This window comes from Alphaproteobacteria bacterium US3C007, from assembly GCA_034423775.1.
In the GTDB taxonomy this organism is placed as follows: domain Bacteria; phylum Pseudomonadota; class Alphaproteobacteria; order Rhodobacterales; family Rhodobacteraceae; genus Thalassovivens; species Thalassovivens spotae.
This window is the reverse complement of sequence record CP139918.1, coordinates 173015-634387: the sequence shown is the minus strand read 5'-3', so window position 1 is coordinate 634387 and position 461373 is coordinate 173015. Positions and strand designations below refer to the sequence as shown.

At 49.9% G+C, this 461373-nt stretch carries 469 protein-coding genes, 4 tRNA genes, 5 pseudogenes and 1 riboswitch (2 of these 479 only partly in view); of the genes and pseudogenes, 275 read left to right on the top strand and 203 right to left on the bottom strand.

Going from position 1 to position 461373, the window contains the following annotated elements; genetic code table 11:
• A protein-coding gene (locus UM181_03260; protein WQC63644.1) for a pitrilysin family protein crosses the window boundary here: on the top strand, positions 1-450 show its final stretch. The gene continues 852 nt to the left of window position 1, outside the view; 450 of the gene's 1302 nt are visible here — the last part of the coding sequence; its start codon lies beyond the left edge, outside the window; the stop codon is at positions 448-450.
• Positions 451-687: 237 nt separating this feature from the next.
• The gene (locus UM181_03255) at positions 688-1509 is read left to right on the top strand and encodes a bifunctional allantoicase/(S)-ureidoglycine aminohydrolase (GenBank protein ID WQC63643.1); all 822 of its coding nucleotides are present in this window, start codon (positions 688-690) and stop codon (positions 1507-1509) included.
• Between the two features lie 128 nt (positions 1510-1637).
• Here UM181_03255 and UM181_03250 read toward each other — a convergent pair whose 3' ends face one another.
• Entirely contained in the window at positions 1638-3299 is a 1662-nt protein-coding gene (locus UM181_03250; GenBank protein WQC63642.1) for a DNA polymerase Y family protein, read from the bottom strand.
• 167 nt (positions 3300-3466) lie between these two features.
• Here UM181_03250 and UM181_03245 point away from each other — a divergent pair, with 167 nt between their 5' ends.
• The 8 genes from UM181_03245 to UM181_03210 all read left to right on the top strand — a co-directional run bounded on the left by UM181_03245 (position 3467) and on the right by UM181_03210 (position 10394).
• Positions 3467-3910: a cytochrome c gene (locus UM181_03245; protein ID WQC63641.1), complete on the top strand. Its 444-nt coding sequence runs from the start codon at positions 3467-3469 to the stop codon at positions 3908-3910.
• Between the two features lie 105 nt (positions 3911-4015).
• Positions 4016-5128 (top strand): S-(hydroxymethyl)glutathione dehydrogenase/class III alcohol dehydrogenase, encoded by a 1113-nt coding sequence (locus UM181_03240; protein ID WQC63640.1) that lies wholly within the window; start codon positions 4016-4018, stop codon positions 5126-5128.
• A gap of 144 nt (positions 5129-5272) precedes the next feature.
• Positions 5273-5767, top strand: a complete 495-nt coding sequence (locus UM181_03235; protein ID WQC63639.1) for a GNAT family N-acetyltransferase — start codon at positions 5273-5275, stop codon at positions 5765-5767.
• Positions 5768-5893: 126 nt separating this feature from the next.
• On the top strand, positions 5894-6868 hold the full coding sequence (locus tag UM181_03230) for a ferritin family protein (protein WQC63638.1): 975 nt from the start codon (positions 5894-5896) through the stop codon (positions 6866-6868).
• Between the two features lie 85 nt (positions 6869-6953).
• A complete protein-coding gene (locus UM181_03225; GenBank protein ID WQC63637.1) occupies positions 6954-7880 on the top strand; it encodes an AEC family transporter in 927 nt (308 codons plus the stop codon).
• Positions 7881-7950: 70 nt separating this feature from the next.
• On the top strand, positions 7951-8406 hold the full coding sequence (locus UM181_03220; protein WQC63636.1) for a YaiI/YqxD family protein: 456 nt from the start codon (positions 7951-7953) through the stop codon (positions 8404-8406).
• A gap of 138 nt (positions 8407-8544) precedes the next feature.
• A complete protein-coding gene (locus UM181_03215) occupies positions 8545-9462 on the top strand; it encodes an NAD(P)-binding domain-containing protein (protein ID WQC63635.1) in 918 nt (305 codons plus the stop codon).
• A complete protein-coding gene (locus UM181_03210; GenBank protein ID WQC63634.1) occupies positions 9444-10394 on the top strand; it encodes an alpha/beta hydrolase in 951 nt (316 codons plus the stop codon). Before UM181_03215 ends, UM181_03210 begins: the two co-directional genes overlap by 19 nt.
• Positions 10395-10417: 23 nt before the next feature.
• Here the strand turns inward: UM181_03210 and UM181_03205 are convergent, their stop codons facing one another.
• Positions 10418-11659 carry an MFS transporter gene (locus UM181_03205; protein ID WQC63633.1) on the bottom strand — a complete coding sequence of 414 codons (1242 nt, stop codon included), beginning with the start codon at positions 11657-11659 and terminating at the stop codon, positions 10418-10420.
• 146 nt (positions 11660-11805) lie between these two features.
• On the opposite strand from UM181_03205, the gene zapE reads away from it, so the two are divergent.
• Entirely contained in the window at positions 11806-12873 is a 1068-nt protein-coding gene (zapE, locus tag UM181_03200) for a cell division protein ZapE (GenBank protein ID WQC63632.1), read from the top strand.
• 23 nt (positions 12874-12896) lie between these two features.
• Here zapE and UM181_03195 read toward each other — a convergent pair whose 3' ends face one another.
• The 3 genes from UM181_03195 to UM181_03185 form a co-directional block, all read right to left on the bottom strand.
• Positions 12897-14171, bottom strand: coding sequence for a folylpolyglutamate synthase/dihydrofolate synthase family protein (locus UM181_03195; GenBank protein WQC63631.1), 1275 nt, complete (start codon positions 14169-14171; stop codon positions 12897-12899).
• Positions 14168-15100: an acetyl-CoA carboxylase, carboxyltransferase subunit beta gene (gene accD / locus UM181_03190; protein ID WQC63630.1), complete on the bottom strand. Its 933-nt coding sequence runs from the start codon at positions 15098-15100 to the stop codon at positions 14168-14170. The genes UM181_03195 and accD overlap by 4 nt, the downstream gene beginning before the upstream one ends.
• A 191-nt stretch (positions 15101-15291) precedes the next feature.
• Positions 15292-16146 (bottom strand): type II CAAX endopeptidase family protein, encoded by an 855-nt coding sequence (locus tag UM181_03185; GenBank protein WQC63629.1) that lies wholly within the window; start codon positions 16144-16146, stop codon positions 15292-15294.
• Between the two features lie 350 nt (positions 16147-16496).
• Between UM181_03185 and ilvD the strand changes: the two genes are divergently transcribed.
• The 5 genes from ilvD (at position 16497) to UM181_03160 (ending at position 22222) form a co-directional block, all read left to right on the top strand.
• Entirely contained in the window at positions 16497-18224 is a 1728-nt protein-coding gene (ilvD, locus tag UM181_03180; protein ID WQC63628.1) for a dihydroxy-acid dehydratase, read from the top strand.
• A complete protein-coding gene (locus UM181_03175; protein ID WQC63627.1) occupies positions 18221-18871 on the top strand; it encodes a hypothetical protein in 651 nt (216 codons plus the stop codon). Before ilvD ends, UM181_03175 begins: the two co-directional genes overlap by 4 nt.
• 109 nt (positions 18872-18980) lie before the next feature.
• Complete coding sequence (locus tag UM181_03170; GenBank protein ID WQC64689.1) at positions 18981-19751, top strand: DUF6478 family protein; 771 nt, start codon at positions 18981-18983, stop codon at positions 19749-19751.
• Positions 19735-20112: a hypothetical protein gene (locus UM181_03165; GenBank protein WQC63626.1), complete on the top strand. Its 378-nt coding sequence runs from the start codon at positions 19735-19737 to the stop codon at positions 20110-20112. Before UM181_03170 ends, UM181_03165 begins: the two co-directional genes overlap by 17 nt.
• Positions 20113-20188: 76 nt before the next feature.
• A complete protein-coding gene (locus UM181_03160; GenBank protein ID WQC63625.1) occupies positions 20189-22222 on the top strand; it encodes an NADPH-dependent 2,4-dienoyl-CoA reductase in 2034 nt (677 codons plus the stop codon).
• Positions 22223-22268: 46 nt separating this feature from the next.
• Here UM181_03160 and UM181_03155 read toward each other — a convergent pair whose 3' ends face one another.
• The 5 genes from UM181_03155 to UM181_03135 all read right to left on the bottom strand — a co-directional run bounded on the left by UM181_03155 (position 22269) and on the right by UM181_03135 (position 26483).
• Positions 22269-23207, bottom strand: a complete 939-nt coding sequence (locus tag UM181_03155) for an OmpA family protein (GenBank protein WQC63624.1) — start codon at positions 23205-23207, stop codon at positions 22269-22271.
• Positions 23179-23751, bottom strand: a complete 573-nt coding sequence (locus UM181_03150) for a peroxidase-related enzyme (protein ID WQC63623.1) — start codon at positions 23749-23751, stop codon at positions 23179-23181. The genes UM181_03155 and UM181_03150 overlap by 29 nt, the downstream gene beginning before the upstream one ends.
• The gene (locus UM181_03145; GenBank protein ID WQC63622.1) at positions 23748-24485 is read right to left on the bottom strand and encodes a GNAT family N-acetyltransferase; all 738 of its coding nucleotides are present in this window, start codon (positions 24483-24485) and stop codon (positions 23748-23750) included. The genes UM181_03150 and UM181_03145 overlap by 4 nt, the downstream gene beginning before the upstream one ends.
• Positions 24482-25204, bottom strand: coding sequence for a molybdopterin-binding protein (locus UM181_03140; GenBank protein ID WQC63621.1), 723 nt, complete (start codon positions 25202-25204; stop codon positions 24482-24484). Before UM181_03140 ends, UM181_03145 begins: the two co-directional genes overlap by 4 nt.
• Before the next feature lie 100 nt (positions 25205-25304).
• Positions 25305-26483 carry a sigma-54 dependent transcriptional regulator gene (locus UM181_03135; protein ID WQC63620.1) on the bottom strand — a complete coding sequence of 393 codons (1179 nt, stop codon included), beginning with the start codon at positions 26481-26483 and terminating at the stop codon, positions 25305-25307.
• Positions 26484-26635: 152 nt separating this feature from the next.
• Here UM181_03135 and UM181_03130 point away from each other — a divergent pair, with 152 nt between their 5' ends.
• The 19 genes from UM181_03130 (at position 26636) to UM181_03040 (ending at position 43689) form a co-directional block, all read left to right on the top strand.
• A complete protein-coding gene (locus UM181_03130) occupies positions 26636-27790 on the top strand; it encodes a sigma-54 dependent transcriptional regulator (protein WQC63619.1) in 1155 nt (384 codons plus the stop codon).
• Positions 27791-27803: 13 nt separating this feature from the next.
• The gene (fliE, locus tag UM181_03125; GenBank protein ID WQC63618.1) at positions 27804-28145 is read left to right on the top strand and encodes a flagellar hook-basal body complex protein FliE; all 342 of its coding nucleotides are present in this window, start codon (positions 27804-27806) and stop codon (positions 28143-28145) included.
• A 19-nt stretch (positions 28146-28164) separates the two neighbouring features.
• On the top strand, positions 28165-30033 hold the full coding sequence (gene fliF / locus UM181_03120; protein ID WQC63617.1) for a flagellar basal-body MS-ring/collar protein FliF: 1869 nt from the start codon (positions 28165-28167) through the stop codon (positions 30031-30033).
• A 15-nt stretch (positions 30034-30048) separates the two neighbouring features.
• Complete coding sequence (gene fliG, locus UM181_03115; protein WQC63616.1) at positions 30049-31077, top strand: flagellar motor switch protein FliG; 1029 nt, start codon at positions 30049-30051, stop codon at positions 31075-31077.
• A 2-nt stretch (positions 31078-31079) separates the two neighbouring features.
• Positions 31080-32012 carry a FliH/SctL family protein gene (locus UM181_03110; protein ID WQC63615.1) on the top strand — a complete coding sequence of 311 codons (933 nt, stop codon included), beginning with the start codon at positions 31080-31082 and terminating at the stop codon, positions 32010-32012.
• The gene (locus tag UM181_03105; protein ID WQC63614.1) at positions 32005-33339 is read left to right on the top strand and encodes a FliI/YscN family ATPase; all 1335 of its coding nucleotides are present in this window, start codon (positions 32005-32007) and stop codon (positions 33337-33339) included. The genes UM181_03110 and UM181_03105 overlap by 8 nt, the downstream gene beginning before the upstream one ends.
• 102 nt (positions 33340-33441) lie before the next feature.
• Positions 33442-33762, top strand: a complete 321-nt coding sequence (locus tag UM181_03100; protein WQC63613.1) for a hypothetical protein — start codon at positions 33442-33444, stop codon at positions 33760-33762.
• 116 nt (positions 33763-33878) lie between these two features.
• Positions 33879-36305 (top strand): flagellar hook-length control protein FliK, encoded by a 2427-nt coding sequence (locus UM181_03095; protein WQC63612.1) that lies wholly within the window; start codon positions 33879-33881, stop codon positions 36303-36305.
• A gap of 14 nt (positions 36306-36319) precedes the next feature.
• Positions 36320-36949 carry a flagellar basal body-associated FliL family protein gene (locus UM181_03090; GenBank protein ID WQC63611.1) on the top strand — a complete coding sequence of 210 codons (630 nt, stop codon included), beginning with the start codon at positions 36320-36322 and terminating at the stop codon, positions 36947-36949.
• A gap of 6 nt (positions 36950-36955) precedes the next feature.
• The gene (fliM, locus tag UM181_03085; GenBank protein WQC63610.1) at positions 36956-37945 is read left to right on the top strand and encodes a flagellar motor switch protein FliM; all 990 of its coding nucleotides are present in this window, start codon (positions 36956-36958) and stop codon (positions 37943-37945) included.
• Positions 37946-37954: 9 nt separating this feature from the next.
• Positions 37955-38275, top strand: a complete 321-nt coding sequence (fliN, locus tag UM181_03080) for a flagellar motor switch protein FliN (protein WQC63609.1) — start codon at positions 37955-37957, stop codon at positions 38273-38275.
• Between the two features lie 42 nt (positions 38276-38317).
• Positions 38318-38608 (top strand): hypothetical protein, encoded by a 291-nt coding sequence (locus UM181_03075; protein ID WQC63608.1) that lies wholly within the window; start codon positions 38318-38320, stop codon positions 38606-38608.
• Between the two features lie 97 nt (positions 38609-38705).
• Positions 38706-39392 carry a flagellar type III secretion system pore protein FliP gene (fliP, locus tag UM181_03070; protein WQC64688.1) on the top strand — a complete coding sequence of 229 codons (687 nt, stop codon included), beginning with the start codon at positions 38706-38708 and terminating at the stop codon, positions 39390-39392.
• A gap of 6 nt (positions 39393-39398) precedes the next feature.
• Positions 39399-39665 (top strand): flagellar biosynthesis protein FliQ, encoded by a 267-nt coding sequence (gene fliQ / locus UM181_03065; GenBank protein WQC63607.1) that lies wholly within the window; start codon positions 39399-39401, stop codon positions 39663-39665.
• A 1-nt stretch (position 39666) separates the two neighbouring features.
• The gene (gene fliR / locus UM181_03060) at positions 39667-40488 is read left to right on the top strand and encodes a flagellar biosynthetic protein FliR (protein ID WQC64687.1); all 822 of its coding nucleotides are present in this window, start codon (positions 39667-39669) and stop codon (positions 40486-40488) included.
• The gene (gene flhB, locus UM181_03055; protein ID WQC63606.1) at positions 40481-41626 is read left to right on the top strand and encodes a flagellar biosynthesis protein FlhB; all 1146 of its coding nucleotides are present in this window, start codon (positions 40481-40483) and stop codon (positions 41624-41626) included. The genes fliR and flhB overlap by 8 nt, the downstream gene beginning before the upstream one ends.
• Positions 41619-41855, top strand: a complete 237-nt coding sequence (locus UM181_03050; GenBank protein ID WQC63605.1) for a hypothetical protein — start codon at positions 41619-41621, stop codon at positions 41853-41855. The genes flhB and UM181_03050 overlap by 8 nt, the downstream gene beginning before the upstream one ends.
• A gap of 195 nt (positions 41856-42050) precedes the next feature.
• Positions 42051-42884 (top strand): hypothetical protein, encoded by an 834-nt coding sequence (locus UM181_03045; GenBank protein ID WQC63604.1) that lies wholly within the window; start codon positions 42051-42053, stop codon positions 42882-42884.
• A gap of 37 nt (positions 42885-42921) precedes the next feature.
• Entirely contained in the window at positions 42922-43689 is a 768-nt protein-coding gene (locus tag UM181_03040) for a hypothetical protein (GenBank protein ID WQC63603.1), read from the top strand.
• A 240-nt stretch (positions 43690-43929) separates the two neighbouring features.
• Here UM181_03040 and rpoN read toward each other — a convergent pair whose 3' ends face one another.
• Positions 43930-45300 carry an RNA polymerase factor sigma-54 gene (gene rpoN / locus UM181_03035; GenBank protein ID WQC63602.1) on the bottom strand — a complete coding sequence of 457 codons (1371 nt, stop codon included), beginning with the start codon at positions 45298-45300 and terminating at the stop codon, positions 43930-43932.
• A 128-nt stretch (positions 45301-45428) separates the two neighbouring features.
• Here rpoN and UM181_03030 point away from each other — a divergent pair, with 128 nt between their 5' ends.
• Positions 45429-45656: a disulfide bond formation protein B gene (locus UM181_03030; GenBank protein ID WQC63601.1), complete on the top strand. Its 228-nt coding sequence runs from the start codon at positions 45429-45431 to the stop codon at positions 45654-45656.
• Positions 45657-45757: 101 nt separating this feature from the next.
• Here UM181_03030 and UM181_03025 read toward each other — a convergent pair whose 3' ends face one another.
• On the bottom strand, positions 45758-46987 hold the full coding sequence (locus UM181_03025; GenBank protein ID WQC63600.1) for an OmpA family protein: 1230 nt from the start codon (positions 46985-46987) through the stop codon (positions 45758-45760).
• A gap of 3 nt (positions 46988-46990) precedes the next feature.
• On the bottom strand, positions 46991-47755 hold the full coding sequence (locus UM181_03020) for a MotA/TolQ/ExbB proton channel family protein (GenBank protein WQC63599.1): 765 nt from the start codon (positions 47753-47755) through the stop codon (positions 46991-46993).
• Positions 47756-47848: 93 nt separating this feature from the next.
• Here UM181_03020 and UM181_03015 point away from each other — a divergent pair, with 93 nt between their 5' ends.
• A complete protein-coding gene (locus UM181_03015; protein ID WQC63598.1) occupies positions 47849-48337 on the top strand; it encodes a DUF1566 domain-containing protein in 489 nt (162 codons plus the stop codon).
• A gap of 106 nt (positions 48338-48443) precedes the next feature.
• On the opposite strand, the gene UM181_03010 is transcribed toward UM181_03015, so the two are convergent.
• Positions 48444-49628 (bottom strand): flagellin, encoded by a 1185-nt coding sequence (locus UM181_03010; GenBank protein WQC63597.1) that lies wholly within the window; start codon positions 49626-49628, stop codon positions 48444-48446.
• Positions 49629-49897: 269 nt separating this feature from the next.
• Here UM181_03010 and UM181_03005 point away from each other — a divergent pair, with 269 nt between their 5' ends.
• Positions 49898-50524 carry a hypothetical protein gene (locus UM181_03005; GenBank protein WQC63596.1) on the top strand — a complete coding sequence of 209 codons (627 nt, stop codon included), beginning with the start codon at positions 49898-49900 and terminating at the stop codon, positions 50522-50524.
• Between the two features lie 21 nt (positions 50525-50545).
• On the opposite strand, the gene UM181_03000 is transcribed toward UM181_03005, so the two are convergent.
• From UM181_03000 to UM181_02970, 7 genes are all read right to left on the bottom strand, one after another.
• Positions 50546-50959: a hypothetical protein gene (locus tag UM181_03000; GenBank protein ID WQC63595.1), complete on the bottom strand. Its 414-nt coding sequence runs from the start codon at positions 50957-50959 to the stop codon at positions 50546-50548.
• Positions 50956-51237, bottom strand: coding sequence for a hypothetical protein (locus UM181_02995; protein WQC63594.1), 282 nt, complete (start codon positions 51235-51237; stop codon positions 50956-50958). Before UM181_02995 ends, UM181_03000 begins: the two co-directional genes overlap by 4 nt.
• Before the next feature lie 11 nt (positions 51238-51248).
• Positions 51249-51593, bottom strand: a complete 345-nt coding sequence (locus UM181_02990) for a flagellar biosynthesis anti-sigma factor FlgM (protein WQC63593.1) — start codon at positions 51591-51593, stop codon at positions 51249-51251.
• Positions 51594-51660: 67 nt separating this feature from the next.
• Complete coding sequence (gene flgA, locus UM181_02985; GenBank protein WQC63592.1) at positions 51661-52443, bottom strand: flagellar basal body P-ring formation chaperone FlgA; 783 nt, start codon at positions 52441-52443, stop codon at positions 51661-51663.
• Positions 52424-52762 (bottom strand): hypothetical protein, encoded by a 339-nt coding sequence (locus UM181_02980; GenBank protein ID WQC63591.1) that lies wholly within the window; start codon positions 52760-52762, stop codon positions 52424-52426. Before UM181_02980 ends, flgA begins: the two co-directional genes overlap by 20 nt.
• Complete coding sequence (locus UM181_02975; GenBank protein ID WQC63590.1) at positions 52762-53856, bottom strand: flagellar assembly protein T N-terminal domain-containing protein; 1095 nt, start codon at positions 53854-53856, stop codon at positions 52762-52764. The genes UM181_02980 and UM181_02975 overlap by 1 nt, the downstream gene beginning before the upstream one ends.
• A 22-nt stretch (positions 53857-53878) precedes the next feature.
• Complete coding sequence (locus tag UM181_02970) at positions 53879-54355, bottom strand: LPP20 family lipoprotein (protein ID WQC63589.1); 477 nt, start codon at positions 54353-54355, stop codon at positions 53879-53881.
• A gap of 271 nt (positions 54356-54626) precedes the next feature.
• Between UM181_02970 and flhA the strand changes: the two genes are divergently transcribed.
• Complete coding sequence (gene flhA, locus UM181_02965; GenBank protein WQC63588.1) at positions 54627-56663, top strand: flagellar biosynthesis protein FlhA; 2037 nt, start codon at positions 54627-54629, stop codon at positions 56661-56663.
• Between the two features lie 27 nt (positions 56664-56690).
• Positions 56691-58004, top strand: coding sequence for a hypothetical protein (locus UM181_02960; protein WQC63587.1), 1314 nt, complete (start codon positions 56691-56693; stop codon positions 58002-58004).
• Between the two features lie 33 nt (positions 58005-58037).
• Here UM181_02960 and UM181_02955 read toward each other — a convergent pair whose 3' ends face one another.
• The 4 genes from UM181_02955 to UM181_02940 all read right to left on the bottom strand — a co-directional run bounded on the left by UM181_02955 (position 58038) and on the right by UM181_02940 (position 59817).
• A complete protein-coding gene (locus tag UM181_02955) occupies positions 58038-58358 on the bottom strand; it encodes a hypothetical protein (protein ID WQC63586.1) in 321 nt (106 codons plus the stop codon).
• Positions 58340-58708: a flagellar export chaperone FliS gene (locus UM181_02950; GenBank protein WQC63585.1), complete on the bottom strand. Its 369-nt coding sequence runs from the start codon at positions 58706-58708 to the stop codon at positions 58340-58342. The genes UM181_02955 and UM181_02950 overlap by 19 nt, the downstream gene beginning before the upstream one ends.
• Before the next feature lie 98 nt (positions 58709-58806).
• Positions 58807-59256: a DUF6641 family protein gene (locus UM181_02945; GenBank protein ID WQC63584.1), complete on the bottom strand. Its 450-nt coding sequence runs from the start codon at positions 59254-59256 to the stop codon at positions 58807-58809.
• A gap of 102 nt (positions 59257-59358) precedes the next feature.
• Positions 59359-59817: a hypothetical protein gene (locus tag UM181_02940; GenBank protein WQC63583.1), complete on the bottom strand. Its 459-nt coding sequence runs from the start codon at positions 59815-59817 to the stop codon at positions 59359-59361.
• Positions 59818-60027: 210 nt separating this feature from the next.
• Between UM181_02940 and UM181_02935 the strand changes: the two genes are divergently transcribed.
• The 4 genes from UM181_02935 to UM181_02920 all read left to right on the top strand — a co-directional run bounded on the left by UM181_02935 (position 60028) and on the right by UM181_02920 (position 63588).
• The gene (locus UM181_02935; GenBank protein WQC63582.1) at positions 60028-60267 is read left to right on the top strand and encodes a hypothetical protein; all 240 of its coding nucleotides are present in this window, start codon (positions 60028-60030) and stop codon (positions 60265-60267) included.
• Between the two features lie 125 nt (positions 60268-60392).
• The gene (locus tag UM181_02930; GenBank protein ID WQC63581.1) at positions 60393-60887 is read left to right on the top strand and encodes a hypothetical protein; all 495 of its coding nucleotides are present in this window, start codon (positions 60393-60395) and stop codon (positions 60885-60887) included.
• Between the two features lie 16 nt (positions 60888-60903).
• On the top strand, positions 60904-61728 hold the full coding sequence (locus UM181_02925; protein ID WQC63580.1) for a hypothetical protein: 825 nt from the start codon (positions 60904-60906) through the stop codon (positions 61726-61728).
• A gap of 153 nt (positions 61729-61881) precedes the next feature.
• Positions 61882-63588 (top strand): chloride channel protein, encoded by a 1707-nt coding sequence (locus tag UM181_02920; protein ID WQC63579.1) that lies wholly within the window; start codon positions 61882-61884, stop codon positions 63586-63588.
• A gap of 744 nt (positions 63589-64332) precedes the next feature.
• Here the strand turns inward: UM181_02920 and UM181_02915 are convergent.
• Positions 64333-65556 (bottom strand): site-specific integrase, encoded by a 1224-nt coding sequence (locus UM181_02915; protein ID WQC63578.1) that lies wholly within the window; start codon positions 65554-65556, stop codon positions 64333-64335.
• Positions 65557-65934: 378 nt separating this feature from the next.
• Between UM181_02915 and UM181_02910 the strand changes: the two genes are divergently transcribed.
• The 5 genes and pseudogenes from UM181_02910 (at position 65935) to UM181_02890 (ending at position 70100) form a co-directional block, all read left to right on the top strand.
• Positions 65935-66186 carry a helix-turn-helix transcriptional regulator gene (locus tag UM181_02910; GenBank protein WQC63577.1) on the top strand — a complete coding sequence of 84 codons (252 nt, stop codon included), beginning with the start codon at positions 65935-65937 and terminating at the stop codon, positions 66184-66186.
• Between the two features lie 212 nt (positions 66187-66398).
• A pseudogene (locus tag UM181_02905) lies at positions 66399-66785 on the top strand (flagellin FliC).
• 663 nt (positions 66786-67448) lie between these two features.
• Entirely contained in the window at positions 67449-67883 is a 435-nt protein-coding gene (locus UM181_02900) for a flagellin (GenBank protein WQC64686.1), read from the top strand.
• A 278-nt stretch (positions 67884-68161) separates the two neighbouring features.
• Entirely contained in the window at positions 68162-69763 is a 1602-nt protein-coding gene (locus UM181_02895; protein WQC63576.1) for a sulfotransferase, read from the top strand.
• A 73-nt stretch (positions 69764-69836) separates the two neighbouring features.
• Positions 69837-70100 (top strand): flagellin, encoded by a 264-nt coding sequence (locus UM181_02890; protein ID WQC64685.1) that lies wholly within the window; start codon positions 69837-69839, stop codon positions 70098-70100.
• Positions 70101-70257: 157 nt separating this feature from the next.
• On the opposite strand, the gene UM181_02885 is transcribed toward UM181_02890, so the two are convergent.
• The 4 genes from UM181_02885 to UM181_02870 form a co-directional block, all read right to left on the bottom strand.
• Entirely contained in the window at positions 70258-70725 is a 468-nt protein-coding gene (locus UM181_02885; GenBank protein ID WQC63575.1) for a hypothetical protein, read from the bottom strand.
• Between the two features lie 401 nt (positions 70726-71126).
• A complete protein-coding gene (locus UM181_02880) occupies positions 71127-71468 on the bottom strand; it encodes a hypothetical protein (protein ID WQC63574.1) in 342 nt (113 codons plus the stop codon).
• Positions 71437-71664 carry a hypothetical protein gene (locus UM181_02875; GenBank protein WQC63573.1) on the bottom strand — a complete coding sequence of 76 codons (228 nt, stop codon included), beginning with the start codon at positions 71662-71664 and terminating at the stop codon, positions 71437-71439. Before UM181_02875 ends, UM181_02880 begins: the two co-directional genes overlap by 32 nt.
• Positions 71642-72169, bottom strand: coding sequence for a hypothetical protein (locus tag UM181_02870; GenBank protein WQC63572.1), 528 nt, complete (start codon positions 72167-72169; stop codon positions 71642-71644). Before UM181_02870 ends, UM181_02875 begins: the two co-directional genes overlap by 23 nt.
• Before the next feature lie 124 nt (positions 72170-72293).
• On the opposite strand from UM181_02870, the gene UM181_02865 reads away from it, so the two are divergent.
• Positions 72294-73283 carry a WYL domain-containing transcriptional regulator gene (locus UM181_02865; protein WQC63571.1) on the top strand — a complete coding sequence of 330 codons (990 nt, stop codon included), beginning with the start codon at positions 72294-72296 and terminating at the stop codon, positions 73281-73283.
• Positions 73284-73336: 53 nt separating this feature from the next.
• Here UM181_02865 and UM181_02860 read toward each other — a convergent pair whose 3' ends face one another.
• Positions 73337-74512 carry a site-specific integrase gene (locus tag UM181_02860; GenBank protein WQC63570.1) on the bottom strand — a complete coding sequence of 392 codons (1176 nt, stop codon included), beginning with the start codon at positions 74510-74512 and terminating at the stop codon, positions 73337-73339.
• A gap of 119 nt (positions 74513-74631) precedes the next feature.
• Between UM181_02860 and UM181_02855 the strand changes: the two genes are divergently transcribed.
• Positions 74632-74880 carry a helix-turn-helix transcriptional regulator gene (locus UM181_02855; GenBank protein WQC63569.1) on the top strand — a complete coding sequence of 83 codons (249 nt, stop codon included), beginning with the start codon at positions 74632-74634 and terminating at the stop codon, positions 74878-74880.
• A 123-nt stretch (positions 74881-75003) separates the two neighbouring features.
• Complete coding sequence (locus UM181_02850) at positions 75004-76125, top strand: flagellin (GenBank protein ID WQC63568.1); 1122 nt, start codon at positions 75004-75006, stop codon at positions 76123-76125.
• Positions 76126-76400: 275 nt separating this feature from the next.
• On the opposite strand, the gene UM181_02845 is transcribed toward UM181_02850, so the two are convergent.
• Positions 76401-76475, bottom strand: a tRNA-Thr gene (locus UM181_02845).
• An 85-nt stretch (positions 76476-76560) separates the two neighbouring features.
• Between UM181_02845 and UM181_02840 the strand changes: the two genes are divergently transcribed.
• The 6 genes from UM181_02840 to UM181_02815 all read left to right on the top strand — a co-directional run bounded on the left by UM181_02840 (position 76561) and on the right by UM181_02815 (position 80918).
• Positions 76561-76725 carry a hypothetical protein gene (locus tag UM181_02840; GenBank protein ID WQC63567.1) on the top strand — a complete coding sequence of 55 codons (165 nt, stop codon included), beginning with the start codon at positions 76561-76563 and terminating at the stop codon, positions 76723-76725.
• Between the two features lie 3 nt (positions 76726-76728).
• Positions 76729-77997 carry a UDP-N-acetylglucosamine 1-carboxyvinyltransferase gene (gene murA, locus UM181_02835; protein ID WQC63566.1) on the top strand — a complete coding sequence of 423 codons (1269 nt, stop codon included), beginning with the start codon at positions 76729-76731 and terminating at the stop codon, positions 77995-77997.
• A complete protein-coding gene (locus UM181_02830) occupies positions 77997-78476 on the top strand; it encodes a DUF2948 family protein (GenBank protein WQC63565.1) in 480 nt (159 codons plus the stop codon). Before murA ends, UM181_02830 begins: the two co-directional genes overlap by 1 nt.
• A gap of 65 nt (positions 78477-78541) precedes the next feature.
• On the top strand, positions 78542-79852 hold the full coding sequence (gene hisD, locus UM181_02825) for a histidinol dehydrogenase (protein ID WQC63564.1): 1311 nt from the start codon (positions 78542-78544) through the stop codon (positions 79850-79852).
• A gap of 135 nt (positions 79853-79987) precedes the next feature.
• Positions 79988-80470 (top strand): UPF0262 family protein, encoded by a 483-nt coding sequence (locus tag UM181_02820; protein WQC63563.1) that lies wholly within the window; start codon positions 79988-79990, stop codon positions 80468-80470.
• 1 nt (position 80471) lies between these two features.
• Positions 80472-80918 carry a low molecular weight phosphatase family protein gene (locus UM181_02815; GenBank protein ID WQC63562.1) on the top strand — a complete coding sequence of 149 codons (447 nt, stop codon included), beginning with the start codon at positions 80472-80474 and terminating at the stop codon, positions 80916-80918.
• A 53-nt stretch (positions 80919-80971) separates the two neighbouring features.
• On the opposite strand, the gene UM181_02810 is transcribed toward UM181_02815, so the two are convergent.
• Positions 80972-82234: an aminotransferase class V-fold PLP-dependent enzyme gene (locus UM181_02810; GenBank protein ID WQC63561.1), complete on the bottom strand. Its 1263-nt coding sequence runs from the start codon at positions 82232-82234 to the stop codon at positions 80972-80974.
• Between the two features lie 173 nt (positions 82235-82407).
• Between UM181_02810 and UM181_02805 the strand changes: the two genes are divergently transcribed.
• Both UM181_02805 and UM181_02800 read left to right on the top strand, forming a co-directional pair.
• On the top strand, positions 82408-83268 hold the full coding sequence (locus tag UM181_02805) for a hydroxymethylglutaryl-CoA lyase (GenBank protein WQC63560.1): 861 nt from the start codon (positions 82408-82410) through the stop codon (positions 83266-83268).
• Complete coding sequence (locus UM181_02800; GenBank protein ID WQC63559.1) at positions 83255-84046, top strand: crotonase/enoyl-CoA hydratase family protein; 792 nt, start codon at positions 83255-83257, stop codon at positions 84044-84046. Before UM181_02805 ends, UM181_02800 begins: the two co-directional genes overlap by 14 nt.
• A gap of 229 nt (positions 84047-84275) precedes the next feature.
• On the opposite strand, the gene UM181_02795 is transcribed toward UM181_02800, so the two are convergent.
• The 3 genes from UM181_02795 to UM181_02785 are packed head-to-tail and all read right to left on the bottom strand — an operon-like array spanning position 84276 to position 86826.
• Entirely contained in the window at positions 84276-84782 is a 507-nt protein-coding gene (locus tag UM181_02795) for a flavin reductase family protein (protein ID WQC63558.1), read from the bottom strand.
• Positions 84782-85672, bottom strand: a complete 891-nt coding sequence (locus UM181_02790; protein WQC63557.1) for an aldo/keto reductase — start codon at positions 85670-85672, stop codon at positions 84782-84784. Before UM181_02790 ends, UM181_02795 begins: the two co-directional genes overlap by 1 nt.
• Positions 85672-86826 (bottom strand): LLM class flavin-dependent oxidoreductase, encoded by a 1155-nt coding sequence (locus UM181_02785; protein ID WQC63556.1) that lies wholly within the window; start codon positions 86824-86826, stop codon positions 85672-85674. Before UM181_02785 ends, UM181_02790 begins: the two co-directional genes overlap by 1 nt.
• A gap of 98 nt (positions 86827-86924) precedes the next feature.
• Here UM181_02785 and UM181_02780 point away from each other — a divergent pair, with 98 nt between their 5' ends.
• The 8 genes from UM181_02780 (at position 86925) to UM181_02745 (ending at position 96882) form a co-directional block, all read left to right on the top strand.
• Complete coding sequence (locus tag UM181_02780) at positions 86925-87620, top strand: GntR family transcriptional regulator (GenBank protein WQC63555.1); 696 nt, start codon at positions 86925-86927, stop codon at positions 87618-87620.
• A 9-nt stretch (positions 87621-87629) separates the two neighbouring features.
• Entirely contained in the window at positions 87630-88721 is a 1092-nt protein-coding gene (locus UM181_02775) for a Gfo/Idh/MocA family oxidoreductase (protein ID WQC63554.1), read from the top strand.
• 379 nt (positions 88722-89100) lie between these two features.
• Positions 89101-89922 (top strand): 3'(2'),5'-bisphosphate nucleotidase CysQ, encoded by an 822-nt coding sequence (gene cysQ / locus UM181_02770; GenBank protein WQC63553.1) that lies wholly within the window; start codon positions 89101-89103, stop codon positions 89920-89922.
• Positions 89923-90646: 724 nt separating this feature from the next.
• Positions 90647-91726: a glycosyltransferase gene (locus UM181_02765; protein ID WQC63552.1), complete on the top strand. Its 1080-nt coding sequence runs from the start codon at positions 90647-90649 to the stop codon at positions 91724-91726.
• A 124-nt stretch (positions 91727-91850) separates the two neighbouring features.
• Positions 91851-92747: a sulfate adenylyltransferase subunit CysD gene (gene cysD, locus UM181_02760; GenBank protein WQC63551.1), complete on the top strand. Its 897-nt coding sequence runs from the start codon at positions 91851-91853 to the stop codon at positions 92745-92747.
• A gap of 12 nt (positions 92748-92759) precedes the next feature.
• Positions 92760-94661 carry a sulfate adenylyltransferase subunit CysN gene (gene cysN, locus UM181_02755; GenBank protein ID WQC63550.1) on the top strand — a complete coding sequence of 634 codons (1902 nt, stop codon included), beginning with the start codon at positions 92760-92762 and terminating at the stop codon, positions 94659-94661.
• A gap of 209 nt (positions 94662-94870) precedes the next feature.
• Entirely contained in the window at positions 94871-95683 is an 813-nt protein-coding gene (gene map, locus UM181_02750; GenBank protein ID WQC63549.1) for a type I methionyl aminopeptidase, read from the top strand.
• Positions 95684-96075: 392 nt separating this feature from the next.
• Positions 96076-96882, top strand: a complete 807-nt coding sequence (locus UM181_02745) for a hypothetical protein (protein WQC63548.1) — start codon at positions 96076-96078, stop codon at positions 96880-96882.
• 371 nt (positions 96883-97253) lie between these two features.
• Here the strand turns inward: UM181_02745 and rsmD are convergent, their stop codons facing one another.
• On the bottom strand, positions 97254-97814 hold the full coding sequence (gene rsmD, locus UM181_02740; protein ID WQC63547.1) for a 16S rRNA (guanine(966)-N(2))-methyltransferase RsmD: 561 nt from the start codon (positions 97812-97814) through the stop codon (positions 97254-97256).
• A complete protein-coding gene (locus tag UM181_02735) occupies positions 97811-99025 on the bottom strand; it encodes an FAD/NAD(P)-binding oxidoreductase (protein WQC63546.1) in 1215 nt (404 codons plus the stop codon). The genes rsmD and UM181_02735 overlap by 4 nt, the downstream gene beginning before the upstream one ends.
• A gap of 80 nt (positions 99026-99105) precedes the next feature.
• On the opposite strand from UM181_02735, the gene UM181_02730 reads away from it, so the two are divergent.
• Positions 99106-99597, top strand: a complete 492-nt coding sequence (locus tag UM181_02730) for a peroxiredoxin (protein ID WQC63545.1) — start codon at positions 99106-99108, stop codon at positions 99595-99597.
• Positions 99598-99601: 4 nt separating this feature from the next.
• On the opposite strand, the gene UM181_02725 is transcribed toward UM181_02730, so the two are convergent.
• Genes UM181_02725 through UM181_02710 form a run of 4 tightly spaced genes read right to left on the bottom strand, consistent with a single transcriptional unit; the run spans position 99602 to position 102378 of the window.
• A complete protein-coding gene (locus UM181_02725; protein ID WQC63544.1) occupies positions 99602-99895 on the bottom strand; it encodes a 4a-hydroxytetrahydrobiopterin dehydratase in 294 nt (97 codons plus the stop codon).
• Between the two features lie 11 nt (positions 99896-99906).
• The gene (locus UM181_02720; GenBank protein ID WQC63543.1) at positions 99907-101100 is read right to left on the bottom strand and encodes a GNAT family N-acetyltransferase; all 1194 of its coding nucleotides are present in this window, start codon (positions 101098-101100) and stop codon (positions 99907-99909) included.
• Positions 101101-101146: 46 nt separating this feature from the next.
• Positions 101147-101917: a glycerophosphodiester phosphodiesterase family protein gene (locus UM181_02715; protein ID WQC63542.1), complete on the bottom strand. Its 771-nt coding sequence runs from the start codon at positions 101915-101917 to the stop codon at positions 101147-101149.
• A complete protein-coding gene (locus UM181_02710; GenBank protein ID WQC63541.1) occupies positions 101914-102378 on the bottom strand; it encodes a RidA family protein in 465 nt (154 codons plus the stop codon). Before UM181_02710 ends, UM181_02715 begins: the two co-directional genes overlap by 4 nt.
• A 236-nt stretch (positions 102379-102614) precedes the next feature.
• Here UM181_02710 and UM181_02705 point away from each other — a divergent pair, with 236 nt between their 5' ends.
• Positions 102615-103358, top strand: a complete 744-nt coding sequence (locus UM181_02705; protein WQC63540.1) for a VacJ family lipoprotein — start codon at positions 102615-102617, stop codon at positions 103356-103358.
• A complete protein-coding gene (locus tag UM181_02700; GenBank protein WQC63539.1) occupies positions 103345-103947 on the top strand; it encodes an ABC transporter substrate-binding protein in 603 nt (200 codons plus the stop codon). The genes UM181_02705 and UM181_02700 overlap by 14 nt, the downstream gene beginning before the upstream one ends.
• A 1-nt stretch (position 103948) precedes the next feature.
• Here the strand turns inward: UM181_02700 and UM181_02695 are convergent, their stop codons facing one another.
• Positions 103949-106072, bottom strand: a complete 2124-nt coding sequence (locus tag UM181_02695; GenBank protein WQC63538.1) for a transglycosylase domain-containing protein — start codon at positions 106070-106072, stop codon at positions 103949-103951.
• Positions 106073-106337: 265 nt separating this feature from the next.
• Here UM181_02695 and UM181_02690 point away from each other — a divergent pair, with 265 nt between their 5' ends.
• Both UM181_02690 and UM181_02685 read left to right on the top strand, forming a co-directional pair.
• A complete protein-coding gene (locus tag UM181_02690) occupies positions 106338-106676 on the top strand; it encodes a P-II family nitrogen regulator (GenBank protein WQC63537.1) in 339 nt (112 codons plus the stop codon).
• A gap of 16 nt (positions 106677-106692) precedes the next feature.
• Complete coding sequence (locus UM181_02685) at positions 106693-108027, top strand: ammonium transporter (protein ID WQC63536.1); 1335 nt, start codon at positions 106693-106695, stop codon at positions 108025-108027.
• Between the two features lie 96 nt (positions 108028-108123).
• Here UM181_02685 and UM181_02680 read toward each other — a convergent pair whose 3' ends face one another.
• Positions 108124-109134 carry a ribose-phosphate pyrophosphokinase gene (locus UM181_02680; protein WQC63535.1) on the bottom strand — a complete coding sequence of 337 codons (1011 nt, stop codon included), beginning with the start codon at positions 109132-109134 and terminating at the stop codon, positions 108124-108126.
• Between the two features lie 252 nt (positions 109135-109386).
• Here UM181_02680 and UM181_02675 point away from each other — a divergent pair, with 252 nt between their 5' ends.
• Positions 109387-110202: an alpha/beta hydrolase gene (locus UM181_02675; GenBank protein WQC63534.1), complete on the top strand. Its 816-nt coding sequence runs from the start codon at positions 109387-109389 to the stop codon at positions 110200-110202.
• Here UM181_02675 and plsY read toward each other — a convergent pair.
• From plsY to UM181_02660, 3 genes are all read right to left on the bottom strand, one after another.
• Complete coding sequence (plsY, locus tag UM181_02670) at positions 110199-110807, bottom strand: glycerol-3-phosphate 1-O-acyltransferase PlsY (protein ID WQC64684.1); 609 nt, start codon at positions 110805-110807, stop codon at positions 110199-110201. The genes UM181_02675 and plsY overlap by 4 nt on opposite strands.
• A gap of 2 nt (positions 110808-110809) precedes the next feature.
• The gene (gene pyrC / locus UM181_02665) at positions 110810-112072 is read right to left on the bottom strand and encodes a dihydroorotase (protein WQC63533.1); all 1263 of its coding nucleotides are present in this window, start codon (positions 112070-112072) and stop codon (positions 110810-110812) included.
• A gap of 78 nt (positions 112073-112150) precedes the next feature.
• A complete protein-coding gene (locus UM181_02660) occupies positions 112151-113098 on the bottom strand; it encodes an aspartate carbamoyltransferase catalytic subunit (protein ID WQC63532.1) in 948 nt (315 codons plus the stop codon).
• A 149-nt stretch (positions 113099-113247) separates the two neighbouring features.
• Between UM181_02660 and UM181_02655 the strand changes: the two genes are divergently transcribed.
• The 4 genes from UM181_02655 to UM181_02640 all read left to right on the top strand — a co-directional run bounded on the left by UM181_02655 (position 113248) and on the right by UM181_02640 (position 119639).
• Positions 113248-114036 carry a uracil-DNA glycosylase gene (locus UM181_02655; protein WQC63531.1) on the top strand — a complete coding sequence of 263 codons (789 nt, stop codon included), beginning with the start codon at positions 113248-113250 and terminating at the stop codon, positions 114034-114036.
• On the top strand, positions 114033-114575 hold the full coding sequence (moaB, locus tag UM181_02650) for a molybdenum cofactor biosynthesis protein B (protein WQC63530.1): 543 nt from the start codon (positions 114033-114035) through the stop codon (positions 114573-114575). The genes UM181_02655 and moaB overlap by 4 nt, the downstream gene beginning before the upstream one ends.
• Before the next feature lie 211 nt (positions 114576-114786).
• Complete coding sequence (locus UM181_02645; GenBank protein ID WQC63529.1) at positions 114787-116244, top strand: efflux transporter periplasmic adaptor subunit; 1458 nt, start codon at positions 114787-114789, stop codon at positions 116242-116244.
• A 2-nt stretch (positions 116245-116246) separates the two neighbouring features.
• Positions 116247-119639 (top strand): efflux RND transporter permease subunit, encoded by a 3393-nt coding sequence (locus tag UM181_02640; protein WQC63528.1) that lies wholly within the window; start codon positions 116247-116249, stop codon positions 119637-119639.
• A 4-nt stretch (positions 119640-119643) separates the two neighbouring features.
• Here UM181_02640 and UM181_02635 read toward each other — a convergent pair whose 3' ends face one another.
• The gene (locus UM181_02635) at positions 119644-120453 is read right to left on the bottom strand and encodes a protein-disulfide reductase DsbD family protein (protein ID WQC63527.1); all 810 of its coding nucleotides are present in this window, start codon (positions 120451-120453) and stop codon (positions 119644-119646) included.
• 145 nt (positions 120454-120598) lie between these two features.
• On the opposite strand from UM181_02635, the gene UM181_02630 reads away from it, so the two are divergent.
• On the top strand, positions 120599-121171 hold the full coding sequence (locus tag UM181_02630; protein ID WQC63526.1) for a YqgE/AlgH family protein: 573 nt from the start codon (positions 120599-120601) through the stop codon (positions 121169-121171).
• Between the two features lie 9 nt (positions 121172-121180).
• On the opposite strand, the gene UM181_02625 is transcribed toward UM181_02630, so the two are convergent.
• Positions 121181-122137 (bottom strand): L-threonylcarbamoyladenylate synthase, encoded by a 957-nt coding sequence (locus UM181_02625; protein ID WQC63525.1) that lies wholly within the window; start codon positions 122135-122137, stop codon positions 121181-121183.
• 113 nt (positions 122138-122250) lie between these two features.
• On the opposite strand from UM181_02625, the gene UM181_02620 reads away from it, so the two are divergent.
• The 3 genes from UM181_02620 to UM181_02610 all read left to right on the top strand — a co-directional run bounded on the left by UM181_02620 (position 122251) and on the right by UM181_02610 (position 125258).
• On the top strand, positions 122251-123969 hold the full coding sequence (locus UM181_02620) for an acyl-CoA dehydrogenase (protein WQC63524.1): 1719 nt from the start codon (positions 122251-122253) through the stop codon (positions 123967-123969).
• 59 nt (positions 123970-124028) lie between these two features.
• Positions 124029-125021 (top strand): MBL fold metallo-hydrolase, encoded by a 993-nt coding sequence (locus UM181_02615; GenBank protein WQC64683.1) that lies wholly within the window; start codon positions 124029-124031, stop codon positions 125019-125021.
• Positions 125022-125123: 102 nt separating this feature from the next.
• Positions 125124-125258, top strand: coding sequence for an aa3-type cytochrome c oxidase subunit IV (locus UM181_02610; protein ID WQC63523.1), 135 nt, complete (start codon positions 125124-125126; stop codon positions 125256-125258).
• Between the two features lie 77 nt (positions 125259-125335).
• Here the strand turns inward: UM181_02610 and UM181_02605 are convergent, their stop codons facing one another.
• Positions 125336-125662 carry an AzlD domain-containing protein gene (locus UM181_02605; GenBank protein ID WQC63522.1) on the bottom strand — a complete coding sequence of 109 codons (327 nt, stop codon included), beginning with the start codon at positions 125660-125662 and terminating at the stop codon, positions 125336-125338.
• Entirely contained in the window at positions 125659-126369 is a 711-nt protein-coding gene (locus UM181_02600; GenBank protein WQC63521.1) for an AzlC family ABC transporter permease, read from the bottom strand. Before UM181_02600 ends, UM181_02605 begins: the two co-directional genes overlap by 4 nt.
• A 59-nt stretch (positions 126370-126428) precedes the next feature.
• Here UM181_02600 and UM181_02595 point away from each other — a divergent pair, with 59 nt between their 5' ends.
• Genes UM181_02595 through glp form a run of 5 tightly spaced genes read left to right on the top strand, consistent with a single transcriptional unit; the run spans position 126429 to position 130582 of the window.
• Positions 126429-127319: a formate dehydrogenase accessory sulfurtransferase FdhD gene (locus UM181_02595; GenBank protein ID WQC63520.1), complete on the top strand. Its 891-nt coding sequence runs from the start codon at positions 126429-126431 to the stop codon at positions 127317-127319.
• Positions 127316-127933, top strand: a complete 618-nt coding sequence (gene mobA, locus UM181_02590; protein ID WQC63519.1) for a molybdenum cofactor guanylyltransferase MobA — start codon at positions 127316-127318, stop codon at positions 127931-127933. Before UM181_02595 ends, mobA begins: the two co-directional genes overlap by 4 nt.
• Positions 127933-128424, top strand: a complete 492-nt coding sequence (mobB, locus tag UM181_02585) for a molybdopterin-guanine dinucleotide biosynthesis protein B (GenBank protein WQC63518.1) — start codon at positions 127933-127935, stop codon at positions 128422-128424. Before mobA ends, mobB begins: the two co-directional genes overlap by 1 nt.
• Positions 128421-129329, top strand: a complete 909-nt coding sequence (locus UM181_02580; GenBank protein WQC63517.1) for a molybdopterin guanine dinucleotide synthesis — start codon at positions 128421-128423, stop codon at positions 129327-129329. Before mobB ends, UM181_02580 begins: the two co-directional genes overlap by 4 nt.
• A complete protein-coding gene (gene glp, locus UM181_02575) occupies positions 129323-130582 on the top strand; it encodes a gephyrin-like molybdotransferase Glp (protein WQC63516.1) in 1260 nt (419 codons plus the stop codon). The genes UM181_02580 and glp overlap by 7 nt, the downstream gene beginning before the upstream one ends.
• 44 nt (positions 130583-130626) lie before the next feature.
• On the opposite strand, the gene UM181_02570 is transcribed toward glp, so the two are convergent.
• Positions 130627-131643, bottom strand: a complete 1017-nt coding sequence (locus tag UM181_02570; protein WQC63515.1) for a hypothetical protein — start codon at positions 131641-131643, stop codon at positions 130627-130629.
• Positions 131644-131685: 42 nt separating this feature from the next.
• On the bottom strand, positions 131686-132156 hold the full coding sequence (gene greA / locus UM181_02565) for a transcription elongation factor GreA (GenBank protein ID WQC63514.1): 471 nt from the start codon (positions 132154-132156) through the stop codon (positions 131686-131688).
• Between the two features lie 269 nt (positions 132157-132425).
• Between greA and UM181_02560 the strand changes: the two genes are divergently transcribed.
• The 3 genes from UM181_02560 to UM181_02550 all read left to right on the top strand — a co-directional run bounded on the left by UM181_02560 (position 132426) and on the right by UM181_02550 (position 136743).
• Complete coding sequence (locus UM181_02560) at positions 132426-134078, top strand: electron transfer flavoprotein-ubiquinone oxidoreductase (GenBank protein ID WQC63513.1); 1653 nt, start codon at positions 132426-132428, stop codon at positions 134076-134078.
• Between the two features lie 132 nt (positions 134079-134210).
• The gene (locus tag UM181_02555) at positions 134211-135902 is read left to right on the top strand and encodes a tetratricopeptide repeat protein (protein WQC63512.1); all 1692 of its coding nucleotides are present in this window, start codon (positions 134211-134213) and stop codon (positions 135900-135902) included.
• Positions 135895-136743: a 4-(cytidine 5'-diphospho)-2-C-methyl-D-erythritol kinase gene (locus UM181_02550; GenBank protein WQC63511.1), complete on the top strand. Its 849-nt coding sequence runs from the start codon at positions 135895-135897 to the stop codon at positions 136741-136743. Before UM181_02555 ends, UM181_02550 begins: the two co-directional genes overlap by 8 nt.
• On the opposite strand, the gene UM181_02545 is transcribed toward UM181_02550, so the two are convergent.
• On the bottom strand, positions 136736-137740 hold the full coding sequence (locus UM181_02545; GenBank protein WQC63510.1) for a polyprenyl synthetase family protein: 1005 nt from the start codon (positions 137738-137740) through the stop codon (positions 136736-136738). The two genes, UM181_02550 and UM181_02545, sit on opposite strands and share 8 nt — an antisense overlap.
• Positions 137741-137793: 53 nt before the next feature.
• On the opposite strand from UM181_02545, the gene UM181_02540 reads away from it, so the two are divergent.
• The 3 genes from UM181_02540 to UM181_02530 all read left to right on the top strand — a co-directional run bounded on the left by UM181_02540 (position 137794) and on the right by UM181_02530 (position 139049).
• Positions 137794-138006, top strand: a complete 213-nt coding sequence (locus UM181_02540) for a DUF2007 domain-containing protein (protein ID WQC63509.1) — start codon at positions 137794-137796, stop codon at positions 138004-138006.
• Positions 138003-138770 carry a methyltransferase gene (locus UM181_02535; GenBank protein ID WQC63508.1) on the top strand — a complete coding sequence of 256 codons (768 nt, stop codon included), beginning with the start codon at positions 138003-138005 and terminating at the stop codon, positions 138768-138770. Before UM181_02540 ends, UM181_02535 begins: the two co-directional genes overlap by 4 nt.
• A 114-nt stretch (positions 138771-138884) precedes the next feature.
• Complete coding sequence (locus UM181_02530; GenBank protein ID WQC63507.1) at positions 138885-139049, top strand: DUF465 domain-containing protein; 165 nt, start codon at positions 138885-138887, stop codon at positions 139047-139049.
• A 36-nt stretch (positions 139050-139085) separates the two neighbouring features.
• Here UM181_02530 and UM181_02525 read toward each other — a convergent pair whose 3' ends face one another.
• The 3 genes from UM181_02525 to UM181_02515 form a co-directional block, all read right to left on the bottom strand.
• Positions 139086-139784 (bottom strand): DUF1045 domain-containing protein, encoded by a 699-nt coding sequence (locus UM181_02525; GenBank protein ID WQC63506.1) that lies wholly within the window; start codon positions 139782-139784, stop codon positions 139086-139088.
• Positions 139785-139839: 55 nt separating this feature from the next.
• Positions 139840-140865, bottom strand: coding sequence for a LacI family DNA-binding transcriptional regulator (locus tag UM181_02520; protein ID WQC63505.1), 1026 nt, complete (start codon positions 140863-140865; stop codon positions 139840-139842).
• Positions 140866-141088: 223 nt separating this feature from the next.
• Positions 141089-141475: a carboxymuconolactone decarboxylase family protein gene (locus tag UM181_02515; protein WQC63504.1), complete on the bottom strand. Its 387-nt coding sequence runs from the start codon at positions 141473-141475 to the stop codon at positions 141089-141091.
• A gap of 655 nt (positions 141476-142130) precedes the next feature.
• On the opposite strand from UM181_02515, the gene UM181_02510 reads away from it, so the two are divergent.
• The 7 genes from UM181_02510 (at position 142131) to UM181_02480 (ending at position 147665) form a co-directional block, all read left to right on the top strand.
• Positions 142131-142724: a dimethylsulfonioproprionate lyase family protein gene (locus UM181_02510; GenBank protein ID WQC63503.1), complete on the top strand. Its 594-nt coding sequence runs from the start codon at positions 142131-142133 to the stop codon at positions 142722-142724.
• 174 nt (positions 142725-142898) lie between these two features.
• Positions 142899-142975: transfer RNA gene (locus UM181_02505), tRNA-Arg, on the top strand.
• Between the two features lie 162 nt (positions 142976-143137).
• Positions 143138-144352 (top strand): site-specific integrase, encoded by a 1215-nt coding sequence (locus UM181_02500; protein ID WQC63502.1) that lies wholly within the window; start codon positions 143138-143140, stop codon positions 144350-144352.
• A gap of 125 nt (positions 144353-144477) precedes the next feature.
• Positions 144478-145638 carry a hypothetical protein gene (locus tag UM181_02495; protein WQC63501.1) on the top strand — a complete coding sequence of 387 codons (1161 nt, stop codon included), beginning with the start codon at positions 144478-144480 and terminating at the stop codon, positions 145636-145638.
• Positions 145639-146198: 560 nt separating this feature from the next.
• On the top strand, positions 146199-146399 hold the full coding sequence (locus UM181_02490) for a hypothetical protein (protein ID WQC63500.1): 201 nt from the start codon (positions 146199-146201) through the stop codon (positions 146397-146399).
• A 174-nt stretch (positions 146400-146573) separates the two neighbouring features.
• A complete protein-coding gene (locus UM181_02485) occupies positions 146574-146864 on the top strand; it encodes a hypothetical protein (GenBank protein ID WQC63499.1) in 291 nt (96 codons plus the stop codon).
• 201 nt (positions 146865-147065) lie between these two features.
• Positions 147066-147665, top strand: a complete 600-nt coding sequence (locus tag UM181_02480; GenBank protein WQC63498.1) for a site-specific integrase — start codon at positions 147066-147068, stop codon at positions 147663-147665.
• 31 nt (positions 147666-147696) lie between these two features.
• Here the strand turns inward: UM181_02480 and UM181_02475 are convergent, their stop codons facing one another.
• The 3 genes from UM181_02475 to UM181_02465 all read right to left on the bottom strand — a co-directional run bounded on the left by UM181_02475 (position 147697) and on the right by UM181_02465 (position 152570).
• Positions 147697-150390, bottom strand: coding sequence for a DNA polymerase (locus tag UM181_02475; protein ID WQC63497.1), 2694 nt, complete (start codon positions 150388-150390; stop codon positions 147697-147699).
• A gap of 194 nt (positions 150391-150584) precedes the next feature.
• Positions 150585-151826 carry a hypothetical protein gene (locus UM181_02470; protein WQC63496.1) on the bottom strand — a complete coding sequence of 414 codons (1242 nt, stop codon included), beginning with the start codon at positions 151824-151826 and terminating at the stop codon, positions 150585-150587.
• 342 nt (positions 151827-152168) lie between these two features.
• Positions 152169-152570 carry a VanZ family protein gene (locus tag UM181_02465; GenBank protein WQC63495.1) on the bottom strand — a complete coding sequence of 134 codons (402 nt, stop codon included), beginning with the start codon at positions 152568-152570 and terminating at the stop codon, positions 152169-152171.
• Between the two features lie 189 nt (positions 152571-152759).
• Positions 152760-152858, top strand: a riboswitch (TPP riboswitch).
• A 34-nt stretch (positions 152859-152892) separates the two neighbouring features.
• Between UM181_02465 and UM181_02460 the strand changes: the two genes are divergently transcribed.
• The 6 genes from UM181_02460 to UM181_02435 all read left to right on the top strand — a co-directional run bounded on the left by UM181_02460 (position 152893) and on the right by UM181_02435 (position 159171).
• Entirely contained in the window at positions 152893-153873 is a 981-nt protein-coding gene (locus UM181_02460; GenBank protein ID WQC63494.1) for a thiamine ABC transporter substrate binding subunit, read from the top strand.
• On the top strand, positions 153849-155357 hold the full coding sequence (locus UM181_02455) for a thiamine/thiamine pyrophosphate ABC transporter permease ThiP (GenBank protein ID WQC63493.1): 1509 nt from the start codon (positions 153849-153851) through the stop codon (positions 155355-155357). The genes UM181_02460 and UM181_02455 overlap by 25 nt, the downstream gene beginning before the upstream one ends.
• Entirely contained in the window at positions 155350-156048 is a 699-nt protein-coding gene (locus tag UM181_02450; GenBank protein ID WQC63492.1) for an ATP-binding cassette domain-containing protein, read from the top strand. The genes UM181_02455 and UM181_02450 overlap by 8 nt, the downstream gene beginning before the upstream one ends.
• A gap of 245 nt (positions 156049-156293) precedes the next feature.
• On the top strand, positions 156294-157358 hold the full coding sequence (locus tag UM181_02445; protein ID WQC63491.1) for an Ldh family oxidoreductase: 1065 nt from the start codon (positions 156294-156296) through the stop codon (positions 157356-157358).
• Positions 157359-157734: 376 nt separating this feature from the next.
• Positions 157735-158061 (top strand): hypothetical protein, encoded by a 327-nt coding sequence (locus UM181_02440; protein ID WQC63490.1) that lies wholly within the window; start codon positions 157735-157737, stop codon positions 158059-158061.
• Positions 158062-158274: 213 nt separating this feature from the next.
• On the top strand, positions 158275-159171 hold the full coding sequence (locus UM181_02435) for a DMT family transporter (protein WQC63489.1): 897 nt from the start codon (positions 158275-158277) through the stop codon (positions 159169-159171).
• A 19-nt stretch (positions 159172-159190) separates the two neighbouring features.
• Here UM181_02435 and htpG read toward each other — a convergent pair whose 3' ends face one another.
• The 3 genes from htpG to UM181_02420 form a co-directional block, all read right to left on the bottom strand.
• Positions 159191-161050 carry a molecular chaperone HtpG gene (gene htpG, locus UM181_02430; GenBank protein WQC63488.1) on the bottom strand — a complete coding sequence of 620 codons (1860 nt, stop codon included), beginning with the start codon at positions 161048-161050 and terminating at the stop codon, positions 159191-159193.
• Between the two features lie 195 nt (positions 161051-161245).
• The gene (locus UM181_02425; protein WQC63487.1) at positions 161246-162295 is read right to left on the bottom strand and encodes a sigma-54 dependent transcriptional regulator; all 1050 of its coding nucleotides are present in this window, start codon (positions 162293-162295) and stop codon (positions 161246-161248) included.
• Between the two features lie 415 nt (positions 162296-162710).
• Entirely contained in the window at positions 162711-162980 is a 270-nt protein-coding gene (locus tag UM181_02420; protein WQC63486.1) for an MJ0042-type zinc finger domain-containing protein, read from the bottom strand.
• Between the two features lie 350 nt (positions 162981-163330).
• Here UM181_02420 and UM181_02415 point away from each other — a divergent pair, with 350 nt between their 5' ends.
• The gene (locus tag UM181_02415) at positions 163331-163954 is read left to right on the top strand and encodes a ribonuclease HII (GenBank protein ID WQC63485.1); all 624 of its coding nucleotides are present in this window, start codon (positions 163331-163333) and stop codon (positions 163952-163954) included.
• A gap of 98 nt (positions 163955-164052) precedes the next feature.
• Entirely contained in the window at positions 164053-165165 is a 1113-nt protein-coding gene (locus UM181_02410; protein WQC63484.1) for a site-specific DNA-methyltransferase, read from the top strand.
• Positions 165166-165261: 96 nt separating this feature from the next.
• Here UM181_02410 and UM181_02405 read toward each other — a convergent pair whose 3' ends face one another.
• Both UM181_02405 and mutY read right to left on the bottom strand, forming a co-directional pair.
• On the bottom strand, positions 165262-166377 hold the full coding sequence (locus UM181_02405) for an alkane 1-monooxygenase (protein WQC63483.1): 1116 nt from the start codon (positions 166375-166377) through the stop codon (positions 165262-165264).
• A gap of 62 nt (positions 166378-166439) precedes the next feature.
• On the bottom strand, positions 166440-167483 hold the full coding sequence (gene mutY, locus UM181_02400) for an A/G-specific adenine glycosylase (protein ID WQC63482.1): 1044 nt from the start codon (positions 167481-167483) through the stop codon (positions 166440-166442).
• A 63-nt stretch (positions 167484-167546) separates the two neighbouring features.
• Between mutY and UM181_02395 the strand changes: the two genes are divergently transcribed.
• The 3 genes from UM181_02395 to UM181_02385 are packed head-to-tail and all read left to right on the top strand — an operon-like array spanning position 167547 to position 169891.
• Positions 167547-168077, top strand: a complete 531-nt coding sequence (locus UM181_02395) for a DciA family protein (protein WQC63481.1) — start codon at positions 167547-167549, stop codon at positions 168075-168077.
• A 21-nt stretch (positions 168078-168098) separates the two neighbouring features.
• Entirely contained in the window at positions 168099-168773 is a 675-nt protein-coding gene (locus UM181_02390; protein ID WQC63480.1) for a DsbA family protein, read from the top strand.
• 5 nt (positions 168774-168778) lie between these two features.
• Positions 168779-169891, top strand: a complete 1113-nt coding sequence (locus tag UM181_02385) for a CaiB/BaiF CoA-transferase family protein (GenBank protein WQC63479.1) — start codon at positions 168779-168781, stop codon at positions 169889-169891.
• Positions 169892-169894: 3 nt separating this feature from the next.
• Here UM181_02385 and lpxK read toward each other — a convergent pair whose 3' ends face one another.
• The 13 genes from lpxK to UM181_02320 all read right to left on the bottom strand — a co-directional run bounded on the left by lpxK (position 169895) and on the right by UM181_02320 (position 179511).
• Positions 169895-170893, bottom strand: a complete 999-nt coding sequence (gene lpxK / locus UM181_02380) for a tetraacyldisaccharide 4'-kinase (protein ID WQC63478.1) — start codon at positions 170891-170893, stop codon at positions 169895-169897.
• 9 nt (positions 170894-170902) lie between these two features.
• A complete protein-coding gene (locus UM181_02375) occupies positions 170903-172057 on the bottom strand; it encodes a glycosyltransferase N-terminal domain-containing protein (GenBank protein WQC63477.1) in 1155 nt (384 codons plus the stop codon).
• Between the two features lie 218 nt (positions 172058-172275).
• Positions 172276-172497: a 50S ribosomal protein L31 gene (gene rpmE / locus UM181_02370; GenBank protein WQC63476.1), complete on the bottom strand. Its 222-nt coding sequence runs from the start codon at positions 172495-172497 to the stop codon at positions 172276-172278.
• Between the two features lie 11 nt (positions 172498-172508).
• Positions 172509-172895 (bottom strand): 50S ribosomal protein L19, encoded by a 387-nt coding sequence (gene rplS / locus UM181_02365; GenBank protein ID WQC63475.1) that lies wholly within the window; start codon positions 172893-172895, stop codon positions 172509-172511.
• A 78-nt stretch (positions 172896-172973) separates the two neighbouring features.
• Positions 172974-173141, bottom strand: coding sequence for a hypothetical protein (locus UM181_02360; protein ID WQC63474.1), 168 nt, complete (start codon positions 173139-173141; stop codon positions 172974-172976).
• A 19-nt stretch (positions 173142-173160) separates the two neighbouring features.
• Positions 173161-174132, bottom strand: a complete 972-nt coding sequence (locus tag UM181_02355; GenBank protein WQC63473.1) for a cysteine synthase family protein — start codon at positions 174130-174132, stop codon at positions 173161-173163.
• 83 nt (positions 174133-174215) lie between these two features.
• Entirely contained in the window at positions 174216-175028 is an 813-nt protein-coding gene (gene trmD / locus UM181_02350) for a tRNA (guanosine(37)-N1)-methyltransferase TrmD (GenBank protein WQC63472.1), read from the bottom strand.
• On the bottom strand, positions 175025-175543 hold the full coding sequence (gene rimM / locus UM181_02345; GenBank protein ID WQC63471.1) for a ribosome maturation factor RimM: 519 nt from the start codon (positions 175541-175543) through the stop codon (positions 175025-175027). Before rimM ends, trmD begins: the two co-directional genes overlap by 4 nt.
• A gap of 323 nt (positions 175544-175866) precedes the next feature.
• On the bottom strand, positions 175867-176307 hold the full coding sequence (gene rpsP / locus UM181_02340; protein ID WQC63470.1) for a 30S ribosomal protein S16: 441 nt from the start codon (positions 176305-176307) through the stop codon (positions 175867-175869).
• Between the two features lie 39 nt (positions 176308-176346).
• Complete coding sequence (locus tag UM181_02335; GenBank protein WQC63469.1) at positions 176347-176643, bottom strand: chorismate mutase; 297 nt, start codon at positions 176641-176643, stop codon at positions 176347-176349.
• Positions 176644-176716: 73 nt separating this feature from the next.
• A complete protein-coding gene (locus UM181_02330; protein WQC63468.1) occupies positions 176717-177241 on the bottom strand; it encodes a GNAT family N-acetyltransferase in 525 nt (174 codons plus the stop codon).
• 148 nt (positions 177242-177389) lie between these two features.
• The gene (gene ffh / locus UM181_02325) at positions 177390-178907 is read right to left on the bottom strand and encodes a signal recognition particle protein (protein WQC63467.1); all 1518 of its coding nucleotides are present in this window, start codon (positions 178905-178907) and stop codon (positions 177390-177392) included.
• A gap of 271 nt (positions 178908-179178) precedes the next feature.
• On the bottom strand, positions 179179-179511 hold the full coding sequence (locus UM181_02320) for a metalloregulator ArsR/SmtB family transcription factor (GenBank protein WQC63466.1): 333 nt from the start codon (positions 179509-179511) through the stop codon (positions 179179-179181).
• A gap of 226 nt (positions 179512-179737) precedes the next feature.
• On the opposite strand from UM181_02320, the gene UM181_02315 reads away from it, so the two are divergent.
• The 5 genes from UM181_02315 to UM181_02295 all read left to right on the top strand — a co-directional run bounded on the left by UM181_02315 (position 179738) and on the right by UM181_02295 (position 182284).
• Positions 179738-180067, top strand: coding sequence for an AtpZ/AtpI family protein (locus tag UM181_02315; protein WQC63465.1), 330 nt, complete (start codon positions 179738-179740; stop codon positions 180065-180067).
• A 2-nt stretch (positions 180068-180069) separates the two neighbouring features.
• On the top strand, positions 180070-180825 hold the full coding sequence (locus UM181_02310) for a F0F1 ATP synthase subunit A (protein WQC64812.1): 756 nt from the start codon (positions 180070-180072) through the stop codon (positions 180823-180825).
• 40 nt (positions 180826-180865) lie between these two features.
• Positions 180866-181102 (top strand): F0F1 ATP synthase subunit C, encoded by a 237-nt coding sequence (locus UM181_02305; protein ID WQC63464.1) that lies wholly within the window; start codon positions 180866-180868, stop codon positions 181100-181102.
• 80 nt (positions 181103-181182) lie between these two features.
• Positions 181183-181722 (top strand): F0F1 ATP synthase subunit B', encoded by a 540-nt coding sequence (locus UM181_02300; GenBank protein ID WQC63463.1) that lies wholly within the window; start codon positions 181183-181185, stop codon positions 181720-181722.
• A gap of 4 nt (positions 181723-181726) precedes the next feature.
• Positions 181727-182284, top strand: a complete 558-nt coding sequence (locus UM181_02295) for a F0F1 ATP synthase subunit B (protein WQC63462.1) — start codon at positions 181727-181729, stop codon at positions 182282-182284.
• A 506-nt stretch (positions 182285-182790) separates the two neighbouring features.
• Here UM181_02295 and UM181_02290 read toward each other — a convergent pair.
• From UM181_02290 to UM181_02270, 5 genes are all read right to left on the bottom strand, one after another.
• Entirely contained in the window at positions 182791-183663 is an 873-nt protein-coding gene (locus UM181_02290) for a DmsC/YnfH family molybdoenzyme membrane anchor subunit (protein WQC63461.1), read from the bottom strand.
• Positions 183663-184412 carry a 4Fe-4S dicluster domain-containing protein gene (locus UM181_02285; GenBank protein ID WQC63460.1) on the bottom strand — a complete coding sequence of 250 codons (750 nt, stop codon included), beginning with the start codon at positions 184410-184412 and terminating at the stop codon, positions 183663-183665. Before UM181_02285 ends, UM181_02290 begins: the two co-directional genes overlap by 1 nt.
• Positions 184409-187213, bottom strand: a complete 2805-nt coding sequence (locus UM181_02280) for a molybdopterin oxidoreductase family protein (GenBank protein WQC63459.1) — start codon at positions 187211-187213, stop codon at positions 184409-184411. Before UM181_02280 ends, UM181_02285 begins: the two co-directional genes overlap by 4 nt.
• A 17-nt stretch (positions 187214-187230) precedes the next feature.
• Positions 187231-187956 carry a TSUP family transporter gene (locus UM181_02275; GenBank protein ID WQC63458.1) on the bottom strand — a complete coding sequence of 242 codons (726 nt, stop codon included), beginning with the start codon at positions 187954-187956 and terminating at the stop codon, positions 187231-187233.
• Positions 187957-188050: 94 nt separating this feature from the next.
• Positions 188051-189184: a citrate/2-methylcitrate synthase gene (locus UM181_02270; GenBank protein WQC63457.1), complete on the bottom strand. Its 1134-nt coding sequence runs from the start codon at positions 189182-189184 to the stop codon at positions 188051-188053.
• 33 nt (positions 189185-189217) lie between these two features.
• Here UM181_02270 and UM181_02265 point away from each other — a divergent pair, with 33 nt between their 5' ends.
• On the top strand, positions 189218-190069 hold the full coding sequence (locus tag UM181_02265) for a phosphate acyltransferase (GenBank protein WQC63456.1): 852 nt from the start codon (positions 189218-189220) through the stop codon (positions 190067-190069).
• Positions 190070-190074: 5 nt separating this feature from the next.
• Here UM181_02265 and UM181_02260 read toward each other — a convergent pair whose 3' ends face one another.
• The 4 genes from UM181_02260 to UM181_02245 all read right to left on the bottom strand — a co-directional run bounded on the left by UM181_02260 (position 190075) and on the right by UM181_02245 (position 196269).
• On the bottom strand, positions 190075-191235 hold the full coding sequence (locus UM181_02260) for an acetate/propionate family kinase (protein ID WQC63455.1): 1161 nt from the start codon (positions 191233-191235) through the stop codon (positions 190075-190077).
• A gap of 125 nt (positions 191236-191360) precedes the next feature.
• The gene (xsc, locus tag UM181_02255) at positions 191361-193136 is read right to left on the bottom strand and encodes a sulfoacetaldehyde acetyltransferase (GenBank protein ID WQC63454.1); all 1776 of its coding nucleotides are present in this window, start codon (positions 193134-193136) and stop codon (positions 191361-191363) included.
• A 122-nt stretch (positions 193137-193258) separates the two neighbouring features.
• Positions 193259-194713, bottom strand: coding sequence for a PLP-dependent aminotransferase family protein (locus UM181_02250; protein WQC63453.1), 1455 nt, complete (start codon positions 194711-194713; stop codon positions 193259-193261).
• A 167-nt stretch (positions 194714-194880) separates the two neighbouring features.
• Positions 194881-196269 carry an aminotransferase class III-fold pyridoxal phosphate-dependent enzyme gene (locus UM181_02245; protein WQC63452.1) on the bottom strand — a complete coding sequence of 463 codons (1389 nt, stop codon included), beginning with the start codon at positions 196267-196269 and terminating at the stop codon, positions 194881-194883.
• A 338-nt stretch (positions 196270-196607) separates the two neighbouring features.
• Here UM181_02245 and UM181_02240 point away from each other — a divergent pair, with 338 nt between their 5' ends.
• Positions 196608-197864 carry a glycerate kinase gene (locus UM181_02240; protein ID WQC63451.1) on the top strand — a complete coding sequence of 419 codons (1257 nt, stop codon included), beginning with the start codon at positions 196608-196610 and terminating at the stop codon, positions 197862-197864.
• Here the strand turns inward: UM181_02240 and UM181_02235 are convergent.
• Complete coding sequence (locus UM181_02235; protein ID WQC63450.1) at positions 197853-200177, bottom strand: DNA topoisomerase IV subunit A; 2325 nt, start codon at positions 200175-200177, stop codon at positions 197853-197855. The genes UM181_02240 and UM181_02235 overlap by 12 nt on opposite strands.
• A 173-nt stretch (positions 200178-200350) precedes the next feature.
• Between UM181_02235 and UM181_02230 the strand changes: the two genes are divergently transcribed.
• The 6 genes from UM181_02230 (at position 200351) to UM181_02205 (ending at position 205155) form a co-directional block, all read left to right on the top strand.
• Entirely contained in the window at positions 200351-201181 is an 831-nt protein-coding gene (locus UM181_02230) for an SDR family NAD(P)-dependent oxidoreductase (protein ID WQC64811.1), read from the top strand.
• Positions 201182-201271: 90 nt separating this feature from the next.
• Positions 201272-201469, top strand: a complete 198-nt coding sequence (locus UM181_02225; GenBank protein ID WQC64810.1) for a twin transmembrane helix small protein — start codon at positions 201272-201274, stop codon at positions 201467-201469.
• Between the two features lie 10 nt (positions 201470-201479).
• The gene (locus UM181_02220) at positions 201480-202052 is read left to right on the top strand and encodes a cob(I)yrinic acid a,c-diamide adenosyltransferase (protein WQC63449.1); all 573 of its coding nucleotides are present in this window, start codon (positions 201480-201482) and stop codon (positions 202050-202052) included.
• A 151-nt stretch (positions 202053-202203) separates the two neighbouring features.
• Positions 202204-202962 carry an electron transfer flavoprotein subunit beta/FixA family protein gene (locus UM181_02215; protein WQC63448.1) on the top strand — a complete coding sequence of 253 codons (759 nt, stop codon included), beginning with the start codon at positions 202204-202206 and terminating at the stop codon, positions 202960-202962.
• On the top strand, positions 202962-203891 hold the full coding sequence (locus tag UM181_02210) for an electron transfer flavoprotein subunit alpha (protein WQC63447.1): 930 nt from the start codon (positions 202962-202964) through the stop codon (positions 203889-203891). Before UM181_02215 ends, UM181_02210 begins: the two co-directional genes overlap by 1 nt.
• Positions 203892-204279: 388 nt before the next feature.
• Positions 204280-205155, top strand: a complete 876-nt coding sequence (locus UM181_02205; protein ID WQC63446.1) for a 3-hydroxybutyryl-CoA dehydrogenase — start codon at positions 204280-204282, stop codon at positions 205153-205155.
• Between the two features lie 27 nt (positions 205156-205182).
• Here UM181_02205 and UM181_02200 read toward each other — a convergent pair whose 3' ends face one another.
• The 8 genes from UM181_02200 to UM181_02165 form a co-directional block, all read right to left on the bottom strand.
• Positions 205183-206022 carry a lysophospholipid acyltransferase family protein gene (locus UM181_02200; GenBank protein ID WQC64809.1) on the bottom strand — a complete coding sequence of 280 codons (840 nt, stop codon included), beginning with the start codon at positions 206020-206022 and terminating at the stop codon, positions 205183-205185.
• Positions 206023-206101: 79 nt separating this feature from the next.
• Entirely contained in the window at positions 206102-206380 is a 279-nt protein-coding gene (locus tag UM181_02195) for an HPr family phosphocarrier protein (protein ID WQC63445.1), read from the bottom strand.
• The gene (locus UM181_02190) at positions 206380-206772 is read right to left on the bottom strand and encodes a PTS fructose transporter subunit IIA (protein WQC63444.1); all 393 of its coding nucleotides are present in this window, start codon (positions 206770-206772) and stop codon (positions 206380-206382) included. The genes UM181_02195 and UM181_02190 overlap by 1 nt, the downstream gene beginning before the upstream one ends.
• A gap of 48 nt (positions 206773-206820) precedes the next feature.
• Positions 206821-207684, bottom strand: a complete 864-nt coding sequence (gene rapZ, locus UM181_02185) for an RNase adapter RapZ (GenBank protein WQC63443.1) — start codon at positions 207682-207684, stop codon at positions 206821-206823.
• Positions 207671-208108, bottom strand: coding sequence for an HPr kinase/phosphatase C-terminal domain-containing protein (locus tag UM181_02180; protein WQC63442.1), 438 nt, complete (start codon positions 208106-208108; stop codon positions 207671-207673). Before UM181_02180 ends, rapZ begins: the two co-directional genes overlap by 14 nt.
• Positions 208109-208137: 29 nt before the next feature.
• Positions 208138-209865 (bottom strand): HAMP domain-containing sensor histidine kinase, encoded by a 1728-nt coding sequence (locus UM181_02175; GenBank protein ID WQC63441.1) that lies wholly within the window; start codon positions 209863-209865, stop codon positions 208138-208140.
• Positions 209866-209868: 3 nt separating this feature from the next.
• On the bottom strand, positions 209869-210573 hold the full coding sequence (locus UM181_02170) for a response regulator transcription factor (GenBank protein WQC63440.1): 705 nt from the start codon (positions 210571-210573) through the stop codon (positions 209869-209871).
• 622 nt (positions 210574-211195) lie between these two features.
• Positions 211196-212581 (bottom strand): cytochrome P450, encoded by a 1386-nt coding sequence (locus UM181_02165; protein WQC63439.1) that lies wholly within the window; start codon positions 212579-212581, stop codon positions 211196-211198.
• A gap of 241 nt (positions 212582-212822) precedes the next feature.
• Between UM181_02165 and tuf (UM181_02160) the strand changes: the two genes are divergently transcribed.
• Both tuf (UM181_02160) and UM181_02155 read left to right on the top strand, forming a co-directional pair.
• On the top strand, positions 212823-213998 hold the full coding sequence (gene tuf / locus UM181_02160) for an elongation factor Tu (protein ID WQC63438.1): 1176 nt from the start codon (positions 212823-212825) through the stop codon (positions 213996-213998).
• A gap of 242 nt (positions 213999-214240) precedes the next feature.
• Positions 214241-214316: transfer RNA gene (locus UM181_02155), tRNA-Trp, on the top strand.
• A 611-nt stretch (positions 214317-214927) separates the two neighbouring features.
• Here the strand turns inward: UM181_02155 and UM181_02150 are convergent.
• Positions 214928-215089 carry a hypothetical protein gene (locus UM181_02150; protein ID WQC63437.1) on the bottom strand — a complete coding sequence of 54 codons (162 nt, stop codon included), beginning with the start codon at positions 215087-215089 and terminating at the stop codon, positions 214928-214930.
• Positions 215090-215243: 154 nt separating this feature from the next.
• Between UM181_02150 and UM181_02145 the strand changes: the two genes are divergently transcribed.
• The 4 genes from UM181_02145 (at position 215244) to UM181_02130 (ending at position 217262) form a co-directional block, all read left to right on the top strand.
• Positions 215244-215549 carry a hypothetical protein gene (locus tag UM181_02145; GenBank protein ID WQC63436.1) on the top strand — a complete coding sequence of 102 codons (306 nt, stop codon included), beginning with the start codon at positions 215244-215246 and terminating at the stop codon, positions 215547-215549.
• Positions 215550-215591: 42 nt separating this feature from the next.
• Entirely contained in the window at positions 215592-215936 is a 345-nt protein-coding gene (locus UM181_02140) for a hypothetical protein (GenBank protein ID WQC63435.1), read from the top strand.
• A gap of 72 nt (positions 215937-216008) precedes the next feature.
• Positions 216009-216314 (top strand): hypothetical protein, encoded by a 306-nt coding sequence (locus tag UM181_02135; GenBank protein WQC63434.1) that lies wholly within the window; start codon positions 216009-216011, stop codon positions 216312-216314.
• A gap of 342 nt (positions 216315-216656) precedes the next feature.
• The gene (locus UM181_02130) at positions 216657-217262 is read left to right on the top strand and encodes a histidine phosphatase family protein (protein WQC63433.1); all 606 of its coding nucleotides are present in this window, start codon (positions 216657-216659) and stop codon (positions 217260-217262) included.
• A 193-nt stretch (positions 217263-217455) separates the two neighbouring features.
• Here the strand turns inward: UM181_02130 and UM181_02125 are convergent, their stop codons facing one another.
• On the bottom strand, positions 217456-218283 hold the full coding sequence (locus UM181_02125) for an isoprenylcysteine carboxylmethyltransferase family protein (protein ID WQC63432.1): 828 nt from the start codon (positions 218281-218283) through the stop codon (positions 217456-217458).
• Between the two features lie 143 nt (positions 218284-218426).
• Entirely contained in the window at positions 218427-219761 is a 1335-nt protein-coding gene (locus UM181_02120; protein WQC63431.1) for an MFS transporter, read from the bottom strand.
• Positions 219762-220159: 398 nt separating this feature from the next.
• On the opposite strand from UM181_02120, the gene UM181_02115 reads away from it, so the two are divergent.
• Complete coding sequence (locus UM181_02115) at positions 220160-222124, top strand: FAD-dependent oxidoreductase (protein WQC63430.1); 1965 nt, start codon at positions 220160-220162, stop codon at positions 222122-222124.
• An 85-nt stretch (positions 222125-222209) separates the two neighbouring features.
• On the opposite strand, the gene UM181_02110 is transcribed toward UM181_02115, so the two are convergent.
• Positions 222210-222572, bottom strand: coding sequence for a cupin domain-containing protein (locus UM181_02110; protein WQC63429.1), 363 nt, complete (start codon positions 222570-222572; stop codon positions 222210-222212).
• Between the two features lie 651 nt (positions 222573-223223).
• Here UM181_02110 and UM181_02105 point away from each other — a divergent pair.
• The 50 genes from UM181_02105 to UM181_01860 all read left to right on the top strand — a co-directional run bounded on the left by UM181_02105 (position 223224) and on the right by UM181_01860 (position 266414).
• Complete coding sequence (locus UM181_02105; protein ID WQC63428.1) at positions 223224-223397, top strand: hypothetical protein; 174 nt, start codon at positions 223224-223226, stop codon at positions 223395-223397.
• 851 nt (positions 223398-224248) lie between these two features.
• Positions 224249-224446 carry a preprotein translocase subunit SecE gene (secE, locus tag UM181_02100; GenBank protein WQC63427.1) on the top strand — a complete coding sequence of 66 codons (198 nt, stop codon included), beginning with the start codon at positions 224249-224251 and terminating at the stop codon, positions 224444-224446.
• Positions 224447-224639: 193 nt separating this feature from the next.
• Positions 224640-225173 carry a transcription termination/antitermination protein NusG gene (gene nusG / locus UM181_02095; protein WQC63426.1) on the top strand — a complete coding sequence of 178 codons (534 nt, stop codon included), beginning with the start codon at positions 224640-224642 and terminating at the stop codon, positions 225171-225173.
• A gap of 105 nt (positions 225174-225278) precedes the next feature.
• Entirely contained in the window at positions 225279-225704 is a 426-nt protein-coding gene (gene rplK, locus UM181_02090) for a 50S ribosomal protein L11 (protein WQC63425.1), read from the top strand.
• A 1-nt stretch (position 225705) separates the two neighbouring features.
• Positions 225706-226404 (top strand): 50S ribosomal protein L1, encoded by a 699-nt coding sequence (gene rplA, locus UM181_02085; GenBank protein WQC63424.1) that lies wholly within the window; start codon positions 225706-225708, stop codon positions 226402-226404.
• A gap of 255 nt (positions 226405-226659) precedes the next feature.
• Positions 226660-227175 carry a 50S ribosomal protein L10 gene (gene rplJ, locus UM181_02080; GenBank protein ID WQC63423.1) on the top strand — a complete coding sequence of 172 codons (516 nt, stop codon included), beginning with the start codon at positions 226660-226662 and terminating at the stop codon, positions 227173-227175.
• Positions 227176-227245: 70 nt separating this feature from the next.
• Positions 227246-227629, top strand: a complete 384-nt coding sequence (gene rplL / locus UM181_02075; GenBank protein WQC63422.1) for a 50S ribosomal protein L7/L12 — start codon at positions 227246-227248, stop codon at positions 227627-227629.
• A 235-nt stretch (positions 227630-227864) separates the two neighbouring features.
• Entirely contained in the window at positions 227865-232001 is a 4137-nt protein-coding gene (gene rpoB / locus UM181_02070; protein ID WQC63421.1) for a DNA-directed RNA polymerase subunit beta, read from the top strand.
• A 49-nt stretch (positions 232002-232050) separates the two neighbouring features.
• Positions 232051-236268: a DNA-directed RNA polymerase subunit beta' gene (gene rpoC / locus UM181_02065; protein ID WQC63420.1), complete on the top strand. Its 4218-nt coding sequence runs from the start codon at positions 232051-232053 to the stop codon at positions 236266-236268.
• Positions 236269-236972: 704 nt separating this feature from the next.
• On the top strand, positions 236973-237344 hold the full coding sequence (gene rpsL / locus UM181_02060) for a 30S ribosomal protein S12 (GenBank protein ID WQC63419.1): 372 nt from the start codon (positions 236973-236975) through the stop codon (positions 237342-237344).
• Between the two features lie 12 nt (positions 237345-237356).
• Positions 237357-237827 carry a 30S ribosomal protein S7 gene (gene rpsG / locus UM181_02055; protein ID WQC63418.1) on the top strand — a complete coding sequence of 157 codons (471 nt, stop codon included), beginning with the start codon at positions 237357-237359 and terminating at the stop codon, positions 237825-237827.
• Positions 237828-237847: 20 nt separating this feature from the next.
• Positions 237848-239965 carry an elongation factor G gene (gene fusA, locus UM181_02050; protein WQC63417.1) on the top strand — a complete coding sequence of 706 codons (2118 nt, stop codon included), beginning with the start codon at positions 237848-237850 and terminating at the stop codon, positions 239963-239965.
• An 85-nt stretch (positions 239966-240050) separates the two neighbouring features.
• Positions 240051-241226, top strand: coding sequence for an elongation factor Tu (tuf, locus tag UM181_02045; GenBank protein WQC63416.1), 1176 nt, complete (start codon positions 240051-240053; stop codon positions 241224-241226).
• A 151-nt stretch (positions 241227-241377) separates the two neighbouring features.
• Positions 241378-241686, top strand: coding sequence for a 30S ribosomal protein S10 (gene rpsJ / locus UM181_02040; protein ID WQC63415.1), 309 nt, complete (start codon positions 241378-241380; stop codon positions 241684-241686).
• A 13-nt stretch (positions 241687-241699) separates the two neighbouring features.
• Complete coding sequence (gene rplC / locus UM181_02035; protein ID WQC63414.1) at positions 241700-242422, top strand: 50S ribosomal protein L3; 723 nt, start codon at positions 241700-241702, stop codon at positions 242420-242422.
• Positions 242419-243036: a 50S ribosomal protein L4 gene (rplD, locus tag UM181_02030; GenBank protein WQC63413.1), complete on the top strand. Its 618-nt coding sequence runs from the start codon at positions 242419-242421 to the stop codon at positions 243034-243036. The genes rplC and rplD overlap by 4 nt, the downstream gene beginning before the upstream one ends.
• Positions 243033-243329 carry a 50S ribosomal protein L23 gene (locus tag UM181_02025; protein ID WQC63412.1) on the top strand — a complete coding sequence of 99 codons (297 nt, stop codon included), beginning with the start codon at positions 243033-243035 and terminating at the stop codon, positions 243327-243329. The genes rplD and UM181_02025 overlap by 4 nt, the downstream gene beginning before the upstream one ends.
• A 150-nt stretch (positions 243330-243479) precedes the next feature.
• A complete protein-coding gene (gene rplB / locus UM181_02020; GenBank protein ID WQC63411.1) occupies positions 243480-244322 on the top strand; it encodes a 50S ribosomal protein L2 in 843 nt (280 codons plus the stop codon).
• A 3-nt stretch (positions 244323-244325) separates the two neighbouring features.
• Positions 244326-244604, top strand: a complete 279-nt coding sequence (rpsS, locus tag UM181_02015; GenBank protein ID WQC63410.1) for a 30S ribosomal protein S19 — start codon at positions 244326-244328, stop codon at positions 244602-244604.
• Between the two features lie 3 nt (positions 244605-244607).
• Positions 244608-244988 (top strand): 50S ribosomal protein L22, encoded by a 381-nt coding sequence (gene rplV / locus UM181_02010; protein WQC63409.1) that lies wholly within the window; start codon positions 244608-244610, stop codon positions 244986-244988.
• Positions 244988-245695 (top strand): 30S ribosomal protein S3, encoded by a 708-nt coding sequence (rpsC, locus tag UM181_02005; protein WQC63408.1) that lies wholly within the window; start codon positions 244988-244990, stop codon positions 245693-245695. Before rplV ends, rpsC begins: the two co-directional genes overlap by 1 nt.
• 13 nt (positions 245696-245708) lie before the next feature.
• Positions 245709-246122 (top strand): 50S ribosomal protein L16, encoded by a 414-nt coding sequence (gene rplP / locus UM181_02000; protein WQC63407.1) that lies wholly within the window; start codon positions 245709-245711, stop codon positions 246120-246122.
• A 100-nt stretch (positions 246123-246222) separates the two neighbouring features.
• Complete coding sequence (rpmC, locus tag UM181_01995; protein WQC63406.1) at positions 246223-246435, top strand: 50S ribosomal protein L29; 213 nt, start codon at positions 246223-246225, stop codon at positions 246433-246435.
• Positions 246436-246438: 3 nt separating this feature from the next.
• Positions 246439-246669 (top strand): 30S ribosomal protein S17, encoded by a 231-nt coding sequence (gene rpsQ, locus UM181_01990; GenBank protein WQC63405.1) that lies wholly within the window; start codon positions 246439-246441, stop codon positions 246667-246669.
• 73 nt (positions 246670-246742) lie between these two features.
• Positions 246743-247111, top strand: a complete 369-nt coding sequence (gene rplN, locus UM181_01985; protein ID WQC63404.1) for a 50S ribosomal protein L14 — start codon at positions 246743-246745, stop codon at positions 247109-247111.
• The gene (gene rplX, locus UM181_01980) at positions 247111-247422 is read left to right on the top strand and encodes a 50S ribosomal protein L24 (GenBank protein ID WQC63403.1); all 312 of its coding nucleotides are present in this window, start codon (positions 247111-247113) and stop codon (positions 247420-247422) included. Before rplN ends, rplX begins: the two co-directional genes overlap by 1 nt.
• Positions 247415-247978: a 50S ribosomal protein L5 gene (gene rplE / locus UM181_01975; protein WQC63402.1), complete on the top strand. Its 564-nt coding sequence runs from the start codon at positions 247415-247417 to the stop codon at positions 247976-247978. Before rplX ends, rplE begins: the two co-directional genes overlap by 8 nt.
• A gap of 21 nt (positions 247979-247999) precedes the next feature.
• Positions 248000-248305: a 30S ribosomal protein S14 gene (gene rpsN / locus UM181_01970; GenBank protein WQC63401.1), complete on the top strand. Its 306-nt coding sequence runs from the start codon at positions 248000-248002 to the stop codon at positions 248303-248305.
• A gap of 12 nt (positions 248306-248317) precedes the next feature.
• Complete coding sequence (gene rpsH / locus UM181_01965; protein WQC63400.1) at positions 248318-248710, top strand: 30S ribosomal protein S8; 393 nt, start codon at positions 248318-248320, stop codon at positions 248708-248710.
• Positions 248711-248721: 11 nt separating this feature from the next.
• On the top strand, positions 248722-249255 hold the full coding sequence (gene rplF, locus UM181_01960; protein ID WQC63399.1) for a 50S ribosomal protein L6: 534 nt from the start codon (positions 248722-248724) through the stop codon (positions 249253-249255).
• 12 nt (positions 249256-249267) lie between these two features.
• Positions 249268-249627, top strand: a complete 360-nt coding sequence (gene rplR, locus UM181_01955) for a 50S ribosomal protein L18 (protein WQC63398.1) — start codon at positions 249268-249270, stop codon at positions 249625-249627.
• 12 nt (positions 249628-249639) lie between these two features.
• A complete protein-coding gene (gene rpsE, locus UM181_01950) occupies positions 249640-250215 on the top strand; it encodes a 30S ribosomal protein S5 (protein WQC63397.1) in 576 nt (191 codons plus the stop codon).
• A gap of 11 nt (positions 250216-250226) precedes the next feature.
• Positions 250227-250418, top strand: coding sequence for a 50S ribosomal protein L30 (rpmD, locus tag UM181_01945; GenBank protein ID WQC63396.1), 192 nt, complete (start codon positions 250227-250229; stop codon positions 250416-250418).
• A 499-nt stretch (positions 250419-250917) separates the two neighbouring features.
• Positions 250918-251397, top strand: a complete 480-nt coding sequence (gene rplO / locus UM181_01940; protein WQC63395.1) for a 50S ribosomal protein L15 — start codon at positions 250918-250920, stop codon at positions 251395-251397.
• Between the two features lie 110 nt (positions 251398-251507).
• Complete coding sequence (gene secY / locus UM181_01935; protein WQC63394.1) at positions 251508-252869, top strand: preprotein translocase subunit SecY; 1362 nt, start codon at positions 251508-251510, stop codon at positions 252867-252869.
• Complete coding sequence (locus UM181_01930) at positions 252866-253507, top strand: adenylate kinase (GenBank protein WQC63393.1); 642 nt, start codon at positions 252866-252868, stop codon at positions 253505-253507. Before secY ends, UM181_01930 begins: the two co-directional genes overlap by 4 nt.
• 193 nt (positions 253508-253700) lie before the next feature.
• A complete protein-coding gene (rpsM, locus tag UM181_01925) occupies positions 253701-254069 on the top strand; it encodes a 30S ribosomal protein S13 (GenBank protein ID WQC63392.1) in 369 nt (122 codons plus the stop codon).
• Positions 254070-254084: 15 nt separating this feature from the next.
• A complete protein-coding gene (rpsK, locus tag UM181_01920; GenBank protein WQC63391.1) occupies positions 254085-254477 on the top strand; it encodes a 30S ribosomal protein S11 in 393 nt (130 codons plus the stop codon).
• Positions 254478-254590: 113 nt separating this feature from the next.
• Positions 254591-255607: a DNA-directed RNA polymerase subunit alpha gene (locus UM181_01915; protein ID WQC63390.1), complete on the top strand. Its 1017-nt coding sequence runs from the start codon at positions 254591-254593 to the stop codon at positions 255605-255607.
• A gap of 129 nt (positions 255608-255736) precedes the next feature.
• The gene (gene rplQ / locus UM181_01910; GenBank protein ID WQC63389.1) at positions 255737-256156 is read left to right on the top strand and encodes a 50S ribosomal protein L17; all 420 of its coding nucleotides are present in this window, start codon (positions 255737-255739) and stop codon (positions 256154-256156) included.
• Between the two features lie 129 nt (positions 256157-256285).
• Positions 256286-257674 (top strand): trypsin-like peptidase domain-containing protein, encoded by a 1389-nt coding sequence (locus UM181_01905; protein WQC63388.1) that lies wholly within the window; start codon positions 256286-256288, stop codon positions 257672-257674.
• The gene (locus UM181_01900; GenBank protein ID WQC63387.1) at positions 257671-258981 is read left to right on the top strand and encodes a replication-associated recombination protein A; all 1311 of its coding nucleotides are present in this window, start codon (positions 257671-257673) and stop codon (positions 258979-258981) included. Before UM181_01905 ends, UM181_01900 begins: the two co-directional genes overlap by 4 nt.
• 36 nt (positions 258982-259017) lie before the next feature.
• Positions 259018-259383 (top strand): fluoride efflux transporter CrcB, encoded by a 366-nt coding sequence (crcB, locus tag UM181_01895; protein ID WQC63386.1) that lies wholly within the window; start codon positions 259018-259020, stop codon positions 259381-259383.
• Entirely contained in the window at positions 259380-260429 is a 1050-nt protein-coding gene (locus UM181_01890; protein WQC63385.1) for an RluA family pseudouridine synthase, read from the top strand. The genes crcB and UM181_01890 overlap by 4 nt, the downstream gene beginning before the upstream one ends.
• Positions 260430-260432: 3 nt before the next feature.
• Positions 260433-261095 carry an HAD-IA family hydrolase gene (locus UM181_01885; protein WQC63384.1) on the top strand — a complete coding sequence of 221 codons (663 nt, stop codon included), beginning with the start codon at positions 260433-260435 and terminating at the stop codon, positions 261093-261095.
• 3 nt (positions 261096-261098) lie between these two features.
• Complete coding sequence (locus UM181_01880; GenBank protein ID WQC63383.1) at positions 261099-261806, top strand: ATP12 family protein; 708 nt, start codon at positions 261099-261101, stop codon at positions 261804-261806.
• A 200-nt stretch (positions 261807-262006) separates the two neighbouring features.
• A complete protein-coding gene (locus tag UM181_01875; protein ID WQC63382.1) occupies positions 262007-263023 on the top strand; it encodes an amino acid ABC transporter substrate-binding protein in 1017 nt (338 codons plus the stop codon).
• 108 nt (positions 263024-263131) lie between these two features.
• Positions 263132-264346, top strand: a complete 1215-nt coding sequence (locus UM181_01870) for an ABC transporter permease subunit (protein ID WQC63381.1) — start codon at positions 263132-263134, stop codon at positions 264344-264346.
• Between the two features lies 1 nt (position 264347).
• Complete coding sequence (locus tag UM181_01865; GenBank protein ID WQC63380.1) at positions 264348-265634, top strand: amino acid ABC transporter permease; 1287 nt, start codon at positions 264348-264350, stop codon at positions 265632-265634.
• A 12-nt stretch (positions 265635-265646) separates the two neighbouring features.
• The gene (locus tag UM181_01860; protein ID WQC63379.1) at positions 265647-266414 is read left to right on the top strand and encodes an amino acid ABC transporter ATP-binding protein; all 768 of its coding nucleotides are present in this window, start codon (positions 265647-265649) and stop codon (positions 266412-266414) included.
• Between the two features lie 6 nt (positions 266415-266420).
• Here UM181_01860 and UM181_01855 read toward each other — a convergent pair whose 3' ends face one another.
• From UM181_01855 to rpmH, 10 genes are all read right to left on the bottom strand, one after another.
• On the bottom strand, positions 266421-266939 hold the full coding sequence (locus tag UM181_01855; GenBank protein WQC63378.1) for a histidine phosphatase family protein: 519 nt from the start codon (positions 266937-266939) through the stop codon (positions 266421-266423).
• Positions 266936-267604 carry a ferredoxin gene (locus tag UM181_01850; GenBank protein WQC63377.1) on the bottom strand — a complete coding sequence of 223 codons (669 nt, stop codon included), beginning with the start codon at positions 267602-267604 and terminating at the stop codon, positions 266936-266938. The genes UM181_01855 and UM181_01850 overlap by 4 nt, the downstream gene beginning before the upstream one ends.
• A gap of 73 nt (positions 267605-267677) precedes the next feature.
• Entirely contained in the window at positions 267678-268547 is an 870-nt protein-coding gene (gene argB / locus UM181_01845) for an acetylglutamate kinase (GenBank protein WQC63376.1), read from the bottom strand.
• A 70-nt stretch (positions 268548-268617) separates the two neighbouring features.
• Positions 268618-269268, bottom strand: coding sequence for a ribosome biogenesis GTP-binding protein YihA/YsxC (yihA, locus tag UM181_01840; GenBank protein ID WQC63375.1), 651 nt, complete (start codon positions 269266-269268; stop codon positions 268618-268620).
• A complete protein-coding gene (locus UM181_01835; protein WQC64808.1) occupies positions 269265-270020 on the bottom strand; it encodes an MOSC N-terminal beta barrel domain-containing protein in 756 nt (251 codons plus the stop codon). Before UM181_01835 ends, yihA begins: the two co-directional genes overlap by 4 nt.
• On the bottom strand, positions 270017-271822 hold the full coding sequence (gene yidC / locus UM181_01830; GenBank protein ID WQC64807.1) for a membrane protein insertase YidC: 1806 nt from the start codon (positions 271820-271822) through the stop codon (positions 270017-270019). The genes UM181_01835 and yidC overlap by 4 nt, the downstream gene beginning before the upstream one ends.
• A 247-nt stretch (positions 271823-272069) precedes the next feature.
• Positions 272070-272894 carry a tRNA 2-thiocytidine(32) synthetase TtcA gene (ttcA, locus tag UM181_01825; GenBank protein ID WQC63374.1) on the bottom strand — a complete coding sequence of 275 codons (825 nt, stop codon included), beginning with the start codon at positions 272892-272894 and terminating at the stop codon, positions 272070-272072.
• Between the two features lie 88 nt (positions 272895-272982).
• Entirely contained in the window at positions 272983-273210 is a 228-nt protein-coding gene (yidD, locus tag UM181_01820) for a membrane protein insertion efficiency factor YidD (protein ID WQC63373.1), read from the bottom strand.
• Complete coding sequence (gene rnpA, locus UM181_01815) at positions 273207-273626, bottom strand: ribonuclease P protein component (protein WQC63372.1); 420 nt, start codon at positions 273624-273626, stop codon at positions 273207-273209. The genes yidD and rnpA overlap by 4 nt, the downstream gene beginning before the upstream one ends.
• 42 nt (positions 273627-273668) lie before the next feature.
• Complete coding sequence (gene rpmH / locus UM181_01810) at positions 273669-273803, bottom strand: 50S ribosomal protein L34 (protein WQC63371.1); 135 nt, start codon at positions 273801-273803, stop codon at positions 273669-273671.
• Positions 273804-274198: 395 nt separating this feature from the next.
• Between rpmH and UM181_01805 the strand changes: the two genes are divergently transcribed.
• The 7 genes and pseudogenes from UM181_01805 to UM181_01775 all read left to right on the top strand — a co-directional run bounded on the left by UM181_01805 (position 274199) and on the right by UM181_01775 (position 282328).
• On the top strand, positions 274199-275548 hold the full coding sequence (locus UM181_01805; GenBank protein WQC63370.1) for a HAMP domain-containing sensor histidine kinase: 1350 nt from the start codon (positions 274199-274201) through the stop codon (positions 275546-275548).
• Between the two features lie 72 nt (positions 275549-275620).
• Positions 275621-275697: transfer RNA gene (locus UM181_01800), tRNA-Arg, on the top strand.
• A gap of 88 nt (positions 275698-275785) precedes the next feature.
• Positions 275786-276976 (top strand): DUF6538 domain-containing protein, encoded by a 1191-nt coding sequence (locus tag UM181_01795; protein ID WQC63369.1) that lies wholly within the window; start codon positions 275786-275788, stop codon positions 276974-276976.
• Between the two features lie 85 nt (positions 276977-277061).
• The gene (locus UM181_01790) at positions 277062-278156 is read left to right on the top strand and encodes a serine hydrolase (GenBank protein WQC63368.1); all 1095 of its coding nucleotides are present in this window, start codon (positions 277062-277064) and stop codon (positions 278154-278156) included.
• A gap of 352 nt (positions 278157-278508) precedes the next feature.
• Positions 278509-279641 (top strand): annotated as a pseudogene (locus UM181_01785) (IS3 family transposase).
• Positions 279642-279942: 301 nt separating this feature from the next.
• Positions 279943-280638: a SprT family zinc-dependent metalloprotease gene (locus tag UM181_01780; GenBank protein ID WQC63367.1), complete on the top strand. Its 696-nt coding sequence runs from the start codon at positions 279943-279945 to the stop codon at positions 280636-280638.
• An 88-nt stretch (positions 280639-280726) separates the two neighbouring features.
• Positions 280727-282328: a hypothetical protein gene (locus tag UM181_01775; protein ID WQC63366.1), complete on the top strand. Its 1602-nt coding sequence runs from the start codon at positions 280727-280729 to the stop codon at positions 282326-282328.
• Positions 282329-282877: 549 nt separating this feature from the next.
• Here the strand turns inward: UM181_01775 and UM181_01770 are convergent.
• Both UM181_01770 and UM181_01765 read right to left on the bottom strand, forming a co-directional pair.
• Entirely contained in the window at positions 282878-283681 is an 804-nt protein-coding gene (locus tag UM181_01770) for a carbohydrate ABC transporter permease (protein WQC63365.1), read from the bottom strand.
• Positions 283678-284553 carry a sugar ABC transporter permease gene (locus UM181_01765; GenBank protein ID WQC63364.1) on the bottom strand — a complete coding sequence of 292 codons (876 nt, stop codon included), beginning with the start codon at positions 284551-284553 and terminating at the stop codon, positions 283678-283680. Before UM181_01765 ends, UM181_01770 begins: the two co-directional genes overlap by 4 nt.
• A gap of 259 nt (positions 284554-284812) precedes the next feature.
• Here UM181_01765 and UM181_01760 point away from each other — a divergent pair, with 259 nt between their 5' ends.
• The gene (locus tag UM181_01760; protein WQC63363.1) at positions 284813-285163 is read left to right on the top strand and encodes a hypothetical protein; all 351 of its coding nucleotides are present in this window, start codon (positions 284813-284815) and stop codon (positions 285161-285163) included.
• Positions 285164-285208: 45 nt separating this feature from the next.
• A complete protein-coding gene (locus tag UM181_01755; GenBank protein WQC63362.1) occupies positions 285209-286093 on the top strand; it encodes a tyrosine-type recombinase/integrase in 885 nt (294 codons plus the stop codon).
• A 7-nt stretch (positions 286094-286100) separates the two neighbouring features.
• On the opposite strand, the gene UM181_01750 is transcribed toward UM181_01755, so the two are convergent.
• On the bottom strand, positions 286101-286430 hold the full coding sequence (locus UM181_01750; protein ID WQC63361.1) for a hypothetical protein: 330 nt from the start codon (positions 286428-286430) through the stop codon (positions 286101-286103).
• A 46-nt stretch (positions 286431-286476) separates the two neighbouring features.
• Positions 286477-286719: a hypothetical protein gene (locus UM181_01745; GenBank protein ID WQC63360.1), complete on the bottom strand. Its 243-nt coding sequence runs from the start codon at positions 286717-286719 to the stop codon at positions 286477-286479.
• 569 nt (positions 286720-287288) lie between these two features.
• Here UM181_01745 and UM181_01740 point away from each other — a divergent pair.
• The 3 genes and pseudogenes from UM181_01740 to UM181_01730 all read left to right on the top strand — a co-directional run bounded on the left by UM181_01740 (position 287289) and on the right by UM181_01730 (position 289868).
• Positions 287289-288421 (top strand): annotated as a pseudogene (locus UM181_01740) (IS3 family transposase).
• Between the two features lie 11 nt (positions 288422-288432).
• Positions 288433-288921 (top strand): annotated as a pseudogene (locus UM181_01735) (TRAP transporter large permease subunit).
• A 5-nt stretch (positions 288922-288926) separates the two neighbouring features.
• Entirely contained in the window at positions 288927-289868 is a 942-nt protein-coding gene (locus UM181_01730) for a hypothetical protein (GenBank protein ID WQC63359.1), read from the top strand.
• Between the two features lie 38 nt (positions 289869-289906).
• Here the strand turns inward: UM181_01730 and UM181_01725 are convergent, their stop codons facing one another.
• Both UM181_01725 and UM181_01720 read right to left on the bottom strand, forming a co-directional pair.
• A complete protein-coding gene (locus UM181_01725; protein WQC63358.1) occupies positions 289907-290140 on the bottom strand; it encodes a hypothetical protein in 234 nt (77 codons plus the stop codon).
• Between the two features lie 288 nt (positions 290141-290428).
• Positions 290429-291115, bottom strand: coding sequence for a fumarylacetoacetate hydrolase family protein (locus UM181_01720; protein WQC63357.1), 687 nt, complete (start codon positions 291113-291115; stop codon positions 290429-290431).
• Positions 291116-291254: 139 nt separating this feature from the next.
• Between UM181_01720 and UM181_01715 the strand changes: the two genes are divergently transcribed.
• The 5 genes from UM181_01715 to UM181_01695 all read left to right on the top strand — a co-directional run bounded on the left by UM181_01715 (position 291255) and on the right by UM181_01695 (position 295394).
• On the top strand, positions 291255-291968 hold the full coding sequence (locus UM181_01715) for an FCD domain-containing protein (protein WQC63356.1): 714 nt from the start codon (positions 291255-291257) through the stop codon (positions 291966-291968).
• 72 nt (positions 291969-292040) lie between these two features.
• Positions 292041-293018 carry an ABC transporter substrate-binding protein gene (locus tag UM181_01710; GenBank protein WQC63355.1) on the top strand — a complete coding sequence of 326 codons (978 nt, stop codon included), beginning with the start codon at positions 292041-292043 and terminating at the stop codon, positions 293016-293018.
• Between the two features lie 90 nt (positions 293019-293108).
• Entirely contained in the window at positions 293109-293843 is a 735-nt protein-coding gene (locus UM181_01705) for an ABC transporter permease subunit (GenBank protein WQC63354.1), read from the top strand.
• Positions 293830-294630, top strand: coding sequence for an ABC transporter ATP-binding protein (locus UM181_01700; GenBank protein ID WQC63353.1), 801 nt, complete (start codon positions 293830-293832; stop codon positions 294628-294630). The genes UM181_01705 and UM181_01700 overlap by 14 nt, the downstream gene beginning before the upstream one ends.
• Before the next feature lie 11 nt (positions 294631-294641).
• Entirely contained in the window at positions 294642-295394 is a 753-nt protein-coding gene (locus UM181_01695; GenBank protein WQC63352.1) for an ABC transporter permease subunit, read from the top strand.
• Between the two features lie 433 nt (positions 295395-295827).
• Here UM181_01695 and UM181_01690 read toward each other — a convergent pair whose 3' ends face one another.
• The 7 genes from UM181_01690 to UM181_01660 all read right to left on the bottom strand — a co-directional run bounded on the left by UM181_01690 (position 295828) and on the right by UM181_01660 (position 304381).
• Positions 295828-296670 (bottom strand): ABC transporter permease, encoded by an 843-nt coding sequence (locus UM181_01690; protein ID WQC63351.1) that lies wholly within the window; start codon positions 296668-296670, stop codon positions 295828-295830.
• Positions 296671-296674: 4 nt separating this feature from the next.
• The gene (locus tag UM181_01685) at positions 296675-297559 is read right to left on the bottom strand and encodes an ABC transporter permease (protein WQC63350.1); all 885 of its coding nucleotides are present in this window, start codon (positions 297557-297559) and stop codon (positions 296675-296677) included.
• Positions 297560-297563: 4 nt separating this feature from the next.
• Positions 297564-298640: an ABC transporter ATP-binding protein gene (locus UM181_01680; GenBank protein ID WQC63349.1), complete on the bottom strand. Its 1077-nt coding sequence runs from the start codon at positions 298638-298640 to the stop codon at positions 297564-297566.
• Between the two features lie 80 nt (positions 298641-298720).
• Positions 298721-299776 carry an ABC transporter substrate-binding protein gene (locus UM181_01675; GenBank protein WQC63348.1) on the bottom strand — a complete coding sequence of 352 codons (1056 nt, stop codon included), beginning with the start codon at positions 299774-299776 and terminating at the stop codon, positions 298721-298723.
• Positions 299777-299886: 110 nt separating this feature from the next.
• Positions 299887-301182 (bottom strand): FAD-binding oxidoreductase, encoded by a 1296-nt coding sequence (locus tag UM181_01670; protein ID WQC63347.1) that lies wholly within the window; start codon positions 301180-301182, stop codon positions 299887-299889.
• 586 nt (positions 301183-301768) lie between these two features.
• Positions 301769-303064 (bottom strand): hydroxymethylglutaryl-CoA reductase, degradative, encoded by a 1296-nt coding sequence (locus tag UM181_01665; protein WQC63346.1) that lies wholly within the window; start codon positions 303062-303064, stop codon positions 301769-301771.
• A gap of 657 nt (positions 303065-303721) precedes the next feature.
• Positions 303722-304381 (bottom strand): hypothetical protein, encoded by a 660-nt coding sequence (locus UM181_01660; protein WQC63345.1) that lies wholly within the window; start codon positions 304379-304381, stop codon positions 303722-303724.
• Positions 304382-304790: 409 nt separating this feature from the next.
• Here UM181_01660 and UM181_01655 point away from each other — a divergent pair, with 409 nt between their 5' ends.
• Positions 304791-305552 (top strand): rhomboid family intramembrane serine protease, encoded by a 762-nt coding sequence (locus UM181_01655; GenBank protein ID WQC63344.1) that lies wholly within the window; start codon positions 304791-304793, stop codon positions 305550-305552.
• Positions 305553-305607: 55 nt separating this feature from the next.
• Here UM181_01655 and UM181_01650 read toward each other — a convergent pair whose 3' ends face one another.
• The 6 genes from UM181_01650 to meaB all read right to left on the bottom strand — a co-directional run bounded on the left by UM181_01650 (position 305608) and on the right by meaB (position 309503).
• Complete coding sequence (locus tag UM181_01650; protein ID WQC63343.1) at positions 305608-306396, bottom strand: inositol monophosphatase family protein; 789 nt, start codon at positions 306394-306396, stop codon at positions 305608-305610.
• Positions 306397-306480: 84 nt separating this feature from the next.
• Positions 306481-306879, bottom strand: a complete 399-nt coding sequence (locus UM181_01645) for a DUF2177 family protein (protein WQC63342.1) — start codon at positions 306877-306879, stop codon at positions 306481-306483.
• 166 nt (positions 306880-307045) lie between these two features.
• The gene (locus UM181_01640; GenBank protein ID WQC63341.1) at positions 307046-307504 is read right to left on the bottom strand and encodes a copper chaperone PCu(A)C; all 459 of its coding nucleotides are present in this window, start codon (positions 307502-307504) and stop codon (positions 307046-307048) included.
• A gap of 28 nt (positions 307505-307532) precedes the next feature.
• Positions 307533-307811 carry a hypothetical protein gene (locus tag UM181_01635; GenBank protein ID WQC63340.1) on the bottom strand — a complete coding sequence of 93 codons (279 nt, stop codon included), beginning with the start codon at positions 307809-307811 and terminating at the stop codon, positions 307533-307535.
• 184 nt (positions 307812-307995) lie between these two features.
• On the bottom strand, positions 307996-308286 hold the full coding sequence (rpmB, locus tag UM181_01630; GenBank protein WQC63339.1) for a 50S ribosomal protein L28: 291 nt from the start codon (positions 308284-308286) through the stop codon (positions 307996-307998).
• Between the two features lie 233 nt (positions 308287-308519).
• Positions 308520-309503 (bottom strand): methylmalonyl Co-A mutase-associated GTPase MeaB, encoded by a 984-nt coding sequence (meaB, locus tag UM181_01625; GenBank protein ID WQC63338.1) that lies wholly within the window; start codon positions 309501-309503, stop codon positions 308520-308522.
• Between the two features lie 103 nt (positions 309504-309606).
• Here meaB and UM181_01620 point away from each other — a divergent pair, with 103 nt between their 5' ends.
• The 3 genes from UM181_01620 to UM181_01610 all read left to right on the top strand — a co-directional run bounded on the left by UM181_01620 (position 309607) and on the right by UM181_01610 (position 313387).
• Entirely contained in the window at positions 309607-310338 is a 732-nt protein-coding gene (locus UM181_01620; protein ID WQC63337.1) for a DUF3108 domain-containing protein, read from the top strand.
• On the top strand, positions 310325-312787 hold the full coding sequence (gene hrpB / locus UM181_01615; GenBank protein WQC63336.1) for an ATP-dependent helicase HrpB: 2463 nt from the start codon (positions 310325-310327) through the stop codon (positions 312785-312787). Before UM181_01620 ends, hrpB begins: the two co-directional genes overlap by 14 nt.
• A 144-nt stretch (positions 312788-312931) precedes the next feature.
• Positions 312932-313387, top strand: coding sequence for an NUDIX hydrolase (locus UM181_01610; GenBank protein WQC63335.1), 456 nt, complete (start codon positions 312932-312934; stop codon positions 313385-313387).
• Here UM181_01610 and truA read toward each other — a convergent pair.
• Both truA and UM181_01600 read right to left on the bottom strand, forming a co-directional pair.
• On the bottom strand, positions 313384-314148 hold the full coding sequence (truA, locus tag UM181_01605; GenBank protein ID WQC63334.1) for a tRNA pseudouridine(38-40) synthase TruA: 765 nt from the start codon (positions 314146-314148) through the stop codon (positions 313384-313386). The genes UM181_01610 and truA overlap by 4 nt on opposite strands.
• 108 nt (positions 314149-314256) lie before the next feature.
• On the bottom strand, positions 314257-314751 hold the full coding sequence (locus tag UM181_01600; GenBank protein WQC63333.1) for an N-acetyltransferase: 495 nt from the start codon (positions 314749-314751) through the stop codon (positions 314257-314259).
• Between the two features lie 73 nt (positions 314752-314824).
• Between UM181_01600 and UM181_01595 the strand changes: the two genes are divergently transcribed.
• From UM181_01595 to argF, 3 genes are all read left to right on the top strand, one after another.
• Positions 314825-315460, top strand: coding sequence for a flavin reductase family protein (locus UM181_01595; protein WQC64806.1), 636 nt, complete (start codon positions 314825-314827; stop codon positions 315458-315460).
• Between the two features lie 179 nt (positions 315461-315639).
• Positions 315640-316815: an aspartate aminotransferase family protein gene (locus UM181_01590; protein ID WQC63332.1), complete on the top strand. Its 1176-nt coding sequence runs from the start codon at positions 315640-315642 to the stop codon at positions 316813-316815.
• Positions 316816-316906: 91 nt separating this feature from the next.
• On the top strand, positions 316907-317833 hold the full coding sequence (argF, locus tag UM181_01585) for an ornithine carbamoyltransferase (protein ID WQC63331.1): 927 nt from the start codon (positions 316907-316909) through the stop codon (positions 317831-317833).
• On the opposite strand, the gene UM181_01580 is transcribed toward argF, so the two are convergent.
• Positions 317830-318234 carry a DUF393 domain-containing protein gene (locus UM181_01580; protein ID WQC63330.1) on the bottom strand — a complete coding sequence of 135 codons (405 nt, stop codon included), beginning with the start codon at positions 318232-318234 and terminating at the stop codon, positions 317830-317832. The two genes, argF and UM181_01580, sit on opposite strands and share 4 nt — an antisense overlap.
• A gap of 53 nt (positions 318235-318287) precedes the next feature.
• Complete coding sequence (locus UM181_01575) at positions 318288-318818, bottom strand: adenine phosphoribosyltransferase (GenBank protein WQC63329.1); 531 nt, start codon at positions 318816-318818, stop codon at positions 318288-318290.
• A 208-nt stretch (positions 318819-319026) separates the two neighbouring features.
• On the opposite strand from UM181_01575, the gene UM181_01570 reads away from it, so the two are divergent.
• Together UM181_01570 and UM181_01565 are read left to right on the top strand one after the other, a co-directional pair.
• The gene (locus UM181_01570) at positions 319027-320655 is read left to right on the top strand and encodes a SulP family inorganic anion transporter (protein ID WQC63328.1); all 1629 of its coding nucleotides are present in this window, start codon (positions 319027-319029) and stop codon (positions 320653-320655) included.
• A 124-nt stretch (positions 320656-320779) separates the two neighbouring features.
• Positions 320780-321358 carry a thymidine kinase gene (locus UM181_01565; protein ID WQC63327.1) on the top strand — a complete coding sequence of 193 codons (579 nt, stop codon included), beginning with the start codon at positions 320780-320782 and terminating at the stop codon, positions 321356-321358.
• A 159-nt stretch (positions 321359-321517) separates the two neighbouring features.
• Here UM181_01565 and UM181_01560 read toward each other — a convergent pair whose 3' ends face one another.
• The 6 genes from UM181_01560 to UM181_01535 form a co-directional block, all read right to left on the bottom strand.
• Entirely contained in the window at positions 321518-321847 is a 330-nt protein-coding gene (locus UM181_01560; GenBank protein ID WQC63326.1) for a hypothetical protein, read from the bottom strand.
• A 245-nt stretch (positions 321848-322092) separates the two neighbouring features.
• Complete coding sequence (gene hisD, locus UM181_01555; GenBank protein ID WQC63325.1) at positions 322093-323406, bottom strand: histidinol dehydrogenase; 1314 nt, start codon at positions 323404-323406, stop codon at positions 322093-322095.
• Positions 323406-324476 (bottom strand): DUF475 domain-containing protein, encoded by a 1071-nt coding sequence (locus UM181_01550; GenBank protein ID WQC63324.1) that lies wholly within the window; start codon positions 324474-324476, stop codon positions 323406-323408. The genes hisD (UM181_01555) and UM181_01550 overlap by 1 nt, the downstream gene beginning before the upstream one ends.
• A gap of 8 nt (positions 324477-324484) precedes the next feature.
• The gene (locus tag UM181_01545; protein WQC63323.1) at positions 324485-326947 is read right to left on the bottom strand and encodes a TRAP transporter large permease subunit; all 2463 of its coding nucleotides are present in this window, start codon (positions 326945-326947) and stop codon (positions 324485-324487) included.
• 123 nt (positions 326948-327070) lie between these two features.
• Positions 327071-328165 carry a TRAP transporter substrate-binding protein gene (locus UM181_01540; GenBank protein ID WQC63322.1) on the bottom strand — a complete coding sequence of 365 codons (1095 nt, stop codon included), beginning with the start codon at positions 328163-328165 and terminating at the stop codon, positions 327071-327073.
• A gap of 141 nt (positions 328166-328306) precedes the next feature.
• The gene (locus UM181_01535) at positions 328307-329905 is read right to left on the bottom strand and encodes a GMC family oxidoreductase N-terminal domain-containing protein (GenBank protein WQC63321.1); all 1599 of its coding nucleotides are present in this window, start codon (positions 329903-329905) and stop codon (positions 328307-328309) included.
• 117 nt (positions 329906-330022) lie between these two features.
• Here UM181_01535 and UM181_01530 point away from each other — a divergent pair, with 117 nt between their 5' ends.
• Complete coding sequence (locus tag UM181_01530; protein ID WQC63320.1) at positions 330023-330784, top strand: IclR family transcriptional regulator; 762 nt, start codon at positions 330023-330025, stop codon at positions 330782-330784.
• 169 nt (positions 330785-330953) lie between these two features.
• Here UM181_01530 and UM181_01525 read toward each other — a convergent pair whose 3' ends face one another.
• A complete protein-coding gene (locus UM181_01525; protein WQC63319.1) occupies positions 330954-331349 on the bottom strand; it encodes a cytochrome c maturation protein CcmE in 396 nt (131 codons plus the stop codon).
• A 539-nt stretch (positions 331350-331888) separates the two neighbouring features.
• Here UM181_01525 and UM181_01520 point away from each other — a divergent pair.
• The 6 genes from UM181_01520 (at position 331889) to UM181_01495 (ending at position 337535) form a co-directional block, all read left to right on the top strand.
• Positions 331889-332722 carry a TIGR01459 family HAD-type hydrolase gene (locus tag UM181_01520; protein WQC63318.1) on the top strand — a complete coding sequence of 278 codons (834 nt, stop codon included), beginning with the start codon at positions 331889-331891 and terminating at the stop codon, positions 332720-332722.
• Positions 332723-332873: 151 nt separating this feature from the next.
• The gene (locus tag UM181_01515; GenBank protein ID WQC63317.1) at positions 332874-333749 is read left to right on the top strand and encodes a lysophospholipid acyltransferase family protein; all 876 of its coding nucleotides are present in this window, start codon (positions 332874-332876) and stop codon (positions 333747-333749) included.
• 171 nt (positions 333750-333920) lie between these two features.
• Complete coding sequence (locus UM181_01510; protein WQC63316.1) at positions 333921-334820, top strand: metal ABC transporter substrate-binding protein; 900 nt, start codon at positions 333921-333923, stop codon at positions 334818-334820.
• Positions 334821-334912: 92 nt separating this feature from the next.
• Positions 334913-335806, top strand: a complete 894-nt coding sequence (locus UM181_01505; GenBank protein WQC63315.1) for a manganese/iron ABC transporter ATP-binding protein — start codon at positions 334913-334915, stop codon at positions 335804-335806.
• On the top strand, positions 335806-336687 hold the full coding sequence (locus UM181_01500) for a metal ABC transporter permease (protein ID WQC63314.1): 882 nt from the start codon (positions 335806-335808) through the stop codon (positions 336685-336687). Before UM181_01505 ends, UM181_01500 begins: the two co-directional genes overlap by 1 nt.
• On the top strand, positions 336687-337535 hold the full coding sequence (locus UM181_01495) for a metal ABC transporter permease (GenBank protein WQC63313.1): 849 nt from the start codon (positions 336687-336689) through the stop codon (positions 337533-337535). The genes UM181_01500 and UM181_01495 overlap by 1 nt, the downstream gene beginning before the upstream one ends.
• A 159-nt stretch (positions 337536-337694) precedes the next feature.
• Here the strand turns inward: UM181_01495 and UM181_01490 are convergent, their stop codons facing one another.
• The 5 genes from UM181_01490 to UM181_01470 all read right to left on the bottom strand — a co-directional run bounded on the left by UM181_01490 (position 337695) and on the right by UM181_01470 (position 342478).
• Entirely contained in the window at positions 337695-338372 is a 678-nt protein-coding gene (locus UM181_01490; GenBank protein WQC63312.1) for an aspartate/glutamate racemase family protein, read from the bottom strand.
• Complete coding sequence (locus UM181_01485) at positions 338350-339189, bottom strand: ABC transporter permease (protein WQC63311.1); 840 nt, start codon at positions 339187-339189, stop codon at positions 338350-338352. Before UM181_01485 ends, UM181_01490 begins: the two co-directional genes overlap by 23 nt.
• A 1-nt stretch (position 339190) precedes the next feature.
• Positions 339191-340045, bottom strand: coding sequence for an ABC transporter permease (locus UM181_01480; protein WQC63310.1), 855 nt, complete (start codon positions 340043-340045; stop codon positions 339191-339193).
• Between the two features lie 139 nt (positions 340046-340184).
• Positions 340185-341459, bottom strand: a complete 1275-nt coding sequence (locus tag UM181_01475; GenBank protein WQC64805.1) for an extracellular solute-binding protein — start codon at positions 341457-341459, stop codon at positions 340185-340187.
• A gap of 41 nt (positions 341460-341500) precedes the next feature.
• Complete coding sequence (locus UM181_01470) at positions 341501-342478, bottom strand: ABC transporter ATP-binding protein (GenBank protein WQC63309.1); 978 nt, start codon at positions 342476-342478, stop codon at positions 341501-341503.
• A 256-nt stretch (positions 342479-342734) separates the two neighbouring features.
• Between UM181_01470 and UM181_01465 the strand changes: the two genes are divergently transcribed.
• The 10 genes from UM181_01465 to UM181_01420 all read left to right on the top strand — a co-directional run bounded on the left by UM181_01465 (position 342735) and on the right by UM181_01420 (position 353482).
• Positions 342735-343427 carry a GntR family transcriptional regulator gene (locus UM181_01465; GenBank protein ID WQC63308.1) on the top strand — a complete coding sequence of 231 codons (693 nt, stop codon included), beginning with the start codon at positions 342735-342737 and terminating at the stop codon, positions 343425-343427.
• Positions 343428-343675: 248 nt separating this feature from the next.
• Entirely contained in the window at positions 343676-344812 is a 1137-nt protein-coding gene (locus UM181_01460; GenBank protein WQC63307.1) for a hypothetical protein, read from the top strand.
• A 355-nt stretch (positions 344813-345167) separates the two neighbouring features.
• Positions 345168-346133: a tripartite tricarboxylate transporter substrate binding protein gene (locus UM181_01455; GenBank protein ID WQC63306.1), complete on the top strand. Its 966-nt coding sequence runs from the start codon at positions 345168-345170 to the stop codon at positions 346131-346133.
• A gap of 59 nt (positions 346134-346192) precedes the next feature.
• Positions 346193-346663 carry a tripartite tricarboxylate transporter TctB family protein gene (locus UM181_01450; protein ID WQC63305.1) on the top strand — a complete coding sequence of 157 codons (471 nt, stop codon included), beginning with the start codon at positions 346193-346195 and terminating at the stop codon, positions 346661-346663.
• Position 346664: 1 nt separating this feature from the next.
• Positions 346665-348161: a tripartite tricarboxylate transporter permease gene (locus tag UM181_01445; protein WQC64804.1), complete on the top strand. Its 1497-nt coding sequence runs from the start codon at positions 346665-346667 to the stop codon at positions 348159-348161.
• Position 348162: 1 nt separating this feature from the next.
• Positions 348163-349338, top strand: a complete 1176-nt coding sequence (locus UM181_01440) for an L-rhamnonate dehydratase (protein ID WQC63304.1) — start codon at positions 348163-348165, stop codon at positions 349336-349338.
• Positions 349335-350246: a dihydrodipicolinate synthase family protein gene (locus UM181_01435; GenBank protein ID WQC63303.1), complete on the top strand. Its 912-nt coding sequence runs from the start codon at positions 349335-349337 to the stop codon at positions 350244-350246. The genes UM181_01440 and UM181_01435 overlap by 4 nt, the downstream gene beginning before the upstream one ends.
• Before the next feature lies 1 nt (position 350247).
• A complete protein-coding gene (locus UM181_01430) occupies positions 350248-350967 on the top strand; it encodes a GntR family transcriptional regulator (GenBank protein ID WQC63302.1) in 720 nt (239 codons plus the stop codon).
• The gene (locus UM181_01425) at positions 350964-351977 is read left to right on the top strand and encodes a 4-hydroxythreonine-4-phosphate dehydrogenase PdxA (protein WQC63301.1); all 1014 of its coding nucleotides are present in this window, start codon (positions 350964-350966) and stop codon (positions 351975-351977) included. The genes UM181_01430 and UM181_01425 overlap by 4 nt, the downstream gene beginning before the upstream one ends.
• Positions 351974-353482 (top strand): aldehyde dehydrogenase (NADP(+)), encoded by a 1509-nt coding sequence (locus UM181_01420; protein ID WQC63300.1) that lies wholly within the window; start codon positions 351974-351976, stop codon positions 353480-353482. Before UM181_01425 ends, UM181_01420 begins: the two co-directional genes overlap by 4 nt.
• A 92-nt stretch (positions 353483-353574) precedes the next feature.
• Here UM181_01420 and UM181_01415 read toward each other — a convergent pair whose 3' ends face one another.
• The 8 genes from UM181_01415 to UM181_01380 form a co-directional block, all read right to left on the bottom strand.
• Positions 353575-354492 carry an SDR family NAD(P)-dependent oxidoreductase gene (locus UM181_01415; protein WQC63299.1) on the bottom strand — a complete coding sequence of 306 codons (918 nt, stop codon included), beginning with the start codon at positions 354490-354492 and terminating at the stop codon, positions 353575-353577.
• A gap of 43 nt (positions 354493-354535) precedes the next feature.
• Complete coding sequence (locus UM181_01410; GenBank protein ID WQC63298.1) at positions 354536-354841, bottom strand: hypothetical protein; 306 nt, start codon at positions 354839-354841, stop codon at positions 354536-354538.
• A gap of 342 nt (positions 354842-355183) precedes the next feature.
• A complete protein-coding gene (locus tag UM181_01405; protein ID WQC63297.1) occupies positions 355184-355396 on the bottom strand; it encodes a hypothetical protein in 213 nt (70 codons plus the stop codon).
• A gap of 481 nt (positions 355397-355877) precedes the next feature.
• A complete protein-coding gene (locus UM181_01400) occupies positions 355878-357032 on the bottom strand; it encodes an N-acetylglucosamine-6-phosphate deacetylase (GenBank protein WQC63296.1) in 1155 nt (384 codons plus the stop codon).
• Positions 357025-357279 carry a hypothetical protein gene (locus UM181_01395; GenBank protein ID WQC63295.1) on the bottom strand — a complete coding sequence of 85 codons (255 nt, stop codon included), beginning with the start codon at positions 357277-357279 and terminating at the stop codon, positions 357025-357027. Before UM181_01395 ends, UM181_01400 begins: the two co-directional genes overlap by 8 nt.
• On the bottom strand, positions 357272-358183 hold the full coding sequence (locus UM181_01390; protein WQC63294.1) for an ROK family protein: 912 nt from the start codon (positions 358181-358183) through the stop codon (positions 357272-357274). Before UM181_01390 ends, UM181_01395 begins: the two co-directional genes overlap by 8 nt.
• On the bottom strand, positions 358180-358347 hold the full coding sequence (locus UM181_01385) for a hypothetical protein (GenBank protein WQC63293.1): 168 nt from the start codon (positions 358345-358347) through the stop codon (positions 358180-358182). The genes UM181_01390 and UM181_01385 overlap by 4 nt, the downstream gene beginning before the upstream one ends.
• A 147-nt stretch (positions 358348-358494) precedes the next feature.
• Positions 358495-359265 (bottom strand): methyltransferase domain-containing protein, encoded by a 771-nt coding sequence (locus UM181_01380; GenBank protein WQC63292.1) that lies wholly within the window; start codon positions 359263-359265, stop codon positions 358495-358497.
• Between the two features lie 342 nt (positions 359266-359607).
• Here UM181_01380 and UM181_01375 point away from each other — a divergent pair, with 342 nt between their 5' ends.
• The 5 genes from UM181_01375 (at position 359608) to UM181_01355 (ending at position 364984) form a co-directional block, all read left to right on the top strand.
• Positions 359608-360063, top strand: a complete 456-nt coding sequence (locus UM181_01375) for a PaaI family thioesterase (protein WQC63291.1) — start codon at positions 359608-359610, stop codon at positions 360061-360063.
• A gap of 153 nt (positions 360064-360216) precedes the next feature.
• Positions 360217-362439: an NADP-dependent isocitrate dehydrogenase gene (locus tag UM181_01370; protein ID WQC63290.1), complete on the top strand. Its 2223-nt coding sequence runs from the start codon at positions 360217-360219 to the stop codon at positions 362437-362439.
• Between the two features lie 177 nt (positions 362440-362616).
• Positions 362617-363444, top strand: coding sequence for an Arm DNA-binding domain-containing protein (locus UM181_01365; protein WQC63289.1), 828 nt, complete (start codon positions 362617-362619; stop codon positions 363442-363444).
• 221 nt (positions 363445-363665) lie between these two features.
• Entirely contained in the window at positions 363666-364094 is a 429-nt protein-coding gene (locus UM181_01360; protein ID WQC63288.1) for a DUF6641 family protein, read from the top strand.
• Between the two features lie 143 nt (positions 364095-364237).
• Positions 364238-364984: a YdcF family protein gene (locus tag UM181_01355; protein WQC63287.1), complete on the top strand. Its 747-nt coding sequence runs from the start codon at positions 364238-364240 to the stop codon at positions 364982-364984.
• Here UM181_01355 and metG read toward each other — a convergent pair.
• From metG to UM181_01340, 3 genes are all read right to left on the bottom strand, one after another.
• Positions 364968-366704 carry a methionine--tRNA ligase gene (gene metG / locus UM181_01350; protein ID WQC63286.1) on the bottom strand — a complete coding sequence of 579 codons (1737 nt, stop codon included), beginning with the start codon at positions 366702-366704 and terminating at the stop codon, positions 364968-364970. The two genes, UM181_01355 and metG, sit on opposite strands and share 17 nt — an antisense overlap.
• 106 nt (positions 366705-366810) lie before the next feature.
• Positions 366811-368064 (bottom strand): MFS transporter, encoded by a 1254-nt coding sequence (locus UM181_01345; GenBank protein WQC63285.1) that lies wholly within the window; start codon positions 368062-368064, stop codon positions 366811-366813.
• Between the two features lie 82 nt (positions 368065-368146).
• Positions 368147-368779, bottom strand: a complete 633-nt coding sequence (locus UM181_01340; protein ID WQC63284.1) for a hypothetical protein — start codon at positions 368777-368779, stop codon at positions 368147-368149.
• A gap of 180 nt (positions 368780-368959) precedes the next feature.
• Between UM181_01340 and UM181_01335 the strand changes: the two genes are divergently transcribed.
• Together UM181_01335 and UM181_01330 are read left to right on the top strand one after the other, a co-directional pair.
• On the top strand, positions 368960-370006 hold the full coding sequence (locus UM181_01335; GenBank protein ID WQC63283.1) for an aldo/keto reductase: 1047 nt from the start codon (positions 368960-368962) through the stop codon (positions 370004-370006).
• Between the two features lie 69 nt (positions 370007-370075).
• Positions 370076-370978 (top strand): DMT family transporter, encoded by a 903-nt coding sequence (locus UM181_01330; protein WQC63282.1) that lies wholly within the window; start codon positions 370076-370078, stop codon positions 370976-370978.
• Position 370979: 1 nt separating this feature from the next.
• Here UM181_01330 and UM181_01325 read toward each other — a convergent pair whose 3' ends face one another.
• A complete protein-coding gene (locus tag UM181_01325; GenBank protein WQC63281.1) occupies positions 370980-371681 on the bottom strand; it encodes an NUDIX hydrolase in 702 nt (233 codons plus the stop codon).
• A complete protein-coding gene (locus UM181_01320; protein WQC63280.1) occupies positions 371678-372091 on the bottom strand; it encodes a DUF983 domain-containing protein in 414 nt (137 codons plus the stop codon). The genes UM181_01325 and UM181_01320 overlap by 4 nt, the downstream gene beginning before the upstream one ends.
• A 186-nt stretch (positions 372092-372277) precedes the next feature.
• On the opposite strand from UM181_01320, the gene UM181_01315 reads away from it, so the two are divergent.
• Genes UM181_01315 through UM181_01300 form a run of 4 tightly spaced genes read left to right on the top strand, consistent with a single transcriptional unit; the run spans position 372278 to position 374236 of the window.
• Positions 372278-372766, top strand: a complete 489-nt coding sequence (locus tag UM181_01315; GenBank protein WQC63279.1) for a hypothetical protein — start codon at positions 372278-372280, stop codon at positions 372764-372766.
• Positions 372767-372792: 26 nt separating this feature from the next.
• A complete protein-coding gene (locus UM181_01310) occupies positions 372793-373377 on the top strand; it encodes a sigma-70 family RNA polymerase sigma factor (protein ID WQC63278.1) in 585 nt (194 codons plus the stop codon).
• Complete coding sequence (locus tag UM181_01305) at positions 373364-373762, top strand: hypothetical protein (GenBank protein ID WQC63277.1); 399 nt, start codon at positions 373364-373366, stop codon at positions 373760-373762. The genes UM181_01310 and UM181_01305 overlap by 14 nt, the downstream gene beginning before the upstream one ends.
• A gap of 3 nt (positions 373763-373765) precedes the next feature.
• Positions 373766-374236, top strand: a complete 471-nt coding sequence (locus tag UM181_01300; protein ID WQC63276.1) for a periplasmic heavy metal sensor — start codon at positions 373766-373768, stop codon at positions 374234-374236.
• 9 nt (positions 374237-374245) lie between these two features.
• Here the strand turns inward: UM181_01300 and UM181_01295 are convergent, their stop codons facing one another.
• On the bottom strand, positions 374246-376525 hold the full coding sequence (locus UM181_01295; protein WQC63275.1) for an NADP-dependent malic enzyme: 2280 nt from the start codon (positions 376523-376525) through the stop codon (positions 374246-374248).
• 135 nt (positions 376526-376660) lie between these two features.
• On the opposite strand from UM181_01295, the gene UM181_01290 reads away from it, so the two are divergent.
• Genes UM181_01290 through upp form a run of 6 tightly spaced genes read left to right on the top strand, consistent with a single transcriptional unit; the run spans position 376661 to position 382289 of the window.
• Positions 376661-377746 carry a cupin domain-containing protein gene (locus UM181_01290; protein ID WQC63274.1) on the top strand — a complete coding sequence of 362 codons (1086 nt, stop codon included), beginning with the start codon at positions 376661-376663 and terminating at the stop codon, positions 377744-377746.
• A 19-nt stretch (positions 377747-377765) separates the two neighbouring features.
• A complete protein-coding gene (locus tag UM181_01285; protein WQC63273.1) occupies positions 377766-378161 on the top strand; it encodes a cytidine deaminase in 396 nt (131 codons plus the stop codon).
• Complete coding sequence (locus tag UM181_01280; GenBank protein WQC63272.1) at positions 378158-379468, top strand: thymidine phosphorylase; 1311 nt, start codon at positions 378158-378160, stop codon at positions 379466-379468. Before UM181_01285 ends, UM181_01280 begins: the two co-directional genes overlap by 4 nt.
• Positions 379469-380677, top strand: coding sequence for a phosphopentomutase (locus tag UM181_01275; protein ID WQC63271.1), 1209 nt, complete (start codon positions 379469-379471; stop codon positions 380675-380677).
• On the top strand, positions 380674-381660 hold the full coding sequence (locus tag UM181_01270) for an adenosine deaminase (protein ID WQC63270.1): 987 nt from the start codon (positions 380674-380676) through the stop codon (positions 381658-381660). Before UM181_01275 ends, UM181_01270 begins: the two co-directional genes overlap by 4 nt.
• Positions 381657-382289, top strand: a complete 633-nt coding sequence (gene upp, locus UM181_01265) for a uracil phosphoribosyltransferase (protein WQC63269.1) — start codon at positions 381657-381659, stop codon at positions 382287-382289. Before UM181_01270 ends, upp begins: the two co-directional genes overlap by 4 nt.
• Before the next feature lie 24 nt (positions 382290-382313).
• Here the strand turns inward: upp and UM181_01260 are convergent, their stop codons facing one another.
• Positions 382314-383327 carry a hypothetical protein gene (locus UM181_01260; GenBank protein ID WQC63268.1) on the bottom strand — a complete coding sequence of 338 codons (1014 nt, stop codon included), beginning with the start codon at positions 383325-383327 and terminating at the stop codon, positions 382314-382316.
• Between the two features lie 68 nt (positions 383328-383395).
• The gene (locus UM181_01255; protein WQC63267.1) at positions 383396-385027 is read right to left on the bottom strand and encodes an AMP-binding protein; all 1632 of its coding nucleotides are present in this window, start codon (positions 385025-385027) and stop codon (positions 383396-383398) included.
• A gap of 78 nt (positions 385028-385105) precedes the next feature.
• On the opposite strand from UM181_01255, the gene UM181_01250 reads away from it, so the two are divergent.
• Complete coding sequence (locus UM181_01250; protein WQC63266.1) at positions 385106-386014, top strand: DMT family transporter; 909 nt, start codon at positions 385106-385108, stop codon at positions 386012-386014.
• Positions 386015-386091: 77 nt separating this feature from the next.
• Here the strand turns inward: UM181_01250 and UM181_01245 are convergent, their stop codons facing one another.
• The 8 genes from UM181_01245 to UM181_01210 all read right to left on the bottom strand — a co-directional run bounded on the left by UM181_01245 (position 386092) and on the right by UM181_01210 (position 394675).
• Positions 386092-388290 carry a 3-hydroxyacyl-CoA dehydrogenase NAD-binding domain-containing protein gene (locus UM181_01245; protein ID WQC63265.1) on the bottom strand — a complete coding sequence of 733 codons (2199 nt, stop codon included), beginning with the start codon at positions 388288-388290 and terminating at the stop codon, positions 386092-386094.
• Entirely contained in the window at positions 388287-388775 is a 489-nt protein-coding gene (locus UM181_01240; GenBank protein WQC63264.1) for a cupin domain-containing protein, read from the bottom strand. Before UM181_01240 ends, UM181_01245 begins: the two co-directional genes overlap by 4 nt.
• Entirely contained in the window at positions 388775-389986 is a 1212-nt protein-coding gene (locus UM181_01235) for an acetyl-CoA C-acetyltransferase (GenBank protein WQC63263.1), read from the bottom strand. Before UM181_01235 ends, UM181_01240 begins: the two co-directional genes overlap by 1 nt.
• 13 nt (positions 389987-389999) lie before the next feature.
• Complete coding sequence (locus tag UM181_01230; GenBank protein ID WQC63262.1) at positions 390000-390632, bottom strand: glutathione S-transferase; 633 nt, start codon at positions 390630-390632, stop codon at positions 390000-390002.
• 197 nt (positions 390633-390829) lie between these two features.
• A complete protein-coding gene (locus UM181_01225) occupies positions 390830-391978 on the bottom strand; it encodes an acyl-CoA dehydrogenase family protein (GenBank protein ID WQC63261.1) in 1149 nt (382 codons plus the stop codon).
• A 21-nt stretch (positions 391979-391999) separates the two neighbouring features.
• Positions 392000-393781, bottom strand: a complete 1782-nt coding sequence (locus UM181_01220) for an acyl-CoA dehydrogenase C-terminal domain-containing protein (GenBank protein WQC63260.1) — start codon at positions 393779-393781, stop codon at positions 392000-392002.
• 11 nt (positions 393782-393792) lie between these two features.
• Complete coding sequence (locus UM181_01215; protein WQC63259.1) at positions 393793-394206, bottom strand: MerR family DNA-binding transcriptional regulator; 414 nt, start codon at positions 394204-394206, stop codon at positions 393793-393795.
• 88 nt (positions 394207-394294) lie between these two features.
• The gene (locus tag UM181_01210) at positions 394295-394675 is read right to left on the bottom strand and encodes a MerR family transcriptional regulator (GenBank protein WQC63258.1); all 381 of its coding nucleotides are present in this window, start codon (positions 394673-394675) and stop codon (positions 394295-394297) included.
• A 132-nt stretch (positions 394676-394807) separates the two neighbouring features.
• Between UM181_01210 and UM181_01205 the strand changes: the two genes are divergently transcribed.
• The 3 genes from UM181_01205 to UM181_01195 are packed head-to-tail and all read left to right on the top strand — an operon-like array spanning position 394808 to position 397058.
• Positions 394808-395221: a PaaI family thioesterase gene (locus UM181_01205; protein ID WQC64803.1), complete on the top strand. Its 414-nt coding sequence runs from the start codon at positions 394808-394810 to the stop codon at positions 395219-395221.
• 5 nt (positions 395222-395226) lie between these two features.
• Entirely contained in the window at positions 395227-395757 is a 531-nt protein-coding gene (locus tag UM181_01200) for a PaaI family thioesterase (GenBank protein ID WQC63257.1), read from the top strand.
• Complete coding sequence (locus UM181_01195; protein WQC63256.1) at positions 395757-397058, top strand: MATE family efflux transporter; 1302 nt, start codon at positions 395757-395759, stop codon at positions 397056-397058. Before UM181_01200 ends, UM181_01195 begins: the two co-directional genes overlap by 1 nt.
• A gap of 6 nt (positions 397059-397064) precedes the next feature.
• Here the strand turns inward: UM181_01195 and UM181_01190 are convergent, their stop codons facing one another.
• Positions 397065-398123 (bottom strand): quinone-dependent dihydroorotate dehydrogenase, encoded by a 1059-nt coding sequence (locus UM181_01190; GenBank protein ID WQC63255.1) that lies wholly within the window; start codon positions 398121-398123, stop codon positions 397065-397067.
• Complete coding sequence (locus UM181_01185) at positions 398120-398458, bottom strand: DUF952 domain-containing protein (protein ID WQC63254.1); 339 nt, start codon at positions 398456-398458, stop codon at positions 398120-398122. The genes UM181_01190 and UM181_01185 overlap by 4 nt, the downstream gene beginning before the upstream one ends.
• A gap of 133 nt (positions 398459-398591) precedes the next feature.
• Here UM181_01185 and UM181_01180 point away from each other — a divergent pair, with 133 nt between their 5' ends.
• The gene (locus tag UM181_01180; protein ID WQC63253.1) at positions 398592-400151 is read left to right on the top strand and encodes a bifunctional metallophosphatase/5'-nucleotidase; all 1560 of its coding nucleotides are present in this window, start codon (positions 398592-398594) and stop codon (positions 400149-400151) included.
• Between the two features lie 79 nt (positions 400152-400230).
• On the opposite strand, the gene glyA is transcribed toward UM181_01180, so the two are convergent.
• Positions 400231-401526 carry a serine hydroxymethyltransferase gene (gene glyA / locus UM181_01175; GenBank protein WQC63252.1) on the bottom strand — a complete coding sequence of 432 codons (1296 nt, stop codon included), beginning with the start codon at positions 401524-401526 and terminating at the stop codon, positions 400231-400233.
• A gap of 169 nt (positions 401527-401695) precedes the next feature.
• Between glyA and UM181_01170 the strand changes: the two genes are divergently transcribed.
• The gene (locus UM181_01170; protein ID WQC63251.1) at positions 401696-402457 is read left to right on the top strand and encodes an NAD kinase; all 762 of its coding nucleotides are present in this window, start codon (positions 401696-401698) and stop codon (positions 402455-402457) included.
• Here UM181_01170 and UM181_01165 read toward each other — a convergent pair.
• The 3 genes from UM181_01165 to UM181_01155 all read right to left on the bottom strand — a co-directional run bounded on the left by UM181_01165 (position 402454) and on the right by UM181_01155 (position 407393).
• The gene (locus tag UM181_01165; GenBank protein ID WQC63250.1) at positions 402454-403890 is read right to left on the bottom strand and encodes an amidase family protein; all 1437 of its coding nucleotides are present in this window, start codon (positions 403888-403890) and stop codon (positions 402454-402456) included. The genes UM181_01170 and UM181_01165 overlap by 4 nt on opposite strands.
• 122 nt (positions 403891-404012) lie before the next feature.
• Positions 404013-405902 (bottom strand): propionyl-CoA synthetase, encoded by a 1890-nt coding sequence (locus tag UM181_01160; protein ID WQC63249.1) that lies wholly within the window; start codon positions 405900-405902, stop codon positions 404013-404015.
• 123 nt (positions 405903-406025) lie between these two features.
• Positions 406026-407393, bottom strand: a complete 1368-nt coding sequence (locus UM181_01155; protein WQC63248.1) for a diguanylate cyclase — start codon at positions 407391-407393, stop codon at positions 406026-406028.
• A 91-nt stretch (positions 407394-407484) separates the two neighbouring features.
• Between UM181_01155 and UM181_01150 the strand changes: the two genes are divergently transcribed.
• From UM181_01150 to ade, 7 genes are all read left to right on the top strand, one after another.
• Complete coding sequence (locus UM181_01150; protein ID WQC63247.1) at positions 407485-407763, top strand: DUF3572 domain-containing protein; 279 nt, start codon at positions 407485-407487, stop codon at positions 407761-407763.
• A gap of 56 nt (positions 407764-407819) precedes the next feature.
• Positions 407820-408512, top strand: a complete 693-nt coding sequence (locus UM181_01145; GenBank protein WQC63246.1) for an HAD family hydrolase — start codon at positions 407820-407822, stop codon at positions 408510-408512.
• 111 nt (positions 408513-408623) lie between these two features.
• Positions 408624-410183: a trimethylamine methyltransferase family protein gene (locus tag UM181_01140; GenBank protein ID WQC64802.1), complete on the top strand. Its 1560-nt coding sequence runs from the start codon at positions 408624-408626 to the stop codon at positions 410181-410183.
• Positions 410184-410281: 98 nt separating this feature from the next.
• Entirely contained in the window at positions 410282-410899 is a 618-nt protein-coding gene (locus UM181_01135; protein WQC63245.1) for a heme NO-binding domain-containing protein, read from the top strand.
• Positions 410892-411845, top strand: a complete 954-nt coding sequence (locus UM181_01130; GenBank protein WQC63244.1) for a GGDEF domain-containing protein — start codon at positions 410892-410894, stop codon at positions 411843-411845. Before UM181_01135 ends, UM181_01130 begins: the two co-directional genes overlap by 8 nt.
• Positions 411846-412005: 160 nt before the next feature.
• A complete protein-coding gene (locus UM181_01125; GenBank protein WQC63243.1) occupies positions 412006-412215 on the top strand; it encodes a hypothetical protein in 210 nt (69 codons plus the stop codon).
• 237 nt (positions 412216-412452) lie between these two features.
• Positions 412453-414252 (top strand): adenine deaminase, encoded by a 1800-nt coding sequence (gene ade, locus UM181_01120; GenBank protein WQC63242.1) that lies wholly within the window; start codon positions 412453-412455, stop codon positions 414250-414252.
• Here the strand turns inward: ade and UM181_01115 are convergent, their stop codons facing one another.
• Complete coding sequence (locus UM181_01115) at positions 414253-415140, bottom strand: LysR family transcriptional regulator (protein ID WQC63241.1); 888 nt, start codon at positions 415138-415140, stop codon at positions 414253-414255.
• 369 nt (positions 415141-415509) lie between these two features.
• On the opposite strand from UM181_01115, the gene UM181_01110 reads away from it, so the two are divergent.
• Positions 415510-415926, top strand: a complete 417-nt coding sequence (locus tag UM181_01110; GenBank protein WQC63240.1) for a VOC family protein — start codon at positions 415510-415512, stop codon at positions 415924-415926.
• Positions 415927-415990: 64 nt separating this feature from the next.
• On the opposite strand, the gene UM181_01105 is transcribed toward UM181_01110, so the two are convergent.
• A complete protein-coding gene (locus tag UM181_01105; protein ID WQC63239.1) occupies positions 415991-416128 on the bottom strand; it encodes a hypothetical protein in 138 nt (45 codons plus the stop codon).
• Positions 416129-416353: 225 nt separating this feature from the next.
• Here UM181_01105 and fghA point away from each other — a divergent pair, with 225 nt between their 5' ends.
• Positions 416354-417181 (top strand): S-formylglutathione hydrolase, encoded by an 828-nt coding sequence (gene fghA, locus UM181_01100; GenBank protein ID WQC64801.1) that lies wholly within the window; start codon positions 416354-416356, stop codon positions 417179-417181.
• A 69-nt stretch (positions 417182-417250) separates the two neighbouring features.
• Here the strand turns inward: fghA and UM181_01095 are convergent, their stop codons facing one another.
• Positions 417251-418147 carry a hydrogen peroxide-inducible genes activator gene (locus UM181_01095; protein WQC63238.1) on the bottom strand — a complete coding sequence of 299 codons (897 nt, stop codon included), beginning with the start codon at positions 418145-418147 and terminating at the stop codon, positions 417251-417253.
• A 183-nt stretch (positions 418148-418330) separates the two neighbouring features.
• Between UM181_01095 and katG the strand changes: the two genes are divergently transcribed.
• Positions 418331-420463, top strand: a complete 2133-nt coding sequence (gene katG, locus UM181_01090) for a catalase/peroxidase HPI (protein ID WQC63237.1) — start codon at positions 418331-418333, stop codon at positions 420461-420463.
• Between the two features lie 245 nt (positions 420464-420708).
• On the opposite strand, the gene UM181_01085 is transcribed toward katG, so the two are convergent.
• The 4 genes from UM181_01085 to UM181_01070 all read right to left on the bottom strand — a co-directional run bounded on the left by UM181_01085 (position 420709) and on the right by UM181_01070 (position 425115).
• Positions 420709-420849, bottom strand: a complete 141-nt coding sequence (locus tag UM181_01085; GenBank protein ID WQC63236.1) for a hypothetical protein — start codon at positions 420847-420849, stop codon at positions 420709-420711.
• A 432-nt stretch (positions 420850-421281) separates the two neighbouring features.
• A complete protein-coding gene (locus UM181_01080) occupies positions 421282-422439 on the bottom strand; it encodes an acyl-CoA dehydrogenase family protein (GenBank protein WQC63235.1) in 1158 nt (385 codons plus the stop codon).
• Positions 422436-423587, bottom strand: coding sequence for a CaiB/BaiF CoA-transferase family protein (locus UM181_01075; protein WQC63234.1), 1152 nt, complete (start codon positions 423585-423587; stop codon positions 422436-422438). Before UM181_01075 ends, UM181_01080 begins: the two co-directional genes overlap by 4 nt.
• 490 nt (positions 423588-424077) lie before the next feature.
• Entirely contained in the window at positions 424078-425115 is a 1038-nt protein-coding gene (locus UM181_01070) for a nuclear transport factor 2 family protein (GenBank protein ID WQC63233.1), read from the bottom strand.
• Between the two features lie 87 nt (positions 425116-425202).
• On the opposite strand from UM181_01070, the gene UM181_01065 reads away from it, so the two are divergent.
• From UM181_01065 to UM181_01010, 12 genes are all read left to right on the top strand, one after another.
• The gene (locus UM181_01065) at positions 425203-426252 is read left to right on the top strand and encodes an ABC transporter ATP-binding protein (protein ID WQC63232.1); all 1050 of its coding nucleotides are present in this window, start codon (positions 425203-425205) and stop codon (positions 426250-426252) included.
• A 79-nt stretch (positions 426253-426331) separates the two neighbouring features.
• Entirely contained in the window at positions 426332-427558 is a 1227-nt protein-coding gene (locus tag UM181_01060; protein ID WQC63231.1) for an extracellular solute-binding protein, read from the top strand.
• A gap of 59 nt (positions 427559-427617) precedes the next feature.
• Positions 427618-428643, top strand: coding sequence for a sugar ABC transporter permease (locus UM181_01055; protein ID WQC63230.1), 1026 nt, complete (start codon positions 427618-427620; stop codon positions 428641-428643).
• Position 428644: 1 nt separating this feature from the next.
• Positions 428645-429526, top strand: coding sequence for a carbohydrate ABC transporter permease (locus UM181_01050; protein ID WQC63229.1), 882 nt, complete (start codon positions 428645-428647; stop codon positions 429524-429526).
• Positions 429527-429611: 85 nt separating this feature from the next.
• Positions 429612-430151, top strand: a complete 540-nt coding sequence (locus tag UM181_01045) for an ester cyclase (GenBank protein ID WQC63228.1) — start codon at positions 429612-429614, stop codon at positions 430149-430151.
• A gap of 1 nt (position 430152) precedes the next feature.
• Positions 430153-431463 (top strand): histidinol dehydrogenase, encoded by a 1311-nt coding sequence (gene hisD, locus UM181_01040; GenBank protein WQC63227.1) that lies wholly within the window; start codon positions 430153-430155, stop codon positions 431461-431463.
• Positions 431464-431519: 56 nt separating this feature from the next.
• Positions 431520-432539 (top strand): ester cyclase, encoded by a 1020-nt coding sequence (locus UM181_01035; GenBank protein ID WQC63226.1) that lies wholly within the window; start codon positions 431520-431522, stop codon positions 432537-432539.
• Positions 432536-433300 (top strand): SDR family oxidoreductase, encoded by a 765-nt coding sequence (locus tag UM181_01030; GenBank protein ID WQC63225.1) that lies wholly within the window; start codon positions 432536-432538, stop codon positions 433298-433300. The genes UM181_01035 and UM181_01030 overlap by 4 nt, the downstream gene beginning before the upstream one ends.
• Positions 433297-434313 (top strand): LacI family DNA-binding transcriptional regulator, encoded by a 1017-nt coding sequence (locus UM181_01025; protein WQC63224.1) that lies wholly within the window; start codon positions 433297-433299, stop codon positions 434311-434313. The genes UM181_01030 and UM181_01025 overlap by 4 nt, the downstream gene beginning before the upstream one ends.
• Positions 434310-435284, top strand: a complete 975-nt coding sequence (locus UM181_01020; protein ID WQC63223.1) for an ester cyclase — start codon at positions 434310-434312, stop codon at positions 435282-435284. The genes UM181_01025 and UM181_01020 overlap by 4 nt, the downstream gene beginning before the upstream one ends.
• Before the next feature lie 150 nt (positions 435285-435434).
• Positions 435435-436403, top strand: coding sequence for a cupin domain-containing protein (locus UM181_01015; protein ID WQC64800.1), 969 nt, complete (start codon positions 435435-435437; stop codon positions 436401-436403).
• Positions 436404-437540 (top strand): cobalamin-independent methionine synthase II family protein, encoded by a 1137-nt coding sequence (locus tag UM181_01010; GenBank protein WQC63222.1) that lies wholly within the window; start codon positions 436404-436406, stop codon positions 437538-437540.
• 268 nt (positions 437541-437808) lie between these two features.
• Here UM181_01010 and UM181_01005 read toward each other — a convergent pair whose 3' ends face one another.
• Both UM181_01005 and UM181_01000 read right to left on the bottom strand, forming a co-directional pair.
• A complete protein-coding gene (locus tag UM181_01005) occupies positions 437809-438627 on the bottom strand; it encodes an SDR family oxidoreductase (protein WQC63221.1) in 819 nt (272 codons plus the stop codon).
• Between the two features lie 315 nt (positions 438628-438942).
• A complete protein-coding gene (locus UM181_01000) occupies positions 438943-440355 on the bottom strand; it encodes a mannose-1-phosphate guanylyltransferase/mannose-6-phosphate isomerase (GenBank protein ID WQC63220.1) in 1413 nt (470 codons plus the stop codon).
• A 466-nt stretch (positions 440356-440821) separates the two neighbouring features.
• Here UM181_01000 and UM181_00995 point away from each other — a divergent pair, with 466 nt between their 5' ends.
• Positions 440822-441019, top strand: a complete 198-nt coding sequence (locus UM181_00995) for an HAD hydrolase-like protein (protein WQC63219.1) — start codon at positions 440822-440824, stop codon at positions 441017-441019.
• Complete coding sequence (locus UM181_00990; GenBank protein WQC63218.1) at positions 441016-441480, top strand: HAD family hydrolase; 465 nt, start codon at positions 441016-441018, stop codon at positions 441478-441480. Before UM181_00995 ends, UM181_00990 begins: the two co-directional genes overlap by 4 nt.
• 666 nt (positions 441481-442146) lie before the next feature.
• Here the strand turns inward: UM181_00990 and UM181_00985 are convergent.
• From UM181_00985 to UM181_00960, 6 genes are all read right to left on the bottom strand, one after another.
• The gene (locus UM181_00985) at positions 442147-442545 is read right to left on the bottom strand and encodes a type II toxin-antitoxin system death-on-curing family toxin (protein WQC63217.1); all 399 of its coding nucleotides are present in this window, start codon (positions 442543-442545) and stop codon (positions 442147-442149) included.
• Positions 442542-442766 (bottom strand): AbrB/MazE/SpoVT family DNA-binding domain-containing protein, encoded by a 225-nt coding sequence (locus tag UM181_00980; GenBank protein WQC63216.1) that lies wholly within the window; start codon positions 442764-442766, stop codon positions 442542-442544. Before UM181_00980 ends, UM181_00985 begins: the two co-directional genes overlap by 4 nt.
• A 264-nt stretch (positions 442767-443030) precedes the next feature.
• Positions 443031-443318: a hypothetical protein gene (locus UM181_00975; protein ID WQC63215.1), complete on the bottom strand. Its 288-nt coding sequence runs from the start codon at positions 443316-443318 to the stop codon at positions 443031-443033.
• Between the two features lie 71 nt (positions 443319-443389).
• A complete protein-coding gene (locus UM181_00970) occupies positions 443390-443944 on the bottom strand; it encodes a hypothetical protein (GenBank protein ID WQC63214.1) in 555 nt (184 codons plus the stop codon).
• Positions 443941-444594, bottom strand: coding sequence for a hypothetical protein (locus UM181_00965; GenBank protein WQC63213.1), 654 nt, complete (start codon positions 444592-444594; stop codon positions 443941-443943). Before UM181_00965 ends, UM181_00970 begins: the two co-directional genes overlap by 4 nt.
• A gap of 121 nt (positions 444595-444715) precedes the next feature.
• Positions 444716-444955 carry a helix-turn-helix transcriptional regulator gene (locus UM181_00960; protein WQC63212.1) on the bottom strand — a complete coding sequence of 80 codons (240 nt, stop codon included), beginning with the start codon at positions 444953-444955 and terminating at the stop codon, positions 444716-444718.
• A gap of 35 nt (positions 444956-444990) precedes the next feature.
• Between UM181_00960 and UM181_00955 the strand changes: the two genes are divergently transcribed.
• The 4 genes and pseudogenes from UM181_00955 to rfbB all read left to right on the top strand — a co-directional run bounded on the left by UM181_00955 (position 444991) and on the right by rfbB (position 449116).
• The gene (locus UM181_00955; protein WQC63211.1) at positions 444991-445896 is read left to right on the top strand and encodes a tyrosine-type recombinase/integrase; all 906 of its coding nucleotides are present in this window, start codon (positions 444991-444993) and stop codon (positions 445894-445896) included.
• 287 nt (positions 445897-446183) lie between these two features.
• Positions 446184-447142: pseudogene (locus UM181_00950) on the top strand (IS630 family transposase).
• Positions 447143-447523: 381 nt separating this feature from the next.
• Positions 447524-447841 (top strand): hypothetical protein, encoded by a 318-nt coding sequence (locus UM181_00945; GenBank protein WQC63210.1) that lies wholly within the window; start codon positions 447524-447526, stop codon positions 447839-447841.
• A gap of 234 nt (positions 447842-448075) precedes the next feature.
• Positions 448076-449116, top strand: a complete 1041-nt coding sequence (gene rfbB, locus UM181_00940; protein ID WQC63209.1) for a dTDP-glucose 4,6-dehydratase — start codon at positions 448076-448078, stop codon at positions 449114-449116.
• Between the two features lie 21 nt (positions 449117-449137).
• Here the strand turns inward: rfbB and UM181_00935 are convergent, their stop codons facing one another.
• The 13 genes from UM181_00935 to UM181_00875 form a co-directional block, all read right to left on the bottom strand.
• Positions 449138-450247, bottom strand: coding sequence for a glycosyltransferase (locus UM181_00935; protein WQC63208.1), 1110 nt, complete (start codon positions 450245-450247; stop codon positions 449138-449140).
• Position 450248: 1 nt separating this feature from the next.
• Positions 450249-451553: a hypothetical protein gene (locus tag UM181_00930; GenBank protein WQC63207.1), complete on the bottom strand. Its 1305-nt coding sequence runs from the start codon at positions 451551-451553 to the stop codon at positions 450249-450251.
• Positions 451547-452671, bottom strand: a complete 1125-nt coding sequence (locus UM181_00925) for a DegT/DnrJ/EryC1/StrS family aminotransferase (protein ID WQC63206.1) — start codon at positions 452669-452671, stop codon at positions 451547-451549. The genes UM181_00930 and UM181_00925 overlap by 7 nt, the downstream gene beginning before the upstream one ends.
• Positions 452665-453834, bottom strand: a complete 1170-nt coding sequence (locus UM181_00920) for an NAD-dependent epimerase/dehydratase family protein (GenBank protein WQC63205.1) — start codon at positions 453832-453834, stop codon at positions 452665-452667. Before UM181_00920 ends, UM181_00925 begins: the two co-directional genes overlap by 7 nt.
• Positions 453807-454595, bottom strand: coding sequence for a hypothetical protein (locus UM181_00915; protein WQC63204.1), 789 nt, complete (start codon positions 454593-454595; stop codon positions 453807-453809). The genes UM181_00920 and UM181_00915 overlap by 28 nt, the downstream gene beginning before the upstream one ends.
• Positions 454576-455001 (bottom strand): acyltransferase, encoded by a 426-nt coding sequence (locus UM181_00910; GenBank protein ID WQC63203.1) that lies wholly within the window; start codon positions 454999-455001, stop codon positions 454576-454578. The genes UM181_00915 and UM181_00910 overlap by 20 nt, the downstream gene beginning before the upstream one ends.
• A complete protein-coding gene (locus UM181_00905) occupies positions 454991-455674 on the bottom strand; it encodes a methyltransferase domain-containing protein (GenBank protein WQC63202.1) in 684 nt (227 codons plus the stop codon). The genes UM181_00910 and UM181_00905 overlap by 11 nt, the downstream gene beginning before the upstream one ends.
• Entirely contained in the window at positions 455667-456587 is a 921-nt protein-coding gene (locus tag UM181_00900) for a glycosyltransferase (protein WQC63201.1), read from the bottom strand. The genes UM181_00905 and UM181_00900 overlap by 8 nt, the downstream gene beginning before the upstream one ends.
• Positions 456580-457683, bottom strand: a complete 1104-nt coding sequence (locus UM181_00895) for a DegT/DnrJ/EryC1/StrS family aminotransferase (protein WQC63200.1) — start codon at positions 457681-457683, stop codon at positions 456580-456582. Before UM181_00895 ends, UM181_00900 begins: the two co-directional genes overlap by 8 nt.
• On the bottom strand, positions 457670-458074 hold the full coding sequence (locus UM181_00890) for an FdtA/QdtA family cupin domain-containing protein (protein WQC63199.1): 405 nt from the start codon (positions 458072-458074) through the stop codon (positions 457670-457672). The genes UM181_00895 and UM181_00890 overlap by 14 nt, the downstream gene beginning before the upstream one ends.
• Positions 458075-458216: 142 nt before the next feature.
• Positions 458217-459086, bottom strand: coding sequence for a sugar phosphate nucleotidyltransferase (locus tag UM181_00885; GenBank protein WQC63198.1), 870 nt, complete (start codon positions 459084-459086; stop codon positions 458217-458219).
• A 1-nt stretch (position 459087) separates the two neighbouring features.
• Positions 459088-459906, bottom strand: coding sequence for a hypothetical protein (locus tag UM181_00880; protein WQC63197.1), 819 nt, complete (start codon positions 459904-459906; stop codon positions 459088-459090).
• Positions 459903-461373, bottom strand: the 3' portion of a protein-coding gene (locus UM181_00875) for an ABC transporter ATP-binding protein/permease (GenBank protein WQC63196.1). The gene runs 77 nt beyond the window's last position; 1471 of the gene's 1548 nt are visible here — the last part of the coding sequence; its start codon lies off the right edge, out of view; its stop codon occupies positions 459903-459905. Before UM181_00875 ends, UM181_00880 begins: the two co-directional genes overlap by 4 nt.

Here is a 461373-nt window from a genome sequence, read left to right as displayed (position 1 = left end):
TTTGGCGGCAGCGGGTTTGAAAGCCGTTTGATGCAGGCGTTGCGCGAAGAGCGCGGATTAACCTATGGGGTGTCCACGTATTTGGCATCTCGGAACTATGCAGATTTATTGCTGGGCCAGTTTGCGTCTGCGAATGACCGCATGGCTGAAGCAGTGGATATCTTGCGCGAAGAATGGGATGAAATCGCCCGTGATGGTATTACTGAAACAGAGTTACAATTGGCGCAGACTTACCTCACTGGCGCCTATCCGTTGCGCTTTGATGGCAATGCGCAGATCGCTCAAATTTTGGTTGGCATGCAGCAACAGGGGTTGCAACCAAGCTATTTGAAAAACCGAAATAAAAAGGTGATGGCGGTGACGTTAAAGCAGGCAAACCGTGTTGCCAAAGAGTTGTTTCGCCCCGAATTATTGCGCATGTTCATTGTCGGTGAACCGGAAGATCTTTAACCGATACAGGGCTCAAATGCACGCTATATAAGCGGTGGTCTGCGATTGCCGCGCGTGATTATGTGATTGAAATTTGCCGTCTTGCGTCAGAATACGTTGTGATTTCGAAGCATATCACCATAAAAAGCCGTGGATCACTGCGTGAAACAGGCTGGATATTGCGGTAGGCTCTGGGTTAAACAGGTGATGATTTACAATGGTTTTCAGGCCTAATTGCAGCGCGTATAAGGAATAAAAATGGCATCTCCCTCATATTATAAACCTTTAGGTGGGCTTGCGCCTCAAAGCCAGTTGATCACTGGACGCGCCGTTTTTAACGAGGCTTATGCCGTGATCCCTGGCGGAACCAACAGCGATATTGTCACCAGTTTTCTACCCTTTTGGACGGGTATGCGGATGTGGGTTTTGGCGCGGCCTCTTTCTGGGTTTGCCGAAACATTCAGCCAATCGATTGTTGAGTTAATCCCCGGGGGTGGCAGCGAGCGGCCGGAAACGGATGCCAGTGCTCAGGCGGTGCTTTTCATTGTATCGGGCAGCATCACCTTGAACCTATCTGGCGATACGCATGTTTTGTCTCCGGGCGGTTACGCTTATATTCCAGCAGGCTCTGAATGGTCGTTGGTAAATGCGGAAGCAGAGGCGGCGGTTTTTCACTGGATCAGAAAAACCTATCAAGCTGTCGAGGGGGTAGAGGCGCCAGAGGCGTTTGTCTGTAATGAGGCAGATTTTGCGCCGATAGAAATGCCCGGGACGGATGGCGCTTGGGCCACCACGCGGTTTGTTGACCCGGCGGATATGCGTCATGATATGCATGTCAATATTGTCACGTTGCAGGCAGGCGCGGTGATCCCGTTTGCCGAAACCCATGTCATGGAGCATGGGCTATACGTTTTAGAAGGCAAAGGCGTATACCGCTTGAATCAGGATTGGGTTGAAGTAGAGGCAGGTGATTTTCTGTGGCTGCGCGCGTTTTGCCCACAGGCCTGTTATGCTGGGGGGCCAGGTCCGTTTCGGTATTTGCTTTATAAGGATGTGAATCGGCAAATGCCTTTATCATAAGAAGGGCGAGCCGGGTGTGAGCTGGTGTGTTTTGCGCTTTTTTCTTCGTAAAATATAGAAACTTTAAGGTATAGCCACCTATCTGGTGCCACTACGTTCATATTTTCATCCCTGAGATTTAACGCGATTTACGTAAAGCTGCCTTGGCAATACCACCCTGCATTGCGGGCGCCACCATGGGCAAAAAATACCCAGAGCTGATCGCCCTCTGCGCAGTTGATACGCCAGTAATCTCGCACGCCACTGCGCCAATTTGGATCATCCAGCCACCATTCTGGCGCAATCCGTTCCGGTCCCTGTTGCGTCGCTGTGGTTAAAACCCGGTTTCGCCAGCGAAAGCGTGGTGGCACATCGGGTATTTGTTTGGCGCTTATCGGTTCTGGTGGCCATAACAGTTTTGGCCTTGGGCGATCCGGCCTCGGCCAATCCGGCGCTGGTTTTGACCAAGCTGCGGCAAAGACCACAGCTGTTTTCTCGGCAATATGGCTTTCTGCAGGATGCAGGCGGGTTACGTGATCTAAGCCGATCCGCGTTCCCAGTCGCCCAATCAGATCGTTGAGATCGGTGTCAGCTCCCGTGGGCGTGGCGCTGTGATGCGTCTGTTGTAGGGGCGCTGGGGTGGTGCGGAGCGTGATGGGTTCGGTTTGGCTGGCCTCAAGCCGTAACATATCAATGCCAAACCCCATATCAATCGTCTCAAGTTTAAGCAGAAGAAGCGGGCGGATACGCTCGATTGTATGGCCCGCTTGTGCCAATTGAACCCGAATATAAGAAAGAGTTTGATCGGTTTGAAATACTTGTAAGTCAATTTGCCGTGCGCCTTGTCCAGCGGCGCGTAGTTTGTCGCAAAGCCGCGGTAAAAGGCGATCTAAGGCGGCGCGTAAATCTTCAGCCAGGCCAATCGGCTCTGGCAAGCTCATGCGCACGCCAAAATGGGGTGGTTTGCGCTGGGCGGATAAGGGTTCAGGAACGCGCCCTAAAGCTTGATCCAATCGCAGCATAAGTTCTTTGCCAAAGCGGCGCGCCAAAGCGGCGCGGGGTTGCCCGCTTAGATCACCGATTTGGCGCAAACCCACGCGGTGCAGATTATGGATTGTAGAGCTTTCTAGGCGCAGCGCGGCCACAGGTAAGGCCGCTAAGGCGCTATGGCTGCCCCCAAGAGGGGCGATTTGCGCTTTTGGTTGTGGATTGCCTGTTGGCACCAGCGCTTGCGCCTGCGTTCGTGGCTGTGAAAAGCGCTGCTTGGATAATTTTACGCGCGTGGCTCTGGCCTCTTGAGTGAGGGCATCCACATTACGATCTGATTGATTATGGCTTGGGTGATAATGCGCCAAAGCCCAAGCCGCGCCGATTGTATCAGCCAAACCAAGGCGGGTACTCAGCTGAAAATCTTCGCACTCGCTTGCAATTTGGTTTATAAAACCAACCTCGCCGCCAAAAAGATGCGCGCAGCCTGTGATATCCATGCAGAGGCCATCATCGGCAGCGGTGGTGACCCAAGGGCTAAATTTTTCCGCCCAGCGGCATAAAGCCAATAAAAATTGGCGTTCGCCGGGTAGGTTGCGCATGCGGGTGATCAGTTTGGGGCAGAGTGCTTGGGCATCGCGCAAAGATTGACCAGGGTGTAATCCAGCGAGGCTTGCACTGCGTGAAAGCGAAGAGAGCCGCTGTGCCTGCCCGCTCTCTTGCAGGATCGCAAAGGGTAAATCAGCCAGATCATTTTCTAAGCGTAAGAAACGCTCGGCCCCCAATCTGGGAAACCAAAGGGATAAGAAACGGCGCTGTGTCATAGGACGGGTACATTAACTTTGTTCACTTTTTGTTCTATATCGGAGATCTGTGGGATGAGTCGAGTCTGTCTTCGTGGCATTTTTATAAAATCATACTGAGGGTTTATTTTTTCCAGTTTGGTTCTATCTAAAAAGTAACAAGATTTTCTATTTATAAGGAATTCATCATGAAATCACGTATCCGTTTGTTTTCTTTCCTAGCGGCCATCGGCGTGGGCCTCACCCCTGCATTTGCGCATGAGGGGGTTAAAAACCCTGCGGTGAAAGCTCGGATGATTTTGATGCAAGAGGTCAAAACATCCTTTGGCCAAATTGGGCAGATGGCAAAAGGCGCTGTGGCGTTTGATGCGCAGGATGCGCAAGCGGCCAAGGCACGTTTGTTAAAAGCCTCTCAGGCTGTTGTAGATAAGTTTCAGGCGAATGAAACAGATCCATTGTCACAAGCCGCGCCAGCTATTTGGAAGAATTGGGATGATTTTGTTGTCAAATCTACCGCTTTTGAGGCGGCTATTGAGGTGCTTGACGTGTCAGATTTGGCAGCCTTAAGGGGCGGTATGCGGGCTATAGGCGGTGGATGTATGGCGTGCCATAAATCTTATAAAACTGATTAAAAGCAGGCCTTTCACAGGTTTGAAAACGGTATCAATACGCCTGAATAATGCGTTGCAGTTTGCTTGAAAATACGGCATCGTTTTCAAAAAATTGGGAGGATGATCATGCGTACACGGGCAGCAGTTGCAGTTGCAGCGGGACAACCACTGGAAGTAATGGAGGTAAACCTTGACGGTCCGAAGGCGGGCGAGGTTTTGGTTGAGATAAAAGCAACCGGTATTTGCCATACGGATGAGTTTACGCTGTCAGGCGCAGATCCAGAGGGAATGTTTCCTGCGATTTTAGGCCATGAAGGGGCCGGCGTGGTTTTGGAATGCGGCCCGGGTGTGACAAGTTTGAAGCCGGGGGATCATGTGATCCCGCTTTACACGCCGGAATGTCGAACCTGTGAATATTGTCTGAACCCAAAAACCAACCTGTGTCAGGCCATTCGCGAAACCCAAGGTCGTGGAGTGATGCCCGATGGCACCAGCCGGTTCTCTATGCTCGATGGCACGCCGATACTGCATTATATGGGGTGCTCTACTTTTGCCAACCACACGGTCTTGCCGGAAATTGCGCTGGCCAAAATTAATCCGGACGCGCCATTTGATAAAGTTTGTTACATTGGCTGCGGGGTCACCACGGGCCTTGGCGCGGTGATGAACACTGCCAAGGTTGAAATTGGCAGCAGGGCGATTGTGTTTGGTTTGGGGGGCATTGGCCTGAACGTGATCCAAGGGTTGCGCATGGCCGGTGCAGATCAGATTGTCGGCGTTGATTTGAACGCGGATAAGCGCGATATGGCAGCGCGGTTTGGCATGACCGATTTCGTCAACCCTTCAGAGGTTGAGGGTGATTTGGTGGCGCATCTTGTGGCCCTGACCAAAGGCGGCGCAGATTATACGTTTGATGCCACTGGCAATGTGCAAGTGATGCGCACAGCCTTAGAGGCCGCGCATAAGGGTTGGGGAGAAAGCATCATCATTGGCGTTGCGCCAGCGGGGGCTGAAATTTCAACGCGGCCGTTCCAATTGGTCACGGGGCGTGTCTGGCGTGGCACTGCCTTTGGCGGTGCACGCGGGCGTACCGATGTACCTAAGATTGTTGATTGGTATATGGATGGCAAAGTGGAAATTGATCCGATGATCACGCATGTTTTAGATCTTGAGGATATCAACAAAGCCTTTGATTTGATGCATTCAGGCGAAAGTATAAGATCTGTCGTGGTGTTTTAAGCTTTCGCTAAGGGCGGCGAGTGTTGCCCCGATGCCAGAGTTCTGACAGCCTTGGAATGCTTTGTTGCAAATGACGCTGTTTTGGCTGTGTTTGGTATTGGGGGTGACGCGAAAATCAAACTAATCAAGAGATAATGCATTAGAATGATGGATTTAATGACGGTTCACCCTGCAACGCGCGCTGATTGCGATCAAATTTGGGCGCTGTTACAGCCGGTGTTCAGCGCGGGCGACACCTATGCGGTTGATCCATTGATCGATCGCGATGCTGCGATCACCTATTGGATGGACGCGGAGAAAACCGCCTTTATACTTCGCGTTGATGGGCAAGCCGTTGGAACCTATTATATACGCCCAAACCAGCCGGGGGGCGGCGCGCATATCTGCAATTGCGGCTTTATTACGGCGCCCTCGGCGCGCGGAAAAGGGGTTGCGCGGCGCATGCTTGAACATGCGCTGATTGAGGCCAAGCAGCAGGGGTATCGGGCGATGCAGTTCAATTTTGTGTTGGCCAGCAATCAGCGTGCGTTGGCCATTTGGCAGCGCTATGGGTTTGCAACGATCGGTCGGATTCCGCAGGCGTTTTTGCATCCAAAGCAGGGCTATGTGGATGCGCTGATCCTGCACAGATCTTTGTAAGAAAACCGCAACTGCGATACATTATCTTATACTTTTCTTGTACTTTGCGGCGCCTTTTTGGATGTATAACAGCCGTTGACAGCGCGCCGTTTACGGGATCAAGATGGCCGTAAGGGTAAAAATTATATGCGGTTTTTCGTTCATAGGCGTCGGTTCGCGGATTTATCAGAGCAGGAAATATTGGCGCTTGCAATTTCCTCTGAAGAAGATGATGCGCGAATTTACAGTGGTTTTGCGCAGCAATTGCGGGCTGAGTATCCGGATAGCGCAGCTTTGTTTTCTGATATGGCCAAAGAAGAAGATGCCCATCGCCAGCAATTGATTGCGCTTCATGAAACGCGGTTTGGGGCGTTTATTCCGCTGATCCGGCGCGAGCATGTTGCTGGGTTTTATGCCCGTCAACCGATTTGGCTTATTGCCAATTTGGGGATCGAAAAAATTCGCGCTGAAGCAGAAGCGATGGAGCGCAAGGCTGAGGATTTTTATCGAAAGGCAGCGGCGCGCAGCTCTGATGCTGCCAGCCGAAAATTGCTGGGTGATTTGGCGGCCAGCGAAGCCCGCCACAAAGCGCGCGCAGAAGGTCTGTCACAAAATTTAACCTCCTCAGGGGCAGCTCAAGAAGAAGGGTTTCAAGCCAAGCGCCAGTTCATACTGACTTGGGCACAGCCAGGCTTGGCGGGTTTAATGGACGGATCTGTTTCGACGCTTGCGCCTATCTTTGCCACGGCCTTTGCCACCCAGAACTCGCATACCACGTTTTTGGTGGGGTTGGCGGCTGCGCTGGGCGCAGGGGTTTCAATGGCGTTTACCGAAGCCGCCTCGGATGATGGGGCATTATCGGGCCGCGGCTCACCTTTGAAACGTGGTTTTGCCGCGGGCGTGATGACAACGATCGGGGGGTTGGGGCATGCGCTGCCCTATTTGATCGCGGATATTTGGACCGCGAATTTGATCGCCTTTATCGTTGTGTTTATCGAATTATGGGCGATTGCCTGGATTCAAAACCGGTATATGCAAACGCCGTTTTTTCGCGCGGCGTTTCAAGTTGTGCTTGGCGGATCCTTGGTGTTTGGGATCGGAATTGTGATTGGTAGCGGATGAATCGGCTGCGCTTCCTAACGGGGTGGCGACCGGCCGTATAAGATAGTAATTGACGCGCCGCGCCTGCCTGATAGAGCCTTGCGTTATGATCGATATCTTGCTCAAAACCTTGCCGTTTTTCGCCGTGATTGGCTTGGGTTATCTTGCCGGACGTCGGGGTTTTTTCACCCCCGAAGCCACGGGGTATCTGACAAAATTTGTCTTTTATTTTGCGCTTTCGGCGTTTTTATTCCGCTTTTCGGCAACGCTGCCTCTCAGCTCAGTCTTGCAGCCAGATTTTATCTTTGCCTATTTAAGCGCATCGGCCTTGGTCTATGGGTTTGCATTGCTGGTGGCCTTAGGCCGCAAGGTTCCGCTAGACGAAGCTGCGATTGAGGCGCATTGCGCGGTGATCGGCAATGTCGGGTTTTTAGGGGTGCCGATGCTGGCCTTGCTGATGGGCCCGGAAGCGATTGGCTATGTGGTCATGGTTCTTGCGGTTGATTTGATACTATTTGGATCTTTAATCGTGATGTTGATCGTTGGCTCACGCGATGGTCAAGTGCGGTTTGCTACGCTTTGGGCGCTTGTTTTAGGGTTGCTGAAAAATCCAATGATTATGTCGATTTCTGCGGGCTTTATTTGGTCGGGTCTTGGTCTGCCGATCCTGGCGCCGTTGGATGAGTTTCTGTCGATGCTGGGATCTGCGGCAACACCAGGTGCGTTATTTGCGATTGGCGCGTCTTTGGCCTTTAAATCGGCCGAGCGTCTGCACGTGGCTGCTTGGATTTCATTTTTGAAATTGGTAATTCATCCTGCCGCGGTGGCCATATCGGCGCTTTTTATTTTCCAACTTGATTCTTATGCGGCTTCGGTGATGCTGGCGGCCGCAGCCCTGCCCGTGGCGGGCAATGTCTATATTTTGGCGCAGCATTACGCGGTTGCGCCGGTGCGCGTTTCCGCTTCGATCTTGATTTCGACATTTTTCAGCATTTTAACAGTGCCAGCTGTGACCGCGTGGCTCAATCCATGATCGGGGCTGTCGCATTGCACGCTTGCACCTTGCGCGCGCAGCGATACCATCACCTCAAAAGGAAACTTGGATGACTGCCCTTTATATTGATGCCGATGCATGCCCGGTAAAAGATGAAGCAGAGCGGGTTGCAACGCGCCACAACCTGCGCATGTTTGTGGTTAGCAATGGCGGATTGCGCCCCTCTGCCAACCCATTGATCGAGACGGTGATTGTTGCGGATGGTCCAGATATAGCGGATATGTGGATCGCCGAACGCGCCAAACGCGGTGATGTGGTGGTGACCGCCGATATTCCGCTCGCATCGAAATGCGTGGCGAACGGGGCTTTGGTTTTAAAGCATAATGGAGAAGCTTTGACCGAGGCCAATATTGGTAATGTTCTGGCCACGCGGGATTTAATGGCCGATCTGCGCGCCGCAGACCCTTTTCGGCAAGGTGGCGGAAAAGCTTTTTCCAAAACGGATCGGGCGCGGTTTTTAGACCGGTTGGAAACCACATTGCGCAGGGCAAAAACACTAAGTTAAAGCGGGCTTTCAACGCAGTCACCGCATTTATATAATTAAATTTTCTTGTTGTTTCTTTCGCGAGTTCTTAAGGTTTTGGCGTAGCCTTATAACGCATAACGGCGCAATTTATGACCATGTATTCGAAGAGAGTTTCTGATGAGCGCAATCAATATTTCTTTTGATCAGGGCGACCCGCTGCTGGATTGGCTGGGCCTGACGGCGGCGTTTGAGGCCGGTCATAAACGTCCAAAAGCCGAAATTGCTGATACGTTTTTGTATCGCGGAAAAGACACTTTGTTATCACGGGCTGCCTGGATTGATGGGTTGGGGATTGCCGTAAAAGCCGCAACGATCTTTCCTGATAACCCAAGCTCTGGCCGTCCGATGGTTAATGGCGGGGTAAATCTGTTTTCAGATAAAACCGGTGCGTTGGAAGCGATTATTGATTTTCATCTTGTGACCAAATGGAAAACCGCGGCTGACAGTCTTTGGGCGGCCAAGCGGTTGGCACGCCCGGAGAGCAAACATATTGTGATTATTGGCGCCGGCACCGTTGCCTCAAATTTGTTAGACGCTTATCGAGCTGGGTTTCCAGAAGCGCGATTTAGCATTTGGAACCGCAGCCCAGAGCGGGCCCAAGCCTTGGCCAAAACGCGCCCCGATGCGAGGGCGGTGACAGATTTAAAAGCGGCGATTGGCAGCGCGGATATTATTTGCACATCCACCATGAGCACGAGCCCTGTGCTGCAAGGGTCTTGGCTGCAAGAGGGGCAGCATGTGGATCTGATTGGGGCTTATCGCCCAGATATGCGCGAGGCGGATGATCAAGCGCTTCAGCGCGCGCGGGTTTTCGTGGATAGCTTTGATACCACGCTTGATCATATCGGAGAGCTGAAAATTCCGTTGTCTTCCGGGGCGCTGAGGCGGGCTGATGTGCAAGCCGATTATTATTCAGAATGCGGATTTCAGCGAGGATCCGAGCGCGACATAACGCTGTTTAAAAATGGTGGTGGCGCGCATTTGGATTTGATGACAGCGCGGTATATCATGCAGCAATGGAGCAGCGCCGCGTGATCTGCGGCATTTTTCTGCTCGCTTTGTTGCTCATGGCGCCGTTTCTAAGTGAATGGCGGCGTTTGCCGATGGATGCGCGCGCGCGCGCGGATGCGCCGGGCCGGTTTGCGCCCTTATCGCGCGGGGCAACGCATTACCAGCTTTTGGGGCCGCCCGGCGGGCCATTGGCCATTTGTATTCACGGGCTGAGCACACCAAGTTTTGTGTTTGAGGCGCTGGCGGCTTTTTTGATTGGACGCGGCCATCGCGTTTTGATTTATGATCATTACGGGCGTGGCTATTCGGATCGCCCAATGGGCCGTCAGGATGCGCGGTTTTTTGCGTCACATTTAACCGAGCTGCTGGATCATTTGGATCTTAAAGAAGATTTCGATCTTTATGGTTACTCTATGGGGGGTTCAATTGCGGCGGCGTATGCGGTGCAAAACCCCTCATCCGTAAAGCAACTTATTCTGCTGGCGCCGGCGGGTATGGGGCATAAGCTTGGCAACCTTTTGGGGTGGGTCAGCCGGGTTTGGGGGCTGGGCGATTGGCTGGTTTATGCGCGCTATCCCCGGCTGCATTTGGCGGGAACCGAAGCTGAGCGTGCGATCAGTTCAAGCGTGTCTTTTTTGATCGAGCGCCAACAAAAAGAATTGCACTACCGCGGGTTCATCCCCGCAATTCTATCCTCTGCGCGTGGCATTTTGGCCCATAAAATGGCGGCGGAGCACAGCGCGATCCAGAGCCATGGGATTCGCGTTTTGGCGATTTGGGGGGGGCAGGATCATGTGATCCCGGTTGCGTTAAAAGGATGTTTGCAAAGCTGGAATCCGCAGGCCCGCCAATTTGTAATCTGGGATGCGGGTCATGCCTTGCCTTATTCGCATACCCAGCAGGTTACCGCGCTTTTGGAGGCTGAATTACAAGCGATTCCTCGCCTTTCATCTTAAAAGCAAACGCTTGGCACGCCCGGTTAATTTGCTCCAAGCATCACAGTTGGTTTTTCACGGATCGGCAGATGCACCAGCGCACTGAACAGCCCGACACCAACGCCAATCCACCACACCAATGTGTAGCTGCCATAAACGTCAAACATTCGCCCGCCCAACCAGATTCCGATAAAGCTGCCAAGCTGGTGCGAGAAGAAAACGATGCCGTAAAGCGTGCCCATATAGCGCAGTCCGAAAATATACGCGACAAGTCCGCTTGTAAGCGGCACGGTGGCCAGCCAAAGCATGCCCATAAGAGCGGAAAAGATGAGCACGCTGACAGGCGTAATGGGAAAGTTTATAAAGCCAAACGTTACCAATGCGCGGGCCAGATAAACAGCTGCCAACAGGTTTTTCTTGGAATAACGATTGCCCAAATACCCGGCTGCCAAAGTGCCGGCAATATTTGTCAGCCCAATTACGGATAGGGCAGCTGCGCCAAGCGTCGAGGTTGAGGTAATCCCGAGCGTATAGAGGAAACCACCTGGATTAATGGCGCCGCAGGCTTCGGTAATAAAGGCGGGAAAATGGGCCGTCATAAACCCCAATTGATAGCCGCAGCTAAAAAAGCCTAAAAAGATCAAGATATAATTCGAATCTTGCATGGCCCGCCCCACGATCGCGCTGAGCGGGGCGTCTCCTTCCGCTTTTGGCGCGCGCGGGGCAACCCGCATCATTGGCAGTAAGAGAAGCGTGGCTAAAATGATGCCTGCAAAAAGAAGAAATACAGTTTGCCATGGCATTGCCGATAGCAGTAATTGTGCCAAGAGCGGGCCAACCACCTGCCCTGCGCTGCCCGCAGCCGTTGCGATGGCCAGTGACATTGAGCGGTGCTGATCGCTGCTGGCGCGCCCTACAATGGCAAGGATCACGCCAAATCCGGTGCCTGCAATCCCAAAGCCAACCAGAAATTCATACACCTGATGCGCCTCGGGAGAGGTGGCAAAAGCCGAGAGCACCAGCCCAGCGGCATAGACCAAAGCGCCTAAAATAATTGCTTTTCGATCGCCAAGTTTATCGGCGATCGCCCCAAAGATCGGCTGACCAATGCCCCATGCAAGATTCTGAATCGCCAGTGCCAGTGAAAATTCCTCGCGCGCCCAGCCAAATTCGTTTGCGATTGGAATTTGAAACACCCCAAAGGATGCTCTGATCGCAAAATTTATCAGAAGAATAATGCTGCCCATGATCAAGATAGGCGTGATCAGGCGATGTGTCTGAGACATTTGGTTAACCCTTTGAACGCACGTCAAATCCCTTGGCCAGCCTAAGCTAGCCTCAGGGCGCAGATTTACAAGCCGTTCGTGATTTTACGCGCGGCGGTTGGTGCCAATGTCTTTAAATCAAGATCGGTTCATAGTAAGCCCAGCTTATGGGCAGAGTATCACAGCGCTATCGCGAAGACGTCGAATCCGGAGCAATCAGCGCTGATCCAGCGCAGCAGGCGCTCTTGCCAAAGCTTGATGCTTTGCTTGAGGCGCTTGAGCGCCCTGTGAAGCGTGGGTTTTTACGCCGAACCCAAGCGAGCGCGGTTAAAGGGTTATACATTTGGGGCGGCGTCGGGGGCGGCAAATCCTATTTGATGGATTTATTCGCAAGCAGCTTGGCCGTGGCGGTGCGGCGGGTCCATTTTCATGCCTTTATGCAAGAGGTTCAGGCCGGCTTGCATCTTGCGCGCCAAACGAATGCGAAAGACGCTTTAGTGCCGGTTTGTCAGGCGATTGCGAAAGATATTCGCGTTTTGGCATTGGATGAAATGCAGATCAAAGACATTGCCGATGCGATGATCGTGGGCCGGTTGTTTGAATTGTTGTTAGGCCAGGGCGTTACCGTCATAACCACGTCAAACCGCGTGCCCGAGGATCTTTATAAAAACGGCTTAAACCGACAACTTTTTTTACCCTTCATCGCGTTGATCCGAAACCAATTCGCGATTCACGACATGGCCAGCGAAATCGATTTTCGGCAAAACAGGATCGCAGGGAGATCGGTTTATTTTACGCCTTTGGGGCGGGAAGCCCGCGCCGGGTTAGATGCGCTTTGGGGTGAATTTTCCGGTGAGGATAGCCAAACCCTGACCTTGGTGGTTAAGGGCCGTGATTTGGTGGTGCCTGCCTATATCAATGGTATCGGACGGTTTGATTTTTATGATCTATGCGGTGCTATGTTGGGCCCTGCAGATTACTTGGTGCTTGCCGATCATCTTCGGGTTTTGTTTTTAGACGATATTCCCCAATTGGGGCGCAATAATTTCAATGAGGCAAAGCGTTTCGTGACCTTGATCGATGCGCTTTATGAAGCAAAGGTGCGGCTGGTCTGTTCTGCGGCGGCGCGGCCCGAAATGCTTTATCTTGAGGGCGAGGGCAGCTTTGAATTCGAGCGCACCGCCAGCCGTTTGCGCGAAATGCAAGCCGCGGATTGGGCGCAAGATAGAGCGTGATCCTTGGCGCTAAACGCGCCAGCCTAGCCGTTTTGCCTAAGGATCATCCCCGCCAAATATAGCGAGCCACAGATGACGATGCGAGCATGTGGCTCTTGCGCGCTGATCGCGCGCAAAGCAGTGTCGACGGTTTGCGCAGATTGCGCATAAAATCCGACAGCGGCAGCATTACGGGCTGTGTCATCTGCGCTGAGCGTATTGACTTCATTTGGAATTGAAACCGAAAACAGCGTTTCGCTGACCGCGTGTAAAGGCGCCAGATACCCGGTGATATCTTTCGTGTTCAGCATTCCACAGATCAAATAAGTGGGCCGCTTGGGCAGGTTTGCTAAAAATTGGGCAAGCGCTTGCCCAGCGGCCGGATTATGCCCCCCATCCAGCCAAAGCTCGGCCCCCGGAGCCAGCGCGGGTAAGGGCCCTTCGCGCAGCCGTTGCAGGCGCGCCGGCCAGTGCGCTTGCGTGATAGCGGCCTCGCAGGCGCTTTCTTTCGCCTCTAAATGCCGCAAAGCGGCTAGGGCGATGCCAGCGTTTTGAATTTGATGCGCGCCAGGAAGATTGGGCAGGGGCAAATCAAGCAAGCCGCATTCATCTTGAAAAATCAACCGCCCGCGCTCTTCGCTGACATGCCAATGCTGACCATAAACCTGCAGCGGCGCGTGCAACCGCTGGGCGTGGGCTTCGATGACCTCAAGCGCCGCCTCTTGCTGCGGCCCGACAATGACGGGTACGCCTGATTTTATGATACCGGCTTTTTCCGCTGCGATTTCGGGCAGCGTGTCGCCCAAAAACTGCTGGTGATCGATCGAAATTGGCGTGATAATGCTGAGCTTGGGTTTCGCGATCACATTGGTTGCATCCAGCCGCCCCCCCAAGCCGACCTCTAACAGCGTGAAATCAGCGGGGCATTCGGCCATCGCCTTCAGCGCGGCGCAGGTGGTGATTTCAAAATAGGTGATCGGATCAGCGCCATTGGTTTGATAACAGTGCTCAAGACGCTGGCTGAGTTCGGGTTCGCTGATCAGTGCGCCGGCCAAACGGATCCGTTCGTGAAAACGGGCAAGATGCGGCGAGGTATAGGCATGCACGCGCTTTTCTGCAGCTTCCAATCCGGCACGGATCATCGCTTGCGTGCTGCCCTTGCCGTTGGTGCCGGCGATATGAACCACCGATGGCAGCTGCTCTTGCGGATTCCCCAAGCGATCGAGTAACCGCCAAACCCGATCGAGCGTCAGATCAATCACTTTAGGGTGTAGCGCCATCATTCGGGTTAAAATGGCGTCAGAATGGTCAATCGTCATTTTTTCTTAGGCTTTGCCGCGGTGCTTTTATCCTCAAGCTGCGGGTCCGTCGGTTTGGGTAAATCGCCTTTAATGGCCGGGCTCAACCCCAGCAACAGGCGCACAATGGTGATCAACTCATCGCGCATTTCAGGGCGCGCCGTCACGCGATCCAACATGCCGTGATCGAGCAGATATTCAGCCCGTTGAAATCCTTCCGGCAGCTTTTCACGAATGGTTTGTTCGATCACGCGTGGGCCAGCAAAACAAATCAAGGCGTTCGGCTCAGCAATTTGAACATCCCCCAACATCGCATAAGATGCGGTCACCCCACCCGTTGTGGGATGCGTGAGCACCACAATATAGGGCAACCCTGCTTCCTTCAGCATCTGAATGGCCACGGTGCTGCGCGGCATTTGCATCAAGCTAAGAATACCTTCTTGCATGCGCGCGCCGCCCGCAGAAGAAAACAGAATAAGCGGACGGTGCAATTTCACCGCGCGCTCGGCGGCGGCGATAATCGCATTGCCAACATACATGCCCATCGAGCCGCCCATAAAAGAAAAATCTTGCGCGGCGGCAATGATCGGCGTGCGCCCGATTTCGCCCTCGGCCACCAGCATTGCTTCCCCTTCGCCGGTATTTTTTTGGGCCGCTTTCATACGGTCGGGGTATTTCTTCTGATCCCTAAAATTCAGCGGATCGACGATGGGTTCTGGCACTGGTACATCCACAAAAATGCCACCATCAAACAGGCTTTCAAACCGGGCCCGCGGGCTGATCCCCATATGATGCCCGCATTGGGTGCAAACGTTCAGGTTTTCGCTTAACTCGCGGTGAAACAGCATGCTGCCGCACTCGGTACATTTGGTCCAAAGGTTCTCGGGCACTTCGCGCCGCGAGAAAATTGAGTTTATGCGTGGGCGGACATAGTTTGTGATCCAATTCATGCCTGACGTCCTGCTGTTTTTTGTTTTCCTTGAAATAAGCCGGCTTGCGGTAAATTGCAATCAGCGAAGCGCAAAAGCGGTTCGAAAAGCACATTGTTTTTCACGGGCAGGTAGCCTGTGTTGGGCGGGCAGAAGCGTTGATCGTGGATACAGACAACTGCGCCCCGCCATTGTTTTGGGGGAATGCCAGCCTAAGGCGGGTGGTTTTCTTCAACAAAGGTATGCCCGCGCTTTTGGTTGATCCAACGCAGCCAGATCAGAAATGCTAGAACTTCGAACAGCGTGAAGATCAAAAAGCCTAAAGTGGTTTGGGCCCCCTTTGGATCGAGCTGCATTACGAAGAGCGACATGCCATTTAAATGCCCATCAAGCCCAAAGATCAGCAGCAACGCGTTTACCCCAAAATGAAGGCCAAGCGCCGCCCCTAAATTACCCGTTTTTAATGTGACAAGGCATAAAATCATACCCGCCACGCTTGTATGTAACACGTAAAAAAACGCATTTACGCCAAAAATAGAAAAATCAAAATGCAGCATACCAAAGAGCAGTGAGGGCAAAAAAATTGACCACCAGAACCGTCCGCCTCTGGCGCGGATATGCTGTAGTAAATAGCCGCGAAACAGCATTTCTTCTGCCCCGATCTGCACGAAAATCAGTGCGGATATGGGGATAACCCATCGCAGCCAAAGCGTTGTGGTTATATTGGGGTTTGGCTGGCTCGAGGCTTCAAAGAAATGCCAGGAAATGGTATAACTGCTGGTTTCGCTGAAGATGGCCGTGGCAAAGGCGAGGCCAGCTCCAATAAGAAAATGCTGCCAATTGATTTTACAGGTGGGACCATAAAGCGCATGGAGGGGGTGGCGATGCAACCAGCGACACACCAGCGCGATGCCCAGCCAAATGAAGAAAAAAGAAAATAAGAGAGCGGCTAAATCTGCGGGTGTGCTGCCCAGCCCTTCAAGGTGCATCTGTGCCATGCGATCTAGCGTGATAAACCAACCAAAGCTTGTAGAGACATAGATGATGGCGATCAGAAAAAGTCCCAAACATATACGCCAAATCTGTGACCTGTTGCCAAGAACAGAGGGGTGGAACAGCCTGTCTGACAATCGAATTCCCCTTATTGATCGAAGCGGTGACTGATTGCTTGAAAGGTGGGGTATCTGCCAGCTGGTTTCAATAGGCTTTGCTTAGTTTGGGTGGTCTCAGGCCTTTCGATCCAGCAAAAAACCGTCTTAGCGGCTGCTTAATTTAAAGGCTACTGCCGGTTTTCGCTTCGGCAGCGCTGGACCATTTCAGCGCTTTGTAATGTTGATTTTTTATCTGACAGAAGAAAGCGACTTGTTTCGCCTTTTGGGCTTTTGTATGACCAATCAACGCATAAGGGAGAGAGACCGTGAGTAAATTCGATAAATCTAAGCTACCAAGCCGTCATGTTACCGAAGGTCCATCTCGGGCACCGCATCGGTCCTATTATTATGCGATGGGCATGACGGAAGAGGAAATTCATCAACCGCTGATCGGTGTTGCCACCTGCTGGAACGAAGCGGCGCCCTGCAATATCGCGCTAAACCGTCAGGCACAATCTGCCAAAATGGGCGTCAAACAAGCGCTGGGCACACCGCGTGAATTCACCACCATCACGGTTACCGATGGGATCGCGATGGGCCATGAGGGGATGCGCAGCTCGCTGGCCAGCCGCGAAGCCATTGCTGATACGGTTGAATTGACGATGCGCGGGCATTGCTATGATGCGCTGGTTGGTTTGGCCGGTTGCGATAAATCTTTGCCTGGTATGATGATGGCGATGGTGCGCTTAAACGTGCCCTCTGTGTTTTTATACGGTGGCTCTATTCTGCCGGGCCGTTTAGATGGCAAAGATGTGACAGTGCAGGATGTTTTTGAAGCCGTGGGTCAACATCAGGCGGGCAATCTAAGCACTTGCGATCTTGAAAAGCTGGAAGCCGTGGCCTGCCCCTCGGCAGGGGCCTGTGGTGGGCAATTTACCGCCAATACGATGGCCTGTGTGTCTGAGGCCATTGGTCTTGCGCTGATGAATTCATCCGGTGCTCCCGCCCCGTATGAAAGCCGCGATCAATACGCAGAAGCTTCGGGTCGCGCCGTGATGACCTTGCTTGAAAAGAATATTCGGGCGCGCGATGTGGTGACGTTGAAATCGCTTGAAAACGCCGCGCGGGTAGTAGCATGCACCGGAGGCTCGACCAATGCAGGGCTGCATTTGCCCGCGATTGCACATGAGGCCGGCATTGATTTTTATCTTGAAGATGTGTGCGAGATTTTCCGCGACACACCCTATTTTGTGGATCTTAAGCCGGGCGGAAAATATGTTGCAAAAGATCTTTACGAGGTAGGCGGCGTACCGGTTGTGATGAAAGAATTGCGCAAAGCCGGGTTGTTGCACGAAGATTGTCTCACCGCCTCTGGCAATAGCATGGGGGAAGATTTGGACAAAATCACCCGCGAAGCTGATGGGCGGGTGATTTACCCGATCGCCACTCCGCTGACAAAAACCGGTGGTGTTGTTGGTTTGACAGGCAATTTGGCGCCCGAAGGCGCGATTGTGAAAGTTGCGGGCATGTCCGAAGAGGCTCAAGTTTTCACTGGGCCTGCGCGCGTGTTTGAATGCGAACAGGATGCGTTTGAGGCGGTTCAAAACCGAACCTATCAGGAAGGCGATGTGTTTGTGATCCGCAATGAAGGGCCTGCTGGCGGCCCGGGCATGCGCGAAATGCTGGCCACAACGGCGGCGCTTTCGGGGCAAGGTATGGGTAAGAAAGTGGCGCTGATCACCGATGGGCGCTTTTCTGGCGCAACGCGGGGCTTTTGCGTTGGGCATGTCGGCCCAGAAGCCGCGCATGGGGGCCCGATCGCTTTGCTGAAAGATGGCGATATGATCACGCTGAACGCGTTAAAGGGTGAAATCAGCGTTGCGCTTGACGATGCAGAGTTGGCCGAGCGCAAGGCCCAATGGTCGGGCCCGCGCGATACGATTTATGCCGCAGGTGCGCTTTGGAAATATTCGCAATTGGTCGGAGAAATTTATAAAGGCGCGGTGACGCATCCCGGTGGTAAAGCCGAAAAACACGCGTATATGGATCTGTGAAGGTGAATATGGCCCCCTGGCGTTTTGGTCAGTGGGCCATTTTCTGCTTTATGATAACGCTATGTGGCTGCGCTGGGCTTCCACCGCTTCTTAATACGCAATATGAAGGGTTGATAACGCAGCAAAATCTTCCCTCAGGTGCGATCATTCGGCCGCCAAAGGGCTATTGCGTCAATCCAGATCTCGGCCAAAGCACAGAGACAGCAGAATTTGTAACGCTGCAGGCTTGCTCGGAACGCGACGGTTTGCTGGCCTATGGTGTGATCACATTGTCATTGGTGGCGGATCAGGAAATCAGCCTTGCCGATGTAGCCCAGCAGTTCAAGACGGCAAACCCGAATGCACATGTGTCAACAATCTTTGCCGATAAGCGTCAGATTTTCGTTCAAAACACATCGCAGGCAGCCCAATCTGTTTCTGGATTACAAAAAACTTTGTGGCAAGGCGTTGAATTGCGCGATACCCACATGCTGATTGCCACGCTTCACATGCCAGCGGATACCATGTTTACAAAAAATATGGCGCGTATGCTTTTGTCACGCAGCTTGCAGGGCGTTTCTGTGCACCCTGCCGGCTCAAAAATGCGGCCCAGTGTGAAACCAAATACCTCTAGCGGGCCGCGTCCAAAAGCCCGCCCTGTTGGATAAGCTCATGTAGGGGCGCAGGCCTGCCAAAGATAAATTGCTTGAATGTGATTTATCGCTATAATTGCCTGATAGTTAATTGATTTAGAGACTGACAGTGATTTTAAAGCCGATGCGGGCGTTTCTGATCCGCAGGTACCTTTTCTATGTATTATCGCGGCCGAATTCATGGCTGCGCGCGCAGAAAACGCCGCGCATATGGGGGGTATATAAGCAGTCAAAAATCTTGCGCCATCAGCTTGAGCGGTTTGTCTCAGGTTTAGAGCTGCGGCTTCAAACCGCGCGCAGGGGGAAGGTTAGCGGCTCTGATATTTGGGGGTGGCGTCCCGATTTTTGGTGCACAAAAATGGATATGGGAGCTGCAAATCTGGGCGGCAGAAGCATTGCCTTGGGCAAGAATATCCAATTGTTTAGCCCAGAGCATTTGCAAATTGATCAATATTGGCTTTCCCAGCGAAAGGATTTAAGCGCTCAAACCGGAGCAAGCTATTGCGTGTGTTTGGATATTTTCGACATAAAAAGCAGCTTTTTATCTTTCGCGATTCAACTGCCGATGGGCAGCCGCCGGCGTCTTATGGAAACGGGGGTGTTGATTTGTAGAGCGCGTATAAATTTTGAAACCGAACTGCATACGCATCTCCGCCTCAATATTCCCGAGCTGGATGACCTGTCTTTACAGGCGGATACCCATCACCGCGAAGATGGTGAGTTTTCGTGGGAGTTCAGGCTGCGGCCGCTTAAATTAAGCGCAGATTCCGACGCGCCGCTTTGGATCGATCTGATCTTTGAGGCTCCGCGTTACACGCAAATTCAAATCATTGATTTCAATCTCTCTACCGAAGAGGGTTCTTTAGAAAGGCGCGCCGATGTCGCTTCGCATTGAGCCAACGCGCTTCGCTGAAGGCATTTGGCGGGCTTTGCTAAACCAACCTTCCGATTTGAAAGCGCCCCCGCCCAAGATTGACGTGCTTTTGCAAGGGCGCCCGATCCGTGGCGTGCGGGTTGACCCTCTGAATATGGAAAATTGTTATGAATTATCCGTGCCAATTCCGCCCGAAGCTATTGGATCTGGTACCTATATGCTTTTGATTGTTGAGCAGGGCAGCTCCAAAGTGTTGTCGCGGATCGTGCTGTCGGGCGGTGATTTGAACGGCGAAGATCTTCGCGCTGAGATGGCGGAATTGCGGGCTGAAATAGATCTTCTGAAGCGGCTTTTTCGCGCATCGCGTAAAAGTGGCTTTTAAAGTTTTTACGTTGCGTATTGCGTGACAATCAAACCATGATTTGGCACGATGACCTATTGTAATCGCGAGAGGCCAAATGTCTGCTGAATATCCATCCATTTTCACCCCTTTAGATCTTGGTTTCACAACGTTGAAAAACCGCATTTTGATGGGATCGATGCACACCAATCTTGAAGAAACGCATGACTGGGATCGAGTTGCTGAATTTTATGCTGAACGCGCAAGGGGCGGCGTGTCTTTGATGGTTACGGGTGGGATTGCGCCAAATAAAGAGGGCGGTGTGTTTCCAAACGCGGCGGGGCTTTGTTCAGAGGAAGATATCGCGCACCATAAGATCGTTACGCAGCGTGTCCATGCGGCAGGTGGAAAAATCGCCATGCAAATTTTACATGCTGGACGCTATGCTTATAGCGCTGATTGTGTGGCGCCTTCGGCGGTGAAATCGCCAATTTCGCCCTTTATTCCGCAAGAGCTTGATGAGGCGGGGATCGAAAAACAAATTGCCGATATTGCCGCCACAGCCCTACGCGCCAAGCAGGCAGGCTATGATGGCGTGGAAATTATGGGCTCTGAGGGGTATTTCCTTAATCAGTTTTTGGTCACCCATACAAATAAACGCAGCGATCGATGGGGTGGCAGCTATGAAAATCGCATGCGTTTGCCAGTGGAAGTTGTCAAACGTGTGCGTGCCGCAGTTGGCAGCAAATTTATCTTGATTTACCGCCTGTCGATGATTGATCTTATTCCCAACGGATCCACGCATGATGAAGTGGTGCAATTGGCGCAGGCGGTTGAAAAAGCTGGGGCTAATATTCTGAACACGGGTATTGGGTGGCATGAAGCGCGGATTCCAACCATTGCCACCTCGGTGCCGCGGGCCGCTTTCGCTTGGGTGACCAAAAAGCTGATGGGAAAAACATCGATCCCGATCATAACTAGCAATCGGATAAACACCCCAGACGTGGCAGAAGATCTGATTTCCAGCGGGTGCGCTGATATGGTTAGCCTGGCGCGGCCGTTTTTAGCGGATCCGAATTTTGTGGCCAAAGCTGCGGCTGGCAAAGCCGCCGAGATTGCCCCGTGCATCGCGTGCAACCAAGCTTGTTTGGATCACACATTCAGCGGAAAAATCAGCTCTTGTTTGGTGAATCCAAGGGCCTGCTTTGAAAAAGAATTGGCCATTAAGCCCGCGGAAAAACCAAAAAAAATAGCGATTGTCGGGGCTGGGCCGGCGGGTTTGTCCTGCGCGATGACGGCCGCGCAATGTGGGCATCATGTGACTATATTTGACAAATCCGACCGTATCGGCGGCCAGTTAAATTTGGCCAAGCAAGTTCCGGGAAAAGAAGAATTCTGGGGACTTGTGGATTGGTTTGAAACGATGATGACCTTGTTGAAGGTGGATATGCGGCTGGGATATGAGGTAGGTGCGGCTGATTTTGAAGGGTTTGATGAAGTGATTATCGCCACTGGCGTAAGCCCGCGCGATCCTGCGATACCAGGGCAAACCGGGCGCAATGTGCATTCCTACATCGATGTGCTGAGCGGTAGGGTTAAGATTGGCGACAAAGCGATTGTGATAGGGGCAGGCGGTATCGGTTTTGATGTGTCTGAATATTTATTGCACCCCGCCGGCGACAGCCTGACGGAGAGCTTGCCAGATTGGATGCGCGAATGGGGCGTTGGAGACCCTGAGGAAACGCGTGGCGGCTTGGCCGCGGATGGCCCGCAACCCCAGGCGCCGGCGCGCGCGGTGACTTTGGTGCAGCGCAAGGCTGAAAAACATGGCAAGCGCCTTGGCAAAACAACCGGCTGGATCCATCGATCCGCGCTGCATATGAAGGGCGTGGAAATGATTGGCGGGGTGAATTACGAGGAAATCACCGAACAAGGATTGCGGGTGTCTTTTGGAGCGGCGCGCGAAACCCCGCAGATGATTGAAGCGGATGATATTATCTTATGCGCGGGCCAAGAGCCCGAGCGCAGCTTAGCCGATATCTTGATCCAGCACGGCCGCGCTGCACATGTAATTGGTGGTGCGGATGTTGCCGCCGAATTAGACGCCAAAAGGGCAATCGATCAAGGTGTTCGGCTTGCCTTATCGCTGTAGGGGAGAGGCGCGCATATCGCTTTTGCGTGCGCGTCGATAATGTGATTTAGCGTTGTAGCAAGACTTCAACGCGTTTGTTTTGGCGCCGTCCGGCTTCGCTGTCATTGTTTGCAACGGGGGATAAATACGCAACCCCCTGCGCCATAATCCGTGCCGGATCAATGCCAAATTCATCTGCCAGATAGCTTGCAACGGCCTGCGCCCGCCGTTTGGAGAGCGCCAAATTCACCTCGAATGAGCCCTTGTTATCCGTGTGGCCAACCAAGATTATATTTGCTTCTTTTTCAGTTTGCAGAAATTCAGCGAGGCTGATTAAGCTTTCAAAGGGCCCACGTCCTAAGGATTCGGAACCTGAATCAAACGCCAGCCCGCTTAAAATTGCAAAGCCGTTTTTGCGCAGCGCGGTGCGGACATCTTTGGTCGGTGGCGCAGCGTTGGTTTGGGCGCTGGGCAAGTTTGTCGTTTCTATTAACGTGCGCCCGCCAGCTTCAATGATTTGCAAAAACAGTTCATTTCCCGATTTGCTGAAAAGCAATGTTTTGATGTGTTCATCTTTTTGCAGCGCGATAAACCGGTAACGAGTTGTATCGACATACATAAATGGCGGATCGATCACCTCTGTTGCAAATCGGAAGTCAAATCCCCCACACTCAGCAGATTGGCAATCGAGCAGCGCGTTAAACCCCATATTTTGTAACTGGCTTAAAATAGGCGCGGCAAATTGGTTGATTTCCAACAGGCTTTGCGGCAGTTTCCACGCCGATTTATGCAATTCGCCTGTCACTGTGCGGGTTTTCAGTGCAGCATTTTTCCAAATCTCAAGCGGCATATCATATTGGCCAAAAGCGTGCGTTTCTGAAAACTGTTCAATGATTGGGTCTGGCAAAACCAATGGCGCTTGCGCCATTGCTGGTGCAATCAGGCAAACCTCAACCCAAAGGGCGAGCAGGATGCGGCTAACGGCTTTGGGCGTGATAGTCATCATTTGGCCGCATATCAACAGCGCTGGCGACCCGATTGGTCATGTTGAAAAAGCCGGCGACATTGGCAATATCCCAGATATCGCGATCACTAAAGCCAACATCACGTAGGGTTTGGCGATCAACCTCTTCAATCTCAGAGCTGTTCTTTGTAATTTTCTCGGCAAAGTCGAGCATTGCCCGCTGCCGTGGATCAAGCGGTGCGCTGCGGTAATTCATAACGATCATCTCCCCCAGGATCGGATCTTTGGACAAAGCGCGGATTGCCGCACCATGGGCGGTTAGGCAATAAAAACACCGGTTCACCGAAGAAACGACGACAGCGATCATTTCGCGCTCTAATTTGCTTAAACCGCTGGGGGCAAGCATCAAACTGTTATAAAGGCCGCTAAACGCGTCTAATTTTTCGACGTCAAACGCATGGGCTTGCAAGACATTTGGCACCATGCCCAGTTTTTCTTCGCACACATCAAAATATTTTTGCGTGGCCTCTGGCAAAGGGTCCATGGGTGGAAGGTTCAGCGCTGTGACCTGCGGCTTTGACGTCATTGAAGATCCCCTTTCAAACGGTAATGGTAGTGTCCCACATGTTTCATCCCGAGTGAAGAATAAAGGTTTTGTGCTACGGAATTTTCTTTTGTGCAGGCCACGGCTAAAATGGAGCAGCCCTGACTTTGACCCCATAATGCAGCTTTGCGCATCGCCCATTTCGCTAGGCCTTGTCCGCGCTGCTCGGGTAAAATCATTAACGCATGCACCATGATCACAGCCCCATGACAGGCTAAAAATGCAGTGCCCGCCGCGCGCCCCTTCCAACGGATCAGAAGGCTGGTTTTAGCCTGTGTTGCACGGTCCATAACATTCATGCGTTGCGGGCCAACCCCGTCGAGCGCCCAAATATCTTTTTGGATTATCAAAGGAGGCCAAATCTCGAATAAGGTGGTTTTGGGAAGCGGTTGGTCGCATAAATCGGCCACCGGTTGGGCCAATAGGTCGGTGGGATCAACAAGGTGATAGCCGCGCTGTGCAAGCGCTTTATCCAGCTCGCTTTGCCCCTCATCAATATGAAACAAAAGCGGTTGATTTAAATCGCGCAGCGCCTGCTCAGCCCCATCAATCTCTGGCGCGGTGGCCGAAATCTGATCGAAGGCCAAACGCGCGGCGCACACACGTTTTCCGCCGCCATCCGATTGGAATATACGCCACGGGCCAAGCTCGAATTGTCGTTTGCATGGCCAGGTTCCTTCCAGCGCCTGCTTGGCGTTGTGAAATGGGCGTATCACGCGCCTAAATAAGCAGATAAAGCTTTGAAAGCGTTTTCTAACCGCTCAGGGTCGCTGCCTCTTATCACGATATTAGAGCCGTAAAGACCATTTTTTTGAAAAGGATAGGACCCAAAGGATAGATCGGGAAAGCGCGTTGCAAGCGCGCCTAGCGGCGCCGCAATATCACCCTCGCCGCGCTCAATTCGCAGGGTTTTACTTTGCAGCGGTGCACCCCCTGTGATCTGTGGTAGAACGCTGGCGACCATGGCTTTAAAAACAGATGGCACTCCGGCCATTACATGCACATTGCCAAGCGTGAAGCCGGGCGCGGTTGAAACCGGGTTTTCAATCAGGCTTGCCCCTTCTGGTATCCGCGCCATTCTCAGCCGGGCAGCGTTGAGTTCGCTGCCTTGACGTTCATAATGGGCCTCTAGCAGGGCACGCGCATCCGCGCGAATATCGATGGGTGCGTTAAAGGCCGCAGCGATGCAATCGGCGGTAATATCGTCATGTGTTGGCCCGATACCCCCTGACGTAAACACCATGTCATAGGTTGCTGAAAGGCTGCTTGCGGCCTGTTTGATGGCATCAGCATCATCGCTGACCACGCGCGCTTCTTTTAGATCAACACCGGCATCTGTGAGCGCGGCGGCCAAATACTGCGTATTCGTATCTTGGGTTCTTCCGGAAAGAATTTCATCTCCGATGACAAGCATCGCGGCTGTTGGGTTTTGCATATTTTATCCTTAGAAGCAGAGAATATCAGAGGCTTGGCAGAGTTTCTTGAAAGGGCAAGGCCCATTGACGTGGCACCATTTTATCGTGTGATTTTGGATTTTAAAGAAGTCGATCTGATGGTGCTAGCAGCTCTTTTTCGGCCAAAGAGAATTGTTTAATTTTTTGCATCAGCATATCGGGTTCGATGCCCAATTTGCCCGCGGCTTTTTCAACATTTCCTTCGGTTTCGTTCAAGGCGGCGACGATCAAATTCTCTTCAACATCGGCAAGAAATTCATGCAGGTTCAAAGGTTGATCTGCCGCAAAAAACCGAGATTGTTCAAGCAATGTCTGCTTTGTATCAAGAAACGGAGTGCTTGGTGATTGATCTTGTAGCGCACCATCCCAAAAGGTTGCCTGATCTTTAACCGTCGAAACACCGTCATGGAAATTTGGCATGAGCGGTTCAATTTTTTGAATTCCGAGCCGTTCACCGCTGTAAAGAACCGAACATTTTTGCAAAAAATTAGCGAGTTCCCGAATATTCCCTGGCCAATCATATTGCTGTAAAAACGCAATTGCATCGGGCTCAAAGCTGACGGGTAATATTTTCTTTTCGGTTTTCTTTAAGCGCATTGAGAGCACGGTGATGAGCTCTTCGATATCTTCAACGCGCTCTGCAAGGGGAGGGTTCGCAATCGTGTAAACTGCAATTCTGTACAGAAGATCAGCACGAAATTCTCCGCGTCGGGCCATTTCACCGATATCCGTATGGGTTGCACAAACCAATCTGAAATCTACAGGAATAGATTTTTCTGAGCCAATTTTCTGAACGGTTTTGGTTTCTAGAACCCGCAGCAGTTTCGCTTGAAGTGACAGTGGCATATCCCCGATTTCATCAAGGAACAGCGTGCCGCCTCCTGCGTCTTCTACTTTGCCTTTGCGCCCCTTATCTGCCCCGGTGAAAGCGCCCTTTTCATATCCAAATAATTCCGCTTCCAGAAGCTCGGCGGGGATTGCAGCAGAGTTGACGGCAATGAATTTTCCGCTGCGCCCGGACAGTTTGTGAATGCCTTTTGCGATAAGCTCTTTGCCGGACCCGGTTGGACCCACGGCCATAACGCTGACTGGAAACGGGGCGGCAAGCTCAATATGTTTGCGCACATCCTGAATTTTTTCGGAAGATCCTGCGATTAAATTCTCAAGGAATTTTGATCCGGCCATGAAGTCTGTCGATCCTTGGGCATGCGTTGCGTATAACACGGTTTTCGCATCATTTTGATATGTTGGCCAGAACAATACGTTAATTCGCGCGCTTCTCAGAAAACTTTGGGCTTTTAAGCATCATTTCCACCGCGTCGGCATATTAAATTTACCTTAAAAATACGCTTCTTTAATCACAGGTATTTTTTGGCACGCTAATTGCCTGTTATATCCTGAAGGAGAAAAAAATGCTGTATTCACTACACGTTTCTGATTTTAAATTTGCTGGAAAACTGTCGCAGATTCTTCAGAATTATCAATGCAGCATTGTTGAGCATTCTGAAGTGAAAGAGACATGGGATGCCCAAGGACAAAAAGTAAAAGCCATTTTGAGCGCCGCATTTGAGCAAAAACTAGGCGGTCTGAAAGCGGTTGTAGAGATGGTGAAAAAACGCGGCGCGAAATCGATTGTGATCGTGGATGAAGCAGCTGAGGCTTTTCGCGTCGAACGCTCGATGAATGGCGCTTTGCTGCGCGTCTCGATGCCAATCGTCTCAGATGATATGGCACAATCCTTTATCTTCGCGCTTGTTGCGAGTTTCATCACCGATGGGGATAGCACGATTGCCGCAGATCCGGTTTCGGTTGATCTGCTTAAATTGGGTGATCGCGTTGCCAGGGCACAGGTGAATGTGTTCGTGAATGGCCCAACGGGCAGTGGCAAAGAGGTTTTGGCGAAGTACATTCATAAAAAGTCTTCGCGGGCTGAAAAGCCCTTTGTCGCCATCAATTGCGCGGCAATCCCAGAAAATATGCTGGAAGCGCTTTTATTCGGCCATAAAAAAGGCGCCTTTACCGGGGCTTCAACATCCAGCGATGGTATTTTTCAAGCAGCGGATGGCGGCACATTGCTGTTAGATGAAGTTTCGGAGATGTCGATGCCGCTGCAAGCCAAATTGCTCCGGGTGTTACAGGAAAGATCTGTTGTTCCTTTGGGGGCTTCGGCGCCAATCCCTGTGGATGTGCGCACGCTGGCGACGTCCAACCGAAATATACCGATGGAAATCCGGCGCGGGCGGTTCCGCGAAGATCTTTATTTTCGTTTGAACGTGTTTCCTTTGGCCACCAAGGCGCTGAACGAACGCTTGCAAGATATCATTCCAATTGCTGCCGAATTGCTGGTGCGCCATCAAAGCGATTTAGAGAATTTTCCAACGATTTCTGGCCCGGCCTTGCAGCGTTTGCTGGAGTATTCATGGCCTGGGAATGTGCGCGAGCTGGAAAATGTCATTCAACGCGCAACCGTGCTGCGCAATAGCAATATTATCGAATTTGAGGATATTATGATCGATACGCCGAGCCCGGAATATCATCTTGATGAACCTCTCGTATCGCATGTTTGAGGAGAGATAGGTCATGTCCGCTATTTCAGGTGTCAGCAGCTTGCAGTCGATCCAATCGTCACAAGCCAACGCATTGGCCAAAACCGATTCTATGAAGCTTAAACTGGCTGAGGCCACGGGCTTTAAACCGGCTGGCGTGTCTTTTGCCGAGCGGTTGGGCGAGTCTTTGAATTCTGTGGCTGAGTCGCAAAACAAAGCCGCTCAATCTGTAAAAGATTACGAATTGGGCCGCGAACAAGACCTTTCAAAAGTGATGGTTGAGCAGCAAATTTCATCGCTTGGCTTTCAATTAACGTTGAATGTCCGAAACAAAGCCCTCAGCGCGTATAAAGAAATCATGAATATGCCTGTTTAATGGAAGAAACGTGTGAATAATGACTGAATTAACAACCAATACGGATTATCCAGCGGCGCAACAGGGCGGCATGTTGCCAGCTATTAGATCATCTTTCAAACAAGCCGATAGCTTTTATCGTCAACCTGCTTTTCAACGAGCGCTGCCTAGTATTGCAGCGGCTGTAGTGGCGATTGTGGGTCTTATTGTCTACGTTGCCATTCAAACACCAGACCGCACAACGCTGTTTGCCTCATTGAGCGAAGGCGAAAAAGCCCGCGTTTTTGATGCGCTGAAAAATAACGGTATGGATGTACAAATTGACCCGGCCACCGGTGAATTAACCGTCCCGGTAGATGATTATCACAATGCTAAATTGAATTTGGCGTCGCAAGGTATCCCGATGCAAGCGCCGACGGGCTCATCAGCTTTGAATGACATGCCAATGGGCACAAGCCGGTCTGTAGAAGCCTTAAAAATCAAACAATCATTAGAATATGAACTAGCCCGTTCCATCACTGAAATAGAGTCGATCACCAATGCACGCGTCCATCTGGCTATCCCAGAGCGGTCTGCATTTGCACGCAATACCCAAGAGCCAAGCGCATCGGTGTTTATAGAACTTGCATCTGGAAGAACGCTGAGTTCGACGCAAGTGGAAGCGATTGTGAATTTAGTGTCTTCATCCGTACCAAATTTGGGCAAGAGCAAAGTGTCGATCGTGGATCAGGCGGGGCGCTTGCTGTCAAATTCTATTGAGGATGCGGCGTCAACCGCGTCTGAGTTGCAATTTCAATACCGGATGCGGATTGAAGATATTTACCGCAGCCGGGTGGAACGCCTGCTAACGCCGATTGTCGGTCCTGGAAACGTATCAAGCCAAGTGAATATTGATATAGATTTCACCACATTGGAGGTGACCGAGGATCGGGTATTGCCTGACAACGTCCTGTTGAGCCAACAAAAAAGTGTTGATGAACAAGTGGCGAACAGAGCCCGAGGTATTCCGGGATCAGTTGGCAATACGCCGCCGGCGCAAAGCAATTTTGATGCGATTGGAAATGAAACTGATGTCATAGGAACTGACGCAGATGCAGCAGGGGAAGCCCCTGTAGCCGATGCCGCGCCGCAGGTGGATGATCTAAACGCCGTGCCCGGAGATGCGAACACTGGCAATACTGTTGCGGATTATGCGCTTCCAGATGCGCCCAAAAAAGCCAAGACGGTACAAAAAGCAGATCCCATGATGCGGTCGAGCAGCGAAGTTCAGAACTATGAGGTCAGCCGCCAGATTTCTACGCGTAAAATGCCGTCGGCGAAAATTCAAAAAATTACCGTCGCCGTATTATTGCGTGAACAAATGCTCGTGGGCCCCGATGGTCAATCGCAAGTTCAAAAGATCAGCGCTGAGGAAAAACAAGAAATTCAAGCTTTGGTGACCAATGCATTGGGCCTGACGCCTGAGCGTGGGGATATGGTGATTATTTCTAGCCGTCCCTTCATGACCAAAATTGTTGATGGAGTGGTTATTGAATGGTACCAAGAGCCATGGGTGCGTGACTTGATGAATAAATCTGTGATGTTGTTAATCATTGCTGTGGTTTCGTTAGGAATTCTTCGTCCCTTGATGGCGCGTCTGCTAACGCCATCTCAAGATGCTTTGAAAGCCTCTTTTGCAGATCAAAATATGGCAGAGCTCGAGGCTATGGATTTGCAGGACGGACAATCGCTTGAAGATCTGAAAGCTAAGTTGAAGCCTAAGAAAACGGCGATTTCAGCTGAAATGTTAGATACGGCGAATTCTTATGATGATAAGGTCGCATTGATCAGAATGATGGTGGGGGACGAAGCCGGCCGGGTGTCTAATGTATTTAAGGCGATGATGGAAAAAGACATGAACGTGATTTGATGAAGGTAGCGGAAGATGGCTGAGGCAGTAGGCGTAGAAGAAGAAGTGATCGAGCTGACAGGAACGCAGAAATCTGCGATCCTAATGATGCTGCTGGGCGAAGATGAAGCGGCAGAGGTGTTGAAAAATCTATCGCCTCGAGAAGTCCAACATCTTGGAACCGCAATGTATTCGGTGGCCACGGCCGATCAAGAAACGGTGAATTCGGTTCTCGATGAATTCTTAGAAATTATCAAAAAGCAAACCAGTTTGGGCTTAGGAGCCGGTAATTATATTCGTAATGTGCTGCAAAAAGCGCTTGGTGATGATAAGGCGCAATCAGTTCTTAGCCGCATTACACCCGCCAGCAGTGAGCGCCCGATTGAAATTCTAGATTGGATGGATGCACGCTCGATTGCGGAATTGGTGCAAGATGAGCATCCGCAGATCGTTGCGTTGATCGTATCCTATTTGGATTTTGGTTTGGCTTCGGATGTCTTGGGGCTTTTGGATACGCAAATGCAATCGGAGGTGATCATTCGTATTGCCACATTGGAAATGGTGGATCCGGCGGCACTTAAAGAACTTGAAAAAGTGATGCAAAGTAAATTCAAAGCGAATACCAGCTTGCGGTCATCACAAGTGGGCGGCGTGAAAGCAGCCGCTAAAATTATGAACTTCACCAAAGAAACGATGGAAAAACGCATTCTGAATGATGTCAAGAAAGCCGATAAAGATCTGATGCAGGCAATCCAAGACAATATGTTTACCTTTGACAATCTGGGTATGTCAGATGATCGCTCGTTGCAGACCTTGCTTAGAAGCGTTGAGATGGAGGATCTTATCCTGTCGCTCAAGGGTGCTGATGAGTTCCTGAAAGATAAGCTCTTTGGTTGTATGTCAACGCGGGCTGCGGCCAATATTCAAGATGAAATGGAAGCTCTTGGTCCTATTCGACTGACTGAAGTGCAAAATGCGCAAAAACGTATTATTGCCGTGGCGCGCAAAATGTCTGATGAAGGCACGATTGTTCTGGCCGGTCGCGGCGGGGATGAAATGGTATAACCATGAGCAATGTGAGCGAAGATTTTGCGGTTTTAGACAAGACCAACCATAAAAAAATGGCAGCGGCTGTGAAGGCGGCCATGGATGCAGATTTCAAGGTTGAAGAAAAATCTTTGAACGATGCAGAACGGACGTTTAAACGAAAATCTATCGCGCATTTTGTAAAAGCCAAACTCAGCTTAGAAGAGTTGCGCCAAGGTGGAGCCGCCGCCGCTGATACGCCGGCGCCGGAATCTGCAGACACATTAAGTGAGCCGCAAGGTGACGCGCAAATGGCTGTTGATGCGGGTCAAACGGTATCTGGCGTTGACGCTGCAGAGGATATGGATGCGCTGACATCTTTGCTGGAAGAGGAACCGCAAACCGAAGTGGCTGTAGAGGCTGAAGCGGGGGCGCAAGCCTTTGCCGCGAGCGCCGAGCCTGAAAATCAAACCCAGATTTCCGCTCCTGAGCTCGAGCAGGAAAAAAATGCCGCTTATGAGGAGGGTTTTGCTGCAGGCCGCGCCGCTGCTTTAAGCGAACTTGAAGAGCAGAGGCTGGAACAATTGGGCGTGCTGAAATCAATCGCGGATCGTTTGCAAAATGAAGCCGCGTTTGATTTTGAGAATGTTTCACAAAAAGTGCTTGAAACCGTCTATAATCTGTCGAGCGAGCGCTGTGGGCTGGGTTTGGATGCCAATCCCGAGGGGTTTTTAGCCCATGTTCAAAAAAAATTAGATCAAGTTCAGCTTTTGGCCGACCATAAAAAGGTGTTCTTCAATGCCGAGGATCTAGAAAGTCTTCAGAAATTCGATGAATTTGAAGGGATTTTTAACGGCGTCGAAGTGCATCAAGACCGTGAGTTGAAGCGCGGAGATGTGATCGTAAAAGTGGGCGGTGTTGAAATTCGCGACACACCGTTCTCAGATTTTGAAAAGCAGAGCGTCGATGAATGATTTCACCAATGAGCTTTTGCGCGATCTGGATCGTCGGCTGCAACCGAGCAAAAACGCCCAAATGTCGGGAAAAGTTGTTAAATTTGACGGCTTAACAGCGCATTGCGATGGGTTTCCAGCCCGTGTGGGGTCGATTTGTAAAATCGAGATAGGTGCTGGCAATGAAGTGTTTGCAGAGGTTATCAGCTTCAAAGAAGGCCTCAACCAACTTGTGGTGTTTGATCTTGGAGCGGGCGTTAAGGCAGGCGATAAAGTAACCCTGGTAGAAGAAGGCCAATCGATATCTGTGGGTGATGATTATCTTGGCCGGGTGTTTGACGCGATGGGCGCACCGCTTGATAATCGCGCCGCACCGATTGGAAAAGACAGCTGGCCGCTGCATGGAAAATCCATGAATCCATTGGATCGACGCCATATATCAACGGTGTTGAACGTGGGTGTGAAATCGATAAACGGTTTATTGACGTTGGCGAAAGGTCAAAGGGCCGGCATCATTGCCGGTTCTGGTGTTGGCAAATCCGTCTTGCTGAGCATGATGACCAAGCACAGCGATGCAGATGTGATCGTGGTGGGGTTGATCGGAGAACGCTCGCGCGAAGTTTTGGAATTTGTAGACCGAGTTTTTGATGAAAAAACCCGAAAAAAGCTTTGTGCGATTGCCGTCCCTGCAGACCGCTCGCCGCTTTTGCGTATTCGCGGGGCCAATCGAGCAACCGCGATTGCCGAGTATTTTCGCAGCAAGGGTAAAAATGTTCTACTGATTATGGATTCCTTGACTCGCGTGGCGCATGCGCGGCGCGAAATAGGATTGGCGCTGGGCGAATTGCCCACATCCAAAGGATATCCGGCATCGGTTATTGCGCTTATATCGGGCTTGATCGAACGTGCAGGTATGGGCAGCGTTACAGAAAAAGGTTCAATAACAGGTATTTATACTGTTTTGGCTGACGGGGATGATACGAATGATCCGGTGGTGGATACCGCGCGCGCGATTTTGGATGGTCACATTGTTTTGAATCGTGACTATGCCAATTTGGGGATTTACCCCGCGATTGATGTGTCTCAATCGATCAGCCGTGTGATGTCGGATGTTGTGAATGCTGAGCATCTTGCTTTGTCGAATAAACTGAAGAAACTGATCAATATTTATAATGAGAACCGGGATTTAATCTTGATGGGTGGATATGCCGCTGGGCAGGATGTTGATCTGGATATCGCGTATAAAATCTGGCCAGATATCGTGAATTTCTTGAAACAAAACCCACAGGATAATGTGTCCGTTGCGGATACAGTGGCTGCGTTGAAGGCTTTGTTGGGGGGGACATAAATGCGCCCAGACCGCAAAAAAAAAATCTTGGAAAAGATGTCGAGAAAGAACCTTGCCGCGTCCTTAAAAATAAAAAAGGCTCTGGCGGATCAGCGATCCCAAATGTCAGATTTAGAGGGGCTTTTGGCCCGTATTCGCGAATTACAAGCAGGTTCTGAAGAGCCATTTTATGACACGCCCAGCCAATTTCGCGCTGCACGATTTTATTCTTCTAAATTGGCTGAACAACTTGAAATGGTGGCGAATAGAATTGAATTTATTCAAACGGAAATCGATAATTTGGCTGCGGTTACGCGGCAAGATTCGTTGAAACGTCAAAAAATTGACCGCCTGATTGCGGAAGCAAAACAGCTTATACATCAGTATGCAGAGCGTGAGGCTGATAAAAAAACCACCTATCCGTCGGCAGTAAGGCGCAGCTGATCGCCGTGCGTTTAAGCTATAAAGGCACACGTTCCGATGGCCCGTTTATACCTTTGCGCCGTTATTTGGCACATAAATTGCTAGGTTTGTGATAGGAAATTCAGGGTCGCCATCATATGAGCATTGCCAATATATCTTCAAGCGCAATTGATAAATTGCTGTCAGCCACGCCTGAAGAGCCTCTTGTCGGCTCGAAAGGTGCTGCGCTTTTTGCGAAGTTCTCAGAGCTTTTGACATCGGGGGCGGGCGCCGATCATGGCGACAACCCAGAGCAAAAAAAACTGACGGAAGGTGAATCGTCAAATACCTTACAGTCGGGCGATGAAATTGATATTGTCGCCTTTTTAGGTTTTATTGCTGCGCTTGAAGATCAAGTGTCTAAAACTCCAGATGGCGACGGTTTGCGCGCAAGCGTATCAGAACTTTCCGGCGAAGATATTGGATTAAAGGACCTAGCGCCGGCAATCATCGCAGATCCGGATTTTCTCATGATGCGGGATAAATTTGCGCAGGCGATGTCGGCCTTAGCTGATGACCCTCAGGCGGTTGCAGTGCCCAGTCTCAACGGATTATTGCCCTATCTTGAGGCCTTCCACAGGCACTCTTCTGTTGGGATGAATAAAGAGCCGCAAACCGCTGACGCCTTGCCGGTGGCAAAAGGCGCTTTGCGCCTTGATTATGCAGAAAACATGGTGAGAACGCAGGATATCGCCTATCCAAGCGAGGCAGCTGCCAATCAGCCTATGGCAAAACTTTTGGTGCCGGTAGCCCTCTTAAATGGCGAGGCGATGCCGCATAAGAATTTGCCGGATCCGCCTGAAAAGCCCGGATCTTCAAAGGGTGAAAGTACGCCGTTAAAACTTCTTCCTGGGCAGCCTGATAAAGTTGCGCTGGTCAGCAACGATACGCAAGTGTTCGAACCTATAAGTGACAAGAGCGCCACGCCAGAGGTGGGTCGCGGTGCGCTTGCGGTTACAGGGCTAAAGGAAAATCGGGAGCAAGGGATGGCCACTCCAGGTCCTGCCACGCCCGTGAAAGTGCCTGAAACAGATGAAGTTGCACCGAAATCGATTGCTGCGCAAACCGCAGATAGGCAGACGGATGCGGAACCTCGCGCACGCGCGATGCATCAAATCCCGCAGGTAGAGCCAGAAAAAATCTCTGAACTTCGCCAACGCGCAGCTGATGGTTCATCCTTCGCGGATCTTTCGAAAAATAATACATCGAGTCTGCCTTCGATGCCATCATCGCAGCCGGTTGACCCTGCTGCGGATCTTTCGAAAAATAATACATCGCGTCTGCCTTCGATGCCATCATCGCAGCCGGTTGACCCTGCTGCGGATCTTTCGAAAAATAATACATCGCGTCTGCCTTCGACGCCATCATCGCAGCCGGTTGACCCTGCTGCGGATCTTTCGAAAAATAATACATCGCGTCTGCCTTCGATGCCATCATCGTCGCCGGCTGACCCTGCTGCGGATCTCTCAAAAAATAATACACCGCGTCTGTCTTCGATGCCACCATCGTCGCCGGTTGATCCTTCCTCGGATCTAGAAACGGCGCCTAAGATGGATAGTGGCAAGCTTCAGGTTTCAGAGGGCCAGCAAAAAGAGGCGGTAAAGCCCACAAACTTATTAAAACCTGAAATTGCTTTGAAGCCAGAACAGATCGCGTTGCGCGCAGCGTCAGCACTGTCAGCAAGCAGCAATGATCCCGCGGCGCCTTCAAAAATCAAGGTAGCGCTGGAAGCAAGTGCTCCGGCGGCGGCCACTGCGCTTCAAAAGGCAGTTGAGGCCGAGTTTAAGCCGAAGCCTGACGTAAAAGGCACCGCAGCGAAAATTCAAAAGCCCTCTGAAAAAGGCAAAGACGCACCCGCATCCGCGCCCGTGACAGGTGCCGCCGGCGCCGCGCTGCGCCAAGCAGCCCTTGCGGCTGTTGCCAGTGAGGGCGGGGCAGAAGCAGCCCAAGATTTAAGCGCATTGCCGCATTCTATATCCCCATTAAACAGCGCCAGCCCGCAATTGGCACAAACGCAAACCGCGCCTCAAACCTCTGGGCAATTGCTGGATAAATGGGTGGATTCGCATCTTGATTTGAACGCGCGAGGCTGGACCCAGACTTTGGCAAGAAATGTAATTTCAGCGCTGAGAACCGGCCAGCAACAAATTGCGCTTACCTTATCGCCGGCCTCCTTGGGCAAAATGCATATTGCTTTTGGGCGCAATGAAAGTGGCTTGGATGTGAAAATCCAGGCAGAACGCAAGGCAACAGTCTCGCTTTTTGGCGAGTCTGAAGGAAAAATCATTTCTAGTCTGGAAACCGCAGGTTACCGCGTGACCTCGCTGTCATGTTCGGTTATGCAGACAAGCGATGAAAATTTCAATATGAACCTCGGGCAGGGGTTTAATGAGCAAGAAAACCCATCGGGTGATGAACGATCACAAACCGCGCAAAAGAATGAGCAAAACGCTGGAAAAGAAGCAGATGATGCCAGTCTTAAGGGCAAAGGTGATCAAGATGGCCTGGTGGATATAACCATATAATCGAGGATCGAGTTATGGCTGAAGAAGAAGAACCAAAGAAAAAATCTGGTATTGTAACCATCGTCATTTTCGTTGTTGCAGGGTTTATTCTAGTGGCAATTGGCCTAGGCGTTGGCTTTTTGGTATTTGGTGGTGCGCAAGGCAACCCGCAAGATATCGCCAATGAAATTGTCACCAAGCAAAATGAAGCCAAAGGCGATGTTGCTGGCGAGGGCGAAGGCGAAGGTGAAGCCGAAGTTGAATGCGATGACGAGGAGAAGGATGAAGAGGGCAATTGCCCAGGCGATCCTGAAAAAATTTCGAAGGAAACCCCAAAGGACAAGGTGTTTCAAACCCTGTATTATGAGATCCCCGGATCTTTGACGACCAATCTCAAAGGCTCTCGCAGGTTCTTGCAAATTTCGGTTGGGCTTTCAACAAAGTATGATGAAACAATTTTAACCAATGTTGAAAACCATTTGCCGGCCTTGAAATCGGTGGTTCTCGCTGCGCTCAGCGATTACACAGAAGAAATGGTCGTTGGCCGCGAGGCGCGCAAATTGCTGGCGGCTGATATCCAGTCTGTGATGAATGAAAAGCTGGAAGAACTTGAAGGGTTCGGTGGTATAGAAGAAGTCATGTTTACGTCCTATGTAATGCAGTGATCTTGAATGTCTTCTTCTTCTAAACTTTCAAAAAACGAAGTCGAAGCCCTGATTTCAGGGCTCGACGAGGGTGATGTTGCAGATGCAAGTGCCCTCAACGGTGCTTCAGATAAACAGATACGCGACTTCAAATTTGGATCTGATGATCTATCGCTTTTGGGTGATTACTATGCGCTGCGCGTGATTAATGAGCGCTTCGCCCGTTTTTCGCGGACCGTGTTTCAACCGATGCTTCGGTATCAGCCACGGGTGACAGCGATCAATCCAACTGTGAAAACGTTTGAAGATTACACGTTTGCCTCTGAAAGCTTCATGAGCTTAACGCTGGCGCGGATCGAGTTTTTACGCGGCAGCTTGATGATGGTGATCTCACCGGATTTGATTTCAAAACTGACCAACGCGTATTATGGCGGGAATACTCTGATCTCGAAATCGGCTCAACGGTCTGATTTCACTTCTACGGAGGATCGGATCATTGAAATTATCACCGATGGGTTGATCGAAGCCTTAGAATTGGCTTGGGCTGACTTGATTAAATTGGAATTCTCGGAAGTGACCCGCGAAGAGAATATGCAATTCGTGTCTTTCGTGGATGATCTAGAACAAGTGATTTGCTGTGCCTTTGAAATTCAATTGCCGGGGTCTCCGCCTGCATCATTTGATGTGATTTACCCGTTGCAAACGCTTAAGCCAATTGCCGCGCAGCTGCGCTCGCGGATGCAATCTGATAGCGTTGACAGTCTGTCTTGGACAGATCGTTTGCAAAAGGCAGTGTTCAGTGTGCCTTTAAATTGCACTGCGCGTTTGACCACGGTGGAAAGTAAAATGGCATCCGTTCTTAAGTTCAAAAATGATGATATCGTGCCAATACAGATCAATGGACCGTTGAATTTTGTTGTTGAAGAACGAGAGTTTTTTGAAGCTGAGCTGGGGGATGTTGGAGGCACGGTTGCATTAAGTCTTCTGAAGCCAACTAAGACTGCAGATAAGAAATAGGAAAAAACCATGAATGATACTCCTACACAAGAGGCGCCGGCGGCAAGCTCCGGTTCTGGTAAAATCAGCAGCGAAAAGCTGAAAATTCTTGAGAATATTGAAGTGACATTGTCGATCGAAGTGGGCCGAACCGATATGACTATCCGCGACTTGCTGCGGTTAAACGAAGGCTCTGTGGTTGAACTGGATCGCCTCGCAGGAGAGCCACTTGATATTTATGTCAATGGCGCGATTATTGCGCGTGGCGAAGTTGTGATGGTTGGCGAGCGCTATGGCATTCGGTTCACGGATGTTGTTGATCCGGAAGAAAGAGCCGAATCCGTTCAATAATGGCATGATACTTGCCTGCCTTCTTGGAAGGAGGCGAATATCATGGCTGCGTTTGACGATTTAAGTCAAAAAATCATTATTGTTGTTTTATTTACCTCAGTTTTTGTTGTGATCTGGCTGATTGTTAAACAACGTGGATCTTTGGGCCAAAGCACAGCTGTTCAAGGTCATATTACCCATGTTGAAAGCCGTCGTTTGGCGCATGCCAATGTCTTGTCTGTGTTTGAAATAAACCAGCGGACGGTTTTGGTTTTACAAGGTAAACAAGGCGCAACGGCCCTGGATATCACGCCCGAGATCGCGCCAAAGATTGTGGCTGGCGATGAGCAGTAACCGCCCGTCCCACACGCCTGCCTATGCGCCTAAATATTGGGGCGCTTTGGTCTTTTTGGGATGCTGCTTGCTTCCCATAACTGCCTTTGCCCAACAAATGCCCAGCGTCGGCTTGCCTGCATTATCGGTGGTGCCGGGGCAAGATGGGGGGCAAGAGTACTCGCTTTCTTTGCAAATCTTGGCTTTGATGTCGGCAATCACGCTTTTGCCCAGTCTCTTACTGGGGGCCACAGCTTTCACACGCATCATCATTGTGTTGTCTATTTTGCGACAGGCGATGGGTACCCAGCAAACGCCTCCCAATCAGGTTTTGGTATCGATCGCTTTGTTTCTCACCATTTTCATTATGTATCCGACTCTTGAGGGCATTTATGAGGCGGCGGTTTCGCCCTATTTAGAGGGGCAAATAGAATTTCTGCCCGCGCTTGAATCTGCATCTGTCATCTTAAAAGAGTTTCTGGTTCTTAATACCCGTGAGGCCGAATTGGCTATGTTTGCCGAATTGGCAGGAGATGCGCCTTATCAATCAAATTCTGATGTGCCTTTCAATGTTTTGATGCCGGCTTTTTTAACCTCTGAATTGAAAACGGCGTTTCAAATCGGCTTCTTGCTGTTTTTACCCTTCTTGGTGATCGATATGGTGATTGCTTCCGTCTTGATGTCTTTGGGCATGATGATGTTGAGCCCGATCTTGATTTCCTTGCCTTTTAAACTGCTTCTTTTTGTTTTGGTGGATGGATGGGCCATGACCATCGGATCAATATCTTCAACTTATATGAATTGAGCGATTATGGAATTTGATGCAAATATCGAACATTTGAGAATGGCGTTTTGGCAGGTAATTATCACATCAGGTCCCATTTTGGGCATTGCCTTGGGGGTAGGTTTGGCGATCGGGATTGTACAAGCGGCAACATCGATCAATGAAATGACGCTAAGCTTCGTGCCAAAGCTGATTTTTGTGCTTGGTGGCTTTGCCTTGCTGTCGGGCTTCATGCTGCTGCAACTTTCTGATTTCTTTGCTTATATCTTTGATACGATAAGTGGTCTTGGCTAAGATGGAGAACCTGCTGGTCAGTTCTGATAGTGGTATTCCCGGGGTAGAGCTGCCAGGGCTTTTTGAGTTTCTATCGGTATTTTTTCTGGCAACTTTGCGGATCGGTGCTTTTTTAATTTCAGCCCCGTTTTTTGGCGCGCAATCGATACCGCTCCAAGTGCGGATTGTCTCAAGTATTATCCTAGGCATGGTTTTTTTTGAACAGTTTCAATCTGTGCCTCTGCTTGAACTCGACAATCTGGTGATTGTGCGCATTATCTTTGTGGAACTATTGATCGGCTTGACGGTCGGTATCTTGCTGAGCATTTTATTTGCCTCGGTGGCCTTGGCTGGCGAAAAAATAGCAACTTCGGGTGGCCTTGGGTTTGCGGCCCAAATCGATCCAACAACGGGCGGTCAAACCCCGGTGATCAGTAATGCTTTAACGCTTTTTTCAATCGTAACCTTTTTATCTTTGGATGGTCATTTGGCGCTTATCCGCGCGATGGATGCCAGCTTTTCAGTCGTGGCGGTCGGTGGGCGGCTTGATCTTTATGCTGCCAGCCAATTCGTTATTGAATCGGCCGGCTACATGTTTGAGCTCGCCAGTGTAATGATGCTGCCAGTGGTGATCGTCTTGCTGCTGACAAATGTGACGGTTGGTGTGGTGACACGCTCGGCGCCGACGTTGAACCTTTTTTCTTTCGGCTTCCCAATCACGCTTTTGGTGTGTTTTCTGGCATTATATCTGGCAACCAAACCGCTGGGCTATTCGATGGAATATTTGGTGGGCTTTGCAATCGATTTTATCGCATCATTCTTTGGAAAGTTGAAAAATGGCTGAAGAGAGTGCGCAGGAAAAGACCGAAGACCCAACGCCGAAACGACTTGAGAAGGCGTTGGAAGATGGTCAGGTTTTAACCTCTAAAGAGCTGTTTGTTTTTTCTACCTTGTTCACCGGCTTCTTGATGTATTTTCTCATCTTAATGTTTTCCGATCGGATTTTGGGGGAATTTAAAGGTTTTTTTAGTTTTGATCTAAGCGATTTTCAGGGTGAGTTGTTGCGGATGACCTCTGGCGCTGTGTCATTCATTCTTGTGTATGGGGTGTTGTTTGCCATTCCTATTTTCTTTGTTGTGCTGTTTACGCAGGGCGTTTTGTCCGGTGGTATAAACGTGTCGGCCAAGGCGATGTCTTTTAAAGGGTCGCGGATCAATCCGCTGGAAGGGTTGAAGCGGATGTTTTCAACCAAAGCGTTGGTTGAATTGGCAAAAGCCGTTTTGAAAGTGAGTCTCTTATTGGGCACTGCCGCGCTGGTGATTAGCCTTTATATGCCACAGCTTACCACGTCATCGAACGCCAATTTGCTCAACGGATTGTCACGCGCCGGGGATGTTTTCGTGGCGTTGATGATCACATTGCTGATTGGCTTGGTGGTGATCGCGTTTTTGGATGTTTTGTGGCAGCGCTATCAGCATATCGAAAAGCTGAAAATGAGCCTGCAAGACGTGAAAGATGAAAATAAGCAAACCGAAGGTTCACCTGAGGTCAAAGCCAAAATTCGCCGGATGCAAATGCAAACGGCTGCGCGCGGTGCCGAGCAACGCGCGGCGTTGTCTAATGTTGCCGAGGCAACCGCGGTGATCACCAACCCAACGCATTTTGCCGTTGCGTTGAAATATGAAGTGGGCACATCGGGCGCGCCAACTATTCTGGCGATGGGTCGGGGTAAAATGGCGGCGGATATAATCGAGATTGCAACAAAAGAATCGATCACCGTCTTTCAAAGCCCTTTATTGGCGCGGGCGCTTTATTTTACGGGCAATATCGGGCAAGAAATTCATGAAGAGTTGTTCAGCGCTGTGGCGGCTGTTTTGGCGTTTATCTTCCGCGTGGCCAAGGGCGAAGAGCTGGATGCGCCAGATATTTCAATACCAGACGATCTTCAATTTAATGAAACGGGAGCTCCTTTAAATGGTTAGATTAGCTTATAAAAAATCGCTCAGCATGGGTGAAGCAATCAGTTCTGTTTGCTTTTTCGGCGTTGGCTTTGTGTGGTTGTCATATGGGTTTGAGTATTTCGCGGCGGCTCAATTTTGGTCGGCTTCGGGTATGTTTATCTGTGCGTTTTTTAGTTTTGCGGCCTGTATCCGGTATGTGATTCAAAACGCCTTGTTCAAGCTGAAAGAAAGTTTGAATGAGCACAGTTAAAAACACCGTGAGAACCTGCCATAATTGCGTGTTCTTTTTTATTACCCATGAGGCCCAAAAGCCTTGGGGATGCCGACATTTTGGATTTAAATCCGCCAATATCCCGGCGCAAGCTGTATTTCAAGCAAGTGGCACGAATTGTGCTTATAAACAGGTAAAGGCTTTGCCGAGACAACAAAAAAAGGACTTGGGCTGATGGCAGGAACTCGTTCAGCAAACACCGCCGATGTAGAAAAAAGTATCCAGATAGCTCTGGATGCGGCGGACGCCGCAATGGATGTTACATCGGAATATGCAAAGGTCGCGCAGCAGATCAAACGATCCACTGCAAAACTGGCGAATATTGAAAAGCTGGGCCGCATAGCGGTTATATTAGGATTTGTTTCCGGCATTGGCGCGGCGGCATTGTGTATCGTGATCTTTCTGCAATCCTCATCACAATTGAAATTGTTGTCGCAAACCAACACAGAATTGTTGACCGTATTTATCGAAAACGTTGATTCCTTGAATGAGGATGTTGCAAAGCTTACGCCAGCCTTGGATCAGATTAACAATTTAACCAATGTCGTTGAAACAGCCAGCGCGGGTTTGGTGAAAATTGGCGAGAAGTCAGACATGATGTCTGAAGAAGTGCGCGTTGCGATTGAAAAGATGAATACGATTGAGCCGTCGGTCATGGCACAATTGACCGAGCAGCAAGAAAAAAGCGCCATCTTAAATTCGGAGCTGACGCTGTCCTTTGCCGAAATGACCAATGAAGAATTCAAGGCTCAAAATATGATTATGGGCAATTTCACGCGCTCAGTGATCGATGCATTGCAAACTATTTCTGACGCCTCTGCAGGGATGAAAGAGCAACGCGATGCCTTACAGGCGCTGCAAGAGGTGAATGCTGAATTATCGGCTCGCGTGGCAACGCTTGATCAAAAGCTAAGTTCGGCCAAAAAAGAAGCAGCTCAGGCGCGCAAGGCGCGGGCGCGGGCTGTGGCGGCGCCAAAACCTGAAGGCGATATTATTAAGTTTCCATAGTAAGTGGAAAAAAGAAGCAGGTAGGCGGGTAAGTTAGATGGCGGAAAGTGTTGAGGGGCAAGAAACACGCGCGGTTTTGCAGATTGGCGGTTTTATCAATGGCTATGGGCCAACGATTGGATTGCAACAATTTGATTATATCTTAGGCGTTGATGGCACCCCGTTTTTGGGCACAGCGAAACAGTTTAACGCGCTTTTTGCCTATGAAGATGAAGAAGACGCGGCTGCACATGTTGATGAAACTTGGATCTTGACGGTTAAGCGGGATCAGACGGCTTTTAATATTTCGGTAACGCAATCGCTTGGGGCGAAATTCGATGAGGTTGATGCGGACGCACATCCTATGTCGGAAACCGATCTTGCGATGTTAACGGCGGCCACGCGGTCCGGTTTGATCGAATATATGGTTTTTCATGATATGCAAAAAAATGCAGAACTGGTCGATCGTTCCAAATCGCTTTTGGCGATGGTGTGTCCGCCCTTTTGGTTTTTGAACCAGCGGATGCCTGAAGCGGCGCTGGCGAGTATTTTGGCGTTTTTCGTGGCCTTGACGGTGCATTGGATTTTGGGCGTGGTGTTTTACCTCATGCTTTGTATTTATTCCGGCCGCGAACAAGGAAATATGCTGGTAGCTTTCATGAGTTTTCGCAAATTTATCTACCTGCAGACAATTGTAGCTGAAAATGAATTAAGCGCGCAAAGAACCGTTTTATCCTTAGACAGCGAGATGTTCTTTAAAGCTCCGGTGGCGGGCTTAGAGCAGCCGCGGCGGCGTAAAAAGAAACGCCCACCTGTTGGTGTTTAAAATTTTTTGACCATGGGCTGCTGGCGCATGAGCGAGGTGAGCATTTGGGCGCAATGCAGCGCTGCTTTCTAAGCGCCAAGCCTCGGCCCGCATTGTTCAGTAGAGTAGGGGTGCGGCTCATGGGCGCGCTTATCCTTACCCTTAATTTTTTCGATGTGAGGCAAGCGCGCGTCGCACGACTGAAGCGGTAATCCACCCAGCCCAACGCGCGGGTTTTGCGGTCTTCTGTGAAAAGACGCTTTATTTCGCAATCAATGTATTAAGTTTATACTCGCGTTTGCGCTGCGCTGTAGATTTGATATTTTCCAATTCGCGATATTTTGCAACGGTGCGCCGCGCCACCGTAAACCCCTCTTCGGCGAGAAGACTGGATATTTTTGCATCGCTAATCGGCTTTAACGGGCTTTCTTCTGCAATGATTGCCGTGATTTTATTGCGGATCGCTCGGGCAGACACGCCCTCTTCGCTGGTATTTGCCTGCAGACCGCTGCTAAAGAACATTTTCAGCGGGAATGTCCCCCGCGGCGTTTGTATCAGCACCGACGCCGTTGAGCGGCTGACCGTGCTTTCATGGATTCCCAAGGCTTCTGCAACAATGCGTAATTGCAAAGGGCGAATACCCGCGATGCCTTCATCAAAAAATTTAATTTGATGTTTTAAAATATGCTGCGCAACCATCTGAAGCGTTTGGTTGCGTTGCGCTATGGCGCGCTTTAGCCAATGGCCCGTTGCGATTGAGGTTTTTATGAACTCAACCGATTTTTCTTCGCTTTGGGCGGATTGGTTCAACGTATTTGCGTAATCTATATTGACTTTGACGCTGGGCAAAGATGACCGGTTTAACGCGATTTCAATCTGATCTCCATCGCGCTGTACGATTAAATCGGGTTCTCGGTTGCTGCCCAGGGCCTCACAATCAAATAACGCACCTGGCTTTGGATTATATTGCCGGATTTGCAACACGCGCTGCTTGACATCCTCTGCCGCGCAGCCCGCTAAGGTGCATAATTCTTTGATCTTGCCTTGCGCCAACATTTCAAGGTTTGCCAGCACGATTTTCATCGGTGCGTCAAATTCCTTGCGCTCTTTGGCTTGTAATGTGAGGCATTCGGCCAAGTTACGCGCAAATAACCCGACCGGCTCAAACCCTTGCAGCTGTTCTAACACCGCGTTCACATCTGCCAGTTCGGCAGATAATTGATCTGCAACCTCTTCAAGATCGATTGGTAAATATCCCGCCGGGGTGATATCTGCCAGCAATCGATACGCAATCGAATTATACTGCTCTGAAAAGTTTTGCAGGCGAATTTGTTTGCAAATATGCTCTAGCAAAGTTTCCGGGCGCTCGCCCAGAAGTGTTTCCATAAACGAGTTAGAAATACCTGCGCCGGCCTTTGAGGGTTGAAAATCAATCTCAGCTTTACGTTTGTTTTCCGAGTTAACGCCTTTGACCTCAATGAACGGGTTACTTTCGGCCAGATCTTCTAAATGCTTTTCTAATTCTAGGTTGTTCATCTGCAAGATGCTGATAGCATGTTGCAGCTGTGGCGTAATAACCAAGCTTTGCTTTTGAACCTGCTGGGTTCCAATATTGAGGCCAAGCATCGACATATCAATTACCAAACACTGTTACATAACTAGGAAAGCAAAGAACATGCCAAAACTGAATAATATTGAAAAAATATTGATTCAGTCTTTATTAAAATTCTGATAAGATTGAGCTTGAAGGAGTTATCTACATGTTTTCAAAAGAAAAAGACACTCCCTGCCGCATTTGTATGGCTATTCGGATTTTCTTATTATCCGTGCTGACCATCGCGTTGCTCACCTTTATTGATCGTTCGATTTTATCTGCTGTGGCCAGTTTAAAGCCTTTGACAATCGCTTTGATTTTGGTCGGCGTGTTGGCCTTTTTTGCACTTTTGAAATCCGCGTTTGAATATCGCCAGTGGAAGAAGCGCGATTAATCGAACCGGCCGGATCCTTTTGCATTTACGTGAACATTTAGCCAAACTCCGTGGTTGAACAGGCGCGCGGGGCCGCAAAGGCCACCGCGTTTTGTTCTGCTTTAATATTCAAGTTCAATTTCAATACGGCGGTTTTCTTCGCGTCCTGCGGCGGTGGTATTATCCGCAATCGGTCTCGTTTCACCATAGCTTTTTGCTTCCAACCGGCCAGGACCAACTTGCCCGCTTTCTTCGATGGCTTGCACCACGCTTGATGCGCGCGCTGCTGCAAGGTCCCAATTGTCGCGGTAAAGCGCACCAAAGGCAATCGGCACATCATCAGTATGGCCCGCAACAGTAATGCTGTTATCGCTTCCGTCGCTGACATTCGCAATTTGGTCAATAATTTCTTGCGCTTGACCCGTCAGATTGGCCGAGCCAGAGGGGAAGGCACCACCCGTACCCACGCTTACAAACACTTTATTATCGCGCGTTTCCACGGTGACAGCGCCAAATTCAATCTGGTCCTGCAATTTCACTTTCAAATCTTCTGCGGCATCTTGGGCTTTCTTTTCGGCTTTTCCAGCTTCGGCAAAGGCCTCTTCGCTGTCTTGACCGCCCAATTTTTTCAACTGGTTCTCAAGTTCAGAGACAAAATCGATCAATTCGCTTAGCTGTTCTTCCAAGCCGCCAAACAAAACCTCTTGCTCTGATTGCCCTGTGGCCAGTTCGGCCAAAGACACGGCTTGACCTACTTTTTTGAATTTTTCTTTCATTTCTTCGGGCGAGGATCCTTCCGCCTTCAGATCCACCACAACCTTATTGTCTAGGGTCGAAACCGCGATATCAACAGCCTGCGCGATTTGTTCGATGGCATCGGCCAGTTTTTCGGCGTCCGATTGCTGATCGCTATCAGCGGTTCCATCTTGGTTTTCGCCGCCAAGCCCTTCGGTGAATTCTTGACCCTCCTGCATTTGATCTGAGCCTTCGCTGTCATCATTATCCGTGGGGATTTCGACATCGGGCTTGGTAATATCGTCGGTCTGCTGGGTCATATCTTCCGTAACAGAGGGCGAGGGAGATGGACTGAAGCGCATTTCAAGCACGGTTGTGCCTTCCGGCTGTTCCACCACTGGAATCAGTCGCTGAACGCCAAATGAATCCTTTAAAGACCCAGAAATCTGTTTGAACTTGGGAACATTCATTTCGGCGAAAGACAAAATCATCACGAAAAACGCCATCAACAAGGTTGCCATATCGGCAAAGGTTGCCATCCATGCCGGCGCACCGGCCGGCGGACATTTCGGACATTCTTCTTCGGGGGCGTCGTCTTCTTCGAGATCCTCTGCCATCGGTTATGCCGCCGCCAGTTTTTCTTGCTGTTTGGACGGCAGGTTTGACGCCAAAACATCTTGAATATTGCGTGGAGATTCGCCGCGGGCAATGTTGCGCAGGCCTTCTAACACCACCCCGCGATAAAAGATTTCATAGGCCGTATACCCTTCTAATTTGGTGCGGATCGGGCCAAAAAACACGTTGGCAAAAAACGCGCCGTAAAGCGTGGTCAACAAAGCCACCGCCATCGCGGGGCCGATCGCTTTTGGATCGCTCATATTGCCCAACATCACAACGAGGCCGATCAATGTTCCGATCATCCCCATCGCCGGGGCGATATCGATCCACGCCGTCAAGATTCCATGATTGACCTCATGCCGGCTTTTCATCGCGGCGATTTCAGCGTTCATGATTTTTACCATTTTCGGCTCATCAGCGCCGTCAACCAGCAGCTGCATGCCTTTTTCAAAGAATTTATCGGGCACATCTTGGCCCTCAAGCGCCATCATCCCGTCTTTACGGGCGATCGCTGCCAGCTCAACCATACGAATGATCGTGGCATCTAGTTTTTTCACAGGGGGTAAGAAGCATTTCGCCATCGCTCCAAAATGCCCCAGAAAGGCGGGCAGTGGGGTTGTCCACATCACCGCAAAGAATGTGCCGCCCAAAACCACAAGGGCTGAGGGAACGTCAAGAAAGGGCCCAAGCGAGCCCGCTGAGGAAATCATACTGCCGCCAATAAAGCCAAGCGCGCCAAGCATACCGATAAGTGAAGCTAAATCCATAATGTCCGCTCTGTATGTTTTTCGAATTAGGTTGCAAAAGTGATGCCATCTTGTGAAAATCGGCGCAGAGTGATGAAAAAAACGAAAGTTCAGATGGCGCGTCCTTTTCTTTATGCTTTGCTAATCGGCTGTCTTATTCAAAGTGCACCGGCTTGCGCAGAAACGCTGCGATTGCAACGTGACGGGCCGCTTGCGCGCGATTATTTCAACAAGTTGGAATGGATGCGCTGCAGTATCGGACAAGTCTGGCAGGATGAAACCTGCCAAGGTGAGATAAAAATGCTGACCGTTGCACAGGCCGAGCAGATCAGCGCCGTGATGCGTGAAAACTGGGGCGGAGGCTGGCGCCTGCCCACGGTAAAAGAGCTGAAAGGTTTGATTCAAAAAAACGTGGAGGCCCCAAAGATTGACGGGGAAACCTTTCCCAACACGCATCAGGGTTCATATTGGACCAGCGATCAGAGCTTTTATACCGATCAATATTTCTGGACGGTGAATTTTTATACGGGGCAATTGTACAATCGGTTTTTCTATTTTCAAGAAAATGCCGTGCGCCTCGTGCGGGATTATAGTATAAATTAATGTAGCGCTACGCGCGGTTTCTTCATTTTCCGCTCGTTTTTTAGCAATGGTGCAGAGTCAAAAAAGCCCGCTTGCGCGGGCTTTTCTATAATGCTTTGAGTTGTGCTTAACCTTGCAACAGGCTCAGCACGTTTTGCTTCGAGGCATTGGCCTGCGCCAGCATTGCTGTTGAAGCTTGCTGTAAAATCTGCGACTTAGCCAGCGAAGTGGTTTCAGCTGCAAAATCTGCATCTTCAATGCGGCCACGACCAGCTTGTAGGTTAGAGCTGATGTTGGTTAGGTTGCTTACAGTGCTGTCAAGACGATTTGAAATCGCTCCGAGACTAGCGCGCTGTGCATTTACGAGTACAATAGCATCGTCAATATTGCCAATTGCCGTTGCAGCAGCGCTTTGTGATGCAACTGATACTGAGCCACCCTTGGTAACATCAACTGTTCCATCTCCGTTGTCAGTAACAGTGTAGGCAGCACTCAAACCATCTTCTAAGGCTTGAGTAAGAATTGCGCTCTGACCCGCTGCGTCTGCAGTAAAACCAGCTGTACTAAAGTCAGCAGTAATCGACACGCCGTCTACACTGAGTGATACAACCGCATCATTGTCAGCTGCGGTACCACCGATTGTAATTGTGCTTCCGGATGTCGAAATAGTCGTATCAGCTGATGTACCGTCGGTATCCACACTCTCAGAGGTGTAAACTGGATTACTGCTAGTCCCTCCAACGCCTAGCGCTGAAGCCGAGGTCGCGTTTATCGTTGCAACGATTGTATCCTTTGCGGTCACACCAGAACCGATTTGCAGGGTGAAGCTGGCTTGGTCAGACGAGTGAGCTGTTGCAAGAGCAGTTACAGAAGACCCATCATACGGCGTTGCTCCGTCTAGCAGGCTCTTACCAGCCCACTTTGTTGAGGCTGCAATTCGATCAATCTCTGTGGTAAGTGCAGTCATTTCTAATTGAAGCGAAGTTCTATCAGCGGAGCTATTCGTGTCGTTGGCAGCTTGCACAGCCAGTTCACGCATACGCTGTAGTATGTTAGTGACTTCCTCGTGCGCGCCCTCTGCTGTATCGATTAGCGCCTGACCGTCCATCGCATTGCGAATGGCTTGGTTCGTGCCACGAATTTCAGATGTAAGGCGCGAAGCGATCGCAACGCCAGCCGCGTCATCAGCAGCTGAGTTGATACGTTTTCCTGTGGAAAGACGCTCCATTGAGATTTCCATCTCTTTATTCACGCTCGATGCCGCTGCTTGGGCCATCAAAGCGCCTGTATTAGTCGCAACAGTAAGTGCCATTTTCGTTTCTCCTAATCATAACCGATTTTATCGGTGGTTCGGCGCGCAGCGCCAAGGTAACGCAAGGGTCTATATCTAATACTTTCCTCGCTCAGGATTAAGAACGGTTGGGCTTTCTTATTGTTTAGGTGACAAAGATCAGAAAGCTGCAGTTTTTTATAAAAAAGGAAAAGTTTTTTACCTATCTTGCACGCTCGGGCTTAAATCGGCATGGTTTTTGAAAGAGGAATAGCAGAGGCAGAGCCCCTGTCAGGAGCAAAGACGCGTAAATGACTTATTTGAAACTTAATATTCTGCCCGCAATTGCCTGTCTGGCTTTCTTTTCGCAGGATGTCATGGCGGCAACAACCGATATGCCAGATCCGTTTAGCCAAGCTGTGACCGCCGTGCGCCAGAAAGATTATAGCACCGCTTATCAGCTGTTTTTGCATTTGGCCGAAGAGGGTGATTATGACGCTCAATACAATCTGGCGGTCTTGTTTAAAAAAGGCCTTGGGCATCCCACGCATTATCAAAACGCACTGAAATGGGCGTTTCTGGCTGAGCTGGGCGGCATAGGAAAAGCCACCGATATGCGCGAAGAGCTGGTGGGCATTATGCCCGAAGACACCTTAGAGCTGGTGCGCGCTGAGGTGAAGCAGGTGTTAACCCAGCGGTTTGAGGCCTCAGACCGCTCTGTGATTTTGCAGCTGGCGCAATATAATCTGACCATCGTGAAAGAGCCGGATTTAAAAACAGTCTATGCGCTTCGTGCATTGGCGGCTGCAATCGGTATTCGTTCAGCGATGGAATTACGCGATGAAGTTGAAGCAGAGCTTGAGCCAAAAGATTTGATCAACGCGCAACAAATGGCGGCAAAACTATATGAAGAAACGCGCTGGCCATTGCCTGAATAGAGGGGTCAGCTGCTCGTAGCGTTATGCAGATTTGTGCTGCTGGATCAAAATTTCCAATAACTCGGGCTCAATACCAAGTTTAAGCTGAATTTGATCTGCTGCATCGCCGGCCTTTATCATCGATATTGCCGTTTCAATCATGCTATCTGCGGAAAATTCAGGGATAACGGCAGCCGCGGCGCTAGGCCGCGACGGGTCATGCGCAAAATCTGTTTTTGGAAGTAGAGCCGTTTTTTGCGGTAAAGGCGCCGAGTGGCCGGGCCGGCCTTCCAAAGCCGTAAGGCGCAGAGCCAGCGCTTTTATGTTTCGATTTAGCCGCGCAACGCGCAACAGCAATGCCACAAGCCCAAACAGCAGAACAGCCAAGGCGAGCAACACGGACTGCCAGAAAATTGGAGTGGCCCAAAACGCGCTCAAGACGGCTGTATCGGTCATTTCAAGAGATGTTCTATGGAAGAAATATTGCGCAACTCAGAGGCTGCAGCAGAAAAGTTTTGTTCGCTTACCAGGAAGTCGCGGATAGATCGCAGCCGCTCTTTATCGGGTGTTGAAAGGTCTTTTAAAAACGGCTGAATGTCAGCAAGTTCATTTTTGGCTTTGTTTAAAAAAGAAAGACACGCCTCATGATATGAGGCGCTTGATGGTCGTTCCAGCTTGAGCAATTGGGCTTCAGCTTCAAGCGCGACAAGTACGTCTGAGACTGACTGCACCATAGGCGGTAAGGTTAAGACAATTCCGAAACCGATGCTAAAAGCGCATCAGAAATTTTATTGTAATCCACCGGATACTCATTATTTGCGATTTCAGCCCGTAATCTTTGTACCGATTCAATATCAATTGGGGGTGGCATGTCTTGCATCGCTTGCACCACATCACCCATCGCAGATTTCACATCTACCGAGACGCTGCCAGCATCAGCTTCCGTTACAGGCGTTGCCGGTGCGGTATTGCCCAACTCAACAGCGCTTGTTTCTGAGCCGGTTCCGACAGAAACTTTCGGTGCGCTAGAGGCTTCAGGCACAACCACACTGGCTGTTGTCCCGGTTAAATTTTGAACTGTATCTACCATCTTTTTTACTCCAAGGTGACCTGCACCAAAAGAACATTTTATCTCTTCCAAGTACTACAACGGCGCTTTAATGCAATTGTTTAGAAATTATTTTGCCTTCGCTTGAATTTTTTATCAGCGCCTTTAATTTAACGCCAGTTTCAAGGTTTGCGACGGTAATCACTTCACCAATTTGCCCATCAGACAGAGCTACTGCCTTACCAATAATTTCAATTCCTGATCGAGTCAATGTTACATCGATAATCGCATCTTTTAAGATCGCGTAATTTATTTCCAGGTGGCGCGCCAAGCTTGGAGCGCCGGCGGAGACAGATTTGGTGAGCCGGCGCCCGATCACGTCTGACACTTGTCTATACCCACCATATACTTTTGAAGAAAACCCTGTTTGAACCATCAGGTCCTTGGCTTCTATAACGGTGCCGCGTTTTAAGGGCGCGTTATAGACCACAAAACTATGTTGCGGCCGAGCCACCTCGTTGATGGGCATCGTTGACGTTATTTTTTTCGGCTCAATTGCGGGCGATATAACATCTTTGGGCATCGTAAGATCAGCGGGCATCATAACATCAGCGCGCACGGCAATAGCCCATTTATAGGGCTGCGCGCAGGATACGTTGATGGTTTGCCAATCCTCAAATTTAGGGGCGATGCTTAATTTCGTTTTGCACGGATAAAACAGTTTATGACCGGCCAAACGCGGGATTACATCCTGCCCCTGCTCTTTGGCCTGAACAATTATTTGCGCCACAATCTCGTGTCCACTGATCCGCTCAGCCGCTTGGGCAACCCCCGTGATAAGCCCACATATGAGCACGGCGCAAACCCTATTCTTAGAAAAAATAGATATCATCCCCGCGCCCCCCGCCGCCTGTATCGCCGCCTGGAAGGCGCAAGACGACCCCAGAGAGCAATCTATTTGGGTTTGCGCCCACAAAGGCTCTGGGATTGGATTGTACAATTTGTTCAAACATCTGCCGCCCAACGGCGCTGCGCCCATAATATTTTGCCACGATCATCGCCAGAGTTTCGCCGCGCCGCACCCGGTGCGAGCTTGCGCCGCCAGCAGCGCTATTGCCGGACCTATATTCCAGTACGACGAAAGGTTCTTGCGCGATTGCGGGTACTGCGGATACCAAAAGAAATGCCAAAAGGAGGTTTATTGATCGCATTAAAACGTTCCTTCGATAAGTTGAACGGTTTGGCCTGCCAAACTTTCCGAGCTTTGAAAATTATTAATCGGTCGCATCATCGCTTGACCCGTCATCACCTCAGAGACTTCCAGAAGCACCCAAGCATGCTCGCCCGCTGTAACATAAGCAAGCGCGCCTGTTTTGATGCCCGCATTTTCGCCGTGAGGGAACATTAAATTTGTTCCCGCCAACGCCAAAGGTGCTTGCAACGGTACGCAAGAGGCCAAACGAAACTGGCCGATCATCTGATCGACAGCTCCAAAAACTGCCATTAAATCAAATACCGGGGATCTGGCATCCAAAAGATTTAAGGTTCGGAAGGGCGTTTTCGGGGAGAGGGGCGCCAAAATCTGCAAGTTTGATGAAAAGACCTCGGTCAAATTTCGCGCCGAAATGGCGGAAAGTGAAATCATTGCATGCACCCCACCGCTTCCCGAACGCAGTGTCACATCCGTAGAAATCAAAAGTGCGGCGTCAACCGCGCCCAATTGGTTGGATTGCAAACTGGCGTAATTTAGCATTTTTTTTGGGCTTTGGCGCTTCTTAAAATCCGCAAAGCTCATCATCTCGCCACTGTTCAGGGGCCCCGGATAGTTTTGCGAGATATAATGCGTGATTGCTTTGCCAAGTTCGGGCGCCAAAGCCGCATGATGCGCATGAACTTTTTGGCCGATGGAAACGCTTGGACGCAACACAAGGGCTTTTTCAAAGCGCGGATTGGCGCAGGTTTGCGCGCCGCTCTCTGCAAAAAACGCTCTTATACTGACTTGGTAATGCGTTGATGATTTATTCTCTTTCAAAATTTTGAAATCAACCAACTTTGCGTCTGAGTTTTGGGTGATTATATCGCGCAGCAGCACGCCATTATGAGACACCAATGTACCGCTGATACGCACGCCATTTTTCAACGCCGCAAGATATAGCGCATCTTCAAGCGCAAACCGACGCGCTTTTTGCTCGCTATGGCCCGACAGCGCGGCGCGACCAGTTGCATCAACGGTGGCGATATTGGCGGTAAAGCCACTATTGGCCATCCCTATGAAACAGAAGGCTAGTGCAAGAAACCGCTTCAAAAAGGGGCGCCCACTCCGCATTTTAACCTCGTACGGTGCGCATAATATTGGAAAGGAGCGCTTGATCTAGCTCTAAAACCACCTCATATGTGTCGCGCCCAACGGGGTTGATGCGCACCGTTTTGGCGCCCAAAATCACGCCATCAACCGAAGCTCTCAACGAGTCATTTTGAACGATGGCATCAATAATTGTGGTTTGCGAGTCGATCTGAACGCCGTGAACCTGCTCGGTAAGATTGCGCATCGCTTGCAGCCGCGCTGAGCGAATGGCCATCAAACGTCGCTGGTTTGCCGATTTTGCGGGTTGGGCAGAAATACTGGCATAGCCCATTCCGGTGAGTGTTGGGATCACTTCAACGCGTGGCTGGGTAACGGCGGCTGTTGCATCTACCGCATTTACGATGGCCATTTGATCGTTTGTTTGCGGCGCCGGAGCGGCGGGAGACGGCTCTAAAATCTGCGCCAAACTGGGCAGCCCCCCATTCGTGTCACAGCCCATAAGAAGCCCAAAAGACAGTGCACAGACTGCAAGGGGGAAACGATAAAGTCTTGGCGGCCTATTCCTGTTTTTCTCGAACACGGTCTTTACTCCTCAGCTATCACTCTCAACTACAAGCATGTTTCGTGCCAAAACTGCGGTAAGCGGTAAGTTTTGAACTTTGGCACAGTTTTTGCCTGTTAGGGTGTAAAGTAGAAAAGGTTTCTTCACCGTGGCGCTTATTGAGACATTTAAAATAAATTCGCTCCGCCGATATTTAAGCGATTCTGTAATGCCGCTCGGCATTTTAGTGATCGTCGCCATGATGGTGCTGCCGCTCCCAACTTTCCTGCTGGATGTGTTTTTCAGCTTCAATATTCTTTTGGCACTTTTGGTTTTAATGATCGCCATTCATTCGTTTCGACCTTTGGATTTCTCAAGTTTTCCGACGCTTTTATTGGTTGCAACGGTCCTGAGGCTTGCTTTGAACGTGGCGTCCACACGAATTGTTCTAGCAAATGGACATACGGGGACAGATGCTGCAGGGCAGGTTATTGAAGCCTTTGGCAGCTTTGTGATTGCAGGCAACTTTGTTGTGGGTATTTTCGTCTTTGCAATTCTTGTGATCATTAATCTTGTAGTGATTACCAAAGGTGCGGGCCGTGTATCAGAAGTGACCGCGCGATTCACATTGGATTCGATGCCTGGCAAACAAATGGCGATTGATGCCGACCTGAATGCTGGAATTCTAACGCCCGAAGAAGCCACAGAGCGACGCAACGAGGTGGCCCGCGAAGCGGATTTTTACGGCTCGATGGATGGTGCTTCGAAATTTGTGAAGGGCGATGCTGTTGCCGGTATTTTGATCTTGGCGATCAATATTCTGGGCGGCATCACGATTGGCGTTGCGCAATATTCCTTGAGCCTGGGAGAGGCCGCATCGCTCTATACAATTTTGTCAATCGGCGATGGCTTGGTGGCGCAAATACCTTCGCTGCTTTTGTCAATTGGCACTGCGATTATCGTCACGCGGGTGTCGTCAAGCGGATCTATGTCAGAGCATATCGGCGGACAGATCAGCATTCCGCAAGCCTGGTATCCCGTTGCAGTTGTGATCGGCATTATGGGGCTGGTTCCAGGGATGCCATCGGTTTTATTTTTATCACTGGCCGCGATCACCGGCATGATTGGCTTTATGATCAGTCGCTATGCAGGCAGGGCCGAAACACCCGATATGATCGATAGTTTTGCAGATGAAGAATATGAAGAAGACAATAGCACGGTGAGCGCCGAGCAAATCACAGATAATTCTCGTATTTCGGTTGTATTAAGCTATCCGCTGATTGCGTTGGTGGAAGATGAGGTGAATGGTCCTTTGGTGACCCGCATCGCTGGCGTGCGCAAAGATATTTCAAAATCGCTCGGCTTTGTCATACCCAGCGTTCGGATCAAAGATGATCTGAATTTAGAGCCGAATTTTTATCAGATTAAAATTGGCCAGCGCATCGTTGCGGAAGATAAAGTATATCCGGGCCGGTTGCTTACCATTCCAACTGGCGACAGCGCGATCGCGCTTGAGGGTGAGAAGGTCATTGAACCAACATTTGGCCTGGAAGCCTATTGGATCACTGAACAACAACGCACGCTGGCTGAGGCCCGCGGCTATGTGGTGGTAGAGCCGGAAGCGGTTATCACAACGCAGCTTTCCAAAGTCATCGAACAAAATGCGCATGAGCTGATCGGCCAGGATGAATTAAAGCAGGTAATTGACCGGTTGGCCGAAGCAAGCCCCTCTTTGGTGGAATCTGTGGTTCCCAAATTGGTGCCGTTGCACAATCTGACGGCCATCATGAAAAAGCTTTTGGAAGAACAAATTCCAATCAATGATATGCGCAAAATCTTAGAGGTCTTGGCCGAGCTGTCTGGCCGCAATATGAGCATTGATGACACAGCCGAAGCCTTGAGGCCCTACTTAATTCCGCTGCTTTTACAACGTATGGTGCCCCACAAAGACGCTATTCCCGTTATAACGCTAGATCCCGAATTCGAGAACCTATTGATCAATGCCGACCGTCAAAATCAACAAAGTGATTTGATTATCGACGGAAAATTATCGCAGAACATGATCCAGAAACTATCCTCTGTGGTGGATGATCAAATGGCTGAAAGCAAGGTTCCATTCCTGATTGTGGCCCCGGTTATTCGCAAAAAATTGTCAAAACTTGTGCGCGCGCATCTAAGTGATTTAAATATTTTATCGTTTACAGAACTGCCTGAAAGCAAAAAGGTAGAAGTAATCGCGACCGTTTCAGGTGCCGAGCAAACCTAATGAGCCAAGGAATATTGGAAATACGCTATGGTCAATGAACTGATATTTCGCGCCGCCGATACGGCAACTGCGCTTGAAAAGGTGCAGACCAAACTTGGCGAAGATGCTTTCATTATCGGTATTAAAAATGTGGGAAGCTTTGTTGAGATTACAGCCTCAATCGAGCCGCCCAAAAAGCGACCGGTCAAAAATAGCCGCGATGCTGAACGCTGGTTGAAATCTGCAAAAACCAGCTTGGATGATTTCCGCCAACAGCGGCAAACCTCTGATTTAGACGCCGATACAACGCTAGATCTATCCGCGTTGAGCAAGGCTATAGAGGCAAACAGTTTAACGCAAACAGACGAGCTTGCGCCAGCCAAGCCGGTTGCAGCGCGCGCCGACAGCGCTGCTGATGGCGCACCAGACATTCAAACAGATGCAAAAATTGGGGATTCGAGCCCTGCATCCTTGTTCGATGATGTGGAAAATAAAACCGCTCCTATTTCTGGGCCCGCGCCCGAGGAAACCCAAGCTGATGGCGCAACACCGCTGGGTTTTGAAAAGGCCGCGCCGGCGAACTTACCGAGTGAAAAAAAATCCGCTCATGCAGCCAGTCTTGAGAGCAATGCGCCGGGGCTCAGTTTCGGAGATTTATTGGCCATTGGCCTCAGCTCAGAATTCATCAAGGCAGAAATCAAAATAAGCGAATTTGAGGGAGCGATCGAAAAAGACGCGCTTCTGGACCGGTTGGTGGAGATATTTATCGACCCTAAAGCCGCAGAACTTTTTCAGCCAAGGCAGAATGTGGTGTTCATTGGCCCCCCCGGCAGTGGAAAATCGACGCTGATCGCGGGCTTAATGCAAAATATTACGCAGCAGTCTAGCGAGAAACCGCAGGTGCTCCACGTGAGTGAAGAGGTTTTGTTTGAAACCGACCGGCTGAGCTTTTACGCGCGGGTGTTGAACTTTGCACAAAGCCGCCAAAAAATATGTAGCGCATCCAACATTCTTGCCCCTCAAGCGCAAATTTCTGAGATAGCGTGGGAAAAACATCCTGAATTTTGCGCAGTTTTCAAACGCGACGGGCAAATTTTTTCTCATGTACATGTTGTGATGGTTTTACCCGCAGAAATGAATGCCGGCTCTATGGATGAGATCTTGCGCGTCTCACCTGCAAATTTATCTGTTATTTTCAATAAATGTGACTATGGGCGCGCATCGCCGAAGCAATTGATGAGCCTATACAATCGGGGCGGAAAAGTTGCTGCCTTGACGGGTGATCCCAGTTTGCAAAGCGATTTAAAGGCCGTTGATGTGCAAACGCTCAAAATATTCTTCGAGTATATCTTACCCGTTTAATTTTCAGACTATTTATTGGTCTTTGGCCCGGCTTTAGGGCTGCTTCATATATGCGCTCACAGCTGTACGGCGCGCAACGAAGGCGGTTCTGTCAACTGAGCGCTGCGCCTGCAGGATGGACCGTTCAAATGACAGGTCCTGCATGGATTTGCCCGCAATCTCTGACATGTCCGCCGTTTTACCTTCCAAATCCTCAAACAAAGCCACAATCATATTATGGCGCTTCTCGGCCAATTTTAGCGCTTCATCGATGTTTTGGCTCTGCAAACAAGATTGCAAATCTTGCGTGAGCAGATCCAAATCTGATGCGCCCATGGTTTCGACCGCGTCCAACATTAGGAAATAGCCCGCCATGTTGTGGTGATTTCAGTGACCACTTCAATTGCTTGATCCAAATTAGCAGCTTCTTTCTTGGACGTCGCCATAACTTGATATTTCACATATTCATATAGCTTGAACAGATTGTCAGAAATTACCCCGCCTTTTTCAAAATCAAGGCTGGTTTGCAAAATGTAAATCGCCGTCAAACACTTGCTGGTGATTTTACCATAAAGTTCGCTTGTATGGTCTGGACCCTCCGCAAGGATCTTCAAATTGTGCAGCAATGTGTCCAAACACACGGTGATCGCGCCATGGGCGTCTTCAATGCGAGGTGCTGATACAGCAGAATTTTTGTAAGCTTGCTTTCCGACGTATTTGTTCATGACCACCTCCATTTGTGTCACAGTGAAATACGGCTGTAGAAAACTTTTGTTTAGATAAAAAATATTTAAAAAGAAAAATTCCTAAAATATGTTTTAAATCAAAGGAATAAGTCGAAATCACCTTGGTCAATAGAGGTGATGATACGCTTAAAAGTTGGCACAAGATCATTCCAATCCGAAACTTCAATCGCCTCTTTTCCAGCTTCCAGTTCGAGCATCTTACCGCGATATTTTATTACGATCTGGTATCTTCCGTCGGGAAGTTGTTGCCACCAGCGTTTGGTCTTTGTTGGCACCGTTACCCGTTTCACATCCCCGTCAGGTTGAGGAACCCATTTATACTTCATGGGCATGTACGAGCGATCTGATGCCATTAAAATTTGCTCGGAAATTGCAGTTTTAAGTTTTTCACGGCGCGCCATAATCGCTTTGATTTTATGCAAAGGATATTGCTCGACAATTTTAAATTCATGCCAGACGGCTGATTTTTTGTTCTTATCATCCGTAAGGCGATTGAACTGCTTCGTCATGAGACCGGCTTCCTTCAAGAGAATCTAAAATGGGCAGTACATCGCCCTCATAAGCTTATAGTCTATAATTACGGTCGGTTGAACCAATTGTTTACATACCATCGGCGAGACAGCGTTTTGCTACTTATCGCTTTGCAATATGCTTGCGATCTGGCCCTCTGAAAAGGGTAGGTCAAAGTCTGCGAAAACAAAACTCAGAACCATGCTCGCGGTGATTTGCGCGTTTGGGGGCCCGCCAAAGCCAGCAGGCAGCTGAAAAAGTTCGGTCAGAACGATACCGATCCGGTCAATCACAGGTGCATATTGGCGCAGTTTTAAATCCTCAATTTTTGTGAGCCTCTCGATAGACCAGCGCGGGACCCAGCCCGCAACAAGGCACGCTGCAAATTGATAACCAGGCTTTGTCAAACCCGCACCAGATAGCAGTTTTGTGGCAATATATTTTTTTGCCAAGTCGAAGGCGGCCCCATCAAATCCGGCTAAGTGAAAGAGCGCGGATTCAAATGTTTCTGGAATTTGACCCATGGCTATGGGCTGTTCAGCAGGAAATGCCTCAATAAATTGAATTAATTGAGCCATATTTTGAGGCTGAGGGGAAAGGAGAGACCCAGAAATATACCCCGCGTCCCACAGCAACTGAACCGTCAAGTTTTTTAAGCTATCATTCGAGGCCATGAACCCAATTATTTCATTTACGAAGCTTGTGCAAAGCTTTATTCTCTAAATGAAACAAAACTATAAAATATCATCAATTGGCGCAGAAACGAACGAGGTGCGAGCATGAAAGTCATGGCAAGGGTAACAATTTCGGGATGCGTGTATGAGGAATGGAAAGCGTTTTACGACAGCTATCAAGCAGATCGTGCGCGTTTCATAAAGAATGAGACGGTTCTGCAGCAAGGTGATCATGCTGCAGAAGTCGTTTTTGAAATCACCGATCTTGAGGGTTTAAAAGACTTGTCGCAACGCGGCGATATTTTAGACTTTGAAGCAAAAAACAGCATCGTTGTAGAGATAGAACCAATCTGATCTGAAACACGTGACGCGTTGTAAGACAGATAGAACTGGCGTTAGCTTAGCAATTATGGCGCGATAATTGCTTGAAAATAAATGAAACGCTTTTAAGTTAAGAGCGGTATAACTAGGGTTTGTAAATGAGCTTTTGTCCTTTATGGGTTATGGGGGTCGTGTCTGTTCAGGCCACCAAGCAATATGTACTGAACGATATCCCGTTGCCGGGCTATGCTTCTAAATATGGCCAAGTGCTTGCGCAACATTACGAAGATGCCGCGGCGCGCAAAATCATGTCGGTCAGCGAAGAAATCATGAAATTGCTGGTCGAGATTGAAGCAGAGGATATTGGCGAGATCTTGGATGGCTACATTTATTACACGACCAGCTTTGACGAAAAAGGAAGCCCTAGGAAAATCAAATCTCTCTTCAAAAATGCCTTTGCGCCCGAGGATACCGAGTCGCGTGTGCAAGAGGTCTTCACAAGCTTTAAAGTCTACACGTTTAAATATCGGTCAGATCCTACCTTGGGCAAACCGGGTGGTTGGGATGTTTTAGACGTTGATAAAATTGGATGGTTGGGTGATTTAATGGAGATGAATGTGTCATATAATGATGCTTTCGACGCCTCTTTTTAGGCCAGTAGGAGCCGCGATGTTACTTTCGTTAGAAGAAGCTGCAAAACGGGCAGACCTTACCCTTGAGGAGCTGCAACAGAATATTCAAGAGGGCCGTCTGGCGACCGTGGCCAATACGGGGGATGAAGATACCGCGCAGGTTGACGAAAAAAACTTAGAACATTTCATCAATAAACGTTCCTTTAACGCCCTATGGTCGGATGCTGAAACAACCGCCGACACCAATCAAGCAAACGCGCCTGCGAAACCAAATGGCAGCTTGCGGCGCGTACTTACGATCGAAGCAGTCGCTGATCTAAAAATCCAAAATCGTATTTTAACCGCGCGTGTGGATACGCTTGAGCGGCTTTTCTCAGAGTTTATTGAGCGCGAGAAAGATGCCGAAAGCACCTTATTGCTGAATGATGATTGGAAAATAGATGGGCTTGCTGGGCTTGCCCCACAGGAGGCTGGGGTTGAAGAAGACTTGCCCCAAGAGGATGTCAAATCCGTTGCAACCGCGCAGGTGCAAGACAAAGCCGAGGCGGTAGAAAACAGCCCTGAAGCCGCTGTGGAGGCAAAGGTATCGGAGGCGAAACAAACAAAAGATGCCAAAGAAGCGATCGAAGCTGTTGAGGCGCCCGTTCAACCGGTTAAGAAAGCTGCAAAATCCAAATCTTCAGAACCTTCTGGGGGGGGCGGTTTTGCGAACTTGAAAAACAAGCTAAAAGGTGTTTCCACAAATACCGATGATTTGGCGGAAGAAATCCCCGAAGAGAAAAGCGATATATCTGCCAAGTTGCGCATGTATGAGCAACGTTTGGCTGAAGCGAAAGAGACGGCAACGCGCATCTGGAATTAATCATCCGCATAATGTCATGATCTGCACAGTTGATACTTTGCAAACACAAGTTTTTCCCTCTATAAAAAATACAATGACGCTTTAAACAGCTGTTGGTGTTTGTCTCGGTTTGTCTGTGCTGCTTAAATCGGCCCCGTAAAAATGGACGTCGACATGAACGAGAATTCGAACCTCATCGCAGCTTTATCAAGACTCGTACAATTGATCCTTGTTGGGGTTGTATTTGGCCTTGTTGTCGCCTTTGTTGCCCATTTCTTTGTCCTTGGCGTTCAATTTTTTACAAGCTTTCGCGGTGTGGTCGCTCCGATACAAATATCGGGCTTTGAGCTTCATTATGCGCAGTTTTTCACATTAGGATTCGTGGCGCTTTGTATAATAGCAATTAAGAAAAACCTTGGGATCGCGCGCTGGCATGGGCCTGCTGACAGTATCCATGCAGCGCATCGCACCGATAATGAGTTGGATATAAAATCTGGCTTATCTTCGACGCTGGTGGCTTTTTTAAGCGCTTCAGGCGGCGCCTCGGTTGGCCAATATGGTCCGCTGGTGCATTTTGGCGCGGTGATCGGCAGCGCGCTGAAGCGGTTCTCAAGAAGCGGAATTTCGACCGATATTTTTATCGGATGCGGTGTTGCCGCTGCGATTTCTGCGGGTTTTAATGCTCCAATCGCCGGTGTCATATTTGCACATGAAGCGATTATTAGGCATTTCTCCCTAAAAGCCATTGCCCCAATTGCCATCGCCTCTTGCGTTGCAGCAGGGGTCACTGAATTGTTTTGGGGTGGCACTACCCTTTTTGAAATCGGCGGGTTTGATGGCGATTTATCCACTCTTTTGCCGATCGCGCTTCTCCTTGGGCCCTTCTTTGGCGTGCTCGCCGTGGGCTTTATGCTAAGCGTTCGCAGAGTTGCTGCCTTTACAGCCTCTGGGCGTTTCACCCCAGCACAAGCGGTTCTTATCGCGGCGACGATCACCGCGATCGGGGGCGCCTTTGTACCCGAAACGCTGGGTTTGGGCGGCGAAACTGTACGTGGTGCGATTGGAATGCAATACACGCTGGCCTTTTTGTTTGTTGTTCTGTTTTTGAAAATTATTCTGACCTCGGTATGTTTGGGGATGGGGCTTTTTGGCGGAATATTTTCGCCCTCATTGGTGATAGGGGCCGCTGGCGGCGCCATCGCCCTGCACATCCTTGCGTCACTTGGCTTGGACTTACCGGGCACGGTTGGAATTGTGATCTGTGGTATTGCGGCTGTTTCTTCTTCAGTGATCGGCGCACCCATCGCCGGAACGATCATTATATTAGAGCTGACCGGATCGTATGAATTTGCCTTACTGGCTATGATCAGCATTGTAACCTCAGTGCTGACGTCTCACCTTTTATTTGGCAATTCCTTCTTTGACCGCCAACTACTGGATCGGGGCATCGATATATCGTCAGGCCGTACGGGCCTTGAGATGATGGAACGCAATATTGAAACCATTGTGCATCAAGACTATTGCCGCCTGAACTCGGAAGATAGCAACCAAACTGCGATAAACCTTTTGATCGAAAGCGGCTCAACCGAAGCCTATATCCTTGGCCCGGATAAAAGCTTTCTGGGCAAAGTTGCGCTTCAAACCCTGTTAAAAGGCGCCCCAGACGGGCCAGCCATAGCTGAACAAGAGGTGGATCCGATTTCAATCAAATCAGACGCCTCTTTGCAACAAGCCATGGAAATTGCTGTAGATTTTGTTGGCGAAAGCATTCCTGTGATTGATCGTATATCGGGCAGTTTGATCGGAATCGTAACTGAGGCGGATTTGTTCAGAGATTACCTGGCACTGCAAAATCGCGTTGTGGATCTTGAACGGCGGTAAGCGCGGGGCAAATGCGTCTTGGTTGAACACTGCTTTATCCAATAATACAGCACAGAAGAGCAATGCCGGGTTTGCGCGTCTCACAGGCTGGCTTAACAACGAGATCGCTGCAGGCGCTTTTTGCGCCAATCAACATATACGGTTTGTGTAGACCTCAAAACGAAAAAGGCGACATAGGCGGCTCTTCCAAATTTAACGCTGCCAAGCCCTGAATATCGCATGGGTTAAGCACGGATTAACACGCCAACGGTGTGTGCGTTATCCTTACGCACCAGAAAGCTCGACGCGGCTTGCGCGCATTACAGCTATTTTTTCTTGCGCTGACAAGGCGCCCATCCCATCCGCAGATTGCAGATACCGCAGATCTTCAGATCCCCTTCCTACCCATCACGTCTAGCCCCTCAGCGGCACGGCGCACGAGTAAAGGTACAAATTTCGCGGCGGCTTTCGTTTCCATTTCGTCCCTCCATTCTCTAGCCCTTTAATACGAGGGCGTTACATAGACCATGTAATTAAGTATTTTCAGTGCTGTTTCCTTCGGCGCGCCCCGGTGTTTTGCGCCCGCCTCAAAAAAGCCTTTCAATCTTATACGACCCAAGCTTGGCAACCCCGTTAGAATGTGAAACGCTGCGCGGGTAGTGAGGATTTCAAACATGCTAAGAAAGATATCTAAATGAAACACTTATTTTTGCTTGCCAGCCTGCTTCTTCTAACCGCCTGCGATATTCCCCTTATTCCGGGCATTTAGAACCTTTGCACGGGGCTGTCGCTGGGGGTGTTCAACACGCCCCCGCGTTTGGCCAGCGAATAGACATCGGCGGCAACTTGGGCGCTTTTGCGAAGCGTTTCCGGGGCCAAATGGGCGTAGCGTTTGGTGGTGTTAATAGAGGCATGGCCGAGCAAATTTTGAACCTCATAAATTGACACGCCGTTATTCACCAAAATGCTGGCAAAGCTATGGCGCAAATCATGCAGCCTGAAATCCCGCAAGCCCGCAGCACAGCGCGCTTTGTTCCAAGACCGATATAAATTTTGATAGGGGCGGCCCGTTTTTAGATTTCCGAATACATAGACGCATGGGTTTTCCTGCAAATGCTGACCATGAAACTGTTTGACCACGCGTAACAGATCCAGAACCGCCTCTGCGATCGCCACTTTGCGAAACTGGCCGGATTTTGTTTTTGGAATCGTCCAAACGGCATGTTCCAAATCAAAATCTTGCCATCGGGCCTGCGCAGCCTCGCTGCGGCGGGCGCCGGTCAGCAGCAAAAACCCAATAAAGAATTTTAACATGTGATTTTTGCTTCGGTTTAATTCGAAAAACAATTTGATATGTTCTTCTTCTGATAAAAAGCGGTTCAATTTAGGCGGATCTTTCAGATATTGAATATCCAAATGGCGCGCGGGCGGTACGTTTTTAAGCCGCCATTTATGCGCCCGGTTAAACAGCGCCCCCAGCAATACCAAGCTTTGATTGATCATACCGGCTGAAAATCCGGATGCTTTTTTACCAGATGTATATCGGATCACCATGTCAGGGGTGATTTCAACAAAGGTTTTGCGTCCGAACATGGGGGCCAGATGTAACCGAAACAGGCTTTCATCCACATGCCAGCTGGGTTTGTGCAGTTTGATAAACGGCAAATATTGAGCCTGGAAAAACGTTTCAAGCTGCGGCATCGCTTTGAGTTGGTTTTTTTCGTCTAGCGGATCAATTCCATAGGCGACTTGCCGGTGGTGTTGCAGCGCTAAGCGCCGCGCATCGGCCACTTTCAACGCCGGAAAGGCCCCAAGGCTCATATTGCGCTGTCGGCCACCAATGCGATACCGAAATAAAAACCTTTTTGAGCCCTTGGTCACCACGGCTGATAGGCCTAGCGTTTTCGGATCCTTTACATAGAGATAGGTTTTACTCTGCGGACAAATTGCAGATTCCAATGCTTTATTGGTAAATTGAGATGGTTGCATGTTAGCTCATCCAGATAAAAGATACTTTTTAATTTTATAAGATGCCAAAAGGATCAAAAATGGCGAAGCCTAGATAAAATACTTTTGGTATCGAATTTGACGAAATCTTATGGTTCTTTCGATATTCTTGGCCTCATTTGCAAATTTTCCTGATAGATTTAGGATTTTGGAATTTTTCTCAAACAAACTCTGTTTCAAAACCACCGCAACTACGGAAAATGGCCGGCACAAAAAAAATCTAATTTTGATATTATCGCTTAGTTTCAATAAGGTACAAGTTTTGAGGGGCCGGAATTTGGGCCCCAGAAAATACTGGACAAGTCTCTATTGAGCGGCAAGCATTAGTCCGAATGAGTTTTTTAACCGGTGTTTTTTCTCATGGAAGTGCCCTCTGCACGTCAAATTATTGCGGCCCGTGGCCTACTTGGAATTTCGCAACAGAGATTGGCGGAAGGCTCTGGTGTGTCGATCGCTGCGCTAAAAAGGTTTGAAGCAAAAGCAGATCAATCTGACGATAAAGCAAATACCCGTGTGGGAACAATTTCAAAGCTGATGGTCTATCTTAATGGCCGCGGGATTGCCTTTTTAAGCCATGATGATTTTAAAGGCGTGGTTCTTAAAGAAAAGTAACTATTTTTATTTATTTAAATCAATGGATTAAATCAAATTCCCGCTGTGTAGCTTCTACCGAAAAAAAGCAGGCTCAAAAAATTAGAAACTGAATAAAATGTAAATTTGTGACACAGGCGGGTCAGGCCTGACGTTGCAAAATTTCAAAAACATGTATCAATTTGTAAAGAAACGGGTTTCTTGGCCCGCGCCGCGCCGCGACTAATACAGGCGCTTTGATGGCCCAAGCAGCGGCATCGAGCGTGAATAAAGAGATGGAAATCTCAATGGAGCGTCTTTCTACAGGTAAACGAATCAATGGCGCGTCTGATGATGCGGCTGGGATTGCAATTGCATCACGTCTGACATCTGAGATTCGGGGCACGAACCAAGCCATCCGAAATGCGATGGATGCTCAAGGTTTGATCGACACTGCGGAGGGAGCTCATGACGAGATTGCGAACATCCTTCAGCGCATGCGTGAACTTGCAGTTCAATCGATTAACGATACGAACAGTACCAAAGATAGAGCAGCTCTTCAAACTGAAATGGATCAACTTAAAACAGAAATCGATCGGATTGCTCACTCGACTTCCTGGGCTGGGGACCAAGTGCTCAATGGCGTCGCGACATCGGCTGTTGCAACTTCAACGACAGCGGACAAGTCCCTTTCTTTTCAAGTTGGAAGCGGAACTCGCTCATCTGACTCGGTTACCTTGACAATTGGAGCCCTGAGCGCAGACAAATTGGCTTTGGCAAGTACTGCCAGCACGCCCACCGTAACCGTAGCCGAGAGCGCGACAGCGAATACATACCCGGCCCCGACATTTGCAGTTAAAACTGGTGCTGCAGCCGCTTTTGCATTGTCAGCTCCGGACGGCAACGGAGTAGTAACTGTTACCCAAACAACAACAGCAGCTACAGCAACCGATGACGCAGAGATAACCATTGTAATCGATGGAATCTCTACTGACTTTGACTTTTTTGATGATGGACACGCAAAAGGTTTTGATATCACTTCCGCGGAGGGTGAAGCGGCTGCAATTGCCGCAAAACTAAATACAAACACGGCATTCGCAGATGCTGGCATAACAATCACGCATCAAGCAGATGCCGCTACATTCTCTGTGGTAAAAGCAGGTACTGCAACTTTAACTGAATCAGGAGGCAAGATTACAGTAGGTGCAACATTTGATGCTGGGGAAACGTTTACACTCAACGTTGAAGGCACAGAAATAAGCGTGCAAAATGCGACAGACGGTTATTCAGATAACAAAACTGGTATGATCCAACATATGGTCGACAAAATAAATGCCACAAAGATCGCGGGAATTACTGCATCAGTTGGTACCGGTGGTGACGCTGGCAAAGTTGTGGTGACTAAATCATCAGGTCTTGACATCAGTAGTTCTACATTTGAAGCGTTAAGTGCTACAGATAAAGCCGCCGTTTTAACTCAAATCGACACCGCGCTTGAAACACTGAACACTCAACGTGCTAAATTGGGCGCATACAGTAACCGTCTAGACAACACAGTTTCAAACCTGACATCGATGTCAAATAATCTACAAGCTGGTCGTGGCCGGATTGAAGATGCAGATTTTGCCGCTGAAACAACCAATTTGGCGAAGTCGCAAATTCTACAGCAAGCGTCAACAGCGATGTTGGCACAAGCCAATGCTTCTAAGCAAAACGTGTTGAGCCTGCTGCAAGGTTAAGCGCAACTCAAAGCACTGAAAGAAAAGCCCGCTCAAGCGGGCTTTTTTATGTCCAATGCTGGTTTTAGTATGGCGCTGGATGTAAAGGGTCGACGACCTTTCAGTAACTTTTGACAGGCCGTTCAGCCATGGCTTGTTCCAGAAGCGGTAAAGGTAGACCGTTTTTCTAACCGCGAATTTACTAATTAGACTTTTTCGCTAAAATATAAAGTAGCAAAAGTAATTTACCAAAAACCCATATTTTTTATGAGGTTTTAATACCGAAAGGTTTAGGTTCGATGAAACTTTCAGTTGATCAACTAATCCGTAAAGCAATGTATCACGCCCAAAAAGGTACTTTAGTAGAAGCGTACAAACTTTATGAGACTGTGCTCAAAGCCTATCCTAAGAACAAAAGAGCACAAGTGGGCTTAAATGCTTTAAACAAACTGAAACAATCCAATTCCCGGGAAGGCCCATCGCAAGAAATAATAAATCAGCTCATAAATTTGTATAACGGTGGACAACTTGAGGCAGTCGTCGAACAAGGCACCGCGCTTAAAAACCAATACCCTAGGGCATTTGTCTTGTGGAATATACTTGGAGCCGCAAATCAGGGGTTGGAGCGAGTAGAGGCAGCCTCTGAGGCGTTTAAAAATGTGATTGAGCTAAACCCAACGTTAGCTGATGGTCACAATAACCTTGGCGTTACTCTCCAAGATCAAGGTAAGCTCGACGAGGCAATAGCGTCTTACCAGAAAGCGCTGTCATTGAAGCCTGATTATTCAGCGGCCTACAATAACATGGGCCGTGCGCTTCAACAACAAGGCAAGTTTGAAGGAGCGATAGACTCTTACCAGAAAGCTCTGTCATTGAAGCCTGATCATGCTGAGGCACATCGGCATTTAAGTTCTTTGGTTAAATATAAACCTCACGATACTCAAGTCACGATCGTCGGTGAGATGATAAAAAAATTTGAATTGCAAGATAGTGAGAGATGCCATTTGCATTACACATATGCTAAAATGAATGAAGATTTTGGCAACCTTGATGTAGCTTACCATAACTATGTTGCTGGTGCTAAACTAAGACAAAAATTACTATTTTATGATTTCAAACAAGATAAGCTTATGTTTGATCAAATAAAAAATTCGGCGCCCAAGATTTCAGAGTTTGCCTTCGATAGGCCTATTGAAGCCGCATCCATTACTCCCATTTTTATATTGGGAATGCCTCGTTCTGGAACTACGATGGTTCAACAAATATTAGCAAGTCATTCTGATGTTCATGGTGCTGGTGAGTTACCATTTTTGGCCCGCTTCGGCGATCCTCTTAGCTTGGGCAATCAGGTCATTAATTCAGACAATAGTCTCCAAGTTCGTGATGCCTATTTGAACGAGTTAGAAAAAGTTTCAAATGGCTTCCCGTTTGTGATCGATAAAATGCCTCAAAATTTTCTGCATTTAGGGCTAATATTAAAAATACTTCCTGAAGCGAAAATAATTCATTTAAAGCGTGACCCAGCAGCTACCTGTTGGTCAAATTTCAAGCATTATTTTTCTGCAAAAGGCTTAGGTTATAGCTATGACTTGAACGACACTGTAGCTTACTTCAAATTATACCAAGATTTGATGGACTTCTGGGATCAACAATATAGCGATCAAATCTATAATTTGGATTACGATAAGCTTACACTTGACCAAGAGCCTGAAACAAAAAAATTAATTGAGCATTTAGGCTTAGATTGGGAGGATAATTGCCTTTCACCACAAGAAAACACGCAGAGCGTAAGAACAGCTTCTCAGCAACAGGTCAGAGAAAAGGTTTACTCAGGTAGTTCGCAAGCTTGGCGAAAGTTTAAGCCGTATCTAAAAGGAGCGTTAGATGAGCTTGGGCTTTAACCCGCATCACTGCTCAAATAACCAGCTTTAAAGCTAGCGGTAAATGTAAGGTCACCTACGAGGTTTTTCTGATATTCAAATCGACACCGCGCTGGTAACGCTGAACGCTCAAGGTGCTAAATTGGGCGCAAAGAGCAACCGCCTAGACAACACATTTTCAAACCTGACATCAATGTTAAATAATTTACAAGCTGCTCGTGGTTGGATTGAAGATGCAGACTTTGCGGCTGAAACTACTTCGCTGGCTAAGTCGCAGATTTTACAGCAAGCGTCAACCGCGATGCTGGCGCAGGCCAATGCCTCGAAGCAAAACGTGCTGAGTCTGCTGCAAGGTTAAGCGCAACGCAAAAGCCTACAGAAAAGCCCGCGCAAGCGGGCTTTTTTACGTTTGGTGTATTGTTTTATGAACTGTGCTAAAAACACTAAGAGCTGCAGCATTTTGCTTAAGCTGGTTAAGTTTCTTATAAAGTGTGACACAGGTGTGTCTTTGAGAATTAAAGATTAAAAATTCTGCTGAGTTCTGCGTCTGATGGAAGCTGTTTAAATATGCGATGCTTGCTTAGATAGCGGATAAGCGCTTCTTTTCGCGTAGTTATAATTCGAGGGCCTGAACTTTGAAGCGCTGAAACGGCTAGTGAATGTCTGTGTTGCTGCAAGGCTGTAATACCAGCTGCAATACGCGGCTTCCAAGGGCGTCCACGAGGAGCAGCGCTATATTGCGGAGAAATCGCTGCATCGCTTACCTCTAAGATGTGAGAAACTACTGCATCAAGAGGAACAGCGCGCACAAATACAGAGTTGGTACTCTCGCTGGCAAGATTAAAGCTAATAGTTTTATTGTGCAGCGAATGAAGGAACCGCAGGTTATCCGTTAAAGCATCAAACTTTTGATTTACAGCACCAGTTGTAGAGATGCTTAATTGAACGGAGATCTGCGTTTTGTTTTGGACTGATCTTGTCATTCAATATTAGCCTTTTTGAAGGCATTCGACCAATTGTTTCATCTTGGTTTTGCCTCATTGAAAAACTTATTAGCGCTTGCTTCAAAGCTGTACTGACGAGCGCGCCTTCGCGCGCTTCGCGTTTGAGCGCTGTAGCGATTTGTTTTTTCTAAAACGCTGATTTGAGCGGGTGTTAAAGGAAATCCTTCATAAAATAGACGCACAAGAGAACTCCAAAGATATAGATATCGGGGAGATATATGCTCTGGATCTGTGCCCGAGATTAAAGATGCAATGCGATCACGTTGGGTTAATTTTGTATTCATTTTGAGGCTCACTTTGGGCATGCAAAGAACTCAAAACTTTCATGGAAAAGTTCGAGTAAACAGCATGAGCGTTTGTTGGATTATGGGCTAAAGGGCTTAAAGCTCGCATAGCGCAGCTAAATTACCTTTATAATGAACTGGCTCCGCATTATTTTGTCGCGACATATAAGAAAGAGCGTTCAATGGCTGACGGGCAGTTTGAATGTAGGCAAGTTCCCAACCACTTAAGAAGTATTGAAGACGTTGTTTGAACTGTTGGATATTGGTTGTTTCAATCAAAATATGCAGATGTAAATCGCGCTGTCCGTATTTGTTTGTTGGGTGTAGCTCTACGGCATAATTATGCGCATGCGCTGCGCGCTTTATAGGACGTACAAGTTTTTTGATTTCTTTGTTTGTTTTGGAGTTAACAGGTCGTAAAGTTAGAAAATATACCATGATTTAAGTATATAAAACTGGATGAGTTTTGACCAAAAATAAGAATTAGCTTTTGCTCATTTACCTTAAAGTTTTCGCATAAGTTCCGAGGCGCGCCAGGCATTAATGCCATGTGTAAAAACCGCCCCATTGTTTTTTCTGGAGCGGTTTCTACAGTTGTGTAAATTTGCTCTTTAAGCAGCAGCTTTTCTTTCATAGTTTTGGATTTTAGAAAGATTATCAAAAGCCTTGGCAACATCTTGATACTCTGTGCGCTTGGTTTTAGGAGCTGTATCAACGGCAGCTCGTTTTTCCCGAGCATGTTCAGCCCGTTTTGACAGCTTTTGCAAGTGAGCCTTTATTTGGATATCTAACTTGCCTTTAGAAATTAAAATTTTTGTTTCCTGCAAAAATTCAACTGCTTGAGGCAAACTATCAAAATAGTTGCACTTGAATTCTGGGCATATAGCCTCGTTGTTACGTCCATAGCCAATTGTAATGAGCAAATTTCGGCGATATTTCTTAGCCATTGGTGACCGGAAGCTTTTAGCACGCATTTGACGTAAACTTGGCTGCTCACTCAGAATAGCTATTGTTTCATCTATCCGTGCGCGAATAGCATCGACGGCTTGTGTAAGAGTGCGACGGTGTGCCTGAATACGCTCTACAGGGATAGGATTTTTGGAACCAAATTTGATATTATGGCGAGTGATAGAAGTCATTTTGTAAGTCCTTTCAGTTGCTTTTTATTAAGGTTTAGAAGTTAAGTTTGTTGTTCTTCTCATACTAAAAAGATAACAATTTATTACGTCAATTATTGGGGTAATAAAATTCATAGAGGTTTGAATGAGTTACGCGAAATTTAGAGATATGGTTGAATTATGCGGCCACTTACAAGCTCGATCTATGGGCTTAACGATAACTGAATTGATGCAATTAACAGAGCGTAGTCGTAAAACAGTTGAGAGAATGTTGGGCACTTTGATTGGCTTGGGTTTAGTTGAAGCCAACCATATACGTGACAGTGATCATCATCTAACCAAACGCTGGCGTCTAGAAGGTTCAGCGGATGCACCTATTCATTTATTTATGAACATCGAACCGTTAGAAAAAGTTGCGCTTGAAAGGCTTTTAAACTCTTTGGATGGGGGCCCAGCGCAAAGAGGATTAACCAAGATGCTTTCCGTACAAAAGCCGTTATCGCGCCATCTAGTTAATGATCTTGATGAATTTATTGAACGGGATGCGCATATTGGACGTGTTGGGCCTAAAAGTCATGTTCGCAATGCTATTATGCAGGTTCTAGAGCCCGCAGTGGTTGGGAGCGAACAAGTTCGCTTGCGCTATAAATCAGAACTAAAGAGAAGGGCATCCGCTCGAATTATAAATCCGCACGGTTTTTTATTTGGCCGCTTTTCCTATTTAGTGGCGTCTACCACCAAAGGAGAGCTCAGGATCTATAGACTTGACCTTATTGAAGACGTTGAGGCTTTAGGGACTTACTTTGAAGAACCTAAAACTTGGAGTTTCAAGCAATGGGTACAAGAAAGCTTTGGAGTGTTTCATGGCGACGAAAAACTGCAGGTGAAAATCTTGTTTGCACCGACTGTTGCTAAAAGAGCTGAAAGTATCCAGTTCCATTCAAGTCAGACATCTAAAAGACAAAAAGATGGTTCTTTGCTTGTAACTCTCACTTGCAAAGGGCATCGAGAGCTTATTCACGAGTTATTACATCCAGATTGGCTTGGAAATTTTCAAATTCTTGAACCAAAGACACTCGTTGATGAGCTGAGAAGCTATATGCATGCTACTTTAGAGAGCCATCAAAACTATTGAGCTTCTTAGCTTCTTTTGGACGATACTTAAGCCTGGTCAGGCATATCTTAAAGTTAAACTGTTGTAGCCAAATTGTAAGATTGCGCTGCTAACTCCGCACTTTGGCGTAGCCGCTCTGGCGCTAGATGAGCGTAGCGATTAGTTGTCCGAATTGAGGAATGGCCAAGCAAATGCTGTACTTCATATATAGATACGCCGTTATTTACCAAAATTGAGGCGAAAGAGTGTCTGAGGTCATGCAGTCTGAAATCCTCTAATTTGGCCTTCTCGCGTACCCGCCGCCAAGTCTTGTCGCAATTTACATAAGCTTTCCCTGTTTTAAAGTTAACAAAGGTAACTTCTAAGAAGTTTCCATGCAGTTTCGCTAAATGATGTTGTTTTACTTTATTTAACAAATCAACGGCAGCGTTTGATATCGGGACTTTCCGAAAGCTACCACTTTTTGTTTTCGGAATGACCCATATTTGATGATTAAAGTCGAAATCAGTCCACTTCGCTTGTAGGGCCTCAGATTTACGGCAGCCAGTTAATAACAAAAATGAAATAAGGAACTTCATCATAACATTTTCAATTTTTTCTAATTCTGCGAACAATCTTTTATGTTCTTGATCACTTAAATATCTTGTTAAAGGAGGTGGCGAGGGCAATTTATCGATTTTCAGATCTCGGCTTGTTGGGACATTTGCAAAATCCCACTGGTTAGCTTTGTTGAAAATTGTACCCAGCAGAGTAAGGGCACTATTTATCATTGTATTGGATAGGTTGCTCTGAGACTTTTGTCTTACAAAAGCTTGTACATGATAGGGTGATATTTGCAGAAGAGTTCGAGTTCCAAGAATTGGCTGAAGGTGGATCCTAAAAAGACTTTCATCTATGTGGGAGCTTCTTTTGTGCAATTTCGCATGCGGCAGATAATATGAATAGAAGAAGTCACTCAGTGTAGGAATGTCTAGAATTTTCTTTTTCTGCTCTAGTGGATCTATTCCTTGAGAAATTAAGCGCGCATTCTTAAGGGCTAAATCCCGTGCATCAGAAGTTTTTAAAGCTGGGAAAGATCCAAGCGACATATTTCTTTGACGATTTTGAAATCGGTAACGATAGTGAAAGCGCTTTGATGTTGCATAAATTACGGCCCATAGACCGGGAGTTTTGGGGTCCTTAATATAAAGAAAGGATTTACCTTGCTCCAATTTAACTTTCTCGAGGTACTGATTGGTAAACTTATGCATCGTTTGCCCTATATTAGATTTATTATATAATAAATAATATATTTAATATCAAATTCAATATCATTAGTAGCATTTTTGAATGCTTTTGTTACATGAGCGTTATAAATTGGAGAGCTTTAATGGATATTCCCTCAGCCCGGCAAATTATTGCTGCAAGAGCACTCTTGGGGATTAACCAAGAGAAAATGGCTGAAGGTTCTGGCGTAGCCGTTGCAACCATTCGCAGGTTTGAGGCTTCTGGCAGTCAGGCTAAAGCTGAAGTTAGTTATCGCGTCTCTACTATGCTAAAACTGATCAGTTTTTTAGAAAGCAGAGGTATTCAATTCTTGTTTGAAGAAGATGCTGTTGGAGTAAAACTTAACAAATAATCTGCTAAAATGACGGCAATGATTCTTTCATTTTTTTGCCTATTATCCAGCTCGTAATAAGGTTGAGTCTTTACAATATCTTAGCGAAAGGTTGGAGCTACTCACTCCAAGACAGGCGCTTTGATGGCCCAAGCAGCGGCATCGAGCGTGAATAAAGAGATGGAAATCTCAATGGAGCGGCTTTCTACGGGAAAACGAATCAATGGCGCGTCTGACGATGCGGCTGGCGTGGCGATTGCGTCGCGTTTGACATCTGAAATTAAAGGCACAAACCAGGCGATCCGCAATGCGATGGACGGCCAAGCGTTGATTGACACAGCTGAAGGCGCTCATCAAGAGATTGAAAGCATTCTTCAACGCATGCGTGAACTTGCCGTGCAAGCTGCCAATGACACTAATGATGCGAATGATCGAACAAATATTCAGGCTGAGCTGGATCAGCTAGTCAATGAAATCGACCGCATTTCATCAACAACAACCTGGGCCGGTCAACAGATAATGGATGGATCTGACGCTAATGGCGTTAACTTGCAAATTGGGTCAGGAACCAAAGCAGCCGATTATATTAACGTCGCTATTAACTCAACATCTGCGTCCACATTAAACGTAACTGGAGCAGCAACTGACGGCAACGTGGTAAACGGTTCAAAAGACTTAGCTTCTGGGGCTGCATTAGCTGGCACTGCATATACAATCTCTAGCAACGTGATTACCCTTGCCGATGACCTAACGGCAGCGGCAACATTCACTTTGGAAATGGGTGACAATACGGATGTGGTTGTTACATCAACAAAATCTATTACTTATGATGCTGGTGACATTGAAGCAAATGAAGCGGCAGCTCATATTGCTGATCTGTTGAACAGAAGTACGGATTTTGCAGGATTCACTGCCATCGCCTCGACAGATGGATCGGGTGACATTACCATCAACAAAGGCGCAATTTCTGTTTCAAGCACTTCGGAAGCCCAATCAGCCATTGGGAAAATCGATACCGCGATACAAACACTCAACGCACAGCGCGCTTCGCTTGGCGCCTATTCAAACCGTTTGGACAGCACAGTGAGCAACCTGACCAATATCAGCTCTAACCTTCAAGCTGGTCGTGGCCGCATTGAAGATGCAGATTTTGCAGCTGAAACCACGTCGCTGGCCAAGTCGCAGATCCTGCAGCAAGCTTCAACAGCGATGCTGGCCCAAGCCAATGCCTCTAAGCAAAACGTGCTGAGCCTGCTGCAAGGTTAAGCACAACTCAAAAGAATAAAGAAAAGCCCGCGCAAGCGGGCTTTTTTCGTTTTCAAAGGTTTTTCACAAACCCTGTCAAACATATCATTAAAAATGACAGCCAAATGATGCATCAGTCGCCAAAACACCAAGCCCGGGCTTTTTTAGCCCTGTGCCCAAACCGACATCGATTGCGCTGCAATTTCGTGCAGTTTCTTGCCCCGATGTCCAAATCACACAGGCGTTGGTCAGCTGGCTAAATCACTGGTATTGTTTTTCTTTTTGCGTGAAATTTATGGTGCTGTAGGGGAGGATTGAACTCCCGACCTCTCCCTTACCAAGGGAGTGCTCTACCACTGAGCTACTACAGCAACTGCCTGCGCGTGATTAGACGGGAATCATCTGCCACGCAAGTCAAAACTAGACGCGTTTTCTTTGATGATGTAAGCAGGCGCCATGACGCAGAAACCCAAAGCTTTTGGAACCGGATCTGGCGCTGAGCAGCGCGATCAGCGCTTAAAACAGGCGCTGAAATCAAATCTGGCGAAACGCAAAGCGCAGGCGAAAGCCAAAGCGGGGAAGCCGGTTGAAACCGCGGCTCAGCCCGCCAAAAAGGAATAAAATATGGATTCAATTCTGGTCACTGGAAATGGCGCTTTGCATGGCGCAATTCCAATTGCAGGGGCAAAAAATGCCTGCTTAACCTTGATGCCGGCCACCTTGCTAAGCGAAGAACCCCTGACCCTGACCAATGCACCGCGCTTATCTGATATCGCAACGATGTCAGCTTTGCTGCGCTCGTTCGGGGCAGAAGTCTCCAGTATGAATGAGGGGCTGGTGGTGGCGTTATCTTCGCATAATATTGGCAATTTGACGGCAGATTACGATCTTGTGCGTAAAATGCGCGCCTCAAATCTGGTGTTGGGGCCGCTTTTGGCGCGGTTTGGGCAGGCTGTTGTATCGCTGCCGGGGGGCTGCGCGATTGGCGCGCGTCCGATGGATTTACATATCAGCGCGCTGGAAGCGCTGGGCGCCGAGATCGATTTGAAAGAGGGCTATTTGCATGCCAAAGCGCCAATAGGTGGGTTGCGTGGGGCGCGGCATCGCTTGCGATTTGCCTCGGTTGGCGCGACTGAGAATTTTATCATGGCGGCCAGCCTTGCCAAGGGCGTTTCGGTTTTAGAAAATGCCGCGCGCGAGCCTGAGATCGTTGATTTGATTGAGTGTCTTGGCAAAATGGGGGCGCAAATCGACGGCGGCGGGAGTGAAACCATCACCATCCAAGGCGTTGAGCGGTTGCATGGCGCCACGCATCCCGTTGTGACCGATCGTATCGAGCTGGGCACCTATATGCTGGCGCCAGTGATTGCGGGGGGGCAAGTTGAATTATTGGGGGGGCGGATCAATTTGCTCTCTGCATTTTGCGAAAAATTAGATGCGATCGGGGTGGATGTTGTTGAAACTGCAGGCGGTCTGCAGGTGTCTCGGCGCAGCGATGTTTTGAAGAGTGTGAATGTAAAAACGGAAGTGTTTCCAGGGTTTCCAACGGATCTTCAGGCGCAGATGATGGCGCTTTTATGCACGGCAAAAGGCACCAGCGTATTAGAGGAAACCATTTTCGAAAACCGGTTTATGCATGCACCTGAACTGATGCGCATGGGCGCGCAGATTGATGTGCAAGGCGGGGTGGCAAAGGTTTCTGGCGTGGATCATTTAAAGGGTGCGCCGGTCATGGCTACTGATTTGCGCGCTTCAGTGTCTTTGATTCTGGCAGGTCTGGCGGCGGAAGGCGAAACTGTGGTGAGCCGGGTCTACCATTTGGATCGCGGCTATGAGAAATTAGAGGCAAAACTGCAAGCTGTTGGGGCCAAAGTGGAAAGGATTTCATCCTGATGACGCAGGATGCCCGCTTTCAAGACGGCGTTGAAAAGCCTTTATATATCGGGGCAATTGATCCGGCAGATATTGAGGTGATGTCAGCCTTTTTGCAGGATGCCGTGGTGCCGGTTTCTGAAATGAAATGGCGCAAGCAACATCGGCAATTGGCAGTTTTGCTCAACCGATTTCGCTGGGAAGATAAAGACCAGGCACAACAGCAAAACCGCCCCGTCGAACGCGTGCAATCATTGCTGGTGATTGATCACGTGCGCCATATTGCCTCGATCGGGATTGATCGCAGCACCCCCAAGGCCGCTTTGGCGCTTTTGTCCCTGTCCTATCAAGAGGGTGAAGGCGCCTCGGAAGATGTTCAACTTACATTTTCTGGATCTGCAGCGATCAAAATACAAATTTCGGCGCTTGAGATATCGCTTCGCGATGTCACCAAACCTTATATCGCGCCCTCGGGTCACATACCTACTCATAGCGTTTAAACCCGTCTTGGGCTTGAGGCTTGGCCTAAGAGTCGCTAATTGCTATGCGAAAGTAGGAGCGCAAAATGCCAGTTTTTCTAGACACTCAAGACGCAGATTTTGAAAAGAATTTTACGGCGCTTTTATCCGCAAAACGCGAAGACAGCCCGGATGTTGATAGCACCGTCGCGCGGATCATCGCGGATGTGCAACAGCGCGGTGATGCTGCGGTTCTGGACTTAACCGAAAAATATGATGGGGTTGCGCTGCGCGCAGAGGAGTTGGAAATTTCTGCGGCAGAAATTGAAGCTGCTTGCGCGCAGGTTGGTGCAAAAGAGCGGTCGGCCTTGGAATTGGCCGCGGCGCGCATCACCGCCTATCACGAAAAGCAAAAACCTGAAGATGCCTATTGGACCGATAGTACGGGCGCTGAATTAGGCTGGCGCTGGACGCCTATATCAGCGGCCGGTCTGTATGTTCCAGGCGGGCTTGCAAGCTATCCCTCTTCGGTTTTGATGAATGCGATCCCGGCAAAAGTAGCCGGGGTGGGCCGCCTAAGCGTTGTGGTGCCTTGCCCGGGGGGGATCTTAAATCCGCTGGTTTTGCTGGCCTGTAAAATCGCCGGTGTCGATGAGGTGTATCGCATTGGTGGTGCGCAAGCGATCGCTGCCCTTGCGTATGGGACCAAAACGATCGCGCCTGTTGATAAGATTACTGGCCCAGGCAATGCCTATGTTGCCGCCGCAAAGCGCCGCGTTTTTGGAAAGGTGGGCATTGATATGATCGCAGGCCCCTCCGAAATATTGGTGATCGCGGATGCTGAAAATGATCCCAATTGGATCGCCTTGGATTTGTTAAGCCAAGCCGAACATGATGCAAACGCGCAATCTATATTGATTACGGATGATCCAGAATTTGCCGTTGCGGTTGCCAATGCGGTGGAAAACCAGCTTAAAACGCTTGAGCGGCGCGAGATCGCCGCGGCCAGCTGGCGTGATTTTGGCGCGATCATCACCGTGTCCAGCCTGCGTGAGGCGGTTGTATTAAGCGATCGCATCGCCCCGGAACATTTGGAACTATGTGTGGCAGATCCAAAAGCCTTGAGCGCACAGATTACTCATGCAGGGGCGATCTTTTTGGGCGGTTGGACACCCGAAGCCATTGGCGATTATATTGGCGGTCCAAATCACGTTTTGCCCACCGCCCGCTCTGCCCGTTTCAGCAGTGGGCTATCTGTGATGGATTTTCTCAAACGCACCACGCTTGCGATGATGCACCCAGAGGCGTTACGCGCCATTGGGCCAGCGGCTGAAATTTTGGCGACCGCGGAAAGCTTGCAGGCGCATGCGCTGTCGGTCACGGCACGGCTGCGTAAATTGAATGATAGGGCTGATTAAGTGGCTGTCTCTCCTCTGGCCTTTCGGATCTGATCCGATTAAAATTCAATAACGAGTAAGAGGTAGGCTTGTCATTGACTGCACGCGCTCTGCCCGTTTTTGCAATCGCAACTACCAACGTGTGATGGATGTCTCATGACCCATATTGTGCATATAGAGATCGACGATCAAAATCTGCCGGTTCCCACACCGGAGATTGAACAAGAGCGTCGCGTGGCTATGTTTGATCTGTTAGAACAAAATAACTTTGTTTTGCCGGCGCGCGGCCAGCGCGATATTGCTCCCGGGCCGTACCGCGTGCGTCTTTCAATTAAAGAAAAACGCTTGGTTTTTGATGTGGGCACTGAAACGCAGGTGAAAGTGGCCGAATTTCACCTGTCGCTTTCTCCGTTTCGTCAGGTGGTCAAGGATTACTGGGCGATTTGTGAAAGTTATTATGATGCTGTGAAGAATATGCCTCCCAGCCAGATTGAAACCGTGGATATGGCCCGTCGCGGTATTCATAATGAAGGTGCGCGGATTCTGAGCGAGCGGTTGGTTGATAAGGCCGAAATTGATAATGATACGGCGCGCCGCTTGTTTACACTTATTTGCGTTTTGCATTTCGGGGGTGAATAATATGTCGGATACTCTGCCTCAATCTATTTTATTTTGTTGTGACCATAACGCCGTGCGCTCTCCTATGGCGGAAGGTATTATGAAGAAGCTCTACGGCACTGAAATTTATGTGCAATCGGCAGGCGTGATGAATGATCTTGAAATTGACGGATTTGCGATCAGCGTCTGCGAAGAAATTGGCGTTGAGCTGTCGCGTCACCGCACCCGCAGTTTTGATGAAATGGCCCAGGGGGGCGATCACCTTTCCGCGTTTGATTTGGTGGTGGCTCTATCGCCTGCAAGCCAGCAACGTGCTTTGGAATTAACCCGTTTTTTTCATCTAGAGGTTGAATATTGGCCGATAATGGATCCGACGGAATTGGGCGAAAGTCGCGAGGTGAAAATGGCCTCCTATCGCCAGGCGCGCGATCAGATCGTCGATCATCTGAATAAGCGTTGGCGCGAATAACGCAGAGTTGATTTCTGCCCTCCCTCGCGTGGTCTGCGCCCGGGGGGTAGAAATCAGTTCGCGGTCTCTGTGATCTCTTTCAGCGCCGATAGCAATTGGCGGATTTCGCTTTTGGAATTATAGTGGCACAGCGATATGCGGATGCAATCGGACCACCCCATCGGGGATAAAATATTGCCCGAATAATGATCGGCTTTGCGGGTATGGGTGCGAATACCGGCGCTGTTCAGCGCAGCAACAACATCGCTTGAGGCCTGCGCGGTAACCCGCAGCGCAACCAAGCCCTCGCGGCGCGGGTTTTCATAGCCACCAATAACTTCAATCCCATCTATGTCTCGTATACCAGGCAAATTATCAGACCCATATAAAATGGCATCTGTCAGCGCTTTTTCGTGGTGCTGAATGGCCCGTGAAGCGGCTTCGAGCCGTACGCGCAAATCGCCGCTGTCGCTAAACTGACAGCCCAACCAATCCAAATAGTCAACAATATCTGAAATTGTGGCATAGGCGCCGGTATCGCGCGTGCCAAGTTCCCAATTTTCTTCAGGGCCGTTTAACAAGGTTTCATGATCAAGCTTGCTCAAACGATCAGAAATCCACCCATACCCAAACCCATGGCGCGAAAACATTTTATAGGGCGAAATCGCATATCCATCGACCTGATAGCTGGCAAGGTTTAGCGCGCCATGGGCCGCATGTTGAATCCCGTCAACGATGATAAAACACTCGGGCGCCACGGCGCGTATTGCTGCTGAAATAGCCGCAACATTCATTCCCATTCCGGTCACGGGGGAGGTATGCAAAATGGTGGCAACCCGCGTATCGGGTGTCACATGGGCTGCGTAATCCGCCGCCTCAACCGCGCCGGTTTCACGATTATGGGGCACGCTTATATAGGGACGGTTTGTCGCCTTTGCCCAATGCTGCGCGGCGCTGCGTGAGGCAGGGTGCTCTACGCTGGATCCCAGAACAACGCCGCCCTCAGGCGCGGCCATCACGGCCGTGCGCACCATACGAAACAATAATTCAGTGCCGCTTTCCCCAACAAAAAATTGACCATCTGGCGCGTTGAACAGTACATGAGATTGATCTTTGGCTTTCTTTATAATCGCCATGAGCGCATGGCTTGCCGGATTATCCCGCCCTTGATTGTCGGGGATAGCGGCAAATTTTGCAGATGTTTCAACGGTTGATTTTAGCGTTAAGGCGCCGCCTGCATTTTCGAAAAACACGCGTGGGCCGGTAAACGGGCAGCTATCGACATGGGCAAATTTATCGCGAATCTGCGCCAACAGTCCGGGCTGTTCCTCAATCATTCTATCACTCTATTTATTTCTCTTCCCGCTTTGTGACCGGTTGCTGCTTCGAGCACAATCTCAATTTTTGGTTTGTCATGGATAATTGCTGAAATAGGTTTGCGCTCTTGGGCGTTAGCGGGCAAGATTGGCATGCCCGCATCAGAGACGGGTGATAAGCGGTGTAGGGATAAATGGGCGAGCGGGTCACTCTGTTTGAAATGGGTCCACGGGATGGGCTGCAAAATGAGGCTGCACCAATTGCGACAGCGGATAAAATTGCATTGGTGAATGCGCTATCAGAAAGCGGGCTGTCCAAAATCGAAGTTACCAGCTTTGTCTCGGCAAAATGGGTGCCGCAGCTTTCTGATGCCGCGCAGGTGATGGCTGGACTGACCCGTGTGCCGGGCATAAGCTATACGGCATTGACCCCGAATATGAAGGGGTTTGAGGCGGCAAAAAATGCCTTGGCAGATGAGATTGCTATTTTTGGCGCTGCCTCCGAGGCTTTTAGCAAAGCCAATATTAATTGCTCGATCGAAGACAGCCTTGCCCGGTTCAGTCCGATGATGGCGGCGGCGAAAGCCGCGCGCATTCCGGTGCGGGGATACGTGTCGTGTATCACCGATTGTCCCTATGAGGGGGCGGTGTCACCGCAGCGCACAGCGTGGGTTGCACAGGCGTTGTTTGACATGGGATGCTATGAAATTAGCTTGGGCGATACGATTGGTCAGGCCACGCCTGAGCGCTTGGATAAAACCCTTCAGGCGGTTCTTGACAGCGTACCAGCAAGTGCCTTAGCCGGGCATTACCATGATACTAATCAACGGGCGCTTGAAAATATCTCGCTGTCGCTGGGGCATGGGATCCGGGTGTTTGACGCCGCGGTTGGCGGCCTAGGCGGGTGCCCCTATGCGCCGGGCGCGAAAGGCAATGTTGCCACTGAGGCGGTTGCAGCTTTGATGCAATCGCAGGGGTTTGAAACCGGCCTTGATCTGATAAAATTGGAAAAAGCGGCTCAGATGGCAAAGGGGTTGGTGCATGAAACTGCCTAAATTTGAAACGCTCGATCTTTCCTGCGATGCGCGTGGCGTCTTGACCGTCGCGTTGAACCGGCCTGAAAAGCGCAACGCATTTTCTGGCCAGATGATTGCCGATCTGTTTGAATTTGCCCAAACAGTGAGCGCTATGGACGCTGTGCGCGTGGTAGTGTTGCGCGGTCGTGGGCGCGTGTTTTGCGCCGGCGGTGATTTGGAATGGATGAAGGCGCAGATCGCCGCGGATCGCGCAGGGCGGATGGCTGAGGCGCATAAATTGGCGCAGATGCTGAAACGGCTCAACACTTTGCCGAAACCGCTCATTGGTGTTTTGCAGGGCGGCGCCTATGGCGGCGGGGTTGGGTTGGCGGCTATTTGCGATGTTGCGATCGCGGAAGATAGCACAAAATTCGGCCTGACGGAAACGCGTTTGGGGCTTATTCCGGCTACCATAAGCCCTTATGTGATTGCGCGGATGGGCGAGGGTAAGGCGCGCCGCGTGTTCATGTCCGCCAAGATTTTTGACGCGGCTGAAGCAAAAGATCTGGATTTAATCGCCGATTATCTTCCCGCAGAGGCGATCGAAGCGCGCCTTGAAGCTGAAATCAGCCCGTATTTACAGGTGGCGCCCGGCGCGGTGGCTGCATCCAAACGCTTGGCGCGGAAACTGGGCCAACCGATTGATGATGCGATTATTGAACATACGATCTCGGCGCTGGCGGATGTTTGGGAAGGCGTAGAAGCGGCGCAGGGAATAGACGCATTCTTGAGCAAAACGCCACCGCCCTGGCGGTAAACGCCCCTGGCACTCGAAGCCGATCCTGTGTTTTATGTGAATGGCAAAGCCTGTCTCAATGGCAAATATCGGGCGCGCCCTTGCCTTATTTTACAGGTTTGACAGCGGGTATTGGCGCTGGCAGTGAAACAGCAGTGCCACAGGCGCATTTTCTCTCAAGGATGAAACTGATGTTAAAGGCCCAAAAGCAGAGTGCGATTGGGCCGTTCGCGCAAGGCGTAAACCGTCTTCACGCGCGGGTTTTCAGATAAGCCCCTTGGCTGAACACGAGTGGTGTGCCCTCATTTTTTTCAAAACGGTCCACATGTCCGATAATGATTGTATGGTCGCCCGCGTCATGTTGTGCGTATAAACTGCATTCAAAACGGGCCAAGCAGCCAGGAAACAAAGGCACATTTTGTGCGCCTGCCTGCCATTCAAGGTTTTTAAAGCCGTCTCCTGGTCGCGCAAAGCTATGGCAAAGCGCTTCTTGACCCGCTTCTAAGATATGAATTGCAAAATGGGTTGCTTTGCTGAACGCGAGGTGACGGCGCGAGGCTTTTGCCGGCGACCAAAGGACCAGCGGCGGATCCAGCGATACGCTGGCAAAGCTGTTGGCCGTGATGCCCATGGGCTGCCCGTCATGCGAGCATGTAATAATCGTGATACCCGTTGCAAAGCGCCCCAGCGCCGAGCGAAACGCACCGCTGTCAGGCGGCGTGTTGGATGCGTCTGAGGGCCGGACCGCGTTGCTCATTAAGCCACCTCATGCCCTAAAGCGGCGGTGTAGATTTCAAACCACTCTTCGCGCGATAAAGCGATATCGGTGCAATCTGACAACGATTGAATGCGCTGCATATTGTTGGTGCCCATAACAGGAAGGATATTGGCAGGATGCGCCAAAAGCCACGCGATTGCCACAGCGTCGGCGGCTTTGCCTTGCTTTGCGCCAATCGCAGTAAGCACCGACAACACGTCAGCATGGGCATCTTGGAACAGGCGTCCGCCGGCCAAAGGCGACCACGCCATCAGCGGCGTGCCAAGACGTTGATGAAACGCTACATCGCCATTTGTCAGCGCGTTATGTTCAAGAACGCTGAGTTCAATTTGATTGGTGGTCAGCTTTTGCTTCATCGCGGATTGAAGTAAATCCCAATCATAGGGTTTGAAATTGGACACACCCACGCTGCGGATTTTGCCGCTGGCCACCAGCTCATCCAGCGCGGCGCCGGTTTCCAGGTGGTCCATCAAAGGGTCTGGGCGATGCAATAAAAGCAAATCGATGTGATCAACCCCCATCAGGCGGAGCGAATGATCGACCGAGGCCAGAATATGTGCGCGGCTGGTATTGTAATATTTCACCGATGCCGTTTCATACCGACCCACGGGCGCCACAATATCGCATTTGGTAACGATTTCGATTTTATTGCGCAGATCGGTTCCTTGCAAAGCCTGCCCAAGCAATTCTTCAGCCATATAGCCGCCATAAATATCGGCCTGATCCATGGTGGTGATGCCCTGCTCTAAGCAGGCTGCGATCTTGTTGCGGATGTGATTTATGCTGGTGTCAGAATCATCGCCCAAGCGCCACATGCCATAGATAACCCGCGACAGGCTTAAAGAAGATGTAAGATCAATGCGTTGCATTAGCGGCGCTCTCCTGCCCCGAGGGGTGTTAATGGGTTTGTGCTTGGTTGCCGACCGTAGGCTTGTGGCAAGGAACAGGTGTTCAATTGCGGCATAACGCGGGTTCCAAAATGTTCGCATTCTTCCATATGCGGATATCCAGAAAGAATAAAGGCGCGGATTCCCATTTTTTGATAGGCTTCAAGTTCAGATAAGACTTGGTCGGTTGAACCAACAATTGCGGCACCACAGCCCGAGCGGGCGCGGCCCACACCTGTCCAAAGATGCGGTTCAACAAAGCCTTCCATATCCGCAAGATCGCGATTTTTAGCTTGATGCGCCACGCCTAGCGATGTGCTGTCTAGCGCCCGTTCGCGAATGGCACGGCCAGCATCATCCTCAAGCTTTGATACCAGGTGTTGCGCATATTCGCGCGCTTCTTGTTCAGTATCGCGCACGATCACATGCACGCGCAATCCGTAATCCAAACTGCGCTCATAGCGTTCGGCAACCGCGTTGACGGCGCGCATACGCTCCGCGATTTGCTCTTTTGGCTCAGGCCACATCAAATATACATCGCAATGTTGCCCACATAATTCCAGCGCGGCGGGAGAATAACCGCCAAAATACAATAAAGGCCCACCGGTCTGATAGGGTTTTGCCGGATCTGTGGTGAGACCGGAAAACGTATACACTTGGCCCTGATAGTTGATTTCATCTTGCGTCCAGGCTTGTTTGAGAATTTCAACAACTTCACGCGAGCGTTGATACCGAAACGCACTGTCTGCTTTTTCACCTGGGAAATCGCTGCTGATGATATTCACCGTCAGGCGCCCTTCCAGCATATGGTCTAACGTGGCAATCGTGCGCGCCAGCATGATGGGTTGCATTTCTCCGCATCGTACAGCGGCCAGCAGGTTGATCTTTTCGGTTATCGGAGCGCAGCCGGCGACAAAGCTCAGCGTATCTTGGCCAACTTGATACGAGGAGGGGCATAGAATGTTCCGAAAACCCTGCGCTTCGGCTTTTTTAACAATGTCACTGCAATGCCCCCATGAGGATCGCAGCGTGCCATCAGGAACGCCAAGATATTGAAAATCATCTGAACAAAGCGCGGAAAACCAGGAGACTTCGACCGCGTCTAATTCTTTTGACGTGATGGGGACGATGGTCATATTTCAGGGATCCTTTTTGTCTTTTGCGCCTTGCGTAACACCTGAGTTTATGTAAATCAATAGTATATCAATTTTTGTAAGGCGGATGCAAAACACCGATGAAAACCGTACTGCCGACCTATGTTCAGATAAGCGAAATGCTTATCCGCGATATTGCGGCGGGGCGGTATTTGGATGGCGCACGTTTGCCACCGGAAAGGCAAATGGCTGCTGAATTGGAGATTTCAGTGGGCACGTTGCGCAAAGCATTGGATGATATGAATGCGAAAGGGCTTTTGGAGAAGCGTCAAGGCTCAGGAAATTATGTGAAAACGGGCGCCACGCCCAATTCGGTTTATTCTTTCTTCCGTGTTGAGCTGATCGATGGCGGGGGTTTGCCAACTGCACGGGTTTTGAGTGTTGATTTATTGCCAAAGCCCGCTGCATTTCCGGCCTTTGGGCCAGCGCCGAAGGCCTATCGCATTCGCAGGTTAAGATCGCTTAACGCGCAGCCGGCGGTGCTTGAAGAAATTTGGTTGGATGGGGATCAAGCGGCGCAGCTTAGCACAAGCGAATTGTCTCATTCGCTTTATCTTTATTACCGGAATGTTCTCAAGCTTTGGATTACCGAAGCCGAAGATCAATTGGGGCTAGAGCCGGTGCCGCAATGGGCACCAGATGGGTTTGAACCAACGCCCGGTACGCCGTGCCTTTTTGCGGCTCGGTTGAGCCGGTCGCAAACAGGTGAGACGGTTGAATATTCTCAAAATTGGATTGACACGAACGTAGCGCGCTATGTGGCGCGCATAAAATAAGGTGACAGAATGCAAGATATAACCCGCTATGGGATTATAGGCTGTGGTATGATGGGGCAAGAACATCTGCGCAATATAGCTCTTTTGCCCGCAACGGCTGTGGTGGCAATTTTTGAACCTGATGCAGCGATGCGCGTGGCTGCGCAACGCCTCGCCCCCGATGCGGTGTTTGTTGAGAGTTTGGATCAGCTTTTGGCGCGTGAGGATCTGGATTGTTTGGTGATCGTATCGCCCAATCATGTTCATTTGGAGCAATTAGAGCGCATCGCTGACTATCCGGCGCGCCCCGTTTTGGTTGAAAAGCCCTTATTCACCAATGCTCAGGATTTGGCCCGCGTCGAGGCTTTTAAAACCCACTATGGCGCGCCTGTCTGGGTGGCTATGGAATATCGCTACATGCCGCCCATTGCGGCCTTGAAAGATCGCTTTGAAAGCGTGACAGGCGGTTTGAAGATGTTAAGCATCCGCGAGCACCGATTTCCTTTCTTGGAAAAAATCGGTGATTGGAACCGTTTTAATGCCAATAGTGGCGGCACCTTTGTCGAAAAATGTTGCCATTTTTTTGACCTGATGCGCCTGTTGACCGGATCTAATCCAACGCGGATCATGGCTAGCGGTGGTCAGGCTGTGAACCATTTAGACGAAACTTATGCAGGCGCCGTTCCTGATATTTGGGATCATGGTTATGTGATCGTGGATTTCGAAAATGGTACGAAGGCACTGCTAGAATTGTGTATGTTTGCTGAAGGGGCGCATTTTCAGGAAGAAATATCCGTGGTGGGTCCGCGCGGCAAGATCGAGGCATTCGTGCCCGGACCAACGCGGTTTTGGATGAACCAATCGCAGCGCGCCCCCGATCCAAAGCTGGTAATTTCACCGCGCCATTCTGGCCTGCGCGAAGAGCTTGAAATTCCGGTTGATCCGGCTTTGCTAGAGGCAGGGGATCACAATGGATCCACCTTTTATCAGCATCAGCGGTTTTTAGCGGTTGTGCGACAAGGACGCGCGGTGGAAGTAAGTTTGAACGATGGCATTTGGGCTGTGCGTATGGGGCAAGCTGCGCAAGAATCGGCCCGGCTTGGGCAGGCAGTAACTTTTTAGTTTATGGTCAGCTTCAGCCTATGCCTGAGGGGCGTTAGGATGGCGGTGGTTGCAAACAAAAAAACGATTTACCTGATGAAACTTATGGGTTTTAGGGCTTTCGCCTATAAGGAGACTTCGGATTTTGCAGGGCATAGGCTTAGACAGCCTGCAACTGCCCAATCATAGGCGTTGTCGTGATGGGTTTGCACCGATCAGAGCGGGCGATCCCAAAAATAAGATATTTGGTTGGCTTGATGCGCATGAAACGCGCCCTGCTCGATAAATTTTATCGGCCATGGTTGATTTGATCTTGGAAATGCATGCGCAACCTCTTGCAAAACTAAAAGAAAACGACATTAACGCTTGTTCAAGATGAGCAAAAGCAGAAAGCGCCGCGATGTCGATCAGTAGCCTAAAAGAAAAATACCCAGATTTAGTAGTTTCGATGCGCAAAGCCGCGGTTTTGGCGGGGCTTGAAATCTTAGATGTCTACGCTCAAAGCGATTTCGGTATTCAGATTAAAAGCGATGAAAGCCCTTTGACGCTGGCTGATTTGCGGGCAGATAAGGCAATCGCGACCACGCTCGCTGAGCTTGTGCCAGATATTCCCATTGTCTCTGAGGAAACTTATGCGGAGGGTGATCGGCTGAGAGATGCGATATTCTTCTTGGTAGATCCGTTGGACGGCACGAAAGAATTCATAAAAAAAACTGGAGAATTTACCGTTAATATTGCGCTGATCGTGCAGGGTAAAGCTGCGTTGGGCGTGGTATATGTGCCAGTGAGTGGTGATTTATTTTATCGTGATCTTGACGGTTTGTCTTATGTAGAAAGCGATGCAAGCCGCGTTGAGAGGCGTGGACAGATTGCGCAGATCCACTGTCGCGCGGTGGATGGGCAGAAGATTACCGCGGTAAAATCGGCCTCGCACTCTAATGAGGAAACAGAGGCTTTTTTGAGAAAATATAATCCTGTTCAATCCAAAAGCGCGGGGTCATCTTTGAAGTTTTGTCTTATCGCGCGCGGCGCAGCGGATTTGTACCCTCGTCTTGGTCGTACGATGGAATGGGATACGGGCGCTGCGCACGCAGTTCTTAAAGGGGCAGGCGGCAATGTGTATAGGATCGATACATTTGAAGAACTCGAATATGGCAAAGAGGTTATGGACAACCCGCATTTTGTCGCGGCGTCAAATGGGTTAAAGCTGACTCAAGGTTAAGTGATGTCGCTAAAGGCAGAGCAGCAATCTAGGGCATTTGATCAAGTGTAACCTATGCGTTATGCGGCTCAACGCATTAAGTTTCAAAATGATAATATTAAGAGTGGTTTGACTGCTCAGAAAGTTTGAATGAAGCCGTCTCTTTCCCGGAGGGAAAAAAACATATGGGCGTTGCCGCAAAAAAATAGTTAACGCCCCTCACGCAAGGGATGAGAGCATGGAGTCCATAAGGTGGCGCGTCAAATGGCGCCATATTACGCCAGTTTTCAACTTTAATCATATCATTGCTTTTGCCAAAGAGGGCAATTTACACGGGCTTGGATATATTTATTTGTATCGAAAGGATACTATAAATTGGCTCTTTGATTTTGTTGAAGTAGAATTCATGTTTATTGATTTACTGTAGCCCCCCCCCTATCTCTGGTTGAACAGCCATGGGTTTTCAGTATTTGAATTGAGCTTTGATTAACCAAGTTGCAATCTCAGTTTAGAGATAAATAAGCAGAAGGTTTGAGGTGTTTGATACTTCAAAGATTATCTTTTGTTTCATTTGTCTTGGAGGGCGGAGGTGGTAAAATTGTGGTCTTAGATTGAATAAACACATCCATCGGCATTTCTGCCTCTGCGTCTCTTTGGGAGACTTATTTTTGCCTGCAAGCCTTGATTAACCCAGCGGTGCTGTGTATATGGTGGGGCGGTAAGCGGTGGGCGTAATTAAAATCACATGATACTTTTATCTTCCTTTGCATCAGCGATGTGTCTCGCATTTGTTATTTTCCTAACCCGGCCGCTGCATATTCAATTCACGGCCAAAGGCCACGGCAATGCAGCCGTTCAATCTTCTCATCGGTTGCCGACCCCAAGAATCGGTGGCTTGGCGGTAATACTAGGCGGCTTTTTTGGTGCGTTCACGTTAGACGCAACGACGTTCAACTTGGTGTCTTTTCTTGCCATCTCTGCACTGCCGGTCTTTCTGGGAGGGATGGGAGAGGATGTTGGGTTCAATGTTAGCGCGAAAATGCGGCTGGTTCTGTCCTTTGCCTCTGCTTTATTGGCCGGCGTGCTTTTGGGGGCTTGGATACCTCGCATGGGCGTTCCGGTTTTAGAGATATTAACGCTTTACACTTTCCCCGCGATTATTCTGACGCTTTTGATTTCCGGTGGTATCAGCCATTCATTAAACCTAATCGACGGTTTAAATGGATTGGCGATCGGCGTGTCTATTGTGATTGCACTTGGCCTTATGTCTGTTGCTGTGTCGGTTGGTGATTATCAAATCTCGTATATATTGCTGTTGATTATTGGTGCATTGTTGGGTTTGCTGGTCTTCAACTATCCTTTTGGAAAGCTGTTTTTGGGGGATGCGGGTGCATATTGCACGGGGCATATCTTGGCATGGATTGCGATTTTGTTGCTCAACAGACATCCAGAGATTGCTCCTTTCTCAATGCTTTTGATCTTCTTTTGGCCTATTGCGGATATGATATTTTCAATATTTCGCCGCTATCGCTCTGGCAAGCCAATCGACCAACCGGATCGGCTTCATTTTCATCAATTGGTGATGCGCGCGCTGGAATTAACATTGCTGTCTCGAAAGCTGCGAGGCCTGACCAATCCATTGGCTACTTTAATCATCGTGCCATTGGCCTCAGTGCCGATTGCTGCCGCGGTGATGCTTCAAAACAATGATCAAATGGCGGCGCTAGGTTTTATTGCTGCCGCAATTTTATTTGTTATTACCTATAATGTGGGCATGGTTTTGGCAAAACGGTTTGCGCGCCATGGAACGCGTGCCCGAAGCTAACCGACTTAGTTCGTTTTTCGTAACCGGGCGCGCTTAGATGTCAGCATCAGAAACGATTTACGACGCTCGCGAGATAGGTTATTTCTTTATCTCCTAATAAATTTTTCGGTAGAGTGGATATCGTATGCCGTTAACCCATCTCTCAAACCTTGAGGCTGAGGCGATTGAGATCCTGCGCGAGGTTGTGTCAGAGGCTGAGAATCCAGTTATGCTGTATTCGGTTGGCAAGGACAGCGCGGTGATGCTGCATCTGGCGAAAAAGGCTTTTTATCCCTCACCCCCTCCGTTTCCATTGATGCATGTGGATACGACTTGGAAATTCCAAGAGATGTATAAATTGCGCGATAAGGCTGCGAAAGACGCGGGGATGGAATTGATCGTGCATCAAAACCCGGAGGCCAAGGAACAGGGGATCAATCCCTTTGATCATGGCGCATTGCATACCGATATGTGGAAGACCGAAGGGCTGAAACAGGCGCTTGATAAACACGGGTTTGATGCGGCCTTTGGGGGTGCGCGTCGGGATGAAGAAAAATCGCGCGCCAAGGAACGTGTGTTTTCCTTCCGTACCGCCCAGCACAGATGGGAGCCCAAGGCGCAGCGCCCAGAGCTTTGGTCGCTGTATAATGCGCGCAAAGCCAAGGGGGAAAGCATGCGTGTCTTTCCATTGTCCAACTGGACGGAATTGGACATCTGGCAATACATCCATTTAGAAGGCATTGAAATCGTACCGCTATATTTTGCGGCGCCACGTCCGACTGTGCAGCGGGATGGTTTGATCCTGATGGTGGATGATGATCGCTTTCCATTGGAACCTGGCGAAGAACCTGTGATGCGCTCGATCCGATTTAGAACACTGGGCTGTTACCCCCTAACGGGCGCTGTGCAATCTGAGGCGGCGACCCTAACTGACGTCATCCAAGAAATGCTTTTGACAACGACATCCGAACGACAAGGTCGCGCGATCGATAAGGATCAAGGCGCCTCGATGGAAGTCAAGAAACAGCAAGGGTATTTTTAGGGGCTGCTGGATATGACAGATCAAGTTTATAAAACTGACGCGCTGATTGCGCAGGATATTGATGCCTATCTAGAAAGCCATCAAAACAAATCGCTGTTGCGCTTTATCACCTGTGGGTCCGTGGATGACGGGAAATCAACGCTGATTGGTCGCCTGCTTTATGACAGCAAAATGATTTTTGAGGACCAACTTGCCCAGCTTGAAGCCGATAGCAAAAAAGTGGGCACGCAGGGCCAAGAGATTGATTTTGCGCTGCTGGTCGATGGATTGGCCGCAGAGCGGGAGCAGGGTATCACAATTGATGTGGCCTACCGTTTCTTTGCCACCGAAAAGCGTAAGTTCATTGTGGCGGATACACCGGGCCATGAACAATACACGCGCAACATGGTCACGGGTGCCTCCACAGCGGAATTGGCCGTGATCCTGATTGATGCGCGCAAGGGCGTTTTAACGCAAACGCGTCGCCATAGTTATTTGTGTCATCTGCTCGGTATTAAGAGTATCGTTCTGGCCGTCAATAAAATGGACTTGGTCGATTATGATCAGGCGAGGTTTGATACCATCGTTGCCGAGTATACCGAATTTGCAAACAGCATTGGGATCACGGCATTTACCGCCATCCCAATCTCTGGGTTCAAAGGGGATAATATCGCGGCCCATTCTGATGCCACCAGTTGGTACAGCGGTCCAACGCTGTTGGCGCATTTAGAAGGTGTCGATCTGGATCAAAACACAGGTGCGGCGCAAGAGTTCCGCATGCCCGTTCAGTGGGTAAACCGACCCAATTTGGACTTCCGCGGGTTTAGCGGCAAGATCGCCTCAGGCACCATCAAACCCGGGGATGAGGTGCGCATTCTCCCCTCTGGCAAAACCAGTCATGTGGATCGCATTGTTACTTACGATGGGGATTTGGACAGTGCGACGGCAGGTCAGTCAATCACACTGACGCTCAAAGATGAGGTGGATTGTTCCCGCGGTCAGGTGATCACGGCTGCGAATGCACCGCTTGAAGTGGCAGATCAGTTTGAAGCCACCCTGATCTGGATGGATGAAGAGGCGCTGATTCCAGGCCGTTCTTATTACCTGAAAATCGGCGCACAAACGGTCTCTGCAACGGTCGCGGAACCCAAGTATAAGATCAACGTCAACACGATGGAACATGCGGCGGCAAAAACGCTTGATCTGAATGCAATCGGTGTGGCCAATGTGACGACGGATCGTAATATTCCATTTGCGCCCTATGCGGAAAACCGGACGCTGGGTGGTTTTATCCTGATTGATAAAATGACGAATGCCACTGTGGGTGCGGGCCTGATCAATTTTGCCCTGCGCCGCGCACAAAACATCCATTGGCAGGCGACGGACATCACGCGGGATCACCACGCGGACCTGAAAAACCAAAAACCTGCGGTGCTGTGGATGACGGGCCTGTCGGGATCAGGGAAATCCACGATTGCGAACGCGGTTGAATCGAGGCTTGCGCGCATGAACCGTCACACTTTCCTGCTGGATGGGGATAATGTGCGTCATGGTTTGAACAAGGATCTGGGCTTTACCGATGCGGATCGGATTGAAAACATCCGCCGTGTAGGTGAGGTTGCAAAACTGATGACGGATGCGGGTCTGATTGTGATCACGGCGTTCATCTCGCCCTTCCGCTCAGAGCGGCAAATGGTGCGAGATATGATGGCGCCGGGCGAATTCATCGAAATCTTCATCGACACGCCGCTCTCTGTCGCAGAAGAACGGGACGTCAAAGGCCTTTATGCCAAGGCGCGCTCTGGTCAGCTTAAGAACTTCACAGGGATCGACAGCCCATACGAGGCCCCTGAAACCCCAGAAATCCATATCGATACAACAAAAATGGACAGTGATCAGGCCGCCGAAGAAATCGTCAAGCTCTTGGTCTCTTAAGGCGTGATAAGTTCGCAATTGTGCGCTAGATTTTATCGGTGTGCCCCAAGAAACATCATTTTTTTATCTTGTAACCTGAAATATATTCGGGTTTTGCTCTTTAATTGTGAAGAAAAAGTATAAATTTGCATAGGCGGGGTCTGGTGCATATGGATAATCATCGCTAGGGCTAGAAAAATTGACGCGTCGCTTTAAAGGAGAGAGCTTTGGTGGAATCTGACAATTATCGTAAAACCCGCGCGGGTATTACGCTATTTGACCAAGCGGCCTTCGAAGGAATGCATAGGGCAGGCGCAGTTGCAGCCCGCATCCTTGATGAAATCGCACCGCATGTTTTTCCCGGGCAAACGACCGCAATCATCAATGCCTTTATCGAAGATCAAGTGCGCGCCGCTGGCGCTGTCTCGGCGACAATTGGCTATAAGGGCTATCAGCATGGCAGTTGTATCAGCGTAAACCACGTGGTTTGCCACGGTATTCCCAGCGATAAAAAGCTTAAAGAGGGCGATATCCTAAACGTTGATGTGACGGTGATCGTTGATGGATGGTATGGCGATACCTCGCGGATGTATGTGGCGGGTGACTTATCGCGCAAAGCCGAGCGTTTAATTCAAGTGACGCATGACTCTTTGATGAAAGGTATTGAGGCGGTAAAACCGGGCAATACTTTTGGCGATATAGGATATGCGATACAATCTTATGTTGAGGCGCAGCGTATGTCCGTTGTGCGCGATTTTTGCGGCCATGGCTTGGGTCAAGTGTTTCATGCTCCCCCGAACGTGTTGCATTATGGCCGGCCAAATACTGGACCTATTTTGGAAGAGGGTATGTTTTTTACAATTGAGCCGATGGTGAATTTAGGGCGGGCGGAGACAAAAGTTTTGGCGGATGATTGGACCGCTGTCACGCGCGATAAATCGCTTTCGGCGCAATTTGAGCATTCCGTGGGTGTAACGGCAAACGGCGTTGAAATTTTTACCTTGTCGCCAGCGGATCGCTTTCATCCGACCTATGGGGTTTGAGGTCAAAAAAGAGCGATTGGTTTTTGTGATTTTACCTTTATCCATAGAAAATCCCCTCGGAAGATTGGTTTGAACGCGGCAACTTTCTTAAGTTGCAACAACTTGAAATTGAAAACCCTGTTTATGATTGGGCCTCAATTCACGTCATTGCGTCTATCAATATTGGCTAGGATATGATTCTCTTGATCGAGGCATTTGTTAAGCTGGTCTGATTTTTCAGCTATGTGCTCAAGCCAAACGATTGCTCAAAGGTCCTTCACAAATCTGATATAGATCAACCTAAAGATGTGTGAAATAATAATATTTAGATCATGGAACCCTGCGTAATCAGTGGCAACCTCATGGGGGATGCTGCGAGGTGGGGGAAATTTTTTTAAGTAAAGGAAGAACTCGTGAGTGTGCTGCGCGTTTTTGGTGAGAATTTGCGATTGCTCTGCAAAACGCGCCCGTCAATTGCCTCGGTTTGCCGCGATTTGGATATCAATCGTGTACAATTTAATCGTTATATGAGCGGCCATTCCTTTCCCAAGCCCAATGTTTTGCAACAAATATGTGATTACTTTCTGGTCGATTCGCGGATCTATCTTGAGCCATTGACCCCTGATGATTTGGAACGGGTTAGGCGCGGCCAATCGCAAAGCGTAGTGCAAGCGCAACCCAGCTATTTACATCAAGCCGTTGACTATTTTGAGCGCGGTATCGCGCTTACTGTTTCACAAAGTGAGCTTCCAGATGGTATCCATTGCTTTTGGCGTAGATCGTTTTCCGAGTTGGAAACTGCGAGTTGTAATTTAATTTCGATAAAAACCGTTGAAGGTGTACGGGTGTTTAAAAGCCTCGAGCTTTTAAAATCGCAACGCAATCGAGCTGAAATTTCAGGTCGATCTACCCCTTCTTCACGGGGCGTTGTGATGCGATGCCCTGATGGTTATGCGCTTTTTGCGATCAATCCGCATCCCTCTCGATTTATCAGTTTAATGTATTTTGGAAATGTTTATTTCAGCGAAAATTTGCTTAGCGGATTTATGGTTCTTGCCCGCAAAGAATATTTCCAGAGGCGCCGGTTCTCGCGCTGCGTGTTAGAGCTTTTGCCGCAAACCTCTAATTGTATTTTGAACGCCGCGCGGCGTACCAGCCGCAAACTGCCCATGGAAGATCTTCCGATTATGATCAAGGATGTAATCGAAACGCCGCTTTGAAAATGTTTTTCCTTTCTTAAGAGGGCAGAGCGATATTCACTGTCAGCTCCCTCCAAACAGATCCGTTGAAAGCGCGTTTTTTGGGCGATGTCAGCAATTCGCCGCCGCATGCCGCGTCCTGAACCGAAGATGTAAACATGCAGCTTTATATCAATTATCGGATCAAGAGGCTTTCGTTAAGCATCTCGCCGGTATCGAGAAAATTCTTATCAGGTTTGATCCATCGGGGTTTGACCATTTGAGTTTTTGCAACATGTGAATGAAATAATCATAGATTTCTTTCTGACGGCGCAACGGCAGTCACTTGGCTCGCGAAAAAGATAATGAAAGAAATTTATCTATTTAAAAGGCTCAGTAATATAGGGCGGAGGTTATTGTGCACGCATCAAGGTAACGTATGTGTCGCCATAGCGCAGGCACTCGAGGTTGCAAAACCCCTCTGGGGCCAACATCTCGCCTTGCTCTTCCCATATAATCAAGGCGTCATCTGCAATCCATCCCTTTGCGCGGGCCTTTGGCACCACGTTTTGGCCCAAATCTTTGCCATAGGGGGGGTCAAGAAATACCAGATCAAAAGGCGCGCCGGGGCAGGGCGGCAATTGCAGCAGGTTCCATGGCCGAAAGGTGATCTCGACGTTTGGATCAAACAGAGCTTTATTTTTGCGGATTAGTTCTGCAGATTTACGAGCGTTATCGATCAGCCACAGACGCTCTGCGCCGCGCGAAAGGGCCTCAAACCCCAAAGCACCGGTTCCGGCGAAAAGGTCAAGAACCTGCGCGTTCTCCAAAGGATTTCCAAACCGCCCCGAGGCAAGTACGTTGAATAAATTCTCGCGCACGCGGTCGGTGGTTGGGCGCAAATGTGCCGAGGGATCGCCTTTGCCAACCGAGGCCAAAGCTCTTCCGCGATGTGTGCCTGCGATTATTCTCAAGATTTCAGCAGGGATTTAAGGTCGGTCTGGGGATCGCTTATTGCCGCTTTTGGGGGCGATTTGCCAAGGCCAAGCAAACGTTTGCCCACCATATAGGCTTTGGGCGCGTTCATCGCATCGACGGCCAGAAGCGTATCGTCCTTGTAATACCAAAAAGAACAGCTATCAGCAGTCTGCTCAGCCCGTTCGACCACATCGCTATAGCCCGTGTTCAGCCCGGCGATTTGCAGCTTTACGTTATATTGATCAGACCAAAACCAAGGTTCTGGTTGATACTGGGTTTTAGCGCCCAAAATATTTTGCGCGGTCACTTCGGCCTGATCAATCGCATTTTGTACGCTTTCCAGCCGCATTTTTTGACCTTGATGGTCAAATGATGCGCAATCGCCGATCGCCCATATCGACGGGTCGGAACTGCGCCCATACACATCCACGGCGATGCCATTTTCAATCTCTAGCCCAGCAGTCTCTGCCAAGTCTTGCGCCGGTATAATCCCCACCCCGACGATCACGAAATCGAAGCGCTCAACGCTGCCATCGCTTAATTGTGCGCTGGTCACTTTGCCGTCCTGACCGATTAGCTGTTTCAGGCCCGTATTTTCTTTCAACGTCACCCCATGCGACTGGTGCAACTGCCGGAAGTAATCGGATGTTTGCGGTGCGGCGACACGGTTTAAAATACGGTCCGACATTTCAACCAGCGTGACCTTTAGCCCCTTTGTTGCGGCAACTGCTGCGGCTTCTAAACCGATATAGCCCCCGCCAACGATCAAAACCTTTCGCCCTGCCACCATTTCAGGAGCCATCGCATCCGCATCTTGGAGATCGCGCATCGTGTAAACCCCCGCTAGCTCGCCCCCGATTGCGGCAGGCAATCTGCGCGGCCATGATCCGGTTGCAAAAACCAAGTGATCATATGTCAGGCTTTGGCGGGTTGTAACGATGGATTTTTCACGACGATTGATACCCGTAACGGTGTCGCCAAGGTGAAGAGTGATGTGGTTATCGGTGTAAAAACTTTCTGGGCGCAAATAAAGGCGCTCCAAAGGCATCTCCCCCAAAAGATATTTTTTTGATAAGGGTGGTCGTTGATAGGGTAGGACGTCTTCTTTGCCGACCAAATCTATGCTGCATTGATCATCGAGATTGCGCAATTTTGCAACCAGTGCCGCGCCAGCTTGTCCTGCGCCTATCACAACTATTCTTGACATACGCGTCCTCACCTGATCTGGCCCTGTCGAATAAACGCATTATAACATCCTCTGTGCGAATACAAATAAGGGAATAGGAAATGACCATAGTCGTGGGCAATAGATTGCCAAATGCGCCGATATTGCGGGTAACAAATTCAGAGATTGAAACCGTTGACCTGAACGATGTATTTGCCGGCCGCCGCGTGGCCATATTTGGCATGCCGGGCGCGTTTACCAGCACCTGTTCGCGCGCGCATCTGCCAAATATCATCGGTCAAAAAGAGCAGCTGATGGATGCCGGCCTCGATGAAGTTGCGATCCTGACCGTTAATGACAGTTTCGTTTTGCGCGCTTGGGGGCGCGCCTCTGGTGCCTATGAAGCAGGGCTGACCATGCTGGGGGATGCAGGGTCTACGTTTACCAAAGCTGTGGGCTTAAGTTTCACTGTGCCGGCGACGGGATTTTATGATCGTTCGCAACGCTATGCTTTGGTGGTAAATGACGGTGTCGTTGAGCATTTTCTACTGGAAGAAACTCGCTCTGAAATTACCACATCCAGCGCCGATGCGCTTTTAAAAGCCCTCGGCTAAAAGCTTAATTCAACGCATCCATTTTTTGCGCCAAGGTAATATCCAGCGCGCTGAGTCCGCCCACATCATGCGTGCTCAGCGTGACCGAAACGCGATTATAAACGTTGAACCATTCGGGATGGTGGTTCATCTTTTCAGCGATAATCGCGGCTTGGCTCATCCAGCCGAAAGCTGCGATGAAGTTTGCAAATTTAAACTCTTTTGCAATCGCATCGCGCCCCTCTACCGCTGTCCAACCTTTGGCGAGTAATGGCGCCAGGTCTTGGTGACGCTCGGTCTCTGACAATTTTTTGGTCATTATAGGTTCCTCTACTCTGCAATATCTGCTGTGGTTTTTCGAAACGGGCCAAATTTGGTCATTATCTCTATATCTTCGGTGACGGCTTTTTTTTCCGCAATCAAATATTGCGCAATCGCCTCGTGAAACCCTTTATCTGCAGCCCAATGCAGTGAATGCGTTTCTGCGGGGATATAGCCGCGGGCTAATTTATGCGCGCCTTGGGCGCCCGCTTCTACGCGGGCAAGATTATGTTTAATCGCAAAGTCTATCGCGCGATAATAGCAGAGTTCAAAATGCAGGCAGGGATAGTCTTCTATACAGCCCCAGTACCGGCCATAAAGGCAATCGCGGCCGATAAAATTCATTGCTCCGGCAACATATAGGCCGTCGCGCTTTGCCATGATCAGAAGAATTTCATCGCGCAAACTGTCTTGCGCCGCATCAAAAAAGGCGCGGGTTAAATAAGGGGTTCCCCATTTGCGCGCGCCGGTATCTTGATAAAACCTCCAAAACGCATCCCAATGATGCGGCTCTATCTGCGCGCCCGTGAGCATTTCAATCTCGCCGCCAAATAGATTGGCCTGCGCGCGCTCTTTTCTAATGTTTTTGCGTTTGCGCGAAGAGAGGGCGGATAAAAAGCCATCAAAGCTTTCATATCCAGGGTTTTCCCAATGGAATTGCTGCGTTGTACGGCTGAGGAGGCCTAGGCTTTCACCGGCTTTGGCTTCTTTCTGGGTGCAGAACGTGGCATGTAGCGAAGAGAGCTTGTTATTCGCGGCAAATTGCAGCGCCCCTTTTATCAAAGCTTGGCTCGCCTCGACCTCATAGCCTGGTTTGAGAAGAAACCGCCGCCCTGTAACCGGTGTGAAGGGTACAGCAATTTGCAATTTGGGATAATATTGCCCGCCTGCGCGATGATAGGCCTCTGCAAAGCTATGATCGAAAATATATTCGCCTTGCGAGTGTGATTTTAAATACATCGGAGTGCATCCGATCAATATTTTATTTTGAAAAGCCAGTAAAAAATACGGCTGCCAGCCAGTGGCCTCGCCCACCGATCCACTCGATTCAAGCGCCCAAAGAAAGCGGTATGTTGTAAAAGGGTCAAGCGCGCGCGGATCATTGCCAGAGTCGATTTCGGGGCAGGCGCAGCTATCCCAATCAGATTGGGCCACCATCGAAAGCGATGTCACCACCTGAATTTCTATCGCGTCCTGCTGCATCCTGGCCTTTCCCTTTAGCGCCTATGTGTTGCAAAAGCGCGGATAATCAAGAGCTTGTTGCCGGTTGAAAGCCTTCAAATGTAAAATTATCGGCCAGTTGGCGCGCCGCGTGCTGCTGGGCTTTTGTTTCAATTGTCCAACATAATATAGGAATCCCTTTGGCCTTTAGGGCGCGCACCGGTGCGCTTTCAAGATCTTTGTGATGATGGCTGATAAAACTGGCTCCGCATTTTTCAAAGTCGGAAATATTGGTTAGGGTTGAACGCCTATCTTTCGAGATCATGGGCCATTCTTCCTTTGTAAAAAACTCGGTTGTCAGCCCGCGGGCTATCTGGGGTGCCTGCCGCCGCATTTCGAGTACCGAAAACGGGTTAAAGGACATCACGGCCACAGCGCCTTGATAATGTTGCAAGGCTTTGGCTGTGGCACGTTCTAGATCCCCATTGCTTGAAGATAGATCCCCAGTTTGATCTTTTAACTCGATCAATAAAGGCACTGATCCAGAAACCTGATGCAACAGCGCAGCGAGCGGTAAAATGCAATCACTGCTATGCTTCAAAGCCATGCGTTCTAAGTTTTTAGCACTGTGGTTGCGCACCGGGCCTTGATGCGATGTCATCCTATCCAATGTATCATCATGAAAAACCATCGCCTGCCCATCTGCAGAAAGCTGCAGATCAAGCTCGATCCCATAGCCTTTTTTTATGGCCGCTGCGACAGCGCTCTGACTATTTTCCAAAACACCCTTATTGTCGGTGTGTAAGCCGCGATGCGCCAGCGGCCTAGCTAAAAACTGCGGGTCTAAACCAGATATCATCGAATTTGGAAAATACCTTCAATTTCCACGGCCACGCCAAGGGGCAGCGCGACGGCAGATACCGCTGCGCGCGCGTGTTTTCCAGCCTCTCCCAAAGCCTCACCCAGCAGGTTGGACGCGCCGTTAATAACGGCGGGCTGGTCTGTGTAATCTGCTGTTGAGTTCACAAATCCGGTCAATTTTACAACCCGGATCAACCGATCCAAATCGCCGCCGCACGCCGCTTTCACTTGCGACAGCAAGTTGATCGCACAAATTTTGGCAGCCTCTGCACCTTGCTCGGTGGTCATGTCTAAGCCCAGCTTGCCCTTAATCAGGCCCTCTGGCCCGATTGAAATTTGCCCTGATACATAAAGCATATCGCCGACTTGAACAAAAGGAACGTAATTGGCCGCTGGGGCGGGTGCCTCTGGCAGATTTACGCCCAGCTCGCTCAGTTTTTCTTCAAATTCAGGGGCCATTCTTCTTTCCTTTTTCAACATATTTTTAACAAATGATACCCTGTCTCGGAGCGAGGGAAAAGGGCTACCTTTTGGCGTTTGGCGTTTGTTGGAAAATTTATGCAGCCCTTAAAGACGCTTGATGATGATCACGATTGGTTTACTTGTTGCTTTTGATTGATGTGTCATTGTTAAACAAAGCGTTTGCCGTTAATACCACAAAAAAGGCAGATATTCGAAACTGGGTGTAAAATGTGATGAAACAAACAGGAACTTCTTTAGCTATGGCTTTGGCGTTTGTGCTGGTTTTTCTGGGCATCTCGACGCCGCTTTACAGTCAGGATGCGAATGATCCGTTTGAAACCATGAATCGGCGCGTACATGGGGTAAATATTGCTTTGGATAAATCCATCGTGCGGCCAGTCTCGTTTGCCTATGTGGGAAATGTGAATGATGGCCTGCGCCAGATGATCAACAATTTCGCTGAAAACCTTTCGGTGCCGGGGGATATTGTGAATAACGTCTTGCAAGGCGAATTTCAATCTGGACTGCAAAATACAGGTAAGTTTCTAATCAATTCAACTTTGGGCTTTGCAGGTTTAGGAACACCGGCAGAAGATTTGGGTATCGGTGGAGATGAAAGCGATTTCGGCGCCACTTTGCACAGATGGGGCGTTGGAGAGGGGTTTTATGTTGAGTTGCCGCTATTTGGGCCATCTACCAGCCGGGATGCGACGGGCAAGCTCGTAGATTGGGTTTTAAACCCCTTAGCGCCATTGATCGAGCCTCCTGTGAATTATTACACAACATCGAGTACGATCGCGAAAGCGATGGATATGCGTGTTGCCTATGCAGGGGCGATCGATTCCGTTCTTTATGACAGCATTGACAGTTATTCCCAAAGCAAGTTGATTTATCTGCAAACCCGGCGTTTTTCGTTAGGTGGGCGTGATGAAGATGTTTATGATGACCCGTATGAGGATCTTTATGGCACAGAATAAGTTACCGCGCCGTGCGGTTTTATCTGGAATTGTTGCTGCGCTGCTATGGAGCGGGTTGCCCGCTTACGCGTTAACGAAAAGCGCCGCAAAAACTTTGATTAATCAAGCTGTTGACGATATCAACGCGATGGTTGCATCGACCGATGATGAAGAAATTATTCTGGCAGAATTTGAAAAAATATTTGAGCGTTATGCTGACGTGAACCTAATAGCACGCTATGCGCTTGGAGCGGAAGCGCGGCGGGCCACGCCCAAGCAAATGAAGAAATTTACGCGCGTTTTTAAAATATATATGGCGCGCAAATATGGCAGCCGGTTCAGAGAGTTTATGGGCAGCGATATTATCGTAAAAGACTCTAAAAAAGTAAAAAGCTTTTACAAAGTGACTGCAGAAGCAAAGCTGCAAAATGCCAATCCGTTTGAGGTTGAGTTTTTGGTGTCGGACAAATCAGGCAAGCCGTTATTCTTCAATATTTTTATTGAAGGGATCAACATGCTGTTAAGCGAGCGCGCTGAAATTGGGGCTTTGCTTGATAAAAACGGAGGCAAAATTGATCGCCTCATTACGGCATTAGAGGCAACACTTTAAATTAGTTCTGCCCGAACAGATTGCGCAAAAAGCGATTGATCGCGTTGGTGCCTTGGTCCCGGTCGGTTGTTCTGCTCGTTTTTCCAGCCCCGGTGCGCGTCTGAGCTGTTTGAACCAGCGTATTCGGGGGCAAATCGCCTTGAGCACGCAGCATGGTTGCTTTCCAAATCTCGGCTGGTAACCCGCCGCCAGTGACCCCGGTTAAAGGCGTATTGTCATCATATCCCATCCAAACACCGATCACGTAATCGCTGGAAAAGCCAATAAACCAAGCATCGCGTGCGCTTTGCGTTGTTCCGGTTTTACCCGCGGTTTGCCACCCTTCAATCGCCGCTTTTTGTCCGGTTCCTTCAACCATCACATTTTGCATCATAAAGATCAGATTATGCGCAGCCGTTGGAGAAATGACCCGCTGGCCGGCGCTATTTGTGGCCCCCATCAGGGCAGTGTCGTCTCCGAATAATCGCAATTCGTTCAGCCCGAAAGGGGTGACGGATAGGCCGCGATTTAAAATTCCAGCATAGGCCCCGACCATATCGATCAAAGTGGCTTCGGACACGCCCAAGGCAAGCGCTGGCCCAGTGGCAAGCTTTTCTCCAACTCCAAATCCAGAAGCGACATTTCTCACAACATCACGTCCAACCTCTTCGCTCAGCCGGATGGTAGGAATATTTAAGGATTGGCTGAGGGCGGCGTTTAAACTGACGGGCCCTAAAAATTCTTTTGAATAATTTTGCGGGCTCCAAGGGCCAGAGCCAGGTAGATCCAGCGTTAATGGGCTGTCTTGTAAAATATCATAGGGGCTGTATCCGGCCTCGAGAGCCGCTGCATATACAAAAGGCTTAAAGGCCGAGCCGGTTTGCCGAAGCGCTTGCGTGGCGCGGTTAAAGCCTCCGGCAACCGATGTATTGCGCCCGCCCAGCATTGCCCGCACTGCGCCGTTTGGGGACATCACAACAATTGCAGCTTGTGCCTTGGATCCCGGGCGAACCTTTGAGTCGAATACCTGATGCATCGCCTGTTCCGCCGCGTTTTGAAGGCGGCGGTCAAACGTGGTTTTTATAATCACATCTTCGGTTGTTGTCTGCGTCAGAAAGCGTGGACCCGATTGCATCACCCAATCGGCAAAGTAATTACCGGCATTGGCTTTGGCCGCTTGCGACAGTTGCGCGGGGTTTTTGCGCGCGAAATCGGCCTCTTCGGCGCTGAGTAACGCTTGTGCTTGCATCAAATTGATAATGACGCCCGCGCGGTTTTGCGATCTCTGCAGGTTATTGGTGGGCGCATAGCGGGTCGGCGCCACCAAAAGCCCAGCCAGCATTGCCGCTTCGGCGGGGTTTACATTTCGTGCTGATTTTCCAAAATAGCGTTGCGCCGCAGCCTCAAACCCGCGCGCTCCCGCGCCCAGAAAGCTACGATTTATATAAATTGTTAAGATTTCATCTTTTGAAAAACGGCTCTCAAGCGCAAGCGCATAGGCGGCTTCTTTGACTTTGCGCCATAAGCTGCTTTCTCGGCACTCGGCTTCATAGGCGCGTTCGCTCTTCCACCGCGCGCGATCGAAAGGCAGGCCCAAACACAAGAGTTTCGCGGTTTGCTGGGTTATGGTCGAGCCACCATGTCCGGATAAAGCGCTGCGGCCCTCGCGCATATTAATCCGTATCGCGCCCAAAACGCCACGCGGGCTCAATCCAAAATGGCGGTAAAACCGTTTATCTTCGGTTGCCAGAACCGCATGACGCAAATGAGGTGAAATGGTTTGCGCGTCGATTGCTTGCCCAAACTGTTCGCCGCGCCAGGCAAAAACCTCATTGTTGCGGTCAAGTAAAGTGACTGAGCCGCGGGCTCTTACATCCAGTAAGGCCGATAAATCGGGCAGGGTGCTACGATAATAACCCACCCCTGCAGCTGTGAATAAGGCAAGCATTAGGGCTGAGCGCCAGATAACAGCCCAAACCAAACCCACGCAGCGTTTAAACAGCCATCGCAGAGCTCTGGACACGATATTTCTTTGCTTGGGGGCGGTACTGCGCAGGGGCTTTGGCGGTTTTCGTACGGCTTTCGACGCTGACCCATAGCGGTTTTGCGCGATGAGCGGCTTGGTTGATTTCTGTTTGCCTGCCATGGATTGCCCTGCTTATTTCGAGCTCTTTGTGGCGAGTCTATCGTATCTTCATAGGCTTGTTTAGGGCTAACTGCTCCTCCAAACCTATCCGTTTTGTGTTTAAAAATTAATCATCAAGAAGAAATTGCGCAAAAAATATGCGCTTTTGATAGATTTTACGTCTTCAACATTGGGCTTTTGGTGGCCCTTAGGTGGGGGGCGGCGTTGATAGAGACGTGGTTTTGGCGCAACCGTCAAAGCAAGAAAATTAAGAAAGGAACCAACGGTGAAATTGATCATAGCAACCATCAAACCGTTTAAGCTCGAAGAAGTGCGTGAGGCGCTTACCGAGATTGGCGTGCGTGGAATGATGGTGACCGAGATTAAGGGCTTTGGAGCCCAATCGGGTCATACTGAGATATATCGTGGGGCAGAATATGCTGTAAATTTTGTACCGAAAGTAAAACTGGAAATCGTGACCGATGCGTCAATGGCGGATCAAGTCGTTGAAACCATCACCAAGGCAGCCAAAACCGGCAAAATTGGGGACGGTAAAATCTTTGTTCTCGATGTCGATCAAACTGTCAGAGTGCGTACCGGTGAAACCGGCGCTGACGCGATATAAAGAAGGACCACTTAGAATGTTAAACGTAAAACACAAACTCCTTTCAGGCGCCGCTGCAGCGGTAATCCTGCCAGGCGCGGTTTTGGCGCAAGAAGCTCCGGCTCTGGTGCCGACGGATAGCGTCTTTATTCTGAATTCTCTGCTGTTTTTAATTGGCGGCTTCTTGGTGTTCTGGATGGCCGCCGGGTTTGCCATGTTGGAAGCCGGTCTTGTGCGCTCAAAAAACGTGACCATGCAATTAACGAAAAACGTGGCCTTATTTTCGTTGGCAGCCATTTTCTATTACCTCATTGGGTATAATCTTATGTATCCGCTGGGAACATGGGCGGTTGAGGGCGTGCTTTCTGGTGTTTGGGGCACGGCAGTTCTAGAAGCGGTCGGCGTTACAGCGGATGCGGCGGATGATTATGGCTATGCGTCCACCGGTTCAGATTTCTTCTTCCAATTGATGTTCTGCGCCGCAACGGCCTCTATCGTCTCGGGCGCGTTGGCCGAGAGGATCAAACTGTGGCCATTTTTGATTTTTACGGTCATTTTGACAAGCATCATTTACCCGCTGCAAGCCAGCTGGAAATGGGGCGGAGGCTTCTTGGACGGTATGGGCTTTTTAGACTTTGCCGGTTCAACAGTGGTGCATTCGGTTGGTGGATGGGCTGCGCTTGCAGGTGCGATCATCCTAGGGCCACGGCTTGGCAAATACACAGCTGACGGCAAAGTGGTGCCGATCCAGGGCTCAAATCTGGCATTGGCAACTTTGGGTACATTCATTCTATGGCTTGGCTGGTTCGGCTTTAACGGTGGCTCACAGCTTGCGATGGGCTCTGTCGGAGATGTGGCAGATGTGTCGCGCATTTTCGCCAACACAAACGCCGCCGCTGCAGGCGGTGCTGTTGCCGCTTTGATCCTGACGCAACTGCTTTATTCAAAGCCAGACCTTACGATGATTTTGAACGGAGCCCTGGCCGGCTTGGTGTCGATCACAGCGGAGCCTTTGACACCGTCTTTGGGGGCGGCAACCATTATCGGTGCGATTGGCGGAGTGATTGTTGTGTTCTCGGTTCCATTCCTAGACAAGTTGAAAATTGACGATGTCGTTGGCGCGATTCCGGTACATTTGTTTGCAGGGATTTGGGGTACGATCGCAGTTGTGTTCACCAATGGCGACGCCTCGCTGGGCACCCAGCTGTACTCAATCATTGTTGTGGGTATTTTCGTAACCGTTGCCTCAGCGATCGTTTGGTTCATTCTTAAAGCAACAACGGGTATCCGCGTTGCAGAAGAAGATGAGATTAACGGTCTGGATATGTCAGAGCTGGGCATGGATGCCTATCCTGAGTTTTCCAAAAGCTAATCGCTTATCAATCTGGAAATTTAAAAGGGCCCATCTGGGCCCTTTTTTTATCCGTTTTATATTTCAAAAACGGGATGCCCAAGCGCTTTTAGCGCGTTAGTAAAGGCCATCATAGATCGGCCCTAAAGTATCTGTTTCGAATAATGATGAGACCGAAGTACCGTTCCAAATGTTCAAGATTGCCTGCGCAAACATCGGCGCCGTTGGCACAATGCGAATATTTGGCGCTGCCAAAACGGCAGGGCTCGCCTCAATCGAATCAGTGATCACCAGTGATTTCATCACCGATTTTGTGATCCGCTCAACGGCAGGGCCAGATAAAACACCATGCGTAATATATGAATGCACTTCGGAGGCACCGTTTTCAATCAACAGTTCGGCGGCTTTGCATAAGGTGCCGGCGGTATCGCAAATATCATCCACAATGATGCATTTCTTTCCCGATACGTTGCCAATTACCGTCATCTCGGCGATTTCACCGGCTTTTTCACGGCGCTTATCAACAATGGCCAAGGGCGCTTCGATCCGCTTTGCAAGCTCGCGCGCCCGCGCAACCCCGCCCACATCTGGCGAGACAACCATTATATCGTCGGTCGTTTCTTTGAATTGATGCAAAATATCAAGCGCAAAGATTGGTGACGCGTAAAGGTTATCAACGGGGATATCGAAAAAACCTTGTATTTGTGCGGCGTGCAAATCCATGGTGAGCACGCGCTCAATGCCAGCCTCAACCAACATATTGGCCACCAATTTGGCGCTGATCGGCGTTCGGGCTTTGGCGCGGCGGTCTTGCCTTGCATAGCCAAAATACGGGATCACGGCGGTGATACGGCTGGCCGAAGAGCGGCGCAGCGCGTCGGACATGATCAACAATTCCATCAAGTTGTCATTTGCAGGGTTCGACGTGGATTGAAGAATAAACATATCTTCGCCGCGCACGTTTTCATACACTTCCACAAAAATTTCTTGATCATTGAAGCGTTCGACTCGGGCATCGACCAATCCAACATTTAATCCACGGTGCAGTGACATCCGTCGAGAGATGGCTTTTGCCAAAGTGAGGTTGGCATTGCCTGCGATGATTTTGGGTTCGTTGAGATTTGGCATCCAGAAAGTATTCCTTGATCGCTTTGTAACAGAATCGTGATGTTGTTATCGCTTAACATGGTAGACCTCTCGGGCCTAGATCGGGATCTCATTCCAGCCCAAAAAATGTCACAAAAGAATATTCTTAAAGAGATGGCAGCGGCAATCTGGCAAAAAAGTGAAACCTGTTTGACGCGTTTGCGCTGCGTCTGCAGGATATTGGTTCGCAGCCAGGGATATAAAAGGCTGGCGTTAGATATTAAGGGGTATCATTTGAAACGTGACATTCGGGCTGGCTATCCAACGGCTTGGCAAATGACTGGATCAGGGTCGCGGGCTGTGCTCTTGCTGCATTGTTCATTGGCGATGTCTTCGGCATGGCGCGGCCTATTGGCCGAAATGGCGCAAAGCGAGCATCAGTTTACTATGTTTGATTTGCCCGGCCATGGAGAAAGCTTGAAATGGGATTTTCGTGGTGCGTTTCATGATGTCAGCACTGCCGTTGCCGCAAGCTTTTTGGATCAGAAGATGGATTTAATCGGTCATTCTTTCGGAGCCAGTGTTGCGCTTCGGCTTGCGCTCGAGCATCCAGATTTGGTGCGGTCGCTTATCTTGATTGAGCCGGTTATTTTCTCATTGGGCTTTGCCTTTGAACCGGCCTCTAAACAGGCTTTTTTGCATGATCATTCTGAGTTTAATCGCGCCATAGCGCGGGAAGAGTTTGTAGGCGCTGCACGCGCGTTTCACCAGCTTTGGGGAAGCGGTCAATCTTGGGATAGATTGCCGGATAAAGTGCAGCTCGGCATGGTGGATAAAATCCATTTAATTCCTGCCGCAGCGTCGCATGTGGTTGAAGATGCTTATGGGTTTTGTACGGCTGGGTTGCTCGAAAAGATTGAGGCACCGGTTTTGCTTTTGCAGGGCAGTGCCTCTTCCGCCCCAATGCCAGCGGTTATATCATCTTTACAAGCCCGCTTGCCCCGCAGCCTTGTGAAAACGTTAGAAGGGGCTGGCCATATGGCACCGATCACGCATGCGAAAGCAACCGCAGCGCATATACAAAGTTTTTTGAAGAAGCATCCGGTTTAATTTTTAGCACCAATTTTTGTTTCTTGGCCTTTAGAGAGCCGCAGAATATTCGATCTATGGCGCCAAAACACCAAGATTGCCAAGCTCACGCACAGAACCAGCATGGTTGGATAGCCCAACAAAAGCGCCCAAATAGGCGCACTGGCCGTTGCGATTAAAGCCGCCAAGGAAGAAAATCGAAACAGCGCTGCGGCGGCCAGCCATGTGGCGCAAGCGGCAAGCCCCAATGGCCAGAACAGCGCATAATACACGCCCAAAAGCGTTGCCACGCCTTTGCCGCCCTGAAATCGCAGCCAAACCGGGTAGCAATGTCCTAAAAGGGCGCTTATTGCCGCAATCTGCGCGCTGGCTTCCCCTGAATAGGACAGCGCCAGCGCAACCGCGAAAGCCCCTTTTGCAGAATCTAAGGCCAGCGTTAAGGCCGCGGCTTTTTTGTTGCCAGTGCGCAGGACATTGGTAGCACCTATATTTCCCGAGCCAATATTGCGCAGATTGCCCAAGCCCATGGTTTTTGCAAGCAGCAAGCCAAAGGGAATACTGCCGATAAAATACGAAAGTCCGGTCCAAAAGATGAGTTCGCTTAAATTGGCAGAGAGCGCTGGCATGATCATTGTCCAAACACCTGTTTTCCCGCCACAAAGCTGGCTAAAATGCGGCCTTGTAAACGTGCGCCATCAAAGGGGGTGTTTTTGGATTTTGACTTTAATGTTGCCCGGTCCAAAACAAAGGGCTGATTGGCGTCAAATAAAACCAGATCAGCCGGCGCCCCGATTGCCAAACGCCCGCAGGGCAGGCCCAGCCTTTTGGCGGGGTTCAGCGCCAGCGCGCGAAACAAACCAGGCAAATCCATTTCGCCCGAATGAAACAGGCGCAATGCCGCGGGCAGCAGTGTTTCAAGCCCCACAGCGCCCGAGGCGGCTTCTTCAAACGGCAAACGTTTGCTTTCTTCATCTTGCGGGGTGTGCATCGAGCTGATCGTATCAATCAGGCCGCTTTGCAGCGCCTCAATAATGGCGTGTCGATCTTCTTCGGAACGCAAGGGTGGTTTGACTTTGAAAAAGGTTCTGTAATCCGCCACGTCCAGCTCGTTTAGCGTCAGGTGATGGATCGACGTGCCTGCGGTGATATCAAGGCCGTTAGTTTTGGCGCGCTGCAAGGCCGGCAAAGCGCGCGCTGTTGTGATTTGATCAGCATGATATTTCGCCCCCGTCATTTCCAGAAGGGCAATATCTCGATCAAGACCCATACGCTCTGCGATTGCGGATACGGCTGGAAGCCCGCGCAGCGAGGCAAATTTGCCCGAGGTTGCCGCCGCGCCTTTTGACAATCCCGGATCTTGCGGATGCGCGATGATCAGGGCGCCAAGCGAACGGGCATAGCTAAGCGCGCGTGAAAACACCTTATTATCGCTGACCACATGATCGCAATCTGTGAAGGCCACTGCGCCTGCATCTAATAAAAACCCAATTTCAGTCATTTCACGGCCCTGCCGGCCTTTGGTCAGGGCGGCCATTGGCAAAACATTGATAGGGGCGTCCAAATTGGCCCGCCTGCGCGTGAATTCGAGCGTTTCGGGGGTATCGATCGCGGGCAATGTATCGGGGCGGGTGATGATGGTTGTCACGCCGCCCGCGGCAGCTGCTTGACCGGCTGATTTGAAGCTTTCTTTATGGCGTTCGCCCGGCTCGCAAATTTTTACCCCGATATCCACCAAGCCGGGGGCAAGATATTTGCCGTTACATTCAATAACGCGCTCGGCTGCTTGGTTTTCAAAGCTGCTAATTATGCCATTTTCAATGAAAATTTGGCCGATGCGGGTTTCACCCTGCTCGGGATCAACCAAATGGGCGTTTTTTAACAAAAGGCGCATGCAAGACCTCGCTTTTGATTTGTCGCCGTGTTGCCGTTCAATGCGCGCCTTGGTGTCAGGACGCGGCCTTTAAAAACATCAGTCATGGCGCTCTTTCATCACGCGCTGATTGCGCGCCAAAAGATCCATTGTAGCCATGCGCACGGCCACTCCCATTTCCACTTGCTCTTGGATCACCGAGCGATTGATATCATCGGCAATTTCGCCGTCAATTTCGACGCCGCGATTCATCGGTCCGGGATGCATTACAATCGCGTCAGGTTTGGCCGCGCGCAGCTTTGCCTCATCCAAACCATAGCGGTGATAATATTCACGTTCCGAGGGGATAAACCCGCCATCCATGCGTTCGCGTTGCAAGCGCAGCATCATCACAACATCTACGTCTTTTAAACCTTCTTGCATATCTTCAAAGATCTCGCAGCCAAAGGCATCGATTCCGGAGGGCATCAGCGTTGGCGGCGCAATCAATCGAATGCGGTTTTCCATTTTCCCCAATAGAATTATGTTTGAACGGGCGACGCGGGAATGCGCAATATCACCGCAAATTGCGATGCTTAAACGGTGCAAGCGGCCCTTCGCCCGCTGGATTGTCAAAGCATCTAGCAGCGCTTGGGTTGGGTGTTCATGGCGTCCATCACCGGCGTTTAACACGCTGCAATTCACCTTTTGGGCCAGGAGATCAACCGCACCTGAATGCGGGTGACGCACCACCAAAAGATCGGGATGCATCGCGTTCAACGTCATCGCCGTATCAATCAGTGTTTCGCCCTTTTTGATCGAGCTGGCCTGCATGGACATGTTCATCACATCGGCGCCCAATCTTTTTCCAGCCAGTTCAAAAGAGGCTTGCGTGCGGGTGGAGTTCTCAAAAAACATATTCACTTGCGTGCGTCCGGCCAACACATCTGAATGTTTGTTTGGCCGACGGTTGAGATCCACATAACTGTCTGAAAGATCCAGAATCTCGCGAATAGCCTCTGGTGCAAGGGGCTCAATTCCCAACAGATGCCTATGCTTGAACGCCATTGCACAACCCCGCTTAGTTCAGGCCTCATACTCAGAGCGGCGCCATCGCACAAGGCTTGGTGTGAAAATTCTTCAATTCGCCTGCCTTGATGGACTGCGCGATCCGCACTGGCTTTTCCTCGCGCGGGGAACCGGCTAGCATAGGCTTTATGGAATCGCAGTTAGACTGGCATAATGCACGCGCCTTACTTGAGTGGCAGGTTGACCTTGGCGCCACTGAGGCCATCCAAGAGCAGCCCGTAGATCGCTTTGCATTGGATCCGGCGCCTGTCAAAGCGCCGAAAATTATGCCAAGCGTTGCGAAACCGCCCGCTGCGCCACAAGTGCCAGCCATTGACTCGGTTGCGGTTGCGCGGGGGCTGGCAGAGCAATCGCAGACTTTGGAGGAGTTGGCCGCCGCGATTGGTGGGTTTGAGCTTTGTGATTTGCGAAAAGGCGCGCGAAATCTTGTTTTTGGTGAGGGCCAAACCGGATGTGATGTGATGATTATAGGGGATGTTCCTGGACGCGAAGACGATCTACACGGAAAGCCTTTTTTGGGGCCATCGGGGCAGCTATTAGATAAAATGCTTGGGGCGATAGGCCTATCGCGGCCATCGGCGGCAACGCCATCTAACGTTTACCTTGCGCCATTTTTGCCTTGGCGACCGCCGCAAAGCCGGCGCCCCAGCCCTGCCGAGATAGCGATGATGGCACCGTTTATGCGCCAGCACATCGTTTTGGCAGCTCCGAAAACTTTGGTTTTGATGGGGGGGATTGCTTGCGATGCGCTTTTGGGTAAATCCAACCTCACCGATCTGCGCGGACAATGGTTTGAGTTCGAGGGTATTCCGCTGCTTCCCATGCTGTCTCCTGGATATTTACTGCGCATGCCATCGGCGAAAAAATCAGCGTGGAAAGATCTTTTGACGCTTAAAAAGAGGTTGGAACTGGAATGAGCCGAATTGATAACACCGCAACGTTTATCCCTGTGCGCATCGCAGTGTTGACAGTTTCAGATAGCCGCAGCCTTGAAACAGATAAATCCGGCCAAACCTTGGTGGATCGGCTGCGCGAGGCCGGCCATCATTTGGCAGATCGCATGATCCTTTGCGATGAGCGCGATCAAATCGCAGCGCAGCTGCGCGCTTGGATCGCGCGCGAGGATGTGGATGTGGTGATTTCAACCGGTGGAACAGGGTTAACCGGCCGAGACGTGACGGTTGAGGCGCATAAAGATGTGTATGAAAAAGAAATTCAGGCTTTTGGCACCGTGTTCACGATGATCAGTATGCAAAAGATTGGCACATCGGCTGTGCAAAGCCGCGCAACAGCAGGCGTGTCGGGCGGAACCTATTTATTTGCTCTGCCGGGAAGCCCCGGCGCTTGCCGCGATGCGTGGGATGAAATTTTGGCAAAGCAGCTCGATTTTCGACATCGCCCCTGCAATTTCGTTGAAATTATGCCAAGGCTTGATGAACATTTGCGCCGTAAATAGCAAAAGCTCATACTGCCAAATTTGAGACGTGTGCTTTGTTAAGCTCGGACATGCCCTGCAGGGTGAGAAATTGGCTTCAAAAATGACCGCCACAATTGATTTGCGTAAGACGAAAAACGAGACCCAGCATGATTGGTTATGTTTTTAGGCCTTGGCGCGGCGGAATGTCACCCTATTTAACAGATAACTTCTTGAAAGCTGTGGAACCACGATGCGATTTTTTCGAAAAAGTTTGATTGGCCTTTTGTTGTTATCCATTAGCCTTGGGTTGATCGCCTATGCGGGGCAGATGGTGTCTACGGCGCTGGATGAGCGCATGTCAAAACCGGCGCGCAAGGCCAAGCAGCGCGAGCGCGTTTTTGCTGTGAACGTGGTCGCGGCCGAAGCGAAAACCGAAACGCCTATGTTAAGCGCGTTTGGTGAAATTCAAAGCCGCCGTACTTTGGATCTTCGGCTGGGTACGGCTGGGCAAGTTGCCTATGTATCGGATAATTTCGTTGAGGGCGGTCAGGTGCAGGCGGGCGAGCTATTGCTGCGGCTGGATGAAGCGAATGCCCGCTCTGAATTGGCGCGGGCTGAGGCCGATTTGCAGGATGCGCGGATTGAAGCGGATCAGGCGCTTAGGGCATTGGGTTTGGTGCAAGATGAACTGACTGCGGCCGTTGATCAGGCCGATCTACGCCGTCGCGCTTTTGAGCGTCAGGCCGATCTGAAACAGCGCGGCGTGGGCACTGCATCTGCCGTTGAATCGGCCGAAATTGCCAGTTCATCAGCGGGTCAAGCGGTGTTAAGCCGCCGCAGCGCGCTGGATCAAGCCGAGTTGCGCCGCGACCAAGCCACCACACGGCTTGCGCGGGCCCAATTGATGCTGGAAGACGCTCAAAGGCGTTTGCAAGATACCAGTTTATTCGCCGAGTTTCCCGGTACATTGAGTGGGATTCGCCTTGTGCAAGGTGGGTTGGTCAGCCCGAATGAAAAATTGGGTAGTTTAATTGATCCCGGCCGGCTCGAAGTGGCGTTTCGCATCTCGACCGCGCAATATGCGCGCTTGATTGATGATGCTGGGCGCTTGCTGGCCGCGCCGGTTTTGGTTTCTTTAAGCAGCTCTGGGGGTGATCTTACGTCAAAAGCCGTGTTGAGCCGCGATAGCGGGTCGGTGGGTGATGGGCTAACCGGTCGTGTGGTGTTTGCCACGCTCTCCGATCCGCGCGGTTTGAAACCCGGCGATTTTGTGACCATTGAAGTGGAAGAGCCAGAATTGCCCTATGTGATTAGGTTACCTGCCTCTGCGGTGGATGCGGCCGGGCGCGTTCTTGTTTTGGAAGAGGATGACCGTCTTGACTCGCTTGAAGTGCGGGTGCTGCGCCGTCAGGGCGATGATGTTCTTGTCCGTTCCCGGGCTTTATCCGGGCGCGAGGTTGTTGCACAGCGCAGCCCGGTTCTGGGCGCAGGTATCAAAGTTAAGCCCCTGCGCGCCGCCGATGGTACGCAAATAGAAGAGCCAGCCTTGGTTGAGTTAACCTCTGACCGACGGGCCAAACTTATGGCCTATATTGAGGGCAATGGTTATATCCCGGCCGATGCCAAGAAGCGCATTTTAACCCAATTACAGCAAGAAAAAGTACCCGCGCAGGTGGTTGAGCGGATTGAAAGCAGGATGGGAGGCTAAAGATGGTGCGCGATCTTCCCAAAGCCGCGGGGGGCATTCTGTCCTATTTCACGCGGCATAAAACTGCTGCGAATCTTTTATTAGTGATTTTGATCGTGGCTGGCTTGGTCAGCATGCCGCGGATGCGATCGCAATTTTTTCCCGATGTCATCGTTGACAACATTGCTGTGGATGTCAGGTGGCAAGGCGCTGGTGCCGAAGATGTTGACGATGGGATTGTGCAGATTTTAGAGCCTGCACTTTTGTCGATTGAAGGCGTGACCGAGGCCAGCAGCCTGTCACGCGAAGGGCGCGCCAGCATCAGTTTGGAATTTGAACCCGGTTGGGACATGGCGCGCGCCTCGGGCGATGTTGAAACCGTTTTAGACCAAATCAATACATTGCCCGAAGAAGCGGATGATCCGAAGGTTCGCCGCGGCTCATGGCGCGATCGCGTTACCGATTTAATCATTTCTGGCCCTTTAGAGATCGATCAATTGGCGTTGTTTGCCGATGAGTTGGTGTTGCGTTTATTTGCCGAAGGCGTCACGCGCACAACCATCCGTGGGATCGCGGCACCGCAAACGATGATTGAAGTGCCCTCGATCAATTTGATCGCCTTTGATGTTACAATGGCGCAGATCGCCGCGGCGGTTGCAGGGGAGGTCAATGCCGATCCGGCTGGCGATGTAGCCGGCGCGAATGCGCGTGTGCGCACCGGCGTTGAGAAGCGCACAGCCGCCGATATTGGAAATGTCGTTTTACGGGTAAATCCGGATGGGTCAAAACTTGTGATCGGCGATGTTGCAGAGGTGCGGGTGGAAGGCACCGATCGCGAGCTTGGGTATTTTGTTGGCTCAAATCAGGCGATTTCAATCCGCGTTGACCGGTCTGAAAAAGGCGATGCAATCGATATTCAAGAGACGGTTCAAAGAATATCGGACCGGCTGGCGTTAACCCTGCCAGAAGGGGCGCAGATCGAACTTATCAGAGCGCGTGCAGATTACATATCTGGACGTTTGAAAATTCTTCTGGAAAACGGGCTAAGCGGTCTTGGTTTGGTTTTGATCCTGTTGTTTTTGTTTTTGAATGCGCGCACCGCCTTTTGGGTGGCGGCCGGCATTCCTACCGCGATGCTGGCCGCTTTGGCGATGATGTATGCTGCGGGGATCACGATTAATATGATTTCGCTGTTTGCGCTGATCATCACGCTTGGCATCGTTGTGGATGATGCGATCGTGGTTGGCGAACATGCGGATCAACAGGCCCGTAAAGGCTTGGGCGCCGTGGCCGCGGCAGAAACCGCAGCTCGCCGCATGGCCTTGCCGGTCTTTGCCGCAACCACCACCACGATTATTGCGTTTTTTGGGCTGGTTGTGGTGGGAGGCCGGTTTGGAGACCTGATCGCTGATATACCCTTTACGGTCGCGGTCGTGCTCGCAGCCTCGTTCGTCGAGTGTTTTTTGATCTTACCCAACCATATGGCGCATTCCTTAAAGCATGGCGATAAGCAACATTGGTATGACCTGCCCAGCCGAGTTGTGAATAAGGGGTTTGAATGGGTGCGCGAACACCTGTTTCGCCGGCTCATGGCTTTGGTTTTAAAGGCGCGATATGCTATTCTGGCGGGCGCGGTTGTGTTGCTGGCCTCGCAGATTACTCTGTTTCTTTCAGGCGAGGTAAAATGGCGGTTTTTCAATGCGCCAGAGCGCTCTTCGGTCAGTGGTAATTTTTCGATGGTATCGTCGGCATCGCGCGAAGATTCTTTGGCCATGATGCGCGAGATGCAGCGCGCTACGGAGGAGCTTGGGCGCGAATATGAAGAGCGCCACGGGCTTAACCCTCTGGCCTATGTTGTGTCGCAAATCGGCGCCAATTCGGGCTATCCGCTCGCCAGCGCGGATACCAAAACGCCGGATCAGCTTGGGGGCATTTCAATCGAGTTGATCGATCCTGACTTGCGCTCTTATTCAAGCTTTGCCTTCGTGGGCGAGCTTCAGGATAAGGTGCGCCAGCATCCTTTGGTGGAAGAGGTGTCGTTTCGCGGGTGGCGCTCTGGTCCCGGGGGGGATGCGCTGGATGTTCAGTTTTACGGAGCGGATGCGGACACATTAAAATCAGCCGCTGAAGATTTGAAAACCGCGCTGCTGCGGTTTCCGGCGGTCTCTGCTGTCGAGGATGATTTGTCCTACGATAAAGAAGAGCTGATTTTGGAACTGACACCGCAGGGGCAAGCGTTGGGCTTTACCATTGATGGCCTCGGGCAAGTGATGCGCGGGCGGCTCAATGGGATTGAGGCGGCAAGTTATCCGATGGGTCCACGCAGCGCCACGATACGCGTCGAGCTGCCCGAAAACGAGCTTACCGCAGATTTTATCGAACGCATGCAATTGCGTGCAAGCAGCGGCGCTTATGTGCCTTTGGCGGATATTGTCAGCGTGGTGCGCCGATCGGGCTTTTCAACGGTTCGCCGTGAAAACGGCATTCGCTTGGTGTCGGTGACGGGGGATATTTCAGAAGACAACCCTGCCGATGCACAGGACGTTATGAGCAGCTTAGAGGCAGAGATTTTGCCAGAGATTGCCGGCTTGCGCCAAGTGGAATGGCGCCTGTCGGGCTTGGCCGAGCAAGAAGAACAGTTTTTAAATGATGCGCGTACCGGGTTGATCCTTTGCCTTACGGGGATCTACCTTGTCTTGACCTGGATATTTTCCAGCTGGACACGGCCGATCGTGGTGATGTCGATCATTCCGTTCGGGTTGGTTGGTACGATTTATGGGCATTATGTTTGGGATGTGCCGCTCTCGATGTTCAGCGTGGTTGGCCTGCTTGGTATGACGGGTATTATTATTAATGATTCCATCGTTTTAATAACCTCAATCGATGAATATGCAAAAGACCGCGGGCTTATTCCTTCCGTGATTGATGGGGCTGCAGACCGGCTGCGGCCGGTTATGTTGACAACATTGACCACGGTATTGGGTCTGTCGCCGCTGCTGTATGAGCGATCTTCACAAGCGCAGTTTCTGAAGCCCACGGTGATTACATTGGTCTACGGGCTTGGCTTTGGTATGGTATTGGTTTTGCTGGTTGTGCCAGCTTTGATCGTTGTTCAGCATGATGTCAAACGGCATTTTGGATCGCTTTGGCGCGGTATCTCAGGGCGCGCTTTGGGTTTGAAGCGGGCCTTGCAAGGCCTAACTGCGCTGATTGTGGTTTGGTTTGGGCTCACGATGGGGGCCACCTTTCAGGGGCAAAAATTACCTGCGTTTATCCCCGACACCCCCCAATTTCTGTATGAATTGCCACCAATGTTGGGGGCCTTGCTGCTGTTTTTATGCGGAACCATTTTGTTGATCACGGTCGCGTTTTTCGCCAGCTATCTGCGCGGCAACCGGCGACGAAGCTCGGTTTAGCCGGTTATCCGGGTTGCGCGGTGCAATCGCCAAGATCTGCAGCGCCCAGGCTGCCGATCACCGTGATCTGGATTTTTTGTCGGCTAATGCTGAGGGGCGCAGCGCCGGTGTCATCTGTCAGATAGCCCAAGGCGTGCAGCATAGGGCCGTCTCGCCGCGTTGGTTCCATTATTATCCAATGATTTTGCCGCTTATATTCTATAATCAGCGTTTCATGCGCACCCAATGAGGGGATCGCGGCGCCGATGGTGATCAAAATTGCGTCTTCATGGGGTGTGAAGGTGCAGTCTAAATTTTGCAGATTTGACTGAGCACGCGGGACCGGCTGATGTTCCAATGCAAGCAGGGTTTCCGGATCAGCGCTTTGCTGCAACGGGTCCAGCTGTTGGCTAAAGGACAAGAAGATTGGCACGCAAATATCTAGGCAAATGCCCAGTTGTGCAGAAAGCTCAAGTTTAATCGGTTGCGCGGCGTCAATAGGTGTTAATTTGATCGGCAAGACAAGGTGTTCTAAATAGCCAATGGTCTTCATATTATCTGAGCCAAAGACAATTGGCGCGGGCCAGATCGTTTCGGCTTTTTGAAGGTTTGTCGATCCGTTGTATTCAATTTTGGGCGGGTATCCGTATTCGCCGGGGGCCCGCCAATAGGTTTTCCAGCCTTTGCTGAGCGTTAAATCTAAAGCGGTGTAATAGCTGCCATCATTGGCCAGCCAGCCTGGGCGCAACGTCGCATCGCGCAACCCCTCTGCCTGTGCGGGGGCAATCGAGGCAAAACACAATATAGCGGTCAAAACCTGAGACGCTCTTGCCAAGTGTACATATCGTTTTAGGTATTTCATACGATGTGCATGAAGGAAAAAATCGAATTTGCCAAGTCACGTTACGGCGAGCTATTATGGTGCAGCAAGTTGACGGGGTGTTTTGCGCGTTGCGGCAAAAGCGGGAAAACTGGGTTAAATGGTGAGTGTTACACAAACTTTGGATTTAACGGGCAAATTGCTTATCGCCATGCCAGGGATGGGGGATAAGCGATTTGACAATTGCGTGATCTACCTGTGTTCATATTCTGCGCAGGGCACGATGGGCTTGATATTGAATCAGCCAATGGCGCAAGCCTCTTTTGGCGGCCTATGCAAGCAGCTTTCAATTGAGAACAGCGCGCAGCGGGATATTCCGGTGCTTTGTGGTGGGCCAGTAGAGGCCAATCGTGGCTTCGTGCTGCATTCGCGGGATTATCACTCGGCCGAATCGACCCAGCATCTGGGCGCGCAATTGGCCTTAACCTCTACGCGGGATGTGATTGAGGCTTTGGCTCAGGAAACAGCCCCAAACCAGGCCAGTTTGTTCATGGGATATGCAGGATGGGGTGCCGGCCAACTTGATGCGGAAATAGCTCGCAATTCTTGGCTTTTGGCCGATGCGGATGAAGATAAAATCCTGCAGGAAGAGCATGGCAAGATGTGGCATGCGGCGCTTGACTCGATCGGCATTGATGCGCGGCTTTTATCCACTCAAGGCGGGCGCGCATAGCCAAGCGCATTAACGCGGCGCGGCGGCTCTTTCCAAACGATCATTAATCGCTTGTCCCAAACCGATATTGGGAATTGGCGAGACGGCGATGGTTGTTGCGGGGCCTGCGTCTAAAAGATGCAAGCAATGAAACAGATTGCAGGCCGCTTCGGTTAAGTTTCTGCCAGTGGATAAATTCAAGTCGCAGTCAACATCGCCGAACCCAAGCCGCTTTTCATCGAAAGTCCAATCCGTTGCGTTCAGGCGCAGGCGCGCCTTTGGTGCATAATGAGAGGCCAATTGTCCCGGCGCCGATATAAGCCCCGGCGTTTGATGGGTTTCTAAAGCTGCGCCCAAATGCTGCTCAATGTCTTCGCGCGCCAGTCCGCCAGGGCGCAGCAATCGCAGCTTTGATCCTGCATCCTCAATCCCAACAATTGTGCTTTCCAAACCAACATTGCAGGGCCCCGCATCCAAAACTGCGGAAACCATGTTCCCCAACCCTTCAATCACATGCGCGGCGCGGGTGGGGCTGATCTGTCCCGAAGGGTTGGCAGAGGGGGCCGCAATGGCTCCGTCAAACTGTTTTAGCAAACGCTGTGCCACGGGATGGGCCGGCACACGAATGGCTACCGTTGCGGCGCCCGCTGTGACCAAAGAAGAAAGAGAGGCGGCCTCAAGGCGCGGCAAAACCAGTGTCAACGGCCCCGGCCAAAAAGCCTGCGCAAGATTTTCAGCTTGCGCATTCCACTCGGCATAGCGTTTGGCGGTAGCGAGATCGCTGACATGCACGATTAAGGGGTTAAAGCTGGGCCGGCCCTTGGCTTCGAAAATATTGGCAACTGCATGCGTGTTGCTGGCATCAGCGCCCAAGCCATAAACCGTTTCGGTGGGAAATGCCACAAGTGCGCCCGCGCGCAGCCTTTGGCTGGCGCGCGCGATGGCCGAGGGTGTGACCGGCAGTAATTCGGTTTGCATGGATTTCATACTATGACGCCGCGTTTTCCCAAACGGTGGCTTCCTCCGCTCTGGCATTTAGGTTTTAAAATGCCCATAAAGCGAAATGCTCTATATGCCAAGCCTGCAATAAAGGAGAGATCATGCCCTATCGTGCCCCGCTCAAAGAATACCAGTTTTTACTTGATCACGTGGTAGATTATGCGCAGATCGCTGGCACGGATCGGTTCTGCGAGGCCTCAAGCGATGTGGTTGAGGCGGTGCTGAGCGAGGCGGGCCGCTTATGCGAAGAGGTTCTTGACCCGCTGCAGCGCAACGGCGACACAGATCCAGCGCGGCTGGAAAATGGTATCGTGCGCACATCACACGGCTTTGCAGAAGGCTATCGAGCGATCGCAAATGGCGGCTGGGTATCTACATCTGCTAGCCCGGAATATGGCGGAATGGGGCTGCCCCTCACGGTGACCACAGCGGTGAATGAAATGATGGCCGGCGCTTGTTTGGCCTTGCAGCTCAATCCGCTCATGACGCAGGGTCAGATCGAGGCGCTTGAACATCATGCCAGCGCGCAGATTAAAGCGCTTTATCTGCCCAAATTGATTTCAGGCGAATGGTGTGGAACGATGAATTTAACCGAGCCGCAAGCCGGGTCGGATGTGGGGGCCTTGCGCAGCCAAGCCAAAGACAATGGCGATGGGACCTATGCAGTCACCGGGCAGAAAATTTATATTTCTTGGGGGGATAATGATTTTTCTGAAAACGTGTGCCATTTGGTTTTGGCGCGCTTACCTGATGGGCCCAGCGGCACCAAAGGGATTTCATTATTCCTCGTGCCCAAGCTCATTCCGGATGCGGCTGGGCAGCCCGGAGTGGCCAATAGCCTTAAAGTGATCAGTTTGGAACATAAAATGGGCTTGCATGGCAGCCCCACCGCGGTGATGCAATATGAGGGTGCACGGGGGTGGTTGATCGGGAAACCGCATGATGGCATGCGCGCCATGTTCACGATGATGAACAATGCCCGTTTGGGCGTTGGCGGGCAAGGCATCGGCGCTGCTGAGGGGGCCTATCAAAAAGCGCTATCCTACGCTAAGGAGCGCCGTCAGGGGCGCAGCATGCTGGAAAACGGCAGCGGCACGATTGTTGATCATGCCGATGTGCGCAGAATGCTTTTGACCATGCGCAGTGATATTTTTGCAGCCAGAGCGATTGCACTGGCCAATGCGGTTGCCCTTGATATGGCCGGCGCGAGCGATGATCCCGCTTGGGCGGCGCGCGCGGCTTTGTTGACTCCGATTTCAAAGGCCTTTGGCACGGATACCGGCGTTAACGTCGCGGATCTTGGTGTGCAAGTGCATGGGGGAATGGGATTTATCGAAGAAACCGGGGCTGCTCAATTCAGCCGTGATGTACGGGTGACCGCGATTTACGAGGGCACGAATGGCATTCAGTCCATGGATCTTGTGGCGCGAAAAATGATGGATGGCGGCAGGGCCGCTTATGCGCTTTTGGATGAAATCGCGGCGCATGCTGCCTTGGCTAACGCGCAGTTGCCGGATTTGGCGGAGCCGCTGGCCACTGCCTGCGAAGCGCTGCGCAGTAGCGTTGATTGGCTGATCGAGCAATCCGATTTAAATGATCGTTTTGCGGGCTCGGTCTCCTTCTTGAAAGCGTTTGCCCGCGTTTTGGGGGGGCATTATCACCTGAAAGCTGCCTTGGTTACGCCAGATCAAGGGTCCAATTGCAAATTGGCGCGGTTTTACATGAACGCGTTGCTGGGGGAATATATTGGCCTTTTGCAGCAAGCGCGGCAAGGCGCTGCAGATCTTTATGCGTTAAGTTTTGAAGAGCTGACGGCGTGATGGCCAACCCTTTGCCTGCGATTGTAACGCCTTGGGCGGAACCGCCTGGTTTGGGAGACATGTTGGAAGTGGCACCGCGGGTGTTTTGGGCGCGGATGCCGCTGCCGATGACATTGGATCACGTGAATGTTTACGCGATAGATGATGCCGAGGGCTGGACGATCATCGACACGGGCATCAGCTCAACAAAATCGCGAGATATATGGAAAAGCTTATTGGCAGGTCCGATGGGCTCAAAACCAATAAGGCGGGTGATTGTAACGCATCATCACCCAGATCATGTGGGCCTTGCCGGATGGTTTCAAACGGAATTTGGGGCCGACTTATGGATGACGCGCACGGCGTGGTTGATGGCGCGAATGCTGCGGCTTGATCCTCAGGAACGGCCCCCGCGCGAAACATTGCGCTTCTGGCAACGGGCGGGGATGCCGCAGGATATGTTAAACAGACGGGCAGCTGAACGCCCGTTTAACTTTTGCGATATGGTGTATCCGATGCCTTTGGGGTTCCAGCGCCTTCACGCTGGGGCTGAGATACAGGCCGGCGGGCGGTGCTGGCGCGTTCATATCGGCCATGGTCACGCACCCGAGCACGCCACCCTTTGGAGCCAAGATGACGGTTTGATTCTGGCGGGAGATCAAATTATTTCGTCGATCAGCTCGAATTTGGGTGTTTATGCCACAGAGCCAGAGGTAGATACGGTGGGCGATTGGCTCGAGAGCTGCCAGCGCTTTAAAGAAATCGCCCGCGCAGATCATTTGGTATTGTCGGGTCATAAACTGCCCTTCACCGGTTTGCCGACGCGGTTGCAGCAATTGATCGATAATCATCATTCGGCCTTAAACCGTTTACAGGCTTATCTTATTACGCCAGCCAGCGCGCATGAGGTGTTAACGCCCTTGTTCAAGCGCGCGATAAAAACATCTGAATATGGCTTGGCCCTGGGAGAAGCGGTTGGGCATCTAAACCATCTTTACCAGCTGGGAAAAATTACCCGCCACCTTGGGCCGGATGGAGCCTATAGATTTCAAACGCGTGAGAAGAGTGGCTGAAACTTGGCTGCGACATTGCTACGCTTCTGCTGCGTGCGAAGAAGGGATGACACTGGCCTGTGAATCGTTTAAGCGGTACATAAATCGGGAAAGGGAAACGCAATGTCTGATCATGAACACGGCAGTATGGATACCAGCGAGCAAGAGAAAACCTTTGAAGGTTTTCTAAGCTTCTCAACCAAAACAGCAATTTTTTGTATTTTGGCCATTGTTTTTGTGGCTTTGGTGAACGGCTGAACCAGTTAAACGCTGAACGCTGACATTGGACAAGACAAACCCGTAAAGCGACAGGCGCAGTGTTAACAGCCGGTGTTCTACCCCAAAAAGGATAGAATATAGAGTACAAAAATGCCTGCTAACATCGAGGCCAAGACTTTCTTGGTATAATATGCCACTGCAAAAGTTGCCCCGGCTGCCAAAAGCCGCACGGGATCAATCCCTTCGCTTGAGGCAGGGGATATGAAAAGCATCGGTGCCACCAAGGCGGGCATGATGGCAACCGCGGTGTAACGCAGATGCCGCATCAACCAATCGGGCAATCTGCGATCCCCAATCAAACCAAGAAATAGAAATCGCAGCGCAAAGCTGCCAAGGCCCAGCAAGATAATGACCGTCCAGATCTGAGCGCTGCTTAAAATCATGGCTGATCGGCTCTCGCAAGCAGATGACGTTCGGTTGCAGCCCCCATACTCATTCCAACAAAACCTGCCATAATAAGCCCTAAATTGAAGGGTACGTCGCTAAAAAGCACAGCGGCGATCGTGGCAGAGAGCGCGGCAGAAATATGCGCCGCGCTGCGCAATAACGGGGCAAAAAGCGCAATGAATGTTAAGGGAATTGCAAAATCTAGCGGTAATTCGGAAGGAAAAGATTTCCCCAAAAATGCTCCGGCAAAGGTTGAAATATACCAGGTTGGGATAACGGGTGCAGCCGCACCCAAGAAAAAGCGCATGCGCGCCTGCAAAGTCATTTGGGGTTCGGTCTCAAATTGCTGAAGGCTCAACGCATAGCTTTGATCTAACGTGCTATAGGCCGCTAAAATGCGCTGTTTTAACGGTGCTTTGCCAAGATAGGGGGTGAGCGAGGCAGAATACATCATCATCCGCAGATTCACTGCCAAGGCCGAAAGCACAACGATAAGCGTTGGGCTGCCATCCAGCATCAATTGAAGCGCGGTCAATTGTGCAGAGCCTGCCATAACGAAAACGCTAAAGCTTAACGCTTCGATTACGCTGAGTCCGGCATTGCTGGCGATCGTACCAAACACCAAGCCGAAAGGCCCGACGATGAAAATGAATGGCAGGGCTTGCTTAAGACCCAATTGGAAATAATTTTTTGCATGGGCCATGGACTTGCGCCGGATGTAAGGTCAACGTAGATATTGGACTTACCGCTTAACAGGCAGGGTTGCAATTGAGCGTCACGAAATCACAATCAGAGTATTTAATCGCCCCGCAGCAGGGCGGTAGCGGGCTCACCCGCGTGGTACGGGGCATTGATCATTTGGGAGCAGAGCAATCGCTTGAGGTTGTGGAAGAGCGGCCCTTAACCATCTTTTTGAATGCTCAGGAAATCGTGACGGCGATGACCATCGGCGATTATCCGCATTATTTGGCGTTGGGTTTTCTGCGCAATCAAGGCATGCTTTTGGCCGATGATACGGTCACTGACATCGCCTATGATGAGGATTTGGAAACTGTTGTAATACGCACTGCAAGGACCACGAATTATGAAGAAAAGTTGCGCAAGAAAACGCGTACCAGCGGCTGCGCGGTGGGCACTGTTTTTGGCGATATGATGGAAACGCTGCAGGGGATTGAGCTGGCTAGCTCAACTTTGCACACGTCGTGGCTTTATACGTTAAGCGCGAAAATAAACCGTACGCCCTCACTTTATCTATCGGCGGGCGCGATCCATGGCACTGTTTTATGCCATCAAGATAGACCGCTGGTGTATATGGAAGATGTGGGGCGTCATAATGCGGTGGATAAAATCGCCGGCTGGATGCTAAGCGAGTCGGTGAAAGCGGATGATAAAATCTTATACACAACAGGGCGTTTGACGTCTGAGATGGTGATCAAAACAGCCTCGATGGGCATTCCCGTTTTGGCATCGCGATCTGGCTTTACGGCCTGGGGGGTTGAGCTTGCGCAGCAAGTTGGCTTAACGCTGATCGGGCGTTTGCGCGGCAAGCGATTTATATGTTTGTCTGGCACCGAGCGGTTGATTTGGGACGCAGATCCAGAACAGGTTCAAGAAGAGCCTCAAGCGGCCAAGCGCAAAGGCGGGCGATCATGACCCAAGCGGTTGGAGTGATTTTGGCCGGTGGGCAAGCCCGGCGCATGGGAGGGGGCGATAAAGGCCGTTTGCTGCTTGAAAAGAAAAGTCTGTTTCAGCATGTGATCAACCGCCTTGCTCCGCAAGTAGACCGTATCGTCTTGAATGCAAATGGGAATCCAGACCGGTTTAAGGATCTGGCGCTGCCGGTTATCACGGATAATTTTGGCGATCATGCGGGGCCTTTGGCCGGGGTTTTGGCCGGGCTGGATTGGGCCCACCAGCAGGGCGCGGATCATATCGTTACGGTGGCTGCCGATACGCCGTTTTTTCCAAAAAGGTTGGTTGACGCCTTGTTTCATGCCAGCCAGGGGCAAAAGCATAAGCTGGTTTTGGCCGCCTCGCAACATGGCCAAGACAAACCTCAGCGCCATCCCACTTTTGGGCTATGGCCCGTAGCTTTAGCGGAGGATTTGCGCAAAGAATTACGTGAGGGATTGCGAAAAGTTGTGCGCTGGAGCGATCAGCATGAAGGTCGCATAGCGCTTTTTTCTGCCATGCCATTTGATCCGTTTTTCAACATCAATACGCCGCAAGATTTGCAAAAAGCGGCTGATTTTATGCAGTATAGCTAATGCGGGTTTATGGAATCACCGGGTGGAAAAATTCGGGCAAAACAGGGCTGATGGAGCGCTTGGTCGAGGAATATTGCTACCGTGGTTTGACCGTCTCAACCATCAAACATGCCCATCACAGTTTTGACGTGGATCAACCGGGGCGCGACAGCTATCGCCATCGCGCGGCCGGCGCGCAGCAAGTCCTTTTAACATCCCGTAATCGCTATGTTTTGATGCATGAGTTGCGCGGGGCGGATGAACCCAGCTTAGACGAGCTATTGAGCAAGTTGGCGCCGGTTGATCTGGTTCTGATTGAAGGGTTCAAGGGCGCTGCGCATCCCAAAATAGAGGCGGTGCGCGCAGCAACAAACCAGCCGCTGCTGGCGCCACAAAACCCAATGATCAAAGCCGTTGCCAGCGATACGCCTTTATCGTTACAGCGGCCGGTTTTTGATCTGAACGACACTGCGGGGATTGCGGATTTTATTTTGGCGGAGGTGGGATTGTGAGCTTTGATACGGTGATTGCTGTGGATTGGTCGGCGCGCTCTTCCTTATCGCCGCGGCGCCCTGTTGCAGATGCAATCTTTATATGTTGCAAACATCGCGCAGAGCCGCCCGAGCATCCCCTGTATTTTCGTGGGCGCGCCTCGGCTCTGGCTTATCTTTATGATCTGTTGGAGCGGGCGTTAAGCCGGGCTGCGCGCGTTTTGATAGGGTTTGATTTTGGCTTTGGATATCCGCGTGGGTTTGCAAAAGCCCTGACCGGCTCTGACAGTGCATTGGCGGTTTGGAACTGGTTGGCTGAACGGATTGAGGATCGCCCTGATAATTCAAATAATCGATTTCAGGTGGCTGCGGAAATCAACAATAAGTTCCCAGGTATAGGGCCGTTTTGGGGCGCGCCTGCGGGGCAAACTTACGCCGGTCTTCCGCATCGCGGCAGCCTGCGGGTTGGGCATGGCTTGCCTGATTTGCGCCTTACAGAGCAAGCCTCGGGCAGCGCGCAAAGCGCGTGGAAATTGTTCACCACCGGTGCGGTCGGATCACAAACGTTGCTGGGGGTAAGCCATTTGGCAGGCTTGCGGCATTGGCTTGGCAAACGCGGGAGCGTTTGGCCTTTTGAAGCGCAGGCAAAGCAAGCCGCAGCCTCCGTTACATTGACGGAAATTTATCCCTCGCTGCTCTCTATCCCCTCGGCTGAAAGTTTCACCGTCGCATTTCCCGATGAACCCTATCATGTGCTGGATGCCCGGCAAGTATGGGCAGCTTGTAACTTTATGAGCAGCGTAACCGATAGGCCCCAAAATGCGGCCTCCGCCCTGTCCGAAATGGTCGCGGATGTGCCAAAGTCGGTTCTCAAAGAAGAGGGCTGGATTTTTGGCCTTTCGGCGCAGGGGGCGATAGGATGCTAAGCCCTCCGCCCTTGCGCAACGATTGTTTTGCCTTGCCAGAGGGTATTGATTGGATGCCTGTCCCGCTTGCCTTGGAGCGGTTGAAAGACCGGATGCAATGCTGTGTTAAGGTTCATACCCTACCCGTCGATCAAGCGCTTGGGGCGTTTCTGGCGCAGGAGGTCAGCGCTCCAAATGCCCATCCACCACAGGCGAATGCGGCGGTGGATGGGTTTGGCTTTGATGGTCGACTGAGCCAAGAGGCTGGCGCGTTGCACCTGCCTTTGGCCCAAGGCCGCGCCGCTGCAGGGCACCCGTTTGACGGCAAGCTGCCCTATGGCGAGGCCCTGCGGGTGTTGACTGGGGCGCCACTGCCCGCTGGCGTCGACACTGTTATCCTGCAAGAAGATGTGAGCAGTGATGGCGAAAAACTTGCCTTTAACGGCCCTTTGAAACGCGGCGCCAATACGCGCAATGCAGGAGAAGACGTGACGCAAGGCACGAAGCTTTTCAGCGCTGGGCACCGTCTCGAAGTAGGTGATCTGGCCCTTTTGGCATCGGTCGGGGTGGGGCAGGTGCACGTGTTTCAGCGCTTGAAAATCGGCATTCTGTCCACCGGGGATGAGCTGCAAGAGATCGGGCAGCCGCTTGCGCATGGTCAAATATTTGACGCCAATCGACCGATGTTATTGGCGTTGATCGACCGGCTTGGCTATCAAGCGATCGATCTAGGGCGCGCCTCAGACGATCGCGATCACTTGCGCGCTGTTTTGAACGCGGCAGCCCAAAGCTGCGATGTCATGCTCAGCACGGGCGGCGCGTCAGATGGGGATGAAGATCATATTTCGGCGCTGTTAAATGAGGCAGATAGTCTGGCTATTTGGCGCGTTGCGGTAAAGCCAGGCCGGCCCATAGCAATGGGGGTTTGGAACGCGATGCCAGTTTTCGGTCTGCCGGGCAATCCGGTTGCGGCTTTGGTCTGTGCCTTGATTTTTGCTTCACCCGCGCTGCGGGTGCTTGCCGGGGGGGGCTGGGTGTCACCGCAGTCTTTCCTAGTGCCGGCCGGGTTTCGCAAAACCAAAAAACCGGGCCGAGTTGAATATCTTCGGGCCCGAATCGAAGCGGGGCGGGTTGTTATATTCCCATCCGAAGGCTCGGGGCGCGTAAGCGGTTTGAGTTGGGCGCAGGGTTTGGTCGAACTTGGCGCGGGCGCACAAGAGATTAACGCGGGCGACCCCGTGCAATATATTCCGTTTTCGAGCTTTGGCGCCTAACGCGGTTTCCGATATGTTTCAAAAAGGCAGAGCGAGCGGCAGGGTTATTCAAAGGTTCCTGTGACGCTGCCCAACACCATAAACGCCCGCGCTGTGCGCGTTTGCGCGAATGCAGCCAGCTCGTCTTCGCGGGCTTGCCGCTCAAACTCCATAAATGATTTGTCAAAGATACGCAAAAAATGATGGGCGGCATCGCGAAAAATCAGATCTTCGCGCATGCGCTTTTGCGTCAGCTCTAACACCGATTCCTCTTGAATGGTTGCCAAGCCCGAAAGCGCTGGGCCGCGGGCACCTTGGGAAAACAGCCGCCAATCTTTTGTGGAACTGGGCTTGGGCGTTAAATCATCCATGTAAATGCCATCTTGACTGAGCAAGGTTAAAACATCCTCGGCGGCACGAATAAGCTGGCGCGTTGTGTGATCTCGCATGGCTTTTCTTAACGCGGTGAAGCCAAGCTTATCGGTTTCATTTTGTGGAAAATTCAACGCGCGAATGTAATCAGCCTGGGGCAAAGGAGATGGATCATTTTGCTCGGCTTTGTTGAGAGGCAGCATCGCTTGATCTTGATCGGATTTGGGGGGCTGCGATGCAGTCACCGGCACTGGGCGCGGGTCTTGCGCGCTATCGGCTGTCGCAGCCGCGTGGCGGCTGAGCTGCTCAACCGTCTCCAGCAAAGCTTGAATGCGCGTGTGTAAGAGCTCATGCGCCAAGTTGGATTGCTGAACCTGCTCTGAGAGCGCAGAAATCTGCTGACGCATAACAGCGGTGTGTTCTTCGCCCTCCCGCGTTGGTATCACAGCCTTATCCGCAATCGGGCGCGCAATATGTTTCTGCAGATCTCCTAAAAGATCCAAGACGTAAACAAAGCCCACAACGTTTAACCCGATAAGCGCAGCGAGGCTGAGCGCGAGTCCGAAACTGATATCAGCTTCATTCTTATTTCCCCACCAAAGCGCAAAGGCACAGAAAACGGGCAGAGCGAGGCCCAGTATAATGAGCAATCGCCGCCCTTTGCTCAGCTTCGATTGAAGCCCGTTCAGATCTTTTGGATCACGTGGCATGCGTTATGATCTCTTGAAAAAAGGTAACTGTCGTCGTGTCGCTTAAATGAATTTAACGTCGATCACTTCGTAAGATTTTCCACCGCCGGGTGTTTTTACATCGACGCTGTCGCCTTCTTCTTTGCCGATTAAGGCCCGTGCGATGGGAGATTTGATATTCAGCAGACCATTCTCGATGCTGGCTTCATGTTCGCCTACAATTTGCCAAGTATGTTCTTCATCTGTGTCTTCATCGATCAAAGTGACGGTGGCCCCAAACTTAATCGTGCCAGACATTTTGCTTGGGTCCAAAACCTCGGTCAAAGATAAAATACCCTCAAGCTCTTTGATCCGGCCTTCGATAAAGCTTTGTTTTTCCCGCGCAGAATGGTACTCGGCGTTTTCGGACAGATCTCCGTGTTCGCGCGCCTCTGCGATGGCTTTCACGATGGCATGTCGCTCAACCGATTTTAGCTGCTTCAATTCCGCCTCAAGCGCATCATAGCCCGCCCGGGTCATAGGTATCTTTTCCATAATCTTCTTCATCGCTTTTTTAGGTGCCGGATCGCATTGGCATTTATTCGCTGGCATGTGACCAAAGCCGCTCAGGAAATGCAAGCAAAACTATACGATACGGCGTGTTATCGCCTGAGAAATCTTTCTTATTAGGCAGTTCTTTCCAATGTTTTAACGGAAAGAACCGGTGCATAATGAATAATCACTCAAAGCGCATTGACGGCGGGCTTTTGCGCGGGTTAATCGTTTGGGTAACAATATTTCAAGGCCTGTAGCTGGAGAAGCAGATGAGCGAAATCGAACGCGAAACAATGGATTATGATGTTGTGATTGTCGGTGCCGGGCCGGCAGGTTTATCGGCCGCAATCCGCTTGAAACAACTGGACAGTGAGCTTGACGTTGTTGTGCTTGAAAAAGGCTCTGAGGTTGGCGCACATATTTTATCAGGGGCCGTTTTAGATCCTAGCGGGTTGGCCCGTTTATTTCCAGATTGGAAGGCCAGAAATGCGCCTCTGACAGTGCCGGTAAAAGAAGATAATTTTTACGTTTTGGGCGAAGCGGGTCAAATTCGTTTGCCCAATGCGCTTATGCCGCCACTGATGAACAATCATGGGAATTATATTGTTTCTATGGGGAATGTCTGTCGTTGGATGGCTGAGCAAGCAGAGGCGCTTGGCGTAGAGATATTTCCAGGCATGGCCTGTTCAGAGTTGGTCTATGGCGCACGGGGTGAGTTGCGCGGCGTGGTTGCCGGTGAATTTGGTAAATCGGGCGATGGCTCGATCTCTGAGGCTTATGAGCCGGGTATGGAGCTGTTGGGCAAGTATGTTTTCTTATCCGAAGGGGTGCGTGGATCGCTTTCAAAGCAGGTGATTGAAAAATACGATTTGGCAGCGGGCTGCGATGTGCCCAAATTTGGCCTGGGCATGAAAGAAATTTGGGAAGTGGATCCCGAGCGCCATAATGAAGGCGAAGTCACGCATAGTTTGGGTTGGCCCTTGGGATTTAAAAACTCAGGCGGGTCCTTCATTTATCATCTCGATAACAATCAAGTTTATGTGGGCTATATTGTCGATCTGAATTACAAAAACCCCTATCTTTCACCTTATATGGAATTCCAGCGCTTTAAGCATCATCCCAAAATTGCAAAATTGTTAAAAGGCGGCAAACGCATTGCTTACGGAGCTCGGGCCGTTACAAAAGGCGGTGCGCAATCTCTTCCCAAAGTCGCGTTTCCAGGTGGGGTGTTGTTGGGATGTTCTGCAGGGCTGGTGAATTTACCGCGTATCAAGGGCAACCATAACGCGATGCATTCCGGGATTGAGGCCGCCGAAGCGGCCGCGGCGGCTATGAAAGCAGGGCGCTCAGGGGATCAACTTGACGCTTATGATCATAGCTTGCGGACGGGCGTGGTTGGCAAAGATCTGAAGAAAGTGCGCAATGTTGCGCCCCTTAATGCTCGTTTTGGTCCTTTGGGCGGCCTGTCTCTTGGCGGTTTTGACATGTGGTGGCAAACCGTTTTTGGGTTTTCTTTATTCGGCACCCTGTCGCATGGCAAAACGGATGCACAAGCCACCGAGCCCGCAGCGCAGCATGCCGAAATCACCTATCCAAAGCCGGATGGCAAGCTCAGTTTTGATCGGCTGACCAATGTGGCGTTTTCGATGACCAACCATGAGGAAAGCCAACCGGCGCATTTGCAACTTTCGAATCCGGATCTACCGATTTCGGTGAATTTGCCGAAATTTGCGGAACCTGCGCAAAGGTATTGCCCCGCAGGCGTCTATGAGGTGGTGCAGGAAGAGGCGAAAGATCCCCGGTTTGTGATTAATTTTCAAAACTGTGTGCATTGCAAAACCTGCGATATAAAAGATCCAAGCCAGAATATAACTTGGGTCACGCCGCAGGGGGGTGATGGGCCCAACTATCCCAATATGTAAGTTCAGCGCGCGCCCTTCTTGAGAATATCAACCAACGCCTTACATTTGAGTTATCAAATCTTGCATTTTCATCAAGGCATTGCGTTGGTTGGGCACGCAGCCTAAGTTAACAAAAACGGGTAGGTTTTTATTGTGCGGTTCATTTTAGGTTTTGCTTGCCTCGTAAGCATGTTGGGCGCGCCGTCTTTTGCAGAGGGCTTGGCCGGGTCGTATCTTGCGGGCCGTCAAGCCAGTTTAGATGGTCGGTTAGACGCGTCTGTTCAGTATTTCTCAAAAGTTGTTGCGCAGGATAGCGCCAATATAATGGCACTTGAACAGCTGATTTTGGCGCAGGGTGCATTGGGGCGGTTTGAGCAGGCCTTACCCGCTGCTCAAGCTTTCACAAATCAAGGCGCCAATGGCCAATGGGCCAATTTGGTGGTGATTGCAAATGCTGCCAAGTCTCAAAATTATTCAGCCCTGTCGAGGCTGTTGCAAGAACAGCGGGGGATTGGGCATCCGCTTATTGATGATTTGATTGAAGCCTGGTCATTGGCCGGTAGCGGGGATTATGAAGCGGCGATTGCTAAGTTGAAAGCACTGTCTGAACAGGATCAGGAACGCGGGCTCGCCAATTATCATTTGGCGTTGATTTATAAAGTGTCAGGCGATTATCAGGCTGCCGATGACCGCTTTGACGCGTTATCAAAAGATGGTGCGCAAGTGACCCGCAGAGCGATTTTAATCAGGCTTGAGGCTTTGATGCAGGGCGGTCAGTTTGATCAGGCTGATACAATCTTTGAAAGGTTTTTCCCCAAGCAATCTGACCCTGAGCTTGATCGTCTGAAAGCTGATATTGCGGCGAAACGGTCGCCAAAACCTTTGCTGATGAAAACGGCTGAGGATGGGCTGGCTGAGGTATTCTTTGCGGTTGCGCAAATCCTCAACCAAGAGCAAAAAGATGAATACAGCTTGTTTCACGCGCAATTGGCTCAGTTTCTCTCTGCTAAATACACCCCGGCGGCGCTGCTCAGCGCCGAAATTTTAGTGGCTATGCGGCAATATGATCTGGCGATAGAAGCCTATCGGGCAATTGCCCCCGCTTCCGCGCTGTTTCCCTTGGCTGAACTGGGGCGCGCGGATGCATTGCGCGACAGCGGCGAGACCGAAGCGGCAATTGAGGTGTTGCGTGGATTATCACGCAGCCATGACAAATTAGTGCCGGCGCATCAGGCGCTGGGCAATTTACTGCGCAACCAAGAACGCTATGATGAAGCGGTTATGGCCTATACGGCCGCCTTGAATCTTTTGAACCCCAGCATGACAAATGCGTGGCGGCTGTTTTACGCGCGGGGCATGGCAAATGAGCGGATGGGCGATTGGCCTGCGGCAGAGCAGGATTTTCGGCAAGCGCTGGCGCTGCAGCCCGATCATCCTCAGGTTTTGAATTATCTTGGCTATTCGTTGGTGGAAAAGCGTCAAAAGCTTGATGAAGCTTTGGCGATGATCCAAACGGCGGTCGATAAGCAGCCAGAAAGCGGTTATATTGTCGATAGTTTGGGCTGGGTTTTTTATCGCCTTGGCCGCTTTGAGGAGGCCTTGCCGCATTTGGAAAAAGCGGCTGAATTGATGCCAATCGATCCGATCGTGAACGATCATCTTGGGGATGTGTTTTGGGAGGTGGGGCGCAAGCGTGAGGCCGTGTTTCAATGGCGTCGGGCTTTGTCATTCGATCCTGAAGAGGCAGATCGAAAACGGATTCTGCGCAAGTTAGAGGTTGGGTTGGAGCGCGTTTTGGAAGAAGAGGCAGAGGCGTTGGTCTCGACGGCCAATCAAGATGGCTAAGGCCTTCGCAGCGGCCAAACTCAACTTGATTTTACACGTTACAGGTCAGCGTAGCGATGGCTATCATCTTTTGGATTCATACGTTGCTATGGCTGATATTGGCGATCGGATTACTGTTTCACCGGCGGATGAGCTGTCTTTAAAATGCAGTGGCCCTTTTGCACCTGATATTTCTTCGGGGCCGGACAACTTAGTGATGCGGGCTGCTCATTTGTTTGATATCTCCAAGGGCGCGCATATACAGTTGGAAAAAAACCTTCCCGCTTCGTCTGGAATTGGCGGCGGCTCAAGCGATGCGGCCGCGACGATACGGGCCTTATCACAGCTGTGGTCGCAGCCTGTGCCCGCCCTTAGCAAACTGTTGCAGCTTGGCGCTGATATACCGGTTTGCATGTCGTCGCAGTTAACCCGGATGCGGGGGATTGGCGAACAATTAGAGATGTTAGGACCGCCGCCGCAATTTCCCATAATTTTGGTCAATCCGCGGCAGGGGGTATCGACGCCGGCGGTGTTCAACGCGCTTGCCTCAAAACAAAACCCTCCGGTCTTAGAGGCGATGCCTGATCCGCGAAACCGGGAGGCCTGGTTGCTTTGGTTGTCCAAGCAACGCAATGATCTTGAGGTGCCGGCGCAGAACTTGGTTCCAGTCATCAGGGATGTACTGGCCGCGTTGCGCGCTGCACCCGGCGTGGCTTTGGCGCGTATGTCTGGCTCTGGTGCCACATGTTTTGCCTTGATGCAAAATGATGCGGCGCGCGACGCGCTTGCTGCAAAGCTGAGGCAAACCCATCCAGATTGGTGGATCGCGTCAACCCGGATATGTTTGGAAACGTTTAGGTGATCCGTTCGACCACATAGGTCGCAAGTGTCGCCAAGAGCGCCTTCATCGGGTGGTCGGGCAGCGGGGCTAAGGCGTTTTGGGCCCGACGCGACCATTGCAAAGCATCTTGGCGGGTTTCTTCGATTGCATGATGGGTTTTTAAGATCTCCAAAGCCCGTGCAAGGTCACCCTCTTGCTGGTCTCCCTTTTCGATCGTGCGTTTCCAAAATGCCTGCTCATCGGCAGTGGATTTCGCAACGGCTTTGATGAATGGTAAGGTCAGCTTGCGTTCGCGAAAATCATCGCCAATATTCTTGCCCATCACGTCAGGATCGCCGCTAACATCTAATAGATCATCTACAATTTGAAACGCGACCCCTAGAGCATCTCCGTAATCAAACAACGCAGTTTGAACCGCTTTAGGGGCATTTGCAATTACTCCGCCGACTTCCGTGGCAGCTGAAAACAGGGCAGCGGTTTTACCTCTGACCACTTGCAGATAAATCTCTTCGTTCGTGCTCAGATCGCGCGCGGCGCTGAGTTGCAAAACTTCGCCTTCTGCGATTGTGGCAGAAGCGTTGGATAAAATGGCCAATACGTCAAGAGACCCAGTGTCTACCATCAATTGAAAAGCCCGCGAAAACAGATAATCGCCCACCAATATGGATGATTTATTATCCCAGAGTAGGTTGGCGGTGGGTCGCCCACGCCGCTGTGCGCTTTCATCGACAACGTCGTCATGCAGCAGGGTGGCGGTATGGATGAATTCGACCGTTGCCGCCAAATGAATATGAAACCCGCCCGTATAGCCGCAAATAGAAGCGCTTGCTAAGGTTAGCAAGGGGCGCAGACGTTTGCCACCTGCATTGATCAAATGCGCGGTCACTTCCGGAATGCGCGGCGCGTATTGTGAGGCCATGCGCTGTGAAATCAGCTCATTGACCTGCGCCATCTCTTTTGACAGCAAGTTTGCCAATGCATCTTGGGGTTTGGTCACGATTTTCGCTTGATCGCCCATTTTTCCATTTCCTAAGCTCGACAAGGCGCAGTGATATTACTAAATGTGATGCCATGCAAGAACTGCTCAGAAGCACGGACATCACTTTAATTGCCTATGCACAGGCGATCCTGAAGGATGCGGAAATTCCTTTTTTTGACTTGGATATAAATACCTCGGTGCTCGAAGGATCTTTGGGGATTTTGCCGCGTCGTTTGATGGTGCGCGAAGAAGATCACGCGGCGGCGCTGCGCTTAATGATCGCGCATAAGATTGAGCTGCGATGACCTTTGATTCGGATTTGCATAGCTATGACCAGTTTTTAGGGGGCCGTTTGACGGTTGCTCAGCCCAAGACGGGGTATCGCGCGGGGGTTGATCCTGTCTTGCTTGCCGCCTCGGTTCCCGCGGGCAGGGGCGAAAGCGTTTTAGAACTTGGCTGCGGTGTTGGTGTGGCCAGCCTGTGTTTGGCGGCCCGTGTCCCAGGCTTGAAAATAACCGGAGTTGAAATTCAGCCTGATGCCGCGATCCTGGCTGCCCAAAACGCGCAGCATAACGGTTGCAAATTGACAGTTATCACAGGAGATATCGCATCCCCTCCAGCTGCGCTAAGGGGTGAAAATTTTGATTTCGTGATTGCCAATCCCCCTTATTTTGACCGCGCACAAAGCAGCCCCGCCCCGCATCAGGCGCGCGAACGCGCTCTGGGAGAGCAAACGCCATTGAAGATTTGGGTTAAGCTTGCCGCCAAACGGTTGCGCCCAAAGGGCTATGCCCATTTCATTTTTCGCAGCGAAAGGCTGCAGGATTTTATGGCCGTCTTACCCGATGATCTGGGCAGCTTACAGGTTGTGCCGATCGCACCGCGTAAAGGGCGCGAAAGCGGTTTGATGCTTTTGCGCATGCGCAAAGCCGGCCGAGCGAATTTCCGCCTTATGGCGCCTTTGATCCTGCATGAGGGCGATCGCCACCGCCACGATGGTGACTCTTATACAGGTTTGGTCAGCTCAGTTTTGCGCAAAAGTGCAGATTTAGTGTCGATTTGGGAATAAACTAAAGCGGCTCGGCGAAACTTCTCCTATTTTGGGAGAATAAATTTTTTCTCAGTGACAGGTTTGTAAATTTATGGTGCCATCGTACCATGGCTACACAGGAGGTTGAGCAATATGACAGTTGTTTCGCATGTGCGGGAATTAAGAAAAAAACATCAAGTTTTGTCAGAGGCAGTTGAAGAGGCACAAAAATCCTTAGCGATGGATGACTTACAGATCGCGACTATGAAAAAACAAAAATTACGAATCAAAGAAGAAATTCACAAATTATCGAGTTGAGCTTTAGCCCCTTTTTATTGTCGGTGATCCGTTTCTTTACCCGGATAGATTGGCTTCTTCCAAAATATGAAATTGGCCGTTTCGATCCTCTCCCATTAAGGCCAGATGAGCGATAATAAAAGGGCAGTCCAGTTCATGTGCCAGCAAATTTTTTAGTGCTGGTATGATCTTTTCGCGCTGCAAAATGCTAAGGCGCGACGATAATGTAATGTGAAATTGGAACTCTTGCAGCACATAGGGATAGCCCCATTGGTGTAAAAAGTCGTTTTGGCGCGGGCTCAGGCGGGCATTGCGGCGGCGGTTTAGATCGTTCTGGTCTAAAGGTGCGCGAAACGGATCAAAGGCTTCAAGGCAGTTTTTGCCAAGCTCAAAGAGGGCAGCGGATTGCCTTTGGGGTCTTAACGAGATGAACCCGCCCTGCTCAGAGAGCGTTAAATTGCCCGAAGCTGCAGGTTTTTGATGATTGCAAAAGCCGTGGAATGCGCTGCGCAGTGCAGGTTCGTTCTGCGTTGTTTGCAGTCGAAAAGGGGCTTTTAAGGTTGCGTGAAGCCCATATTTCCGTGGTTTTTTTGTAAAATATTCTCGGTCAGCCAACGGCTCTGAAAACGCGTTTTCAGAGCTTATATATTGGCCTTTGCGGCAATCCCAGCCCAGCCATGCCCGTCCAAACTTGGCCAATTCCCCCTTGGGAACAAAATAAACCGCATATCTTTTGAACATAGTTTGGTCGGTCATTTCGCTTTCTTTGAAGTTAAAGCATTGGGCAAAAAACCACGCGATTTCTTCACGGTTAGGCCGATCTTAGCGTGTCACCTGGTGAAAGCGTTGGTGTCAGCTCAACGATTTTTTCACCCAATGTCAGGGCGCCCGAGATCCGATCGCAAATGATTTGTGCGGCCTGTCGGCCAATCTGCAAGCGACAGGCATCCATCGTGGCCAATTGCAGTGGTAGGCCTTGCAGCAACTCAACACCATTAAAGCCCGCTAAACCAATTTTTTGGGGAATATCCGCCTTTTGGTTCAAAAGATGCAACAGACCACCCGCGCCAATCATATCGTTTGAGAAATACAAAAAATCTAAATCGGGTGAGCGCATGAGCATATCAGTGGTCATATCGCGCCCTTTCGCCAAGGCAGAGCCACCCGAATAAAATTCTTTATCAGCGATTTCTATACCGGATTGCAAAAGCCTTTCTGAAAAGCCTTCGAAGCGTTTGCGTGCGCGATGGTCGAGGGGCATTTTTGTGCCCATAAATCCAATTTTGCGATATCCTGCATCCAAAATAACCTGCGCCATTTCACGCCCGGCGCGCCGATGCGAAATGCCAACGGCGCAATCGGTGGCAGTGCCGTCAATATCCATAATTTCAACGATTGGTATCCCTGAAGATTGCAGCATTTTTTGCGACCGTTCAGAATGTTCTAAGCCCGCGATAATAACGCCAGATGGGCGCCATGACAGCATTTTGTATAACACGCTTTCTTCGGTTTCAGGCAGATAGTTTGTGATCCCAATAACCGCTTGCAGCTCGGTATTTTCCAGAACTTCATTTATCCCCATCATAACTTCGGGAAAGACCATGTTGGACATAGACGGAATGATAACAGCGATCAGATTCACCCTTTGGCTTGCCAAAGCGCCAGCGATTTTATTTGGCACATAGCCCAAATCATGGGCGGCTTTGAGTACCTTTTCGCGGGTGGTTTGCGACACATCCCCGCTGTCGCGTAGAACGCGGCTGACGGTCATTTCCGAAACGCCGCAGGCTTCTGAAACATCTCGTAACGTCAATGAGCGTGGTGGAGTTTTTGACACGTCGCGATTTCCTTTTTGGGCGTTCAGGTAAAGGTAGCCGAGAATTTCCCTCTGGATCAAGCAATATGCCTGTTTTTGCAAGATAGAAGGCGCCGCTGCTGCAAATGTTTTGAGTAGGCTTAACCAGGCCGTTCCATTAATAGGCTTTTCGGTGCGGATGCTTTTTTGCTCTGGTCTTTTTTGCGCTATGGCGGTTCATTTACTTGCCGGCGCTGAACGCGGCCTAGCGGGGCTGCTCGTTGAGCACTTTGCGGGCTGCACGAAAACATTCTAAAGCCTGTGGCACGCCACAATAGATACCCACAACATGAATGATTGCGCGAATTTCCTCGGGGGTCACGCCGTTGTTTAAAGCGCCTTTACAATGCAGTTCCCATTCATGCATTTTGCCCAATGCCGCAATCATGGATAGGTTCATCATGCTGCGGGTTTTTGCATCAATCACATCATCGCCCCAACCAAAGCCCCAACACCAGGCGGTCATGGCTTCTTGGAATGGACGCGTGAGCTCATCGGCTGCGGCCAAGTTCGTCTCTACATACTCAGCTCCTAAAGTGGCTTTTCGCTGCTCTAAGCCTTTTAGAAAAAGGTCTTCGTCAAATAGGCTCATCTGGGTCTCCAAATTTTAATGTTGAGGGTCTGATGTGATGTGGTGCGGCATGTGTACGCGGCGCGATTGTCGATGACCAGCCCCGGCTGGCTGGCAAATATTTGCTAGCCATATTCAAAATACTTTGGGCATTTGGCGGATACCCTACCGAAGAAAGGCAGTATATCGGGGCTCTTAGCTTGCTGTAAAGCAGGTCATCCCTCGTAACTTTTATGTGGCATTTCCCTCGATTCAAGCTGCGGCAAAACGATGAGCGTAAATGCGGTTGAAGGACGTTCAAGCCTGCGCTGAGACATATAAAAGCCCCTAAATAGGTATCTGCATAAGATCACAATAGTGATCGATACCTGTCGCGATAGAGCCTCCCAGCAAGCAGAATTTCATAAAGTACAGTGCCTCAAAGCACCGTTGAGGCGGCGTGATATTCGCCGGAAGGATCAAGATTTGGGTGGGGTACAAACCCAGATAGTATCTTTTGGGCGTCAAATGACAAAACTGCCGCTGTTTTGATAACGCGCATTCAAATGGACGTCACAAGGATCAGACAATGCTTATACTCGAGCTGTAAAATGGGCTCGCAGCGTCAATTGAGTTTGACATAGCGATCCCAAAATGTAGGGTTTTGAGGGGAAGAAAAAGCTTATTGGTTTTTGTGATGGCACGCCCGTTTGATTTATTATTGTCCGAGCTTCGGACTGTTTATGAAAACCATCAAGAGCTGACGGCTTTTGCGCCGTTCTGCCAAGATGTCACGACTCAGAAGATCGAACCAAAACCATTGCTATGTGGACAGGGATTGGCACGTGAAAAAAATGAATTTTTTGACACGCAATATCAGCCACTTTGCGAGGCTGTGGTGGCAGCAGGAGCCCAAGCGCGTTGGCGCGAAACCTATAAACATACCAAGGTCGGGCAAGATTTTTTAGATCGATTTGGGTGCTTTACAATCATTGGTCCCGAAGGAGGCTTTCAAAGCGGCCAACTTTGGGCGTGGGCCGTATATATGCCACCCCATCTATATTACCCCTGGCACGAGCACCCAGCCGAAGAAAGCTATTTGGTGATTGCTGGTGAGGCCGAGTTTATGCGGGCTGGGCAGGCGCCGCGTTTTTTAAATCCCGGAGATGTTATTTTTCACGCCGCGCAGCAACCGCATGCTTTGCAAACGCATGAAGCTGGGGTGTTGGCGCTGGTGTTTTGGCGCAACGGCTTTGGGATTTTGCCCGTGCTAAGCGAAGACCCGTCATAAAGCGCATCAGAAGCTGTAAGGCCTTTCTTATATCAGAAGATGAATTGGATTTTTAAGGGTCACGATCCTCAAGATGGTGCATGGGATAAAGCCGATGCATCAGCCTGATAACCCAGATGCAAGCCTTTCAGGTTGGCATTGATTGTGCTACCTCCTGTCACAAATAGGCTGAATGGCCCCGTGGCTCAACTGGATAGAGCAGCCCCCTCCTAAGGGGCAGGTTGCAGGTTCGAATCCTGCCGGGGTCACCATTTTTATTATTTATTATCAATAATTTATATCTTTTTAGATTTGTGTAAATTGCAAAATACAGTCAAAATAGCCATAGTCAAAACATATACAAAAATTGGTGTAAAAACGACCATCTTCTTGATATCATGTCATAAATTCAGTGTGTGATATGAGGTGCAGAAATGACTGTCGATCGAGACTATGAAGACCTCAGGGGCGATGGTCGGATTGTCCTATTTCTGCGTGAAGGCAAGAAACCTAAGTATCACGTTCGCCTCAAAGTCCCCAATGCTTCGGGCTATAAGTTTGTTTCGACCAAAACTTCAGATCGGAATGAAGCCGTCAGATTGGCAATGAACTTTTATGATGAGCTTTATCACCACATCAAAGTTGGTGGCTCGATTAAATCCAACACCTTCGCTGATGTCTTTAAGGAGTGGAAAAGCTCTCGCCGTAACGCTTATCAGAAGGTCGAGACCAAGGATCGGTCTGTCGAGTATGTTGCGACCTATGCTCTCGATTACTTCGGTAAAACGAGGATAGATCAGCTCACTGCTAGAGATTTTCATGCCTATTGGGATTGGCGAAAGATCAACTTCAAGCGTAAGAAGCCGACTGATGACACGTTGAACCGTGAGCGGAATGCAATCCAGAGCTTGATGAAGTTTGCTCTACAGAGAGGGCACGTCACCAAGCCTTTCAAGATCCCCAAACTTGAAACGAAAGGAAGCAATCGACGCCCTACCTTTACTCTTGCTGAATGGAAGAAGATCACAACTGGTATGAGAGCATGGGTCGAGGAAGGTCGTTCCAACGGGCATTGGCGGGAACGGTTCGTTCTTCAACAGTATGTTCTACTCTTAAGCAACAGCGGTATCCGCATCGGTGAGATGAGGTCTGTGACTTGGGATGATGTCTCAACGATCGAGGTTGAGGCTGGGCGTCTCGTAATCATCAAAGTGAATGGCAAGACTGGCTTACGAGAAGTTGTCTGCAATCCAGGATGTGAGGTCTTCCTCAGGCGTATGTATGATTTACGCCGCACTGACCTTGATGGTTGTGATCCACCCCTCAATGAACCGGTATTCATCAATCACATCTCAGGAAAGCCGATTGGATCGTTTAAGGTCGGGTTCAACTCGATGCTCAATTACTGCGGTGTTCCGATCACAAAAGACGGTATGAACAGAACGCCTTACTCGCTGCGGCATTTTTATGGGACACAACGTCTTCGTGGAAATATCAACCCATATATCTTGGCAAAGAACATGGGCACGTCAGTCGAGATGATTGAAAAATTCTATGGGCATATTCTGGCTCCAGACATTGTGTCTTCAATCAAGAAAACCACTAATCAAAGCTCAAAAGACAACAACTCAAAGTCCTATCCGTTTTAATTTGGGACAAATGTGCAAAGCAGCCGGAATCGGTTTTGGTCTATTTCGAGTTACGTGAGGTGTTATCACTTTACATTTGGCATGATTCCGTTACTTCGATGGTATCATTTTGAAAGCCAGAGCTTATGCCAAACAATTTATACAGGTCATCATTTGTAGCTGCGCTCAGTATTTTACTCACTGCGTGTAATCCGCAGACTGAAATTCAAGAGCAAACATCGGTATCTAACAGACGGGTCGAAGGTTCAGTTTTGGCGTTTAACCAACCGGTATTTCAAGGCAGTGAATATATTCGAGGTGTTCAAGATGCACAGTGGGATGTGATTGAAAAAATTGGTGATCCACAAAATTGTAGATCCAGGATTGCCAAATTAGATGCTGTAAAAGACGGAAAACTGATAACAGCAAACGAATTTTTTAAGAATCCAAACGCAATAAATGCGGCTTTAAGCCGACACAAAGTAGTGTTCTTATCTAATGGTAACTATGAATTAAAGCGTCCAATTATGCTGAATGGTCAGACGCTGATCGGGGCTGATAATACAATTTTAGATACAAAAAATTTAAACGAAGCAATTACCGCAAGAAATGCGAATTTGAAAAATATCAGGCTAAAAAATGCGGGGCGGGTCGGTATTAAAATCAAAAATGACGTCACCATCAAAAATGTTATTGTCGAGAATACAGGAGTTAATTCTGTTGTTAACACCAGGGGACATGGTTTTAGCGTATTAGGGAGCTCTTCCAAAAACAATTGCTTTGTTTCAGTAGAAGCTTTCAATGGCTACAATGCGACAGGGAGTAGTAGCAATACTGACAAAGGCGGTAATGCCGATGGCTTTGAAATCAAGTATGGCGCTAATGGGATTACATTGATTGACGCACACGGGCATCACAATTCCGATGATGGATTTGATTTTTGGAAAAGCGGCGATGGAACGGATATTTCTGCAGAGCAAGTTATCATTAGGATTTTTTATTCATCCGCTAATCTCAATGGAAAGAACCCATTAACGCCCAACGGAGATGGCAATGGTTTTAAGATGGGCTCCAGTGACAAATATCAGCGTCCTAAGCGAGATAAAGGTGCTAGGTTAATTTATGGATCGGCTTCGTGTTACAACTACGCTAGAGGATTTGATCGGAATAAAACCACTATGAAAATCTTAGCCAGTAAGCTGAGTTCTTCTGGAAATGGTGTTAGCGATTATTCAGGATTTGCCCGATACTTTTCTACCGACAAAGATCCATTCGTTTTGAAGTGTAGAATGTTTCCTCGTCGCTAATAGAAAGTAACTTATTTTTACAATTGAGAAATCATCTGATTTTCTCATATAAATAAATATGTCTTCCTACGGCATTACATATTTTGAGGATATCAAACCTGTTGAGCAACCGAGTGACTTGATTGGAACCGGGGGCGGATAATCTCAGTTAGGACCCATTTAATTATTATGATGCAGCAAAGTCGGATTGGCTGATTAAAAATTACCGTCACGATGAAGGCTCTGCCACACTGCAACCTTCGATGATCGATCTCAGTTGTTCCGTTGGCTGATCGGTTATGCCGCTGGATTGAAGCGGGGCGTAAAAGGAGACCGGCTAACCGCCCTTACCCAGAGAATGATGGGTTGCTCTAACGGAATGTGGTCATAGGCGAAGACACAAGCCCTTGGACATACCTCACCTGTCGGAAGGTGAAGTGTGTCCAAAACAAATCCACAATATTTGATAATAAAAAATCTAGTCTGAATGATCCTTGGATCATTCGTCCCGAAGGGACAGATAAAGCCAATAATATAAATAACCTTAATATTTACATGATTTATTAATTAAGGAGATCAAGATGAACCAAGAAATATTCCTTATGAATTTTAGGATCTCATCAGGGCTCAAGATGCAGTTTGAAGAAACTTGTCATCAGCTAAGGACCAATATGACGGCTGAAATGAATCGGATGATACGAGACTTCGTTAAGAACTCACGAGAAGACCTTTATGAGCCTGTAGGGTGGTTTTACGGCAATGGAGGCAGCGATGATATCTAGCCAATCAAAGCCAAAGACTAAGCATGAACTTATTAGGAGCTTGAACAAAGCTAGGATTAGCCAAATTGAAGTTATCGAGCCTTATGATCCATCGATTGCTGATGAAGTTTCTAAAACAGCTAAGGCTTGGACAGCAAAGTCCGGACAAGTTTCGATCATTATCCTGAGGATGCCATGAAAAGCTTTAAGGCATTCATGATCGAGCAACAGCATCTAGAAGAAGCTATCGTCAAAAAAGGTGCTGTTGCGGCTTATGCTCTGCAAGGACGTAAGCATGGCATCAAAGCTGTAAGAAGCTATCAAAAAGCCAAGCAGGCATTGAGGATAGTTTCAAATGCGAAAAGCACCGACCAGAAGGTCGATGCGTTGGTTTTTGCTTTGATTGACTTATTGGATGGGCTGGTTGCCCAAAGACAACAGATTGGATCTGTCTCTGCTCAAGTTACATCTGTTGCGTTGCTATAGGACCGTAAATTTAAAGTGTTACATTTCAAGACGCTTATTGATCATGGGGTCTTCAGCGAAACTGATTATACAATGGTAAACATATAATCAGTTCGCCTAAGCCCTTGCCGAATAACAATATTTCCTGCGCACTTTTCTGTGTCCGTATGTAACTGATTTTATTAATATAAATCAGATACATAACAACATCAGAGGTGCCAAATGGGTTTAGCCAAACAAGCAAAAATTCTTACTAAGGGTCAGGTAGATTCTCTGACGGCTTTTCTCCTTACAAGGCGTCATGGACTTCGGGATCAAACCGTATTTCTTTTGTCTGTACGGGCAGGGCTGCGAGCAAAAGAAGTCGCCAATCTTCGCTGGTCTATGCTTCTGACGCCTGAAGGTGAGATCAGTAACGCAATACATTTGACGGATAACGCATCGAAAGGTCGCTCTGGTCGAGTGATACCTTTGAATAAGCAGCTGCGTATAAATCTGGTAAAACTGTTAGAGGTTGTCAAGCAAGGTCATAACTTTGACTTGGAAAAATCATATGTGATTACGACCGAGCGATCAGCGCAGACATCGCCTCAGGTTGTCGTGAACATGTTTAAGAGGTGGTACAACGAAGTAGGTTTACTTGGTTGCTCGTCCCATAGTGGGCGCCGCACATTCATCACCAATGCTGCTCGTAAGATCAGCACTGTGGGTGGCTCGCTGCGTGACGTTCAAATGCTGGCAGGGCACTCATCTTTGGCGGTTACACAGAGGTATATTGAAGGTGACAGTGAGGCTAGGAAGAAGATTGTGGATGTGATTTAACCGCTGCAAAGTAGAAAAGCGTCTAGATTATTTATTCTACAATAAGCAGGAACTCTGCGTCTCCTGTGACGAGTTCAGTTATTTCAAGTTGTGGAAAAAGGTCTCGTTTAAGACGTATAAGTTTCGTGCGTACGTCTTGTGTATTTGGCACTCGGTGAGGCACAAATACTGTCTTCTTGGCAGAATTATCAACATCGGTTTTGGTGCATGGGATCCCGAGGTCATTGTTTAAGATTGCAGCCAATTCCTTTGCTTTTAGTTTATATGTAGGAAAAATATTCGTCCTGCCAAAAGCATGGGGCTTCAGCTCATGCGTGCCTGCCTTGCGTAGCTTCCATGCGATTAAAAGTTCCTGACGCAACCGTTTGAGGTCGCCCTGATCCTTGCGAAGGTATTTGGAGGCGTCGCCTTCATTGCTAAGACTGCTTTCGTGATAGCTGGCAAAGGCTTCAAGATCCTCAACAGTTTTTAGACAATGTCGCTGAGACATATTATATTGTTCCCAGAGCTGGCGTGTCTTTTGGAACTGCTCGATTGTGTCCCAAGGTTCAGTCTGAAATTGAAGATGCTGATAATCTCGTCCCTCAGACATGACAGGATTGTTTGGACGTCTTTTCCAATCGAACTCCATGGAGAGGACTTTCTCCATTTCTCGGTCAACAAAGTCTGCGCCGAGTGAATACATTTCTCGAATGCCTAAACCTAGTTTCATCATCATGGTGTCTGTTGGTTGACGGTTGAAGAAGAGGTCGACGATTTGACTGTTTTCGGCTGGCTTTGACGCTGGATCAGGCAGTTTGATACCGCCCTTAGCAAGAACGTATTGTTCGTCTTGTTTTGGGGTCATTCCTGTACCTTGCCAGTCGGACAACTCACTGGGCACTAGGGTCGCTTGAGCCCTTGTTCGCCAGCCCAAAGGTTTTCGAATGATGTGTTTGATCTCGTACACGTCTTCCTTACCAGATGGGACGCCCGTCAGCAGGCGTCTGGATGATCGATAAAACTTACAAAGTGTTCTTTTTGAAGCCTGCGCCATTTGCTCAGCTGTAGCCGTTGTGAGAAACCCATCAGTAGTCACGTTGAAGATGGCAACATCACGAGGCAGGGAGTTCATAATCTCACCCAGCACGCTACGGCAAAATGCAGTAATAAAAGCAGCGTATACAGGATTGGTGATAGGGCTTTCAGCTAATGGTTTTGTGTCCTGATCTCGCAGATCATAAATGCGTCGTTCCCGCAGCCCTTGGGCAGTTTTTCCGTATGTTGAGTTTACCAGTTCTTTCCAGAATAAGTTATTCAACGTCTTTTTAGGAAACTGCTTACGTTGCTCGATACAGTATCGGGTAAACCCATCAAAAGGACGGATCGGACGGTCGATACCTTCCTTAAACTTCCCGTGTCTTCCAGATGGTATAAAGCGACCTTCAATCAATGTGATCTTGGCGCCAAGACGATGCGCTAATAGGATTTCGCTGATGTGAGTTGTGCTGTTACCCTTGCGAGGGAAAATCAAACCATTTTCAGTCCTGACGGGCAGTACTGGGTAGACAACATCATCTGGAAATTCAAAGTCCACATTGGCAAAAACTAGTTCAGCTGACTGAAAGTTAAGCAGTTCATCAGTATCACGGATGGGGCGACATTTGTCCCAGTCAGGACGCCCAATCAGCGCCATGGCTGATGGGTAGGCGCTAGACAGGTCATAGTCATACCATACGCTATCAAAGCCAGGTCCAAACCAAAACTGTTCGTTGCGTCCGCCATGATAACATTCGGTAAAGAAGTCAAGCGACCAGTGGATTTTCTTGAGGTAAACAACCTTTTTCTTGGTCTGGTATCGACCAAAGCGCTTGCTCCAGTATTTGTTTTTAATCTCTTCCTTGCCGACAATCTCAAGTGGGTCGACGCCTTGGTCTTTCCAGAACTGTTTGATTAGGTCGACGCCAATGGAGGTCAGTGTGACAGGCATACGAAATTTACCTGTCCGCTCCTGATAGAGTCGGATCATTTTGCGGGTGTATTGGGTGCAGATCTTGGCGTCTCGGATGGCGTATTTTTCAAATGTAACCCAGTCACGCTCCATGAGTGACTTCATATTTTGCTTAATCGACAGCTCTTCCTGCGGTGTTGAGCCAAGCTCGATTTTCTCGAAACCAAGGATGTCGCCAATCGCTGCAAGGCTCTTTGCGCCAGCAGGGGCGAGGGTCATCGTGTCTCTTATCTTAACGCTTAGCTGGATGTTGTCACCGCCTTTGGGGTCTACAAGCTCAAGCTTGATATCGTTGGCTACGTTCATGAATAGGTTGCGGATGTTGTCGAGCTGTAGGGCTGATCTGGTCGCTTCGTCTTTGAAATCCGCAAATCCCGGTACATCTGCCCTCGTGAAGTGGGCGACCAAGTAAATAGTGCTTGGCAGTTTGAGATTAGGATGCTGGTTGCAACCGTCTGTGAGAGCAGCAATTAGGAACTCTTCCAGTAATAGGCGGTCCTCAACCTTAGGACCTCTGGGTTTCGTTAGTCCTGACCAAACTGGGACAGAGGTGTCATCACCGTCACGCTCTATCACCGTGCAGCAATATTGATAGCTGAGCACTTCATTGTTTAGTGTGCGAGTGCCATCGTCAGTGTAGCGCTGGTATTCAGTGTCAAAACCAATGATCAGGTAACGGGTGGGGTCAGCTCGTCCTGTGTGGATTGGATCAAATTGCGACTTCGGTAAGGGCATGGTGCGTAGTAAATGTTTCCGTTAATTACCCATACCAGACTTTTACTATTTTTGGACATAGCACACGCTTCTGTAAGTTTACCGAACCACCATCACAAATGCTGTCAAAAAGATTAGCACGGTAGGTCGTTTGCTTTGAGATGTACAGAGGTTGGCGTGGAAGTACCTACACAAATAACTGATAGTATTTTTGCTTAGATCAGGCTCTCACCAATTAGCGAAATATATACAGCATCCATGCTGCCAACTGTAACCTCAAAATCAGATATCTGGAGATTCACAGGGGTCTTATTGAGGTTGTAGGCAATGTATCCTCTCTTAAACTTTTTGACTCTCAAGCCTTTCAGAGGTTCAACAAACTGAGAAACTGGCTGACCAAGGTTTAGCCTGTATATGTCATAATAAAAATGATCATGGTCTCCAAATTCAAAATCAGCGTTGTTATCTCCGTATAATATATAGCCAGTATCTGCGGATACTGCGGACATTGCGCTGAAAAGACGAGCAAGCCTCCTATTTTGGAGGCTGTTTCGATCTGAATTAACTTGTGTCAAAATGTTTGGGTCACGGAGATTTGTAGGGATAGAGGCATTTGTTAAGCGCCATGCGTCAAGCGCTATAATTTTTGGGCTTTTGAGTTTTTGATTGTAAAAATCAATAATATCTTGGATCCTCAAAATATCATGTCTGGTGTAAGAATCTTTAGAATCCTTATACAACTCAAGGTAAACGCCATTCAACTCTTTGATAACGGGTTCGTTCATCTCGTAATTGACGTTGCCCATGATTAAAAATCCATCACCCATTTCTCTGCGAATAGCAGATGCTATGTTAATCAAAGCGCCGTCTAACTCCCGACCTTTCCATTTTGTTGGGTGCCCGTTATGCCACCAGTCAAGCATTACACCATGAAAACCGTTTTTAGTTTCATTTCGAACCTCGCTAGCAAAAGAATTTGGAAAATCTTTGTGGGCTATGTTCATTACCTTTGTAGCGCCGTACTCATCCGCATGGTCCCAGTTTTGGTCAGTTACAAATCTCATTTGGTCTTCTTGATTAGACCAGTAGTTCCATTCCTTCCCTGGGTAAAAGTAGTTCCAATTAGGTGTCTTTAACTCCAACCTATTATTGACTCTAAATCTGTCACCATTGCCAGCAGACCAATGCATCCCATAATACTCAAAGTTATCGCCATATTTGGTTGTGCCAGTAGTTAAACCATATTTATTATCCCATGCTAGGAACGGATTAATCGTTTTTCGTTGGTCCAGGATTCTTTGAATACGTTTACTTTTAAAGATATTCTCAACTGGCGGAACAAACTGATTTTGCAAAACTACTGCATTAATTTTAGAGCTAGATATTTGATCTAAATCATCAGTGACTTTGCAGGCATTGACGAAAAGCAGAATAGCTATGAATAGAATGTTTCTCATGAATTTTCCGGTGTGCAAAACGTTATTGAATTATAAAAAATAAAAATGCTGCATAAACATTGTCAAGGCAAGATATTTCAAGAATCGAATATCATCTGGAATGAAAAGCCAAGCATTTCAAAGGCACTTTTTGTAAAAATCATGGTGTCATACATATTCATTATATATTCATAAATCTATAGTGGTTATATATTATTGTAATTAAACAATAAAATTTGTGAGTATTTTCCTCCTAAGGGGCAGGTTGCAGGTTCGAATCCTGCCGGGGTCACCATTTTTTATAAGATAAACGTTTTATGCTATTTTAACGTCATAGGTTAAATATGAAGAGGCTTCTTAGAGTTATTTCTTTGACTCTGGCGCACTTTTGTTACGCGCCGCATATTGTTTGATGAACGGGTTTAGAAGTATCGCCAAAGTCACACCTATTAGAACACCCACAAAATCCGCCCAAAAATCAGAGAAATCGCCAAACCGGTTTACATAGGGTTGGATGAGTTCGATAGCGCCGCCAAAAAGCAGCGCGAGGGGTGCGATCACGAGGCCGGTTTTCAGCCGCACCATCAGCATAGGCATTACCAGCAAGGCAAAGCCTACGGTGTGAAGTAGCTTATCGGCACCCTGAGGGGCAAGTTTGCCCGCTCCGGGTGTTAGGGTCGTGGCCGCGATCACAACAGCGATGCACAGCGTAGTAAAAAGGGCAAGATTTTGAAGATTACCGATGCGTTTTATAAATGATATCATAGCGTGACCCGACTTGAGTAGATGCTTTATCGGATCCTAAGCTGACTGTAAAATGCCCTATATTTATCTTTTGGCGTTTAAGGCCTTGATAGCAGCACAAGCGGTTTAAGCCTGCAGGCTCGCGGATGCGCTGTTACAACGGTTTGAAATCTTTAGGGGTTGCCACCGTGTTGTGAAAACTTTATCCACAACGTTACCTCGGGGCGCCTTTTTGGCTGAGACGCATTTTGCGAACCCGTCGAACCTGAACCGGTTAAGACCGGCGGAGGAAAGGTCAGCTTCATGCTACACGCTCCCCGCCCGTCGCAAATATGGAGAGAACATGAAATACTTCACATTCGCAGCGGGTCTGTTCACTGCCAGCATGACGTTGGCACAGACTCCGATACTTACAATTTATGCACCAGATTATTTTGCGTCAGAATGGGGGCCAGGGCCCGCGATTGAGGCCGCTTTTGAGGAAAGCTGCAGCTGTGACTTGCAGTTTAAAACGGGTGATGTCATGTCGCGGATCATTCTGGAGGGTGAGCGCACCGAGGCAGATGCCGTGATCGGTCTGAACACAGATATTACAAAAAAAGCGCGCGAAACGGGTTTGTTCGCGGCCCATGGCCAAGACAATGCGCAGCTTACATTGCCGATAGAGTGGAGCGATGAAATATTCCTGCCGTTCAACTATGGCCATACTGCGTTTATCTACAATACTGAAAAAGTGGCCAACCCGCCCGCGTCTTTTGATGCGTTGGTGAATTCCGGCGCAGACTTGAGCTTGGTGATCCAAGATCCGCGCAGCTCAATCTCGGGCTTGGCCTTGGTGCTTTGGGTGAAGGCGGTCTATGGTGAGCAAGCAGAAGCAGTTTGGCAAAAGCTTGCGCCGAAAATTCTAACCGTCACCAAAGGCTGGTCAGAATCATATGGGCTGTTTTCAGATGGCGAAGCCGATATGGTGCTCTCTTACACGACCTCACCGGCCTATCATATTGTGGCGGAAAACGATCTTACCAAAAAGGCAGCGATTTTTCCCGAAGGGCATTATTTCATGGTCGAGTTGGCGGCGAAAATAGCATCGACAGATGTGCCCGATTTGGCGGATGCGTTTTTGGCTTTCATCATGACAGATCAATTCCAAAACATAATTCCAGAGGGTAATTGGTCTTTGCCTGCAGCCCTGCCAAAATCGCAATGGCCGCAAGCGTTCCAAGACTTGCCTTTGCCTGAAAAAGTGTTGTTCTATTCTGAAGAAGAAGCCGCAAACCTGCGCAAAGAGACGATTGAGCAATGGCGCCGCGCATTGTCCAAATAAGCGCCTCAGCGCTGATTTGTAGCTTTGTACTTCTACCGCTTTTGGCGGTTTGGGGTCAGGCGGATGGGCCTACCGGCTTGGGGCCTGCAGATTGGTCAGCTTTGCGCTTTACCATTTTACAGGCTGCGCTTTCGGCGCTCTTGTCCACTTTATCAGCGGTCCCGCTGGCGCGCGCGCTTGCGCGCGCGCAGTTTTGGGGCCGCGCTGCGGTGATTAGGCTGATGGGCGCGCCTTTTATTTTGCCCGTTATTGTCGCCATTCTTGGTTTGATTGCGGTTTTCGGTCAAAATGGTTGGCTCAATACGGGGTTGCGCAGCTTGGGCTTTGGCAGCTTTTCGATCTATGGGCTGCAGGGCGTGCTGTTGGCGCATGTGTTTTTTAATTTGCCCCTTGCTACACGGATGATTTTATTGGGCTGGGCAACAATCCCACAAGAGCGGTTGCGGCTGGGGCAGAGCTTGGATCTTCGCGGTTTTGCGCGGTTTCGTTTGATTGAGTTTCCGATGCTGATGACGGTTTTGCCCTCGGCTGTGGTGGTCATCTTTGTGATTTGTTTATCAAGTTTTACTGTGGCGCTGGCTTTAGGAGGGGGGCCCAAATCAACGACGCTGGAATTGGCGATTTATCAAGCTTTTCGATTTGACTTTGATTTCGCAAAAGCCGCTCTGTTGGGGCTGGTGCAATTGGGGGTGTCTGCATTGGTTGCCGTTTTCGCGCTGGGCTTTGCCTGGGGGCATCAGCTGGGCATTGGGCTTGATCGTCCAATTGCGCTGGGCCGCCACTCTACCTTGCAAAAATATCTAGATGGGGTGGTGATTGGCGCGGCCCTGCTATTTTTAGGCCTGCCTTTGCTATTGGTCTTGGGCAATGGGCTTGGCAGTGTAACCAGCTTGCCGGCTGCGGTTTGGATGGCGGCGCTGCGCTCGGTTTTGATTGCTTTGGGGGCCACAGCGCTGTGCATGTTACTGTCGCTCAGTTTGCTGAGCCGCGGTGGAGAAGCCATCGCAACGTTGGGAATTACGGTATCGCCGCTTGTCCTGGGAACCGGTTTGTTTTTGATTTCCAGGCCTTATGTGAACCCGTTTGAGATAAGTCTTTGGGTAACGCTATGTGTGAATGCTCTGATGTCATTGCCCTTTGCAGTGCGTATTTTACGCCCGGAAATGAGCCAGGTAGACGCCAATTTCCGCTGGTTATCGGCTTCTTTGGGATTGTCTAGGTTGGGGTGGTGGCGCTGGGTGGTTTGGCCTAGATTACGCCGCCCATTCGGTTTCGCCGCGGGATTGACCGCGGCGCTTTCGATGGGCGATCTGGGCGTTATCGCGCTGTTTGGCGATGCCGAGCGCGCGACCTTGCCGTTGAAGCTGTATCAATTGATGGGGTCGTACCGTATGGAGCAAGCCGCGGGCTGCGCCAGCCTTCTTTTGATATTAAGTTTTGGATTTTTCTGGGTCTTTGATTTTTTAGGGCGTCGTAATGCTTGATTTGCAAAACTTAAAAATTCGTCAAGGCAGTTTCCAACTGACCGCTTCATTGTGCGGTTTGGATGCGAAAATTTATGCCATTATGGGCCCATCAGGCGCTGGAAAATCTACTTTTTTGGCCGCGCTTGCGGGGTTTTTGCCGGTGTCTTCTGGCGCCGTGCTGTGGAACGGGCAGAATATCACTGGGCTGCGCCCGGCGCAGCGGCCTATGGCGATGCTGTTTCAAGACAATAATTTATTTCCGCATCTTAGCGCAAAACGGAACGTGGCTTTGGCGCTGACCCAGCGCAGATATCTGTCATCGATCCGTCAAGAGCAGGTGAAGGCGGCGCTGTCACGCGTGGGATTGGGTGGTTTTGAAGCCTCTAAGCCCGGTGAATTATCAGGGGGGCAGCAAAGCCGCGTGGCGCTGGCGCGGGTGCTGTTACAAGATAAACCAATCCTTTTATTGGATGAGCCCTTCACCGCATTGGGGCCTGCTTTGAAAAATGAGATGCTGGATTTGCTGCAAACGCTGGCGCAAGAGCGGCAGGCTACGGTGTTGATGGTGACACATGATCCCAATGATGCGCTGCGGATTGCTGATGAGACATTGCTGCTAAGCGATCAAGTGCTCAGCCCGCCCCAACCAACGACGCAAGTGATGGCAAGCCCTCCGAAAGCCTTGGCCGCTTATCTTGGGTTAGATTGATATAAAACAAAGCTCAGCGGATCCTCTTCTATCCGATATAGTGTAAGCGCTGACGATTATTTTGTTCTTTGGTCGCCACACAACATATCGAGCATCTTTTTAGACAAGCTTTTGGAACGCGCGGTTTTGCTCAAGCGGTGTAAAGTTAGGGCTTGTTAGATTTTATCTGGTCAATAGATTAGACTGGGCATAGCCCCGGGTGGATAGGGTTCACACCGGCCATCGTTTTGAATAGGGAACTTATTATGCTGACCAATGAAACGCGTCTTGCTGACTGCGCCCGCCTGAGCGCGTTTTGCCATTTTATTTTAGAAAAAGCTGGGGCAGATCAGCCCAGCGCGCTGGCGGCAACGCGCGCAATGATGCATGGCTCGGTCCATGGTATTGACAGCCACGGGGTGCGTTTGCTGGGGCATTATGCGCAGGCCTTTCAAGGTGGCCGATTGAACATAGCGCCCAAGATCGCGTTGGATCAAACGCGCAGTGGTACGGCGCTGCTGAATGCTGATAATGCGCATGGGGCGGTGGCCACATTTGCTGCGATTGATCATGCTGTGGATCTTGCGCAGACAGCTGGGATTGCAGCGATCGGCATTCAAAACACTTCGCATTTCGGTCCAGCCGGTGCTTTTTCTAAGGCAGCAGCGGATAAAAATATGATCGGGATTGTCTTTGGAAATTCCGATAGTTTCGTGCGCTTATTTGATGGCGCTGAGCGCTTTCATGGCACCAACCCGATTTCAGTGGCAGTGCCGACGGCAGAACCAAACCCATGGCTGTTGGATATGGCGACCAGCTCTGTTCCCTATAACCGGGTTCAATTACACCAATCGTTGCAACAGGATTTACCGCAGGGCGTGGCATCTGATCCGCAAGGCATGGATACTTTGGATCCGAATATTGCCGAAATGCTGGCTCCGATAGGGGGGGCTGATTTTGGTTTTAAAGGGGCTGCGCTGGGTGGTTTGGCCGAAATCTTTTCAGCGGTTTTGACGGGCATGAAGTTGAGTCCCGATATTGCCCCTATGGCGGGCCCTGATTTCACAACGCCAAGGGGAATGGGCGCTTTTGTGATTGTTATAGATCCCAGTGCCTTCGCAATAGGAGAGGTGGTCCGCGCTGGAATGCTGCGGTATTTAAAGCTTTTGCGCGGGTCAAAGGCGCGAAAGGGGGCGAGCGTTATGGCGCCAGGTGATCGCGAATGGGCGCGGGCGGCCGGGCGCATTGAGCAGGGCATTCCATTAGATCCTCTTTCAGTTAAAAGCTTTACGGATTTGGCGATAAAATGGGATACCAACCCGCCTTGGTGATCAGCTTTTACAAACGCTGCCAAAGTTTAAATCGAGCGTGGTAGCGGTTGTGGATGTCTGACACATTTGGCAGGCAGGGCGCGTACCCACCACGCATCTGAAGGTTAATCTTGGTGCCAGCATTCCAGCCATTTCGAACCAGCAGGGTGACAGATTATGAGGAAATGTAACGTGCATTTGTGTGTAGCGCTTACATCGTTTCTGAGCCTAACGACCCGCGTTGAATTTTAAGTGGTGTATTACAGAGCTTTTGATGGCAGTTCTGCTAGAAACTTTTACTTTGAAATTTTTATATTTTTAACTATGGTTTTTTCTCTGAGAGGAAACAGCGAAGTGACTGATCGGTATTGACCAAAAAATTTCGGGAGAATTTCGAATGGCGCAGATGATGAACTGCATCAAATTCAAGCCAAAAGCGGGCTCACATGATGCGCTTTATAAGGCCATTGCGATATATCTTCGCGATTACCCTTTGCCCGAAACGGTGCGCCTGTCAGCGCATGATATCGGCGATGGTGAACATGCTTTGATCGGGTTTTGGGGCGATCTTGAAGATCTTGCCGATGTTTTATCAAACCGCATCGACAATCGCTTTTCAGATGTGATCAAGCCCTTTGTAACCCCTTATCCAAGTGGAGATGAGTTCCAAAGCTTTTCAGGCCCTGGCATTGATTATAAGGCCTTTCTCGAAAGTGATGATTAATCCGGGCGTTTTATGAGGGTTTTACCTTTGCCGGTTGTTTGCCGCTACGGTTGCGGGCGGATGTTTTGCAATGCCAAAATCACAAGGGCACTTGCACAACGCTGATCAAGGACGGGCTGCTTTCTACATATTAACCCAGAGATTTCTTACAAATCAAAACGATAGCAATAAACCGTTTTAGGGTTGGTTGATCATTGAGAATAGGGCAGGTGAATGAATAATTTAGGCAATGGGCTCATGCTGGCGCTGGCAGGGGCTTTGTTATTAACGCCCGATACGCTTTTAATGCGCCTGTCCGGATTGGATGGCGGAGCTATGTTGGCGTGGCGCGCATGTTTGGCTGGATTGGTGTTTTTATCGATCGGGTTGATCGCGCGCTTCAAGGAAGGAAAAGGGAACCGCGCGCGCGTTTCGTCTTTTGGGTTTTGGTCTTTGGTCATTTGCCAGATTGGAAATGCCTCATTCTTTGCCTTTGGAATCGCGCTTGCGCCCGTGGCTGTGGTGTTGTTGGCCGTTGCTACTGTGCCCGTTATTGCGGCTTTGCTGGGTTATTTTCTATTGGGGGAACTGGCGGATCGCCGCGTTTGGGCAACCATAGTCTTGGTGTTTTCTGGAATCCTCATGTCGGTTGCTGGCGATATCGAAAGGGGCATGAATATTGATTTTGAAACGCTGTTGGGGGCGTGTTGTGGGCTTGCGGTTGCCATTAGTCTGGCCTTTAACTTTGTAATTATTCGGAAAAATAAAACTGTGCCGTTTGAATTGGCGATCGGGCTCGGCGCGCTGATCGCCGGGTGCACCGCCTTTTATCTTTGGCCTGCGGCTTGGCAGGTGAGAGGCGCAAGCCTCATTTATATCTCGGTCACGGGATTGATTATTTTGCCCGTTTCTTTTTTCTTGCTGTCAAAGGCATCGCGGCTGACATCCGCTGCCAATGTGAGCATGATTATGCTGTTAGAAACGGTTTTGGGCCCTTTATGGGTTTGGCTTGGTATCAAAGAAACGCCGAATTCGCTGACCTTGCTTGGCGGTGTTTTGGTGGTAGGGGCCTTGGGGTTTTTTCTCTACAGACAAGCAGGTGAGCCTGCCCTTGAGCGGGCAGGCAAATAACAACATGGGCCTTTGCGCTTTATATTCCTGAAGCGATTAACTGGTTTACATTTTGAATAAACAATGTGGGATCTTCGGGCATTTCACCATCTAAAATACGCGCTTGTTGAAACAACACTAAAGCCAGTGCATCAAGGCCCTGATCGGTTTCTTCGGGCTGTGCTTTTAGCTTTTGCATTATCGGATGCGTTGCGTTCAGTTCTAACACTTTGGCGCTGCCCGTGTAATCCGGATTTTGCGCTTTCATGATACGCTCGAGGTTGAAATCAAGGCCTCCATCTGCGGCGACCAAGCGCACCGGGCTTGAGGTCAGGGTGCTGGACACCCGAATATCCGATACTTTTTCACCCAATGCCGCTTTCAGCTTTACGATAACATCGGACATATCCGAATTTTGGTCATCGGCTTCATCCGCTTCACCCTCTTTGGCGAATTTGGATAGGTCGACGTTTTCGCGTGCAATAGAGATTAAAGATTTTTCTGAATATTTCGGACTTGTTGAAATCCAGAACTCATCAATCGGGTCTGTCATCAGTAAAACGTCAATGTCTCTTTCCGCAAAGCCTTCGATATGCGGGCTGCGCTTTGCGGCTTCAACAGAGTCGGAGGCTAGGTAATAGATATCGTCCTGCGTTTGAGGCATCGCATCGATATAATCTTCAAGCGAAATCATCTTATCTTGCTTCAAAGAATAAAACCGGCAGATTTTTAAAATGCGGTCGCGATTATCCGCATCTTCATAAATGCCTTCCTTCAAAACGCGGCCAAAATTTGCCCAAAACGCTTCATAGGCTTGCGCGTCTTTTTTAACCTTTTTCGCCAATTCGGACAGCACGCGCTTGGTCACGGCTTTGCGAATTTTAAGCAGCGTTGCATTATGTTGTAGCATTTCCCGACTGACATTCAGGTCCAGGCTGGCCGTATCAATGATGCCGCGCACAAAGCGCAGCCATTCTGGAATAAGATCCTTCAATTCGTTCGTTATGAACACGCGGTTTACATAAAGCTGAACTTTTGTTTTGCGTTCTGGATCAAAAAGATCAAAAGGCTTTTGGCTTGGTAAAAATAGCAGGTTGGTAAATTCTACAGCGCCTTCGGCTTTGTTATGCAGGGTCAAAAACGGCGTGTCATATTGTCCGCTATGGCTCTGATAAAAATTATTATACTGCTCTTGCGTGATGTCTTTTGCAGGTTTTGTCCAAAGCGCTTCCACAGAGTTTAACACTTCAGAGGTTTGATCGTCTTTCATCAATTGGATTGGATAGGCGATATGATCTGAATATTTCTTTACGAGGGTTTGGATCCGGATGTCTTCCAAAAACTCTTTCGCCTCTTTTTTAAGATGCAAAACAACCGTGGTACCAACGGTGTCGCGCGCGCTGCTTGCGTTGATTTCATAGCCGGATTGGCCATCGCTTTGCCAAGAATATCCTTGATCCTGACCTGCTTTTAATGTGTGCACTTCCACTTTATCGGCCACCATGAATGAGGCGTAAAAGCCAACGCCGAATTGACCGATTAGGCTTATTGCATCCTTGTCTTTTTCCGCGGCTTCTTCGATTTGTTCGATAAAGGCTTTGGTGCCAGATCGGGCGATTGTGCCGAGAGCTTCGATCAAATCTTCCTGGTCCAAGCCTATGCCGCTATCGCTGATCGCGATGGTTTTGCGCTTTTTATTCAATGTAATTGAAATCTCGGCCGCATCGGCGCTGAGCAATTTGCTATCTGTCTGACCCAGATATTGCCGCTTGTGAAGGGCGTCTGACGCGTTGGAGAGGAGCTCTCTCAAAAAGATTTCTTTGTTTGAATAAAGTGAGTTGATAACGATGTTCAGTATTTTTCCGGTATCGGCTTCAAATTCGCGCGTGGTACTCGCCATTGGGGGGTCCTTTGGTCAGATGACATGTTGTTGAGGGGATGTAATCATTTTGGGCCATTGTTCAATAACCCTTCTGCCTCTTACATGAAATTCTTTGCATAAGTTTAAGCTGCTCGTTAAGGGCCGGTGTCATGCTGAGCGCGCCGTGCGGTTCAACGTTCCAGCTACGCTGGCAGACGAGCCTTGGAGCAGTGTTTACAGATCGAGTGTTTGCTTTTTGTCGAACAGTTCGGACACAGAGAGATGTAACATCTTTGCGGCCAGTTCTACATCATTCTCGGCCGCCACTAAGGCCGCGGCGACCACTTTGCGCTCTACAGTTTTTAAATGCTCTGCAATCATCAACTTGCCATTTGACACAAAAAAGCTGCGGTAATCGGTTACCGAATCCAGCGGTGATCTGTTGGACTCTTCAGCGTTCAAGGCTTGCTGCGCCGGTGATCCTTGGTCATTTAAGCCTTGTTCGTTTTGTTCTCGTAAAGCCTGTTGCACTTGGATTGCGTTGATCGCCTGACCACCCGAACGAATAATCAAACATTCGATAACGTTGCGCAACTGGCGCACATTTCCGGGCCAAGAGAAGGTTTTCAGCAACCAAAGCGCATCACCTTCAATTTCAAATTTCATATTTGACTGACCTGACAGGGTCAGTTGCTGCGCCAAATGATAGACGAGGTTTTCAATATCGCCCGAGCGATCTTTCAGTGCAGGCACACGGATCGGAAAGGCGCTGATCCTGAAAAACAGGTCTGAGCGAAAATTCTTAAGGACAACTTGCTTATATAGATTTTTGTGCGTGGCGCAGATCAACCGGAAGTCTACTTCGATTTCGCGCGACGAGCCGACCGGCGAGAAACATTTAGTTTCCAAAGCCCGCAACAATTTCGATTGTAAATCAAGTGGCATATCGCCAATTTCATCTAAAAACAGGGTGCCGTTATGTGCTTGTTCAAACTTGCCCTTGTGGGTTTTGCTTGCACCTGTAAATGCTCCTTTTTCATAGCCAAAAAGCTCAGCTTCAAGCAGAGATTTGGGAATAGAGGCGCAATTCACTGAAATCAACTTGCCAGATCTACCTGATAGATCTGCTAAGGATTGTGCAACGACTTCTTTGCCAGATCCGCTGGGACCAAGGATTAATACGGGGATATTATGCTCGGCAACATCCATCACCGATTTTCGAAGCGCCATCATGGCGTCTGAAGACCCCACAATATTGCGGGACAAATTATCCACGAATGACATCGTTGACCTCTACAAAACCTACCTTTACGTGCTCGCTTGCTCTTATTCTAACGACAAGATGCGAAGTTAGCGCCTCACCTGAAAAGTTATGATATTTACGGATGGAGTTCAGTAGCCAGTTGGGATAATTTACCGGTCCATTGGGGGATATTTTTTAAAAAATTGATACTTTCGGATGGGATTTTGGGAGATTTTCCATCGCGGATCTTGAAACAATATTTCAAATGGCGAAGCTATGGTGCCTGATGCATGTCGCCCTGTAAGATCATGAAAAACATTGTAATTTTTATATAAAAATTATTGGCATAAGTTTTTTAGGCGGCCGTTTCTTAGTGTTTTGAACGCATGGCTCAAAGATTTCTCTATTTGTAGTAAATATGCGAGAAAACGGGTAATTCCTACCATATCTTGTGGTTTAATGGCGCAGCTTGGTTTCTATTTCTGCCTCCTCGCGCAGCACAGATAGCACATCTGCGGTGTAGGCGCGCCGCGTTGCGGGCTCGCGCGCGGGCACGGGCGCGTGTTGCGCAGCTTGATTTTTGATTGCGTAATTTCTGCGTGCGGGCACAAAATTTTGCTTCCACATGTGATTGCAGCTGCTGCACATCACGACGCGGTTTTTGCTGGGAATTTTGTCTTTAGGGATCCTGTAACCTGATCCACATTTCGGGCAAAGCAGATGCATTTAAAATGCTCCTTGGTAACACGCTGACATTGTTATCTTTTTTGCTCGATTAAGCTGTGGATAACATCAGAGATGTGATTTGGCAAATATTTTGAAGCGGTGGGTGTTGGTAAAGGTTTCTGCAGCACGCTTTTGTTCCTTCTGTCGATGTGAGCGGGCTTAAAACCTGCAGAGTGAATATATCTTTCTCAACATCTTCAGCAAAATTTGGGCCAAGCTGGTGGGTTAAGTTTGAAAAAATGAGATAAGGCTTTGATTCGCGCCATATGTTGCGGTGCCAAAAGCGTTTGGAATAGGGTTCGCGCCAATACGGGCTTGCCAAAGATTATGAAATCGGATTTCACGCGTGTATGAATTGCCCGGATCTTTTCAATGAAACTGAAGCTTGGCAGGCTGGCTTTCAGCAAGTTGCGGGCGTTGATGAGGTGGGGCGCGGCCCTTTGGCAGGCCCTGTTACCGCGGCTGCGGTTATTCTGGACCCAAAGGCCATTCCCGACGGGTTGAACGATTCAAAAAAGCTAAGTGCAAAACGCCGCGAAAGCCTATTTGAGCAAATCCAAGCAACCTCAATTGTCTCTTATGCGCATATTTCCGAGTCGGTGATTGATGATATCAATATCCTGAATGCAAGCCTCTTGGCGATGAGAACGGCGGTTGCAGGGCTTTCTACAGCTGCCGATTTTCTCTTAATTGATGGCAATAAAGCACCTGCCCATTTGCCGATGCCGTATCGTACGATTATCAAGGGGGATGCAAAATCCTTATCCATCGCAGCCGCTTCGATCATTGCCAAGACGGTGCGCGACCGTTTGATGAGCGATTTGGCTGCCTCATTTCCCGGTTATGGCTGGGAAAAAAATGCAGGCTATCCCTCAGCAGAGCATAAATCGGCCCTTCTGCGCCTTGGTGTGACCCCACATCATAGGGTTTCTTTCAAACCTATACACAACATCTTGTATTCAAAAAATAAATAACCCCTTGATTCAAAAAAGAAATTGACGGCGAATCAGCTTTGATTCATTTTAGTGCCAAGAAAAGAGCGCAAACATGCGCCGGTTCAAGAGGCAGAAAAATGAAGACAGTAACAAAGAAGGCAGCCGTTGGGTTGCCGGTGAATAGTATTTTGGCAGGCGATTGCATCGAGGTGATGAACAGCCTGCCGGCAGAGTCGGTTGATTTGATTTTTGCAGACCCTCCCTATAATTTGCAGCTAAAAGGTGATTTGCATCGCCCTGATAACAGCCGCGTTGATGCGGTCGATGATGATTGGGATCAATTCTCCTCTTTCGCGGCCTATGACGCGTTCACAAATGCTTGGCTGAAGGCGGCCCGTCGCCTGTTAAAGCCCGATGGCGCCATATGGGTGATTGGTTCGTATCATAATATTTTTAGAGTGGGCGCCGCGCTGCAGAACCATAGCTATTGGATTTTGAACGATGTGGTGTGGCGCAAAGCCAACCCCATGCCAAATTTTCGGGGCAAACGGTTTACCAATGCGCATGAAACAATGATTTGGGCATCAAAATCGGAAAACTCGAAATACACATTTAACTATGACGCGCTGAAAGCATTGAATGAAGGTATTCAAATGCGCAGCGATTGGTTGCTGCCAATATGTAATGGTCATGAGAGGTTGAAGAATGATCAGGGCGATAAAGCCCACCCGACCCAAAAGCCGGAAAGCTTGCTGCACCGCATTTTGGTGGGGGCCAGCCAACCAGGTGATGTTATTTTAGACCCGTTTTTTGGCACCGGCACAACCGGTGCCGTTGCGAAAATGCTGGGTCGTAATTTTATTGGCATCGAGCAAGAGGCGGCCTATCGCAAAGTCGCAGAAAAACGGATCGCGATGGTACGTAAATTTGACAGCGAGGCGCTTCAGGTCACAACCGCAAAACGCGCCGAACCGCGGGTGCCCTTTGGGCAGCTTGTTGAGCGTGGCATGCTGCGCCCGGGTGAAGAGCTTCACAGTTTGAACGGGCGGCATAAAGTGAAAGTGCGTGCTGATGGCACGTTGGCGACCGCCGATATCAAAGGTTCGATCCATCAAGTGGGCGCTGCGCTGGAAGGCGCGCCCAGCTGCAACGGCTGGACCTATTGGTGTTTCAAGCGCGAAGGTAAGAAGGTGCCCATCGATTTGTTGCGCCAACAAATTCGAGATGAAATGGGCAATCGGCCCAATTAACGCTGCACCGCGCATATAATTGAGCCCTAAGAGATAAACGTATTTGCCTGTGGCCTGAAAAGCCACCACTTCCCCGCTTTTTGAAGCGGGGATTTTTTAATTTGGTGGCGGGTTTGTGCCTTTGTTATAGGGCTGCCAATTGCTTATTTCTGGATAATGCATGGCCCGCCATGCCTTCACTTTCGGATTCATGAATTTACGCCAAAGTCTGGGATATACTGCAATTATCCCCATGATCGGATAGCTGTAGGGAAGCTGTGGGGCAAGTTGCTTTGGATAGGTGTGCAGCAAAGGATAGGCACGGGCAGGTTTGTAATGGTGGTCAGAATGGCGCTGAAGGTTGATCAGAAGCCAATTGGTCGCACGGTGCTCTGCATTCCAAGAATGATGCGGTTGAACAGCTTCATATTTGCCGTTTCCCAAATATTTTCGCGTTAGGCCATAATGTTCCAGGTAATTAATAAGCTCGAGATGAAAAACCGCAATAAAGGCCTGAAAAGCAAATAGAAAGACACCCCAAAAACCCGCCAAACCATATGCAAATCCAAGCATAAGCAACTGCAGTAGCCAGTAGATCCAAAAGGGGTTTTTGAGATCATACCATGCCAACCCCTGCCGGGTGAGGCGCTGCGCTTCTGCGCGAAATGCGGAGAGATAGCTTGCTTTTAAAACCCGGATGAAAAAGCGATACACGTTTTCATTATAACGCGCCGTAACAGCATCGCGGGGGGTGCCTACATAGCGGTGATGCACCAAAAGATGCTCGCTGCGAAAATGCGAATAGAGCACCATCGCCATCAGTATATCGGCGAGCCAACGGTCGCCTCGGCGGGGTTGGTGCATAAGCTCATGCGCATAATTGATGCCAATCGTGCCCGTCATCACGCCAAGGGAAAAAAATAACCCGATTAATTCCCAGCCATTTAGGTCAAGCCTTTTGTGACAAGCGATCAGCCCGAATAAAATAAAAAATTGCAAAATTGGCCAGAGTAGGAGGTTAAGCCGATGCCATTTCAACTGCACGCTTTTTTCAGATGGTGCGGGGTTTGTTTGTTCTTTGCCAAGCACCGCGTCTAGCGTTGGAAAAACATACCAAATGACGAAGGGAATGCTCAAAACCCAGAAGCCGCCAAGCAGCGCCGCAGCTATGATGATTGGCCCCATGGATACACCAATCCAAAAGGGCAGGGCAGATTTAAACGCAGATGCCATGTATAACTACTTGCCCGATGTTCCAGCGATAACCTCAGCGGCAATCTGAGCCGCCTTTGTGGCTATTTAATGGCCAGATCAAACACTTTTCGCATCACCGTTGGAAGATCCGTGGGGCGAAATTGCGCGCGGCTTAAAAATTCGCCGCGCCCCGGCGTCGTATGCATCAATATATCAGCTTTGCGAACGGTGAGATGAAGATGAAAATGGGTGAATGTGTGGCGCACTTCACCAGGCATCTTCTGCCAATTGGCAGTGATTGGAGGTGCTGGAACAGGGGCGTCGTTCCAATCGCTGCCGGGCCAACCCAGCATCCCTCCTAGCAAGCCGCGCTCGGGGCGCCGCTCAAGAAGATAGGCGCCATCTTCACGGCAGGCCACATAGGCAATGCCAAAGCGCGTTGGCTTGGGCTTTTTAGGAATTTTTTTCGGCAATTGTGCCATCGTGCCAGCCAGAAAGGCGCGGCAAGGGCCTCGCCACGGGCACAATCCGCAGGCTGGTTTTTTTGGGGTGCAAATCGTTGCCCCTAAATCCATCACGGCTTGGGCGTAATCGCCGGGCCTTTCACGCGGGGTCAGATGGTCGGCTTTTTCTGTAAGTTCTGGTTTGGCCGTTGGCAGCGGGGTATGGATATCAAATAAGCGCGCCATCACCCGCTCTACGTTGCCATCCACCACGGTCTCGGGCCGATCAAAGGCAATCGCTCCAATCGCAGCTGCCGTGTAGGGGCCGATTCCGGGCAGCGCGCGCAAAGCGGCCTGATCGTTTGGAAACCTGCCTGCATATTCTGTAGCGATGACGCGCGCGCATTTCAAAAGATTGCGCGCCCGCGCGTAATATCCAAGGCCGGCCCATTCCGCCATAACGGCTGCGTCTTGCGCTGCTGCAAGATCGCCAATCGTGGGCCAAAGCTGGGTGAAACGCAGAAAATATTTTTTGACGGCGGCAACGGTGGTTTGTTGCAGCATGATTTCTGAAAGCCAAATGCGATAGGGATCAGGTATCTGCCCGTTTTTGCGATCTTGCGGGGCTACGCGCCAGGGCATTTCGCGTGCATGAGCGTCATACCAAGACAGAAGATCGCTTGCTTTGGCGCTAGGTGGCATGATCTACTTCACTTTTTTGTATAGGGGCTGGCAAGATCATTCGAAGGCCTTATGCTAGGGCTCATGTCGGTAAGCGAAAAGAAATCGGGCAAGAAACGCGCTATGCAGGGGTTTAAGCAGACCTCTGCCTTGTTGCAATCCCACATTCGAAAACTGGGCGAAAGCCGTGGGTTTGCCCAGCCCCGCGTGCTGACCCATTGGCGTGAGATCGTTGGTGAAGATCTGGCCGATGTGACCTACCCGACCGAGGTCAGTTATGCCAAACAAGGGTTCGGGGGCACGTTGACGATACTGACAATGGGCGCGCATGCCCCGATGATCGAAATGCAAAAGGAAAGCTTACGCCGGCGCGTCAACGCCATCTATGGCTATAACGCAATTCGGCGCATTCGAATTACGCAAACCTCCGCGCATGGATTTGCCGAGGCGCAAGCCGTCTTTGCCCCGCAATCCAAGCCAGCGCCAAAGCGCGCGCACAAAGCCGCAGAGGCACAGGCGCAAACCCTTGCAGAGCCGGTGCGTGATGCAAAGCTGCGTCGCGCTCTTGAACAGTTGGGGCAGAATGTTCTAACACAGTCTCAAGAAGAGAAATAAATCGAAAAATAAGGATAAAAAATGCGCAAATTTGCTTATATGTTTGTGGTGTTTGGCCTCGCGGTCGGACTGGGGGTTTGGCTGAATCAATCCCCCCAAACGGCTGCTTTGGATCAAGAGTTTGCCTTACCCTTCGCCGCAAACGCGCAAAGCAGCGATGCCGATGCGGGTGCAGCTGAGATTATCGATATGGTACAAGGCGCCGAAGATGCCCCGATCACTGTGATCGAATATGCTTCATTCACCTGCCCGCATTGTGCCCGTTTCCATTCTGATGTGTATAAGTTATTGCGCAAAAATTATATCGATACGGGCAAGGTTAAATTTATTTTCCGTGAGGTTTATTTCGATAAATACGGCATGTGGGCGTCAATGATCGCGCGCTGCAGTGGTCCAGATCGGTTTTTCGGTATGACAGATTTGATCCTGAACAGCCAAAGCACATGGGCGCGGGCCGGAGATGATCTGGCGATCGTGGAAGCCTTGCGAAAAATTGGACGCTTATCGGGTATGCAGGATGCGGCGTTAGACAGCTGTTTGCAAGATGGCGAAAAACTTCGGGCATTGGTGGGGTGGTACAAGGAAAACGCGCAGCGCGACGGCATCCAATCGACGCCGTCTTTCCTAATCGATGGACAGCCTTATAAGAACATGGATTATGAAGAGTTTGCTAAAATCCTTGACGAAAAGCTTTAGCTGGAATGGCTACGCCGCTTGACGGATTAAAGGTGGTTGAGCTTGCGCGGATTTTGGCTGGTCCTTGGGCCGGGCAAACCCTCGCCGATCTTGGCGCGGAAGTGATTAAGGTAGAAGCCCCAAGCGGGGATGATACGCGGCAATGGGGTCCGCCGTTTATTCAGCGTGAAGATGAAGAGACCGCCGCGTATTTTCATTCTTGCAACCGTGGAAAAAGAAGCGTTGTGATTGATTTTCGAACGCCAGAGGGGCAAGAAGAGTTGCGCCGCCTGGTTAGGGATGCCGATATCCTGATCGAAAATTTTAAAGTCGGCGGATTGGCAAAATACGGGCTGGATTATGCCAGTCTTGCCAAAGAGAATCCGCAGTTGATCTATTGTTCGATCACTGGGTTCGGGCAAACCGGTCCCTATGCGCATCGCGCGGGGTATGATTACATCATTCAGGGGATGTCCGGCTTTATGTCGATCACGGGTGAGCCCGATGGCGCACCGCAGCGCGCGGGTGTAGCGATCACCGATATTTTCACGGGCGTTTACGCCACCACGGCGATCCTCTCGGCGATCCATATGCGCGCTAGCACGGGCCGGGGGCAGCATATCGACATGTCGCTTTTGGATACGGCGGTTTCTGTAATGGCCAATCAGGCCTTGAATTATTTATCAACGGGCACTGCGCCGGAAAGAACGGGCAATTATCACCCGAACCTCACGCCTTATCAGGTGTTTGACTGCGCCGATGGGCATATCATCATCGCCACGGGTAACGATGGCCAATATCAGCGGCTATGTGGCCTTTTGGGCCTCGCTGACATGGCTGAGGCGCCAGAGTTTTTGAAAAATTCAGACCGGATTACAAATCGCGATAAAATGGTCTCGCAGCTTATGCAAAAGACAAAAACGTTTTCCAAAGATGCGCTGTTAAGCGCTTGTGAAGCGGCGGGTGTGCCTGCAGGTCCGATTAATGATATGGCACAAGTTTTTGCGGATCCTCAGGTGATCGCGCGGAACATGCAGCTTAATCTTGATGGTATCCCCAGCGTGCGCTCACCCTTTCAGTTTTCTGAGGCATCGCTGAATTTAACGCGCCCCTCGCCGAGTCTGGGCGAATATGATTGACGCTTAAGCGCGGTTGAGGGCGTTTAAAAGATAGCCCTGCAAAGCGTCGAGCTCAGAGATTTCTAGCCGTACGGGTACCGTTAGAATATCGCGTTTGAAAGCTTGCGGCAGGCGCACCGCGTCCTTTTCGGTAGTGACAAGTTGCGCATCAAGCGCCTGCGCCTGATTTTGCAAGCGCTTGAGAAGCGCAGGGGTTAATATTTGATGATCTACCAAAGGCTGGGTGCCAACAATATGGGCGCCAAGGCGCTTTAGCGTTGTGAAAAATTTTTCGGGCTGGCCGATACCGGCAAAGGCAAAATAACGTCCTTCAGACCAGTCTAACCCGGTTTGAAGCGGGGAAAGCTGGGCGGTGAAATGCCTACACGGCACTATATGCCCCCAGGTTTTGGCGAATATTGTTTGCGCGGCTTGCTCGCCAATTGACAGGATGATATCGGCGCGGCGCAAGCCATTGGGAATCGTTTCGCGCAGCGGCCCGGCCGGAATGCAGCGGCCATTGCCAAAGCCCAATGCCGCGTCCACCACCACGATGCTTACAGTTTTTTTGATCGAGGGGTCTTGGAACCCGTCATCCAACAAAATCACATCGGCGCCAGCTTGTTGGGCCGCTTTCACGCCTGCGCTGCGCGATTTTGCAACCCAAGTCGGGGCAAACGCGGCCAAAAGCAATGGCTCGTCGCCGCTTTCTTCTGCGCGGTGTTGCGCCGGATCAACGCGTATTGGTCCTGTGAGCGTGCCGCCATAGCCTTTGCTCAGAACATGCGGGTTTCGCCCAGCCGCTATTAACATGTTCAACAGGGCGATTACGGTGGGCGTTTTGCCCGTGCCACCGGCATTCAAATTGCCAATACAAATTACAGGGCAGCGAGGTGAAAGCGTGGCCGGGCGCGCCACGCGCCAAGCGGTCGCAAGCCCGTAGATCTGCCCAAGCGGGGCGAGTATGCGCGCCGAAAATCCAGGGCGCTGCGGCGAATTATACCAGAAATTTGGTGCATGCATAGTTTACTTTTAGCCGCCTAATTGATCCAGCGCCAGAGCTGTCAGCGCATCTGTCACTTCTGCGCCTTGTGACACCACGGTCCAGGCGGCGAGGCTGGTTTGCGCAGCTTGCTCGGGTGCGCTCATCTGCAACACGGCCGTCGCCAATTCATTCGGATCGTTTACGCGCCGCAAGCCGCCCGCTTCGTATAGCCGATCATAATCGGCCATATGCGCACCAACAAATGGCCCAACGATAATGGCGGCGCCCAAGGCAGCTGCCTGATAAGGGCTTTGACCCTGCCCGGTTTCAAATAATGATTGGCCCAAGAAGCACAAGGGGGCCAAACGAAAACATGATGTCAGGTCAATCTGAGCGGGGATCATGATTACATCAAGATTTTGGCCTATCTCTAGACCGGTCTGCCAGAGCGCGGCGTTCAAATCTAAACCCTGCGCAACGGCGAGGATTTGATCAGCCTCATCGGATGGGCGCATGGTGATCAGCAACAGCATGCGGTGGGCTTGTCGCATCACCACGCGCTGGGCTTGCAAAATTGCTGTCAGCTCGCGATCTGTCACATTTATGGCCATCCAAGCAGGGCGCCCGGTTACCAGCTGTTTTACAATGGGCGGATCTTCTTCGCGCGTCTCTGACAAAACATAGCCTTGCTGCAAAGGACCGTTAATCTTAATTTTTGACGCCACAACCCCTAATCTGGCCAGCAATGTAGCGGCTTTGGCATCAAGGGCATAATATGTTGAGAATAACCGCACCGCTTTTGCGATTGCCGGTGTGAACAGGGTAAAGCGTCTGGTTTTTAAAGTCTCTACAGCATCCGCGACCAGCGTCATCTTGCAGCCCTCTTTATGCAATTCGCTTATGATTTTGGGCATCACATCTCCGCCAAGCCATACTAAGCTTCTCGGGTTGAAGCGTTGCAATAGGCTGCGCGCGGTAGAACCGCTATCATTCGTGACCATTTGCGATGAGAGGCGGGGATGTAGATTGAGCTGGTGCTTAGTGTTCCAAGTATATGTCAGCAATACTGTAACGTTTTGATGCCTGTGCAGAAGCTGTTGTGCCAGATGCGTGGTGGCTCCTAGCATCTCTCGATTGGCGGCGTGCAGCCAAATACAGTTATGCTTGTGATCGATGGGGCTGTCTGACTGTTCATCAGGCATCGTTACCGGCCTTTTTACCATGGGTTGAAACAGTGGTTCGATTGCTTTTTGGCCGGTTCGAAAACATGACAAAGTATGGCTCGGCTCACCGTGTCTTATTAAGCTGTTAGGTTATGATAGAAAGCAAGATGGGTAAAGCAAGCGGCTGGCGCAATCTGCAGGCATAAAAAAAGCCGCTGCAAAAACAGCGGCTTCTTTTGCTTCTGACTGTATTGGGTTTAGAAGCCCAAGCCGTCATATTTTTGTTTAAACTTCGAAACCCGCCCGCCTGTGTCAAGCAAGCGCGCGTTTCCGCCATTCCATGCTGGATGCGCTGACGGATCAATATCAAGCGCCAATGTGTCGCCCTCTTTGCCCCAAGTTGAACGCATTTGAATAACGGATCCATCGGTCATTTTGACATCGATGAAATGGTAGTCTGGGTGAATATCTTTTCTCATAGACCCGCTCCTTAGCTTTCAGCCGCGGCAGATGGCGCGCGGTAATTGGTTTGCTCGGCGATACGGGCTGATTTACCACGGCGCTCGCGCAAGTAATACAGTTTGGCGCGTCTTACTTTACCGCGACGTACAACCGTAATGCTGTCGATATTGGTCGAGAACAGCGGAAAGACCCGCTCAACGCCTTCACCGAATGAAATCTTACGCACGGTAAAGGATCCGGCAATACCTTTTCCGTTATTGCGGGCAATGCAGACGCCTTCGTAATTTTGAATTCTGGTTCGTGTGCCTTCTGTTACACGATAGCCAACGCGAATCGTGTCTCCAGCTTTGAAATCGGGAATGCTCTTCCCGAGTGAGGCCATTTGTTCGGCCTCTATCTGAGCGATAATATCCATCGCTATCTCCTTTTTAATACGGTTTTATCCGTTATCTTGTGCGTGCCGCAGAACTCTTGATCTTTGGTCGGGTTCCTATCATTTGATAAGCCCGTCAGAGGGTCCGGTCATCATTGTTTGTGCCATTTGGCCGCGCATCGGTGAGGTGCCAGAGCTCAAAGCGGGCGTGGCGCAGGATGCGTGGCGCGTATAACAGTCAATTGCGGTTAGGATCAAGGGGTAATTCACCGTAGATTTGGTTGCCAAGAGGTGGGAGGCCTGCCGCTTAGCCCCACAGATCCGTAGAGAGATATTTCAAACCGCTATCGCATATTATAATGGCGATGGTTTCGCCTTTATGCGTGCGTTGTAAAAGCTTGGCGGCGGCCGCCAAATTGGCGCCTGCGGAAAAGCCCGCAAAAACCCCTTCAAGCCGGGCTAAACCGCGTGTCGCCTCTTTGGCGTCATTGCCGGTGACGGTGAGATAGCCGTCGATATCGCTAGAGGCAAGCGCGGCGAGTTGTTTCATGGCATAGCCCCCGCCTTGGATTGGATGCTGGGGCTGCGTTGCGCCTTGGCCAGACAGCACCGCCGCGCCATCAGGTTCGACCACGTAGCCTTTACAGGCGGGGTTAAACGCCTTGAGCGCCTGAATTGTACCCGCATAGGTGCCCCCGGATCCAACAAAATCGACAAAGGCATCAAGTTGCCCGCCGCTTTGCTGCCAAAGTTCCGGCCCCGTTGTTGTCAGATGCGCGCCGCGATTTGCCGGATGATGAAATTGGTCTGCGCGAAAGCCGTTGCGCTCTGCCACCAATCTTTGCGCCCTTTCTTCAACCTTGGCTAGATCTGCCCCCGAAACCTGCCCCTTCTGCGCGCCGGGGGCTTGGTCAACCAATATTACTTCTGCGCCTAAAGCGCGCATCATTCGTGCCCGTTCTGGTGAATTGCCGTGTGACATAACCGCGACAAACGGATAGTTTTTAAGCGCGCAAACGATGGCCAACCCGGTGCCCATATTGCCGCTTGTCAGCTCGATAACGCATTGCCCCGGTTGCAATGCGCCGCTGCTTTCAGCCGCCTCAATAATCGCTTTGGCTGCGCGGTCTTTTTTAGAAAATCCGGGGTTCAAATAGTCAAGCTTGGCCAGAATGCGCCCGTCAAGTTTGTGATGGGCTACCCAGCGGTCCAACCAAATCGCAGGGGTGTTTCCAATCACATCAAGCAAGGAGAGATGCGCCGGGTTTAAGCCTGCCATGCCATGTTCCTTTCCCATTGGGTTTTATATCACAATTTGCCAGAGAGAGGGAGTGCACCCAAACCTGCGATATAATTCGCAGTTTAATCCTTTGGATCTGGTTTCCCAAGCGCGTTTTGAAAAGCGGCCCATAGATCTGGGCGCTTTTCTTTGGTCACCTGCTGCGACATCTCCTGTCGCCATTTGGCAATATTGATATGATGGCCTGATTGTAAGACATCGGGAATAGGGCGGCCATTCCAAAGGGCTGGCCGGGTATAATGGGGGTGCTCTAGCAAGCCCGCCATATGGCTTTCTTCTGCGATGGAAGCCTCGTTGCCCAAAATATCTGGCAACAGGCGCACTGTCGCATCGATCATCGCTTGCGCGGCGATTTCACCACCGGTCAGAACAAAATCGCCCAGTGAAACCTCTTCCAGCTGGTAATGATCAATCACCCGCTGATCAATCCCCTCAAAGCGCCCGCATAGCATTGTGACACCGCCAGCATTCGCCCAAGCGCGGGCCTTTGCTTGCGTAAACGGCGTTCCGCGCGGTGAGAGGCAGACCATTGGTAATGGCGTTTTTTGCTGCGCCAGTGCCCAATCGAGCGCTGCGCCCACGACATTGGGTTTCAGCACCATGCCCGCGCCGCCACCAGCAGGCGTATCATCGACATTTCTATGCCTGCCCTCTCCAAACAGGCGCAAATCAATCGTATCAAGCGCCCATTTGCCGTCTTTTAACGCACGGCCGGTCAGGCTTTCTCCCAAAACGCCCGGAAAAGCTTCGGGAAAGAGCGTTAGAATTTGCGCTGTCCACACGCCGGCAAGCTGCGGCGATGGGGTCATCAAGGCGCGCGGCTGCAAATTTGCACTTATGGATTTACGCCCGTGGGATTTGCTTTGCTGGCTCATGGTAAATCTGGCAAAACTCCATCGGGTGGATCGATGATAATCTTGCCTTGTGCCAGATCAACGGTGGGAACCGCAGCGCGGGTGAAGGGCAGCAATATGCTGGCCTTCAAATTGGGGCCTTGAATTTCAAGCAAATCGCTGGCGCCGTGGTTCTGTACGGTCATAACATGGCCCCAATCTTGACCGCCACTGTCAAAGACCTGCAAGCCTTCCAGATCGGCGTGGTAAAACTCATCATCGGGCAAGCTGGGCAGGCGGTCTCTTGGAACGAACAGTTTCACCCCCTTCAGCGCATCAGCCTGCTCTTTGCTGGTAACGCCGGATAAACGGCCGGTAAGGGCATTTTTGGTTCGCCCCGTCAGATGGACGGTGAAGCTCTGCGCGTTGTCTTGCGTTACCAGCGGGGCATAGGCTTCCAAAGCGCTGGGGTCAGCGGTGAAGCTTTTCAGGCGCACGTCGCCATGCACGCCAAAGGCACCGGCGATTGCGGCCACGCAAATCATGTGTTCGGGCATTGATTACCTTTCACAAAAACCACTTTCTATATCACCGCCAACGTGTGTGCAGCGGGCTTTCATCTCACCCCGCTCGTATAGAATGCCCGCAATGAAGGCAATTCCAAGTAAAATCAGCAATCGAAAAGGGCGAAAAAGCATGAGATATCTATGCGATCGAAAAATGGGCCATTTTTTCGCTCCAGAGAGCATCAGAGCTTGGCTTGGAGGTGGTTATGGGGCCTAATCTGACAATGGAGTGATGCAAATGGGTGTTGCCCTGCCCATACTGAAGCTTATGGACAAGGCTGTGATAGAGAGGCGCCTCAAAAAGGCTGCTCGATTTAGCTTTCTGCAGTCTCGGCGGCAGGGGCTTCGCTGGTGTCTTCTGCTGGGGCTTCCGCCTCTTCAACGGGGGCCTCGGCCTCTTCTACTGCGGCGCTTGCTTCTGCGGCTTTTGCAGCTTTTTCTTCCGCACGATCCTGCATTTTCTTACCAGGGATCGCTTTTTTCGGGTTGTTGCGCTCTTTCTTTTCAATCACGCCGGCGGCTTCCAACATTCTTGATACGCGATCGGTGACCTGCGCGCCTTCGCTCATCCAATACTGCACCCGCTCTAGGTTCATTTTCACACGGTCTTCGCTGTCTTTTGGCAGCAACGGATTATATGTGCCCAGTTTTTCAACATAGCGGCCATCGCGCGGCATACGGCTATCAGCCGCAACGATGCGATAAAATGGACGCTTTTTGCTGCCACCACGGGCAAGACGGATTTTCATAGCCATTTGATATTCTCCTTTAGAATGGCGGTTGGGGCAGAGCCCCTAGGATTGGTGTTCTTGGTGATGTCGGATGACTTCCTGAATGACAAAATTCAGAAATTTTTTGGCAAATTGCGGGTCGAGATCGGCTTGCACTGCCAAATCCTCAAGCCTTGCAATCTGTGTGGCCTCGCGCGTTGGGTCTGAGGGGGGCAAGTCATGCTCGGCCTTCAATGTGCCCACGGCTTGGGTGTGCTTGAAACGTTCACCCAGCGTATAGATTAAGATAGCATCAAGCCGGTCGATACTTTGGCGATGTTCTTTCAGAACAGTGGCGGCTAATGTTACTTTATCGGTCATTCGGGTCTCCACAGATTGCGCATAGAAACCCGAAACCGGTATATCGGCCAGATTAAAGCGATATATATTGGCATCAAGTCAGCGCCTCGGGGCTAGGATGGCGGTAGAGCATGTCTTCCCCCATATTAGAGTTGTAATAATTGCGCTCAAAAAACGCGCCCATGCGTTTGGCCAATGCGATAGAGCGCTCATTGCCGGGCACAATATTGCTGGTCAAAGTGGTAAAGCCGAGATTTTCGTAAGCCCAGAGGCGGGCCCGGCAGGCCGCTTCATAGGCGATACCACGCCCCTCAAAGCCGTCAAAAACCACCCAGCCAAGTTCTGGCTCGGGCCAGGTTTCGGGGTTCCAGATGCCGCTGATACCGGCAATCTCGCCGGTTTTGGTTTCAATCGTGAAATAGCCATAGCCGTGAATATGCCAATGCCCCACATTCAACGCAAACCAGCGCCAGGCTGCGCCGCGTTCGGGCAGATGGCCGAACCCTGTGGACCGGCGTTCATCTTGCAGGAAGGCGATTATCGGCTCGGCATCCTGCAATTCAGGTCCGCGCAGGATCAGCTCTTGGCTGTGCAGGCGAGGGGCGTTGGTCAGAGGCATGTTGATGCTCCTGCCCTTGCGCTTATTGCGGTTTGACCTTGCAGGACAGGCATGGCTGGATTTGAATATCTGCAAAACGAATGGCTTTGCGGCTTCGGTTTTTTAAAAGCCGGGCGACGCGCCAATAAACGGGACGGACATGCAAAAATCATTTCTTTTTTCCGAAGCCCGAGAGGCCGGGGGGCAAGGCGCCGCCCCCCAAACCGGGCAGTCCGCCTGGCATTTTCCCAAGACCGGCCCCACCCATTTGTTTTGCCGCGGCTTCCAAAGCTTTTGGATCCATTTGGCTGGGATCCATCCCGGGCGGCATTCCGCCCTTGCCGAACATGCCCCGCATGGCCTGCTTTAGCATGCCGCCTTTGCCCATCTTGCCCATTTTTTTCATCATATCGCCCATTTGGCGCTGCATCTTGAGCAGTTTGTTCAATTCGCTTACTTCCAGACCCGCGCCGGCGGCAATTCGTTTTTTACGGCTGGCTTGTAGAATTTGGGGATTGGCGCGTTCTTTTTTGGTCATGGATTGGATCAGCGCGATTTGCCGCTTGAACACTTTATCATCCATACCCGCTTCACTGGCCTGCTTGGCCATTTTGCCCATGCCCGGCATCATGCCCATAATGCTTTCGATGCCGCCCATTTTCATCATTTGTTCGAGCTGGGATTTCATATCATTCATGTTGAATTGGCCCTTTTGGAACCGTTTCATCATGCGCTCGGCTTGTTCAGCCTCGATCGTTTCCTGGGCTTTTTCCACCAGCGCGACGATATCGCCCATGCCCAGAATGCGGCCCGCAACCCGCTCGGGTTCGAACAGCTCTAGCGCCTCCATTTTCTCACCTAAGCCCACAAACCGGATTGGTTTGCCGGTAACGGCGCGCATTGAAAGCGCGGCGCCGCCGCGGCCATCGCCATCCATGCGGGTCAATACAACGCCCGTGACGCCAATTTTATCATCAAATTCGGTGGCCACGTTCACAGCGTCTTGACCGGTTAAGCCATCGACGACCAATAATGTTTCGCGCGGCTGGGCAACATCGCGCACCGCGGCGGCTTGCGCAATCAATTCCTGATCGATATGCAACCGGCCTGCTGTGTCCAATATGTAAACGTCATAGCCACCTAAACTGGCTTGTGTTTTAGCGCGTTTGGCGATTTTTACAGGATCTTCGCCCTTTACAATCGGCAATGTGTCGACACCGATTTGCCGACCTAGAATCTGCAATTGTTCCATCGCCGCGGGGCGGTTGACATCGAGCGAGGCCATCAAAATGCGTTTGCCATCTTTCTCTTTCAAACGCTTTGCAAGTTTTGCCGTGGTGGTCGTTTTGCCCGAGCCTTGCAAACCCACCATCAAAATGGGTGCTGGCGCGCTGTCAATTTTCAACGCACCGGGATCTTCGCTTCCGGCCAGCACGTGTACCAGTTCATCATGAACGATCTTTACGACTTGCTGGCCTGGAGTCACTGATTTTGTGACCGATTGCCCCGTGGCTTTTTCTTGGACGGCTTTCACAAAATCACGCGCGATGCCCAGCGAGACATCCGCCTCAAGCAGGGCGACCCTGACCTCGCGCAGCGCTGTTTTAACGTCGTCTTCGGACAGCGCACCCTGTTTGGTCAGCCGATCGAAAACACCAGAGAGGCGTTCGGACAGGTTTTCAAACATTAAGCGCTCCTTCATTGCTGCGCGGCTCACACCGGTCCGTTTAAGTGTTCTAAAACCAAAATTGCCCCCGTGGGCGAAACCTCGCTGACGGGGGGCGATCCTGAACATGCCTTGGACCGGAAGTTTACTGCTTCCTATAAGTTGAGGGCGATCTAATCGTTAAATGCGGCAGTGTCAACCAAAGCTGCACGTTGCGCCTGAATAGCAAGCAAATTTTAGGCAAATCAAGACGCCGTTTGCGGATGGGGGGCGTTTCACCTTTTTACAAACGTCAAAAATCGCTTGCGGGCAATTCTGATTTGAGAAACTGCTCGAACTGGTCAAGATCTACAGCGTCAAATTGCCCAAACCCTTGCAGCCATATGCTGGCAGCACGCATCGCATCCGGTTCAAGTTTGCACCATTTCACCCGGCCGCGTTTTTCTTGGCTGATCAATCCAGCGCGCGTTAAAATAGCCAAATGTTTGGACACGGCCGCCAAAGATATTGCGAAAGGTTCGGCGACATCGCTCACTGCCATATCATCTTCGAGCAAAAGCGTTAGGATGTTGCGCCGCGTGGCATCTGCCATAGCTGCAAAGATCAAATCAATTTGTTGGTCCATACGCCCATTTAAAAGTCGCTGGTTCGGATCGTCAACCGAATGGTTGAATATGCAAAAATTCGTGTTTTGGGCATTTTCCAATAAGGATAGGCTGGCTAGGTAGTACGGGTTAAAAATAAAACATATAACTATCATGGGCTTACTGGCTATTATCGGGTTTGAATCAGGCGGTTGACTCGGCGCGGCACCCAGACTACACCAGCGGAAATTTTGCTGGAGTGCGAAGGTGACTGGCCCCGATGATAGGAATCCGCTTGAAGCGCTAACGGCGCGTATCGAAGCGGCAAAATCGGGGGCTAAACCAGAGGAAAAGGCAGAAGATCATCACAAAGCTGCGCAACTAGCATGGCGAATGGTGATTGAGTTGGTGGCCGGTCTTGGGATTGGTTTTGGCATTGGATACGGTTTGGATGTTCTATTTGGAACGATACCCGTATTCTTAGTTGCCTTTACGATGTTGGGTTTCATAGCAGGCGTGCGCACTATGTTGCGGTCTGCAAAAGAAATCCAGGAAAAGCAGATGGCCGAATTGGCCAAGGATGAAGAAGAGGATTGATCGTGGCAAGCGAAGCGCAAAGTGAAGGCTCTGGTCTGGCGTTCCATCCGATGGATCAGTTTATTGTGCAACCATTGTTTGCGGGCAATGAGGTGCATTGGTACACGATCACAAACGTAACCTTATGGATGGCTTTGACCGTGGTTGCAGTTTTGGCGATTATGGTTTTTGGCACCTCGCATCGCGGAATCATTCCCAGCCGTAGTCAGTCGATCGGTGAGTTGGTTTACGGATTTATTTACAAGATGGTTGAGGATGTCGCCGGAAAAGACGCGGTTGGATATTTTCCCTATATCATGACGCTATTTATGTTTATCCTGTGCGCCAACTTTTTGGGGCTGTTGCCGATGTCCTTTACCACCACATCGCACATCGCGGTGACGGCGGTGATGGCGATGGCGGTATTTTTGGCGGTAACCATCATTGGGTTTGCCAAAAATGGGGCTTCTTTCTTGTCGCTGTTTTGGATTTCTTCGGCGCCTTTACCACTGCGGCCAATTTTGGCTTTGATCGAAGTCATTTCTTACTTTGTACGCCCCGTAAGTCATTCAATCAGGCTTGCTGGTAATATGATGGCGGGCCACGCTGTGATTAAGGTGTTTGCAGCATTTGCAGGCATCGCCGCGATCGCGCCGCTATCTGTCCTTGCAATTTCGACCATTTACGCGCTCGAGGTTTTGGTTTCGTTCATCCAGGCCTATGTGTTCGCTATTTTGACGTGCGTTTATCTGAAGGACGCACTTCACCCTCATCATTAATCTTTAACAACGAACCAGAATAAACACGAAGGAGAAAGCCATGGAAGGCGATATCGTACAAATGGGTGCTTACATTGGAGCCGGACTTGCCTGCACAGGCATGGGCGGAGCCGCAATCGGCGTTGGGCATGTAGTCGGAAACTTTCTGGCGGGCGCTTTGAGAAACCCATCCGCTGCAGCGGCACAAACAGCCACGATGTTTATCGGTATCGCGTTTGCCGAAGCATTGGGTATTTTCTCATTCCTCGTTGCTTTGCTGTTGATGTTTGCTGTTTAAGCACACGACGCAAGAACCTAAGAGCGGGATGAACGCAAGGCGCGTTCATCCTAATGGTTTCGCGTAGGACGGAGAACGAGATGGCATCATCTACCACCACTGCCGCATCCAAAGCTGCCGAGGCATCCGAGGGCGGTTTGCCCCAATTGGATTTCTCAACATTTGGAAACCAGATTTTTTGGCTTCTGGTCACTTTAATTGCCATTTATCTGATTCTATCAAAGCTTGCTTTGCCACGGATCGCGGCCGTATTGGCCGAACGCCAAGGAACGATCAGCCACGACGTTGCGATGGCAGAGGAACTAAAAGAAAAAGCAGTCTCAGCCGAAGCCGCCTATAACAAAGCGCTGAATGATGCGCGCTCTGAGGCAGCGCGGATTGTTGAGGCAACCAAAGCCGAAATCAAAGAAGAGCTTGATGCGGCGATTGCCACGGCCGATGCGCAAATTTCGGAAAAGGCAAAAGCCGGTGAAGAGGCGATCGCCGAAATTCGCAGCAATGCCCTTGCCAGCGTCAAGGAAGTCGCCGCGGCAACGACCGCCGATTTGGTCGTGGCATTGGGCGGCAAGAGCGATACGAAAGCCGTTACTGCTGCTGTGAAGCAAGAGATGAAGGGTTAAGAACATGCGTTATATTACACCTCTTCTCTTTGCGGTTTTATCGAGCCCAGCTTGGGCTGCCTCTGGCCCGTTTGTGTCGCTGAAAAATACCAATTTCATCGTTTTATTGGCGTTTATTCTGTTCATTGCGGCGTTGATTTATCTCAAAGTGCCCGCGATGATCGGGAAATTGCTGGATCAACGCGCCGAAGGCATTCAAGCTGACTTGGATCAAGCGCGTCTTTTGCGCGAAGAAGCCCAAGGAATTTTGGCCGAATATGAGCGGAAGCAAAAAGAGGTTCAAGAACAGGCTGATCGTATTGTAGAGGCAGCCCGGGCAGAAGCTGCAAGCGCCGCTGAACAAGGCAAAGCGGACCTGCAAGCGTCAATTGAACGGCGTCTGGCCGCTGCTGAGGATCGGATCACGTCTGCGCAGGCTGCGGCCGAGCGAGAAGTGCGCGATCAAGCGGTCAGCGTGGCAATTGCGGCGGCGCGTGGCTTGATTGCCGAGCAGATGAGCGCGGCGCAAGCGAACAAATTGATCGATGGGTCGATTGCGGAAGTCGGACAAAAGCTTCACTGATTGGTCTTTGAAATTCAAGATATGAAAAGCTCGAAGCGCGCCTTCGGGCTTTTTTTTGGTCTTTAACAGCGTTTATGCGCTGAACAATCGCGCGCTTGTGCAGCGCCAAAACGCTGCCTGCGGGGGCCAATTGACAGGATGCCGGCGGCCCCGGAAGCCATTGGCGCTATGAAGTGTGCAGCGAGCTGGCCTTGGCTTGATGAAGTCGCCGTCATAGAGTGGCCGTACGCCCCGACATCCCCCGCAAGCGTTTAATGCACCATTCACTGCAGATCATTTTGTTCAACCTGTGGATCCCATTTGGGCACCGTTGAGAGGGGGGAGGGAGCGCGTGTTTCTAAACCGGCTGTGGCAGTCGGGTACCCTTTTTCAAGCCGCACCCATGAGCTGACATTATACCGTAACCAAAGTCTTATGCCCAAGCTGCCGGATCTATAAACAGCTCGGATGCCGGCGCCTTAACAGCGGCTAGATCCGCCGCTGCATGTAGAGTTTTCGTGCTGCGGCTATCGTTTTCCGTAATATAATCCAACAACATGTTCCGCCTGAGCAAAGAACAGCCAACGAGAGGTAAAGACACCCGCGATATGGGTGGCCACAGCGCCAAGCGCGAGCCAGTGATTGAAGGGCAGTGACAAAAATAAAGTTGGCGTACCAATCATCAAAATAAGCGCGATGACGCGTAGCTTTGCAGCATGTTTGCGGCCCACGATATGCACAAACTCTCTCAGCAGATAATTGGTGCCTGTATGCGGTGGTTCAAAGGCTTTGACTGTTCCCATGGCAGCCAATCCCGTGGCGCTGGCCATGCTGGTGCCAGAGCGGGCCAGAGCTTGATCGCCGTTGATCCAATACACGATTTGAACGATGCCGGCAGAAATTAACATTAAAAGCGCCGTATCCACAGATCCAGACAGGATTGCCCCTCCGGTTAGAGCAAGCGTGATAAACAGCAATGGGGTTAGGGCAGTGTTCCAGCGGGGTACGGTTTTTAATTGCGCATAAATCATCGCTGTTGAAAACACAGTGGCCAAGGATAGGGCGGAACCGATCACGCCCAATACGCCCCAGCGTGTATCAAGAAACACCAAACCTGCGCCGTAAATCGCCATCACGAGCAAAGATGCCACTGCCAGCCACGCTTCGCGGCTCAACCAGCTGCTGCGCCATTGCAAAAAGGCTTTAATTGCGCGTTCGGGGCGCCCCAAATGGAACGTCGAGGAAATCAAACCGCCAATGGCTAGCAGATAAGCGATTGCAAAGAAGACAAAGGCCACGACTCCAGAAGTATCGGGCAGGCCAAGCCCTAAAAAGACCAAAAGCCCAAAGCCAAGGCCCGTCAGCGAAGTGAAAATAATAACGGAAGGCGCTGGATGCATTAGATTTTCTCCAAAGTTTTATCGAGCCAAGCCATAAACCCCGTGGTCTCTTCGGCCACGGGCTCTAAGAACGGGGCCAAAATATCAATTTCATCCATCGTATCTTTTGGCCGCGGTGGCAGATATTTATTCACCGGTTTTGTCCCTTGTTCGGGCATTAAATCCATACCGCCGCGCGCTGCGCTTAGCTGGCTTACATGGCTGTCGGGATCGGCGAAATCACCAAAATGGCGGGCGCCTGCAGGGCAGGTGCGCACGCAAGCGGGTTCGCGATCTTCTTCGGGTAGGTTTTCATTATAAATCCGATCCACGCAGAGCGTACATTTCTTCATGACGCCGGCAGCCGCATCCAATTCGCGCGCGCCATAGGGGCAGGCCCAGGCGCATAGGCCACAGCCGATACAATCACTTTCATTCACCAAGACAATGCCGTCTTCAACGCGCTTGTAGCTGGCGCCTGTCGGGCAGACGGTAACGCATGGGGCGTCTTCGCAATGCAGGCAGGATTTTGGAAAATGTACCAATTGCGCCGCGCCGCCCTGTTCGGGTTGCATTTCATAGCTGTGTACGCGGTTCAAAAAGGTACCGCTTGGATTGCCGCCATAGGCATCTTGATCGCTGAGCGGGGCGCCATAATTTTCAGTGTTCCAGCCTTTGCAGCTGATCACGCAGGCATGGCAGCCAACACATGTATCAAGATCAATCACAAGCCCCAGCTTGCGGTTGGTTTGCGTGGGTAAGGTTGTCATTCTCCCACCTTCCATTCTAGATTTTTCGGTCCTGGCTGAACAGGAGAGTTCAGTGTGGGTAAAGCCGGTTGGCTTTCGCTTGGCGGCGGTGCTTTTTCAATTTTCACGCGCAAATCAAACCACGCGGCTTGCCCCGTGATCGGGTCTGAATTGGCCCACCGCAAACCATCGCCCTTAGGGGGGAGTAGCTCGTGGATCAGATGGTTGAGCAGAAACCCTTTGGTGGCTTCGGGGGCTTGTTCGTCCAGAGCCCAGGCCCCTTTGCGCTTGCCAATCGCGTTCCATGTCCAGACGGTATTTTCGTTTAACGCGGCCATTTCCATCACCGGGACAGTAATATTGCCATGGACTGAGCTTACTTTTGCCCATTCGCCATCAATCAAGTTATTTTCTTGCATCAATTTGCTCGGCAAATATAGCGGGTTCATCCCATGGATCTGCCTTAACCAGGCATTTTGCGTACCCCAGCTATGATACATCGCCATTGGGCGCTGGGTTAAGGCATGGATCGGATATTCTGTCAGGTCGATATGCGAATCCTCTGCGGGCGCATACCAAATTGGCAGGGGATCCAGCGTTTCTTTGATCCGATCGCGCAGATGCTCTGGCGGTTGTCTGTCGCCATGGCCTTCTGCCGCGCGTTGGAATTTACGCATTGGCTCGACATAGAGTTGAAATAAATAGGGTTGCGGGCTGTCAATAATGCCCATTTTCACGGCCCAATCCTGATAGGCGCTGTTCCAAGGCTTATAGTAATTGGCACCTTCGGGAACATGCTCAACGAAAAAACCACCATTTTCGATATAGCGCTCAAGCTGTTTTGGATTTGGCGCTCCGCGCCCGGAATCGCTGCCATCGCCGCGAAAGCCTGCCAATGGGCCAATGCCCGGTTTGCGCTCATGCGATACGATGTAATCTCCATAATCGGCGTATTTCTGGGTGCCATCCTCATTCACAAAGCCTGGTAGATCCAGTTTTGCGCCAAGCTCGCAGAGCACGGATTGGAAGCCGCGCACATCGCGGTCGGGCTCGATCACCGGCCAGCGGATTGCATCCGCCAATCCGTCGGCCTCACAAATCGGGCGGTCAAGCAGGCTGATGCAATCATGGCGCTCTAGATAAGTTGCATCGGGCAGGATCAGATCGGCATAGGCAACCATTTCAGAAGAATACGCATCCGAATAAATGATCCTAGGGATCACATACTCGCCGTTTTCATCTTGATCGGTAAGCATATCGATCACGCCACGGGTGTTCATCGAGCTATTCCATGACATATTTGCCATATACATAAACAATGTGTCGATCTTATAGGGATCTCCGGCATGCGCGTTTGAAATCACCATATGCATCAAACCATGCGCCGACATTGGGTTTTCCCAGGTGAACGCCTTATCAATCCGCGCCGGGCTGCCATCTTCTTTCAAGCAAAGATCTTCTGGCCCATGCACAAAACCCAGATGCGGACCGTCAAGCGGTGCACCCGGAGTGGTTTTGCAATGCGGCTTTGGATGGATTGTTGCCGGCTTTGGATAGGGGGGTTTAAAGCGAAAGCCACCCGGGGCTTCGACGCTGCCCAAAATGATCTGCAAAATATGCAGCGCACGGCATGTCTGAAACCCGTTCGAATGTGCTGAAATCCCGCGCATCGCGTGGAAGCTGACGGGCCGCCCGGTCATTTTTGTATGGGTTTCACCGCGAAAATCGGTCCATTCTTGATCCAGCTCAATGGCTTCGTCAAAGGCCACCCGCGCCAGCTCATTCGCGATAGCACGAATTTTACCAGCTGGGATACCCACGTCTTTGGCCACAGCTTCGGGGGCATATTGCGGGTCAAGATAGCGTTCGATCATTGCATGAAAAACCGTACGATGCGTCGTGCCGCCAATACGGCGGCTGCCGTTCAAATCGGGTTTTACGCCTTTTTGATCGAAGGGGGCAGGTTTTTTTGTGCTGCGATCAATGACCAGTTCTTTGCCATTTTCATCGCGCATCAAAAGCCCGGTTTCCGCATCCAGCAAAACCGGCGCATTTGTATATTGTGACAGATAATGCAGATCAATTCTGCCCGCTTTTAACAGTTCATGGATCAACGAAAGGATGAACAACCCATCCGTGCCCGGGGTAATGCCCACCCATTCATCGGCAACAGCGTTATAGCCAGTGCGGATGGGATTAACGCCAATCACTTTGGCGCCGCGTTCTTTTAACTTGCCAAGGCCCATTTTGATTGGATTACTGTCATGATCTTCGGCCACGCCAAAGAGCACAAACAATTTGGTATGGTCCCAATCTGGTTGACCAAACTCCCAAAATGCACCGCCCATTGTGTAGATGCCTGCCGCCGCCATATTGACGCTGCAAAAGCCGCCATGCGCTGCATAATTCGGGGTGCCAAAATTTTGAGCCCAGAAGCTGGTAAAGCTTTGCGATTGATCACGGCCCGTAAAAAAGGCCAACTTTTCAGGATTTTCGTCGCGGATTGGTTTGAGCCAGCCCGCCGCCATATCGAGCGCCTCATCCCAGCTTATTTCCTCAAACTGGCCAGAACCGCGGGGCCCAACGCGTTTGAGCGGCGCGTTTAAGCGAGACGGGGCATTCACCTGCATAATGCCGGCACTGCCTTTGGCGCATAAAACGCCTTTGTTCACAGGGTGGTCACGATTGCCCTCGATATAGGCAACTTTCCCCTCTTTCATATGAACGTTGATGCCACAGCGGCACGCGCACATGTAACAGGTGGTTTTCCGTATTTCGTCTGAGACTTTTGGCGATGTGTCCAGATATGGTTGGTCTTTCATGTGACGCTTTCCTGATTTTACGCGATGAGTCTTACCAATCCCGTGCCTGACAAGATGATCAGCAGGGTCAAACAAAAGGGTCGGTAAAAATGTTCCCATTTCGGGATAAAGAGTTTCGTTCCAAGATGCACCCCGATTATTGCCGGAATAATAAAAAATATACCGCGAAACACGGCGATTTGGGTCATGACATCAAATAAAAAATAATTTGCCACGCTGAGGCCGCTGCTGAGTAGCAAAAATAAGATGACCGTTGCGCGCATGGTTGTGGCCGAGCCTTGAAAAGACAGCATGAAAATTGCGACCACCATGCCCCCCACGCTGGCCAATCCCGTGCCCAAGCCAGCGCCGATCCCGGCAAAAACCGTTCCAAGGGGTTTGTGCAACGCTTCCAGGCGCAGACCAATCAGCAGCAGCGTCGCAAGCACCATGATCAGCAGCAAGGCGATATTCTGCGACAGTGCTACAGGCACATTCGTGGTGAGAAGCAGGCCCAAAGGCAGCCCAATCAAAGTGCCAATCGAAAGCCGTAAAACAGTTTTTTTCTGGGCATTTTGCCAATTGCCTCGAATTAAAAGCGCGCTTGCTGCGATTTCCAGCCACCAACATAAAGGAATTAATTCGACAGGTGGAATAAAGCTGGCCGCAGAGGCCATGGCCACAGCCGAAAGCGCAAAGCCAGAGAAGCCGCGCACCAGTCCGGCGGCAAAACAAATTAGCGCCAGCGCGATTATATCTGCCATTGTAAGAGCCAGCGCGCTGCTTAAGGTTTCAAACATTTAAGCGGCTGACCCTGCGAAGCAACAAAGCCCCTCACAACGTTGATATGATGCAGTTCTATCGATCATCAAGGCTCACATAGTTGCGCATTTCCGGGCCATTATACAAGGTCAGCGGCCGTATTAAAATGTTTCCCTGCAATTGTTCAACGCATTGGATTATCCATCCTGGCATGCGGCCAATGGCAAAAATTGGAACGTAAAGATCCATTGGAATACCGTGCAGCTGGTAGATCACGCCTGAATAGAAATCGACATTCACGTTTAGCCCATGGCGCGCATAGGGTTTCATCGCTCCAACCACGCCCTGCAATATTTCATACCATTCCGGCGCTCCCATTTCTTCGCCCAATTTACGCACACCTTCGCGCATGTGACGCGCGCGCGGATCCTCGGCGCGATAAACGCGGTGGCCAAATCCGGTCACCGGCTCACGTTTGCCGCGTTTCTCTTTAACATATGCGGCCGCATTCTCGGGTGTGCCGATTTCCTGCACCATTTTCATCACATCTTCTGCCGCGCCGCCATGCGCCGGCCCCGCCAGCGTGGACAGCGCAGTGACGATGGCGCCATGCAAATTGGCTTCGGTTCCGATCGTGACGCGGGCGGCGAAGCTGCTGGCATTGCTGCCATGCTCAGCATGAAGGATAAAATCAACATCTGCCAATCTTGCCGCATCTTCAGAGGGCACTTCCCCCTTCAACATCCATAACCAATTGGCGGCATGGCTCAGGGTTGGATCCGCCGCAATAGGGTGGCGCCCTTTGCGGATATTTTCATGCGCAGCGATGATCATCGGCACTTGTGAGGTCAGGCGGATACCATTTTCGACAAAATCTGCTTCGCTGACTTTTTGGCTGTCGGGCTCTAACGCGGCCAAGCTTGATACGGCGGTGCGCAATACATCCATCGGGTGCCCGGCGCTGGCTGCTTTGATGATCTCATACACTGCCGGGGGCAATTGGCGCGCCGCTTTCAATTTGTGCTCAAACTCTGCCAGTTGGGGCGGTGTCGGCAATTCCCCATAGATCAAAAGATAGCTGACCTCTTCAAAGGTAGATTTGGTGGCCAAATCATGGATCGAATAGCCGCGGTAACTGAGCTCGCCCTTGGCGCCGTCAATATGGCTTACGCCAGATCTTTCAAAATAAATACTTTTTAGACCACGGTTGATCTTGACGTCTGTGCTCATTTTAGGCTCCTTGCTCGACAGATGGAGGTCATCATGTCGGTTCTTGAAAATATATTTGATCGCGCGAAAGCGCGTGCCGCGCGGGTGGTGTTGCCGGAAATGGAAGATCCGCGAATTGCTGAAGCGGCGCAACAGCTGCGCGCAAAGGGGCTGGCGGATCCGGTTCCACTAAGCCCTGTGAGCGATGCGATGGTCGCTGGTTTGGTTGAACGCCGCGGGTTGAAAGAAGCGATTGCCAGGCGAATGTTGGCCAAGCCTTTGTTTAGAGCTGCCGCGATGGTGGCCTCGGGGGCGGCGGATGCGATGGTGGCTGGCGCTGACAGTCCAACAAAACGGGTGATTGAAGCGGCCAGCATTGTGATCGGGCTGCGCCCTGGCGTGCGCACGCCTTCTTCATTCTTTCTGATGCTTTTCCCTGATGGCCGCGATATGATTTTTGCCGATTGCGCGCTGAACCTAGCCCCTGATGCGGGACAATTGGCGGATATTGCGCGTGCGTCTGAACAATCTGCTAAGGCCTTGCTGGACCGCGTTGATATGGCGTTGCTCTCCTTTTCAACGGGGGCGTCGGGCAGCGGAGAAAGCGTTGATTTGGTCGCCGCTGCCGCCCAAGAAACGGGTTTTTTGGGTCCAATCCAAGCTGATGCGGCGCTAAACCCCGCGATTGCAGCGAAAAAATCATTGGGCCAAGGGCAGGCCAATGTATTGATTTTTCCCGATCTTAATGCCGGCAATATTGCATATAAATTGGCCCAAGAACTGGCCGGCGCGCAGGCGATCGGGCCAATGTTACAAGGGTTTTCAAAACCGGTTTGTGATCTTAGTCGCGGGGCCAGCGTGTCGGATATTGTAGCAGCAACGGCGGTGACTGTGGCACTGGGGTAAAACATCTATTGCGCCTGAATCAGCGCCAGTGCATCTGCGGCGATAGTTTCTTCTTCTTTGGCGGGTACAACCCATATTGATACTTTTGAACTTTCCGCCTGCAAGCGCGGCTTGTGACCATGATTTGCATCTGGGTTCATCCGCACGCCAGCCCATTCCAAACCTCGCAAAATCCGCGCGCGGACCCCGAGAGCGTTTTCACCAATCCCGCCGGTGAAAGCAATCGCATCAAGCCCTTCCATGGCTGCGATTAAGGATCCGGCATGGCGCAAAGACCAATAGCAGAAATGTTCGATGGCAAAGGCACTGTCAGCGCTTGGATCCAGCATCAGATTGCGCATATCTGATTTACCGCCCGACAATCCAAGCAAGCCGCTTTCATGGTTTAGGATCGCTTTGGTTCGATCAAGGCCATTATCTTCCACCAGGCGCAAAACCGCATTTGCATCGATCCCGCCTGAGCGGGTGCCCATGGTCAAGCCATCGAGCGGTGAATATCCCATCGTGGTGGCAACAGATTGGCCGTTTCTAATCGCGCAGAGGCTGGCACCATTTCCCAAATGAAAGGCTAGTAAACGCGAGGGAAGCTTTTCTCCTGATATATGCGGCAACTGACGCACCAATGAGGAAAAGGACAACCCGTGAAACCCGTAGCGCCGGATGCCTTTGGTTTCGATCATCCGGGGAATCGCATAGCGCGTGGCAACTTCTGGGTTGCTTGCGTGGAACGAGGTGTCAAAGCTGGCATATTGGGGCAGGTCGGGCGCCAGTTCGGCCAAAGTGTTAATGGCGGCCAGATTATGCGGGTTGTGCAAAGGTGCAAGAGGCGTGCAATTACCAATTTCAACGCGGATATCTGGGGTAAGGCGCACCGGAGCGGTTAGCTTGCGCCCGCCGTGCACCACTCGGTGCGCTGCCGCCGAAAATCGCTCTAAGCCGTAATGATTTTCTGCCAATGCGGATAAGATACCGCTGAGCGCCGATTTATGATCGATGAAGGGTATCGCGCGCGATTGATCGGCGATCTTGATCGTTGAGGCTCCGCCGATCCCTTCAACAATGCCACCAATTTCTTGTCGGAGTTCGATGTCAAAAACGGCAAATTTAATGGAAGAGGATCCCGCGTTTAAAACCAATATCAAAGCGGTCTCTTTGGCTTTCGGCATGATCTGCTTCCTCTCAATAAAATTGGTCTCCGCCGATGGATTTTGGTGCATGCCCAAAACAAGCCCACCGGCGGAAATTTTATCACAAAGGCCTGAGACGCCCCGCTGGGGGCGTTTCCTTTGGTTTAGACGGTTTGTGGTCGCATATCCGAGGCGCTAATGCCCGCAACCGCAACCGGTTTCTTCATCGCATCGCGGCGGAACGGTTCGCCCAGTTCTTGGTTGATCATGGCCTCAATCAGGGTGGTTTTGCCATGTTTCATTTGATCCTCAACCGCTTTGTTTAATGCATCGCGCAATTCATCCATCGTGTGGGCTTGAACGCCTTGTAGACCGCATGCTTGCGCGATACCGGCATAAGATACTTGCGTATCAAGCTCGGTTCCCACGAAGTTATCTTCGTACCACAGAGTTGAGTTACGCTTTTCTGCGCCCCATTGATAATTCCGGAAAACGATCATCGTGACGGCGGGCCATTCCCCCCGGCCAATTGCGGTTAGCTCGGTCACGGCAATGCCGAACGCCCCATCGCCCGAGAACCCAATAACGGGCACATCCGGACATCCAATTTTGGCACCAACGATTGAGGGAAGCCCGTAGCCGCAGGGGCCAAACAAGCCTGGCGCAAGATATTTACGGCTTTCTTCAAAGCTGGGATAGGCGTTTCCGATCGCGCAATTATTGCCAATATCAGAGCTGATCACCGCATCTTTGGGCAGAGCGCTTTGGATCGCACGCCAGGCCATGCGGGGGCTCATCCAATCGGGCTTGGCAGAGCGCGCACGCTGGTTCCATGTGGTGCCGGGATCATCTTCTTCGTGATCCATGCTCGAAAGTTGTTGCGCCCAAGCAGATTTGGTTTGGGCAATGGCGGCTTTGCGTTCGCTGCGCCCGGCATCGCCGGCCGATCCCGAGAGTTGTTCAAAAATGCCTTCGGCAACTTTCTTCGCATCGCCGATAATTCCGACGCTGACCTTTTTGGTCAATCCAATACGGTCCGCATTGATATCAACCTGAATGATTTTTGCGTCTTTTGGCCAGTAATCGATGCCATATCCCGGCAGTGTGGAAAACGGATTCAAGCGGGTGCCAAGGCATAAAACAACATCCGCCTTTGAAATCAGCTCCATCCCGGCTTTTGATCCGTTATATCCCAGCGGGCCTGCGAAAAGCGGGTGCGAGCCGGGGAAGGCGTCATTATGCTGATAGCCCACGCAAACGGGTGCATCGAGGCGCTCGGCAAGCTTCTTGCTTGCTTCAATCCCATCTGCCAAAATTACCCCGGCACCGTTTAAAATCACTGGAAACGCGGCTGAATCCAGAAGCGCTGCTGCCTGCGCGATGGCATCGCTGCCGCCATTGGGCCGCTCGAAGCTTACGATTTCGGGTAGGTCAATATCGATCACTTGAGTCCAGAAATCGCGCGGCATATTGATTTGCGCCGGGGCCGAAGCGCGCTTGGCGTTCAATATCACCCGGTTTAGAACTTCTGCTACGCGGCTGGCATCGCGTACTTCTTCTTGATAGGCCACCATATCTTCAAACAGGGCCATCTGCTCCACTTCCTGAAACCCACCTTGCCCAATGGTTTTATTGGCGGCTTGCGGCGTTACCAAAAGCAAAGGTGTGTGGTTCCAATAGGCGGTTTTTACGGCGGTTACAAAATTTGTAATACCGGGGCCATTTTGCGCGATCATCATCGACATTTTGCCCGAGGCGCGGGTATAGCCATCGGCCATCATGCCGCCCGAACCTTCATGAGCACAATCCCAGAAAGAGATACCTGCTTGCGGGAAAATATCCGAAATGGGCATGAAGGCCGAGCCGATAATACCAAATGCGTGCTCTATGCCATGCATTTGTAGGGTTTTTACAAAGGCTTCTTCGGTTGTCATTTTCATCTTGCTGGGTCTCCTGAGGGAACGATTTGGAATCGGGCATCATAGCCATAATTTACATGGTCTGTTTACAAAGGCGCCGTCGCGACTGTTAGGGCCAGTTTGATATGCAAAATAGATCCAGATTAGCGCAGGATCGCCGCTATTCCTGCGATACCCGCGTTAATTTTATCCGCGGGAATTGAGGAAAACGCCAAACGATAATAGTTTTTGGGCGGCGTGCTGTCGTTAAAAAAAGCTTGCCCTGGTTCGATCAACACGCTTTGCTCTCTGAGCTTAGCGGCCAATTCAGTGGTGTCACAACCATTTGGCGCGCGCATCCAGAAAGAAGAGCCGCCATGCATCCCTTTGCCGGCAATTTCAAGGCTATGGTCTGCGATTGCTTGCTCCATCACTTTGCTGCGCTGTAAATATGTTTTTCCCATGCGTTTGATCAGCGCATCATAATGGCCAAGGCGCAGAAAATAGGCAGCGGTTCTTTGAATATGGCCCGGGGGGTGGCGCAGAACGCTGGCACGCAGCGCCCGCGCTTCGCGGATAAAAGCCACAGACCCGACCAAATATCCAAGCCGTAGCCCAGGAAAGAGCGATTTGGAAAAGGATCCAACGTAAATCACGCGGCCATCTTCATCCAATGATTTCAAGGCTGGAGATGGCGGCGTCAAAAACGACATTTCGAATTCGTAATCATCCTCGATGATTAAAGCATCTAAGGCTTGCGCTTTGGACAATAGGGCTTTGCGGCGCTGCAATGGCATGGTGGCCGTTGTTGGACATTGATGGCTTGGGGTTGTGAAGATAACCGAGCTGTCATTTGGGATCCGATGCGGGGGCAGGCCATAATCATCCACATCCACCGCGGCAATATGGCAGCGCGACTGGTACAGAATATCGCGCAAGGCCGGATAACAAGGGTTTTCGATCACGGCTTTGCGGCGCTGGTTGAGCAACACTTGCGTTGACAGCCACAAGGCATTTTGCGCACCCAATGTAACCAAAATCTCATCCGGAGCTGCGATGATCCCGCGTCGGGGTAAGGTTTGCCGGGCGATAAATTCAATAAGCTCGGGATCATCGCGATCAAAGTAATCGGCGGTTAAAGATGGGAAGTCTTTCGCGCCAAGCGCTTTCATCGCGCATGCGCGCCAGTTTGCGTGATCAAAAAGCGAGGGATCGGTTTGCCCATAAATGAAGGGAAATTTATAGCGCGCCCAATCTTCGGGTTTTTCAAAGGTGGATGTTTCTGAATAATGCTTGGCGATGGCGCGTGTCCAATCCACCTTTTCTTCCGATTTAGGCAGTGGCTTAAACTGGGGGGGTTCGGGCGCTTCGGGGGACACATAATATCCTGAGCGCCCTTTCGAGGTCAGGTATTCATTGGCCAGTAATTCGGTATAGGCCAATGTAACGGTAATGCGGCTAATGCCCAAATGCGTCGCAAGGCGCCGCGTTGATGGCAATTTTTCATTTTTCTGAAATCGCCCTGATAAAATGCCTTCCGCGATCATTTGTTGAATGCGGCCCTGCAGCGTGCCCTCGGCGTCTGGATCTAAAAAGAAAGTTTCTATTGGGATGGACATAAGTCCAGTTTAGCCTGTTTTTTCCAAAAAGGTAAACGCAGAATCCCGACCGTTCATATTGCGCAGAAAAGGCATGGGGCGGGTCTTTTGGTTGGCCTAAATGCGGCCAAATGGCGGGCCCCTCTTGCCCCTTACCTGGGGCAAGAGAATGGCTTTTAGGGCCTGGCTTAGCTTGCGAAAACGCGCCCCAGCGCTTGATCAACCGCCTCGGTGATGTGGTTGATATCGTCTTTTGTGGCGATGAGCGCAGGGCTGAAACATAGCGAGTTGTTAAAGCCTGGCAATGACCGGTTGGTGGCGCCGATGATCACGCCTTGCGCCATACAATCGGCCACAACAGCCTGCACTTTCTTCTCATCAGCGGGTTCTTTGGTGGCGCGGTCGGCCACCAGTTCGGCGCCGCAGAACAACCCTTTTCCGCGCACATCGCCGATCACAGGATGTTTTTCGGCCAACGCGTTCAAGTTTTCGATCATATGCGCGCCCATCGCAAGCGTATTTTCGAGAAGCCCTTCATCTTCGATGATCCGCATATTTTCGATCGCCGCAGCTGGGCCGGCGGTACAGCCGCCAAAGGTTGAAATATCGCGGAAATAATTCATCTTATCGCTGGCGTCGTCTTTGAACATATCAAAAACGGCTTCGGTGGTGACCATGCAGGCAATTGCGGCATATCCTGAGGCCACGCCTTTTGCCATCGTTACCATATCGGGTTTGATGCCATAATTTTGATACCCGAACCAGGTTCCGGTGCGCCCGATGCCGCAGACAACTTCATCGATATGCAGCAAAATATCATATTTTGTGCATATTTCTTGCACGCGTTCCCAATAACCTTCCGGAGGGGTGATAACACCGCCGCCAGCTGTCACTGGCTCAAGGCACAAGGCGCCAACGGTTTCAGGCCCTTCTGCCAAAATCACCTCTTCAATCGCGTCAGCGGCGCGTTTGCCGTAGGCTTCGCCCGTCAGATCCCACTGGGCGCGGTATTCCAAACAATGGGGAACCCGCACGAAGCCTGGCGTAAAGGGTCCGTATTGGGCGTTGCGCTCATCTTGGCCACCGGCGGAAAGCGTTGCAATGGTGGTGCCGTGATAATCACGGTCACGATACAGGATCTTATGCTTTTTGCCGCCATAGCGCTTATGTGCGATCTGACGCACCATTTTAAAGGCTTTTTCATTCGCCTCAGATCCAGAGTTACAATAATAAACCCGGCTCATACCCGGCATTTTGCTAATCAGTTTTTCCGAGAACAGCGCCCCGGGGATCGAGCCGGCAGAGCCCGCGAAATAGTTAAGCTTAATCAATTGATCGCGCACCGCGTTGGCAATGCTTTCGCGCCCATAGCCGACGTTAACGGTCCAAACGCCGCCAGAGACTCCGTCAACATGTTCTTTTCCGTTTTGATCCCAAACCTTAATTCCCTTGCCCTCGACAATAATCCGAGGGTCATTGGTTTCAAAAGGCTTGTGCTGTATCAGGTGATGCCAGACATGGGCGCGGTCAGCTTCGACCACATTGGAAATATCGTTATCGTAAAGCGCTCCGTCCATCTGACGTCTCCTTGTTCTATCTGCGCCCGATCGCTGGGCGGATTCTGTTTTCTCTTTGCTTCATTCAGCCTACTTCTTATGCTTTCGATAGGGCCAGTTGATAACTGATTTTAGGTCCAAAACTGAAATTTTGGAAATTTAAATCCCGCGGCTGGCTCCGAATCGAGTCAACAAAACCATAAAATGCGGATTTTTGATGCAAAAAAGTTTTTAACCCTAGCCCGTTTGATCGGTCTTTTCATGGCGAGGCTAAGGCGGATCGGTATCAGGATTTGTGCTTGAAATCTATTTTGCCTTTCTTTCTTTACCCTGTGCTGCCTTCGCGCTAGCAAATAAGCATGATAGAAAATCCAAAAATCCTGTTTGAAACGCTGTTTGCGGTCGCGGTGGATGCTGCGGATGCCAAATCTGTGCTGAAAGATCATTTGCCAAGCCCGCCGAAAGGCCGGACGGTTGTGGTGGGGGCTGGAAAAGGCGCTGCGCAATTGGCCGCTGCCTTTGAAGATCTTTATGAGGCCCCGGTCACCGGCGTTATTGTAACCCGATATGGATACGCAATCGCCTGTCAGTCGATCACGGTTTTGGAGGCTGCACATCCTGTGCCGGATGCCGCGGGCGAGCGGGCCAGTGCCGCGCTGCTGAATGCGGTTGCGGGCTTGACGCCGGATGATTTGGTGGTGGCTTTGATTTGCGGCGGAGGATCTTCATTATTGCCTTGCCCGCCCGAGGGGTTCACGCTTGCCGATGAACAGGGTTTAAACGCAGCTTTATTGGCCTCGGGGGCGCCCATTTCAGCGATGAACGCGCTGCGCAAACAATTCAGCAAAATCAAGGGCGGGCGGCTTGCCGCGGCGGCTTACCCAGCGCCGGTTCTGTCTTTGGTATTATCCGATATTCCGGGCGATGATATGGCGCAAGTGGCTTCTGGGCCAACCCTTCCGGATCATCGCGGGGCCGCAGAGGCATTGGCGGCAATTGATAATTATCGCCTTGATTTACCAAAGCGCATGCGCGACGCGATTGCCACAGTGCAGGCCCCTTTGCCCAATAATCCTGTTTTTAAGGGGCATCGCGCGCGTTTGATTGGATCTGCGCGCTTATCGCTGGAAGCCGCGGCGCAGCGCGCAAGGGCGTTGGGAATACCCGCGATGATCCTGTCCGATGCGATTGAGGGCGAGGCGGCTGATATCGCCCGCATGCATGCGGCCATAGCACGTGAAATTGCGCTGCGCGATCGGCCGTTTCGCAAACCTGTGTTATTGTTGTCAGGCGGGGAAACCACTGTCACGTTAAAGGGCAATGGGCGCGGCGGGCGCAATACTGAGTTTCTTTTGGCTTTGGCCATTGAGCTTGATGGGATGGCAGGCGTGTATGGCTTTGCCGCCGATACTGATGGTATTGATGGCTCTGAAAGCAATGCTGGGGCCTTTGTTGGCCCGGATACGCTGGTCCGGCTGCAGAAACTGGGCCTTCAGCCAAGAGCCTCGCTTGCCAATAATGATGCGTTCAGCGCTTTTGACGCCCTGGGTGAATTATTTTCGCCAGGGCCGACAGGCACTAATGTGAATGATTTCCGCGCACTCTTAATCGTTTGAGGCGGGCGGCTTTGTAAAGCGGTTATCGCGCGGGAAACCGCGCGGTGCCATGCGGCCCGCGCTGGCCCGTTTTGAGGTCCATTCCAGCAGATCCGTTTCGGTGCGCGTGCGTCCTGCCGGATCTAGCCAGCTGAGCCCTGCGGCCATATCAAAGGTGGTTACGTCTGACAGGCCGCCATCTTTATATTTTTGAAGCCGCACGCCTTTGCCGCGGTTCATTTCTGGAAGCTCTTCAATCGAAAACACCAAGACTTTTCGATTTTCACCCACAACCGCAACGTGATCCCCCGCAATCGGCAAGCAGGTCTTTGCCTTGACATCGCCGCGTACGTTCAGCACTTGTTTGCCGCTGCGCGTTTGGGCGATGATCTCATCCTCTGGTACAATAAACCCATCCCCCGCATCAGAGGCCACCAACAATCGGCGCCCGGGTTTATGAATTAAAATATCCAGTATTTCGCAGTCATTTGGCAAATCTACCATCAACCGCAGCGGTTCGCCCATGCCTCGCCCTCCGGGCAGATTGGCGGCCGAGATTGTGTAAAAGCGGCCGTTGCTGGCAAAGACCAATAGCCGATCGGTGGTTTCGGCGTGGAATATAAAAGCGCTTTCATCGCCATCCTTGAACTTAAGCTCGCGGGCAAGGTCGATATGCCCGGTCATCGCGCGGATCCACCCCATTTTGCTGCAGACAACGGTGATTGGCTCGCGATCGATCATCGCTTCAATCGGCACATCTTCAACGTCTTGTGCTTCTGAAAACACCGTACGCCGCGCGCCACCAGCATAGTCTTTGCCGAATTGTTTTTTTGTGGCTTTGATTTCTTCAGACACTTTCGCCCATTGCAGCGCCGTATCATCCAGCAGGGCCTGCAACCCCGCACGCTCGAGGGTCAACGCCTCGCGCTCATTTACCAATTGCACCTCTTCCAAGCGCCGTAACGAACGAAGGCGCATGTTCAGGATAGCTTCTGCTTGAACATCGCTGAGGCTGCCTGTTTGTTCAAGATTTGGGCCGCGATAATCGGCCTCAGACGTGGCGCGGGGTTTTGAGGGATCCCAGATTTCGGCCATAAGCGCGGCTTTTGGATCCTCATCATAGCGGATAATATCGATCACCCGATCCAGATTCAAAAACGCAATGATCAAGCCGTTTAAAACTTCCAACCGGTGATCTATTTTATCGATCCGGTATTTGCTACGGCGCAAAAGTACCTCTTGGCGATGATCCAAAAAGGCCCGCAACACCTCTTTCATGCTACAAACTTTTGGGGTCAGCCCATCGATCAAGACATTCATGTTCATCGCAAAGCGAATTTCCAGATCCGAGTTGCGATACATCATACCCATCAACATATCCGGATCGACGTTCTTCGACCGTGGCTCGATGATAAGGCGGATATCTTCTGCGCTTTCATCGCGCACATCACCCAAAATCGGTAGCTTTTTCAGTTGGATTAATTCAGCGATTTTTTCGATTAACTTGGATTTTTGAACTTGAAACGGAATTTCCGTTATCACAATTTGCCATTGCCCGCGCCCAAGATCTTCGACATGCCATTTGCACCGCAACCGAAACGAACCGCGGCCGCTACGATAGGCTTGCGCCATCGATTCAGGGGTTTCTACGATCACGCCGCCGGTGGGGAAATCAGGGCCTTTTACATAGGTCAAAAGCGTATCGTCTCGGGCGTCTGGTGTTTTGATCAAATGCAAGCAGGCATCACAAAGTTCGACAATATTGTGCGGCGGAATATTGGTCGCCATGCCAACCGCGATGCCGCTTGAGCCATTGGCCAATAGGTTGGGAAAGCTGGCGGGCAGCACTACAGGCTCGCTCAAAGTGCCATCGTAATTTTCGCGAAAATCAACCGCGTTTTCGTTCAAACCTTCCAAAAGTGCTTCGGCAACTGCGGTCATGCGTGCTTCTGTATAGCGGCTGGCCGCAGGGTTATCGCCGTCAATATTGCCAAAATTTCCCTGCCCATCGACAAGCGTGTAACGTACATTGAAATCTTGGGCCAAGCGCGCCATCGCATCATAGATCGCAGCATCGCCATGGGGATGATAATTGCCCATCACATCGCCGCTGATCTTGGCCGATTTACGAAACCCGCCAGTTGCGCTGAGGCGCAATTCGCGCATCGCATAAAGGATGCGGCGATGCACAGGCTTCAAGCCATCGCGGGCATCGGGCAGGGCGCGATGCATGATCGTGGAGAGCGCATAGGTTAAATACCGATCGCCAATCGCCCGCCGCAGCGGTTCAGAGGAGATGCCATCTATATTGGGGTCGTCGGTTATTTCATCCATAGATGATGTGATAGCCGCTGTGTTCTGGCAGGTAAAGCGGCTGCGACATAATTTTTTAAACGGTCTGCTTTAAACATTCATTTCTGCTTGGTTGGCTGTCAAAACCGATAAAACATTGCCTCCTTCTGGAAATTATGCGCAAGGGGGACTGGGTTAAAACGGGTATAAAGCTGATGGAACAAAAATCGATTCTCATCACCGGATGTTCTTCCGGCATTGGCTATGATGCGGCGCATCGGCTGCAGGCGGAAGGTTGGCGGGTTTTTGCCAGTTGCCGGAAAGCGGATGATGTGGCACGTCTGCGCGCCGAAGGCTTGGAGAGCGTACGGATAGATTACAGTTTGGAGAACACCATCGCATCGGGGTTGCAAGAAGTGCTCGAAAAAACCGATGGGCGCCTTGATGCAGTGTTCAACAATGGCGCTTTTGCCTGCCCAGGCGCGGTTGAGGATCTGCCACGCGCCGCTTTAGCCGCTTTGTTTGAAACCAATCTCTTTGGATATCACGATTTAACCCGCCAAGTCATTCCAATCATGCGCGCGCAGGGTTTTGGGCGCATTCTCAATTGTTCTTCAGTGCTGGGCTTTGTTGCCTTGCCATGGCGGGGGGCATATGTGGCCAGCAAATTTGCGTTGGAAGGGCTGACACATACTTTGCGGCTTGAAATGCGCGATAGCCCGATTGATGTGGTGCTAATTCAACCGGGGCCGATCACCAGTCATATTCGTCAAAACGCAATTCCACATTTTGAGAAATGGATTGATTGGCGCGGATCAGCCCGCGCGGTATTTTATGAACGTCACTTGGTAAAACGTCTTTATGAAGATGCGGGGCCAGATAAGTTTGAATTGCCAGCCAGTGCGGTCAGCGATACGCTGCTGCGCGCGCTCAGCGTTAAGACGCCAAAAGCCAGCTATTATGTGACCACCCCCACCTATATGGCCAGTTGGATGCGCCGGTTGCTACCGCAGCGCGCTTTGGATTACCTTCTGACCCGCGGTTAAAGGGCTGGGCCGCATAATCATGGAGATTGGCCTTCGCTTTTTGGAAGAAGACGCCTACATAAAACGTGAGGCAGAATGGAAACACAGAATATGGCGCAAGATCCCCTTTTTATTATCGTTATTTTGGCGATGGCAGCGGTGGCAATCATTTTGATGATTGGCATTGGCGGCTTTGGTCGGGGTGGTGAATTCAATCGCAAATACGCAAATAAGTTGATGCGCTTGCGTATTTTTGCGCAATTCATCGCGGTGCTGTTGATTTTGCTCTTCGTTTATTTTGCGCGTTAAGGAGATTGAGATGGTTGTTTTAAACAAAATTTACACCAAAACCGGAGATGATGGTGAAACCGCGCTGGGCAATGGCACGCGTGTCGCCAAACATTCTATGCGCGTAAATGCCTATGGTACGGTTGATGAGTTGAACGCCACGGTGGGCGTTGCCCGGTTGCATGCAGATGGTGATATGGGGCAATGGCTTTCCTTGATCCAGAACGATCTGTTTGATTTGGGCGCGGATCTGTGCCGTCCCGAGATGGAACGCGATCACGAAGCGGAATACGCACCCTTGCGCATGGCTGGATCGCAAGTGACGCGTTTGGAAAATGAAATTGATGTTCTGAATGCCCAACTTTCGCCTTTACGCAGCTTTATTTTGCCCGGCGGCAGCGTGTTGTCAGCGCATCTACACGTGTGCCGTACTGTGGCGCGCCGTGCAGAGCGCCTTTGTGTTGAGCTTGCAACCATGGAAGCGATCAACCCCGATGCTGTGCGGTATTTGAACCGGTTGAGCGATTGGTTCTTCGTGGCAGGCCGCGTCGCCAATAATGCTGGCGCTGACGACGTGCTATGGGTTCCTGGTGCAAATAGATAAGTCAAATCGCATTTTTTTGTAAAAACGCGACGTCCTAGACCCATACTGTGACGATTTTTCGCTGTCGTTTTCGGCGCCATAGGATTATCACGGGTGAGATTTTGGATGGGTGATGCGCTAAAAAAGCGTAAAATGCGAAGGAGATCTCCCCATGAAGGTATTGGTGCCTGTCAAACGCGTAATAGATTATAATGTGAAAGTGCGCGTGAAAGCGGATGGGTCTGGCGTCGATTTGGCCAATGTCAAAATGTCGATGAACCCGTTTGATGAAATCGCGGTTGAGGAAGCAATCCGTCTGAAAGAGGCGGGCAAGGCAGATGAGATTATCGCGGTGTCTGTTGGCGTTGAAAAAGCCCAAGAAACCTTGCGTACCGCCTTGGCGATGGGCGCGGATCGCGCAATCCTTGTGGTTGCCGCCGAAGACGTACATCAAGATATTGAGCCTTTGGCCGTGGCAAAAATACTCAAAGCGATTGTGGATGAAGAGCAGCCTGGTTTGGTGCTCTGCGGCAAGCAAGCCATTGACAATGATATGAACGCAACGGGTCAAATGCTGGCCGCGCTGTTGGGGTGGTCACAGGCCACCTTTGCATCTGAATTGAGCGTTGAGGGCGATGCTGCGGTTGTCACCCGCGAGGTCGATGGTGGTCTGCAAACGATTAAAGTGACTATGCCGGCGATTGTTACGGTTGATTTGCGGTTGAATGAGCCTCGCTATGCCTCGCTGCCCAATATAATGAAGGCTAAGAAAAAGCCTTTGGATCAGAAAACTGCGGCGGATTTGGGCGTGGATGTCGCGCCGCGCCTGAGCATTGTGAATACGGGCGAACCCGAAGCGCGTTCGGCCGGGATAAAAGTGGGCTCGGTCGATGAGCTGGTTGAAAAACTTAAAGAGGCAGGAGCAGTATAATGGCAGTTCTTCTTTTGGCAGAAGTAAATGGCAATGAATTGGCCGTAGACGCCACTGCAAAAGCGGTGAGCGCGGCCACAGCTTTGGGTGATGTTACGGTTTTATGCGCGTCTGCGGGCTGCGGCGCGGCTGCTTCGGCTGCCGCGCAATTGGATGGGGTAGGCAAAGTGCTATGTGCGGATGATGCGGCCTATGGAAATGGCCTTGCAGAACCGATTGCAGATCTTATCGTGTCATTGGCGGGCGATTATTCTCATTTCGTTGCTCCGGCAACAAATTCCGCTAAAAATATTCTACCCCGTGTTGCGGCCCTATTGGACGTGATGGTGATCACCGATATCACGGCTGTGGTCGATGCAGATACGTTTGAACGCCCGATTTATGCAGGCAATGCCATTCAACGCGTGAAAAGCGGCGATTCCAAAAAGGTGTTATCCGTGCGGACGGCAAATTTTGACGCCGTTGGTAGCAACGGTGCCGCAGCGGTTGAAAGTATTTCAGCTGTGCCCAATCCTGAATTGTCACAATGGATTGAAGATAAGGTGGCCAGCAGCGATCGCCCCGAACTGACGTCTGCGGGCGTGGTCGTGTCGGGCGGCCGCGGCGTTGGCAGCCAAGATGATTTTGCGATGATCGAAAACCTAGCTGATAAATTGAATGCGGCTGTTGGCGCCTCGCGCGCGGCGGTTGACTCTGGGTATGCTCCGAATGATTGGCAAGTGGGTCAAACGGGCAAGGTGGTTGCGCCCGATCTGTATGTGGCGGTTGGAATTTCCGGTGCGATCCAGCATTTGGCCGGAATGAAAGACAGCAAAATTATCGTGGCCATTAACAAAGATGAAGAAGCGCCTATTTTTCAAGTTGCTGATTTTGGACTTGTTGCTGATTTGTTTGAAGCAGTACCAGAGCTGACTGATAAGCTGGTGTAAACCCATCCTATAAATTTACAGAACAAGAAGCCCGCATGCGCGGGCTTTTTAGTCAGGGGTGCGCCTCTGACGGTTTCACGCCGCTGTGAGCCGCTTGTCGATTGATCAAGGCGATCTGACTATACCCAAGTCGACATGCCAGCAGGTTAGGTTTTTTTATGCGCGGCGAAGCAAAAAGTCTAAGTTGGTTTTTGGCGCATTATTTGGCGCCATTTCAAATGCGCGGCGCAGCAAGGAATGCGTTTTAAAGGTTGGCAAAGCATTTGGCCCTTTCTTTTTGCAGCTTTTAGAAAAGTCTTCAGAAAACTTTGATAAGAAAACCGCCAGCCCTTGCACCTCTTTGCTCTGAATGCCTATGCTCTGCCAAGCATTAAAAGGAGCGCGCGGCGTGGATATTCAAAAAGTTGGAGTGATCGGGGCCGGGCAGATGGGCAATGGTATTGCGCATGTTCTGGCGCTGGCCGGATATCAGGTGACCATAACGGATCTTAATCAGGCGGCTTTGGACAATGCGCGCGTTGTTATTGATCGCAATTTGGCGCGTCAGGTAAAAGGCGCGAAAATAACTGCTGATCAGAAAGTTGACGCTATTGCGCGGATTTCTACCACCTTGGCCCTGCCCGATTTGGGCGCTGCGGATTTGGTGATTGAAGCGGCAACTGAAAAAGAGGCGCTGAAACATAGCATCTTTGAGGCGCTTGTGCCGCATTTGCAGCCCCATACCATTTTGACATCGAACACCTCTTCGATCTCAATCACACGCTTGGCCAGCCGCACGGATCGGCCCGAAAAATTTATGGGGTTTCATTTCATGAACCCGGTGCCGGTAATGGACCTCGTTGAGCTTATTCGTGGAATTGCCACGGATAAGGCGACCTATGACAGCTGCCTCACGGTGGTTAATACGCTTGGTAAAACAGCGGCCAGCGCTGAAGATTTTCCCGCTTTTATCGTGAATCGGATTTTAATGCCGATGATCAATGAAGCCGTTTACACGCTTTACGAAGGGGTGGGGTCGGTTGAATCGATTGATCAATCGATGCGTCTGGGGGCCAATCATCCGATGGGCCCTCTCGAACTGGCCGATTTTATCGGTTTGGATACATGTTTGGCGATTATGAATGTGTTGCATGAAGGCTTGGCCGATACCAAATACCGGCCCTGTCCGTTAATGACCAAATATGTAGAAGCCGGTTGGCTTGGGCGTAAAACGCAGCGTGGATTTTACGATTATCGAGGCCCAACCCCCGTGCCAACGCGGTGAAGTTCGCAGCACAGTAGCCGCGCTGGCTCAGCTTTTTTTATCGGCAAGCCCAAGCGTCTCGGCGCGTAGCCAATTTACAAAGCCGCGCGGATTAGACGCCCAGTTTTTAATCGTATCGCGCTCAATCACATCCCCCACCACTGGCGCTTGGGGCTTGTTCATCGCATGAACCACTTCATGAAGCAGCAACCCTTGGCGTAGCGTGGCAGAGATTTGATTGGCAATTTGATAAATGCGTGAGTTTGCGCCGGGAAAAAAAATCGGTAAAACGCGCGCGTTTGAGCGCTGGATCATTTTCGAGGTAAATGGATTCCATTCCGCTTCTATCGCGGGGCCAAACATCGTTTTAGACGCCGCCACAACGCCGGAAGGGAATAGCACCACCACACCGCCATTTTTCAGATGCGACATTGCACTTTTGCGCATTTCAAGGTTTTTTTCCAGCGCCTGGCTGTCATGCACAAAGGGAACAGGAATCATAAAGTTTTCAATTTCAGCAATTCCAGTGAGCAAGGTGCGGGTTAATATTTTATAATCCGTGCGCACGCGCCCAATCAATTCTCCAAGAATCATACCATCGACCAATCCATGGGGATGATTCGCGGTGATAACCAGCGGACCCTCTTTGGGGATTTTTGCGATTTGGCTTTGCGGGGTTTGCAGTTCGACATTCATGATGTCTAAAGCTTGTTTCCAAAAGGCCTGGCCGACCGGAACGCCTTGGGCCTCAAATTTGCGTATGACGCGCAGCAGGCGCAGCTTGCCGGTTACAAACTCAATGGTTTGGATGGTTCTGCGCTGGGTCGGGTTTTTAAAAGTTGTGGCATAAGACAGTTTGCGCCTGTCATAGGGAATATCCGGATCCACAGGCGTTGAGAGGGGCTGATCATCTCTTAAGCTCGGGGTTTGTTGTATCCGCTCCACCACAGTATTTCCTTTTCTGTCCTTAGAAGTCTTCGCCGAATCTGGCGGCTATCAAGACGCCAATCGCTTCTGACAGATCCTTGGCTTGGTTTCCGTTGGTGTTCACGTCAATAAAGGTTCCGCGAGAGGCTGCCAACATTAAAAGGCCCATAATGCTATTGCCACAAGCCTGTAAACCATCTTTGAAGATCTCTGCCGTAGCGTCATATCTCTCAACGGTTTCAACCAGCTTGGCTGCCGCGCGGGCGTGTAAGCCCTTTTCATTGATAATTTCAAAGCGTTCAGAATATGTGTCTTGCATCAGGTTCCTGAGCCATCATGGCAATCAATATATTTGCGCCCAGCGTTCAAAGAGATATCTACCGCATCTTGCACGGAGAGCCGCCGTGATTTTGTAAGCTTGATCAACATCGGTAGGTTTGCGCCGTAAATGATTTTGCGGTCCTGCGGTCTACAGGCTTGCAGCGACAGATTGCAGGGGCTTCCGCCAAACATATCGGTCACCACAACCACCCCATCACCGGTATCAACGTGATCGGCGGCGTTGCAAATTTCGGCTTCCATGAAGGCTCTGTCATATTCGGCGCTGATGCCAATGGTGGCAATACTTTTTTGCTTGCCCACCACATGCTCCACGGCGGCCAAATACTCTTTTGCAAGACCACCATGCGCGACAATTACAATCCCAATCACCTGACCGCCCTTACCTTCTGCCGCCCATATCCCTACTCGATATAGCTCTTACTCGTCCAATTCCATATGCTGCGTCAACACATTCCAGCCACAATCTTCCAAAGCCTGTGCCATTAACCCCACGAGCGTTACGGATCTGTGTCGCCCTCCCGTGCAGCCAAAAGCCAATGTGAATTGGGTTTTCCCTTCTCTTTTATAAGCAGGAAGTAGAAATAGGATCAATGCATGGGTTTTTTGGAAAAAATCTGTGAAGGATGGATCGCTGACCACATAGTCTTGTACAGGCTGATCGCGTCCATCGCCCGCGCGCAAGGCTGGTTCCCAATGTGGATTTTTTAGAAATCGCACATCTAGCACCATATCAGCGCCGACAGGTAACCCTTTTTTGTAAGAAAATGATTTTAAGATCACGGCCAAATCGGTATTTTTTCCGCCGTCAAAATGATGTTTGATTTGCGCGCGCAACTCATGTGGCGTCAAGTCAGATGTATCGATTAATAGATCCGCTTTGGCTTTGATGGGGTTTAAGAGCTCGATCTCATGCGCGATCCCGTCTTGGATGGTTTCTTGGGGTGCGAACGGGTGTTTACGCCGGGTTTCAGAGAATCGCAGATTGAGCGTCTTTGGATCACAATCAACAAACAGGACGGTTGCTTTGATTTTGGGCAGCGTCTTTAATTGCGCAATCGAGTTGATGATGGCTTGGATGGAAAAGTCGCGGTTTCGGATATCCAGCCCGATCGCCAAGGGTTTTGATGTTTTTGAAGAAGTGGCCACCTTGTCAATTAACGAAATGGGCAAGTTGTCGATGGTTTCAAATTCAAGCTCTTCCAAAGCGTTGATCGCAGAGGACCGTCCCGCGCCCGACGGACCGGTTACAAGAACCAACGTAATTTGGTCAGCTGATGACATCGGACGGGTTTTGATCCTGCGCTAAGCCGCTTTGCGCTAGAACATAGACTGCCGAGGCAAATCCGTCCATCTGTGTTGGGTAAATTAATGGAAGTTTGACCTGAAATAAATCATGGTATTTTTGTTCTGGAAGGCGAGAGGTTTCGTGTTGGTTCAGATCAATTACCAAATGAAGCCGCGTTTCTTGCACCAGCTTTGGTCTTAAAAAGCCAATTCCGCGCGCTTCGATCAGGCCTTTGATGGTGGCCGGGCACCGCGCGACCACGTGGTTTTCTACCCGTGTTACCAGCGTTTTATCATCCGCAACCAATGAGGCTCCGAGCGCGATCAACTGAATTGCGAGGGATGATTTCCCACTTCCGGATGCTCCCAAAATCAGGATGCCGCGCCCATCGATATCGATGCAGCTTGCATGCAGTATCATGTTATCCCCATGTAATTCGTTGTTTCACTTCATATTCGCGTCAGGGCAATCAAAAGCCTTGCCCCTAAAATATCACTCTCTTCGCCTGTTGAAAGCTTGGATGTGATATTTTCTGCCCAAATCACGCCGCCATGCGCCTCAACCACTTGTTTTGAAATGCTCAAACCTAAACCAGAATGCTCGCCAAAAGCGCTGTTAGGTCGATCAGAATAGAAGCGATTGAAAATTTTATCCAATGAGCCTTTCGGGAAGCCGGGCCCGGTATCCTCGATAACCGCCAAACAGGTATCAGTCTGTAATTTTACCCAGATACGAATAATACCACCGGCGTCGCAGAAACTTATCGCATTGGTGGCCAAGTTTTCAAACACCTGCGCAAGCCGCTTTTCTAAGCCATTTATGATGATTGTTTTTTGAGGCAGCTCCAATTCGATCGTGATATCTTTTTCTGCTGCTACCGGATCATATCTTTGCGCAACGTTGCGCAGCAACTGGCCTATGTCAAAACTGGCACAGGTTTCTTGCTCGAGTTGGCCATCGAGCTTTCCCGCAGCTCCAATGTCATTTAGCAAGCGTTCCATCCGCAGCACATCTTCTTGGATTATTCCAAGAAGCTGCTGGCGTTGGGTCTCTTCCTTTACCAATTCTAACGCTTTTGCAGCTGCGCGCAGCGAGGTGAGCGGGTTTTTGACCTCATGTATCACGTCGCTTGTAAATCGGTTTTGCATATCTATTTGGTGGTAATATTTGCGGCTCATTTCACGTAAAACGGCGGTTAAATTTGCCACTTCGCTTCCCTCTGGTGCTTTAGGCGCTTGCTCAAGCATAAGCTCGGGCGAAGGTAGGCTTGTTTGCGCATTCTTCTGCTGAAGTCGCCTTGTCAGCACAGTGATCGGGTGGCTGACCCGATAAAAAATTAATAGGCTGATTAAGACAGAGGCTAAAATACCCAAACCAACCGCTGCAACGCTTTGGATACGCAAATCAGAATAGATCTTTTGCCGCGCAGAATCTTCAATGAAAATGGCCAAAGCGCCAAGGATTTTATCCTTATGCTTAATAATGCCAGTTTCTAAAAAATATAAATTGCCGATGTTTGATCGAATGTTGAAATCGGCGTGTCGATATGCGTTCTGAAGTGTTTTATGGATTTCTGCGGACAGCAGTTGTTCCAACGATACAAAATGCGAGGTCGCTTGTGCATCAGGTTGAATCGCTGCAAAACTTTGCTGAGAGATGTAATGGGTTTGAGGGTCATTATGCAACCCAGGATCTGGATGAAGAGACGTTTGCGCCAAGATTTCACCCCGATTGCTGAACAGCGTTATTTGTCCATTTACCTGTGCATCAATTTGATCTGTATGAGCCTTTAATTGCGCATTGTGATCCCGCCATGTCTCCATCTGCGCGAGCTTTGGGATAAGCGTGTGAAAAATCTGGTCAGCCGTGTAGTCAGGGTCGTTTTGATGTAGTGTTTCAATCAATGCCGGCCACTTATACAGCGTTGCTGCGTTGAATAGCAGCAAGATTATAACCAGAACCATATTTACCGAAATGATTAAAACTTTTGAGCTGTGCAAGCGCCGTGATAGCGCGCCCGATGCCTTTGCGATCCAATTTTGGTTCTGGGGTTCTTTGGATTGGTGCGCGCGAACCAGCTTAGGCCAGTGGCGCGCCCCAATACCCTTGGACTGATGCGTTTCGCGCTCCGCCTCTGCGGTTTCGGTTGCGCTGTGAGAACGATCGCCGGCCGTCATATCCTACCAAGTGTCATTATAGCGATACCCAATGCCATAAAGCGTTTCAATCGCCGTAAAGCTTTCATCCGCCATGCGCATTTTTTTACGCAGGCGTTTTACATGGCTGTCAATCGTGCGGTCATCGACATAAACTTGATCCCCATAGGCCACGTCCATCAATTGATCGCGGCTTTTCACAAAGCCCGGACGGATTGCCAAGGCTTGTAGCAATAAAAACTCGGTGATCGTAAGCGCCACATGAATGCCTTTCCATTGCACCGTGTGGCGTTGGGGGTCCATCGTTAAATTGCCCCGTTTCATGACGTTTGTGTCGCTTTTATCCGGTTCAATTTTTCCCGCGATAAGATCGTGGCGGCGCAGTAAGGTTCGGATGCGTTCGATCAGTAACCGTTCGGAAAAAGGTTTGGTGACATATTCGTCCGCGCCCAACCGTAGACCCAAAATTTCATCAATCTCATCATCTTTAGAGGTTAGAAAAATGATCGGAAGCCAACTTTTCTGTTGAAGTTTTTGAAGCAATTCCAGACCGTCCATTCTGGGCATTTTAATATCTATTACGGCAAGGTCTGGTTTGAGCCTTGAAAACGCGTCGAGAGCCGAGGCGCCATCAGAAAAGGCCTTTACGTCAAAGCCTTCCGCCTGAAGAATGACGGAAAGGGAGGTCAAAATATGTCGGTCATCATCTACGGTTAATATCTTGGTCATAGAGGCATCCGTTTCCCAATAAGCGCGCATTCCTTACGTTTATGCGCCTTGGTCAATATTTTATAATTAGCTATTAAAATTTGTTTTTATGCGGGCGCTAAGGTTAATCGAATTTGACGTTTAAAGCTATAATTTGTTTAAAATATGGCAATTTATCTCCTTTTGTATAGAAAGCTAATATTCCTTTGGGCTTATTTCCACGCGCATTGGGATGTTAATTTCCAACTACTCTCGCTGTCACGACAGGCGTTTCCAAGCCATTGCCGGTTAGTTTTTAGGCTGGCTTCCGTGTTAATATTTGGAAATGGTTGATCTTTTGCTTGGGTCTTGGCTCAGTAAAAATAATCGGGCCAGTGCAATTAGGTACTGATTTTTAAATGAAAAAATTTGAGGTATGGGTTGTGCAAGGCGGCCTGGTTGCGGTCGTTTGGTTGCGCGGCGGGCAGGGTATGCAGCACATTACTCACAAATAAGATTGAGGTGGGTCTCAAACATCTGGGCGAACGCATGCAAGATGCTTGCAAAGCGTTGCTGTGCCATATTTCATCGCGCTAATACCTTTTCATAAACTTTTTAAGGCTGGATGATGGCGAAAGCATGATTTGATGAGCGCTATTATTTACTAGAAAGCAGGCCGGGGGTTGGGTTCTGAGGTGATTTTTTCAGTGGTGAGCCAAACGCCCCCCGCCGGGCGCAAGGTTAAGATCATTTCCGGCGTTGGACTGCGCCCTGAAACAGGATTGAAACGGAATGATTTGAGTAGGCTGGCCAAAATTATGATCGCTTCATTCATCGCAAAATTTGACCCGATACAAATACGCGGTCCGTCCCCAAAGGGTAGATATGCGTAGCGTTCAAGTTTTTTGGGATCTGCAAACCGCTCTGGGGTGAACGCGTCCGGATCCTGCCAAAGTAGGTGATGTCTGTGCAGCGCATAGATTGGAATGATCACAGTATCGCCTTTTTGGATGTGCCGCCCGCATAACCTATCCGCGGCCATGGCGGTGCGCGAAACCAAAGCAGCCGGCGGATAAAGCCGCAGTGTTTCCTCAATGATTTGGCGCAAAAAAGGCAGGTTTTTCACGTCATCGCCTGTGGCCACTTTGCCGCTTACATTGTTTTGGATTTCGGTTCTGGCTTGGTCTTGCCGTTGGGGGTCATTGGCGATCAAATATAAAGCCCAGGCCAGCGTTAACGCTGTGGTTTCATGGCCTGCAACGATAAAGGTTAATAAATTATCGCGTAATTCTGCAGTGTTCATTTTGCGTTGGGTTTTCGGATCTTGCCCTGCAAGCAGCAGATCTAATAAATCGGGGGGTGATTTTTGCGCCTGTTGGCGGCGTTCATTAATCACATTATCCGCTAGGGATTTCATCGTTTTGAGCGCTGGGCCTGCACGCAACCGATTCGGTCTGGGAACCCAATCTGGAAAGCCCAATATGTCAAAAAGGGAGACGCGGCCGGCTTCGGCAATATAGCTGTCGATGGCGTGATGTACGGCCGTACGGTCAAACCCGCGATCTCCCGAAAACGTAACATCCGAAATAACGTCAAACGTGGTTTTGACCATTTCATCTAAGAAATCAATCGCTTGGTTGGAACTGTCGGAAAGGCGTTGGCAACAGCGTTCGGCTGCAGACGATATTATTGGGCTTAGGTTCATCACGTTGCGCTGCGAGAACACCGGCGCTGCGGCGCGCCGTTGCCAGCGCCAATGCGCGCCTTCTGCGATAAATAATGACTCTCCGATTGCCGGCTTTAGCAAATTTTTGGTCACCTGCGATTTTGGATAATTTTCTACGTTCTCCAGCAACATCCGGCGCAGCGCAGTGGGATCCATCACCATATGCCAGCGCTTTCCCGTCTTACCGGATACCATTGGTTGCCGTGTTGCAATATCGGGAATGATCGACAAAACGTTTTGCCGTGCGGCCAAGAGCGATTGCATAACGCCCATTGGCTCAGTCACAAGCGCGATGCGGGTTGGAAAGGCGTGCGTGCTGTTCATAAAGTAAATCTATTGCATTCGCAGGCAAAGGCAAAACCTTGTTGGGTTGGCATCAACGTAAACTTGGCAAGGTTTTGCCGATCACCCAGCATTTTCTTTAAGCCGACGGATTAGTCTTTGGACATATGTAAACCAATGCGGGTAACAAAACTCAGACTTGATTTTTTTTTAGGAAAGTCCTAAACGCCCGCCTCAGAGAGAAACAGGGCTGTTGCCCCAAAACACGAGGCGCCGGAGAACCATGGCAAAGGAAAAGTTTGAGCGTAGTAAGCCGCATTGCAACATCGGCACGATTGGTCACGTTGACCATGGTAAGACGACATTGACGGCTGCGATTACGAAGCAATTTGGCGAATTTCAGGATTATGATCAGATTGACGCTGCGCCGGAAGAAAAAGCCCGCGGGATCACGATTTCGACGGCGCATGTTGAATATGAAACTGAAAACCGGCATTACGCGCATGTGGATTGCCCCGGCCATGCTGATTATGTGAAAAACATGATCACGGGTGCGGCGCAGATGGATGGCGCGATTTTGGTTGTGAACGCGGCCGATGGCCCTATGCCGCAAACGCGCGAGCATATTTTGCTTGGCCGCCAGGTTGGTATCCCTTCGATGGTTGTTTTCCTGAACAAAGTTGACCAGGTGGATGACGAAGAGCTTCTTGAGCTGGTTGAAATGGAAGTGCGCGAGCTTCTCAGCACGTATGATTACCCAGGTGATGATATTCCGATTGTTGCCGGCTCTGCTTTGGCGGCGCTTGAGGGTCGCGATGCGAATATCGGTGAAGAGAAGATTTCTGAGCTGATGGCGGCTGTTGACAGCTATATCCCGCAGCCGGATCGCGCGATTGATCAGCCGTTCTTGATGCCGATCGAAGATGTGTTTTCAATCTCGGGCCGTGGTACGGTTGTGACCGGGCGGGTTGAGCGCGGTGTGATCAATGTGGGCGATGAGATTGAGATCGTTGGCATTCGTGACACGGGCAAAACCACCTGTACGGGTGTTGAAATGTTCCGTAAATTGCTGGATCGCGGTGAAGCTGGCGACAATATTGGTGCATTGCTGCGCGGTGTTGATCGTGAAGGCGTTGAGCGTGGACAGGTTCTGTGTAAGCCAAGCTCTGTGAAGCCGCATACAAAGTTTGAGGCTGAAGCCTATATTCTGACCAAGGAAGAGGGTGGCCGTCATACGCCGTTCTTTGCCAATTATCGCCCACAGTTTTATTTCCGTACGACGGATGTGACCGGGACGGTGAACCTGCCAGAGGGAACAGAGATGGTGATGCCCGGCGATAACTTGAAGTTCGAAGTGGAGCTGATTGCGCCAATCGCGATGGAAGATAAGCTGCGCTTTGCGATCCGCGAAGGTGGCCGCACCGTCGGCTCAGGCGTCGTGTCAAAAATTATCGAGTAAGAGTTACGTTAATATCGCGGATGCGCGATGTGGTAAGATTAAGCGTCGTCCCGATGGGGCGGCGCTTTTTTGCTGCGCGCTTTGGCCGGGATTTGGCAAACTTGAGACGCCGCCCTGGCTGTTCCACTTTCGGCGCCGTCGCAGATCGTGGCAGAGAATGCCGCCACCTTTTAAATTTACTGCCACCAATGGATTCTACGCTTGATCTTTTCCAGAGCATCCCGTATCGCTTTGCCCCTGTTAGGGGTATAGCTCAGTTGGTAGAGCGACGGTCTCCAAAACCGTAGGTCCCGGGTTCGAACCCTGGTGCCCCTGCCATAAAAGTTTTCGTCTTATGACGACATCTCAAAGCCCCCAGCGTGGGGTTTTCGTTTTTTTAGCGGTGCTGGGATGGTTTTTTTGTGGGGGGACGATCCGGCCCTTTTAAGCAAAAGTTTACAAAAACGCCCTGTATCAATCTCAGCATAAAGGTGCGAACTTGAGGCTCGTCAGCGCCAACCTTTCTTGCCCTGCGCTTGGCAATGCGGATCGACGCGGTCTGCGCCTGTCGAGCGGATCCTACAGCATCATAGGCATTTAGCTCTGTTTGATAACAGCGCTTTAAAAACTCGTTCAATCTCTCTTTGGGTAAATAAGGCAGATGTTCGATAACAGTGTTTACCCAGGCAATGCAGTCTAGGTGGCGTTGTAAGCGACACTCCTTAAGTGGTGCTTTTGGGGTTGCGCCAAATTTCGAAGTTTGATCTGCCAGCTTTACCATGCTGGCCCCCGTGGCTCTTTTTCGCAGCGTGAATAATCTGCAGCGTTTACCATCTGCTTTGGGCAATGGTTTTTACCCGTCAGTTCCGCCGTGATGTCCTTAACGCCTTTGCCGAAAAATGCTTCTAGCTTGGCCACTGAGGTGGGCGGCAATCTTCAACGGTTTTATGCTAAGCCGCGCTAATCGCAACCTTAGAGCCGCCTTTACGCGCTAAAAACGCGGCCACGTCTACGAGGTGAATGGTATATGGGTCTTGGGCTTTTCCTTTTTGGAATTTCCCGGCATGGCAAAGACGCGCAAACCGCTCAGCGCGGTTGATTAGGTCACGCATTAATCATCGTGATTGTTGTTGAAATTTTGATGGTGGGTTCTTTCCCTAAGACTATTAGAATGCGGGATTTCCTTGCCCAAGTTCCAATAGTGACAATTAAGACTCCAAATATTTCTGCATCGGGTTATTCTGCAAGAGATTAGAGGAGATAAATATGGTCGGAATGATCAACTGTATGCGATTCCGGCCTAAAGAAGGCCAGCAAGAAGCGCTTTGGAAAGCCTATGCGGAGTATTTACGTGATTATCCCCTCGACGATATCATGCATAACATCATTGATTTGGGTACAGGGGAGTACGCTTTGATAGGCGTACATCATAGTGTTGAAAGTTTTATTGACATAATGAACCGAGACAATCGTGTAAGCGATGTGTTCAGATTATATATTGAACCTTACGAAGATGGTGAAAGTTTTCATTCATTTTCGGGTCCAGTCGTAAATTATAATGATTACCTTTAATCAGCTGCGCATCATACTTACGGCGGAACTTAAAAAGTCTAAGTGAAGACTTCACATGTTGATGTGCTGCGTTCATCTGATGCAAATGGTCGGAGTGCAATAATGAGCGTCTCGAACGTGACTATATTTGAATTGCACGATGAAAATAAAGCCAATGAATGGATTAGCTGGTACAATATTCAGGGGCCAATCGGATTTAGTACAGCTGATATCTTATTGTTCGTAAGAACAGGGCCCTCTTCCGGCATATCTGTTTCAGTATATCCTAGTGATAAAGCCAGAAAAGCGGGCTCTGAAGTTAGAAATGAATTTCAAAAACAACAATCTCAGTATTTAAGCGACATATCTTCTTTAGAGGGTGATGTCGAAATAAAGCATATGAAATAGGAGTAATCTCACGCGCGCTATTTTAACAGAATTGATTGTAAAACCCTCAATGCGCGCGGAGTTCCGGAGCCGATGAAAGTTTCCAATATAATGATGTTTGAATTTAACAGCTCTGATAGTCTTATATCTTTCGTTGATGCTTGGCAGGCTCATGGGCCGTATCCGAATACTCATCAAACTGTTTTTGTAAGAACGGAAGAAACTAGCGGCATTGGAATAACTGTGTATCAAAATGAAAAAGCTCGGTTGGCTGGGCATGAGATACGAAAGAAAGGGCTACAAACAAATATTTTTAGCAAGCATTTGAAAGATACCGTAGTCTTAGAGGGCGATGTGCTTATTCAATTTGGCGAAAATATTATAGATAAAGAAAATTGAACAATGCCATGTTCTGCATAGCCATAGATCTACTGGTCATGCTCGTTATGCAGGTTTCGGCTGAAGTTGCTGTTTGAAACATAGAAGAGGTTCGGGGAAAACGGGATATTGATGCCTTTCGATCTAATATCCAAGCCGGTATTGAAATCATCATGCGCTCAACGGCTGGCGTGATCGGTTTCGATCGTTGATGCTCGCTTATTTCAGCCGCGGTGCTATGTGACGCCTAGGTAGAAGATATTAGATGCTTTTATGAGAATGAGGATATTATGGCTGTACACCATAAAACAGATGCCGCGAATGCGCTGAGAAATGCTATTACGTGCGCATTAACCAAAGAAAATGAGCGGCTTTCCAAGTTCAAAACGGACGCCATCTTGGTGCCAGCAAAGGATTAACCGCATGCGTTCTTTTCTTTTGGTAATTTTGACAGTGCTGGCCACGCAGGCTTGCTCGGAGAGTGACGCTATTTTGAAGGATGCGATCGACGCGGTTGATGCCAATGTTGTATTCATGCGCCATGCAGTGGCCCCAGGGTTCGGCGATCCAGATAATTTTTCTTTATCAGACTGCAGCACTCAAAGAAATCTTGACACACGCGGTCGTAAACAGGCGCGGGCTATTGGCGCATCTATTCAAAAAAGCGGCATCCGCTTTGACCAAATATTATTGAGCGAATGGTGCCGTTGCAAAGAAACCGTTCAGCTTCTTGGGATAGGTCAATGGCAAACCTTTTCCGGATTAAACTCATTTTTTCAAAATTATGCTGATAAAACCAAGACTCTCAGAGAGTTGGAGCTTAAGCTCAAGAGTAAAGATGGCGGTATGATGTTCCTTGTGACCCATCAAGTGGTGATAAGAGCCGCTACAGGGGCATCGGTTGCCAGCGGTGAACTTGTTGCTTTCAACAGCGTGTCTCAGCAGAAGAAAATATTCCGTTTGGATTGATCGCAAACTGCGCATGGCCGAAATAGCCCTTAAATCTCTGCAACGCAGGTAAAGATGGCCTTCAAGGCGCGGCGTATATTCAACCGCTTAGCGCGCTGGCTTGGCCCTTTGCAGGTATTTATCCAAAAACGCGCTGGATTGCGGCGGTGACGCGGGCGTTCTTAACTCTGGCTGTATGTGCTATAACAGCGCTTTATCGCGATGACCGTCCTTTCCAAAAGACGCTAAGTTTTGGAAATGCGTATGGCGTTTTGGCTTTATAATCTGCAAAGCGCGCTCCGTAACGTAGAGAAAATCTGCGTTCTTTGAGCCGGGGCGCCAGAAGACAATAGGCGCTTAACACGATTGCAAGGCATAATTGGTCGGGTGTCCAAATCGGAACGGTCCAAGTGGTTAGAGCAAATGCAACATAGATTGGTTGGCGGATAATTTTGAATAGGCCCTGTGTTGGCATATCGGGAAAGACTGGTTTTATTTTTTGAACCAATGACATCCATCCCAGAGCACCAGATTGGACTTCGGCGCCAGCATCAAAGCTGGCCCATATCAAAAGGAGCCAGGAAAGAGCATAAAGCGTCGAGATTATAGCCAAAGGCCAGCCTTGTGCCTGCCACCAGATCGTTCCACTTGGCGTCCAAAAAGCAAATAATGCCAATAATTGAACCGAGGCAATTATGGCAAACGTGGTTGTGGCCAATGTCGCTCCATAGCCAGATGGTGCCAGCTTCGATAAAATAATCTGGCCAGACTTGGTCAGTAAAATAGAATGTGCCAAAGGGAATTGTAAAATCAAAGCAAAGTTCGCCGCAATGTTCCAAGGCGGCGGAACGCCACCTAAACTCTGGCTCATTCCAAAAAACATCGCCGTCATCATAGAAATCACGGCCAGCAAAAATATGAAGTGGCAGATAATTCCATATGAAATCGCCACAATAATCCTACGCTTCCCAACCGGTGGGGTAAGCGATCCAATTGCCAGTTCGAGCAGTCGGGTCAAGCGCGCGTTTGAAGTCTCTCTCATGGCGTGGAGATAATTCAAAATCGTGCAATGCCCAGTTTTCTGACCGCGCCGAGCTTTCAGCTGGATTTAATAGAAGAGCTTGGGACAGGTTTGAGAAAAGCGACTACAGGCTTTAGATAGTGATGATATAAAAAACTGCTTGGTTATTTATTGCGCCGATGCGCGAATATTAAACCAAGGATCGCGAAAAATAGAAAGGCTGCCGGAACCACCGTAACCATCGCTTTAAGCGCAGTTAGGGCCTGATCGGGTTGCTCAATTTTACCCATTGTTGAGGATTGAAACCCGTATATTCCCAGGATGATGGCCAAAAACCCGGGCGCGATCGCGTTTGCGACTTTCTGACCAAACAGCCAAACTGCGCTGAAAGCCCCCTCGATGGCCTCACCAAATTGCACGCGCGTTTGGTCCATCAAATCGGGATACATGGCCCAGGGAATTTGTTGATAAGCTCCGTTGGTTACACCAGCCAGCAGAAACAAAATAAACATTGTGGTGATATTCGTCGATGGCAGCGCGTAAAAAAGAATAAAGAGAAGCATAATATATGCGCTTAAACCAGCAATTAAGGCGGCTGATTTTCCAAATATATTCGACAAGAATACCCAAAAAATTTGACTACACATTGCACCGATCACAAAGGCGGCAAATAAGAAAGAAAGTGTTCCGAGGTTTTTGGACATTGCGGAAAGAAAAGAGGCTTCACCATCAAAAATGAGGTAGATCGCCGCGAATGGCAGGCCGGCAGTGATCGTGGCAATGGCCATCGTCATCAGGCCGTATAATAAAACCAATCTCATAAATGGTTTGTTTTGATAAACCAGTAAGGCCATGCTGCGCAGGCTGGCGTGGCTTGGAGCAGTTTCCTTTGGCGCTTTTCGGGTGGCCCATAGTGACGCCCATATTGCGATAATAATCACCGGTGCAATCACGGCGGATGCAAAGAAATGCCCGTCTTTTGTACCGCCTGCAAGTTGCGGGATTATTGCGCCACCAATCAAAATGCCCATGCTGGCAAACGCCATTCGAAACCCCATTAGTGACGAGCGCTCTTTTGGCTCATAAGTCATTTCACCAGCGCTTGCGCCATACGGGATTGCCACCATCGTAAACCCCAAAGTCGAGATTGCAAAAAAAACCGCAACCCAGATCAATGTGCTCAATTGTGAGGCGAAATTAGGCACTCCAAATATGCCGATTTGACCTAATGCAAGCAGTAAGGCGCCGATTGCCATCCACGGTGCGCGCCTACCCCATCTGCTTACGGTGCGATCCGACAAATAACCAATGATCGGGTCGGTGAGGATATCAAAAATTAAGATAGACGTTGTTAACGCGCCGGCAATTGCCACATTTATTCCAAGATAATTGGTTAAAAATGATAAGATCAAAAGCTGTTTGACAATCACGAACACAACGATGCCCATATCTGCTAGGCCCCAACCTATCTTTTGGCCATATGTCAGTTTTGAACGCAATGCATCACGTACTCAGAAGCTTTTGAGAGCCTCAGTAGCAAATCAAAGGATCTTGATAAACGCTTTTGTGATGGCCCTCGCTCTTATGTGGCGCGGTGTGGTTTTGCTGGCAATGGCATAAAACTGACTTGAGCGTGCAAATTTTCGGGCATTAAACTTCCCACCTTGAGATAGTAAAGCACTGAGTCTTCGCATGTTTTCTGTTCAGGATTAGACCATTAATCGCCGCATTAAATCCTCAGAAGAATGAGAATTAATTGAGACTCCACATAATTCTGTTCTGCGTTATTCTGCGGTTACCTTAAATGAGGTAAGGACCGTTGAAGATTACGGTCAGACGCATAGCGCTTTCGCTTTATGTAGATCTGACAGGCGGTTTCCCAAGACGCTCAGAAAGAATGCAAGTGACCCAATTCAGGAACCTTTTTCAACCGCTTCGCATCCGGAACAAAGAATTCAAAAATCGAATTTTTTCCACCGGGCATATGGCCGTCATGCTCGATGAGGGCAAGCCCACGCAAAGGCTTGCCGCCTATCATGGCGCTAAAGCAGCAGGCGGGGCAGCTTTAACGATCATAGAAGCTGCGCGAGTCCATCCAACAGGAAACAGTGGCAGGCCGGCAATTCAGGCCTATGATCCGGCTTGCGTGCCCGGTTACAAGAAATTAGCCGATGCCTGCCAGCCCCATGGATGTCTTGTTTTCGCGCAGCTGACGCATCCTGGCCGGGAAATGGCTTTGGCGCCCGACGGCTCGCGCCCTGTGGCTTATGCGCCTTCAGCCGTTCCAAATGAGCGTTTTCACGTCATGCCCCGTGCGCTGCCGACCGAGCTGATATGCGAAATTATAGGCGGATTTGAACAATCTGCCGCGCATCTACGTCAAGCCGGCCTTGATGGGGTTGAGCTGGTTGCCTCGCATGGATACCTGCTGGGCCAGTTCCTTAATCCGAACGTTAATCTCAGAAGCGATGGCTATGGGGGATCTTTTGAAGGTCGCTTACGCTTTCTAAAGGAGGCCATCGAAGCAACGCGTCGCGGGGCGGGTGATGATATGATCATCGGGCTGCGGCTGTCGGGTGACGAAAAAGACTATGCAGGGCTCGGGTTGGATGGCGTGCTTGAAATTTGTTCTGCTTTGGATGGTGTTTCTGGTCTGGATTATTTCAACATCACTGCGGGAACATCCGCTGGGCTTGCAGGTTCAACGCATATCGTTCCCTCGATGGCCTATGAGCTTGGGTATACTGCCCCGATCTCAGCCTCCATCAAAACGCTTGTGAGCAAGCCCGTTTTTGTGGCAGGGCGTATAAACCAGCCTCAAATTGCAGAAAAAATATTAGAGATGGGTCAAGCGGATATGTGCGGGATGACACGGGCGTTAATTTCAGATCCTGAGATGCCTCTCAAAGCCGGGTGCGGGGATTTGGAGGATATCCGCGCCTGCGTGGCCTGCAATCAAGCCTGTATCGGACATATGCTGCAGGCTTGCCCAATCTCTTGCATTCAAAGACCTGAAACGGGCCGCGAATTGCAATATGCAAATCTGTCAAAGGCACCCTCGAGAAAACGGATTTTAGTGGCAGGGGGTGGGCCTGCCGGTCTTAAAGCGGCCAGCATAGCGGCGCGGCGCGGGCATGAGGTGATCCTTTGTGAAAAATCAAATTCACTTGGTGGCCAGATTAATCTGGCGCAATCGCTCCCGGGCAGGGCTGAATTTGGGGGCATTACCTCGAACCTACAAAAAGAGCTTTCCAAAACAACGGCTCGGGTGCACCTTAATTGTTTCGTAAATCTTGATGTTATTGAAAATATCGCCCCTGATGTTGTTATTTCTGCAACGGGTGCAACGCCCTATAGGGCGCAAATTGATGGGGCCGATGATGCTCATGTGGTGAATGCATGGCAAGTTTTGGAAGGTCAAACAAATGTTGGTGGCCGCGTGGTTATCGCAGATTGGCGCTGTGATTGGGTGGGTCTGGGGCTTGCTGAATTGCTCGTCAAACAGGGCCGCCATGTTCGCCTGGCTGTGAATGGGATGGTGGCGGGCCAAAATATTCCGCAATATGCACGGGATATATGGATCGGCATACTGCACAAACTTGGTGTTGAGATTATTCCACATGTACGAGTGGTGGGGGTGGATTCCGAAGATGTATATTTTCAACACACGCTCAGCGGTGAACCGGTTATTTTAACTTCGGTCGATACTTTGGTCACCGCCCTGGGGCATTCAGCTGAAACGAAACTTGAGAAAGATTTAAACGCGCATCGTATCTTGCATCATATCATTGGCGATTGTCTGAGCCCCAGAACAGTCGAAGAAGCAGTGCTGGAAGGTTTAAGAATAGGAGCAAATCTGTGAAGTGCTTGAACATTTAAAACCTGGGCCTGTTTCGTAAGAGCGCGCCTATTGGCCAAACATTTCAAATTAAGGGCGGTGGGGCGCGTCACTCGGGTGACGCGTCTATAATAAATAACTTACGCATATGCTCATGGACCACCCACGCGCCCATCCAACCTTGGGGCAAAACCAACAAGTCGCCCGGCCCCACGTCACGCGTGCCTGTACCATCTGAATTGGTAACGGAGGCCCGACCGGAAAGAATATGGCAATATTCACCGGCCGCGCGGCGATCGGCCGTAAAATGGCCAGGCTGACATTCCCATACTCCAATTTTGCAATGACCATTTGCAGAGGACCAAAGCAATGTAGATGCCTCTTTTTGTCCTTGGGTCAATGAGGTGGGTTTATCTTTAAATTCCGACAATTTTGTTTCGGTAAGCTTGGCGTAAACTTCAAGTGCAATCATCTCTTTTTCCCGTGTGAACTCTGCTTGTTTCTGACATCACTCTTAATAATCTGGGCATCATTACCCCGATAATGAGCGCCAACGTATCAGGAGTATGCACAGTTAACATCCACTTATTATCACGCGGCGGAGTTTTCGCGCGATCTTTGCCTTATGCCGTACAGGCCCCGCTTAGGTTGCGAGAGCAAATAGGCTCGAGGATCTGAAATCAATGGTCTTAGGAGAGGTCGCGCTTATTTTGCCAATTTTTCAGAGCGTCACCTTCACCGGGTTTGCAAAGCTGTTTTTCATATTGCCGATATCTGGAGCACCGATGGGCATTCATTGAATAATTACAAACGATATTGGGTTAAATTTTGGGCCAAACGGTTCGAGACCAGGCCTTTTTCCAAGCGGTATCGCAGCCAAAGCGAGATTTTTAACCGCAGAGAATAGAGCAAATGGCGCCTTCAAAGGCCAAGAAAAGCTTTTGAAATGGCACAGGTTCAAGCGACGGGGCTGATGAAAAGGCCCGAGACACGCGAGTCTAGGGAGAAAAAGAACAGCTCGTAGCGCGCGTGTCTTTTGCTTTTAGAACATATGCACTACATCACGCGCGGGGAAGCGAACCTCTTTTGCTTTTGCCTTTAAACACAAACCCAACGTCGGTGCATGGTCACTGTTTATTTTTCAAAAACGAGGTCAGAGTTCATGGAGCAAGACGAAAAATCGGAAAAACCAAAGCGCAAGCCCAAATCTGACGCAGCCATTGGTGGAATGGTCGCAACATTTGCGCTATTGTTTTTAGCCGTTTTCGTTGGTCTTTTTATTTGGCTTGGCGCTTAACTGACGGCCTTTCTGGGATTATTCGTATCACCATAGCTAAAAGTGGCCTTAATATTTTGGCCCCAGGAGTGGCCACGAACATCCTTAAATTACCCTCATAATAAAAATTGGCTTTCACCGACGTTTAGGGCCTCTTGATAGCGTTCCCGTCCCAGCAGGTTTTTCTTGGTATCTTTAGAGCGGGTACTATCGCCACTGACATTTGTGTCATGGGGCTGGTTTGGAGCTTTATGACCAGTTCAACATTGGGAAATATTGCTTGCATTTCGCATGGCCTCTTCTGACACCGATTTCAACATGGTAATTCTACCGATCGACATGTCTTCTTCTGCGATTGTTTTTCAACTGTGACTCGTATGCTTTATCTGGAGCAGAAAATTAAAGTTTTTGACAAGGCCGTCATTTTCAAAAGGCTCTTAGTAAAGACAGGCTGCGCCGCCTAAATTATATCCAAACGCGTTCAGGTTGAATTAATGCGCTGCTTGGAAAAGCCCGTTTTACGCGCCCGCACTGGGTGCGAAATCTCGGCGCTGCACGGCAATTGGTCTGCTGTACAACCTGGCGGCTTTGCAGGTGATGTTGTTTGACAGCTTCATCGGCCTTGAAAATGCGCGTGGATGGCCAAAGTAAAAGGGGCGGGTTGGCGTTTTTTTTGGTGCGATTTTGCAAAGCGATCTGTTTGAAAGACCCGCCGTTCCAAAGATTTTTGTGGATATGTGTTGAGCATGGCTGTTTCAGCGATAAAAAGATAAACGCAGTTGGGCAAATAAGAGCGCGCTACCTGATGTGATCATGGGTTGAAAGTTACCGCAAAGCGCATTATGTGCAGCACAACTTTGAAAGGTCGATCCATGGCAATCAGCAATCCGTTGCAGTTTATTCAGCAAGTTCGTTCCGAAGTGTCTAAGGTTGTCTGGCCGACGCGGCGAGAGGTGCTTTTGACCACGGTCATGGTTTTTGTGATGGCGGCCTTGGCTGCGGTTATCTTTGCGCTTGTTGATTTAGGGATCCGCTCTGGGCTGCAGACTTTGCTGGATGCGTTGAGGTAATTTTTTTTCGAAGGCTTTGCCAATCTCACTTGAAATACTCATGTTTCGAGGGTAATTGGAGCTTTCAAAAGTCTGTTTGGCGTGCGGCGATTCGTGTTGCGCGCCGATTTTTTTGGATCTTAAGGACCTTAAAAAAGACTTAACGTTTTGAAATTGCGATGAAATTCGCATCATATGAAGGGCCTAAGACTCGATGGCAAAGCGGTGGTACTCGGTAAGCGTTCTTTCAAATTTCGAGAAGAAAATCGCCGAGCAAATAAAAACATCTGTGGTCGAGGCAAATCTCGAAGGTGAGATTGAAGAAGTTTTGGTGCCCACCGAAGAGGTGATTGAGGTGCGGCGTGGCAAAAAAGTCACGGCTGAACGTCGCTTCATGCCCGGCTATGTGTTGGTGCGCATGGAGATGAGTGATCAGGGGTATCACTTGATCAACTCGATCAATCGCGTAACAGGGTTTTTGGGGCCGCAGGGCCGCCCAATGCCGATGCGAGACGCAGAAGTAAACGCAATTTTGAATCGCGTTCAAGAAGGCGAAGAATCGCCGCGCACATTGCTGCACTACGAGATCGGCGAAAAAGTCAAAGTGAATGACGGTCCGTTTGAAGATTTCGACGCGTTGGTTGAAGGCGTGGATGATGAGAACCAGCGTCTGAAAGTAACAGTGTCAATTTTTGGCCGCGAGACGCCGGTCGAATTGGAATATACTCAGGTAACCAAACAAGCCTGAGGTTAGCCCGTGGAAGGGCAGTCGGTCGCGGCCGATGCACCCGAACCACGACAACGAAAAGCTCCGATGACGCGTCAGAGGAGTGTTGGTAAAAGGAGAGGCCAGATGGCCAAGAAACTGGTTGGCACGCTTAAATTGCAAGTGCCGGCGGGGAAAGCAAACCCCTCGCCACCCGTAGGACCTGCATTGGGTCAGCGCGGTATTAACATTATGGAGTTCTGTAAAGCTTTCAACGCAAAGACGGCTGATATGGAGCCTGGAGCACCATGCCCGACAGTGATTTCCTACTATCAGGATAAATCATTCTCGATGGATATTAAGACGCCGCCCGCATCTTATTATTTGCGCAAAGCGGCAAAGCTGAAGTCAGGCGCTACCAATCCGGGCCGTGAAACAGCCGGAACCGTGACCGCGGCGCAAGTCAAAGAGATCGCAGAAGCGAAAATGACCGATCTTAACGCAAACGACATCGAAGGCGCGATGCAGATCATTCTGGGATCAGCGCGTTCGATGGGCATCGAGGTGAAGTAAGATGGCGAAGTTTGGAAAACGGATGCGCTCTGTGCGCGAAGCAGCGGACGGCAAATTTGATTTGTCGGTTGAAGAGGCTGTGGCATTGGTGAAAGCCAACGCAAAAGCTAAATTCGATGAAACGATCGAAATTGCGGTGAATTTAGGGGTTGATACCCGCCATGCCGACCAGATGGTGCGCGGCGTTATCGGTCTGCCAAATGGCACTGGAAAAACAGTGCGGGTTGCAGTGTTTGCGCGCGATGCCAAAGCAGATGAAGCGAAAGCGGCTGGGGCTGATATTGTGGGCGCCGAAGATCTGATGGAAATTGTTCAAGGCGGCAAGATCGAATTTGATCGGTGCATTGCAACACCTGATATGATGCCGGTTGTTGGGCGTTTGGGCAAAGTACTTGGGCCGCGCAATTTGATGCCCAATCCCAAAGTCGGTACCGTCACGATGGATGTTACTGCGGCTGTCAAAGCGGCGAAGGGCGGCGAAGTGCAGTTCAAAGCTGAAAAAGGCGGTGTGGTGCATGCGGGTGTTGGCAAAGCCTCATTTGATGAAGCAAAATTGGTCGAAAACGTAAAAGCGTTCGTAGACGCTGTGGCCAAAGCCAAGCCATCAGGTGCTAAGGGTGCCTATATGAAAAAGATCGCGCTGAGTTCGACAATGGGCGCCGGCGTCACGATCGATGTGGGGGCTGCAAGCCAACGCTAAGAAATTGGTTGCCTTTTGCATTGTTGTGCAGGGGGCAGCGAATAGCGGATCCGCTAGGATCCGTTCTGTCCGAGACGGAGGGTGGGGCGCAGGCCCGTTAAATCCTTCCTGAGATGGGGAACGAGACATTGGATCAGTCTGCGGCGCAAGCCTCGGGTGGTTTTGGCCTCGGGACCCTGACCTAGGACCCGAACGCTGCCCTTTTAGGGTGGCAAACTTGAGCCGGGGAGAGATCCCCAAATTTGGAGTGAAACTGTGGATAGAGCACAAAAAGAGAAAGTGGTCGAGGAACTCGGCCAAATCTTTGAAAGCTCTGGCGTTGTGGTAGTGTCTCACTATGCAGGGCTTACAGTTGCTGAAATGCAAGATCTGCGCGCCCGCGCCCGTCAGGGTGGAAGCGCAGTTCGTGTTGCCAAAAACAGGCTCGCCAAGATCGCCCTTGATGGGATGCCATGCGCAGGCATAGCAGATTTTCTGACAGGGATGACTGTTCTAACCTTTTCCGAGGACCCGGTGGCAGCAGCCAAAGTGGCCGAGGATTTCGCCAAAGAGAATAAAAAGTTTGAAATTCTCGGTGGCGCGATGGGTGAGAATGTTTTGGATCGTGCCGGCGTTGAGGCCGTGTCGAAAATGCCTTCACGCGAAGAGCTTATTGCTTCGATCGTGGGCTGCATCGGCGCTCCTGCTTCAAACATCGCAGGCGCAATTGGCGCACCTGCTTCGAATATCGCCGGCATTTTGTCGAGCATCGAAGACAAGGCAGCTGCTTAAGCAACTTAAGATCTGCGTAGGGAAATGCCCCATACGTTGGAACACAACTTAGAAACGGAAAGAGTCGAAAATGGCTGATCTGAAGAAACTTGCAGAAGAGATCGTTGGTCTTACCCTGCTGGAAGCACAAGAACTGAAAACCATCCTGAAGGACGAGTATGGCATTGAGCCTGCTGCCGGTGGCGCTGTCATGATGGCAGGCCCTGCAGGTGGCGATGCCGCAGGTGGCGGCGCTGAAGAGCAAACAGAATTTGACGTAATTCTGAAAGCCGCAGGCGCTTCAAAAATCAACGTGATCAAAGAAGTTCGCGGCATCACAGGCCTAGGCCTGAAAGAAGCCAAAGAGCTGGTTGATGCAGGCGGCAAAGCTGTCAAAGAAGGCGTTGATAAAGCCGAAGCGGAAGACATCAAAGCCAAGCTGGAAGCAGCTGGCGCCGAAGTCGAGCTTAAGTAAACACCGCCAGGGTAACCTGGTACGTATCGGCCGAGAGCGGGAAACCCGCTCTTGGCCATACCTGTCTTAGAAAGAGCCTACTTCAGCAGGCGTTTTGTTGGGCAGGATAAATAGATCGGGAGGCTTTCGTTGGGTGAAAGCCAGGCATTGATCTTATCTTGCGATCTCGTATGGGGGCGCGGCTGGTACCCGACAGCGCGCGCGTCCGGTGAGAAAACTGAAAGGTACTATATCCATGGCTCAATCATATCTCGGCCAGAAGCGTTTGCGTAAATATTACGGAAAAATTCGCGAAGTTCTTGACATGCCAAACCTGATTGAAGTGCAAAAATCATCTTATGATTTGTTTTTGCGCTCGGGCGAGGCGGAAATTCCCACTGATGGCGAAGGCATCAAAGGCGTTTTCCAATCGGTGTTTCCGATCAAAGATTTCAACGAAACCTCTGTGCTGGAATTTGTTGGCTATGATTTAGAAAAGCCCAAATATGACGTCGAGGAATGCCAGCAGCGTGATATGACCTATAGTGCTCCGCTCAAGGTCACGCTGCGGCTGATCGTGTTTGATGTTGATGAAGATACGGGCGCCAAATCGGTAAAAGACATTAAAGAGCAAGACGTGTTTATGGGCGATATGCCTTTGATGACACCGAATGGCACCTTTGTTGTCAACGGGACCGAACGGGTGATCGTTTCACAGATGCATCGCTCTCCTGGGGTGTTTTTCGATCATGATAAAGGTAAAACGCACAGCTCGGGTAAGCTGTTATTCGCCTGCCGGATCATTCCGTATCGCGGGTCTTGGCTTGATTTTGAATTTGATGCCAAAGACTTGGTGTTTGCGCGGATCGATCGCCGCCGTAAATTGCCGGTAACCACGCTGCTTTACGCGCTTGGCCTGGATCAAGAAGGCATCATGAGCGCCTATTATGATACGGTGAATTTCCACGTTGTGAAAGGCAAAGGGTGGAAAACGAAATTCTTCCCAGAGCGCGTGCGCGGCACCCGTCCAATTTATGATCTAATCGATGCAGCGACGGGTGAAGTGATTGCTGAAGCCGGCAAAAAAGTAACGCCCCGCGCGGTGAAAAAATTGATCGATGAGGGCAAAGTAACCGAGCTTTTGGTGCCGTTTGACCAAATTATTGGTAAATTTGTGTCTCAAGATTTAATCAATGAGGAAACCGGCGCGATTTACGTAGAAGCGGGTGATGAACTAACCGCGGAATATGATAAAGAAGGCGAAATGATCGGTGGATCGTTGAAAGATCTTGTGGATGCCGGCTTTGCCGATATTCCCGTACTTGATATCGATAACGTCAATGTTGGCCCCTATATGCGCAACACCATGATGCAGGATAAAAACCTCAGCCGTGATACCGCGCTGATGGATATTTACCGCGTCATGCGCCCGGGCGAACCGCCCACCGTAGATGCTGCTTCCGCGCTGTTTGACACGCTGTTTTTCGACAGCGAGCGCTATGATTTATCCGCGGTTGGCCGCGTGAAAATGAATATGCGTTTGGCGCTTGATGCAGAAGATACGCAGCGCACATTGCGCAAAGAAGATATTGTGTCTTGCATCAAGGCGTTGGTTGAGCTGCGCGATGGCAAGGGTGATATCGACGATATTGATCACTTGGGCAACCGGCGCGTGCGTTCGGTTGGCGAATTGATGGAAAACCAATATCGGGTCGGATTGCTGCGGATGGAGCGGGCAATTAAAGAACGGATGTCATCGGTCGAAATCGATACTGTGATGCCACAGGATTTGATCAACGCGAAACCGGCTGCTGCCGCGGTGCGTGAATTCTTTGGGTCCAGCCAATTATCGCAATTTATGGACCAAACCAACCCTCTTTCAGAAGTCACCCACAAACGCCGCCTGTCGGCGCTTGGGCCAGGCGGGTTAACGCGTGAGCGGGCCGGTTTTGAGGTGCGCGACGTGCACGCAACCCATTATGGGCGCATGTGTCCGATTGAAACGCCGGAGGGGCCAAATATTGGCCTAATCAACTCATTGGCAACCTTTGCACGCGTGAACAAATATGGTTTTATCGAAACGCCCTATCGGATCGTGAAGGATGCGACGGTGACGGATGAGGTACATTACCTCTCTGCCACAGAAGAAATGCGCCATACGGTGGCACAAGCCAATGCGAAATTGGACGTGAACGGACGGTTTGTGAATGATCTGGTGAGCACGCGGCAATCTGGCGATTACACGCTTGCGCCCGTCGAGAATGTTGACCTGATCGATGTGAGCCCAAAGCAGTTGGTATCGGTTGCGGCCTCGCTAATTCCGTTTTTGGAAAATGACGATGCGAACCGCGCTTTGATGGGCTCGAACATGCAACGTCAGGCGGTGCCTTTGCTACGGGCCGAGGCGCCTTTGGTTGGCACGGGCATCGAAGAAATCGTAGCGCGGGATTCCGGTGCGGCGATTATGGCGAAACGCGCGGGTGTAGTGGATCAGGTTGACGCGCAGCGGATCGTTATCCGGGCGACCGAAGACCTGGATCTTGGCGATGCGGGTGTTGATATTTACCGGATGCGTAAATTCCAGCGCAGCAACCAAAATACTTGCATCAACCAGCGCCCACTCATTAAAGTGGGGCAAGCGGTGTCTAAAGGCGAAGTGATCGCTGATGGGCCCTCAACTGATTTGGGTGAATTGGCTTTAGGTAAAAACGTGGTGGTCGCGTTTATGCCTTGGAACGGCTATAATTACGAAGATTCAATTCTGATTTCAGAGCGCGTGGCGCGCGATGATGTGTTTACGTCGGTTCATATTGAAGAATTTGAAGTGGCAGCGCGCGACACCAAGCTTGGCCCTGAAGAAATCACACGTGATATTCCAAATGTTGGCGAAGAAGCGCTGCGCAATTTGGATGAGGCGGGGATCGTTTATATTGGTGCTGATGTAGAGCCAGGTGATATTCTGGTTGGAAAAATCACGCCGAAAGGCGAAAGCCCAATGACGCCTGAAGAAAAGCTTCTCAGAGCGATCTTTGGTGAGAAAGCGTCGGATGTGCGCGATACATCTTTGCGCGTTAAGCCAGGCGATTTTGGTACGGTTGTTGAAGTGCGCGTGTTCAACCGCCATGGCGTTGAAAAAGATGAGCGCGCTTTGCAAATTGAGCGCGAAGAGGTTGAGCGTTTGGCGCGAGACCGCGATGACGAGCTGGCGATTTTGGATCGCAACATCTATGCCCGTCTGCGCAGTATGATCATTGGCAAGACGGTTCTAAAAGGCCCGAAAGGCGTGAAAGCCAACGCCGTGATCGACGAAGATTTGCTTGAGAGTTTAAGCCGTGGCCAGTGGTGGCAATTGGCGTTGAGCGAAGAGGGCGATGCGAAGATCGTTGAGGCCTTGCACGAGCAATATGAAGTACAAAAGCGGATTCTAGACGCCCGCTTTGAAGATAAAGTTGAAAAAGTGCGCCGCGGTGATGATCTGCCCCCTGGCGTTATGAAAATGGTAAAAGTCTTTATCGCGGTGAAGCGTAAGCTGCAGCCAGGCGATAAAATGGCGGGCCGTCACGGCAATAAAGGGGTGATCTCAAAGGTTGTGCCAATGGAAGATATGCCTTTCTTGGCAGATGGAACGCCTGTTGATTTCTGTTTGAACCCTCTGGGCGTGCCTTCGCGTATGAATGTGGGCCAAATCTTAGAAACCCATATGGGGTGGGCGGCGCGCGGTCTGGGCGTGAATATCGATGAATCCTTGAATGATTATCGTCGTTCGGGTGATTTGACACCGGTGCGTGAGGCAATGCGTCTGGCATATGGTGATGATGTCTACGAAGAAGGCATTGCCGGCATGGATGAAGACAGTTTGGTTGAAGCGGCGGGCAATGTCTGCAATGGCGTGCCGATCGCGACACCGGTCTTTGATGGCGCCAAAGAAGGCGATGTGAATGACGCGCTGGTGCGGGCTGGTTTTGATCAATCGGGCCAATCCATCCTGTTTGATGGCCGCACAGGTGAGCAATTCACCCGTCCGGTCACGGTTGGGATAAAATACCTGCTGAAGTTACATCACTTGGTGGATGATAAAATCCACGCACGCTCAACTGGGCCCTACAGCTTGGTCACGCAGCAGCCATTGGGTGGTAAAGCCCAATTTGGCGGCCAGCGCTTTGGTGAAATGGAGGTTTGGGCTTTGGAAGCTTACGGCGCGGCTTACACATTGCAAGAAATGTTGACGGTCAAATCTGATGACGTTGCAGGGCGGACGAAAGTCTATGAAAGCATCGTTAAAGGTGAAGATAACTTCGAAGCGGGCATTCCGGAATCCTTCAATGTTTTGGTGAAGGAAGTCCGTGGTCTCGGCCTGAATATGGAACTCTTGGACACGGAGGATGATGCGTAGGGCTTTTGCCCACGCTTCCACCTTTCTGTCTCCAATTAGAGGAATTAAAATGAACCAGGAACTGACAAACAACCCGTTTAACCCGTTAACGTCACCTAAAGTTTTCGATGAGATCAAAGTCTCTTTGGCCAGCCCAGAGCGGATCCTTTCATGGTCTTTCGGTGAAATCAAAAAGCCCGAAACGATCAATTACCGGACCTTTAAGCCCGAGCGTGATGGTTTGTTCTGCGCGCGAATTTTTGGCCCAACCAAAGATTACGAATGTCTGTGCGGCAAATATAAACGGATGAAGTATCGTGGCGTTGTCTGCGAAAAATGTGGCGTTGAAGTGACGCTGCAGAAGGTCCGCCGGGAACGTATGGGGCATATCGAACTGGCCTCACCCGTTGCACATATTTGGTTCTTAAAGTCGCTGCCATCGCGGATTGGCTTGATGCTGGATATGACGCTTCGTGATTTGGAACGCGTGCTGTATTTTGAAAATTATGTGGTGATCGAGCCTGGTCTGACCGATTTGACCTATGGTCAGATGATGACCGAAGAAGAATATATGGACGCGCAAGACACGTTCGGTATGGATGCATTTACCGCCAATATCGGTGCAGAAGCGATCCGCGAAATGCTGGCGGCGATCGATTTGGAATCTGAAGCCGAGCAATTGCGCGCGGATCTCAAAGAAGCCACGGGTGAGTTGAAGCCGAAAAAAATCATCAAGCGCCTGAAAGTGGTTGAAAGCTTTTTGGAATCGGGCAACCGCCCGGAATGGATGATCCTCACTGTTGTGCCGGTGATTCCGCCGGAGTTGCGCCCCTTGGTGCCATTGGATGGCGGCCGGTTTGCAACGTCGGATTTGAACGATCTTTATCGCCGTGTGATTAACCGCAACAACCGTTTGAAGCGACTGATCGAATTGCGCGCGCCCGATATTATCGTGCGCAACGAAAAGCGGATGCTGCAGGAATCTGTGGATGCGTTGTTCGACAATGGCCGCCGCGGCCGCGTGATCACCGGTGCCAATAAGCGGCCGCTGAAATCGCTGTCGGACATGCTGAAAGGCAAACAGGGCCGTTTCCGTCAAAACTTGCTTGGAAAGCGGGTCGATTTTTCTGGCCGTTCGGTGATCGTGACGGGCCCAGAGCTGAAGCTGCATCAATGTGGCTTGCCTAAGAAAATGGCGCTCGAATTGTTCAAGCCGTTTATCTATTCGCGCCTTGAGGCCAAAGGGCTGTCAAGCACGGTGAAGCAAGCCAAAAAACTGGTTGAAAAAGAGCGTCCTGAAGTATGGGATATTCTGGATGAAGTGATCCGCGAGCACCCGGTAATGTTGAACCGTGCGCCTACTTTGCACCGGTTGGGCATTCAAGCTTTTGAGCCGGTTTTGATAGAAGGCAAAGCCATCCAATTGCATCCGCTGGTCTGTTCTGCGTTCAACGCTGATTTTGACGGTGACCAAATGGCCGTACACGTGCCGCTCAGCTTGGAAGCCCAGCTAGAAGCCCGCGTGTTGATGATGTCCACAAATAACGTGCTGTCACCAGCAAATGGCGCCCCGATTATCGTGCCCTCGCAGGATATGATTTTGGGTCTGTATTACACCACAATCATGCGAGAAGGCATGAAGGGTGAAGGGATGATGTTCAGCTCGATTGAGGAAGTGCAATACGCTCTCGATAGTGGCACTGTGCATTTACATGCCAAAATCACTGCGCGTATTCCGCAAATAGATGAGCATGGCAGCGAAGTGATGCAACGGTTTGAAACCACTCCGGGGCGCGTGCGCCTGGGCGCTCTTTTGCCGGTGAATAACAAAGCGCCGTTTGAATTGGTGAACGCGTTGCTCAGAAAGAAAGATGTCCAAAAGGTGATCGACACTGTCTACCGCTATTGCGGTCAGAAAGAATCGGTAATTTTTTGCGATCAAATTATGACGATGGGCTTCAGAGAAGCGTTCAAAGCCGGTATCTCATTCGGCAAGGATGATATGGTTATCCCAGATGATAAATGGGGGATCGTTGATACGACCCGTCAGCAGGTTAAAGATTTCGAACAGCAATATATGGATGGTCTGATCACACAGGGCGAGAAATATAACAAAGTTGTCGATTCCTGGTCAAAATGTAACGATAAAGTCACCGACGCAATGATGAATACGATTTCGGCGCCGCGCTTGGATGATGACGGATCTGAAAGCGAGCCGAACAGCGTTTATATGATGGCCCATTCGGGCGCGCGTGGATCGGTTACCCAGATGAAGCAACTGGGCGGTATGCGTGGTCTGATGGCCAAGCCGAACGGCGATATTATTGAAACGCCGATCATTTCAAACTTTAAAGAAGGTTTGACGGTGCTTGAATATTTCAACTCTACCCACGGTGCGCGTAAGGGCTTGTCGGATACAGCGTTGAAAACAGCGAACTCTGGATATCTAACCCGGCGTTTGGTTGATGTTGCACAAGATTGCATTGTGCGCATGAATGATTGTGGTACCGAACAATCCATCACGGCCGAAACGGCCGTCAATGATGGGGAAGTTGTCTCATCGTTGGCCGAGCGCGTGTTGGGCCGGGTTGCTGCTGAGGATATTTTACGCCCCGGAACGGAAGACATGTTGGTCGCCAAAGGCGAGCTGATCGATGAGATTATGGCCGATAAGATCGATGAGGCGGGTCTGCAAACGGCGCGCATCCGCTCTCCTTTGACCTGCGAAGCTGAAGAGGGCGTTTGTGCATTGTGCTACGGACGAGATCTTGCGCGCGGTACTATCGTGAATACCGGCGAAGCGGTGGGCATCATCGCGGCGCAATCAATCGGTGAACCTGGTACGCAGCTGACAATGCGGACATTCCACATTGGCGGCGTTGCGCAAGGGGGCCAGCAATCCTTCTTGGAAGCCAGCCAAAGTGGTGTGATTGAGTTTGAGAACCCACAAACGTTGAAAAACGCGCAGGGTGACATGTTGGTGATGGGGCGCAATATGAAGCTGCGCATCCTAGATGAAAATGGGGATGAATTGGCCAGCCATAAATTGGGCTATGGCACGAAGTTATTCGTGGCCGAAGGGGCCAAGGTTGAACGCGGCGATAAATTATTTGAGTGGGATCCCTATACTTTGCCGATCATCGCCGAAAAAGCCGGTGTCGCCAAACATGTGGACCTGGCCAATGGCGTTGCCGTGCGTGAAGAAACCGATGATGCAACCGGGATGACGCAGAAAATCGTTATTGACTGGCGCGCCGCCGCAAAGGGCAGCGAATTGAAGCCTGAAATTATCCTTGCTGGTGAAGATGGTGAGCCTGTGCGCAATGAGGCGGGCAATCCAATTACCTATCCAATGTCGGTTGATGCAATCTTGTCGGTCGAAGATGGTCAAGAGGTGAAAGCGGGGGATGTGGTCGCCCGTATTCCGCGTGAAGGGGCGAAAACAAAAGACATTACAGGTGGTTTGCCGAGGGTTGCTGAATTGTTTGAGGCACGCCGTCCAAAAGATCACGCGATTATCGCGGAAGTCGATGGATATGTGCGCTTTGGGCGCGATTATAAAAACAAGCGACGGATCAGCATTGAGCCGGCCGATGAATCGCTGGAGCTGGTGGAATATATGGTTCCCAAAGGAAAGCATATTCCGGTTGCCGAGGGTGATTTTGTGCAAAAGGGCGATTACATCATGGATGGCAACCCAGCCCCACATGATATTCTGGCCATTATGGGCATTGAAGCGCTGGCAAATTACATGATCGATGAGGTGCAGGATGTGTATCGTTTGCAAGGTGTTAAAATCAACGACAAGCATATCGAAGTGATCGTACGCCAGATGCTGCAGAAATGGGAAATCGCCGAAAGCGGTGACACCACTTTGCTGAAAGGCGAACATGTCGATAAGGCGGAGTTTGACGCAGCAAATGAAAAAGCCCTGTCAAAAGGCGGACGTCCGGCGCAGGGTGAACCTATTTTGCTAGGCATCACAAAAGCATCCTTGCAAACGCGCTCGTTTATCTCTGCCGCCTCATTCCAGGAAACCACACGGGTTCTGACCGAGGCATCGGTGCAAGGCAAGCGGGATAAATTGGTTGGTCTGAAAGAAAACGTGATCGTTGGGCGGCTTATTCCAGCGGGCACAGGGGGCGCGACGCAACAAGTTCGCCGTATCGCCACAGAGCGTGACAATGTGGTGCTTGAAGCGCGCCGCGAGGAAGCTCAGGCTGCGGCCGCCTTAGCCGCACCCAGCGAAGATGATGTGTTTAAAGAGGCTACGGCAAGCGAAAGCTAAACACCCTTTGCCGTTAAAAATTTAGAAAAAGCCCGGCCTTAAGTCGGGCTTTTTTTATAAGCGTTGATCGGATCAAGCGCTGCGCATATCTGCGCCCTTAGCGCGCTGTTAAGATATCTCAAACTTGCAGAAGAGCGCTGTTTCAGACAGGTTGAAAAACCGCTAAGGACTGGTTGGAAAAGGCCGGATCAAGCCTGCCACGCGGGCTGTAAATCGCGGATGCTTGTGAAGATGCGCACACCATTGGTAATATTTTGTATGTTGATTTTTTATCCAGTTAAAACGCATGACCCAAACGCAGGTTGAATTTCGGGATTTGATGCATGGGCTTTGAAATAAAACCCATAATATAAGAGGGTTGTTGCCGGATATCGCAAAGCGGTCAGACGGCGCGACCACGACTTTCTTCGGTTCGATCTGCAGGGGTAAAGCCGCAGCTTTTCAGGCTGTTGACAAGCGTTCCGACTCCCCCTATACGCACGACACGTCGAGTCATGGGATGTTTCTCTGGCTTTGGCTTCAGAATTGAAGTGGTCAAGATCCGGGCAGTGCCTCGATCCTCTGGAAAACCCACCGCGTCGTTCCCAAGAACGAGGGGACCGGTGTGGTGTTTGTGTTATGCGGACGCGTTTGGCACAGAAGAATGAACTGCATGGGCTGCGCTCATGCGCCCATAAACGACGAGCGAACGGGGAATAACCGGAATGCCAACGATACAACAGCTGATCCGCAAGCCGCGGCAGCCCAAAGTAAAACGCTCCAAATCCATGCATTTGCAGGAGTGTCCACAAAAACGCGGTGTGTGCACGCGCGTTTACACCACCACGCCGAAAAAGCCGAACTCAGCCATGCGGAAAGTTGCAAAAGTGCGCTTAACAAATGGGTTTGAGGTGATCAGCTACATCCCGGGTGAAAAGCATAACCTTCAAGAACACTCAGTGGTTTTGATCCGCGGGGGTCGCGTAAAAGACCTTCCTGGTGTTCGCTACCATATCTTGCGCGGTGTTCTGGACACGCAAGGGGTTAAAGATCGTAAACAGCGCCGCTCTAAATATGGCGCCAAGCGTCCGAAATAAAAGGATTAACAGATGTCTCGTCGCCACGCCGCCGAAAAACGTGAAATTTTACCCGATGCCAAATTTGGCGATCGGGTTATTTCGAAATTCATGAACAACCTCATGATTGATGGTAAGAAATCGATCGCTGAGACCATTGTGTATAACGCTTTGGACCGGGTTGAAGATAAAATCAAGCGCGCGCCCGTTGAGGTGTTTCACGAAGCTTTGGATAATATCAAGCCAGCCGTTGAGGTGCGTTCGCGCCGCGTTGGTGGTGCCACCTATCAGGTACCCGTTGAGGTGCGCCCCGAGCGCCGCGAAGCGTTGGCCATTCGTTGGTTGATCAAAGCGTCTCGTAGCCGCAACGAAAATACGATGGAAGAACGCCTTGCGGGTGAGCTTTTAGACGCTGTAAATTCGCGCGGCTCCGCCGTGAAAAAGCGCGAAGACACGCATAAAATGGCCGATGCGAACAAAGCATTCAGCCACTACCGTTGGTAATTTAAAGAGGCTGCACTGAAATGGCGCGCGAATATAATCTAAACGAATACCGTAATTTTGGCATTATGGCTCACATTGATGCGGGCAAGACAACTTGCTCAGAGCGGATTTTGTATTACACGGGGAAGTCGCATAACATTGGTGAGGTGCATGATGGCGCCGCAACGATGGATTGGATGGAGCAAGAGCAAGAGCGTGGTATCACAATCACCTCGGCTGCGACCACCACATTTTGGGAGCGCACCGAAGATGGTGAGACGGCGCAATCGCCCAAGCACCGTATGAACATCATCGATACCCCGGGCCACGTTGATTTTACAATCGAGGTTGAACGGTCTTTGGCGGTTTTAGACGGTGCTATCGCCGTTTTGGATGCGAATGCGGGTGTTGAGCCGCAAACCGAAACCGTGTGGCGTCAGGCTGATCGTTATAAAGTGCCGCGGATCGTTTATGTGAATAAGATGGATAAAATCGGCGCAGATTTTTTCAACTGCGTGCACATGATTCAGGATCGCACCGGCGCCGTGCCCGCGCCGATCCAAATCCCTATCGGCGCAGAGAACGAGCTTGAGGGCTTGGTTGATCTGATAACGATGCAGGAATGGGTCTGGGCTGGTGAAGATTTAGGTGCGACATGGGAATTGCGCCCGATCCGTGAGAGCCTTCAGGACACTGCCAATGAATGGCGCGCCAAGCTCATCGAAACTGCGGTTGAGATGGATGATGATGCGATGATGGCCTATCTAGAGGGGGAAGAGCCCGATGAGGCCACGCTTCGCGCGCTGATCCGCAAGGGCACGCTCGAAATTAAATTCATTCCTATTTTATGTGGTTCGGCCTTCAAGAACAAAGGTGTGCAACCGCTTTTGAACGCCGTGATCGATTACCTGCCGAGCCCGCTGGATGTGGTTGATTATATGGGTTTCCGTCCGGGTGACGAAACAGAAACCCGCGATGTCGCGCGCCGTGCGGACGACGATATGCCGTTTTCAGCGCTTGCGTTTAAAATCATGAATGATCCCTTCGTTGGCACGCTTACATTTACGCGCATCTATTCGGGCATGATGAATAAGGGTGACGGTATCTTTAACTCGACCAAGGGTAAAAAAGAGCGCGTTGGCCGCATGATGATGATGCACTCGAATAATCGCGAAGAGATCGAAGAAGCATTTGCGGGGGATATCATCGCGCTTGCCGGTTTGAAGGACACGACTACGGGCGACACGTTGTGCGATGTGAAAGAGCCTGTAATCTTGGAAACAATGACCTTCCCTGATCCAGTGATCGAAATCGCAGTTGAGCCGAAGACCAAGAACGACCAAGAGAAAATGTCTCAGGGTCTTGCGCGCTTGGCGGCCGAAGATCCCTCATTCCGTGTGGAAACTGATCTTGAGAGCGGTCAGACCATCATGAAGGGCATGGGCGAACTGCATTTGGATATTTTGGTGGATCGCTTAAAGCGTGAGTTCAAGGTGGAAGCCAATATCGGTGCTCCACAAGTGGCGTATCGTGAGACGATTGGTCATGAGGTTGAGCATACATACACACACAAAAAACAGTCTGGTGGGTCTGGGCAGTTTGGTGAAGTGAAAATGGTTATTACGCCAACCGAGCCTGGCGAAGGATACTCATTTGAAAGCAAGATCGTTGGTGGCGCTGTTCCGAAAGAATATATCCCCGGCGTCGAAAAAGGCATAAAATCAGTTATGGATAGCGGCCCCTTGGCAGGCTTTCCTGTGATCGATTTTAAAGTGTCTCTGCTCGACGGCAAGTTCCATGACGTGGATAGCTCGGTTTTGGCTTTTGAAATCGCTGCGCGGATGTGTATGCGCGAAGGGATGAGAAAAGCCGGCGCAAAGCTTCTTGAGCCGATCATGAAGGTCGAAGTTGTAACGCCTGAGGATTATACAGGCAACATCATTGGCGATCTGACCTCCCGTCGGGGTCAGGTGCAAGGTCAGGAGCCACGCGGCAACGCGATCGCGATTGAGGCTTTTGTACCTTTGGCGAATATGTTCGGTTACATTAATAACTTGCGGTCGATGTCCTCTGGACGTGCGCAATTTACTATGTCGTTTGATCATTATGACCCGGTTCCGCAGAATATCTCTGAAGAAATTCAGTCGAAATTTGCCTAAAAACGGGCATGGGCTTGGGGCCCATGCTTAAGCAAAACTTTAGGGCCGAGAGCGGTCTTGTAAACTAACGAAAAAGGAGGCCACCATGGCAAAGGAAAAGTTTGAGCGTAGTAAGCCGCATTGCAACATCGGCACGATTGGTCACGTTGACCATGGTAAGACGACATTGACGGCTGCGATTACGAAGCAATTTGGCGAATTTCAGGATTATGATCAGATTGACGCTGCGCCGGAAGAAAAAGCCCGCGGGATCACGATTTCGACGGCGCATGTTGAATATGAAACTGAAAACCGGCATTACGCGCATGTGGATTGCCCCGGCCATGCTGATTATGTGAAAAACATGATCACGGGTGCGGCGCAGATGGATGGCGCGATTTTGGTTGTGAACGCGGCCGATGGCCCTATGCCGCAAACGCGCGAGCATATTTTGCTTGGCCGCCAGGTTGGTATCCCTTCGATGGTTGTTTTCCTGAACAAAGTTGACCAGGTGGATGACGAAGAGCTTCTTGAGCTGGTTGAAATGGAAGTGCGCGAGCTTCTCAGCACGTATGATTACCCAGGTGATGATATTCCGATTGTTGCCGGCTCTGCTTTGGCGGCGCTTGAGGGTCGCGATGCGAATATCGGTGAAGAGAAGATTTCTGAGCTGATGGCGGCTGTTGACAGCTATATCCCGCAGCCGGATCGCGCGATTGATCAGCCGTTCTTGATGCCGATCGAAGATGTGTTTTCAATCTCGGGCCGTGGTACGGTTGTGACCGGGCGGGTTGAGCGCGGTGTGATCAATGTGGGCGATGAGATTGAGATCGTTGGCATTCGTGACACGGGCAAAACCACCTGTACGGGTGTTGAAATGTTCCGTAAATTGCTGGATCGCGGTGAAGCTGGCGACAATATTGGTGCATTGCTGCGCGGTGTTGATCGTGAAGGCGTTGAGCGTGGACAGGTTCTGTGTAAGCCAAGCTCTGTGAAGCCGCATACAAAGTTTGAGGCTGAAGCCTATATTCTGACCAAGGAAGAGGGTGGCCGTCATACGCCGTTCTTTGCCAATTATCGCCCACAGTTTTATTTCCGTACGACGGATGTGACCGGGACGGTGAACCTGCCAGAGGGAACAGAGATGGTGATGCCCGGCGATAACTTGAAGTTCGAAGTGGAGCTGATTGCGCCAATCGCGATGGAAGATAAGCTGCGCTTTGCGATCCGCGAAGGTGGCCGCACCGTCGGCTCAGGCGTCGTGTCAAAAATTATCGAGTAAGAGTTGCTCGAGCTGGTAACAGGCCCGTCGGAATAGCGTCGGGCCTGAATTAAAATTGGCACTTACGCGGTGCCGTATGTGTTCGATGAAGGGGTTAGAATGACCTGGCCTCTTCCTCTCAACTCTAACGCCGAGAAAAAAGGCTAAGACTATGCAAAGCCAAAATATTCGCATCCGATTGAAAGCATTTGACTTTCGTGTTCTGGATGCAAGCACGCAGGAAATCGTGAACACGGCCAAGCGCACAGGCGCTTCTGTTCGTGGTCCTATTCCGCTGCCGAATAAAATCGAAAAATTTACCGTTCTGCGTGGTCCTCACGTGAATAAGAAATCACGCGATCAGTTCGAAATCCGTACTCATAAACGGCTTTTGGATATTGTTGACCCAACACCTCAGACCGTCGATGCTTTGATGAAGCTCGATCTTGCTGCCGGTGTTGACGTGCAGATTTCGGTTTAAGGAGGGCAAACGGATGCGCTCTGGAATTATAGCAAAAAAGATGGGTATGACTCGTCTTTTCATGGAAGACGGCAAGCAGATCCCTGTGACCGTTTTGCAAATGGATAACCTACAGGTTGTTGCGCAACGCACTTCTGAGTCAAACGGCTATACAGCTGTTCAGTTGGGCGCCGGATCGATCAAGGCCAAAAACGTATCGCAAGCGATGCGCGGTCATTTTGCTGTGGCAAAGGTTGAACCCAAGCGCAAAGTGGCAGAGTTTCGCGTTGCACCTGAGAATTTAATCGAAGTGGGCGCGGAAATCACCGCGGATCACTACGCGGCGGGTCAATATGTAGATGTGTCTGGCACATCTATCGGTAAAGGCTTTGCCGGCGCGATGAAGCGGCATAATTTTGGCGGCTTGCGTGCTTCGCATGGTGTGTCAATCAGCCACCGCTCGCACGGTTCTACGGGGCAGTGTCAGGGCCCAGGTAAAGTGTTCAAAGGTAAGAAAATGGCCGGTCATATGGGGGCCGCGAAAGTGACCACTCAAAATTTGCAGGTGGTTAAAACCGACGCGGATCGTGGACTGATCATGATCAAAGGCGCCGTACCTGGTTCTAAAGGGGGTTGGGTCACCGTTAAGGACGCCGTTAAGAAGCCTTTGCCAAGCGATGTGCCGTTTCCGGCAGCTTTGCGCAGTGCTGAGCAGCCTGTTGCTGAAGCGCCTGCCACCGAAGGAGGTGACGCATGAAACTGAACGTGATTAAACTGGATGGTGGCGCTGCGGGCAGCGTTGATCTGGGCGAAGAAATCTTCGGATTAGAGCCACGCGTTGATATTTTGCACCGCGTCGTGCGTTGGCAGCGTAACAATGCGCAGGCGGGCACGCATAAGGTGAAAACGCGGTCTGAGACCAGCTATTCAACCAAGAAGATCTACCGCCAAAAAGGCACGGGTGGCGCGCGTCATGGTGATCGCAACGCTCCGATTTTTCGCAAAGGCGGGATCTATAAAGGCCCAACGCCGCGTAGTCATGGCCATGACCTGCCTAAAAAGGTGCGTCAACTCGGCTTGAAACACGCTTTATCGGCGAAGGCTCGCGACGGGTCGTTGGTTATTTTAGATGCAGCCACATCCGACGGTAAAACGGCGGCTTTGGCCAAGCAGGTAAAAAATCTTGGCTGGAAGCGCGCCCTTATTATCGATGGTGCAAGCGTTGACGAGGCGTTTGCTTCAGCAGCGCGCAATATCACAGGCTTGGATATTCTGCCGACAGCTGGCGCGAATGTTTATGATATTTTGAAGCGCGATACTTTGGTTATCACCAAAGCAGGCGTCGAAGCTTTGGAGGCTCGGTTCAAATGAGCGTTAAACCTGAATTATATGACGTGATCCGCAAGCCGATTGTCACCGAAAAGGCAACAATGGCGTCCGAATCTGGCGCGGTTGTGTTTGAAGTGGCGATTGAATCAAATAAACCGCAAATCAAAGAAGCCGTCGAAAGCTTGTTTGGTGTGAAGGTGAAGGCGGTAAATACCACGATCACGAAAGGGAAGACCAAGCGGTTCCGGGGCAGCCCGGGTCGGCGCAAAGATGTCAAAAAAGCCTATGTGACGTTAGAGGATGGAAACACTATCGACGTCAGCACAGGTCTTTGATAGAAGGCAACGAATCGTAGCAGCTCCAAGCCTCGCTTGGGGCTGCGTCGTTTTAAGAACGGGATCTTTTTTTGGTCCAAATTTGGCCACCTTCGGGGGGCTTCACCATAGGCAGAGTATCTGCCGCTAAGCAAACGGAAGACAGAAAGCATGGCACTAAAGTCGTATAAACCGACGACGCCGGGCCAGCGCGGGCTGGTGCTGATCGACCGTTCGGAGCTTTGGAAAGGACGTCCGGTTAAATCTCTCACTGAGGGTTTGACTAAATCGGGCGGTCGGAACAATACCGGACGTATCACCTCGCGTCGTCGTGGCGGAGGCGCAAAGCGTCTCTATCGTATCGTAGATTTTCGCCGCAACAAATTGGATGTTGCCGCAACGGTCGAACGGATCGAATATGATCCCAACAGGACAGCCTTTATCGCATTGGTTAAATATGCCGATGGTGAGCAGGCGTATATCCTAGCGCCCCAGCGCCTCGCTGTGGGTGATCAGGTGATTGCCGCCGCCAAGGCGGATATCAAGCCTGGCAATGCAATGCCCTTCTCGGGTATGCCGATCGGTACCATCGTGCATAATATCGAATTGAAAGCTGGCAAGGGCGGTCAAATCGCGCGGGCGGCTGGAACTTATGCTCAGTTTGTTGGCCGCGACGGTGGATATGCACAAATCCGCTTAAGTTCGGGTGAGCTGCGCTTGGTTCGCCAGGAATGCATGGCCACCGTAGGCGCTGTGTCAAACCCCGATAACAGCAACCAAAATTTCGGTAAAGCGGGCCGCATGCGCCATAAAGGCGTACGTCCCTCTGTTCGCGGTGTTGTTATGAACCCAATCGATCACCCGCATGGTGGTGGTGAAGGGCGTACTTCAGGGGGGCGTCATCCGGTGACACCTTGGGGTAAACCGACAAAGGGTAAACGCACACGTAATAAAAACAAAGCGTCGCAAAAGCTGATTATCCGCTCGCGCCACGCCAAGAAGAAGGGGCGTTAAAAAATGTCTCGCTCTGTTTGGAAAGGTCCTTTCGTTGATTCCTATGTGCTTAAGAAAGCCGAGGCATCGCGCGCAAGTGGACGCAACGAAGTGATCAAGATCTGGTCTCGTCGTTCAACAATTTTGCCCCAATTCGTGGGTTTGACTTTCGGTGTATATAATGGCCGTAAGCACATCCCCGTGATGATATCTGAAGATATGATCGGTCAAAAATTTGGCGAATATTCGCCAACCCGGACCTATTACGGTCACGGTGCCGATAAAAAAGCGAAACGGAAGTAAGCCATGGGCCAAGATAAAAATCCCCGCCGCGTGGCTGAGAATGAAGCTATGGCAAAACTGCGTATGCTTCGAACTTCCCCGCAAAAGCTGAATTTGGTTGCAGGAATGATCCGCGGTCAAAAAGTTGGCAAAGCTCTGAATGATTTGACGTTCAGCAAAAAACGGATTGCGATTGATGTGCGTAAATGCCTTCAATCAGCGATAGCCAATGCTGAAAACAACCACAATTTAGATGTTGATGAATTGGTGATCGTTGAAGCCTATGTTGGTAAGAATATCACGTTGAAACGTGGTCGCCCACGGGCGCGAGGCCGGTTTGGACGGATTATCAAGCCGTTCTCAGAGCTCACCATCAAAGTGCGTCAAGTTGAGGAGCAAGCCTAATGGGACAGAAAATTAATCCAATTGGTATGCGCCTGCAGGTCAACCGGACTTGGGATAGCCGCTGGTACGCGGATACCAAAGATTACGGGAACTTGTTGCTTGAAGATCTGCGCATGCGCGAATTTATCAAGAAAGATTGTGCACAGGCCGGTGTGTCGCGTGTGATTATCGAACGCCCTCATAAAAAATGTCGGGTTACCGTGCATACCGCGCGCCCTGGGGTGATTATTGGCAAAAAAGGCGCTGATATTGAGACTCTGCGTAAGAAGCTGGCAGATATGACGGCATCTGAGTTGCATTTGAACATCGTTGAAGTACGCAAGCCTGAGCTTGATGCTCAATTGGTCGGCGAAAGCATTTCGCAGCAATTGGAGCGCCGGGTTTCTTTCCGCCGGGCCATGAAGCGGGCCGTGCAAAACGCTATGCGGATGGGCGCTTTGGGTATTCGTGTCAACGTCGCAGGTCGTTTGGGCGGAGCGGAAATCGCGCGGACCGAATGGTATCGTGAAGGCCGCGTGCCTCTGCATACTTTGCGCGCCGATATCGATTATGCGAATGTTGAAGCCGCAACCCCTTATGGGATTATTGGCATCAAAGTGTGGATCTTTAAAGGCGAGATTATGGAGCATGATCCGCAAGCCCGCGATCGCAAAGCACAAGAACTGCAAGACGGTCCAGCACCTCGTGGTGCCGGCGGTCGGCGCTAGGGAGGAGTAGACCATGCTGCAACCAAAACGCACAAAGTTCCGCAAAATGCATAAAGGGCGGATTCATGGCGAAGCCAAGGGCGGATCTGATCTGAACTTTGGCACCTACGGCTTGAAGGCCACTCAGCCTGAGCGCATCACTGCGCGCCAAATTGAAGCTGCGCGTCGTGCAATGACACGGCATATGAAACGTCAGGGCCGCGTTTGGATTCGTATTTTTCCAGACACACCTGTGACCTCAAAGCCAACCGAAGTTCGGATGGGTAAAGGGAAAGGCTCTGTTGATTTCTGGGCGGCCAAGGTAAAGCCCGGCCGGATCATGTTTGAGATTGACGGGGTCGATGATTCTGTGGCAAAGGAAGCGCTCCGATTGGCGGCGATGAAATTGCCTATTAAGACAAGAGTTGTCATCCGCGAAGATTGGTAATGTTAGCTGGCCCCTGTGTTTGCGGGGGCCTGTTATTTTGTCCACTAGAGCAAGGGTGACCCATTGGGGCCTTCTGGTGATGTAGAAAAGGAATAAGGCGATGGACGCCAATGAACTTCGAAATAAGACACCGGACCAGCTGCGTGATGAGCTGGCAGGTCTGAAAAAAGAGGCCTTTAACCTGCGCTTTCAGCAGGCGACAGGGCAGATTGAAAATACAGCCCGTATGCGCTCAGTTAAGCGCGACGCGGCTCGTGTTAAAACGATCTTGAACGAAAAAGCAGCCAATGCGGCCGCTGAGCAGGGAGCCTAAGCAATGCCCAAACGAATTTTACAAGGCGTTGTGACAAGTGACGCAAATCAACAAACGGTTACTGTGTCTGTTGAACGTCGTTTTAAGCACCCCGTTATGCAAAAGACGATCCGGAAATCAAAAAAGTACCGGGCGCATGATGAAAATAATACTTTTAAGGTCGGCGATGCGGTTCGGATTATCGAATGTGCACCAAAGTCCAAAACCAAACGCTGGGAGGTTCTGCAGGCGTAAGCCGAAAGACCTTTTAGTTTAATCGAAACCCTGGGGAACAGGTGAAAGCCCCCCACAGGTCGGGAGAAACCGAATGATCCAGATGCAAACCAATCTGGATGTAGCTGATAACTCCGGCGCACGCCGGGTACAGTGCATCAAAGTGTTGGGTGGTTCCAAGCGTAAATACGCATCCGTAGGCGACGTTATCGTCGTTTCGGTAAAGGAAGCCATCCCGCGCGGTCGAGTGAAAAAGGGCGATGTGCGTAAAGCCGTTGTCGTTAGAACCGCCAAAGAGGTCCGCCGTGAAGATGGCACCGCTATCCGATTTGACAGCAACGCTGCTGTGATTTTGAACAATAGCGGCGAGCCGATCGGTACGCGTATTTTTGGACCAGTGGTTCGTGAACTGCGCGCCAAAAGCTTCATGAAAATTATCTCACTTGCCCCGGAGGTGCTGTAATGGCTGCGAAACTTCGTAAGGGTGACAAAGTGATCGTTCTTGCCGGTAAAGATAAGGGCAAGGAAGGCACGATCGCTTCTGTCGATCCATCTGCCTCAAAGGCAATTGTTGAGGGGATCAATGTTTCGATCCGCCACACCAAGCAAACGCAAAACTCGCAGGGCGGACGTTTGCCCAAAGCGATGCCGATTGCGCTGTCTAACCTGTCTTTGATCGACGCCAATGGCAAAGCAACGCGCGTCGGTTTCAAAGTTGAAGACGGCAAAAAAATGCGCTTCGCCAAAACAACAGGAGACGTGATCGATGCTTGATACTGCTGATTACACCCCCCGTTTGCGCGCTTTGTATGATGAAAAAATCCGCGCCGCGATGAAAGAAGAATTTGCATATAAAAACGATATGCAAATCCCACGCCTTGACAAGATTGTTCTTAATATCGGTGCTGGTAAGGCAGCTGTTAAAGACAGTAAGAAAGCCAAATCTGCGCAAGCAGATCTGTCGACGATTGCTGGTCAGCAGGCGGTTATCACCAAGGCAAAGAAATCTATCGCGGGCTTCCGGGTGCGTGAAGAAATGCCAATGGGTGCGAAAGTCACGCTGCGCGGCGCGCGGATGTATGAATTTCTTGACCGGTTGATCACAATTGCGATGCCCCGTATCCGCGACTTTCGGGGCGTGTCTGCAAAAAGTTTTGATGGCCGCGGGAATTATGCGCTGGGAATTAAAGAACATATCGTTTTCCCAGAGATTAATTTCGATAAGGTTGATGAAAATTGGGGTTTTGACGTTGTCATCGCCACCACCGCAAATACCGACGCGGAAGCCAAGGCGCTGTTGAGCCATTTCAACATGCCCTTCAACAGCTGATCCGCGAAAAGGAGTTTAGACATGGCTAAGAAAGCAATGATCGAACGCGAAAAGAAACGTGCGCGCCTGGTGGCAAAATTTGCCGAAAAGCGGGCTGCGCTAAAAGAAATCGCGAATGATAACAATCTGCCAATGGAAGAGCGTTTCAAAGCGCGTTTGAAATTGGCGAAATTGCCCCGCAATAGCGCGGCAAACCGCATGCATAACCGCTGCGAATTGACCGGCCGTCCGCATGCGTATTATCGCAAGCTCAAAGTCAGCCGGATTATGCTGCGCGAGTTGGGTTCCAACGGGCAGCTGCCCGGCATGGTTAAGTCAAGCTGGTAAGGGAGAGATATTATGAATGATCCTATCGGCGATATGTTGACGAGAATCCGCAACGCTCAAATGCGCGGAAAATCTGTGGTGTCGACGCCTGCCTCGAAATTGCGTGCTTGGGTTTTGGATGTGCTGAAAGATGAGGGGTATATCCGCGGTTATGAAAGCATGACGGGCAGCGATGGCCATCCTGCGATTGAAATCAGCCTCAAATACTATGATGGTACGCCTGTTATTCGTGAATTGAAGCGGGTTTCAAAACCCGGTCGTCGCGTTTATCTGGGCGTGAAAGACATTCCTTCTGTCCGTCAGGGCTTGGGTGTGTCGATTGTCTCAACTCCGAAAGGGGTTATGTCGGATGCGGCTGCGCGCACTGCCAATGTTGGTGGTGAAGTGCTCTGCACAGTCTTCTAAGGGGGTCAGGGATGTCTCGTATTGGTAAAAAACCTGTCGAGCTACCATCGGGCGTAAGCGCGTCGGTATCTGGCCAGATGATCGAAGTGAAGGGTCCAAAAGGTACTCGCAGCTTCAAAGCGACTGACGATGTGACCATCGCAGTAAATGAAAACGCCGTTGCGGTTACCCCGCGTGGCAGCTCAAAGCGCGCGCTTCAGCAATGGGGTATGAGCCGTACAATGGTTCAAAACCTCGTGACGGGTGTGACAACCGGGTTCAAAAAAGAACTTGAAATCACGGGCGTTGGATATCGGGCACAGTTGCAGGGCAATGTTCTGAAGTTGAACCTTGGACTGTCGCATGATGTTGATTTTCAAATCCCAAGTGACGTAACTGTGACGGCGCCTAAGCCAACAGAGATCACTATCGAAGGTATTGATGAGCAACGTGTAGGCCAAGTGGCCGCTAACATCCGTGAATGGCGGAAACCAGAGCCCTACAAGGGCAAAGGGATCCGTTACAAAGGCGAATTTATCTTCCGCAAGGAAGGGAAGAAGAAGTAGGGACGCAAAATAATGGCAAGTAGCAAAAGACAACTGTTCTTGAAGCGCCGTCTGCGCGTTCGGAACAAACTTCGTAAGGTAAATGCAGGGCGCGTGCGCCTGTCGGTTTTCCGCAGCAATAAAAACATCAGCGTTCAACTGATCGATGATGTGAATGGTCGTACGTTGGCAGCTGCCTCGTCTTTAGAAAAAGACTTAGGCATCATTGGCAAAAACAACGTAGAGGCCTCTGCCAAAGTGGGCGCGGCAATTGCCGAGCGCGCAAAAGCAGCAGGCGTTGATAACTGCTATTTCGATCGCGGTGGACTTCTCTTTCATGGACGTGTCAAAGCTTTGGCTGACGCCGCCCGTGAAGGTGGACTTAAGTTTTAAGGAGACGAAGATATGGCTAGAGAACAAAACAACCGGGGCCGTCGCGATCGTGATGAAGCGCCTGAGTTCGCCGATCGTCTCGTTTCGATCAACCGGGTGTCAAAAACCGTTAAAGGTGGGAAACGCTTCGGCTTTGCCGCATTGGTGGTTGTTGGCGACCAAAAGGGCCGTGTGGGCTATGGTAAGGGGAAGGCAAAGGAAGTTCCTGAAGCCATCCGCAAAGCAACCGAGCAAGCCAAACGTCAGATGGTGCGTATTCCATTGCGCGAAGGCCGCACCTTGCATCACGACGTACAGGGCCGTCATGGCGCTGGTAAAGTTGTGATGCGCACCGCCGCAACGGGTACTGGTATCATTGCCGGTGGTCCTATGCGCGCCGTGTTTGAAATGCTTGGTGTACAGGATGTTGTTGCAAAATCAGTTGGATCGTCAAATCCATATAACATGATCCGTGCAACAATTGACGGTCTGGTGAATGAATCGAGCCCTCGTATGGTGGCGCAACGCCGCGGTAAGAAGGTTGCTGATATCCTGAAACGCGATGAGCCCGCGGCAGCAGCCGACGCGGTTGAAACCGCAGAAGCTTAAGGACCAGAAGAATGGCGAAAACAATTGTTGTAAAACAAACCGGGTCTCCGATCCGCCGCCCTGCAAAGCAGCGTCAGACGCTGATTGGCCTGGGCCTCAACAAAATGCACAAAACCCGTGAGCTGGAAGATACCCCGGCGGTGCGCGGTATGGTGAATAAAATCTCGCATATGGTTGAGATTATCGAAGAACGCGATAACTAAAGCGCGCCCTTCTAAAAGTGAAACTAAAAACGCCTCGGGATCTTCCCGGGGCGTTTTATTCTGTGGACATAGATATAAAGTGGCGGGTTTGGCGTATGCCGCGGTGTGCTTTTCTTGAGAGCGCTGCGACTCTGCTGATATTCGTTCGACCAACTTAACCGTCCAGTCAGATTGCACGACGCGCGTTTTTTCATTTGCCACGCGCTTGTGCCGTTCAAAGAAATTGGGCGCGTTAGACCCTTATTCAAGTTGCTCGCATGAACCATAGACTTTTGTTGGGCTTGGTTTGGCAGCGCCTAAATGGGGCGCTGCAGAGGCCTTTCAGGCGGCGAAAGGCTTCTTGGCAGCATGATTTAATTGCTGGGTGCTCTGGGGCTTGCATGAAGGAGGGTCTGAGTCTATACGCCTCCGGTGGCCTTTCGAGGGCACAGAATCAATTGCAACGCCGTGTTTGCCCCTTTGGTCGCTCGAAGGGCAGTTCCGGCAAAGGGGAAGCGACATGAAATTACACGAATTACACGATAATGAAGGCGCAACACGCAAGAAGAAACGTGTGGCGCGCGGTCCAGGATCTGGCAAGGGTAAAACTGCCGGACGTGGTATCAAAGGCCAGAAATCACGCTCAGGTGTGGCGATTAACGGGTATGAAGGCGGCCAGATGCCTTTGTATCAACGTTTGCCAAAGCGCGGCTTCAGCAAGCCGAACCGTAAGAAATTTGCCGTTGTAAACCTTGGTTTGATCCAGAAATTTATTGAAGCCGGTAAATTAGACGCGAAAGCGGATATGTCGGAAGATGCTTTGATCGCGTCTGGCTTGGTGCGCCGCAAATTGGACGGAATTCGCATTTTGTCAAAGGGCGAGCTGACCTCAAAAGTGGCGCTTACCGTGACAGGCGCGTCAAAATCTGCCATTGCAGCGGTTGAAAAAGCGGGTGGCAGCCTGACAATTGCAGCGCCAGTGGCCGCAACTAAAGAATAACATCTTGTTAAGCCGCTTAGGGCTGCTTACATAGAGGTTGAAGTTTTCCATAACGCCGCCAACGAGCCGGAAAACGCTCTTGGCGGCGTTTGCTATAAAGAGAGATAGAAATGGTATCCGCAGTAGAGCAAATGGCCGCAAACACCAGTTGGGCCGCCTTGGGTAAGGCGACCGATCTGCGGAACAGAATTCTATTTACTTTGGGCCTGTTGGTGGTTTACCGCCTTGGGACGTTTATTCCCGTTCCAGGTATTGATGGCGCCGCGTTGCGCGAATTTATGGAGCAGGCGCAGGGCGGCATCGGTGGCATGCTCACCATGTTCACGGGCGGCGCGCTTGGTCGGATGGGTATTTTTGCCCTTGGTATCATGCCTTATATTTCGGCCTCTATTATTGTTCAGCTGATGACTTCGATGGTGCCGCAGCTTGAGCAGCTTAAAAAAGAGGGCGAACAAGGCCGCAAGAAAATCAACCAATATACGCGTTACGGAACCGTTTTTCTCGCCACGTTGCAAGCCTATGGCTTGGCGGCCAGCTTGGAAGCGGGTGATTTGGTTACCGATCCTGGGATGTTTTTCCGCGTGTCTTGCTTGATCACGCTGGTGGGCGGTACGATGTTTTTGATGTGGCTGGGCGAACAAATCACAGCCCGTGGTATTGGCAATGGGATTTCGCTGATCATTTTCGTTGGCATCATTGCCGAAATTCCCTCTGCTTTGGCGCAATTCTTTGCGTCTGGGCGCTCTGGCGCGATCAGCCCAGCGGTTATTGTTGGTGTGATTGTGATGGTGATCGCGACAATCGCCTTCGTGGTGTTTATGGAGCGCGCTCTGCGCAAAATCATCATCCAATATCCGCGGCGCCAAGTTGGCATGAAGGTGATGGAAGGTCAGAATTCGCACCTGCCTGTAAAAGTGAACCCGGCCGGCGTGATCCCGGCGATCTTTGCCAGTTCATTGCTGCTTTTGCCCACCACTGTCAGTACGTTTTCGGGGTCGCAAACCGGCCCGGTTATGTCGACCATTTTGGCATATTTCGGCCCCGGCCAGCCACTCTATCTGGCCTTTTTCACAGCTATGATCGTGTTTTTTGCGTATTTCTACACGTTCAATGTGTCCTTCAAGCCGGACGATGTGGCCGATAATCTAAAGAACCAGAACGGCTTTATTCCCGGTATTCGCCCAGGGCAAAAAACGGCTGAGCATCTTGAATATGTGGTGAACCGCGTGCTGGTCTTGGGGTCAGCTTATCTTGCAGCGGTGTGCCTTTTACCTGAGATTCTGCGCGGCCAACTTGCCATTCCGTTTTATTTTGGTGGCACCTCGGTTTTGATCGTGGTGTCGGTGACAATGGATACGATTCAGCAAGTTCAATCGCATTTGCTTGCTCATCAGTATGAAAGCCTTATCCAGAAATCGCAATTGCGTGGTAAAGGAAAGGCGCGTCGGAAAAAAGGACCTGCACGTCGATGAATATTATTCTGTTAGGCCCGCCCGGCGCCGGAAAAGGAACGCAGGCGCGACATCTCGTTGACACCCGTGACATGGTACAGCTGTCGACTGGTGATATGTTGCGCGATGCCAAAAGCAGTGGCAGCGAGATGGGCCTAAAAGTGGCAGAGGTGATGGCGCGCGGGGATTTGGTCACGGATGACATTGTGATCGGTTTGATCCGTGAAAAACTGTCAGAGGCAAATGCCGGCGGTTTTATTTTTGACGGATTTCCCCGGACGTTGGGGCAGGCGGTGGCGCTGGATGTCCTATTGAAAGAATGTGGCCAATCATTAGCATCGGTTATCGAGATGAAAGTGGATGATGCGGCTCTTGTGGCGCGTATCACGGGGCGCTCCACATGCGCGTCCTGCGGTGAAGTGTATCACGACATCACCAAACCTCAGCCTGCCGATGGAAAATGTGTCAATTGTGGCGGCACCGAGTTTAGCCGCCGCGCGGATGATAACGCGGAAAGCCTGCGTCAACGTTTGATGGAATATTACAAGAAGACATCGCCTCTTCTTGGATATTATTTTGCCCATGATAAGCTTGTATCGGTGGATGGTCTTGCCAGCATTGATAAGGTGCAATCTGAAATCGCCAACATCTTGAATTGATCAAAGGTTTGGGCTTGACGGGGTCTTTGAATCCTCTTAATGGCTGATACTTCTGAACTGAACGAGTTTTGCAGATAAACGTTTCTATGTGCAAGATTACCTGAGACAGCTTCGATCCCGGCCAAGGTGGGTGATCGGACGTTGTGAAAAAAGGTTCCGGGATTACGGAACCGCAACGAAAAGGAAATATAACGTGGCACGTATCGCCGGCGTAAACATCCCGACGCATAAGCGGGTTCCAGTCGCCCTTACCTATATCACCGGAATTGGCCTATCTTCGGCCAAAGCCATTTGCGAAGCCGTCAAGATTGATGAAACGCGTCGCGTAAATGAATTAAGCGATTCCGAAGTACTGTCAGTGCGCGAGCATATTGACGCCAATTATTCGGTTGAAGGCGATCTGCGCCGCGAAACACAGATGAACATCAAACGTTTGATGGATCTTGGTTGTTATCGTGGCCTACGCCATCGTCGTAACCTGCCGGTTCGTGGACAGCGTACGCATACCAATGCACGCACCCGGAAGGGCCCTGCCAAAGCCATCGCTGGCAAGAAGAAATAGGAAAGGGCACAGATTATGGCACGAGATACTCGCCGTGCAGGCAAGAAGAAGGTTTCCAAGAATATCGCAGCCGGTGTTGCGCATGTGAACTCTTCATTTAACAATACTAAAATCCTCATTTCTGACGTGCAAGGCAACGCGATCGCGTGGTCTTCGGCTGGTACGATGGGCTTTAAAGGTTCGCGCAAGTCAACACCATATGCAGCGCAGATGGCCGCTGAAGATGCAGGGCGCAAAGCACAGGATCATGGCGTGAAAACGCTTGAGGTCGAAGTGCAAGGGCCCGGCTCTGGCAGAGAAAGCGCGTTGCGTGCTTTGGCCGCCGTTGGGTTTAACATCACATCCATTCGCGATGTGACACCGATGGCCCATAACGGCTGTCGCCCACCAAAGCGCCGCCGGGTATAAACCCGCGCTACGTTTGAAAGAGGGGTGCCCGCAGGCAGCCCTCTCTTCGTGATTTTAACCTCGGGCGCGACTGGCTATTTGGTCATGGGGCAGTTGCAAGAATGGAGGGACGCATGATCCATAAAAATTGGGCTGAATTAATCAAACCCGCACAATTAGAGATTAAACCAGGAAACGATCCGGCGCGCGTGGCCACAGTGGTTGCAGAACCATTGGAACGCGGTTTTGGATTGACATTGGGCAACGCGTTGCGCCGTGTTTTGATGAGCTCGCTGCAAGGTGCTGCGATTTCAAGCGTACAAATCGATAACGTGCTGCATGAGTTTTCTTCGGTTGCCGGTGTGCGCGAAGACGTAACCGATATCGTGTTGAACCTCAAAGGCGTGGCCTTGAAGATGGAAGTTGAAGGGCCCAAGCGCCTGTCGATCAGTGCAAAAGGCCCCGGTGTAGTCACCGCTGCCGATATTTCTGACAGCGCAGGTATCGAAATCTTGAACAAGTCGCATGTGATCTGTCATTTAGATGATGGGGCAGACTTGTTTATGGAGCTGACGGTGAACACCGGCAAAGGCTATGTCTCTGCCGATAAAAATAAAATGGAAGATGCACCGATCGGCCTTATCCCTATCGATGCGATTTATTCGCCGATCAAAAAAGTATCATATGATGTGCAGCCAACCCGTGAGGGCCAAGTGCTTGATTATGATAAATTGACCTTAAAAGTTGAAACAGATGGCTCTTTGACGCCGGATGATGCGGTGGCCTATGCTGCGCGTATTATGCAGGATCAATTGTCGATCTTTGTGAATTTTGATGAACCAGAATCCGCAGGTCGCAATGAAGATGAAGACAGTCTCGAGTTTAACCCGCTGCTGTTGAAGAAAGTGGATGAGCTTGAATTGTCGGTGCGCTCGGCAAATTGCTTGAAAAATGATAACATCGTTTACATCGGTGATCTGATCCAGAAGACGGAAGCCGAGATGTTGCGGACGCCTAATTTCGGCCGCAAATCGCTGAACGAGATCAAAGAAGTGCTGTCTGGTATGGGCTTGCATCTTGGGATGGATGTCGAAGATTGGCCACCGGATAATATCGAAGATCTGGCAAAGAAATTCGAAGATAATTTTTAAGAATAGGGCGGGTGTCGCGCCCGCCCTTTTAAATGCCCGCTTTGTGCGGGGAAAATAGGGCATCTGCCCCAAGGAGAGTGGCTGACACGCATCGGCTGCCAGACAAAGCAAAAATATAGGAGATGAAACATGCGTCATGCAAAAGGTTACCGCCGGTTAAACCGGACTCACGAACACCGTAAAGCGCTTTGGGCGAATATGGCAGGATCGCTTATTGAACATGAGCAGATCAAAACCACGGTTCCAAAAGCTAAAGAACTGCGTCCGATCGTTGAAAAATTGATCACATTGGGCAAACGGGGTGATCTGCACGCGCGCCGTCAAGCTGCCGCGCAATTGAAAGAAGACCAATATGTCACCAAGCTTTTTGATATTTTAGGCCCGCGCTACAAAGAGCGCCAAGGCGGCTATGTTCGGATTATGAAAGCTGGCTTTCGCTATGGCGATATGGCCCCAATGGCAATTATCGAATTTGTAGATCGTGATGTCGATGCAAAAGGCGCGGCGGACAAAGCCCGCGGTGCCGCCGAGGAAGCCGCTCAGGACTAAACGTCGCGCGATTGAGAACATGAATTGCCCCCGTCTATTGGCCGGGGGTTTTTGTTTTTCAGAAGATATCTTGTAAATTCCTTGGCGCTTGCGCATATCTTCAGGGCCGGCTGTTTAAAAGGTTCAAAAATGCGTTTTGCGATTTTACTTTGGCTCTTTGCGATCGGGGTTGCGCTGCCCCTGACTGCGGGTGACAGGGTGCCTCAATCGCGTGCAGACATGACCTTTAGCTTTGTGCCATTGGTGAAATCTGCCGCGCCGGCTGTGGTGAATATTTATGCGCAGCGTCAGGTGGATAGGCGCGCGCACAGCCCGTTTGCAGATGATCCCTTTTTTGGCAATTTTTTTCAAAACTTTGGTGCGCAGCGGCCTCGAATTGAAAACTCCTTGGGATCTGGTGTGTTGGTGTCGAGCGATGGTTTGATCGTATCGAATTATCACGTTGTGGCCCAAGCAACTTCAATCCGCGTGGTTTTGCAGGACCGGCGTGAATATCAGGCGCAGGTTTTGTTAAGCGACGAAGGCGCGGATTTGGCCGTTTTGCAATTGCTTGCAGCGCCAGTTTTGCCGTTTTTGACGCTGCGAGAAAGTGAAACGGTTGAGGTTGGTGAATTGGCGCTGGCGATTGGAAATCCGTTCGGCGTGGGCCAAACAGTCAGCAGTGGGATTATTTCTGGATTGGCACGCTCGGGCGCAGCCATTGGCAATCAGCGCGGTTATTTTATTCAAACAGATGCGCCCATTAATCCAGGAAACTCTGGTGGAGCCTTGGTTGATATGCAGGGGCGTCTCATCGGCATTAACACCTCGATACTAACGCGCTCAGGTGGTTCAAACGGTATCGGCTTTGCAATCCCGGCCAGTTTGGTTGAACAATTTGTGGCGCAAGCACGAGCTGGCGCGTCATCGTTTCAGCGGCCTTGGGCGGGATTAAAGGCCCAAACACTCACCTCAGATATCAGCGATACGCTTGGCTTGCGCCCCTATGAAGGTATTTTACTGACCGAGTTACATCCGCAAAGCCCATTTCGCGCAGCCGGGTTTCAGATTGGTGATATTGTCAAGGGTGTGAATGGTGCTGCAGTGACCACACCAGAAGAGATGCTTTATCGATTGTCCGTAACAGGCTTGGGCGCATTTGCTGAAATAACGCGCCTACGCGACGGTCGTGCCCGTGTGATCACGGTTGAATTATCCGCCGCGCCAAATATCCCGCCAGCGATTGAAACTGTGTTGTCTGGAAACAGTATTTTGTCAGGGCTTAGAATCAGCACGATAAATCCTGCTATTCAAGAGCGTTATAAATTAAGCTGGACCAGCTTTGGCTTTGTTATTTTAGACACTGGGCCATTGGGCGCGCGGATTGGATTGCGGGTTGGTGATGTGATCCTTGCGGTGAACGGAGAGCCGCTGGAACAGCTTCAAGATATTGACCGAAGATTAAGAGCGACCAATGGCCGGGGTGAAATCGCTGTTCTGCGCGGAGCGCGGCGCTTGGCGTTGCGGTTTCGGTTATGAGCGACCTTTTTTCCAGCGATGCAGATGCGGCGCAGGGGCCGGTTCCTTTGGCTGAGCGATTACGCCCAAAAACCGTTGATGAGGTGATTGGGCAGGCGCAGTTATTGGCGCCGGATGCACCCTTGGGGGCGATGCTTGCCTCCGGACAGTTGACGTCGTTAATTTTCTGGGGGCCGCCTGGCGTGGGAAAAACCACATTAGCCCGGTTGTTGGCCGATCATACGGATCTTTTCTTTGAACAAATCAGCGCGATTTTTTCGGGCGTTGCAGATTTGAAAAAATGTTTTGAAGCGGCGCGTTTGCGGCATAAAAATGGTCGCGGAACTTTATTATTTGTGGATGAGATCCATCGGTTTAACCGCGCGCAGCAAGATGGGTTTTTACCCTATATTGAAGATGGCTCAATTTTATTGGTGGGGGCCAGTACCGAGAACCCGTCGTTTGAGCTGAACGCAGCGCTTTTATCGCGCGCGCAAGTGTTGGTGCTGACGCGCTTGGCGGATTCTGATCTGATGCAATTGATGGTGCGGGCTGAGGCGGTTTTGAACCGTGACTTGCCTTTAACCTTTGAGGCGAAAGAGTTGTTGATTACGATGGCCGATGGGGATGGCCGGATGTTGTTAAACTTGGTCGAACAAACGTTGTCATGGCCGGATGCGGCGCAGGTCAGCGCAGAAGGTTTGGCAAAGCGTCTTAGCCGCCGCGCTTCGCAATATGATAAATCGGGCGATGGCCATTATAATTTGATTTCGGCTTTGCACAAATCCGTGCGCGGCTCTGATCTGGATGCGGCGTTATATTGGCTGGCACGCATGCTCGAGGGGGGCGAGGACCCACGTTATCTGGGGCGGCGCATATTGCGAATGGCGATCGAAGATATTGGTTTGGCAGATCCGGATGCGCAACGGATCTGCCTTGAGGCCTGGCAAAGTTACGAGCGATTGGGCAGCCCGGAAGGTGAGCTGGCGCTTGCGCAAGCGGTGGCTTATCTGGCGTTGGCGCCTAAATCGAACGCGATTTATAGCGCTTATAAAGCCGCCCGCCGCGCCGCCTCGCGCGGCGGATCGCTGCCCCCTCCAAAGCATATTTTGAACGCCCCGACGGGGTTGATGAAAGATCAAGGCTATGGCGCCGAGTATGCTTATGATCATGACGCTCCTGATGGGTTCTCTGGGCAGGATTATTTTCCAGAAGGATTTGGACGGCTGCGGTTTTATGAACCGGTTGAGCGGGGGTTTGAACGCGATCTGATAAAGCGTATTGCTTATTTTGATAAATTAAGAGCGCGTCGGCGTGATGATCGGTGATCCGGCTTTGGCTTGACATTGGCGCGAGCAGAGCGGATGAGCACGGCTATGGTTTATCTTCTTGTGGCTTGTGGCGGCGGCATTGGCGCGCTTTTGCGTTTTTGTTTGGTGCAGATGGTGGCGTTTCCCTATGGCACGCTGAGCGTAAACGTGATCGGATCGTTCTTGATGGGGCTGGCCTTTTCCTATTTCGCCGGTCGGTTGAGTGAGATCGCACCCCTGTTTTTGATGGCGGGCATTTTTGGAGGCTTCACCACGTTTTCCGCGTTTTCGTTGGATTTGCTGAAGCTTTTGGATATGGGGCGGTTCGGATTTGCGCTTGCCTATCTATGTGGCAGCGTTCTAGGCGCTTTGGCGGCAGTTTTTCTTGGGTTTATAGCAATGCGAGCGGTATCGGCATGAGCGGAGTACAAAAACTAACGGTTGAGGAAGACAGCGTTGATCAAAGGTTAGATCGCTGGTTGCGCCATTGCTTTCCGCAATTGGGGCAAGCACGCATCGAACAGATGTGCCGAAAAGGGGAGCTGCGCGTTGATGGTAAGCGCTGCAAAGCCTCGACGCGTATCGCGGCCGGCCAAGAGATCCGCATCCCTCCCCTAACCGATAGTGATTTGAAGCCAAGGGCCGTGGTTGCGCGCGGCGTGAGCCCGCAAGATGCTCGGATGATACAAAATGCTGTTCTGTATAAAGATGATCATATCATCGTTTTGAACAAACCACCGGGGCTGGCCACGCAAGGGGGAAGCAAACAAACTCGCCACGTGGATGGGTTGGCCGATGCGTTGCGCTTTGGCCATGATGAGAAGCCACGCTTGGTGCATCGCTTAGATAAGGATACCTCGGGCATTTTGGTTCTGGCGCGTCATCGCGCGGCTGCCAGCGCGTTAACGGAAGCGTTTCGACATCGTGAGACGCGTAAAATTTACTGGGCGGCAGTGGCCGGGGTGCCTGCGCCCAAATCGGGCACTATCAAATATGGATTGGTGAAATCTATGGGTCATGGCGCCAAAGGTGCGGGCGAAAAAATGCACTGTGTTCATCCACGTGATGTGGCTTCTGTTGAGGGCGCGAAACGCGCTTTAACCGATTATCGTGTCCTCAGTGCTTTGGCCAAACGCGGCGCATGGGTGGCTTTGGCACCAATCACCGGCCGCACGCATCAATTGCGCGCGCATATGGCGGAAATCGGCCATCCCATTATTGGCGATGGAAAATATGGAGGATCTAGCCAGGATAATTTAGGCGATGGCTGGGGTGCTCAATTGGGCGGCGATATCAGCCGTAAGCTGCATCTGCACGCGCGCTTTTTGCGCATTGAACACCCTGTTCATAAAAAACCAATCAGTTTTACGGCTGAGTTAAGCGAACATATGCAGCGCACGTGGGATACGTTTCAATGGGACACGCATGATATCGAAGACGATCCGTTTGAAGATTTTGTGGGGTAGGGTTTGGCGCCGTTTTTGATTGTTTTGGATGTCGATGGCACGCTTGTGGATAGCCAAGCGCATATTATCGGTGCGATGGCCCACGCCTTTTCCACGCTCAGGCGCCCAATGCCGCCGCGCCAAGATGTTTTGTCTTGCGTCGGGCTTTCGCTGCCAGAGGTGTTTTATCGCTTGGTGCCGCAGGTCGATCATGGGGAACGTGATTTGGCAGAAAAAGCGTTTAAAGAGTATTTTGCCGGGCAGCGCGCAGACCAACCAGATCCGTGCTTTTATGCGGGGATCCTACCCCTTTTGCGGCAGTTTCACCAGGATCCGCGGTTTATTTTGGGGGTGGCAACGGGAAATTCGCGCCGTGGCTTGAACGCCTTGCTCGAGGCAGGCGGATTGCACTCTTATTTCCTCACCACGCAAACTGCAGATGAGCACCCCTCAAAACCGCATCCGAGCATGTTGCATCAGGCTCTATTGGAGACCGGAATTGAGGCGCGCCGTGCCGTGATGATTGGGGATACCAGTTATGATAGAGATATGGCGCGCGCAGCGGGTATGCACACGATTGGTGTGACATGGGGATATCACGAGGCGCATCAGCTTTCTGGTTGTACGCATATTGCCCATACGGTGTCTGAGTTGCCGGGCCTCATTTCTCAAATAATGAAAGCATAGGTCATGGCTGATTGGCAGCAAAAACGATTCTGGACGCAAGTTGAAATTGCGCAACAAGAGCTTGGCTATACGGTCTTGCTCGATGGCCGCTTGGTAAAAACTCCGGCAAAAACGCTTTTGGCGTTGCCCACGCAGGCTTTGGCTGAGGCGGTTGCCGCAGAGTGGCGCGTGCAGGTTGAAACTGTTCGCCCTGAAACCATGCCCTATACCCGCCGCGCCAATGCCGCTTTGGATAAGGTGACGCGCCAATTCCAAGATGTTTTGAACATGTTGGCGGCTTATGGTGAAACCGATTTACTCTGCTATCGCGCGGCGCAGCCGGCCGAGCTAAACGCGCGACAAGCGGAGGCCTGGGATCCATTGCTAGAGTGGGCAGGGCAAACATATGGTGCGATTTTACACAGCACATCGGGGGTGACCTATCTGGCGCAAGCGGCAGAGTCCGTTTTGAACTTGGCAGCGCCGATGCAGCGTCTTTCAGCGTTTCAGTTAACCGCTTTTCATGATCTGGTTACATTTCCCGGCAGTTTGGTTGCGGCTTTGGCGGTTATAGAAGGTCATCTTAAGCCTGAACAAGCGTGGGAATTATGCCGGCTTGATGAAATTTGGCAGGAAGAACAATGGGGAATCGATGAGGAGGCTGCGGCGCATGCCGCGCTGAAAAAGTCAGATTTTCTCGCTGCATATGATTTTTTTACACGCTGTGGTTGAAAAATAGGTTACACCAGTGGGTGATAGAGCTTTGAGCCAATTCAAATCATGGTTTTGGTGATAGTTTGCTTGACGATAACGTAAAAAATTGGCCACACTGCGGAATCACTTGGGCCGTTGGCGCAGGTTAGTTTGTGAGGTTGGACATACCGTTCTAATCAGAAGTCCCAGTTTGGGACAATCATCAGAAAGAGGTAAAGATGAAAAAATCCTTAGTTTTAGGCGCAGTTACCCTAGCAGCAATGTCTGCTGGCAGCGTATTTGCGGGCACAGCGGATGACGTGAAAGCACGCGGAAAGTTAAATTGTGGTGTTTCCACAGGTTTGATTGGGTTCGCAAGTCCTGACGCTAACGGTGAGTGGGCTGGTTTCGATGTTGATGTTTGCCGCGCCGTCGCAGCAGCTGTTTTAGGTGATTCAACTGCTGTTGAGTTTGTACCAACAACCACCAAGACTCGTTTCACCTCGCTTCAATCGGGTGAAATTGACATGCTGTCACGGAACACCACTTGGAGTTTCCAGCGTGATACTGAGCTTGGATTAGATTTTGTAGGCGTGAACTACTATGACGGACAAGGCTTTATGGCCTCTGCCGATCTGGGGGTTTCTTCGGCTACTGAGTTGGATGGCGCAACAATTTGTATTCAAACAGGTACAACGACTGAGTTGAACTTGGCGGATTTTTTCCGGTTGAACAACATTTCTTATGAACCAGTTCCAATTGAAACGAATGCCGAAGCACAGCAGCAATATTTAGCTGGTGCATGCGATGCTTATACGACAGATCGTTCAGCGTTGGCGGCTACTCGGACAAGCTTCGAAAAGCCAGATGACCATGTTGTTTTGCCAGAAATCGTTTCTAAAGAGCCGTTAGGTCCTGTTGTACGCCATGGTGATAACGAATGGGGCGATATTGTGCGTTGGACTTTGAACGCGATGATCACTGCGGAAGAGTTTGGCGTGACTGCAGCTAACGCAGCGGATTTGGCAGCCAATTCAAACATTCCAGAAGTTAAACGTCTTTTGGGTACAGAAGGTAAATTGGCGGATTACCTAGGCCTGGATGCATCATGGGCTTTGCGGGCAATTCAAGCGGTCGGAAACTACGGCGAGTCATTTGACCGTAATATTGGTGAAAGCACTCCTATTAAGTTGAATAGAGGTGTAAATTCTTTGTGGACTGATGGTGGTCTGATTTACTCACCCCCTTTCCGTTAAGTTACAAAATAGAAAGGGCGCTTTTGTAGCGCCCTTTTTTTATTGATTTATTTCCAAAATTGCGCGAGATAAGCGCCGTTATTTTAGAAAAAGTCTGGAACCCCCTATATGTCTCTTTCTGTCCAAACGGACGCGTCTGAATTCCGTCTATCAATGTTGATTAACGATACGCGTTATCGGTCCTACACGTTCCAGTTTTTAGCGTTAATTTTTCTAATCTGCATTATGGCTTTTTTGGGATGGAACCTATTGCAGAATTTAGCTGCAGCAGGTTTGGATATTTCTTACGGTTTTTTGGGTGAGCCGGCGGGTTATGATATTAATCAGCGTTTGATCGAGTATGACAGCCAATCTACACATCTGCGAGCTTCAATCGTTGGTGTTTTAAACACTCTTTTGGTTGCTGTTTTAGGGTGTATAACGGCCACTGTTTTCGGTGTACTAGCAGGTGTTTTACGACTCTCAAACAATTGGCTCGTTGCCAAAACTATGGCCGTTTATGTGGAAGTGTTTCGCAATATACCAGTATTGATCTGGATCCTGATTATAAACGCGATTTTTTTATCAGTGTTACCTCAACCGCGTGCGTTTCGGGGTGAAAATCCTGAAGCATCAATGTTGTTCGATTCCTTTGCCTTCACCGGTCGCGGGATCTACATGCCAAAACCGGTTTTATATGATGGTGGCTGGATCGTAATTGTTGCATTCATCCTATCGCTTATCGCGGTTCTTTTTTATCGCAGATACGCGCGCAAAACTTTGTTTGATCATGGGGTTATTCTACCCGTGCTTTGGCCGAGCTTAGCTATTTTATTTGTGCCAACGCTGGCGATGTTTTTTCTGTTAGGAAACCCGATTGGTTTGGAATACCCGGCATTGAAAGGGTTTAATTTCAAAGGCGGTATCTGGGCGCGCGGATCCTTATTATCACTTTGGTTCGCGTTATCGATTTATACCGGCGCGTTTATTGCCGAAAACGTAAGAGCGGGCATTCAAGCGGTGTCAAAAGGTCAAAGCGAAGCAGCCGCCTCGCTTGGTTTGCGACCGGGGCGGATTATGAACCTCGTGATCCTGCCGCAAGCTCTGCGCGTAATTATTCCACCGTTGATTTCAAATTATTTGAACCTGACCAAAAACTCATCGTTGGCGATTGCCGTGGGGTATATGGATGTTACTGGTACTTTGGGCGGTATTACGTTGAACCAGACGGGGCGGGCCATTGAAACTGTTCTCTTGCTAATGGCCTTCTATCTCATAATTTCGCTTGGCATTTCTGCCATCATGAATGTCTATAATCACTCGATTAAATTGAAGGGGCGATAAGATGGCCAAGCAAGTCACAGCCTTTGTCCGCCACACAGCCTTGCCGCCGGCACCGCCGCCTTCTAGCCAGTCTGGTGTGGTGAAATGGTTGCGTGAGAATTTATTTTCATCGCTCTTTAACTCTTTGATGACAGTTTTAGCAGTTTACCTTTTGTATAAAATTGCTGCAGCGATTGTTCCTTGGCTCTTAAACGGAGTATGGACGACATCCTCGCAATGGGAATGCTATGAAGTTCTCGACGGTCTATCTGGTGGGTGCTTTTCTGTATTAACTGAACGCTGGAACCAATTAATTTTCGGTTTCAAATATCCAAAGGAACTCTATTGGCGTCCTAGTCTTAGCTTTGTGCTGTTGCTGGTTGCTGTCGCGCCTGTGCTGTTCTCGAAACTTCCACGCAAGATGCTGGTGTTGACTGCGATTTACCCATTTTTAGCCTACTGGTTGATTTGGGGGGGAAGTATCGTCACACCTGTCGTTGGATTGGTTGGATTTATCGCTGGTTACAAAACCTTTCAAATGATGGCCAAACAAAAATTCGCTGTGGCTTTATTCGCTGCCGCATTGGCAGCCTTCCTCAGTTGGTATTTGGGCGGTTATCTAAGCGCTCCGCTCAGCAATTTCATAGCGCTTGAAGCCGTTCCGAGCCGTGATATGGGCGGCTTTATGTTAAACATCATTCTGGGAACTGTTTGCGTGTCTTTATCGGTTCCGCTGGGGATTTTGCTCGCCTTGGGCCGGCAATCAAATTTGCCGGTTATTCGGGCCATTTGCGTTGTGTTCATCGAATTTATTCGAGGCGTTCCGCTGATCACCTTGTTGTTTGTAGCCAATGTTGTTCTAGCGTATTTTCTGCCGCCAGGCACCAATTTTGATTTGATCTTGCGGGTTATTATTATGATCACGCTGTTTTCGGCGGCCTATATTGCCGAGGTTATTCGGGGCGGGTTAGCCGCTTTACCAGCGGGGCAATATGAGGCTGCGGGCAGTTTAGGCTTAGATTATGCGCAGTCGATGCGTCTTATTATTCTTCCGCAAGCTTTGAAGATCTCTATTCCTGGGATTGTAAATGTTGCTGTGGGGCTGTTCAAAGACACCACATTGGTCTCGATTATTTCGATGTTTGATTTGGTCGGAATGATCCGTGGTCCGATACTGTCAGCGACGGAATGGAATGGAATTTATTGGGAGCTGCTTGGCTTCGCAGCAGTTTTGTTTTTCATCGTTTGCTTTGGCATCTCGCAATATTCACAATGGCTCGAGCGACAGCTCGCAACCGATCACCGTTAAAAGGTAGCTTTTATGACACAACCTGCAAAATTGACCGTCTCGGACGAAGTCGCGATCGACATTCAGAGCATGAATAAATGGTATGGTGCGTTTCACGTATTGCGCGATATCAATCTAACGGTGAATCGGGGCGAGCGGATTGTGGTCTGCGGTCCGTCGGGATCAGGAAAATCGACGTTGATCCGCTGTATCAACGCTTTAGAAGAACATCAGCAGGGCAAGATCACGGTTGATGGTACAGTGCTGTCTTCCGATCTTAAGAATATTGATAAAATTCGGTCTGAAGTGGGCATGTGTTTCCAGCATTTCAACTTATTCCCCCATTTAACGATTTTAGAAAACTGCACGCTTGCGCCGATTTGGGTGCGTAAAACACCCAAAAAAGAGGCGGAAGAAACCGCCATGCATTTTCTGGAAAAGGTGAAAATTCCAGAACAAGCAGATAAATATCCGGGTCAATTATCCGGCGGGCAGCAGCAACGGGTGGCCATCGCGCGATCGCTCTGCATGAAGCCGCGTATTATGCTCTTTGATGAACCGACATCGGCGCTTGATCCAGAAATGATCAAAGAGGTGTTAGACACCATGATTGCCTTGGCCGAAGATGGCATGACGATGATTTGCGTCACGCATGAGATGGGTTTTGCCCGGCAAGTGGCCAACCGTGTGATCTTCATGGATGAAGGGCAAATTGTCGAACAAAACGAACCCGAGGAGTTTTTCGGAAACCCGCAATCGGATCGGACAAAATTGTTTCTGAGCCAGATTTTAGGCCATTAACGGCTGTTAGCGACGCGGGCCGTTTGACAGCTTCGTTCGTACATCTTGGGGGCTTGTAAAATTGACTGAGCTGGCTGCGCCCCAATTGAGAACGCGCCAATCCTCTATCGGCAGATCAGCTACCCAGATCGCGCCGGGTGGAAAGATTTTGAACTCTGGGTTTGCCGACCTGTCTTTGCGCAAACGGTTGGCCAGATCTGAGATCCCAAAATTATGCCCAATCATCAGAACTGAGGGTCCTGTGGTCTTTTTCAGAGCAGTCAGCAGCGTCGTTGCAGGGGCAAGATAAAGAGCTTTTGAAAGAAAGGCGTGGCAATTTTCGATTTGTAATAAGTCATAGGTTTCAGCAGTACGCTTTGCCGCTGATACCAAAGCGTTTTGTGGGTGGTAGCCCTGCGCGTGGAACCAGTGTCGCATATGCGCGGCGTCTTGCTGTCCGCGGACGCTTAACGGACGCTCAAAATCGCAAGAGTGTTCAAAATCATCGGATTGCGCATGGCGCATTAAAATTAGGCGCTTACTCAATTTGCAAAAGTTTTCATGTGAAATGCCGATTGCGCGTGCGGGCGCGCCGCGTTTTTGCTTATGGGGCAGGCCCGGCGCGCGGCGCAGCCCGTCGAGCGGCAGCTTGAACTGTCTGGGCCGTTGATATGAGCGCGGCAGCCTGCAACATCATAAGCGCGGTTTTCAAAAGCCTCGACGGGGCAAGCGCTTTGGCAGGGGGCCGAACAGCCGATGCAGGGCGAGGGCCCGCTCTGAGGCAGATCTAGATGCCATGGTAGGGCAAGCGCGCCCCGAAAAGAAACGTATAAACCCATTTGTTGATGAACCAAAAGGCGGATGGGCGAGCTAAAGATATTTCCGCAGCGCAAAGCCCATGAATAAAAAGGAGCGTAAGGCGGCCCGCCGAATGGAAAGACGGGCTGCGCGCTTAGCTTCTTTGCCAAATCGGACACAACCCTTTCAGACCACCGGTCAAGCGGGTCTGGTGCACCATCTGCCTTTTCCGGGCTTTTGGCAAAAATAGGCCAGAAATGTTGATCTTTGGGGCCAAGCAAAATCAGTGTTTTACAGCCTGTGGGGACCAGATCGGTTTCTTCTGGGTGCAGCCCGCCTAAAACCATCAGACCGGTTGCATCCACCAGCTGCGTGACTTCTAAAAGGCGCTCAGGGGTTTGGGCAGGATTCATCTGCTTGTATCGCTTGTCGCATGAGCGTCTGTTGAGTTGACACGACGCACAGCCCTATGCGGCGCGGTTTTTATCAAGGCAGCGCGTCACGAATAAGAGAGCCTGCGCCATGTTCGGTGAACAGCTCGAGCAAGCAGGCATTTTGTGCGCGCCCATCCAAGATAACAACAGCGCGCACGCCGCCGTTCAGGGCTGCAAGCGCTGTTTCTGTTTTGGGAATCATGCCGCCTGCGATCACGCCCTCCTGCGTCATTTGGCGAATTTGGGCGGCGGTGAGTTCGGTGAGAACATTGCCGTTTGCATCCTTAACGCCCGCAACATCTGTGAGCAGTAAAAGGCGATCTGCCTTCAAGGCCGCTGCGATCGCCCCGGCTGCGGTATCCCCATTTACATTATAGGTTTCGCCTTTTTCGCCAGCGCCAAGCGGCGCAATCACTGGGATCAAGTCATTGTCAAAAAGCGTTTTCAGAACGCTTGGATCAATTTTGCTGGGGGTGCCAACCAGCCCAAGCGCGGGGTCTGTCTGCGTGCAGAGCATCAGATTGCTGTCTTTGCCTGACAAACCAATGGCGCGCCCACCTTGCTGGTTGATTGCTTGTACGATGCGCTTGTTTACGGATCCCGATAAAACCATCTCAACCACTTCGATGACCTTATCATCTGTGACGCGTTTGCCATTTACAAACTCTGACTGGATGTTCAATTTATCCAGCATGGTGTTGATCATAGGCCCGCCGCCATGCACGATGATCGGATTAATCCCAACTTGCTGCATCAGCACCACGTCGCGGGCGAAGCTTTCCATTGCCGCGTCGCTGCCCATGGCATGGCCGCCAAGTTTGATCACCACGATCGCGTCATCATAGCGCTGCAGATAAGGCAGGGCTTCGGATAATGTTCTGGCTGTGGCGATCCAATCGCGGTTCATATCTTGCGTTTTCATCTGATTTACCTTGTATTGCACCAGTCTCTAAGATTGTTCCAAAAGGTGCAAGAGCCTGCGCGCGCGTGGCTTAGATGAGGCCTGCGATTGTTGCGCGCAATGTTTCGACGCCCATACCTTTTTCCGAAGAGGTGAGTATAAGTTCGGGATAGGCAGCCGGATGTTTGCTCAGCGCGCCGCGCACTTGCTGCAGCAAGGCCTCTTGCTCATGGGTTTTTATTTTATCTGCTTTGGTCAGCACGCATTGAAAGGTAACAGCGGCACTGTCGAGCAGGCTTAAAATCTCTTCATCCACCGATTTTACCCCGTGGCGCGCATCAATCAACACGAAGGCACGGCGCAAAGAACGCCGTCCTGATAAATACTTTTTGAGCAATCTTTGCCATTTTTCCACAACCGGTAAGGGCGCGTTGGCATAGCCATATCCCGGCAAGTCGACCAGATAATGGCTGTCAGCTGCGGTGAAAAAGTTGATCTCTTGGGTGCGCCCGGGCGTATTTGAGGTGCGCGCCAGTGCTTTGCGCCCGGTCAGCGCGTTAATCAATGTTGATTTACCTACATTTGAGCGGCCGGCAAAGCAAATTTCGATCCGATCATCGGCGGGCAAGCCATCTATCGCTACAACACCTTTCAGAAAATCGGTTTGCTGAGCGAATAAAAGGCGGCCTTTTTCGCGCAGGGCTGCGTCGGGTGTTTCGGCTAAAGGGAAGGTCATTGTCATGGGGTTGGGGCTTTTGCGCTATCGTTTAAATGGATCGTGCCGGTGTTAAGCACGCGGGCATAGACGCAGAAGTCTTGATGATCCCATGTCTGCAATATGCCTAGCGTATCTGCATCACGCCGGCCTGTTTCAGGATTGGCTGTGGTGGCCAGACAGCGCTGAACCCGTTCGCAGATTTCAAATTGAACTTCGCCAATTTCAATAATGCGGCCAATCCAATCAAATTCTTCCCAAGGGGCCAGACCATCCAACCAAATATTTGTGCGCCAGCGCAGCGCAGACAGATCGCGCCCAAGCTTTTGTGAAACGGCGCGATGCGATGACAGATTGCCAATGCTGACCGAGGGGTAATCAGTGTCGGTAAGCCCGCATTCTGCGGCGCGGATCAAGCGCGCTGATTTGGCTCGGTTTTCGGGCATAAGCGGCGCTGACCACTCTAAAAACCGATTTTGATCGTCCGCATCATCAGGGTTGAACTGCAGGTCGGGCAAATTGGGATGGCGCATATGCATTTGCACCCTATCCGCGTCCCAGCGGCTGTTTATGGCCATCAATAATGGCGCTTTTGCCCCGCGGCTAAAATTTTGACATGGTACCCAGACAGAGCCATCTGCCGTTGAGTTTTCATGCGCAACCGCCCAATGGCGATCCCATGGCAGGGTTTTCCCGGCGCTGAGTGGTACGGCTTGCAAAGCTTCGCGCCCATGCGATTTGATGGGATATCGCCATATTTGCGCTACTGTCGCCATTATTTGCCGCTCGGTTTAGACTTTTTCTTGAAGCTGGCGATAACATTGCCGAAGACATCTGGCTTATAGCCTTGACTGCGCATGATCAGATATTGTTGCGTAAATGTGATCGTATTGTTGGCGATCCAATAGACAACGAGCCCGCTCGCAAACGTTCCCAGCATGAACATAAACACCCAAGGCAACCAAGCAAAGATCATGGCTTGGGTCGGATCGGTGGGGGCCGGGTTCAATTTTTGCTGAATCCACATCGAAATACCCAATAAGATGGGTAGCACACCCAAAGAAATAATCGCCAATATCGAATTGGGATCGGGGGGCGTAAAGGGCAGCAAACCAAACAGGTTCAAAATAGAGGATGGGTCTGGCGCGCTCAGGTCCTTGATCCAACCGATCCAAGGGGCATGGCGCAATTCAAGGGTGACGAAAATCACCTTATAAAGCGAAAAGAAAATTGGAATTTGCAACAGGATTGGCAAGCAGCCTGACGCGGGGTTAACCTTTTCTTTCTTGTAGAGCGCCATCATTTCTTGCTGAAGTTTCTGGCGGTCATCACCAGCCGCTTCTTTCAGCTTTTCCATTTCTGGCTGTAGCTCTTTCATCTTGGCCATAGAGACGTAGGATTTATAAGCCAGGGGAAATAACAGCGCTTTTATCAGCAATGTGAGCCCGATAATCGCCCATCCCATATTACCTATCAACGCGTTCAGCCAATGCAAAACCGCAAAAATCGGTTTGGTCAGAAAGAAAAACCAACCCCAATCAATGCTGTCGAGAAAGCCATCTACGCCGGCTTTTTCATAGGCGCGGATCGCATCCCATTCTTTTGCACCCGCAAAAAATTGAGTGGTTACCTCGGCGCTGGCGCCTGGAGCCAATGACTGGCGCGGCAAAACCACCTCTGTTTGGAATATATCGGCTGATGCAAAATATTTTGCGGTTGAGCGGAACGCCAATCCGGGCGCAGGCGCCAACGTGGTCATCCAAAAATGATCGGTAAACCCTGTCCAGCCGCTTGCCGCCACTTCAATCCGTTCCGCATGCGTGCCCTCGCGCGGGTCAATTTCGTAATCGCGCAAATTATCATAGCTTTCCTCTGCCAGCTCTCCATCTGACATCCGTACCAAACCTTCATGCAAAATGAAAAAGTTCTTCAAATCCGTGGGCTCGCCATGGCGGCGGATCAACCCATAGGGACGCAGTTGAACCGGTTGTGACGCTTGGCTCGTAACCGATTGGCGGATGGTGAACATATAGTCTTCATCCACCGAAATCATGCGGCGGAAGATCAGATCGGCGGGGCTTTCCCAGATCAAAGTGACCGGCGCATCGACGCGCAATGTGGTGTTGCCGTCCACGGCCCAAAGCGTTTCTGGCGTTGGCGTATCGCCCGGCTGTAGGCCAGACAGGCCCGCCCATCCAAAGGCCGCATAATAGGCACCAGGCTCATCAACGGGTCTTAGCAGGGTCACATCCGGTGAGCCTTCACTTAAATCAACCCGGTAATCCAGCAATGACAAATCATCAATGCGCCCGCCTATTAATGAAATAGAGCCATTCAGGCGATCCGTTTCAACCGCGATGCGTGGCGCTGTCTCTGCCGTTGTCAGCTCGGCTGGGCTGCTATTGAGCACCGGTTCATCGCCCGCGGGCAAAGTTAGGTCCGTGGCATCGGCCTGTTGGCTTAGGGCTGGTGTTCCCGGCTGCAGCGGGGCTTCGGGCGGAGGAAAGAGCACGAACCAGATGATAATGACCAAAAAGCTAAGCGCTGAGGCCAATATAAGGTTCTTATTCTGATCATCCATAACATATTTTCCCGATAGAAATTCCTCTGCTGGGTTCAACAGAGTACGGGGCAAAAGGTCAAGGGTGTAAGCCCCATTTTCTATAATTAAACCCGTTTAAAGGGCGTTTGCAGCGCAGTGGAAAGATTTAGCCAGCTGCGTTGTGCGGCCTGTCTGAAGCGCGGAGCCACTGCCGGCTTCATCGCATCTGGCATCAAACCGCCAACCTGCGATAGATTTTAAAGGGGTTTGTTCGGCCAGTACCGATCTATTTAACGGTTAATCCGGCGAAATCGAACAGTTTGGGATCCAGCAAATGTGAAGGTCTGGCATTCATTAAGGCGCGGAACATCACCTGCCGTCGGCCCGGGCTGTTGCGTTCCCAGCCATCCAAAATCTGTTTCACTTGTTGGCGCTGAAGCCCGTCTTGCGAGCCGCATAAATCACAAGGGATAATCGGGTAGTGCATGGCTTTGGCAAATTTCTCGCAATCGGCTTCTGCCACATGAGCGAGGGGGCGATACAGCAACAGATCCCCCTCTTCGTTCAAAAGCTTCGCAGGCATGGACGCCAAGCGGCCGCCATGGAAGAGGTTCATAAAAAAGGTTTCCAGAATATCATCTCGGTGATGGCCCAGCACAATCGCGCTACAATTTTCTTCGCGTGCAATGCGGTAAAGATTGCCCCGCCGTAAGCGCGAGCATAAGGCACAAAATGTGCGCCCCTCGGGGATTTTATCTTTCACAATTGAATACGTATCCTGATATTCAATTCTATGCGGCACTTGCATTTTTTCTAGAAACGCGGGAAGCACGGTTTGGGGAAACCCCGGTTGCCCTTGATCCAAATTGCAGGCCAGCAAGTCAACGGGAAGAAGGCCGCGCCATTTCAACTCATAAAGCGCAGCCAGCAGCGTGTAGCTGTCTTTGCCCCCGGATAGGCAAATAAGCCAGCGCGCGCCGCGCTCGACCATACCGTATTGCTCTATAGCCTCGCGGGTGTTGCGAATGATCCGTTTGCGAAGCTTTTTGAACTCTGTGGTGTTCGGAGCACCTTCGAAAAGCGGGTGTATATCACTGTTTTCATCAAGCATGATTGGGCTTTAGACGTTTGAAACCGCTGGGGCAAGCCGTGTAGAGAAGACGGCATGCAGAAGAGACAAATTTTTGCGACCTCTCATGTTATTTCGCGTCTGGCACATCATCAACGCCATGCTGGCCCCAAGGATGACAGCGCAAGATGCGGCGCACTGTGAGCCAGCTGCCTTTAAGCGCGCCATGACGTTCCAAAGCGGTCAGCGCATAGGCGCTACAGGTGGGATCAAAGCGGCAACTGCGCCCAACCCAAGCCGAGAAAATCAATCGATAGCCTTTTATCGGCAATGCCAATATCCGGGCCAATAACGTCATCGGGTTTCGCCCTGATGCAGCTTCTTTAACGCAAAGCGCAAGTTTTCAAGCAGCATATCAAACGGTTGGTTTGCGGTGGCTTGCGCACGGCCAATTAAAACATAATCCCAACCGTCACGGCCTAGGAGCGGAAGCACGCTGTTCGCGAGGGCCCGCAGCCGACGTTTGGCCCGATTGCGCGCAACAGCGTTGCCCACCTTTTTCGAGCAAGTGATTCCATAGCGCGGCTGGAGCGCGCTTGCTTCCACGCGCTTACGGGCTTGTAAAACAAACCCGGTGGTTGAAACGCGCTTCGCCTTCGCCGCGTCAAGATAATCGGCTCGCACGCGCAATTTTCCCAATGGCGCGGCAAGAGCGGTTTTTGGATCTACGAGAGGTGCCATAGCCTGCGATGAAGACGCGGTTTTACCATACATCTTAATCCCCCATATCGATGGGCAGGCCAGTCAAAAGGCTTGTTAAGCGCTTAGCTCTTTGCGTCCGCGCGCGCGGCGCGCGTTCAAAATTTTACGGCCTGCTTTTGTTGCCATGCGCGCGCGAAATCCGTGACGCCGCTTGCGCACGAGATTAGAAGGTTGAAAAGTGCGTTTCATAGCAATGACTCCGTATCTGCCAGATGCCAGCTGCATCTTTAAAAATATAAACCCCGCCTATACGGGCGCTTAACTGATATGTCAAACCGTTGTTGTGCTGAAAATTGGTTTCTCGGCGTTTTTACGAGCCTCTGCGCGCATTGCTGTGTTTTTCCTACACGTCTATTGCAACGCTGCGGTGGCCTTTTTGCAAAACTTTGTTTGCGATCGGTGGTAAACCTGCGTTATTCGTAATCTATTTACAATGTCAAATTCGTATTCAGATATTTATCAAAAGCGTATCTGGCATGATTGGGTTCAGGCGATGCTTAATTTCGGCTTTATTATGATAGCGTTCAGGGCATTTTGGCGGGATGTTTAATTCTTTATCAGGACGATTCTTTCTATTAACAACTATGTTTGTTCTATTGGCAGAAGTGTTGATTTTTGTCCCCAGCATTGCGCGGTTTAGGTCTGATTTTTTAATGGCCCGCGTTGAGCGGGCGCAGATTGCATCATTGGTTTTGCTGGCGGATGATATGATTTCGGCAGAGCTTGAGCGCGAGCTTTTGTTAAATGCAGGCGTTTATAATGTGGTTTTGCGGCGTGACTCGTCGCGTCAACTTGCCTTGGCATCAGAGTTGCCCGCGCCCGTGTCTCAGACATTTGATCTCAGACAACCGGCATGGACGGCGCTGGTGCGCGATGCGTTTCGCCGATTAAGCAAACCCGGTTTTGACGTGGTGCGGGTGATCGGTAATCCGAAGCTGAAAGCCGGAAGTTTGATCGAAGTTACTTTGAATACGGGACCTTTAAGAGACGCGATGTGGGCGTTTAGTCAGCGCGTTCTGATCTTATCAGCGCTTTTGTCCGTGGCGGCTGCGCTTTTGCTTTTTGCGGCCACGCGCTTTATGATAGTAGCCCCTATCCGCCGCGTGATTGCACAGATTGAGAATTATCAAACAGCACCTGAAGAGGCACAGCGGATTATCAAGCTGAAGGCTGGAATCGCAGAATTGCGCGCGGCAGAGCAGGCGTTGCAGAGTATGCAAAAAAATCTGACCAACGCGCTGAATCATAAAGAACGATTGGCACAGCTTGGCGAGGCGGTTGCGAAAGTCAGCCATGATTTGCGGAATATACTGACCACGGTGCAGTTGATTTCTGACCGTTTGACGCAAAGCGAAGACCCTGTGGTAATGCGGCTTGCGCCGAAATTAGAGGCTAATGTGGCCCGAGCCGTGACGCTTGCAGAAACTACTTTGAGCTTTGGGCGCGCCAGTGAACCCGCGCCAATTCTGGGGCAGGTTGATCTTACATCATTGCTTCGGGATGTGGTTGAAACCGAATTGATGGCGATAGGTCAATTGCCGATCGATGTGAAGTTTGAGATATCTGAAAATCTGATCATTCGCGCGGATTATGAGCAATTGCATCGCGCCTTAAGCAATCTTGTGCGCAATGCGCGTCAGGCGCTTGCGGATCAATCGAAGGGCGGCGCGATCGCTTTAAAAGCTTGGCAGACCCCACAGTTTTGGATCATTGATGTTATCGATACTGGTCCGGGTTTGCCTGAAAAAGCCAAGGCGCATCTTTTTAAACCGTTTCAAGGTACGGCGACAGGGGAGGGATCCGGATTGGGCTTGGCAATCGTTCAAGAACTGATGCGTGGGCATGGCGGCAGCGCAGAATACTTAGAGGCGAATGGGGCTGGGGCTTGTTTCCGGCTTACATTGCCAAAGTTGACCCTCGATAATGCTGAATAGTGCTTAAAAAGCTTCATGTGTTATAATCGGCCCTTGCAAAGCGCCGCGCCCTAGCTTAGAGGGTCGAACACGGCACCGGTAGCTCAGCTGGATAGAGTACTTGACTACGAATCAAGGGGTCGGGGGTTCGAATCCTCCCCGGTGCGCCACTATCATCAGACTTAAGCAGTCTACCGATAGATAACCTACTGATAACATTCTCATAAGTAGCTTTGCCTTAGTATTGGGCTGGAGAGAATGTTGACCAGATTACTGACCAAAAAAGTCCCTTACACGTTTAACCGTGCTGGGTATTACTACTTCTCAAGACGTGTTCCCGCCGACCTTTTGAGCCATTACTCCTATCCTCGTATTGTTCAGGGCCTTAAGACGAGGTCTGCGCAAACCGCTAAATCAAGGGCTTTGGTGGCTGCGGCTAAGTTAGATGAATACTGGTCTCATCTTAGAATGGCCGACCCTGATCTTATTGGGCGCAGTTTGTTAAAGTCGGGATATGGTTCATTTACCCGAAATACTCAGCTTGATGTGTCTACTGCCGCTGAGCAGTGTATTACGCTGCCTGAGGCTTTGGAAACCTACGTCACTCAGAAGGGGGCTGGTAAGCCCAATAGCTTTGAAGCCGCCGCCCAGAGGGCCTGTAGTTATCTGGTAGATGCCTGTGGAACCAAGACCTTAGCTGAGTATACCAGAGCAGATGCTCTGAGCTATCGGGATTACTTGATTGCCAAGGGGTTGGTTGGCTCAAGTGTGGGTAGAGTGATCAGTTCCATCAGAGCCGTCTTTAACTTCGCCATCTCTGAATATGCGCTTGATCTTAAGAACCCATTTGTGGGGATGTACTTTGATAAATCGGCTGGGGTGAGTAGGCGGCTTCCAATTCCGATAGAAGACATCCGCAAAGTCCAAAACCAGTGCCGCTTAATAGATGATGATCTAAGATGGCTGGTGGCTTTGGTCTCAGATACGGGTATGCGCTTGGCAGAAGGCGCTGGGCTGCTCAAGAGCGATATAATCTTAGATGCGGACATACCTCACATAAGCCTCAAACCGCATCCATGGAGGCCTCTTAAGACCTCTGGCAGCCAACGAGATATACCGCTTGTAGGGGCCTCTCTATGGGCCGCTCAGAGGCTCTTAGGGGACTTTCCAAACAGCCCCTATGCTTTCCCCCGATACAACAGAAAGGACATTACCAACTCAAACTCAGCCAGTGCTGCATTGAACAAATGGCTGCATCAGTACGTGCCTGAGGGATGCACAATGCATAGCTTTAGACACTCGATGAGAGACAGGCTTAGAGCAGTTGAATGTCCCTCAGATGTTATCGATCAGATAGGCGGTTGGGCAACTGAGGGAGTAGGGCAGGGGTATGGTAAGGGGCATGATCTACAAGTATGCGCCAAATGGATGAATTTAATTTCTGCCTGATCTAACCATCGTCAAACGAGCTAATTGATTTGAGTCAAAGGTAAATGCTCGTTAGCATTTAATGGATCATAAAAGGTTAAGTGTGATGCATAGTTTGATTGAGATTGATCCGCAAAAAGCTGGTATGGATAGCAGCCTTCTTTCGAAAGCCATAGATTTCGCTATCGAAAACGAGTCCAGTATGGATCGCAATATTGGTGCAGCTTTAAAAAAGGGGCATTTTGAAGAGCCTTGGCCTATTGGCAAAACAATTGGGCCAGTGAAGTCTAGGAAAGCTGGTTCAGGCGTAATCCTTCGCAGTGGTCAACTTGTCAAAACTTGGGGTGATACTGAGTACGTTGATATGACTTTCAGTATCAGCAAAAGCTACCTGTCATTGTGTATGGGAATTGCGGTTAAAGACGGCATTATTCCCGATATTCATGCCCCGATAAAAGATATCATAAAAGACGGAGGCTTTGACAGCTTACAAAACAGAGACATCACTTGGGCGCATATGTTGCAGCTTACCAGTGAATGGGAAGGAACTCTCTGGGATAAGCCTGATTGGATCGACCATTATAGAGATGTGATGGGTGACACGACCCATGCCGAGAAAAGGGGAAGCAAACGTACATTGCAGCCGCCAGGAACTTATTGGGAGTATAACGATGTTCGAGTAAATCAATTATCGTTTGCCCTGATGAGAGCATTTGGCCGCTCTTTGCCAGAAGTGTTACAAGAAAGAATTATGGGTCCCATTGGTGCTACGAAGACTTGGGAATGGCACGGTTATGAGAATTCTTGGTTAGAGTTTAACGGGAAGAAAATACAATCAGTATCTGGAGGCGCTCACTGGGGTGGTGGCCTTTGGATCAGTACTAAGGATCACGCCCGTGTCGGCCAATTAATGCTCAATAAGGGGCGATGGAAAGACAAGGAAATAATTCCAGAGAAATGGATAGAAGAATGTACGACGCCTTGTTCTATAGCCCCATTCTATGGCTATCTTTGGTGGTTGAACGATTTACGAAACGGTCTTTTATCTGGAACTCCAAAATCGGCATATTGTGCGATGGGTGTTGGGACGCAAATTATCTATGTCGACCCTGAGAATGATTTAGTAGTCGTCGCAAGGTGGATCGAGCAAGATAAGGTCTCTGAATTTCTAAGAATGGTGTTGGCGAGTGTTGAGAAATAAAACTGAGGCAGACTTGATGATCTAGATAAGTAATTTGGTCAACATTCTCTCCAGCCCAATACTAAGGCAAAGCTACTTATGAGAATGTTATCAGTAGGTTATCTATCGGTAGACTGCTTAAGTCTGATGATAGTGGCGCACCGGGGAGGTAGTTCTACTCCTAATACCTGCGCTGAGTTACTGCTAACATCCTGATATCATTAGATACAGCATACCTGAGTTCATCACAATAAGGCGTATTCTGGTCAGTAATTTGGTCAGTAATCGGCTGGGGGGCCAGTGCCATGGGGGTATACCTGTCTTAGCCCCCTAGAACTGTGCCAGTATATTTTGGCATAGGGAGTAAGGAAACATGGCTCGGAAGCGTTATTCTGATGAAGATGTGTTGAAGTTATTGCGCGAGATTGATGTTCATTTGCACGATGGTTTGGACGTTGTGAGTGCGTGTCGCAAAGCTGGGATTTCAGATAAGAGTTATTATTACTGGCGTAAGAAGTTTGGAGGCCTTTCTCGTTCACAGGTTTCAGAGATGAAATCGCTCAAGAAAGAAAACGAGCGCTTGAAGAAGATCGTCGCTGACTTGCAGTTAGACAAGGTGATCCTGAAGGAGAGCCTTGATCATCTAAAGCCACGGGCCTGACGCGGGCTCAGCTTCGTCAGGCTGTTATTCATACGCGTCAAAAGCTGGATATTTCTGAGCGGCGTGCTTGCGCTGTTCTGGATGTAGCCCGCTCAAGTCTGCGCTATCAAGCCAAACAAGTAGATGATACCAAACTACGCTTGGCGATGATCCGGCTGGCCAAACAGTATGGGTGGTATGGTTATAGGAAAGTCACAGCCCTGCTGCGCATGGAAGGCTGGCGTGTTAACCACAAGAGGATCGAGCGCTTATGGAACGAAGAAGGTTTACAGCTGCCGCGCCGGCACAAGAAGCGCAAACGGCTTTATCACAAAGACAGCTCCATCATCAGGCTGCGGCCCACACATCCCAACCATATTTGGGCGATCGACTTTGTGCACGATAAGCTTAGCAATGGGTGCAGCTATAAAATGCTCACGGTTCTAGATGAATATACCCGTGAAGCGCTCTACGTGGCAGTGCGATCCAAAATGAATGCGAACGACGTTTTGGAGACACTGCACCCGCTGCTGATTAAACATGGTAAGCCAGAGTTTATTCGCTCTGACAACGGACCCGAGTTCATTGCCACGCATCTACAGGACTGGCTGAAGAGGATCGGTATCAAACCAATGCAAATCTATCCGGGCAGCCCTTGGGAAAATGGATACAACGAACGCTTTAACGGCACCTTGCGAAAAGAAGTGCTAAACGCTGAATGGTTCCACACCACACGGCAAGCCCAGGTCGCTATCAATGTTTGGCTCAGGCAATACAACCAGATCAGACCTCATCACGCATTAAACATGCGCCCACCCGTCCCAGAAACCTTATTAGAGAAACCAAAACTCAATGGGCGAGTATAGGGGGCTAGACAGGTCTCAGCGACACAGAGTTCTCCTTCTATAATATTCTCTTTGCGGAAATTACGAAGAAGAAGGGTGATGATAGTCTTGATGAGAGTTCACACGAAACTCTCAAGGAAGTTGTGCAATCACTGGTAACCATGCTTGATGAGGCAACTCAGATCGTAGACTTTTTCAAGAAGTGGGATGAGCAGAAGACTGTGAAGAAGAAGATCAAGCACACCATTTTGAAGCACTATGATGCATCATTGGTAAAACCTGTTACCGATAGGTTTATGGAACTCGCTCAGGTTAAGTTCAAATGAACTTTGATTTCCCAGTAGAAATCATACGAACAGAGAGAAGTAAGTCAGCGTCAATTGAGATTGAGGATGACATCGTAAAGGTTGTTGTACCCAAAACTCTATCTGATCAACGCATTGAAGACTTAATCAACAATCGAACCGCTTGGGTACGTCAGAAACTGAAAATCCATATCGAAACCATTCGTCCAAAACCTAAGGAATATGTGAACGGAGAGTCCTTTACTTACTTGGGGCGCAACTATCGCCTGAAATGCATCAGAGGTGCTACTGCGCAGGTGAAACTCAAGAATGGGTATCTGAATGTACCTATAGCGGAAGGTGTCTCAGGCAGTGCTTTAGAACAGTCTGTACGCCAATCTCTGCATGAGTGGTATCAGACCAGAGCATTAGAGAAACTGAAAGAGAAGACAAAGAGATACTCATCAATTCTGGGGGTTAATCCGCACTCAGTTGATGTGAAGGAATATAAGGCACGTTGGGGGTCTTGTTCGTCTTCTGGTGATGTTACCTATAACTGGAGGATCATAATCGCTCCGCATCAGATTGTGGACTACATCGTTGCTCACGAACTCTGCCATTTGTTAGAGCATAATCACGGACCTAAATACTGGAAACTCGTTCAGAGTGTCATTCCGAATTATAGAGATCACAAGGAGTGGTTGAAGGTGAATGGTGAAGGTTTGAGGATTTGAGGATTTGAGGTTAATAGGCTTTACCTAAGTTATTATATTTATCTATCTGATTAGATTAATTAAAAATACCTCATGCAATCTTTTCTTGGTGCGTTTCTCACTAATATTTGCTATGCTATTGAGTGAAAGTTCTTATTTAATATTGAGATTAATTCTGGAAGAAATAAGCCAAATAAACCCTCGGCACTCTAGACCGTTTGATGTTCACCGTTGGTCTGATCATGGCGAAATAAATGAACTTGTTCATTCAATTTTTGAAACATTTTCCGATGACGAGCGGCGGCGAATTGAAGGTAAAAGCAATAATAAAGGCCGAGCGAATGGTTTTACCCACCTTAAAATAGTTTTGATAGATTTATATGTAGCTTGGAAGGTTGATCCAGAACTCAGCATAGGACTCGCTAGAGGCAATGACGCATACAAAGTAAATAGTCGCTACAATGCTCTCTATATCTCTCCGAGAGTAAGAAGTGTCGTAGATATCTTATCTGATCACCGATTAGTAGAAACACTTGGTGGTAGTTATGATCGAAAAGGGACGGGGAAGTTCAATCACACTTCAAGGATACGAGCATCTGCCCCCCTTTGTATTTTGTTTAAGAAGATAAGTATTGAAAGCTTCCAACTCGAATTAAACAAAAATCAGGAGTGCATTATCCTAACGGATTTCGACACCGACCAAGAAGGAAATTTCATTACCGTATCATCTGGAAATAGAACTAAAAAGAAACGAGTACTGGTTGAATACGAAGATGATGACAATACTAGGCAGATTAGACAGGAGCTTCAGCAATATAATGCGCTTCTGAAAGATACGTTTATCGATATTCCAACGCTTGAAGAGCCTTATATTTTCAGAACTGAAGCCAATGGAGTCAGACAGAAGATTCCAATTGATCAGACTCAAAAATTTGTGAGACGCATTTTTAGTAGAAGCTCATGGGAAATGAACGGTCGTTTTTACGGAGGGTTTTGGCAGCAAATCAGTGAAGATTTAAGGCGACAAATTTATATCAACGATGAACCTACTATAGAAGTTGATTACAAAGGACTTCATGCAGCAATGTTAAGCTCCTTAGCAGGGGTTAAGGTTTCTGGAGACATCTATGATCTAAAGTCTCAACTGCTACCAAAGCTACCAAAAACATCACAGCGGAAGGCAGTAAAAGCATTAATTCTAGCTGCGATTAATGCGAAAACTTCCAAGTCAGCTTATGCCGCTTTTAGAGATAGCCGTGATAAAGGGAGTATAGAAAAGCGGCTTACTAATCAGGAACTAGAGATTTTGCTGAATGGTTTTGTTCAAAGAAATCCACATCTAGAACAGAGCTTATGTTCCGATCAAGGAATACGCTTAATGTACTTAGATAGCCAAATCACTGCGTATATTATCAACCATTTTACCACCAGAGGTAAGGCAATACTTACAGTACACGACAGCTATATTATCGCATCAGATGATGTTGATTTATTGAGAGACACTATGAAAGAAGCTACTATTGAAGTAGTCGGTAGAAACCTACAGGCTGAACAGGATAGACTATCTTACAAGCAAATACATAGTTTCAAACACCTAGACAGAGACTACTACTTAGATGCTATGTCTTCACAGCTAATCAGCTATAATAGAACTACTCAATATAAAGAACGACTAGAGAGATTTTATCTAGCGAAGAAGACGACTTCCTAGTTAACCAACACTAAGAAGACACTACCAACCATTACTAGGAAGAGTTGAAATATAATAGCGTGTTACCACACAGAAGCATGGGGTAAAAAGCCGTACTCAAAGCCTCCACACTCCCAAGCCAGTAAAACAGTCAAGGGTCTAGGCGAGTAATATGCTCTGAGTAGTTTACTGTTCTAGAACCCCAATCTCAGGTCATGGCTGAGTACAGTACCCCGGTATACCCCCATGGCACTGGCCCCCCAGCCGATTACTGACCAAATTACTGACCAGAATACGCCTTATTGTGATGAACTCAGGTATGCTGTATCTAATGATATCAGGATGTTAGCAGTAACTCAGCGCAGGTATTAGGAGTAGAACCACCTCCCCAGTGCGCCATTTCCACCCAGTTTTATGAATAATTGCAACGATACCAGTTGGTTGGACCATTTATCGGGACCGCTTTTGGGACCGCTTAGATAGATTTGGCCGCCTACCGCAAAAATCACTCAGGTAAAGAGGGCTGGTCTGTCTTCATTTTTAGGGTCAACTCAAACGATGTAGTATTCGCTAGTTTGTGCGACCCAACGAAAAGCCCTGTGCAAGATGGCGCCGCAGCGCGATCGCAATAATAGTACCTGGCACAACACCCAGAACCCCAGCCGCGGCAATAAGTGGTATATGCCCAGACATTACACTTCCTACACGGGTCATGATACCACCGAAGGGTTTAACGTCGATTGTTGTTAAAGCATTGGATAATAAAAACTCTACCCAGGAAAACATGAAGCAAAAGAACGCCGCCGTTGCCACACCAGGCGCGATCATTGGCAACAGGATGTGGCGAAAAAACCTGAAAGTGCTAAACCCATCTACTTTTGCGCTTTCGTCCACTTCGACGGGAATTGCCGAGATAAACCCTTCAAGTATCCAAATTGCGATGGGGACGCTGAAAAAGCAATGTGCCAGCGCAACTGCCAGATAAGTATCAATCATATTCAGCGCAGAAAATATCTGGACGAATGGTACAAGTAGGATGGCCGGCACCATCATCCGAAACATTAAGAGCGAGAAAAACAACAACCCATGTCCTACAAACCGAAATCGTGAAAAGGCATAAGCTGCCGGTATGGCTACACAGACCGAGATCGCGACATTCAGTGAAACATAAGTCAATGCGTTTATATAACCCCAATACCAATCAGGTTCAGTCAATATAAATAAGAAATTTGAAAAAGTCGGATCTGCAGGCACAAGCTGAATGGAACCTGCCAAACTATCAGGTTTCTGAAGGCTAACTGCGATCATCCAGTAGATTGGCACAAGTACCAAAAAGAAAAAGCTTGCTGGTGCTAAGGAAAATCGTGTTGTCATTTGCCTGCATTCTTAAGGGGTGAAGGCAAAATTATCCTGTAAAAAAGAGCAGAGATTAACACAACTATGACGAAATAAATCACCGCCATTGCTCCGGCTTCTCCCAAATCAAACTGGATAAGGCCCGTTTGCACGAGTTCGTGAGACAGAAAGACGGTGCTGACACCAGGTCCTCCGCGTGTGACAACGTAAGCTTCAGTATACATCGTAAAACTGTCCATAAACCTAAGCAAAAATGCGATGGCTAGCACGAGCCTCATTTTGGGCAGCTCTATATTCCGAAAAACGCTCCAGCGGGATGCTCCATCAATGGAGGCCGCCTGGTATTGGGCATCAGGTATGGTTCTCAATCGCGCATAACAAAGAAGGACCACAAGCCCTGTCCAATGCCAAAGGTCCATTAGGATCAAAATTGTCCACGTCCAAAAGACATTATTCATATCCAACATCACACCAACTTCGGCGAAAGCCTGAGTAATAAGCCCGTTTTCAGGTTGAACCATTACCTTCCACAGATATCCAACCACAATTTTTGGGGTGAGCATTGGAATTGTTAAAAGAATAAGGGCTGCTGCAACAAGGGTTCCTGACCGTGGCATTTTCAGAGCAATATAGATGCCCAGCGGTATCTGAATCGAGAGTATCAAAACGGAAAAGCTGAAACTCCGCAGTAGTGCCGCATAAAATTCCTGCGAACTTATAACTCGATAGAACCATTGCCCCCCAACCCAGAAAAACATGTTCCCGCCGAAGGTGTCATGAAGCGAATAAAAGAATACGACAGCGAGAGGAACTAACCCAACCAGAAAAAGAGATACAAGTGCGGGAAGCAGAAATGGAAAGGCAGATCGCAGTCCTCCGGAATTTTGCATTTTAGTCGAACTCTCATTCTCGATGTACGGTTTACTATAAGTAAAGCTAAAGCACGCCGTCAAATGCACTGCTCTATTAGATCATCATCTACAGGCGGAGGTTCTTAGAAAAGTAGAAAACTGAAGTCGCCGGATGAGTTGCCGTAGACCGCTTTTGGGACCACTCGGTCAGATTTTGCTGTATTTTGTCAAAGCTGGACAGGCAAAGAGGGTTGATCCGTCTCACAGTTAGATTCAAAACTATGAGATGGACTCCAAGATGCCAAAACTCCCCGCCTATGTTTTTAGACGCCAGAACGGCTCGTATCGCTATAAAAGAAACGTCCCTAAAAAGCTCAGACACTTGATTGGAAAGGATACACTCTACAGGCAACTGGGGGAGAGCTACTCAGAGGCGATGAACGCCCTTCCCAAAGTGCACTCGGAAATAGAGCAGCTGTTTGCAGCAGAAGAGACGATGCCCGCCAATGAACGAGCCCTGGCGTTTATCAGAGCAGCGCTGGGCGAGGAAGTTGCGGATATGGTCAGCGCGGGGCAGGTGGTTGAGTATAGTCCTGAAGACTATGCGCTGAATGAACTTGCAAAGACTATCAAGGGCAAACTGCCTTAGGAGGTGGTGAAGCAAGTCTACAACGGCAAGCTGCAGTCGCCGCCCATGACACTGGATACAGCCTTAAGTGACTATGCAGCCTATAAAGCCGGGGAAGGGGTGAGAGATAAAGATGCTGCCCTGCGTATCAAGAAGCTGCGCAAAGACCTTAAAAGCAGCCTGGGAGAGCATAAGCTGGAAAAGGGGAGCCTGGCGGAGATTACCAGAGCAGATGCCAATGCCTTTCGGGACCACTTACTGGAGCGGATGAAGCCCAACTCGGTGTTGAGGAATGTGGCCGTCGTAAAGGCAGCCGTGAACTACGTGATTACAGAGCATAGCCTTACCATCCCAAACGTGTTCAACGGGCTTAAGATAAAAGGGGCAGGGGCGAGCGTCGAGGACAGGCATCCGCTGAGTGACGAGCATATCACCATAGCAACTCCCTGCTATCAGAATGACCCGCTTGCCTGGGCACTCTTCATCACCTTGATAGATACAGGTGCAAGGCTGTCGGAGATTGTAGGGCTAGAAGTCCAAGACGTGGACCTGCAGGAGCGTTCAGTAACCATACGTCCCAACAACATCCGAGGTCTCAAGACGAAGGGATCACATAGAACACTCCCACTGAGCCACAGAGCAGCAGAGACATTGCAGGAGCACAGGAAAGGCAAGGAAGATGGGGAGGCTATATTCCCCAACTACGCTCGCCCTCGTGGCAATGATGCTGCCTCTGCTATGCTCATGAAGCGCCTTAGGACAGTTATAACAGATAAAAAGCTTACGATGCATTCACTACGCCACCGCATGAAGGACAAGCTGAGGAACACGGGCTGCCCGGAGGCTATATCCATGGCCATCCTAGGGCATGGCTCTAACACAGTCGCTGCGAACTATGGCTCAGGCTATGCCCTAGACGTCATGCGAGAGCATATGCAGAAAGTGTGGTAACAATTACTCAGCCTATCCAAACTGAAATATACACTGCGTCCAGTCTATTTTTTGATAATAGTTTTGAGGAAAGATCGACTATTCTCACGCGTGCTTTTTTAGCACCTTTTAATTGTGAGGTAATCAAATCACCATCGGTATCTGATAGGTTACCGAGTAATTTCCATTTACGAGATCTAAACATTCTCATTATCCAGCCTCTATTCACTTGAAAATACAAATAATATAAGCCGTCTTCTGCAAAGTTTATCTTTAACTCATCGCCAAGACTGAGCCGTACCTTAGAAAGGTCAACCTGAGTGTTCTCTATCAGAGCTTTAGTTAAAATTACCCGCATCTCATTTGCTACCCAAGCTCAGCACGATCAAGTAAGAAGTGGGCAGTTAATATTTTTGTTTCAAGACGATGTTTTGAGCAGTTAAAGAGTCAATCAAGGCGGGCATGACATGCCGCGCTTCGATGGCGTTCTTCATTGCTTTTTCTAGGACAACTTTAGAAACATTTGGAGTCTCGACATCATACACTTCGCGCTTAAGACTGTCCCAGTCATAAACCATTTGAAACCTGCCTAAAGGTGATTTTCTAAAACCCAAGAACTGGCTTCCATCTTTGCTATGAACAAACATAATTCAACTCCTACAGAGGCGAAACATAGCGTTGGAAGCGATTCGTTTACAGTTTTACAATTGAGAAAGCTGAGGTAGTCACCTATTGGCAACACTCTCAATAAGGCTGCAACATAGTTTATGTAGTTTCAGCTTGATCTTTAAGAGTGCCCCAGAGTGGCACGAGGAGGCAGCTTAAGAGCTAACCATAAGACGGGTATCAAAAAAGGAAGTGCTTAAAGGGGGCATCAGAGAGCAACCCTAAAGACATAGAAAAAATATCCCAAAGCTATGGAAATAAAGACAGCTCTAATAGCAGACGATAAAGAATAAATTGTAGTGTAGTTTGTTCTAAGCTGACAGGGCGTTGGGAACACCCAAACCCTTATATATTATATATTACGAATTAAGTATTACGACTTACGCATTACCCCTTACAGCTTACGCTTTAACCCCGCCTTAGGAGCCTTTCCTGAGGTGTTTTTTATTTGTGTATTAAGAACAGAAAGATAATTTAGAATGACCAAGTATATTGTGTCTTAGCCCCCTAGAACTGTGCCAGTATATTTTGGCATAGGGAGTAAGGAAACATGGCTCGGAAGCGTTATTCTGATGAAGATGTGTTGAAGTTATTGCGCGAGATTGATGTTCATTTGCACGATGGTTTGGACGTTGTGAGTGCGTGTCGCAAAGCTGGGATTTCAGATAAGAGTTATTATTACTGGCGTAAGAAGTTTGGAGGCCTTTCTCGTTCACAGGTTTCAGAGATGAAATCGCTCAAGAAAGAAAACGAGCGCTTGAAGAAGATCGTCGCTGACTTGCAGTTAGACAAGGTGATCCTGAAGGAGAGCCTTGATCATCTAAAGCCACGGGCCTGACGCGGGCTCAGCTTCGTCAGGCTGTTATTCATACGCGTCAAAAGCTGGATATTTCTGAGCGGCGTGCTTGCGCTGTTCTGGATGTAGCCCGCTCAAGTCTGCGCTATCAAGCCAAACAAGTAGATGATACCAAACTACGCTTGGCGATGATCCGGCTGGCCAAACAGTATGGGTGGTATGGTTATAGGAAAGTCACAGCCCTGCTGCGCATGGAAGGCTGGCGTGTTAACCACAAGAGGATCGAGCGCTTATGGAACGAAGAAGGTTTACAGCTGCCGCGCCGGCACAAGAAGCGCAAACGGCTTTATCACAAAGACAGCTCCATCATCAGGCTGCGGCCCACACATCCCAACCATATTTGGGCGATCGACTTTGTGCACGATAAGCTTAGCAATGGGTGCAGCTATAAAATGCTCACGGTTCTAGATGAATATACCCGTGAAGCGCTCTACGTGGCAGTGCGATCCAAAATGAATGCGAACGACGTTTTGGAGACACTGCACCCGCTGCTGATTAAACATGGTAAGCCAGAGTTTATTCGCTCTGACAACGGACCCGAGTTCATTGCCACGCATCTACAGGACTGGCTGAAGAGGATCGGTATCAAACCAATGCAAATCTATCCGGGCAGCCCTTGGGAAAATGGATACAACGAACGCTTTAACGGCACCTTGCGAAAAGAAGTGCTAAACGCTGAATGGTTCCACACCACACGGCAAGCCCAGGTCGCTATCAATGTTTGGCTCAGGCAATACAACCAGATCAGACCTCATCACGCATTAAACATGCGCCCACCCGTCCCAGAAACCTTATTAGAGAAACCAAAACTCAATGGGCGAGTATAGGGGGCTAGACAATGGGCGCGACAAAAACCTCTGCGATGATCGCGTTTATCTTGATGGGCGCGGCATTTCTATCCCTGTCAATGGGCTTTACGGGCCTGCCGCGCGCGCTTGCCGAAATGATTGACAGCTATAACCTGTCTCCGGTGGCCTTAATCGCCGTTTTAACGGTTTTTTATCTCATTTTGGGGATGTTTATGGATGGGCTCTCTTCGGTGGTGCTGACTATGGCGATCGTTGAACCAATGATCCGCGCGGCTGGAATAGATGTTATCTGGTTCGGTATCTTCCTTGTTGTTGTGATCGAAACCGCGCAAGTCACGCCTCCGATCGGGTTTAACCTCTTTGTGCTGCAAGGAATGACCCGTCATGAAATTGGCTATATCGCCAGAACCGCGATCCCGATGGTTGGCCTTATGTTGCTGATGGTGGTGATTTTGGTGATCTTTCCCGAATTGGCGACTTGGTTGCCCGAAAATATCCGCCAGCGACCCAGCGGATAAGCCGGATGCTTGGCGCGCTTGGTCAATTGGCACGCCATGGGCGCTTTGTTCTTGTGGCAGGCTTATGCGCAGGTTTGGCGCTGCCCGAAACTGCGATGGCGTTGCGTCCTTGGTTAAGCGAATTGGTGCTGCTTTTGCTGTTTATCACAGCGTTTCGCGTGGGATTTCCAGATGCGTTGGCGGCTTTGCGCCATATTCACCAGACAGCAAGGGTGGTGCTGGCCTACCAACTGGCACTGCCTTTGCTTTGCATCTGTCTTTTTGGCTTTTTTGGGTTGGCAGATCACCCCATTGCCGTTGTGCTCACGCTGATGTTGGCAGCCCCCCCACTGACCGGAGCACCAAACCTATCCGTGATGTTAGGGCATCCACCTGAGCCTGCGTTTCGCCTTCTTATTCTGGGAACGATCTTACTGCCCCTGACAATCATTCCCATATTTTGGCTCTCGCCCGCGCTGGGCAGCCTGGTGCAGGCGCTTGATGCGGCTTTGCGGTTGTGCGGTGTCATGAGTGTGACGATTGCATGTGCATTTTTATTTCGGGCGATTTTGCGCTCTGACATGCAGGCGCAAGAAATCACGGCACTGGATGGATTAACCTCTTTGGCGCTTGCGGTAATTGTGATCGGCTTAATGAGCGCGGTTGCGCCCACATTGGCCGCGCAGCCGGTGCTCTTGGCGGGGTGGTTACTTTTGGCTGTGGTGATAAATTTTGGATTGCAGGTTTGTGCTTATTTTCTGCTGCGATATGGTCTTAGCCCTGCATATGCGGCACCCCTAGCCATTGTTGCCGGCAATCGCAATGTCGCGATTTTTTTGATTGCAGCCAGCGCATCACAATCTGAAGAGTTTTTAATTTTTTTAGGCTGCTATCAATTTCCCATGTATCTTACACCGATATTGATGCGGCCCGTTTTAGGTAAAAACCCTTTGAGTGAAACCAATTAAGTCCTTTGATTTGCTGACCGCTTGCTCTGCGGCGCAGCTCAAGTATAGGGGCTATTCTTTTCAGCAAAACAACAGGCCTGAAAAATAACCACCGGCTGAGCTATTGCCATTTTTTGAAAAAATACCAGCTCCTGTCCTTTGCAAGAAATAGGCGTTTGATTGGCTGTTAACTCTGCTTCGCGGATCATGATAAAAACAGAAAGAGTTTCTTGTGGATGATTTATCCGGGCTAGGGAGCATTTTGGATGCAAATAAATGTCAAAAAAGGCCACCAACATCTAACCTTCAGACACAGCTCCTTTCGACAAGGTGGTGCCTCGAACCGGTCGAAAATCCTTGGCGTATAAAAAACCTCCGGAAAAATTATAGCGTTTTTTGATGATCTTTTTTTAAGAACCGCCCGCGAGAAGCGCTTTTCAACATGAGATATGGGCCTTTTGAAGTTGAATGTCATCAAAAAGGCCAGCTATCTCAGAAGCCGGCCTTTCCATTTTATATCGAAACTATACGCTAAATGATCCTAAATCTCAAAAACACCATATGCATATTTACTCAAAGCCCTAGGTCACGGTTACCTCTAAGTGGCCAAATGGGGCGAGCGAAAGGCGCATAACGTCGCCCTTTTGAACAGGCCCGACACCTGACGGGGTGCCAGAGAGGATCACATCTCCCGGCGCTAATTCATAATACGCGCTTAGATAGGCTATCATGTCTGGAACCTTCCAAATCATTTGATTCAAATTGCCTTCCTGACGAAGCTCACCATTGACCGTTAAGACGATATCCCCTTCCGTCGGGTGCCCAACATCCGAGGCCAAGTGCAACGGCCCACAGGGTGCCGAGTGTTCAAAGGCCTTGCCAATTTCCCATGGGCGGCCCGCTTTTTTCATTTCACCTTGCCGATCACGGCGCGTCATATCAAGGCACAGAGCATATCCATATACATGAGACATCGCATCCGCGTATTCGATATTTGTACCGCCTGATTTCAGGGCAACCAATACTTCTGCTTCATGGTGTACATCCGAACTTTTAGGGGGATATGGAAAGCGCCCGGTTAAGTTTAAATTATCCGGGTTCTTTTGAAAAAAGAAGGGGTCTTCTTTATCAGGGTCATGCCCCATTTCAACAGCATGCGCTGCATAGTTTCGTCCAATACAATAAACACGGCGCACTGGAAAAACTTCATCCTTTCCAACAATAGGCAGTGTTTGAATCTGCGGTTCTGGTATTGCGTAACGCGCCATATGCGACTCCATGCTGTAGTTAATAAGTATATTTTGAATTCGACCAATCGCAACCAATTTAATATTTATTCACATTTTGTTTGCATTTTGCAACCAATTTTGCTGATGTGGGGTAAATAATGGTAAATTGGTCGGCCAAATGAATGATTTATATGATGCGCAGAGCAGTACATCTAGCGAAATAAAAACAGGATATAGCACCGTTGAAAAGCTAAAGTCATTGATCGCCAGTGAGGATTTTGCGCCGGGCAGTCGTCTGCCATCTGAACGTGATTTGATTGATCGCTTTAAGATCACCAGAGCTAATTTACGCAAAGCCTTTGATATATTGGAACGCGAGGGGGTTATTTGGCGGCATGTTGGCAAAGGGACATTTATCGCAGAGCCTCATTCTGAAAAATCGATTTTGAATATATCGGAACTGGTGAATGAGCTGACACCAGTTCAATTGCTGCGGGCGCGTTTATCGATTGAACCTGCGATCGCACGTGAAGCGGCAATTCACGCCTCAGAAGCAGATGTATCTCGTATTGATGCGGCGTGTAATGCCGCGTCTAGTGCAACCTCTTGGTCAGAATACGAACGTGCTGATGACCTATTGCACCATGAAATTGCCGCGGCAGCACAAAATCCACTTTTAATGTCAATGTTTGAATATTTAAACGCGGTTCGCCGTGCCGTGTCTTGGAATAAGGTGGTGCGCAGCAGCGATCGCCCGGCTTCTGACCATGACAGCTTTGCTGAGCACACACGAATTTTTGCAGCGATTGCGGGACGAAACGCCAATGAAGCACAAGCAGCGATGCGCACGCATCTAATCTCAGTTTCAAAACGTCTTTTTGGGGATGATTGAGCATTAAACTCAGCAAGAGAAAAAGCAAAAGCAACCTTGCCATCACACGTAACGCTTCCTGGGAGGAGTAACATGATAAATTTTTTTAAAAAGACCGTACAGTTTGCGGCTGCTATCCCAATTGCTCTGTCGTTTGCAATTGGCGCTGCTCAAGCTGAAAAAATTAAAATTGCGCTGGCAGAAGCACCATCAGATGAACTTGCCGCATTCTTTGTTGCGCTTGATCGTGCGCGGGCGAATGGCTTGGATTATGAGTGGACAGCGTTTTCTGATGAGGAACTTGCGATTCAAGCTGTGCTTAGCGGGCAAATGGATATTGGATTTGGAACCCCATATGCAGCCATGCAAAGATCAAAGGCACCTTTGCGCATAATATTTCAACTTTCAAAGTTGAAATTTTTTCCCGTCACCACGACCAAATACGCGTCGCTTAAAGATCTGGATGGTGAACCGATTTTGTTACACTCAAGGGGTGGCGGCACTGACTCAATTGCAAATGTGATCGAAGACCGGCTTGGAATGCAGTTTGGAAAGCGCTCATATGTACCAGGATCGTCTAATCGCGTTGCTGCGCTGCTTGGTGGGCGTGCAGATGCAACCATTATTGACCTGTCAAACAAGAATAAACTCATGCGCAGCGAAGCTGGCGAAAACTTCAATGTGTTAGAAATGTTTGAAGTAGAGGCCAGCGATGAGGCCTTATTTGGAAATCTTGATTGGATTAAAAATAACGAAAAAGACGTTGATATTTTTGTGAGCGCGCTTTTGTCCGTTTGGCAAGATCTTCATAAGGATCCAACGATTATCCGTCGTGAAACAAATCCCGATGGACCAATCGGTCAATTGCCCCCTGAAATCTTGGCAGAGCTTGATGGGTTTTACACCGATGCCGTGGCAGGCGGTCTGTATGATCCGAATGGGGGCGGCCGAAAAGCTGCAAATGCCGATATGGAATGGTACTCGGCTGCTGGTCAACTTGAGGGCAACGCCAGTGATTTGAATATCGAGGATTTTTGGTATTTGGCACCGCTTGATAAAGCCTCACAGTAATTTTGCGAAAATTTGGTTGCGCAGAAAATTGGCGCAACCAATTCCTGTAGACGGATTAAATCAATGCAAAATCGAGCCTTCATATTAAAATTGTTTTCTGCTTTTGCCCTTTGTTTCGCTTGGGAAATTGCAGGAAGAGTGCCTGTAAGCTACGCGTTTCCTACGTTTTTGGAATCAATGTCGGCGCTTATGCAAATGACCGCAGATGGAAGGCTGTTCGAGGCATATGCAGAAACATTGCGCCCTTTAATAATTGGTATCGCCATTTCTGCCGTTGTTGGAATTATCGTGGGATTATGGGTCGGTTTGAGCCAATTTTTTGACTGGCTGTTTTCGCCAATCTTTATCGTCATGCAAGCCGCGCCATTAGCTGCTTTGATCCCGCTTCTTGTTTTGGCATATGGCATTGGTCTCACGTCAAAAGTGATTGTTGTCTGCATCATGGCAATGCCCGTGATAGTCTTGAATACCAGCGGCGCGGTGAAAAATACCCCAGAGTCCTTAAAAGAAATGGGCATATCCTTTCTTGCTTCGCGGCTGTCTGTCATATCTCGTATCATCATTCCAGCGGCATCTCCGGTCATTTTCGCGGGCCTCCGCCTTGGTATATCGGCAGGGTTTATTGGGGCTATTTTAGCCGAGCTTAAAATCACCCCCACTGGTGTTGGTGATATTATAACTTACAGCCGCTCGATCGCAGATTACCCGTCCATGTATGCTGCTATTTTTTCCATTATTGTGCTGTCAGTTCTTTTTTTAAACCTCTTGGATAAAGTAGAAACCCTTCTCTTTAAAGGAAACGAGCGTGGTTATGTCTCAGATTAAAAATGTTGATGAAGACCTTCAAAACCTTGAAAAACCAATAGCCGTTTCTGTCGATAATATTTCAAAAAATTATGGAAATGTTGAGGCTCTGAAGGATATGTCCTTAAAATTTCCAAAGGGGGAATTGACCTCACTTTTGGGTCCGTCGGGATGTGGTAAAACAACCTTATTGAAAATCATTGCGGGATTGCTTGAGCCGAGCGCTGGAACTGTAATGGTGAATAACAAGAGCGTCACCGGCCCAGGCACAGACCGCGCATTTGTATTTCAAGATTTTGCGCTGATGCCTTGGGCGTCCGTTTTGAAAAATGTCTCATTCGGGCTTGAAATGCGGGGTGTCGAAAAAACTGAGCGCGAAGGGATTGCTGCGAATTATATCACAGAAGTCGGTTTACAGGGTTTTGAAAATAGTTTCCCGCATGAATTATCTGGCGGTATGCGTCAAAGGGTTGGTTTGGCCCGTGCGTTGGCTGTAGACGCAGATGTGCTGTTGATGGATGAGCCCTTTTCGGCCGTCGATGAGCAAACGCGCCGTAAGTTTCAAGAAGACTTGTTGCAGCTTGTTGAAAGCAAAAACAAAACATTTATTTTCGTAACGCATTCCATTGAAGAAGCAGTCTATGTATCGGACCAAATTGCTATTTTATTACCTCGCCCAAGTCGTGTGTCGGAAATTATCAGACCGTCAAATTTTCGGGCAAAAGGGGTAGATGCAATACGACGAGACTCTGAATATCTTGATATCGTTGATGATATTTGGACGTCTTTACGCAGTTACGTTGAATAGGAAGGCCGCGCATGCATTTATTTGGATATCGCTTACCCGGGATGTCATCCCTGCTTTTATGGGGGGCTCTCTGGGAATTTATTGGGCAGGCTAAGGTTACGTTTTTTATTCCTCCATTAAGTAAGGTTTTGTCTACACTTTATGAAGTTTTGGGGACAGTAGCCTTCCAAAATGCACTTAAAGAAACGGCTTATGCGTTTTGTTCCGGGGTGTTTTACGCCGTGGTCATCGGAATAATTGTTGGAATATTAATGGGTAAGAACCGCCTGATTGATGAATTGTTACTCCCTTGGGTAAACGTATTCCTTAGTGCCCCCCTTACGGCTTTAGTGCCCGTGTTAATGGTGCTTTTTGGATTTGGTATGAAGTCTATCATTATCACCACGTCTCTTTTTGCTGTTTGGATTATTATCTTAAATACCCGTGCTGGTGTAAGACAGATCAACCGTTCTCTGGTAGAAATGGCGACAAGCTTTGGCGCCACGCCATTGAAAGCATTTACAAAAATATATTTTTGGGCCGCGTTGCCAGAAATTTTAGGAGGCGTCCGGATCGGTATTATAAGGGCAGTAAAAGGCGTGATTATAGGCCAATTACTTATTTCTATTGTGGGTTTTGGTGCTCTATTTGAACTCTATTCCGCAAATTTTCTCATGAGTCACTTTTGGGCGGTTTTGATTGTTTTGTTTGCACTCGCTTTTTCAATTTCAGAGTTTTTGGCTTATTTAGAGCGGCGTGTAAGCTATTACGCCGCAAAGCGGTAAGCCGGCAATCTGCTTAAAACCTTAAATGCCGGTTCAAAATTTATAGGTTATTTTTTTGTTGGCCTGCGCAAACTTTATCCGTTCTTCCTGCCTGTGCGCGTTGTTAAGGGTGGGTAGAGCAAGCCCACAGGTTTTGGCTTATTGGCAAAGCATGCAGAGTCGCCGCGTGATTGAGGCTATTAAATGGTTAGGTTTTCCGATGTACTGGCATCCGGGAACCCGCCGCATTTTTGTGGGATGAAATATATTTTCAAATATCTGCGCTGCAGCGACCAGCCTCATACCGCCAAGCAGGGTTTTGATATTCCGGGCTCAGTAAACCTATATGTGCTTGTCTAGGCCTAGCCAGGCCTCAGTTCTTGAATCTGCCATAAGCCCTTGAAAAGGGGTAAGCGTCTGCTCAGATTGTTTTACGCGCTTATATTCAAGCCTGTTAATGTTGATCTTTATTATTTCCTAAGAGCTGAACGATGATCAATAACCCGGATGAAATGATAATCAAGATGGTCGAGATCGCGGCGATGGTCGGATCGATTTGATCGCGTAAGGCCAAGAACATGCTTCTTGTAATGGTTGAATTATCTCCACCGGCGACGAACAGGGAAATAATGATTTCGTCAAAAGAGGTTAAAAACGCGATTAAAGACGCGGAGATAATGGAGAATTTAATCTGTGGCAGTGTAATTTCGCGAAACGCGCGGAACCGGCCAGCTCCCAAAGATCGTGCTACTTTTTCTTGGTTCATATCATAGTTTTTCAAAGCTGAAAAAACGATAATTAAAACCAGCGGCAACGCCACCAAGGAATGGCCGATAACCAATCCAAGAACGCTTCCGACCAATTTAAATTGTACGAAAAAGTAAAACAGCCCAATTGCAACCAATATAATTGGAACCATCATCGGTGAAATAAAAATCGGGAAGAGTATTTTGCTGGTTCTCGAACTGCTATTGACCAGACCATAAGCGGCCATTGTGCCGATAGGGACCGCCACAAATATTGTAAGAACAGCGACTTTGATGGAGGTCCATGTTGCCGCCATCCAATCATTAAAGCCGTTTTCAACCTTCCAAGAGAAAAAATAATTTTCATACCATCTGAGTGACCATTCCTGAGGAGGAAACTCTAGATATTGACTGGCAGAGAAGGACATTGGGATCACAACCAGCGATGGCACAATCAACAGAAATAGGGTGATAAAAGAGAAAATATAAAGCCAGAGCCGGTTTTTAAGCCGGATTTGGGTTTCGGACACATTCTTGTTCAAAAAACTCATAGCGTTATTTATTCCCGAATTGGTCAAGCGATACGAGTTTTGAGGCGATGTAAAGAATGATTGCGGTCACAACCAGCAAGACCACGCCCAACGCGCTTGCAGCCCCCCAACTGAAATAAAGCTCAATGTTGCTCGAAATTTTCATTGCAGCCATGATCACTCTGCCACCACCCAAAATGGCAGGGGTCACGTAAAACCCGAGGCACAAAACAAAAACAATCAATAAGCCAGCAAATAGGCCGGGCAGGGAGAGTGGAAAAAAGACAGTCCAAAAGGCGCGGGTTGGTGTGGCGCCGAGACTAGACGCTGCTTTCAAACAGTCTTTATCAATCGCGCGCATATTTGCGTAAAGCGGCAAGATCAAAAATGGCAGCATAATATGAACCATGCCGATCAATGTACCCGTTGTATTATGCACGATTTTAATCGGCTCGTTGATCAAACCCAAATCCAATGCGATATTGTTTAGCAACCCCTTTTTTTGCAACAGCACTAACCACGCATAGGTGCGCACCAACAGGCTGGTCCAAAACGGAATTAACACGCCCACCATGCAGATATTTGCCCATTTTCGCGAGAGTTGGGACATGAAATAGGCCAAGGGATAGCCGATAAGCGTACAGATGATCGTCGTTAGAATGCTAATTTTAAAGGTTGTTATGAAAATCCGCATATAGGAGCGGCTGGTGATCATCCGCTCATAATTTTCAAAAGAAAACGTGCCATCCCTGCCGATAAATGAGAGATAAAACAACCAGCCGACCGGAATAACGATCAGAAAAGCAACCATCAACAAATAGGGTAGAGTGAGGCCCAAGAAGGTGAGGTTTTCCCGCGCGGCCAGTTTTTTCAGCCCGTCTTGATTGAGGTGATCAGAGGTTGAAGACATCGCGTTAACTCACCAAGTAGCTGTCAGCTACTTTGAGGCCAATGGTTACAGTTTCTCCGACAGCGGGCAACGCCTCCTGTGTGATGCTTCCGTTGGGAACTCTGACCCGTAAAGTTTGTTCTTCGCCTTCCAAAGGCGCCAATTTAACAACCAGTAATTGGCTTTCCCCCTGGAAAATTGAGTCTAATAAGACACCGGAAAAGTAATTCACGCCCTCTTGTTTGTCGGTGGCCACAAACGTTTTTTCTGGGCGTACCACCAAGAGGAATTTGCCATCCTGTGCAGGGGGGCTGGATGTTTTTATTGTTTCGGGGCCAAAGCTGATTTGCGACTTGTTAACGCTGACAGGCAAAAGGCTCGATTCTCCGATAAAATCAGCAATGAAAGCATTGCTTGGATTTTTATAAATCTCATTGGGTGTGCCCAGTTGCATCAGTTTTCCGTCGTTGATCACCGTGATCCTATCCGACATTGTCAGAGCTTCTTTTTGATCATGGGTGACATAGACAGTTGTCATATTCAGCGCATCATGCAGCTGGCGCAATTCGATTTGCATCTCTTCACGCAGTTTTTTATCCAAGGCAGATAAGGGCTCATCCATCAAAAGAATTTTAGGCTTGAACACAATCGCACGCGCCAGTGCAACGCGCTGTCTTTGTCCGCCTGATAACTCATTCACTCCGCGATGGCCCAAACCATCCAGTTTCACGGTGCTAAGAGCTTCTTTAACGCTTTCTTGCGTTTCTGCTTTGCTCACGCCTCTTAATTTTTGTGGATACCCAACATTTTGTTCAACGCTCATATGTGGAAATAACGCATAGTTTTGGAAAACCATACCGATGCCCCGTAAATGCGGAGGTTTCAAAATAACCTCTTCATTTCCGAATTTTACGCTGCCACAATCTGGATTTGTAAAGCCTGCAAGAACCATCAGCAAAGTGGTTTTACCGGAACCTGACGGCCCGAGAAGTGTCATGAATTCACCCGATGTTATCTCGAGGCTTATATCATTCAGAGCATGGAATTGATCGTATGATTTTGAAACATTTTTAATCGATATATTGAGTGATGTATTTTTCATGTCAGGGTAAATTTCCGATTCTTGGGCTTGGAAAGCATGGCTCTCCAAGCCCTGAACTGTCTGTTATAAAGATATAGAGATTACTCGGTCATCATATCTGTATACATTTCAGCTGCAATTGTGCGCCATTTTGAATACCAATCGGTTTTCAACGTTAGCTGATATTGTGCGTTATCTGGATGGCTTGGCATTTGTTTTGCGCGTGCCTCATCCATTAGACCCAACTCATAGACTTTGCCATTTGTTGGACCATACGTGATGTATTTTGCAAATTCAGCCATGTATTCTGGCTTCATCGCCTCCGCGATAAACTGCATCGCTAAGTCTTTGTTCTTTGCACCTTTAGGAATTCCATAACCTTCCCAATCCATGATGCCTGAACGCCAGTCATATGCCACTTTTGCGCCATCAAGCTTTGCAACATCAAAGCGTCCGTTCCAGCCCGTTGTCATATCAACTTCGCCATCTTTCATTAGCTGGGCATGTTGTGCGCCTGAAGACCACCATACAGCGATATGCGGTTTGATGCTTCTGATCTTATCCAGTGCACGCTCGATGCCGGCTTCGCTGTCCAGCACTTCGTAGATTTGATCCATCGGAACGCCATCCGCCAATAGGGCTGTTTCCAATTGCGCATCCACTTTATTGCGCATGGCGCGGGTCCCAGGGAATTTTTCTACATCGTAAAAATCGGCCCATGTTTTTGGCCCGTTATCGCCATAGGTTTCTGTGTTCCAAGCCGCTACAACAGAGAAGATATCTGCGCCGGCGCAATAGTCACTATACATTCCGGGCAAATGGTTGCTGACATCGATGACGGAATAGTCAAGTTTTTCTAACACACCTTCTGCCGCACCCGAGGCGCAGCTACCAGCACCGCTTGAGAAAATATCAAACTTATCCGCACCTGACTTCACCATCAGCTTAACGTCGGAAATACCACCATAGGTGTCTTCTTTGACCGTGATGTCCATGGCCTTTGCTACTGGCTGAAAAATACCAACAGACTGGCCTTTTTGGTAGGCGCCACCCCAAGATACAATCCGCAATTCGTCTGCGTAAGCCATTGAACTGGCGATCAATACTCCGGCTGCAGCCAAAGAGCTTGTTGCTTTCATCGCTGGTTTTAAATTCATTTTTTTACCTCCCTTGATTTTGCTTATAATTCAACAGTAGCCAGAAAGTTTGTTAACGCAACAAGAGTCTTATTTCGCGCGTCTCAATTTACATTTTTTTGATGTGTCCTTTACCGCGTCGACATTTGCATTTGGTCACGCCAGCGATACCAAGATACGATGGCAGGTAAAAACCAAGGCCGACCAGTATAGGCGGGCCGCGTTGGAAATGGCAGATCGTCAAAAGCTGTTTTGCCCTGCGGCAACCCCAACAGTTTTTGCCCCAAACGCATACCCAGGTAACTGGCCATCGAAACACCCGAGCCGCAATAGCCCATCGCGTAATAAATGCCTTGATGGCATCCGGTATGAGCCAGTTCATCAAATGTATAAGCCACTGTGCCCATCCAGGAATGTGAAATTTTTGTCTCTTTTAATTCAGGGAAGATGCGGCACATATCATTATGTAGTTTTGGGCCGCTGGCCGAAGGATCGGTTTCCCGCGCTGAAACGCGGCCACCGAATAAGATGCGTGTTTTATCTGGAGAGGGACGATAATAATACACAACTTTGCACGTGTCGCTGATAATTCGATTGGTTGGAAAAAGTTTTTCCATCAACTCTGGCTGCAGCGGTTCGGTGGCAATTATGTAGCTGCCAATTGGGATAATACGCCGTTGGAGCCAGGGCGTCAAATTGCCCGTGTAGCCATTGGTTGCAACAACTACGTCCTTACAAGTCACTTGGCCCTGCGTTGTCTGTATTTCAAAGCCCGCGCTCGTTTTGTTAATTCTTTCAGCGCGGCACTGCCCTACCACATGCGCTCCTGCCTTCAGGGCCAATTGTAGCAAGCCATGGTGATATTTGGCTGGATGAACAGAGGCATGGCGGGGATAGACCACGCCACCATGGTAGAGATCGCTGCCCAACTCTTTTTTTTGGTCAGCTTTGGGGATAATCTCGACAGCGATGTTTTCAAATTTGGAGAGCGCCTCGGCATCTTTAGCGAGCGTTTGAAAATGGGCTTCTGAATGCGCTGCGTGAAACCTGCCGCAGCGTTCAAACGCGCAGTCGATTTTTTCGCCAGTGATAAAGTCTTCAATCCAATCCAGAGCAGTTTCGCCTTCTTGGCGAATGGCGGTTGCCCGTCGTGTACCAAATTTGCGGGCCAGCTTGGCTTGGGAGGGTTTTATACTGGTGCTGATTTGTCCACCATTACGGGTACTGCACCCAAAACCAGGGGCCCCAGAATCAATGATCATGACTTTTCTGCCACCTCGCAATATTTGAATTGCCGCGTGCAGCCCCGTATAGCCAGAGCCCACAACCAAGACGTCAACATCTGGAATAATTGTTTGGCTGATTCCGGACAACGCCGACTGCCCGTCTAGCCAGTAGGAAGTGTTTTTCCAGTCTTTTGCCCACATTGATTTTTTCCTCTGACAAGACGCTTAAACCGCACTGGGCTATCTTGATGGAGATTTCTTATTTCGCAATCAAAGATTAACGGCATCGGATAAAAAAATAGCAAGTTGTTCTTTACAACGCCCCTTTCCGAAGGCGATGACCCGAGCGTTTGGAGCTGGGGTGCAAACTGCACAAATTTGTTAATCTTGGCATTATGTATAACAGCTATAGGTAAAATCAGGCCAAATTTTGATTGTTTAAATCAAAGCAAAGGTAAGCCGATGGCACCGGTGTTTAGCCCATCAAAGGGGGGGTAACGAATTTAACCGGCGCTGTTTTGTGACGCAGGCCGCTCTTTTAGGACGTAAATCCGCTTAAGTTCGTACAACCAATTAGATATTTTGCGCTGCGTTGCGCTTTCAGATCATGGGTTTACTTCAGCCAGAACATCCCGCATCGGTTTGCAAAGCCCAGATGGTTTGGCTGCGATAGGGTGACAAACTGCGTTACGTTCCTATCCACAGGCAGAGGTCAGTATCATGGGGTATCAGTGCACTGAATAAAGCTGTCAAAAATGAATATTTGTATAATCGAATGAAAGTTCGATTAAGGTTTTTGGGTTTTTAGAAAATGTCGGGCGGTTTCGGCGTTTATCGCCCCGTGCTCAATCATTTTCTGTGCAATTTGACTAACTTGCTCAGGGCTTGCCCCCGCCGTTATCGCAACCGTTCGCGCATGAAGGCGCATATGACCTTTTTGAATGCCCTCATCTGCAAGCGCGCGCAAAGCTGCTAGGTTTTGCGCCAAACCCACAGAGGCGATGACCTCTGCCAATTCCCCGGCGGACCCGACATTGATCAATTCTAATGCAGCTTGCGCAGCGGGGTGGGCCTTTGTTGCACCGCCAATAATACCGACGGCCATCGGAAGTTCAATTTCGCCTTTTAAATAACCCGTTGAGGTAATCGCCCATGTGCTTAATGCCGTGTATCGCCCGTTTCTTGCGGCATAGGCATGCGCTCCGGCCTCTATGGCGCGCCAATCATTTCCGGTTGCCAGAACAATAGGGTCAATACCGTTCATAATGCCTTTATTATGCGTTGCCGCGCGATAAGGATCTATTACGGCCAATGTCGCAGCCTCAACAATGCCAGTGCACAGCTCATGGCCGGTGATTTGCCCTCCGTCAAATAGGCTTACATCTAACGACACATGCGCGCGCACCAAACGCAAATCAGCAAGGTTTGACAAAATGCGCAGGCGAACTCTGCCTTGCGTAATTTCTTCGATTTTAGGCGCTATTTTTTCCGCCATTGTATTTACAGTATTGGCTCCCATCGCATCACGTACATCCACTAAGAGATGCAAAACCAGCATATTGCCCAGAGGTGTATCTTTGAAAACATGACCTTCTATTTCAAAACAGCCACCGCCCAAGGAAACCAAGACAGGATCGCACTCATTCGCGGCGGCAATCAATTGGCCGGCATGGCTTTGAATTTTTTCGAGCGCTTCTGCTGGGTCTGAAAGATCCAAGATTTGAATTTGCGCGCGCATAACCGGTCGTTCGGCATTGGCCTGAAATCCCCCACACTTGCGGGCTAATTTTGCCATATGGGAGGCAGCCGCCACGACTGAGGGCTCTTCAACCGCCATAGGGATCAAATAATCGCGATTATTGATTTTAAAATTTGTTGCAACACCAAGTGGAAGCTCGAACTTTCCAATCACATTTTCGATCATCCCATCAGCGATATGCTCTTGAAGGCTGTTTTTCCCGGCAAGATTAACCCGCGCGGTTTGTGATAATCCGGCAGCGTCAGAAACCAAAGCGCGTCTGGTTTCAATTGTTAGGTCGCGAAGGCTGGGGAGCCTTGAATATTCTGCTGATGAATCTGACATAGGCGCCCTTTCATATGCACAGAAAATCATGGCATAGCCGGTTTTGCAAATATGATGTTTCAAATTTAAGCCCGTTGAAAACGACGAAACAGCAGAGTTGAGCGTTACCATGTTAATTGCTGTTTTAAGCTCTAGGGGTAAACGGGCAAGAGCTCACATAAAAGAAACATTCATAAAGATCCGCCAAGCGAAGGCGGTCTCTATTAAGATCTGTGGGTATGATGTCGCACGGCTAGGGCAATACCCTAGCATCTTGTAGCGGCTGATAAAGTCTTAATTATTTAGGCTTTTTACATGCAAATACAACTATGTCGAAAGTGCTCAAAATCTTTAAGCAGCATATCTTGTATGTCGCAAATTCAATTTTTGGAACTATCCCTTACACCCACTCTTCAAGCTCCACTTTTGCCGCCTTTCCAAAGGTGTTTTTTGTTGAGGGTTTGAAAACAGAAAAGAAAGAGCATTGGCAAAATAAGGCGCGTATGCGCTTTCTTCGACCAGCTTGAAGTTTATCAGAAGACATATTTCAAATATTTATCTTAAGGCGTGTTTTATAGCCCTCGCATAACCAAAATTGAACTTGGTGCGATGCGATAAAGCCTATGCAATCGGATAATTAAGAGTTTCATTCTGAATCCCTACGAAAAAACCTTTGCCTCAAGCGGTTTGCGTATTTTCGAAACTAAACCCATCTTCGAATGCTTTTTGCGCGATAATATTTGGGTCAAACTGAAATTTCGATGTGATTTTGGCTAGGTGCTCAATCAATTCTTTAGGCGTTTGCATCCTATTTTCATTTTTGCGCGGCGGTAAAGAGCATTGCCCCGACTGCCCAATGGCTTGCCAAAACTTCTGAGCACCCGATGGGGTGGTAATATCCTCTAGTTGCGCGTCAATAAACTTAACTTTTGAACCGAAATAAAGCTTATAATAAGCTTGGCGTGCCGCCATTTCGTAACAATACCAAAGGGCGAGCCCAATCCCCTCAAATCGTGAAAATAATTTCGGATTGATGATTTTTTTTTGGTAGCTAGGATGAAGGTACCATTGCCAAGCCGTAGTTATATGCACAAAATCATGTCTCATTACATAACTTGCGCATTGCCGTACAATATCCCGTTTTAAAATAATTATCTTACTTTTTTCTGCCAGTTGGGTGTGAGAAATATTTTCGATCAACCCGCATTTCCCAAGCGTATGGTTTGTCTCAATATGCATGTTTGAAGTCAGCATTGAAAGTTTTCGTTTCCAAAAATTCTTTACGATTGCGTTATTCCCAGTCTCGTTGAAACTACGCATTATTTTGATATCAGGCATTCGATTGCCAAAATCTTCGATACCCAAAGGTTCATGAAGAGCGTCGCACTTAAAGTTTACGGCTAAAAAATCGGACAACCAGGCTGTACCTGTTCTGCCCGCAGAAAGCGTAAAGATTGTTTCTGGGCTCGCTTTAGTCATTATAAAGGCTCAAAAGTGAATGAAGTTTGTAAGCATTTTTTAACATCTTTGAACATAAACCTGCTGTGCTCTGTTTGCCGAAACGTTGCTCTCTAAAATACAGCCGCTGATAAGAATAGTGTACCATATTGAGGCTTCAGATAGGGTTTCTAATTGTGTTTTGCAACCGTTTAAAATAAAAAAAACGTCTCATATTTTCATGCAATATCTAGCTGTAAAAAGTTTTTATTTTATTGCCTTTTTAAACCGTATCAGTCACTTTTAGCCCATGTTTTTGCCCTTTCGAGATCACAATCCACCCAACCGAAAACCCATCGTCACCTATGGTTTGATCCTTATAAATGCAGCAATATTTTTGAGCTATTGGGGCAGTGTCGATAGCGTAAGAGCCACACAAATCACGTTTGAACATTGGGCGATGTTCCCTGAGGATATTAGCTATGGGGTGAACCTTCATAGCTTGATCAGCTCAATTTTCTTGCATGGCGGGCTGCTTCATTTGGGGGGGAATATGTTGTTTTTATACATTTATGGCGATAATTTAGAAGATGAATTGGGCCATATGCTTTTTTTAGGGTTTTACTTGGCTTGCGGCGCTTTGGCGAATGTGGCGCAGGTTTTGGCTGATCCGGCTTCGCCTATTCCTGTGGTCGGGGCGTCTGGCGCGATCGCGGGGGTGATGGGGGGGTATTTGCTGTTATTCCCAAAAGCTAAGGTTGATATTTTGGTGATTTTCGTTGTGTTTTTCCGCGTTTTTTCAATTTCCGCGTGGATCGTCCTTGGCCTTTGGTTTGCGTTACAGCTACTGAATGGCGCCACCTCCACGGCGGCCAGCAGCGGTATCGCATATTGGGCTCATATCGGTGGCTTTGCCGCCGGTCTTGTTTTGATCTTCCCTATGTTTATACGCCTTGGAGCAGCCGCATTTTGGCGTCGAACATTGGGGCATCCGCCCCATCCGGAAAAAATCTATGCTGGCTCACTTGCGCGCGTGCCACTGGTCCCCAGGAAGTCAAATACCAGCAAATAGCCATATGAGGCGTGTTGGGTTGATATTTGAAACCAGTCCCTGTGTGAGCTCTTTGTTATGCGCCCCGGATTAAAGCTGCAAATTGGTTAAATTGCAGATCGTTTGCGCATAAAATATCAGCGGTTTCGATAGGATCAGAATTCGCAGCGATGCCTTCTACTATCGCACCTGCTTCGCGCGCTATGATTACGCCGGCCGCAATGTCCCAAACGTTTAAGCGACGCTCCCAATACCCGTCATAGCGCCCTGCAGCCACATAAGCCAGATCAAGGGCTGCCGCGCCCCAGCGCCGCACGCCTGCGCAGGCGGGTAGCAATTGCGCAAGATCTTTCAGTGTTTCAGGCAAATCAGAGCGCCCTGCAAATGGCAACCCTGTTGCGTAAATGCTTTCAATCATCCGTTTGCGGCCCGAAACACGCAACCGGCTGTCATTCAACCAGGCCCCCTGGCCTTTTTCAGCTATGAACATTTCATCTTTTGTCGGATCATAGACCACGCCGGCAACAATTTGCCCTTTATGTTCCAATGCAATGGATACAGCCCAATGTGGCAGACCATGCAAAAAGTTTGTGGTGCCATCTAAAGGGTCAACAATCCAGCGCCGCGTGGGGTCTTGCCCGTCGATTGCTTCGCTTTCTTCTCCCACCCAGCCATAAGTGGGGCGGGCTGCTGTTAATTCAGCTTTGATTATCGCTTCTGCCGCAATATCTGCGCGCGATACAAAATCCCCCGCGCTCTTGCTTGAAACTTGTAAATTTTCAACCTCGGTAAAATCTTTCAGAAGCGATCTGCCAGCTTTACGGGCTGCTTTGATCATCACGTTGAGGTTTGCACTTCCTTGCATTCGCCGGGCTCCTAGATAGCTGTGCCGGCTATAAGTTTATTTGCAGGGAATGCCAAGCACCCATCCGCAGATGGGTATTCTTATCTATGTAAAATATTTTGTTACAGCCACGCCCACTGCTGCTGATGTTCCTGTTAAAACGGCACCCCAAATGACGTCAACCATCACCATTTGCGCCGTCCAACCCTTCAGGGTCGCGAAATTTGTAAACTCATAGGTTCCATAGGCCAGCGCGCCAAGAACAGCTCCGGCAAAAAACGCCTGAGCGATTGAACCAACATTCAAGGCGGGGATAGACACAAACCAGACCACGCCCACAACATAAAACAAGTAAAACACCGCTGCAGGGCCCATGCGAAGGTCTTCCAGCATCATCGGCCCGATATTCGCAGAAAAGAGAGGGTACATCACCTTTTTCAGCATAACGACGTCAAGCGCTAGAAAGACGATTGCGGTACTGATATACAACAAAATATGTATCATTTTTTCTCCTGCTCGTTGACTATACGCTTGTTGACTTACATTGGATCATGAAGCGCAGAAAAATCACTGCCCAATAAAGCCTCTCTATAGAGAACGACGATATCGAAAAGCGGCCGTGATACGTTTTGCCTTGGTGTTCGCTTGGTTGAAGCGATGATTGAAGGCTTTAATGGGAATGTGCTGCGTCAGAGCGATTTAAGTCGACTGGGACGTCAAGCGTCATTTCGCCGGCCTTCTCAAAAGTTAAGACGATAGAAATCAGATCACCCTGGTGCCAGCTGTTGTGCAACCCCATCAGCATGATGTGATCTGCACCACGTTTAAGCATGGCTATTTTGCCTGCTTCAATCACAAACCCGCCGATGACGGGTCGCATTTTCATCACCCCATCCGAAGATTGTATATGAGTGTGTAATTCGGCTTTCTGCGCCGCGGTTGACGCAACGCTGACGAGCCGATCATCGGCCGTGCCGTGATTATGGATCATCATGAAAATTCCGCCCGCTTTTGACGAGGGGGTTGCGCGATACGCGTAAGCATCTTTAACCATAATCGTATCGGCGGATAGCAATGCTGGCAGGCCGCAGAGCATGATAGCTGCAAAAAAGGATCTTATTAGGGTCATTTCCAGTCTCTCTTTGTTCGGTCAAAATTTATAAAGATGTGGTTTTGACCTGAGAGGGTGGGGCACGTAGCCGAATAGAGTAAACGGATTTTTGGTAAACATCCTGCTGTCTTAAGGTCTCGGCATAATGCCCGGCGGCTGGCGTTGTTAAGGCAACGCCGCGGATCATATCTGCATCTATGGGATTCAGGCAAGAACATTCAGGGCAGGCGGTCTCATCTGAGATCGGTGCGCCATGGGCATCCACAGCAAGGAAAAAAGACGCATCTCCACTGCAAATAACCACATGTCCTGCGATGTCTTGCATCAAAACGCTGCGCGCAGATATTTGCCCGCTAGATAATAGTGCTGCTACCAGCAGGCAAAAACCACACAATACCCTGAACCGTATCTTCGAACGATAGGGTGTGTTTTTCACCTAAAAAACCCTCGTCAGGCGTTGGTGTCTAGACCGGCATTATCCACAAAAACGCCAATGCGTTGGTTTGATGTTACGCTGCGGCCGTTTGGGCCTTGGCGATTTCTTTTTTCAATTTCAACGCGTTTGTTGACAATTCGTCATCTTTAGCTTTTGCCAAAAATTGATCTAAGCCGCCACGGTGATCAACAGAGCGCAATGCGGCTGCTGAAATGCGGAATTTAAAACCGCGATTTAAAACTTCAGACTGCAAGGTCACGTCGTTCAGATTTGGCAAAAAGCGGCGCTTGGTTTTGTTATTGGCATGGCTGACATTGTTACCAGACATCGGGCCTTTTCCTGTAAACTCGCAACGACGTGCCATTTCTCAATCCTCTTGCTTCTGCTTAATGCGCATTTTGCGCCAATTCCACCACTTAAGGGCAGCATGCCACAGGCAGGCCCAAAACTTGAAATGCGGTATTAGGGGCATTGAACCGGCGCGTCAAGCGCCTGACGCCTTGAAAAAGCCGAGTGGGTTCGAAAACCGCCCTAAATTTCCCACTGCAAGTGCCAAGGCGCGATCGCTGCGGTTTTACAACCGCCCAAACATTCGAATCACTCACGTCGGCTAAGGTGTTTCAAAATCTGTTCCGCTGCACGCGCTGGAGAAAGCTCTCCGGCTTCAACTTGCAGGCCCAGACGGTCGATTTCATTTTTAATTTCTTGTCGGTTCAAAACGTCTAAGGCGCCTTGCTTGACGTCTTCCTCAAACCAAAATCGTGCCTGTTGGGCGCGCCGGCCTGCAAAATGGCCATTGGCTTTGCGCCAATTAGTCAGCTCAAGCACCGCTTGCCAAGCCGCTTCAAGTCCCAAAAGCGTTAAGGCAGATACGGTCATCGCCATCGGAAAGTTTGAAGGATCTTGAGGGCGCTTTCGCAGCAACCGCAAGGCACTGGAATAATCTGCGCAGGTGCGATTTGCCGCTGTGCTCAGCTCTCCATCGGCTTTATTCACCAAAATAATATCGGCCATTTCCATGATGCCACGTTTTACGCCCTGTAATTCATCGCCACCGGCCGGAGCCAAAAGCAGCAAAAAAATATCCGACATTTCCGACACGATCGTTTCCGATTGCCCCACCCCAACGGTTTCAATGAACACAACATCAAACCCGGCGGCCTCGCAGAGCGCCACAGCATCGCGGCTGCGCCGCGTGACCCCTCCCAAATGGGATTGGCTGGGAGAGGGGCGGATAAAGGCCATTGGGTCGCGCGACAACCGATCCATTCTGGTTTTATCCCCCAAAATCGAGCCACCTGAACGCAGCGAGCTGGGATCAACCGCCAGCACCGCCACTTTCAAACCGCGCGCGGTGAGCAAGCTGCCAAAGGCTTCTATAAAGGTCGATTTTCCCACACCCGGCGTGCCTGATAACCCGATACGCAAGGCGCGTTTGGGATGTTTCTGGAGCGTTTGTATCAAAGCAATCGATTGCTCGCGGTGATCACTGCGCTGGCTTTCAACCAGTGTAATCCCGCGTGCCAGGGCGCGGCGATCCTGCTGTAGGATTTGATGCGCTAGCTGATCGATATCGGTCATTGAGGGTTTTAACTTTCTACGAGCAGGGGTTGGTGTTTCACGTCTTTGGCAGTATGGTTTTGACGCGAACTCGTAAGAAAAGTCCAGCGGAGCCTTTCTAAAAATGCATTTTTTTAAAACGCTGGTAGCCTTTTTTCTATACATCTTTATCGCTGTGCCAAGTTTTTCGGCAACGTTAGGAGCGGTTGAAGGCGAAGAAACGCATCGCTTTGACGTGTTTCTTTTGGGCATCAAGGCGGGTGAACTTCGCTATCATAAAAGCGTGAAAGGCACCGCTTATTCGGCACAAACGGTGTTGGAAACAACTGGTTTGGTGGCGTTGCTAGCCCCCTACATGTTTCAGGCAGAGGTAACGGGACAGCGCTTGAAAAACCGGTATCTTCCGCAAAGTTATGTGGAAATATCCAATACTGGCAAGCGTATAACCAACAAAACAATGCGCTATGAAAATCAACGCCCAACGCTTTTGGCAGCTGGAGAGCGGAAAAAATACTGGTTGAAACCCGCCGACCAAAAGGGCACGCTTGACCCGCTTTCGGCGCTGCTTGCTTTGCTTGATGACGCGGTGAGCTCTCAGTTGTGTAACGCCGATTTGCCAGTATTTGATGGGGAAAGACGGGTTTTGCTCTCCTTATCGGGGCCCACAAAACTTCCAGAGGATGGATTGACCTGCCAAGGGATTTACACACGTCTAGGCGGGTTTTCCAAACAGGAACTGGCGGATGGAATCACATTCCCCTTTTACATAAATTACCACCCCATTGACGCTGGTTATAGGGTTACGAAATTCAGCTTCAGCACATTGCGTGGAACGGCGACCTTTGAGCGCCGTTAAATTCAATCCGAACCCCGCTTTGCCGATTACAAAAGTGATCCCAGAGCTGCTTGGGGCAATCGAACGCAGTTCTAAACTGATCTTAACCGCGCCGCCCGGAGCTGGTAAAACCACCATAGTGCCGCTGGTCTTGTTGGCAGCGGGTAAAATTAAAGGCCGGATTATTGTGTTGGAGCCCCGCCGTCTGGCGGCCCGCGCCGCTGCAGAGCGCATGGCCCAAAGCCTGAATGAGGCGGCTGGCGATACGGTGGGGTATCGTATGCGAGGCCAGCAAAAAACCTCGACCCAGACGCGTATCGAGGTGGTGACCGAAGGCATTTTAACCCGAATGTTGCAAAGTGATCCTGAATTAACGGGCATCGGTGCCGTAATTTTTGATGAGTTTCACGAGCGGTCTTTGAATGCAGATCTGGGTTTGGCCTTGTGTTTGGAAGCGGCCAGTGCGTTTCGCGAAGATCTGCGTATTCTTGTGATGTCGGCTACATTGGATGTCGCGCCGCTGGTCACGCTGATGCAGCATCCCCCGGTAATCGCAGCCGAGGGGCGTAGTTTTCCAGTCGCGCCAATTTGGCTAGACCGACCGCTTCCAAAATTAATTAAATTCGAAACTGCAATCTGCGATTTGGTCTTACAAGCGTTGCCGCAGACCAGCGGTGCGGTTTTGGTGTTCTTGCCTGGTGAGCGTGAAATTCACAAAACCGCTGCTTTGTTAAAGTCTAATTTGCCCAGAAGTTGCACAGTGAATACTTTATTCGGCGCGATGCGGTTTGAAGATCAGAAAGCAGCGCTGGCGCCGGCCTTGGACACGCGAAAAATTATATTGGCCACGGCGATTGCGGAAACCTCTCTCACGATTGAGGGCATTCGCGTTGTCGTCGATGGAGGCTTGGCCCGACGCGCTCAATATGATCCGGGTTCGGGCATGTCCCGCTTGATTACCCAGCGGGCGAGCAAGGCCGAAGCCACGCAGCGCCAGGGCCGCGCTGGGCGCCTTGACAGCGGATGGTGTTACAAATTGTGGTCAAAAGCGGAAGAGGGCGCTATGGCCGCTTTTGCCCCGCCGGAGATAAGTTCAGCAGATCTGGCACCTCTCGCGATTGAGCTGGCCATGTGGGGTGCCAGTCCGGATGACTTGCCGTTGCTGACACAGCCCAACCCGAAGGCGTTTGCCGAAGCGCAGGACCTGTTAATGGTGCTTGGTGCCTTAACGCCTTCCAAGCGACTGACCGCCCATGGCAAGGCGATGGCGCGGTTGCCAATGCATCCGCGTGCTGCGCATATGGTGCGCAAAGCCGGCAATGCGGCTGCGCCAATCGCCAGTTTGCTTGCCGAAAAGGATCCTCTAAGCCGCGACGCGCCAAGCGATATCAGCCTGCGCCTCGAAGCCCTGCGCGATCTTGCTAAATTTAAGCAAAACAGGCCCTATGATGTAAAGATGCAAACCTTAAGCAGCATCAAGGCTGAAACCAAGCGCGTGCAAAAGCAGATCGGTCATCAGGCAGAGCCGCTCAGCGACGCTCAAATGATCGCGCTTGCCTATCCAGACCGGATCGGGTTGCGGCGTAAAGGCGGCGCGCCACGATTTTTGCTATCAGGTGGCAAAGGGGCAATTTTAAATGCAGAGGACCCTTTAAGTTCGCAGCGTCTATTGGTTGCTGCAGATTTAGATGGCAATCCAAAAGAAGCTAAAATTCGCGCAGCCATTGCGCTCTCAGAAGCCGAGTTGCGCAGCCTCTTTGCCGATCAAATCGAGTGGAAACAAAGCTGTTTGTGGTCTAAGCGCGAAGCGCGTGTTGTAGCACGCAAAATCGAATATTTTGGTGCGCTTGCGCTTACCGAGCAGATTTGGAACGATGCGCCCGAACTGGATATTGCGCGTGCTATGTTAGAGGGGGTGCGCGAGATCGGGTTTGAGTATGCGCCCGCGGCGCGGCGCTTTATCAGCCGCGTGAACTTGGTGGGGCGCAACATGCCAGATTTTTCAGAGGCAGCGCTGATGGAAGGCTTGGAACGTTGGTTGCTGCCATATCTTGGCAAGATTAAAAATGCCGAAAGCTGGAAAAACTTTGATATCCTGCCAGCTTTACAGGCCCAGCTTTCATGGGAGCAAACGGCAGAGCTTGATCGCTTGGCTCCCGCGCATTTCGTGACCCCGCTTAACCGCAAAGTGGCGATTGATTACAGCTCAGGGGTTCCTGAAATTGCCGTGCGGTTGCAGGAAATGTTTGGGCAAACCAGCCATCCTAATATTGCGGGAAACCCGCTTAAAATCACGCTGCTCTCGCCCGCTAAGCGGCCGTTGCAAACCACAATGGATCTGCCTGGTTTTTGGCGCAGCAGTTATCTGGACGTGCGCAAAGACATGCGCGGGCGCTATCCCAAGCATCCTTGGCCTGAAAACCCGGCGCAAGCCCTGCCGAGCCTGCATAAAAAACGGTCTCCAAAATAGCGCCAAAGCGCGGCACAGTCCAGATTATGGCCGCTTTCACCCTTGGTTTAAAATCGGCTGTTTAAACCAAGGGTTTTAAGAAAGCCTGATCCAACCGTCTAAGCCGCCTTTAAACATCATGCGGAAAAGCCTATCCTCGCCTTTATGAACAATTCTGAAGACAAGGCGCATAGGCAGCAGCAAGCGGCGGCTTTATGTTTAAAGCATCGTAAAGGCAAATTATCGGTCTTGATGATTACCAGCCGAAAAACCAAACGCTGGATTTTGCCAAAGGGCTGGCTGGAAGAGGATAAAACCGAGGCCGAAGTTGCTCTGATGGAAGCCTGGGAAGAGGCCGGGGTTATAGCAGATCCAACATCTCCGGCGTTGATCGGCTCTTATCACTACGTCAAACGCCTGCGCGGCGCGCAGGAAGTGCCCCTTGAGGTCAATGTTTACCGAATTGCCCCTTGTACATTAGCAAAGCGCTATCCTGAGAAAAAACAACGGCAACGCAAATGGGTCTCGCTGAAAAAAGCTGCTAAAATGGTGGATGAGCAAAGTTTAAAGCGATTGCTTTTGGCGCAGATTGAAAGCGATGAAGGCAATGCTGGAGATTAAAAAGGATTTTGTGGGTATTTTACCGAGTGTAAATACAACCCCTGAGGCGGGCTGACCGGACCGCAGGCGGCGCGCGACCGCGCCTCAAGCGCTTGCTTGACTTGAGCGGGTGACCAAGCGCCCACGCCAACGCGCTCTAACGTGCCAATGAAGCTGCGCACCTGATTGTGTAGAAAACTGCGAGCCTCGACGGTGAAATGGAATTCGCATCCAAAGGGTAAATCGATCTGTTCAATCTGCAGCCGGTCTAAGGTTTTTAGCGGGCTTTGCGCCTGACACATGCTGGATCTGAAGGTTGTAAAATCATGCAAGCCGATCAAATGCTGCGCGGCCTCTTGCATGGGCTGTAAATGCAAATCCTGGCGTACTTGCCACACCAATCCCGCATTATGCACGGCGGGCGCACGCCGCGAGAGAAGCTTGAAAACATATTTGCGCCCGATGGCCGAAAATCGTGCGTGCCAATCAGCCGCCACTTCGGCGCAAGCGGTGATCGAAACCGGCTGTGGTTTGAGGTGAAAGTTTAACGCTTCGCTCAAACGAAAGGGATCCCAGCGGGTGGATAAATCGCAATGCGCAACCTGTCCGATTGCGTGAACGCCCGTATCCGTGCGCCCAGCACCAGCCACCTCCTGCAGCCCAGGGGCAAGTTTTCGCAGGGCTGTTTCTAGCGCCTCTTGAACCGAGGGTTGATCAGCTTGGCGCTGCCATCCACAAAAAGGCGCGCCATGATATTCAATTTTGAAAGCGTAACGAGGCATGCGCGCGCTCTAAAGCAAAATATAAGATTAGAAAAGCACTTCAAACCAAATCATAACTGTTTGCAAATGTACCGCCTTGCTTACCCGCATGCTGTTGGGCTGCGCATCTTAGCGCGTAAACCCGGGTTTTTCGACCGGCCCGGAGATCGTGTTCCATGCATTTTTAGACAATGAGATGCCCAAGATCCGGTTTGGATTGGTGGGCGGCGGCATATGAACATTTTGAAGCGTTGAAAACCCAAATCTTTCATAATAGGGCGCGTCACCGATCAGCATTACCCGCTGGTGACCCATGTCCTGCGCGATCTTCAGGCTTTCACGAATCAAAAAGCCCCCCAACCCTTCGCCTTGTCGGGTGGGATGCACCGCCACTGGGCCCAATAACAGCGCTGGTTGCTGGGCGATATTGACGGGCCAATATCGAATGGCCCCGCCAAGCGCGCCAGTTTCGTCACGGATCAAAAAGCATAAGGCCGCCACTGGGGTTGCATCATCGCGCAGGCGATAAGATGACAAGGCTTCGCGGCCGGGCGCAAAGCATAGGTCAAACAAAGCTTCGACCTCCCACCAATCTGCGGGCGTTTCTGGCGTTAAATCAAGCACGGCTCATATTCCACTTTGCGCTGGAATTGGGCTTAACATGAGGATAAGTCAGGATCAAACAGGAGAGAGAGCTATATTTTACGAACCCGAACAAGGCCATGGCCTGCCTTATAACCCTTTCAATGCCATCGTGACGCCCCGGCCAATTGGCTGGATTTCAACCCGCGATGCACAAGGGCGTGATAACCTTGCCCCTTATTCATTTTTCAACGCCGTGGCCTATGTGCCCCCACAGGTGATGTTTGCCTCAACGGGGGAAAAGCCGGATCAAAATGGCACCAAAGACAGCGTTGCGAATATCCGGGAAACCGGCGTTTTTTGCGTGAATATTGTTGAACATGCGATGATCGAGCAAATGAATGCAAGCGCTGCCACTTTGCCCTATGATACCGATGAATATGAACAAGCCGGGCTACAGCAGATCGCGTGTAATATCATAAATTGCGCGCGCGTTGCCGGCGCGCCTGCAGCGCTAGAATGTAAGCTGACGCAAATTGTTAACCTGTCCGGCGCGGCTAATTTTGCCGTGTTTGGAGAAGTGATTGGTGTGCATATGCGGGAGGATTGTATCGAAAATGGCCTGTTTGATGTCACGAAATTCAAGCCTTTAACGCGTTTGGGGTATCGGGATTATGCAATCATTGAAGAGACGTTTGAATTGGCCCGTCCAGATGAAGGCAAAAATCCCAATATCAAGCCAAGGGTATAATGTGCCTTGCACCACTGCCCGAATTCTGTTTTTTGGTTTTTATGAGATATCGTGCGCTTAAAAGCCGGCTCCGACGCGGCTAATCCTTTGTTTTGTGTCCGCGGCCCCTTTGCGCGTGATGCTCTTTGCCCGGCCTAAGGCCATTTCAGATAATTCGCTTTTCAAGGACAGATCCCGTTATGATCCCCTCAATTTTGCCAACTTACGCGCGCGCACCTTTCAGTTTCACCAAAGGCGAAGGCACCTGGCTGATCGAAGAAGATGGCCGCAGATTTTTGGATTTGGGCGCTGGCATTGCCGTGAATGCGCTGGGCCATGCGCATCCGAGCCTTGTTGCGGCCCTAACCGAGCAAGCGCAAAACCTTTGGCATGTGTCGAACCTATATACTATCCCCCAGCAAACGGAGCTGGCGGATCAACTTGTGGCGCAGAGTTTTGCCGATACGGTGTTTTTCACGAATTCGGGCACCGAAAGCTGCGAGCTTGCCGTCAAAATGGCGCGTAAATATTGGTTCGAAAAAGGCCAGTCAGACCGCGTTGAGATTATCACCTTCTCGGGATCTTTTCATGGCCGCTCTTCGGCGGGTATCGCGGCGGCGGGGTCAGAAAAAATGACCAAAGGTTTTGGCCCGCTTCTGCCGGGATTTGTGCATCTTGATTGGGCCGATCACGCCGCGATTGATGCCGCTATTACGGCAAAAACTGCGGCGATTTTGATTGAGCCGATTCAAGGTGAAGGCGGTATTCGCCCTGTGCCGGATGCTTGCTTGAAAGGCTTAAGAGAGCTTTGTGACCGCCATAATCTGCTGCTAATTTTTGACGAAGTGCAATGCGGTATTGGCCGCAGTGGTAAGTTGTTCGCCCATGAATGGGCGGGCGTTGCCCCCGATATTATGATGGTCGCAAAAGGCATTGGTGGCGGATTTCCTTTGGGGGCTGTTTTGGCCAGTGAAGCGGCGGCGTTGGGCATGGGCGCGGGCACGCATGGATCAACTTATGGCGGAAATCCGTTGGCCTGCGCCGTTGGATGCGCGGTTTTGACAAGCGTCGCTGATGAGGCTTTTTTGGCTGAGGTGCGCCGGAAGTCAGCGTTGTTCAAACAAAAACTGGGGGGGCTGATCGCGGCCCATCCGGATGTGTTTGAAAGTCTGCGCGGGGAAGGTTTGATGCTGGGCTTAAAATGTAAATGCGCAAATACAGATTTGGTGGCGGCCGGCTATGAGGCATTGGTTATCACCGTTCCGGCTGCGGATAATGTGGTCCGTTTGTTACCGCCGCTAAACATCACGGATGATGAGATAGAGCTTGCAATCGCGCGGCTTGATCAGGCGGCGCAACGCTTGAAACCAAAATAATTTTAACGATGCGCTTGAAGCTTTGCCGCCCATAGGGCAGGTTGCGCGGTTTAAACCCGATGCGCGCGTTTGAAAAATAAGGAAAGCCCGGATGCAACATTTTCTCGACATTCATAAATCCGCACCCGAAGCGCTGCGTCAGATTATCGACCAGGCGATGGAGATGAAAAACGACCGCGCGGGGCAACCGCGCGCTGCGTTAGACCGCGGGCGGCCTTTGGCGGGCCAGATGGTGGCGTTGATTTTTGAAAAACCCTCAACCCGTACGCGGATAAGCTTTGATGTTGGTGTGCGCCAGATGGGGGGCGAAACCATGGTGCTTTCAGGCGCAGATATGCAGCTTGGACATGGGGAAACCATCGCTGACACGGCGCGGGTTCTGAGCCGCTATGTGGATTTGATCATGATCCGAACCTTTGAGGAGGCCACGCTGCTGGAAATGGCGGAACATGCCAGCGTACCAGTGATAAACGGACTGACCAATCGCACGCATCCATGCCAGATTATGGCTGATATCATGACGTTTGAGGAACATCGCGGCCCGATCAAAGGCAAGAAAGTGGTGTGGTCAGGAGATGGTAATAATGTCTTTGCCAGTTTTGCCCATGCCGCAGGCCAATTCGGGTTTGATCTCACCTTTACCGGGCCTGAGCCCTTAGATCCCGAAGAGGTGTTCGTGAACGCGGCGCGCGCGAAAGGCGTAAAAATTGAGATTGAGCGCAACCCTCAAAAAGCTGTCGAGGGTGCCGATCTTGTGGTAACGGATACATGGGTTAGCATGCATGATCCGCAATCAGCGCGCGAACGCCGGCATAATCAATTGCGTGGCTATCAGGTGAACAGCGCCTTGATGGCCAATGCCAAATCTGAGGCTTTGTTTATGCATTGCCTTCCCGCGCATCGTGAGGATGAAGCCACATCAGAAGTGATGGATGGCCCGCAATCTGTGATATTTGATGAGGCTGAAAATCGTTTGCACGTACAAAAAGCAATCATGCGACACTGCTTGGGGCTTTAAAAACCTGCGCTATTGCCATTGCTCTGGGGCGCTGTCCTGCGCGCTTGCCGGCGCAAGTGCCAGCGGTAGATAATGGGTGCAAGCACGTAATCATAAATGGCAGAGGCCGCCTGTTTTATGATCGGCAACCCGATCAGCCGCGCCAGAAAACGATAGCGCGGCATATCTTGCCAAAGCACCAAAAAGGCAGGGATGCCGCTATAAAGCTGACCTGATTTACGCACGTAAAGGCGCTTCGCGGCTTGATCTGAGCTTAAGCCCCAGCTGTTTAAATCGCAGCTGTTGAGATCATCAAAGCGCAACGCCAACCCGCGATCAGCGCTATAGGAGGCGTAGTGGTCTATCTCAAAGCGGCATACAGGGCAGTCCGCGTTATATAAAATTTTGGTTTCTTCTTGCATCTTGCATCTCCTTGCCTCCACAAATTAGGCGGCAAACGAAAGATGGCAAGCGCTCAATGGCCCTCAAACGAGCAAAGGCTGTGCAAGGGCAAGCCCATCGCCTGCAATTTCTTTGATCCGCCCAACTCGGGCAAATCAATCACAAAGGCACAGGCCGTTACATCGCCGCCAAGCCGCTCAATCAGTTTCACGCCAGCCTCTGCTGTGCCCCCGGTGGCCAAAAGATCATCGACCACCAACACGGTTTCACCCGCTTCGATCGCGTCTTCGTGCAATTCAAGCACGGCTTGGCCATATTCTAACGTATACTCTTGGCTGATCACCGATCCCGGCAATTTACCCTGCTTGCGGATCGGCACGAAGCCGCATCCTAGATGGTAGGCAACGGCGCCGCCTAAAATAAATCCGCGCGCCTCTAAACCCGCGACTTTGTCAATTTTCTGCCCCAGATAGGGTGCAACCAATTGTTTGATCGCCAATTGAAACCCATCGGGGTCATCAAACAACGTTGTCACATCGCGAAACATAATGCCGGCATGGGGAAAATCAGGGATTGTGCGAATATAGTCTTTTACGGTTTTCATACGAGCTCCAGAAGCAACCTAAAGATCTGGTAACACGAAATAATTTTTCTTTTCAAGTTGGATGTCTCAATCTTGATCGCCCAATAGATGCGCCGTGCTGCAGGACGGGCCCGTCGTAATGCTACCGCAAGCACAAGTAGGCTGTTCTCTTTGGAAAAAATGCGGTAATGGACATTTTGAACCCACTCCCAGCGATTTGGATAAGCTTATGAAACGTGCCATCCTCGGCTCTTTTGCCAATTTGACCATGCCCGATTTGAACGTGATGAATGATGAAGGGTTGAGCGCGGCGCGGCTGCGCATCGAATTGCTTTCTGGTCTCACCGTGGCCCTGGCTCTCATTCCCGAAGCGGTGGCTTTTGCCTTCGTTGCTGGTGTTCACCCTTTGGTTGGGCTTTATGCTGCGTTTTTGGTAGGATTGATCACGGCGGTGATCGGGGGGCGCCCCGGGATGATTTCTGGTGCAACAGGGGCGCTGGCGGTTGTGATGGTCGCCCTAGTTGCACAGCATGGCGTTGAGTATCTGTTCGCCACGGTCGTGCTGATGGGAATTTTACAAATCTTTGCCGGCGTCATGCAGTGGGGAAAATTTATCCGATTGGTGCCGCATCCGGTGATGTTGGGCTTTGTAAACGGATTGGCTATTGTTATTTTTCTTGCGCAGCTCACCCAGTTCAAAGTGCCAGGTACGATGGAAATTGGCGGGCATGGCGCTGTTGGTGGAGAGTGGTTAAGTGGAACGCCCTTGATCACCATGTTGGGTCTTGTGGCGCTTACGATGGGTATTATTTACATCATGCCGCGCGTGACAAAAATTATTCCAGCGCCTTTAGCAGGCATTGGTATTGTCGCCGCTGTGGTGATTGGGTTCGGGTTGGACGTGCCCAGAGTGGGCGATATGGCGTCCATCAAAGGTGGGCTTCCCAGCTTTCACTTTCCCCGAGTTGAACTGAGTTGGGAAACCCTTCAAATCATCTTGCCCTATTCAATCATTTTGGCCGCGATTGGTTTGATAGAAAGCCTTTTAACCCTTAACCTCGTGGGAGAAATGACCAATAAACGCGGCGGCGCCAGCCAAGAATGCGTTGCGCAAGGCGTAGCAAATACCGTGACCGGGTTCTTTGGCGGGATGGGGGGCTGCGCGATGATCGGGCAGTCAATGATCAATGTGCGCTCGGGTGGACGCACGCGGATCGCCGGGATCGCAGCGGCTTTATTCTTGCTGCTGTTTATTTTGGTGGGCTCTAGCATCATTGAAATGATTCCCTTGGCCGCGCTTGTCGGGGTGATGTTCATGGTGGTGATTGGAACCTTCGCGTGGAACTCGCTTACCATTTTGCGCCGCGTGCCTTTAACAGATGCCTTCGTTACGGTGTTGGTCACCATCGTGACGGTTCTGTCTGATCTCGCAGTTGCGGTGGTCGTTGGAGTGATTGTTTCGGCCTTGGCTTATGCGTGGAACAACGCGCGCCGGATCCATGCTCATGAAGAGATCAATCAAGATGGCAGCAAATCCTACCGCATTCAGGGGCCTTTGTTTTTCGGTTCATCTGATGGGTTCGTCGAGTTATTCACACCAGATGAAGATCCTGATACGGTGGTTGTCGATTTTGCGGATAGTCGGGTGGTGGATCAATCGGCGCTTCAGGCGATCGAAGCCGTGGCAGCAAAATATGAGGGGGCTGGAAAACGCATTCAATTGCGTCATCTCAGCCGCGACTGCCACCGTTTGCTCAGCAAGGCTGGCCATCTGATGGTTGATAGCGAAGATGATCCAGATTACGCGCTGGCGGTGAATTATTCTGTGCGTACCGGAATTTTGGAAAGCGGGCATTAAGACATTTGCTGGTTGCTCTGTCCCTTCTGCGTAAAACGCGGTTTATACGTCGATGATGCAAAACGGTCAGGGCGAGGCAGGCGCGATCAAACCTTGAAAGCCGATCTGTGGAGCTGAGAAAATTATGGCGAAACTTTATTTTCATTATTCTACGATGAATGCAGGAAAATCGACCTTACTGTTACAAGCAGCGCATAACTATCACGAACGAGGGATGAAGACCTATTTGTTGACGGCGCAGTTTGACCGCCGTGCGGGTGAGGGAAAAATTGCATCGCGGATCGGAGTAGAAAAAGCCGCTGACACATTTGCAACTGGTGAGAATTTATATCAAAAAATTCAGCGCCGCCTGTCAGATCGTTCCTGCGATTGTATCTTCATCGATGAAGCGCAGTTCCTCGAGCACGGCCAGGTTTGGCAATTGGCACAGGCGGTAGATGATTTGAAAGTTCCGGTCATGTGTTATGGCTTGCGGGTTGATTTTCAGGGCCAACTGTTTCCCGGCTCGGCAGCTCTTTTGGCGCTTGCGGATGAAATGCGAGAAATTAGAACCATCTGTCATTGCGGGAAAAAAGCGACGATGGTGATCCGGCAAGATGAGACGGGTCAGGTGATAACGCAAGGCGCACAGGTGCAAATTGGCGGTAATGAAACCTATGTGTCTCTCTGCCGCCGCCATTGGCGCGAAGCAACCGGGTCGTGAATTCACTTTTGAAACTGCACCCTTCCAAAAGTGGCCGCGTTGATTTTAAAGTTTAGCAAAGGCATGAACTTCAAGCGTTCAGCGTTCTAAGGCTATGACTTTTCAAGTTTCTCGAGCTCATCTTCGGTCACCAGAATACGCAATTTCTGAACGGTATTGTCATTGTCGCCGACACCCAGCGCATGAACAAATCGAGATTGGCTGAGCCCCAAACGTTCTCTCGCGTTTTGATTTCTTCAATTGTCGCATCACCCTTTTTTTTATATTGTTCACGACGGTTTTGGCAACTGAATGATCATCACACCAGCCGCTGGGATCTGGCATAAGTGCAAGCCAGTACTGCGCGGCTTGAATGTCTTTTAACTCAGGTGCCTCGCTAAAAGTTCTGAACTGTTTTAGTGAATTTATAGCTTCGTCGTGATAAATAACTGAGGATATATTTCCGATTTCTGGCATTACGATTGCTAACGGCATTGTCATTTCTTGCATAAAATAATGTAGCCTGGAACCTCATCCCTCATATGAATGGTGGGGCTTTTAACCCCACTTCTCTCGTGATCCTTGCAAGGCGTCGCGCCGTATATATTTTGCACGGGTTTCCATTGCCTTAGGGCAAGTTTACCGGATGAATGAATCCTGCAGACCAAATTAGATTGGAAAAACTTGGCTCAAGCCTACACTCTTTATGGGCTTATTGCGCTGCCTTGCGCAATAAGAGCCCCGTCGCACAGGGGTTAAATATCGTCTGCGGCCGTTAAATCGAAATTCTCATTTGGGAAATACTTTCTGAGGCGAATATCAGCCGTGCGCGCATGCCCTTCCATACCCTCAAGTCGGGAAATTCGCGCTGTGGCCTCAGCAACGGGCTTGGACCCTTCGCGCGTTGCACGCTGCCAAGTGACGATTTTCATATATTTATGAACGCTTAATCCACCCGTATAGCTTGCGGCACCGGATGTGGGCAAAACGTGGTTTGTGCCCGATGCTTTATCCCCAAAGGCAACCGTGGTTTCTTCGCCCAAGAACAGCGAGCCATAACAGCTTAGGCGACTGAGCCACCAATCGAGATCTTGCGCTTGGACTGTCAGGTGCTCGGGTGCATAGGCATCCGATGTGGCGGCCATTTCTTCTCGGGTATCGCAGAGTACAATTTCCGCATAATCGCGCCAAGCGGCGTAGGCATTATCGCGGTTAAGCTCTGGGAGATCCTCGATCAGGGCGGGCACCAACAGCATTACCTTTTCGGCCAGCGCGCGATCATCGGTCACCAGCCAAACAGGGGAATTATAGCCATGCTCGGCCTGGCCGACAAGGTCAGCTGCAACAATATCTGCATCTGCATGCGCGTCAGCCAGAATCAGACTATCGGTTGGGCCTGCGATCATATCAATCCCAATACGGCCAAAAAGCATACGTTTGGCTTCGGCAACGAATTGGTTTCCTGGCCCAACAAGAATATTAGCTTTGGGCAGCCCAAATAGCCCAAACGTCATCGCGGCAACGCCTTGCACGCCGCCCATGGCCAAAATTTTATCCGCACCCGAAATATGCGCGGCGTATATGATTGCGGGGGCAACGCCTATATCGGGCCGGGGTGGAGAGCAGGCAATAATGTTTTTACAGCCTGCGACTTTGGCTGTGGTCACCGTCATGATGGCGCTGGCAACATGGCTGTAGCGGCCCCCGGGGATATAGCAGCCGGCGGCGTTCACCGGGATCGCTTTTTGTCCTGCGATTAATCCGGGCACAACCTCTGTTTCAAAATCTGCGACGGTTGATTTTTGGACTTCCGCAAATTTTTTAACATTGGCATGCGCAAATTCAATATCGCGCTTCATCTTATCAGGCACCAGGGCCGAAGCCGTCTTAATCGCCTCTGCTGATAACAGTATAGCACCTTGATAATTGTCAAATTTTGCGGCGTATTCTAAAGCTTTTTCATCACCACCCGCCTCAATCTCGTCTAAAATTTTGCCGACAATGTCGCGCGTTTCCCCGGCATCGCTTCGAGAATGAAGAGGAGCTTTCTTAAGATATTCGACGGTCATTATTCTGCTCCTATCGCTGCATCCTCGTGCGCAGCGCCTGATTTGTTATGTTGAATTGATTTGTAAAAGGCGAGGCCGATTAGAAACACGCCGATCCCGCCGGTTAATACTTCCGGGACGTGAACCAGGGATTGAAGAAACATGATCACCGATAGGGCAAAAATAGAATAAAACGCCCCATGTTCCAAATATCGGAATTCCGCTAAGGTTTTGCGCTCTACAAGCATAATCGTCATCGATCGCACATACATAGCTCCAATGCCCAACCCTATCGCGATTAAAAGAATATTTGTTGTCAACGCAAAGGCTCCGATCACGCCGTCAAATGAGAAGCTGGCATCCAAAACCTCAAGATATAAGAACGCGCCCAATCCACCGCGTGCACCAATGGCGGCGGTGTTGCTGGCAACATTGTCGAGATAAGCGCCCAATCCATCGACAAGCATGAAGACCAATAATCCCATTATTGCCGACATTAAGAAGGCTGCATGTTTATATTCTGGCAAAAATTGGCAAATCGCGATGATGATAATCAAAACGAAGGTGATCTCTAGTCCTCGGATTGATGCCACGCGCCGAAGCCGCGTTTCAAGCCCCACGATCCAATCGACCGATTTGTCTTCATCCACGAAGAATTTCAACGCAACCATCATCAAAAAAGTACCGCCAAAAGCAGATATTGGACCATGCGCTTGTTCAATGATATGCGAATATTTCTCTGGGTCGGCCAAGGCCAAATGGATTGCAGCGAAAGGGTTGATCCAGGCGAAAATAGCCACGATCGCCAAGGGAAAGATTATCCGCATGCCAAAAACCGCGATTAAAATTCCCCAAGTTAGGAAACGCTGCTGCCAAATTGGGGTCATCTCTTCAAGTTTGTTGGCATTCACGATCGCGTTGTCAAAAGACAAGGCGATTTCCAGTGTTGCCAGGATCGCGCCCACAAGCAGAAATCCAAACACACCCGAAAGCGTTCCGGTGGTTGCCCAGCCGAGCCACCCCGATAGGCCTAAGCCAATGACGGTTACGATCAAAGGCCACTTTTGATAGGATAAGGTTGACCGGCTCATCTCTGTACCTATTGTCCGAATACTTGGTTGGGAAGCCACAGAACGATTTGTGGGAAAATGAGAATGAGGATCAATCCGATAAGTTGGATCACCATAAATTGCATCATACCCAGATAGATATCTTTCAAATCCCAATTTGGAACCACGCCCTTAAGGAAATAAGCGGATAAGGCCACTGGCGGCGATAACCAAGCGGTTTGTAAATTGACCGCAACCAGAATTCCAAACCACACCATCAGATCGTAGCGATCAAGGCCGTGAAGTTCAAGCTTCTCCACGGTTGGCAGCAAAACCGGAACGACGATCAATACGATCGGCACCCATTCCAATGGCCATCCCAAAAGGAAAATTAGCGACATCACCAGGATCAAGATCAAATAGGGTGACATGTCTAACCCAAGCAACATCTCGGTCATCATTTTTGGAGTGCCAAGCGATGAAAACTCTGCGCCAAAAAAGTTTGAAGCAGCCACTAAGAACATGATCAATACGGTGATTTCAAGCGATTTGATAAGATTGTCAAAAAAGCCTGAAAACGTGAATTTGCGGTAAATCAGTGATAATAGAATGGCGCCAAATGCGCCCATTGCAGCGGCTTCAGCCGGGGTTGCAAACCCAAGAAGAATAGAGCCCAATGCGAAAGAGATCAAAATTGTTGGAGGCATCAGGCCTGCGAAAAATTCGTCCCAAAGCTCTGAGAATTTAAACCTTGTATCGGCATCGCTGCGATAGATTGGCATGGCCAGAGCCGCGAGCAGAACGATGAAAGCCAGTAACACAAGCGAAACCCATGGAAGGCCGTCCCCCCAATTCGCCGCAACCATATAGGTGTGGAATAAAACCGTTATTGGCAACGCGATGCGCAGTACATTCAGATGGCGATAGGCCCGGTAGGTCAACACCATTACGCAGCCTAGAATAATCAAGCCACCAAATGGCAGAAGGCCGCCAAACGCACCTGCGAGGCCAAGTCCAAAAACTCGGCAAATGGTCAGAACGCCCATTGAAATAAGCGCTATTTCTGCTCCATAAAAATCAGAGGTTTTGGGTTGTGCCTCTTCGGATAATACAGGGCCTAACTCAGGGTTGAGCCAGCACCGTCCCAACGTGTAGAGCAGGTATAGCGTTGCCAAAACAGCACCTGGAATGAACGCCCCGCGGAATAAATCGAGCGTTGAAACCTCAAGCACTGGCCCCATCACAATCAGCATAATCGAGGGCGGTATTAAAATGCCCAATGTGCCGCCTGCCGTGATGGTCCCTGCTGCCAGCTGTACATTGTAACCAGAGCGGTTCATTGTCGCGCCTGCCATGATCCCAAGAAGAGTCACAGAGGCGCCCACGATCCCTGTAGCTGCAGCAAAGATCGTGGAAACGATCAGTACCGCGATGTAAAGCGATCCGCGGACCCGCGCCATGATCATCTGGATGGATGTGAACAATCGTTCCATTAAGCCGGCGGCTTCCATTACGATCCCCATCAGAATGAAAAGTGGCACTGCCATTAACTGATCGTTTAACATTGTTGAATTTGTATTCAGCGTCATTAGCAGCGTGGTGAGCTTAAAGTTTGATCCCCAAATGCCAAATACAAAAGCTAAGAAAATTAGCGTGAATGAAATCGGGAAACCGATGAAGATCACGAAAATCATCGCAGCAAGCATGATCAAACCGATGGTTGGTTTCGACAAGCTAGGGCGGACTGACATGATATCGGTAAACCAGCCTCCGCCCGGGGTTGCCTCTGGGATAAACACGGCCATTGTTAGCCAAATCAACGCGAGTATATAAAAGGGCAGGGCTTGGACAAATCGACGTTCGCGTTCTTTTCCCATTTTGTGGAAGGCTCTGAACAATTCGGGAATACCTTGCAAGGTAAGCAGCAAACCACCGACAGGCATGGCCAGGCGCGCTGGCCAAAGAAGGGGCTCCCATGGGCTATCAAACGCGGTTTCACCCGTACGGTAGGCCAATTCCCAATATTGCGCCGCGATGATGGTGAAAAAGATCATAGATGGGATGAAAAACGCCATATAAAGAAAGGCATCAACGGTTGCTTGGGTTTTTTCAGTCCAATTGCGATAAAGAAAATCGGCACGGATATGCACGCCCCGCATTAGGCCGTAGCCGGCGGCGCCCATAAACAGCACACCCGCGATCATACGGCTGATATCATACGCAAAGAGCGTGGGTCCAAGCCCGAGCGCGCGCGCCGTGTCATCCCAGCCATAACTGGCCATAATGCCAAAGGCATTGCGCGAAATCACTTCGAAAACAACCACCCCGATTAACGGAACCATTAAAAGGCATAGCAGCTTGCCGGCCCAATCATTTAACAGATCGATAAACCCTGTGATCGGGCGTTGCCAGGGCGTCATATCTTCGGGCGTTTCTCCTGGGCGCTCTGTGCGGCGCTCTGCGATCAACTCATCTGCTATCTCTAGCTCTTCGGGTGCAATCTCTTCAGCCACGCCCGTTCTCCCTTTCTGTGCGGTCCTTTTTGTTAAAGGAGCCTTCATTTTTGGAAAAACCTTTGGGTTTTACCAAAAATGAAAGTCGGGGCCCCGAAGGGCCCCGTTTCGTGTATTTAGGGATTACTTCAGCGTATCTGCATGCGCTTTGCCTAAGCTGGCATTTGACGCCTGTGCACCCGCCCAGAACGGCACAGCCACATCGGCGAAATCTTTTTGAGATTGCCAAACTTCTGCAAAGAATTCGTTTTCAGCTGATGCTTCTTCAAGAAGCTTCTTGGCTGCTGCCATATACTCGGTGAAGTAATCGGCTGGTGTATCTTCTAAAATGACACCATGATTTTCGGTCAAATCTTTGAGCGCCTGTCCGTTCGAGTAAATACGATAAGACTGAGCTTTCGACAAAGAGGCATTCGCTGCAACTTCAATCGCTTTTTTCTCGGTTGCTGATAGCCCGTCATAGACGTCGCCATTGAGGTAAAGGTCCGCATTTACAACAACCTGATGAAGGCCTTGCAGATAGTAATGCTTTAACACTTTTTGGAAGCCAAAAACTGAGTCCGGCTTCGGGCAGCACCATTCAGCCGCGTCAATAGCGCCTTTTTCAAGTGCCGGAAGAATGTCGCCTCCCCCCATCGCAACGGCGGCAACGCCGATCTCGTTATAGGCTGCGCCTACCATTCCGGGAGGAGCCCGGAAGCGCAGTTTACGGAAATCATCCATCGTCGCAATTTTTTCGGGGAACCAACCCAGAGCTTCAGGGCCAACAGGTTGCAGCATAAAGCCTTTTACATTGACGCCCATTTCATCCCACAGGCGATCATACAATTCACGGCCACCACCATATTGGAACCAGGATAGGAATGACATTGCGTCAAGACCAACACCGGCTCCGGCAATGGGCGCGCCAAACAGGTTAGCGGCCGGATGCTTTCCGCCCCAATAATGGGTCCAAGCAAAGCCACCTTCCACCAAGCCGGCATCTACGGCATCCATAATGTCGCGTGGGCCAACAACTGCGCCCGCAGGCAAGATTTCGATCTTGACCGATCCGGCTGTCAGGTCTTCCACATCATCTGCAAAGCTTTGCAGCATGTAGACTTCGTCAGTTGAGTTTCCAAGTACGGATTGGATCCGGATAGTGGTCTCAGCAAATGCTGCTGATGCCATTAGCGTAAGGGCTGCTGTCCCCACGCTTAGAGTTTTAAGATTAAACATCAATTTTCCTCCCTTGATGATGTTTCCCTCATATCATTATTTATCGCTGCCATGGCCGAGGGGATTGTCCCGACAGAAATTGAAAGTGGGTTTTGTTCATGATTACCATGATATCCACTTTGTGAAGCGGGGTTGCAAAAGTCATGATGCATCCTCCAACACCAGCTGACTGGCTTTTTCGCCGATCATGATCGCAGGTGCATTCGTGTTGCCGCTGACGATGCGCGGCATGATTGAGGCATCAGCAACGCGCAAGCCGCGAATGCCCTTTACTTTAAGCGACGGATCCACAACCGCCATCGGATCGATGCCCATTTTGCAGGTGCCGGTTGGATGGTAAATTGTAACTGACGTTTGACGCGCCCACTCCAGGGTGGCTACCTCATCCTCTAGGGCAACTCCGACTCCGGGGGCATATTCTTCCGTGATATGAGATTTTAGCGGTTCTGACTGCGCGATCCGGCGCGCGATTTGAATGCCTTTCACGATTGTGCGGCAGTCTGTGTCCGTAGACAGGTAATTTGGATGAATTTCTGGGTGATCGTCGATATTGGCCGAGCTCAGCGTTAAATGCCCAGCGCTTTCCGGGCGCAGTTGCAAAACAGAAGCGGTGAAAGCCGAAAATTTATGCGGCCCATCCGCGGGTTTTAGGGCACTCCAGGGCTGAATATGAAATTGGATATCTGGCGTTTCTAAATGCGCTTCGGTTTTCAGGAAGCCGGTTCCAAGACTGGCGGCCATCGTCATTGGGCCGCGCTGCGTGAACGCGTATTTGGCCGCAATCAAGCCTTTTTTTAAGTAGCTGTTGATTTCGGTATTCACGGTGCTGAGCGTAGTTTTAAAAACTGGACGGGCCTGTAGATGATCTTGCAGATTTTTACCTACACCGGGAAGATCTGATAAAACCTCTATGCCATGCGCGCTAAGTTCGCCTCCGGCGCCGATGCCCGAAAGCATGAGAAGCTGCGGCGAACCAATGGCCCCAGCGCTGAGGATCACCTCGGCGTTTGCCGAAATAGTTTCAACCCGCTGATGCCGGCGAATTTGAACGCCGGTGGCGCGCCCCTCAGCGATCACCACTTTTTCGACCTGTGCATCGGTGATAATACTCAGGTTTTTGCGCGTACGCGCGGGGGCCAAATAAGCCGCAGCGGAAGAACAACGCCGCCCCCCTTTCATGGTCAGTTGAAAATATCCAACGCCTTCCTGATCGGCGCCGTTATAATCGGGATTACGCTTATATCCGGCATCCACCGCGGCATCGACCCATTTATCAACCACATCCCGCGTTAATCTTGAGTTTTGAACCGAAAGCGGCCCCGATTTTCCGCGCAGTCCGGTTTGATCCACGCCTTCCCAGGTTTCGGACCGTTTGAAATAGGGAAGAACATCGCTCCAGCTCCAGCCCGTGCAGCCCATCTGCGCCCAGCCATTATAATCTTGTGCTTGGCCACGCACGTAGAGAAGGCCGTTAATCGAGCTGGACCCGCCAAGGACCCGCCCACGTGGCCATGGGATCGCCCGATTGGCGATCCCAGCATCCTCTTGGGTTTCGTAACACCAATCCATTTTGGGATTGCCCATGGTTCGAAAATAGCCGACCGGAATATGGATCCAAGGGCTGGTATCGCGTGGCCCAGCTTCGATCAACGCAACCCTATACCGCCCATCTTCTGATAGGCGATTTGCAAGGGCGCATCCTGCGGAACCCGCACCAACAATGACGTAATCGAACCTCATATAACTCCAAATATCAAATAATGAGACTTTTATTCTCGAATTCATGCAAAATTCATGCTAACTATGATTCGAGATACATGTAAATCACTTTCTTGAAGAAAACCGGTTTGAGCCCCCATGCAGAGCCCGACAGAAACCCCAAGCAATTTGCGCACTTTACTAATCCTTGAAGTGCTTGGCAAAAGCGACCGCCCGATGACGGCGACCGAGATCAATGCTGTGTTGAACCTTCCCAAACAGACAGTACATCGTTTATGCGCCACGCTGGAAGAGTTTGGGTTTATCACCCGTTTGAGCAACAGCAAAAAATATCAAGTTGCGCGCCGTTTGCGTGAAATTGGCGCGGGATTGCTTTATAATTCACGCGATCACATCATGCGGCGGCAAATATTATTGGATGTTGCGCAAGAGGTTGGGGAAACTGTGAATTTCGCGGTGCCGCGTGAAACCGGCATGGATTATTTGGACCGTGTCGAAACCGGTTGGGCGTTTCGGATCCAATTGCCAATCGGCTCGCGGGTGCCCTTTCATTGCACTGCCAGTGGGAAGACATTTTTGGCGAGCCTTCCGATGGCCAAACTGAAAAGTTTTTTAGCAACGCTGCATCTGCAAGCGATGACCCAAAACACCCATGTGTCAACAGCAACTCTTTTGACTGAGATTGCTCAAGTTCGAAAGAATGGCTACGCGCTTGATCAAGAAGAGTTTATGGATGATATGGTTGCGATTGCAGTGCCTGTCACGGATCCAAAAAATCGCTATATTGCGGCGCTTGCCTTTCATGGTCCAACGCAGCGCGTGACTATATCCGATGCCATCAAGAGCAAAGAACTGCTCCAATCCGCTGCGCGGCGCATTAGCGAAAGCCTTTTCGACTAGGTTGCGTTTTGGCGATGCAGGGCAGATTGTTTTTCAGCTCAACCAACTATTCGGCGCCAGGTCAGGCGCTTTTTTGATAATCTGGAAAGATGTACGACGCCTGTCTATACTAGCTGCCCAGCATAGCTTTGGGCCGCAGCGTAACGCGGCAGGCGCAATTTAGACAGGCTCAGTGCTTCTCAATTAATACGCCGTAAGATCGCAATTCATCCAGGGCAGCTATGGGGAAATACTCGCCGGAAAATTGTGCTAATATGGTGGTAGCCTTGAAACGCTCACCATCAAATTCGCCCTGAACAACAACGGGGCTTCCGATTTCGAACGCCTCCGGTAAGGGGCCCGGAAAGACAACGTTGATCGATTCACTTTTATCGGAAAGCGAAAATTGAATACCATATGCATCGCTGGTTTGAACGGAATGGGCAATTCCAAAAACATTTACCATACGGGCGTATTGCACGGTGAAGGCGGGCACCTCGCTTGGGAATAAAAAGTAGCGGGTTTGAGCGAGTGCGCCGGACGCTAAGAGGCAACTTACAATCACCCCACAAATCATTCGTTTCATAAAATTTCCATCATTTATTGCAACGGGATTGGCAGAGCGGTTGCAGCGCTGATCCCACATAGTTCTCGAGCGTGGCGAGTATGCAGCTTATTTTTGATGTTGCAAGCGGCCTTACGGGATTGGGGTGATCGCCAGACCTATGGAGTGTGCATTCAGCGCGGCGTCGAAGTGATTTTGAAATAAAAGCGATAAAGTATTTGCGGTCTTGTCACCCCAAAACAAAATACCCGCTTGCGTGGCGCAGGTTTTATGATGCCGCCTTTATTCGCGTCTACGCAGATAAGTGTGTGATAAACACAGCCAATTTACTCGCTAGAGCTTGCATAATTCCTGCCCGGGGCCTAGCTGTTTATACAGACCGGCTCAGCCTGTCTTTTCCGTGATCTACAGAAGGTTTCGCCAAAAGCCCGATGGGGTTTTTGGGTTGCCCAAAAATTGATTATTCAGCTTTTCTGTTATTCCCATTAATTTGCGATGCGGTGATAGAGCCTATATTAAACTTAAAAATATGGCCCAAAATCAAACGGATTATCTATATTATGACCCAATGTATCAACAGTTTGGCGCAAATTGCCCAAAAATATGACGCTATTGTTTTTGATCAATGGGGGGTTCTGCATGATGGCAGCTGTGCATATGCAGGCGCGATTGACTGTCTGATTGGCCTCGCCAAGGCCGGGCATTCTTTATCCGTGCTCTCAAATTCAGGCAAACGCGCCGCGCCAAATGCCAAGAGGATCGCTGATATGGGGTTTTCAAATGGACTGTTCAATCAAATTATGACCAGCGGCGAAGCTTTATGGCACGATATCGATCAGGGCAAAATTGCGCAGAGCAATTTTTTCGCGATTGAAAGAGAGCAGGGTGATGCGTTGGCTTGGGCGGAGGGGTTGCCTATTGAACTGACAGAGTTGCACAATGCTCAAGCGGTGCTGTTGATGGGCTTGCCAGACGCGGCCAAACTGGCAGATTGGCAGCCGGTTTTGGATCAAGCTTTCGCCGCAGATTTGCCGATTTATTGCTCGAACCCTGATCAACATTCCCCGCGCGCAGATGGTTTGGTGATCTCGGCAGGCGCGCTGGCGCGGGCTTATTCGCAAAGATCTGGGCGGGTGATATACTATGGAAAACCGCATCGGCCAGTTTTTCAGGCTTTGTCGACCTCTCTTCAGGCGCAGCGTTTTTTAATGGTTGGAGACAGTTTGGAACATGATATTGCGGGTGCGCAGGCCGTCGGATGGGACAGCGTTTTGATACAGAAGGGGCTGTATGCCAGCGCGTTTTCCAACGCCGATCACGATGTGGTTCTAAAAACTCTGTTAAAAGACCTTGCCTGCCAGCCGCCAACCTATTCTATAAAACAGCTGCAATGAACCGCTCTGGCGATTGATTGCCCCTTTAATTTTAAGCGTCAGAGCATTTCATAGACGAAATAAGGCCTCAAAAACTGTATTAAATTGGAATTTTTCGACAGGGTGGTTCTTTTAGTCTGGAAATTTCTGCAGCAAAACTTCAAAAGGGGTGATGATTTTTCGTTCGATAAGAGCCACCTGGCATCACTTCAAATATCTGCCCTTATTGTCGGCCATAACGTTTTCACGTGGAAGAAGTTTCGCGCGACGGTCGCAGGCTTTGGGGGTTTCGATTGGTTGGGTGCTGCGTTGGTACCCGCCTGCGCGGCGTTGGTTTGAACGTGAATTTTTGAAAATTTTTCCCGATATGCCACGTGATAAGCGGTTAAATATTTGTCAGCGTATGGGCGTTCATATGGGGCGCACCTTGTTTGAAATTTATCACTCGAAAGAATTTCAAGCCGCGTCGCATAAATTTCACGTTTCAGGCGAGGGTTTGCAAACATTGGAGAAGGCCTTTGCAGCGGGCAAGGGGGCCATTGTTGTCTCGGGTCATTTTGGTCAGTGGGAGGCGGTCCGCGCGGTTTTGAAAAAACGCGGTATAGAAACTGGTGCTGTCTATCGTCGGCAGGCCAATCGCCACTATCAAAGGCGGTTACTGGCGGGCATTCAAGCAACAGGAAACCCAATCGTGTCGACCGGGCGCGCCGGCACACGGGCTTTGGTGCGGCATTTGAAAGCAGGGCGCGTTATCGCCATTATGTTAGATGAGAAACATCCCGACGGTGCCCGTCTTCCCTTTTTGGGCAGGGATGCGCTGACCTCGCTTTCGGCGGCAAATTTGGCGATTAAATATGGTATTCCAATGATCCCGGCCTTTGGAACGCGGATTGCCGATGGCAATGAATTTGATGTTGAATTTGAAGCCGCAATTCCGCATTCGGACAGCACAACCATGACCCAGGCGTTCAATGACAGCCTTTCAAAACGGATATTGGAGAATCCAGACCAATGGTATTGGTTGCTGCGGCGCTGGGATGGCGCCTAGACAGCCGGCGGCATTCAACACTTTAAGCAGAAAGGGGATCATGCGTACTTATTTTCAATTTGGTGCGGCCCGTGATCCGGCGACGGCGTTGTTGCGATTAACTCGCAATAACGCTTGACAGTTGCGAGTGATTTGCATTTACAGAAGCCAGCGATATGCAAAGGATCTTTCATGCTTACACGTGTCTTGTATCTGGCGGCGGCTCTCTTTGTCTGGTTGAGCGCAACAAACGCAATGGCAGAGGCGCGGCTGAAAGTGGTGACCACCTTTACAGTGCTTGCCGATATGGCGGCACATGTTGCTGGAGAGGCTGCTGATGTGGTCTCGATTACCAAGCCGGGTGCCGAAATTCATGGCTATCAACCGACACCGCAAGATATCGTAAAGGCCTCTGATGCGGATCTGATCTTGTGGAACGGGATGAATCTAGAGCTTTGGTTTGAACAGTTCTTAAAAAACTTGGAGCAGGTGCCCTCCGTCACCCTGACCGACGGAATCACACCCATTTCCATTGAGTCTGGAAGTTATGCAGGTTTGCCCAATCCGCATGCCTGGATGGGATTGGACAATGCGGTGATTTATATTGAGAATATTCGAGCCGCTTTTATCAAGCATGATCCTGATAACGCGGCGATCTACCAGGCCAATGCGCAGGCTTATATAGGTGAGTTGCGCAGAACCATTGAGCCGTTGCGCGCGGCGCTTGCAAAAATTCCTGAAGAGCGCCGTTGGTTGGTAACCTGCGAAGGGGCTTTTAGTTATCTTGCCCGCGATTTTGGGTTGAAAGAATTATATTTATGGCCAATGAACGCCGATCAAGTTGGCACACCGCAACAAGTGCGCAAGGTGATTGATGGCGTCCGGAAACACGAGGTTCCTGCCGTGTTTTGCGAAAGCACAGTCAATGCGGCGCCCGCCCAGCAAGTGGCCCGTGAAACAGGCGCAACTTATGGGGGGGTTCTTTACGTTGATAGTCTGAGCGCAGCTTCTGGCGCAGTCCCAACCTATCTTGATCTTCTAAGGGTTACGTCAAGCACTGTTGTGAAAGGGCTGTCGGAAGCCTCAAATTAGACTATGTAACCATCGCGGGCGGATCTATCGATCAAAGCGCAGCGGCGGGTTTGCCAGAGAATAGGCCGGTGCATGCGGCAAAGGACAAGACCATGAGTGACTTACCCAGTTCACGCACAGATCTGAACAATTCGGCGGATATCGGGATATCGGCTCAAGATGTTACGGTGACCTATCGCAGCGGGCATACGGCGCTTTGGGATGCCAGTTTTGACGTTCCGCGCGGCACGGTTACCGCATTGGTGGGCGTGAATGGGGCCGGTAAATCAACCTTGTTTAAAGCCATTATGGGTTTTGTTCCCGCTGCCAAGGGCACTATTAAAATTCTTGGCGAGAGCGTGAAACAGGCTTTGGCAAAAAATCTTGTTGCTTATGTACCGCAATCCGAAGAGGTGGATTGGGCGTTTCCGGTTTTGGTCGAAGATGTTGTGATGATGGGGCGTTACGGTCATATGGGGTTTTTGCGGCGCCCTAAGCAAATCGATTATGATGCGGTTGATACGGCCTTGCGCCGTGTGAATATGCAGGCGTTCAAAACCCGCCAGATCGGCGAGTTGTCGGGCGGGCAGCGCAAACGGGTTTTTCTCGCGCGCGCTTTAGCGCAGGATGGACAAGTGATTTTGCTGGATGAACCTTTCACTGGCGTTGACGTCAAAACAGAAGAACAAATTATCGCGTTATTGCAAGAACTGCGAGACGAGGGGCGCGTGATGTTGGTTTCGACGCATAACCTTGGATCGGTGCCCGAATTTTGCGACCGAACGATTTTGGTTAAGGGCACTGTGCTGAGCCATGGACCAACCGAAACAACCTTCACCCGCGAAAACCTTGAAGCCGCCTTTGGTGGGGTTTTGCGCCATTTCACATTAGGGGGCGAGGCGCTGCATGAGGATGCAGATGCCCGCGCGATTACCATCTTTACCGATGATGAACGCCCATTTGTTCAATATGGCGACAAAACGCAGCGGACCGATGGGAATAGCTGATGGAGCTTTTGTTGCAGCCATTCAACTATAGCTATATGGCGAATGCGATGTGGGTGTCTGCTTTGGTGGGAGGTGTCTGTGCCTTTTTATCAGCCTATCTGATGCTGAAAGGCTGGTCGCTGATTGGGGATGCGCTGTCCCACTCGGTCGTGCCAGGGGTAGCGGGAGCCTATATTCTTGGCTTGCCATTCGCGCTTGGCGCCTTTCTTGCTGGCGCTTTGGCAGCCGGGGCCATGCTGTTTTTATCCGAGCGATCAGGTTTAAAGGCAGATGTGATCATCGGATTGATTTTCACCGCTTTTTTTGGATTGGGTTTGTTTATCGTATCAATCAACCCGATATCCGTGTCGGTGCAAACGATTACAATGGGCAATATCTTGGCAATAACACCTGAAGATACGCTGCAATTGGCGCTTATCGGTTTCGTTTCTCTGGCCGTATTGCTGGCCAAATGGAAAGATTTGATGGTGACGTTTTTTGATGAAAACCACGCCCGTACAATCGGGCTTCGGCCTGGCCTTTTGAAAGCTATTTTCTTTGTTTTACTGTCTGCATCGGTGGTGGCGGCCATGCAAACCGTCGGCGCTTTTCTGGTGATCGCTTTGGTCGTGACGCCGGGTGCAACCGCCTATTTGCTTTGTGATAGATTTTCACGCTTGATCGTGACCTCGGTTGCCATTGGCGCGCTGACCAGTTTTTTTGGAGCCTATATAAGTTTCTTTTTGGATGGGGCCACCGGCGGCATCATCGTGGTTTTGCAGACGTTGATTTTTCTGATTGCCTTTATATTTGCCCCGGCGCATGGGCTTTTGGCCGCAAAACGCAAAGCCAAACATGCGCTGCAGGGGCATTTCGCCTCGCATGCTGTAGGAAAAGAGTGATGGATGTAAACACGCTTATTTTGCCGTTTCAGTTCGCATTCATGCAAAACGCTTTTCTGATCTCGATCATTGTTTCGGTGCCCACCGCACTGCTATCTTGTTTTTTGGTGATGAAAGGCTGGGCGTTGATGGGCGATGCTGTCAGCCATGCCATTTTGCCCGGCATTGTTGTGGCCTCTATTCTTGGAATTCCTTTGCTGATTGGTGCCTTTGCCGCTGGCATGACCTGCGCTTTGGCCACTGGCTATCTGGCAAGCAATAGCCGCGTGAAACAGGATACGGTGATGGGGGTGGTGTTCTCGGGCATGTTTGGGCTGGGCATCGTGCTGTATGTGGGGGTGGAGACGGGGGCACATCTGGATCATATCCTGTTTGGAAATATGCTGGGGGTAGAGCCGCATGAACTTTGGACATCGGGGCTGATTTCAGCGGGTGTTGGGCTTGTACTGCTGTTGAAATGGAAAGATTGGCTGTTGCACAGTTTTGACCCTGCGCAGGCCTATGCTTCGGGGCTTTGGGTGAGCGGTTTACATTATGGCTTGTTGGCAGCTTTGTCTTTAACCATTATTGCCACGCTGTCTGCGGCAGGCCTTATTTTGGCAATCGGACTTCTGATAGCGCCCGGCGCAATTGCCTTTTTACTGGTCCGCAGGTTTTCCTCAATGCTTTTCGTATCTGTGATCGTGTGCATGGTGTCGATGCTGCTGGGAACCTATGCCAGTTTTTTTATAGATAGCGCTCCGGCCCCTACGATCATTTTAATCATGACATTTATCTTTATTGTCGCGTTCTTTAGGCGGCAAATGATGACCCGCCATGCCTCTTTGCAACCTGCCAAAAATGCGTAAGCACTGTAGGCCAATGGCACCCAAATTGGGTGAAAGCAGATTAAATTTCAGCTAAGATTTAAATTCTTATTGCTTTCCAGCCCTTAAGGCAAAACCAATCTGGTGGTGCTTGGCTTTGCCTTCACTGCGTATAAGAAATTCTGAGGCCCGATGCAGCGCTTAGAGGCGCGTTGATATCGCCCGGCATAACCGCGCCGCGGCGGTCACGGGGTCTATTGCGGTAAATCCGCCCGTTAAGGCAAAATCCGATGAAATTTGAACAGCGCCTGCGCACCCTAAGATGAACGTGTTTATTTTTGCTGTCAGTTGAATATTCTGCGCCGTTGCATTGAATTTTTGAAGAGCTTTTTCCGTGTCCGTGTCTAACTCGGCAACGCCAATATGCGCGGCCTCTACAACCGGGATATGATCGGCGAACCCCAAGGCGGAAATGTTGTTCTGAAGAATCGGAACCGCTGCCTCAACGGTTGTTATAACTGCGCTTTTTTCGGCCAAAAGTGAGGCCATGTGATAGCTCGCTTGTCCAATCCCTATGACGGGGCATCGGGCAATTTCCTTTGCCTTCTTCAGGCCTGTATCATCAAAGCAGGCGATTATTATTGCATCTGCCCCCGCATCCGATGCTTTTTGAACCAATATGAGCAGCGGGGGAATGCTTGCTGCACCATCTTCAGGCCCTTCGATGACTGACGGGCCGTCTTGTGAAGTCCATCCAATAAACTCCAGATCCGGAGCGGCGGCTTGGGCGGCATGCAGCGCGTTTTCCGTCATGATTTTTGTACTATTTGGGTTGATCAGATACACGGCCATCGCGTTACAACATCCCATCGCCAGCATCAGAGCCGGCTCGTTTCTTGCGCGAAGACATAATCCAAAACGTTAAGAAGAATACGCCAATCATGATGAATGAAAACCCTGTGGTTAGGCTGCCCAATGCGTAGAGAACCGGCGTGGTGACGTTGGTTGTCATGCCGAAAATCTCAAGCGGCAGAGTGTTATAGCTACCAGAGGTTAAGAGGGTCCGCGCAAATTCATCATAGCTAAGCGTAAATCCAAACAGCGCCACACCCAGCAAAGAGGGGGCAATGATAGGCAACACCACATGCGCGAAGGTTTGCCAAGCTGTTGCGCCTTGATCTCTGGCCGCTTCTTCATAGCTTTTGTCAAACCGGTTGAAGACTGCAAACATGATCAGCAGACCAAAGGGCAGCGTCCATGTTAATTGTGCGCCAAATCCCGAGCTGCTCCAATGCACGGTAAACCCCAATTGATCAAACATCAGCCCCACACCCAGCGATACCAAAATCGACGGGATCACCAGCGACGTGACGGTGAGATAAAATAGGATGGTAGACCCTTTAAAACGTTTGCGAAACGCCAGACCGCCCAGCACTGAGACCACAACCGTTGTGACCATCACGGCAAGGCCCAGGATCAGTGATCTGCGAAAGCTGCCCCAGATATCGCCGACAGCTTGTTGTTCGAACAAATCGCGAAACCAATATAAGGATAGGCCGTTCATGGGAAAGGTCAGCCCACCTTGCGGCCCTTGAAAGCTCAAAATGCCGATGGTGAGGATAGGGCCATAGAGAAAGATGACAAATAGAATGAAAAACCCGGCTAATATGTAAAAACTCAAGGAACGTGAGGCCATGTTAAAGCTCTTTTCGGATGTCGACGAGGCGAAGAAAAATCGCGATGATGATAAGCACCGTACACAGCAATACCACGGCCGTTGCGCAGGCTGACGGATAAAGCAGCAGGCCGATATCGTTTGAAATCAAACGCCCAACATTGGCGCTTTGGCTGCCACTCATGAAGCGCACTGTAATAAAATCACCCATGACCAACGTCACCACAAAGATGGTTCCGATCATAATGCCGGGTTTGCAAAGAGGGATGACCACGTTCCACAATGTCTGAAGCCCGTTGGCCCCCGCATCCGTGGCCGCCTCTAGTAAAGAGCGGTCAATTCGCATCATTGAGTTAAAAATTGGAACCACCATGAAGAGCGTGTACAGATGAACGAAGGCCAAAATTACCGAGAAATCTGAGAACAGCAGCCATTCAAGCGGTTCGTCGACAATGCCCCAACTGAGGAGCGTTTGATTGGCAATGCCATTGCGGCCCAGAAATGGGATCCAAGAAATCATACGGATGATGTTTGATGTCCAAAACGGCACCGTGCACAATAAAAATAGGGCAATTTGCCAAGGTAATTTGCGCACATGGAATGCCAGGAAATATGCAACTGTAAATCCAATAAGAAGCGTTAATGCCCATGTTACGAGGGCGTATTTAAAGGTTTTGAGGAAGACGGAATATGTGACCCAAGATGAAAAAAGAAACTCGTAATTGTCAAATTGAAAGGCGGGATAAATGGACCATTCGGTTGCGCCCCAAAAACTGACCACAACGATCATTATAATCGGGATCACTAGGAAGCCGCCCAGTATTATGGCCAAAGGCGCCGCCTGAAGCCAGCCAATCATTGTGTTGCTAGCGCGCATAGCATGCCGCTTTTAAACACAGGGCGTTGAAAAATAGATGTCGTCTCATAGATTTTTGAACCAGACAATTTTTAGGGTTTTGAATTTGTAAAGAAGGGTCCCAGCGCGGCGCTGGGACCCTCTGAGTGTCAGTGGTGGTTTAGGCTGCGATAAACTCGTTCCATTTGCGCACCATATACTGGTTTTCTGTCATCACAGAGTTCCAGCATTTCACCGCGCCCATGCGATCATAGAAAGATCCACCATCACGCGTTTCGCCGGCTACGGCCAGTTTATCGCCAAATGGAGAGGTAATATCACCCGTTGCGGCTTTGCCTTCGAACCAATAGCCCCATTCATTTTCTGTCATGAAGTTTTTGCTGGTTTCAGGCACGGCTGAATAATAGCCTTGGCGCATCAAGAACCCGCCGGCCCAGCCCGAGAGATACCAGTTGATATATTCATAAGCGGCTTCTTTTTCGATACCTGACAATGAGGCTGCAAGCCCCATACCACCGCCCCAGCTGCGATAGCCTTCTTTCAAGGGTTGATACACGCATGGGATTCCGCGCGATTTTACCGCTGTGATGGCGGGTGACCACATAGATTGGATCACAACTTCACCACTAGCCATTAAATTGACGCTTTCATCGAAGGTTTTCCAAAAGGCACGGAATTGCCCGTTTTTCTTGGCTTCCGTGAAGATCGCAATCGTTTTATCGATTTCCTCTTTGGTCATATTGCCTTTGTCGCCATAGGTGATCTCGCCCATTGCTTCGCAAACCATTGCCATATCCATAATGCCAATCGACGAGATATCCAAAATAGAGGCTTTGCCCTTGAATTCGGGGTTCAAAAGTTCAGCCCAGCTTTCAATCGGCCGGCCGATCAGATCGGGGCGAATGCCCAGAGTATCTGCGTTATAAATGGTCGGCACCATCGTCATCCAACCGGATTCATGATCGGCAAAGCTTTTGCCGTTGGGCCCTTCGACAAAGCCCACCGTATGCGGCGCAGTGCCCTGTGCAATCGTGCTGGTGGGCGTGAGTTTTCCAGATCTAAAGGTCTGTGCGATCTTGTCATAATTGTCTAATTTACTGGCATCCATAGCCTGCAGATTCCCGGCAGGCCAAACTTTCTTGCAGGAGATATATTCAATATCTGCAATGTCAAAGCTGCCCGGTTGGGTGGCAACGCGCTGCGCTGCGCTGTCGGTATCTAGGGCCGTCATCGTGAGGTTAAAGCCAAGATCTTCCTTCACTTTTTCGGCAATTTCATTCAGGTTGGAAACGCCTGTTCCGATCTGTCTTAGGGTCACATCCTTGATATTCTGCGCCCAAATCATTGGGGCACCCAAAGTGGATCCTCCTGCAAAAGCAGCCGTGGCAGCCGCGCCCTTAAGCAGATTTCTGCGGCTCAGTTTGGTTTCTTTAATCATTTCTGTACTCCAGTAATGTTGGTGATGTTGTTGGAAGGTTATGCTGCCAAAGCGTGGACAGCGTTTTGATCCCAGCTCAGGCCAACGGCCTCGCCGGGTTGGCTTGGTGAAGCAAAGAATGCGCTATCCGCCATCAGGATAGTCACTTCTTGCCCACCAAAAACTTTGGCTGTGAGAGATACGTGAATACCTTGGTATTCAACGGCGGTAATTTGGGCCGAGATCAGCGCGTCTGTTTCGGGCAGAATGCGCATCGCATCGCGGCGAATGGCAACGCGGCCATGCGGCAAATCAAGTACGTTGTGCCCGCCAAGAAACCGCGCCACAAATTCGGTTTTGGGTTCATTGAATACGCTATGAGCCGTGCCTGCTTGTTCAATTTTAGCATTATTCATGACGATAATTTCATCGGCTAAACCCAGCGCCTCTTCTTGGCTATGGGTGACGTGAATAAAACTAATCCCCAGTTCGGCTTGAAGTTTTTTCATTTCGGCGCGCATTTTAATCCGTAAAAACGGATCCAGCGCCGAAAGCGGCTCATCCAGCAGCAACACTTGCGGCCGTGTCACCAGCGCGCGCGCCAAAGCCACCCTTTGTTGCTGGCCACCGGAAAGTTGGTCGGGAAACCGCTTGTGGAACGTCTCCATATCTACCAGCTCAAGTATTTCTGCAGCTTTCTTATGCCGATCGCTGCGGGTCACCCCCTTCATTTTTAAGCTGAAAGCAACATTGTCGATGATGTTTAAATGCGGGAAAAGCGCGTAATTTTGAAACATCATCGCGGTGCCGCGGCGGGCCGGTGGCATCAACGAAATATCTTTGTTTTGCAAGATGACAGCGCCATCGGTAACGGTTTCATGCCCCGCAATCATCCTGAGCGTCGAGGTTTTTCCGCAGCCAGATGGCCCTAAAAGGCAGGCATAACCGCCGGTTTTGAAGCGATGAGATATTGCATCAACGGCTAAGGCATCGTCATAGCGTTTCGTGAGTGCGACCAATTCTAAATCAGATTTCATTGCAAACCATTTTTCGTTGTTTGGATCACGCTGGTCTGTTTTCGGTTGGGATAACAAAGAAAACTCTATGGATTTGAGCGTGGCGTGGCCGCATGCGCAAATTGTGTGCAGAAAAAATATTTTTGCTTACAATTTAATCATAAAATTGTATACAATATTTTCGGTAGGGCAAAGTTTGATCGTCTTTGTTGTTTCCGAGTCGGTAATTTGCAATAGAGAGATCTGCGCCCCAACCTCGGTCTGGAAAGACGTTTTTATGCCTGCACTCAAAACGACTATAACGGCTCGTGAAATCGGCAAAGCGATTGCTAAAGCGATCCATGAACATAAAGTGCTGCCGGGAACCAAATTGGGCGAAGACGAATTGTCTGAGATTTATGGGGTTTCCAGAACGCTGGTGCGCAGCGCATTGCAGGGATTATCGCATGAGCAGCTTGTGGATATTCAACCCAATCGGGGAGCATTTGTTTCAAAGCCCAGCTTGAGAGAGGCGCGTGAGATTTTTGAGGCGCGCGCTCTTCTAGAGCCGAGAACGGCGCGGTCTGCAGCGCTCAGGATGACGAAGGAGTCCGCGCGCCGATTGCAAACCCATATTGATGATGAGCATGAAGCTTTGGCGCAAAATGATATTGGGAAAGCGTTGTGGTTGTCTGGGGTTTTTCATATTGAAATTTCAAAGCTCGCCGATCAAGCCACGATTGGGCGGTTTATCGAAAGCTTGATCGCCCGGTCTTCGCTAATTATTGCGCTTTATCGGAAAAGAGACAGCGCTTTGTGCGAAAAACATGCCCATCATGCTTTGCTGGAGGCTTTATCGCAAAAAGACGGAGCCAGAGCGGAAGAATTGATGCAAAGCCATCTGGTGGATTTGGTATCGGCGCTGGATTTGCGCGAGAAGGTTTCGAACCCAACTAAGCTGAAAGATGTGTTGGGGGGCTTGGGCGCTTAAGCCCCTGGCAATCAACTGCCAAGGTTCTTTTATAAGCGGTAAGCTAGCCGTTCGGATTTAAGCGCATTTGTTTTAACACCTGCTGATACCTGCATTCCAACCTGGTGAGAGCAAAACAGATCATGCACCTGATCACGTGCGCTTTGGCTTTTAGGCTTGTTTCAACAAATATTAAGCCGGCCATGCTAATCAACTTTTTTAATAGTCGGATTATATCTGCTGCCTAGCGGCTTTTCTGATCGCTCAATATGTTTGAACCTAAACATTTTCTGGTCAGAACCGATGCCCGTAAACTTTGGCGGCTTGTCGCGTTTTTTATGTTTGTTGAGGTGTTTTTGCTGCGCATCTATTTCCTTTCCGTGCTGGTTTTCTTATCGTCTTATTTGTTATCTGCTAGCGGCTTAAGCGCCTGCACGATTGCGCATAAAAACGAACGCTTGTTTACCCATTGTCTGTTACATTCTTCGCTCAATAAATCTGTCGAGCCAGCTACCGCTTATTTTTTAAACACTAAATTGCGGCGCAATGTTCAACCGGGCATCGCCACTCTGCCGGTTGCGGAGCGATCGTTGCAGCGTTTTTTGGCGCCTGTGATCTTATATTCGCACAATATAAACGGTGGTAATCCAAACGCAGCGTTGGTTTTGGGCGATATGGTTTTTCAGGGCAAAGCGGATCGCGTGAAAAAAGCGGGCGTTCTTATGGGGGTGGGGGCCGGTTTGCGGGATCGCTATTTTCCACATGCGCGTACTTATTTTGAGTATGGGGTGAGCGCGCATTATGCGCATAGCCCGCAGCATGAGATGGGCATTGCCTCTTTATCGGCCGATGCCTGTTTTGTGAAAAGCCTGCGAAACTGGCGCTACGTTGATTTGTGCACCCGTGCGGATCGGATTCAAAAAGATCTTTCAGATACCCGCATTAAGCAACATGAAATACGCGTTTCTAAGCTTTGGAACGGAAAATTTGCGCAATCCCATCAGTTTACGGCGGGCGTAGCGGTGCGGAACGCAGATCAGTCGGTTCAAACCCAAATCTCAGTTGAGATGGAAATGCTGTATTCAACCAATAGAATTTGGAGCCTTCGCATTATTCGCGGTGAGCGCGTTCCCAATCGGCTGGTATTGACGCAGATTGTGTCACTCAGCCTAGTTGAGTTGATAAAGCAAAACCCCTTTGCGTTGGATCTTTCATATAGCGAATATTCGGGCGGCGGTTTGCTTGGTTATAAGCGTGATGACAGCACGCTATCGGCCCTGCTTTCCTATCCTGTTTCCCCGCAAGTCAGCCTGTCTTTTGGTTATCAGTTCACCAACAGCACAATCGATTATTTTGATTTGAAAACGCCTATATTGGCTCTGAAATTTCAAGCGCTTCGATTTTAGACAAGGGGCTTGGCTGGTTTTGCCTGCGCGCGCTTGCCGCGGCAGCGGGCAATCATGCGTATCGGCCGCTTTAACCTTTTTCTCTCTCACATCGCGTGGTGATTTTCAGTGCGCGTTTTGTTTTGCAAAACCGCTTCGCGCCAGATTTCAGACCAAGATATGGGCTTTTCAGGTTTGAACCTTGCGCCAAGTTTTACAGCGCTTCTGGGGGCTGCTGACCCGCCTCAAGCGCCGGGTCAAGATAAGAAGGATCCAAAAGCTTTGGTTTTTCAATTGACAATTTTTATGAAAATGGCGAGAGATGGTATATTGGTATACCAAAATACCGAAACTCGACATTCTGGGAGGAACAAATATGAAACGGAAAAATTATGTCGGCAAGCTGCTGACTGGGGCCTCAATGTGTTTAGCCATGGGGGCAAGTGCCGTGATGGCGGATGAGTACCCGTCAAAAACTATTGAAGTTGTCACGCATGCTGGCAATGGCGGTGGTACAGATGTTACAACGCGTATGATGATGCTGCGCGCGCGCCGTGAATTAAAGCAGGACATGGTTGTCGTGAATAAGAAAGGCGGCGGCGGTGCTGTGGCCATGGATCATTATCTGACCGTTCCCGCCGATGGTCATACGATTCTGACCTTTACAATCGGGCATGCGGCCACGCTGGCCAAAGGCGAAACGGATATGAAGCTGGATGATATTCGTCCGATTGCCCGCGGCACAGATGACCCTCAAATTCTAATGGTACGCTGCGGCGCTTATGCCGATGCGGCCGATTTTGTCGCTCAGCAAAAGGCGGCTCCGATTACCTATGGCACAACGCATTTGGGCAATATTGATGATGTATCTGCCTTTATGTTCACCACCAAGGGCGATATGAAAACGCCCAAAATTCTACCCTTTGATGGTGGCGGAGAATTGGCGACTCAATTGGTTGCTGGCGCTGTAGACGCGGCCGTGTTGAATTTGGCGGAAGCTGGAAGTCAGATCGAAGCGGGCGACGTCTGCCCGATCGTTGTGCTGGCCAATAACCGCATGGCGGCTTTGCCAGATGTTTCAACCGCGCAAGAAATGGGCATCCCTGTCAGTTTCTCAACCGTACGCGGCTTTGTGGTACATAAAGACACACCAGACGCAGTGGCTGAAAAAATCGAAACGGCTTTGATGAAGTCGATGAACCATTCCGTCTATCAGGGGTTCTTAACCTCAGTTGGCCTTGATAGTTCTTCAGTGGCGGGCTCTGATGAATGGGGCAACCAGCTCTCTGTGATGGTGAATGATATGCAAGCTGCTTTGAAAGAGCTTGGCTTTATCGAATAATTATTTGAACTGGGCCGCGCCCTTTTAAGGGGCGCGGCCATCCTTTGGAAGAAAGCTTTATGTCAATGCCAACGTCAAAATCAGAGCGCTATGCCCGATGGATGGTCCCGCTTGGAATTGTGATTTTTGCGCTTGTGGCGATTTATTTCACGACCACATTCAAGAAAATGCCGCCTATTTTAAAGCGAGGGATACAGCCCTCGGATTTTCCGCAATTGATCTGTGGTTTTATCATCTTTTTAACAGCGCTTATGGTTTGGCTGGACCCGATTAAACTGCAGGAGCGCGCTGATAAATCCACCTTTGGTACATTTTTGGCGCTTTTTACCTTCTGTTTATTGGTCCAGATCGATCTGTTTATAGCGCTGGGCGCTTTCGCGGCAGGTCTCTCGATTCTCTGGGGCGAGCGGCGTTGGCACCTGATTGCTTTGGTTGGGCTGGCAATGCCCACGATTATTTTTTTCCTGTTTGATTTGGTGTTCAGAATTCGGTTTCCGCGCGGTCTTTTAACAAATTGGTGGTATGGCTGATATGGAGGCGTTTGTTGCAGGATTCACCGCGTTAGGCGACATCTCATTGCTAATGTTGCTGGTTTGCGCAACGTTGGGCGGCGTTGTCATCGGAGCTTTGCCTGGCTTAAACGCAACCACGGGTGCGGCTTTATTGCTGCCCTTCACGTTAACGATGGAGCCGGTGGCTGCCATCTCGGTGCTGACCGCTATCTATTGTTCGGCAACATTTGCCGGTGCGATCACGGCCATTTTAATCAACACGCCCGGCACCTCCGCCAGCGCAACCACTTGCCTTGACGGTTATCCAATGGCGGTGCGCGGCGAAGCAGGCCGAGCACTTGGATTGGCGGTTATTTCTTCAACCGTTGGCGGTGTGTTCAGCGTAGCCGTTTTAATGCTGTCGGCTCCAATTTTGGCGCGCGCGGCGTATAATTTCGCCCCGCCTGAATATTTTGCACTCACCCTGTTTGGGCTGTCCATGTTGGTGAGCGTGGGTGGTGGCTCGCCAATACGCAACCTGATTGCTGGGGCATTTGGCATTTTATTGGCCACTGTGGGCACCGACCTTCTGACCTCAGTAAAGCGCTTTACCTTTGATGTAACCGAGTTGCGCGATGGCATTGGCTTTGTGCCAGTTATGATAGGCGTGTTTGGCATATCCGAACTGTTGGCTCAGGCTTCAAAATTAAACGAGCGTCGCGAGCAAATCACTATGAAGGCGATTAAATTGCCCAGCCGCGAAGATTATAAACGCGTCTGGAAAACCATTTTACGCTCAAGCGGGATCGGAACTTTTATCGGGATTTTACCCGCTGAAGGCGCAACTGTAGCCTCGATGATTGGGTATAATGAAGCCAAACGCTGGTCAAAAACGCCCGAAGAATTTGGCAAGGGGGCGCCCGAAGGAATCGCAGGATCTGAAGCAGCCAACAATTCTGCAACCGGCGGTGCAATGGTGCCCACTTTGGCCTTGGGCATTCCCGGATCGCCCACTGCGGCGGTGATCCTGGCGGGATTATTGGTGCATGGCTTGCGCCCAGGACCCACGATGTTCACCGAGCAGGCGCATTTTGCCTTTGCGATTTTTTGGTCGATGCTGTTCGTCAATCTTCTTTTTTTAGTAATCGGGCTTTACGGGGCCCGTGTATTTGCCCGCGTCACACTGATCCCAATTCCGGTGCTATGGCCAAGCGTTTTCATGTTCTCTGTGGTGGGGGCTTATGCGCTGGATCAATCCATGTTTGATGTGTGGGTTGCGCTGATTTCCGGTGTTGTTGGATATTTCATGCGCATGTATGGGTTTTCGGTTGTTCCGCTCGCCATTGGGTTGATTTTAGGCGGGATGCTCGAGCAACGCCTCGGCCAGTCGATGGTGATGCTGGATGAGAAATGGTGGCTGATGCTCACTCGGCCCTTATCACTTTTATTTTTTATCCTAACGGCTTTGGCCTTATTTGGACCCACCGTTTGGCGGCTTTTAAAACGAGCTAAAGGACTTGAAAGAAAGGCTGATTGAAATGACTCGTATAAAATCTGTTCGCACGCGCGTTTGGAATTGGACGGGGCCAACGGTGCCGCCGCAAGGGCATTTTTGCACCAACGCATCGGATGCGCTTTGGACAAAAGGCGATGCCATGTCTTCGTTTCGGTTCCACCAATGGCTGACCTGCGAAGTGGAAACGGAAGATGGTACGATCGGCATCGGCAACGCCGCCTTAGCGCCAAGCGTCGTCAAAAAAGCCATCGATGACTGGTACGCGCCTTTGGTGATCGGAGAGGATCCGTTCGATTATGCGTATCTGTGGGAAAAAATGTACCGCACAACCCATGCTTGGGGACGCAAGGGCGTAGGCATGACGGCTATCAGCGCCATTGATATCGCGATTTGGGATCTGATGGGGAAGTTGGTTGGAAAACCAGTGTTCAAGCTTTTGGGAGGGCGGACAAAAGAAAAAATTCCAGTCTATTATTCCAAACTCTATGCGGACAGCGTCGAGGCCATGCAAGAAGAAGCGCAAGAGGCGCAAAAAAACGGCTATCTGGCTTATAAAACGCGGTTTGGTTTCGGCCCAAAGGACGGCATGCCGGGCATGCGCGAGAATATCAAACGGGTTGAGGCGTTGCGCGAAGTCTTGGGCTATGATGTCGATTTAATGCTTGAATGCTATATGGGGTGGAATCTTGATTACGCAAAGCGCATGCTTCCAAAACTTGCGAAATTTGAACCACGTTGGCTCGAAGAACCGGTGATTGCAGATGATGTTGAAGGGTATAAGCAGCTGAATGCCATGAACATTATACCGATTTCAGGCGGCGAGCATGAATATTCGGTGATAGGTTGCAAAGATCTGATTGAGCAGAAAGCTGTCAGCGTTCTGCAATATGACACCAACCGTGTTGGCGGTATTACAGCGGCGCAGAAAATCAACGCGATTGCAGAGGCGCATCAAATTCCAGTGATCCCGCATGCGGGCCAAATGCACAATTATCATTTGACCATGGCAAATACAAATTGCCCGATCAGTGAATATTTCCCTGTTTTCGATGTCGAAGTCGGCAATGAATTATTTTATTATATTTTCGAAGGTGATCCGGAAGCGAAAGATGGATACTTGCAACTTGATGATAACCTTCCCGGCTTGGGGATTAGTATAACCGATCGACACAGCCAGCATTTTGAGATTTTTGAATGACCCAATATTCTGGAATATGGCCCGTTGCCCCAACTCCGTTTTTTGAGGATGGGGCCGTTGATTTTGATGGAATGAAGCGGGTGCTGGATTGCCTGATCGATCAAGGGGCGGATGGCATTTGCATTTTGGCGAATTTTTCCGAACAGTTTTTGATTTCGGATGCCGAGCGTGATGCGCTGGCCCGGCTATGCGTAGAGCACATTGCGGGGCGCGTGCCGATTATTGTGACAATCAGCCATTTTGCAACGCAGATTGCCGTTGAACGGGCGCGCTTTGCCAAAGAAATCGGGGCCGATATTGTGATGATGATGCCTCCGTATCATGGCGCGTTGCTCAAAGGGAACGCGCAGCAAAGCTTTGAACAATTTGCAGCTGTTGGTGAGGTTGGGATCCCGATCATGGTACAGGATGCGCCGTTATCCGGGGTTGAGCTTCCGGTGCCCTTACTGCTGCGTATGGCGCGCGAAATCGAAATGGTAAAGCTGTTTAAGATTGAATGCCCACGCGCCTCCAATAAACTGCGCGCGTTGATTGCCGAAGGCCGCGAGGCCATTGAAGCCCCTTTTGATGGTGAAGAAGCGATCACTTTATTGGCAGATTTGGATGCTGGGGCAACGGGGTCGATGACATCTGGAATGATCGTGGATCAGATCAAACCAGTGATCACCCATCATCTGGCAGGGCGGATAGAAGAGGCAACCACCGCCTATGGGCGCGTGGCGATGGTGATCAACCATGAAAACCGCCAATGCGGGTGGCAATCCTGTAAGGCCGCTATGGTGGCCGGTGGGGTGATAAAATCAGATTACTGCCGACATCCGATAGAACCGCTGCACCCTGAGATTAAAAGCCGCTTGATTGATTTGTTAAAACCTTTAGATCCGCTTGTATTAAGATGGGGAGTCTAAAGTGAATACAGCCCTAAAGCTGATAAATATCATTGAAAAAGATGGGCTTGCGCGCAGCCCAAGCCTATCTGAAGACGCGGCATTACAGTTGCGCGAAATGATCTTGCTTGGTCAACTGCCGCCCGGAACGCAACTGCCTGAGCGTGATTTGGCGCAAGCGCTTGGGGTCAGTCGAACCCCGATGCGCGAAGCCATCCGCTTATTGGCCAATGAGGGGCTGGTTTCGTATACGCATTCTCGCCGGCCTTTTGTTGCAGATCCCTCCCTTGCGGAAATTAATGATTGTCTAAGGGTGCAAGGCGCGTTGGAGGCGCTGGCCGGGCAATGGGCGTGCGCGCAGGCAAGCGATAGCGAAATTGACGCCATCGAGCAGCTGAATGCTTCGATTAAAGAGGCGCGCGGCGCGGAAGAGCAATTGCAAGCCTTTCGCCTTGATATGCAATTTCATCAGGCAATTGTCGCCGCAGCGCGCAATAAAGCGCTGGCTGAAACGCACACAACCTATAATGCAAGGCTTTGGCGGGTTCGCTTCCTCTCCTCGCAGCGCGAAGAAGGGCGGCCAGAAACCCGGATGGAACATTCAAAAATTATCGACGCGTTGCAAGCGCGCGATCCCCGCGCAACCGCAGAAGCGTTACAAAACCATTTACGCACAGCTGAGAAAAACGTGGCGGCGGCATTGGCAGAACTGTCTAGTCGATCTGACGAGGCCTCGGCATGAGGCGGCCGCGGTTGGGTATTATCCCCGGTGATCCTTCGGGCATAGGCCCTGAATTAATCGCAAAGCTGCTGCAAGAGCCGGCGGTTTTGGCGCAGGCGGATGTGCTTCTTATCGGCGATGCACATCTGTGGGAAGGTGGGGCGAAGCAGGCGGGATTGCCGCTGCATCTCAAAACGATTGACGAAGCCAATCTGTCAACTGGGTTTGCGTTGGCGCATCTTGACCTTGCGACGATTGCTGCGGAAGATGTGCAGATCGCGACAGTGACGCAAGCCAGCGGCAACAGCGCCTTGCGCTGCCTTGATAAAGCGCTTGATTTGGCGCAAAGCAACACCATCGACGGTATTTTATTTGCCCCATTCAATAAAGCCGCGCTGACCCTAGCTGGCCTTAACGCGGAAGATGAACATCGCTATATGGCGCGCTATTTGGGGTTTGAAGGCTATCATAGTGAAATTAATGTTTTGGACGCATTGATGACCACGCGGGTGACCAGCCATATTGGATTAAAGGATGTGGCGGCGAATATTGATCAGCCCGCGGTCATGCGCGCCGTTGACTTGGCGTATAGCACGCTGAAAAAGTCTGGAAAAACAAGGCCTCATGTTGCCGTGGCAGCGCTTAACCCGCATGCGGGTGATAACGGGAAATTTGGCCGCGAAGAGATCGATATTTTGGCGCCTGCTGTCAAAGCTTGTCAGGACCGCCAAATGCATGTCACCGGACCATGGCCCTCGGACACTGTGTTCCTCAAAGCCCAGCGCGGGGAAGTTGATGCGGTGGTCACCATGTATCATGATCAAGGACAAATTGCGATCAAGCTCATGGGGTTTGAGCGGGGCGTGACCATAGCCGGCGGCTTGCCGATTCCGGTTGCCACGCCTGCGCATGGAACTGCGTTTGATATTGTCGGGCAGAAGAAAGCCAATGTCAGCGCCACGCAGCAGGCGTTTGATTTATTGGTGCGCATGGCAAAAACCCATCTGGCAGATCAGGAGAGCAGCCAATGACCGATTTAAACCTTACCGGCCAACATTTCATCGCGGGCAAATGGCTCAGCGGTGACGCACTGTTTGCCTCAGCGCCCAGCACCGGCCCGGTCCGTCACTTTTCAGAAGCCAGCCAAAGCCATGTTGACGCAGCGGTAAACGCTGCCGAAGAGGCGTTTATGAGCTATGGCTGGAGCGGCCAGAATGCGCGCGCGGCCTTCCTGCGCACCATCGCAGATGAAATAGAGGCGGTTGGAGCGTTGGTCACTGAAATCGGGCATCAGGAAACGGGTCTACCCGAAGCCCGGTTGGAAGGGGAGCGCGGGCGCACAACCGGCCAATTGCGCCTTTTTGCCGATCATATCGAGCAGGGCAGCTATCTGGAACAAAGCCATGATGTTGCTTTGCCCGATCGCGCGCCATTGCCACGCCCCGATTTACGTTTGATGCAACGCCCAATCGGCCCTGTGGCGGTTTTTGGGGCGTCTAATTTTCCATTGGCCTTTTCAACCGCAGGCGGAGATACGGCTGCGGCCTTGGCCGCTGGCTGTCCGGTTGTTTTGAAAGGCCATCCTGCGCATCCTGGAACCGGTGAAATCATCGCGCAAGCGATTGCGCGCGCGATGAAAGCCACCGATCAACATCCCGGCGTTTTTTCCTTTTTGCAGGGCAGCACGCATGAGGTGGGCGCGCAAGTCGTACAGCACCCGCTGATCCGGGCCGTTGGGTTTACAGGGTCTTTGGCTGGTGGGAGGGCTTTGTTCAATCTGTGCATGAGCCGGCCTGAGCCTATTCCGTTTTTTGGCGAATTGGGTTCGGTCAATCCGATGTTCTGCCTTCCAAAGGCGATGCAAACTCGCGCCGGGGCGCTTGCCCAAGGTTGGGCGGCCTCATTAACCATGGGGGCGGGGCAGTTTTGTACCAATCCCGGCATTGCTTTCGTGATTGCAGGCGCGCAGGCCAATGAATTTGCCGAGGCCAGCATTGCGGCCTTAAGCGGGGCAGGCGCGCAGGTGATGCTGACGGATGGCATCGCGTCCGCCTATAGACATGGAACAAACGCAGTGGCATCAGCGGCGCATGTCGAGCCCCTTTTCACCACAGAGTCTGTTGGGCGCACGGCTTTGCCCAACCTGTTCCGGGTTTCGTTGGAACATTGGCTGCACAGCCCTGATTTGCAAGAAGAAGTATTTGGACCTTTGGGGATCATCGTGGAAGCAAACGATATCGATGAAATGGTGGCAGCGGCTGGCGCCATTGAAGGGCAATTGACCTGTACTTTGCAGATGGAGGACGGTGATAAAGCCCATGCCCAGCGCTTGCTGCCCCATTTAGAGCGCAAAGCAGGCCGGGTGCTTGTGAACGGATTTCCAACGGGTGTTGAAGTGGCCGGCGCGATGGTGCATGGCGGACCTTATCCAGCGTCAACCAATTTTGGCGCCACTTCGGTGGGAACTATGGCAATCCGCCGCTTCCTGCGCCCGGTCTGCTACCAAAACATGCCAGCGGATTTATTGCCCGCTTGAGCAAGCGTTTCCAGCAGTTTTTTGATAGGTATGGCCTGTATCAGACGCTTAGGTGGCCGTCTAATGCCACCTAAGCTTTAGCTTCTTATTCGTCATTGCTTGAAGTTTTTTGCCCCCGGGAAAAGAGCCGCAAAATCTGGATTATTTGTATCTGAAGGGTTTGGCAACGGCGCGTCAAAATCGTATTGAGCCAGCCGTTTTGCGCTGATGTCTTTGAAGGGTTGAAGAGCCTCTACTCTGGCTTGGTTTAAACTGCCATCTGTTTGACCGTCTTCAGAGAAATCGAATTTTTGGGCAAGTTCGGATGTAAACAGCGTTTTTCCATTTGCTTTTGTAAGATATACATCATCGGCTTTTTCAGCCAACGCCATAACAGCGCGCCCCACATAGGTCGGGCTTTCGCCCTGGGGAAAGGCTGTGACTTCTGTTTGTCCACCTGCCGGGTGCAGCGTGACGGCACGCACATTATGGTCTTGTAATTCGGTGGCCATATCAAAACTGAGCCGGTCCATCGCGGCATGGGCAACCCCGTAGCCCACGTCAAAAACATATGCGAACCCGCCATAGCTCGAAATTTGAACGATCAACCCGTTTTTGGCCTTTACCATTGCGGGTGCCACCAATGCGCTCATCGCATAAGCGCCGCGAACGCCAATATCCATTGAGCCATCAAAAACCGAAATGGGACGTTCCCAAAACGGCTTTCCAAAATGTGGTGTCATGGCGATCAGTCCGGCATAGGCGCTATTGACAAGAAGATCGATTTTTTCTTCCGACGCGCTTACGCGGCGCACAAACTCGGCCACCGCCTGATCATCACTTTGATCCAATACAACCGGGATAACCTCACCCGCAGCATTGCTTTCAGCCACTTCTTTTTGAAGACTGTGCAAAGCAGATTCTGTTCTTGCTGTCGCATAGACCTTATAGCCGGCTTCGCTTGCGAGAATGCGCGCGGTTCCACGGCCAAAGCCTCGGGAGGCGCCCGTTACTATTGCGATTTTTGTCATAATTTACGGCTCCAATATAGCGTAAGCCCGGGTAGGGGCGGTTTCAATCAATGACAAAGCCCGAGAAAGCTTCGGTGCGGCTGTCATCTTCATAATAGTCGAGCAATTGGTCGACGCTATCCAGCCAATCTAGGCCTTCAATTTGCCCGTCGAGCAAAGATTCTAAATTGGGAAGACCTATAATTTGCACATATTCTCCACTGTCAATTTTGATGAATTTATTTTGAAATTCTTGACCTGCTTTGGATTTCTCGATGATTTGTTCCAGGCGCTTGAGACCCTCAACAAATTTGTCTTCGCAACCTTCTTTTGGCTTGTATTTGATAATTGTCCAGATTTCTTCCGACACGGTTTTTCCTTTATTTGTGCGGTATTAGAACCAGGCGTTATCGAATCGTAGCAGAGTGCAAACTCTAACTCCAATAGTTTATCAGATATTAACTTCGGGGCGCATCGGGCGGAAAAGACGCGTTTTGAAGTGATCAAAAGGCATCTTTTCAGCCAGAGCGCTGCGCCTTGCAGGCCGTGCCGAAAACAAGTTATGCGCCCCGGTACAGCGCTTTATCGTGAGCTGCCGCTCTTTATGAATTAAGCAAGGCTTTTCCCACAAGTTCACGCTGAGCCACGTGAATAGCGCGGCCTCAACAGCCTTAGGCCAGAGCGGGTTTGTTTCAGATAAGTTTTATCTCTCTTACAATCTAAGTACCGGTTTGCGGCGATAGTAAGCAAGCTCGGGGCAGCCCGCCGCCGCGAAAGGGGTAAGCTTTGAATTCCGATGACAAGAACCATGAAATTCCTTGGGAGCTCTATAGGAGATAAAGTCTTGTAAATCTGACTGAGGCAGCCCGCCGCCGCGCATCGTGATGATCATCTCAACCGCTGGGTTCCAATCCGTCTTTCGCATATTGTGTATCGCCAGATATTAGATTTCGTTCGAAATTCGAGCGTAAAGCGTGATGCAGAATCTAACAGATCATTCAGATTATTGATAAATTGATGCAGCGATGTGCCCGATCCGTGGGCCGCGTGTTTTCAAGCGGCCAATCGGCGTGAATTTCGCCTCTCTCTATGTGCCCCTAGCATGGCGCCTACCAACTTCGCTTCGCGTTCCGCTTGACCTCGCCCCGCATGTGAGAAAATGTTTCAGAACTGAAGTTAAAATTGCCGGCGCACGGGCGGCTTATGGCATAACAAGAGATCGATAAAAGGTTTGCCAAGACTAACTAGTATATTGTTGTGGTTCATCCGCCTAGGGCTAAACTGGCGCAAAGTTCGAGCCAATCTGCACCACCATCAATAGCGGCTTGCAAGCTTTCTTATATACCCCCGCAACGTCAAGCCACCGCCCCTGTATGTGAGGCGCGCCACCCGCTTGTTTGATTGCGTTATCTGGGTTTTTGAGGGGGGCTAATCTGGGAAACCGGCCCAGTATAGGAGCCTTGCGCGTTCAAATGTAAGAGCGCCTCAATCTTCTGGCCTTGCAGTCGATCAAGGTCTAGACCCATCACCGCACAGGGGACTGAAATTGCCATTTTGAGCGCGGTTTGCACAGGTATGTTTAGGTTTGAGACCAGTCGGCGAATACCAGCAGCCAATGTTGTATGCGCGCCAGCCAGCGAACCTTCTGCGTTTATCAGCCGCCCTTGATCAAGTTTGATACTTTGCCCATACAGGTCAAATTGTGAAGGCCCACCAACGGTTGGCATCGCATCTGAGACAAGAAACGTCAAATTTGGCTCGGGCCGCGCGCGCAGCGCCAAGGCAACCATGTCATCGGCGACATGGATGCCATCGCAGATGATCCCCACATAAGAGCTTGACAGAATGGCCGTGCCGGTCACCCCGGGATCCCGCCCCTGCATCGGCGACATGGCATTGAAAAGATGCGTAAAGCAGCGCGCCCCGGCCAAGCGCGCCGCAGTGATATCTGCGGGAGCAGCCTCTGAATGCCCGATCGAGACGATAGCGCCCATGTTCACAAGCTTTGCGATATGATCTGGTGGCACAATCTCGGGCGCAAGGGTAATCATAACGGGTATTTTGGCCATGCATAATTTATCAACGCTGTTCAAAGTCATGTCATCAAACGGACGGATATGGTCTGCGTTATGCGTGCCGCGGCGCCGCTGTGAAATATGCGGGCCTTCAATATGCAGGCCGCAGATGCCGTTTTTGCCGAAGGCTGTGAGCGCGGCTTGGGCCGCTTTGCCCAATATATCTGGATGGTCGGTGATCACGGTGGGCAGCAGCGCGGTTGTGCCAAATTGACGATGCGCTTTTGCAATTGCCCACATGGCCTCTGCGGTGGGGGTTGCGTTGAGCAAAACGCCGCCACCGCCATTGACTTGTAAATCCACAAAGCCCGGCGAAATTATACCCGCAACGCGCTTTAAATTTACATTTTGGGGCAGGGCGTCCTGCGCTTTGACAGCTTCAACCTTACCCTCTGTGATGCCAAGCGCGCGCCCATGTTTCAAAACGCCGTTTTCGAACAGCTGGTCTGGGCAGAGCCAATAATCAACATCATTGTGACTAGTCATCTGCACCCTCGAAAGAATACGCCGGAAGCGCCCAGTGGACCTTCGCGCGCGCCAGAGCCAAAGCAGTGGTTTTTATCACTGCTGCAGAGCGCTTAATGACTTTGGGCGCCAACACTTGCGCAAAGGTAAAAATTAGAAAATGCAAGCGATTGATCAATATTTCGGGATGCGCGGAGCAAACCGAAGCAATGCCAACCGCGCCGCCCGCTGTGTAGCGCGCAATGAATTCGCGCGGCAGCTCAGACATTTTGCGCCCCTTGCCACGCCTGATAAGCGGCCCCCAAGGCCGCTGCCGTTTCACCGCGCGCAGCTTTTTTGATCACGGGAATTGGCAAACCATCCCATTGAAGGCGCGCCAGATGCTTTTCCAACGCTGGTATTAAGCCCTCTATGGTGGAAAGCCCGCCGCCCAGCACGATGATATGCGGATCGATGGTCAGGATTAGCGCATGAAGAAGCTGCGCATTTACGCTACACCAAATTTGCCAGATCTTTTCTAAATCAGGTTGCGCTTTTTTTTCGAAGATCAGGCGATGCGCAGAAATTTTTCGCCCCAAGAGGTGAAACGCCAACCGTTCAAGCCCAGGGCCCGAGGCCAGCGTTTCATAGCAGCCTTTGCGCCCGCATCCGCATATGAGAAGCGGCAGCTTATGCTGTGCAACGGTTTCTGCTGGCATGGGTAAATGTCCAAATTCGCCCGATTGTCCGTGGCCGTTATTTACCAAACAACCATTGATTGCTATGGCTCCGCCTACGCCCGTACCCAGCACTATTCCGAGCATGCAGCCTGTTTGAGATCCAGATCCAAAGCGGGCTTCCGCTTGAACGAAGGCACGGCAATCATTAGTCAGGGTGAGCGCTGCGTTACATTCGGCCTCTAAATCACGGTGAAATTTTTGCCCATGGCTTGGAAGGTTGGCGGCAATCGAGGCTCCGGTGGTCGGATTGAGCAACCCGGCTGCTGCCACGCCAATTGGCAGAGCGGCATCGCTACCTTTCAGCCAGCTGATTAGCATGGCCATGGTGCTTAAAAGCTCGGGATAGGTTTTTGGCGTGTCAATGCGGCGCTTTTCGCCAATATCCCAATTGTGATCAAAGCGCTGGGCTTCGATTTTTGTGCCTCCGAGGTCTATGCCACCTGCAATATTCATGTTGCGCCTTCTATCGGGTTCAAGGTTATGTAGAACCCAACGCGAGATAATGTGGATAATCCGGCAAAAGGATCATCAACATGCAAACCAAGCTGGGCAAAAACCCCTTGAGAGGGCTGCGAACCGCGCGCGCTAGAAGAGAAAGAACCTGTCTGAGTATTCACGCGGCCTCCCTAAAAATTTTTACACGTCCAACCATGACCTTAGCGTGATTTTTTCAGTTGTGACCATAAAATCTCAAAAACATTGCCGCTCTGGGTTTGATGATTTCCGTGTGCTTTAAAGATATTCCTCAAGGGCTGCGCTTGTCGTTAAGCCAGCGTTCCGGTGGTTAATACGGGGAAGCTGGCGAAGCCGAAGCGCCCCTGTTTTTCGGCTTCGGCAAGCTGGGTTTGCCAATCGCGCACCTTGTCTTCTGCAATTCCTTGGCGCAACGCAAAATTTGCCATCACTGCCTCGGTAAACCGTGCCGGAGAATTTTCATGGCGCTGCGTGATCACAAACGCCAAGGACCGTGTGTGAATATTACGAATGGCCAGTTTAGCTAATTTTCCAGGCAGCTCCATTGGCAGCATCTGATGAAAACAATGCGCGCGAAACGCGTCGAAGATGAGGGTGTTTAATGCCTCATCCGCACCATGAAATTTAAAATGATCCCATAAAATTGAGATATTTACGAATTTTGACTGTGCTTTCAAAAGCGGTATGACAGCAGATAAAGCCGCGTCAACATCTTCAATATACTCAAGCGTTTGAATGGATGCGACCGCATCGCATGAGGCGGCTTTCAGCGCGATTTCATCTGCCATACAACAAAAAAAGGTAGCCTGATCAAAACGGTTACACCGCTCGCGTGCCGCTTGGATTTGCGTTTTGCTAGGATCTAAACCAAAGGCTTTGCCGTGCGGACCGACGGCGCATGCCAACTCTTCAACCAAATGGCCACCGCCACAGCCAAGATCCAATATACTTTGCCCACTTCTCACATTCAGGGCCTCCATCACGGCTTGGCGCCGCTGTACACCGGCGCTGCTTGCGGCCATTTTGCGCTGTAACAGGCTGAGATCTCCCTCAAAATTCATATCAGTTCCTTTAATTTTCTATAGTCAAAACCCAAAGCTTTACCCGCACGTCGTGAACAGAACTTAAAGCAAATAAGCCACGATTAAAATTACATTTTGAGATAATTAGCCTGCATAAAAACCGGCCGGCCGTACATTGTTTTCCTGTTTCAAAAGGTTTTGGTATTTCAAGTTCAGCCGCAGTCATTCCTAGATGAACGATCTCGCCCCTCTAGCTGAGTGAAAAAGAAACATACGGTAAAACTTTTGTGTTAACGACTGCTCTGTTACACAGCTTGTACAGCAGCGGCGGGGTCATAACCGCTGCTGGCGTCTATTAAACGAGCTTACGGGATACATTGAATGCAAGATTTAAACCCTGAGATTGCCCAATATATTCATGGGGATTACCAGACCCAAAATTTACTGAAGAGCTTTTCGGCTAAGATGACCAAATTGTCTTTAGGGCATGTTGAAATTGAAGCTCCCATTGCAGAGGCTATTTTAAATCAGCATGGGTTTGCGCATGCGGGGTTTGGCTTTTCTTTGGCGGATACGGCTGCTGGATATGCTGCAATCACGTATTTACCGCTGGGTCATAATATTCTGACGGTTGAGTCGAAAATCAATTATTTGGCGCCAGCAAAAGGTGACACGCTATGTGCGGTTGGGCGGGTTATCCGCCCCGGGCGCCGACTGTCTGTGGTGGTTGCGGATCTCTTTGCGATCACCGAAAAAACCCAACAAAAAATTGCGATTTTACAAACAACAATGATGCCGGTAGCACCTGAGGAGGCGCAAGGCGCGCGGTCTTTTTAAAGCGTTTTTCGAAAAGGCGTGGGCATCGATCGAGCGGCTGTTGGCCGCGCGGCCGGTTGACGTTTAGATTTAAGGTTTTTTACCAGCTCAGCCATTGGACAAACATCGGTGGATCCTCTAAAGCAACCGCAAAGCAGGAAAGAGGCGAGAGCGATGACTGAGAGCACAACCCCCGATATTATTTTTACAAAAGTAGATGAAGCACCCCAAATAGCATCTGTTTCGTTACTGCCGATTGTGCGCAGCTTTGCGGCGGCTGCAGGCGTTTCTATTGGAACAAAAGACATTTCTCTGGCGGGTCGGATCATCGCGATTTTTCCCGAAAATTTAACGGCGGAGCAACGCCAGGAAGATGATCTGGCGGCTTTGGGCCAGCTGGTCAAAACGGCTGAGGCCAACGTGATCAAATTGCCGAATATATCGGCTTCGGTCCCACAATTGGTGGCGGCGGTCAAAGAATTACAAGCGCAGGGTTATGATATTCCCGATTATCCTGAAAATCCGGCAAGCGATGCCGAAAAGCAAGTGCGCGCGAAATTTGATACGATCAAAGGCTCAGCGGTAAACCCGGTGCTGCGCGAGGGCAATTCGGATCGCCGCGCTGCCCGTGCGGTGAAAAAATATGCGATGGCCAATCCGCATTCCATGGGCGCGTGGAGCGCGTCGAGCAAAACCAGCGTGGCCAGTATGTCAATTGGGGATTTCAGATCGAATGAGCGCTCGGTTACGCTGAGCGCGGCGCAGGCAGGCCCGGCGCGGATCGAATTGGTCTGCGCGAATGGTAATGTTCAGGTGTTGAAAGACGGTTTAGACTTTCCAGAAGGTACGATTGTGGATGCCACCTTTATGTCGGCTAAAGCTTTAAGGCAGTTTTTGGATGGCCAAATCGAGGCAACAAAAAAAGACGGTGTTTTGTTTTCCTTGCACTTAAAAGCCACCATGATGAAAGTGTCGGACCCGATTATTTTCGGCCATGCAGTAAAAGCCTATTTGCAACCGGTTTTTGACCGTTTTGGTGATGTTTTACAGGCTGCGGCCATCAATCCTAATTCTGGGATTGGCGCGATGATCGAGGATATTCAATCACTTCCTGAAAAAGATCAGATAGAGGCCGCGATTGCGGATGTGTTGGCAGACCGCCCACCGCTTTATATGGTGAATTCGGATAAGGGTATCAGCAATTTGCACGTGCCCTCCGATGTGATTATTGATGCGTCGATGCCGGCTTTGATCCGCGCAGGTGGCAAAGGCTGGGGGCCCGATGGCGCTGAGGCGGATGCAAATTGCGTTATTCCAGACAGTTCTTATGCAGCGGTATACGAAGAGGCTGTTGAAGACTGCAAAAAGAACGGTGCGTTAGATCCAACGCGCGCGGGCACTGTACAAAATGTTGGCCTTATGGCGCAAAAAGCTGAAGAATACGGCTCGCATCCCACGACATTTGAAATTCCTGAAGAGGGCACCGTGAGAATGGTGTTCGCCAATGGTGATGTTTTGCACGAACAGCTCGTGGAAAAAGGTGATATTTGGCGCTCGGCCTCAACGCGTAAAGCGCCGATTGAAGATTGGGTAAAGCTGGCAATCGATCGACAAAAAGCTGAAAATTGCCAGGCGGTTTTCTGGCTGGATGAGGCGCGGGCGCATGATGCTGAGCTGATTGCTTATGTGCGCCCTTTATTGGCCGCTGCAGGCGTTTCTGATAAATTTGTGATTATGGCGCCGCGCGCCGCGACCCGCGCCAGTTTTGAAACAATCCGCGATGGGCGCAATACAATTGCTGTAACCGGAAATGTGCTGCGCGATTATCTAACCGATTTATTTCCGATCTTAGAGCTGGGCACATCTGCCAAAATGCTTTCGATCGTAAAGCTGATGAATGGCGGCGGCTTGTTCGAAACCGGAGCAGGGGGCTCGGCCCCCAAACACGTGCAGCAATTGATGGAAGAAAACCATCTACGCTGGGATTCCTTGGGGGAGTTTTGCGCCATTGGAGAAAGCTTTAATTTCTTGGCAGATGTAAAAGAAAATGCAAAAGCCAAAATTCTAGGTGATGCGGTGGATGCCGCTGTGCAAGGCGTTTTGGATCATAACAGATCGCCGATGCGCCGGGTTGGGCAGCCCGATAACCGCGACAGCCATTTTTACTTCGCTCTATATTGGGCTCAGGCGCTGGCCTCGCAAAAAGATGATGCAGATGTTGCGGCACATTTTACCCCGATTGCTGGGGCATTGGCGGAGAATGAAGCCACCATCATAGCCGAGCTGTCTGCGCTGCAAGGCAAAGCCGTGGATCTTGGGGGCTATTACAATATGGATGCTCAAAAATCCGAAGCCGCCATGCGCGGATCACAAACCTTTCTGGATATTATTGGTTAAACAATCATGGTGTCCGCCGCTCGCGGGCGCCTGATTTTATCTTTTTTTTAGCTAGACGTCTTTTTGGGTCATCCTACCGGCGCCATCATTTTTGCACCGCCGACTGAACATTTTTGGAATATGGACGTTACTTTCATTGAGGCAGGATAAATTTATCCGCCCCAGATGGAGTGTTTGATGCGTTTGACCGAGGAACTGATCGCAAGCTTACAGCGCAGCGGTCAATCACGGCATTTATATGATTCTGTGGTAGAGGGGCTTTGCCTCTCTATATCGGGTTCTGGTGCAAAAACTTGGTATCTTTGCTCTGAATTTTTGGGCGAAGACGAGCGTATTAAGCTGGGGGTGCATCCCAAGCTATCGGTAAAAGCGGCGCGCCTCAAAGCCAATCGAATTGACGCTTTGGCCGAGAATTTTGAACAAAAAAAACTTACCAGAACACCAATGCAGCCTGGCCAAGCGGTGCAGCCCATGCAAAAAAAACCCGCCCGCTACAGCCGGCCCATAGAACCAGCGCGGGCGTTTCAGCACCAAGAACAATCGCGTTTTTGTCAATCAGAGCAGCAACGCGAGCAAGCCGAGCTTCAGCTTCTTTGGAACACATATGAGGTTTCGCGCGATTTGCAGGTCTTGTCAGAGCTTTTGCGCAGCGGTCATTTGCAAAAGCATCCGCTTCCCGCTGGAATGGCAGAAGAGCTTGCTGCCTTTCTTGATCTTGCCAAACCACATGCGCAGGCGGCGCCTGACCGGGATGATGATCATATTTTCATGGCCTATTGGCGCCACACTGAATTGAAAACCGGATCAAACCCTTTGGTGCTTGACGAGGCGGCTCTTGCGGCCTGCGCCGATTTTATGGAGGCGATTGGCCGGCCGTGCTCGGGCGAAACGCTGCGGGGTCGCGTGTCTGAGCATTACGCCGATTGGCGGGTGCAAAATGAGGCACAGCTTCAAAAATCTGCGCAGGCTTTGAAAGGCTTGCCAAGCGGAGCGGCAGAACATTAGGGGGGCTATTTTTGTCAATAGTGCCCATTTTTGAACATAGGTAGCGCATGGCACCTGCGCGCTTGCCGCGATTCTTTACAATCAAGCTAAACAAATTCTTGGCAGCGCCGTATATTCGAGAAAGGCGTAGTTTTAGATGAGCCCGTCTCATAGGCGCGGTATCTAAAGGGTTTGGCTGCAATCAAAAGTTATTTTGGCTTTTGAGACATCAGGGTTAGGGTATGACGACGCATTTTAGTGCAAAATCAAATCACGGCGCAAAATCACAGGTCTTTGAGTCCTTCAATTTTGTTGTTGAGGATGCGGAAGATCATATACGCTTGATCCGAAAAAAACGCGATCAATTAACCAAGGATCTGGAAGAACAAATCCGTCTTTTAACCGATCGCACCTATCGTCCTGTGCGCTATACGTGGCGCAGTGATGTGAACGGTAATGTTAGAAAAGTGGAAGTGCCCCTTAAAATCAAACAATGGTGGCTGGAAACGCTGGATGGGACGATACAATTATCGGTGTTTTACAAAGGTCGGGCGATAGAATTACGGCAGGGCCGCCGCGCCATCAAAGTGGATGAGATGAAAGAGTTGGTGCCCACCCTTCAATTGTTACAACTTTCGGTCAAATTAGGCGATTTTGACAATTTAGTATGATCCAAAACAATAGGCCCATATTGTTTCAAAACCACGTGTAAAAAGAAACCGAGATTTAGAGAATGCGCTCGATGCAACGCCTTTTTGGATAAGGCATAAATCTGTTAGACAACTCTCGCAGGCGGGAAGAGCGGAATTTTTTGATGATATATGCGCATAAAATTTTACCGCTGTTTTTAAGCCCTTTGGGGCTGGCGCTTATTTGCCTGTTTTGCGCAATCTTGTTTCGCAAACGCCGGTTTTCAGGTTTCGCTTTGTTGATCTTATGGTTTGGATCTTTACCAGTTGTGTCGCAGACCCTTCTGGAAAAGTTGGAACAGGGCAGGGAGATATCTTCCGCAGACGCCGTCCCAAAGGCAGATGCAATCGTTGTGTTAAGCGGAATGCTGCGCGCGGTTTCGAGCGGTGATCGGGTTTTCTATGAATTCAATGATGCTGCAGACCGTTTATTTGCAGGGATTGATCTTATTGAGCATCAGAAAGCGCCTTTATTAATCCTCACACGGGGTCAACTGCCTTGGAGTAAGGGCGCGGCCGAGGGCGAGGTTTTGGCCGATTTAGCCAAGAAATACGGGGTTGATCCAAAACAAATCAGGCTGACGCCTCCGGTGCAGAACACCGATCAAGAAGCGCGCGCCATCGCTGCTTTAATGCCCCAAGAGCAACGCCGCATTGTTTTGGTAACCTCGGCGTTTCATATGCCGCGCGCCCAGCAGGTTTTTGCCGCGCAAGGTCTGATGATCCATCCGTATCCGGTAGATTTTCGCGCCACATATAAACAGGCCAACTTTCTAGATTTTTTGCCCACAGCAGAGGCCTTCGAAGAGACGTCTTTATGCGTTCGCGAAATGATCGGCCGCTTGTATTATAGGCTTAAATATCCTGATTAGCCTCGGCGCTTTGACCGCCGGAAAACCTTAATTTCCACTCTGCAGCTTCTTCATCACTAATTTTACGAAATGTCACATCTGGCACGCTGAACCCGTGCCCGGGTTGCAAACGGGTTAGGCTGGCTTCAACATCGCCATCCGGCCAGCGATCATCGCTGCTTTGCATTGCCGTCATCAGCGTGGCGCTGGCATCGGGAATAAACGGGCTAGACAAGACCGCATAGAAGCGGATGAGGTTCAGCGCCAAACGAATTTGCGCGGCGGCTTTTTCAGGGTCGGTTTTGAAGGTGGCCCAAGGGGCCGCGTTTTGCAGATATTCATTTCCGGCCACCCAGATCGCGCGCAATTCAGCCGCTGATTTGCGCACTTCCATGCGTTCCATCAGGTCTTCATACATGCGCAACCGGGCGGTTAAATCGGCGATCAGCTGCTTTTCCTCTGGCCCTAAACTGCCCCCTTCTGGAACCGCTTCACCAAATTTACTGCGGCAAAATTTTGTGACACGGCTGACAAAATTTCCCAACACATCCGCCAGATCTTTATTGACGCTGGCTTGAAAATTTTCCCAGGTGAATTCGGCATCCGAGCTTTCTGGTGCATGGCTTAGCAGCCACCAGCGCCAATAGTCTGCCGGTAATATCTCGAGCGCTTGATCCATAAAGACGCCGCGCCCGCGCGAGGTACTAAATTGCCCGCCATCATAATTCAAATAATTGAAAGATTTAATATAATCTACCAATTTCCAAGCCGCGCCCGACCCTAAAATTGTGGCCGGAAAAGAGAGCGTGTGGAAAGGTACATTATCTTTGCCCATAAACTGCGTATAGGTGACATCCTGCGCGCCTTTATCGGTGCGCCACCAGCGCTGCCAGTCGCTGCCTTTGCCGGCATCCTGCCATTCTTGCGCACAGGCAATATATTCGATCGGCGCATCAAACCAGACATAGAACACTTTGTCTTCCATGCCGGGCCAAGGATCTTCGCCTTTACGCACTGGAATGCCCCAATTTAAATCGCGGGTGATGCCGCGATCTTGCAAGCCATCGCCGTCATTTAGCCATTTTTTTGCGATTGAAACGGTTAAAAGCGGCCAATCGGTTTTACCATCAATCCAGGTTTGCAGCTGGTCGCGCATCTGGCTTTGGCGAAGGTAAAGATGTTTGGTTAGGCGCCGTTCTAGATCCGTTGCTCCGGATATCGTAGAGCGGGGGTTGATCAAATCGGCAGGGTCTAATTGTTTGGTGCACTCATCGCATTGATCGCCCCGCGCATCTTCAAATCCGCAATTCGGGCAGGTTCCCTCGATATAGCGATCGGGAAGGTAGCGGCCATCGGTGGGCGAATACATCTGGGTTTCTTGCACTTCCCGGATCAGGTTTGCATCGGCCAGTTTGCCGGCAAAATATTGCGTCAGCTTTTGGTTTTGCGGGCTGGATGATCTGCCGAAATGGTCAAATGATAGGCGAAATCCATTGGCAATTTTGGCCTGAATGGCGTGCAGCTCGGCGCAATATTCGGCCACAGGTTTGCCCGCTTTTGCCGCAGCCAGCTCGGCCGGGGTTCCATGCTCATCGGTTGCGCATAAGAACAGCACTTCATTGCCACGTGCCCTTTGATAACGCGCGAAAAGATCTGCAGGCAACTGGCTGCCAATGAGGTTGCCCAGATGTTTCACCCCGTTGATGTAGGGGATTGCCGATGTAATCAGGTGACGTGTCATGCTGGCCTCATTCTTAGCTGGCCCTTCCTCTAGACTAAGTTCGCGGTCGGGGAAAGAGCATGCCGCGTTTTGCTAAAGGTCCGCATGGGCAGGTCATGGTGCCATTTTAATGTTCATCCGTTTTAGAGCGCACAGAGTTGCCGCGCTCTCTGCTGCTGCCCAATAAGCGGCCAATGGTGAATGTGGTGCGCGGGGCATATACATAGGGTGTTTTTTCGGTGGCTGTTGGCCGCACTCGCATACGGTTGAGGCCAAAAATCACCAAAGCCACATGCCCCAGCGCAATAAGAATGAATAAGGCTGCGGGTCCAAAGGATGAAATCAATTGCGAGGCGATAAAGGGCGCCGCGATCGCGCCTAAGGCAAAAAAGAACAGCAGCGCTGCGGATAATTCAACTCGTTCTTCCGAGCTGGCAAAATCATGCGCATGCGCAGTGGCCACCGAATAGATGGGAAAAGTGGTGAAACCGAACAAAGCGGCCATAATCAGAACCACGGTGATGTTGCTGTTGCTGAAGCTGGCGGTGAGGATGCAGCTGAGGATTGCAGCAATAGACAGCCAGATCAAAACCCATCGCCGATCATATTTATCTGCCAGCCAGCCGATTGGATATTGCGCGATTGCGCCCCCCAAAACAAACGTTGCCAGAAAATAGCCAAGTTGCGCGGCGCTTAAGCCTATTTCATTGCCATAGACGGGCCCGACCATTCGAAAAGATGCACCTGATAAGGCCGCGACCAAAACTCCTGCGGCGGCAAGGGGAGAACGCTGTATTGCAAGAGAGGGGCGCAACCGGGGTGCGCTGGGTGTTGCCGGTTGTTGAACCGTGGTCAAGGTTAAGGGGATCAGCGTGGCGCAGCATAGCAGCGCCAAGATATTATAGGAAACATAGCTTGCTGCGGGCAAAACGCTGATAAGCAATTGCGCGCCCAGCGAGCCACCCAGATCAACAATGCGATAGGTGGCCATCGCGCGACCGCGCGTGCTATTGGTAACCTTGGCTTGCATCCAAGCTTCAACCACCGTGTAGCAGCCTGCAATACACAGGCCTGAAGCGATGCGCATACCCGCCCATGCATAAGGATCAAGCACCAGCATATGCGCCAATAATCCGATGGCTCCGGTGGCGGTAAACGCTGCAAATGCACGCGAATGGCCAACCTTGCCCATCACTCTTGGCGCCCACCAGCAGCCAATTAGAAATCCAAAAAAATGCGCAGAACCGAGCAAGCCAATTTGCTGGGTGGTAAATCCCAAGGCAAAGCCCGATAAGGCATCAAGCGGACCGAGGCCGCCCGTAGAGGTTTGCAGCAACACAACGGATAGAAAAAGTGCCGCAAAAGAAAGTAAAAGTCTCATAAATTTCTATTTGCCGCTTTTCGGGCGGCGCTACTAGCATATAGTCGACATTGGCGGTCGTTAATGCGCGTTAATGTATGATTTAGGTCATGGCAGTGAAACAATAATCAGGGGTTTGCGCGATATGCCAAGCGCGCGGTGGTGCGCGCCGCGCCTTTAAGCGCTTGAGCTGCCAGCCGGGTTGCTCTTCTGTGCTGTCTGGTTGCAAAAGCCATCGTGTTTCAACCCCTGCCGCACCACCTTTATCGGGGGTTAATAGCACCCCAAGCGGCGGCGCTTTTGCGCTGTATTTTGCGCCGGTTTCTGCTGCCAAATGTAACCGGCGTACCGGCGTGAGCGCTGGATAGTCGTTCAAATCTGCAACCACCAAAGGGACAACACCGCTGCGCAAGGCTTCTTCCATACACCACAGGCTGTCCACTGGCCGCTGCGGTGTGGCAAAAAGCAGCCGGGCCGGATCCAAAAAAGGCTGTATCCCGTCTGGGTTCGGGCGCTGTGTTTCATATTGGGGCGTGATCCATAAAATTGGCCCCGAAAGCTGTGCTGCGAGCATCAGGGCAAAGCTGCGCCTGGCGCGTCCGGCGCATTCATGCACCCGCCCTAAATCTAAGCGGATATCCAGATTTTGAGTCTGAAAGGGAGCGATTTGGGGCCGCGTGCTGCGATTTTGTCGAGTCAGTAAGTTAATATCCATAATGCCTTTATATATGTTCATGATTTGTTCTCAATAAAAATAAGCTATAATATCGATGGTTTGCGCATCACATAACACCCTGCTGTCAGCGTGAAACTTTTCATCGGGCCCGCAGATTTTTCATCGGGTCTTTACGATTGATTGCACTTTCCAGTGAAATGATAGATCACTGTTAAACCAGTCGGTTAAGGAGATTTTGGTATGAAAATGAATGCGATGGGCCGCAGCGGGCTTTATGTATCCGAGCTTTGTCTGGGAACGATGACCTTCGGCAGCCAAACCTCTGAGGCCGATGGGCATGCCCAAATTGATTTTGCGCTGGGAAATGGAATAAATTTCATCGATACGGCTGAAATGTATCCGGTCAACCCAATTGCCAAAGAAACAATAGGCCGCACCGAAGAAATTATTGGCACCTGGAACGCCAAAAACCCTGCGCGGCGTGATGCGTATATTCTGGCAACCAAACATTCTGGAGAAGGTTTGGGCTATGTGCGCGATGGCGCGCCGATCAGCGCTGCGACCATTGCCGAAACGATTGAGGGTAACCTTCGCCGTTTGCAAACCGATTATATTGATCTGTATCAATTTCATTGGCCCAATCGGGGATCTTATATGTTCCGTAAGAATTGGTCCTATGATCCTTCATCGCAGAACCGAACCGAAACGCTTGCCAATATGCAAGAGTGTCTTGAGGCGCTTCAAAGCCAAGTGGATAAAGGTAATATTCGCCATTTTGGGCTTTCAAATGAAAGCGCATGGGGCACCGCACAATGGTTGCGCCTTGCCGAGGATCGGGGGCTGCCCCGCGTGGCCACAATGCAGAATGAATATTCGCTTCTCTGCCGACTATATGACACGGATTTGGCGGAATTAAGCGTGAATGAAGATGTCGGGTTACTGGCCTTTTCTCCGTTGGCGACCGGGCTGCTGACAGGAAAATATCAAGACGGCGCTATACCCGATGCGTCCCGCTTGTCGTTAAGCCATGATCTGGGCGGGCGGATGACGCCGCGCGTTTTGCCCGCCGTTGCGGCATATTTAAAAGTTGCACAGCGCCATCAGGTTGATCCTGTTCACATGGCATTGGCATGGTGTCGCACCCGCCCCTTCATGTGTTCGGCAATTTTTGGCGCAACGCAATTTGATCAATTGAAATGGGCGCTAGGCTCGGTAGATATCACGCTTTCGCCAGAGTGTCTGGCGGATATCGCCGATGTTCATAAGGCGCATCCAATGCCCTATTGAGGTGACTATGGCGTTGCGTTTTCGAATAATCTGTTGAAATTGGCTGAAAGAAGTGATGTTTGAAACGCTATGGAACTTTGGATTATCGCAACTTTGCTGGCCTCTACGTTTCAAACGCTTCGCTTTACGCTACAAAAAATCTTAAGCAGCGACGCGTTAAGCGCAACAGGCGCCACATTCGCTCGGTTTTGTTACGCCTTGCCGTTTTTGACTGTCGGCTTGGCAGTGTATTTTGGGATGAATGCGATCGCATTTCCCGCCTTGAACGCACGGCTTTTGGTATATGCGGGCGTCGGTGGCCTGACCCAAATATTTGCAACCTTATGCGTGCTTTCCATGTTTAAATACCGCAATTTTGCGGTCGGGATTACGTTTAAGAAAACCGAAGTCATTTTGGTTGCGCTGGTGGGGTTTGTGCTGCTGGGGGAAGGCATTTCCAGTCTGGGCTTTGGGGCTATCCTTTTGGGGCTGATCGGTCTTCTACTCCTGTCTAAACAGCCACTTTCGGGGCAGGGCGACGGAAGTAGGTGGATCAATCGAGCCTCTGCATTGGGATTGGCCTCTGGTTTGCTCTTTGCTATTTCAGGGGTGTGCTATCGCGCCGCGAGCTTAGAATTGCCTTATGAGCAGCCTTTTTTACGCGCCGCTGTGAGCCTTTTTGTTGTGATTGTGTTTCAAACCTGCGTGATGGGGGTTTGGATGGGGTTGCGCGAGCCATCCCAACTGCGCGCCGTCTGGCACGCCCGTAAAACCGCGCTTTGGGTTGGGGTCACCGGTTTGTTAGGATCACTTGGCTGGTTTACAGCTTTTACGTTGCAAACGGCCGCTTATGTAAAAGGCTTGGGGCAGATCGAATTGCTTTTCAGCCTGTGCGTTTCGATTTTGTTTTTTCAAGAGCGCGTGAGCCGTCGAGAAGTATTTGGCATTTTGTTTTTGGGCTTAAGCGTTTTGGGGGTAATCTTTGCTGCCTAGTTTACTCGTTTAAGCTTACATCACGGCCTTTGAGTCTTAAAAATTGACTTTCCTCATCTTTATTTTTGAAAAAGGGCACCGAATCCGGCGGGGCAGGCGCATCCAAGCGCCCCGCAATTTCAGCCATAACGACCTCGGTGATAAAGGGTAAATCAAAGCTGCGCGCGTGCTCTAACGGCACCCATTGCAAATGCGATAACTCATCTGAAGCGGCAGAAAAATCATCCAGATCGCTTTGTAAGAAGGCCGCGTCTAATAGAAAAAACCGCGCATCAAAACGCCGGGGTCGCCCGGGCGGAGTAATGGCGCGAAACACGAATTGTAATGGCTCGGCAATCGGTCGATAGCCCTCGGTCGCAAAGGCCTGCCACCCATCGGGGACCGGATCTGGCCAAGCGGCCTGTTTTCCCAAGATTTGTCCGGTCTCTTCGAACAGTTCCCGAATAGCCGCAGCGCAAAGGGCCTGCGCCGAGGGCCCCTCTGACTCTTCGCTGAGCCTGTCTTTGCAGGGGCTTGATATCTCGCTCAAAAGTGGAACTGCCGCGTCTTGCGGATCAACAGCGCCGCCCGGAAACACAAATTTGTTCGGCATGAAGGCGGCTTGCGCGCCTCTTTGCCCCATTAGAACCTTCGGCGCGCTAGCGCGATCGCGCAGCACGATCACCGTGGCTGCGGGGCGGATGGCAGTTTTATCCTGAATCATGTATTTTCAGAGTTCCTTGCGTTTTCTTCATGGCCAAAACCATGCATGTAGCGGGCCCATTGCACTGCGATGATAACGCCCTTGAGACGTGGCAGAAGATAAAGCGACAAGGCCAAACAGCCAACCGTAAAAATGCTGAGCATAACCAGTGGCTCCAATCGCCAGGTTACGAAGGTAAAGTGCAATAAGGGCGCCATGATATGCGCCACAATTAAAATTGTCAGATAAGCGGGCCCATCATCCGCCCTGTGATGGAACAGATCTTGGCGACAGACGGTACATTTTGGGCGCACGCTCAGATAATTTTTGAACAGCGCGCCTTGGCCACAATTTGGGCATTTGCGGCGCCAGCCAAACCCCATAGAACGCCAAATTGGGCGAGTGTCGGGCTCAAATATAGGGTTTGGCATCTCAATCCTTCGCGGCGCCGAGGTTTTGCTTTTGCAACGGTCTAAAGCTTGGGGGGACAAATGTCTTTGCGGCTCTGTGTCGCAATTTTTTTTTTAAACTCAGCGACGGAAACCTTATGCCGCTGCGTTTCATATATATTGCCATCTGGTGGACTGCGCGCAGCCACCCTTATTTAGGAGAATGAAATGTCACTTAAATCCCATATCATATTTACGCTCGCTTTGGCTATAATTGGCAGCTCTGTTGCCGCTTCAGAACCAAAGCCTGACTGCCTTGAAAGTGAAGTATCAGAGGGCGCAGCTGGCGTGAATCGGACTGAAATTTCTTGTTTGGAAACCGCAAAGGCCCGCGGCAGGCTGCAATTTAAAAATTTTGACACCGATGCGAACCTGTCCATTTCCAGTCAGGAATTGGTTGCCGGCTTGTCGCAAGGCGTGGATCGGCGCGCTGCATTAATTATGAAGCGCTTTGACGTTAACAGTGATGGATCGCTGAGCCAAGAAGAGGTAAAGCACGCCAAAGCCCTAAGACAAAGCGGAGGTTTTTTTAAGCGGCTTGATCACAACCAAGATGGCGTTATTGATGAGGCCGAATTTGCGGTCTTTGAAAAGCACCAACTGAAAAAGCGCCCTCACAAGCAGGGTTGGTTTGGAAAAAATAAACCGGCTGATTAAAGAAATATTGCTCTGGAGTCGTGCCTATGCCGTCTCAAACACCTGATCAGTTGGATGACACCGCTCTTCTGGCAGCCTATGCGAAAGGGATGCCAGAGGCTGCGCGCATTTTGACCGAGCGTTTGATGCCAAAGCTTTATGCGCAAGCCTATCATCGGCTGCAAAATGCGGCGGATGCCGAGGATATTGCGCAAGAGGCGATGCTTCGGCTGTGGAAAATTGCGCCGAACTGGCAAAGCGGACGGGCAAAAATTAGCACATGGCTCTATCAAGTGGTCGCCAATTTGTGCAAGGATCGCGGCCGCAAGCCGCCAATGACGGCATTGGAAGAGGCGCCAGAGCCGATCGATCCCCGCTTGGCTGTTGATGCGCGCTTGCAAGATGAACGCCGCGCGTCGGCGCTTTATAAGGCGCTGGATCAGTTGCCCCCACGGCAGGCTCAAGCCCTTCGTATGCGGCATTTGGATGAGCTGTCAAACCCAGAGATTGCCGCAATAATGGCCGTAAGTATTGAAGCTGTTGAAAGTTTATTGGCGCGTGGGCGGCGCCAGCTAAAGACCTGCTTAGAAGCTGAAATTTCTGCCTTAGGATATCGTGATGAAAAAAGTTGAAGATCAAAACCATGAAGATCTAGAGGCGTTTTTTCTATCGGCGCAACGGGCGCTTCCCGCCCCCTCAGATCAGCTGAGGGACCGCGTTTTGCAAAATGCTCAGGCCTTGACGGCTAGGCAGGGGGCAGAAAAGTCCGATAGCAATGGCTCCGATATTGGTTTTCTGGGCGGCTTATCAGGTTTTTGGTCAAATTTTTGGTCTGGTCTTGGCGGCCTTAAAGGCTGGGCCAGTTTGGTTGTGATCGCTGGTTTGAGCTTTCAATTTGGTGGGGTAGCGCCAGAGGTTGAGGCGCAAATCTATGATATGATATCGGGTCAAAATGAGCGTGTGTTTGAGAGCTCTGATCCGTTTGAAGATCTCTATTTGACATATTTGGAGGGATAAGAGATGTCACAACACCCAAAGCAAAGTGGCGCGCCAAAGCGCTTTTGGAAAGTACTTCTTGGCGCTTCATTGGCGCTTAATATCGCCGTTGCGGGGGTTTTAGCGGGGGCGTTTTGGCGCCATAATCCAGAGCATCGGCGCGATGCTGGTGGATCCCGCCAAGCTATGTCGCCGTATTTTCGTGCGCTTGAGCCAGAACAACGGCGCGCCATCGGTAAGCAATTTCGGGCAGGCCGCGATGAAAAATCCAAATTGGCTGCGCAAATACAATTTGAGGCCGCCATCCGCTTATTGCGCCAAACGCCTTTTAGGGCTGCAGAATTTGATGCGGTTATGCAGCAACAAATCGCAGGAGCGTCGCAGCGGCTGCAACGCGCGCAGAGCAACCTATCCGCCTCTATAATCGGGATGAGCGCGCAGGAGCGCAGCGCCTATGCAGATCGTCTTCAAGCTGCTTTGCAGCACCGCCGCTAGAGCGGCGTTTTATTCATAGCTTTTGACATCCGTGCCAGCGATTGCGGCTAAATTTAACAATCCCCGCGCCGTCACCGAGGGGTTGGCAATATGCGCCTTATTGCCCATACCCATCAATATAGGCCCAACTTCAAGCCCTCCGGCGCGCATTTTAAGAATATTGCGCACCCCAGAGGCGGCATCTGCATTGGCAAATATCAGCACATTTGCGGCCCCCTGTAAGCGGTTTTCTGGCAGCAATCTGGCCCGCAGTTCTGGATCTAACGCCGTATCGATATTCATTTCGCCCTCATAGGTAAACGTCACCTTTTCGGTATCGAGAATATCCAATGCTTGGCGCATTTTCTTGCCAGTCTCGCTGTTCAGATTTCCAAATTGTGATTGCGAGCACAGCGCGACTTGTGGCTCTATGCCAAAACGGCGCACATGGCGCGCGGCCCCTTTGGCGGTTTGGGCAATTTGCATGGGGGTGGGATCCGCCCAGACGTGGGTGTCTGCGATGAACAGAGGCCCGTCTTCTAAAATCATCAAAGACAGCGCGCCGCTTGGCGATAAGGTTTTGCTGCCTAAAATTTGCTCGATATAATTCAGATGCCATCTGAATTCGCCCACAGCGCCACAGATCAGGCTATCAGCCTCTCCGCGATGTACCATAACAGCGCCAATCGCAGTGGTGTTTGTGCGCATGATCGATTTTGCAAGATCTGGGCTGACGCCACGGCGGGCCAATAGCGAGTGATAACTGGTCCAGTAATCGCGATACCGATCATCTTGTTGCGGATTGACGATGTTAAAATCCCGATCAGGGCGGATATCCAGCCCCAGCCTTTCACAACGTTGCTGAATCACTTCGGGGCGGCCTATGACGATGGGAACTTCGCTGGTTTCTTCCAAAACGGCCTGAGCGGCGCGCAGCACCCGCTCGTCTTCGCCCTCGGCAAACACAATCCGTCGAGCGCTGCTTGAGGCGGCCTCAAACACCGGCCGCATCAAAAATGCCGATTTGACAACGGTTTGTTTTAACGCATCGCGATACGCGTCAATATCTTTGATCGGCTGCGTGGCAACCCCGCTTTGCATCGCGGCTTCTGCTACAGCGCTTGAGACCACGCTCGACAAGCGCGGATCAAACGGTTTCGGGATCAGATAATTTGGGCCAAATGTCAGCGTTTCACCCTTATAGGCGGCAGCGGCTTCCGCGCTTGTCGTGGCCCGCGCAAGCTCTGCAATACCTTGAATGCAGGCCACCTGCATTGCGTCATTAATCTCGGTTGCGCCCACATCCAAGGCCCCGCGAAAAATGAATGGAAAGCATAGGACATTGTTAACTTGATTGGGGAAATCGCTTCTACCGGTGGCAATGATGGCATCTGGGGCGACAGCGAGCGCGTCGGCCGGCATAATCTCGGGATTTGGGTTCGCAAGCGCAAAAATAATCGGTTGCGCATTCATTTGTTTAACCAAATCTGGGTGCAGAACATTCGGCCCAGAAAGGCCTAAGAACATATCAGCGCCTTCAATAACTTCGTCAAGGCTGCGCATCTCACTGGCCTGCGCAAAGGCCGCCTTTTGTGGGTTCATATCGATATCGCGGCCCTGATAAACCAAACCATGTAGATCGCATAGCCAGATATTGCTGCGCTTAACACCGAGCTTCATCAGCATATTTAGACAGGCGATGCCCGCAGCGCCGCCGCCTGTTGAAACGATTTTAATATCTTCAAAGGATTTATTTGCCACATAAAGCGCGTTGGTTGCCGCCGCTCCAACAACAATTGCCGTGCCGTGTTGATCATCGTGAAACACGGGTATTCCCATGCGCTCACGGCAGATCTTCTCTACGATAAAGCAATCAGGCGCCTTGATATCTTCCAGATTGATGGCGCCAAATGTGGGCTCAAGCGCGCAAACAATTTCGGCAAGTTTTTCCGGATCGCTTTCATTCACCTCAATGTCAAAGCAATCAATATTTGCAAATTTTTTGAATAAAACCGCCTTGCCTTCCATCACGGGCTTTGAGGCTAAGGCGCCGGTATTTCCCAAGCCCAATACGGCAGATCCGTTGCTGATCACGGCAACCAGATTGCCCCGTGCGGTATAGCGGCTGGCGGCCAGCGGATCTTTTTGAATTTCGATAGAGGCCTCCGCAACGCCCGGCGAATAGGCGCGGGCCAGGTCTCGACCATTGGCCAGCGGCTTGGTGGCGCGCACTTCTAATTTTCCCGGTTTTGGAAATTCATGGTAATTTAATGCAGCCTGGCGCAGATTATCGGCGGTTGGATCGCTCATATCCATAACTCCCATTTTCAATTCTAGTTTAATATTAAACTAAATTTACAGGGAGGGAAAGTTGCAAGTTCTTGCGTCTCTGGTCTTGTTTTGTATCCTCGCCTTGCGCAAAGTGCCGATAAGAAGCGAGGCGAGATGACAATACGTTCAGAAGTGGTGTTACCCAGCACCAATCTTAGTGAGGATATTTCCTTCTTCACCAAACAATTGGGGCTGCGTATGGAGATGATTTATCCTGCGGATGACCCGCGCGTGGTCGTGCTGTCGGGCCATGGCTTAAGGCTGCGCATCGAACAGGGTGGCAGCGCTGCCCCTGGCCTTTTGCGTCTGCTCAGCGCCACGCCTGATTTGATCGCAGGGGGTGCACGGCGGTTAACAGCGCCAAATGGCACCCGGATTGAGATCGAAAACAATGAAACGCCTTTGATCCTGCCTGAAACCCAGCATAAATTTGTGGTGCGCCGCTTGGCAGATCAAGCCCCTTGGGTGATTGGGCGGGCGGGCATGCAGTATCGTGATTTGATCCCCGACCGGTTGGGCGGATCGATCATCGCCAGCCATATTCGCATCCCAGATGGGGGCCCTGTGCCGGATATGGTGCATTATCACACGGTGGGGTTTCAGTTGATTTTCTGTTACCGTGGCTGGGTGGATTTGGTTTATGAGGATCAAGGCGCGCCATTTCGCTTATATGCTGGAAATTGCGTGATCCAGCCACCTGAAATTCGGCATAAAGTGTTGTTCGCCAGCGATAATATTGAAGTGATAGAGATCGGAGTGCCCGCCGAACATATCACCACCATAGATCATGAGATGCAGCTGCCCAATGGCCCGGCCAATCCGAAACGTCGTTTCAGCGGCCAACAATTTGTTCATCACCGCGCCGATGCGGCGCGGTGGATGCCAAGCCGTTTGGCCGGCTTTGATAGCCGTGATACAACGATTGCAGCGCATACTCAAAACGTCGCCGGCGTGCATGTCTTGAAAGCCAATGGCGCCCCGTGTCAACGCGTATCTCACAATGCTGATATTCTGTTCAGCTTTGTCATGGAGGGGGCCATGACCCTGCAGGCTGAGGGTCAGCAATCCGTGCAGTTAACCCCGGGCGATGCGTTCGTGATCCCGCCGGGCATGCTTAGCCAGTATCTTGAAATTAGTGAAGATTGCGAATTGCTTGAAGTTGCGCTACCGGGAAATTTCACCACAGATGCCCCGCAATAATCGATAGGAAAAGTAAAAAATGGCTTTAAAGCAAGCTGCATTGAAAATCAGAGAAAATGCCTATGCCCCCTATTCTGGATTTCAGGTCGGTGTTGCGCTGAGGAGCAGTTCGGGGGAAGTTTACACCGGCGTGAATGTTGAAAATGCGGCCTATCCCGAAGGCACATGCGCTGAAGCGGGCGCGATTGCCCGCATGATTGCGGCTGGGGATCGAAAAATTACTGCTGTTTATGTGGTGGCTGATGGGGCAGAGCCAGTGCCCCCTTGCGGTGGATGCCGTCAAAAGCTGGCCGAGTTTTCTGCGCCTGACGTGCCTGTTACGATGGCCACGATCTCAGGAATTGAGAAAACATTGACGGTGGCGCAATTATTGCCCGGAGCCTTTACGCCTGAGCATATGGATCATCTTGGATGAGCTTTGATGCACGCTCTATCATCGCGCAGGTGCGCGAAGGTCATGCGCCCTCTGGCGCAGCGATGGCTTGGTTTGCCCAAGGCTTGGCAGATCATACGGTAAGCGATGCGCAAGCCGCCGCTTTTGCCATGGCCGTTTGTCTCAAAGGATTGCCGTTTGACAGCCGCGTAGATTTGACCCGCGCCATGCGCGATAGTGGCCCGGTTTTGCACTGGGATTTGGACGGTCCGGTTTTGGATAAGCATTCAACGGGCGGTGTTGGCGATTGTGTTTCGTTGGTTTTGGCGCCGCTTTTGGCTTCTGCAGGGGTGTTTGTCCCGATGATTTCTGGGCGGGGCTTGGGCCATACCGGGGGCACTTTAGACAAATTGCAGGCCATTCCGGGACTGTCAGTTCAGGTTGAAAAACCGCAATTTGACCGCCTTTTAAAAGAGGTAGGCTGCGCGATTGTTAGCGCTGGTGCGGCCTTGGCACCCGCGGATAAGCGCCTTTATGCCATTCGCGATGTGACCTCTACGGTCGATAGCCTGGATCTGATTACCGCGTCTATTTTATCAAAAAAATTGGCGGCGGGATTGGATGGGCTGATTTTGGATGTGAAATGCGGCAGCGGCGCGTTTATGAAAACGCCCGACCAGGCGCGGGTTCTCGGGCAATCGCTTGTGCGCACGGCGGGCCAGGCCGGATGCAATACGATCGCGTTGATCAGCGATATGAACCAACCTTTGGCACCGGCCTTGGGCAATGCGCTTGAATTGGTCGAGGTGATGCAGGTGCTGTGTGAGGGCAAAGCAGGGCGGTTGCGGGAGTTAACGCTGCAATTGGGGGGCGAGCTTTTATGCGCCAATCGGCTTTTTAAATCTTTTGAGGCGGCGCAGGAAGATTTGGCAAACCGGCTGGATAGCGGGCAGGCAGCGGAAAAATTCGGCCAGATGATAGCGCTGATGGGGGGACCTCGCGGTTTTGTTGAGAACTGGCAGCGGTTTTTGCCTGAAGCGCCGGTTATTCGCGAGATATACGCAGCGCGTGAGGGATATATAACCGCGTGGGATAGCGAAGCGTTGGGCCTAAGCGTGGTGCAGCTTGGCGGCGGGCGGCAAGTTGAAAGTGATATTATTGACCCTTCGGTTGGGCTGAGTGACGTTTTGCCAATTGGCAGCAAGGTCATCGCGGGCATGCCGGTGGCGCGGGTGCATGCAAACCGCGTTGGCCCGGCCGATAAAATCGGCGAAACTGTTCGCAATGCGTTGAGTATGGGCGAAATCGCTCTGCCGGCGGCGCCTCTGGTTTTGGAACGGGTAGGGTAAATGGGGCGGTGCTTTCTTGTTGTTTTAGATTCTGTTGGTATCGGCGGCGCGCCCGACGCAGATCAATTTTTCAATATTGACCTGCCGGATACGGGGTCCAATACGCTGCTGCATATTGCCCAAGCTTGCGATAAAGGGCAGGGAGATCGGGGCCGAAAAGGACCTTTGCAGCTTCCCAATTTAGATCGGCTGGGCCTTGGCGCAGCGGTAGAACTGGCCTGCGGTCAGCGCCCGCCCAATCTTTTGGCTGTGCCCGAAGGTGCTTGGGGCGCGGCCAGCGAAATCTCGTTTGGCAAAGATACGCCCTCTGGTCATTGGGAATTGGCTGGCTTGCCCGTGCCTTGGCAATGGCACAGCTTTCCAAGAGCCCAGCCTGCCTTTCCGGATGCACTGGTCGCCGAAGTCTGTGCAATAGCTGGTACCTCAGGTATTTTGGGTAATTGCCACGCATCGGGAACCGAAATTTTGCAAGATCTTGGCGCGGCCCATTGTGAAACTGGCCAGCCTATTTGTTACACATCTTCCGATAGCGTTTTTCAGATTGCGGCGCATGAACAGCATTTTGGCCTAGAGCGTCTCTATGATTTATGCGCAAAAATTGCGCCACGGTTGCACGCGATGCGGGTGGGGCGCGTGATCGCGCGCCCGTTTGCTGGCGAAATTGGGGCATTTGAGCGGACGGGAAATCGAAAAGATTATGCGATGACACCCCCGCAACCGGTCTTGAGCAATTGGCTACAAGACGCGGGTCATCCGGTCATTGGAATTGGTAAAATCAGCGATATTTTTTCGGGCCAAGGGTTAGATCACAGTCTGACAGGCTCTGATATGGTTTTGATGCAACATCTTAAGGATCAATTTGCACAAGCTGCAGATGGCAGCTTTGTCTTTGCAAATTTTGTTGAGTTTGACAGCCTCTACGGGCATCGACGGGATGTCGCGGGATATGCGCGCGCTTTAGAGTGGTTTGATCGCGCATTGGCATCGCTTTTGGCCGCTATGAAACCCGATGATTTGTTGATATTGACCGCGGATCATGGCAATGACCCCACGTGGCCGGGCACGGATCATACCCGCGAGCGGGTGCCTGTTCTTTGCGCGGGTATGGGCCCAAAGCCCCTTGGCTTACTTGGCTTCGAAGATGTTGCAGCAACAGTAGCCACGTATTTAAACGTAACCCCGAAAGGGCAGGGAAAGAGTTTTCTATGAGCGTTGCCGAATGTCAAAAAATTGAGTTGCATCTGCATCTAGAAGGCGCGGCTCCACCGCATTTCATCCGCCGCTTGGCCGATGAAAAAAATATCAACCTTCAAGGTGTGTTTGATCCAGCTGGAAATTATATTTTCCAAAATTTTGAACAATTCCTTCGGGTCTATGAAGCCGCCACCACGGTGTTGAAAAGCCCCGAGGATTTTTACCGCCTAACGGCCGAGGTCCTTTCACAAAGCGCCGCTCAAGGGGTGATTTATTCCGAGCTCTTTCTCTCTCCCTATTTTTGCGGTGGCAGTGATTTAGGGGCCTGGGCAGACTATTTGGCCGCGATCGAGCAAGCTGCCCTCGAAACGCAACGAAAAACTGGGATTAGGAGCCGCGGCATTGTCACCTGTATTCGCCATTTTGGTCCAGATTTAGCCAAAAAAGCCGCGTATTGCGCGGCCGAGACTGCAGGAGATTACATCGTTGGCTTCGGGATGGCCGGCGATGAGCTGCAAGGAAAACAAGGGGATTTTTCCTACAGTTTTGATATGGCGCGCGAAGCGCAGTTGCAACTCACCACGCATGCCGGAGAATGGGGTGGCCCAGAAAGCGTGCGGCAGGCTGTCAGGGATCTGAATGTTGCGCGCATCGGGCATGGGGTTCAAGTGATCGAAGATCCAGAGCTTGTTGCCGAAATTACAGCGCGCGAAATTGTTTTGGAAATCTGTCCGGGATCAAATGTGGCGCTGGGCGTGTTTCCGAGCCTTGCCAAGCATCCAATACAAAAATTACGTGACGCTGGCGTGTTGATCACGGTTTCTACCGATGATCCGCCTTTTTTTCATACTGATATGAAGCAGGAATACACAAACCTCGCCGAAACTTTTGGTTGGGGTGCAAAAGACTTTTTGGCCTTGAACATCACGGCTGCGCAGGCCGCCTTTTGCGATATTGAAACGAAACAGATACTCTTAAAAGCATTGGAGAGCGCATGAGTGATCATTTAACAATCGTTGACCATCCTTTGGTACAGCATAAACTGACCCTGATGCGGGACAAAACACGCTCGACAGCTGAGTTTCGTCAATTGTTGCGCGAGATCAGCCAGCTCTTGGCCTACGAAGTCACACGCAGCCTTGCCTTAGCCACGAAAACCATCGAAACGCCAATGCAAACCATGCAGGCACCAGTTTTGGAAGGTAAAAAACTGGCTTTGATTTCGATCCTAAGAGCTGGAAATGGCCTATTAGACGGGGTGCTTGAGCTGATCCCTTCGGCGCGCGTTGGTTTTGTTGGCCTTTATCGCGATGAAGAGACTTTGCAGCCCGTGCAATATTATTTCAAAGTCCCCGAAAGCTTAGAGGATCGGTTGGTGATCGCGGTAGATCCTATGCTTGCCACGGGCAATTCTTCGGTGGCTGCTATTGATTTGCTGAAACAAGCGGGGGCTAAAAATATTCGTTTTTTATGCCTGTTGGCGGCACCAGAGGGGGTGAAACGCATGGCCGAGGCGCATCCTGATGTGCCTATCGTTACGGCTTCACTCGACAGCCATTTAAACGAACAGGGTTATATCGTGCCCGGGCTTGGCGATGCTGGGGATCGCATGTTTGGCACCAAGTAGCTATGCGCCTTTGGGGGCGTTGGCCTAGCCGCCGCAAAGGCTTTGCAGGCGCACCCAATACGCATCCTGTAAGCTTGGCTTAAATTGCTCAGTTTGGCCGTGATCAATCAAGTCGGCGGTTTGCTCCCCCGTTAGGTCAACCGCATAAGCATAAGGGATAGGCGAGATGCCTTTGGCTGCAAATCGCGTTTTAAGATCTGTATAATCAATGCGATGCGGGTCTGTGAGCAGCAACGATTGGGCATAATTTGTCAGCGTTGCTTCGGGCAGTTTTCCAGTTGTGAGAAGGCGGAACACGTTCAGCGTTCCGACAAAGGATAAAAGGCTTTGCAAGCTGTCTTGTTGTTCTGAGCGCAGCTGTTCCGCCAGAATATAGCCTGCTAAAACATCGGGATCCTCATAATCTTCAACCAAGGTTCTACCGATCAGCATTAAAGAGCCGGGAAGGTGGCGGGTGGTGTCCAGCCCGCTTGGCAGCACCAAAAGTGCGTCGCTGCGCGCGAGCAAGCGCTGGCTTAACTGGCGCAGGGCAGGCTGTGCAAAATTTGAGGCGCAGGGCGGACCTGTGAACCCGCTCATATGATTGAGCAGCGATTGGCCGATTTCCACGCGTTTGACCTCGGGCATAATTTGCACCGCATATTGAATAACCGCTTTGGGCAGCCAGAAAACCACCAGCGCTGCGATCAATGTGAGAACGGTGAGGAACATGCCCAGCCGCAACCGCCCAGGCTTGGGGCGACGGCGATCGATGACGCGTCTTAAAGTTTCGATCGCCTCGACCATCGCCACCTCATCTTCGGGAAGCTCCAGACTTTCGGTCTTGTCGCCCTCGGGGTGATAGAGCGCGGGCACGAGACCGGGATTGACGCGGGTAATCGCGGCGAGTGACCAATGCGCAAGCGCTTTTTCTTGCGAATCTGTAATCACAAGCGTTGCGTCACCGATTGAAACGATCACATCGCGCCTTTGACCCTGGTCGCTTTCACGCCAGACCCCCACGGCTTCAAGCCGCGCATATTTTTGCAACGCCGTCATGTGCTCGGGCTATTCCGCCGCCTCGTTTTTTAGACCTCTAACATAAAGCTTGCTTTAAAGACAGCGCTTTAGCTGCCTTCAGAAGCTTGTTTGCGCAATTCAAATTTTTGAATTTTTCCAGTTGAGGTTTTTGGAAGCTCTTGAAAGATGATTGTTTTGGGGGTTTTGAAGCCCGCCAGCTTGCTGCGGGCAAACCGCACCAATTCTTCTTCGCTAATGTTGGCACCCTCCAAAAGCTCGATAAAGGCGCAGGGCACCTCGCCCCATTTTTCATCCGCTTTGGCAACCACCGCGCAAAGCGATACCGCCGGATGCCCCATTAAAACGCCCTCTACTTCCACAGAACTGATATTCTCACCGCCGGAAATGATGATGTCTTTGGCGCGATCTGCGATTTGCACATAGCTGTCAGCATGCTGCACAGCCAAATCACCCGAATGAAAATAGCCCCCCTGAAAGGCTTCTGCCGTTGCCTTTGGATTTTTCAAATAGCCCTTCATCACCGAATTGCCGCGGATCATGATTTCACCTTGAGTTTTGCCATCCATTGGCACCTGCGCCATCTGTTCATCCATAACGGTGATATGTTCCATCATCGGAAAGGCCACGCCTTGGCGGGCCTTGATGGCGGCGCGCATGTCTTCATTGGCATCGCCCCATCGGGTGTCATCCCAAACGCATTCTGTTACGTGTCCATAGGTTTCGGTTAATCCGTAAACTTGCGTGACGTTAAACCCAAGCTTTTCGATTTTTGACAGCGTTGCCGGGGCTGGTGGCGCGCCTGCCGTGAACACTTCAACCACATGTTCAAAGTCGCGCCGTTCGTTATCCTTGGCGTTGACAAGCATGTTCAATACGATAGGCGCCCCGCCAAAATAGCCGACGTTCTCATCTGCGATGGCATTATAAATCGCGCTGGCTGTGATGTCGCGGCAGCAAACCAGCGTGCCGCCTAAAAGTGGCATCATCCATGTATGGTTCCAGCCATTGCAGTGAAACAGCGGAACAATCGCCATAAACACTGGGCGCAGCGTCATCTGCCAGCTGACCACGGTGCCCATGGTCATCAGATAGGCGCCGCGGTGGTGACATACCACGCCTTTCGGGCGCCCCGTGGTTCCTGAGGTGTAATTCAGGGAGAGGCTTTCCCATTCATCCTCGGGCATGTGCCAGGAAAAATCTGGATCGCCAGTGGCCAGCAGATTCTCATAGGTTTGATGGCGCCCAGAAGCGGGAAAGCTGGCTTGATCATCGGGCACTTCGATAATCACGGGTGCCTCGCCGTCCATATCGGCGCAAGCGGCCTCGGCCAAGCTTAAAAACTGGCTATCGACCAAAACTATTTTCGCGCCGCCATGGGCAAAAATATAGCTGACTGTGCCCGTATCAAGCCGCGTATTGATGGTGTTTAACACGGCGCCGCAAGCGGGCACTCCAAAATGGGCTTCTGCCTGCGCGGGCAGGTTGGGAATTAATGTCGCCACAACATCCCCGGGGGACACGCCGCGTTGTTGCAACGCCGAGGCCAGCTGTGAGCAGCGCGCATAATATTCCGCGTAGGTTTTGCGATGGGTGCCGTAGCTCACCGCGGGCAGGTTTGCAAACACCACCGCAGCGCGCCGTAAATGCGACAAGGGGGTTAGCGCCACATAATTTGCTTGATTTTTATCCAAGCCGGTTTCGTCTGTCATCCACCCCATAATGCTCTCCTAAAGAATCCTGTGCCCGTGTCGGTTTCAAGCTAGATTAAGCGGTATAATGAGGCAAAGAAAACCCCAATGAGCGAAAACCTTCCTTCTAACGGCCGCGCCGCCGCGAGTTGCATGATTGCCGCGATGTTTGTTGTGGGATGCATTGATAATTTTATCGTTTTTATTGCGGAAACGGTCAGCATTTGGCAATTTCAAGCGTTGCGAGCCGCGATTGCTTTGCCTCTTATTTTGGGTCTCTCTGCCTTTGGGGCGGGCTCGATCTTGCCGAAACGCTTCTGGGCGGTGCTTTTGCGCAGTCTTTTTTTAACAATCTCAATGCTGTTTTATTTTGGCTCTTTGGCTTTTATGCCAATGGCGCAGGCCTTGGCTGGGCTTTTTACTTCGCCCATTTTTGTATTGCTGATCACCGCATTTGCGTTGGGGGAAAAGATCGGACCGATACGCGTGATTGCGGTTTCTTTGGGCTTTTTGGGTATTTTATTGGTGCTCAACAAGGGGTTGATCGATTTGAATATCATAAGCTTTCTACCCGTTTTTGGGGGCGTTTTTTACGCGTTGGCCGCCGTTGCAACCCGACAATTATGCGAGGGTGAATCGACGTTGTCTTTGTTAACGATGCTGTTGGTTTTGCAGTTCCTGTTCGGGTTGGTCGCGTTGATATATCTTGGCATGGCAGGGGGCGATGTCGCGCCAGGTGCCGATGGGTTTTTAACCCGCCCTTGGACGTGGTCGCTTGCCGCGGCTTTGCCGTGGATCATTATCCAAGCAGTGGGCTCTATTTTGGGGATAGGATTGATTTTCAGGGCCTATCAAATTGGCCAGGCGTCTTATGTGGCGGTGTTTGAATATTCCGCGTTTATTTTTGGGCCTTTTTTCGCTTGGCTGTTTATCGGGCAACAAATTCAATTGCTGCAGGTGGCTGGTATCGTTTGCATTGCAGCGGCAGGCGTTTTAATTGCCCTCCGCACTCTGTGATGCTGCAATGCCTTGCCAAAAAACTCGGATAGAGCATTTTTATCCCGCATAGCTTTGAGTTTGGCCATCGCAAGGCGTTAGGCGGCGCTTTGTGCTTTTTTAGCTTGCCCGTAAAAGCTTTGCCCTTTGCTGGCCATGCTGCGCAGCAAATCTGGGCAGGCAAAGCGGTCACCATAGGCGTGGTGCAATTGATCGCAGCGTTCGGCCGCATACGGGCTGCCCAATATATCAAGCCAGCTGAAAGGGCCGCCTGACCAAGGTGCAAATCCCCAGCCCAGAATAGCGCCCACATCGCCTTCGCGAATATCCATCAGCACGCCCGTTTCCAACGCGCGTACCGCTTCTAAGCTTTGAACAAAGATCAGCCTATGTTGCACGTCAATTAAATTGGGTTGCTGCGCGGCCAGTGGATATTGTGCGCCCAGCCCCTCCCAATAGCCAAGGCGTTTGCCCTGCGCGTCATAGCGGAAGAAGCCGGCCTTTGCCTTGCGGCCCAAGCGACCTTTAGATTCCATCCAGAAAAGCACGTTATCAACGGCCGAATCGGGATAGGTTTCGCCCATAGCGGCTTTCGTGGCACGGGCAATTTTAGCACCCAAATCAATCGAGGTTTCATCCACCAGCTGCAAGGGGCCAACCGGAAAGCCCAGCATGCGCGCGGCATTATCCACCATCGCCGGCGCGACACCTTCGGCCACCAAGCGAATGCCTTCATTGATATAGGGGATGATGCAGCGATTGGCGTAAAAAAACCGCGCATCGTTTACAACGATGGGCGTTTTGCGAATTTGCCGCACGTAATCTAAGCCTTTGGCAACCGCGCGATCGCCGGTTGCTTTGCCTTTGATAATTTCAACCAATGCCATGCGCTCAACGGGAGAAAAGAAGTGAATCCCGATAAATTGCTCGGGGCGTTCGCTGGCTTTGGCCAATTCGCTGATCGGCAAAGTTGAGGTATTTGAAGCAAAGATGCATTCTTTAGGAATAACCGCCTCAACCGCGCCTGTAATCTCTGCTTTGACCTTTGGATCTTCAAACACAGCCTCAATGATCAAATCAACATCGCTGAGCGCTTGGTAATCGGTTGTGGCTCTAATCTTATCAAGCACCGCCTGTTTTTTCTCAGCGGTGGCTTTGCCGCGTTTGATGCCCTTGTCCATATAGGCTTCGCTATAGGCTTTGCCTTTGTCAGCGGCCGCTTGTGTTTGATCGATCAACACCACCTCTAACCCGGCCTGCGCAGAAACCAGCGCAATCCCGGCCCCCATCATACCAGCGCCCAATACACCAACTTTTTTGACGGACTGATCTGCGATTTCTTTTGGCCGCACGGCGCCTTTTTCCAAAGCGCCTTTATTGAGGAAGAGGCTGCGGATCATGGCTTCGGAAGACGGGTTCATCAAAACCGAGGTGAACCAGCGCGCCTCAATTTTAAGCGCGGTTTCAAACGGCACTTGGGCGCCTTCATAGACCGCGCTGAGCAAGGCTTTGGCTGCGGGATAAGCGCCTTGGGTTTTCCCATGAACCATCGCTGAGGCGCCAATAAAGGTCATAAAACCAGATGGGTGATAGGGGGTGCCGCCCGGCATTTTATAGCCCTTTTGATCCCATGGTTTGATCAAATCAGCCTCAGTGGCGTTTAAAACCCAAGCCCGCGCATCGGCCATGGGGTCAGCGCTGACGCTGTCAATCAGCCCGGCGGCTTTGGCTTTGGCGGGGGGGAGGGTTTTGCCTTCCAGCAAAAAAGGCGCCGCGACCATCGCACCCAATTTGCGTACCAAGCGGATGGTGCCCCCGGCGCCGGGAAATAATCCAACAAGAATTTCGGGCAAACCAATTTTTGCTTTGGGGTTATCGGCGGCAAAAGTGCGATGCGTGGCCAAAGGCAATTCAAAGCCGATGCCAAGCGCAGTGCCCGGCAAGACGGTTGCGATTGGCTTGCCGCCTTTATTGGTTTTTGCATCCATTCCCGCGCGCTCTATTTTACGAAAAATCTGATGAATGGATTGGATCCCGTTGAAGACGCCTTCTGCGGGATTTTCGCCAGACGCGTTTCTAAGGTCTGCAAGAACATTCAAATCCATGCCTGCGGCAAAATCCTTTTTGCCACTGGTTAAAATAATGCCCTTTACCGCCTCATCTGCAAGCGCCTGATCGATCAATGCATTCATTTGCTGCAAGGCCTCAAAGCTCATCACATTCATCGATTTGCCAATGCAATCCCATGTGAGTGTTGCAATGCCTTGCGCATCTTGTGTCATCTTGAAATCGGTCATTGTGAGCTCCGGTTGGCTTCTGGGGCGATCGCGTCGCCATTTTTTCGGGAAAAGGTGAAGTGGCCATCCTGTTGCTTCACCATCATATCAATATCTGCATAATAGGCGGTTTCGGTTTCGCTCTGCGTGCCAATCACCAAAAACGTCGCGGGCTTTGACGATCTATTCACCAGATGGTGGCCATTTTCGAGGCCCGCTGGAAAGGCCGCGCATTCGCCCGCGCCCAGCTCTACGGCGCCATCCTCTTCGATTAAGGTCAGCGTTCCTTCGGTCACCAACACGAACTCATCCTGCTGAACATGCCAATGGCGCAGCGATGATTTTGCCCCGGGGGCCAGACGCACCAAATTCGCGGCAAATTGCGTCAGCCCGGATGTGCGGCTGACGGGCTGTAATTCCAAACCGGCCACAGCATCTTGATACGGGGCGGGATACCACGCTTGCCCCGTTTCTACGGGCACGCAAGAGAGATCAATTTTCGGCATCAGACCCGCTCGATAATCGTGGCGGCGCCCATCCCCGAGCCGATGCATAATGTGGCAAGGCCGGTTTCTTTATCGCCGCGTTCAAGTTCATCCAGCAAAGTACCAAGGATCATCGCCCCTGTTGCCCCTAAAGGATGGCCCATCGCAATCGAGCCGCCATTCACATTCACTTTGTCATGATCCACGCCAAAGGCCTGTTCAAAGCGCAGAACCACGCTGGCAAAGGCTTCGTTGACTTCGAACAGATCGATATCGCCAATCACCATGCCACTTTCGCGCAGAATTTTTTCCGTAACGGGCACGGGTCCGGTTAACATGATCGTCGGGTCGGTGCCAATTTTCGCGGTAGAGCGAATTTTGGCGCGGGGTTTGAGCCCATATTTTTCACCAAATTCTTTATTGCCGATCAGCAAAGCGGCGGCACCGTCAACGATACCCGAGCTGTTTCCAGCATGGTGGATATGATGGATTTTTTCTAAATGAGGATATTTCATCATCGCGATTTTATCAAAGCCGGGAATCACTTCACCTTGATCTTTGAAGGATGGTTTCAAAGCGCCGAGCGATTGCATATCGGTGCCCGGGCGCATGAATTCATCATGCGCCAGAATGGTGATCCCGTTGATATCTTCGACAGGAATTATGGATTTGGAAAACCGGTTCTGATCCCAGGCGGTTTTGGCACGTTTTTGACTTTCAACGGCAAGCGCATCGCCCTGATCGCGCGAAAACCCGTATTCTGTCGCGATAATATCGGCGCCAATACCTTGGGGAACGAAATATTGATCGAAGGTGATGCTGGGATCCACGGCAATCGCGCCGCCATCGCTGGCCATTGGCACGCGGCTCATGCTTTCGACTCCGCCTGCAATATATCCCTCTCCCGCGCCGCCGCGCACTTGATTGGCCGCCAGATTCACTGCTTCTAACCCAGAGGCGCAAAAGCGGTTTATTGACAGGCCAGGGATGCTTTCATCTAGGTCAGAGGCCAGAACCGCTGAGCGCGCCAAACAGGCCCCTTGTTCGCCAACTTGAGTAACATTGCCCCAGATCACGTCTTCGACGGCATGGCCGCTTAAATTATTGCGCGATTGGATCGCGTTAAGCGTGAGGCTTGACAGGCGCAATGCGGTAACTTCATGCAGGCTGCCATCTTTGCGGCCTTTGCCGCGCGGGGTGCGTAGGGCATCATAGATATATACATCGGTCATTACAGGCTCTCCTTTAGGCGCGCTCAGCGGGGTTGCCGGGCATAAGATCATAGGGGGCTTTCCACCCGTCACAGGCAGAAATATTATCCAGCCAACGATCGATATTCGGCCAGTCTTCTCGTTGAAAGCCGAAGGGCTCGGGGTAGTATAAATACCCACAGCAGGTCATATCGGCATGGGTAATGGTTTCGCCCACCAGAAAGGGGCGCTCGCTTAAAGCCAGATCCAAAATTTTATAACTGGATTTTAACCGTGCGAGATTATACTCGATGACGGCTTGCGGGCGCTTGTCCTCAGCTAAAAAATTCATCATGAAACGTGTTGTGCCTGCCAGCGCCGATAATTTGTGATTATCCCAAAGAATCCAACGTAAAACCTCGCGGGTTTCTGCCGCGCTGCCACCCCCGTGTTTGCCCGTTTTTTCAGCCAGATAGTTTTGAATCACGCCAGATTGACTGAGCATAATTTCGCCATCGCGCAAAACCGGAGCTTCCCCTAAAGGATTGATATGCGTCCGATAGGCATTACTGCGCGTTTCACCTTTGAAAAAATCAACAAAAACTGGCGACCAAACGCATCCTGCCAGTTGCAATGCGAGCGCAGCTTTGTAGCTGTGGCCGCTTTCGCCGAAGCAGTATAATTCCATGACATTTGCCTTTCCAATTTATGCGCGCAGTTTTGAGTATTTATGCAAAAAGAACATGCTTTTTAACCGCGATTTTACGTTTCAATTTTAGCCTGTGGCAGCGCCGCAGGCAGGAGGGCCGATGGGCGCCGAAGAAAAACCGAGCCCAGCCGTATTTTATTTGAACGGAGGGGCACGCATAGTCTGCCTTTCTTGATTTAAAGAGAGCGTGAAATCAACTCTTTCATAATTTCATTGGTGCCCCCGTAAATACGCTGTACGCGCGCATCCGTCCACATTTCGGCGATTGCGTATTCTTGCATAAACCCATAGCCGCCATGCAGTTGCAAACAATCATCCAAGACCTCGCCTTGGGTGTCGGTGAGCCAATATTTGCACATCGCAGCTTTTTCGACGGTTAATTCTCCGCGCAGATGTTCGGTGATGCAGGCGTCTAAAAAAGCCCGCGCCACGGTGGTTTTTGTTTTGCATTCCGCCAGTTTGAATTTTGTGTTTTGAAATGTTAAAATCGATGCGCCAAAGGCTTGGCGTTCTTTGCAATAATCGATCGTACGGGCAACCGCGCCCTCCATCGCGCCCACCGCGCCGCATCCTATAATCAAGCGTTCTTGGGGCAGTTGCTTCATCATCTGATAAAAGCCTTGGCCTTCCTCGCCGCCCAAAATATTTTCGGGTGGGATGGGTATATTGTCAAAAAACAGTTCTGAAGTATCTGCGGATTTCATCCCAATTTTTTCCAGCTTGCGACCCCGGGTGAAGCCATCTGCGCCATCGGTTTCTAAAATCACCAAAGACATCCCTTTGGCTTTTTCATCCGGATTGGTTTTTGCTGCCACCAAAATGAGATTGGCGTGTTGGCCATTGGTGATAAAGGTTTTCTGGCCGCTGAGGCGGTACATATTGCCATCGCGCGTGGCCTTGGTTTTAATCGATTGCAAATCGGAACCGGCAGCGGGTTCCGTCATTGCCAGCGCCCCGACCATTTCACCAGAGAGCATTTTGGGCAGCAAACGGGTTTTTTGTTCCTCGGTGCCATAGGCCAAAATATAATGCGCAACGATGCCCGAATGAATGCCGTGACCCCAGCTGGCTAAATTGGCGCGGCTGCCCGCGAGCAAAATCGTTGCTTCATGGCCAAAATCACCCCCGGGCCCACCATATGCTTCGGGGATCGACGGGCACAGCAGACCCAGCTCACCGGCTTGTTGCCAAGTGCTACGGTCCATTTCTCCTTGTTTGCGCCAACGCTCGAAATGCGGACTCCATTCATCTTGAATGAATTTTTCCGTCATTTCAGACAGCATCACATGTTCATCAGACATCCAGTTTGATTGGACTATTCCCATTTTTTCACTTTCTTTGTTCGATCAAAACTGATCGGCGGTTAAAGCCATTACCGGATCAGCTCCACTTTTGATGCGTGCCAGATGCAACGCGGTGGCGGGCAGCTCGCGCTGCATATAATAGCGTCCTGTTTTAATTTTTGTCTCATTAAACGCAGCGTCACCCGTGCCTTGCGCTGAATTTCGAAAAGCTTGCTGGGCCATGCGTGCCCAAACATAGCCAAGGCAGACATGCCCAAATAAATGCATGAAATCATAAGATCCGGCCAAAGCTGTATTGGGCGATTTCAACCCATTTTGCATAAAATACAATGCAGCTTCTTGAAGCTGTTTGCTGGCTGTTTTCAAGGGCTCAAGGAAATCTGCTTTAAACTCTGGGCTTTCGCTGGCGCTTTTTGCGCAGAAGGTTTTGATCAACTCAAAAAAGGCTAGCGCAGGTTTGCCACCGTCTTGGCCGAGTTTTCGACCAACCAGATCCAACGCTTGAACGCCATTTGCCCCCTCGTAAATCATCGCAATTCTGGCATCGCGAGCAAATTGTGACATACCCCATTCTTCGATATACCCATGCCCGCCAAAAATCTGCTGGGCTTGTACGCAAAATTCAAAGCCGCGATCGGTTAGGAAGCCTTTTATAACTGGCGTTAACAAGCTGACCAAACCATGCGCGGGTTCATCCCCTGCAAGATTGCTTTGATCAATTAACATTGCCCCCCAATAGGCAAAGGCGCGGGCGCCTTCCACAAAGCTTTTTTGTTGCATTAAGTTGCGCCGAATATCCGGGTGTACGATCAGGGGATCTGCCGCGTCATCTGGATTTTCCGGTCCGGTCGCCGCGCGCCCTTGCAGGCGGTCTTTGGCATAAGCGAGGGCATTTTGATAGGCGGCTTCTGCTTGGGCGTAGCCTTGCACCCCAACCCCTAAACGCGCTTCATTCATCATCGTGAACATCGCGCGCATGCCCTTATGGGCTTGCCCCAGCAAAAACCCCGTGGCCCCATCAAAGTTCATCACGCAGGTTGCATTGGCATGAATGCCCATTTTCTCTTCGATTTTGCCTACTGAGACCTTGTTTCTGGGCCCTAACGCACCCTCTTTTTGAACCAAAAATTTTGGCACAATAAACAAAGAGATCCCCTTCACCCCAGCAGGTCCCCCTGGAATTTTGGCCAAAACCAAATGAATGATATTTTCGGCCAGATCATGATCGCCGGCCGAAATAAAGATTTTTTGCCCCGTGATGGCGTAGCTGCCATCTTGATTGGGTTCTGCTTTGGTGCGCATCAGCCCCAGATCGGTGCCACAATGCGGTTCGGTCAGGTTCATCGTGCCCGTCCACTTGCAGCTGACCATTTGGGGCAGATAAGTTGCTTTTTGCTCTGCGCTGCCATGGGTATGGATCGCTGAATAGGCACCATGGGTGAGGCCGGGATACATTCCAAAGGCCATATTTGCTGAGGCGAAAATCTCCGCGATTGCTGTCGCCACGATATAAGGCAGACCTTGCCCGCCAAATTCTGGATTGCAATCCAGCCCCGTCCAGCCGCCTTCTTTCACTTTATCGAAGGCGTCTTTAAAGCCTTTTGGCGTACGAACAACGCCGTTTTCTAAATGGCAGCCTTCGCGGTCACCAGAGGCATTGAGAGGCGCAAGTACCTCTGATGCCATTTTGCCACCCTCTTCTAGAATGGCTTGCAACAGCTCGGGTTCGAGCGCGTCATAACCCGGAATATTTTGCTGCTGCAATTTCAGAACGTCGTTTAATAAAAAGCTTATGTCTTGAATGGGCGCGTTATAAACTGGCATGAAAACACCTTTTACTGATCAAAATGGCGGATGGCTGGCTTTAAAGGGGCGCGCGTGGACAAAAGATTCTTCCCCCAAGCGAGCTGGCTGCGAAGATCATCAATGATTTCTTCTAATTCTTGTTTTTTCGCTTCAAGCGCCTTGAGTTGGCGCTCTGCGCGCTCATGGGCTTGTTTGATTTGGATCTGCGGATCTTGATCCGATTTATACAGATCAAGCAATTGGCGGATTTCTTCCAATGAGAAGCCAAAGCGCTTGCCTTTTAAAATCAGTTTTAGCCTTGCGCGGTCTCTTTTGGTGAACAGGCGTTTTTGGCCTTGGCGAATTGGAAAAAGCAGCTTTTTCGTTTCATAGAAGCGAAGCGTTCTTGCGCTAACCCCAAATGTTTCACACATTCTGCCAATTGTCATGTGGGTTTCGTCCATAAATGCGGCCTGTCCGTAACGCGAAGTTTCTACGATAAAGACAGCGTAGCAGAAACTTGACGTTAACGTAATGTAGACGTCACGTCATTTATTTGGAAAACTTGTTCATCTCTTGCAGGGTTTGCTGGCGCAATCCTTTCAAGTCTTCAATGGTTTGCTTAAGCTGCTGCTCTTGGTCTTGCAGCTCAAGCAATTTGCTATCTGCCATATCGACAAACACTTTTAACTGGGTTTGTGTGCCGGCTTGTTCATAAATTTCAAGCCATTGGCGGGCTTCCTCAAGTTGGAAGCCAAACTTACGGGCCCGCATGATAAGCGTCATCCGCGCCAATTCTCGCGCTCCATAAAAACGAGATCGCCCCTCGCGTTCTGGCTGCAGAAGCTCGATATACTCGTAATAGCGCAGGGTTCTTGGCGTCACTTCAAACTTGGCGCACATCTCTTTAAAGGATAACCTTTGTTCGGCCATCTTCCCCCTCCTGTTATCCATCAGATAGAGCGTCCCTTTGCGCAGAACAACCATTGCCCTTGCGATTTTTTCACGTTCTAAGTCATATTTAAAGCAAGAAGATAAAAAACCTATGCGGAGTAAGCTTTGGTGATGAATAAAATGGCACAGGCCCAACGTTTCATGGAGGCAATTCCGCATGCAAAAGCTTTGGGGATGAGGTTTGAAAGCATCGGCGAAGGTGAGGCCGAGATGCGCATGGATTATAATGAAAGTTTCATTGGTGATCCACAGACGCGGGTGATCCATGGTGGGGCCGTTTTTGCCTTGCTTGACAGTTGTTGCGGGGCGGCGGTGTTAAGCCATCCTGATCAACGCGGTCTTACAGCGACCATCGATTTGCGGGTAGATTACATGCGCCCAGCAATGCCACATCAAACAATCAGAGCGATTGCCACCTGTTACAACGTGACCCGCAGCGTGGCGTTTGTGCGCGCTGTGGCGCTTGACGAAAATGCGGAAAAGCCGGTTGCCATGGCCTCTGGGGCCTTCGTGAACGGAGCATGAAAGTGATGAGCCCGAAACCAGAGCCTGTTCAAGTGATCAAAAAGCGCCGTGATGAGGCTTTGGCCTCATTGGTCGCCTCGGTGCCCTATATTCAGTTCATGGGGGTTCATTTTGATCGCCGCGGGGATGAGCTTACGGCTGTGATGCCGTTTCAGGAGATGATGATCGGCAATCCCGCCTTGCCCGCGCTTCACGGTGGTGCAACAGCGGCGTTTTTGGAAATTGCAGCAATTATTGAATTAAGCTGGGCGGCGGTGTGGCAGGATATAGAAACGGCCCCCGATCGCGATGTCGCAAATCTAGAAACTGCCGCCATCGCCCTGCCCAAAACAATTGATTTTTCGGTTGATTACTTGCGCTCTGGCCTGCCGCGCGATGCCTATGCGCGCGCGCGGGTCAATCGGTCGGGGCGGCGCTATGCCTCGGTTTTTGTCGAGGCTTGGCAAGATAACCGATCGCGCATTTTTGCGCAGGCAACAGGGCATTTTCTGATGCCGGACTCGCCTTTGCAGGATCCTTCGGGCGCCCCAAAATAATGATTATTTCGCATGCCCGTGTTCTGAAAATTGCCTTTCCGATTTTACTGGCAAATATCACGGTTCCCTTGCTTGGCGTGGTTGACACGGCGGTTGTTGGGCAAATTGCATCGCCGATACCGCTTGCTGCCGTAGGTATGGGCAGTTTGATCATTACCACGATTTTTTGGGTTTTTGGATTTTTGCGCATGGGCACAACGGGGCTTGCAGCGCAGGCGCTGGGCGCTGAACAGCTTGACGAGGTGGGCGCGATTTTAAGCCGCGTTGTAATGATCGGATTCGTGGCCGGTTTGGCGCTTATCTTATTGCAGGGGCCGTTATTTTATGGCGCGCTTTTGGTATCGCCGGCCTCGCATGCTGTGGAAAGTGATGCCTCTGCCTATATGCAGATCCGAATTCTCAGCGCGCCCGCGGCGATTGCAATTTTTGGTATTACGGGATGGTTGATCGCGCAGGAGCGAACCCGGCATGTGTTAGCGTTGCAAATCTGGATGAATGGCGTGAATATCGTATTGGACCTTTGGTTCGTACTCGGTTTGAACTGGGCCGTTATTGGCGTTGCATGGGCGAGCTTCCTTGCCGAGCTCAGCGGGTTTATATTGGCGCTTTGGATGTGTCGGGCGCTTTGGGCCACCCCATATTGGAAAGAGTGGGCCCGCGTTTTTGATAAAGCGCTGCTCTGGAAGATGTTCTCTGTCAACCGAGATATTTTACTGCGCACGCTGATGTTGCAGGGTATTTTTGTATCGTTTCTGATGGTTGCCGCGCGCTTTGATGATGTGGCGTTGGCGGCGACACAAGTTTTGAAACAGTTATTGTTGATAAGTTTCTTTGCGCTGGATGGGTTTGCCTTTGCTGCTGAAACCTTGGTGGGGCAGGCCTTTGGGGCGCGCAATCGCAGCGCGTTTCGGCGAAGCGCTTTAATCACCAGCTATTGGGCTTTCGGGGTGGCTGCATTATTATGCGCTCTTGTTATTTTGTTTGGGCCTTGGGCAATCGCCGTGATGACGAAATCCAGCGATGTGCAAACTACCGCGCTGCACTATCTGCCCTTTTTATATTTGGCCCCGTTTTTGGGAATGCCGGCCTTTATGCTGGATGGGATATTCGTTGGGGCGACAGCCAGCCGTGATATGCGAAATATGATGGCGGTCAGTTTATCTGTTTATGCGCTTGCCGTGGTGCTTTTGGTCCCGGCTTTTGGCCTTTCCGGGCTTTGGGGGGCCTTGCTGATTTCCTTTGTGATCCGCGCTTTTAGCTTGGCATGGCGCTATCCTGCATTGGAGGCGCGGTGTGCTTAGCCGGGTTTACAGCCAGCGCCCACGTCCGGTGCCCACCGCTTGGTCGATCGAGGAAAAGCCATTCTTTTCAAGCAACGCATCCAAACCTTCGTTCAAATTTGGCACCAAGCTAAGCCCTTGATAGGCCAGCGCCGTGTATAATTGGACCGCGCTGGCACCAGCCAGAATTTTTTCATAGGCATGTAGCGCATCGCTTACCCCACCAACGCCGATCAGCGGTATTTTTTCACCGAGTAAATTGGAAAGTTGTGCAAGAATACGCGTTGATTTTTCGAATAGCGGCGCGCCCGAAAGCCCCCCTTTTTGATCTTTATGGGGGCCGTTTAACCCGTTGCGGTCTAACGTTGTATTGGTGGCAATCACCGCGTCTATCCCATGTAAAAGCACCACCTCTGCGATGTCTTCAAGGCTGGCAGTGTCAAGATCTGGGGCTATTTTCAAAAAGATTGGAATGGGTTTTTTTAAATCATCGCGAATGTGCATTACGCCTGCGATCAAGGCTGATAGCGCCGCTTTACCCTGTAAATCGCGCAGTTTTTCGGTATTTGGGCTGCTGACATTGATGGTGGCAAAATCAAGATGGTCTGCGCAATGGCGCAAGACCCTGCCAAAATCGTCTGCGCGGTCATGGCTGTCTTTATTCGCGCCAAGATTAAGCCCAATGACAGGGTGTTTCGGGCGTTTTTGCAATCGCAGCGCGATTTGCGCCATGCCGTCATTGTTAAATCCAAAGCGGTTAATCACGGCGCGATCGCTGGGCAAGCGAAACAATCGGGGCTTGGGGTTGCCTGGTTGCGCCACCGGGGTGGCCGCGCCGATTTCGAGAAACCCAAAGCCGCACGCGGCCAAACCATTAAGCGCCTGTGCGTTTTTATCAAACCCGGCAGCCAAGCCTATCGGATTTGGCAAGGTGAGCCCGGCCAGCTGTGAGTTCAGGCGCGGAAAACTGCGCGAACGCGGTTTTGGAACAAGCCCCATTTGCAGGGCCTTGATTGCCAGATTATGCGCCCGTTCTGGATCTAGGCTTTGTAAAACCTTTAAGCCCAGCTGTTCTAAATTTTTCATTCCAACGGCTCCGGAAATCTATGGAGCCCATCTTTGAAACCGATTTCTTGGTGCCAGAGCACATCTTTCAAGGAAAGAGCCCGATAAAGATGCGGGAAAAGCGCCCCCCCGCGCGAGGGTTCCCATTTTAAATGGCTGCTCATTGCGGCGCTGTCGCAGGCCAAAAGCTGCAGCGCGGCCACGCCGGCAAAATGCTTTGATGCAGTCTCTTTCACCTGCTCTTTTGTTGAGAAGTGAATATAGCCATCCAGCAGATCAATCGGGGCGCCAAGGGTTTCTGTTTCAGCCTCGAGCTGTTGCCATTCTGCGATCCGTAAAAGCTTATAAATGATCATTGCAAGTCTTATTCCGTTCTATCTGTTTTTTGTGGCCTATTTATGCTAGCCTCGTACCAGCAGCGATGCGTTTTCAATTGAATTTGACGGCCTACCCGCGATCTTCGCGCCTTTCATAGGAGAGATAATTCCAATGTTCCATAGATTTATTATACTATTGGGTCTGTGCAGTTTATGGCCCGGACTCGCGCAGGCAGATTTCAGCCTGACCGTGTTGCACACCAATGATTTTCACGCGCGTTTTGAGCCGATTAGTAAATATGACAGCGGTTGCAGCGCTGAACATAACAGTGAAGGGAAATGTTTTGGAGGTTCGGCGCGTTTGGTGACCGCCGTTGCCGAGGCGCGTGCACGGGCGCAAAACAGCATTTTGGTTGACGGGGGCGACCAGTTTCAAGGCACTTTGTTTTATACATATTACAAAGGAAAATTGGCGGCTGAGCTGATGAATAAGCTGGGATATGATGGCATGACCGTGGGCAATCATGAATTTGATGACGGCCCCGAAGTGCTTCGAGGCTTTATTGATAATGTGGAGTTCCCCGTTTTGATGTCAAATGCGGATGTCAGCCGGGAAAAGCTTTTGGCTGATAAGTTGCCAAAGTCTGCGATTATTGAGCGGGGAGGCGAATTGATCGGCTTGATCGGGTTAACACCTGAGGACACGGATGAACTGGCCTCTCCGGGCGATAATATTACGTTTTCGGATCCTATTAGGGCCGTGCAAAATGAGGTTGATCATCTAAGCGCGCAAGGGGTGAATAAGATCATTGTCTTGTCGCATTCGAGCTATATGGTGGATCGACGGGTTGCGGCCAAGACCACGGGCGTTGATGTGATCGTGGGCGGGCATTCAAACACGTATTTATCAAACCTGTCCGATCGTGCAGAAGGTCCTTATCCCACGATGGTGGGGACAACCGCGATTGTGCAAGCTTACGCCTATGGAAAATTTCTGGGTGAGTTGAATCTTCTATTTGATGATCAGGGTCAGATCCTATCTGCGACCGGCGAGCCATTGATTATGGATGCTGCGGTTAAAGAAGATGCGGTAACAAAATCTCGAATTGCAGAAGCTGCCGAACCATTGAGCGAAATTATCAACACGGTTGTTGCCGATGCTGCTGGTTTTATCGATGGTGAGCGGAACACATGTCGCGTGCAAGAATGCGAGATGGGCAATTTGATCACCGATGCGATGCTGGCCGAAGTGAGCAGCCGCGGCGTTCAGATCGCCATTCAAAATAGCGGCGGGATCCGGGCATCGATTGATCAAGGCCCGGTAACGATGGGAGAGGTTTTAACCGTGTTGCCGTTTCAAAATACGTTATCGACTTTTGAGATTTCAGGCGCGGTTTTACTTGCTGCGCTGGAGAATGGTGTGAGCCAAATTGAAGAGGTGGCGGGGCGGTTTCCGCAGGTTGCGGGCATGCGATATACGGTTGATCGCGCTGCCGAAATTGGAGCGCGGGTGAGTGCGGTGCAGATTGCTGGTCAGCCGCTTGAGTTAGATCGGGTCTATCGAGCTGTGTCTAACAATTATGTGCGCAATGGTGGAGACGGCTATAAAATGTTCCGAGGGGCGCAAAACGCCTATGATTTTGGCCCTGATCTGGCGGATGTATTGGCCGCCTTTATGGCGGCAGCTCCAGATTATAGATCCAGGATTGAAGGCCGTATTACCTTCAAATAAACTCTGTTCTAACGGCTTCGGGCGGATGTTTTGCAACCCCCGCCCGAAAAATTCTTAGCCTTTAAGCATGCGGCTGTGCTTACAGGGTTTGATAGACGGGAAACCCGGCGCAGAGCGCTTTCACTTCCGCTTTCACCTTGTTTTCAACGGCGCTATTGCCGTCTTCGCCATGGGCGGCAAGCCCATCTACAACTTCAACAATCCAATCGGCAATTTGCCGAAACTCAGCTTCTTTGAAGCCGCGGGTTGTTGCTGCGGGCGATCCCAAACGGATACCTGAGGTGATGGCTGGCTTTTCCGGATCAAACGGAACTCCATTTTTGTTGCAGGTGATATGCGCCCGCTCCAAAGCTTTTTCCGTAGCATTTCCCTTCACGCCTTTGGGCCGCAAATCCACCAACAGAACATGCGTATCCGTGCCATGAGTAACCGTATCAAGCCCTCCTTTGATCAGCTGATCCGACATCGCTTGCGCGTTTTTAATCACCTGCTGGATATAGGTTTTGAATTCGGGGCGCAGGGCTTCGCCAAAGGCCACGGCTTTGGCTGCGATCACGTGCATCAAGGGTCCCCCTTGAATTCCAGGGAAGATCGCGCTGTTAAATTTTTTGGCGAGGGCTTCATCATTGGTTAAAATCATTCCACCGCGTGGCCCGCGTAGCGTTTTATGCGTTGTTGTCGTGGCCACATGCGCGTGTGGGAAGGGTGAAGGATGTTCGCCCGCAGCCACCAAACCGGCAAAATGAGCCATATCCACGTGAAGATAAGCCCCGACCATATCTGCAATTTCCCGCATCCGTGCAAAATCTATTTGGCGCGGCACCGCGGATCCACCGGCGATCAACAATTGCGGTTTATGTTCTTTGGCAAGCGCCTCTACTTGATCATAATCAATACGGTTATTGTCTTCGCGCACGCCATATTGCACTGCGTTGAACCATTTTCCCGATTGATTTGGGCGCGCGCCATGGGTCAAATGCCCGCCCGCGTCTAGCGACATTCCAAGGATGGTATCTCCGGGTTTCAAAAGGGCCTGAAAAACCCCTTGATTGGCTTGGCTGCCCGAATTGGGTTGGACATTGGCAAAATCGCAAGCGAATAATTCACACGCGCGCTCGATGGCAAGGTTTTCTGCAATATCAACGAACTGACACCCGCCATAATACCTGCGGCCTGAATACCCTTCGGCATATTTATTCGTCATGATGCTGCCTTGCGCTTCCATGACGGCAGCGGAGACAATGTTTTCTGACGCGATCAGTTCAATTTCATCACGTTGCCGGCCCAATTCTGAGCGAATTGAGGAAAACACCTCAGGGTCGCGGCTGGCCAGCGTTTCTTGAAAAAAGTTTTGGTGTTGCTGTGGCGCATTCATGATTTCGCACTCCAGATTTGAATTAAACAGTCTAAGGCTCCTTAGAATAGTTTATATAGGAGGGAAAGTGCGCAATTCGACCTTATTTTTACTCTGTGCGCCATGTCTGGTCTTTTTTGTCGCAGTATGCTTGTTATGAGGTTGCGTGCTAGCTTGGGATATTCTGTCAATGGATCACCGAATTGCCTTTACATCCAGCTCTTCAATTGCGGCTCAAACCGGATTTGAAAAGCTTACAGAACGCTATGGTAACTGCGCCCCGCAAGCGGCAGATGTGATCGTTGCGCTTGGAGGCGATGGGTTTATGCTTCAAACGCTTCACGCATCGCAGAAGTTTGGCTTGCCTGTTTATGGTATGAACCGGGGCACGGTTGGGTTTTTGATGAACCCTTATCAAGAAGACGATTTGCTGGCGCGTATCACAGCGGCGGAAGAAACCGCGATTAATCCGCTGCGCATGCAAGCCACGGATAGCGCGGGGGCAGAGCATATCGCTTTGGCGATTAATGAGGTTTCATTGCTGCGCGCTGGGCCACAGGCGGCAAAATTACGCATCTCGGTGGATGGCCGGATTAGAATTGATGAATTGGTCTGTGATGGGGCACTTTTGGCGACGCCGGCGGGATCAACCGCGTATAATTATTCTGCGCATGGGCCTATCTTGCCGATCGGCGCGGATGTTTTGGCGATGACGGCGCTGAACGCGTTTCGGCCGAGGCGCTGGCGCGGGGCGTTGCTCCCCAAAAAAGCTCATGTTCGATTTGAAGTAATGGATCCAGAAAAACGTCCCGTTATGGCCGATGCTGACAGCACGTCAATTTCCAACGTGGCGATCGTCGATATCACTTCTGAAGAGCATGTGCAGCATCGGTTGCTGTTTGATCCTGGCCACGGGCTGGATGAGCGCTTGCTGCAAGAACAATTCGTTTAAAGCGCGCCCATCCGCTGCCATAAATCATCGCAGAGATAGCCCAAACGCGCTTCGATATCCTGCAAAGCCGCCACGCAAAGGTCTTCGCGCCAGCGCTGCGCAATCAGTTGAACATTGATCGGATAGGGCTGTCCTTTTATTTCTGCTAAACCTGCCGGCAGGCAGCCGGATGGATGGCCGATGAAATTGATAGAATATGACCAAAGCGCGGCGCCCAATACGTCGGAAACGCCCGCCAGCCCTTCACAATCGCGATTTGGTGCAAAAAACGGCTGTGGTAAAAACGGCGCGAGTATCAGCGGGTATTTTTCCATGAACAGGCCCCATTGGCGCGCATAATGCGTGCGCTGCCCCAAGTTTTTTAACAGCGCATCGCCTTCAAACGGGGGGAAGTAGTCAAAGTAATCCTTAAATATTTGTTGAACTTGCGGCGATCCATACGCCTTTATATCAGGCCCAAGCAAGGTTGAGACTTCGCCCAATAAGCTGCGATAGCCCATCAGCGCGGTTTCTTCCAGCAGCGGCGGCTCGGTCTGTTCCACGATATAGCCGGCATCTTTGAGCGCAGACGCAGCATTATCGAGGCCTTTGCGGATCTCTGGGTGGGTTTCAAAACCTGGTGTGTCGGGGCAAAAGGCTACGCGCACAGGCCCATCATGGTTGGCCAATCGATAGGGCAGGGGCACGTGAAAAGGATCGCCACTATGGGGATGCATCAAGCTTGGCATTGCCAAATCGAGATCGCCGGCGCGCCGCGCGAGCACACCTTGGACTGACATTGCTTGCGCCAGAATACCACGTTCTTCTTTTTGGCTGACATTCCAAGCGGGCACCCGCCCCAATCCCGGCTTTAAGGTCACGGCGCCATTCGCGGCGGCGGGAAAGCGCAGCGAGCCCCCAATATCATTGCCATGCGCAAGCGCGCCAATCCCGGCCATCACCGCAGCCCCTGCGCCGCCGGACGAGCCTCCTGCCGATATGTGCTGGCCCCATGGATTATGCGTGCGCCCAAAAAGGGGGTTTTGCGTGTCGGCGCGAAATGAAAATTCGGGGGTGTTGGTGCGTCCAATAATCACCGCGCCCGCCTTCCTAAGGTTTTCAACCACGGGCGCATCCGCTTGAGCTATTATATCTTTAAACGCCACAACGCCATTGCTTGTGGCGCAACCTTCCTGATCAATATTGATCTTTATGGTCACCGGCACCCCGTGGAGTGGCCCCAATGATCCGCCATCAGCTTGCAGTTGATCCAGCGCTTTCGCCTGTTTCAGGGCAGTTTCCGCCATAGGCTCTACCACGGCGTTTAACTTTGGATTGACTGCGTTTAGACGCGCCAATGCGGCCCCCACGCTGTCATGCGCAGAGAGGTCTCGCTTGCGGATAAAGGATGCGGTTTCTTGGGCTGACAGCTTCCAAATATCTGACATGCTCATATGCCTCAGCCCCCTTATATACGCGCAGAACAAATGTAGGCTACACGTGCAAGCCTAATAAACAAGCTAAAACGCAGCCCTCTTCGAGGAAGAAGGCTGCAGCTATGTCCAATCTGCAACCTTCACTGGGCATATCCCAAGGCTTGCAGTGCCGCTTTGATTTCATCCAAAATTACCGGATCATCAATGGTTGCAGGCAGTTTGAACGCTTCGCTATCGGCGATTTTGACCATGGTTGCGCGTAAAATTTTGCCAGATCGGGTTTTGGGAAGTCGATCAACGACAGCGGCTGTTTTAAAGGCAGCGACCGGCCCAATTTTATCGCGGATCATTTGAACGCATTCACGGGCGATCTCGCTATGCGGGCGGTTGACGCCCTTGGTCAGGCAGACAAATCCGATCGGCAATTGGCCTTTGAGCGCGTCGCTGGCCCCAATAACCGCGCATTCAGCGACATCGGGATGATTTGCCAGCACCTCTTCCATGGCGCCCGTTGAAAGGCGATGGCCCGCCACGTTGATGACATCATCTGTACGGGCCATAATATATAAGTAGCCGTCTTCATCAACCATACCAGCATCACCGGTTTCATAATATCCCGGAAAAGCAGAGAGATATGATTTTTCGAACCGCTCGGGCGCGTTCCATAACGTGGGCAATGTGCCGGGCGGCAGGGGCAATTTAATCGCGATCGCGCCCAAAGTATTGACCGGCATCTGCTGGCCTGTTTCATCCAGTATTTGCACATCATACCCCGGCATTGCCACAGCCGGGCTGCCCAGCTTTATCTCAAGCGGCTCTACGCCCATTGGGTTACCGGCGATGGTCCAGCCTGTTTCCGTTTGCCACCAGTGATCGATCACGGGAACGCCCAGCAGATCATGCGCCCAATTTATCGTATCTGGATCAGCCCGTTCACCCGCCAAATAGAGCGCGCGCAAACAACTCAGATCATAGGCGGCTTTAAACTCGCCTTTCGGGTCTTCGCGCTTAATCGCCCGAAACGCGGTTGGCGCGGTGAAAAAGCTGCGCACGTTATGTTCTGAAATAACCCGCCAAAAGGTTCCTGCATCGGGGGTGCCGATCGGTTTGCCTTCGAAGATGAGTGTGGTGTTGCCATGGATCAGGGGCGCGTAACAAATATAGCTATGCCCAACCACCCAGCCAACATCCGACGCGGCCCAGAACACATCTCCCGGATCCACGTTGTAAATATTCTTCATCGACCAGTTCAAAGCCACCAAATGCCCCGCGGTTGGCCGAACCACCCCTTTTGGGGCACCTGTCGTGCCTGATGTGTAAAGGATATAGGCCGGGTGATTGCCCTCAACGGGAATGCAATCGGCCGGCTCTACGCCGCGCTGGCTTTCGAACCAATCATGGTCGCGCCCCTCTAGCAGCTCGGCTTTTAACTGTTCACGCTGCAAGATTAAAACCGTTTCGGGCTTGTGCTGCGCAATTTCGATCGCTTCGTCGATAAGCGGTTTATACGCGATGATGCGCCCGGGCTCTATGCCGCAAGAGGCGGCCAAAATGGCTTTGGGCTGCGCATCATCGATCCGCACGGCCAATTCATTCGCGGCAAAGCCTCCAAACACAACCGAATGGATCGCGCCGATCCGCGCGCAGGCCAGCATCGCAATAACGGCTTCTGGAACCATCGGCATATAGATGATGACCCGATCGCCTTTTGTAACGCCTTTGGCCAATAATGCGCCCGCCAAAAGCGCCGTTTTATCGCGCAATTGCTGAAAGGTGGTAAAATCCTTTGCCCCCGTAATTGGGCTGTCATAAATCAAAGCGGTTTGCGCGGCGCGGCCGTTTTCAACATGTCGGTCAACCGCGTTGTAACAGGTGTTTACCAGGCTATCTGTGTACCATTCATAAAGAGGGGCCCGGCTTGCATCCAGCGCGAAGCTCGGAGGTCGGTCCCAGTCAATCGCCTGCGCGGCCTCCATCCAGAAGGTTTCGGGGTCTGATTTCCAGCTGTTGTAAACGTCTGCGTATCCCATAATGCCGCCTCTTCTTGATTAGGAGCTTCAAGCGCCTCTGCGCGGCGCGATCTAATCGTCAAAGCCTTTGGCCTTCAAGGGATATCTGCCATGGAAGCGAAAAAATGCGATCTTCGGCAGTTTCTAAGCCGCTTGTTCAGCAAAGTATGATACGCGGTCGCGCCCCATGGCCTTTGCGCGGTAAAGCGCCCGATCTGCCTGTTTCAGCAATTCCTGCGCGGTCAGGTGAACATGGGTTTGGGCGGCGTTATACCTCAAACTCACGCCAATACTGGCGGTTATTTCGATTAAATTGGGCCCGATTTTAAGGCGGCGGATCATCGTACAAACCCGCTCTGCGATATTACCCGCTATTTCCGCTGAGGCGTCGGGCAACACAACTAGGAATTCTTCGCCGCCAAAGCGCGCAACCATGTCAGAGGCCCGTGTGACTTGTTGCAGCAGCTTTGCAACGCGGCGCAGAACTTGATCGCCCGCCGCATGGCCATAGGTGTCATTGACACGTTTGAAAAAATCCAGGTCAAGCACGAAAAGAGCAAGATCGGTTTGTCCTTGCGTGGCGCGCTGAAACTGGTGACACAAATGGGTCATCGCGTAGCGCCGATTATAAAGCCCCGTTAACGGATCGGTGACCGCGGCTTTGAACCCTTCTTGGACCATCGCGCGCAAGTGATCGTTGACCCGTTTATGTTCTAATTGGGTTGCGATGCGATGGGCAATTTCTGAGCCCGAAAACGTTGGAAAAAGCACATCATCTGCGCCCAGATCCAGAGCAGCAAGCGTTGTTGCCGTTTCGATGCTAGCGCTGGCAAGGATAATCGCTGCATGGCGCGTAAGATCATGCGTGCGCATGCTTAGCAGTAAATTATGCGCAATCAGCGGGTTTTGCGCGATATCGAGCAAGATATAGCACAGGTTTGAGGGCCTTTTTTGGTCCGTAAGAAACAAAGCGGCAGGCGTGGTGATTTCAAGGGAATACTCTTTTAAAGCGTGAAACTTATCGAGCATGGCATGGGTTTGATCATGGTGGATTTGGATCACTACGCATTTTGGTTTTGATTGAAAGACGGCTTTGGCTTCGTGAAAACCCAACGCGCGATTCGTGTCTGCACGCAGCGTAAATTCTTGGTGCGCACGCCGGCGACGGAGCAGGCTGCGCAACCTTGATAAGAGTGCCTTTCCCGTGATCGGACGTTGCAAAATTTCATCTGCGCCCGCGCGTAAAAATTGCATCCGACAGCCGCTGTTGTGAGCCTCTAAAATAACGATTATCGGCATTTTTTGATTTGGTGTTATTGCGCTGAGTTGATGCAATAAGCTGGGTGATCCACCTAAAATGATAAGGCAATCCCAAATCCGATGGGGCGCATAGCTTTCAAATTCTGCGCGAGATGACGCTGTGGTGACATGATACAGGGCATCGCGCAAAATCTGCCCAACCGGCAGTTGGGTTTTGGTTTTTGGGCTGTAAAGCAGAAGATGTCCTGACATGGCAATGGCAATTTCTAAAGCTTGTTATAATTTGAGTATAATTTTATAGATTTGTGTTAATAAATCATTTCCCCCAAACACGGATCTTGTCATGACACCCCATTCGGCAGAAATTTTTGCGTTAGAGGCTTTGGCTTGGATGGCGCAGGATGAGGATGTTTTATCGCTTTTCCTAAATGCCAGTGGCAGCTCGGTTGCTGATTTGAAAGCGCAAGCACAATCTTCCGAGTTTTTGCTGGCCGTGCTTGATTTTATATTGCTGGAAGATCAATGGGTGTTGGATTGTGCTGAAGCGTGTCACTGCGACCCAAATATGATTGGTCTGGCCCGGCAGGCCTTGCCCGGAGGCGCGATTGTGCATTGGACGTGAGCGGTATCGGCCTTTGTCCTCGGCTTTAAAACGCAAAAATATATGGAAGAGATTTGATGCGATGTGATGGTTTACTATTTGATAAAGATGGCACTTTATTTGATTTTCAAGCAACGTGGAGTGGCTGGTTTCTGAATGTTTTAGCGCAGCTTAGTCAGGGCGATTTAACAAAACAAAAAAAGCTGGCGGAGGCGATTGATTTTGATCTCTCAGAACAGGCATTTTTCGCGCATAGCGTTGCAATAGCTGGCACCAACCAAGATTTGGTTGAGGCTTTAATTGGAGAGCTTGAGGGGATCAGCGAACAAGAGCTGGAAGATTTTTTAACGCAAGAAAGCTTAAAGGCCCCGGTTATGGAAATTACGCCTTTGGTTGCGTTTTTCGATCTTTTACAGCTGAACGGGCTAAAACTAGGAGTGATGACCAATGATGCAGAAGCGGGTGCTCGCGCCCATCTTGATGCCGTTGGCGTTGCTCAAAAACTGGATTTTATCGCGGGTTATGACAGTGGGTTTGGCGCCAAGCCATCAGCCGAGCCATTGCTTGCGTTTTGCGCATCGGTTGGCATTTTACCCAGCCACGTTGCGATGGTTGGTGATAGTACGCATGATTTAATCGCAGGAAAAGCGGCCGGTATGCATTGTATCGGCGTGCTGAGTGGTTTGGCAGATCAGCGGACCTTGCAAGCTTATGCGGATGTTGTTTTGCCAGATATCAGCCATATCCCAAGCTATTTGAACCTGCGCTGATCCGCTCGCCCTGACGCTTGTTAAAAACGACGAAAAAGGTCGGTAACGGGCAGGTTTTACGTGCGATTCCGCCCTTTCGTGGTGGTGTAGAAGGTGGCTGCAGGGATCGAAATGTCGGGTCAATCGGAAAAGCGGAGGCGCGGCGGGGGCCGGGCTGGAAATGCAAAACGGCGGAGCGCTTCGGAGATCAACCAGATGCCCTGGCATTTGCCGGTCAATTGCGATCCGCCAATCGCGCCTTTAACGGATCAGGGTGTTGAGGCCATTCATGAAGGTGCGATGCACATTCTGGAAGAAATCGGTATTGAGTTTCTGAACCCAGAAGCTTGCGCTATTTTGCAACAAGCGGGTTGCACGGTACGCGGCACGAACGTGCGGATGGACCGGCATTTTGTGATGGATATGGTGTCCAAAGCGCCCAGCCAATGGACGATAACGCCGCGCAACCCTGATCGGAAATTGATCATCGGCGGCCGTTATATTTTATTTGGCAATGTTTCGTCGCCGCCCAATTATTGGGATGTAAAGCTGAATGCAAAAGTACCCGGAACGCGCGAAACCTGCCAAAATCTGATCAAACTCAGCCAATACTTTAACTGCATTCACTTTGTCGGGGGCTATCCGGTCGAGCCTGTGGACCTGCACGCCAGTACCCGCCATCTGGATGTGTTATACGATAAATTGACGCTCAGCGATAAGGTGGCGCATGCCTATTCCTTGGGGCGGGAACGGGTTGAAGATGTGGTGGAAATGGTGCGCCTTGCAGGCGGTTGGAGCGATGCCGAATTTGAGGCCAGCCCAAAAATGTACACGAATATCAATTCCACTTCTCCGCTCAAACATGATTTTCCGATGCTGGATGGGTGGATGCGGCTTGCGCGGCGTAATCAAGGTCTGGTGGTTACGCCTTTTACTTTGGCTGGTGCGATGGCGCCGGTGACCTTATCCGGGGCGGTAGCGCAATCGATCGCGGAAGCGTTATGCGCGGTGGCTTTGGCGCAATGGATTAGGCCTGGGGCTGCCTGTGCGCTTGGCACTTTTACCTCGAATGTGGATATGAAAACTGGCGCCCCGGCTTTTGGAACGCCCGAATATATGCGGGCCACGCAAATGACTGGACAGATGGCGCGGTTCTACGGATTGCCCTTGCGCTCATCTGGGGTGTGCGCTGCCAATGTGCCGGATGGGCAAGCAATGTGGGAAACATCAAACAGCCTTTGGGCCGCGGTACAATCGGGCAGCAATATGGTCTATCATGCTGCTGGTTGGCTGGAGGGAGGCTTGATTGCCAGCCCAGAAAAATTTTTGATGGATTGTGAAATACTTCAACAAATCCAACGCTATATGGATCCAGATTTGGTGGCAACGGGTGCGCAAGAGATTGCCCTAGAGGCCATTAAAAGCGTTGGCAATGACGGCCATTTTTTTGGAACCGCCCATACGCAAGAGCGCTACAGTACCGCCTTTTACCAGCCTTTCTTATCTGAATGGAGTAATTTTGAAGGTTGGGAGGCGTCGGGGGCGCTTTGGACGCCTGAGCGCGCACATGCGCTGTATCAGCAAATCTTGGCTGAATTTGAACCGCCTGCACTTGAGGTCTCTCGGCGGGATGCGCTGGCGGATTTTGTTGCGCGCCGCAAACGTGAAGGCGGTGCACCAACCGATTTTTAGATCCCAGCATCGGCCGAAAATCCGCCGGCAAAAGATAGGCGCTGCAATGCCTGCAATTTTGTGCGGATTTGTTTACGATTTTCTAACCTAAGCAGGCCATGTTTGTTGGGGGAGAAGTTATCGTGCATGGGGTTGTGAACAAAGCGCTAGAGCGTTTTACAATTGATACATACGGGTTTGGGTTGTGGCAAAAAGTTGTTTCTGCATGCCCGCATGCCGTGGCGTTTTATGAAGCCATGCTGTGCTATCCAGATCAGGATAGCTATGCTCTTTTGAACCAGCTATCTCGAATTTTGAATAAACCAAACGCCGATATTCTTGAGGATATGGGAACTTATCTGGTGGTGCATCGAAACCAGGACGGGGTTCGCAGATTGTTACGGTTTGGTGGAGTTGATTTTCGCGATTTCTTATTTTCATTGAATGAGTTCAACGCCCGAATTGACCTTATCATGCCAGACTTAAACCTACCGCAAATCAACGTGGTGTGCGGAGCTAAAAATCAAATTTCAATAAGGCTTGCCCCATCATGGTCTGAATTCACCTTTTTATGTATCGGTATTTTGCACGCCATGGCCGATGATTATGGTGCGCTGATCCGTTTGGCACATTTCGCCGACACGGGTTCGGCGGTGATCCAGATAACGTTGGTCGATCACCGTTTCGCGGTGGCGCAGGGGTTTAAGTTGGCGGCGCGCGGTCCATCAAATGGATAATATTCTAAACATTCTTTGCCCCTGTCACCTAATCATCAATCGCGCTGGTGTGATTGAGCATGTTGCGCCGACGATGCAGAAAATTCTTCAAGGTGAAACAGCGCGCCTGCAGCACGTGCTTGATCTTTTTTCGATTAAGCCGCGCAGCGGGCACTTGCGCGGCTGTTCGATGTTTGAATTGGATGGGCAAAAGTTTCACCTATCGTTGCGTCGCTTTCTGGATTTGCGGTGGAATGGGGTGGTGTTGCGATTGCAAGATCGGGACAAGGCAATCATCCCGATTTCCTTCGGTATGGCGTTGAAAGAAACTGCCGAGTGTTTTGAGTTGACCCATGCAGATTTTGGCCCCTCGGAACTGGCGGTTGATATGCTGTGTTTACTCGAGGCACAATCTGCGGTGCGCGCAGCGTCGCGTGCGGTCACGCAGCGCATAGAGGGGGCAAAGAAAAATGCAGAAATTGCAGCGCTGACAGATCCTTTGACGGGTTTGGGAAACCGTCGGAGCCTGATCGAAAGTTTGGCAAGCTTTGCGCGCCAAAATATATCATTTGGGATCATACAGCTTGATCTGGATCATTTTAAAACGGTCAATGATCAGCTTGGGCATCCGGTTGGAGATCGGGTCTTGGTAGAGCTGAGCAATATTTTGCGCCAAGAAATTAGGGCGCATGATGTGGCAGTTCGGTTGGGGGGAGATGAATTTATATTGCTTATAACGGGTACGAATGATCCGACTGAGTTGTTGGGCTTGGCTGAGCGCCTTCTAGCGAGATTGAAACCTCCTTTGACCATTCAAACCCACAAAGTTCAGCTTGGCCTCAGCATGGGGGGACGGATCGTCGAGGCAGCGGAACGCTGGTCAATGATCGATATTTTGCAAGCTGTTGATCAGGCGCTTTACCACTCAAAGCGTCGGGGCAAAGGACGGTTCACGTTTTGCAGCTGAGGTCCGGTTTCTGCGCATGTGTCGTCGCCCGCTGAGATCAATGTGCTGATTTAAAACAAAAATAAGCATTTAGTCTTTTAATTTTTTTAATTAATTTAAATTTATTTTACTCTCGAGGTTGTTTAGGCAGAAGAACTGTCAATTAATTATGAGGTCAAAAATGTCGGATAAACAATATGAGACGCAATACGGCGCGGTCGTTCAAATGTGCTCGATAATGACCTCAAACCTTGAGCAATCCTTTTTTGATTATGGGAGTGAGCGCGGCTGGTTTAATGCAACTGGCGGGTTGACATCTGATGGACGGCTTCTGGCGCATGAGCTCGCAAGTCAGAGCCAAACGCGCACTGCGTTTCGCGCTATGTGTTAAAGCTAAATCCGCACGTCCCAAGGCCGAGAGGTGGGCCGATTTCATGAGACTGCGCTGATTTGATCAGCTTGTCCGCGGCAGGTGCTGTGCTTTGCGGGAACAGAGGTGATCGCCGCACTGCACCAATCGCGCAACGTTGTGCGTTTCGCTGCAAACGTAGCGTGGCATGGTAAAAATCTTTACAGCCTGCCGTTAGCCCCATACCGTTGCGATCAGAGATCAGGCAAGGAGGTGAATGTGGCGAAGGGTGAATTTGCATCTTGGGCAGACTGCGCTGCCGATTTGGTTGCTGTCGCCGCCGGGCGATCGTCTGCCGATCTGGTCGTTCAAAACAGCCGGTTGGTTAATGTTCAGTCGCGAGAGGTTCTTGAGAATTGGCAAATTGCCGTTGTCAGAGGTCGGTTCGCCTATGTTGGGCCGGATGCGCGCCATTGTATCGGCCCAAAAACACAAATTATCGATGCGGGCGGTCGCTATCTTATTCCCGGCCTGTGTGACGGGCATATGCATATCGAAAGCGGCATGCTGATCCCGGCTGAATTTGCCGCGGCGGTTATCCCGTATGGTACGACCACGATGTTTACCGACCCGCATGAAATTGCCAATGTGCTGGGTCTGGCGGGGGTTCGGATGATGCATGATGAGGCGCTCTTGCAACCGATAAATATTTTCACGCAAATGCCCTCTTGCGCGCCGTCTGCGCCTGGGCTGGAAACCACCGGATTTGAAATTACGCCGCAAGATGTTGCTGAAGCGATGCGCTGGCCGGGCATAATAGGCCTTGGGGAAATGATGAATTATCCCGGCGTAATCGCTGGGGATGAAAAAATGCTGGCTGAAATGGCGGCTACGCAGGCGGCTGGAAAGGTGATCGGGGGGCATTATGCCTCACCAGATCTGGGCACGCCCTTTCATGCCTATGCCGCTGGCGGCGCTGCGGATGACCATGAAGGCACGCACGAGGCTGATGCCGTTTTACGCGCCCGAATGGGGATACGGGCGATGCTGCGATTGGGCTCGGCTTGGTATGATGTAGAGCGGCAAATAACCGCCATAACCGAACGCGGTTTAGATCCTAGAAATTTCATTTTATGCACTGATGATTGTCACTCGGAGACCTTGGTCAATGAGGGGCATATGGATCGGGTGGTGCGCCACGCAATTGACTGCGGCTGCGAGCCTTTGATCGCGTTGCAAATGGCGACGATTAATACCGCCACACATTTCGGGCTTGAACGCGAATTGGGCAGTATTGCTCCGGGGCGCCGGGCTGATTTTATCTTGTCGTCTGATCTTGTTTCCTTGCCGATTGAAGTGGTGTTTGCGCGCGGCCAGAAACTTGCCGAACATGGAAAGATTTTGACCGAGTGCCCGCATTATGAATGGCCAGAGGGGGCCAAAAACACGGTTAATCTTGGAAAAACCATGGGCGCTACGGATTTTGAGATTGCAGCAGCACCAAATATGGCAGAGGCGCATGTGAAAGTTATTGGGGTGATCGAAAATCAGGCTCCGACACAGGCGCTGAGCGCGAAATTACCGGTGATTGATGGGTTGGTAGAAGCCAATAAGGGGGTGTGCCAAATCGCTTTGGTCGAACGTCATCATGCGACAGGACGCATCAGCAATGGGTTCGTACAAGGCTTTGCCTATCAGGGTGAAATGGCCATTGCTTCCAGCGTTGCCCATGACAGCCATCATATTATCGTGGTTGGCACTAATCGAGAGATGATGGCGCAGGCGGTCAACCGGCTGGGCGAGATTGGCGGCGGGGCTACGATTTGGCAGGATGGCGCAGAAATTGGGCAGGTGCATTTGCCGATTGCGGGGCTGATGTCTGATCGACCCGCGGCTGAAGTGGCCGCGGAAGTACAAACAATTTTAAGCGGCATGCAACGGTGTGGGTGCGCATTAAACAACGCCTTTATGCAACATTCCCTGTTGGCATTGGTCGTGATTCCGGCCTTGCGGATTTCGGACCTTGGCTTGGTAGATGTGGATCAATTTGCGCTCACAGATCTATTTATTTCTGAGTGATCATTGGCCTGCCTGCCCTTGTGAGGTGGCGCGGCCCTGCTGTGGGCGCTCGTGAGATTGAATTTGAGCGATAGCGTTTTCCAGCCAGTGGAACTTTTCAACAGCTTGATCCGAGGCCAATAAAGATTTTTTCCTGTGAAACACCGGCGCGTCCGGCACGATGAAAAGCGCGGCCTCGTCTAAGTAACGCTGCGCTAAAGAACGCGGCAAATAGGCCGAACCGGGGTTTTCAAGCAGATATTGAAGCGCCCACCACGCGCTGTCAAAATTCAGTCTTGCGATACCCGCATCGTGATAAAATTCGGCATGAACACGGCGATATTCAGCGCCGTGATCCACGAAAATATAGTTAGGATCCCCTATCATTGGCGTATTGCGGCGATCGGAACATAGAATAAGCTCTTCTGCGGGCAACGGGTAAAGCGTTTGAGAGGCGCGCGTCACGGCTTCGAATGTAACGATAATGTCTATGCTGCCCGTGGCGATCCATTCGGTGAGATCGCGGCCGCTGCCTTGCCTTGCGCTCATCGCTAGCTCGGGCTGTGTGCTGGTTGCGTAGTGGAAAAAAGCCCGTCCCGCACCATGCCATAAATCGCGTTCGCATCCAAAACTGCAGGCAGAGGTAAGCCCCGCGGGCAGCCCTGTTTCATTTTTCGCTTGCCGCCATAGCCCCGTGATTGCGGGTGCGTATCGCATCAGTTTTGCCCCGGCCGGCGTGAGCGTTGCCCCCGATTTCTGACGGTTTATCAGCACTTGCCCCAGCTCTTCCTCAAGCGTTTTAAGCCGCGCGGTCACCGTGGATTGGGTGACGTTCAGTTTATCTGCGGCGCGCACCAAACTTCCGGTTTCAAGAATTGCTAAGAATGTTTGCAATGAGGTCAAATTCATAAGCAGCGTTAAGTTGTAAAACTCTGTGATTTACAAGTTTAAATATCATTTTTGAATATTAAAATTAGTTTACCCTCGCTATCCGTTCTAGGCCAGCGGGGTAAGTTGGGCGGCTAAAATATCAAAGGATGTATTCAGATCTTGCTTTTGCCAAATGTGTTTCTGGGGCGATTGATCTTCATGTTTCAAGGGCTCTGACTGTGTGTTTGGCTGCGATTTTAAGCGCAGCTTATGCTTTGGAAATGGCCGTTTTTATCCCTTTTTGCAAAGGTTTGGAGCTGTTACGCTGGCTGTATCACAGAGTAAGTAAAACCCATCGATATATCCAAAGCGGCAGCGGATTAAAGATAAAAACGGAGTAAGCGCATTATGAAACTCACATTACATCATATTAATCTGGCCACTGAAAATGTAGCGAGGATGGATAATTTTTATCAAGAGGTCATGGGGCTTTCTCCGAATGTGGCAGGATTGCCGGTTTTAGAAAAAAAGCAGGGATATGCAGGCGATGTTGCTTTTGTATCGGATGGCCATTTGCAGATGCATTTGGCACAAAAAGATGTGTTGGCAGGGTTTAATGCCGGGCAAATGGTCAATCCGGTTGCGCGCGGCCATATTGCGTATCGTACGGATGACTTAGCCGCGTTCAAAGCGCATTTGCGCACTCAGAACATTCCCTTTTCCGATTGGGGGAATAAAGCAGTAAGCGGTTGGCACCAAATCTTTTTCTACGATCCTGATGGAAATGTCATTGAAGTGCACGAGGTGCAAGATATCGCGGATTAAGAATGTAATGGGCTTTGAATGACACAGCTTAGGGATGCCCTGGCAGGGGGGCTTTGCTTGGCGTTTAACCCAAAATAAATTGGAGCAGCGTGTATAGAATACCCCCAACAACGGCCAAAGTGCCAAGTATCATCAATACCGGCTCAAGGCGTTTATCGTTAATCAGCGGTTCCAGGAAGGGCCATATATATTTCTTGATCATGTAAGGGCGTGCAGTTTTTTGTTTTCCAGAGATTGGATGCCTCATTAACCTGCCTTACGCTTCATTACCAGTTTCTTTGGTGGGTCACCTTCATTCTATCGGGTTTGCAGTGTGCTTTCTTAGCGTTGTTCGACCGGTCAAAAAATTGTGAGGTTAATCATTTTACAATCGAGTAAACTGCTTTAAGAACGGAGCAGCCATAAAAAGGGATGCATGCGGATGACCGTGGAAACAGTTTCGGAAATTAAATGCCATAACGGCATTCAAGGTGTTTACACGCATCGCTCTGCTGCTCTGTCATGTGATATGACCTTCGGCCTGTTTCTCCCTCAGCTTGCGCAAAGCCAAAAAGTGCCGCTGATTTGGTTTTTATCCGGTCTGACCTGCACGCATGAAAACGCCATGGTTAAAGCAGGGGCGCAAAGCTGGGCCGCGCAGCATGATGTGGCGCTGATTTTCCCCGATACGTCGCCGCGCGGCGTCGGCGTCGCCGATGATGAGGCGTTTGATTTGGGGCAGGGCGCAGGGTTTTATGTAAACGCCACGCAAGCGCCTTGGGCGCCCCATTTTAAGATGTGGGATTACATCGCTGAAGAATTGCCTTCCGTCATGGACTCGTCATTTCCAATCGATATGTCGCGGCAATCTATCAGCGGCCATTCCATGGGCGGGCATGGGGCTTTGACGCTTGCCCTGCGCCAACCTGGGCGCTTTAAATCGGTGTCAGCGTTTGCGCCGATTTGCAACCCGATGAAATCGGATTGGGGGATCAAACAATTTACCGCCTATTTGGGCGAGGATAAGGGCCTGTGGGCGGCCCATGATGCCAGCCAATTGATGGCGGAGCATGGCTTTGACGGGCCCATTTTGATTGATAATGGATCAGAGGATCCTTTTTTGGAAAAATTGCGGCCGGAAGCTTTTGCCGATGCGGTGGCCGCGCGTGGCCACAATGCACAATTTCGCCTACAGCCCGGCTATGATCATAGCTACTTTTTTATATCTACATTCATGCAAGAGCATATTGCTTTTCATGCGGATTATTTGCGCTGAAGATAAAAGGATGCAGCGGCCTGTCACATTTGCGCTTTGGTGCTGCGCGATCAAGCGCTTTTTATCGTTTCAAGCCATAAATTTATCGGGTGCGGCAACCACGTCTGCGATTTTCCTTAAATGCGCTTCCAAAGGCGTGTTTCGCCGCCAAATCATGCCCACCGTTCGTTTTGGAGGGCTGGCAGCAAAGCGCAGCATCTCCACCTTGGCAGACCGGCTTTCAAGTGGGACCGCCATGTTTGGGATAAGTGTAACGCCAAGCCCAGAGCCAACCATTTGAACCAGCGTGGAAAGCGAGCTGGCATCCATAAGGTCGCGCGTTTGGGAAGTAGAGATATTACAAACCGTTAAAGCTTGATCTCGAAAGCAATGCCCTTCTTCAAGCAAAAGTAGCCGCATTTCATGCAGCGATTCTGGATGTGGAACTGGTTTTCCGCTTTCGGAAAACGGGCGCACCAAAATAAATTCTTCCTCAAAAAGGGGTACTTCGCTTAGCCGGGGTTCCGATACGGGCAAAGCCAGAATGGCGGCATCTAATCGCCCCTCTAAAATATCTGCGATCAAATTCGATGTAATCGTTTCGCGCAGCTTTAACTCTAACTTTGGAAATGCCTCGGTCATTGATTGGATCAATCGGGGAAAAAGATAGGGTGCAATCGTTGGAATGACGCCAAGCCGCAGCAAGCCTTGCGGCGCCGTATGTGAGGCGTTCGCCAAATCCCCTAATTCCTGCACATGTTGCAAAATCATGCCTGCATGCTTTGCAAAAGCATCACCGTAAGGGGTAAGTTGCAACGGTTTTGTTGCTGTTTCAAGAAGCGGTAAAGGGAGACGCGCTTCCAAGTCTTTGATTTGCATCGAAAGCGCCGGCTGTGAAATCGCGCAAAGGTCAGCTGCCCTGCTGAAATGCCGCGTTTTGGCCAAAGCATCGAAATATCTAAGTTGTTTCAAGGTTATAGTTTCCATAAGAAAAACTTATCAAAAATATTAGTAAATTCAAGTTTATCTTATGTATCTGGCGTGATAAATTTCACGGTATCAGCCGGCCGTGAGTCGAAATGCTGCGAAGCCGTTCATTGGCTTGGGCCGGCCTTATTTAAAAGTCAGTAATTTGCTTCTTCAAGCGAAACGCAAAATCGGGGGATAACGATGAAAGACAATGCCGGACTTTGCCCAGTGATGCATGGTGGAAACACCACAGGCAATGCGGGAACCACCAATCCAGATTGGTGGCCGAACCAATTGAATTTGAACATCTTGCGCCAGCACGATCAAAAATCAAACCCGATGGGGCCCGAATTTTCTTACAGTGAGGCGTTTGATCAGCTTGATTACGACGCGTTGAAAAAAGATCTGCACGCTTTGATGACCGACTCGCAGGCGTGGTGGCCGGCGGATTATGGCCATTATGGGCCCTTTTTTATCCGGATGACATGGCATGCGGCGGGCACCTATCGCACGGGTGACGGGCGCGGCGGCGGCGGCACGGGCGCGCAGCGTTTTGCACCGCTGAACTCTTGGCCTGACAATGGCAATCTGGATAAGGCACGGCGCTTGCTCTGGCCGATCAAACAGAAATACGGCAATAAAATCTCTTGGGCTGATTTGCTTATTTTAACGGGCAATGTCGCGATCGAATCTATGGGCGGCAAAACCTTTGGGTTTGGCGGTGGGCGCGAAGATATTTGGCACCCCGAAGAAGATATTTATTGGGGTGTTGAAACCGACTGGCTTGCAGATCAACGTTATGAAGAGACGCGCCAATCGCTTGAAAATCCTTTGGCGGCTGTGCAGATGGGGTTGATTTATGTGAATCCAGAAGGCCCAAATGGCAACCCAGATCCACTTTTAAGCGCGCAAGATATTCGCGAAACCTTCGGGCGGATGGCGATGAATGATGAGGAAACGGTTGCCTTGGTGGCCGGCGGCCACACGTTTGGCAAGGCTCATGGCGCGGGCGATCCTGAGCTTGTAGGCGCAGAACCGGAAGGTGGCGCAATCGAGCAGATGGGATTTGGATGGAAAAATGCCTATGGTTCCGGTGTTGGGCGTGACACGACCACCAGCGGCATCGAAGGCCCTTGGACGGCCAATCCAACGCAATGGGATAATGGGTATTTTGATTTGTTGTTCAAATATGATTGGGCCTTAACCAAATCTCCGGCGGGCGCAAATATTTGGCAGCCCGTGGATGTTGCCGAGGCGGATATGGCCCCTGAGGTCGATGATCCCAGCGTCAAAGTAATCCCAATGATGACCACCGCAGATATGGCGATGATTAAAGATCCTGCTTATCGGGCGATTTCCGAGCGCTATCATCAAAACCCCGAAGACTTGGCTGATGCATTTGCGCGGGCTTGGTTCAAATTGCTGCACCGCGATATGGGACCAAAAATTCGTTATCAAGGGCCCGAAGTGCCCCAGGAAGAGCTGATCTGGCAAGATCCAGTGCCGGCTGGGGCCAGCGATTACGACGTTGCAGCCCTGCGCGCGGCGCTCAAAGCAAGCGGTTTATCCGTGCAAGAGCTGGTTGAAACCGCTTGGGCTTCTGCCTCGACGTTTCGCGGCACAGATATGCGCGGGGGCGCCAATGGAGCGCGGATCCGGTTGGCACCACAAAAAGATTGGGCGGTCAATAAGCCAAGCCAATTGGCGCGTGTTCTGGCGGTTCTTGATCCGATCGCATCGCAATATGGGGCCAGTTTGGCAGATGTGATTATATTGGGCGGCGCGGTTGGTATTGAAATGGCCAGCGGTGTCGAAGTGGCCTTCGCGCCGGGCCGCGGTGATGCTTCCGAAGAGCAAACTGATGCCGAGTCTTTTGCCGTTCTGGAACCAATGGCGGATGGCTTTCGCAATTATCAGAAAACCGAATTTACGGTCTCTCCGGAAGAGATGATGCTTGATCGCGCGCATCTTCTGGGGCTGACGCCAGCTGAAATGACCGTGTTGGTTGGCGGATTGCGCGCTTTGGGTATCAGCGCGGATGGCCATGGCCTGTGGAGCGCGGGCGGCGCGCTGAATGCGGATTGGTTTAGCAGTTTGCTTGATATGAGCGTAGACTGGAGTTCGACCGGGCCCAACAGTTATGAGGCAAAAGACCGCGTATCTGGTGAGATCGTTAGAACCGCAACCCGCACCGATTTGGTATTTGGATCCAACTCGCAATTGCGGGCTTTGGCCGAGGTTTATGCGCAAGACGATAATAAAGCCAAATTCACAGCGGATTTTATTTCAGCCTGGAATAAAGTGATGAATGCGGATCGGTTTGACCTTCTATAAAGCTTTATGATTTCGATTTTTCACAAGGGGGCCGCATTTGCGGCCCCTTTTTAGTCAGCGAATGAATGGTCAATGTTCAAAACACAAACCGCAAATGTTACATGCTTAGGGCTGGCCCGCTTCTTGTTTCAAATCGCGGCGATAAGCAATCGAGGTTTTTGACCCTTTATTTTAAAGCCCGCACGACCCGATTTTTGATCACTCATCCTTTAAGCATAACCAAGCCCGTGTCGGGATTTTCGAAATCAGTGCATGCGCTGGGCTCTGGCCATCTCTTCTTGCCAAGGCGTGATAACACCATTTGGAATAGAGTTTTGTTCGGGATAGGTCGCGCCTTTTTGGAAAAAGCCGCACTGGTTGATTTGCGAGGCTATGGCGCGCCTCATCCCCATCTCTTTGTGGTTGCAAGGGATGAGGTCGATCTGCGCGCGGGCCAACGCAACCTATCAATCCACTCGTGCGCGATATGCGCGGCATTAGTCCGGCCTTGATTTTGAATTCTGAGTGGCCGTTTGTATAGTTTGTCGCCTTTAGCCTGCTGTGTTTTATTAAATCCGCCTTTGCGGCTGCGCATTGAAATTGGCGTTGCGCTGTGCCCGATTTGCAAAAGATGAGAGTTGGCGGCCTTGGCCCTCAGTGGCGGCGCGCTCCTATTTTTTGCGTCATTTTAGGCTTTACAAAAAGGCTTGCCTGTCCTGACTTCTGCCGGCGCATGATAACCGCAGGCAGATTTTGTGATCCGTTGCCGCAAGCGCCCTGAAGCAGAGATTGCGCGCGTGCTGGTGCTTTGGGATCTGCCAGCAATAAATGATATGGCGTCAATAAGATCTTGGCATTTTCAAAACATGCTCTGCAATATAGCTCAGGATCAGATTGGTTGAGATCGGGGCGACTTGGTAAAGGCGCGCCTCTCTAAATTTACGCTCGATATCGTATTCTTCTGCAAATCCAAATCCACCATGGGTTTGAAGACACGCTTCTGCCGCTGCCCATTGCGCCTCTGCAGCCAATAATTTTGCAAGATTTGCCTCTTCGCCAGGATTTTGACCGGCATCATAGAGCTTGATCGCCTCATGCAGCATCAATTCGGCTGCGCGCATTTGGCTATAGGCTTTGGCGATTGGAAATTGAATGCCTTGGTTTTGTCCGATGGCGCGGCCAAAAACCTGCCGCTCGCAAGCATAGCCCGAAGCTTTTTCAATGAACCATTTGGCATCTCCGATGCATTCGGCTGCGATCAAAATACGTTCGGCATTCATTCCGGAGAGAATATATCGAAAGCCTTTGCCTTCTTCGCCGATAAGATTGCCTTGCGGAACGCTGAGATTATCAAAAAATAATTCTGTTGTGGCGTGGTTCATCATCGTGCGAATGGGGCGAATGCTCAGCGCGCTTTCGCTTGCCTCGCGCATATCTACCAGAAAAACTGATAAGCCCTCGGTGCGCTTTTCAACCTGATTTAGTGGGGTGGTACGCGCCAAGAGCAGTAATAAATCGGAATGTTCGGCGCGGCTGGTCCAGATTTTTTGACCATTCACAATATAGGCCTGCCCCTCTTTACGCGCGGTGCAGCGCAAAGCCGAGGTGTCTGTCCCGCTAGTTGGCTCGGTTACCCCAAAGGCTTGAAGGCGCAAATTTCCCTGCGCGACTTGCGGCAAATATTTGGATTTTTGGGCGTCAGAGCCATGCCGCAGCAGCGTGCCCATCGTATACATTTGCGCATGACAGGCCGCGGCATTGCAGCCTGCGCGGTGGATTTCCTCCAAAATCGCGGCTCCGGCAGAAAGCGGCAAGGATAGCCCGCCATAAGCCTCTGGTATAAGCGCGGCCAGATAGCCAGCTTCGGTCAAAGCGGTTACGAAAGCTTGCGGATAAGCTTGATTGCGATCGCATTCCTGCCAATAGCGCCCAGGAAAGCGTTCGCATAGTTGGGAAACGGCGGTTCTTATTTCTGGGTGGTTTAGTTCATAGGTCATGGGATGTCCGAGGCCTGTTGCGAGGGGAGTGAGAATTCATGACGCAAAGCAGCGCCATCGGCATTAAGGTCTGGCACATGCTTTGCGGTGCCGCCCATTGTGGCAACCGGTAGGGCGGCCATGTCGATTGGCATTCCGCCAATAATGGCGTTTGAATTTTTTAAAAAGGGATGCTCTGAAAGCTCGGCAACCGAATTTAACCGCGCATTGGCAATTTTTGCCGCGTCAAGCTTTTGTACCATTTCTGCGCTGCTGAAACCTTCAAAAACAGCGTTTACAATCGCCTCTAGTGCGATGCGGTTGGCATAGCGGGCGGTGTTTTCAGAAAATCTTGGATCCGTGGGAAGCTGCGGTTGCTGAAGAACCTGCTCACATAACGCGGTGAATTCTCGATTGTTTTGAACCGAAATCAAAATAACAGCGCCATTCGCGCAGCGAAACGCACCATAGGGTGCGATGAAGCTATGTTTTAGCCCCATGCGATCGGGCGCTCCGCCCATATAGCGATGCGCCAGAAGCGGCATATTCATCCAGTCGGCCATGACATCAAACATCGAGATCTTCAGATCAACGCCCTGGCCTGTTTTGCCGCGTTGTAACAGCGCGCGCAAAATAGCTGAGAAGGCCGTCAAACCCGTGGCAAGATCGCTTAGCGATACACCAACGCGGGCCGGGGCATCTGGTGTGCCGGTGACCGCGCAGATGCCGGCTTCTGCTTGGACGAGAAAATCATAGGCTTTCTTTTGCGCCGCATCGCCCGTATCGCCATAGCCTGTGATGGTGCAGCTGATCAGGCCGGGATTATCCCGCCGCAGCTTTGAGCCTGTAAGCCCCAAGCGATCAATTGCACCTGGTGCGAGGTTTGACAGAAATACATCTGCATTTTTCAAAATCCGGCAGAGTAAAGCGGTGTCTTCCGGCGTTTTTAAATTCAGAGCGATCGATTCTTTTCCACGATTGAGCCAGGCAAAAATGGCGCTTTGACCATTTGCGCCCGCATCATAGCCCCGCGCAAAATCCCCCTCTGGCCGCTCTACCTTGATCACTCTGGCCCCTGCATCAGCCAGCAAGGTGCCGCAATAAGGTGCTGCCACCGCCTGTTCTAGCGAGACCACCATAAATCCATCCAGTTCTTTGTTTAGACCCATTGTGAAGATCCCTATTCCTTGCGTGTTGTGGTTTCAAAAGCCCGTCCTGGCAGTTTTTACCGCAGGCGCATCGTACAAAAGATAGAGGGATAGTGATTTGGAAGAAATAAATTTATTTTTAAAACGCATATGGGTTTTGCTTTCATAGCCAGCGCGACGGTGCGTTCAAATATGCGCAGCGTTTTTCTTGATGTACTTTGGTATTAGTGGCACCATTGGGTGCCGCGTCTGGGCCAAGATGGCACCGTGTGGTGGCGCGATGTCACCGCTATAGGCGCAGCCGCCAAGCAGCAAAATGCCTTTAAGGCTACAGCGGGGTTTGCCTGCTTCCTGTTGGCTGATGTTTTGCAAAAGCATTGGTCGGGTTGGCCTTGTCCGGAGCTCCTTGCGGTATTTGGAAAGAGAATTTGCAAAAGATAGGCTGTTATCAATCTAAAATTTTGCGTAATCATAGCTCCTTTGGCCAAAGTGGGGGCAGCCTGCAGATGCCTTAGGTGCGTGGAACGGTTTGCATGCGCTCTAGAATATCCACCCCCTGCATTTTCCAAAAATGAAGCAGATCGATAAAAATCCAATTCTCGGCCAGTTTGTCTCCTTCGCGCCGATACATGTCAATAACCCGCATATCTCCCGCTAAAGTGCTGGCCGGCATGCCCATAAAGCCGCCGGTTGGCGTGAGGCTCAGGTTTGGCCAACCAAAGAATCCACCAAATTGACCCTCGGCAATCCGGCAGAGATGCCCATTGAAAATACGGTCTTTAAACCCTGCGCGAAAGGGGCCGGAATGCTGCTTTGCATAGCGCTCAATTGTATAGGTGGCACCAATGCCAGCAGGCCCCCACCAGATCATATCTTCTGTCCAACTGCGGCGCAGTTCATCGACCAATGGCTCCTCGCGCCCGCCTTTCCAGGTTTTTATATCGCCAACCATATAGTCGATCGTAGCCAGCGTTTTACGCCCTTCTTCTGGATCCTGCGGATCAAACATTAACCCCTCATGAGTCACTGGGCCGGGTTGAACCAAATGCGCGGCGGTTTGCGGTGGAAACGGGCTTAAACCGGCTTGCATCATCAGATGTGGGATATCAAAAAACATCGCGGTTTCTGTGATTTTGCCCTGTTCAACTTTATGAAATTCGCAATAGCGCAGCATTGCAATCTTACCAGTTGGCGCGAGACCCAACCATGGGGCATCAAACAATCCCATCAAATGGCCCATCGAGATCACCCAAACGCCCTCATGGTTGGGCAGTTTATTCTCACCCGCCATAAAAATATCCATACGGCGTTGCAGTGAGGTCAAGGCTGTGCGCAGGGGTTGCCAAAACGTTGTTGCAACTTGCTCTGCACCTTGCAGCTCGTTGAAAGGATGAAAACCACGCCAAAAATAATCGGCGCCGCAATATTGTTTTACGATCGCTGGAAGATCCTGTTCAGAGGCGGCATCTAGATCTGCATAAAATTTTTTAACCAATTGTTTTTGTTCGGAAAAGTTCATATCTACCTCTGCTTGGCTATAATTTTGCATGCGTATGCGAAAACTACTTGCCAAATTCAATGTTCTGAGTCTAGTGTTTGCTTCGGCGGATACAAGAATTTTCGTTGGGGAGAATTAATGGCTGAAATCCAGTTGCGTAACCTGTCAAAGCGATGGGGCAGTTTTGTTGGTGTGGATGATTTCAACCTTACCATTGCAGATAAAGAGTTTTTGGTTCTGCTTGGTCCCTCGGGCTGCGGAAAGACGACCACAATGCGGATGATCGCGGGGCTAGAAGATGCCACATCAGGTGACATTATAGTGGATGGCAAGCGGATCAACGATCTTGAGCCAAAAGACCGAGATGTTGCAATGGTGTTTCAAAGCTATGCGCTTTACCCGAATATGAATGTTTATGAAAACATTCGGTTCCCTCTGAAGGTACGCGGCACCGACCCCAAATTGCATGATGCAAAAGTGCGCCGTGCCAGCGCAATGGTTGAGTTGGACGAGTTTTTGCACCGGAAACCGGCAGAGTTGTCCGGTGGTCAGCGCCAGCGTGTGGCTTTGGGGCGCGCGATCGTTCGCGAACCAAATCTGTTTTTAATGGATGAGCCCCTTTCAAATTTGGATGCTAAATTGCGCGTCTCGACTCGGGCACAAATCAAAAACCTGAGCCATGAATTGAAGGTTACTACAATTTATGTGACCCATGATCAGATCGAAGCGATGACCTTGGCGGACCGTGTTGTGGTGATGAAGGAAGGGGTGGTGCAGCAGGTTGGCTCGCCCACAGAAATTTACGATCGTCCAGCAAATGCCTTTGTTGCAAGTTTTATCGGAAATCCTGCAATGAATTTGATTGAAGGTCAGGTGTCGAAAGGAGTTTTCAGCGCTGAGCATACACAGATCGAGGTTGGCGAGGTTCCAGACGGACCTGTCACTTTAGGGTTTCGCGCCGAAGATGCACAGGTCGTTGAGGTGGATGGCAATATAACAGCACCGATTTATACACAGGAATTATTGGGCGATGCGACCATGGTTTCGGTGCGCTTATCCGGGGCTTTGGTCGCGGTGAAGGCTGATAAAAATTACCGTGCTGCGATAGAAGATGAGGTTTCTTTTCGGATTCCATCAGAATTGTGTCACTTGTTTGATGCTCAAACAGGGGCGCGAATTGGGGGCTAAGTCCCTTATAACTGCCGTTTTAGACGGTGCAATCGGATGGCCGGGTTCCAGCACATCCGCAACTAGGGAGACAGACAAGATGTTTTTGAAAAAAGTAGCGCTCGTTAGCGCCTTGGCGGTGATGGCGGGAACGTCTTCATTCGCGTGTGAGATATCGGCGCGGGTGAGTATCGTGGGCAATGAATTTCCTGCGATTCAAACCGTAGGGGCCGGCGCGCAGGAATGCAGCGGTGCTGAGGTGAATACAAATTTAACTGCTGACCACCAGAAAATTAACGTTGCTGGTATGCAGGGAAACCCTGCCGAGTTTACAGCGGTAATCAATAATAACTCAGTTTTGACCACGATGCTTAACGAAGATCTCGTCAGGCCCCTTGATGATCTTGTTTTAAAACACGGTCAGAGTTTGATGCCGAACCAATTGATTACAATCGATGGAAAAGTCATGGCAGTGGCATTTATGGCTAATGCAGCTCATTTGATTTACCGATCTGATGTTCTTGATGCAATCGGTGTTGAGCCACCTAAAACGTATGAAGAACTGCTAGCGGCCGCGAAGATGATCCGTGAGCAAGGCCTTATGGAAAATCCGGTGGGCGGTGCGTATGCAGCGGGTTGGAATCTGGCAACAGAATTCATCAATATGTATTTTGGCCATGGCGGAGAATTATACAACGGTGCAACTGCCGAACTTTCTATTGAAAACGAAAAAGGCGTTGCGACATTAAACATGTTGAAGGCGTTGAGCGAATATATGAACCCAGATTTTCTTACGCATGACAGCAATGCTACAAATGCAGAATTCCGCGCAGGGAACGTAGCTTTGATGAACATGTGGGGCTCGCGAGCGGCCACAATGGTTGAGGTAGATGGTGTGCCTCAAGATGTCAAAGACGGCTTTAAAATAGCGGGCCCTATGACTGTTGGAGGCGGTGATACTAGCGCGGCTACACTATGGTGGGACGGATTTTCGATCGCAAAAAACATTTCGGATGAGGAAGCTGAAGCAAGCTTTAAAGCCTTAGTTCACGCCATACGCCCTGAAATGATAAACGATGAAACAGCGTTGCAGGCCGTTTGGTTGATTGATGGTTATGAGCCAACACCTGCTGCGTTAGGGGTTTTCGATGCGGCGGGCCGCACAACAGAACCATACCCCTCTCTGCCACAACAGCCTTTGTTACATTCAGCGTTAGGTAGTGAGCTGTCTGATTTTATGCAGGGTAATGAGAGCGCAGAACAGGCACTGGCAGATATAACTGCGGCCTATAATGCTGCGGCAAAAGAAAAAGGACTATTGAAGTAAGCAAAAATTGGCAGTGGGCGTTATGCCCTCTGCCAAATTTTATAGCTGATCAAATTGTTATGAAACACAGAGCTTTCTTTTGGTTTTTTTTGCCTACAGGCATCGCAATGTTTTTTTTCATTGCGATGCCAATCCTGTCAGTAATTGCACAGTCTATTTTCATTCCTCATGAAGCCGTTATGGAAACTGTCAAAAATTGCGGTCCATTTGGTTGTAAAGAAGTCATATCGATTAATCATGAAGCAACGTCTGAATTACGCGCGAAGCAACCCTTGGGTCGTTTTTCTGGTTTAGAAATTTACCTTGATAGAGGGCATCTCGCCATTAGTGAAGTTAACGCTGCTTGGAGTTCTAGCGATAGCTTGTCGCAATTTTTCAGCAGATTGGGGAACTTACCTTTCTACCGAGCTATGGGCTTTACCCTTACCTTCACGTTTGTGGTAACTCCATTTGTCATAATTCTCGGTTTGTTGATCGCGTTAGCCGTTAACTCTTTGCATGCTCGCATAAGGGGTTTGGTCATCTTCTTCTCGCTTCTGCCCTTTGTGGTTACGCCTTTGATCGGGGCGTTGGTGCTGTTTTGGATGATTGACAGCCGAGGCATTTTGGGCACTGCGGTGCAATGGCTTGTATCAGATCCTGACCTTTCTCTTAAAGCTTCAACAGGGTTGATGTGGATCTCCTTAATTGTCTACGGTATTTGGCATGCAGCGCCGTTTGCTTTTGTTATTTTCTACGCAGGTTTACAAACCTTGCCGATGGATCAGATTGAGGCTGCAGAAATCGATGGTGCAACGCGCTTACAGCGCATTCGATATGTTGTGGTTCCGCATTTGATGCCGTTGGTCACCTTCGTGGCCTTGATTCAATTGATGGATAATTTTCGCGTTTTTGAACCGATTGTGGGGTTTAATGCTGCCGCGCATGCGACCAGTATCAGCTGGTTTATCTTCAATGATCTGGGTGGAGAAACGCGCCAATTATCATCGGCATCGGCTTCTTCAGTGCTGACCATTATCGGCGTGTCAATTTTATTGTTGCCGGTTTTGGTGCGCACATGGAATGATTTCAAAGGAAAAACTTAAGATGAGTAGCCGCGCCCGCAAGCAACCTCTTGGTTTGCAAATCTTGATTTACGGATTTGCGGGCCTTTGGCTGATTATGGCCGCTTTTCCTTTTTTATGGACAGCGTGGGGCAGCTTTAAAGTTGAACTTGATTTTTTCTCCATTGCTGATTGGACTTATGCCTTAACGGGCGAACGTACCAAGGCCGAATATGGCAGCCCCTTCACGGATGCAGGATATAAGGGCGCATGGGTTCAAGAATCTTTTTACCGAAATGTCATCAACACGTTCATCATATGTTTTTTTGTGGTTTGTACGTCTCTGACAATCGGAACGTTGGGTGGATATGCGCTATCGCGTTCTAATTATCGATATACATTTATTTTATTGATCACGGCTCTGATTTTTCGCGCAATGCCTCCCATCACATTGGTCGCCGGATATATGCTTCCGTTTTTTCAGTGGAATGTCTGGGGTTTGATGCCAACCACGATTATTGTTCTGGTGGCCATAAATCAGCCTTTCACGCTTTGGATGCTGCATTCGTTTTTTCAAAATATTCCTAAAGAATTAGATGAAAGCGCAAAGGTTGATGGCTGCACGCAATTCCAAGCCTTTCGGCACGTGATTATTCCGGTGATGTGGCCGGGTGTGATTACCACAGGATTGTTCAGCTTTTTACTGGCCTATAATGATTTTGCGGTTACCGCGATGCTTTTATCGGAAGAAAACCGTACGATGGTGCCACAGGTGGCGGCGTTTTTGGGGACAACCTATACAGAGGGTAACATCATGTTTGCTGTGGCTTCTGTGGTCTCAGCTACAGCGCCATTGTTTATCCTGGTGATGTTTTTTCAGCGTCAGATTGTATCGGGCCTGACACAAGGGGCGGTGAAGGGATGAGCTGCGCGGGTAAGGTTTGGATGTGCCAACAGATAAAGATGAAAGTTGCAGATGCTCAAAAACGCTTAAACAGGAGCTTGGGCGCATGAAGGGCACCCGCCCAGAGCAAGCCACGCTCAGCCGCGAGACGGATATGTCTAAAACAGACGAAACGCGGGCCGTTATCGAGGCCATGGTGGATGGGTTGAACGATCACCGGATCGCCGATATTGGAGAGTTTTTCAGTGATAGCTTCCGCTGGATGGGCAATGCAGGCTGTGGCACGAAGTCTGGCCTGACAGAATTTCAGAAAAATTGGCAAAAGCCGTTTCAAGCCGCCTTTTCAGATAAGGTGTGCGTTGATGAAGCGCGGCTGTTTATGGGCGAATGGGCGGCGGCTTTCGGGCGCCAGGAAGCCACCCATAGCGGATGCTTTATGGGCATTGAAGCGACGGGAAAGCGCATTGAAATCCGCTATATGGATTTTTGGAAAGTGGAGGATGGTAAGATCTCTGACAATTGGGTGATGGTGGATTTCCCCCATGTTCTGGCTCAGCTTGGCCATGATGTGTTTGGCGGCGAAGGTTGGGAAGCTTATGACCGGGGCGCGCGTCAAGCGCCAAGCCCTGATGGGAAGGATGGGTAAGATGACGGTTGAATATTTAAAGCGGGGTAAGCCCGAGGCGGATCGAGCCGAAGATGATGCTAAAGTGGCCACTGCGGTTGCCACAACGCTGAAAGATATCGAGATGCGCGGAGATGAGGCCGTGCATGAATTGGCGGTAAAATTTGATAATTATGATCGCCCAACCTACCGCCTCACCGAGGATGAGGTGCAAACGATCATCGCCACAGTGTCAAAGCGCGATATGGAGGATATTAAATTCGCCCAAGAGCAAGTGCGCAATTTTGCGCAGGCGCAGCGCGACAGTATGTTGGATATTGAAGTGGAAACGCTGCCTGGCGTGATCTTGGGGCATAAAAACATCCCGGTGCAATCTGTTGGATGCTATGTGCCGGGCGGTAAATTTCCGATGGTAGCTTCGGCGCATATGTCGGTTGCCACTGCCAGCGTTGCAGGAGTGCCGCGTATTATCGCAGCCACGCCGCCTTTTAACGGCGAACCAAACCCTGCGGTGATCGCCGCGATGCATTTGGGCGGGGCGCATGAAATCTACGTATTGGGGGGCATTCAGGCCGTTGGGGCGATGGCGCTTGGGACGCAGAGTATTGATCCGGTGCATTTGCTTGTGGGGCCGGGCAATGCCTTTGTAGCCGAGGCAAAGCGCCAGCTTTTTGGGCGCGTTGGGATTGACTTATTTGCAGGTCCCACTGAAACGATGGTGATCGCGGATGACACCGTAGATGCGGAGCTCTGCGCCACTGATTTGCTGGGCCAAGCAGAGCATGGATATAATTCACCCGCGGTTTTGGTGACCAATTCGCGGAAATTGGCCGAGCAAACATTGGCTGAGATTGATCGCATCCTGCGTATTTTGCCCACCGCCGGCACGGCGAAAGTGAGCTGGGAAGATTATGGCGAAGTGATCTTATGCGAGACCTATGAAGAAATGCTGCAGGTGGCTGATGATATCGCTTCAGAACATGTGCAGGTGATGACGGATCGTGATGATTGGTTTTTGGAACATATGACCTGTTATGGCGCTTTATTTTTGGGTGCCCGCACCAATGTGGCAAATGGGGATAAGGTGATCGGCACCAATCATACATTGCCGACCAAAAAGGCGGGCCGGTATACGGGTGGCCTCTGGGTTGGAAAATTCCTGAAAACGCATAGCTACCAAAAGGTTTTAACCGATGCGGCTGCGGCTGAAATTGGTGCCTATGGCAGCCGTTTATGCATGTTGGAAGGTTTTGTGGGGCATGCCGAGCAGTGCAATCTGCGCGTGCGCCGTTATGGGGGGCAAAATGTGCCTTATGGAGCAGCGGCAGAATGAGCATTGCAGCGCCATCTGAAAAATTAAAAGCGGTTTTGTTGCCTTTGCGCAGAGCGATGGCAGATTTTAAAGATGCGGCGCATATCCGCCATGCATTAACCAATTTATGCGCCCCTGATATCACGCTTCATATGTGTCACCCTTTTGGCGATCTTAACGGCGCTGATAAAATTTATGATACGATCTATCAGCCTTTGATAACAGCCTTGCCCGATCTTGAGCGGCGCGATTTAATCTTGTTGGCCGGCACCACGCCTGAGGGCCAGGATTGGATTGGCACGATGGGCAATTATATGGGCACATTCTTGGCGCCGTTTATGGATATTCCGCCAACTGGGCATTTGGCGCATATGCGCTATCACGAGTTTTTTCGGGTGGAAGATGGCCGGGTTGTTGAAATGCAGGTGATTTGGGATTTACCTGAATTGATGATGCAGGCCAAAGCCTGGCCAATGGCGCCGCAATTGGGTGCATTCTTATGCACGCCCGGGCCGCTTAGTGGTGATGGGCTGAGCGCGTCTGGCGACGGGCGGGCCAGTCTTGAGCATATCAAAGATATGGAAACGGCTTTGTGTCGATATCCTGATAATCCGGATCCAAAAGTGATGCAGTTGGATCGCTTTTGGCATCCTCGGTTCAATTGGTACGGTCCGGCGGGGATTGGCACGGGCCGGGGTATATCTGGGTTTCGCCATTGGCATCAGATCCCTTTTTTGCGCGGAATGCCGGATCGCAAAGTTGATCCAGCTGGAGATCGCTTAGCTGCAGAAGAGATGTATGATTTACATTCCCATTATATCGCAGAAGGGGCCTATGTCTGCGAAACTGGCTGGCCCAATATGCGGATGAAATTAACGGGTGATGGCTGGATGGGGATCGCTCCAGCGGGCCGCGAAATTACCCTGCGGAGCATTGATTTTTGGCGCTTGGAAAACGGAAAAATCCGTGAAAATTGGGTTCAAATTGATGTGCCATATACTTATGCGCAATTGGGGGTGGATGTGTTTGCGCGCTTGCGTGAATTCAACAAAGCCCGTTCTATGTCGGCGATTTCATTAGATCAGGGGCTGTCATGACTTTACCCACGATGCCGTCTTTCGATTTAACTGGCAAACGCGCATTGGTCGCTGGGGCCTCCTCGGGCATTGGTCTGGCTTGCGCTGTGGCTTTGGCTGAGCATGGGGCCGTTGTGACTTTGGCCGCGCGCCGCACCGAACGATTGCAAGCCCTTGCTGCGCGTTTGCAGGCCGCAGGACGCCATGCAGAGATAATGCAATTGGATGTTGCGGATATTGAAGCCACATCTGTGGCCGTGGCTGCGGCGGGCCCGTTCGATATTTTGGTCAACTCGGCCGGCTTGGCGCGCCATGGCAAGGCCAGTGATACAACCGTGGTCGATTACGACGCCGTAGCCGAGGTGAATATTCGCGGCGCTTACTTTTTGACTCAAGCAGTGGCAAAGGGGCTGCTTGGCGCGCAAAAGCCCGGCAGCTTGATCAATATCTCAAGCCAGATGGCGCATGTTGGAGGTCTTGATCGCGCCGTTTACTGTGCGTCTAAGCATGCGGTTGAAGGGTTTACCAAAGCGATGGCGATTGAGTGGGGGCATGCGGGGATCCGCGTTAACTCGATCTGCCCGACCTTTGTTTTAACCGATTTGACGCAGGCCACGTTTGAGGATGCTGAGAAACGCGCATGGGTGGAAAGCAAGATCAAATTGGGCCGCGTGGGAACGGTAGAAGATATTATGGGGCCAGTTGTATTTCTGGCCTCTGATGCCTCTGCGTTGATGACAGGCGCATCCCTTTTGGTGGATGGAGGCTGGACGGCCGAATGAGCGGACGGATCACATCAAGCGAAGTGGCAAAGCGGGCGGGGGTAAGCCAATCTGCGGTGAGCCGGGTATTCACGCCGGGTGCCTCGGCTTCGGCCAAAACCGTCGAAAAAGTGCGCCGTATTGCGGATGAAATGGGCTATCGTCCAAATTTCATCGCGCGCGCGATGGTGTCGGGAAAAAGCCGGATTATCGGGCTGGTTGTGGCCTATCTTGAGAACCAATTTTATCCCGAAGCCTTGGAAAAGCTTTCAAATGCTCTGCAAGAAAAAGGCTATCATGTTTTGATCTTTATGGCGGGCAAAGACAATGCCAGCATCGAACATGTGATCGAAGAAATTTTGGATTATCAAGTGGATGGTATCGTGACAGCATCGGTGGCGATGTCATCGACTTTGGCAAATCGTTGTCGAGCCGCCGGGGTTCCCATGGTTCTGTTTAACCGAAGCCAAGATGATACAGGCATGTCTGCGGTGACCTCTGACAATCACGCAGGCGGGCAAAAAATTGCGCAGCACCTGCTGGCCACAGGGCATCAGCGGATTGGCTATATCGCCGGCTGGGAAGGCGCTTCGACGCAGCGGGATCGCGAGGCAGGGTTTCGCGCAGGTTTGAACGCTGCCGGTGTGGCTTTACACGCAAGAGAGATCGGCAATTTCACCATGAACGGCGCCACAGAGGCTGCGCGGCGGATGTTTGCCCACAGCCCACCGGATGCGGTATTTGTGGCGAATGACCATATGGCGCTGGCGGTTATGGATACATTGCGGTTTGAGCTTGGGTTAACCATTCCTGATGATGTTTCCGTGATCGGCTATGACGATGTGCCGGCTGCTGCCTGGCCCGCCTATAATCTCAGCACAGTGCGCCAACCGGCGAACCGGATGGTGGCCGAAACCGTCGCAATTTTGATGGCGCAAATAGAAAATAAAACCGAGGCGCCCCGCCGCGTTGAAATCGATGGCCCCTTGGTTTTGCGCCGCTCGGTGCGCAGAGTGCGAAGGAGTGAAACATGAAAGGATTTTCCGAACAATGGGGCGATCTTCCAGATTATATTTTGGGGATTACCAAAGAAATTTGGGAAGGCCGCGGCTTGGCCACGCTCAATCATTACTATGCTGAGAATATTCCGATGCGTTTCCCCGAAGGTGTTTCGATTGGTAATCAGCGCACGATCAACGGAACTTTATCGACCTTGGCCGAATTTCCCGATCGTGAATTAACCGGCGAGGATGTAATCTGGTCGGGCAATGAACAAGACGGGTTTTTATCTTCGCATCGTTTGCTGACTATGGGCACGCACACTGGGGGCGGTTATTTTGGCCCCCCTACCGGTAAGCGCTTTGTCATTCGCGCCATCGCAGATTGTGCGGCGATCAACAATCAAATCAATGATGAATGGCTGATCCGAGATACAGCAGGTTTGGTGTTGCAATTGGGTTTTGATCCGAAAGAATTTGCGCGTGATCTGATCGTACGAGAAGGGGGGGCAGAACGCTGCGTTACACCGTTCTCTCCGGCGGTCGATGTTCAAGGGCCTTATAAAAGCCGAGGCAATGAAAACGAATGGGGCGCGCGGCTATCGGATATTTTGCGTCGGATGATGGAAAAAGATTTTTCGGTGATCCGCGCTGAATATGACCGAGCGGTTCAAACGGAACATCCAGGCTCAACCACGGTGCATTCTTGGGCCGATACTGAAAAGCTTTGGATGGGTCTGCGGGCGTCTTTTCCGAGTGCTGAATTTTCGGTTGACCATCAGATAGGCCGTGAGGATCCGATGCTGTCTCCGCGTGCGGCGGTGCGCTGGAGCTTGAATGGCACGCATGATGGGTGGGGGATGTTTGGCCAGCCAACGGGCGCTCAGATCCATGTAATGGGCTTTACCCATGCCGAATTTGGGCCTTACGGGCTGCGCCGCGAATTCACATTGTTTGATCCGGTTTCTATCTGGAAACAAATTTTCATCGCCACCGGGGCCGGATGAGAATGGAAAACCCAGATGGCAAGCGCCTCTTTGAAGCAAAGTCAAAAGCTTTTTACACCCTGCAGCACGCCGTTCTAGCCAGGTTTAGCCTGCATATGAGCGCGCTTCTGCTACAGCCCCGTTAATTTAATGGATCAAGGATCAATAATGATGACGCCGCAAGAGATGGAAAAAAGGATCGTAAGATATGGGGATTTGATCCCATGTAAAACGGCCTTTATCGATGCCCATACCCCAGGTTCGGATCAAAAGGAAAACTTCACCATTATCGGTGGGGGGGTCTCGGAAAGTGCGGATCAACATGTTCATATCAATATTCCGCACGGTTTTAATATTGGCGCTGCCGGGCAGCCGCCCAAATGCCGAAACTCACTGCATTCGCACCGCACAGCCGAAGTGTTTTTCGTACTTTCGGGCCGGTGGAGGTTTTTTTGGGGGCGTTGGGGCACCGCGGGTGAGGTGGTTCTTGAGGCAGGAGATATCATCAACCTGCCGACAGGTATTTTCAGAGGGTTTGAAAATATCGGAACCGATTATGGAATGATCATGGCAGTGTTGGGCGGCGATGATGCTGGCGGGGGTGTGATTTGGGCGCCGCAAGTGATTGAGGATGCCAAAGACCATGGGCTTGTTTTATCTCAAAAGGGTAAGCTTTATGATACTGCTCAGGGGCAAAGCCTTCCCGCAGGGGACATGCCGATGCCTGTTTTAACGCCGCAAGAGCTCGCTGCATTTCCTGAACTGTCAGCGCAGGATTTGGTGCCAAACCACGTTGCACGTTATTGGGATATGGTCGCTTTCGCGGATCCTGCGCCGGCAAAAATCATCGGCGAAGGCGCGATGCTTCCAGATCGACCAGGGTTTGAAGTTGAGTTTATCACGCAGTGCACCGGCTTTGATGATTTTGAGACTTGTGATCAAGCGGATGTCATTATGCCCGTGCGCGGGCATTGGCGTTTGGATTATGAGGGTGGCAGCACGGCGCTTAATCCAGGCGATACAGCTTCGGTTCCTGAAAACATGCCGCATCGCTTGGCGCCAGCGATGAGCGGCGCTTGCGCGGCCTTTCGAATCCGGAAAACCGCGGACCCTGCCGGGCCCACTTGGAAAGGAAATTAAATGAAGATTGCAACAACGCATGTCGGGTCTTTGCCGCGCAGCCAAGCTGTCGTGGATTTTATTTTTGCCCGTGAACATAAACAATCCTATGATCAGGTGGCATTCGACCGCACCATGCAGGAGGCGGTTCTTGATACGGTTCAAAAGCAAGTGGATGGCGGCATAAACATCGTATCGGATGGGGAGACGTCAAAAATTTCTTATGCGACCTATGTCAAAGATCGATATACTGGCTTTGATGGCGATGGCCCGCGCAATGCGCCTGCGGATTTAAAGCGGTTTCCAAGCTTTTTAAAGCGCCTAGCCGATGATGGTGGCACACCGCAATACGCGCGCCCTATGTGCGTGGGGGATGTGAAATCCAAAGGCCAAGGCGAGTTGGAAAAGGATATTGCCAATTTAAAAGGCGCGATGGCCGCCACGGGGGTGGAGCGCGGATTTATGAATGCCGCCTCGCCCGGGGTGATATCGTTGTTTTTGCAAAATGAATATTACGCGAGCCGTGAAAAATATCTGGAAGCTTTAGCCGAGGCGATGAAGCAGGAATATGAAACGATTGTGGCCTCTGGTCTTGATTTGCAATTGGATTGCCCGGATCTGGCGTTATCACGGCATATGTTGTTTCATGATCTCAGCGATGAGGCCTTCATTAAAATAGCGCAATCGCATGTTGAGGCATTGAATTATGCGTTGCAAAATGTACCCCAAGAGAAAGTGCGGGTTCATATTTGTTGGGGAAATTACGAAGGCCCGCATGTCTGCGACATCCCAATGTCAAAAATGTTTGATACGCTTATGGCGACCAAATCGCGCTATGTCTTGTTTGAAACCTCGAATCCGCGCCATGGGCATGAATGGCAAGTTTTTGCAGATCGTAAAAATGATATCCCAAACGATAAAATCTTGGTGCCAGGCGTTGTGGATACCACAACCAATTTTGTAGAACATCCCGAATTGGTGGCAGAGCGGCTGCGGCGGTTTTCGGGGATTGTTGGGCAAGACAGGGTGGTCGCCAGCAGTGATTGCGGCTTTGGAACCTTTGCCGGTTTTGGCACGATCGATCCTGAAATTGCCTATGCAAAACTTACGGCGTTGTCTGAGGGGGCGCAGCTGGCGTCAAAAGCCGAAGGGGGATAAGCCCAAGCAGCCACGGCGCTGGTCCACATGGCTGAGCCGCATGCGGGTTAGCTTATATGTGGGCGGTTTCCCTTCCGATACGGCTTCGGTATACCCTCGACTGGGTTATCACCGCCCTGTGCGCAATTCACACTTTCAGTGGGACTCTGAGCACCTTGGGTAGGCCGCCAGAGGTTTTTTAGGCAGCTATGAGATTTATGTTTATAAGAGGGTAGGGGGGCTAGGCGGGTCATTCAAAACCTACAAGCTGCCTCTGCGTCGCTTTGTGCTAAAGGGCCAAAGCATCGTCAGGCGTTGGCGGCGCAAACGAATATCCCCCCCAAACCGATTGATCGAAATGGATCACCGATCCGGTCATCATGCCGCTATCATCTGAGGCTAGAAATGTAACGGCTTTGGCCACTTCTTTTGGATCTAACAGCCTGCCAAAGGGCATTTCAGCTGCAGCGGCGTCAAGCCAGTTATGTTCAGCCCCGTGATATTCGCGTTGGATACGATCTTCTCCATCCGAAGCCATCCAGCCAATATTTAGCTGATTGACCCGGATATTATTGCGCATCAAAGCATATCCAGAATTGCGCGTTAAGGTTGCCAATGCGCCTTTGGAGGCGCAATAGGGCGCAATAAAAGGCTGACCTGCCATCGCTGAGGCCGAACCAATATTTACAATTGAGCCTTTTATGTTCTCGCGGATCATCACTTTTGCGCTTTCTTGCATCAGAAAAAAAGGCGCGCGGGTATTGACCGCGAACATACGATTGAAAAGATCTTCGCTGGTATCCAGTAAATTTCCGCGATCCGTAAGGCCGGCAGCATTGACCAAGATATCGACCTGTCCAAAACGCGTATCGGCCTGGGATACAACATTTCGGCAATCTGCCACGCTTTCAAGGTCAGCCTCAACAAACACCACTGGAACGCCCGTGCTTTGGGTGATCTTTGTGGCCACATGACTGCCATTTTCAGCATGTCGTCCGCAGGTCAGAATAGCCTTGGCACCAGCTTGGGCAAATTGCCAAGCGATTGCCGCACCCAGGCCTTGCGTTCCACCGGTGACGATGGCCACCTTATTTTCTATTCTATTCATTTTATGGCTCCTGCTGCTATTTGGTTATATTGTTAGGGTCAGAAAAGCGCGGAATGTTTCAGACATTCAACCCTAAAGATAATCTATGCGTCGCAAAAAGCTGATGAAACCCAGAGGATGACCGCCAATATCACGTTACACTCGGTTTTCCTTTGCGGAGCTAATTGGCGAAAACGAGCCTAGGAGCGCAGATTGATACCTGCCCAAAGATGCTCGACTTTAAATATAACACTCCATAATGAGCTCGGGCCGTTTTCAGATTGAGGCAGAATACCCGCGCTCATCTGCTTGAGACGCGCAATCGCTGCCGGGTTCTTACCCTCGAGAATAGATATCTTCGTAACGCATAATATCATCCTCACTAAGATAGCGTCCTGTTTGAACCTCAATCAAAACCATTGGATCTTTTGTCAAGTTCTTGATGCGATGTTTGGCCCCAACCGGAATAAATATCGAATGATTTTCGTGCAATTGTTGAACCGTTTCATCAACGCTGACTTCTGCCGTGCCTTTGACAATAATCCAATGCTCTGCACGATGAAGGTGGGATTGCATGGACAACGCGGCTTTGGGCTTTACGTGAATGCGCTTGACCTGAAAGCAATCCCCAATCACCAAACGCTCGAACCAGCCCCAGGGGCGGTGGTCTTTAAGAAAGGCGCTGGCTTGAGTCGCGTTTTTGGCCTTTAAAGCATCTACAGCTTTCTGAACGTCTTGCGCGCGCGATATATCAGCCACCAAAACAGCATCTGTCATCGCAACAGCTATGATGTTATTCAGCCCAATTCCGACCACTTCAAGGCCCTCGCTATCAGAGCGTAAGAGGGTATTGTTGCAGCCAATCGAGGTGGTTGCGCCTGACATGGTAAGACCTTCATTGTCTTTTGGGCTTTCGCGCCAGATCGCATCCCAACTGCCAAGGTCTGCCCATCCGCAAGCCAAATGGACCACCGAGAGGTTCTGTGCCTTTTCCATGATTGCATAATCAATCGAGATATTTTCAACAGAGGCCCATTCTTCAGCTTTGAGCCGATAAAACCCACGATCATCTTTGCTCGTCTTTATCGCTTTAGTCACTTGTTTCACCAGATCCGGTGCATGGGTTTCAAAAGCGGTAAGAATATCTTTGGCTTTGAAAAGGAATATCCCTGCATTCCACAGCAAAGAGCCAGACTTGACCATCTCTTGAGCGCGCGCGGCATCAGGTTTCTCGATGAAACCCATTGGCTGGATGGGGCCGTGTTTCACAGGCTTGGGTATTTCTAAGTATCCATATGCTGTCTCGGGATATGTAGGTGTTATCCCAAAGGTGACGATTTGACCCCGTGCCACTTCAGCAAGGCCCAATTTCAACGACACTTTTAAATCTTCAACTTCATGCAGCATCTGATCGGATGGGAGAACCAGCATTGCTGTCTCGGGGTCTTGCTGTGCTAAATATATTGCTGCGGCTAAAATCGCGGGGGCTGTATTTCGCTGCGCAGGTTCGAGCAGTATAGCATCAGGAGTGATGCTGATAGCCTGTAGTTGTTCCTTCACAATGAACCGAAAATTTGAGTTGGTGACCACTAAGGGATTTGTGAACTCGGCACCTAGGCTGCGAAGAGCGGATTTTTGAAAAAGTGTTTCGCAGCCGACCAGTGGGGCGAACTGTTTGGGGAAGGATGCGCGCGACACAGGCCAGAGCCGGTTGCCAGATCCGCCGCAGAGGATTACCGGAGTTATCATTTTTACGCTCCATTCCAGTTGCATCCATCTTTTGCAAAAGATGTGCGATTTTTTTTAAATCACCGCTTTTGTGCCGGTCATGGGTTTCTTAGACCGTCCAGTAAAAGCAAAAATGTATTCCTGATGTTTTGTAGCATTCGGTTTTTAAGTTAATGTAGCGTTAAGCTTGGTTGCGCATCGCGTCATAAGTCATGTGTAGGGTCATTTGGCTTAATTAAGCTAAACAGCCACGCCCTGAATTTTAAATTTTAAAGAGTAATCGCCGCAAAACTGAAAGACCGTTACGCGTGAACAGAAATTGTAGACAAACACCGCCTGTTATCGATTTATAGATAAAATTTCGAAATTTACATTTTATAGCGCAGTGAAAATCTAAATCTTGATTTGAAAAAAATTGGTTGATGTATGGCAAATCCAAAAGTCGCAGCTGTTGCGTTTGGAATAGGTAAGTGGTTTGTAGCAAAGAATGAATATTTCGGGCTTTGACCTCACACATACTCTGGCCTTTGTTTTTGATTTGGACGGTACTCTGGTTCAGTCTGAACATGTATGGTCAAAAGCAAAAGACACTGTAGCTAAAAAGAATGGACTGAAACTAACTGAGGCTGACCTTGAGCCATTTGTGGGACGAAGTTTGAATGCTTTTGTAAGTCATTTTTTTTGAATTTTTCCGATGAACAAAAAAATCACCTAATCAATGAAATTCAGACAAATGCTCTATCTTCTCTTGAGACGGAAATGATGCCAATCAAAGGGGCATCTGAGCTAATAAAAGCGATTTTTGAAAATGGCTTCAGATTAGCACTATGTTCATCAGCCTCAAGACAGGCTATTTTTCTGGCGCTTCGCAAGCTCAAGGCACAAGAATATTTTGAAATTATTGTTTCAGGTGATGACGTACAGAATAGCAAACCAAACCCAGAGCCGTACAAGAGAGTTTTAGAACAACTTCAAATTCATGCGGATCAGGCCTTAGCAATTGAAGACAGTCAACCTGGGTTCCAATCCGCGATCGCAGCAAAAATCCCAACAATTGTTGTTCATCAAAATAACTCCTATATTTTTAAAGAAGCGTCCTTATCGTTCAGAAAACTTAGTCAGATTAAATTGTCTATTTGTGAATGATATTTTACTGATTTGCGTCATGCTTGTTGTGTAACTGTCTAAGATTGAATTCATTTTTATTTTTTTAATTGCTGTTTTTGAATGTTCTTGAAATATTCATTCTAGTGAGCATGCCTAAGAATAAAAACACTCGGAAAATAAAACTCTACAAACCTTAATATTGAGATTTTGTTAGCGCATCGAGAAGGTCTTAGTGAAGACGTTACGCCCCATAATTTTTGATGAAAAAGTTGAGAGTGTTTCAGTTTTATCAGTTTGCCAGAGCAGTTAAAAAAATGCATCCGATCCAGAAGCCTGATTTGGACAAGGCCCGCAGCTTCTAATTCAGGATCTACTCACTGGTGATCGTAAATCTGAAGATCTAGGTGGCGTTCGTGTGTACAAATTTAAAATGGTACATAAGCTTAATCCTTTGGCTTAAATTTTGAAAATGAAGTTTTGACACTGGCGCTACTTGCGCTGGGGTCCCATGAGAATTTCTACCAAGATCTTAAGCAATCACTGTGAATTTTAGGGTGACAAGTGTTTTCAGTCTTCCACTTGTATAGATTGCTTAAAAGAGACAGAGGTAGCCTCTGCGATTGCTGGATTGCTTACAATTGAGACCTAGAAATATAGGCTTATCGGAACCCTTAAGCCTCAGAAGTGATAGACTATTACTTGGGATTAACTTTTTATCTCTTCCAGGTTTTTCCTAATCCACTGCCCGAGTTCATTTTCGCTGATATCGCTCGCAGCTACGCGTATGATCGTCTTATACTTGTCTTCAGGTGAGGCTGCTAAATCGTATCCGTTTAACTTTAGAAACAGGCGCATTGCGATGAGTGCGGTGCGCTTATTCGCGTCATTGAAGGGATGATTTTTTGCAAGCCCGAACCCATATACTGCGGCGAGTTCAGCCACGTCTGGTTTTGGGTCAGAGTAATGATAGGAATTTTCTGGCCTTGATAGGGCAGACAAAAGCAATCCCTCATCGCGAAGCCCCGGTAGGCCGCCATGCTCATTAATTTGTCGATCGTGAAAGGCCTTAATGACGCGTAAATTGATCCAGATTGGCTCTGTCATTTCGCGAGTTTGCGCAAGATGTCTCGATCTTCTCGCATGATGTCTTCTGCAACCGCCATCTGCGCGTCAAATTCAGGGTCATAGGGGGTAAGCTCAATGCCGTTCTCCGTTTCAATAACATGCAAGACGTCCCCCTTATCGACCCGAAGCTTGGTTAAAATTTCTTTGGGCAATAGAATGCCAGCAGAATTACCAACAGATTTTATTGTAAGCGCAGTCATCAGATATCACCCAAAGTTTACATTCTAGTATTACAAATGTTATAACGCAACTGATTAGGGAAATCAAATGCAAGTGCCTGAAGACCACCCACCCGAACCCTGGCCCTTATCGGAACCCCCAAGCTCCTGAATAGGCGGGTCTTTCGCCTTAGCCGTGAATCCCTCACATCATAGCTTTGCCTTGTGTTCTGCACCCAGCGCCTATACGCGGTTCACATGCGCAAGTATCTTGATATCCCGCTCACCCTGATGGTGACTGCTGTCTTAACAGTCGCCATGCTTTGGCCTATCAATCAGCCGCCCCCAGCGCCGGATGGCACCGACAAACTTGTACACCTCATTGCCTTCGCAGCGCTCGCCTTTCCACTGGCCCGCACAGGACGCATTGGGCTCATTCCGGTCTTTGTCGGAGCCAGTGTCTTTGGTGGCCTCATAGAACTCATCCAGCCCTCCTTTGGGCGCAGCGCAGATATGCAGGATTGGATAGCGGATATTGTCGGCGTAGCGCTCGGAATTGTGCTCGCGCTCATCTACCGCAGGCTTCGGAAGCATCGCGTTTGAATATTCAGATGTGAATTTTTCGCCTTTTGGTTGTGGAGAATTTCGTTTCGGGATTTTAGGTTTTAATTCCTCTTGAATTGGTCAGACCAGGCTTTCTGAGCTTTGCGTTGCTTTGAAAGCGCTTCCCGTTTGTAGCGCTGAAGGAGACGCGTGCGATTTTCAATCTGCCTCTGACTTTTTCGAATGTCTTTCTTAATAATCTGCAAAAGAATCTTTGAGGCATCCCGCGTCCATTTATCTAAATCCCGATTGCGCGCAAAACGGAGGTAGAGTTGATAATCATGTTCTTGATTGGCCAATTCTTCAAAAAGTGGATCACGTTCTTGCTCGAATTCGTCGATGGCGTGCAGCACGCTTCGAAGACGCACCTCAGCTTGCGCTAAGTTTACTGCAAGCCGCTGCTCATCGCTGAGAGCGTCCATAACGGATAATTCTGCGTTGGGATCATTCAGGATGATGCGGTACCACTCCAACACGGATTTGGGCGCGAGCGCAGCGGTGAGACCGTGCTTGCGCGCGTTGTTGCGTGCCACTTCAGCCCCTGTGCACAGAAGCTCTAAGACATCAGTCTCGTGCGGCTCGCCACTGATCGTTTCAAAAACGCGACCAAAGCTCATTCAGCAGCCTTCACATCAATTGCGCGCGCATTTTGGAGATTTTGGTAATCCTCTAGAATGCGACGGCGCCGCTTTTCCAAATCAGACAGGACGTCATCCAATTCTCGATATTTTGATCCTGTTTCATAAACCACAGACAAAATTGTTTCTGGGAATGGGAGGTTGGCTTTTATTTGAAGCTGCGCTTTTTCAATTTGATCAGTCTTCCCCGATTTCAGCTGCGCGATCACCTGACTTGCCGCAGCTTTAGCGTCATGTGGATCAAAGACGTCGTAACTTCCATAAGACGTGATGGACGCAAAGAAATCATTATTTTGCTCTTTATCTTCCAAACGTTGCCGGCGCTCTTCCTCATAAAATTCCTGTTCGGCAAGTTTCACATACTGGTTGGTGATTTCGTCAAAAACCGCTGATCTGGCAATATGCCTCTTTTGTATGAGGATTTGGGCAATATCCCATTCGATCATGATGATGTTTTCAGCCATGACGGCTTCATGGGGCCGCATGGGCGCGAGGTCAGTTAAAAGGGCATCCCGAAATGCGTCTAAGTCATCAAGATGATCCCCTGCCCTATGGGTAGGTTGATAGATCAATTCTTGAAAGCTGTTTAGACCAAAGTCACTCGGGAGGAGATGTGAAGTCTGGGTCATGGTGGCTCCTACATGTGGTGCCCATCATGCCAAGATTCGCTATATGTCGCTATTATGTCGTGTATTGGTCAGCGTATTTTTGTTTTATATCCCAAAGGATAGGTACGCGTGACCGACTTATTCACTGGAGCTTCCAAAGGCGGACACCAGGACCTTCATCCGCACTTCCAATGAATTCAACGCCCGCTTTCTCCAGAGTTTGTTGTATGAGTTTCAGATTGGCCGCCGTTGCTTTTTCGAGGCCGCCTTCAGACTCAATTCTACGTATTGTTCTTGAACTGACACCGCTTTTTTCGCCGAGGACATCCAATGACCAACCCAGCGCAGCACGAGCCATTTGCAATTGCTGAACAGTAATCATTGACACTTACATCCTTATGTCCTATTATCGTCCATATGTCCGATATTATAAAAATTCGTTTATCTGAGACACTTCAATGTCTAGAAGGTGCTTATGCTCCAAACACACTCAAGTCATATTATGCTGACACCAAGGCATTTGTCGATTGGTGCTTCGTGAAAAACATTGAACCGTTTCCACTGACATCCGGCGGTGTACGAGAATACATTGAGACGATGGCAGTAAACTACAGCTATTCCTCGATCAGACGGCGGCTATCTTGCCTGCGACGCATCAATAAATTGCTCGGGCACCAAGACCATACACAAACAGAAGAAATCTACCTTACAATTCGCCGCCTGAAACGCTCTAAGTGTCTGGAACAACAACAAGCCGTTGGCATCAATCATGATCTCTTGGTGAAAATGATAGACGCGCAACCCGACACACTCGCAGGCACGCGCAACAAAGCCATGCTGTCTCTAGGCTACGATTTCCTTGCCCGAAGATCAGAGCTTGTTGCACTCCGAACGACTGATTTGGAATTCACAAAAGATGGCGCATTAAAAGGTATAATCAGAAAAAGCAAAACCGACCAGTATGGACGTGGTCGGCTTGTCTTTGGCTCTGAGCGGAGCGCTAAATTATTAAGGGGATGGTTTCAAAAGAAACCCACGGAAATCGAAGCCGTCTTTTGCGCGATAAATCACGGCCAGTGTTTGGATCGCCCTATTTGCGACAGGAACGTAAATGAAATTATCAAGAAAAGTGTTGTGAAAGTGAAGCGCTGTGAACGACCGAGTGATTTGAAAGTTTCGGGGCACTCGCTACGCGTTCGTGCCGCTCAGGACTTACTCATTAAAGGTTATGATATGGCGGCCATCACGCGTGCGGGTGGATGGTCAAATGCTGAGACTGTTTCGAGGTATTTACGGTTTTCGCAGCATAATATTTGGAAGTAGTATCTTCGGTATGTTTCACGTGGTTGACACATTAATTTTCACCTACTCAAACGATAGTCAGCTCACGACTTGCCTAATATATATCGAATGTCTGAAGCGTACCTGTGCCAGAGATTTTACATTACAGATCTGTTGAGTATAAGTAGAATATAACTCTAACTAGATAGGCACAATTTATAAACTAAACAATGTTCATTGCCCTACTAAAGCGGTTTGCGTTTGATTTGAATCGAATTGGGGTTCATAGGCCCACCTTTGTCTGATTCACTTCTGTTTGGAGGTGGATCATGTCCAAACCTTATTCTTTGGACCTTCGGGAACGGATTTGCGCCTACGTCGCTGAGGGCAACTCGGCCCGTTCCGCAGGGCGGCTGTTCGGTGTGAGTGCAGCCACGGCGGTGCGATTGGCAGCGCAGCATCGTGAACACGGCACGGCTGTACCCAAGCCGCAAGGCCGCCCTGCCGGCCAGTTCGGCAAACTCTCTTAGTACAGGGATTTTCTGCTGGAGATCGTGCAGGCTGAACCGGACATCACGCTCAAGGAATTGGCCTGTGCCCTGGCCGAAACACATGGCGTAGAGGTGCAGCTTTCTTCGCTGCACCGCGCGCTCGAACGGGCCGGGCTGTCATATAAAAAAGGACTGATCGCGGCGGAACGTGATCGACCTGCGCTGCGTCAGGCCCGCCGTGATTGGATCACGCACCGTCAACCCCGCATGCGCGCGGAGCCGCACAGGCTGGTTTTCATCGACGAAACGGCGGTCAAGACAAACCTCACGCGGCTGCGTGGGCGAGCGCCTGTCGGGGAACGGCTCTATGGCACCGCACCCTTCGGCAAGTGGGGTACTCAAACGTTCTTGCCGGTCTAACGCAAAACGCCCTGATCGCGCCATGGGTGATCAACGGCGCAATGAACGGCCCTGCTTTCGATACCTATATCGAGACGCAACTGGTCCCGGCACTTGATCCGGGGACTGTTGTCATCCTCGACAACCTGTCCACCCACAAAAGTCCACGCGCGGCACAAGCCCTGAAGGAGCGCGGCTGCTGGTTCTTGTTCCTGCCTGCTTACAGCCCCGATCTCAATCCCATCGAGATGGCCTTCTCGAAACTCAAGGCCCACCTGCGACGCATCGGTGCCAGAAACTTTGACACCTTGCTCCAGGCTCTCGGAGACATCTGCGACCTGTTCGACCCGCAGGAGTGTTGGAACTTCCTCAAAGCTGCCGGATATGCCTCAGATTAAATGCATAATGCTTTAAAGTACATGTTTTCTGGATACTTACAATTATCAAAAACAGCCAATTTCGCTCGACGATCCAGCTACCACCTAAAATGCTTGGAACAAGTTACGACGTGCACTATTTACGTCAATTCTGAACCTTTGTGCTGCCAAAGCATAACGTTTTAAAAACTTCTCTTTTGAACTAGCGAAGTCTCGCTAAGTCATAGCGCCGCCTGATTTGATTTATGATAGATAAAAAAGCTTTACTGGCGGATGACCCATTAACACTTTTATATTGAGTGTAGTTGGGACTTGCCGTGTTCTACATGTCCAACAAAGTTGTATTTGAATCTCAACACTGGTATTGTTTAAAGCACGGCAAAATTTAAAGGCTTACGTTTCGTGATATTTTTTTCGGCTTACGCCTATGAGTTCATTGAAACCGCTAAACTCGCGCACAAAGGTGAGTTGGATGCTTTCTATTATGAAAAAAATATAATAAGTTTCGAAAAAGGCAAACAGGTCATACAATTGGAAAATTATTCAACATTTGAATATGATGCGTTACTTTGCATCAAACGACACACAATTTTGTTGACTACTGAAAGGATTGCAGAGCCTAATTCAGTTTGGTTTGAAATGAGCGATATAGTAAGGCTCGATCCCGGCGATCAAAAAAGAGCAATCAAAATCGTAAACATGTATCTAAAACAGCATTAGTTCTTACGAAATCTATCTATCCCTTGTATCAAACTTACTTTTTGTTTTACAGACTGATTACAACAATGTCACTAAAGTTGAGATTAATTTACTTTCTGTGTAAATACACGCAACTGAACCGGTTTGTAGATCCGGCCAAAAGCTTGTCGTATATGAAAGTTCTAGGTTCTCAATTTTAACGGTAGACTTGCAACCAGCGCTATTAAAATGCACGTATTTTTACGGAGATAATTAATGAAAATATTGGTCACAGGAGGTACGGGATTTATTGGATCAGCAGTGGTTAGGTTAGCCATTTCCCGTGGGTATTCAGTGGTGAATGTCGATTCGTTAACCTACGCATCTTGCTTAGCAAGTTTAGCCAGCGTTGAAGATCATCCAAACTATATGTTTGAAAAAGTGGACATTCGGGACAGCACAGCGCTTGTTAAAGTGTTCTCCAAACACCGGCCCGACAAAGTAATACATTTAGCAGCCGAGTCTCATGTGGACCGTTCGATTGACGATCCGATCAACTTTATCGAAACCAACATAATTGGAACCTTCAATCTTTTAGAGACGTCTCTTAGCTATTGGCGAACAGAGGGTAAACCTGAAAAATTCCGTTTCCATCACGTTAGTACTGATGAAGTTTTTGGTTCACTGGGGCAAATAGGTACTTTCACCGAAGAAACCCCTTATGATCCTCGCAGCCCTTATTCAGCGAGTAAAGCTAGTTCAGATCATTTAGTACGCGCATGGTTTGAAACATATGGCCTACCCGTCGTAATGACCAATTGCTCCAACAACTATGGACCCTATCATTTTCCAGAAAAACTAATACCACTCGTTATTTTGAATGCACTCGCTGGAAAATCGTTACCTATTTATGGGGATGGTAGCAACATCCGTGACTGGTTATACGTAGAAGACCACGCGGATGCTTTGTTGCTAGTACTAGAAAAGGGAAGACTAGGTCGCAGCTACAATATTGGAGGCGAAAATGAGCGAACAAATCTGCAGATAGTTAAAACTATCTGCGGTATTTTGGATCGCCTACAGCCGCGTGATCAAGCGAGCTACGAAACTCTTATTGAATTTGTGACTGATCGTCCTGGTCATGATGCACGTTACGCTATTGATCCTGGCCGTTTAAGAAATGAACTATCGTGGCGCCCATCAATGACCATAGAACAGGGTTTGGAGAAAACAGTCGAATGGTATTTGAATAACTCAGCTTGGTGGAAACCACTATTAAATCGTCCCGGCGTTGGACAGCGTCTAGGTCTCAAATAACTTGAACAGCACCACTACCAATTATGATTTGCAATGAAACACAATATCCAACAGTGTAGTTATTGAGTTGTCTAATCGGAAGTTGCTAACACTCTCTGGGCAAGCTTTTCGGAAAGTAACATGGTCCTGTGTTTTAATTATTTTTTCAAACGCTTTCGCCATCTCCTGCACATTGCCGTTTTCAATGAGAAAGCCATTATCAGAATTAATAATCGCACCGGGACCCGTTGGGCAATCAAATGCTATCACAGGAAGCCCAGCGTACAAGGCATTAAGCATAACCAAGGGAAAACCTTCAAACCGTGAAGGTAAAACAAAACAGTCGTAATAACGATAACTTGCGTACAAATTTTCACTGAACCCTTTCAAACTCACCTGTGACGTTAAACTCAAATCATCGATCAGTCCTTCAAGATTTTCTCTCTCGCTTCCTTCGCCATATATATCTACTTTAATTCGTTTTCTTATCGGACTATCCACACGACTCAACGCTTCCAGCAGCAGATCAAAACCTTTACGCTCATGTAACATCCCTGCCGCCAAAAGACGAAATTCATTCGTTGAACTTAAAACAAACGTGTCGAGTTTTCTCAATACTTTTGGGGAAACCCAATTACGTAAATGGACAACTAATAATTTAGGAAATAATGTGTTTAAATACTCTTTCTCTGACTCCGTAGGCACAATAATTGTGGATCTAAACACTGAAAACAACCTAAGCCGCAACGAGTCGATTGAATTTCTTTTCCCAAAAAACGCGACATTTTCCCAAATAAAAACCTTGTTAAATAGAAAGGGGAGAATACAGCTGGGGCCTGGACTGGTTGAAATTATAGGGGTTTGACGATAATGCCTATACCCTTGGATCAAATGGACCAATAGCAAAAATGAAGTTTTAATCCAGTATATGAATTTAATAAATTTATTCCAATCTGACTGATGTTCCCAACTTTGCAACACCGTTACATTATTTGTATCGTTGACGGGTGATATCCCATGCAAAGCGATGATTTGTAAATCAACGCCATGTCCCTCAATATTATCAGAAATCTCGTTTATTAACGTTGATACTCCCCCATGTACCCCCGAACTGGTCGTGACACACGAGCAAATTATCACTAAATTTTTCATCTTATCTACAATCCGCTTTACTAATTAACTTGCTTTCACCTGAAAAATATGCACACGTTTCAAAGAATAACGATACCAACACAAAGCCCAAAACAGGCTTTAGGTATAATAACAAAGCGAAATTAGTGTTGATTGGTAGCGTAAGAACGAAGTACAAGACTATTACACTTTGTAAATTATTGGATGTAGTTCTTTTGAAGAACTTACTTATTTGAAAAATCATCCAGATATTTAAAAAATAAATTAAAGGTCCAATTATTATTATCGCATTTCCAACCATTACAAAACCCTGACCAACAAAAAATGAATTTATATTTACAAAACCATCTACCTCTGCCCCAAATATTTTTTCCACGACGAGAGCCGATGGATCAAAACTTTCAACACCAAAAAGTCGATGTAATGGAAACCCATAAAATAAAGCGTTCATATCTTGCTCAGTGAAGTATTCTCGAATAAGGAACATACCCATTGACTGACCGATGAATACCCTTCTTAAAATATTTTCTAAGATATCCATTAAATTTGACTGGGCAACGAGATAAAACATAGTGAGTATGCTAAGTAATATTAACATTAAGAATAATATATCAATCTTCAATTTCAGCACAGTATACCTCACCCATGCTATTAACAAAAGCGGCACTAAAAAGATAGATTTCGACAAAATTATAGAATTAAATAAAACATACACTCCCAAATAAAACCAAAATAATATTTTCACACCTTTCTGGTAGTAGAAATACATTAACCATACCAAGAAAATAGTAGGCGCAAAATATAGGATGTAGCCAAAAAGTGGTATACCATTTTTAATTTGATAATTTATTACTTCTCCGCGCGCAATAGCACCTGCCACTGGTCCCTCTGTTAATGCAATTATTAAAGGATAAGATGGTATTCGATATAATTCAAACACCATGCATAATATTATAATCGATAGACTTATAACAACAAACTTGCTGACTTTAAAGAAGCGATAATTTCGTTTTTGTATAAATACTGTGTCGATATTCTTGAAGTTTCTGTGATTAATCTTCAATATGAAAAGCATTGCGTATAATGTGAATATTGACTGTACTGTGACAATAAATCTTGTATTATCTGAGATTTTAGAGTGTAAACCTTGCCATAATTCAATATCGAACACGCCAATTGCAACTATTCCAAAAATAATTGGAATAAATTGGAAAAAAAATGTTAATCTTTGAGAGTTTGCAGATAATGCGGATGCATCGTTACTTCTGATCAAACAGAAATAAACTCCAGGAGCAAAAATAGCAAACGTTGTAATAGCTATTAACAACTGAAATTATTGACCATTTCGATTACATGATTTATTTCAGCACGCTCTAAGCATTCATGCATTGGCAGAGATACAATGGACTCACTAATGATATGTGCATTTTTGATTTTAACGCGCTCAACGTTTTTAAATATCTCTAGTTTGTCAAGAGATTGAGGATAGTGAACACCGGTTTCTATCTCACATTTCGACATGTAAGATTGAAATGTTTTGCGATTTCGCACAAGAACTGGAAATAAGTGAAAAATATGATCACCATCCATGTTTCCATAATTCATTAATTCAATATTTGGATTGTTAATTGAATCACAGTAAAGCTTTGCAAGCGCTATTCTTTTTTTACAATTTTCGAAATAGGTTTTTAATTTTTCAATTAAAAATATAGCTTGGATCTCATCTAAACGACTATTTTGTCCAATACTTTCATATTTGTATTTTTCTCTACTGCCATAATTTGAAATCATGCGGCAATGGTTGGCAATTGCCAAATTGCATGTTGAAATCATTCCTCCATCGCCAAGTGCGCCTAAACTTTTTCCAGGATAAAAACTATAGAATGATATGTTGCCAGCAGATCCACATACGATTTGATCCGATCTTGCACCGTGAGCTTGAGCACAATCCTCCATCAGAACAATATTATTTACTTCACAGAAATCATATAATTCCTTAAGTTTGGATGCTTTGCCATACAAGTGGACGCACATAATGGCTTTAGTGCGTTCAGTTACTCCCTCTGTAAAGCAATTGACCGAAGCCAAACCGTCGTCTTTTTCCACATCTACGAATTTAACTTTTAAACCAGCATCGATTAACGCCGACGCTGATGCGATGAAAGTGTTTGTTGGTACAAGTACTTCGTCCCCGATTTTTAAAATTCCCGCAGAGATCAAAGCTTTTGTGCCAATTCGAATAGCATCATATCCATTACCAACACCAATATTATAATCACAACCTGATATTTCTTTTCCAAACGAGTCTTCAAACAGCTCTTTATTCTTGCCATTTATCCAAAATGGAAAGGCTTCATCTGATCCTTTGAGTCTTATCAACTCATTTAAGAAACTATTAAATGCAGATCCATTAACGCGATCGAGGTCAATTAATTTTACTACCATTTTGCTCTCGAAGTAACATTGGCGTCATTCATGCGATGTAAATTGGGTGTCACAACCTGAAGAATTTCATCCAGTAACCCCTCATTCAGTGTAATAGGCTCAAATCCCAAGCTGCGGAGACCAGCATTTTCGACAAATAGTTCATTTTTAGCTAATTCTTTGCGAGGGTTGTCCACATAAGACACCTCACATCCTGTTAGATCGCTAATAATATGTGCGAGTTCCTCTACACCCCTTACCTCGGACACTTGATTGAAAATACGGACCTTTTTGCGCTCGAAGTCATGATTTTCTATTGCCAGCCTTACGCACTTTGTTGTGTCATTGATATTAATAAAAGCCCGCCGTTGTCCACCAGAACCGTACACAGTCAATGGTAAACCCTTCGCTGCTTGAGTCAAAAATCTATTTAAAACAGTACCAAATTCACCATCATAATCAAAACGGTTCGACAAACTGTCGTGCCGTTTAGTAATTTTTGTTTCCGTACCCCATACAATCCCTTGATGCAAATCGGTAATCTTTAAACCCCAATTCTTGCAGTAAAACTGAAACAACAATTGATCTAGACATTTTGTCATGTGATAAACACTACCTGGGTTAGCAGGATAAAGGATTTCCGTTGGGTATCCCGTAGATTTGATAGTAATGTCCAAATAACCCTCAGGAATTTTACCAAAGTTATCATTGTAACCATAAACACCCATTGTGCCTAAGTGTACCAAATGGATATCACGATTAACTTCAATAATTGCGTTTAACACATTTGTAGTACCATTAACGTTATTGTTAGTTGTATAAATTCTTCGGTCTGCGTCGAGCATTGAATATGGAGCAGATCTTTGTTCAGCAAAATGAACAATGGTGTCTGGACGAAATTCAGATACACAGTCTTTGAATTCAGTAAACTGCGAGGAGATATCTAAGTAAACAAAACCAAGTGTTCCAACTAATTCGTTTGCAACTGAAATCCTTTGGTTTATGTCAGTTATCGGCGTGAGAGACTGAGTCGAAAGTTCATTGTCAATATTCCGTCTTGCTAAATTATCTACGATCAGAACTTCATGACCGTTGTGAATTAATTCAAGTGCTGTGGGCCAACCGCAAAATCCGTCGCCGCCGAGTACCATTATTTTCATTTTTTTTTCCTCAAGATTGTCCATTTTAACGAGTTTAGAAAGATGTGAACCAAAAATTTGAACACAACATCAAGATAAAGAGTTAAGCCATTACTGCGCGAGCGATTAGCGAAAAACTTTACTTGCTCTTTATACAGTGGTAATTTCCGAGTTGCGTGACTGACAGAACCTGACGTCGTATAAACATAAGTACGTAGATTAGATTCCCGTACACCGTACCCACAAGCTAAACATTCTAACCAATATTTCCAGTCTTCTTTACGACCTTCCCTAAATCTAATCATATCTCTAATAATCTCCGAAGAAACATATGTCGCACCAATTGCGAAGGGGTTAACGAATTCTTTAAAAGCTAAAGGGAATAAAAAAGCGTCATATTTTCCGCGACTTGAAAGCTCATAATGCCGAGTTCTATAAATTGTTTTTGGTGACCATGAAATACGTGGGACTTTTACAAGCACATCGCCGCCATCTAGAAAACAAATGAATGACTGGATATATTCAAAGCGTTCCAAGTAATTTAAGCCCAAATTACGCGCAGCGGAAACATTCGTGATATTGACATCACGCAGAACCACGATTTCGACATCAAATTCAGCCAATGACAATTCACTGTTACCCAACTCTCCATTAAGTATCAGTATAATCATAAAAACGTCGCGAGAATTTCTAGAGCAATAATCGATTGATTGCAATGTTGTTTTTGCCTCGTCTATGCTCCGACTAGACGGAACGATATAAATAAATTTAGCTTTGCAACGAACGTTATTTAATGTATTTTGCATTATCAGGCAAATCTCTAATGATAGTTGCACCAGCTGCTACCACACAATTTTTTCCAATTTTTACGCCAGGAAGAATAGTTACACCCGCACCTATAGATGTCCCTGCACCAACTTGCGTCTCTAGTTTCTGAAAATTAACATTCTTAGATTTTGGGTAACGATCGTTTGTAAAAGTTACATTCGGGCCAATAAAACAATTATCGCCAATCTGTACTCCGTCATAAATCATGGCACTATTTTTAATAGTTACATTATCACCGACGATAACTCCGGATTCAATATAGCAGTGCGAGCAGATATTACAATTACGACCAATTACACAACCTTCCAATATTACGGTAAATTGCCACACATTAGTCCCTATACCGATACAATTAGATCTGACATCAGATAATTTATGTATCAATTTTCTGTACCACTACTATTGTGTTAGTATACAAAGCCGCATGTTGACTACGATTCAAGAGGTTTAGGATATTGCAAATAATAGATAACCCTGCACATAATAGTATTGATATGTTTCTCCCTAATATTGACCTCAATATATTTCTTATCGACAGCGTAAATAATGTTAAGGTAGCGAATCCAATTTTTTTACACTCAAGAATTTCGCAATTATGCTTTAAGAGCAACTCAGATAGGCCGTAAATCGTAAAACGATTAAAGTCATTGGGTGTTTCGTGCTCTGGCCAAATAAATGGCACCGATATAACCATAATTCCACCGGGTACGAGTGTATTAGTTAATTCCGATAACGCTTTTTCATATTCTGAAATATGCTCCAAAACCTCCAAACAAAGTATTTGCTCCACCTTTCCAAGTTTAAGCGAAGATAAATTATTCCCGGAATAAACAATATGCTTTACTTCAGAACTTTCAGGACCACGCCGATCTTCTACGTCGACCCCAATGTAATATTGTGGTTCAACGCAATCAGCATGAATGCACGTACCGCACCCAAAATCTAGTGTTCTCTTTTTCCGGGAAAGATTTTTTGCAACATTCCGGCGTATTTTCATGTTGAGCGAGTAGGCAGGATTGAAAATAAAATTTATAACTGCTCCAAAAATATTAATCATAAAAATCTCCCTTTAATTTTACGAAACGAGCACTGCCTGTGGAAATATACATGAGGATTTTCAAGAATAAACTTTCAATCGCAAAATATTTAATAGAGCCAACAAATCTTGAATTTTTACCATTTTTCAATTCAAAAACCCTAGGGTATATTCCTATTAACTTTGTACGCATCGAAGCAGACTTTACGTTTTGATCTAAAACTTTAGAGATATCAAAAGCCATTCTATCCATCCCATTATTCCCAATCCCACCAGGTGATGTTGCAACGGCCAACGACTGAGCATGACGGCGATACAATATCAATCGAGAGTCTAACTTGATATATCTACTCCGCTGTCTTAGTGAATGTACTAATAAGGGCCAGTCCTCCATATTTTTAATATGTGAGTATGTTTCTAGTGCAGTCATCATTAGAGACGTTTTCACAACTACTGTAGGACTCGGTAGAAAGTTATTATACAGACTCAGTTGAAAGAAGAAACCTGAATTGAAAAACCATGCTGGTACAGAATTATATTCTCCAATCTTCTGTGATTTTTGATCAATAATTAAACCATCACTGTACAAAATGTCAGCTCTACTGTTATGCAAATGCTTTGAATATTTAGTTACAGCATCTGCCGCAAATATGTCATCTGTTGCAATAATCTTTGTGAAAGCGTAACGAGTATCTAAATTGTGATATATGGTAGCATTTATCCCTTCGTTTTGACTATTAATTACAACGTTCCAGTCTAGAGCATGCTCATGAACGAATGAAATAATGTCTTGAGCACTTCCATCCGTCGATGCATCATCTACAATAGTCACAACGCAATTAATTAAACATTGTGATTTTAAACTGGTTAAAAACTCATTTACGTAACGGCCGTTATTATAGTTCAACGCCAAAATATGAAGTGCGTTATTCAAAGTAAACTTTCACAAAATTTGCTATTCTTGTAGCTTCATTTTCAGTTACGTGAAGCCCAATGGGTAGCCTCACAATTCGAGAACTAATTTCACGTGCGCCAGAACAATGCTTTTCTATAGAGGCTTTTTTGCTAAATGGCGAAGCCGATAAATCGGTATAGTGCTCAACTGCCTGCACCCCTTTAGATTTCAAAAATTTTATCAGTAATTTTTGATCCGAAGCATCACGAGTTAACACACCAAAAATGTGTCCATTTGTGGATCTCTCACGATCATGTACAAACCGAACGCAATCCTTCAGAACCTGTGCATATACATCCCAAATTCTTCTTCTATACTCTGTTATAACATCTATTTTACTTAGCTGCGATAACAACACGATAGCGGTCACTTCGGACATTAAATGACTGCCACCCAAGCTTGTCCAATTGTATTTTTCTACTTGCCCTTTGAGGAACAGATGTCTGTTTGTTCCTTTATTAACTATTTCCGTAACTTGGTCGAAGAAAGCACTATTATTAAACAAGAGCGCCCCACCCTCTCCGCAACTGATATTTTTAGTGTAGTGGAAGCTCAATGCACTAAAGTCGGCAATAGGCAACATGCCCTCATCATTACGGCCTATGTTACCGATTGATTGAGCGTCATCTTGTAAAAACATACAGTTATTCTGTTTGCATATTTCTGAAATTTCTTCTTGGTGTGGGAGGTAACCTGCATAGGATACACACAACACTGCGTCATGTCGTGAAGTAATTACTTTTTTTAATTCATTAGGGGAAATGCAACCTGTATTTGGGTCAACATCACAAAAGGTTACCTTTAAACCACGGTCGATAAATGGAATTACTGAAGTTGTAAAAGTAAAACTCGGCACAATAACATTGGTTAGACCTGACGCAAATAAGAATTGTGACATAATCTCAATTGACGAAGTGCAAGACGGAGTTAGAAACGCATATTTATATCCTGTTTTTTGCGAGATCAGGGTTGTGCAATCCTTACTATATTGACCACCAGTTGTAGTAGAGGTGTGATCATTTGCAGAAAAAATCTCTGCTAAATTGATGATTGATTGGTCATTAAACGTTATCATCTTTTATAACCTCTTTATAAAATTCATCTAAAGAGTGAATATAATCAGCTTGTTCGAAAGGCTGATCAGCAAGAACGTTGATTACACAGTCTTCAGATATATTTCGTAGTTCTCTCCAAACAACTCCACTTACGTACACTGCCTGTCCAGGGTGTCGCAACTCCACGACTTCACTATTCTTTCCGTCGTAGAGATACAGATCAAATTCACCTGAAATATTTAAAATCAATTGTTTGAGGTTTTTGTGAGCATGTTCCCCTCGTGTTAGCCCATTTTGGTTGCCAAATATCGTATATAACCGCTTTGGTTTAAATTCTAAATTTCGAAATTCAATAGGCAGTAACTGTCCTCGATCGTCACCGAACACATCGATAAAAATTTTATTCCACATTTGCTCTAGTCCACCTTTTTACTCTGCGGATAATTTTCATGCTTAAACAAGGTCGAAAATATTTTCTATTTTTGCTATTGTGGTAATATTCTGAGCATAAAGGTTTATAAATTCGCTGCCCTTGTCAGAATATCGATGGCGTTCAATATGTTTCATGATCTTTAATCCTTTTAAGATAGTTCTGATATTCTCCGGACGGCATACTTAAAATCAATTTTTCGAGCTCTCTTCTGGTAATAAAGTTTTTCCGAAAAGCAAGTTCTTCTAAACAGCCAATCATCATATTTTGATTGGTTTCGAGAGTTTGTATGAAGTTCGAAGCGTTTAAGATACCCTGTGGAGTCCCTGCATCCATCCAAGCAATTCCACGGCCTAATTTTGAACACTGCAAACGCTCTTTTTTCAGATAATGTGTTAACAAATCTGCGATTTCAAGTTCACCCCGACTAGACTTATTCAATGTACTCGCAATCTCACAGGCATCACCCGGAAAATAATACACCCCGGGTACTGCATAACCAAAATTCAGGCCGACTGGTTTTTCTGTGATGTTGATTGGCTTCTCATTCGCATCAAAACTAATAATGCCGAATGAACCGGGATCGTAAGTTGGATAACAAAGAATCTTACAAGCGTCGCGCTCGGGTGGTGTCAGTATTTCATGCAAATTATTTCCATAAAGAATGTTATCACCCAGTATTAACTGACATTCATCACCATCAAGATAATCCTTACCAATTATCAGTGCTTCAGGTAGTCCATTTGGCTTTTTTTGAACCGAATATTTGACGCGAATACCTAAATGTGAACCATCTCCAAATAATTTTTGAAAGTTGTCTAAGTCACATTCACGGCAAATTAGCAGTATATCTCTCGAACCTGCTAATAATGAAAGCGACATCGAGTAATATATCATCGGTTTATTGTAAACCTGCAAGAAATGCTTATTCGTAGTGGCTGTTAGGGGATACAGACGTGTGCCATTTCCACCAGCTAATATAATAGTTTTCACGCTAACGTTTCCTGTTTATGCACTTACAAAATTCTAGATAATTTTCTTCAAGTCGGCTAAGTTGTTTCCCTGTATACCCATTTACCATCAGTTGTGCTTTCGCTGTTGACTTAGATATCTGCCGAGCTCTAGAGGCAGCAGCATCAGTTAAGTTGTAATTAAACGAACCTGACGGTAACTCTAATTTATTTTCACAATCTTCGACAATGCGTCTGGGCTGTTTAATTAATTGTTCAAATTCTATAATTTCTAAGAACTCCACATTAATGTAATTGTGTGTCAGAAATTCGATTCTTTTGAGATACGTATTAATGAGTGAATCTTTCATAAATTCATCTGAGGCCCCACATCTTTGCGCGTCTAACAAATTTTTATAACTATAAAAATAACCCTCTTTTGTCATATCGTGAAAACTATTAAATGGATGCCTAATAACAATTATCTTCTTCCACGTTTCCGGAAGTAATTGCATCTGCTCGACAAATAAACCTTGATTTAAAATTATTTGCTTATCGCCTGCGATATGCCGTTGAAAAAATAACTCTATTTCTTCGAAATCTCTTTTCTTACGAAAAAATAGCTCGATCAAGAACCATTGCCATGCTTCGCTCAAAGGAATCGTTTCCCTTGTAGCATTTCGAATTATCCGAAATGGTGTTTTGAGTGTTTGGTAGTAATTCAACGAATCCAAAAACATTTGGCGTAAGTAGTCAAATTCTCGTTTATTAGGTAGCGACCAGCACTTACCAGATGACAAAAAACCGTCAAGAACTGCAGTGCTGCCAGAATAACCTAAACCTATCAACACTAATGGCTTCATGTCATAATCAGCATCCGAGTAGCTAAATGATCTAATGTAGGTTTATGCATGATCGCAATCACAGCACTATTTTTCGAATAATCCAAAAGTAATTCAATTGCTGCACGTTCGTACTTTTCGTCTAAAGCGGAAGTAAACTCATCAAGTAAAATTAAATCAGCGGAGAATATAAGTGCACGTATTAGCCCGAGCCTTTGCCTTTGCCCAACAGATAAATTTCGATAGGAAGGTCCAATTTTCTCCTCTAAGGGGTCATTAGATTGAAATACCTCGTGCATTCCCAGCTTCTTAAGCATTTCCACTATTAATGGCCTCGAGACCTCTCTCCCAAGCGAGATATTATCAAATACAGTTCCGTTCAAAAGATTTACTTCTTGTGGGACGTAAGCTATTTCCAACGCGGTTGCGGACAAAGGTATCGCAGAAGAATTTTGTGTGATTAGCGCCGAGCTTGACCGTTTACTGATATTTCGTAAGAATGTCGATTTTCCAACGCCAGACACACCCTTAATTACCACTAACTCTCCAAATGTAATATCGAGATCAAAAGATTTTTCTCCCTGACCGCCTGCGGAACTTAGGGCGGAAATATTAAACGCAACACTTGGAGTAATATGATTTGCAGGTTTAACGTCATTTGTATCCAACAAATTATGCAGGTATTTCTTAAAAATCGGTAACGATATCCTGATAGACTGGCTTGTTGCAATTATTCGCGTCATTGACGGAACAGCCCGCAATAGGGTTGCAAAGAAAATAAAGTTTAATTTCAAATCGAATATAAAAGTGGTAACAACAATAAATAGAAAAATAGTAATCTCAATTAGGTACTTTGGAAATACTTGTATAAGGTACTCTACAGAACCTGTTATTCGAATTCTATCTTGTGCTCTCGTCAATCTTTTCTGTAAAAAATTACGCACCGTAGTATTTGATGCGTATTCTACGAGATCACATATTTCATTAATTGATTGAATCCTATTACTTTCTACTGTTCGGCGGCTTTCAGCTACTCGTGGTAAGACATATTTTATCAATGGTATATAAACTAATATGGAACCGATCAAAAAAAGCGAGAAGTACACCATGGAAATAGTATAAAAATAGAATAAGAAAGAGAAAATTATGGTTAGTATAAAAATCTCACTTAAAAACATAAATATAGGTATAAATGCATTTATAATCAGATAGTTGCTGTCCGATGCCGAAAGTGCGGTGTAAGATGCCCTATCCAAGCGGCTAGGGGTCTGCATATAATTTTCACTGGTTGTTTCTACCAGTGTATTTGCTAATCTAAATGATAGTTTAGCTGTTTCGAATTTCATGAATATTAAAATCAAGTAAAAGGTAATAAGTATAAACAAAATTAGATATATATTTTCAGAAATCGGCATCAGCACACGGGGCTCAGATGTCCCAATCGCATTAAATAACGTGGAAACAATTATGGAGTATGTGCTCAGTTCT

Coding starts and splice junctions, on each gene's coding strand:
- UM181_03255 (WQC63643.1), top strand. CDS start 688: ATGGCATCTCCCTCATATTATAAACCTTTAGGTGGGCTTGCGCCTCAA.
- UM181_03250 (WQC63642.1), bottom strand. CDS start 3,299: ATGACACAGCGCCGTTTCTTATCCCTTTGGTTTCCCAGATTGGGGGCC.
- UM181_03245 (WQC63641.1), top strand. CDS start 3,467: ATGAAATCACGTATCCGTTTGTTTTCTTTCCTAGCGGCCATCGGCGTG.
- UM181_03240 (WQC63640.1), top strand. CDS start 4,016: ATGCGTACACGGGCAGCAGTTGCAGTTGCAGCGGGACAACCACTGGAA.
- UM181_03235 (WQC63639.1), top strand. CDS start 5,273: ATGATGGATTTAATGACGGTTCACCCTGCAACGCGCGCTGATTGCGAT.
- UM181_03230 (WQC63638.1), top strand. CDS start 5,894: ATGCGGTTTTTCGTTCATAGGCGTCGGTTCGCGGATTTATCAGAGCAG.
- UM181_03225 (WQC63637.1), top strand. CDS start 6,954: ATGATCGATATCTTGCTCAAAACCTTGCCGTTTTTCGCCGTGATTGGC.
- UM181_03220 (WQC63636.1), top strand. CDS start 7,951: ATGACTGCCCTTTATATTGATGCCGATGCATGCCCGGTAAAAGATGAA.
- UM181_03215 (WQC63635.1), top strand. CDS start 8,545: ATGAGCGCAATCAATATTTCTTTTGATCAGGGCGACCCGCTGCTGGAT.
- UM181_03210 (WQC63634.1), top strand. CDS start 9,444: ATGGAGCAGCGCCGCGTGATCTGCGGCATTTTTCTGCTCGCTTTGTTG.
- UM181_03205 (WQC63633.1), bottom strand. CDS start 11,659: ATGTCTCAGACACATCGCCTGATCACGCCTATCTTGATCATGGGCAGC.
- zapE (WQC63632.1), top strand. CDS start 11,806: ATGGGCAGAGTATCACAGCGCTATCGCGAAGACGTCGAATCCGGAGCA.
- UM181_03195 (WQC63631.1), bottom strand. CDS start 14,171: ATGACGATTGACCATTCTGACGCCATTTTAACCCGAATGATGGCGCTA.
- accD (WQC63630.1), bottom strand. CDS start 15,100: ATGAATTGGATCACAAACTATGTCCGCCCACGCATAAACTCAATTTTC.
- UM181_03170 (WQC64689.1), top strand. CDS start 18,981: ATGCGGGCGTTTCTGATCCGCAGGTACCTTTTCTATGTATTATCGCGG.
- UM181_03165 (WQC63626.1), top strand. CDS start 19,735: ATGTCGCTTCGCATTGAGCCAACGCGCTTCGCTGAAGGCATTTGGCGG.
- UM181_03160 (WQC63625.1), top strand. CDS start 20,189: ATGTCTGCTGAATATCCATCCATTTTCACCCCTTTAGATCTTGGTTTC.
- UM181_03155 (WQC63624.1), bottom strand. CDS start 23,207: ATGATGACTATCACGCCCAAAGCCGTTAGCCGCATCCTGCTCGCCCTT.
- UM181_03150 (WQC63623.1), bottom strand. CDS start 23,751: ATGACGTCAAAGCCGCAGGTCACAGCGCTGAACCTTCCACCCATGGAC.
- UM181_03140 (WQC63621.1), bottom strand. CDS start 25,204: ATGCAAAACCCAACAGCCGCGATGCTTGTCATCGGAGATGAAATTCTT.
- UM181_03130 (WQC63619.1), top strand. CDS start 26,636: ATGCTGTATTCACTACACGTTTCTGATTTTAAATTTGCTGGAAAACTG.
- fliE (WQC63618.1), top strand. CDS start 27,804: ATGTCCGCTATTTCAGGTGTCAGCAGCTTGCAGTCGATCCAATCGTCA.
- fliF (WQC63617.1), top strand. CDS start 28,165: ATGACTGAATTAACAACCAATACGGATTATCCAGCGGCGCAACAGGGC.
- fliG (WQC63616.1), top strand. CDS start 30,049: ATGGCTGAGGCAGTAGGCGTAGAAGAAGAAGTGATCGAGCTGACAGGA.
- UM181_03110 (WQC63615.1), top strand. CDS start 31,080: ATGAGCAATGTGAGCGAAGATTTTGCGGTTTTAGACAAGACCAACCAT.
- UM181_03105 (WQC63614.1), top strand. CDS start 32,005: ATGAATGATTTCACCAATGAGCTTTTGCGCGATCTGGATCGTCGGCTG.
- UM181_03100 (WQC63613.1), top strand. CDS start 33,442: ATGTCAGATTTAGAGGGGCTTTTGGCCCGTATTCGCGAATTACAAGCA.
- UM181_03095 (WQC63612.1), top strand. CDS start 33,879: ATGAGCATTGCCAATATATCTTCAAGCGCAATTGATAAATTGCTGTCA.
- UM181_03090 (WQC63611.1), top strand. CDS start 36,320: ATGGCTGAAGAAGAAGAACCAAAGAAAAAATCTGGTATTGTAACCATC.
- fliM (WQC63610.1), top strand. CDS start 36,956: ATGTCTTCTTCTTCTAAACTTTCAAAAAACGAAGTCGAAGCCCTGATT.
- fliN (WQC63609.1), top strand. CDS start 37,955: ATGAATGATACTCCTACACAAGAGGCGCCGGCGGCAAGCTCCGGTTCT.
- UM181_03075 (WQC63608.1), top strand. CDS start 38,318: ATGGCTGCGTTTGACGATTTAAGTCAAAAAATCATTATTGTTGTTTTA.
- fliP (WQC64688.1), top strand. CDS start 38,706: ATGCCCAGCGTCGGCTTGCCTGCATTATCGGTGGTGCCGGGGCAAGAT.
- fliQ (WQC63607.1), top strand. CDS start 39,399: ATGGAATTTGATGCAAATATCGAACATTTGAGAATGGCGTTTTGGCAG.
- fliR (WQC64687.1), top strand. CDS start 39,667: ATGGAGAACCTGCTGGTCAGTTCTGATAGTGGTATTCCCGGGGTAGAG.
- flhB (WQC63606.1), top strand. CDS start 40,481: ATGGCTGAAGAGAGTGCGCAGGAAAAGACCGAAGACCCAACGCCGAAA.
- UM181_03050 (WQC63605.1), top strand. CDS start 41,619: ATGGTTAGATTAGCTTATAAAAAATCGCTCAGCATGGGTGAAGCAATC.
- UM181_03045 (WQC63604.1), top strand. CDS start 42,051: ATGGCAGGAACTCGTTCAGCAAACACCGCCGATGTAGAAAAAAGTATC.
- UM181_03040 (WQC63603.1), top strand. CDS start 42,922: ATGGCGGAAAGTGTTGAGGGGCAAGAAACACGCGCGGTTTTGCAGATT.
- rpoN (WQC63602.1), bottom strand. CDS start 45,300: ATGTCGATGCTTGGCCTCAATATTGGAACCCAGCAGGTTCAAAAGCAA.
- UM181_03030 (WQC63601.1), top strand. CDS start 45,429: ATGTTTTCAAAAGAAAAAGACACTCCCTGCCGCATTTGTATGGCTATT.
- UM181_03025 (WQC63600.1), bottom strand. CDS start 46,987: ATGGCAGAGGATCTCGAAGAAGACGACGCCCCCGAAGAAGAATGTCCG.
- UM181_03020 (WQC63599.1), bottom strand. CDS start 47,755: ATGGATTTAGCTTCACTTATCGGTATGCTTGGCGCGCTTGGCTTTATT.
- UM181_03015 (WQC63598.1), top strand. CDS start 47,849: ATGGCGCGTCCTTTTCTTTATGCTTTGCTAATCGGCTGTCTTATTCAA.
- UM181_03010 (WQC63597.1), bottom strand. CDS start 49,628: ATGGCACTTACTGTTGCGACTAATACAGGCGCTTTGATGGCCCAAGCA.
- UM181_03005 (WQC63596.1), top strand. CDS start 49,898: ATGACTTATTTGAAACTTAATATTCTGCCCGCAATTGCCTGTCTGGCT.
- UM181_03000 (WQC63595.1), bottom strand. CDS start 50,959: ATGACCGATACAGCCGTCTTGAGCGCGTTTTGGGCCACTCCAATTTTC.
- UM181_02995 (WQC63594.1), bottom strand. CDS start 51,237: ATGGTGCAGTCAGTCTCAGACGTACTTGTCGCGCTTGAAGCTGAAGCC.
- UM181_02990 (WQC63593.1), bottom strand. CDS start 51,593: ATGGTAGATACAGTTCAAAATTTAACCGGGACAACAGCCAGTGTGGTT.
- flgA (WQC63592.1), bottom strand. CDS start 52,443: ATGATATCTATTTTTTCTAAGAATAGGGTTTGCGCCGTGCTCATATGT.
- UM181_02980 (WQC63591.1), bottom strand. CDS start 52,762: ATGCGATCAATAAACCTCCTTTTGGCATTTCTTTTGGTATCCGCAGTA.
- UM181_02970 (WQC63589.1), bottom strand. CDS start 54,355: ATGGGCTGTGACACGAATGGGGGGCTGCCCAGTTTGGCGCAGATTTTA.
- flhA (WQC63588.1), top strand. CDS start 54,627: ATGCCGCTCGGCATTTTAGTGATCGTCGCCATGATGGTGCTGCCGCTC.
- UM181_02960 (WQC63587.1), top strand. CDS start 56,691: ATGGTCAATGAACTGATATTTCGCGCCGCCGATACGGCAACTGCGCTT.
- UM181_02955 (WQC63586.1), bottom strand. CDS start 58,358: ATGGCGGGCTATTTCCTAATGTTGGACGCGGTCGAAACCATGGGCGCA.
- UM181_02950 (WQC63585.1), bottom strand. CDS start 58,708: ATGAACAAATACGTCGGAAAGCAAGCTTACAAAAATTCTGCTGTATCA.
- UM181_02940 (WQC63583.1), bottom strand. CDS start 59,817: ATGGCTCAATTAATTCAATTTATTGAGGCATTTCCTGCTGAACAGCCC.
- UM181_02935 (WQC63582.1), top strand. CDS start 60,028: ATGGCAAGGGTAACAATTTCGGGATGCGTGTATGAGGAATGGAAAGCG.
- UM181_02930 (WQC63581.1), top strand. CDS start 60,393: ATGAGCTTTTGTCCTTTATGGGTTATGGGGGTCGTGTCTGTTCAGGCC.
- UM181_02925 (WQC63580.1), top strand. CDS start 60,904: ATGTTACTTTCGTTAGAAGAAGCTGCAAAACGGGCAGACCTTACCCTT.
- UM181_02920 (WQC63579.1), top strand. CDS start 61,882: ATGAACGAGAATTCGAACCTCATCGCAGCTTTATCAAGACTCGTACAA.
- UM181_02915 (WQC63578.1), bottom strand. CDS start 65,556: ATGCAACCATCTCAATTTACCAATAAAGCATTGGAATCTGCAATTTGT.
- UM181_02910 (WQC63577.1), top strand. CDS start 65,935: ATGGAAGTGCCCTCTGCACGTCAAATTATTGCGGCCCGTGGCCTACTT.
- UM181_02900 (WQC64686.1), top strand. CDS start 67,449: ATGATCCAACATATGGTCGACAAAATAAATGCCACAAAGATCGCGGGA.
- UM181_02895 (WQC63576.1), top strand. CDS start 68,162: ATGAAACTTTCAGTTGATCAACTAATCCGTAAAGCAATGTATCACGCC.
- UM181_02885 (WQC63575.1), bottom strand. CDS start 70,725: ATGACAAGATCAGTCCAAAACAAAACGCAGATCTCCGTTCAATTAAGC.
- UM181_02880 (WQC63574.1), bottom strand. CDS start 71,468: ATGGTATATTTTCTAACTTTACGACCTGTTAACTCCAAAACAAACAAA.
- UM181_02875 (WQC63573.1), bottom strand. CDS start 71,664: ATGAAAGAAAAGCTGCTGCTTAAAGAGCAAATTTACACAACTGTAGAA.
- UM181_02870 (WQC63572.1), bottom strand. CDS start 72,169: ATGACTTCTATCACTCGCCATAATATCAAATTTGGTTCCAAAAATCCT.
- UM181_02865 (WQC63571.1), top strand. CDS start 72,294: ATGAGTTACGCGAAATTTAGAGATATGGTTGAATTATGCGGCCACTTA.
- UM181_02860 (WQC63570.1), bottom strand. CDS start 74,512: ATGCATAAGTTTACCAATCAGTACCTCGAGAAAGTTAAATTGGAGCAA.
- UM181_02855 (WQC63569.1), top strand. CDS start 74,632: ATGGATATTCCCTCAGCCCGGCAAATTATTGCTGCAAGAGCACTCTTG.
- UM181_02850 (WQC63568.1), top strand. CDS start 75,004: ATGGCCCAAGCAGCGGCATCGAGCGTGAATAAAGAGATGGAAATCTCA.
- UM181_02840 (WQC63567.1), top strand. CDS start 76,561: ATGACGCAGAAACCCAAAGCTTTTGGAACCGGATCTGGCGCTGAGCAG.
- murA (WQC63566.1), top strand. CDS start 76,729: ATGGATTCAATTCTGGTCACTGGAAATGGCGCTTTGCATGGCGCAATT.
- UM181_02830 (WQC63565.1), top strand. CDS start 77,997: ATGACGCAGGATGCCCGCTTTCAAGACGGCGTTGAAAAGCCTTTATAT.
- hisD (WQC63564.1), top strand. CDS start 78,542: ATGCCAGTTTTTCTAGACACTCAAGACGCAGATTTTGAAAAGAATTTT.
- UM181_02820 (WQC63563.1), top strand. CDS start 79,988: ATGACCCATATTGTGCATATAGAGATCGACGATCAAAATCTGCCGGTT.
- UM181_02815 (WQC63562.1), top strand. CDS start 80,472: ATGTCGGATACTCTGCCTCAATCTATTTTATTTTGTTGTGACCATAAC.
- UM181_02810 (WQC63561.1), bottom strand. CDS start 82,234: ATGATTGAGGAACAGCCCGGACTGTTGGCGCAGATTCGCGATAAATTT.
- UM181_02805 (WQC63560.1), top strand. CDS start 82,408: ATGGGCGAGCGGGTCACTCTGTTTGAAATGGGTCCACGGGATGGGCTG.
- UM181_02800 (WQC63559.1), top strand. CDS start 83,255: ATGAAACTGCCTAAATTTGAAACGCTCGATCTTTCCTGCGATGCGCGT.
- UM181_02795 (WQC63558.1), bottom strand. CDS start 84,782: ATGAGCAACGCGGTCCGGCCCTCAGACGCATCCAACACGCCGCCTGAC.
- UM181_02790 (WQC63557.1), bottom strand. CDS start 85,672: ATGCAACGCATTGATCTTACATCTTCTTTAAGCCTGTCGCGGGTTATC.
- UM181_02785 (WQC63556.1), bottom strand. CDS start 86,826: ATGACCATCGTCCCCATCACGTCAAAAGAATTAGACGCGGTCGAAGTC.
- UM181_02780 (WQC63555.1), top strand. CDS start 86,925: ATGAAAACCGTACTGCCGACCTATGTTCAGATAAGCGAAATGCTTATC.
- UM181_02775 (WQC63554.1), top strand. CDS start 87,630: ATGCAAGATATAACCCGCTATGGGATTATAGGCTGTGGTATGATGGGG.
- cysQ (WQC63553.1), top strand. CDS start 89,101: ATGTCGATCAGTAGCCTAAAAGAAAAATACCCAGATTTAGTAGTTTCG.
- UM181_02765 (WQC63552.1), top strand. CDS start 90,647: ATGATACTTTTATCTTCCTTTGCATCAGCGATGTGTCTCGCATTTGTT.
- cysD (WQC63551.1), top strand. CDS start 91,851: ATGCCGTTAACCCATCTCTCAAACCTTGAGGCTGAGGCGATTGAGATC.
- cysN (WQC63550.1), top strand. CDS start 92,760: ATGACAGATCAAGTTTATAAAACTGACGCGCTGATTGCGCAGGATATT.
- UM181_02735 (WQC63546.1), bottom strand. CDS start 99,025: ATGTCAAGAATAGTTGTGATAGGCGCAGGACAAGCTGGCGCGGCACTG.
- UM181_02730 (WQC63545.1), top strand. CDS start 99,106: ATGACCATAGTCGTGGGCAATAGATTGCCAAATGCGCCGATATTGCGG.
- UM181_02725 (WQC63544.1), bottom strand. CDS start 99,895: ATGACCAAAAAATTGTCAGAGACCGAGCGTCACCAAGACCTGGCGCCA.
- UM181_02720 (WQC63543.1), bottom strand. CDS start 101,100: ATGCAGCAGGACGCGATAGAAATTCAGGTGGTGACATCGCTTTCGATG.
- UM181_02715 (WQC63542.1), bottom strand. CDS start 101,917: ATGATATCTGGTTTAGACCCGCAGTTTTTAGCTAGGCCGCTGGCGCAT.
- UM181_02710 (WQC63541.1), bottom strand. CDS start 102,378: ATGGCCCCTGAATTTGAAGAAAAACTGAGCGAGCTGGGCGTAAATCTG.
- UM181_02705 (WQC63540.1), top strand. CDS start 102,615: ATGAAACAAACAGGAACTTCTTTAGCTATGGCTTTGGCGTTTGTGCTG.
- UM181_02700 (WQC63539.1), top strand. CDS start 103,345: ATGGCACAGAATAAGTTACCGCGCCGTGCGGTTTTATCTGGAATTGTT.
- UM181_02695 (WQC63538.1), bottom strand. CDS start 106,072: ATGGCAGGCAAACAGAAATCAACCAAGCCGCTCATCGCGCAAAACCGC.
- UM181_02685 (WQC63536.1), top strand. CDS start 106,693: ATGTTAAACGTAAAACACAAACTCCTTTCAGGCGCCGCTGCAGCGGTA.
- UM181_02680 (WQC63535.1), bottom strand. CDS start 109,134: ATGCCAAATCTCAACGAACCCAAAATCATCGCAGGCAATGCCAACCTC.
- plsY (WQC64684.1), bottom strand. CDS start 110,807: ATGCCAGCGCTCTCTGCCAATTTAAGCGAACTCATCTTTTGGACCGGA.
- pyrC (WQC63533.1), bottom strand. CDS start 112,072: ATGCGCCTTTTGTTAAAAAACGCCCATTTGGTTGATCCCGAGCAGGGT.
- UM181_02660 (WQC63532.1), bottom strand. CDS start 113,098: ATGGCGTTCAAGCATAGGCATCTGTTGGGAATTGAGCCCCTTGCACCA.
- UM181_02655 (WQC63531.1), top strand. CDS start 113,248: ATGGAATCGCAGTTAGACTGGCATAATGCACGCGCCTTACTTGAGTGG.
- moaB (WQC63530.1), top strand. CDS start 114,033: ATGAGCCGAATTGATAACACCGCAACGTTTATCCCTGTGCGCATCGCA.
- UM181_02645 (WQC63529.1), top strand. CDS start 114,787: ATGCGATTTTTTCGAAAAAGTTTGATTGGCCTTTTGTTGTTATCCATT.
- UM181_02640 (WQC63528.1), top strand. CDS start 116,247: ATGGTGCGCGATCTTCCCAAAGCCGCGGGGGGCATTCTGTCCTATTTC.
- UM181_02630 (WQC63526.1), top strand. CDS start 120,599: ATGGTGAGTGTTACACAAACTTTGGATTTAACGGGCAAATTGCTTATC.
- UM181_02625 (WQC63525.1), bottom strand. CDS start 122,137: ATGAAATCCATGCAAACCGAATTACTGCCGGTCACACCCTCGGCCATC.
- UM181_02620 (WQC63524.1), top strand. CDS start 122,251: ATGCCCTATCGTGCCCCGCTCAAAGAATACCAGTTTTTACTTGATCAC.
- UM181_02615 (WQC64683.1), top strand. CDS start 124,029: ATGTTGGAAGTGGCACCGCGGGTGTTTTGGGCGCGGATGCCGCTGCCG.
- UM181_02610 (WQC63523.1), top strand. CDS start 125,124: ATGTCTGATCATGAACACGGCAGTATGGATACCAGCGAGCAAGAGAAA.
- UM181_02605 (WQC63522.1), bottom strand. CDS start 125,662: ATGATTTTAAGCAGCGCTCAGATCTGGACGGTCATTATCTTGCTGGGC.
- UM181_02600 (WQC63521.1), bottom strand. CDS start 126,369: ATGGCCCATGCAAAAAATTATTTCCAATTGGGTCTTAAGCAAGCCCTG.
- mobA (WQC63519.1), top strand. CDS start 127,316: ATGACCCAAGCGGTTGGAGTGATTTTGGCCGGTGGGCAAGCCCGGCGC.
- mobB (WQC63518.1), top strand. CDS start 127,933: ATGCGGGTTTATGGAATCACCGGGTGGAAAAATTCGGGCAAAACAGGG.
- glp (WQC63516.1), top strand. CDS start 129,323: ATGCTAAGCCCTCCGCCCTTGCGCAACGATTGTTTTGCCTTGCCAGAG.
- UM181_02570 (WQC63515.1), bottom strand. CDS start 131,643: ATGCCACGTGATCCAAAAGATCTGAACGGGCTTCAATCGAAGCTGAGC.
- greA (WQC63514.1), bottom strand. CDS start 132,156: ATGGAAAAGATACCTATGACCCGGGCGGGCTATGATGCGCTTGAGGCG.
- UM181_02560 (WQC63513.1), top strand. CDS start 132,426: ATGAGCGAAATCGAACGCGAAACAATGGATTATGATGTTGTGATTGTC.
- UM181_02550 (WQC63511.1), top strand. CDS start 135,895: ATGGCTAAGGCCTTCGCAGCGGCCAAACTCAACTTGATTTTACACGTT.
- UM181_02545 (WQC63510.1), bottom strand. CDS start 137,740: ATGGGCGATCAAGCGAAAATCGTGACCAAACCCCAAGATGCATTGGCA.
- UM181_02540 (WQC63509.1), top strand. CDS start 137,794: ATGCAAGAACTGCTCAGAAGCACGGACATCACTTTAATTGCCTATGCA.
- UM181_02535 (WQC63508.1), top strand. CDS start 138,003: ATGACCTTTGATTCGGATTTGCATAGCTATGACCAGTTTTTAGGGGGC.
- UM181_02530 (WQC63507.1), top strand. CDS start 138,885: ATGACAGTTGTTTCGCATGTGCGGGAATTAAGAAAAAAACATCAAGTT.
- UM181_02525 (WQC63506.1), bottom strand. CDS start 139,784: ATGACCGACCAAACTATGTTCAAAAGATATGCGGTTTATTTTGTTCCC.
- UM181_02515 (WQC63504.1), bottom strand. CDS start 141,475: ATGAGCCTATTTGACGAAGACCTTTTTCTAAAAGGCTTAGAGCAGCGA.
- UM181_02510 (WQC63503.1), top strand. CDS start 142,131: ATGGCACGCCCGTTTGATTTATTATTGTCCGAGCTTCGGACTGTTTAT.
- UM181_02500 (WQC63502.1), top strand. CDS start 143,138: ATGACTGTCGATCGAGACTATGAAGACCTCAGGGGCGATGGTCGGATT.
- UM181_02495 (WQC63501.1), top strand. CDS start 144,478: ATGCCAAACAATTTATACAGGTCATCATTTGTAGCTGCGCTCAGTATT.
- UM181_02490 (WQC63500.1), top strand. CDS start 146,199: ATGAACCAAGAAATATTCCTTATGAATTTTAGGATCTCATCAGGGCTC.
- UM181_02485 (WQC63499.1), top strand. CDS start 146,574: ATGAAAAGCTTTAAGGCATTCATGATCGAGCAACAGCATCTAGAAGAA.
- UM181_02480 (WQC63498.1), top strand. CDS start 147,066: ATGGGTTTAGCCAAACAAGCAAAAATTCTTACTAAGGGTCAGGTAGAT.
- UM181_02475 (WQC63497.1), bottom strand. CDS start 150,390: ATGCCCTTACCGAAGTCGCAATTTGATCCAATCCACACAGGACGAGCT.
- UM181_02470 (WQC63496.1), bottom strand. CDS start 151,826: ATGAGAAACATTCTATTCATAGCTATTCTGCTTTTCGTCAATGCCTGC.
- UM181_02465 (WQC63495.1), bottom strand. CDS start 152,570: ATGATATCATTTATAAAACGCATCGGTAATCTTCAAAATCTTGCCCTT.
- UM181_02460 (WQC63494.1), top strand. CDS start 152,893: ATGAAATACTTCACATTCGCAGCGGGTCTGTTCACTGCCAGCATGACG.
- UM181_02455 (WQC63493.1), top strand. CDS start 153,849: ATGGCGCCGCGCATTGTCCAAATAAGCGCCTCAGCGCTGATTTGTAGC.
- UM181_02450 (WQC63492.1), top strand. CDS start 155,350: ATGCTTGATTTGCAAAACTTAAAAATTCGTCAAGGCAGTTTCCAACTG.
- UM181_02445 (WQC63491.1), top strand. CDS start 156,294: ATGCTGACCAATGAAACGCGTCTTGCTGACTGCGCCCGCCTGAGCGCG.
- UM181_02440 (WQC63490.1), top strand. CDS start 157,735: ATGGCGCAGATGATGAACTGCATCAAATTCAAGCCAAAAGCGGGCTCA.
- UM181_02435 (WQC63489.1), top strand. CDS start 158,275: ATGAATAATTTAGGCAATGGGCTCATGCTGGCGCTGGCAGGGGCTTTG.
- htpG (WQC63488.1), bottom strand. CDS start 161,050: ATGGCGAGTACCACGCGCGAATTTGAAGCCGATACCGGAAAAATACTG.
- UM181_02425 (WQC63487.1), bottom strand. CDS start 162,295: ATGTCATTCGTGGATAATTTGTCCCGCAATATTGTGGGGTCTTCAGAC.
- UM181_02420 (WQC63486.1), bottom strand. CDS start 162,980: ATGCATCTGCTTTGCCCGAAATGTGGATCAGGTTACAGGATCCCTAAA.
- UM181_02415 (WQC63485.1), top strand. CDS start 163,331: ATGAATTGCCCGGATCTTTTCAATGAAACTGAAGCTTGGCAGGCTGGC.
- UM181_02410 (WQC63484.1), top strand. CDS start 164,053: ATGAAGACAGTAACAAAGAAGGCAGCCGTTGGGTTGCCGGTGAATAGT.
- UM181_02405 (WQC63483.1), bottom strand. CDS start 166,377: ATGGCATCTGCGTTTAAATCTGCCCTGCCCTTTTGGATTGGTGTATCC.
- mutY (WQC63482.1), bottom strand. CDS start 167,483: ATGCCACCTAGCGCCAAAGCAAGCGATCTTCTGTCTTGGTATGACGCT.
- UM181_02395 (WQC63481.1), top strand. CDS start 167,547: ATGTCGGTAAGCGAAAAGAAATCGGGCAAGAAACGCGCTATGCAGGGG.
- UM181_02390 (WQC63480.1), top strand. CDS start 168,099: ATGCGCAAATTTGCTTATATGTTTGTGGTGTTTGGCCTCGCGGTCGGA.
- UM181_02385 (WQC63479.1), top strand. CDS start 168,779: ATGGCTACGCCGCTTGACGGATTAAAGGTGGTTGAGCTTGCGCGGATT.
- lpxK (WQC63478.1), bottom strand. CDS start 170,893: ATGCATGCACCAAATTTCTGGTATAATTCGCCGCAGCGCCCTGGATTT.
- UM181_02375 (WQC63477.1), bottom strand. CDS start 172,057: ATGCCTGATGAACAGTCAGACAGCCCCATCGATCACAAGCATAACTGT.
- rpmE (WQC63476.1), bottom strand. CDS start 172,497: ATGAGAAAAGATATTCACCCAGACTACCATTTCATCGATGTCAAAATG.
- rplS (WQC63475.1), bottom strand. CDS start 172,895: ATGGATATTATCGCTCAGATAGAGGCCGAACAAATGGCCTCACTCGGG.
- UM181_02355 (WQC63473.1), bottom strand. CDS start 174,132: ATGGCAGGCTTAAACCCGGCGCATCTCTCCTTGCTTGATGTGATTGGA.
- trmD (WQC63472.1), bottom strand. CDS start 175,028: ATGAGCCAGCAAAGCAAATCCCACGGGCGTAAATCCATAAGTGCAAAT.
- rimM (WQC63471.1), bottom strand. CDS start 175,543: ATGCCCGAACACATGATTTGCGTGGCCGCAATCGCCGGTGCCTTTGGC.
- rpsP (WQC63470.1), bottom strand. CDS start 176,307: ATGGCTATGAAAATCCGTCTTGCCCGTGGTGGCAGCAAAAAGCGTCCA.
- UM181_02335 (WQC63469.1), bottom strand. CDS start 176,643: ATGACCGATAAAGTAACATTAGCCGCCACTGTTCTGAAAGAACATCGC.
- UM181_02330 (WQC63468.1), bottom strand. CDS start 177,241: ATGCCTCTGACCAACGCCCCTCGCCTGCACAGCCAAGAGCTGATCCTG.
- ffh (WQC63467.1), bottom strand. CDS start 178,907: ATGTTTGAAAACCTGTCCGAACGCCTCTCTGGTGTTTTCGATCGGCTG.
- UM181_02320 (WQC63466.1), bottom strand. CDS start 179,511: ATGGACCAACAAATTGATTTGATCTTTGCAGCTATGGCAGATGCCACG.
- UM181_02305 (WQC63464.1), top strand. CDS start 180,866: ATGGAAGGCGATATCGTACAAATGGGTGCTTACATTGGAGCCGGACTT.
- UM181_02300 (WQC63463.1), top strand. CDS start 181,183: ATGGCATCATCTACCACCACTGCCGCATCCAAAGCTGCCGAGGCATCC.
- UM181_02295 (WQC63462.1), top strand. CDS start 181,727: ATGCGTTATATTACACCTCTTCTCTTTGCGGTTTTATCGAGCCCAGCT.
- UM181_02290 (WQC63461.1), bottom strand. CDS start 183,663: ATGCATCCAGCGCCTTCCGTTATTATTTTCACTTCGCTGACGGGCCTT.
- UM181_02285 (WQC63460.1), bottom strand. CDS start 184,412: ATGACAACCTTACCCACGCAAACCAACCGCAAGCTGGGGCTTGTGATT.
- UM181_02280 (WQC63459.1), bottom strand. CDS start 187,213: ATGAAAGACCAACCATATCTGGACACATCGCCAAAAGTCTCAGACGAA.
- UM181_02275 (WQC63458.1), bottom strand. CDS start 187,956: ATGGCAGATATAATCGCGCTGGCGCTAATTTGTTTTGCCGCCGGACTG.
- UM181_02270 (WQC63457.1), bottom strand. CDS start 189,184: ATGAGCACAGACGTCAAGATCAACCGTGGTCTAAAAAGTATTTATTTT.
- UM181_02265 (WQC63456.1), top strand. CDS start 189,218: ATGTCGGTTCTTGAAAATATATTTGATCGCGCGAAAGCGCGTGCCGCG.
- UM181_02260 (WQC63455.1), bottom strand. CDS start 191,235: ATGCCGAAAGCCAAAGAGACCGCTTTGATATTGGTTTTAAACGCGGGA.
- xsc (WQC63454.1), bottom strand. CDS start 193,136: ATGAAAATGACAACCGAAGAAGCCTTTGTAAAAACCCTACAAATGCAT.
- UM181_02250 (WQC63453.1), bottom strand. CDS start 194,713: ATGTCCATCCCAATAGAAACTTTCTTTTTAGATCCAGACGCCGAGGGC.
- UM181_02245 (WQC63452.1), bottom strand. CDS start 196,269: ATGGACGGAGCGCTTTACGATAACGATATTTCCAATGTGGTCGAAGCT.
- UM181_02240 (WQC63451.1), top strand. CDS start 196,608: ATGATAGAAAATCCAAAAATCCTGTTTGAAACGCTGTTTGCGGTCGCG.
- UM181_02235 (WQC63450.1), bottom strand. CDS start 200,177: ATGGATGAAATAACCGACGACCCCAATATAGATGGCATCTCCTCTGAA.
- UM181_02230 (WQC64811.1), top strand. CDS start 200,351: ATGGAACAAAAATCGATTCTCATCACCGGATGTTCTTCCGGCATTGGC.
- UM181_02225 (WQC64810.1), top strand. CDS start 201,272: ATGGCGCAAGATCCCCTTTTTATTATCGTTATTTTGGCGATGGCAGCG.
- UM181_02220 (WQC63449.1), top strand. CDS start 201,480: ATGGTTGTTTTAAACAAAATTTACACCAAAACCGGAGATGATGGTGAA.
- UM181_02215 (WQC63448.1), top strand. CDS start 202,204: ATGAAGGTATTGGTGCCTGTCAAACGCGTAATAGATTATAATGTGAAA.
- UM181_02210 (WQC63447.1), top strand. CDS start 202,962: ATGGCAGTTCTTCTTTTGGCAGAAGTAAATGGCAATGAATTGGCCGTA.
- UM181_02195 (WQC63445.1), bottom strand. CDS start 206,380: ATGCAAGACACATATTCTGAACGCTTTGAAATTATCAATGAAAAGGGC.
- rapZ (WQC63443.1), bottom strand. CDS start 207,684: ATGTCATCAGCTGACCAAATTACGTTGGTTCTTGTAACCGGTCCGTCG.
- UM181_02180 (WQC63442.1), bottom strand. CDS start 208,108: ATGATACTGCATGCAAGCTGCATCGATATCGATGGGCGCGGCATCCTG.
- UM181_02175 (WQC63441.1), bottom strand. CDS start 209,865: ATGACGGCCGGCGATCGTTCTCACAGCGCAACCGAAACCGCAGAGGCG.
- UM181_02170 (WQC63440.1), bottom strand. CDS start 210,573: ATGACCAAGATATTAACCGTAGATGATGACCGACATATTTTGACCTCC.
- UM181_02165 (WQC63439.1), bottom strand. CDS start 212,581: ATGAACAGCACGCACGCCTTTCCAACCCGCATCGCGCTTGTGACTGAG.
- tuf (WQC63438.1), top strand. CDS start 212,823: ATGGCAAAGGAAAAGTTTGAGCGTAGTAAGCCGCATTGCAACATCGGC.
- UM181_02150 (WQC63437.1), bottom strand. CDS start 215,089: ATGCGTGACCTAATCAACCGCGCTGAGCGGTTTGCGCGTCTTTGCCAT.
- UM181_02145 (WQC63436.1), top strand. CDS start 215,244: ATGGTCGGAATGATCAACTGTATGCGATTCCGGCCTAAAGAAGGCCAG.
- UM181_02135 (WQC63434.1), top strand. CDS start 216,009: ATGAAAGTTTCCAATATAATGATGTTTGAATTTAACAGCTCTGATAGT.
- UM181_02130 (WQC63433.1), top strand. CDS start 216,657: ATGAGCGGCTTTCCAAGTTCAAAACGGACGCCATCTTGGTGCCAGCAA.
- UM181_02125 (WQC63432.1), bottom strand. CDS start 218,283: ATGAGAGAGACTTCAAACGCGCGCTTGACCCGACTGCTCGAACTGGCA.
- UM181_02115 (WQC63430.1), top strand. CDS start 220,160: ATGCAAGTGACCCAATTCAGGAACCTTTTTCAACCGCTTCGCATCCGG.
- UM181_02110 (WQC63429.1), bottom strand. CDS start 222,572: ATGATTGCACTTGAAGTTTACGCCAAGCTTACCGAAACAAAATTGTCG.
- UM181_02105 (WQC63428.1), top strand. CDS start 223,224: ATGGTCACTGTTTATTTTTCAAAAACGAGGTCAGAGTTCATGGAGCAA.
- secE (WQC63427.1), top strand. CDS start 224,249: ATGGCAATCAGCAATCCGTTGCAGTTTATTCAGCAAGTTCGTTCCGAA.
- nusG (WQC63426.1), top strand. CDS start 224,640: ATGGCAAAGCGGTGGTACTCGGTAAGCGTTCTTTCAAATTTCGAGAAG.
- rplK (WQC63425.1), top strand. CDS start 225,279: ATGGCCAAGAAACTGGTTGGCACGCTTAAATTGCAAGTGCCGGCGGGG.
- rplA (WQC63424.1), top strand. CDS start 225,706: ATGGCGAAGTTTGGAAAACGGATGCGCTCTGTGCGCGAAGCAGCGGAC.
- rplL (WQC63422.1), top strand. CDS start 227,246: ATGGCTGATCTGAAGAAACTTGCAGAAGAGATCGTTGGTCTTACCCTG.
- rpoB (WQC63421.1), top strand. CDS start 227,865: ATGGCTCAATCATATCTCGGCCAGAAGCGTTTGCGTAAATATTACGGA.
- rpoC (WQC63420.1), top strand. CDS start 232,051: ATGAACCAGGAACTGACAAACAACCCGTTTAACCCGTTAACGTCACCT.
- rpsL (WQC63419.1), top strand. CDS start 236,973: ATGCCAACGATACAACAGCTGATCCGCAAGCCGCGGCAGCCCAAAGTA.
- rpsG (WQC63418.1), top strand. CDS start 237,357: ATGTCTCGTCGCCACGCCGCCGAAAAACGTGAAATTTTACCCGATGCC.
- fusA (WQC63417.1), top strand. CDS start 237,848: ATGGCGCGCGAATATAATCTAAACGAATACCGTAATTTTGGCATTATG.
- tuf (WQC63416.1), top strand. CDS start 240,051: ATGGCAAAGGAAAAGTTTGAGCGTAGTAAGCCGCATTGCAACATCGGC.
- rpsJ (WQC63415.1), top strand. CDS start 241,378: ATGCAAAGCCAAAATATTCGCATCCGATTGAAAGCATTTGACTTTCGT.
- rplC (WQC63414.1), top strand. CDS start 241,700: ATGCGCTCTGGAATTATAGCAAAAAAGATGGGTATGACTCGTCTTTTC.
- rplD (WQC63413.1), top strand. CDS start 242,419: ATGAAACTGAACGTGATTAAACTGGATGGTGGCGCTGCGGGCAGCGTT.
- UM181_02025 (WQC63412.1), top strand. CDS start 243,033: ATGAGCGTTAAACCTGAATTATATGACGTGATCCGCAAGCCGATTGTC.
- rplB (WQC63411.1), top strand. CDS start 243,480: ATGGCACTAAAGTCGTATAAACCGACGACGCCGGGCCAGCGCGGGCTG.
- rpsS (WQC63410.1), top strand. CDS start 244,326: ATGTCTCGCTCTGTTTGGAAAGGTCCTTTCGTTGATTCCTATGTGCTT.
- rplV (WQC63409.1), top strand. CDS start 244,608: ATGGGCCAAGATAAAAATCCCCGCCGCGTGGCTGAGAATGAAGCTATG.
- rpsC (WQC63408.1), top strand. CDS start 244,988: ATGGGACAGAAAATTAATCCAATTGGTATGCGCCTGCAGGTCAACCGG.
- rplP (WQC63407.1), top strand. CDS start 245,709: ATGCTGCAACCAAAACGCACAAAGTTCCGCAAAATGCATAAAGGGCGG.
- rpmC (WQC63406.1), top strand. CDS start 246,223: ATGGACGCCAATGAACTTCGAAATAAGACACCGGACCAGCTGCGTGAT.
- rpsQ (WQC63405.1), top strand. CDS start 246,439: ATGCCCAAACGAATTTTACAAGGCGTTGTGACAAGTGACGCAAATCAA.
- rplN (WQC63404.1), top strand. CDS start 246,743: ATGATCCAGATGCAAACCAATCTGGATGTAGCTGATAACTCCGGCGCA.
- rplX (WQC63403.1), top strand. CDS start 247,111: ATGGCTGCGAAACTTCGTAAGGGTGACAAAGTGATCGTTCTTGCCGGT.
- rplE (WQC63402.1), top strand. CDS start 247,415: ATGCTTGATACTGCTGATTACACCCCCCGTTTGCGCGCTTTGTATGAT.
- rpsN (WQC63401.1), top strand. CDS start 248,000: ATGGCTAAGAAAGCAATGATCGAACGCGAAAAGAAACGTGCGCGCCTG.
- rpsH (WQC63400.1), top strand. CDS start 248,318: ATGAATGATCCTATCGGCGATATGTTGACGAGAATCCGCAACGCTCAA.
- rplF (WQC63399.1), top strand. CDS start 248,722: ATGTCTCGTATTGGTAAAAAACCTGTCGAGCTACCATCGGGCGTAAGC.
- rplR (WQC63398.1), top strand. CDS start 249,268: ATGGCAAGTAGCAAAAGACAACTGTTCTTGAAGCGCCGTCTGCGCGTT.
- rpsE (WQC63397.1), top strand. CDS start 249,640: ATGGCTAGAGAACAAAACAACCGGGGCCGTCGCGATCGTGATGAAGCG.
- rpmD (WQC63396.1), top strand. CDS start 250,227: ATGGCGAAAACAATTGTTGTAAAACAAACCGGGTCTCCGATCCGCCGC.
- rplO (WQC63395.1), top strand. CDS start 250,918: ATGAAATTACACGAATTACACGATAATGAAGGCGCAACACGCAAGAAG.
- secY (WQC63394.1), top strand. CDS start 251,508: ATGGTATCCGCAGTAGAGCAAATGGCCGCAAACACCAGTTGGGCCGCC.
- UM181_01930 (WQC63393.1), top strand. CDS start 252,866: ATGAATATTATTCTGTTAGGCCCGCCCGGCGCCGGAAAAGGAACGCAG.
- rpsK (WQC63391.1), top strand. CDS start 254,085: ATGGCACGAGATACTCGCCGTGCAGGCAAGAAGAAGGTTTCCAAGAAT.
- UM181_01915 (WQC63390.1), top strand. CDS start 254,591: ATGATCCATAAAAATTGGGCTGAATTAATCAAACCCGCACAATTAGAG.
- rplQ (WQC63389.1), top strand. CDS start 255,737: ATGCGTCATGCAAAAGGTTACCGCCGGTTAAACCGGACTCACGAACAC.
- UM181_01905 (WQC63388.1), top strand. CDS start 256,286: ATGCGTTTTGCGATTTTACTTTGGCTCTTTGCGATCGGGGTTGCGCTG.
- UM181_01900 (WQC63387.1), top strand. CDS start 257,671: ATGAGCGACCTTTTTTCCAGCGATGCAGATGCGGCGCAGGGGCCGGTT.
- crcB (WQC63386.1), top strand. CDS start 259,018: ATGAGCACGGCTATGGTTTATCTTCTTGTGGCTTGTGGCGGCGGCATT.
- UM181_01890 (WQC63385.1), top strand. CDS start 259,380: ATGAGCGGAGTACAAAAACTAACGGTTGAGGAAGACAGCGTTGATCAA.
- UM181_01880 (WQC63383.1), top strand. CDS start 261,099: ATGGCTGATTGGCAGCAAAAACGATTCTGGACGCAAGTTGAAATTGCG.
- UM181_01875 (WQC63382.1), top strand. CDS start 262,007: ATGAAAAAATCCTTAGTTTTAGGCGCAGTTACCCTAGCAGCAATGTCT.
- UM181_01870 (WQC63381.1), top strand. CDS start 263,132: ATGTCTCTTTCTGTCCAAACGGACGCGTCTGAATTCCGTCTATCAATG.
- UM181_01865 (WQC63380.1), top strand. CDS start 264,348: ATGGCCAAGCAAGTCACAGCCTTTGTCCGCCACACAGCCTTGCCGCCG.
- UM181_01860 (WQC63379.1), top strand. CDS start 265,647: ATGACACAACCTGCAAAATTGACCGTCTCGGACGAAGTCGCGATCGAC.
- UM181_01850 (WQC63377.1), bottom strand. CDS start 267,604: ATGAATCCTGCCCAAACCCCTGAGCGCCTTTTAGAAGTCACGCAGCTG.
- argB (WQC63376.1), bottom strand. CDS start 268,547: ATGAAAACGCAAGATATGAACCGCGATTGGATCGCCACAGCCAGAACA.
- yihA (WQC63375.1), bottom strand. CDS start 269,268: ATGACAATGACCTTCCCTTTAGCCGAAACACCCGACGCAGCCCTGCGC.
- yidC (WQC64807.1), bottom strand. CDS start 271,822: ATGGATGATCAGAATAAGAACCTTATATTGGCCTCAGCGCTTAGCTTT.
- ttcA (WQC63374.1), bottom strand. CDS start 272,894: ATGCTTGATGAAAACAGTGATATACACCCGCTTTTCGAAGGTGCTCCG.
- yidD (WQC63373.1), bottom strand. CDS start 273,210: ATGACGTTATTGGCCCGGATATTGGCATTGCCGATAAAAGGCTATCGA.
- rnpA (WQC63372.1), bottom strand. CDS start 273,626: ATGTATGGTAAAACCGCGTCTTCATCGCAGGCTATGGCACCTCTCGTA.
- rpmH (WQC63371.1), bottom strand. CDS start 273,803: ATGAAACGCACTTTTCAACCTTCTAATCTCGTGCGCAAGCGGCGTCAC.
- UM181_01805 (WQC63370.1), top strand. CDS start 274,199: ATGTTTGTTCTATTGGCAGAAGTGTTGATTTTTGTCCCCAGCATTGCG.
- UM181_01795 (WQC63369.1), top strand. CDS start 275,786: ATGTTGACCAGATTACTGACCAAAAAAGTCCCTTACACGTTTAACCGT.
- UM181_01790 (WQC63368.1), top strand. CDS start 277,062: ATGCATAGTTTGATTGAGATTGATCCGCAAAAAGCTGGTATGGATAGC.
- UM181_01780 (WQC63367.1), top strand. CDS start 279,943: ATGAACTTTGATTTCCCAGTAGAAATCATACGAACAGAGAGAAGTAAG.
- UM181_01770 (WQC63365.1), bottom strand. CDS start 283,681: ATGACAACACGATTTTCCTTAGCACCAGCAAGCTTTTTCTTTTTGGTA.
- UM181_01765 (WQC63364.1), bottom strand. CDS start 284,553: ATGCAAAATTCCGGAGGACTGCGATCTGCCTTTCCATTTCTGCTTCCC.
- UM181_01760 (WQC63363.1), top strand. CDS start 284,813: ATGCCAAAACTCCCCGCCTATGTTTTTAGACGCCAGAACGGCTCGTAT.
- UM181_01755 (WQC63362.1), top strand. CDS start 285,209: ATGACACTGGATACAGCCTTAAGTGACTATGCAGCCTATAAAGCCGGG.
- UM181_01750 (WQC63361.1), bottom strand. CDS start 286,430: ATGCGGGTAATTTTAACTAAAGCTCTGATAGAGAACACTCAGGTTGAC.
- UM181_01745 (WQC63360.1), bottom strand. CDS start 286,719: ATGTTTGTTCATAGCAAAGATGGAAGCCAGTTCTTGGGTTTTAGAAAA.
- UM181_01730 (WQC63359.1), top strand. CDS start 288,927: ATGCTTGGCGCGCTTGGTCAATTGGCACGCCATGGGCGCTTTGTTCTT.
- UM181_01720 (WQC63357.1), bottom strand. CDS start 291,115: ATGGCGCGTTACGCAATACCAGAACCGCAGATTCAAACACTGCCTATT.
- UM181_01715 (WQC63356.1), top strand. CDS start 291,255: ATGAATGATTTATATGATGCGCAGAGCAGTACATCTAGCGAAATAAAA.
- UM181_01710 (WQC63355.1), top strand. CDS start 292,041: ATGATAAATTTTTTTAAAAAGACCGTACAGTTTGCGGCTGCTATCCCA.
- UM181_01700 (WQC63353.1), top strand. CDS start 293,830: ATGTCTCAGATTAAAAATGTTGATGAAGACCTTCAAAACCTTGAAAAA.
- UM181_01695 (WQC63352.1), top strand. CDS start 294,642: ATGCATTTATTTGGATATCGCTTACCCGGGATGTCATCCCTGCTTTTA.
- UM181_01690 (WQC63351.1), bottom strand. CDS start 296,670: ATGAGTTTTTTGAACAAGAATGTGTCCGAAACCCAAATCCGGCTTAAA.
- UM181_01685 (WQC63350.1), bottom strand. CDS start 297,559: ATGTCTTCAACCTCTGATCACCTCAATCAAGACGGGCTGAAAAAACTG.
- UM181_01680 (WQC63349.1), bottom strand. CDS start 298,640: ATGAAAAATACATCACTCAATATATCGATTAAAAATGTTTCAAAATCA.
- UM181_01675 (WQC63348.1), bottom strand. CDS start 299,776: ATGAATTTAAAACCAGCGATGAAAGCAACAAGCTCTTTGGCTGCAGCC.
- UM181_01670 (WQC63347.1), bottom strand. CDS start 301,182: ATGTGGGCAAAAGACTGGAAAAACACTTCCTACTGGCTAGACGGGCAG.
- UM181_01665 (WQC63346.1), bottom strand. CDS start 303,064: ATGTCAGATTCATCAGCAGAATATTCAAGGCTCCCCAGCCTTCGCGAC.
- UM181_01660 (WQC63345.1), bottom strand. CDS start 304,381: ATGCCTGATATCAAAATAATGCGTAGTTTCAACGAGACTGGGAATAAC.
- UM181_01655 (WQC63344.1), top strand. CDS start 304,791: ATGTTTTTGCCCTTTCGAGATCACAATCCACCCAACCGAAAACCCATC.
- UM181_01650 (WQC63343.1), bottom strand. CDS start 306,396: ATGCAAGGAAGTGCAAACCTCAACGTGATGATCAAAGCAGCCCGTAAA.
- UM181_01645 (WQC63342.1), bottom strand. CDS start 306,879: ATGATACATATTTTGTTGTATATCAGTACCGCAATCGTCTTTCTAGCG.
- UM181_01640 (WQC63341.1), bottom strand. CDS start 307,504: ATGACCCTAATAAGATCCTTTTTTGCAGCTATCATGCTCTGCGGCCTG.
- UM181_01635 (WQC63340.1), bottom strand. CDS start 307,811: ATGCAAGACATCGCAGGACATGTGGTTATTTGCAGTGGAGATGCGTCT.
- rpmB (WQC63339.1), bottom strand. CDS start 308,286: ATGGCACGTCGTTGCGAGTTTACAGGAAAAGGCCCGATGTCTGGTAAC.
- meaB (WQC63338.1), bottom strand. CDS start 309,503: ATGACCGATATCGATCAGCTAGCGCATCAAATCCTACAGCAGGATCGC.
- UM181_01620 (WQC63337.1), top strand. CDS start 309,607: ATGCATTTTTTTAAAACGCTGGTAGCCTTTTTTCTATACATCTTTATC.
- UM181_01610 (WQC63335.1), top strand. CDS start 312,932: ATGAACAATTCTGAAGACAAGGCGCATAGGCAGCAGCAAGCGGCGGCT.
- truA (WQC63334.1), bottom strand. CDS start 314,148: ATGCCTCGTTACGCTTTCAAAATTGAATATCATGGCGCGCCTTTTTGT.
- UM181_01590 (WQC63332.1), top strand. CDS start 315,640: ATGATCCCCTCAATTTTGCCAACTTACGCGCGCGCACCTTTCAGTTTC.
- argF (WQC63331.1), top strand. CDS start 316,907: ATGCAACATTTTCTCGACATTCATAAATCCGCACCCGAAGCGCTGCGT.
- UM181_01580 (WQC63330.1), bottom strand. CDS start 318,234: ATGCAAGAAGAAACCAAAATTTTATATAACGCGGACTGCCCTGTATGC.
- UM181_01575 (WQC63329.1), bottom strand. CDS start 318,818: ATGAAAACCGTAAAAGACTATATTCGCACAATCCCTGATTTTCCCCAT.
- UM181_01570 (WQC63328.1), top strand. CDS start 319,027: ATGAAACGTGCCATCCTCGGCTCTTTTGCCAATTTGACCATGCCCGAT.
- UM181_01565 (WQC63327.1), top strand. CDS start 320,780: ATGGCGAAACTTTATTTTCATTATTCTACGATGAATGCAGGAAAATCG.
- UM181_01560 (WQC63326.1), bottom strand. CDS start 321,847: ATGCAAGAAATGACAATGCCGTTAGCAATCGTAATGCCAGAAATCGGA.
- hisD (WQC63325.1), bottom strand. CDS start 323,406: ATGACCGTCGAATATCTTAAGAAAGCTCCTCTTCATTCTCGAAGCGAT.
- UM181_01550 (WQC63324.1), bottom strand. CDS start 324,476: ATGAGCCGGTCAACCTTATCCTATCAAAAGTGGCCTTTGATCGTAACC.
- UM181_01540 (WQC63322.1), bottom strand. CDS start 328,165: ATGTTTAATCTTAAAACTCTAAGCGTGGGGACAGCAGCCCTTACGCTA.
- UM181_01535 (WQC63321.1), bottom strand. CDS start 329,905: ATGAGGTTCGATTACGTCATTGTTGGTGCGGGTTCCGCAGGATGCGCC.
- UM181_01530 (WQC63320.1), top strand. CDS start 330,023: ATGCAGAGCCCGACAGAAACCCCAAGCAATTTGCGCACTTTACTAATC.
- UM181_01525 (WQC63319.1), bottom strand. CDS start 331,349: ATGAAACGAATGATTTGTGGGGTGATTGTAAGTTGCCTCTTAGCGTCC.
- UM181_01520 (WQC63318.1), top strand. CDS start 331,889: ATGACCCAATGTATCAACAGTTTGGCGCAAATTGCCCAAAAATATGAC.
- UM181_01515 (WQC63317.1), top strand. CDS start 332,874: ATGATTTTTCGTTCGATAAGAGCCACCTGGCATCACTTCAAATATCTG.
- UM181_01510 (WQC63316.1), top strand. CDS start 333,921: ATGCTTACACGTGTCTTGTATCTGGCGGCGGCTCTCTTTGTCTGGTTG.
- UM181_01505 (WQC63315.1), top strand. CDS start 334,913: ATGAGTGACTTACCCAGTTCACGCACAGATCTGAACAATTCGGCGGAT.
- UM181_01500 (WQC63314.1), top strand. CDS start 335,806: ATGGAGCTTTTGTTGCAGCCATTCAACTATAGCTATATGGCGAATGCG.
- UM181_01495 (WQC63313.1), top strand. CDS start 336,687: ATGGATGTAAACACGCTTATTTTGCCGTTTCAGTTCGCATTCATGCAA.
- UM181_01490 (WQC63312.1), bottom strand. CDS start 338,372: ATGCTGGCGATGGGATGTTGTAACGCGATGGCCGTGTATCTGATCAAC.
- UM181_01485 (WQC63311.1), bottom strand. CDS start 339,189: ATGGCCTCACGTTCCTTGAGTTTTTACATATTAGCCGGGTTTTTCATT.
- UM181_01480 (WQC63310.1), bottom strand. CDS start 340,045: ATGCGCGCTAGCAACACAATGATTGGCTGGCTTCAGGCGGCGCCTTTG.
- UM181_01470 (WQC63309.1), bottom strand. CDS start 342,478: ATGAAATCTGATTTAGAATTGGTCGCACTCACGAAACGCTATGACGAT.
- UM181_01465 (WQC63308.1), top strand. CDS start 342,735: ATGCCTGCACTCAAAACGACTATAACGGCTCGTGAAATCGGCAAAGCG.
- UM181_01460 (WQC63307.1), top strand. CDS start 343,676: ATGTTTGAACCTAAACATTTTCTGGTCAGAACCGATGCCCGTAAACTT.
- UM181_01455 (WQC63306.1), top strand. CDS start 345,168: ATGAAACGGAAAAATTATGTCGGCAAGCTGCTGACTGGGGCCTCAATG.
- UM181_01450 (WQC63305.1), top strand. CDS start 346,193: ATGTCAATGCCAACGTCAAAATCAGAGCGCTATGCCCGATGGATGGTC.
- UM181_01445 (WQC64804.1), top strand. CDS start 346,665: ATGGAGGCGTTTGTTGCAGGATTCACCGCGTTAGGCGACATCTCATTG.
- UM181_01440 (WQC63304.1), top strand. CDS start 348,163: ATGACTCGTATAAAATCTGTTCGCACGCGCGTTTGGAATTGGACGGGG.
- UM181_01435 (WQC63303.1), top strand. CDS start 349,335: ATGACCCAATATTCTGGAATATGGCCCGTTGCCCCAACTCCGTTTTTT.
- UM181_01425 (WQC63301.1), top strand. CDS start 350,964: ATGAGGCGGCCGCGGTTGGGTATTATCCCCGGTGATCCTTCGGGCATA.
- UM181_01420 (WQC63300.1), top strand. CDS start 351,974: ATGACCGATTTAAACCTTACCGGCCAACATTTCATCGCGGGCAAATGG.
- UM181_01415 (WQC63299.1), bottom strand. CDS start 354,492: ATGACAAAAATCGCAATAGTAACGGGCGCCTCCCGAGGCTTTGGCCGT.
- UM181_01405 (WQC63297.1), bottom strand. CDS start 355,396: ATGCGAAAGACGGATTGGAACCCAGCGGTTGAGATGATCATCACGATG.
- UM181_01400 (WQC63296.1), bottom strand. CDS start 357,032: ATGACTAGTCACAATGATGTTGATTATTGGCTCTGCCCAGACCAGCTG.
- UM181_01395 (WQC63295.1), bottom strand. CDS start 357,279: ATGTCTGAGCTGCCGCGCGAATTCATTGCGCGCTACACAGCGGGCGGC.
- UM181_01390 (WQC63294.1), bottom strand. CDS start 358,183: ATGAATATTGCAGGTGGCATAGACCTCGGAGGCACAAAAATCGAAGCC.
- UM181_01380 (WQC63292.1), bottom strand. CDS start 359,265: ATGAATTTTGAGGGAGATCTCAGCCTGTTACAGCGCAAAATGGCCGCA.
- UM181_01375 (WQC63291.1), top strand. CDS start 359,608: ATGCAAGATTTAAACCCTGAGATTGCCCAATATATTCATGGGGATTAC.
- UM181_01370 (WQC63290.1), top strand. CDS start 360,217: ATGACTGAGAGCACAACCCCCGATATTATTTTTACAAAAGTAGATGAA.
- UM181_01365 (WQC63289.1), top strand. CDS start 362,617: ATGCGTTTGACCGAGGAACTGATCGCAAGCTTACAGCGCAGCGGTCAA.
- UM181_01360 (WQC63288.1), top strand. CDS start 363,666: ATGACGACGCATTTTAGTGCAAAATCAAATCACGGCGCAAAATCACAG.
- UM181_01355 (WQC63287.1), top strand. CDS start 364,238: ATGATATATGCGCATAAAATTTTACCGCTGTTTTTAAGCCCTTTGGGG.
- metG (WQC63286.1), bottom strand. CDS start 366,704: ATGACACGTCACCTGATTACATCGGCAATCCCCTACATCAACGGGGTG.
- UM181_01345 (WQC63285.1), bottom strand. CDS start 368,064: ATGAGACTTTTACTTTCTTTTGCGGCACTTTTTCTATCCGTTGTGTTG.
- UM181_01340 (WQC63284.1), bottom strand. CDS start 368,779: ATGAACATATATAAAGGCATTATGGATATTAACTTACTGACTCGACAA.
- UM181_01335 (WQC63283.1), top strand. CDS start 368,960: ATGAAAATGAATGCGATGGGCCGCAGCGGGCTTTATGTATCCGAGCTT.
- UM181_01330 (WQC63282.1), top strand. CDS start 370,076: ATGGAACTTTGGATTATCGCAACTTTGCTGGCCTCTACGTTTCAAACG.
- UM181_01325 (WQC63281.1), bottom strand. CDS start 371,681: ATGATTCAGGATAAAACTGCCATCCGCCCCGCAGCCACGGTGATCGTG.
- UM181_01320 (WQC63280.1), bottom strand. CDS start 372,091: ATGCCAAACCCTATATTTGAGCCCGACACTCGCCCAATTTGGCGTTCT.
- UM181_01315 (WQC63279.1), top strand. CDS start 372,278: ATGTCACTTAAATCCCATATCATATTTACGCTCGCTTTGGCTATAATT.
- UM181_01310 (WQC63278.1), top strand. CDS start 372,793: ATGCCGTCTCAAACACCTGATCAGTTGGATGACACCGCTCTTCTGGCA.
- UM181_01305 (WQC63277.1), top strand. CDS start 373,364: ATGAAAAAAGTTGAAGATCAAAACCATGAAGATCTAGAGGCGTTTTTT.
- UM181_01300 (WQC63276.1), top strand. CDS start 373,766: ATGTCACAACACCCAAAGCAAAGTGGCGCGCCAAAGCGCTTTTGGAAA.
- UM181_01295 (WQC63275.1), bottom strand. CDS start 376,525: ATGAGCGATCCAACCGCCGATAATCTGCGCCAGGCTGCATTAAATTAC.
- UM181_01290 (WQC63274.1), top strand. CDS start 376,661: ATGACAATACGTTCAGAAGTGGTGTTACCCAGCACCAATCTTAGTGAG.
- UM181_01285 (WQC63273.1), top strand. CDS start 377,766: ATGGCTTTAAAGCAAGCTGCATTGAAAATCAGAGAAAATGCCTATGCC.
- UM181_01280 (WQC63272.1), top strand. CDS start 378,158: ATGAGCTTTGATGCACGCTCTATCATCGCGCAGGTGCGCGAAGGTCAT.
- UM181_01275 (WQC63271.1), top strand. CDS start 379,469: ATGGGGCGGTGCTTTCTTGTTGTTTTAGATTCTGTTGGTATCGGCGGC.
- UM181_01270 (WQC63270.1), top strand. CDS start 380,674: ATGAGCGTTGCCGAATGTCAAAAAATTGAGTTGCATCTGCATCTAGAA.
- upp (WQC63269.1), top strand. CDS start 381,657: ATGAGTGATCATTTAACAATCGTTGACCATCCTTTGGTACAGCATAAA.
- UM181_01260 (WQC63268.1), bottom strand. CDS start 383,327: ATGACGGCGTTGCAAAAATATGCGCGGCTTGAAGCCGTGGGGGTCTGG.
- UM181_01255 (WQC63267.1), bottom strand. CDS start 385,027: ATGGGGTGGATGACAGACGAAACCGGCTTGGATAAAAATCAAGCAAAT.
- UM181_01250 (WQC63266.1), top strand. CDS start 385,106: ATGAGCGAAAACCTTCCTTCTAACGGCCGCGCCGCCGCGAGTTGCATG.
- UM181_01245 (WQC63265.1), bottom strand. CDS start 388,290: ATGACCGATTTCAAGATGACACAAGATGCGCAAGGCATTGCAACACTC.
- UM181_01240 (WQC63264.1), bottom strand. CDS start 388,775: ATGCCGAAAATTGATCTCTCTTGCGTGCCCGTAGAAACGGGGCAAGCG.
- UM181_01235 (WQC63263.1), bottom strand. CDS start 389,986: ATGACCGATGTATATATCTATGATGCCCTACGCACCCCGCGCGGCAAA.
- UM181_01230 (WQC63262.1), bottom strand. CDS start 390,632: ATGGAATTATACTGCTTCGGCGAAAGCGGCCACAGCTACAAAGCTGCG.
- UM181_01225 (WQC63261.1), bottom strand. CDS start 391,978: ATGGGAATAGTCCAATCAAACTGGATGTCTGATGAACATGTGATGCTG.
- UM181_01220 (WQC63260.1), bottom strand. CDS start 393,781: ATGCCAGTTTATAACGCGCCCATTCAAGACATAAGCTTTTTATTAAAC.
- UM181_01215 (WQC63259.1), bottom strand. CDS start 394,206: ATGGACGAAACCCACATGACAATTGGCAGAATGTGTGAAACATTTGGG.
- UM181_01210 (WQC63258.1), bottom strand. CDS start 394,675: ATGGCCGAACAAAGGTTATCCTTTAAAGAGATGTGCGCCAAGTTTGAA.
- UM181_01205 (WQC64803.1), top strand. CDS start 394,808: ATGAATAAAATGGCACAGGCCCAACGTTTCATGGAGGCAATTCCGCAT.
- UM181_01200 (WQC63257.1), top strand. CDS start 395,227: ATGAGCCCGAAACCAGAGCCTGTTCAAGTGATCAAAAAGCGCCGTGAT.
- UM181_01195 (WQC63256.1), top strand. CDS start 395,757: ATGATTATTTCGCATGCCCGTGTTCTGAAAATTGCCTTTCCGATTTTA.
- UM181_01190 (WQC63255.1), bottom strand. CDS start 398,123: ATGAAAAATTTAGAACAGCTGGGCTTAAAGGTTTTACAAAGCCTAGAT.
- UM181_01185 (WQC63254.1), bottom strand. CDS start 398,458: ATGATCATTTATAAGCTTTTACGGATCGCAGAATGGCAACAGCTCGAG.
- UM181_01180 (WQC63253.1), top strand. CDS start 398,592: ATGTTCCATAGATTTATTATACTATTGGGTCTGTGCAGTTTATGGCCC.
- glyA (WQC63252.1), bottom strand. CDS start 401,526: ATGAATGCGCCACAGCAACACCAAAACTTTTTTCAAGAAACGCTGGCC.
- UM181_01170 (WQC63251.1), top strand. CDS start 401,696: ATGGATCACCGAATTGCCTTTACATCCAGCTCTTCAATTGCGGCTCAA.
- UM181_01165 (WQC63250.1), bottom strand. CDS start 403,890: ATGAGCATGTCAGATATTTGGAAGCTGTCAGCCCAAGAAACCGCATCC.
- UM181_01160 (WQC63249.1), bottom strand. CDS start 405,902: ATGGGATACGCAGACGTTTACAACAGCTGGAAATCAGACCCCGAAACC.
- UM181_01155 (WQC63248.1), bottom strand. CDS start 407,393: ATGTCAGGACATCTTCTGCTTTACAGCCCAAAAACCAAAACCCAACTG.
- UM181_01150 (WQC63247.1), top strand. CDS start 407,485: ATGACACCCCATTCGGCAGAAATTTTTGCGTTAGAGGCTTTGGCTTGG.
- UM181_01145 (WQC63246.1), top strand. CDS start 407,820: ATGCGATGTGATGGTTTACTATTTGATAAAGATGGCACTTTATTTGAT.
- UM181_01140 (WQC64802.1), top strand. CDS start 408,624: ATGTCGGGTCAATCGGAAAAGCGGAGGCGCGGCGGGGGCCGGGCTGGA.
- UM181_01135 (WQC63245.1), top strand. CDS start 410,282: ATGTTTGTTGGGGGAGAAGTTATCGTGCATGGGGTTGTGAACAAAGCG.
- UM181_01130 (WQC63244.1), top strand. CDS start 410,892: ATGGATAATATTCTAAACATTCTTTGCCCCTGTCACCTAATCATCAAT.
- UM181_01125 (WQC63243.1), top strand. CDS start 412,006: ATGTCGGATAAACAATATGAGACGCAATACGGCGCGGTCGTTCAAATG.
- UM181_01115 (WQC63241.1), bottom strand. CDS start 415,140: ATGAATTTGACCTCATTGCAAACATTCTTAGCAATTCTTGAAACCGGA.
- UM181_01110 (WQC63240.1), top strand. CDS start 415,510: ATGAAACTCACATTACATCATATTAATCTGGCCACTGAAAATGTAGCG.
- UM181_01105 (WQC63239.1), bottom strand. CDS start 416,128: ATGATCAAGAAATATATATGGCCCTTCCTGGAACCGCTGATTAACGAT.
- UM181_01095 (WQC63238.1), bottom strand. CDS start 418,147: ATGGAAACTATAACCTTGAAACAACTTAGATATTTCGATGCTTTGGCC.
- katG (WQC63237.1), top strand. CDS start 418,331: ATGAAAGACAATGCCGGACTTTGCCCAGTGATGCATGGTGGAAACACC.
- UM181_01085 (WQC63236.1), bottom strand. CDS start 420,849: ATGAGGCGCGCCATAGCCTCGCAAATCAACCAGTGCGGCTTTTTCCAA.
- UM181_01080 (WQC63235.1), bottom strand. CDS start 422,439: ATGACCTATGAACTAAACCACCCAGAAATAAGAACCGCCGTTTCCCAA.
- UM181_01075 (WQC63234.1), bottom strand. CDS start 423,587: ATGGGTCTAAACAAAGAACTGGATGGATTTATGGTGGTCTCGCTAGAA.
- UM181_01070 (WQC63233.1), bottom strand. CDS start 425,115: ATGCAAAATTATAGCCAAGCAGAGGTAGATATGAACTTTTCCGAACAA.
- UM181_01065 (WQC63232.1), top strand. CDS start 425,203: ATGGCTGAAATCCAGTTGCGTAACCTGTCAAAGCGATGGGGCAGTTTT.
- UM181_01060 (WQC63231.1), top strand. CDS start 426,332: ATGTTTTTGAAAAAAGTAGCGCTCGTTAGCGCCTTGGCGGTGATGGCG.
- UM181_01055 (WQC63230.1), top strand. CDS start 427,618: ATGAAACACAGAGCTTTCTTTTGGTTTTTTTTGCCTACAGGCATCGCA.
- UM181_01050 (WQC63229.1), top strand. CDS start 428,645: ATGAGTAGCCGCGCCCGCAAGCAACCTCTTGGTTTGCAAATCTTGATT.
- UM181_01045 (WQC63228.1), top strand. CDS start 429,612: ATGAAGGGCACCCGCCCAGAGCAAGCCACGCTCAGCCGCGAGACGGAT.
- hisD (WQC63227.1), top strand. CDS start 430,153: ATGACGGTTGAATATTTAAAGCGGGGTAAGCCCGAGGCGGATCGAGCC.
- UM181_01035 (WQC63226.1), top strand. CDS start 431,520: ATGGCAGATTTTAAAGATGCGGCGCATATCCGCCATGCATTAACCAAT.
- UM181_01030 (WQC63225.1), top strand. CDS start 432,536: ATGACTTTACCCACGATGCCGTCTTTCGATTTAACTGGCAAACGCGCA.
- UM181_01025 (WQC63224.1), top strand. CDS start 433,297: ATGAGCGGACGGATCACATCAAGCGAAGTGGCAAAGCGGGCGGGGGTA.
- UM181_01020 (WQC63223.1), top strand. CDS start 434,310: ATGAAAGGATTTTCCGAACAATGGGGCGATCTTCCAGATTATATTTTG.
- UM181_01015 (WQC64800.1), top strand. CDS start 435,435: ATGACGCCGCAAGAGATGGAAAAAAGGATCGTAAGATATGGGGATTTG.
- UM181_01010 (WQC63222.1), top strand. CDS start 436,404: ATGAAGATTGCAACAACGCATGTCGGGTCTTTGCCGCGCAGCCAAGCT.
- UM181_01005 (WQC63221.1), bottom strand. CDS start 438,627: ATGAATAGAATAGAAAATAAGGTGGCCATCGTCACCGGTGGAACGCAA.
- UM181_01000 (WQC63220.1), bottom strand. CDS start 440,355: ATGATAACTCCGGTAATCCTCTGCGGCGGATCTGGCAACCGGCTCTGG.
- UM181_00995 (WQC63219.1), top strand. CDS start 440,822: ATGAATATTTCGGGCTTTGACCTCACACATACTCTGGCCTTTGTTTTT.
- UM181_00985 (WQC63217.1), bottom strand. CDS start 442,545: ATGACAGAGCCAATCTGGATCAATTTACGCGTCATTAAGGCCTTTCAC.
- UM181_00980 (WQC63216.1), bottom strand. CDS start 442,766: ATGACTGCGCTTACAATAAAATCTGTTGGTAATTCTGCTGGCATTCTA.
- UM181_00975 (WQC63215.1), bottom strand. CDS start 443,318: ATGCTTCCGAAGCCTGCGGTAGATGAGCGCGAGCACAATTCCGAGCGC.
- UM181_00970 (WQC63214.1), bottom strand. CDS start 443,944: ATGAGCTTTGGTCGCGTTTTTGAAACGATCAGTGGCGAGCCGCACGAG.
- UM181_00965 (WQC63213.1), bottom strand. CDS start 444,594: ATGACCCAGACTTCACATCTCCTCCCGAGTGACTTTGGTCTAAACAGC.
- UM181_00960 (WQC63212.1), bottom strand. CDS start 444,955: ATGATTACTGTTCAGCAATTGCAAATGGCTCGTGCTGCGCTGGGTTGG.
- UM181_00955 (WQC63211.1), top strand. CDS start 444,991: ATGTCCGATATTATAAAAATTCGTTTATCTGAGACACTTCAATGTCTA.
- rfbB (WQC63209.1), top strand. CDS start 448,076: ATGAAAATATTGGTCACAGGAGGTACGGGATTTATTGGATCAGCAGTG.
- UM181_00935 (WQC63208.1), bottom strand. CDS start 450,247: ATGAAAAATTTAGTGATAATTTGCTCGTGTGTCACGACCAGTTCGGGG.
- UM181_00925 (WQC63206.1), bottom strand. CDS start 452,671: ATGGTAGTAAAATTAATTGACCTCGATCGCGTTAATGGATCTGCATTT.
- UM181_00920 (WQC63205.1), bottom strand. CDS start 453,834: ATGGACAATCTTGAGGAAAAAAAAATGAAAATAATGGTACTCGGCGGC.
- UM181_00915 (WQC63204.1), bottom strand. CDS start 454,595: ATGCAAAATACATTAAATAACGTTCGTTGCAAAGCTAAATTTATTTAT.
- UM181_00905 (WQC63202.1), bottom strand. CDS start 455,674: ATGATTAATATTTTTGGAGCAGTTATAAATTTTATTTTCAATCCTGCC.
- UM181_00895 (WQC63200.1), bottom strand. CDS start 457,683: ATGATAACGTTTAATGACCAATCAATCATCAATTTAGCAGAGATTTTT.
- UM181_00890 (WQC63199.1), bottom strand. CDS start 458,074: ATGTGGAATAAAATTTTTATCGATGTGTTCGGTGACGATCGAGGACAG.
- UM181_00880 (WQC63197.1), bottom strand. CDS start 459,906: ATGAAGCCATTAGTGTTGATAGGTTTAGGTTATTCTGGCAGCACTGCA.